426 protein-coding genes and 9 pseudogenes (2 of these 435 cut by a window edge) are annotated in these 447,546 nt (G+C 72.2%); 212 read left to right on the top strand and 223 right to left on the bottom strand.

The genetic code is table 11. From position 1 onward, the window contains the following. Positions 1-245 carry the final stretch of a DUF7873 family protein gene (locus NRK68_RS02965; protein ID WP_030848455.1) on the top strand. Its footprint begins 487 nt before the window's first position, so only the last 245 of its 732 coding nucleotides appear in the window; the start codon falls outside the window, past its left edge; it ends in the stop codon at positions 243-245. 420 nt (positions 246-665) lie between these two features. Here the strand turns inward: NRK68_RS02965 and NRK68_RS02960 are convergent, their stop codons facing one another. From NRK68_RS02960 to NRK68_RS02945, 4 genes are all read right to left on the bottom strand, one after another. Beyond that, positions 666-1,391, bottom strand: a complete 726-nt coding sequence (locus NRK68_RS02960; protein WP_183065880.1) for an anti-sigma factor — start codon at positions 1,389-1,391, stop codon at positions 666-668. Continuing rightward, the gene (locus NRK68_RS02955) at positions 1,388-1,999 is read right to left on the bottom strand and encodes a sigma-70 family RNA polymerase sigma factor (RefSeq protein ID WP_183065881.1); all 612 of its coding nucleotides are present in this window, start codon (positions 1,997-1,999) and stop codon (positions 1,388-1,390) included. Before NRK68_RS02955 ends, NRK68_RS02960 begins: the two co-directional genes overlap by 4 nt. Positions 2,000-2,098: 99 nt before the next feature. Next, entirely contained in the window at positions 2,099-3,106 is a 1,008-nt protein-coding gene (locus NRK68_RS02950; RefSeq protein ID WP_183065882.1) for a DUF1996 domain-containing protein, read from the bottom strand. Positions 3,107-3,222: 116 nt separating this feature from the next. After that, entirely contained in the window at positions 3,223-3,828 is a 606-nt protein-coding gene (locus tag NRK68_RS02945; protein WP_257854799.1) for a DNA topoisomerase subunit B, read from the bottom strand. A gap of 72 nt (positions 3,829-3,900) precedes the next feature. On the opposite strand from NRK68_RS02945, the gene NRK68_RS02940 reads away from it, so the two are divergent. From NRK68_RS02940 to NRK68_RS02930, 3 genes are all read left to right on the top strand, one after another. Beyond that, on the top strand, positions 3,901-4,662 hold the full coding sequence (locus tag NRK68_RS02940; RefSeq protein ID WP_257854798.1) for a DUF1838 family protein: 762 nt from the start codon (positions 3,901-3,903) through the stop codon (positions 4,660-4,662). 497 nt (positions 4,663-5,159) lie between these two features. Continuing rightward, positions 5,160-6,926 carry a S8 family peptidase gene (locus NRK68_RS02935; RefSeq protein WP_183066243.1) on the top strand — a complete coding sequence of 589 codons (1,767 nt, stop codon included), beginning with the start codon at positions 5,160-5,162 and terminating at the stop codon, positions 6,924-6,926. 235 nt (positions 6,927-7,161) lie between these two features. After that, positions 7,162-9,930 (top strand): helix-turn-helix transcriptional regulator, encoded by a 2,769-nt coding sequence (locus tag NRK68_RS02930; protein ID WP_257854797.1) that lies wholly within the window; start codon positions 7,162-7,164, stop codon positions 9,928-9,930. Between the two features lie 17 nt (positions 9,931-9,947). On the opposite strand, the gene NRK68_RS02925 is transcribed toward NRK68_RS02930, so the two are convergent. The 3 genes from NRK68_RS02925 to NRK68_RS02915 form a co-directional block, all read right to left on the bottom strand. Beyond that, on the bottom strand, positions 9,948-10,862 hold the full coding sequence (locus tag NRK68_RS02925; RefSeq protein WP_183065886.1) for a glycoside hydrolase family 19 protein: 915 nt from the start codon (positions 10,860-10,862) through the stop codon (positions 9,948-9,950). A 141-nt stretch (positions 10,863-11,003) separates the two neighbouring features. After that, on the bottom strand, positions 11,004-11,417 hold the full coding sequence (locus tag NRK68_RS02920; protein ID WP_183065887.1) for a rodlin: 414 nt from the start codon (positions 11,415-11,417) through the stop codon (positions 11,004-11,006). 177 nt (positions 11,418-11,594) lie between these two features. Beyond that, positions 11,595-11,786, bottom strand: coding sequence for a DUF5302 domain-containing protein (locus NRK68_RS02915; RefSeq protein WP_183065888.1), 192 nt, complete (start codon positions 11,784-11,786; stop codon positions 11,595-11,597). 217 nt (positions 11,787-12,003) lie between these two features. On the opposite strand from NRK68_RS02915, the gene NRK68_RS02910 reads away from it, so the two are divergent. From NRK68_RS02910 to NRK68_RS02900, 3 genes are all read left to right on the top strand, one after another. Further along, positions 12,004-13,365 carry an FAD-dependent oxidoreductase gene (locus NRK68_RS02910; protein ID WP_257854794.1) on the top strand — a complete coding sequence of 454 codons (1,362 nt, stop codon included), beginning with the start codon at positions 12,004-12,006 and terminating at the stop codon, positions 13,363-13,365. Between the two features lie 161 nt (positions 13,366-13,526). Then, positions 13,527-14,189 carry an NADPH-dependent F420 reductase gene (locus NRK68_RS02905; protein ID WP_373023455.1) on the top strand — a complete coding sequence of 221 codons (663 nt, stop codon included), beginning with the start codon at positions 13,527-13,529 and terminating at the stop codon, positions 14,187-14,189. 93 nt (positions 14,190-14,282) lie between these two features. Then, positions 14,283-14,711: a hypothetical protein gene (locus tag NRK68_RS02900; protein WP_257854792.1), complete on the top strand. Its 429-nt coding sequence runs from the start codon at positions 14,283-14,285 to the stop codon at positions 14,709-14,711. A gap of 56 nt (positions 14,712-14,767) precedes the next feature. On the opposite strand, the gene NRK68_RS02895 is transcribed toward NRK68_RS02900, so the two are convergent. Together NRK68_RS02895 and NRK68_RS02890 are read right to left on the bottom strand one after the other, a co-directional pair. Then, positions 14,768-15,286 carry a mycothiol transferase gene (locus NRK68_RS02895; protein WP_257854791.1) on the bottom strand — a complete coding sequence of 173 codons (519 nt, stop codon included), beginning with the start codon at positions 15,284-15,286 and terminating at the stop codon, positions 14,768-14,770. Positions 15,287-15,366: 80 nt separating this feature from the next. After that, positions 15,367-16,878: an MFS transporter gene (locus NRK68_RS02890; RefSeq protein ID WP_257854789.1), complete on the bottom strand. Its 1,512-nt coding sequence runs from the start codon at positions 16,876-16,878 to the stop codon at positions 15,367-15,369. Between the two features lie 153 nt (positions 16,879-17,031). Between NRK68_RS02890 and NRK68_RS02885 the strand changes: the two genes are divergently transcribed. From NRK68_RS02885 to NRK68_RS02875, 3 genes are read left to right on the top strand one after another with little or no spacing between them, the layout of a single operon-like run. Next, entirely contained in the window at positions 17,032-17,469 is a 438-nt protein-coding gene (locus NRK68_RS02885; RefSeq protein WP_183065894.1) for a MarR family winged helix-turn-helix transcriptional regulator, read from the top strand. Between the two features lie 11 nt (positions 17,470-17,480). Continuing rightward, positions 17,481-17,852 carry a DUF4180 domain-containing protein gene (locus NRK68_RS02880; RefSeq protein WP_183065895.1) on the top strand — a complete coding sequence of 124 codons (372 nt, stop codon included), beginning with the start codon at positions 17,481-17,483 and terminating at the stop codon, positions 17,850-17,852. Further along, positions 17,849-18,424 (top strand): HutD/Ves family protein, encoded by a 576-nt coding sequence (locus NRK68_RS02875; protein WP_257854787.1) that lies wholly within the window; start codon positions 17,849-17,851, stop codon positions 18,422-18,424. Before NRK68_RS02880 ends, NRK68_RS02875 begins: the two co-directional genes overlap by 4 nt. 158 nt (positions 18,425-18,582) lie before the next feature. Here the strand turns inward: NRK68_RS02875 and NRK68_RS02870 are convergent, their stop codons facing one another. Continuing rightward, on the bottom strand, positions 18,583-20,391 hold the full coding sequence (locus tag NRK68_RS02870; RefSeq protein ID WP_257854786.1) for a galactose oxidase early set domain-containing protein: 1,809 nt from the start codon (positions 20,389-20,391) through the stop codon (positions 18,583-18,585). A gap of 331 nt (positions 20,392-20,722) precedes the next feature. Between NRK68_RS02870 and NRK68_RS02865 the strand changes: the two genes are divergently transcribed. Further along, positions 20,723-21,382, top strand: a complete 660-nt coding sequence (locus NRK68_RS02865) for a DUF4360 domain-containing protein (protein WP_183065898.1) — start codon at positions 20,723-20,725, stop codon at positions 21,380-21,382. 69 nt (positions 21,383-21,451) lie between these two features. On the opposite strand, the gene NRK68_RS02860 is transcribed toward NRK68_RS02865, so the two are convergent. The 10 genes from NRK68_RS02860 to NRK68_RS02815 all read right to left on the bottom strand — a co-directional run bounded on the left by NRK68_RS02860 (position 21,452) and on the right by NRK68_RS02815 (position 29,725). Continuing rightward, positions 21,452-22,495, bottom strand: a complete 1,044-nt coding sequence (locus NRK68_RS02860; RefSeq protein ID WP_183065899.1) for a LacI family DNA-binding transcriptional regulator — start codon at positions 22,493-22,495, stop codon at positions 21,452-21,454. A gap of 58 nt (positions 22,496-22,553) precedes the next feature. Then, positions 22,554-23,582, bottom strand: a complete 1,029-nt coding sequence (locus tag NRK68_RS02855; RefSeq protein ID WP_257854785.1) for a glutathione S-transferase family protein — start codon at positions 23,580-23,582, stop codon at positions 22,554-22,556. 9 nt (positions 23,583-23,591) lie between these two features. Next, positions 23,592-23,945 (bottom strand): PRC-barrel domain-containing protein, encoded by a 354-nt coding sequence (locus NRK68_RS02850; RefSeq protein WP_183065901.1) that lies wholly within the window; start codon positions 23,943-23,945, stop codon positions 23,592-23,594. A 51-nt stretch (positions 23,946-23,996) separates the two neighbouring features. After that, complete coding sequence (locus NRK68_RS02845; RefSeq protein WP_257854784.1) at positions 23,997-24,602, bottom strand: hypothetical protein; 606 nt, start codon at positions 24,600-24,602, stop codon at positions 23,997-23,999. Positions 24,603-24,612: 10 nt separating this feature from the next. Then, positions 24,613-24,855 carry a hypothetical protein gene (locus NRK68_RS02840; protein WP_183065903.1) on the bottom strand — a complete coding sequence of 81 codons (243 nt, stop codon included), beginning with the start codon at positions 24,853-24,855 and terminating at the stop codon, positions 24,613-24,615. Positions 24,856-25,001: 146 nt separating this feature from the next. Continuing rightward, the gene (locus NRK68_RS02835; RefSeq protein ID WP_257854783.1) at positions 25,002-26,192 is read right to left on the bottom strand and encodes a carboxylate-amine ligase; all 1,191 of its coding nucleotides are present in this window, start codon (positions 26,190-26,192) and stop codon (positions 25,002-25,004) included. Positions 26,193-26,336: 144 nt separating this feature from the next. After that, the gene (locus NRK68_RS02830) at positions 26,337-27,176 is read right to left on the bottom strand and encodes a class II glutamine amidotransferase (protein ID WP_183065905.1); all 840 of its coding nucleotides are present in this window, start codon (positions 27,174-27,176) and stop codon (positions 26,337-26,339) included. Positions 27,177-27,453: 277 nt separating this feature from the next. Continuing rightward, positions 27,454-27,975 (bottom strand): hypothetical protein, encoded by a 522-nt coding sequence (locus tag NRK68_RS02825; protein WP_183065906.1) that lies wholly within the window; start codon positions 27,973-27,975, stop codon positions 27,454-27,456. A gap of 1 nt (position 27,976) precedes the next feature. Beyond that, the gene (locus NRK68_RS02820) at positions 27,977-28,519 is read right to left on the bottom strand and encodes a hypothetical protein (RefSeq protein WP_257854781.1); all 543 of its coding nucleotides are present in this window, start codon (positions 28,517-28,519) and stop codon (positions 27,977-27,979) included. 90 nt (positions 28,520-28,609) lie between these two features. Then, positions 28,610-29,725, bottom strand: a complete 1,116-nt coding sequence (locus NRK68_RS02815) for a CapA family protein (protein WP_257854780.1) — start codon at positions 29,723-29,725, stop codon at positions 28,610-28,612. A gap of 82 nt (positions 29,726-29,807) precedes the next feature. Between NRK68_RS02815 and polX the strand changes: the two genes are divergently transcribed. Next, positions 29,808-31,535, top strand: a complete 1,728-nt coding sequence (gene polX, locus NRK68_RS02810) for a DNA polymerase/3'-5' exonuclease PolX (protein WP_257854779.1) — start codon at positions 29,808-29,810, stop codon at positions 31,533-31,535. 53 nt (positions 31,536-31,588) lie between these two features. On the opposite strand, the gene NRK68_RS02805 is transcribed toward polX, so the two are convergent. Then, complete coding sequence (locus NRK68_RS02805; RefSeq protein ID WP_257854777.1) at positions 31,589-33,010, bottom strand: glycoside hydrolase family 16 protein; 1,422 nt, start codon at positions 33,008-33,010, stop codon at positions 31,589-31,591. Positions 33,011-33,208: 198 nt separating this feature from the next. Continuing rightward, positions 33,209-36,532 carry a hypothetical protein gene (locus tag NRK68_RS02800; RefSeq protein ID WP_257854776.1) on the bottom strand — a complete coding sequence of 1,108 codons (3,324 nt, stop codon included), beginning with the start codon at positions 36,530-36,532 and terminating at the stop codon, positions 33,209-33,211. 219 nt (positions 36,533-36,751) lie between these two features. Between NRK68_RS02800 and NRK68_RS02795 the strand changes: the two genes are divergently transcribed. From NRK68_RS02795 to NRK68_RS02780, 4 genes are all read left to right on the top strand, one after another. Further along, a complete protein-coding gene (locus NRK68_RS02795; RefSeq protein ID WP_183065912.1) occupies positions 36,752-37,339 on the top strand; it encodes a MepB family protein in 588 nt (195 codons plus the stop codon). Between the two features lie 41 nt (positions 37,340-37,380). After that, entirely contained in the window at positions 37,381-37,968 is a 588-nt protein-coding gene (locus NRK68_RS02790; RefSeq protein ID WP_183065913.1) for a GNAT family N-acetyltransferase, read from the top strand. A 327-nt stretch (positions 37,969-38,295) separates the two neighbouring features. Continuing rightward, on the top strand, positions 38,296-39,486 hold the full coding sequence (locus NRK68_RS02785) for an exonuclease SbcCD subunit D (protein ID WP_257854774.1): 1,191 nt from the start codon (positions 38,296-38,298) through the stop codon (positions 39,484-39,486). A gap of 1 nt (position 39,487) precedes the next feature. Then, on the top strand, positions 39,488-42,499 hold the full coding sequence (locus tag NRK68_RS02780) for an AAA family ATPase (RefSeq protein WP_257854773.1): 3,012 nt from the start codon (positions 39,488-39,490) through the stop codon (positions 42,497-42,499). A gap of 158 nt (positions 42,500-42,657) precedes the next feature. Here NRK68_RS02780 and NRK68_RS02775 read toward each other — a convergent pair whose 3' ends face one another. Together NRK68_RS02775 and NRK68_RS02770 are read right to left on the bottom strand one after the other, a co-directional pair. Then, positions 42,658-42,876 (bottom strand): hypothetical protein, encoded by a 219-nt coding sequence (locus NRK68_RS02775; RefSeq protein WP_183065916.1) that lies wholly within the window; start codon positions 42,874-42,876, stop codon positions 42,658-42,660. Positions 42,877-43,408: 532 nt separating this feature from the next. After that, entirely contained in the window at positions 43,409-45,043 is a 1,635-nt protein-coding gene (locus NRK68_RS02770; protein WP_257854772.1) for an FAD-dependent oxidoreductase, read from the bottom strand. Positions 45,044-45,317: 274 nt separating this feature from the next. Here NRK68_RS02770 and NRK68_RS02765 point away from each other — a divergent pair, with 274 nt between their 5' ends. The 10 genes from NRK68_RS02765 (at position 45,318) to NRK68_RS02720 (ending at position 53,211) form a co-directional block, all read left to right on the top strand. Further along, entirely contained in the window at positions 45,318-46,415 is a 1,098-nt protein-coding gene (locus NRK68_RS02765) for a SchA/CurD-like domain-containing protein (protein WP_257854771.1), read from the top strand. 119 nt (positions 46,416-46,534) lie between these two features. Beyond that, complete coding sequence (locus tag NRK68_RS02760) at positions 46,535-46,978, top strand: cupin domain-containing protein (protein WP_030965476.1); 444 nt, start codon at positions 46,535-46,537, stop codon at positions 46,976-46,978. Next, on the top strand, positions 46,975-48,246 hold the full coding sequence (locus tag NRK68_RS02755; protein WP_183065919.1) for a beta-ketoacyl-[acyl-carrier-protein] synthase family protein: 1,272 nt from the start codon (positions 46,975-46,977) through the stop codon (positions 48,244-48,246). Before NRK68_RS02760 ends, NRK68_RS02755 begins: the two co-directional genes overlap by 4 nt. Then, positions 48,243-49,481: a beta-ketoacyl synthase N-terminal-like domain-containing protein gene (locus NRK68_RS02750; RefSeq protein WP_183065920.1), complete on the top strand. Its 1,239-nt coding sequence runs from the start codon at positions 48,243-48,245 to the stop codon at positions 49,479-49,481. Before NRK68_RS02755 ends, NRK68_RS02750 begins: the two co-directional genes overlap by 4 nt. Positions 49,482-49,525: 44 nt before the next feature. Further along, a complete protein-coding gene (locus NRK68_RS02745; RefSeq protein ID WP_030965472.1) occupies positions 49,526-49,780 on the top strand; it encodes an acyl carrier protein in 255 nt (84 codons plus the stop codon). Between the two features lies 1 nt (position 49,781). Further along, the gene (locus NRK68_RS02740) at positions 49,782-50,261 is read left to right on the top strand and encodes an SRPBCC family protein (RefSeq protein WP_183065921.1); all 480 of its coding nucleotides are present in this window, start codon (positions 49,782-49,784) and stop codon (positions 50,259-50,261) included. Between the two features lie 21 nt (positions 50,262-50,282). Then, positions 50,283-50,624, top strand: a complete 342-nt coding sequence (locus NRK68_RS02735; RefSeq protein ID WP_183065922.1) for a TcmI family type II polyketide cyclase — start codon at positions 50,283-50,285, stop codon at positions 50,622-50,624. Positions 50,625-50,842: 218 nt separating this feature from the next. Next, positions 50,843-51,475 carry an NADPH-dependent FMN reductase gene (locus NRK68_RS02730; protein WP_257857750.1) on the top strand — a complete coding sequence of 211 codons (633 nt, stop codon included), beginning with the start codon at positions 50,843-50,845 and terminating at the stop codon, positions 51,473-51,475. Between the two features lie 105 nt (positions 51,476-51,580). Further along, on the top strand, positions 51,581-52,498 hold the full coding sequence (locus NRK68_RS02725; protein WP_183065924.1) for a MurR/RpiR family transcriptional regulator: 918 nt from the start codon (positions 51,581-51,583) through the stop codon (positions 52,496-52,498). Positions 52,499-52,824: 326 nt separating this feature from the next. Continuing rightward, the gene (locus NRK68_RS02720) at positions 52,825-53,211 is read left to right on the top strand and encodes a hypothetical protein (protein ID WP_183065925.1); all 387 of its coding nucleotides are present in this window, start codon (positions 52,825-52,827) and stop codon (positions 53,209-53,211) included. 6 nt (positions 53,212-53,217) lie between these two features. On the opposite strand, the gene NRK68_RS02715 is transcribed toward NRK68_RS02720, so the two are convergent. Continuing rightward, positions 53,218-53,592, bottom strand: coding sequence for a toxin Doc (locus tag NRK68_RS02715; RefSeq protein WP_183065926.1), 375 nt, complete (start codon positions 53,590-53,592; stop codon positions 53,218-53,220). Positions 53,593-53,776: 184 nt separating this feature from the next. On the opposite strand from NRK68_RS02715, the gene NRK68_RS02710 reads away from it, so the two are divergent. Then, the gene (locus NRK68_RS02710) at positions 53,777-54,289 is read left to right on the top strand and encodes a hypothetical protein (RefSeq protein WP_257854767.1); all 513 of its coding nucleotides are present in this window, start codon (positions 53,777-53,779) and stop codon (positions 54,287-54,289) included. 43 nt (positions 54,290-54,332) lie between these two features. Next, entirely contained in the window at positions 54,333-54,581 is a 249-nt protein-coding gene (locus NRK68_RS02705) for a hypothetical protein (protein ID WP_183065928.1), read from the top strand. Here NRK68_RS02705 and NRK68_RS02700 read toward each other — a convergent pair. Then, positions 54,545-55,996: an AMP-binding protein gene (locus tag NRK68_RS02700; RefSeq protein ID WP_257854766.1), complete on the bottom strand. Its 1,452-nt coding sequence runs from the start codon at positions 55,994-55,996 to the stop codon at positions 54,545-54,547. The two genes, NRK68_RS02705 and NRK68_RS02700, sit on opposite strands and share 37 nt — an antisense overlap. 188 nt (positions 55,997-56,184) lie before the next feature. Here NRK68_RS02700 and NRK68_RS02695 point away from each other — a divergent pair, with 188 nt between their 5' ends. Further along, the gene (locus NRK68_RS02695) at positions 56,185-57,144 is read left to right on the top strand and encodes an aldo/keto reductase (RefSeq protein ID WP_257854765.1); all 960 of its coding nucleotides are present in this window, start codon (positions 56,185-56,187) and stop codon (positions 57,142-57,144) included. Between the two features lie 245 nt (positions 57,145-57,389). After that, positions 57,390-57,563, top strand: a complete 174-nt coding sequence (locus NRK68_RS02690) for a hypothetical protein (protein WP_157879753.1) — start codon at positions 57,390-57,392, stop codon at positions 57,561-57,563. A gap of 19 nt (positions 57,564-57,582) precedes the next feature. Here NRK68_RS02690 and NRK68_RS02685 read toward each other — a convergent pair whose 3' ends face one another. After that, positions 57,583-58,872, bottom strand: a complete 1,290-nt coding sequence (locus NRK68_RS02685; protein ID WP_259656586.1) for an MFS transporter — start codon at positions 58,870-58,872, stop codon at positions 57,583-57,585. A 91-nt stretch (positions 58,873-58,963) separates the two neighbouring features. Here NRK68_RS02685 and NRK68_RS02680 point away from each other — a divergent pair, with 91 nt between their 5' ends. After that, positions 58,964-60,034: an AI-2E family transporter gene (locus NRK68_RS02680; protein ID WP_183065930.1), complete on the top strand. Its 1,071-nt coding sequence runs from the start codon at positions 58,964-58,966 to the stop codon at positions 60,032-60,034. Next, the gene (locus NRK68_RS02675; RefSeq protein WP_183065931.1) at positions 60,024-62,051 is read left to right on the top strand and encodes a prolyl oligopeptidase family serine peptidase; all 2,028 of its coding nucleotides are present in this window, start codon (positions 60,024-60,026) and stop codon (positions 62,049-62,051) included. The genes NRK68_RS02680 and NRK68_RS02675 overlap by 11 nt, the downstream gene beginning before the upstream one ends. 122 nt (positions 62,052-62,173) lie before the next feature. Here the strand turns inward: NRK68_RS02675 and NRK68_RS02670 are convergent, their stop codons facing one another. The 3 genes from NRK68_RS02670 to NRK68_RS02660 all read right to left on the bottom strand — a co-directional run bounded on the left by NRK68_RS02670 (position 62,174) and on the right by NRK68_RS02660 (position 67,524). Next, a complete protein-coding gene (locus NRK68_RS02670; RefSeq protein ID WP_373023452.1) occupies positions 62,174-63,619 on the bottom strand; it encodes an MFS transporter in 1,446 nt (481 codons plus the stop codon). After that, a complete protein-coding gene (locus NRK68_RS02665) occupies positions 63,612-65,465 on the bottom strand; it encodes a glycoside hydrolase family 15 protein (protein ID WP_257854761.1) in 1,854 nt (617 codons plus the stop codon). The genes NRK68_RS02670 and NRK68_RS02665 overlap by 8 nt, the downstream gene beginning before the upstream one ends. Before the next feature lie 193 nt (positions 65,466-65,658). Then, positions 65,659-67,524 carry a VWA domain-containing protein gene (locus tag NRK68_RS02660; RefSeq protein WP_257854760.1) on the bottom strand — a complete coding sequence of 622 codons (1,866 nt, stop codon included), beginning with the start codon at positions 67,522-67,524 and terminating at the stop codon, positions 65,659-65,661. A 193-nt stretch (positions 67,525-67,717) separates the two neighbouring features. Here NRK68_RS02660 and NRK68_RS02655 point away from each other — a divergent pair, with 193 nt between their 5' ends. Continuing rightward, positions 67,718-68,536 (top strand): MmyB family transcriptional regulator, encoded by an 819-nt coding sequence (locus NRK68_RS02655; protein WP_183065935.1) that lies wholly within the window; start codon positions 67,718-67,720, stop codon positions 68,534-68,536. On the opposite strand, the gene NRK68_RS02650 is transcribed toward NRK68_RS02655, so the two are convergent. Continuing rightward, a complete protein-coding gene (locus NRK68_RS02650) occupies positions 68,512-69,228 on the bottom strand; it encodes a TetR/AcrR family transcriptional regulator (protein ID WP_183065936.1) in 717 nt (238 codons plus the stop codon). The two genes, NRK68_RS02655 and NRK68_RS02650, sit on opposite strands and share 25 nt — an antisense overlap. Positions 69,229-69,355: 127 nt before the next feature. Here NRK68_RS02650 and NRK68_RS02645 point away from each other — a divergent pair, with 127 nt between their 5' ends. From NRK68_RS02645 to NRK68_RS02615, 7 genes are all read left to right on the top strand, one after another. Continuing rightward, entirely contained in the window at positions 69,356-71,038 is a 1,683-nt protein-coding gene (locus NRK68_RS02645; RefSeq protein ID WP_183065937.1) for an amidohydrolase, read from the top strand. Between the two features lie 152 nt (positions 71,039-71,190). Next, a complete protein-coding gene (locus NRK68_RS02640; RefSeq protein ID WP_257854759.1) occupies positions 71,191-72,867 on the top strand; it encodes an ABC transporter substrate-binding protein in 1,677 nt (558 codons plus the stop codon). Beyond that, complete coding sequence (locus NRK68_RS02635) at positions 72,864-73,832, top strand: ABC transporter permease (RefSeq protein WP_183065939.1); 969 nt, start codon at positions 72,864-72,866, stop codon at positions 73,830-73,832. Before NRK68_RS02640 ends, NRK68_RS02635 begins: the two co-directional genes overlap by 4 nt. After that, entirely contained in the window at positions 73,829-74,698 is an 870-nt protein-coding gene (locus NRK68_RS02630) for an ABC transporter permease (protein WP_183065940.1), read from the top strand. Before NRK68_RS02635 ends, NRK68_RS02630 begins: the two co-directional genes overlap by 4 nt. Beyond that, positions 74,698-75,708: an ABC transporter ATP-binding protein gene (locus NRK68_RS02625; protein ID WP_257854758.1), complete on the top strand. Its 1,011-nt coding sequence runs from the start codon at positions 74,698-74,700 to the stop codon at positions 75,706-75,708. Before NRK68_RS02630 ends, NRK68_RS02625 begins: the two co-directional genes overlap by 1 nt. Then, the gene (locus tag NRK68_RS02620; protein WP_373023451.1) at positions 75,705-76,595 is read left to right on the top strand and encodes an ABC transporter ATP-binding protein; all 891 of its coding nucleotides are present in this window, start codon (positions 75,705-75,707) and stop codon (positions 76,593-76,595) included. Before NRK68_RS02625 ends, NRK68_RS02620 begins: the two co-directional genes overlap by 4 nt. 164 nt (positions 76,596-76,759) lie before the next feature. Then, positions 76,760-77,572 carry a class I SAM-dependent methyltransferase gene (locus NRK68_RS02615; RefSeq protein ID WP_257854756.1) on the top strand — a complete coding sequence of 271 codons (813 nt, stop codon included), beginning with the start codon at positions 76,760-76,762 and terminating at the stop codon, positions 77,570-77,572. 80 nt (positions 77,573-77,652) lie between these two features. On the opposite strand, the gene NRK68_RS02610 is transcribed toward NRK68_RS02615, so the two are convergent. Further along, positions 77,653-78,660: an NAD-dependent epimerase/dehydratase family protein gene (locus NRK68_RS02610; RefSeq protein WP_257854755.1), complete on the bottom strand. Its 1,008-nt coding sequence runs from the start codon at positions 78,658-78,660 to the stop codon at positions 77,653-77,655. A gap of 78 nt (positions 78,661-78,738) precedes the next feature. After that, positions 78,739-79,245: a GNAT family N-acetyltransferase gene (locus tag NRK68_RS02605; RefSeq protein ID WP_257854754.1), complete on the bottom strand. Its 507-nt coding sequence runs from the start codon at positions 79,243-79,245 to the stop codon at positions 78,739-78,741. A 199-nt stretch (positions 79,246-79,444) separates the two neighbouring features. Here NRK68_RS02605 and NRK68_RS02600 point away from each other — a divergent pair, with 199 nt between their 5' ends. Further along, positions 79,445-80,842 carry a L,D-transpeptidase gene (locus NRK68_RS02600; protein WP_257854752.1) on the top strand — a complete coding sequence of 466 codons (1,398 nt, stop codon included), beginning with the start codon at positions 79,445-79,447 and terminating at the stop codon, positions 80,840-80,842. A 54-nt stretch (positions 80,843-80,896) separates the two neighbouring features. Then, positions 80,897-81,589, top strand: a complete 693-nt coding sequence (locus tag NRK68_RS02595) for an HAD family hydrolase (protein ID WP_257854751.1) — start codon at positions 80,897-80,899, stop codon at positions 81,587-81,589. Here the strand turns inward: NRK68_RS02595 and NRK68_RS02590 are convergent. Next, positions 81,561-82,130, bottom strand: a complete 570-nt coding sequence (locus NRK68_RS02590; protein ID WP_257854749.1) for a hypothetical protein — start codon at positions 82,128-82,130, stop codon at positions 81,561-81,563. The two genes, NRK68_RS02595 and NRK68_RS02590, sit on opposite strands and share 29 nt — an antisense overlap. A gap of 54 nt (positions 82,131-82,184) precedes the next feature. Between NRK68_RS02590 and NRK68_RS02585 the strand changes: the two genes are divergently transcribed. The 3 genes from NRK68_RS02585 to NRK68_RS02575 all read left to right on the top strand — a co-directional run bounded on the left by NRK68_RS02585 (position 82,185) and on the right by NRK68_RS02575 (position 85,443). Continuing rightward, complete coding sequence (locus tag NRK68_RS02585; protein WP_183065946.1) at positions 82,185-83,027, top strand: class I SAM-dependent methyltransferase; 843 nt, start codon at positions 82,185-82,187, stop codon at positions 83,025-83,027. Positions 83,028-83,125: 98 nt separating this feature from the next. Then, complete coding sequence (locus tag NRK68_RS02580; RefSeq protein ID WP_183065947.1) at positions 83,126-83,926, top strand: 3-hydroxybutyrate dehydrogenase; 801 nt, start codon at positions 83,126-83,128, stop codon at positions 83,924-83,926. Between the two features lie 146 nt (positions 83,927-84,072). Continuing rightward, a complete protein-coding gene (locus NRK68_RS02575; protein ID WP_183065948.1) occupies positions 84,073-85,443 on the top strand; it encodes a serine hydrolase domain-containing protein in 1,371 nt (456 codons plus the stop codon). A 22-nt stretch (positions 85,444-85,465) separates the two neighbouring features. Here NRK68_RS02575 and NRK68_RS02570 read toward each other — a convergent pair whose 3' ends face one another. Next, positions 85,466-86,629 (bottom strand): PP2C family protein-serine/threonine phosphatase, encoded by a 1,164-nt coding sequence (locus tag NRK68_RS02570; protein ID WP_257854748.1) that lies wholly within the window; start codon positions 86,627-86,629, stop codon positions 85,466-85,468. A gap of 31 nt (positions 86,630-86,660) precedes the next feature. Continuing rightward, positions 86,661-87,041 carry a VOC family protein gene (locus tag NRK68_RS02565; protein ID WP_183065950.1) on the bottom strand — a complete coding sequence of 127 codons (381 nt, stop codon included), beginning with the start codon at positions 87,039-87,041 and terminating at the stop codon, positions 86,661-86,663. Between the two features lie 328 nt (positions 87,042-87,369). On the opposite strand from NRK68_RS02565, the gene NRK68_RS02560 reads away from it, so the two are divergent. Both NRK68_RS02560 and NRK68_RS02555 read left to right on the top strand, forming a co-directional pair. Beyond that, positions 87,370-88,230, top strand: coding sequence for a 2OG-Fe(II) oxygenase (locus NRK68_RS02560; protein ID WP_257854746.1), 861 nt, complete (start codon positions 87,370-87,372; stop codon positions 88,228-88,230). A gap of 167 nt (positions 88,231-88,397) precedes the next feature. Next, positions 88,398-90,830: a SpoIIE family protein phosphatase gene (locus NRK68_RS02555; protein ID WP_183065952.1), complete on the top strand. Its 2,433-nt coding sequence runs from the start codon at positions 88,398-88,400 to the stop codon at positions 90,828-90,830. Positions 90,831-90,879: 49 nt separating this feature from the next. Here NRK68_RS02555 and NRK68_RS02550 read toward each other — a convergent pair whose 3' ends face one another. After that, positions 90,880-91,335, bottom strand: coding sequence for a VOC family protein (locus NRK68_RS02550; RefSeq protein WP_257854744.1), 456 nt, complete (start codon positions 91,333-91,335; stop codon positions 90,880-90,882). 133 nt (positions 91,336-91,468) lie between these two features. Between NRK68_RS02550 and NRK68_RS02545 the strand changes: the two genes are divergently transcribed. Then, positions 91,469-91,807 (top strand): lysine transporter LysE, encoded by a 339-nt coding sequence (locus tag NRK68_RS02545; protein ID WP_183065953.1) that lies wholly within the window; start codon positions 91,469-91,471, stop codon positions 91,805-91,807. A gap of 77 nt (positions 91,808-91,884) precedes the next feature. Here NRK68_RS02545 and NRK68_RS02540 read toward each other — a convergent pair whose 3' ends face one another. Together NRK68_RS02540 and NRK68_RS02535 are read right to left on the bottom strand one after the other, a co-directional pair. Continuing rightward, positions 91,885-92,415: a GNAT family N-acetyltransferase gene (locus NRK68_RS02540; RefSeq protein WP_183065954.1), complete on the bottom strand. Its 531-nt coding sequence runs from the start codon at positions 92,413-92,415 to the stop codon at positions 91,885-91,887. Positions 92,416-92,497: 82 nt separating this feature from the next. After that, a complete protein-coding gene (locus NRK68_RS02535; protein WP_183065955.1) occupies positions 92,498-93,400 on the bottom strand; it encodes an NAD-dependent protein deacetylase in 903 nt (300 codons plus the stop codon). Between the two features lie 168 nt (positions 93,401-93,568). On the opposite strand from NRK68_RS02535, the gene NRK68_RS02530 reads away from it, so the two are divergent. After that, on the top strand, positions 93,569-95,176 hold the full coding sequence (locus NRK68_RS02530) for a phospholipase D-like domain-containing protein (RefSeq protein ID WP_257854740.1): 1,608 nt from the start codon (positions 93,569-93,571) through the stop codon (positions 95,174-95,176). A gap of 115 nt (positions 95,177-95,291) precedes the next feature. Here NRK68_RS02530 and NRK68_RS02525 read toward each other — a convergent pair whose 3' ends face one another. Further along, a complete protein-coding gene (locus NRK68_RS02525) occupies positions 95,292-95,651 on the bottom strand; it encodes an ArsR/SmtB family transcription factor (RefSeq protein WP_046778275.1) in 360 nt (119 codons plus the stop codon). 197 nt (positions 95,652-95,848) lie between these two features. Then, positions 95,849-96,220 (bottom strand): hypothetical protein, encoded by a 372-nt coding sequence (locus NRK68_RS02520; RefSeq protein ID WP_030963640.1) that lies wholly within the window; start codon positions 96,218-96,220, stop codon positions 95,849-95,851. Between the two features lie 415 nt (positions 96,221-96,635). Here NRK68_RS02520 and NRK68_RS02515 point away from each other — a divergent pair, with 415 nt between their 5' ends. Further along, positions 96,636-98,501, top strand: a complete 1,866-nt coding sequence (locus NRK68_RS02515; RefSeq protein WP_257854736.1) for a hypothetical protein — start codon at positions 96,636-96,638, stop codon at positions 98,499-98,501. A gap of 226 nt (positions 98,502-98,727) precedes the next feature. Next, a complete protein-coding gene (locus NRK68_RS02510; protein ID WP_183065958.1) occupies positions 98,728-98,937 on the top strand; it encodes a hypothetical protein in 210 nt (69 codons plus the stop codon). A gap of 202 nt (positions 98,938-99,139) precedes the next feature. Here NRK68_RS02510 and NRK68_RS02505 read toward each other — a convergent pair whose 3' ends face one another. The 4 genes from NRK68_RS02505 to NRK68_RS02490 all read right to left on the bottom strand — a co-directional run bounded on the left by NRK68_RS02505 (position 99,140) and on the right by NRK68_RS02490 (position 102,745). After that, the gene (locus NRK68_RS02505) at positions 99,140-99,595 is read right to left on the bottom strand and encodes a hypothetical protein (protein WP_257854734.1); all 456 of its coding nucleotides are present in this window, start codon (positions 99,593-99,595) and stop codon (positions 99,140-99,142) included. Positions 99,596-99,773: 178 nt separating this feature from the next. Continuing rightward, positions 99,774-100,214, bottom strand: a complete 441-nt coding sequence (locus NRK68_RS02500) for an STAS domain-containing protein (RefSeq protein ID WP_183065959.1) — start codon at positions 100,212-100,214, stop codon at positions 99,774-99,776. Between the two features lie 192 nt (positions 100,215-100,406). Continuing rightward, positions 100,407-102,149, bottom strand: coding sequence for an RICIN domain-containing protein (locus NRK68_RS02495; RefSeq protein ID WP_257854733.1), 1,743 nt, complete (start codon positions 102,147-102,149; stop codon positions 100,407-100,409). 215 nt (positions 102,150-102,364) lie between these two features. Then, the gene (locus NRK68_RS02490) at positions 102,365-102,745 is read right to left on the bottom strand and encodes a hypothetical protein (RefSeq protein ID WP_257854732.1); all 381 of its coding nucleotides are present in this window, start codon (positions 102,743-102,745) and stop codon (positions 102,365-102,367) included. Between the two features lie 335 nt (positions 102,746-103,080). On the opposite strand from NRK68_RS02490, the gene NRK68_RS02485 reads away from it, so the two are divergent. The 9 genes from NRK68_RS02485 (at position 103,081) to NRK68_RS02445 (ending at position 118,943) form a co-directional block, all read left to right on the top strand. Continuing rightward, on the top strand, positions 103,081-103,959 hold the full coding sequence (locus NRK68_RS02485) for a heavy metal-binding domain-containing protein (RefSeq protein WP_257854731.1): 879 nt from the start codon (positions 103,081-103,083) through the stop codon (positions 103,957-103,959). 1 nt (position 103,960) lies between these two features. After that, positions 103,961-104,842, top strand: a complete 882-nt coding sequence (locus NRK68_RS02480; protein ID WP_257854729.1) for a heavy metal-binding domain-containing protein — start codon at positions 103,961-103,963, stop codon at positions 104,840-104,842. Further along, positions 104,835-105,263 (top strand): hypothetical protein, encoded by a 429-nt coding sequence (locus tag NRK68_RS02475; RefSeq protein WP_257854727.1) that lies wholly within the window; start codon positions 104,835-104,837, stop codon positions 105,261-105,263. The genes NRK68_RS02480 and NRK68_RS02475 overlap by 8 nt, the downstream gene beginning before the upstream one ends. Before the next feature lie 429 nt (positions 105,264-105,692). After that, complete coding sequence (locus NRK68_RS02470; RefSeq protein ID WP_257854725.1) at positions 105,693-107,066, top strand: MFS transporter; 1,374 nt, start codon at positions 105,693-105,695, stop codon at positions 107,064-107,066. Between the two features lie 61 nt (positions 107,067-107,127). After that, complete coding sequence (locus NRK68_RS02465; RefSeq protein ID WP_257854723.1) at positions 107,128-108,465, top strand: condensation domain-containing protein; 1,338 nt, start codon at positions 107,128-107,130, stop codon at positions 108,463-108,465. 382 nt (positions 108,466-108,847) lie between these two features. Then, positions 108,848-112,105, top strand: coding sequence for a non-ribosomal peptide synthetase (locus NRK68_RS02460; RefSeq protein WP_257854721.1), 3,258 nt, complete (start codon positions 108,848-108,850; stop codon positions 112,103-112,105). After that, the gene (locus NRK68_RS02455; RefSeq protein ID WP_257854720.1) at positions 112,105-114,027 is read left to right on the top strand and encodes a non-ribosomal peptide synthetase; all 1,923 of its coding nucleotides are present in this window, start codon (positions 112,105-112,107) and stop codon (positions 114,025-114,027) included. Before NRK68_RS02460 ends, NRK68_RS02455 begins: the two co-directional genes overlap by 1 nt. Position 114,028: 1 nt before the next feature. Further along, complete coding sequence (locus tag NRK68_RS02450) at positions 114,029-115,954, top strand: non-ribosomal peptide synthetase (protein ID WP_183065968.1); 1,926 nt, start codon at positions 114,029-114,031, stop codon at positions 115,952-115,954. Further along, positions 115,944-118,943 carry a condensation domain-containing protein gene (locus NRK68_RS02445; protein ID WP_257854719.1) on the top strand — a complete coding sequence of 1,000 codons (3,000 nt, stop codon included), beginning with the start codon at positions 115,944-115,946 and terminating at the stop codon, positions 118,941-118,943. The genes NRK68_RS02450 and NRK68_RS02445 overlap by 11 nt, the downstream gene beginning before the upstream one ends. 228 nt (positions 118,944-119,171) lie before the next feature. Here the strand turns inward: NRK68_RS02445 and NRK68_RS02440 are convergent, their stop codons facing one another. Continuing rightward, the gene (locus tag NRK68_RS02440; protein ID WP_183065970.1) at positions 119,172-119,414 is read right to left on the bottom strand and encodes a DUF6332 family protein; all 243 of its coding nucleotides are present in this window, start codon (positions 119,412-119,414) and stop codon (positions 119,172-119,174) included. A 186-nt stretch (positions 119,415-119,600) separates the two neighbouring features. On the opposite strand from NRK68_RS02440, the gene NRK68_RS02435 reads away from it, so the two are divergent. Beyond that, a complete protein-coding gene (locus NRK68_RS02435; protein ID WP_257854716.1) occupies positions 119,601-120,920 on the top strand; it encodes an NAD(P)/FAD-dependent oxidoreductase in 1,320 nt (439 codons plus the stop codon). Here the strand turns inward: NRK68_RS02435 and NRK68_RS02430 are convergent. After that, positions 120,904-122,373: a serine/threonine-protein kinase gene (locus NRK68_RS02430; RefSeq protein ID WP_257854714.1), complete on the bottom strand. Its 1,470-nt coding sequence runs from the start codon at positions 122,371-122,373 to the stop codon at positions 120,904-120,906. The two genes, NRK68_RS02435 and NRK68_RS02430, sit on opposite strands and share 17 nt — an antisense overlap. A 412-nt stretch (positions 122,374-122,785) precedes the next feature. Between NRK68_RS02430 and NRK68_RS02425 the strand changes: the two genes are divergently transcribed. Continuing rightward, on the top strand, positions 122,786-124,015 hold the full coding sequence (locus NRK68_RS02425; protein ID WP_257854712.1) for a 4-hydroxybenzoate 3-monooxygenase: 1,230 nt from the start codon (positions 122,786-122,788) through the stop codon (positions 124,013-124,015). Positions 124,016-124,181: 166 nt separating this feature from the next. After that, complete coding sequence (locus tag NRK68_RS02420) at positions 124,182-126,053, top strand: methyltransferase (protein WP_183065974.1); 1,872 nt, start codon at positions 124,182-124,184, stop codon at positions 126,051-126,053. A 107-nt stretch (positions 126,054-126,160) separates the two neighbouring features. Here the strand turns inward: NRK68_RS02420 and NRK68_RS02415 are convergent, their stop codons facing one another. Then, entirely contained in the window at positions 126,161-126,568 is a 408-nt protein-coding gene (locus NRK68_RS02415; protein WP_183065975.1) for a RidA family protein, read from the bottom strand. Positions 126,569-126,665: 97 nt separating this feature from the next. On the opposite strand from NRK68_RS02415, the gene NRK68_RS02410 reads away from it, so the two are divergent. After that, positions 126,666-127,079 (top strand): winged helix-turn-helix transcriptional regulator, encoded by a 414-nt coding sequence (locus tag NRK68_RS02410; protein WP_183065976.1) that lies wholly within the window; start codon positions 126,666-126,668, stop codon positions 127,077-127,079. A 151-nt stretch (positions 127,080-127,230) separates the two neighbouring features. Beyond that, positions 127,231-127,428 (top strand): three-helix bundle dimerization domain-containing protein, encoded by a 198-nt coding sequence (locus NRK68_RS02405; RefSeq protein ID WP_183065977.1) that lies wholly within the window; start codon positions 127,231-127,233, stop codon positions 127,426-127,428. A 197-nt stretch (positions 127,429-127,625) separates the two neighbouring features. Here the strand turns inward: NRK68_RS02405 and NRK68_RS02400 are convergent, their stop codons facing one another. From NRK68_RS02400 to NRK68_RS02370, 7 genes are all read right to left on the bottom strand, one after another. Beyond that, positions 127,626-127,913, bottom strand: coding sequence for a hypothetical protein (locus tag NRK68_RS02400; RefSeq protein ID WP_183065978.1), 288 nt, complete (start codon positions 127,911-127,913; stop codon positions 127,626-127,628). Between the two features lie 212 nt (positions 127,914-128,125). Beyond that, positions 128,126-128,335, bottom strand: a complete 210-nt coding sequence (locus NRK68_RS02395) for a hypothetical protein (RefSeq protein ID WP_183065979.1) — start codon at positions 128,333-128,335, stop codon at positions 128,126-128,128. A gap of 262 nt (positions 128,336-128,597) precedes the next feature. After that, complete coding sequence (locus NRK68_RS02390) at positions 128,598-129,599, bottom strand: PI-PLC domain-containing protein (protein WP_257854708.1); 1,002 nt, start codon at positions 129,597-129,599, stop codon at positions 128,598-128,600. Positions 129,600-129,884: 285 nt separating this feature from the next. Continuing rightward, entirely contained in the window at positions 129,885-130,220 is a 336-nt protein-coding gene (locus NRK68_RS02385; RefSeq protein WP_183065981.1) for a hypothetical protein, read from the bottom strand. Between the two features lie 117 nt (positions 130,221-130,337). Further along, complete coding sequence (locus NRK68_RS02380; protein ID WP_046778298.1) at positions 130,338-130,574, bottom strand: helix-turn-helix domain-containing protein; 237 nt, start codon at positions 130,572-130,574, stop codon at positions 130,338-130,340. Continuing rightward, a complete protein-coding gene (locus tag NRK68_RS02375; RefSeq protein ID WP_183065982.1) occupies positions 130,574-131,059 on the bottom strand; it encodes a DUF2975 domain-containing protein in 486 nt (161 codons plus the stop codon). The genes NRK68_RS02380 and NRK68_RS02375 overlap by 1 nt, the downstream gene beginning before the upstream one ends. Before the next feature lie 129 nt (positions 131,060-131,188). Next, positions 131,189-131,665: an RICIN domain-containing protein gene (locus NRK68_RS02370; RefSeq protein ID WP_183065983.1), complete on the bottom strand. Its 477-nt coding sequence runs from the start codon at positions 131,663-131,665 to the stop codon at positions 131,189-131,191. Positions 131,666-131,814: 149 nt separating this feature from the next. On the opposite strand from NRK68_RS02370, the gene NRK68_RS02365 reads away from it, so the two are divergent. The 3 genes from NRK68_RS02365 to NRK68_RS02345 all read left to right on the top strand — a co-directional run bounded on the left by NRK68_RS02365 (position 131,815) and on the right by NRK68_RS02345 (position 136,817). Further along, positions 131,815-133,644, top strand: coding sequence for an nSTAND1 domain-containing NTPase (locus NRK68_RS02365; protein WP_257854705.1), 1,830 nt, complete (start codon positions 131,815-131,817; stop codon positions 133,642-133,644). 50 nt (positions 133,645-133,694) lie between these two features. Continuing rightward, complete coding sequence (locus NRK68_RS36700) at positions 133,695-135,644, top strand: WD40 repeat domain-containing protein (RefSeq protein WP_308296023.1); 1,950 nt, start codon at positions 133,695-133,697, stop codon at positions 135,642-135,644. Positions 135,645-135,707: 63 nt separating this feature from the next. Next, positions 135,708-136,817, top strand: a complete 1,110-nt coding sequence (locus NRK68_RS02345) for a glycoside hydrolase family 183 protein (RefSeq protein ID WP_257854703.1) — start codon at positions 135,708-135,710, stop codon at positions 136,815-136,817. 93 nt (positions 136,818-136,910) lie between these two features. Here NRK68_RS02345 and NRK68_RS02340 read toward each other — a convergent pair whose 3' ends face one another. Then, positions 136,911-137,804, bottom strand: coding sequence for an RICIN domain-containing protein (locus tag NRK68_RS02340; protein WP_183065985.1), 894 nt, complete (start codon positions 137,802-137,804; stop codon positions 136,911-136,913). A 277-nt stretch (positions 137,805-138,081) separates the two neighbouring features. On the opposite strand from NRK68_RS02340, the gene NRK68_RS02335 reads away from it, so the two are divergent. The 3 genes from NRK68_RS02335 (at position 138,082) to NRK68_RS02325 (ending at position 140,685) form a co-directional block, all read left to right on the top strand. Continuing rightward, on the top strand, positions 138,082-138,603 hold the full coding sequence (locus NRK68_RS02335) for a ricin-type beta-trefoil lectin domain protein (RefSeq protein WP_183065986.1): 522 nt from the start codon (positions 138,082-138,084) through the stop codon (positions 138,601-138,603). A 509-nt stretch (positions 138,604-139,112) separates the two neighbouring features. After that, the gene (locus tag NRK68_RS02330; protein ID WP_308296021.1) at positions 139,113-140,057 is read left to right on the top strand and encodes an AraC family transcriptional regulator; all 945 of its coding nucleotides are present in this window, start codon (positions 139,113-139,115) and stop codon (positions 140,055-140,057) included. Positions 140,058-140,229: 172 nt separating this feature from the next. Continuing rightward, positions 140,230-140,685 carry an RICIN domain-containing protein gene (locus NRK68_RS02325; protein ID WP_220818766.1) on the top strand — a complete coding sequence of 152 codons (456 nt, stop codon included), beginning with the start codon at positions 140,230-140,232 and terminating at the stop codon, positions 140,683-140,685. Between the two features lie 56 nt (positions 140,686-140,741). On the opposite strand, the gene NRK68_RS02320 is transcribed toward NRK68_RS02325, so the two are convergent. After that, positions 140,742-145,328 carry a hypothetical protein gene (locus NRK68_RS02320; protein WP_257854699.1) on the bottom strand — a complete coding sequence of 1,529 codons (4,587 nt, stop codon included), beginning with the start codon at positions 145,326-145,328 and terminating at the stop codon, positions 140,742-140,744. Between the two features lie 91 nt (positions 145,329-145,419). Here NRK68_RS02320 and NRK68_RS02315 point away from each other — a divergent pair, with 91 nt between their 5' ends. Further along, complete coding sequence (locus tag NRK68_RS02315; protein WP_183065989.1) at positions 145,420-145,983, top strand: GNAT family N-acetyltransferase; 564 nt, start codon at positions 145,420-145,422, stop codon at positions 145,981-145,983. A gap of 36 nt (positions 145,984-146,019) precedes the next feature. Then, a complete protein-coding gene (locus NRK68_RS02310) occupies positions 146,020-146,481 on the top strand; it encodes a hypothetical protein (RefSeq protein ID WP_257854698.1) in 462 nt (153 codons plus the stop codon). Here the strand turns inward: NRK68_RS02310 and NRK68_RS02305 are convergent. The 4 genes from NRK68_RS02305 to NRK68_RS02290 all read right to left on the bottom strand — a co-directional run bounded on the left by NRK68_RS02305 (position 146,475) and on the right by NRK68_RS02290 (position 149,008). Beyond that, positions 146,475-147,041, bottom strand: coding sequence for a hypothetical protein (locus NRK68_RS02305; protein WP_257854697.1), 567 nt, complete (start codon positions 147,039-147,041; stop codon positions 146,475-146,477). The two genes, NRK68_RS02310 and NRK68_RS02305, sit on opposite strands and share 7 nt — an antisense overlap. Before the next feature lie 55 nt (positions 147,042-147,096). Beyond that, complete coding sequence (locus NRK68_RS02300) at positions 147,097-148,134, bottom strand: hypothetical protein (protein WP_257854696.1); 1,038 nt, start codon at positions 148,132-148,134, stop codon at positions 147,097-147,099. 261 nt (positions 148,135-148,395) lie between these two features. Next, positions 148,396-148,536: a hypothetical protein gene (locus NRK68_RS02295; RefSeq protein ID WP_257854695.1), complete on the bottom strand. Its 141-nt coding sequence runs from the start codon at positions 148,534-148,536 to the stop codon at positions 148,396-148,398. 46 nt (positions 148,537-148,582) lie between these two features. Then, positions 148,583-149,008 (bottom strand): pyridoxamine 5'-phosphate oxidase family protein, encoded by a 426-nt coding sequence (locus NRK68_RS02290; RefSeq protein ID WP_183065992.1) that lies wholly within the window; start codon positions 149,006-149,008, stop codon positions 148,583-148,585. Between the two features lie 601 nt (positions 149,009-149,609). Between NRK68_RS02290 and NRK68_RS02285 the strand changes: the two genes are divergently transcribed. From NRK68_RS02285 to NRK68_RS02270, 4 genes are all read left to right on the top strand, one after another. Then, positions 149,610-150,617, top strand: coding sequence for a hypothetical protein (locus NRK68_RS02285; RefSeq protein WP_257854694.1), 1,008 nt, complete (start codon positions 149,610-149,612; stop codon positions 150,615-150,617). A gap of 275 nt (positions 150,618-150,892) precedes the next feature. Then, positions 150,893-151,951 (top strand): hypothetical protein, encoded by a 1,059-nt coding sequence (locus NRK68_RS02280; protein WP_257854693.1) that lies wholly within the window; start codon positions 150,893-150,895, stop codon positions 151,949-151,951. Between the two features lie 587 nt (positions 151,952-152,538). Further along, complete coding sequence (locus NRK68_RS02275) at positions 152,539-152,964, top strand: subtilase-type protease inhibitor (protein WP_183065995.1); 426 nt, start codon at positions 152,539-152,541, stop codon at positions 152,962-152,964. A gap of 449 nt (positions 152,965-153,413) precedes the next feature. Then, on the top strand, positions 153,414-153,854 hold the full coding sequence (locus NRK68_RS02270; RefSeq protein WP_257854692.1) for a CAP domain-containing protein: 441 nt from the start codon (positions 153,414-153,416) through the stop codon (positions 153,852-153,854). A gap of 51 nt (positions 153,855-153,905) precedes the next feature. Here NRK68_RS02270 and NRK68_RS02265 read toward each other — a convergent pair whose 3' ends face one another. Beyond that, on the bottom strand, positions 153,906-154,340 hold the full coding sequence (locus NRK68_RS02265; protein ID WP_257854691.1) for a DUF5958 family protein: 435 nt from the start codon (positions 154,338-154,340) through the stop codon (positions 153,906-153,908). Positions 154,341-154,449: 109 nt separating this feature from the next. On the opposite strand from NRK68_RS02265, the gene NRK68_RS02260 reads away from it, so the two are divergent. Further along, positions 154,450-154,677 (top strand): hypothetical protein, encoded by a 228-nt coding sequence (locus tag NRK68_RS02260; protein WP_257854690.1) that lies wholly within the window; start codon positions 154,450-154,452, stop codon positions 154,675-154,677. Between the two features lie 301 nt (positions 154,678-154,978). On the opposite strand, the gene NRK68_RS02255 is transcribed toward NRK68_RS02260, so the two are convergent. Together NRK68_RS02255 and NRK68_RS02250 are read right to left on the bottom strand one after the other, a co-directional pair. After that, the gene (locus tag NRK68_RS02255; RefSeq protein WP_257854689.1) at positions 154,979-155,461 is read right to left on the bottom strand and encodes a hypothetical protein; all 483 of its coding nucleotides are present in this window, start codon (positions 155,459-155,461) and stop codon (positions 154,979-154,981) included. A gap of 165 nt (positions 155,462-155,626) precedes the next feature. Further along, positions 155,627-156,070 (bottom strand): hypothetical protein, encoded by a 444-nt coding sequence (locus NRK68_RS02250; protein WP_183066000.1) that lies wholly within the window; start codon positions 156,068-156,070, stop codon positions 155,627-155,629. Positions 156,071-156,647: 577 nt separating this feature from the next. On the opposite strand from NRK68_RS02250, the gene NRK68_RS02245 reads away from it, so the two are divergent. Next, the gene (locus NRK68_RS02245) at positions 156,648-157,127 is read left to right on the top strand and encodes a ricin-type beta-trefoil lectin domain protein (RefSeq protein WP_183066001.1); all 480 of its coding nucleotides are present in this window, start codon (positions 156,648-156,650) and stop codon (positions 157,125-157,127) included. Between the two features lie 110 nt (positions 157,128-157,237). Here NRK68_RS02245 and NRK68_RS02240 read toward each other — a convergent pair whose 3' ends face one another. After that, positions 157,238-159,619, bottom strand: a complete 2,382-nt coding sequence (locus NRK68_RS02240; protein WP_257854688.1) for a phosphoketolase family protein — start codon at positions 159,617-159,619, stop codon at positions 157,238-157,240. Positions 159,620-159,899: 280 nt separating this feature from the next. Between NRK68_RS02240 and NRK68_RS02235 the strand changes: the two genes are divergently transcribed. Beyond that, on the top strand, positions 159,900-160,811 hold the full coding sequence (locus NRK68_RS02235) for a universal stress protein (RefSeq protein ID WP_257854687.1): 912 nt from the start codon (positions 159,900-159,902) through the stop codon (positions 160,809-160,811). A gap of 84 nt (positions 160,812-160,895) precedes the next feature. On the opposite strand, the gene NRK68_RS02230 is transcribed toward NRK68_RS02235, so the two are convergent. Further along, on the bottom strand, positions 160,896-161,621 hold the full coding sequence (locus NRK68_RS02230) for a response regulator (RefSeq protein ID WP_257854686.1): 726 nt from the start codon (positions 161,619-161,621) through the stop codon (positions 160,896-160,898). 268 nt (positions 161,622-161,889) lie between these two features. Between NRK68_RS02230 and NRK68_RS02225 the strand changes: the two genes are divergently transcribed. Beyond that, positions 161,890-162,216: an STAS domain-containing protein gene (locus NRK68_RS02225; protein ID WP_183066005.1), complete on the top strand. Its 327-nt coding sequence runs from the start codon at positions 161,890-161,892 to the stop codon at positions 162,214-162,216. Positions 162,217-162,395: 179 nt separating this feature from the next. Next, positions 162,396-162,863, top strand: coding sequence for a pyridoxamine 5'-phosphate oxidase family protein (locus tag NRK68_RS02220; protein WP_183066006.1), 468 nt, complete (start codon positions 162,396-162,398; stop codon positions 162,861-162,863). A gap of 71 nt (positions 162,864-162,934) precedes the next feature. Here the strand turns inward: NRK68_RS02220 and NRK68_RS02215 are convergent, their stop codons facing one another. Beyond that, on the bottom strand, positions 162,935-164,695 hold the full coding sequence (locus NRK68_RS02215; protein WP_183066007.1) for a sensor histidine kinase: 1,761 nt from the start codon (positions 164,693-164,695) through the stop codon (positions 162,935-162,937). A 182-nt stretch (positions 164,696-164,877) separates the two neighbouring features. Further along, the gene (locus tag NRK68_RS02210) at positions 164,878-167,076 is read right to left on the bottom strand and encodes an endonuclease (protein WP_257857746.1); all 2,199 of its coding nucleotides are present in this window, start codon (positions 167,074-167,076) and stop codon (positions 164,878-164,880) included. Between the two features lie 424 nt (positions 167,077-167,500). Between NRK68_RS02210 and NRK68_RS02205 the strand changes: the two genes are divergently transcribed. Further along, the gene (locus NRK68_RS02205) at positions 167,501-168,193 is read left to right on the top strand and encodes an N-acetylmuramoyl-L-alanine amidase (protein ID WP_257854685.1); all 693 of its coding nucleotides are present in this window, start codon (positions 167,501-167,503) and stop codon (positions 168,191-168,193) included. 16 nt (positions 168,194-168,209) lie between these two features. Here NRK68_RS02205 and NRK68_RS02200 read toward each other — a convergent pair whose 3' ends face one another. The 5 genes from NRK68_RS02200 to NRK68_RS02180 all read right to left on the bottom strand — a co-directional run bounded on the left by NRK68_RS02200 (position 168,210) and on the right by NRK68_RS02180 (position 174,775). Then, the gene (locus NRK68_RS02200) at positions 168,210-169,718 is read right to left on the bottom strand and encodes a M1 family metallopeptidase (RefSeq protein ID WP_220818767.1); all 1,509 of its coding nucleotides are present in this window, start codon (positions 169,716-169,718) and stop codon (positions 168,210-168,212) included. Positions 169,719-169,825: 107 nt separating this feature from the next. Beyond that, positions 169,826-170,878 (bottom strand): Rieske (2Fe-2S) protein, encoded by a 1,053-nt coding sequence (locus tag NRK68_RS02195; protein WP_257854682.1) that lies wholly within the window; start codon positions 170,876-170,878, stop codon positions 169,826-169,828. Continuing rightward, a complete protein-coding gene (locus tag NRK68_RS02190; protein ID WP_183066009.1) occupies positions 170,875-171,891 on the bottom strand; it encodes a phytoene/squalene synthase family protein in 1,017 nt (338 codons plus the stop codon). Before NRK68_RS02190 ends, NRK68_RS02195 begins: the two co-directional genes overlap by 4 nt. Continuing rightward, positions 171,888-173,408 (bottom strand): phytoene desaturase, encoded by a 1,521-nt coding sequence (locus tag NRK68_RS02185; RefSeq protein ID WP_257854681.1) that lies wholly within the window; start codon positions 173,406-173,408, stop codon positions 171,888-171,890. The genes NRK68_RS02190 and NRK68_RS02185 overlap by 4 nt, the downstream gene beginning before the upstream one ends. Beyond that, positions 173,405-174,775, bottom strand: coding sequence for a polyprenyl synthetase family protein (locus NRK68_RS02180; protein ID WP_257854680.1), 1,371 nt, complete (start codon positions 174,773-174,775; stop codon positions 173,405-173,407). The genes NRK68_RS02185 and NRK68_RS02180 overlap by 4 nt, the downstream gene beginning before the upstream one ends. Before the next feature lie 268 nt (positions 174,776-175,043). On the opposite strand from NRK68_RS02180, the gene NRK68_RS02175 reads away from it, so the two are divergent. The 3 genes from NRK68_RS02175 to NRK68_RS02165 are packed head-to-tail and all read left to right on the top strand — an operon-like array spanning position 175,044 to position 178,569. After that, complete coding sequence (locus NRK68_RS02175; RefSeq protein ID WP_257854679.1) at positions 175,044-176,258, top strand: lycopene cyclase family protein; 1,215 nt, start codon at positions 175,044-175,046, stop codon at positions 176,256-176,258. 38 nt (positions 176,259-176,296) lie between these two features. Then, a complete protein-coding gene (locus NRK68_RS02170) occupies positions 176,297-177,016 on the top strand; it encodes a class I SAM-dependent methyltransferase (protein WP_257854678.1) in 720 nt (239 codons plus the stop codon). Beyond that, a complete protein-coding gene (locus tag NRK68_RS02165) occupies positions 177,013-178,569 on the top strand; it encodes an FAD-dependent oxidoreductase (RefSeq protein ID WP_257854677.1) in 1,557 nt (518 codons plus the stop codon). Before NRK68_RS02170 ends, NRK68_RS02165 begins: the two co-directional genes overlap by 4 nt. Positions 178,570-178,583: 14 nt before the next feature. Here NRK68_RS02165 and NRK68_RS02160 read toward each other — a convergent pair whose 3' ends face one another. Then, positions 178,584-178,763, bottom strand: coding sequence for a DUF6480 family protein (locus NRK68_RS02160; protein ID WP_183066014.1), 180 nt, complete (start codon positions 178,761-178,763; stop codon positions 178,584-178,586). Positions 178,764-179,011: 248 nt separating this feature from the next. Here NRK68_RS02160 and NRK68_RS02155 point away from each other — a divergent pair, with 248 nt between their 5' ends. Together NRK68_RS02155 and NRK68_RS02150 are read left to right on the top strand one after the other, a co-directional pair. Next, positions 179,012-179,599, top strand: a complete 588-nt coding sequence (locus NRK68_RS02155) for a TetR/AcrR family transcriptional regulator (protein WP_183066015.1) — start codon at positions 179,012-179,014, stop codon at positions 179,597-179,599. Next, entirely contained in the window at positions 179,596-179,976 is a 381-nt protein-coding gene (locus NRK68_RS02150; protein ID WP_183066016.1) for a hypothetical protein, read from the top strand. The genes NRK68_RS02155 and NRK68_RS02150 overlap by 4 nt, the downstream gene beginning before the upstream one ends. A gap of 43 nt (positions 179,977-180,019) precedes the next feature. On the opposite strand, the gene NRK68_RS02145 is transcribed toward NRK68_RS02150, so the two are convergent. From NRK68_RS02145 to NRK68_RS02120, 6 genes are all read right to left on the bottom strand, one after another. After that, positions 180,020-180,937, bottom strand: a complete 918-nt coding sequence (locus NRK68_RS02145; protein ID WP_257854676.1) for a universal stress protein — start codon at positions 180,935-180,937, stop codon at positions 180,020-180,022. Positions 180,938-181,288: 351 nt separating this feature from the next. Continuing rightward, entirely contained in the window at positions 181,289-181,966 is a 678-nt protein-coding gene (locus NRK68_RS02140; RefSeq protein WP_257854675.1) for a potassium-transporting ATPase subunit C, read from the bottom strand. Positions 181,967-181,988: 22 nt separating this feature from the next. Continuing rightward, a complete protein-coding gene (kdpB, locus tag NRK68_RS02135; RefSeq protein WP_257854674.1) occupies positions 181,989-184,124 on the bottom strand; it encodes a potassium-transporting ATPase subunit KdpB in 2,136 nt (711 codons plus the stop codon). Next, complete coding sequence (gene kdpA, locus NRK68_RS02130; RefSeq protein WP_257854673.1) at positions 184,121-185,785, bottom strand: potassium-transporting ATPase subunit KdpA; 1,665 nt, start codon at positions 185,783-185,785, stop codon at positions 184,121-184,123. The genes kdpB and kdpA overlap by 4 nt, the downstream gene beginning before the upstream one ends. A 6-nt stretch (positions 185,786-185,791) precedes the next feature. Further along, entirely contained in the window at positions 185,792-185,881 is a 90-nt protein-coding gene (kdpF, locus tag NRK68_RS02125; protein WP_183066021.1) for a K(+)-transporting ATPase subunit F, read from the bottom strand. Next, positions 185,878-186,021: a hypothetical protein gene (locus NRK68_RS02120; protein WP_183066022.1), complete on the bottom strand. Its 144-nt coding sequence runs from the start codon at positions 186,019-186,021 to the stop codon at positions 185,878-185,880. Before NRK68_RS02120 ends, kdpF begins: the two co-directional genes overlap by 4 nt. 180 nt (positions 186,022-186,201) lie before the next feature. Between NRK68_RS02120 and NRK68_RS02115 the strand changes: the two are divergent. Next, positions 186,202-186,575, top strand: a pseudogene (locus tag NRK68_RS02115) (amino acid permease); the annotation flags it as partial. Here NRK68_RS02115 and NRK68_RS02110 read toward each other — a convergent pair. Beyond that, a complete protein-coding gene (locus tag NRK68_RS02110; RefSeq protein WP_257854672.1) occupies positions 186,565-187,017 on the bottom strand; it encodes a helix-turn-helix domain-containing protein in 453 nt (150 codons plus the stop codon). The pseudogene NRK68_RS02115 and the gene NRK68_RS02110 overlap by 11 nt on opposite strands. A 100-nt stretch (positions 187,018-187,117) precedes the next feature. Here NRK68_RS02110 and NRK68_RS02105 point away from each other — a divergent pair, with 100 nt between their 5' ends. Beyond that, complete coding sequence (locus NRK68_RS02105) at positions 187,118-187,531, top strand: hypothetical protein (protein ID WP_183066024.1); 414 nt, start codon at positions 187,118-187,120, stop codon at positions 187,529-187,531. A 31-nt stretch (positions 187,532-187,562) separates the two neighbouring features. Here the strand turns inward: NRK68_RS02105 and NRK68_RS02100 are convergent, their stop codons facing one another. The 3 genes from NRK68_RS02100 to NRK68_RS02090 all read right to left on the bottom strand — a co-directional run bounded on the left by NRK68_RS02100 (position 187,563) and on the right by NRK68_RS02090 (position 190,081). Further along, the gene (locus tag NRK68_RS02100) at positions 187,563-187,769 is read right to left on the bottom strand and encodes a ferredoxin (protein WP_257854671.1); all 207 of its coding nucleotides are present in this window, start codon (positions 187,767-187,769) and stop codon (positions 187,563-187,565) included. Continuing rightward, on the bottom strand, positions 187,766-188,959 hold the full coding sequence (locus NRK68_RS02095; RefSeq protein WP_257854670.1) for a cytochrome P450: 1,194 nt from the start codon (positions 188,957-188,959) through the stop codon (positions 187,766-187,768). The genes NRK68_RS02100 and NRK68_RS02095 overlap by 4 nt, the downstream gene beginning before the upstream one ends. A 222-nt stretch (positions 188,960-189,181) precedes the next feature. Next, positions 189,182-190,081 (bottom strand): LysR family transcriptional regulator, encoded by a 900-nt coding sequence (locus tag NRK68_RS02090; RefSeq protein ID WP_257854669.1) that lies wholly within the window; start codon positions 190,079-190,081, stop codon positions 189,182-189,184. 147 nt (positions 190,082-190,228) lie between these two features. Here NRK68_RS02090 and NRK68_RS02085 point away from each other — a divergent pair, with 147 nt between their 5' ends. Then, positions 190,229-191,041, top strand: coding sequence for an inositol monophosphatase family protein (locus NRK68_RS02085; protein WP_257854668.1), 813 nt, complete (start codon positions 190,229-190,231; stop codon positions 191,039-191,041). A 59-nt stretch (positions 191,042-191,100) separates the two neighbouring features. After that, entirely contained in the window at positions 191,101-191,745 is a 645-nt protein-coding gene (locus NRK68_RS02080; RefSeq protein ID WP_373023450.1) for an NADPH-dependent F420 reductase, read from the top strand. Positions 191,746-191,763: 18 nt separating this feature from the next. Here NRK68_RS02080 and NRK68_RS02075 read toward each other — a convergent pair whose 3' ends face one another. The 3 genes from NRK68_RS02075 to NRK68_RS02065 all read right to left on the bottom strand — a co-directional run bounded on the left by NRK68_RS02075 (position 191,764) and on the right by NRK68_RS02065 (position 194,329). Further along, entirely contained in the window at positions 191,764-192,237 is a 474-nt protein-coding gene (locus NRK68_RS02075) for a nuclear transport factor 2 family protein (protein ID WP_257854667.1), read from the bottom strand. A gap of 489 nt (positions 192,238-192,726) precedes the next feature. Next, entirely contained in the window at positions 192,727-193,185 is a 459-nt protein-coding gene (locus tag NRK68_RS02070; protein WP_257854666.1) for an RpiB/LacA/LacB family sugar-phosphate isomerase, read from the bottom strand. Positions 193,186-193,369: 184 nt separating this feature from the next. After that, a complete protein-coding gene (locus tag NRK68_RS02065) occupies positions 193,370-194,329 on the bottom strand; it encodes an alpha/beta hydrolase family protein (RefSeq protein WP_257854665.1) in 960 nt (319 codons plus the stop codon). Between the two features lie 169 nt (positions 194,330-194,498). Between NRK68_RS02065 and NRK68_RS02060 the strand changes: the two genes are divergently transcribed. After that, the gene (locus NRK68_RS02060) at positions 194,499-195,095 is read left to right on the top strand and encodes a TetR/AcrR family transcriptional regulator (RefSeq protein WP_183066033.1); all 597 of its coding nucleotides are present in this window, start codon (positions 194,499-194,501) and stop codon (positions 195,093-195,095) included. A 113-nt stretch (positions 195,096-195,208) separates the two neighbouring features. Here NRK68_RS02060 and NRK68_RS02055 read toward each other — a convergent pair whose 3' ends face one another. After that, entirely contained in the window at positions 195,209-196,072 is an 864-nt protein-coding gene (locus tag NRK68_RS02055; protein ID WP_257854663.1) for a LysR family transcriptional regulator, read from the bottom strand. 92 nt (positions 196,073-196,164) lie between these two features. On the opposite strand from NRK68_RS02055, the gene NRK68_RS02050 reads away from it, so the two are divergent. The 5 genes from NRK68_RS02050 to NRK68_RS02030 all read left to right on the top strand — a co-directional run bounded on the left by NRK68_RS02050 (position 196,165) and on the right by NRK68_RS02030 (position 199,393). Further along, on the top strand, positions 196,165-196,902 hold the full coding sequence (locus tag NRK68_RS02050) for an SDR family oxidoreductase (protein WP_257854661.1): 738 nt from the start codon (positions 196,165-196,167) through the stop codon (positions 196,900-196,902). A 338-nt stretch (positions 196,903-197,240) separates the two neighbouring features. Then, positions 197,241-198,266, top strand: coding sequence for an NAD-dependent epimerase/dehydratase family protein (locus NRK68_RS02045; protein WP_183066035.1), 1,026 nt, complete (start codon positions 197,241-197,243; stop codon positions 198,264-198,266). A gap of 110 nt (positions 198,267-198,376) precedes the next feature. Beyond that, positions 198,377-198,706 carry a DUF6479 family protein gene (locus NRK68_RS02040; protein ID WP_183066036.1) on the top strand — a complete coding sequence of 110 codons (330 nt, stop codon included), beginning with the start codon at positions 198,377-198,379 and terminating at the stop codon, positions 198,704-198,706. Further along, positions 198,706-199,026 carry a DUF3253 domain-containing protein gene (locus NRK68_RS02035; RefSeq protein WP_183066037.1) on the top strand — a complete coding sequence of 107 codons (321 nt, stop codon included), beginning with the start codon at positions 198,706-198,708 and terminating at the stop codon, positions 199,024-199,026. The genes NRK68_RS02040 and NRK68_RS02035 overlap by 1 nt, the downstream gene beginning before the upstream one ends. Positions 199,027-199,168: 142 nt before the next feature. Next, complete coding sequence (locus tag NRK68_RS02030; protein WP_183066038.1) at positions 199,169-199,393, top strand: DUF6480 family protein; 225 nt, start codon at positions 199,169-199,171, stop codon at positions 199,391-199,393. Positions 199,394-199,438: 45 nt separating this feature from the next. On the opposite strand, the gene NRK68_RS02025 is transcribed toward NRK68_RS02030, so the two are convergent. From NRK68_RS02025 to NRK68_RS02005, 5 genes are all read right to left on the bottom strand, one after another. Further along, positions 199,439-199,951: a hypothetical protein gene (locus NRK68_RS02025; protein ID WP_183066039.1), complete on the bottom strand. Its 513-nt coding sequence runs from the start codon at positions 199,949-199,951 to the stop codon at positions 199,439-199,441. Between the two features lie 190 nt (positions 199,952-200,141). Then, entirely contained in the window at positions 200,142-200,702 is a 561-nt protein-coding gene (locus tag NRK68_RS02020) for a hemerythrin domain-containing protein (RefSeq protein WP_183066040.1), read from the bottom strand. Positions 200,703-200,863: 161 nt separating this feature from the next. Continuing rightward, the gene (locus NRK68_RS02015; protein ID WP_257854657.1) at positions 200,864-201,865 is read right to left on the bottom strand and encodes a PHP domain-containing protein; all 1,002 of its coding nucleotides are present in this window, start codon (positions 201,863-201,865) and stop codon (positions 200,864-200,866) included. Then, complete coding sequence (locus NRK68_RS02010) at positions 201,862-202,755, bottom strand: SDR family oxidoreductase (protein WP_183066042.1); 894 nt, start codon at positions 202,753-202,755, stop codon at positions 201,862-201,864. The genes NRK68_RS02015 and NRK68_RS02010 overlap by 4 nt, the downstream gene beginning before the upstream one ends. 34 nt (positions 202,756-202,789) lie before the next feature. Then, positions 202,790-203,419, bottom strand: a complete 630-nt coding sequence (locus tag NRK68_RS02005) for a flavodoxin family protein (RefSeq protein WP_257854655.1) — start codon at positions 203,417-203,419, stop codon at positions 202,790-202,792. A gap of 1,088 nt (positions 203,420-204,507) precedes the next feature. Here NRK68_RS02005 and NRK68_RS02000 point away from each other — a divergent pair. Next, complete coding sequence (locus NRK68_RS02000) at positions 204,508-206,163, top strand: restriction endonuclease (RefSeq protein ID WP_257854654.1); 1,656 nt, start codon at positions 204,508-204,510, stop codon at positions 206,161-206,163. On the opposite strand, the gene NRK68_RS01995 is transcribed toward NRK68_RS02000, so the two are convergent. Both NRK68_RS01995 and NRK68_RS01990 read right to left on the bottom strand, forming a co-directional pair. Beyond that, a complete protein-coding gene (locus tag NRK68_RS01995; protein ID WP_257854652.1) occupies positions 206,094-206,657 on the bottom strand; it encodes a hypothetical protein in 564 nt (187 codons plus the stop codon). The two genes, NRK68_RS02000 and NRK68_RS01995, sit on opposite strands and share 70 nt — an antisense overlap. A gap of 88 nt (positions 206,658-206,745) precedes the next feature. Next, the gene (locus NRK68_RS01990; protein ID WP_257854649.1) at positions 206,746-207,192 is read right to left on the bottom strand and encodes an OsmC family protein; all 447 of its coding nucleotides are present in this window, start codon (positions 207,190-207,192) and stop codon (positions 206,746-206,748) included. Between the two features lie 190 nt (positions 207,193-207,382). Between NRK68_RS01990 and NRK68_RS01985 the strand changes: the two genes are divergently transcribed. Further along, positions 207,383-208,264 (top strand): universal stress protein, encoded by an 882-nt coding sequence (locus tag NRK68_RS01985; RefSeq protein WP_257854647.1) that lies wholly within the window; start codon positions 207,383-207,385, stop codon positions 208,262-208,264. Between the two features lie 657 nt (positions 208,265-208,921). On the opposite strand, the gene NRK68_RS01980 is transcribed toward NRK68_RS01985, so the two are convergent. Genes NRK68_RS01980 through NRK68_RS01970 form a run of 3 tightly spaced genes read right to left on the bottom strand, consistent with a single transcriptional unit; the run spans position 208,922 to position 210,405 of the window. Further along, positions 208,922-209,575, bottom strand: a complete 654-nt coding sequence (locus NRK68_RS01980) for a CBS domain-containing protein (RefSeq protein ID WP_257854646.1) — start codon at positions 209,573-209,575, stop codon at positions 208,922-208,924. A 9-nt stretch (positions 209,576-209,584) separates the two neighbouring features. After that, positions 209,585-210,055, bottom strand: coding sequence for a cyclic nucleotide-binding domain-containing protein (locus NRK68_RS01975; RefSeq protein WP_257854645.1), 471 nt, complete (start codon positions 210,053-210,055; stop codon positions 209,585-209,587). Positions 210,056-210,078: 23 nt separating this feature from the next. Beyond that, a complete protein-coding gene (locus NRK68_RS01970; RefSeq protein WP_257854644.1) occupies positions 210,079-210,405 on the bottom strand; it encodes an MBL fold metallo-hydrolase in 327 nt (108 codons plus the stop codon). Between the two features lie 358 nt (positions 210,406-210,763). On the opposite strand from NRK68_RS01970, the gene NRK68_RS01965 reads away from it, so the two are divergent. From NRK68_RS01965 to NRK68_RS01950, 4 genes are all read left to right on the top strand, one after another. Continuing rightward, the gene (locus NRK68_RS01965) at positions 210,764-211,450 is read left to right on the top strand and encodes a helix-turn-helix domain-containing protein (protein ID WP_257854643.1); all 687 of its coding nucleotides are present in this window, start codon (positions 210,764-210,766) and stop codon (positions 211,448-211,450) included. A gap of 5 nt (positions 211,451-211,455) precedes the next feature. Further along, positions 211,456-212,202: an HAD-IA family hydrolase gene (locus NRK68_RS01960; protein WP_257854641.1), complete on the top strand. Its 747-nt coding sequence runs from the start codon at positions 211,456-211,458 to the stop codon at positions 212,200-212,202. Next, a complete protein-coding gene (locus NRK68_RS01955) occupies positions 212,199-214,601 on the top strand; it encodes a glycoside hydrolase family 65 protein (RefSeq protein ID WP_257854639.1) in 2,403 nt (800 codons plus the stop codon). The genes NRK68_RS01960 and NRK68_RS01955 overlap by 4 nt, the downstream gene beginning before the upstream one ends. 118 nt (positions 214,602-214,719) lie before the next feature. Continuing rightward, positions 214,720-215,169 carry a universal stress protein gene (locus tag NRK68_RS01950; protein ID WP_257854638.1) on the top strand — a complete coding sequence of 150 codons (450 nt, stop codon included), beginning with the start codon at positions 214,720-214,722 and terminating at the stop codon, positions 215,167-215,169. A gap of 13 nt (positions 215,170-215,182) precedes the next feature. On the opposite strand, the gene NRK68_RS01945 is transcribed toward NRK68_RS01950, so the two are convergent. The 6 genes from NRK68_RS01945 to NRK68_RS01920 all read right to left on the bottom strand — a co-directional run bounded on the left by NRK68_RS01945 (position 215,183) and on the right by NRK68_RS01920 (position 220,511). Further along, a complete protein-coding gene (locus NRK68_RS01945) occupies positions 215,183-216,565 on the bottom strand; it encodes a Ni/Fe hydrogenase subunit alpha (RefSeq protein WP_257854637.1) in 1,383 nt (460 codons plus the stop codon). Next, positions 216,562-217,329, bottom strand: a complete 768-nt coding sequence (locus tag NRK68_RS01940) for an NADH-quinone oxidoreductase subunit B family protein (protein WP_257854635.1) — start codon at positions 217,327-217,329, stop codon at positions 216,562-216,564. Before NRK68_RS01940 ends, NRK68_RS01945 begins: the two co-directional genes overlap by 4 nt. A gap of 49 nt (positions 217,330-217,378) precedes the next feature. Further along, on the bottom strand, positions 217,379-218,185 hold the full coding sequence (locus NRK68_RS01935) for an FAD/NAD(P)-binding protein (RefSeq protein ID WP_257854630.1): 807 nt from the start codon (positions 218,183-218,185) through the stop codon (positions 217,379-217,381). Beyond that, positions 218,182-218,658, bottom strand: coding sequence for a cyclic nucleotide-binding domain-containing protein (locus NRK68_RS01930; protein WP_257854629.1), 477 nt, complete (start codon positions 218,656-218,658; stop codon positions 218,182-218,184). Before NRK68_RS01930 ends, NRK68_RS01935 begins: the two co-directional genes overlap by 4 nt. Continuing rightward, positions 218,655-219,824: a 4Fe-4S dicluster domain-containing protein gene (locus tag NRK68_RS01925; protein ID WP_257854628.1), complete on the bottom strand. Its 1,170-nt coding sequence runs from the start codon at positions 219,822-219,824 to the stop codon at positions 218,655-218,657. The genes NRK68_RS01930 and NRK68_RS01925 overlap by 4 nt, the downstream gene beginning before the upstream one ends. 108 nt (positions 219,825-219,932) lie before the next feature. Continuing rightward, positions 219,933-220,511 (bottom strand): hydrogenase maturation protease, encoded by a 579-nt coding sequence (locus NRK68_RS01920; RefSeq protein WP_257854626.1) that lies wholly within the window; start codon positions 220,509-220,511, stop codon positions 219,933-219,935. A 160-nt stretch (positions 220,512-220,671) separates the two neighbouring features. On the opposite strand from NRK68_RS01920, the gene NRK68_RS01915 reads away from it, so the two are divergent. The 10 genes from NRK68_RS01915 (at position 220,672) to NRK68_RS01870 (ending at position 232,360) form a co-directional block, all read left to right on the top strand. Continuing rightward, a complete protein-coding gene (locus NRK68_RS01915) occupies positions 220,672-221,091 on the top strand; it encodes a CBS domain-containing protein (RefSeq protein WP_257854625.1) in 420 nt (139 codons plus the stop codon). 107 nt (positions 221,092-221,198) lie between these two features. Then, entirely contained in the window at positions 221,199-222,062 is an 864-nt protein-coding gene (locus tag NRK68_RS01910; protein WP_257854624.1) for a universal stress protein, read from the top strand. Positions 222,063-222,168: 106 nt separating this feature from the next. Further along, complete coding sequence (locus NRK68_RS01905; RefSeq protein ID WP_257857744.1) at positions 222,169-223,644, top strand: bifunctional aminoglycoside phosphotransferase/ATP-binding protein; 1,476 nt, start codon at positions 222,169-222,171, stop codon at positions 223,642-223,644. 279 nt (positions 223,645-223,923) lie between these two features. Next, positions 223,924-226,365, top strand: coding sequence for a phosphoenolpyruvate synthase (ppsA, locus tag NRK68_RS01900; protein ID WP_257854623.1), 2,442 nt, complete (start codon positions 223,924-223,926; stop codon positions 226,363-226,365). A gap of 42 nt (positions 226,366-226,407) precedes the next feature. Next, the gene (locus tag NRK68_RS01895) at positions 226,408-226,908 is read left to right on the top strand and encodes a flavodoxin domain-containing protein (protein WP_257854621.1); all 501 of its coding nucleotides are present in this window, start codon (positions 226,408-226,410) and stop codon (positions 226,906-226,908) included. A gap of 45 nt (positions 226,909-226,953) precedes the next feature. Next, complete coding sequence (locus NRK68_RS01890; RefSeq protein WP_257854619.1) at positions 226,954-227,553, top strand: Rv1733c family protein; 600 nt, start codon at positions 226,954-226,956, stop codon at positions 227,551-227,553. Then, on the top strand, positions 227,546-230,215 hold the full coding sequence (locus NRK68_RS01885; RefSeq protein WP_257854617.1) for a cation-translocating P-type ATPase: 2,670 nt from the start codon (positions 227,546-227,548) through the stop codon (positions 230,213-230,215). The genes NRK68_RS01890 and NRK68_RS01885 overlap by 8 nt, the downstream gene beginning before the upstream one ends. Before the next feature lie 17 nt (positions 230,216-230,232). Further along, on the top strand, positions 230,233-230,538 hold the full coding sequence (locus NRK68_RS01880) for a DUF1876 domain-containing protein (RefSeq protein WP_257854615.1): 306 nt from the start codon (positions 230,233-230,235) through the stop codon (positions 230,536-230,538). A gap of 95 nt (positions 230,539-230,633) precedes the next feature. Then, positions 230,634-231,542 (top strand): ABC transporter ATP-binding protein, encoded by a 909-nt coding sequence (locus tag NRK68_RS01875; RefSeq protein ID WP_257854613.1) that lies wholly within the window; start codon positions 230,634-230,636, stop codon positions 231,540-231,542. Then, entirely contained in the window at positions 231,539-232,360 is an 822-nt protein-coding gene (locus NRK68_RS01870; RefSeq protein WP_257854611.1) for an ABC transporter permease subunit, read from the top strand. The genes NRK68_RS01875 and NRK68_RS01870 overlap by 4 nt, the downstream gene beginning before the upstream one ends. Positions 232,361-232,408: 48 nt before the next feature. On the opposite strand, the pseudogene NRK68_RS01865 reads toward NRK68_RS01870, so the two are convergent. The 4 genes and pseudogenes from NRK68_RS01865 to NRK68_RS01850 all read right to left on the bottom strand — a co-directional run. Continuing rightward, a pseudogene (locus NRK68_RS01865) lies at positions 232,409-232,978 on the bottom strand (CBS domain-containing protein); the annotation flags it as partial. Positions 232,979-232,991: 13 nt separating this feature from the next. Beyond that, complete coding sequence (locus tag NRK68_RS01860) at positions 232,992-233,594, bottom strand: CBS domain-containing protein (RefSeq protein WP_257854610.1); 603 nt, start codon at positions 233,592-233,594, stop codon at positions 232,992-232,994. Continuing rightward, positions 233,561-233,896 (bottom strand): universal stress protein, encoded by a 336-nt coding sequence (locus NRK68_RS01855; RefSeq protein WP_257854608.1) that lies wholly within the window; start codon positions 233,894-233,896, stop codon positions 233,561-233,563. The genes NRK68_RS01860 and NRK68_RS01855 overlap by 34 nt, the downstream gene beginning before the upstream one ends. 34 nt (positions 233,897-233,930) lie before the next feature. Further along, positions 233,931-234,593, bottom strand: a complete 663-nt coding sequence (locus NRK68_RS01850) for a CBS domain-containing protein (protein WP_257854606.1) — start codon at positions 234,591-234,593, stop codon at positions 233,931-233,933. Positions 234,594-234,855: 262 nt separating this feature from the next. On the opposite strand from NRK68_RS01850, the gene NRK68_RS01845 reads away from it, so the two are divergent. From NRK68_RS01845 to NRK68_RS01825, 5 genes are all read left to right on the top strand, one after another. Next, complete coding sequence (locus NRK68_RS01845) at positions 234,856-235,764, top strand: universal stress protein (RefSeq protein ID WP_257854604.1); 909 nt, start codon at positions 234,856-234,858, stop codon at positions 235,762-235,764. Continuing rightward, on the top strand, positions 235,761-236,624 hold the full coding sequence (locus tag NRK68_RS01840) for a universal stress protein (RefSeq protein ID WP_257854602.1): 864 nt from the start codon (positions 235,761-235,763) through the stop codon (positions 236,622-236,624). Before NRK68_RS01845 ends, NRK68_RS01840 begins: the two co-directional genes overlap by 4 nt. A gap of 7 nt (positions 236,625-236,631) precedes the next feature. Then, a complete protein-coding gene (locus NRK68_RS01835) occupies positions 236,632-239,211 on the top strand; it encodes a cation-translocating P-type ATPase (RefSeq protein ID WP_257854601.1) in 2,580 nt (859 codons plus the stop codon). 2 nt (positions 239,212-239,213) lie between these two features. Beyond that, entirely contained in the window at positions 239,214-239,477 is a 264-nt protein-coding gene (locus NRK68_RS01830; protein WP_373023448.1) for a DUF1918 domain-containing protein, read from the top strand. 86 nt (positions 239,478-239,563) lie between these two features. Further along, on the top strand, positions 239,564-241,297 hold the full coding sequence (locus NRK68_RS01825; RefSeq protein WP_257854600.1) for a sensor histidine kinase: 1,734 nt from the start codon (positions 239,564-239,566) through the stop codon (positions 241,295-241,297). A 48-nt stretch (positions 241,298-241,345) separates the two neighbouring features. Here NRK68_RS01825 and NRK68_RS01820 read toward each other — a convergent pair whose 3' ends face one another. Beyond that, the gene (locus NRK68_RS01820; protein WP_257854597.1) at positions 241,346-241,810 is read right to left on the bottom strand and encodes a Crp/Fnr family transcriptional regulator; all 465 of its coding nucleotides are present in this window, start codon (positions 241,808-241,810) and stop codon (positions 241,346-241,348) included. 223 nt (positions 241,811-242,033) lie between these two features. Between NRK68_RS01820 and NRK68_RS01815 the strand changes: the two genes are divergently transcribed. From NRK68_RS01815 to NRK68_RS01805, 3 genes are all read left to right on the top strand, one after another. Beyond that, positions 242,034-242,735, top strand: a complete 702-nt coding sequence (locus NRK68_RS01815) for a pyridoxamine 5'-phosphate oxidase family protein (protein WP_257854596.1) — start codon at positions 242,034-242,036, stop codon at positions 242,733-242,735. 145 nt (positions 242,736-242,880) lie between these two features. Continuing rightward, positions 242,881-243,342 carry an Hsp20/alpha crystallin family protein gene (locus tag NRK68_RS01810; protein ID WP_257854595.1) on the top strand — a complete coding sequence of 154 codons (462 nt, stop codon included), beginning with the start codon at positions 242,881-242,883 and terminating at the stop codon, positions 243,340-243,342. Continuing rightward, positions 243,339-243,842 carry a flavodoxin domain-containing protein gene (locus NRK68_RS01805; protein WP_257854594.1) on the top strand — a complete coding sequence of 168 codons (504 nt, stop codon included), beginning with the start codon at positions 243,339-243,341 and terminating at the stop codon, positions 243,840-243,842. Before NRK68_RS01810 ends, NRK68_RS01805 begins: the two co-directional genes overlap by 4 nt. A 160-nt stretch (positions 243,843-244,002) precedes the next feature. Here NRK68_RS01805 and NRK68_RS01800 read toward each other — a convergent pair whose 3' ends face one another. From NRK68_RS01800 to NRK68_RS01750, 10 genes are all read right to left on the bottom strand, one after another. Next, the gene (locus NRK68_RS01800; protein WP_257854593.1) at positions 244,003-244,494 is read right to left on the bottom strand and encodes a CBS domain-containing protein; all 492 of its coding nucleotides are present in this window, start codon (positions 244,492-244,494) and stop codon (positions 244,003-244,005) included. 529 nt (positions 244,495-245,023) lie between these two features. Then, entirely contained in the window at positions 245,024-245,683 is a 660-nt protein-coding gene (locus NRK68_RS01790; RefSeq protein WP_257854587.1) for a CBS domain-containing protein, read from the bottom strand. Positions 245,684-245,720: 37 nt separating this feature from the next. Beyond that, positions 245,721-246,314 carry a CBS domain-containing protein gene (locus NRK68_RS01785; protein ID WP_257854584.1) on the bottom strand — a complete coding sequence of 198 codons (594 nt, stop codon included), beginning with the start codon at positions 246,312-246,314 and terminating at the stop codon, positions 245,721-245,723. A 116-nt stretch (positions 246,315-246,430) separates the two neighbouring features. Beyond that, positions 246,431-246,697, bottom strand: a complete 267-nt coding sequence (locus NRK68_RS01780) for an acyl carrier protein (protein ID WP_257854582.1) — start codon at positions 246,695-246,697, stop codon at positions 246,431-246,433. After that, positions 246,694-247,998 carry a dihydrolipoamide acetyltransferase family protein gene (locus NRK68_RS01775; RefSeq protein ID WP_257854581.1) on the bottom strand — a complete coding sequence of 435 codons (1,305 nt, stop codon included), beginning with the start codon at positions 247,996-247,998 and terminating at the stop codon, positions 246,694-246,696. The genes NRK68_RS01780 and NRK68_RS01775 overlap by 4 nt, the downstream gene beginning before the upstream one ends. A 1-nt stretch (position 247,999) precedes the next feature. Next, positions 248,000-249,007 carry an alpha-ketoacid dehydrogenase subunit beta gene (locus NRK68_RS01770; RefSeq protein WP_257854580.1) on the bottom strand — a complete coding sequence of 336 codons (1,008 nt, stop codon included), beginning with the start codon at positions 249,005-249,007 and terminating at the stop codon, positions 248,000-248,002. Then, positions 249,004-250,062, bottom strand: a complete 1,059-nt coding sequence (gene pdhA / locus NRK68_RS01765) for a pyruvate dehydrogenase (acetyl-transferring) E1 component subunit alpha (protein ID WP_257854579.1) — start codon at positions 250,060-250,062, stop codon at positions 249,004-249,006. The genes NRK68_RS01770 and pdhA overlap by 4 nt, the downstream gene beginning before the upstream one ends. Beyond that, positions 250,059-251,876, bottom strand: coding sequence for an acetate--CoA ligase (acsA, locus tag NRK68_RS01760; RefSeq protein ID WP_257854577.1), 1,818 nt, complete (start codon positions 251,874-251,876; stop codon positions 250,059-250,061). The genes pdhA and acsA overlap by 4 nt, the downstream gene beginning before the upstream one ends. 144 nt (positions 251,877-252,020) lie before the next feature. Then, positions 252,021-252,731: a response regulator gene (locus NRK68_RS01755; protein ID WP_308296016.1), complete on the bottom strand. Its 711-nt coding sequence runs from the start codon at positions 252,729-252,731 to the stop codon at positions 252,021-252,023. A 133-nt stretch (positions 252,732-252,864) separates the two neighbouring features. Next, a complete protein-coding gene (locus NRK68_RS01750) occupies positions 252,865-253,479 on the bottom strand; it encodes a CBS domain-containing protein (protein ID WP_257854575.1) in 615 nt (204 codons plus the stop codon). A gap of 397 nt (positions 253,480-253,876) precedes the next feature. Between NRK68_RS01750 and NRK68_RS01745 the strand changes: the two genes are divergently transcribed. Together NRK68_RS01745 and NRK68_RS01740 are read left to right on the top strand one after the other, a co-directional pair. Beyond that, positions 253,877-254,161 carry an SHOCT domain-containing protein gene (locus NRK68_RS01745; protein WP_257854573.1) on the top strand — a complete coding sequence of 95 codons (285 nt, stop codon included), beginning with the start codon at positions 253,877-253,879 and terminating at the stop codon, positions 254,159-254,161. Between the two features lie 209 nt (positions 254,162-254,370). Then, positions 254,371-255,390, top strand: a pseudogene (locus NRK68_RS01740) (PEP/pyruvate-binding domain-containing protein); the annotation flags it as partial. Positions 255,391-255,610: 220 nt separating this feature from the next. Here NRK68_RS01740 and NRK68_RS01735 read toward each other — a convergent pair. Further along, positions 255,611-255,829, bottom strand: a pseudogene (locus tag NRK68_RS01735) (response regulator transcription factor); the annotation flags it as partial. A gap of 132 nt (positions 255,830-255,961) precedes the next feature. Further along, the gene (locus NRK68_RS01730; RefSeq protein WP_257854570.1) at positions 255,962-256,606 is read right to left on the bottom strand and encodes a CBS domain-containing protein; all 645 of its coding nucleotides are present in this window, start codon (positions 256,604-256,606) and stop codon (positions 255,962-255,964) included. A gap of 329 nt (positions 256,607-256,935) precedes the next feature. Between NRK68_RS01730 and NRK68_RS01725 the strand changes: the two genes are divergently transcribed. The 7 genes from NRK68_RS01725 to NRK68_RS01700 all read left to right on the top strand — a co-directional run bounded on the left by NRK68_RS01725 (position 256,936) and on the right by NRK68_RS01700 (position 266,574). Beyond that, positions 256,936-259,626: a bifunctional acetate--CoA ligase family protein/GNAT family N-acetyltransferase gene (locus NRK68_RS01725; protein WP_257854569.1), complete on the top strand. Its 2,691-nt coding sequence runs from the start codon at positions 256,936-256,938 to the stop codon at positions 259,624-259,626. Positions 259,627-259,804: 178 nt separating this feature from the next. Further along, positions 259,805-260,437, top strand: coding sequence for a hypothetical protein (locus NRK68_RS01720; RefSeq protein ID WP_257854568.1), 633 nt, complete (start codon positions 259,805-259,807; stop codon positions 260,435-260,437). Between the two features lie 102 nt (positions 260,438-260,539). After that, positions 260,540-261,265, top strand: coding sequence for a hypothetical protein (locus NRK68_RS01715; protein ID WP_257854566.1), 726 nt, complete (start codon positions 260,540-260,542; stop codon positions 261,263-261,265). A gap of 297 nt (positions 261,266-261,562) precedes the next feature. Next, a complete protein-coding gene (locus NRK68_RS36895) occupies positions 261,563-262,054 on the top strand; it encodes a tyrosine-type recombinase/integrase (protein WP_373023447.1) in 492 nt (163 codons plus the stop codon). Positions 262,055-262,241: 187 nt separating this feature from the next. Continuing rightward, positions 262,242-263,633 carry an MFS transporter gene (locus NRK68_RS01710; protein WP_257854564.1) on the top strand — a complete coding sequence of 464 codons (1,392 nt, stop codon included), beginning with the start codon at positions 262,242-262,244 and terminating at the stop codon, positions 263,631-263,633. 96 nt (positions 263,634-263,729) lie between these two features. After that, positions 263,730-265,706 carry a helix-turn-helix domain-containing protein gene (locus NRK68_RS01705; RefSeq protein WP_257854562.1) on the top strand — a complete coding sequence of 659 codons (1,977 nt, stop codon included), beginning with the start codon at positions 263,730-263,732 and terminating at the stop codon, positions 265,704-265,706. Between the two features lie 79 nt (positions 265,707-265,785). After that, the gene (locus NRK68_RS01700; protein ID WP_257854560.1) at positions 265,786-266,574 is read left to right on the top strand and encodes an SOS response-associated peptidase; all 789 of its coding nucleotides are present in this window, start codon (positions 265,786-265,788) and stop codon (positions 266,572-266,574) included. A gap of 93 nt (positions 266,575-266,667) precedes the next feature. Here NRK68_RS01700 and NRK68_RS01695 read toward each other — a convergent pair whose 3' ends face one another. The 8 genes from NRK68_RS01695 to fusA all read right to left on the bottom strand — a co-directional run bounded on the left by NRK68_RS01695 (position 266,668) and on the right by fusA (position 276,694). Further along, positions 266,668-267,612, bottom strand: coding sequence for an endonuclease/exonuclease/phosphatase family protein (locus NRK68_RS01695; protein ID WP_257857742.1), 945 nt, complete (start codon positions 267,610-267,612; stop codon positions 266,668-266,670). Between the two features lie 397 nt (positions 267,613-268,009). Next, positions 268,010-268,699, bottom strand: coding sequence for a hypothetical protein (locus tag NRK68_RS01690; protein ID WP_183066048.1), 690 nt, complete (start codon positions 268,697-268,699; stop codon positions 268,010-268,012). A gap of 144 nt (positions 268,700-268,843) precedes the next feature. Then, entirely contained in the window at positions 268,844-270,847 is a 2,004-nt protein-coding gene (locus NRK68_RS01685; RefSeq protein ID WP_257854559.1) for an RICIN domain-containing protein, read from the bottom strand. Positions 270,848-271,591: 744 nt separating this feature from the next. Continuing rightward, a complete protein-coding gene (locus NRK68_RS01680) occupies positions 271,592-272,296 on the bottom strand; it encodes a thioredoxin domain-containing protein (RefSeq protein ID WP_257854556.1) in 705 nt (234 codons plus the stop codon). Between the two features lie 131 nt (positions 272,297-272,427). Beyond that, positions 272,428-272,898, bottom strand: a complete 471-nt coding sequence (locus NRK68_RS01675) for a DUF6069 family protein (RefSeq protein WP_183066050.1) — start codon at positions 272,896-272,898, stop codon at positions 272,428-272,430. Positions 272,899-273,038: 140 nt separating this feature from the next. Next, positions 273,039-273,788 (bottom strand): polysaccharide deacetylase family protein, encoded by a 750-nt coding sequence (locus tag NRK68_RS01670; RefSeq protein WP_257854552.1) that lies wholly within the window; start codon positions 273,786-273,788, stop codon positions 273,039-273,041. 147 nt (positions 273,789-273,935) lie between these two features. Continuing rightward, on the bottom strand, positions 273,936-274,484 hold the full coding sequence (locus NRK68_RS01665) for a nitrobindin family protein (RefSeq protein WP_257854550.1): 549 nt from the start codon (positions 274,482-274,484) through the stop codon (positions 273,936-273,938). Positions 274,485-274,615: 131 nt separating this feature from the next. Next, entirely contained in the window at positions 274,616-276,694 is a 2,079-nt protein-coding gene (fusA, locus tag NRK68_RS01660) for an elongation factor G (protein ID WP_183066053.1), read from the bottom strand. 500 nt (positions 276,695-277,194) lie between these two features. Here fusA and NRK68_RS01655 point away from each other — a divergent pair, with 500 nt between their 5' ends. Next, complete coding sequence (locus NRK68_RS01655; protein ID WP_183066054.1) at positions 277,195-277,494, top strand: hypothetical protein; 300 nt, start codon at positions 277,195-277,197, stop codon at positions 277,492-277,494. Positions 277,495-277,602: 108 nt separating this feature from the next. Here the strand turns inward: NRK68_RS01655 and NRK68_RS01650 are convergent, their stop codons facing one another. From NRK68_RS01650 to NRK68_RS01640, 3 genes are all read right to left on the bottom strand, one after another. Then, positions 277,603-278,241: a GNAT family N-acetyltransferase gene (locus tag NRK68_RS01650; RefSeq protein ID WP_257854548.1), complete on the bottom strand. Its 639-nt coding sequence runs from the start codon at positions 278,239-278,241 to the stop codon at positions 277,603-277,605. A 408-nt stretch (positions 278,242-278,649) separates the two neighbouring features. Continuing rightward, a complete protein-coding gene (locus tag NRK68_RS01645) occupies positions 278,650-280,020 on the bottom strand; it encodes a sensor histidine kinase (protein WP_257857741.1) in 1,371 nt (456 codons plus the stop codon). 85 nt (positions 280,021-280,105) lie between these two features. Continuing rightward, complete coding sequence (locus NRK68_RS01640; protein ID WP_183066056.1) at positions 280,106-280,786, bottom strand: response regulator transcription factor; 681 nt, start codon at positions 280,784-280,786, stop codon at positions 280,106-280,108. 135 nt (positions 280,787-280,921) lie between these two features. On the opposite strand from NRK68_RS01640, the gene NRK68_RS01635 reads away from it, so the two are divergent. Further along, positions 280,922-281,566 carry a hypothetical protein gene (locus NRK68_RS01635; protein ID WP_257854547.1) on the top strand — a complete coding sequence of 215 codons (645 nt, stop codon included), beginning with the start codon at positions 280,922-280,924 and terminating at the stop codon, positions 281,564-281,566. Between the two features lie 21 nt (positions 281,567-281,587). Here NRK68_RS01635 and NRK68_RS01630 read toward each other — a convergent pair whose 3' ends face one another. Continuing rightward, complete coding sequence (locus NRK68_RS01630) at positions 281,588-282,814, bottom strand: FAD-dependent monooxygenase (RefSeq protein WP_257854546.1); 1,227 nt, start codon at positions 282,812-282,814, stop codon at positions 281,588-281,590. Positions 282,815-283,150: 336 nt separating this feature from the next. On the opposite strand from NRK68_RS01630, the gene NRK68_RS01625 reads away from it, so the two are divergent. The 3 genes from NRK68_RS01625 (at position 283,151) to NRK68_RS01615 (ending at position 285,656) form a co-directional block, all read left to right on the top strand. Next, the gene (locus NRK68_RS01625) at positions 283,151-283,381 is read left to right on the top strand and encodes a hypothetical protein (protein WP_257854545.1); all 231 of its coding nucleotides are present in this window, start codon (positions 283,151-283,153) and stop codon (positions 283,379-283,381) included. Beyond that, positions 283,378-283,956 (top strand): RNA polymerase sigma factor, encoded by a 579-nt coding sequence (locus NRK68_RS01620; protein WP_220818769.1) that lies wholly within the window; start codon positions 283,378-283,380, stop codon positions 283,954-283,956. Before NRK68_RS01625 ends, NRK68_RS01620 begins: the two co-directional genes overlap by 4 nt. A gap of 857 nt (positions 283,957-284,813) precedes the next feature. Continuing rightward, the gene (locus tag NRK68_RS01615) at positions 284,814-285,656 is read left to right on the top strand and encodes an IclR family transcriptional regulator (RefSeq protein ID WP_373024369.1); all 843 of its coding nucleotides are present in this window, start codon (positions 284,814-284,816) and stop codon (positions 285,654-285,656) included. Between the two features lie 41 nt (positions 285,657-285,697). Here NRK68_RS01615 and nadE read toward each other — a convergent pair whose 3' ends face one another. Beyond that, positions 285,698-286,528 (bottom strand): NAD(+) synthase, encoded by an 831-nt coding sequence (gene nadE, locus NRK68_RS01610; protein ID WP_308296012.1) that lies wholly within the window; start codon positions 286,526-286,528, stop codon positions 285,698-285,700. Positions 286,529-286,707: 179 nt separating this feature from the next. Beyond that, on the bottom strand, positions 286,708-287,358 hold the full coding sequence (locus NRK68_RS01605; protein ID WP_183066059.1) for an HAD family hydrolase: 651 nt from the start codon (positions 287,356-287,358) through the stop codon (positions 286,708-286,710). 195 nt (positions 287,359-287,553) lie between these two features. Here NRK68_RS01605 and NRK68_RS01600 point away from each other — a divergent pair, with 195 nt between their 5' ends. From NRK68_RS01600 to NRK68_RS01585, 4 genes are all read left to right on the top strand, one after another. Continuing rightward, positions 287,554-287,919 carry a PRC-barrel domain-containing protein gene (locus NRK68_RS01600; protein ID WP_183066060.1) on the top strand — a complete coding sequence of 122 codons (366 nt, stop codon included), beginning with the start codon at positions 287,554-287,556 and terminating at the stop codon, positions 287,917-287,919. A gap of 138 nt (positions 287,920-288,057) precedes the next feature. Next, positions 288,058-289,641 carry an FMN-binding glutamate synthase family protein gene (locus tag NRK68_RS01595; protein WP_373023445.1) on the top strand — a complete coding sequence of 528 codons (1,584 nt, stop codon included), beginning with the start codon at positions 288,058-288,060 and terminating at the stop codon, positions 289,639-289,641. Between the two features lie 26 nt (positions 289,642-289,667). Then, positions 289,668-291,395, top strand: coding sequence for a thiamine pyrophosphate-dependent enzyme (locus NRK68_RS01590; RefSeq protein WP_257854540.1), 1,728 nt, complete (start codon positions 289,668-289,670; stop codon positions 291,393-291,395). Between the two features lie 146 nt (positions 291,396-291,541). Continuing rightward, the gene (locus NRK68_RS01585) at positions 291,542-291,901 is read left to right on the top strand and encodes a hypothetical protein (protein WP_183066063.1); all 360 of its coding nucleotides are present in this window, start codon (positions 291,542-291,544) and stop codon (positions 291,899-291,901) included. A 28-nt stretch (positions 291,902-291,929) separates the two neighbouring features. Here the strand turns inward: NRK68_RS01585 and NRK68_RS01580 are convergent, their stop codons facing one another. Continuing rightward, positions 291,930-292,868, bottom strand: coding sequence for a YihY/virulence factor BrkB family protein (locus NRK68_RS01580; protein ID WP_257854538.1), 939 nt, complete (start codon positions 292,866-292,868; stop codon positions 291,930-291,932). 93 nt (positions 292,869-292,961) lie between these two features. Between NRK68_RS01580 and NRK68_RS01575 the strand changes: the two genes are divergently transcribed. Further along, a complete protein-coding gene (locus tag NRK68_RS01575) occupies positions 292,962-293,567 on the top strand; it encodes a VanZ family protein (RefSeq protein WP_257854537.1) in 606 nt (201 codons plus the stop codon). 156 nt (positions 293,568-293,723) lie between these two features. On the opposite strand, the gene NRK68_RS01570 is transcribed toward NRK68_RS01575, so the two are convergent. Then, positions 293,724-294,551: a DUF1206 domain-containing protein gene (locus NRK68_RS01570; protein WP_183066065.1), complete on the bottom strand. Its 828-nt coding sequence runs from the start codon at positions 294,549-294,551 to the stop codon at positions 293,724-293,726. A 5-nt stretch (positions 294,552-294,556) separates the two neighbouring features. Beyond that, positions 294,557-295,006 carry an SRPBCC family protein gene (locus tag NRK68_RS01565; RefSeq protein WP_183066066.1) on the bottom strand — a complete coding sequence of 150 codons (450 nt, stop codon included), beginning with the start codon at positions 295,004-295,006 and terminating at the stop codon, positions 294,557-294,559. 135 nt (positions 295,007-295,141) lie between these two features. On the opposite strand from NRK68_RS01565, the gene NRK68_RS01560 reads away from it, so the two are divergent. Then, the gene (locus NRK68_RS01560) at positions 295,142-295,549 is read left to right on the top strand and encodes a VOC family protein (RefSeq protein ID WP_183066067.1); all 408 of its coding nucleotides are present in this window, start codon (positions 295,142-295,144) and stop codon (positions 295,547-295,549) included. Positions 295,550-295,567: 18 nt separating this feature from the next. Here the strand turns inward: NRK68_RS01560 and NRK68_RS01555 are convergent, their stop codons facing one another. From NRK68_RS01555 to NRK68_RS01535, 5 genes are all read right to left on the bottom strand, one after another. After that, on the bottom strand, positions 295,568-296,230 hold the full coding sequence (locus NRK68_RS01555; protein ID WP_257854534.1) for a DUF4230 domain-containing protein: 663 nt from the start codon (positions 296,228-296,230) through the stop codon (positions 295,568-295,570). Between the two features lie 72 nt (positions 296,231-296,302). Further along, positions 296,303-296,734 (bottom strand): ATP-binding protein, encoded by a 432-nt coding sequence (locus NRK68_RS01550; protein ID WP_257854533.1) that lies wholly within the window; start codon positions 296,732-296,734, stop codon positions 296,303-296,305. 180 nt (positions 296,735-296,914) lie between these two features. Continuing rightward, positions 296,915-297,919 carry an anti-sigma factor RsbA family regulatory protein gene (locus NRK68_RS01545; protein ID WP_257854530.1) on the bottom strand — a complete coding sequence of 335 codons (1,005 nt, stop codon included), beginning with the start codon at positions 297,917-297,919 and terminating at the stop codon, positions 296,915-296,917. Beyond that, on the bottom strand, positions 297,916-298,248 hold the full coding sequence (locus tag NRK68_RS01540) for an STAS domain-containing protein (RefSeq protein WP_183066071.1): 333 nt from the start codon (positions 298,246-298,248) through the stop codon (positions 297,916-297,918). The genes NRK68_RS01545 and NRK68_RS01540 overlap by 4 nt, the downstream gene beginning before the upstream one ends. Positions 298,249-298,260: 12 nt before the next feature. Further along, positions 298,261-299,187 carry a SigB/SigF/SigG family RNA polymerase sigma factor gene (locus NRK68_RS01535; protein ID WP_183066072.1) on the bottom strand — a complete coding sequence of 309 codons (927 nt, stop codon included), beginning with the start codon at positions 299,185-299,187 and terminating at the stop codon, positions 298,261-298,263. 236 nt (positions 299,188-299,423) lie between these two features. Here NRK68_RS01535 and NRK68_RS01530 point away from each other — a divergent pair, with 236 nt between their 5' ends. After that, positions 299,424-299,768: an STAS domain-containing protein gene (locus NRK68_RS01530; RefSeq protein WP_183066073.1), complete on the top strand. Its 345-nt coding sequence runs from the start codon at positions 299,424-299,426 to the stop codon at positions 299,766-299,768. Between the two features lie 49 nt (positions 299,769-299,817). Here the strand turns inward: NRK68_RS01530 and NRK68_RS01525 are convergent, their stop codons facing one another. Then, positions 299,818-300,255, bottom strand: a complete 438-nt coding sequence (locus NRK68_RS01525; protein WP_257857736.1) for an ATP-binding protein — start codon at positions 300,253-300,255, stop codon at positions 299,818-299,820. Positions 300,256-300,594: 339 nt separating this feature from the next. Here NRK68_RS01525 and NRK68_RS01520 point away from each other — a divergent pair, with 339 nt between their 5' ends. From NRK68_RS01520 to NRK68_RS01505, 4 genes are all read left to right on the top strand, one after another. Further along, a complete protein-coding gene (locus NRK68_RS01520) occupies positions 300,595-304,614 on the top strand; it encodes a HAMP domain-containing hybrid sensor histidine kinase/response regulator (protein ID WP_257854529.1) in 4,020 nt (1,339 codons plus the stop codon). After that, positions 304,611-307,049 (top strand): SpoIIE family protein phosphatase, encoded by a 2,439-nt coding sequence (locus tag NRK68_RS01515; protein ID WP_183066076.1) that lies wholly within the window; start codon positions 304,611-304,613, stop codon positions 307,047-307,049. The genes NRK68_RS01520 and NRK68_RS01515 overlap by 4 nt, the downstream gene beginning before the upstream one ends. 87 nt (positions 307,050-307,136) lie before the next feature. Continuing rightward, complete coding sequence (locus tag NRK68_RS01510; protein ID WP_183066077.1) at positions 307,137-307,979, top strand: dienelactone hydrolase family protein; 843 nt, start codon at positions 307,137-307,139, stop codon at positions 307,977-307,979. A gap of 192 nt (positions 307,980-308,171) precedes the next feature. Continuing rightward, on the top strand, positions 308,172-308,960 hold the full coding sequence (locus tag NRK68_RS01505) for a methyltransferase (protein WP_257854527.1): 789 nt from the start codon (positions 308,172-308,174) through the stop codon (positions 308,958-308,960). Between the two features lie 224 nt (positions 308,961-309,184). Here NRK68_RS01505 and NRK68_RS01500 read toward each other — a convergent pair. The 3 genes and pseudogenes from NRK68_RS01500 to NRK68_RS01490 form a co-directional block, all read right to left on the bottom strand. After that, positions 309,185-309,274 (bottom strand): annotated as a pseudogene (locus tag NRK68_RS01500) (PadR family transcriptional regulator); the annotation flags it as partial. Positions 309,275-309,366: 92 nt separating this feature from the next. Continuing rightward, on the bottom strand, positions 309,367-310,089 hold the full coding sequence (locus NRK68_RS01495; RefSeq protein WP_183066079.1) for a hypothetical protein: 723 nt from the start codon (positions 310,087-310,089) through the stop codon (positions 309,367-309,369). A 48-nt stretch (positions 310,090-310,137) separates the two neighbouring features. Next, complete coding sequence (locus NRK68_RS01490) at positions 310,138-311,016, bottom strand: hypothetical protein (RefSeq protein ID WP_183066080.1); 879 nt, start codon at positions 311,014-311,016, stop codon at positions 310,138-310,140. Positions 311,017-311,227: 211 nt separating this feature from the next. Here NRK68_RS01490 and NRK68_RS01485 point away from each other — a divergent pair, with 211 nt between their 5' ends. The 3 genes from NRK68_RS01485 (at position 311,228) to NRK68_RS01475 (ending at position 315,204) form a co-directional block, all read left to right on the top strand. After that, a complete protein-coding gene (locus tag NRK68_RS01485) occupies positions 311,228-312,499 on the top strand; it encodes a PP2C family protein-serine/threonine phosphatase (protein WP_183066262.1) in 1,272 nt (423 codons plus the stop codon). Between the two features lie 17 nt (positions 312,500-312,516). Beyond that, positions 312,517-313,968 (top strand): argininosuccinate synthase, encoded by a 1,452-nt coding sequence (gene argG / locus NRK68_RS01480; protein ID WP_183066081.1) that lies wholly within the window; start codon positions 312,517-312,519, stop codon positions 313,966-313,968. A 333-nt stretch (positions 313,969-314,301) separates the two neighbouring features. Next, positions 314,302-315,204, top strand: a complete 903-nt coding sequence (locus NRK68_RS01475) for a hypothetical protein (RefSeq protein ID WP_183066082.1) — start codon at positions 314,302-314,304, stop codon at positions 315,202-315,204. 562 nt (positions 315,205-315,766) lie between these two features. Here NRK68_RS01475 and NRK68_RS01470 read toward each other — a convergent pair. Beyond that, positions 315,767-316,864 carry a GNAT family N-acetyltransferase gene (locus tag NRK68_RS01470; protein WP_257854525.1) on the bottom strand — a complete coding sequence of 366 codons (1,098 nt, stop codon included), beginning with the start codon at positions 316,862-316,864 and terminating at the stop codon, positions 315,767-315,769. A 392-nt stretch (positions 316,865-317,256) separates the two neighbouring features. Then, positions 317,257-317,748, bottom strand: a complete 492-nt coding sequence (locus tag NRK68_RS01465) for an SRPBCC family protein (RefSeq protein WP_257854523.1) — start codon at positions 317,746-317,748, stop codon at positions 317,257-317,259. Between the two features lie 1,156 nt (positions 317,749-318,904). Between NRK68_RS01465 and NRK68_RS01460 the strand changes: the two genes are divergently transcribed. The 3 genes from NRK68_RS01460 to NRK68_RS01450 all read left to right on the top strand — a co-directional run bounded on the left by NRK68_RS01460 (position 318,905) and on the right by NRK68_RS01450 (position 322,803). Then, entirely contained in the window at positions 318,905-320,194 is a 1,290-nt protein-coding gene (locus tag NRK68_RS01460) for a protein-glutamine gamma-glutamyltransferase (protein WP_308296010.1), read from the top strand. A 254-nt stretch (positions 320,195-320,448) separates the two neighbouring features. Next, the gene (locus tag NRK68_RS01455; protein ID WP_257854522.1) at positions 320,449-320,694 is read left to right on the top strand and encodes a hypothetical protein; all 246 of its coding nucleotides are present in this window, start codon (positions 320,449-320,451) and stop codon (positions 320,692-320,694) included. Positions 320,695-320,976: 282 nt separating this feature from the next. Then, positions 320,977-322,803 (top strand): thiamine pyrophosphate-requiring protein, encoded by a 1,827-nt coding sequence (locus NRK68_RS01450; RefSeq protein WP_257854521.1) that lies wholly within the window; start codon positions 320,977-320,979, stop codon positions 322,801-322,803. Positions 322,804-322,970: 167 nt separating this feature from the next. Here the strand turns inward: NRK68_RS01450 and ppk2 (NRK68_RS01445) are convergent, their stop codons facing one another. Further along, the gene (gene ppk2 / locus NRK68_RS01445; RefSeq protein ID WP_183066086.1) at positions 322,971-323,939 is read right to left on the bottom strand and encodes a polyphosphate kinase 2; all 969 of its coding nucleotides are present in this window, start codon (positions 323,937-323,939) and stop codon (positions 322,971-322,973) included. Positions 323,940-324,243: 304 nt separating this feature from the next. On the opposite strand from ppk2 (NRK68_RS01445), the gene NRK68_RS01440 reads away from it, so the two are divergent. Then, a complete protein-coding gene (locus tag NRK68_RS01440) occupies positions 324,244-326,001 on the top strand; it encodes an immunity 49 family protein (protein WP_183066263.1) in 1,758 nt (585 codons plus the stop codon). On the opposite strand, the gene NRK68_RS01435 is transcribed toward NRK68_RS01440, so the two are convergent. Beyond that, positions 325,998-326,684, bottom strand: coding sequence for a TetR/AcrR family transcriptional regulator (locus NRK68_RS01435; protein WP_183066087.1), 687 nt, complete (start codon positions 326,682-326,684; stop codon positions 325,998-326,000). The two genes, NRK68_RS01440 and NRK68_RS01435, sit on opposite strands and share 4 nt — an antisense overlap. Positions 326,685-326,762: 78 nt before the next feature. On the opposite strand from NRK68_RS01435, the gene NRK68_RS01430 reads away from it, so the two are divergent. Then, positions 326,763-327,746, top strand: coding sequence for an alpha/beta fold hydrolase (locus NRK68_RS01430; protein ID WP_257854518.1), 984 nt, complete (start codon positions 326,763-326,765; stop codon positions 327,744-327,746). A gap of 53 nt (positions 327,747-327,799) precedes the next feature. Here NRK68_RS01430 and NRK68_RS01425 read toward each other — a convergent pair whose 3' ends face one another. Together NRK68_RS01425 and NRK68_RS01420 are read right to left on the bottom strand one after the other, a co-directional pair. After that, positions 327,800-328,474 carry a GNAT family N-acetyltransferase gene (locus tag NRK68_RS01425; protein ID WP_183066088.1) on the bottom strand — a complete coding sequence of 225 codons (675 nt, stop codon included), beginning with the start codon at positions 328,472-328,474 and terminating at the stop codon, positions 327,800-327,802. 220 nt (positions 328,475-328,694) lie between these two features. Next, positions 328,695-331,442 carry a M4 family metallopeptidase gene (locus NRK68_RS01420; protein ID WP_183066089.1) on the bottom strand — a complete coding sequence of 916 codons (2,748 nt, stop codon included), beginning with the start codon at positions 331,440-331,442 and terminating at the stop codon, positions 328,695-328,697. 257 nt (positions 331,443-331,699) lie between these two features. Here NRK68_RS01420 and NRK68_RS01415 point away from each other — a divergent pair, with 257 nt between their 5' ends. Next, entirely contained in the window at positions 331,700-332,695 is a 996-nt protein-coding gene (locus NRK68_RS01415; RefSeq protein ID WP_257854515.1) for a helix-turn-helix transcriptional regulator, read from the top strand. Positions 332,696-332,958: 263 nt separating this feature from the next. Here NRK68_RS01415 and NRK68_RS01410 read toward each other — a convergent pair whose 3' ends face one another. The 3 genes and pseudogenes from NRK68_RS01410 to NRK68_RS36890 all read right to left on the bottom strand — a co-directional run. Beyond that, complete coding sequence (locus tag NRK68_RS01410; protein ID WP_257854513.1) at positions 332,959-333,792, bottom strand: hypothetical protein; 834 nt, start codon at positions 333,790-333,792, stop codon at positions 332,959-332,961. A 324-nt stretch (positions 333,793-334,116) separates the two neighbouring features. Next, positions 334,117-334,875 (bottom strand): helix-turn-helix domain-containing protein, encoded by a 759-nt coding sequence (locus NRK68_RS01405; protein WP_257854512.1) that lies wholly within the window; start codon positions 334,873-334,875, stop codon positions 334,117-334,119. A 52-nt stretch (positions 334,876-334,927) separates the two neighbouring features. Further along, positions 334,928-335,308 (bottom strand): annotated as a pseudogene (locus NRK68_RS36890) (IS110 family transposase); the annotation flags it as partial. A 268-nt stretch (positions 335,309-335,576) separates the two neighbouring features. On the opposite strand from NRK68_RS36890, the gene NRK68_RS01400 reads away from it, so the two are divergent. Next, complete coding sequence (locus NRK68_RS01400; protein ID WP_257854510.1) at positions 335,577-338,054, top strand: hypothetical protein; 2,478 nt, start codon at positions 335,577-335,579, stop codon at positions 338,052-338,054. A 253-nt stretch (positions 338,055-338,307) separates the two neighbouring features. On the opposite strand, the gene NRK68_RS01395 is transcribed toward NRK68_RS01400, so the two are convergent. The 3 genes from NRK68_RS01395 to NRK68_RS01385 all read right to left on the bottom strand — a co-directional run bounded on the left by NRK68_RS01395 (position 338,308) and on the right by NRK68_RS01385 (position 340,791). Beyond that, positions 338,308-338,739, bottom strand: coding sequence for a VOC family protein (locus tag NRK68_RS01395; protein ID WP_183066093.1), 432 nt, complete (start codon positions 338,737-338,739; stop codon positions 338,308-338,310). A 264-nt stretch (positions 338,740-339,003) separates the two neighbouring features. Beyond that, complete coding sequence (locus NRK68_RS01390; RefSeq protein WP_257854508.1) at positions 339,004-339,645, bottom strand: ScbR family autoregulator-binding transcription factor; 642 nt, start codon at positions 339,643-339,645, stop codon at positions 339,004-339,006. A 237-nt stretch (positions 339,646-339,882) separates the two neighbouring features. Beyond that, complete coding sequence (locus NRK68_RS01385) at positions 339,883-340,791, bottom strand: serine hydrolase domain-containing protein (RefSeq protein ID WP_257854507.1); 909 nt, start codon at positions 340,789-340,791, stop codon at positions 339,883-339,885. Between the two features lie 96 nt (positions 340,792-340,887). Here NRK68_RS01385 and NRK68_RS36695 point away from each other — a divergent pair, with 96 nt between their 5' ends. Then, a complete protein-coding gene (locus tag NRK68_RS36695; protein WP_308296009.1) occupies positions 340,888-341,019 on the top strand; it encodes a suppressor of fused domain protein in 132 nt (43 codons plus the stop codon). An 18-nt stretch (positions 341,020-341,037) separates the two neighbouring features. Here the strand turns inward: NRK68_RS36695 and NRK68_RS01375 are convergent, their stop codons facing one another. Together NRK68_RS01375 and NRK68_RS01370 are read right to left on the bottom strand one after the other, a co-directional pair. Beyond that, on the bottom strand, positions 341,038-341,694 hold the full coding sequence (locus NRK68_RS01375) for a response regulator (protein ID WP_183066095.1): 657 nt from the start codon (positions 341,692-341,694) through the stop codon (positions 341,038-341,040). After that, positions 341,691-342,650: a HAMP domain-containing sensor histidine kinase gene (locus tag NRK68_RS01370; protein WP_183066096.1), complete on the bottom strand. Its 960-nt coding sequence runs from the start codon at positions 342,648-342,650 to the stop codon at positions 341,691-341,693. The genes NRK68_RS01375 and NRK68_RS01370 overlap by 4 nt, the downstream gene beginning before the upstream one ends. Positions 342,651-342,976: 326 nt before the next feature. On the opposite strand from NRK68_RS01370, the gene NRK68_RS01365 reads away from it, so the two are divergent. Continuing rightward, complete coding sequence (locus NRK68_RS01365) at positions 342,977-343,462, top strand: cation:proton antiporter regulatory subunit (RefSeq protein ID WP_470136773.1); 486 nt, start codon at positions 342,977-342,979, stop codon at positions 343,460-343,462. A gap of 4 nt (positions 343,463-343,466) precedes the next feature. Continuing rightward, positions 343,467-344,699, top strand: a complete 1,233-nt coding sequence (locus NRK68_RS01360) for a cation:proton antiporter (RefSeq protein ID WP_183066097.1) — start codon at positions 343,467-343,469, stop codon at positions 344,697-344,699. Between the two features lie 106 nt (positions 344,700-344,805). On the opposite strand, the gene NRK68_RS01355 is transcribed toward NRK68_RS01360, so the two are convergent. The 4 genes from NRK68_RS01355 to NRK68_RS01340 form a co-directional block, all read right to left on the bottom strand. After that, a complete protein-coding gene (locus tag NRK68_RS01355; protein WP_183066098.1) occupies positions 344,806-345,063 on the bottom strand; it encodes a hypothetical protein in 258 nt (85 codons plus the stop codon). Positions 345,064-345,280: 217 nt separating this feature from the next. Continuing rightward, positions 345,281-346,483, bottom strand: a complete 1,203-nt coding sequence (locus tag NRK68_RS01350; RefSeq protein WP_257854504.1) for an LCP family protein — start codon at positions 346,481-346,483, stop codon at positions 345,281-345,283. A gap of 285 nt (positions 346,484-346,768) precedes the next feature. Then, positions 346,769-347,446, bottom strand: a complete 678-nt coding sequence (locus NRK68_RS01345; protein ID WP_257854503.1) for a M15 family metallopeptidase — start codon at positions 347,444-347,446, stop codon at positions 346,769-346,771. A gap of 735 nt (positions 347,447-348,181) precedes the next feature. Then, positions 348,182-348,727 (bottom strand): MarR family winged helix-turn-helix transcriptional regulator, encoded by a 546-nt coding sequence (locus tag NRK68_RS01340; RefSeq protein WP_183066099.1) that lies wholly within the window; start codon positions 348,725-348,727, stop codon positions 348,182-348,184. 175 nt (positions 348,728-348,902) lie between these two features. Here NRK68_RS01340 and NRK68_RS01335 point away from each other — a divergent pair, with 175 nt between their 5' ends. Then, on the top strand, positions 348,903-349,970 hold the full coding sequence (locus NRK68_RS01335) for an alkene reductase (protein WP_183066100.1): 1,068 nt from the start codon (positions 348,903-348,905) through the stop codon (positions 349,968-349,970). 34 nt (positions 349,971-350,004) lie between these two features. Here NRK68_RS01335 and NRK68_RS01330 read toward each other — a convergent pair whose 3' ends face one another. From NRK68_RS01330 to NRK68_RS37080, 12 genes and pseudogenes are all read right to left on the bottom strand, one after another. After that, on the bottom strand, positions 350,005-350,205 hold the full coding sequence (locus NRK68_RS01330) for a hypothetical protein (RefSeq protein ID WP_257854502.1): 201 nt from the start codon (positions 350,203-350,205) through the stop codon (positions 350,005-350,007). A 79-nt stretch (positions 350,206-350,284) separates the two neighbouring features. Continuing rightward, positions 350,285-350,440, bottom strand: a complete 156-nt coding sequence (locus tag NRK68_RS01325) for a hypothetical protein (protein WP_183066102.1) — start codon at positions 350,438-350,440, stop codon at positions 350,285-350,287. A 115-nt stretch (positions 350,441-350,555) separates the two neighbouring features. Then, positions 350,556-353,117 carry an acyl-CoA reductase gene (locus NRK68_RS01320; RefSeq protein ID WP_257857734.1) on the bottom strand — a complete coding sequence of 854 codons (2,562 nt, stop codon included), beginning with the start codon at positions 353,115-353,117 and terminating at the stop codon, positions 350,556-350,558. Between the two features lie 2 nt (positions 353,118-353,119). Beyond that, positions 353,120-354,268 (bottom strand): LuxE/PaaK family acyltransferase, encoded by a 1,149-nt coding sequence (locus NRK68_RS01315; protein WP_183066270.1) that lies wholly within the window; start codon positions 354,266-354,268, stop codon positions 353,120-353,122. Between the two features lie 5 nt (positions 354,269-354,273). Beyond that, complete coding sequence (locus NRK68_RS01310; protein ID WP_257854501.1) at positions 354,274-355,434, bottom strand: GNAT family N-acetyltransferase; 1,161 nt, start codon at positions 355,432-355,434, stop codon at positions 354,274-354,276. Next, the gene (locus NRK68_RS01305) at positions 355,431-356,789 is read right to left on the bottom strand and encodes an MFS transporter (protein ID WP_183066103.1); all 1,359 of its coding nucleotides are present in this window, start codon (positions 356,787-356,789) and stop codon (positions 355,431-355,433) included. The genes NRK68_RS01310 and NRK68_RS01305 overlap by 4 nt, the downstream gene beginning before the upstream one ends. Beyond that, entirely contained in the window at positions 356,786-358,084 is a 1,299-nt protein-coding gene (locus tag NRK68_RS01300; protein ID WP_257854500.1) for a phenylacetate--CoA ligase family protein, read from the bottom strand. Before NRK68_RS01300 ends, NRK68_RS01305 begins: the two co-directional genes overlap by 4 nt. Positions 358,085-358,332: 248 nt before the next feature. Next, positions 358,333-359,412 (bottom strand): helix-turn-helix domain-containing protein, encoded by a 1,080-nt coding sequence (locus NRK68_RS01295; RefSeq protein ID WP_183066105.1) that lies wholly within the window; start codon positions 359,410-359,412, stop codon positions 358,333-358,335. 63 nt (positions 359,413-359,475) lie between these two features. Continuing rightward, complete coding sequence (locus tag NRK68_RS01290) at positions 359,476-360,213, bottom strand: VOC family protein (protein ID WP_183066106.1); 738 nt, start codon at positions 360,211-360,213, stop codon at positions 359,476-359,478. A gap of 464 nt (positions 360,214-360,677) precedes the next feature. Continuing rightward, the gene (locus NRK68_RS01285) at positions 360,678-362,234 is read right to left on the bottom strand and encodes a serine/threonine-protein kinase (RefSeq protein WP_257854499.1); all 1,557 of its coding nucleotides are present in this window, start codon (positions 362,232-362,234) and stop codon (positions 360,678-360,680) included. A gap of 255 nt (positions 362,235-362,489) precedes the next feature. Then, on the bottom strand, positions 362,490-362,642 hold the full coding sequence (locus NRK68_RS36885; RefSeq protein ID WP_373024365.1) for a helix-turn-helix domain-containing protein: 153 nt from the start codon (positions 362,640-362,642) through the stop codon (positions 362,490-362,492). A gap of 67 nt (positions 362,643-362,709) precedes the next feature. Next, positions 362,710-363,234 (bottom strand): annotated as a pseudogene (locus NRK68_RS37080) (TnsB C-terminal domain-containing protein); the annotation flags it as partial. A gap of 69 nt (positions 363,235-363,303) precedes the next feature. On the opposite strand from NRK68_RS37080, the gene NRK68_RS01275 reads away from it, so the two are divergent. Next, positions 363,304-363,669 (top strand): DUF1398 family protein, encoded by a 366-nt coding sequence (locus NRK68_RS01275; RefSeq protein ID WP_257854497.1) that lies wholly within the window; start codon positions 363,304-363,306, stop codon positions 363,667-363,669. A 338-nt stretch (positions 363,670-364,007) separates the two neighbouring features. Next, the gene (locus NRK68_RS01270; protein WP_373023443.1) at positions 364,008-366,818 is read left to right on the top strand and encodes a glycosyl hydrolase 2 galactose-binding domain-containing protein; all 2,811 of its coding nucleotides are present in this window, start codon (positions 364,008-364,010) and stop codon (positions 366,816-366,818) included. Positions 366,819-366,843: 25 nt separating this feature from the next. Here NRK68_RS01270 and NRK68_RS01265 read toward each other — a convergent pair whose 3' ends face one another. Together NRK68_RS01265 and NRK68_RS01260 are read right to left on the bottom strand one after the other, a co-directional pair. Continuing rightward, positions 366,844-367,437 carry an NAD(P)H-dependent oxidoreductase gene (locus NRK68_RS01265; protein ID WP_183066108.1) on the bottom strand — a complete coding sequence of 198 codons (594 nt, stop codon included), beginning with the start codon at positions 367,435-367,437 and terminating at the stop codon, positions 366,844-366,846. Positions 367,438-367,515: 78 nt separating this feature from the next. Beyond that, complete coding sequence (locus NRK68_RS01260; RefSeq protein ID WP_183066109.1) at positions 367,516-368,022, bottom strand: nuclear transport factor 2 family protein; 507 nt, start codon at positions 368,020-368,022, stop codon at positions 367,516-367,518. A gap of 233 nt (positions 368,023-368,255) precedes the next feature. Between NRK68_RS01260 and NRK68_RS01255 the strand changes: the two genes are divergently transcribed. From NRK68_RS01255 to NRK68_RS01245, 3 genes are all read left to right on the top strand, one after another. Continuing rightward, positions 368,256-368,738, top strand: coding sequence for a barstar family protein (locus NRK68_RS01255; RefSeq protein WP_220818774.1), 483 nt, complete (start codon positions 368,256-368,258; stop codon positions 368,736-368,738). 67 nt (positions 368,739-368,805) lie between these two features. After that, positions 368,806-369,675, top strand: coding sequence for an NAD(P)H-binding protein (locus tag NRK68_RS01250; RefSeq protein ID WP_257854494.1), 870 nt, complete (start codon positions 368,806-368,808; stop codon positions 369,673-369,675). A gap of 35 nt (positions 369,676-369,710) precedes the next feature. Then, positions 369,711-370,730 (top strand): AraC family transcriptional regulator, encoded by a 1,020-nt coding sequence (locus NRK68_RS01245; RefSeq protein WP_183066111.1) that lies wholly within the window; start codon positions 369,711-369,713, stop codon positions 370,728-370,730. On the opposite strand, the gene NRK68_RS01240 is transcribed toward NRK68_RS01245, so the two are convergent. Then, positions 370,696-371,202 (bottom strand): GNAT family N-acetyltransferase, encoded by a 507-nt coding sequence (locus NRK68_RS01240; RefSeq protein WP_373024363.1) that lies wholly within the window; start codon positions 371,200-371,202, stop codon positions 370,696-370,698. The genes NRK68_RS01245 and NRK68_RS01240 overlap by 35 nt on opposite strands. A 574-nt stretch (positions 371,203-371,776) precedes the next feature. Between NRK68_RS01240 and NRK68_RS01235 the strand changes: the two genes are divergently transcribed. The 4 genes from NRK68_RS01235 to NRK68_RS01220 all read left to right on the top strand — a co-directional run bounded on the left by NRK68_RS01235 (position 371,777) and on the right by NRK68_RS01220 (position 374,251). Beyond that, positions 371,777-372,784, top strand: a complete 1,008-nt coding sequence (locus tag NRK68_RS01235) for a tryptophan 2,3-dioxygenase family protein (protein ID WP_257854490.1) — start codon at positions 371,777-371,779, stop codon at positions 372,782-372,784. 56 nt (positions 372,785-372,840) lie between these two features. Continuing rightward, the gene (locus NRK68_RS01230; protein WP_046776818.1) at positions 372,841-373,038 is read left to right on the top strand and encodes a hypothetical protein; all 198 of its coding nucleotides are present in this window, start codon (positions 372,841-372,843) and stop codon (positions 373,036-373,038) included. 83 nt (positions 373,039-373,121) lie between these two features. Further along, a complete protein-coding gene (locus NRK68_RS01225; RefSeq protein WP_257854489.1) occupies positions 373,122-373,748 on the top strand; it encodes a hypothetical protein in 627 nt (208 codons plus the stop codon). 59 nt (positions 373,749-373,807) lie between these two features. Then, complete coding sequence (locus tag NRK68_RS01220; protein ID WP_257854487.1) at positions 373,808-374,251, top strand: MarR family winged helix-turn-helix transcriptional regulator; 444 nt, start codon at positions 373,808-373,810, stop codon at positions 374,249-374,251. Here NRK68_RS01220 and NRK68_RS01215 read toward each other — a convergent pair. Beyond that, entirely contained in the window at positions 374,248-374,478 is a 231-nt protein-coding gene (locus tag NRK68_RS01215; protein WP_257854485.1) for an NUDIX domain-containing protein, read from the bottom strand. The two genes, NRK68_RS01220 and NRK68_RS01215, sit on opposite strands and share 4 nt — an antisense overlap. A gap of 208 nt (positions 374,479-374,686) precedes the next feature. Beyond that, entirely contained in the window at positions 374,687-375,505 is an 819-nt protein-coding gene (locus NRK68_RS01210) for a YwqG family protein (RefSeq protein ID WP_183066115.1), read from the bottom strand. Between the two features lie 107 nt (positions 375,506-375,612). Between NRK68_RS01210 and NRK68_RS01205 the strand changes: the two genes are divergently transcribed. Then, a complete protein-coding gene (locus tag NRK68_RS01205) occupies positions 375,613-376,542 on the top strand; it encodes a DUF6193 family natural product biosynthesis protein (protein ID WP_257854484.1) in 930 nt (309 codons plus the stop codon). 160 nt (positions 376,543-376,702) lie between these two features. Further along, entirely contained in the window at positions 376,703-377,494 is a 792-nt protein-coding gene (ppk2, locus tag NRK68_RS01200; protein ID WP_257857733.1) for a polyphosphate kinase 2, read from the top strand. A gap of 46 nt (positions 377,495-377,540) precedes the next feature. Here the strand turns inward: ppk2 (NRK68_RS01200) and NRK68_RS01195 are convergent, their stop codons facing one another. Beyond that, the gene (locus NRK68_RS01195; RefSeq protein WP_257854483.1) at positions 377,541-378,083 is read right to left on the bottom strand and encodes a GNAT family N-acetyltransferase; all 543 of its coding nucleotides are present in this window, start codon (positions 378,081-378,083) and stop codon (positions 377,541-377,543) included. A gap of 180 nt (positions 378,084-378,263) precedes the next feature. Here NRK68_RS01195 and NRK68_RS01190 point away from each other — a divergent pair, with 180 nt between their 5' ends. After that, positions 378,264-379,691, top strand: a complete 1,428-nt coding sequence (locus NRK68_RS01190) for an amidase (protein WP_257854482.1) — start codon at positions 378,264-378,266, stop codon at positions 379,689-379,691. Between the two features lie 130 nt (positions 379,692-379,821). Here NRK68_RS01190 and NRK68_RS01185 read toward each other — a convergent pair whose 3' ends face one another. The 5 genes from NRK68_RS01185 to NRK68_RS01165 form a co-directional block, all read right to left on the bottom strand. Continuing rightward, positions 379,822-380,703, bottom strand: coding sequence for a carbohydrate ABC transporter permease (locus NRK68_RS01185; protein ID WP_257857731.1), 882 nt, complete (start codon positions 380,701-380,703; stop codon positions 379,822-379,824). 125 nt (positions 380,704-380,828) lie between these two features. Further along, entirely contained in the window at positions 380,829-382,235 is a 1,407-nt protein-coding gene (locus NRK68_RS01180) for an ABC transporter permease (RefSeq protein WP_257854480.1), read from the bottom strand. Positions 382,236-382,245: 10 nt separating this feature from the next. Beyond that, positions 382,246-383,577: an ABC transporter substrate-binding protein gene (locus NRK68_RS01175; protein ID WP_183066120.1), complete on the bottom strand. Its 1,332-nt coding sequence runs from the start codon at positions 383,575-383,577 to the stop codon at positions 382,246-382,248. A gap of 150 nt (positions 383,578-383,727) precedes the next feature. Continuing rightward, a complete protein-coding gene (locus NRK68_RS01170) occupies positions 383,728-385,431 on the bottom strand; it encodes a glycoside hydrolase family 13 protein (RefSeq protein WP_257854479.1) in 1,704 nt (567 codons plus the stop codon). A 212-nt stretch (positions 385,432-385,643) separates the two neighbouring features. Further along, on the bottom strand, positions 385,644-386,918 hold the full coding sequence (locus tag NRK68_RS01165; protein WP_257854478.1) for an ABC transporter substrate-binding protein: 1,275 nt from the start codon (positions 386,916-386,918) through the stop codon (positions 385,644-385,646). 167 nt (positions 386,919-387,085) lie between these two features. Between NRK68_RS01165 and NRK68_RS01160 the strand changes: the two genes are divergently transcribed. From NRK68_RS01160 to NRK68_RS01150, 3 genes are read left to right on the top strand one after another with little or no spacing between them, the layout of a single operon-like run. Continuing rightward, complete coding sequence (locus NRK68_RS01160) at positions 387,086-387,592, top strand: PadR family transcriptional regulator (RefSeq protein ID WP_030028637.1); 507 nt, start codon at positions 387,086-387,088, stop codon at positions 387,590-387,592. Further along, a complete protein-coding gene (locus NRK68_RS01155) occupies positions 387,589-388,380 on the top strand; it encodes an ABC transporter ATP-binding protein (RefSeq protein ID WP_183066123.1) in 792 nt (263 codons plus the stop codon). The genes NRK68_RS01160 and NRK68_RS01155 overlap by 4 nt, the downstream gene beginning before the upstream one ends. A 2-nt stretch (positions 388,381-388,382) precedes the next feature. Further along, on the top strand, positions 388,383-390,737 hold the full coding sequence (locus NRK68_RS01150) for an ABC transporter permease (RefSeq protein ID WP_257854475.1): 2,355 nt from the start codon (positions 388,383-388,385) through the stop codon (positions 390,735-390,737). Here the strand turns inward: NRK68_RS01150 and NRK68_RS01145 are convergent. After that, the gene (locus NRK68_RS01145) at positions 390,717-391,949 is read right to left on the bottom strand and encodes a nuclear transport factor 2 family protein (protein WP_257854474.1); all 1,233 of its coding nucleotides are present in this window, start codon (positions 391,947-391,949) and stop codon (positions 390,717-390,719) included. The two genes, NRK68_RS01150 and NRK68_RS01145, sit on opposite strands and share 21 nt — an antisense overlap. Before the next feature lie 260 nt (positions 391,950-392,209). On the opposite strand from NRK68_RS01145, the gene rph reads away from it, so the two are divergent. Continuing rightward, complete coding sequence (gene rph, locus NRK68_RS01140) at positions 392,210-394,816, top strand: rifamycin-inactivating phosphotransferase (RefSeq protein ID WP_257854473.1); 2,607 nt, start codon at positions 392,210-392,212, stop codon at positions 394,814-394,816. 155 nt (positions 394,817-394,971) lie between these two features. Further along, positions 394,972-395,301 carry a hypothetical protein gene (locus tag NRK68_RS01135; RefSeq protein ID WP_183066127.1) on the top strand — a complete coding sequence of 110 codons (330 nt, stop codon included), beginning with the start codon at positions 394,972-394,974 and terminating at the stop codon, positions 395,299-395,301. 16 nt (positions 395,302-395,317) lie between these two features. Here the strand turns inward: NRK68_RS01135 and NRK68_RS01130 are convergent, their stop codons facing one another. After that, positions 395,318-395,563, bottom strand: a complete 246-nt coding sequence (locus tag NRK68_RS01130; RefSeq protein WP_257854472.1) for a DUF6479 family protein — start codon at positions 395,561-395,563, stop codon at positions 395,318-395,320. A gap of 593 nt (positions 395,564-396,156) precedes the next feature. Here NRK68_RS01130 and NRK68_RS01125 point away from each other — a divergent pair. The 3 genes and pseudogenes from NRK68_RS01125 (at position 396,157) to NRK68_RS01115 (ending at position 397,815) form a co-directional block, all read left to right on the top strand. After that, a complete protein-coding gene (locus NRK68_RS01125; RefSeq protein WP_183066129.1) occupies positions 396,157-396,432 on the top strand; it encodes an isoamylase early set domain-containing protein in 276 nt (91 codons plus the stop codon). 96 nt (positions 396,433-396,528) lie between these two features. Beyond that, positions 396,529-396,869: pseudogene (locus NRK68_RS36880) on the top strand (ATP-binding protein); the annotation flags it as partial. Further along, complete coding sequence (locus NRK68_RS01115) at positions 396,823-397,815, top strand: BtrH N-terminal domain-containing protein (protein WP_257854468.1); 993 nt, start codon at positions 396,823-396,825, stop codon at positions 397,813-397,815. The pseudogene NRK68_RS36880 and the gene NRK68_RS01115, both read left to right, overlap by 47 nt. Before the next feature lie 79 nt (positions 397,816-397,894). Here NRK68_RS01115 and amaP read toward each other — a convergent pair whose 3' ends face one another. The 5 genes from amaP to NRK68_RS01090 are packed head-to-tail and all read right to left on the bottom strand — an operon-like array spanning position 397,895 to position 400,337. Continuing rightward, a complete protein-coding gene (amaP, locus tag NRK68_RS01110) occupies positions 397,895-398,494 on the bottom strand; it encodes an alkaline shock response membrane anchor protein AmaP (protein WP_257854467.1) in 600 nt (199 codons plus the stop codon). A gap of 33 nt (positions 398,495-398,527) precedes the next feature. Beyond that, the gene (locus NRK68_RS01105; RefSeq protein ID WP_257854466.1) at positions 398,528-399,199 is read right to left on the bottom strand and encodes a DUF6286 domain-containing protein; all 672 of its coding nucleotides are present in this window, start codon (positions 399,197-399,199) and stop codon (positions 398,528-398,530) included. 35 nt (positions 399,200-399,234) lie between these two features. Next, positions 399,235-399,639, bottom strand: coding sequence for an Asp23/Gls24 family envelope stress response protein (locus NRK68_RS01100; protein WP_183066132.1), 405 nt, complete (start codon positions 399,637-399,639; stop codon positions 399,235-399,237). Continuing rightward, positions 399,636-399,815, bottom strand: a complete 180-nt coding sequence (locus NRK68_RS01095; RefSeq protein ID WP_046776834.1) for a hypothetical protein — start codon at positions 399,813-399,815, stop codon at positions 399,636-399,638. The genes NRK68_RS01100 and NRK68_RS01095 overlap by 4 nt, the downstream gene beginning before the upstream one ends. Before the next feature lie 39 nt (positions 399,816-399,854). Continuing rightward, positions 399,855-400,337, bottom strand: a complete 483-nt coding sequence (locus NRK68_RS01090; protein WP_183066133.1) for an Asp23/Gls24 family envelope stress response protein — start codon at positions 400,335-400,337, stop codon at positions 399,855-399,857. Positions 400,338-400,590: 253 nt separating this feature from the next. Between NRK68_RS01090 and NRK68_RS01085 the strand changes: the two genes are divergently transcribed. The 5 genes from NRK68_RS01085 (at position 400,591) to NRK68_RS01065 (ending at position 404,788) form a co-directional block, all read left to right on the top strand. Further along, positions 400,591-401,187, top strand: a complete 597-nt coding sequence (locus NRK68_RS01085; RefSeq protein ID WP_373023442.1) for an RNA polymerase sigma factor — start codon at positions 400,591-400,593, stop codon at positions 401,185-401,187. Further along, positions 401,178-401,858, top strand: a complete 681-nt coding sequence (locus NRK68_RS01080) for an Asp23/Gls24 family envelope stress response protein (RefSeq protein ID WP_183066134.1) — start codon at positions 401,178-401,180, stop codon at positions 401,856-401,858. Before NRK68_RS01085 ends, NRK68_RS01080 begins: the two co-directional genes overlap by 10 nt. Then, on the top strand, positions 401,855-402,247 hold the full coding sequence (locus NRK68_RS01075; RefSeq protein ID WP_183066135.1) for a hypothetical protein: 393 nt from the start codon (positions 401,855-401,857) through the stop codon (positions 402,245-402,247). The genes NRK68_RS01080 and NRK68_RS01075 overlap by 4 nt, the downstream gene beginning before the upstream one ends. Before the next feature lie 855 nt (positions 402,248-403,102). Then, positions 403,103-403,297, top strand: a complete 195-nt coding sequence (locus tag NRK68_RS01070; RefSeq protein ID WP_257854464.1) for a hypothetical protein — start codon at positions 403,103-403,105, stop codon at positions 403,295-403,297. Positions 403,298-403,411: 114 nt separating this feature from the next. Continuing rightward, positions 403,412-404,788, top strand: a complete 1,377-nt coding sequence (locus NRK68_RS01065; RefSeq protein WP_257854463.1) for a tetratricopeptide repeat protein — start codon at positions 403,412-403,414, stop codon at positions 404,786-404,788. A 124-nt stretch (positions 404,789-404,912) separates the two neighbouring features. On the opposite strand, the gene NRK68_RS01060 is transcribed toward NRK68_RS01065, so the two are convergent. Then, positions 404,913-405,362: an SRPBCC family protein gene (locus NRK68_RS01060; RefSeq protein ID WP_183066137.1), complete on the bottom strand. Its 450-nt coding sequence runs from the start codon at positions 405,360-405,362 to the stop codon at positions 404,913-404,915. A gap of 244 nt (positions 405,363-405,606) precedes the next feature. After that, complete coding sequence (locus NRK68_RS01055; protein ID WP_183066138.1) at positions 405,607-406,008, bottom strand: cofilin family protein; 402 nt, start codon at positions 406,006-406,008, stop codon at positions 405,607-405,609. A 156-nt stretch (positions 406,009-406,164) separates the two neighbouring features. Between NRK68_RS01055 and NRK68_RS01050 the strand changes: the two genes are divergently transcribed. The 5 genes and pseudogenes from NRK68_RS01050 (at position 406,165) to NRK68_RS01030 (ending at position 408,740) form a co-directional block, all read left to right on the top strand. Then, positions 406,165-407,202, top strand: coding sequence for a YihY/virulence factor BrkB family protein (locus NRK68_RS01050; protein ID WP_257854461.1), 1,038 nt, complete (start codon positions 406,165-406,167; stop codon positions 407,200-407,202). Positions 407,203-407,229: 27 nt separating this feature from the next. Then, a complete protein-coding gene (locus NRK68_RS01045) occupies positions 407,230-407,823 on the top strand; it encodes a phosphatase PAP2 family protein (protein ID WP_308296004.1) in 594 nt (197 codons plus the stop codon). Between the two features lie 49 nt (positions 407,824-407,872). After that, positions 407,873-408,013, top strand: a pseudogene (locus tag NRK68_RS01040) (phage holin family protein); the annotation flags it as partial. Next, positions 408,010-408,477, top strand: a complete 468-nt coding sequence (locus NRK68_RS01035; RefSeq protein ID WP_183066140.1) for a DUF3618 domain-containing protein — start codon at positions 408,010-408,012, stop codon at positions 408,475-408,477. The pseudogene NRK68_RS01040 and the gene NRK68_RS01035, both read left to right, overlap by 4 nt. Further along, positions 408,474-408,740 (top strand): DUF4235 domain-containing protein, encoded by a 267-nt coding sequence (locus NRK68_RS01030; RefSeq protein WP_183066141.1) that lies wholly within the window; start codon positions 408,474-408,476, stop codon positions 408,738-408,740. The genes NRK68_RS01035 and NRK68_RS01030 overlap by 4 nt, the downstream gene beginning before the upstream one ends. A gap of 90 nt (positions 408,741-408,830) precedes the next feature. On the opposite strand, the gene NRK68_RS01025 is transcribed toward NRK68_RS01030, so the two are convergent. Both NRK68_RS01025 and NRK68_RS01020 read right to left on the bottom strand, forming a co-directional pair. Continuing rightward, entirely contained in the window at positions 408,831-409,118 is a 288-nt protein-coding gene (locus NRK68_RS01025; protein WP_257854459.1) for a DUF4190 domain-containing protein, read from the bottom strand. Next, complete coding sequence (locus tag NRK68_RS01020) at positions 409,115-409,306, bottom strand: hypothetical protein (RefSeq protein WP_257854457.1); 192 nt, start codon at positions 409,304-409,306, stop codon at positions 409,115-409,117. The genes NRK68_RS01025 and NRK68_RS01020 overlap by 4 nt, the downstream gene beginning before the upstream one ends. Positions 409,307-409,405: 99 nt before the next feature. Here NRK68_RS01020 and NRK68_RS01015 point away from each other — a divergent pair, with 99 nt between their 5' ends. The 3 genes from NRK68_RS01015 (at position 409,406) to NRK68_RS01005 (ending at position 411,916) form a co-directional block, all read left to right on the top strand. Then, positions 409,406-410,041 (top strand): TetR family transcriptional regulator, encoded by a 636-nt coding sequence (locus NRK68_RS01015; protein ID WP_257854456.1) that lies wholly within the window; start codon positions 409,406-409,408, stop codon positions 410,039-410,041. Between the two features lie 109 nt (positions 410,042-410,150). After that, positions 410,151-410,438, top strand: coding sequence for a hypothetical protein (locus NRK68_RS01010; protein WP_183066145.1), 288 nt, complete (start codon positions 410,151-410,153; stop codon positions 410,436-410,438). A gap of 95 nt (positions 410,439-410,533) precedes the next feature. Beyond that, on the top strand, positions 410,534-411,916 hold the full coding sequence (locus NRK68_RS01005; protein WP_257854451.1) for a mycothione reductase: 1,383 nt from the start codon (positions 410,534-410,536) through the stop codon (positions 411,914-411,916). 82 nt (positions 411,917-411,998) lie between these two features. Here the strand turns inward: NRK68_RS01005 and NRK68_RS01000 are convergent, their stop codons facing one another. From NRK68_RS01000 to NRK68_RS00990, 3 genes are all read right to left on the bottom strand, one after another. Continuing rightward, positions 411,999-413,282: an alcohol dehydrogenase catalytic domain-containing protein gene (locus NRK68_RS01000; protein WP_257854449.1), complete on the bottom strand. Its 1,284-nt coding sequence runs from the start codon at positions 413,280-413,282 to the stop codon at positions 411,999-412,001. 177 nt (positions 413,283-413,459) lie between these two features. Beyond that, the gene (locus NRK68_RS00995; RefSeq protein WP_183066148.1) at positions 413,460-414,998 is read right to left on the bottom strand and encodes a hypothetical protein; all 1,539 of its coding nucleotides are present in this window, start codon (positions 414,996-414,998) and stop codon (positions 413,460-413,462) included. Positions 414,999-415,134: 136 nt separating this feature from the next. Then, positions 415,135-415,323, bottom strand: coding sequence for a DUF6381 family protein (locus tag NRK68_RS00990; RefSeq protein WP_046776844.1), 189 nt, complete (start codon positions 415,321-415,323; stop codon positions 415,135-415,137). A gap of 176 nt (positions 415,324-415,499) precedes the next feature. Between NRK68_RS00990 and NRK68_RS00985 the strand changes: the two genes are divergently transcribed. The 3 genes from NRK68_RS00985 to NRK68_RS00975 all read left to right on the top strand — a co-directional run bounded on the left by NRK68_RS00985 (position 415,500) and on the right by NRK68_RS00975 (position 417,398). After that, the gene (locus tag NRK68_RS00985; RefSeq protein WP_183066149.1) at positions 415,500-416,021 is read left to right on the top strand and encodes a DUF488 domain-containing protein; all 522 of its coding nucleotides are present in this window, start codon (positions 415,500-415,502) and stop codon (positions 416,019-416,021) included. 290 nt (positions 416,022-416,311) lie between these two features. Beyond that, on the top strand, positions 416,312-416,722 hold the full coding sequence (locus NRK68_RS00980) for an ATP-binding protein (RefSeq protein ID WP_183066150.1): 411 nt from the start codon (positions 416,312-416,314) through the stop codon (positions 416,720-416,722). 103 nt (positions 416,723-416,825) lie between these two features. Next, on the top strand, positions 416,826-417,398 hold the full coding sequence (locus NRK68_RS00975) for a DUF2231 domain-containing protein (protein ID WP_183066151.1): 573 nt from the start codon (positions 416,826-416,828) through the stop codon (positions 417,396-417,398). Between the two features lie 42 nt (positions 417,399-417,440). Here the strand turns inward: NRK68_RS00975 and dhaK are convergent, their stop codons facing one another. Then, positions 417,441-418,445, bottom strand: a complete 1,005-nt coding sequence (gene dhaK, locus NRK68_RS00970; RefSeq protein ID WP_183066152.1) for a dihydroxyacetone kinase subunit DhaK — start codon at positions 418,443-418,445, stop codon at positions 417,441-417,443. A gap of 167 nt (positions 418,446-418,612) precedes the next feature. After that, positions 418,613-418,861: a type II toxin-antitoxin system RelE family toxin gene (locus NRK68_RS00965; RefSeq protein ID WP_257854448.1), complete on the bottom strand. Its 249-nt coding sequence runs from the start codon at positions 418,859-418,861 to the stop codon at positions 418,613-418,615. Between the two features lie 184 nt (positions 418,862-419,045). Between NRK68_RS00965 and NRK68_RS00960 the strand changes: the two genes are divergently transcribed. Then, on the top strand, positions 419,046-421,484 hold the full coding sequence (locus tag NRK68_RS00960; protein ID WP_257854447.1) for a SpoIIE family protein phosphatase: 2,439 nt from the start codon (positions 419,046-419,048) through the stop codon (positions 421,482-421,484). A gap of 24 nt (positions 421,485-421,508) precedes the next feature. On the opposite strand, the gene NRK68_RS00955 is transcribed toward NRK68_RS00960, so the two are convergent. From NRK68_RS00955 to NRK68_RS00940, 4 genes are all read right to left on the bottom strand, one after another. Then, entirely contained in the window at positions 421,509-422,771 is a 1,263-nt protein-coding gene (locus NRK68_RS00955; RefSeq protein WP_257854446.1) for a PP2C family protein-serine/threonine phosphatase, read from the bottom strand. Positions 422,772-422,951: 180 nt separating this feature from the next. Further along, positions 422,952-423,149, bottom strand: a complete 198-nt coding sequence (locus NRK68_RS00950) for a hypothetical protein (RefSeq protein WP_257854445.1) — start codon at positions 423,147-423,149, stop codon at positions 422,952-422,954. Positions 423,150-423,218: 69 nt separating this feature from the next. Next, a complete protein-coding gene (locus NRK68_RS00945; protein WP_257854443.1) occupies positions 423,219-423,560 on the bottom strand; it encodes a DUF6343 family protein in 342 nt (113 codons plus the stop codon). A gap of 14 nt (positions 423,561-423,574) precedes the next feature. Then, complete coding sequence (locus NRK68_RS00940) at positions 423,575-425,143, bottom strand: FAD-dependent oxidoreductase (RefSeq protein ID WP_257854442.1); 1,569 nt, start codon at positions 425,141-425,143, stop codon at positions 423,575-423,577. A gap of 144 nt (positions 425,144-425,287) precedes the next feature. Here NRK68_RS00940 and NRK68_RS00935 point away from each other — a divergent pair, with 144 nt between their 5' ends. After that, the gene (locus NRK68_RS00935) at positions 425,288-426,472 is read left to right on the top strand and encodes a zinc-dependent alcohol dehydrogenase (RefSeq protein WP_257854441.1); all 1,185 of its coding nucleotides are present in this window, start codon (positions 425,288-425,290) and stop codon (positions 426,470-426,472) included. Positions 426,473-426,586: 114 nt separating this feature from the next. Here the strand turns inward: NRK68_RS00935 and NRK68_RS00930 are convergent, their stop codons facing one another. Further along, positions 426,587-427,000 (bottom strand): CBS domain-containing protein, encoded by a 414-nt coding sequence (locus NRK68_RS00930; protein WP_183066159.1) that lies wholly within the window; start codon positions 426,998-427,000, stop codon positions 426,587-426,589. 307 nt (positions 427,001-427,307) lie between these two features. Then, complete coding sequence (locus tag NRK68_RS00925) at positions 427,308-427,586, bottom strand: GlsB/YeaQ/YmgE family stress response membrane protein (RefSeq protein WP_046776847.1); 279 nt, start codon at positions 427,584-427,586, stop codon at positions 427,308-427,310. 147 nt (positions 427,587-427,733) lie between these two features. Between NRK68_RS00925 and NRK68_RS00920 the strand changes: the two genes are divergently transcribed. The 4 genes from NRK68_RS00920 to NRK68_RS00905 all read left to right on the top strand — a co-directional run bounded on the left by NRK68_RS00920 (position 427,734) and on the right by NRK68_RS00905 (position 433,277). Beyond that, positions 427,734-428,276, top strand: coding sequence for a cysteine hydrolase family protein (locus tag NRK68_RS00920; RefSeq protein WP_183066160.1), 543 nt, complete (start codon positions 427,734-427,736; stop codon positions 428,274-428,276). Between the two features lie 188 nt (positions 428,277-428,464). Next, the gene (locus NRK68_RS00915) at positions 428,465-428,662 is read left to right on the top strand and encodes a hypothetical protein (protein WP_257854440.1); all 198 of its coding nucleotides are present in this window, start codon (positions 428,465-428,467) and stop codon (positions 428,660-428,662) included. 472 nt (positions 428,663-429,134) lie between these two features. Continuing rightward, positions 429,135-430,916, top strand: a complete 1,782-nt coding sequence (locus tag NRK68_RS00910; protein WP_257854439.1) for an N-acetylglutaminylglutamine amidotransferase — start codon at positions 429,135-429,137, stop codon at positions 430,914-430,916. Positions 430,917-431,054: 138 nt separating this feature from the next. Then, on the top strand, positions 431,055-433,277 hold the full coding sequence (locus tag NRK68_RS00905; protein ID WP_257857729.1) for a prolyl oligopeptidase family serine peptidase: 2,223 nt from the start codon (positions 431,055-431,057) through the stop codon (positions 433,275-433,277). A gap of 104 nt (positions 433,278-433,381) precedes the next feature. On the opposite strand, the gene NRK68_RS00900 is transcribed toward NRK68_RS00905, so the two are convergent. From NRK68_RS00900 to NRK68_RS00885, 4 genes are all read right to left on the bottom strand, one after another. Continuing rightward, positions 433,382-434,191, bottom strand: a complete 810-nt coding sequence (locus tag NRK68_RS00900) for an SDR family oxidoreductase (protein WP_257854437.1) — start codon at positions 434,189-434,191, stop codon at positions 433,382-433,384. A 55-nt stretch (positions 434,192-434,246) separates the two neighbouring features. Further along, complete coding sequence (locus NRK68_RS00895) at positions 434,247-434,951, bottom strand: DUF6766 family protein (protein WP_183066163.1); 705 nt, start codon at positions 434,949-434,951, stop codon at positions 434,247-434,249. Positions 434,952-435,032: 81 nt separating this feature from the next. Beyond that, positions 435,033-435,440: a hypothetical protein gene (locus NRK68_RS00890; protein WP_257854436.1), complete on the bottom strand. Its 408-nt coding sequence runs from the start codon at positions 435,438-435,440 to the stop codon at positions 435,033-435,035. Between the two features lie 53 nt (positions 435,441-435,493). Then, positions 435,494-435,967, bottom strand: a complete 474-nt coding sequence (locus NRK68_RS00885) for a hemerythrin domain-containing protein (protein WP_183066164.1) — start codon at positions 435,965-435,967, stop codon at positions 435,494-435,496. Between the two features lie 267 nt (positions 435,968-436,234). Between NRK68_RS00885 and NRK68_RS00880 the strand changes: the two genes are divergently transcribed. Further along, the gene (locus NRK68_RS00880; protein WP_257854435.1) at positions 436,235-436,615 is read left to right on the top strand and encodes a hypothetical protein; all 381 of its coding nucleotides are present in this window, start codon (positions 436,235-436,237) and stop codon (positions 436,613-436,615) included. 66 nt (positions 436,616-436,681) lie between these two features. Here the strand turns inward: NRK68_RS00880 and NRK68_RS00875 are convergent, their stop codons facing one another. Continuing rightward, on the bottom strand, positions 436,682-437,158 hold the full coding sequence (locus NRK68_RS00875; protein ID WP_257854433.1) for a hypothetical protein: 477 nt from the start codon (positions 437,156-437,158) through the stop codon (positions 436,682-436,684). Between the two features lie 250 nt (positions 437,159-437,408). On the opposite strand from NRK68_RS00875, the gene NRK68_RS00870 reads away from it, so the two are divergent. From NRK68_RS00870 to NRK68_RS00855, 4 genes are all read left to right on the top strand, one after another. Beyond that, positions 437,409-437,795 carry an STAS domain-containing protein gene (locus NRK68_RS00870; RefSeq protein WP_257854432.1) on the top strand — a complete coding sequence of 129 codons (387 nt, stop codon included), beginning with the start codon at positions 437,409-437,411 and terminating at the stop codon, positions 437,793-437,795. A gap of 173 nt (positions 437,796-437,968) precedes the next feature. After that, complete coding sequence (locus NRK68_RS00865) at positions 437,969-438,325, top strand: ATP-binding protein (RefSeq protein WP_257854431.1); 357 nt, start codon at positions 437,969-437,971, stop codon at positions 438,323-438,325. A 109-nt stretch (positions 438,326-438,434) separates the two neighbouring features. Next, the gene (locus NRK68_RS00860) at positions 438,435-439,574 is read left to right on the top strand and encodes a glutamate--cysteine ligase (protein ID WP_257854430.1); all 1,140 of its coding nucleotides are present in this window, start codon (positions 438,435-438,437) and stop codon (positions 439,572-439,574) included. 62 nt (positions 439,575-439,636) lie between these two features. Continuing rightward, positions 439,637-439,846, top strand: coding sequence for a hypothetical protein (locus NRK68_RS00855; protein ID WP_257854429.1), 210 nt, complete (start codon positions 439,637-439,639; stop codon positions 439,844-439,846). Between the two features lie 63 nt (positions 439,847-439,909). On the opposite strand, the gene NRK68_RS00850 is transcribed toward NRK68_RS00855, so the two are convergent. The 3 genes from NRK68_RS00850 to NRK68_RS00840 all read right to left on the bottom strand — a co-directional run bounded on the left by NRK68_RS00850 (position 439,910) and on the right by NRK68_RS00840 (position 442,348). Next, positions 439,910-441,511: a phytoene desaturase family protein gene (locus NRK68_RS00850; RefSeq protein ID WP_257854428.1), complete on the bottom strand. Its 1,602-nt coding sequence runs from the start codon at positions 441,509-441,511 to the stop codon at positions 439,910-439,912. Then, positions 441,504-441,956: an SRPBCC family protein gene (locus NRK68_RS00845; protein WP_257854426.1), complete on the bottom strand. Its 453-nt coding sequence runs from the start codon at positions 441,954-441,956 to the stop codon at positions 441,504-441,506. Before NRK68_RS00845 ends, NRK68_RS00850 begins: the two co-directional genes overlap by 8 nt. Positions 441,957-442,018: 62 nt before the next feature. Continuing rightward, positions 442,019-442,348, bottom strand: coding sequence for a plasmid stabilization protein (locus NRK68_RS00840; RefSeq protein ID WP_183066172.1), 330 nt, complete (start codon positions 442,346-442,348; stop codon positions 442,019-442,021). A gap of 216 nt (positions 442,349-442,564) precedes the next feature. Here NRK68_RS00840 and NRK68_RS00835 point away from each other — a divergent pair, with 216 nt between their 5' ends. The 3 genes from NRK68_RS00835 (at position 442,565) to NRK68_RS00825 (ending at position 444,866) form a co-directional block, all read left to right on the top strand. Then, positions 442,565-443,446 (top strand): SDR family oxidoreductase, encoded by an 882-nt coding sequence (locus NRK68_RS00835; RefSeq protein WP_257854425.1) that lies wholly within the window; start codon positions 442,565-442,567, stop codon positions 443,444-443,446. Between the two features lie 236 nt (positions 443,447-443,682). After that, a complete protein-coding gene (locus tag NRK68_RS00830) occupies positions 443,683-443,931 on the top strand; it encodes a DUF5133 domain-containing protein (protein WP_183066174.1) in 249 nt (82 codons plus the stop codon). Between the two features lie 77 nt (positions 443,932-444,008). Continuing rightward, the gene (locus NRK68_RS00825) at positions 444,009-444,866 is read left to right on the top strand and encodes an SDR family NAD(P)-dependent oxidoreductase (protein WP_257854422.1); all 858 of its coding nucleotides are present in this window, start codon (positions 444,009-444,011) and stop codon (positions 444,864-444,866) included. A 14-nt stretch (positions 444,867-444,880) separates the two neighbouring features. On the opposite strand, the gene NRK68_RS00820 is transcribed toward NRK68_RS00825, so the two are convergent. Further along, positions 444,881-445,324, bottom strand: coding sequence for a hypothetical protein (locus NRK68_RS00820; RefSeq protein WP_257854421.1), 444 nt, complete (start codon positions 445,322-445,324; stop codon positions 444,881-444,883). Positions 445,325-445,403: 79 nt separating this feature from the next. On the opposite strand from NRK68_RS00820, the gene NRK68_RS00815 reads away from it, so the two are divergent. Next, positions 445,404-445,667 carry a GlsB/YeaQ/YmgE family stress response membrane protein gene (locus tag NRK68_RS00815; protein ID WP_257854420.1) on the top strand — a complete coding sequence of 88 codons (264 nt, stop codon included), beginning with the start codon at positions 445,404-445,406 and terminating at the stop codon, positions 445,665-445,667. Between the two features lie 69 nt (positions 445,668-445,736). Here NRK68_RS00815 and NRK68_RS00810 read toward each other — a convergent pair whose 3' ends face one another. From NRK68_RS00810 to NRK68_RS00795, 4 genes are all read right to left on the bottom strand, one after another. Then, positions 445,737-446,075: a gas vesicle protein K gene (locus tag NRK68_RS00810; protein ID WP_183066285.1), complete on the bottom strand. Its 339-nt coding sequence runs from the start codon at positions 446,073-446,075 to the stop codon at positions 445,737-445,739. Between the two features lie 70 nt (positions 446,076-446,145). After that, a complete protein-coding gene (locus tag NRK68_RS00805) occupies positions 446,146-446,418 on the bottom strand; it encodes a gas vesicle protein (RefSeq protein ID WP_257854419.1) in 273 nt (90 codons plus the stop codon). Continuing rightward, the gene (locus NRK68_RS00800; RefSeq protein ID WP_257854417.1) at positions 446,415-447,266 is read right to left on the bottom strand and encodes a GvpL/GvpF family gas vesicle protein; all 852 of its coding nucleotides are present in this window, start codon (positions 447,264-447,266) and stop codon (positions 446,415-446,417) included. The genes NRK68_RS00805 and NRK68_RS00800 overlap by 4 nt, the downstream gene beginning before the upstream one ends. Next, positions 447,263-447,546, bottom strand: the 3' portion of a protein-coding gene (locus tag NRK68_RS00795; protein WP_257854414.1) for a gas vesicle protein. The gene runs 130 nt beyond the window's last position; the window shows 284 of its 414 coding nt (coding positions 131-414); its start codon lies off the right edge, out of view; its stop codon occupies positions 447,263-447,265. Before NRK68_RS00795 ends, NRK68_RS00800 begins: the two co-directional genes overlap by 4 nt.

Here is a 447,546-nt window from a genome sequence, read left to right as displayed (position 1 = left end):
ACGTCAAGGCCGAGGCCACCGAGAAGCACCCGGCCCAGGTCGAGGTGTACTACGAGGACGTGCCGGTCGGATACTGGACGACCGTCAAGTTCTCCGGAGCGCTGCCCGCCCGGCGGGTCAACGAGCTGCTCGACCGCGTCGAGAAGCTCCAGCAGGCCGTGAAGTACGCCCGTGAGGAGGCCAACAGCGCCGAGGTCACCGACCAGCGGGTCGGGGACGCGGTGTTCGGCTACCTGTTCAGGTAGCCCTCAAGAACCCCTCCCGTATGTCTGCGGGAGGTGCGCGAGAGCGCAAGCTGAAACTGATGTTGAAGCTGAAACAGGGGTGTCAGTTGGGGGTTCGAATCCCTCCCCCGGCATTGCGTGCCGGGGTGGCCCAAGCTGGTAGAGGCGGCCCCTTGAATCTCAGATTCTCGCTCCAGTCTCAGTATTCGCCGCCGAACACCGGATCGACCGAGCGCGGACGACCATCGATGGATGGGGGTTCAAGTCCCTCCTGCGCCTCTTGCGTGGCGCGGTAGTTCAAAGGTAGAACACGTCGATCTCAGAATGATCCGCGACTCTTAAACGTGCCGGTGTGCGCAATTGGGTGGCACACAGGAGCCCGGGAGCTGGATATGCTCCCGGGCTCCGTCACGTCCGCCCCGAGGTCACGCGGTCACGCGGTCACACGGGGACGGACACGAAGGTCCTGCCGGACTCGTTCTCGACCAGGACGGCCTTGACGTCGGCCCGGTCCACGGCCGCCGAACCGTCCAGCCCGGCCCCCTTGGCCTCGCCGTTCTCCTGGCTGCCCACGACCCAGCTGCCCGCGGTGGTGCGCTTGCCGTCCTTGGAGACCACGATCAGCCGGCAGCGCTCGCCCTGAGGCACTCCCGTGACCGCCGCGCGCAGCCGTACCCACTTGGTGGCCGGCGTCATCTGAACGGTCATCCGCGCGCCGGTGCCCGCATCGGTCGCGGAGTGCAGCGTGGTCCCCTTCGGCGGGGGCGAAGGGTCCGCCGAAGCGGTCGGCGACGGGGGTGCGGGCAGTGCGACGGGGTCCGGATCGCCCGCGCCCAGCTGCGTACCGGCCCAGAACACGGCGGCCAGCGAAGCGGCCACCGCCAGGCCCGTGAACCCCGCACGACGGCGTGCGGCACCCGCACGCTCGCCCCGCATCTGCCGCAGGGTGCGCTGGAGCAGCAGGTCACCGCCCTGCGGCGGTCCGTCGAGGAACGCCTCCTCGGGCACCTCGCCCAGTGCCGCCTCCATCTCGCGCAACGCGGCCACCTCCTCCCGGCACTGCACGCATCCGCTCATGTGTCCCTCGATCCGGCGGATCTCCTCGTCGTCCAGGACGCCGAGCACGTACGGGCCGAGCAGTTCCTCCTCGTGCCGCTGCCGGTTCATGCCACCACCTCACGCAGTCCGGCCGGCTGCTGGGGCGGCCTGCCCGATCGTTTTCCGTCTCTTGTGCCGCCCTCCCGGAAGCCGTCGTCCCTGAAGACGTCGCGCAGGGCCTTGAGCGCGTAGTGCGAGCGCGACTTGACGGTACCCGCCGGGATACCGAGGGTGTCGGCGGCCTCCGCCACGCTGAGCTGCCGGTAGTACAACTCCTTCAGCACGTCCCGGTGTTCCGGGGACAGCCGGTCGAGGGCCCCCAGCACCGTCATGCTGTCCACCACGGAGTCGGCGTGGTCCGCCTCCACCGGGGGAGCGGCAGCCGAACCGGACACCTCGGGCGGCCGGGCGGCCCTGGCCCGGTACCGGTCGGTGATGATGTTACGGGCCACGGTGAGCAGCCAGCCGCGCACCGAGCCCTTTCCGTTCACGAGTACCTCGGAGTGCCGCCAGGCACGTATCAGGGTCTCCTGCACGACGTCCTCGGCCGCGGCCCGGTCCCCCGTCAGCCGGGTGGCGTACGCGAGCAGGGCGTGGCCGTGCTCCTCGTACACGGACTTGATCAGAGCCTCGTCGGTCGAGCCCCGCCGCGTGCGGGGCCACAGTGGTCCGGCCATCTCACCCTCTCCGTCTTCCTCGCTTGCGTGGTGCGGTCGGAACACGCCGACGGAGCCGATACGGTTCATGTGACCTGCGTCACGTGCGGGGCGGGGGGCTCAAGTCCGGCAGGAGCGGCCCTCGTTGAGGCAGTCGACGACCGCGGTCATCTGTGGCCCGGTCATCGCGTTGACGAACATCGCGTGGTCCGTCCTGGGACTGTGCCGCTGCTCGGGGAAGGAGTCGATCGCCACGGGCACGCCCGCGGGGACCGCGTAGGCGAGGGAGACGCGCAACTCGGGCACCGGGAAGGTGTCGCTGGGGCAGACCCCGTTGCCCCCGGGGAACAGCAGGTGCGAGCGGTGCCCGGCGCTCGCGGTGTCGAGGCCGTTCCAGCAGCTGGGGAAGGTCAGGGTGCGGGTGACGCGGTCGCCGTCCGGGCAGCGCGGATAGCGGGTGGTGGAGCGGTCGGGGGAGCCGGAGCACCCCCAGCGGGCGCGGACGTGGGCGTCGCTGCGCGCGGTACGGGCGACCGCGTCGCCCGTCATCGCGCGCAGGAAGGGCGGCATCGCCACGACCTTGCTCACCGGGTTGCCCCGGAACTCGACCCGGACCGTGGTCTCGGGCACGATCTCGCCGGTGTTGCCGTGCCCCGCGGACCTCTCGTGCGGGCGGGTGCCCGGCCGGTCCAGGCGGCGCAGGACGGGCCAGTAGTACGTCGACCGGTCGCCGCCCGCGCAGCTCGTGGCGGCGGCGGCCAGCGAGTCGTCGGTCGACATCGCGTCGGTGGACAGGTTGCCGACGTAGGAGTGCGTGTGATGGGCGCCGGACCGCAGGCCGGGCGAGACCACCAGGTTGTCCTCGTTGTAGTGCATGCGCTCGTTGCGGCCGCAGTCCACCACCATCGACCCCGGCGATCCGCCGCCGGGGTCGGCGGGCGTGGCCGGAGCGACGGGTGGGGCAGGAGGAACGTCGCGTATGTCCACATAGTCGGAGGCCGCCGGGCCGCCGGCCGTCGCCCCCGCGTGCGGACCGGCGGAGCGCGAGGCACCCACCACCGCGGCGGTCAGCCCACCGGCCAGGACCAGGCAGATGACGAGAGCGAGCAGTCGGCGTTCTTTCCACATGGCGGTCACGGTTACCGGTGGCGACCCCGTCGTCAACCCGCCATCCGCATAACGGTCGCCGCACGCTTTCGTGGGTGCCGACAGGCGCGTCCGGTGACGTGGTGCCGTCCGCCCCGTCAATCCCGGACGGGAGCCCGCAGGATCCGGGCGACGACGGCCTCGGCCTCCCGCGGGTGCTCCTCCAGCCACGCGCCGAGGTGGTCCCCCTCATGGGTGCCGGACCAGGCCAGGGCCACCTCCATGCTCCCCGCCATCCGCGGATCCTCCCCCGCCTGGGCGTCGAGCAGGGCGACGAACTCCCGTACGCCGCCCAGGAACCGCAACCGCGCCCGCTGAGGGCCGTCCGAGGAACGTTCGTCGGTGAGTACGAGGTCCAGTCCGGGGTTGAGGAAGGCCAGCTCCGTCAGCCAGGCCGCGAGCGCGGCGAACCCGTACTCGACGGTGTCGAAGATCTCGGCATCGGGCCGGAAGACGAGGGTGGTTCCGCTCGCGGTCGCCGGCCCCGCGTCGGCGGGCGGGGAGAGCGCGACGCCCCGCGCGAACTCCTGGCGGTCGTGTTGCTCCTTTGCCCCTGAGAACAGTTCGATCAGCAGCGTTTCGCCGCGGGCCCGCCGGGGCCGTGTACGCCCCCTTTCCGGGCGGCTCCGAGGTGCCCGGTTCGACGGATCGCGCCACCGGCCGACCGGGCGGTGGCGGCCCCCGTCGAGGAGTGGCAGGGTCAACGGCTCGGAAGTGACCAGGGTTGTCCGTGGGGCCGCTTGTCCGGCCGGGTGGTGACCGGACACAGTGGGCGCATGACACCAGCCGCGACCCCCGCCGAACTCCTGCGCGCGTTCGCCCGCACCCGCGCCCGACTCGACGGCGGCGAGGTCACGTACTGGTGGACGGGCGACGTCCACTCCTGGGCGCCGGGCGAGCCCTACCGGCGGCTCTTCGGCTTCGAAGGGGTCAACGTCGCGCGCCTCGTGGCGGACCAGGAGGAGGGCGGCCACCGGCTGCTGTCCCGGGAAGCCGCGTTCTATCTGGACCCGGTGACCCGCGAGATCATGGAGACCTGGCAGGACAAGCCCGTCGTCCACGTCTGGAACGACCCCGCCAACCAGAAGTGGCGGCCCTTCCCGGTCCCCGTGACCGATCTGGGCGACCAGATCTGCTTCAGCCTGGAGGTCCCGCTCGCCTACCCCTCGCCGCTGCCGGCCGAGGAGTACCCGGACAACTCGGCGGACGATACCTACCGGGCCCTGGAGCTCTTCCAGTTCTTCGCACCCGCGACGGCCCTCACCACCGACGAGGTGAGCGTCCCGGCGACGATGTCATGGACCCGCATGTCCCCGTGGCTGCCCTGGATGGAACAGGGTGCGCGGCCCGGCGGTCTCACCTTCCACTGCCGCGGCCGCAAGCTCGACGCCTACGCCCAGGTCCCCGAACGCACCCGCGCCTACATCGCCGCCCACCACCCCGAGTTCGCGCACGCGCCGGAGAAGTGGAGCGAACCGAACGAGACGAGCTGGACGTACTTCCGCAGGCTCCACCCGGCGGCCCACGACGAGTCCTGACCCGGCCGCGCCCCACCTCCTGGGCGCACGATGTCCGCCGGCGAACCCCCGGCGGGGCCGCCGTACGCCCTCCCGCCCCGCCCTCGCCGTGGCGCGGGAAAGGCCTGATCACACCCCCTGCCGAGGGGCTCCCGGGGGGAGTCGCGGGGGGCGGACAAGGGTTTTCCCCGTATCGAGTTCATCCCCGCGTTGCCTACTGTCTGCCCACCGGCGATCTTCCCCAGGCCGGGTGGTACACACTCCAACCCCACATGGCGTGTAGGCCTCCCACCGGGGGAAGCGACCCGGGACCGCCGTTGCCCCTGCCTCGCCGTTGCGGCCGGGACAACGTGGCGTGCGGCGGCAGCCGGGGCGAGACCGACCAACTCGCTCCCGGCCCCGCAGCCGCCGGAACCACCCCCACACTGCACCGACCGGCCGCTCCGGCCTGCCCGGAAACGGCCCTCGAAAGGGATCACGTGCACGCAACGAGACGCAGGCTCATATCCGTGGTGGCCATGTCCGTCACCCTGCTCGCCGGCTCCGCGACCGCCTCCGTGGCCGTCGCGGTGGAGAACCCCGCCACGGCCCCCGCCGCCACGGTCGCCGCCACGGCGCCTGTCGAGAACCTGATCGTCGGATACAAGTCCTCCGCCACGGAGGCCAGCTCCAACACCGCCGCCGCCGACGACGCCGCCGCCAAGGGGAAGAAGGCCGGCAAGAAGGCGAAGTTCGACCGCCGCCTGGGCACCGGTGCCGCGCTGGTCAACCTCGGCGGGACCGTCGCGCCGGCCGAGGCCGCCGACGTGATGGCGCAGTTCCGCGCCGACCCGGACGTCGCCTACGTCGAGCCCGACACCCGTGCCTACGCCACGGCCGTGACCCCGAACGACACCGAGTACGCCAAGCAGTGGGACCTCTTCGAGCCCACCGCCGGCATGAACGTTCCCGCGGCCTGGGACAAGACCACCGGCTCCGGCGTCACCGTCGCCGTGATCGACACCGGCTACGTCGCCCACTCGGACCTCGCGGCGAACACCGTCGCCGGCTACGACTTCATCAGCAGCGCCACCTACGCCCGTGACGGCGGCGGCCGCGACAGCAACCCCGCCGACGAGGGCGACTGGAACGCCACCGACGGCGAGTGCGGCGTCAACTCCAAGGCCAGCAACTCGTCCTGGCACGGCACCCACGTCGCCGGCACCATCGCCGCGTCCACGAACAACTCCAAGGGCGTCGCCGGCATCGCCTACGGCGCGAAGGTCCAGCACGTCCGCGTGCTCGGCAAGTGCGGCGGTTCCACCTCGGACATCGTCGACGCCATCACCTGGGCGTCCGGCGGCTCCGTGGCCGGCGTCCCGGCCAACGCCACCCCGGCCAAGGTCATCAACATGAGCCTCGGCGGCCCCGGCGCCTGCGGCACCAGCTACCAGAACGCGATCAACGCGGCCGTCGCCCGCGGCACGACCGTGGTCGTCGCCGCCGGTAACAGCAACTCCGACGCGGCCGGCTTCTCGCCCGCCAGCTGCAACAACGTGATCAACGTGGCCGCCAGCAACCGCGCCGGCGACCGCTCGTACTACTCCAACTACGGCGCGATCATCGACATCGCCGCCCCGGGCGGTGAGACCCGCCGCGCCACCGACACGCCCGGCACCGTCACCACCCCCGAGAACGCGATCCTCTCCACCCTGAACGCGGGCACCACCACCCCGGGCGCCGAGATCTACAAGCCCTACCAGGGCACCAGCATGGCCGCCCCGCACGTCGCGGGCCTCGCCGCGCTGATGAAGTCGGCGAACTCCGCGCTGACCCCGGCCCAGATCGAGGCGGCGATCAAGAACAACGCCCGCCCGCTCGCCGGCACCTGCACCGGCGGCTGCGGCACCGGTCTCGCCGACGCGGCCGCGGCCGTCGCCGCCGTGACCTCGACCCAGCCGGCCGGCAAGTACTTCGAGAACACCGCGGACGTCGCCATCGGTGACAACACCACCGTGGAGAGCCCCATCGCCGTCAGCGGCGTGACCGGCAACGCCCCGGCCACCCTCAAGGTCGGCGTGAACATCGCCCACACCTACATCGGTGACCTCAAGGTCGACCTGATCGCCCCGGACGGCTCCGTCTACACGGTCCACAACCGCTCCGGCAGCAGCACCGACAACATCAACCAGGTCTACACCGTCAACGCCTCCTCCGAGGTCGCGAACGGCACCTGGAAGCTCCGGGTCAACGACAACGCCGGCGGCGACACCGGCAAGATCGACTCCTGGAATCTCACCTTCTGAGACGGTTCCCACCGACTCGGGGTCCGGTACCAACTCCGCCTGACGGAGCGATAGTACGGACCAAGCGAATCCCCGGGCCTGCCGATACTTCGGGTATCGGCAGGTCCGCCGGGTTTTCTGCGTCGAGTGACTGAATTCTGCGTCACAATCCGGGTCCACCTGCCGTCCGACCTCGTATTCTCGCCTCTCACAGGAAGGGCACAGGAGCTGGGGACCGGAAGGCTGGTGGCTGTGCGTGGCGGCGACGGGGCACGCTGACACACGTGTCGGACACGGAGAACTGATCAAGGCGGTCGACCGCGCGCTGACCACGCACGGCCGGGCGCTCCTGACCGGACCCGCCGGCGCGGGCAAGACCGAAGTGGTCCGCGCCGTCGCGGCCGCGGCCGCGGCACGCCACGAGAGCGTTCTCCGCCTCACTCCCGAAGCCGCCGACCAATGGATACCCGAGGCCTCGGCCGCGGCCCTCCTGGCCTCCGTGCCCGCGGCCGCCCTGGACCAGCTCTCCGGCCCCCAGCGCACCGCCATCGCGCTCCTGCGCCGGGAGGCCGACGCTCCCGGCGTCGGCCGCGACCACGTCGCCCTGCGCCTGGCCGTCGTCGAGGTGCTCCGCACCCTCGCCGCACGCCGGCCCGTCCTCCTCGTCATCGACAACGCCCAGTGGCTCGACGCCGAGAGCACCGACCTGCTCCGCTTCGCCCTGCGCCTCACCCCGCCCCTCGTACGCGTCCTGGTCGCCGAACGCGTCCAGGGCGGAACCCCGGTCGGCGAACCCCTCTGCGGCCCCGGTGTCCCCGCCGTACGGGTGCCCCCGCTCGGCGCCGACGAGGTCGCCGAACTCCTCCTGCGCCACGGCCTCCCCGCCCGCCTCGCCGGCCGCATCCACCAGGCCAGCGGCGGCAACCCGCGCCTCGCCCTCGCCCTCGGCCACTCCCTCGCCGAAGCCGCCGAGGCCCGCGACTCCAGCGCCCACCACGCCGACCCCCTGCCCGTCTCCGGACAGGCGCGCGAGGTCGCCCGCCGCCTCCTCGCCGGAGCCCCCGCCCAGGCCCGGCGGACCCTGCTGCTGGCAGCCCTCGCCTCCCGCCCCACCATCTCCCTGCTGCGGCGGGCCGGCCGCCCCGACGCCGAGGCCGAGCTGGCCGAAGCGGAACGGGCCGCGCTGGTCAGGGTCGGCGAGGACGGCACCGTCGAGTTCACCGCCGGCGCCCTGCCCACCGCCCTCGCCGCCGACGCGGGCTGGCCCGAACGCGCCGCCGGGCACGCGGCGCTGGCCGCCGCCGTCGACGACCCGGTCCAGGCCGTACGCCACCGCGCGCTCGCCGTCGACACCCCCGACCAGTGGCTCGCCGCGGAGATCACCGAGGCCGCCGCGGTCTGCCGCAGCCGCGGCCAGCGCGCCCTCGCCGCCGAACTGGGCCTGCTCGCCGCCGAACGCACCCCGTCCTCGCTGGCCGGGGAGGAACTGGCCCGCCTGGTCACCGCCGCCGAGGACGCCGGCTGGGCCGGCCGCGCCGACCTCGCACGCCGCGCCACCCGGGCCGTCCTGGCCCGCGACTCCTCGCCCGCCGACCGGGTACGCGCCCGGCTCGCCGTGATCGACGCCGCGGGCCAGGCCCTCGGCACGCTCGACGAGACCTTCGCGTACGCCATGGACGAGGCCGCCGGGGACCCCGCCCTGCAGGCCGCCGTCCAGCTGCGGATCGCCTGGAAGCACAACCTCAGCGACGGCGACCCCGTCCGGTCCCGTGACGCCGCCGCCGAGGCCGGCGCCCTCGCCGCGCGGGGCGGCGACCAGACCGCCGAGGCCATGGCCCTGACCGTACGGGCCCGCATGGGCCGCATCCTCGGCGACGCGGGAGCCGAGGAGATCCTCGCCGAGGCGCTGGACCTCCCCGCGCCCGAGGTTCCGCTCGGCATGCGCAACGCCCCGCAGTACCTCGCCGTCCGGCACGCCCTGTTCGACGACCGGCTCGACGACGCCCGCCGCCAGCTGATGGTGCTGCTGCCGGCCGTCCGGCGCACCGGTTCCGCAGAGGACGTCTTCGAGGTCCTGCGCAGCCTCACCGAGGTCGAACTGCGCAGCGGCCGCTGCGAAGCGGCCTCGGCGCACGCCCGGCGGGCCCTGGAACTGACCATCGAGGCGGGCCTCTCGCCCGGCCCCGCCTGGTACGTGGCGGCCATGGCCGAGACCATGGGCGGCAGCTTCGCGCGGGCCGAGAGTTACGCGCGCCGCGGTATCCAGGCCTCCCAGGAGGAGCAGGACCAGGTCTTCCTCTCCCGCAGCCTGCACGCACTCGGGCTGATCGAACTGGCCACGGGGGAGGCCGCGAAAGCGGTCGCGACCCTGCGCCAGGTCGCCGAACTGGAGGCCGCCCAGCAGGTGGTGGACCCGTCGATCCTGCGCTGGCACGGGGAGCTCGCCGAGGCCCTGATCGCCGCCGACGCGCCCGGCGAGGCGGCCGAACTGATCGGCCCCGTCCGTGACGTCGCCCTCGGGCTCGGCCGTACCGGCGTCGTCGCCGCCCTCGACCGGGCCGCCGCCCTCTGCCTGTCCGCGCAGGGCGACGCGGACGCCGCCGTCCGCCTGCTGGAGGACACGGCGCAGCGCTTCGAAGTGCTCCGGCTGCCGCTGGAGCGGGGCCGTACGCTGCTCGCCCTCGCCCGGGTGGAGCGCCGCCGCCGGCGCCGGGCACCGGCCCGCGCGGCGCTCCGGGCCGCGGCCGAGGTCTTCGAGCGGGCCGGGGCCGGCCCGTGGACCGAACTCGCCCGGGAACCGGCCCCCGGTGACGCGGCGGGCGGCGCCCTGGCCTCCCCGGCCGCGGCCCTCACCGAGGCCGAGACCCGCCTCGCGCTGCTCGTCAGCCAGGGCGCCAGCAACCAGGAGGCCGCGGCGAAGCTGTTCCTCAGCGTCAAGACCGTCGAGGCCCGGCTGACCCGTATCTACCAGAAGCTCGACGTACGTTCACGGGCCCAGCTGGCCACCGCGCTGCGCACGCGGTGACCGCCGAGGACTCCGGGTCAGCAGCTCAGGTTGTTGCCCGGGGTGACGCCCAGCAGCTGCGTGAAGCTCTGGTACTTCGAGATCCGGCTCTGGACCTGGGCCGGGTTGCCGCCGTTGCACTCCAGGGCGCCGTTGATGGAGCGGATGGTCTCGCCGAAACCGGCGCCGCCCACCATGGCGGCGTGGGCGGTCATGGTGCCCGGGCCGTTCTGGGTGTTCCAGTACCAGAGCGCGGTCTTCATCGCGACGGCCGGATCCTGCTCCACCAGGTAGGGGTTGGCGAGGAGGTTGATGCCGAGGGCGTCACCGGCCGCCTTGTAGTTGAAGTTCCAGCTGAGCTGGATGGGCCCGCGGCCGTAGTAGGCGGCCTGCCCGGCCGGACAGCCGTAGGGCTGGGTCGCGTCGCAGTAGTGGGGGTAGTTGGCTGTGTTCTGCTCCACGATGTGGACGAGTCCGCCGGTTTCGTGGGAGACGTTGGCGAGGAAGGCGGCGGCCTCGCGCCGCTTCACCGTGTCGTCGCCGGTCTTCGCGAAGCCCGGGTACGCGGACAGCGCGGAGACCAGGCCGTTGTACGTGTAGAAGGGGTTCCGGTTCGGGAACATCTGGTTGAACTGGGCCTCGGAGACCACGAAACCGGACGGGTCGGGATCCGGGTCCTGACCGCCACCGCCGCCGCAGACGCCCTGGTCCGCCCAGACGCCCCACTGGCCGGTGGTGCCGGGCGTCTCGCCCTGCGTCCACCACTTGGCCTGCCAGTTGCGGCCGCCGTGGGAGGCGCTCATGCCGTTCGTGTAGACGGCGGAGGAGGCCCAGGGGGAGGCGCAGGGGGCCGCGGCGGAGGCGGGGGAGGAGGGGAGGGCGATGGCGAGACCGGCCGTGACGGCCGCGGCGGCGACCAGGCCGAGGGCGCGGCGGCGAAGCGCACGTATCACGTAACTGCTCCTTCAGTGGGGGGAATTGCCGTGGGGACAACAGCGCCCACTGAAACGGAATGGTCTGAACCTGTCAAGGTCTAGACCAAAGGAAAGCGCCGGTGCCACGCGTGACGCGTGACACCGGCGCGGAAGAACCGATCAGCTGCCGGCGGAGAGGTTGCCGGAGAGAACCGGGATGTTGCTGGCGATGTGCGACAGGGACTCGTCACCCTTGGCCTGGGTGGAGTTCTCCGCGCACTGCTGGTTCTGCGGGTTGGACAGGACGTTGACGTCCTGGACGCCGATGTTGGCGAGAACCGCGAGCAGGGACTGGGCGTTGACCTTGGCCGGCAGGCCGACGCAGAGCTTGTTGAGGGAGCCCTGGATTGCGCCGAGCTGCGGGCTCTGGTCGCCGCGGGTCTCCTGGTTGCCGTAGATCTGCGCCGCGTCGTTGCCGTTCACGGTGTTGACGCCGTTGTCGTTGCCGATCGCCATGGCGGGCGAGGCGGCGGCGGCACCGGCGCCGAGTACGGCGGCGGTGGCGGCGGCGGTGGCCATGAACTTCTTGAGCATCTGGGGGATCCTTAGGTCGCACTGTCGCATGAGATAGCTGCCCACGGCGGGACGCGCTGATCAACTGCCGACGGTGCCCGGGGTTATGCCCCCTCACCCGAGTGGCCCAATGGGCCGCCGTTGCGGACCCCCGGTCCGCCGCGGTGGCGGCGGGCCGGGGGCCGGGTGGCCGGTGGGTCAGCCGCTCTTGCGGCGGACCTTCTTGTTCTTGCCGCTCGCGGCGCTGCTGGCGCCCTGGACCTTGGCCCGGTTCTGGTGGGACTGCTGTGCGTGGGCCTTCGCGGCGTTGCGCTCCAGGGCCTCCCGGAAGCGGCGTTTGGCGGCGTCGGCCGGGGACTCGTCCTGCGGGGTGCCTGCTTCGTCAGCCATTCGTCCTCCTGGAGTGATCAAGCGGCTCCAGTCTGACAGTCGCCGCACGCGCTGACCAGCGACTTCCTGGATGCCCCAAGGGAGGCTTGGGGAGGTCATAAGATTCGATTATGGGGTCATAAAGCGACACCGGGTGCTGGGTTAGGTTTACCTTCGTTTAGGGTTCCCTTTGATCCACCTTGCTCCGCCTTGCCGTCGCTCGAAGGGAACCTCTGCCATGCCTCGCCCTCTGCGGGTAGCAATCGTCGGTGCCGGCCCGGCCGGCATCTATGCCGCCGACGCGCTGCTGAAGTCCGAGGCCGCCGTCGATCCCGGTGTGTCCATAGACATCTTCGAGCGCATGCCCGCGCCCTTCGGCCTGATCCGCTACGGCGTCGCCCCGGACCACCCGCGCATCAAGGGCATCATCACCGCCCTGCACCAGGTGCTCGACAAGCCGCAGGTCCGCCTCTTCGGCAACGTCGACTACCCGGGCGACATCAGCCTCGACGAGCTGCGGTCCTTCTACGACGCCGTGATCTTCTCGACCGGCGCCACGGCCGACCGCGCGCTGGACATCCCCGGCGTCGACCTCGACGGCTCCTACGGCGCCGCCGACTTCGTCTCCTGGTACGACGGCCACCCGGACGTGCCGCGGACCTGGCCGCTCGAGGCCGAGAAGGTCGCCGTACTGGGCGTCGGCAATGTGGCCCTCGACGTCGCGCGCATCCTCGCGAAGACGGCCGACGAACTGCTGCCCACCGAGATCCCGGCCAACGTCTACGACGGCCTCAAGGCCAACAAGGCCCTCGAGGTGCACGTCTTCGGGCGCCGCGGCCCGGCCCAGGCCAAGTTCAGCCCGATGGAGCTGCGCGAGCTGGACCACTCGCCCAACATCGAGGTCATCGTCAACCCCGAGGACATCGACTACGACGACGGCTCGATCGCCGAGCGGCGCGGGAACAAGCAGACCGACATGGTCGCCAAGACCCTGGAGAACTGGGCGATCCGCGACATCGGCGAGCGGCAGCACAAGCTGTACCTGCACTTCTTCGAGTCGCCCTCGGAGATCCTCGGCGAGGACGGCAAGGTCGTCGGGCTGCGCACCGAGCGCACCGAGCTCGACGGCACCGGCAACGTCAAGGGCACGGGCCGGTTCACCGACTGGGACGTCCAGTCCGTCTACCGTGCGGTCGGCTACCTCTCCGACGAGCTGCCCAAGCTCCCCTGGGACGTGGCGACGGGTACCGTCCCGGACGAGGGCGGCCGCGTGATCGACGCGGGCGGCCACATGCAGTCGACGTACGTGACCGGCTGGATCCGCCGCGGCCCGATCGGCCTCATCGGCCACACCAAGGGCGACGCGAACGAGACCGTCGCGAACCTGCTCGCCGACCACGCCGAGGGCCGCCTGGGCACGCCGGCCTCGCCGGAGCCGGAAGCGGTCGAGGCCTTCCTCGCCGGGCGCAGTGTGCGCTACACGACGTGGGAGGGCTGGTACCGGCTGGACGCCGCGGAGAAGGCCCTCGGCGAGCCCCAGGGCCGCGCGCGCGTGAAGATCGTGGAGCGCGAGGAGATGCTCGACGCGAGCGGAGCCTGAGCTCGGCGGGGGGCCGGGACCCGGACGGGTCCCGGCCCCCCGCGCATGCGGCGCCCCCGGCGTCCCTGTCCGGGGACCGGCCGCTGCGGGGGCGGAATGCCGCGCCGCCGAAGGGAGTTGGACACGAGCACGACACCGACCCCGCAGGCACTGGAGGGCTCATGAAGATCGGCATCATCGGAGCGGGCAACATCGGCGGCAACCTCACCCGCCGGCTCACCGCCCTCGGACACGAGGTCGCGGTGGCCAACTCACGGGGACCCGAGACCCTGACCGCGCTCGCGCAGGAGACCGGCGCCACCCCCGTCACCGTGGACCGGGCGGCGCAGGGCGCCGAGATCGTCGTCGTGGCCATTCCGTTCAAGAACGTGCCGGACCTGCCCGAAGGGCTCTTCGACGGTGCCGCACCGGGCGTCGCCGTCATCGACACCGGCAACTACTACCCGCGCCGGCGCGACGGCCGGATCGCCGGCGTGGAGGACGAGGGCCTGACCGAGAGCCGCTGGACCGAGCGGCAGCTCGGACGTCCCGTGATCAAGGCCTTCAACGGCACCTACGCCGAGGACATCCTCGACCGCCACCGCCCGGCCGGTGCCGCCGACCGGATCGCGCTGCCCGTCGCGGGTGACGACGAGGCGGCGAAGAAGGCCGTACGCGACCTCATCGAGGAACTCGGCTTCGACACGGTCGACTCGGGCGGCCTCGACGACTCCTGGCGGCAGCAGCCCGACACCCCCGTCTACGGGCTCCGGGAGGGAATCGAAGGGGTCACCCGGGCCCTCGCCGAAGCCTCCCCGGTCCGCCCGGAGGCCTTCCGCGGCTGACGGCCGCGGGAACGGCAGGCCGTGCGCCTGCGTCTGTGCGGTCATACGGCCGGGCCGGACCGGACGGCCGGACGACGGCGAAAGGGCGGGGCTGTGCGGGAACGCAGAGGGGCGGGAGCGGCGCTGGTGGCCGTCGCGGCAGGGGTGCCGCTGCTCGTGGCGGCGACCGTCATGGCGGTCGTGTTCACCGGGACCGGTGTCGTGGGGCGCAGCCCGCTGCACCGAACGGTGGACCAGTACCTCGACGCGGTGGGCGGCGGCGGTCCCGCGCCGGCCGCCGGCCCGGGCAGCGGGTGCCCCGGCGGCGCCCCGGACCCCGCGGACGCCCTGCACGGCCTCGCGCCCCGCTTCGGGCACCACATCGTGTCGTCCACCGAGAGCGGCGACAGCGCCGCCGTCAATGTGGACCTCACCCCGGCCGGCGGCGACCCGGTCGCGGTGCTCCTGGAACTGCGCCGGACCGGGGACCGCTGGGACGTGTGCACGGCCTCGACGGGCCGGGCCGCGATCGACCCGTTCTGAGTGCCGAGTTCCGAGTACCGCGCGTTCCGTTCGGCCGGGCCGGACCCGCGGGGTGCTCAGGTTTCCCGGCCCCGCTCCAGCACGCCGCGGACGTAGGCCGCTTGGCCGGCGTGCTGGAGGTCGTCGGCGATCACACTGACCAGGCGCACGCCGAGGGTGACCGGAGGGTCCCAGCGCTCGTCGACCACCCGGTCCAGGTCGGCGGCCGTGAGCCCGCGGACGAAGGCCAGGGTCCGCTCGTGCACCGCGTCGAAGTAGCCCAGCAGCAGCTCGCCCGAGTCGACCCGGACCGTGCCCGCCTGCCGCGCGGAGTGGCCGTAGCCGGTCGACGCGGCGGGCAGCGGGAGGCCGAACCGGTCCGCCCAGCCGCCGGTCCGCCACACCTGTTCGCGTGCCGCCGCGGCCGCGAGGTGGTCGTCCTGGATCCGGGTGAGGTGCCAGACCAGCCAGGTGATCGAGTTCGCCGCGGGGTCGACCCGGGCGTCCAGCAGCTCCACCGCCAGCCCGTCCACGGCCTCGTGCACGACCTCCCGGATCCGACCGAACCCGTCCGCGATGACGTCCGTAGCCTTCATGGACCCACCATGCAAGGCCCGGCGGCCCGCCCTGAGCGAACGACACGCAGGGGCGGGCCGCCGGACCGGCGGTCGCCGGGTCAGCCGGCGGCGTCGGCCCTCACGGGTTCGGCGCTCGCGGCCGGTCCGGCCGCGGCGGGCCGCGCGGGGGCCGCGGCGGGCCGGTGGCCGGCGCGCAGGCCGAACCGTCCGATCAGCGCGACGAGGGCGAAGGCGGCGGCCCCGATCGCGAACGTGAGGGTGAACCCGGACTCGGCGGGCAGCGGCGGCACCCCTGCGGGCAGGTGCTCGATGGTCCGGGACGCGAGGATCGTCGTGACGACGGCACTGCCGATCGCGCTGCCCGTCGAGCGGGAGATGGAGTTGATGCCGTTGGCGATGCCGCTCTGGTGCGGCGGGACGCTGGACATGATCACGGCGGGCATGGCGGCATAGCCGAAGCTGACGGCCGCGCCGACGACCACGCCGGCGCCGATCACCGAGAAGGCGTGGCTGTGGTCCACGACGAGCCAGGCGAAGCCGCCCGTGCCCAGTGCGGCGGCCACGCCCAGGGCCGCGCGCGGCCCGCGGTGGCGCACGATCCGGCCGCCGAGGGGCGAGGCCAGCAGCGAGACGACCGCGCTGGGCAGCAGGAACTGCACGGAGGCGCGCAGGATCGACGCGTCGAAGCCGTAGCCGGTGAGCGCCTCGGGCATCTGCACGAGGTACGAGACGCCGAGGAAGCTCGCGAACATGCCGAAGCCGACGAGAAGGCCGGCCAGGTTGGCCATGAGCACCGGGCGGTGCACGAACATCTTCATGTCGACCAGGGGTTCGCGGACCTTGAGCTCGGTCACCACCCACACGGCGGCCATGACGGCGGCGCCGGCGAAGCTGCCCAGCGTACGGCCGGAGGTCCAGCCCCACTCCTGGCCCTGCGAGATCGCCAGCAGGAGCAGCAGCAGTGCGGCGCCGAGGGTCAGGGCGCCGAGGAAGTCGGTGCGCCCACCCGTCCTGGTGCGGGTGGCGGGCACCAGCACCAGGACCGCGAGCAGGGCGAGGACCGCGAGGCCGGTGGCCATCCAGAAGGCGTCGCGGTAGTCCGCGCCGGGTCCGGAGGTGAGCAGGCCGGTGGCGACGAGCGCGAGGCCGCTGCCGAACGCGAGCGTGCCGCTGACCAGTGCCATCGCGCCGGGCAGCTTCTGCGGGCGGATCTCTTCGCGCAGTACCGAGAGAGCGAGCGGGAAGATCGCGGTGGCGGCGCCCTGCAGGACGCGGCCCAGGATCAGCAGCGGGAGCGAGGAGGCCAGCGCCGTCAGGACGGAGCCGGCGACCATCACGCCGAGGACGGCCACCAGGGTGGGCTTCTTGCCGTGCTGGTCGCCGAACCGGCCGAGGAGCGGCGTGAAGACCGCTGCCGACAGCAGGGTGGCGGTGGTCACCCAGCTGACGTCGGCGGTCGAGACGCCGAGGTCGTCACGGATCAGGCCGAGGATGGGGACCGGCAGGGTCTGCATCATCGACACGACCATCGCTGCGAGGCTCAGGGCGAGGACGACGACCGTCTCGTTCCGCTGCCCGGGGGCCGGGGCTGCGGGGGATGGGGTGCTCATAGCTGCGGGGACCTTCTTCGTGTTTCGGAGCTGAGGAGCTTCGGAACCCAGATGTTTGATGTCATCAAGTAACTTGGTCGAAGGTAGAGGTCGATATTTGAGGTAGTCAAGTAAACAATTGATAATGTCAAGCGTTCTGAGTAGGCTCCGGGTATGAGCGAGACCGCCACCCCCGCCCCCACGAAGGTCCAGCTGCTGGAGCTGCTCGCCGCCATCGGCACCGCCCAGTGGCGCGAGTTCGCCGCGGCCGCGGCACAGCACGGCCTCACACCCACCCAGGCCCGCGTCCTCGCCCAGCTGGAGGGCCCCGTGCCGATGCGCGGCCTCGCCGTCCTGCTGGTCTGTGACGCCTCCAACGTGACGGGCATCGTGGACCGCCTCGAAGCCCGCGACCTGGTACGCCGTGAACCGGACCCCAACGACCGGCGCGTCAAGAACGTCGTGGCCACGGACGCCGGCCGCCAGGTCATCCGGCGCGTACGGGAGGAGATGCAGGCGGCCCACGGCGCGCTCGACACCCTCGACGAGGACGAGAGCGCGACGCTCTACGCCCTGCTCGCCCGCCTGCGCCCCTCGATGGAGAAGGGCTAGTCTCGAACCCCGTGGACACCCTTCAGACGATCAACGACGTGCCCGTTCTGATGTGCGCGGCCGAGGGCGGGACCATCGCGGGTGAACGTGAGGCCCTGGACTTCATCGGAAACGCCTCCTACCAGGGCGCCGAGTGGGCCGTCATCCCCGTCGAGCGGTTCGACGAGGCGTTCTTCCGGCTGAGCACCCGGGTCGCGGGCGAGATCATCCAGAAGTTCGTCCAGTACCGGGTGGGCATCGTCGTCCTCGGCGACATCTCCCGCCACACGGCCGCCAGCCCGGCGCTGCGGGACTTCGTCCGCGAGTGCAACCGGGGGCGCCAGACGTGGTTCCTCGCCGGTACCGAGGAACTGCGCGAGCGGCTGACCCGGGGCTCGGCGTGAACGGCGGCGACGTCCGCGTCCTGCGCGCGGCCGACCGGCCCGCCACGGTGTGGAAGAACGGCGGGGGAGTCACCCGCGAGATCGCCGCCTGGCCCGCGGACGCGGACATGGAATCGTTCCGCTGGCGGGCGAGCCTGGCCGAGGTGGCGGCGGACGGCCCGTTCTCGGTCTTCTCCGGGATCGACCGCACCCTCACTCTCGCCGAGGGCGCGGGCATGGACCTCGTGGTGGCGGGCGCCCACCGGCTCGTGGACGAACGCTTCGCGCCGCAGGACTTCGCCGGGGACGAGCCGACCGACTGCCGGCTCCTGTCCGGCACCGTCGTGAACTTCAACGTGATGTACCGCCGCGGCGCGGCCACGGCGGAGACCGCCGTCGTACGGGGCCGGCTCGGCCTGACCGCCGAAACCGGCGAGACCCTGCTGGTGGTCGCCCTGGACGGCACGGCGACGCTCGAAGCCCCATGGGGTCCGGGCCACGCCCTGGGCCGGTACGACGCGGCCCTGGTGCGGGGGCCGTTCACCGGCCTCGTACGGACCACCGGCCGCGCGGCCGTGGTCCGCCTCCGATAAGCGCTGTCCCGTAATTCCCGGCGGGCGCACGACGACAGCTACGGAACCTCGCTGCGTCGTCGGAACGCCCGGATACGCCCAGTACGAGGACGCCCCGCCGCCTTGCGATGCACCGTATTGACGCCGCGCGCTGAACCACCGGGGACTACGACGGCGGCTCAGCGGGCGCCGAGCTTGATCCACTTCGCCGTGCTCGGCACGCCCTTCGCGTCGAGCAGGAAGAGCATGTAGTGGCCGGGCGGGGCGTCGGCCGCGCCCGGCGGGGTCCGCAGCCCGATCCTTTCGCCCCGGACGCCGGTCATCCGCAGATCCAGGTGGCGCTGGCTGGTGTTCACCGAATGGGTGACGGTGGTCGGGGCGAGCAGGACGGCCCGCCGTGCGTCCTTCGCCGTCGAGCTGGACACCTCGAAGGCGGTGTCGTACGGCAGGTCGCCCGCCGGGACCCGGTCGAGCGCCGGCCGGGCGCCCCGGTGCAGGTAGGCGGGCTCGTAGAGCTCGATGCTCCCGTCCATCCCGTCCGTGATGTCGGGGTCGTTGGCGATCTGCTGGAGCTCGTCGCCGGTGACCATCATCCGGCCGTCCGGCAGGATCAGGGCGTTGGAGTGGTAGCCGCGGGGCAGCCGCTGGGCCGGCCCCAGCGTCCACCGGCCGCGCGCGTCGCGCAGTTCAATCTGGCGGTACTTCGGATCGGCCTTCGGGTTGAACGGGCCGTGTCCGTAGTCCCGGGTGTCCAGGGCCCCGTTCACGGTGATCAGCGTGCCGTCCGGCAGGATCAGGGTGCCGTCCTGGGTGCGGCCGAAGGCGCGCGGCTCCTCGGTGGTCCAGCGTCCGCCGGACAGCCGGTACGTGTGCGGGTCGCGCGGGTCGCCGCCGAGGACCAGGACGGAGTCCGGGCCCCGGAACCCGGCCGGAAGCGGGACGGCCGAGCCGTAGCCCCGGAAGTCGGCGGGCCGTCGCGGCAGGTCTCTGCGGACGTCCTCGACCGGGTCGAAGAGCCACTGCTGGTCGGCGTCGCGGCCGAGCCCGTAGATCATCCCGTCGCGCAGCGAGAAGAGGTGCGGGTAGTCGTTGCGGAAGGGGGCGTCCGAGCGGAGCCGCTCGGCGGGGACGCCGACCGGGATGTCGTACGGCCGCCAGGGCACACGGTGTCCGAGCGCGGGGAAGCGCTCCACCACCGGGGTGGGGGTGCCCGTACCGCGCTCGGACTGGCCGGACATGATGACCTGCCGGCCGTCCGCGCCGGTCACGACGGAGGGGTACCAGCGGCCGACCGCCATGTCGCGGTTGCGGAACCACTTCTCGGTCCACGGGTCGAAGACGAAGGACAGCCGGGCGCCGCTGCCGCCCTTGCCGCCGACGTTGCCGCCGAACACCCCGACCATCCCGTTGGGCAGGTAGGAGTGCCCGGCGCAGAAGAACGGCGCCGGGCGGGGGGAGTAGGTGCCGTCGGGCACCAGCACCACCGGGGGCGGCACGTTCGTGAAGGCCCGCGCCCCGGTCCCCGCGGCGGGGTCCCACAGCCAGGCGCGGCCGGCGTTGGTCCGGCCGACGGTGTTCGTCGGCCCGGTCTCCTTCGTGGGGTCCGCCTCCACGCGCTCGAACGAGAAGAGCAGCACCTTGCCCGTGGGCAGCAGGGCCACGTGGACCCCGAAGTCGGGGGAGGGGAAGAACCGGGTGAAGCGGCCGGACCGGGCGGCGTCGAAACCGGCGTTGGCCCTGCGTTGGGACTCCTCCAGCGCCGCCAGGCTCGCCGTCCGCCTCGACTGCGGATACCCCTGGGTGCTCCTGGCCGCCTGGCGCAGCCGCGCGTGGGTGCGGGCGTGGTCCTCGCCCAGCACGGCGGCCTCGTCGCCGGTGTGGTGGACCGCCGCCCGGGCCGGCGCGGGCGGCGGCCCGGCCACCGGGAGGGCCAGGGCGGCGGCGAACGCCAGCACCGACAGGACGGCGGACCGCGATGCGCGGGACATGGGACTGACTCCTCACCGCAGAAGGGCCCGGTACCGGAGCCGGCTCCGGTACCTGCTGATGCCCTGAAGGATCTCGGCGATATTAGGACAAAGCGGAAGGGTGAGCGCGTGCGACCCGGCCCGACCGGCGGGCGCCCGGGGTCACTTGGGGCCACTTGGCGCCCTTGGGGCCGCTTATGGGCACTTCGGGCTGCTTGGGGTGGCTTGGGGCCGTTCGGCGGGTCGGTATGCGGCGGTTTATCGTTTCTGCGGTGAACCGTTTCGGCCGTCAAGGTGAGAGTGCGTACCCGTCGACCCGACCCGCCCGCCGCCGACCGCTATCCATGTCGGTGTGATCAAGTCCCTCCGTACCGGATTCACCGCAGCCGCCGTGACCGCAGCGCTCGTCACGCTCAGCCCCTCCGCCGGGGCCTCCTCCTCCGCCCCCGCCGCCCCCGCCGACCGCGTGACCGTGGACATCGCCACGGTCAACGGATCGGGCTGCCGTCCCGGCAGCGCCGCCGTCGCCGTGTCACCCGACAACTCGGCCTTCACCGTCACCTACAGCGAGTACGTGGCCCAGGCCGGCGGCGGCGCCCCCGCCGTCGAGGGCCGCAAGAACTGCCTCCTGTCCCTCGTCGTCCACGTCCCGCAGGGCTACACCTACGCCATCGCCAAGGCCGACTACCGGGGCTTCGGCAGCCTCCAGCCGGGCGCGGTCGGCACGCAGAAGGCCAGCTACTACTTCCAGGGCATGAGCCAGACCGCCTACCGGACCCACCGGTTCAACGGCGCGCTCGACGACAACTGGCAGGCCACCGACATCACGGGCATCGAGGCACTGGTCTGGTCCCCGTGCGGCGAGCAGCGCAACTTCAACATCAACACCGAACTGCGCGCGGAGGTCGGCACCTCCGACCCGTCGAGGACCAGCTTCATGGCCCTCGACTCGACGGACGGCAGCATCAACAGCGTGTACCACTTCTCCTGGAAGCAGTGCCCGCAGCGTTGACGGTGCCGGACCCGGGGCCCACGACGGGCCCCGGGCCCGCCCGGGTTCCGCGCCCGGCCGTGTCCCGCGTCAGCCCGACGCGCGCTGCACCAGAGCGGTCTCGGTTATCACCGGGCCCGGGACGGTCCGGCCCTCACGGCCGTCGGCCAGCCGTTCCATCAGCAGCCGTGCCATCATCCGGCCCATGCCCTCGATGTCCTGACGCACCGTCGTGAGAGGCGGGTCGGCGCTCTCCGCCAGCGGTTCGGCATCGTCGAAGCCCACCACCGCCACCTCCCCGGGAACCGACCGGCCGCGCTCCCGCAGTACGCGCAGCGCACCCGTCGCCATCAGGTCGTTGCCGGCGAAGACCGCGTCGATCGAGGGGTCCCGGTCGAGCAGTTCGGCCATCGCGTGGGCCCCTCCCGCCGCGGTGAAGTCCCCCACGGCGACCAGCTCGCGCCCGGCGGCCGGGAGCACGTCGTGGTAGCCGCTCAGCCGATCGGCCGCCGACGTCTGGTCGAGCGGGCCGCAGATGTGCGCGATCCGCTGCCGGCCCTGCGCCAGCAGATGCCGCACGGCGTCCCGGGCGCCCCCGCGGTTGTCCGCGTCGACGTATGTCACCCGGTCGTCCTCGCCGGGCCCGGGGGTCCAGCCGGGACGGCCGCCGTAGACCATGGGCATGCCCATGCGGGCGGCGATGGCGGGCAGCGGATCGTCCGTGTGCAGGGAGAAGGCGAGCGCCCCGTCGACATGGCCGCCGGCCAGGTACCGCTCGATGCGGTCGTAGTCGCAGCGGTCCTCCACCAGCAGCAGCACCAGCTGGGTGTCGTGCGAGGTCAGCTCCTTGCTGATGCCGCGTATCTGACGGGAGAAGAAGGGGTCCGAGAAGATCCGGGCCTCGGGCTCGGGGATGATCACCGCGACGGCGCCGGTGCGCCGGGTGACCAGCGTCCGCGCCGCGTGGTTCGGGATGTATCCCAGTTCCTGGATCGCCGTCTGCACCCGGTCCGCCAGATGCGGGCGGACGCCGTCGCCGCCGTTGACCACACGGGAGACCGTGGCCCTCGACACGCCCGCGAGCGCCGCGACGGCCTCCAGGGTGGGGCGGCTGCCGGAACGCGGTTCGGGCACGTGATTTCCTCCATGATCAACAGGCGGTGGCCTCGCCGAACAGAAGGGTAACGGGTGATCAACGCAGGGTGTGAGGTCGGGAGGGGAGCGGGTTGTGATCCGGTGGTACGGCCTCCTCCGGGCGGACCGGCGCGGGCGGTGTGCCGTCGCCGAACGGACGGCCGCCGAGCGTCTCCCGGCGGTGCGGTACGAGCCAGTTCGACAGGTCCGGCCCGGCGGGCACGATCCCGGTCGGGTTGATGTCGTCGTGGACGAGGAAGTAGTGCCTCTTGATGTGCTCGAAGTCCACGGTGTCGCCGAACCCGGGAGTCTGGAACAGGTCCCGCGCGTAGGCCCACAGCACCGGTGACTCGGACAGCTTGCGCCGGTTGCACTTGAAGTGGCCGTGGTAGACGGCATCGAAGCGCACAAGGGTGGTGAACAGCCGCACGTCCGCCTCGGTGATGGTGTCGCCCACCAGGTAGCGGGACGCCGCGAGCCGCTCGCCGAGCAGGTCGAGACGGGCGAACAGCCGCTCGTACGCCGACGCGTAGGCCTCCTGCGACCCGGCGAACCCGGCGCGGTAGACGCCGTTGTTCACCTCCTCGTAGACCACCTCGTTCACCGCGTCGATCTCCGGTCGCAGCGCCCGCGGATACAGGTCGGGGGCTCCCGCACGGTGGTACGCCGTCCACTCCGTCGACATGTCGAGCGTGATCCGCGCGAAGTCGTTGGTGACGACCCGGCCGGTCGGCACGTCGACGACCGCCGGCACCGTGACACCCCGGTCGTAACCCGGGTCGCGGGCCAGGTAGGCCTCCTGGAGCCGCTCGATGCCGAGCACGGGATCGCGGCCGCCCGGGTCCAGGTCGAAGGTCCAGCTGCGGTCGTCGTGGGTGGGGCCCGCCACGGCCATCGGCAGGGCCTCCTCCAGCCCGAGGAGCCGCCGCACGATGACGGCCCGGCTCGCCCACGGGCAGGCCCGGGACACCACCAGCCGGTAGCGGCCGGCCTCCACCGGTAACCCTTCCCGTCCGTCGGCCGTGATCCGCGTGGTGAGGTACCGGCTGTCGCGCGTGTACTCCCGGCCGGGACTCACATACCCCATGGGCGCCCCTCACATATGGGACTGGCCGTAGTAGTGGCCGAAGCGGTCCATGAAGTTCGGTTCGCCGGCGTACTTGGCCTCGTCGTAGTCGGGTGCGTTCCTGATCTGCTCCTTGGTCAGGTTGAGGTAGACCTTCTCCTCGGCCGCGTCGATGCGTTCGACGGTGCCCGCCGGGAGCAGGACGTGCTTGCCGAAGATCCAGACGCCCGTGTCGACGACGATGTGGGAGGCCTGGAAGTCCGCCGAGTGCTTGTCCACCTTCCCGATGTGGCCGTCGGTCGCCTCGACCTTGTAGCCGACGAGATCGAGGCCGCTGTGGTGGCCGGAACCCTCGTGGTATCCCCAGATGTCCTTCTCGGTCACGGCTCTCGCCTCTCTCGTGGCGTACGTGTACGGGTGCCCGGGCCGGTCAGGTCAGGTCGGGCCCGGCCTGGGCAGACCGCGCAGGCCGCGGCGCCGTACGGCCTCCGCGGCACGGGGTGTCGCGGCCCGGCCGCGGGCCTCCCGGGCGAAGAGCTGCGATGCGCAGGCGCTGCGCATCGCCTCCAGGGCACGGATCTGCTGCTCCGCCCGCTGGAGGAGCTCCTCGATCAGGGCGGTGTCGATACGGGGGTCGGTACGGGCCAGGCTCCGCAGCGAACGCCAGCAGGCCGCCTTGCCCTCCACCCCCATGCGCATCGCTTCGAGTTCCAGGACGTCGCTGAGCGGGGAGCGGGCCAGGATCCGTCCGTTGAGCTTGAGCCTGCCCACCTTCTCGGCGAGCCGGCCCAGAGCGGCCCTGGTCCGCATCACGGGCACGTCGAGATCGGCCATCAGGGTGCGCAGGCTCAGCCGGTCCTGCGCCACCTGTTCGGCGAGCGACTCCAGCGAGGTGCCGAGGGCCCCGCCCCGGTGGGCGTCGGCGGCCCGGCGGAGCACCTCGACGCCACCGTTCGCACCGGTCAGGTGGTCGTTGAGGTAGATGGCCAGGAAGCTGGGGGCGCGGCCCGTCGGCGGCCGGTGACTCCGGTTCCGGTTCACGCGGGCCCCCTCAGTGCGACCGGCGAGGGCCGGCGGGCCGTTCCTCGTCCGGGCCCGTCCACCGCGTGCCCCGGCCCTGCCCGCCGGATTCCACCGGCCGGTCGAGGCGGCTGGCCTCGTCGGTGTCCGCGGCCCGCGTGGTCGCGTCGTCCTCCTTCGGCTTCCCGGCCCGTTGCCCGGCGTGCGGAGCCCGGTGCCGGCCTTCGTCGTCGTGGTGCAGCGGTACTCCTCCTGCGCCGCCCTGGTCGTCCATGACCGCTCCTTTCGTGCCCCCGGGTCCTCTCACCTCTTCCCGCGGTCCACCCGGGACCCCGGAGCCTCCCTTCCCCGGCGCGTGCCCGGCCGGAGTGACCGGAAACCTGGGAGACCTTCTGCGAGGGGCCGGTCCCGGCCCGCTTCTCACGCGGACGCCGTCGCCCTCGCCAGGCCGTCGACCACGTCGGTCAGCCTCCCGCGCCGGACATGGTCGGCACGCTGACGGGCGGCCCCGCCGCCCTCCGCGCGCAGCCGGTCGAGCAGGGTGTCCACCAGGTGCAGATCGCCGGCCGCGGCCAGCCCGGCAGCGGCCCGCTCGCGCAGCCGGTCCACCATCTCCCACATGGGTATGTGAGCCCCGGCGACCGGATCGAGGCCCTCACCGCCGCACAGCCCGTGCAGGGCCGCGAGCCGGTGGGCCTCCCGCAGCCGCCCGCACTCCAGGAACGGCGGCGGCCGGCCCTCCTCGCGCTCCGGCAGCAGCACCCCCGCGAGCCCGCGGACGAGCGCCGCGAGCAGCACGACGGTGTCGAGGCGCGCGTTCACGTCGGCGACGCGGATCTCCAGCGTCGGGACGTGCTCGGACGGACGGGCGTACCAGTAGATCATCCGCCGGTCCAGCAGGGCGCCGCACTGCACCAGGTCATGTGCGATGCGCTCGTAAGAGGCCTCGTCGAGGAAGGGCGCCGGCCCCACGGTGGGCCAGCGGGCGTGCTCGACCGCCCGCCAGCTGGCATGCCCGGTGTCCCGGCCCCGGTCGAAGGGGGAATTGGCACTGAGGGCCTGCAGGGTGGGCAGCCAGGGCCGGATCCGGTTGGCCAGGTCCAGGGCCTGCGCCCGGGAGGACACACCGATGTGGACGTGGCAGCCGCACACGGGCTGGTCGTAGCCCCCCATGGCGGAGGCGAAGCGGACCTCCATCCGCTGGTACCTTTCGTCCGTCGTGATGGCCAGCGGCCCCTCCGGCGGGATCACCGGCGTACCGGTCCCGACGAGCAGGCAGTCCGCCGCGTCCGCCGCACGGACCAGCTCGGCCCGCAGCCACGCCAGCTCGGCCCGCAGCACGGCCGTGCTCGACGTGGGGCTCGTGCACGACTCGACCTGCGCGGTGAAGAACTCGGGCTGGACCAGTGGTCCGAGTCTGCCCGCCGCCGCCTCGATGACCCGGGCCGCCCGGCCCACCGGAGCCCGGGTGCGGCGGTCGACGAGCAGGAACTCCTCCTCCACGCCCATGGTCGGCACGGTGGCCGCGGCGGAGCCGCCGCTCACCGGTCGGAGGGGCGCGAGGGTCCGGCCGCCCCGGTGGGGCGCCGACGAGGACACGGCCAGTGACATCGGGGGTCCTTCCGGTGGGGGTGGCGCCGTCGGCAACCGGTGGACACCGGCTAAACCGAGGCGGTGGTGGTGCCGTCCTTCCAGGCCCTCCCCAGAGCTTCACCTACCCGCCGTACCGCCCTTCACTCAAGGGCACGGCGGGGGCTAGAACTCCGGAATGAAGGGGAGATAGTCCACGTCGTCAGGGCCGGACGGGACGACTGCGTAGCTGCTCTCCGGGAGTTCGTTCCACACGCCCGGCAGGTCGCCCAGCGGCTCGGAGACCACGATCCGGGTCTCGTCGGAGACCTCCCTCAGATAGTCGATCTCCGGGTAGAGGTGCCGGACCGTGTCGGCCCTGCTGCTGTAGTAGAGCGAGCGGGACCTGCCCTCGCTGGAGTACCGGAACGCCCACACGCGATCGCCGTCGCTGACCGCCACCGTCATCTGGAGCGGCTCGGCCACGCCGTGCTCCTTGCCCAGCCGCTCCACCAGCCCCGCCATCCTGGCCACGGCGCCCGGAACGTCCTGGTCGAGCCCGTAGGTGACCGCCAGGTAGAACATCACCTCGGAGTCCGTGGACCCCTCGATGCACGGGAACAGGGCCGGGTCGACGGCCATGCACAGATCGCGCTGGAGCCGGTTGAAGTCCCCGATCGCGCCGTTGTGCATCCACAGCCAGCGGCCGTGCCGGAACGGGTGGCAGTTCGTCTGCTGGATGGCCGAGCCGGTCGAGGCCCTGACGTGCGCGAAGAACAGCGGCGAGCGGACGTGCGCCGCGAGCTCCTGGAGGTTCCGGTTGTTCCAGGCCGGGCCGATGTCACGGAAGACCGCAGGCGTCCCGTTGCCGTCCGCGCTGTACCAGCCGAGCCCGAAGCCGTCGCCGTTGGTCGACTCCACACCCATCCGGGACCGGAGGCTCTGGTTGATCAGCGAGTGCTCGGGGCGGTAGAGCACGGTGTCGAGCAGGACGGGCGTACCCGAGTAGGCGAGCCACCGACACATGCGCACCATCCCTTTCACGGCTTGCTCCGAGGGTAACTCCGCGGGCCGCCCCCTTCCCGCGGGGCGCACGGCGCCCCGGGCCCGCCGCCGGGCATGAACCCGGGTACCGCCGTGCCACCCCAAGGGCCGCGGTCGGAGATCGCGGACCTGGAGGGCCGGCATCCGCGTCCTGGACATCCCTGTGCCGGACGAGGCGTGACCTCGTCCGGCACAGGGGCACCGGGGCGGGGCCGGCGGATGCCCGGGCGAACCGGCGGTTCAGTTTTGAACCGGCGGTTCAGGTCTTGAGGAGACGGTTGAAGAACGAGCGGTAGTGCTGCAGCGCGACCCGCAGATCCTCCGTCGCCACCTGCTCACCGCGTCCCCACTGGCCCTCCAGGCCCTGCTTGCGCGTGGAGAAGCTGCTCGCCAGGTCCTGCATGACTTCCGCCACCAGGGTGTCCGCCGACCGCACGGCGTCCTGCGGGTCGTCGACGAAGCGGCCCTGGATCTCACTCCACTTCCTGCGGTACTCCTCGGTGTCCGCCGTGCCGAGCAGCGGTTCCTCCGTATCGGCGGCCACGTGTTCGCCGGTGTCGGCCCGGTCGGCCGACTCGTCGGTGCCGGCTCCGTCGGTCCCGGCCGGCTCCTCGTCCTGTACGCCGCCCGTCCGCTCGGAGGTGGCCTCTCCGGGGTAGAGGGGCGCCTGCTCCTCGTCGCGCGCACCCGAATCCGTTTCGCGCGCACCCGAGTTCATGATGTCTTCCGTGGTCGGACCGGATTCGTCGGCCCGGGCCTCCTGATCTCCGTGTATCCGCATGTCAACGGCTCCTCTGATCCGTCAGAAGCTCTTGGAACAGGGCGCGGTAGTGCACCATCGCCCCGCGCAGTTCCTCCGTCGTCGCCCTGCCCCCGCCGCTGCGCTCCTTGACGTCGTGCGCGGCCCGGTAGTGGTCCAGGGTGCGCCCGTGTTCGACGGACAGGTCGCGCAGCCGGCCCTCGTAGCCGGCGGTGGGGTAGCCGCGCTCGTCCATCAGCCTGGCGACCAGGTCGTCCGCCTCCGCCACGGCGCTCTCCGGGCGGTCCACGAAGTGTTCCTGGACGTCGCTCCAGGCGTCGGCGTACTCGCGCCGCCGCCCGGCGGGGAGTTCCTTGATGTCGAGCTGCTCGTGCCGCTGTTCGCGGGCGCGCAGGTCCCGTTCGGCGGCCCTCGCGCCGCCCTCCTCCTGCACGGTGCGCTCGTACTCGGGGCCGAATCGTTCGCGCAGGTGCCGTCGGCGCGCCGACAGCCACAGCGTCGCGATGATCGCGAGTACCACGACCGCCGCGATGACGATCAGCAGCACGAGTGTGGTGGTGGACATGTCCGCACTCCATTCCGGTGCCTTTGCCTGTGTGCCACGCGGCTGCCCGCACTGCGCTGGGTCAAACCCGGACGTATCCTGCGCGGTCGCTCACCGGGCCGCATGGACGCAGAGCGTGCCCAGCGGGGTGCGGGACACCGCGGTGCCGAACGTACGGCCGGCGCGGGTGAGCGCCTCGCCGAGCCCGTCGGCGTCCGCGCGCGAGGCGCGGCGCAGCCGCATCCGATGGGCCTGCAGGGGGACCAGGCACGCGTCGTCGAGGAGTCCGGTGTCCGGCTCCAGGCGCAGGAGGTACAGCAGCCGGAGATCGTCCCGGTACTGCTCGTGGCCGCCGATCCCCTCGTAGTCGTCGATCAGATCCCCGCAGCCGTAGAGGACCGGGTGGCCCCGGTAGACCTCGACCGGGCGCGGATGGTGCGAGGAGTGCCCGTGGACGACGTCCGCGCCGCCGTCGACGAGGGCGTGCGCGAAGCGGACCTGCTCGCGGGGGACGGCGTAGCCCCAGTTGGAACCCCAGTGGACGGAGACGACCGCGAGGTCGCCGGACCGCTTCGCCCGCCGGATACGGCCCGTCACCTCGGCCGCGTCCCCCTCCGAGGACTCGTCGACGAGGTCGACACCGCTCCGGTCGGCCCCGGCCGCCCAGTCGTGGGGGATCCCGCTCGACGCCGACCCGAGGGCGAAGACCAGCACGCGCCGGCCCCCGGGCAGGGGGACCACCGCGGGCCGCCGCGCCGCGTCCAGGTCGCCGCCCGCACCCGCCGTCCGCAGCCCGGCGGCGGCGAGCGCGTCGAGGGTCTCGGTCAGACCGCGCCGCCCGTAGTCCATGACGTGGTTGTTGGCGAGGACGCAGACGTCCGGACGGGCGACGGCCAGCGCGGGAAGGTTGGCGGGGTGCATCCGGTAGTGGACCGCCTTCCCGGGCGCGACATCCTCGCTCACGGTGACGGAGGTCTCCAGATTGACGATCCGGGCATCCGGCGCGGCCGCCTCCAGGACCGGCAGGGCCTCGCCCCAGGGCCAGGTGTACGGGACCCGGCGCGGGACGGCGCCGCTCGCCGCCTCCGCCAGCTCGACGTAGGTGCGGGCATCACGGACGTACGCCTCCGGGATCGCGGGGTCACCGGGGTGCGGGAGGATCTGGTCGACGCCGCGGCCGAGCATCACATCACCGGCGAGGAACAGCGTCACGAACGCACCGTCCACCCCTCCAGGCTATGCCCCGCCCACCCCCGCACCGCACATCCGTCCGGGTGCCCGCCCCGCACCCGCGGGGCACCCTGGAGGCATGGCCCGAGCCAACGACCAGGTCGAGGCGATGCTCCAGGAGTACGCGGACCTCATCGCGATCCGGGGCGGGGAAGCCTTCAAGGCCCGCGCCTACGAAAAGGCCGCCCGGGCCGTCGGCGGCCACCCCCAGGACGTCGCCACCCTCGATGCCGAGGGCCTGCGCGAGATCCCCGGCGTCGGCCGCTCGGTCGCCGACAAGATCCTCGAATACCTGCGGACCGGCCGCATGACCGTCGTCGACGAGGCCAGGGCCGCCGTACCGGCCGGAGTGCGCGAGCTGATCGCGATCCCCGGCCTCGGTCCGCGCAAGGCCATGGTGCTGTACGAGGAGCTGGGCATCACCTCCGTCGACCAGCTCCTCGAAGCCGTCCACCAGGAACGCCTGCGCGACCTCAAGGGCTTCGGCGAACGCACCGAGGACAACATCCTGCACGGCATCTCACTGCTGCAGAAGGCCGGCGAGGGCCGGATCCTCCTCGGCGCCGCCATGGACGCCGCCGAACAGCTCGTCGCCGAACTGTCCGCCGTCCGCGGCTGTATCCGGTGCACCTACGCGGGCTCCCTGCGCCGCATGCGGGAGACCATCGGCGACATCGACATCCTGGTGGCGGCCCGCAGGCCGGCGCCGTTCATGGAAGCCCTCACCTCCCTCCCGTACGTCGCCGAGGTCATCGCGCACGGCGAGAAGAAGACCTCCGTACGGACCGCCACGGGCCTCCAGGTCGACCTGCGCGTGCTCCCGCCCGCCTCCTGGGGCGCCGGACTGCAGTACTTCACCGGGTCGAGGGCGCACAACATCCGCACCCGTGAACTCGCCGTGCGCCAGGGCCTGAAGCTCTCCGAGTACGGGCTCTTCGACGCCGAGAGCGGCGAGAGCATCACCTCGGAGACCGAGGAGTCCGTCTACGAACGGCTCGGCCTGCCCTGGATACCGCCGGCGCTGCGTGAGGACCGCGGCGAGATCGCGGCCGGGCTGCGCGGCGAACTCCCGGATCTCCTGGAGGACAAGGACATCCGCGGCGACCTGCACACCCACACCGACCTCACGGACGGACTCGCCCCGCTGGAGGACATGGTCGCGGCGGCGGCCGCCCGGGGATACGCCTACTACGCGGTCACCGACCACGCCCCGGACCTCTCCATGCAGCGCATGACCAGCGAGAAGATCCTCGCCCAGCGCGAGCGGGTGCGCGAACTGGACGGCAGACACCGCAGGATGCGGCTGTTGCACGGCACGGAACTCAACATCGGCCCGGACGGCTCCCTGGACTGGCCCGACGAGTTCCTCGCGGACTTCGACCTCTGCGTGGCCTCGGTGCACTCGCACTTCAACCAGAGCAGGCAGGACCTGACCCACCGTCTCATCCGCGCCTGCGAGAACCCGCACGTCGCCGTGATCGGCCATCCGACCACCCGCCGCATCGGCAAACGCCCGGGCATCGACGCCGACTTCGACGCGGTCTTCGAGGCCTGTGCGCGGACCGGCACCGCCCTGGAGATCAACGCCCACCCCGAACGGCTCGACCTGTGCGACGAGGACATCCTGCGGGCGAAGCGGTACGGCGTGAAGTTCGCGGTGAACTCCGACGCCCACGCCACCACCCATCTGCCCTACATGCGCTACGGGGTGGGAACGGCCCGGCGCGGCTGGCTGACGGCCGACGACGTCATCAACGCCTGGCCGCTGACGAGACTGCGCCGCTTCCTGGCCGGGAAGGCCGCCTGACGCGGGCGCGCACCGTCGTGCGCGCCCGCGGCTCTGCGGGGGCGGGGCGGTGCTCAGTGACCGAAGTCGAACCAGTTGACGTTCACGAAGTCGGCGGGCTGGCCGCTGGTGAAGGTCAGATAGACGTCGTGCGTGCCGGTGACCGCGGTGATGTTCGCCGGTACCGTGCGCCAGGTCTGCCAGCCGCCGGTGTTCGCGACGGAGAAGCTGCCGACCGGGGGCGAGGTCCTGCTGTCGAGCCGTATCTCGACGAGCCCGCTCACCCCGCCGGCGGCGCCGCTCGCGACCCGGCCGCGGAACTGCGTCGCCGGGGCGGAGCCGAAGTCCACCCCCCGGAACAGGGCCCAGTCGCCGTTGCCGAGGGCCGCGAGGTTGCGGCCGCCGCCCGTGTCCGTGGAGGTTTCCGTCGCCGTGCCCGACTGGCCGTCGAACGACTCGGCCTGGATCGCGGCGTACGCGTCGCGGTGGCCGGCCGGCGGGGTCGTGGGCGGCGTGGCCGGGGGAGTGGTGGGCGGCGTCGTGCCGCCCGTCGACCGCAGGACCGACACGTAGTCGACGACCATGGCGTGGCCCGGCTCGGTACCGGCGTCGGGCCCGCCCCCGAAGGCGTCGGGGAAGCCGCCGCCCATCGCGACGTTCAGGATGATGAAGTAGCCGTGGTTCGTCGCGTTGGTCCAGGTCGTCGCGTCCACCTGATCGGCGCGCACGGTGTGGAAGTTGAGCCCGTCGACGTAGAAGCGCATCTGCTCGACGGCGGTCGAGCGGTCCCACTCGACCGCGTAGGTGTGGAAGCCGGCCTGGCAGGTGGCCCCGGGGCACACGCGCTGGCCGCCGATGCCGGACGTCTCGTTGCAGGGGCCGCCGGGGCTCGTGCCGCAGTGCACGGTGGCCCAGACGGTGTTGAGGCCCTGGACGTTCTCCATGATGTCGATCTCGCCGATGCCCGGCCAGTTCCACCAGTTCCCGCGGTACGGGGTGCCGAGCATCCAGAAGGCGGGCCAGTAGCCCTTGGCCGCGGGGCCGGTGACGTTCGGCATCTGGATGCGGGCCTCGGTGCGGAGGGTTCCGCCGGCGGGGGGCTGGAAGTCGCCGCGCCGGGTCTCGACGCGGCCGGACGTCCACCGGCCGGCGGAGTCCCGCCGGGGGGTGATGCGGAGGTGGCCGGCGCCGTCGAGGGAGACGTTGGCGGGGTCGGCGGTCATCGTCTCGATCTCGCCGGTACCGAAGTTGGCGGGGCCGCCGGGGTAGCTGGTGCCGGTGGTGTACTGCCAGTCGGTGATGTCCACACCCGAGCCGGCGGGCCCGTCGAAGTCGTCCAGGAACACCTGGGACCAGCCTGCGGGGGTGGGAGGAGCGGCGGCGCTCGCGGGCAGCACGACGCCCGTGGCCGCGGCCGCCACCAGGACCGTCGTACCGATCGCGGCCAGGACGGCCCGTCGTAAGGTCGCTCGTTTCCTGCCGGATGAGTCGCGCATGGGTGCCCTCTCTGAAGCGCGCGGTGCGGCGCGGGTGCGGGGGGACGTAGAGCCGGGTCCACCGTTCTGAGAGCGCTCTCAGAACGGTGGCCACTGTGCTCCGCGCCCCCGCGACCGTCAAGAGCCGCGACAGCCGTCTCCCCGCCGAGTACGACTCGGCGGGGAGACGGTGCAACGGGGATTCGGGAGAGCGGCCGGTCAGCCGAGGTGGCCGAAGAGGTCGACGACGACGTGGGCGGAGCCCCAGCCGAGGTTGGCGATCTCCACCTTGCCGTCGGCGCCGACCGGCACCGTGACCAGGTTGGCGACGGTACGCCCGGTCGTCCAGTTGAGGTTGGAGGAGCCGGGGCGGGCGACGCCGGACGGCCACACGGTCAGGTGGCCGTCGGACATCGGGTCGGTCACGGTCACGTTCAGCACGACCGCCTTGGCCCGCCCGAGTGCACGGCTTGCCGAGAGGTCGAGCACGGTGCTTCCGCGCGCGGGGACCGCACCGGTGGTCCGGGTGTCCAGTACGCGCAGCGGTCCTGCGGCGTGGAAACCGGCACCGGCCTGGTCGTCGGAGTAGTAGCCGAACACGTCGGCGATCAGGTGGGTGGTGCCCCAGCTCGCGTTGAACAGCTTCACCGTCCCGTCCGAACCGACCGGGACCACCACGTGGTTGGGCACGGTCTGGCCCGACACCCAGTTGAGGCTGGACGATTCGGGGCGGGCGATGCCCGACGGCCAGACCGTCAGGTGCCCGTCGTCCTTCGCGTCCGTGACGGTCACGTTCAGCACGACGGCCCTGGCCCCGGACTGCGGCACGCCGCCGCGGCCCGCGACCTGCAGCGTCACCTCACTGCGGGCCGGCACCGGGGTGGTGCCCGGCCGGCCCACCGCCGTACGGGAGTCCAGCAGGCGGGCCGGGCCCGCCGCCGTGAAGGTGCTCCCGGAGGCGTCGGCGGAGTAGTAGCCGAAGACATCGGCGATCAGGTGCGCCGTGCCCCAGCCGGCGTTGCGCAGGTTGACCCTGCCGTCCTCGCCGACCGGGACCACGACCTGGTTCGGCACGGTACGCCCGGTCGTCCAGTTGAGGTTGGAGGAGTCGGGGCGGGCAGTGCCCGAGGGCCAGACGGTCAGGTGGCCGTCGGACTGCGGGTCGGTGACGGTCACGTTCAGCACGACCGCCCGGGCCCCGGACTGCGGTACCCCCGCCCGGCCCGCGACCTGCAGAGACACCTCGCCGCCGGCCGCCACCGGAGCCGTTCCGGGACGGCCGAGGCCCGCCCGGGTGTCCAGCAGCCGTGCCGGGGACAGCGTGGTGAAGCGGTCGCCGGCCCGCGCGGCCGGGACGCCGTTGTTCGCGATGTGGATGCGCTGCCCGTCGGCGTCGGTCCACACGATGTTCGAGCCGGTACGGTCCACGGCCCAGGACCGGTTCGGGTGCCGCTGCCGCTTCCACTCCTCACCCTGGGCGAGCGTGCGGACCTGTACGGTGCTCTCGCCACCCGAGGTCTTGATGCCGTCGTGGAAGTCGAGCAGCAGCAGCCGTCCGGTGGCCAGGTCCTGGCGCACCAGGTAGCCGTCTCCGAGCAGCGACTCCCGGCCCGAGACGCTGTTGGTCCAGTCCCTGCTCATCACCGGCACCGAGAGGGTCTGACGGGTCACCGTGTCGTACACCCCGCTGGTGCGCACCGTGCCCTGACCGTCCTGGCAGGCCCAGGCGACGAAGCGTCCGACGGCCTCCAGCAGCGTGGCCGGGCACGGCGTCTGGAAGGTGCCGCGGTCCAGCTCGCCCTTGATGTCGCTGGCGTAGACGGTGTTGTGGTTCTGCCTGGAGAGCCAGAGCGTGTCGCCCTGGAGCGCGACGCCGGTCGCCTGCGTCGTGAACACCTGGGCACGGGCGTCGAGATCGCCGACGACGACCTGGTGGTTGGACGTCCAGTTGCCGTACGCGGTCTGCGCGAGTGCGACGTAGCGGCCCGCGGCGTCGGCGGTCCGGAGGCCGTCGACGTCGCCGGTGGGGACGCTGCCGGCCCAGTCGCGGTTGCCGGCCTTGCGGATGACGGCCGCTTTCCTGATCACCGGTTCGTGATCCAGGTACCGGTCGTCCCCGGTGGACCGGATGCCGGTGCAGCCGGCGTCGTGGCTGGAACAGTTGCCGATGGAGTGGGTTCCGTCGAGGTACTCGAAGGTCTTCACCGGGGTCGCATCGTTCGAGATCCGGTAGCTGCGGTACGCGCCGGTGATGTCTCCCGGCTGGAAGTGCACCGTGTCCGAGGCGGTGGTGAGCACGCCGCCGCCGATCGACAGACCGAAGACGGTGGCCGGCGCCGGTGGTACGTCGGCCAGCTTGCCGGCCTGGGGCTTGGCGGCATCGGCCGCGGTGAGCCGGTGGACGGCGACCTGCGGCTGGGTGCCGTACGCGGGAGCCTTCGGGCTGCCGACCGCGATGAGCGAGCCGTCCGGTGCGGGCAGCAGCTGGGCGTCGGCGAAATCCAGCAGGTACTCGACGACGCCGGAGGTCGAACCGACGGCCGTGAAGTGCAGCGGACGGCCCCGGTTGTCGCCGGAGGATGCCGCGACGGATTCGGTGCCGACCAGCCAGTCCCCGAGCATCCGCAGCTCGCCCGAGACCGGGTTGAGGTACGTGGAACTCAGCACGGTCTGCGGCTGCGCCCGGTCGAGTGCGTCGACGGTGTTCCCGTCGCGGGTGCGCAGCACCTTGCCCTTGGCCAGCCGGAAGCTGTGCGAGAACTCGAACTCCCCCTCGTCCGGCAGCGCGGTGGTCTGCCCGGTGACGACGTCCACGAGGACGGAGTGGCTGAGGCCGTCCAGACGGTGACGCAGGATCAGGGAGGTCCGGTCGCCGTCGTGCACCGCGGGCGCGAGGGCCGCGCCGTCCGGCAGCGCCACCTTGGTGCGGACCGTGGAACCGCCGTCCAGCCGGTTCAGGAACCAGCCGGTGACGGCGGATTCGGTGCCCTCGAAGGTCAGCACGGTCCTTCCGTACGTCCCCGAGTAGCCCTGTCCGGCGGGGATGGTGACGGCGCCCAGCGCGACCGGCCTGCCGGTGGTCAGGTCGAACAGGTCGACCCTGGCCGGATCCTGCGCCGTGGCCGCCGCGGGGACGGCCACGGTGTCGGAGGAGGTTCCGTAGCGGTGGTCGGGCGTTCCCCGGTAGCCGCCCGAGGGCTTGCCCTGGTACAGCTCTGCGCTGACGGGGGCGGGCAGGCGGAGCCCGGTGTCGGCGGTGGCGCCGGTGTCGTACCGGGTCCACAGCAACTGGTCGCCGCCCTCGCGGGCGTGCAGCAGGCCGGTGTCGCCGGCCACGAAGAGCTGGTCCCGGGCGGGCAGGCCGCGCGGGGCGGCGGGCAGTACGAGCTCGGCGGGGGCGGCGGTGGCGGCCGGGGCCGGGGCCGGGGCGGCGACCGCCTCGGGCGGGGCCGCGGCAAGCAGCGCGGCCCCGGTGACCAGGGCCAGCGCGGCGGCTCCGAGCCCTCGGTGCGGGCGTGACGTTCGTCTATCGGTGGGGTCCACAACCACCCTCTCCTGGGTGAAACACGGGAGGAGGGGGACGCTCGGAAGCCGGCCCCGGGCAGCCGCTCTCGCGGGCCGGTCGGCCTGACTCTTCGTGATCGGCCCCCCTCCGATCGTGTCGGAGCATACCAACGGTGATCATCCGTCGCACAGGAGTTCCCACACTGTGGACCGCCCGCTCGATTCGTTCACCTGTTCGAGATCTGGCAGGATGTGGGCATGGTGAGGGAACGCGAACTTCGCGAAGCGGGTGACCGGGGCGACGCGAGTGGAGCCGGTGAAGCCCCTTCAGGGATCCCGGACGACCTGCTGCGCGCCAGGGCGCTCGCGTACGACCCGGGTGGATTCACGTGCTCGCGGCCGGAGCCCGAGGCGGAAAGTGCCGACTACGGGGCGTGCGCGTTCACCCTGGACGGCCTCGCGGTCAGGTTCCGGGTGGCCAGGACGACGCCGACGAAGGCCGGTCAGTTCGTCACGGTGTGGAAGAGGTCCGCGGGCGGGCCGATCCGGCCCTTCGACGCCGCGGATCCCGTCGACCTGTTCGTCATCAGCACCTGCGAGGGCGATCGGTTCGGGCAGTTCGTCTTCCCCCGGGAGGTGCTGCGCGAGCGGAACATCGTGTCGACGAACGGCGTCGGCGGCAAACGCGCGTTCCGTGTCTATCCGCCGTGGGTGACCACCACCAGCCGTCAGGCCGCCGCTACGCAGGCCTGGCAGGTGGAGCACTTCCTCCGGCTGTCCGGGGACGAGCCGGTCGACACCGCCCGTGCGTACGCGCTCTGTCACCCCGCGGTGGGCAGCCCTTAATACGTTGTCGCCGGCAGCCGGACTGAGGGAGCATCCGGTGCATGGAAGAGCCCGCCGAGAGTTTCCGTGCAGAGCCGGTCGATCTGCGCCGGTGGCGCATGAGCGACCTCGACGCCCTGGAACGGGCGATCCGCGAGTCGCTGGACCATCTCGTGCCGTGGATGCCCTGGGCCGCCGACCCCGGCAGGCGGCAGACCGCCGCGTTCCTCACCCGGGTCGACGAGGAGTGGGAGACCGGGCGGACCTACGCCTACGCCATCACCCTGGACGCCGAAGTGATCGGCGGCTGCAGCCTCATGCGCCGCATCGGGCCGGGCGGCCTCGAGATCGGCTACTGGCTCCACTCCGCCCGGACCGGACGGGGCCTGGTCACCACGGCCGTCGCGGGCCTCGTCGACCAGGGCTTCCGGCTGGCCGGCACCGACCGCGTGGAGATCCACCACGACGTCGCCAACCACGCCAGCGGGGCCGTGGCGCGGCGCCTGGGATTCACCGAGGTGGAGCGCGTGCCGGCACCTGAAGGCCCGCTCACCCCGGGCGAGTCGGGGACCGACGTCATCTGGCGCATGACGGCGGACCGGTGGAGGACACGGACCGCGGGGGCCGCCGCCTCCCGTCGGGCGAGCTGACCAGCGGCGGCCCGGGAAGGAAGTGACGGCCGGGGGCGGCCGTCACTTCCTGCCGACGCCGAGCGCCCGGAGTCGCTCGCCGCCGTTCTCCGCGGATCCGCTCGGCCGGACGGTGCCGGTGGGCGATGACGGTGACGCTCCCCGGCCCGTCGTCGGCGGTGGTGGGTTCTTGTCCGGTCACGGGTCTCCTTCGGGCTGTCAGGGCTCCCCATTGCCCCCGCCCAAGGGGGGAAACCTTTCCGCACGCGCCGCCCGACCGGTGTGCGCGGTTCCGCCTATCGGCAAAACCGTCCGTGAACCGCATCCGTGCGGTTACGGTCTGTGCCCATGAGGTTCCTGCACACTTCGGACTGGCACCTGGGCCGCCGGTTCCACGGAGAAGACCTGATCGACGCCCAGCGCCGAGTCCTCGACCACATCTGCGAAACCGTCCGGGCCGAGCGGGTGGACGCCCTGCTCGTCGCGGGTGACATCTACGACCGGGCCATCCCCGGCCTCGACGCCGTGCGCCTGTTCAGCGACGCCCTGCACCAGCTGGCGGATCTCGAGATACCCACCGTCATGATCAGCGGGAACCACGACTCCGCACACCGGCTGGGCGTCGGGGCCCGGCTGCTGGCCCGGGCCCGGGTGCACCTGCGGACCGACCCGGCCGACGTCGGCACCCCGGTCCTGCTCGAGGACTCCGACGGCCCGGTCGCCGTCTACGCCGTGCCCTACCTCGAGCCCACCCTCGTACACACCCGGCTCGGCGCCGGGACCGCCTCCCACCAGGCCGTGCTCACCTCCGCCCTGGACCGGATCCGCGCCGACCTCGGCGCCCGCCCCGAAGGCACCCGCTCCGTCGTCCTCGCCCACGCCTTCATCACCGCGGGCGGCACCCCGGCCGGCGAGACCGGCAGCGAACGCAACATCAGTGTCGGCGGCGTCGCCGACGCCGATGCCGCCGTGTTCGACGGCATCGACTACACCGCCCTCGGGCACCTGCACCGTGCCCAGCGGGTCACCGACCGGGTCCACTACAGCGGTTCTCCGCTCGCCTACTCCTTCTCGGAAACCGGGCACGACAAGTCACTGACGCTCGTCGACCTGCCGGGGAACGCCCAGCCCAACGCCGTGCCCACCGTCACCCGCAAGGCCTTACCTCCGGACCTGCGGCTCCCACTGGCCCGCCTGAGGGGCCACCTGGAGGACCTGCTGACCGACCCGGCCCAGGAGGCCCTGGTCGAGTCCTGGCTGCACGTCACGCTCACGGACACCGCCCACCCCTACGAGCCGATGGCCCGCCTCAAGCAGCGCTTCCCCCACACCCTGCACATCGAGCACACCCCCGCCGTCGTCCCCGCCCAGGCCACCGGTTCCTACGGCGAGCGACTGCGGGGCCGGGGCGACCTCGACATCGCCCACGACTTCGTCACCACCGTGCGCGGCACCGGACCCACCGACGAGGAGAGCGCGCTCCTCCAGGAAGCGATCGACGACTCCCGCATCGGCGCCCAGGTGAAGGAGACGGTCTGACATGCGCCTGCACAGCCTGCACCTGCAGGCGTTCGGACCTTTCGCCGGCACCCACACCGTCGACTTCGACACCCTGACCCGCGACGGGTTGTTCCTCCTTCACGGCGACACCGGAGCCGGCAAGAGCACCCTCTTCGCGGCCATCTGCGTCGCTCTCTACGGAGAGCCGCCCACCGACCGCAAGCTGCAGCTGCGCAGCGACCACGCGCCCCCCGGCCTGCTCACCGAGGTGACGCTCGACGTCACCCTCGCCGGGAAGCGCCTGCGGATCCGGCGCGTTCCCGCCCAGCAGAAGCCCAAGGTCCGCGGCGAGGGAACCACCCAGCAGCCGGCCGAGACCCACCTCAGCCAGTGGTCCCCGGGTCCCACGGGACACGGCGAGTGGGAACCGCTGAGCCGGTCCCACCGGGAAGCCGCGGACGAGATCAAGGCCCTGCTGGGCATGAGCCGGCAGCAGTTCTGCCAGGTCGTCCTGCTGCCGCAGAACGAGTTCACGAGGTTCCTGCGTGCCGGCGCCTCCGACCGCAAGGATCTCCTCGGCAAGCTCTTCCACACCCACCGGTTCGGATCCATCGAGAACTGGCTCGCCGCACGCAAGAACGCCCTCGCCGCACAGCGCGACGAGGCCCGTACGTCCGTCGTGCACCTGACCGAACGCATCCAGCAGGAGGCCGGGGAGGAGCTCGAACCGCACCAGGGCGCTCCGTCCGCCTCCGACCCCGCCGGCCTCACCGGACCCGCTCTCGCCTGGGCCACCGCCCTGCACGCCAAGGCCGTCACCCACGAGCGCGACGCGGCCACGGCCGCCGGGCGGGCGGAGGAGGAGCTGACCGCCTTCCGGGACGGCGAACACGCCGTACGCGAACTCGCCGCCCGGCAGGAGGCCCACCGCCTGGCGGGCGAACGGCTCAGGGCCCTGGACGAGCAGGCGGAGCGGCAGGCCGACCTCGCCCGGCAGCGGCAGGAGGCGCTGCAGGGGCAGAAGGTCGCCCCCCTCCTGGAAGCCGCGGCCAACGCGGCCGGCCGGCACGCCGGCGCGCAGGAGGCCGAGCTCAGGGCCCGTGCCGCCCTGGGCCCCGAGCACGCGACCCTCGACGCCGCCGGACTCACCCGCGCCGGGCAGCGGTTGCGCGCCGACATCGGCGCCCTGCACGCCCTGCTGCCCGACGAGGCCGCCCTCCAGCAGCACCAGACGGACCTGCGCAAACTGGACGACGAACGCCAGGAGCTCGTACAGGACCTGAGTGACGCCCAGGCGTGGCTGGAGCAAGCACCTCTGCAGCGGACGCAGCTCCGCGCCCGCATAGAGGCCGCACGCACCGCGGAGGAGGCGGGCCGGGGGCACACCCTCGCACTGAACCTGCTCGACGCCCGGGTCGACGCGGCGGAACGCCGTGACGCGTACGTCGCGCGGATCGGCGAGGCCGGTCCGGAACTCGCGAAGGCGCAGCACGCGACGGGCCGAGCCGCCCGGGAACACATCGACATCCGGCGCAGGCGCACGGACGGCATGGCCGCCGAACTCGCCCTCGGGCTCATCGACGGGGAACCCTGCGCGGTCTGCGGTTCACCCGTCCATCCGGACCCGGCGGCCCCGCACCCCGACCAGCCCACGGCCGCCGACGAGAAGGACGCCGAGTCCCGCCACACGCAGGCCCAGCACACCGAACGGGAGCTCCGGGGCGGCCTGCAGCAGCTCCAGCAGCAGGCCGCGGCGGCTCGCGGCGAGGCGGGCGGGGACACCGCCCTGGCCGATCTCGTCGCCGAACGCACCGCGCTGCGGGACCGCTTGGCGGCAGCCCTCGAAGCCGCGTCCGACAGTGGCCCGGCGACCGAGGAACTCGTCGCGCTGGAACGGCGGCACGCCCGGACCGACGAGGCCCGGACCGCCGCGGCCACCAGGCTCGCGGCGGCCGACGCCGCCTACGAGGCCCTCGCCCAGCAGATGGAGGAACTCGACCGGAGGATCACCGGCGCCCGCGCCGAGGACCCCACGCTCGCTCTGCGCATCGCCCGGCTGACGCGGACGGCCGACCATCTCACCACCGCGGCCGAACACTGCGGCGCCACCGTACGCACGGCTGCCGAGCACGAGGAGTCGGCGGGGGCGGCGGACCGGGCCGCCCGCGCGGCCGGCTTCGACTCCCTCGACGCCGCCGCACGGGCCCGGCGCTCCGACGACGAGCTCCGTACCCTCCAGGAAGAGATCGACCGGTGGCGCGACCAGCGCGCCGTGGCCACCGCACGCCTGGAAGAACCGGGCATCGCGGCGGCCGCCGGGCTGCCGCCCGCCGACCCGGAGGAAGCCGCCGGGCGGCTCGACGCGGCCACCGCCCGCCACACCGCTGCCGCCGCCCGGGCCGCACACGCCGCCGCGCGTGCCCGCGCCCTCGCGGACCTGCTGGCCCGGCTCACGACCCAGGTCGAATGCCTCGAACCGGCCGAACGCGTCCACCGTACGGTCGACCACCTGCACGGTCTGATCAACGGGACCTCGCCGGGGAACCGGCTGCGCATGCAGCTGGAGGCCTATGTCCTGGCCGCCCGCCTCGAAGAGGTCGTCGCGGCGGCCAATACCCGCCTCACCCGGATGTCGGATCACCGCTACACCCTGGTCCACTCCGATGTCCGGGCCTCGCACGGAGCCCGCTCCGGCCTCGGCCTGAAGATCACCGACTCCTGGACGGGCAAGGAGCGTGACACCGACACCCTCTCCGGCGGTGAGTCCTTCTTCGCCTCCCTCTCCCTCGCTCTCGGCCTGGCCGACGTCGTCACCGCCGAATCGGGCGGCCAGGCCCTCGACACCCTGTTCATCGACGAAGGGTTCGGCACCCTCGACGAGGACACCCTTCTCAAGGTCCTCGACGTCCTCGACGACCTGCGTGCGCACGACCGTACGGTCGGAGTCATCAGCCACGTCCCGGAACTGCGACGGCGCGTCACCCACCGCCTCCACGTCCGCAAGACGACCACCGGCTCCACCGTGGCCCTGCTGACCGGGGCGGAGCAGTGACGCCGTCCGCCCGGTGCGAGGAGGACACCGCCCGCTGACCGCCGCGGCGGCAGGTCCGTCCGTCCGCCGCGGCGATGCCCGCGGCGGACGGGTCCTCACCCGTGCGGCCCCGTCCGCGGCGGACGGATTTTCACCCGTGCGGCCCAACGCGCCCTGTTTCAGCGCCGTGGGCCCAGGACCTCCTCGGCGCCGGGCAGGTCGTGGACGGAGATGCCCCGCCCGGTCAGCGGCAGCAGGCCCGCGAGCGGGCACGACATGGGCATCTCGTGGTCGACCTCCCACTGGCCGACCTTGTTCCCGCCCGTGTGGTCCGTCGTGCAGACGGCGTACAGATGGCCGGCGCAGCCCCGGCAGAGCAGGGGCTGGTGGCCGCTCACGGCCACCCCGCCGGGTGCCGGAGTCCCGGCGTGCCGCGTCCGCCGGGCGCTTGTACCGTCGGTCGCGACAGGGGTCCCCCGGATCCGACAGGACCAGGACCCCGCAGGCCGGTTCGCGCATGCGGAACACGTCCCGTCGGCGCGCCGAGCCACCCGTGTGCCGCCCGCGTCGACGCCGAGCCGGTCAGGCCCTCGCGACGCGACAGGGCGCACGCGCAGCCCCCGTGAGAGAGGCCGTGCCGATGTCGAACGATGTTCCGATAGCGAGCCTGCTGCGTGTGGAGAGGGGCGTCGCCGCCCCCGAGGAACTGGCCGCCATCGCGGTCGTCGTCGCGTGTTACGCGAACCGGACCTCCCTCGACGGCGACCGTGACAGCGGCGCGACGGGCGGCGCCGGGAAGGGGGCCGGCGGCGGTTCCGGCCGCCGCCGTACCGTCCGGCCCGACGCCGGCTGCTGGGCAGGGTGCTGGACCTGCCGCTGAACCCCGTCCGCCGGCCGCGCGCACGGCCGGCGGACGGGGGGAGTGGATGGTCACGCCCGGCGCAGCACCGTCGAGAGGACCTCGCGCAGCGCCGCCGCGGGATCGGCCACCGCGCCCTCCGCCCGCCAGGCCACGAACCCGTCCGGGCGTACGAGCACGGCGCCGTCGGCGGCCAGCCGGTGGACCTCGGTCCAGGGGGCGCCGCCCGCCGGGACCAGGTCCGCGCCCGGCGCGGAGCCGATCGTGTAGGCCTCCAGCCGTACCCTCAGCTCCCGGGCCACCTGTTCCGCGGCCGCCCGCCACGGCGTACCCGAGCCGCTGAGCAGCACGAAGGAGCGCTCGTACAGGTCAAGGGTGGAGATCCGCTCGCTGCCCCTGGTCAGCCACATGTGCGGGGCCCGGGTCCCGGTGTCGCCCATCGACTGGAGCGTCTCCGGGATGACCGGCCGTCCCGGGGTGCCGCCGACGAACGCGCCCTGCGGGTAGCAGTAGGCCATCGCCGTGGTGAGGACACCGCTGCCCGGTCCGCCGCCCATGGTGGGCGGAGGCGCGTACCCGGGGTGGCTGTGTTCGGCCGAACGGGCGGACGCCCGCTCGCTCGTGGCCCTGGCCACCGGAAGCCGCTCGGCCTGGTAGGTGTCGAGCAGCTCGATGCCCGCCGACCCGTCCAGTACCGCGGCGATCTTCCACGCCAGGTTGTGCGCGTCCTGGATACCGGTGTTGGAGCCGAAGGCCCCGGTGGGGGACATCTCGTGGGCGGCGTCGCCGGCCAGGAACACCCGGCCGGACGCATACCGCTCCGCCACCCGTTCGGCCGCGTGCCACGGAGCCTTGCCGCCGATCTCCACGTCCAGGTCGGGTACGCCGACCGCCTCGCGGATCTGGTCCACGCACCGCTCGTCGGTGAAGTCCTCCAGGGTTTCGCCCTGGTCGGGGTGCCAGGGGGCGTGGAAGACCCACTGGGTGTCGTTGTCCACCGGCAGCAGCGCCCCGTCGGCGCCCGGCCGCATCAGGTAGCAGACGATGAAGCGCAGGTCGCCCAGCACCTTCACCAGCCGCTCCGAGCGGAAGGTGACGCTGACGTTGTGGAACAGCTCGCCGTTACCCGTCTGGGGGATCCGCAGCTGTTCGCGGACGGGGCTGCGCGGCCCGTCGGCCGCGATCAGGAAGTCCGCCCGCACCGTGATGTGCTGGCCCGTCGTGCGGTCCTTCACCACGGCGTTCACCCCGGTGGGGTCCTGGTCGAAGCTCATCAGCTCGTTGCCGAAACGGATGTCGGCGCCCTGCGCCCGGCTCTGCTCGGCCAGCACCGGCTCGATGTTGTTCTGGCTGCACAGGCACCACTGCGTCGGGCTGAAACGCGCCAGCGCGCCGGACGGGTCGATCGACTTGATCAGCCAGTTGTGATCGGCGGTGTCGGTCAGCGACCGCGCCTGCAGAATGCCCTGAATGCCCTCCAGTACGGACGCCGCCCGGCGGATCGCGTGCTCCGCCCCCGCTGTGCGGTACAGCTCCATCGTCCGGGCGTTGATGCCACGGCCGCGCGGGTGCGGGGAGGTACCGGAGTGCTTCTCGACCAGCAGGTGCCTCACTCCGTGGCGGCTCAGGAAAAGCGAGGTGGACAGGCCCACGAGGGAGCCGCCCACGACGAGAACCGGTACGCGAACATCGGCGTTGTCTTCCATCAGCTGCGGGCTCCTGTTTTCTGTGTGGGGGAGTGGACTCTTTATGCCCCCGATCCGGGATGAGGCCCAGTTGATTCGCCGGTTGTCACCCGCTTGATCCCGACATGTAGCGGTACGCCCCTACCCGGATGACGATGAGCGACAGCGGCTCCCCCCGGACGCGCCGGCCTGTCCTTCCCCGGTGAGGCGGCCGCCGGCCCGGGCGGACGCCACCGGTGACGGACGAGGGGTCCGTACGCGATGGATCTCCACCCCCTCATGAAGGAGTGAGTAGATGACAACCACCCTGTCCGAACGGGTGTCGCAGTCAGCCTTCGACGGCTCCATGCTCCGGGTCGTCCTTCTGATGGATCTCCACGAGGGGACCCAGCAGCGGTTCTTCGAGGCGTACGAAAAGCTCCGCAACGACATCGCGTCGGTCCCGGGCCACATCAGCGACCAGCTGTGCCAGTCCTTCGAGGACCCCTCGCAGTGGCTGATCACGAGCGAGTGGGAGAGCGCCCCGCAGTACCTCGCCTGGGTGAACAGCGAGCACCACGCCGAACAGGTGCGGCCGCTCGGCGCGTGCGCGCGCTCCATGCGCCCGCTGAAGTTCACCGTCCTGCGCGAGACCGGCAGGGGCTACGACCAGGCGTCCCGCCCGTCCACGGCACGCCTGCAGGCCACGCCCCGGCTGGGCGCCGGGATCGTGCGCCACGCCCTCACCTTCACGGTGAAGCCGGGAAGCGAGAAGGACGTCGCGGCCATCCTCTCCAGTTACGCCTCACCGACGGCCCGCGTCGACGACCACACCCGCCTGTGCCGCACCTCGCTGTTCATGCACGGCAACCGGGTGGTGCGCACGGTCGAGGTCCAGGGCGACCTGATGGCGGCCCTGCGGCACGTCTCGGAACAGCCCGAGGTACGCGCCGTCGAGGAGGCCATCAACCCCTACCTCGAACAGGACCGGGACCTCGGCGACCCGGAATCGGCCCGCATGTTCTTCATGCGCGCCGCCGTCCCGGCCGTCCACCACATCGCCGCACCCGAACCCGAGTCGGCCGAGGTGCAGCGGCACGCGGTCTTCTACCCGGCCAAGCCCGGCTGCGGCCAGGCGCTCGCCAGGTTCCTCGCCCGGCAGGACGAGACGGCCGCGCGCCGGTCCAAGAGCCCCGTCCGGAGCAGCAGCATCTTCCAGCGCGACGACATCGTCGTCCGGCTGATCGACGTGCGCGGCCCGCTGGAGGCCGACCCCGAGACCGTCTACGGCATCTCGGGCCCCCGCAAGGCCGCGGTGCTCGACCGCCTGACGGTCGCGCCCGGCGGGCGGGGCCGCGCCGCGCACCACACCATGAACCTGATCACCGACCGCCGGGCACCCGCGCAGTCCTGATCCCTCCCGGGGCCCGTCCGTTCCGGCCCCGCCCCAGCCCCGCCCGACCCCCCACCCCCGGACCCCCGACCCACCCGATCTCCGTCGAGGCTCTCCCCACACGCCAGGAGGCACCCACCATGACCCAACAGCGCCCACGCATCGTGGACCTGAGCGAGACGCCGCCCAACCGCCGGCGCGGTGGCGACCTGCGGGCCGTACTCACCCCGACGTCGGTGGGTTCGACCAGCGGCTTCATGGGCCTGGCCATCATGGCCCCCGGAGAGTCGATCGCCGAGCACTACCACCCGTACTCCGAGGAGTTCGTGTACGTCGTCAGCGGCCGGCTGGAGGTCGACCTCGACGGGGAGCCCCACCCGCTGCGCACCGACCAGGGACTCCTGGTCCCGCTGAACACCCGGCACCGCTTCCGCAACGTCGGGGACACCGAAGCCCGCATGGTCTTCCACCTCGGCCCCCTCGCCCCGCGCCCCGAACTGGGGCACGTGGACACCGAGCAGGCCCCGAACCCGGAGGGAACCGCATGGGAGCAGCCGCCGGACCGTACCGGAGCGGTCTCGTGACCCGCCGACGGGTGGCCGTCACCGGAGTGGGCGTCGTCGCGCCCGGCGGCATCGGCGTCCGCGACTTCTGGGACCTGCTGGCCAACGGGCGTACGGCGACACGGGGCATCAGCCTCTTCGACCCGACGGGATTCCGCTCCCGGATAGCCGCCGAGGTCGACTTCGACCCCGCCGCGCACGGCCTCGACGACGAGGAGGCGGCCCGTGCGGACCGGTACATCCAGTTCGCCCTGGTCGCCGCCCGCGAGGCGGTGCGCGACGCCGGACTCGACCTCACCTCGGACGAGGCCTGGCGGACCGGTGTCTCCCTCGGCACCGCCGTCGGCGGCACCACCCGGCTGGAGCACGACTACGTCGCCGTGAGCCAGTCCGGCTCCTGGTGGGACGTGGACCACAAGCTGGCCGGCCGGCACCTGCACCGGGCTTTCACACCGGCCACCCTCGCCTCCGCCGTCGCGGAGGAGACGGGAGCACGCGGCCCCGTCCAGACCGTCTCCACCGGCTGCACCTCGGGACTCGACGCCATCGGGTACGCGGTGCACGCCATCGCGGAAGGCCGGATGGACGTGTGCATCGCCGGAGCCTCGGACTCGCCGATATCGCCGATCACGGTGGCCTGCTTCGACGCCATCAAGGCGACCTCGCCGAACAACGACGACCCGGCGCACGCCTCCCGGCCGTTCGACGCCGACCGGGACGGCTTCGTCCTCGGCGAAGGCGGCGCCGTCCTCGTGCTCGAAGAGCTGGAACACGCCCGCGCCCGCGGTGCGACCGTCTACTGCGAGATCGGCGGCTACGCCACCTTCGGCAACGCCCACCACATGACCGGGCTGACCACCGAGGGCCTGGAGATGGCCCGGGCCATCGAAACCGCCCTCGCCCAGGCCGGGATCGCCGCCGACGAGATCGACTACGTCAACGCGCACGGTTCGGGCACCAAGCAGAACGACCGCCACGAGACCGCGGCGGTCAAGAAGGTCCTGGGCGAGCACGCCTACCGGACGCCGATGACCTCCATCAAGTCCATGGTGGGTCACTCCCTCGGCGCCATCGGGGCCATCGAACTCGCGGCCTGCGTCCTCGCCATGGTCCACCAGGTGGTGCCGCCGACCGCCAACTACGAGACCCCGGACCCCGAGTGCGACCTGGACTACGTGCCCAAGGTCGCCCGGGACCGGAAACTGCGCAGCGTGCTCTCCGTGGGCAGCGGCTTCGGCGGCTTCCAGTCCGCCGTGGTCATGACCCGGCCGAAGGAGGAGGTCTCGTGACCAGCCGTACGGTCATCACCGGCATCGGGGTCGTCGCCCCCAACGGCATCGGCGCCGACGCCTTCTGGAAGGCGACCCAGTCCGGCCAGAGCGTCCTGGACCGGGTCACCAGGGCGGGCTGCGAGCACCTGCCGCTGCGCGTCGCGGGCGAGGTCCGGGGTTTTGAACCCGGCGCCCTGGTCGAGGACCGCTTCCTCGTCCAGACCGACCGGTTCACCCACCACGCCCTCGCCGCGGCCGACCTCGCCCTGGAGGACGCCCGGCTCGGCCGGGCCGACTACGAGGGCGACCCCTTCGCCTTCGGGGTCGTCACCGCCGCCGGTTCCGGCGGTGGTGAGTTCGGCCAGCGCGAACTGCAGCACCTGTGGGAACAGGGGCCGCGCTTCGTCGGCCCGTACCAGTCGATCGCCTGGTTCTACGCGGCGAGCACCGGCCAGATCTCCATCCGCCGCGGACTGAAGGGACCCTGCGGGGTCGTCTGCAGCGACGAGGCGGGCGGGCTCGACGCCTTCGCGCACGCCGACCGGGCGATCCGCCGGGGCAGCCGGGCCATGCTGGTCGGAGCGACGGAGGCGCCCCTCGCGCCGTACTCCATCGTCTGCCAGCTGGAGTACGAGGGCCTGAGCACGCGGGACGACCCGGAACGCGCCTACCGCCCCTTCACGGACCAGGCCTGCGGCTATGTCCCCGCCGAGGGCGGCGCGATGTTCGTCGTCGAGGACGAGGACGAGGCCCGCCGGCGCGGCGCCACCGCCCGCGCCGTCCTGGCCGGCCACGCCGCGACCTTCAGTGGCACCCGGCGGCCGGACGAGGCCGGCGAGGGACTGGCCCACGCGGTCCGCGGCGCGCTCCGGGAAGCCGGATGCGCCCCCGAGGACATCGACGTGGTCTTCGCCGACGCCCTCGGGACACCCGAGGCCGACGCGGCCGAAGCGGCCGCGATCCTGCGCTCCCTGGGCGACCACGGACGGAAGGTGCCGGTCACGGCGCCCAAGTCCGGTACGGGACGGGCGTACTGCGCGGCACCCGCCCTCGACACGGCCGCCGCGGTCATGGCGCTGGAGCACGGCGTCGTCCCGCCGACCCCGAACGTCTACGACGTGTGCCACGACCTCGACGTGGTGACGGGCAGTGCCCGGCAGGCGGACCTGCGCACCGCGCTGGTGCTCAGCCGCGGCCGGATGGGATCGAACTCCGCGCTCGTCGTCCGCAAGGCCTCCCCGGCGGCCTCGTAGGCCGCCGGGGCCCGCGCGGCCCCTCACAGGAAGGGACCACCCCCATGTCCGACCGACTGACCGTGGAGGAACTGGCGGCCCTGATGAAGACCGCCGGCATCACCGTCGATCCCGCCGAGATGGCGAGCCGCCCGGACTCGTCGTTCGACGAGTACGGCCTCGATTCGCTGGGCCTGCTGGGCATCGTCGGTGAACTGGAGAACCGGCGCGGGCGGGCCCTGCCCACCGACGCCGACCGCTGCAAGACCCCCGGGGAATTCCTCGACCTCGTCAACCACAGCCTGATGACCGGAGCCTGACATGCCAGGACACACCGAGAACGAGATCACCGTCAACGCGCCCGTGGAGCTCGTCTGGGAGATGACCAACGACCTCCCGAGCTGGCCGCAGCTGTTCAGTGAGTACGCCTCGCTCGAAATCCTCGACCAGAAGGGCGACACGACCACGTTCCGCCTGACCATGCACCCCGACGAGAACGGCAAGGTGTGGAGCTGGGTCTCGGAGCGGACCGTCGACCGCCAGGGCCTCACGGTCCGCGCCCGACGGGTCGAGACGGGCCCCTTCGCCCACATGGACATCCACTGGCAGTACTTCAAGGTGCCCGGCGGCACCCGGATGAAGTGGACGCAGGACTTCGCGATGAAGCCGGAAGCACCCGTGGACGACGCCTGGATGACCGACAACATCAACCGCAACTCCCCGATCCAGATGGCGCTCATCCGGGACAAGATCGAGCAGCGCGCACGCGAGAGCCACGCCCCCGCCGCCAGCCGTATCTGAGAACGAAAGGCAAGCAGCCGGATGAACGACACGCACCGCGCCCTCATCGTCGCCCGCATGGCGCCGGGTTCGGGCCCCGACATCGCCGAGCTCTTCGCGGACTCCGACGCCGGTGAACTGCCGCGCCTGGTAGGGGTCACACGCCGGAGCCTCTTCCAGTTCGGCGACGTCTACATGCACTTCATCGAGGCGGACCGGCCGCCCGGGCCGGCCATCGCCAAGGTCACGGAACACCCCGAGTTCCGCAGGCTGAGCGACCGGCTCCAGGCGTACATCAGCCCGCACGACCCGGAGACCTGGCGCAGTCCGAAGGACGCGATGGCCCACGAGTTCTACCGCTGGGAGAGCCCCGGCGCGAAGTGACCCGGCGGCCCGGACGGGACCCGCACACCGGCGTGTGCGGGTCCCGCCGCGCGTCGGCCGCCCGCCCCGTCGCCGCCCGCCGGGGCCTGCCACCGGCGGCCCGAGCCAGAACAGCAGACAGCAGCAGAGGAGCAGGAGACGGCATGAACCCGACCGACACCGACCACTTCCCGGCGGATCCGGGCCGCCCGCACGACGGCGAGCACCCGCGCACCTCGCTGCGCGCGCTCGTCCTGTCCGGGTCCTCGCGCACCGGCTCCGTCAACGTCCGGCTCGCGGCCCTCGTCGCCGCGATGGTGCGCGACGCCGGGGCCGTCGCGGAACCCGTCACCCTCCGTGACTTCCCCATGCCGCCCTACGACGGCGACGCCGAGGCCGGCGACGGACTGCCGGAGGGGGCCCTCGCCCTGTGCAGACGGATCGAGTCCGCGCACGCGCTGATCATCGCCTCGCCCGAGTACAACGCCTCCGTGCCGGGCGTCCTGAAGAACGCCGTGGACTGGGTCTCCCGCTACCGCCCGCAGCCCTTCAAGGACAAACAGACCCTGCTGGTCTCGGCCTCCCCCTCGATGGTCGGGGGCAACCGGGGACTGTGGGCCCTGCGCGTCCCCCTCGAACACCTCGGCGCCCGCGTCTACCCCGACATGTTCAGCCTGGCCGGTGCGCACCAGGCCTTCGCCGAGGACGGCGCCCTGACCGACCCGGGCCTCGGTGAGCGGCTCACCGCCACGATCGGCTCCTTCCTCGACCTCGTCGAGGCCGACACCCGCTACCTGTGCCTGCAGCGCCGCTGGTACGAGTTCCTGGGCGACCGCACCGACGCCCCGGTGACCGCCCGCGCCCAGGACTAGGGGGTGTCCGGCGGATCAGGGTCGCACAGCCCCTAGGACTGATCATCACCGGCCACGAGGGGTGAGCTATGTTTGGCGCGAGTGACGTGAGAAGGAGGCCCTCCGGTGTCATCGGGGCAGCAGGCACGCGCGCAAGCGGCTGCGATCACGCCGAGCGGTCAGCCGGCCACTGAGGTCCGCCCTCCGGCCGACCGGCTCCTCGCGCTCTTCGACGGCCGCCGCCTGTCCCCGGGCCAGCGGCGCATCGCGCAGTACCTGATCGACCACCTCACCGAGGCCGCCTTCCTCTCGATCACCGAGCTCGCCGAGCGGGTGGGCGTGAGCCAGCCCTCGGTGACCCGCTTCGCGGCCTCCCTGGGCTTCAGCGGCTACCCGGCGCTGCGCGACGTGCTCCAGCCGATCGCGCTGAGCGCGGTGGCCGGCGCCCAGGACACCCGAGAGCAGATCCGTCGCAACGAACTGCAGGCCGCCGTCGACGCGGAGATCGAGAACCTGGAGAACGTGCGCCGGCTGCTCGCCGACACCAACCAGGTGCTGGACATCGGCCGTGAGCTGGCCGCGTCGGTGCCGCTGACGATCCTCGGGCTGCGTATCTCGGTCTCCCTGGCGGAGTACTTCGCGTACGCCGCCCGGCGCATCCACCCCGACGTGCGCCTCGTGACGCGAGGCGGCAGCGTCGCCTTCGACGCGCTGCTCCAGTCCCGCGCGGCCGGCGGGACCTGGGTGCTGGCGTTCGCCATGCCGCGGCACGCCAAGGAGACCCTGTCGGCCATCCGGGCAGCCCGCAGTACGGGGCTGCGGGTGGTCCTGATCACCGATCCCACCCTCGGACCGCTGGTGGACGAGGCGGACGTGGCCCTGACGGCGGCGACCGGCTCCCGCCTGGTGTTCGACTCCTACGCGGCGCCCGGGATGCTCTCGGCGGCCCTGCTGCAGGCGATGGCGGACGCGGATCCCGAGCGGACCCAGGCCCGGCTGGAGGACTACGAGCACGTGGCCGACCAGCACGGCTTTTTCCTGTAGCGGTTCCTAGCCGCTCCGCTCCGGCTTCACCAGGCCATATTCAGCCTTCGAAGTGCATGAAATTTTTCATACGCTTGCTTACTCGACGGTATATATGTTTACTGACGACGGCGCTCCTGATCCACCAGATGCCAAGGAGGACGACCCCACGTCCTCTCGAACGCGCCGCGGTACGACGAACCTCCTCCTCACGTCGCGACCGCGGGACGAGTCCAGGCTTACGGATCCCGCAGAGCGCCCATGGCGGCCTCGGTCAACCCCTGGGCCGAGGCCGCCCCTTCAGAACGTCTCGATCAGAGCTTCGACACCACTCGGAAGTGACGAGAATGCCCCAGACGGCCACGTTTACGCTCAGCCCGGACTGGCCCCTGCAGGTCAAGGCGCCAGGTACGCACGACTGGGAGCGCACGGCGACGCGCTGGCTGCGTGACCTCCTCCCGGCCCGCTACGGCGGCTACCTGACGCTCACCCGTCACCACGCGCTCCTCGCCCGGCACGTCCAGCTCCAGCTGCAGCACGAGATGCGCGCGGTGCGGGCGGCCCTGCAGACCAGCCGCGCCGAGCTGCCCACGATGGGCATAGCCGAGTCGGTCATCGAGAACTCGATCAGGATGTACGCCCTGGAGCTGGAGCAGCTCGGCCGCCTCTCGCGCGGTGCGCGGCTCGTCTCGGACGCGCTCCTGGTGGGCACCCCCGCCCAGCGCCGGCGCTGACCGGCCTCAGACCGGCTGCCACGAGCGCAGCCGGGCGGCGACGTCGAAGACGCTGACGCGCAGCATGCGGATGTCGGTGATCAGGTCGCGCCACTGCTCGTAGGAGGCCTCCACCGCCTTGCCGGAGGCCTCTATATAGGCGACGGCGACCCCGTAGGCGAAGTACTCGTTCGAGGTGGGCAGCGGCCGGAGCAGCACGATCGCGTCCAGCAGGGCGGCCGCGCGCCAGTAGGCGTCGGGGTCGTCCACCTCCAGGCTGGGCGTGTTGACCCGGTGCCGGGCCACGGCGGCGACCAGGGCGGAGTGGTCGGCCACCGCCACGTCCTTGAACAGCGCCTCCTGCCGCTCCAGCAGCCAGCGGTGATCGATGTGCAGTTCCACGCGTCCGAGTATCCCCGCCGCGGGCCCGGCCGTGGGGCTTTTCGGACCGGCCCGACGGCCGGTTCGCGGCGACCGTCCCGTCCCGGCCACGTGGCCGGATCGGATCCGACCGCGCAGAGGTGTTCCGCAGCGGGACTTTGCCTCCTACGGTGCGTGCAGCACAGTTCCGGGACCTGGAGGCAGCGTGAAGCGCGAGATCGACATCGACATCGACCAGCTGGTGGCCGCCATGCGGGCGGTCGACGAGGCGGGGCGGCTCTTCGAGGAGGCGCTCGCGGCGTACGAGTCACGCGGCCTCAAGCGCACCAGCGACGACTTCAAGGTGGCCGGCGGCTGCGTGCAGACGCTCCAGGGCGCCGAGGAGATGGCCCTGGGCACCCGGAAGTTCCTCGCCGAGCTCGCGCTGATCCTCGGCTACGCGACGGCGGGCGTCGAGGACCGGGTGGCCGCCCGGCCGGCGGTGGTCCGGGCCGGATTCACCGGCATCGGCGGCGGCGGGGCCCGGATGGCTCGCCCGCTGCTGGACCCCACGCTGCGCGGCCTGCGACTGCTGCTCGACATCGACTTCTTCGAGCCCGCCTTCAAGGACGAGATCGAGGCGGTCGTCCTGGCCGAGAAGGCCACCTACCCCGACCCCGCCACGTTCCGCATCCGCGCCTCGGCGGACGCGGCCGCCTCCGTCGGCCGGAAGCGCTGACTCCCGGGATGCCGGACCGGGCCGCTCCGGGGAGGCTGGGGGTATGCGTCATGCGCCCGTCGTCGTGCACCGGATCTTCCCGTCGGGAGGCCGGCAGGTGACCCTGCGGACCGCCGACCGGGAGGAGCCCCTCGGCCTGGCCCGTTCGGACGAGGACCTCATCGAGTTCCTGCGGCGTGCGGGCATGCCGGACCCCGACGACGTCGTCCTCGGCGGCGCCGAACTGGTGGAGTGGCAGTCCGACACCCCGCACGTCTACGAGGCAGACCCACCGACGGATGACCTCCCCTGAGCCCGGCCGCCGGACCGCCCCCCTCCGAACCGTTCCGGAACACCGTCCGGGCAGGTCACGACGAGGTCGCCGGCGGCGGTGCGGCGCCCGAGGAGGCCGCTGCGGAACCAGCCGTCCCGGGTGAAGGCGCGCGCGTCGTGCTCGGGCGCCCGGTAGTAGCCGCGCACGGTGCACGGGCCGCGGAAGTGGAGTTCACCGGGCTCGCCGTCGGGCACGTCCTCGCCGTCGGCGCCGACGACGCGGATCTCGTCGTCGGGGGAGAGCGGGCGGCCCCGCGTGCCGGGCACGGCCCCGTCCGGAACCGGGGCCGGGGTCGGGTCCGCGGGCGGGGTGAGGGTGAGCGGGCCCTCGGCCCTGCAGAAGACCTGTTGCAGGCGGCAGCCCAGCGCGGAGGCGAGCCGTTGGGCGGTCGCCGGGTGCGGGGGCGCCTCGCCGCCGATCTGTACGAGACGCAGGCTGCTCAGGCCGGCCCGCGGCGCCGCCGCGAGCGCGTCGAGCCAGCCCTGGGCGACATCGGGCACCACCGACGTGACGGTGACCCGTTCCCGGGCGATGGCCGCAAGGCACTCGGCGGGATCCGGGTCCTCGGCCAGCACGACGGTGCCGCCGGCCGAGAGGGTGCCGATGATGCCGGGACTGCCGAGGGCGAAGGACGTCGTGGCGGGCAGCGCGGCGAGGTACACGTCGTCCTCGGTGAGCGACACCGCCTCGGCGCACGCCGCCGCCTGGTAGGCGTAGTCGTTGTGCGTGCGCGGCACGAGCAACGGCGATTCGGCGCCGGTGCCGGCGGACGGCAGGAGGAACGCCACCTGGCCGGCGCTCACGGCCGGCGGCGGCGCGGGCGGGGCGTCGACGGAGTCCAGCGGGAAGTAGTGGCAGCCCGACGGGTCGGTGGTGTAACCGCCGTACGGGGACGAGGTGCCCGGCGGCTCACGGGTGAACACCCGCCGCAGGAACGGCCCCCGGGCCGCGATGCCGGCCGCCATCGCCGTGTGGTCGAAGCCCTCGTACGTGGAGGGGCCGACGTAGCCGACGGCCTGGGTGACGTGGACCAGGTGCGAGACCTCGGGGGCGCGGTGCGTGACCGGGCACACCACGGGGATAGCTCCGGCACGCATCAGCGCGAAGACGGTGACGACGAACTCGGGGACGTTCGGCAGCTGGACGACGACCCGCTGCCCGGGCCGCAGGGCGAGCAGGCGGAAGCCGGCCGCCATGCGGTCCACGCGCCGGTTCAGGGCCGCGTACGTCAGGCGCGTGCCGTCGCCGGACACCAGCGCGGTGCGCGGTCCGTACTCCAGGGCCCAGCCCCGCAGCAGGCTGTCCAGCGTGGTGCCGCGCCAGTGCCCGGCCGCCCAGTAGCGGTCGACGAACCCCTGGGGCCAGGGCGTGCAGCCGTCGAGCATGGATGTCATGCGCTTCCCTCGGTGCCGGTGACGTGCGGAGGCCGGCACGACGCCGGCCTCAGGGAAGCCAAACCGGCCGCACCGCCGCGCACAAGGCGCCGTCCCGACCACGGATGTGACGCGCCCTCGGCAGAACACCCAACGAACGGCGCCCACCAGCAGGAACGGACCCGCACCGCACCCTCTAGGGTGGCGTGGTGACGAACGAGGGTGTGGGCATGGACGACGACCGGGTGCTGTACGGGTGCATGGGCCTCGGCGGGAGCTGGGAGCCGGGACCGTACGGACCCGGTGACATCGACGCCGCCGAGGCGGCCGTCGAGGCCGCCCTCGACAGCGGGATCACGGCCTTCGACCACGCCGACATCTACCGGCACGGCAAGTCCGAGGCCGTGTTCGGCGAAGTCCTCGCGCGGACGCCCGGACTGCGCGACCGCATCACGCTGCAGACCAAGTGCGGGATCCGGCTCGGCGACGAGGACCGCCCGGGCCTGTACGACCTGCGCGGGGAGACCATCACCCGCCGGGTGGAGGAGAGCCTCACCCGGCTGAGGACGGACGTGATCGATGTCCTGCTGCTGCACCGCCCCGACCCCCTGGCGGACGTGGACTCCGTCGCGGCGGCGCTGACCTCCCTGCACCGGCAGGGCCTGGTACGGCGCTTCGGCGTGTCCAACATGGGCGCCGCACAGATCGCCCACCTCCAGGCCCGGCTGGAGCTGCCGCTCGTGGCCAACCAGCTGGAGATGAGCCTGCACCACCGCGACTGGGTGGAGGCCGGGGTGCTGCTCAACACCCCCGCCGCCACGGCCGACGGCTTTCCCTTCGGCACCCTGGAACACTGCCGCGACCACGGCATCCGTCTCCAGGCGTGGGGTGCCCTGGCCCAGGGCCGGTTCACCGGCCGCCAGCAGACGCCGGCCGAGCGGGCCACCGCCGAGCTGCTGGCCGAGCTGGCCCGGCGCAAGGGCACGACGCCCGAGACGGTCCTGCTGTGGTGGCTGATCCGGCACCCGTCGCGGATCGCCCCCGTCATCGGCACGGCCCGCCCCGACCGCATCCGCGCCTGCCGCGACGCGGCCGTGCGCGAACCCGACCTCACGCACGAGGAGTGGTACGAGCTCTGGGTCACGGCCCGCGGCGTCCCGCTGCCCTGACCGGCGGACACGCACGCCGGCTGCCCCGTCAGCACGCCGACGCCGCGCAACCCGTACGGCTTCGCCGGCCTGAGCGGGCTGACGGCGACGGCACGTGGGCGCCGCGGTGGAGCCGTTCCGGCGGCGGTTCCGCACGGCCGAGGTACCCGATTCCCATCCGTACTTGTGGGTACTGCGGCCGAACGGCGCCGGATTTGATAGTTCTGGACAGGTCCGGTGTGAGAAACCTGCGGGAAGGACTGGGCATGTTCGATCTACTGCGCCCGGAGACCGTCATGTGCCCCTTCTGCAAGGCGACCGCCGCCGACGGTGCGGTGCGCACGCTGCGGACGGGGGCGGGCTCCCTCTCGGTGACCTGGCACGCCCTGAACTGCCCGCACTACGCCGCCGACCGCATCCTCGCCGAGCAGGAGAGCTGAGGTCCGCACCCGGGCCGCGTCACGCCGAGGTGCCGGCCTCCGCACCGCGCGGCTCCGCCTCCCGGGCGGCCCGCCGGCGCAGTGCGTCCTCGTCGGTGTCCGCGTCGTACGAGATCAGCTTCGGCAGCAGCGCGGCCAGCACCGCCACCGAGGCCACACAGGCCAGCCCCCCGCTCCAGAAGGCGGGCCGGGTCCCCGTCCAGCCCGCCATGGTGCCCGCCCGGACCTGGCCGAGCTGGGGGCCCACGCTGTACGAGAGCACCTCGATGCCCGCCAGCCGGCCGCGCAGCTCCTCGGGGATCGTCTGGTTCCAGATCGTGGCGCGGCCCAGCCCGCTCAGCATGTCGGCGGCGCCCGCCACCGCGAGGCAGGCCAGCACCAGCCAGATGCCGGGCGCCACACCGGCCGCGGCGATCGCCAGACCCCAGACCGCCGCGCCGAACACCACCAGCAGCCCGTGCCGCCGCACCCGGGAGGCCCAGCCGCTGGTCAGCCCCAGCAGCATCGACCCCACCGCCCCGGCCGCGTACATCAGACCCAGCGCCCACACCGCGTCCAGCTCGTCCGCGAGGAACGGGAAGATCGTGTTCGGGAAGGCGAAGAGCATCGCCGCGAGGTCCACGGCGTACGTCCCCAGCAGCACCGGCCGGCTCCAGGCGTAGCGCGCGCCCTCGGCGATCCCGCGCAGCGACGGACGCTCGGCGCCCTCGACGGGCGGGGCCGGACCGAGCCGCGAGCACAGCACGACGGAGCCGAGGAAGCCCGCCACCGTGACGGCATAGGCCGAGGCGTGACCGGCGTAGGCGACGACCAGGCCGGCCAGCGCCGGACCGAGGATCGCCCCGAACTGGTAGCGCAGCCCGTTGAGCGCCGCGGCGGCCGTCAGCTGGTCGTGCGGCACGATCCGCGTCATCAGCGAGTCCAGGGCCGGCCGCTGCAGCCCGGCGAGGGCCGACACGCCCGCCGCGACCACGTACAGCGGCCAGAGCAGCGGGTCGGGCAGCAGCGCGTTCACCAGGAGCACCAGGGCCAGCACCCCGAGCCCGGCCTCGGTCAGCAGGATCATCCGCCGCCGGTCGACCGCGTCCGCGAGCGCGCCCCCGTACAGCCCGAAGACCACCAGCGGGACCAGCTCCACCGCACCCATCGCGCCGACGGCCAGCGGTGAGCCGGTGAGGTGCTTGATCTGCAGCGGCAGCGCGATCATCGCCATGAAGGAGCCGAAGTACGTCACCGTCCCCTGGTAGAACAGGAGCCGGAAGTCACGGCTGGAACGCCACGGGGCGAGGTCGGGCAGTACGGCCGTCAGTCGGGAGGTGCTCACGGCAGGCCATCGTGCGCCGCCCGCCCCGATCGGGGCAAAGGGTTTTCTTCCGGGCCCGCCGTGGCACCCATGGTCCATGCCGCCGCCGGTGTCACCGTTCCTGCGTACCGCCGCGTCGTACGCCTGGCGCCTGCTCGTCGTCGGCGCCGCCGTCTACGTGGTCTTCGCCCTGCTGGGCAAGTTCCACGAGATCGCCGTCGCGGTCTTCCTCGGCCTCGTCGTCACCGCCCTGCTGTGGACGCCCACCCGTCGCCTCGCCCGGGCCGTGCCCCGCACGATCGCCGTCGCCGTGAGCCTCCTGGGCAGTGCGCTGCTCCTGCTGGGCGTGCTGACCCTGGTCGGCGAGGCGGTGGCGGGAGAGACCACGACCCTGGCCCGGGAGTTCCGCGCGGGACTCGCCAGCATCGAGGCGTGGCTGGAGAAGCCGCCCTTCCGGCTGAACCGGGAGGCCCTCTCCGACGTCCAGTCCCGGATCGGTGAGTACCTCTCCAGCCACCGCTCCACGGTCCTCAGCCAGGCGGTCAGCGGAGCGGGCCGGCTCGTCCACGTCCTCACCGTCCTCGCCCTCGCCGTCTTCTGCTCCTTCTTCTTCCTGCACGGCGGCGACCGCCAGTGGGCGTGGTTCTGCGACCAGCTGCCCGAGACGGCACGGGAACGCGTGACGATCGCCGGCCGCGCGGGCTGGCGCACTTTCACCGGATACACCCACGGAATCATGGTGGTCGCGGCGACGAACGCGGTCCTCGTGGGGCTGGCGCTGTACCTCCTCGGGGTCCCGCTGGCCGTGCCGCTGGCGCTGCTGGAGTTCTTCGCCGCCTTCATCCCCCTCATCGGGTCACCGGTCGCGCTGGCGGTCGCCGCGGTGGTCGCCCTCGCCGCGAAGGGCCCGCTCGTCGCGGGGATCGTCGTCGCGCTCATCGTGGTCATCGGCCAGATCGAGGGACACCTGCTGCATCCGCTGGTGATGAGCCGGGCCGTCCGCCTGCACCCGCTGGTCGTGGCGATCTCGGTGGTCGCGGGCGCGATCGCCGCCGGCGTGGTCGGCGCCGTGGTCGCGGTCCCGCTGGTTTCCGTCGTCTGGTCGGTCCACTCGGCCCTGCGCGACGCCCGCGGCCCGCTTCCTGCACAATCGCCTGATGAGCGATGAAGACCCCTACCTGTGGCTGGAAGACGTATCCGGCGAAGCCGCCCTCGCCTGGGTCCGGGAGCGCAACGCCGAGACCGTCGACGCGCTGACCGGCGACCCCGGCTTCAAGGTGCTCGAGCAGGAGATGCGCGAGGTGCTGGACGACGACGGGCGGATCCCCTACGTCGTCCGCCGCGGCCGCCACCTGTACAACTTCTGGCAGGACGCCGACCACGTACGCGGCCTGTGGCGGCGCACCACCCTGGAGGAGTACCGCACGGACCGCCCGGACTGGGAGGTGCTCCTGGACCTCGACGCGCTGGCCGAGGCCGAGGGGGAGAAGTGGGCCTGGGCCGGCAGCAGGGTTCTCGCCCCCGAGCACCGGCACGCCCTGGTCCTGCTCTCCCGGGACGGCGCCGACGCCTGCGTGGTGCGCGAGTTCGATCTGGAGACCCTGGAGTTCGTCGCGGACGGGTTCACGGTCCCCGAGGCCAAGACCCGGATCGGGTGGATCGACCACGACCGGGTCTGGATCGGGACCGACTTCGGGCCCGGCTCGATGTCCCCGTCCGGCTACCCGCTCCAGGTGCGCCGCTGGCTGCGCGGCACACCCCTCGAAGCCGCCGAGCTCGTCTACCGGGGCGGCCCGTCCGACCTGTCCGCCTCCGGCTGGCACGACGACACCCCCGGCTTCGAGCGGGACTTCGTCCACCGGCAGATCGACTTCTGGAACCAGGAGCTGTTCCTCCTCCCCGAGGACGGCAACGGCCCGCCCGTGAAGATCGACGTACCGGACGACGCGAGCGCCTCCGTCCACCGGGAATGGCTGACCGTCACCACCAGGACGCCGTGGCTCGGGCACCCGGCGGGCACCCTCCTCGCCTTCGACCTCGCCGCGTTCCTGGAGGGGGCGCGGGAGGCCGAGGTGCTGTTCACCCCCGACGAGCGCACCGCCCTCGCCGGGTACAGCTGGACCCGAAACCACCTCATCCTCACTACCCGGGCCGACGTCTCCTCCGCCATGGAGCTGCTCACCCCCGGCCCGGACGGCTGGAGCCGGGCACCGCTGCCGGGCCTGCCGGCCCTGTCCACCGCCTCGGTCACCTGCACCGACCCGGACGTCGGCGACGAGTACTTCCACCTCGTCACCGGCTTCCTCCAGCCCTCCACGCTCTACCGGGGCACGGCGGGGGGCGAGGACGACAGCGAGCCCGTCAAGCAGAGCCCGGCGCTCTTCGACACCACCGGCCTCACCGTCAGCCAGTTCTTCGCGACCTCCGCGGACGGCACCCGGGTGCCGTACTTCGTCGTGGGTCCCGAGGACCGGCCCGGTCCCGGACCCACCCTGCTCTACGGCTACGGGGGCTTCGAGATCTCCATGGTCCCCTCCTACAGTGCGGTCACCGGCCGCGCCTGGCTCGCGCGCGGCGGCACCTACGTCGTCGCCGGTATCCGGGGCGGGCACGAGTACGGGCCCGCCTGGCACCGGGCGGCGCTCGGCGCGAACCGGGTCCGGGCGTACGAGGACTTCGCGGCCGTCGCCCGGGACCTCGTCGCCCGGGACATCACCACCCCGGCCCAGCTGGGCATCGAGGGCGGAAGCAACGGCGGCCTCCTCATGGGCGCGATGCTCACCCGCGAACCGGAACTGTTCGGCGCGGTCGTCGCGCACGTGCCGCTGCTGGACATGCTCCGCTTCCACAAGCTCCTCGCCGGCGCCAGCTGGATCGCCGAGTACGGCGACCCGGACGACCCCGCGGACCGGCCCCACCTGGAGGAGATCTCCCCCTACCACCGGATCCGGGCGGACGGGCCCGCGTACCCGCCGCTGCTCCTGCTCACCTCGACCCGCGACGACCGCGTCCACCCCGGGCACGCCCGCAAGATGGCCGCCCGGCTGCGCGAGGCCGGTCACCCGGTGTTCTTCCACGAGCACATCGGCGGTGGCCACGCGGGCGCCACGGACCACCGCCAGACGGCCTTCAACGAGGCCCTCGTGCACACCTTCCTGTGGGAGCGCCTGACCCCGGCGACGTGAGCGGCCGGCCGGGCCCGCGCGCACCGCGTGCCCGGCCCCGCGTCAAGGGATCCCCCGCGTCAAGGGATCCCCCGCGTCAGGGGATCCCCACGGTGCGGGAGCCGGCCACGGCCGTCCCGGCGTCACCGGGGTCCCTGCGGCGCGCGAGCGGCGGCGGCCGGCACCCGGCCCCGGGGCAGGAGGGCCGCCGCGGCGAGACCGCCGAGGCCCAGGACCGCCAGGGTGACCATGGCGGCTCCGTAGGCGCGGGTGGTGAGACCGGAGACGAGGATGGTGCCGGCGACCGCCGTGCCGAGCGAGGAGCCCAGGTTCGACACGCTGCGCGACAGGCCGGAGATCTCGCCCTGCCGCTCCTCGGGGAAGCTCGACTGCACGACGTTGACCGACGGGGTCAGCATCACGCCGAGGCCCAGGCCGATCAGCAGCAGTCCGGGAGCGAAGGCCCAGGGGTTCGGGGAACCGCCCACCAGGGCGAGCAGGAGGGCGATGCCGACGATCGTCGTGACGAAGCCCGTCATGACCAGGACCCGCTGCGTGTACCGCTGCGCCAGGCGTTCGGCGGCCAGCGACGTGGCGAGCAGGCCGAGCGTGGCGGCGGTGAAGATCACGCCGGTCCGGATCGCGTCGTACCCGCGCACGACCTGCAGGTAGGCCGCCACGGTGAACGAGGTCCCCATCAGCAGCAGCCACTGGATGTTCTGGGTGACCAGACCGAGGTTGGAGGTGCGGTCGCGGAACAGGCTCGTCGACAGCAGCGGTTCCTCGCCGGCGCGTTCCTTCGCGCGTACCGACCGGAAGAACCACAGCAGCACCAGCGCACCGAGGACGAGCAGACCCGCCATCAGCCAGACGTTGTCGTCGGCCGCCAGGATGCCCGTGACGACGAGGATGAGGCCGACCGCCGAGAGGACCGCTCCCGCGGTGTCGAAGGGGCGGCCGGGATCCGGTGGCAGCGGGTCCTCGATCCGGCGGCTCAGCAGGATGATCACGGCGATCACCAGGACCTGGAAGACGAAGGCAGCCCGCCAGCTGATGGCCGAGGTGATGAGTCCCCCGATCAGCGGTCCGGCGGCGGCGCCGACGCCGCCGAGCGCCATGATGGCCCCGAACGCGCGGGCGCGCGAGGCCACATCGGTGAAGAGCAGCGTGGTGAGGATGTACACGGGAGGGATGAGCAGCGCCGTGCCGATGCCCTCCAGGATGGAGTTGCCGAGGATGAGGACGCCCAGGCCCGGGGCGAGCGCGCTCAGCAGGGCGCCGACGCCGTAGACGGTGAGACCGGCCAGGAAGCACCGCTTGCGGCCGTAGCGGTCGGTCAGCTTGCCTCCCGGGATCATCAGCGCGGCCATCACCAGGAGGAAGATCGTGATGGTGATCTGCACGCCCTGCACGGTCGTGTCCAGGTCCGTGCTGATGTCGTTGATCATCACGTTCATGTTGGAACCGGCGAAGCTGCAGATGAACTGCGCGAGGGCGAGCGGGGCCAGGACTCCGCGCAGCCCGCCCCGCGGTCCGCCCGGCGGTCCGCCGCCCGTGGAGCCCGGGGAGGCCGGCCCCGCGTCACCCATCGCTGCCTCCCGCCGCCTCCGCCCGGTCGAGCTGCTCGTCCAGGGCGAGGGCCGCCGCGATCAGGGCGAGGTGGGTGAAGGCCTGCGGGAAGTTGCCCAGTTGCTCACCGGACGGCCCGATCTCCTCGGCGAACAGGCCGACATGGTTGGCGTAGGTCAGCATCTTGTCGAAGGCGTACCGGGCTTGCTGCGGCTTGCCGGCCCGGGCGAGGGCTTCCACGTACAGGAAGCTGCAGAGGTTGAAGGTGCCTTCGGAGCCGCGCAGTCCGTCCGGGGAGGCTTCCGGGTTGTAGCGGTAGACCAGGCTGTCGCTGACCAGTTCCCGGTCCATGGCGGCGAGGGTGCTGAGCCAGAGCGGGTCGGTGGGGGAGAGGAAACCGACCCGGGGCATGAGCAGCAGCGAGGCGTCCAGCACGTCGGTCCCGTAGTGCTGGGCGAACGCCTGCTTCTCCGCGTTCCAGCCGCGCTCGACGATCTGCGCGAAGACCGTGTCGCGCACCTCGCGCCACCGGTCGATGTGGCCCGGGCGGGAGAACGCGTCGGCCAGGCGGATGCCCCGTTCGAAGGCCACCCACGTCATGAGGCGGCTGAAGGTGAAGTCCTGGCGGCCGCCCCGGGTCTCCCAGATGCCCTCGTCGGGGCGGTCCCAGTGGTCGGCGAGCCAGTCGAGGACGCCGGCGTACGCCTGCCACCCCTTGATCCCGCCCATGTCCCGGGTCTGGGCCAGGGCGTCGGAGGCCTCGCCGTAGATGTCGAGCTGGATCTGGTCGGCGGCCGCGTTGCCGGCCCGTACCGGCCTGGACCCGGCGTAGCCCTCCAGGTGGTCCAGGACCACCTCGGTCAGCCGGGGTTCGCCGTCGACTCGGTACATGATCTGCAGCGGCTCGCCCGAGGCGGTGCCGCCGGCGGCGAGCCGGTCGAGCAGCCAGCGGCGGAACGCGGCGGCCTCCTCGGCGAAGCCGAGGTCGATCAGGGCCTTGACCGACAGGGAGGCGTCGCGGACCCAGGTGAACCGGTAGTCCCAGTTGCGCTCGCCGCCGACCTGCTCGGGCAGTCCCATGGTGAGCGCGGCGATCGGCGCGCCGGTGGGGGCGTAGGTGAGCAGCTTGAGGGTGATCGCCGAGCGGTGGACGATGTCGCGCCAGCGGCCGCGGTAGGTGCAGGAGCGCAGCCACCCGTGCCAGAAGGTGCGGCAGGCCTGCAGTTCCTCGCTGATGCCCGCGGCCGACAGCGGAGGCGGCGCCGCGCTGTCGTCGGCGTCGCTGGTCAGCACCACGGCGGCCACGTTCCCCGCGGTCAGGGTGAAACGGGCGGTGGCGTCGTCGCCGTCGCGCCGCAGCCCGAGGGGGCCCGAGGCCCCGGCGACCTGGAGGTACAGCCGGGTGCCCGGACCGTGGAAGACGACCGAGGCCTCGTCGGTCTGTTCGAACGTGTGGGAGGCGCGCCCGTAGTCGAATCGCGGCCGGCATGCGAGGTCGAAGTCCAGACTGCCCCGGACCACGCGCACCACGCGGACCAGCCGGTGCCGCCGCGTCGGGGTGGTGGTGTTCAGGGGGACCATGAAGTCGGCGACCTCGCCGACCCCGCCGGGCCCCATGTACCGGGTGACGAGCACCGCCGTGTCCGCCTGGTAGAGCTGGCGGACCACGGTGCCGGGCTCGTGGGCGAGGTCGGCGGAGAGTTTGCAGTAGCCCCCGCGCTCGCTGTCGAGGAGGGACGCGAAGACGCTGGGGGAGTCGAACCGTGGTGTGCACCACCAGTCGACCGTGCCCTGCGAGGACACCAGCGCGGCGGTCTGCAGGTCGCCGACCATTCCGTGATCGGCGATGGGCGGGTAGGCGTTCACGAGCGGCTCCCTCACCCCGTTGCGGGGACCAGGCAGCCCGGGCGCGCTGCACGCCCCTGACCGGGAGCCGTGCCGGCCCGCGATCACCGGGGTCTGCGGTGCCACGGACTGCCACGGTGCGTCGTCACATCAAGGGTGCCCCGGCCCTGTGGCCACCGCATTCCGGAGCCCGTCACGGCGGTCCCGGGGCCTTTCAGGCCGCCCTGCGGCGCAGGAGGACCCGGACGGCGATGCCGCAGAGCAGGAGGACTCCGGCGCCGGCACCGGCCCACAGCGCGATCTCGCCCACGGACCGGCCGTCGTCCCGCGCGGCGGCCGTCGCACCGCCGGTCCCGCTCTGCGTGCCGTCGCCGTTCGCAGCGGACGGCGCCTTCCCCTGGGTGGCGTCGTCACCGAAGAAGAACACCGGGCCGTTTCCGGGTCGCGGCGTGCCGGAGACGTCCACGGTCAGCGAGATCGGTACGAGGACGCCCTTCGCCTTGTCACCCGGTTCGGCGACCTGCGCCTGGATGTAGTACGTGCCGGGCACGTCGTACCCCTTGGAGGCGGAGCTCTTGGTGTCGTCCCCCTCGGTGATCTCCCAGGGCCCGCAGACCCGTTCGATGCGCCCGGTCCTGCCCCTGATCAGCTCGGTCAGGTTGTGGTCCGTGTTGCACTGTGCCGCTTCCCGCTGGGCGTTGTAGACGGTGACGCCCCACCCGGCGGTGGTGGCGTGCGGGAAGTCGGCCGGGATGTCCACGCCGGCCTTGACCGTCAGTTTCTGGCCGGCCTTCAGCTCCACCCGCCAGAAGGGGGCCTCGCCGACGGCGATCGACTGCCGGTGGGTACCCGGCCCGATGGGGGTGGCGCTGTTGAAGGAGAAGCCGCCCTCCGCGTCGGCACCGGTGCGGGGCTCCGGGGTCCGTGCTCCGGCCTGCTGGGTCGTGGCGTCGGCGATGCCGACGAGGAGCTCCACGGGCATCGGCTTGTCGCCGGACTTCGTCACGTCGTTCTCGACGATGATGCAGCCGGTGTCATCGGGAGCGGGCTCGTCGTTGCCCGATCCGGGCTTGCTGCGGCCTCCGGTGGTGATGACGTTCGCCCACCCCATCGACTGGTCGAACTCGCGCAGCCACGCGCGGGGTTGCCCGTCTCCCGGCGGACCGGCGGCGACGGTGATCATGGAGCCCCGCCCGTACCCCTGCTCGGCGACGGCCGTGGCACTGACCTGGAGCCGCTGGTCGGTCCGCTTCTTGACCTTGTAGTAGAGGTCGCGTCCCCCGGTGAACTTGTCGAGGTACTGGCCGGGTGCGACCAGCGGAGCGTCCTGGCAGCCGTTCAGGGAGCCGGAGACCGGCTTTCCGGTGGCCTGGTAGGTCCGCCACCCCTTGCGGAACAGGGTGCCCAGGTTGCCGGTCAGCGAGTCGGCGTCCTGGGCGTCCGCGTACGAGCCGCCGGTCACGTCGGCGATGCACTTCAGCTGCGTGCGCGCCGAGGAGGGCGTGCGGAAACCGACGACGTCCACGGCGAGGTCGACCCCCTGGGCCTTCAGTTCGCGGGCCACGTCGCACGGCGGGGGCGGCGCGCAGGTGTCCTCCCCGTCCGAGACCAGGACGATCCGGCGGTTGCCGGTCGTGCCGAGGTCCTTGGCGGCTTCGCGGAGGTAGACGCCGATCGGCGTGAACCCGGCCGCCGTGAAGCCCTCGACCCGCTTCTTGGCGTCGGCACGCGCCGCCCGGTCCATCGCGGCGACCGGCAGGACCTGCTGCGTGTCGGCGCAGCCCTGCTTCTTGTCCTGTCCGGGATAGGTGGCGCCATAGACGCGCAGCCCCAGCGGGGCCTGCTCGGGAGCGGTCTCGATGATCCGGGTGACCGCCTGCTTGGCGGCGGCGAGGCGGGTCCGGCCGCCCGCGTCGTTCTCGTTCATCGACCCGGACAGGTCCAGGACCAGGACGATCCGGGCGGGCTCCGGAGTCTCGGGCGCCGCGGGGGAGGCGCTCGCCGCCGGCGCCAGGAGCGCGGTGAGCAGCAGCACGGGAAGGGCGGCGAGCACGCGACGTCGGCGTGGGCTCGGATGCATGAAGGTGATCTCCAGGAGGTTCGTCCGTCGGCCCCTGGGCGGTAAGCGGTCAGGGAACGGGCGCTCGGGGACGGTGGGACGTGTTCTTGCGCCGGGCACCAGCGCAGCAGAATGTGATCATCTTTTCCAGGGTCCATGAGTGCAGACAATGGAAGGCCGCAGCCGTCGCCGCGGCGCGAGCGGAAGGTGCCGGATGAAGCCGTCGGCTGGTGAACGAGGCCGCCTCAAGGGGATTCTGCGGGCGCGCCGGGCCGCCATCGACCCCGTGGAGGCGGGGTTCCCCCAGCGCCGGCCCGGTCCGGGCAGGCGGGCCGCCGGTCTGAGCCAGGAACAGATGGACGTGCTGCTGACGCGCACCCCGGGCACGTACAACCGGTTCGAGAACGGTCAGATCGGCCGCCCCGGCAGCGATCTCCTGACCGCGGTCGCGCGGACGCTGCGGCTCGACGAGCCGGAGTGGGCGTTCCTGTGGCTGGTCATGCGCAGGGAGAGCCCGCCGCACCCCCTGCACGGCAGCGCGGGGACGTCCATCGCCGGGGCCTGGCAGCGGGTCACCGACCACATCCGGGGCGCGCTGGCGTACGTCAACGACGCCGAATGGAACGTCATCGTGCACAACGAGGAGTTCCGTCGCTTCTTCCCCCGCGGCCAGGCGCCTTCCAACATCATGCGCTGGATGCTGCTGACCCCCGAGGCCCGCACCGACGTCCTGATGGACTGGGAGACCGTGTGGGCGCCGGCCATGATGCCCCACCTCAAGCACAGTGTGGAGCTGCGCCCGGGGAACCCGGCGCTCGGCCGCCTCGCGCGCGACGTCCTCGACGACCCCGTGACCGGACCCCTCTACCGGGAGCACGCCGGTGCCCCCATCCCGTACCACGACGGTTCCGAACTCCCCGTCCGGCACGCCGTCCACGGCCCCGGCCGGCTCACCACCTGCCTCGCCGAACCGGTGACGGCTCCCGGGGCCCGCATCAACCTCAGCTTCTACACGCCCGCGGACGCGCCCTGACCCCTGCGGAGGGTCTCGACCCGCTGCTCGATCGCGGTGATCAGCGCCTCGACCCGGGCCCGGAAGATCTCGTCGTCCGTCACCTCGGCCAGCTGTGTGCTCAGCCGGGTGATGTTCGGGAACCCCTGGGCGTCGACCAGGCGGTACTCACGGCTCCATGAGGCCTCGTCGGCCGCCCTGACGTCCGGGTCGAACAGCAGGTAGGCGGCGCGCTGGCCGACGTACGCCAGGAGCGAGTCGCCGACCATGCGGTAGTGGACGGCCGCCTCGGCGCCGTCCAGCCCGGCCTCCATGACGGCGCCGAGGATGAGCTCGACCACCCGGAACTCGTTCGGCCGCCGGGTGGTCCGGCTGGCCATGGTCGAACCGACCACCGGGTACTTCAGCGCGACCTCCAGCGAGCCGTCCGCGAGCGCCCGCAGCCGGCCCTTCCAGTCGAGGCCCTCGGGAATGCGGTCGAGGACCTCGCCCAGCGTGCGGTCGGCGACGGACAGCAGGAGCTCGTCCTTGTCGCGGAAGTGCCGGTAGATCGCCGTCGGGTCGGCGCCGAGCTCCTCGCCGAGGCGGCGGACGGTGAAGGCGTCCTCGCTGCCGCGGGCGGCGATGCGCAGGCTCGCCTCGATGATCGCGTCCGGTGTGAGCTGGCTGCCCGCACGCTTGGACCGGACTGGGGTGTCGGATGGCTTCGGCATGGTGCGGCCAGTGTATCGATGCGGAACGGAGTTGGCGCAACATCGTTGACAACAGTGTTGCGCTCCCGTTCACTCCTCCTCAACAACAAGCCGAGCGGGTCCGCCCGCCGAGCCGGAGGATGCGTCGATGTCCAAGAACAGCCAGCGGGCCGACACCGTATTCGTGGGCGGGAAGGTGTTCACCGGGGCCGGTCCGGCCCCCGTCGACGCCGCCGTCGCCGTGGGCGGCGGACGGATCCTCGCCGTCACCGACGAGAGCGCGGTGCGTTCCCTCGCGGACGCGGACACCGAGGTGGTCGACCTGCGCGGTGGACTGCTCGTCCCCGGCTTCCAGGACGCGCACGTCCACCCGGTCGTGGCCGGAGCGCAGATGCTCGGCTGCGATCTGAGCGCGGAACGCACCATCGACGGCTATCTGGAGGTGGTGGCCGGCTACGCGGGGCGGCACCCCGGAGCCGCGTGGATCCGCGGCGGCGGCTGGTCCATGGACGCCTTCCCCGGCGGCACACCGACGCGCGCCATGCTCGACGCGGTGGTACCGGACCGGCCCGTCATGCTCACCAACCGCGACGGCCACGGCGCCTGGGCCAACACCCTCGCCCTCGAACTCTCCGGCGTCGACCGCACCACCCCCGACCCGGTCGACGGCCGGATCGAACGGGAGCCCGACGGCACCCCCGCCGGCACCCTCCAGGAGGGCGCCATGGACCTCGTCGCCCGCCACGTGCCGATCGCCACCCCGGACGAGGCGTACGCCGGTCTCCTCGCCGCCCAGGAGCACCTCTTCTCCCTCGGCGTGACCGGCTGGCAGGATGCCATGATCGGCGCCTTCCCCGGCAACCCCGACAACTACGGCGTCTACCTGCGCGCCGCCCGCGAGGGCTCGCTCCGCGCACGCGTCGTCGGCGCCCTGTGGTGGGACCGCGAACGCGGCCTGGAGCAGATCCCCGAACTGGAGGAACGCCGCCGCGCCGGCCGGGTCGGCCGCTTCGACGCCACCAGCATCAAGATCATGCAGGACGGCATCGCGGAGAACTTCACCGCCGGCCTGCTGGAGCCCTACCTCGACCGCTGCGGCTGCGCCACGGCCAACTCCGGCCTCAGCTTCATCGATCCGGGCCTCCTCACCGAGGCCGTGACCAGGCTCGACCGCTCCGGCTTCCAGCTCCACTTCCACGCGCTCGGCGACCGCGCCGTACGGGAGGTGCTCGACGCCCTCACCGCGGCCCGCACCGCCAACGGGGCCAACGACAACCGCCACCACCTCGCCCACCTGCAACTCGTCCACCCCGACGACATCGGCCGGTTCGCCGCCCTGGGCGCCGCCGCCAACATCCAGGCGCTGTGGGCCGCCCACGAACCGCAGATGGACGAGCTCACGATCCCCTTCCTCGGACCCGAACGGGCCGCCCTCCAATACCCCTTCGGGGACCTGCTGCGCGCCGGCACCCGCCTGGTCGCCGGCAGCGACTGGTCGGTGAGCAGCCCCAACCCCCTCTGGGGCATCCACGTGGCCGTCAACCGTGCCGTGCCCGTCGAGGACCTCGACCCCGCCCGGACCTCCGGGCCCATGCCCCCGTTCTTCCCGGAGCAGGCCCTCACCCTCGCGCAGGCGCTGACGGCCTACACCGCGGGCAGCGCCTGGGTGAACCACCTCGACGACGTCACCGGCACCGTCGAGGCGGCCAAGTACGCCGACCTCGTCGTCCTCGACCGCGACCCCTTCGCCCGTCCCGCCGAGGAGATCGCCGAAACCCGCGTCCTGCGAACGTACCTCGGCGGGGAAGCCGTCTTCACCGCGAAGGACTGAACGGCCCGCCACCCGCCGGCCCGCCACCCGCCGGCCCGCCACCCGCCACCGGCCGCGGGCCACCGGCCGGCCCGCCACCGCCCGTGCCGCCGTCCCCGCCACCGGCCGCGCGCCACCCACCCCACCACGCTCACCCCTCAGGGAGCCAGACGATGTCACCAGCCACATCGGGAACCCCGCCGCGCCGCCGCGGCGGGATCCGCACCACCGCGACGGTCGCCCTCGCCGCGGCCGCGCTGCTCGTCACCACCGCCTGCACGGGCCCCGGCCCCACCGGCCGGGGGAAGGACGCCGCCACCGCCTTCCAGCTCACCGACAGGACCCCCGCCCCCGCCGGCGACGTCGACTCCTTCACCTGGTCGATCTACGCGGAGCCGACCACCCTCGACTACGCCCACGCCTACGACTTCCCGCCCAACCAGATCCTCGCCAACGTCTGCGAGAGCCTGCTGCGCTGGAACCCGGACCTCACGACCTCGCCCAACCTCGCGACCTCGTACACCAACCCCACCCCCACCACCTGGGTCTACCAGATCCGCCCCGGCGTCCGCTTCCACGACGGGACCACCCTCACCGCCGACGACGTGGTGGCCTCCCTGCGCCGCAACCTCGACCCGCAGACGGCGAGCGTCTGGGCCAACTCCTTGCGCAACGTCAAGTCCGTCGACCGCACCGGGCCGCTGGAGGTCACCGTCATCCTTTCGCGGCCCGACTCGACCTTCAACAAGTACCTCGCCGCGGGCCCCGGCACCGTCGAGTCCGCCGCCACCATCGCCGCCTCCGGCAACGACTACGGCAATCCGCGGACCGGCGTGAACTGCACCGGCCCCTTCTCCTTCGGCTCGTGGACCTCCGGCCAGTCGCTCACCCTCAAGCGTTTCGACGACTACTGGAACCCCGCGCTCAGGGCCAGGGCCGGCCAGGTGAAGTTCGTCTTCCTCGCCGACGCGACCACCCGCGTCGACGCCTTCCGGAGCGGCGAGGTCGACGGCGGCTGGATGGTCCCGGCCGACGCCTACGCCGGGCTGCGCCACACCAAGGCCGGAACCCTCTACTTCGGCCGCAACACCACCGTCGCCGACGAGGTCGTCAGCAACCTCAAGGGCCCGCTCGGCGACGCCCGCGTACGCCGGGCCCTCCTCATGGCCATCGACCGCGAGGGCATCCTCAAGGCCGGCGTCGGCGGGGTCGGCGAGGTCGCCCACTCCCTCGTCACCGACAACCTGTGGACCGACGCCCCCGGCGCGACCCGCGAGGCGATCCGGCGCGACCTGCCCCGCTACCCCTACGACCCGGCCAAGGCCAAGGCGCTCGCCGCCGAAGCGGGAGTGAACGGGCAGAAGATCGTGATAGCGACGAGCCCGCTGGACTCCCAGACGACCATCATCACCCAGGCCGTCGCCCAGGCCGCCACGGCCATCGGCCTCAAGCCGCAGATCGACTCCGTCTCCGCCGAGAAGTACTCCACCCTCTTCACCGACCCCGCCGCACGCGAGGGCGTCGACCTCTTCCTCACCTTCTGGAACACCTCCATCACCGACCCGCTCGACATGTACGGGGTCCTGCGGTCCGACGCGTTCAGCAACTACGGCGGCTGGTCCGACCCCGCCTTCGACGCGGCCGTCGACCGGGCCGTCGCCGCCCACGACCCCGCCGAGCACACCGCCGCCAACGCCGAGGCCCAGCGCATCGCCCTGCGTGAGCTGCCCTGGCTGCCTCTCTACACCCAGCCCGTGAGCGTCTTCCTCGGCAAGCGCATCACCGGCGTCCAGCCGTCCATCGCCTACCTGTACTACCCGTGGGCCGCCGAGATCGGGGCGAGCGGATGACCGCCGCCGCGGCACGGGCCGTACGGATCCTGCGCAGACTGGCCGGGATGGCGGCGACCCTGCTCGTCACCTCCTTCCTCGTCTTCTCCTCCCTGTTCCTCGCACCCGGCGACCCGGCCTCCTTCCTGGTGAAGGGGCGCAGCGCCGGCCCGGAGGAACTCGCCGAGATCCGCCGCCAGTACGGCTTCGACGAACCGTTCCTCGTCCGGTACTGGCACTGGCTGGAGGGCGTCCTCCACGGCGACCTGGGCCGCTCGTACCTCCTCCACCAGGACGTCTCCTCCGTCATCTGGTCGCGGCTGCCCGCGTCCCTGCTGCTCATCGGCGTCTCGGCCCTGATGATCGCCGTCTTCGGTATCGGCTCGGGCATCGTCGGCGCTCTGCGCCGCGGATCGCGCACCGACCGGTCCCTCATGCTGCTGGTCACGGTCGGGGCCGCCGCACCCGCCTTCGTCGCGGCCCTCCTGCTCAGATCGGTCCTGGGTGTGCACCTGGGCTGGTTCCCGACCATCGGCAACGGCACCGGCCTCCTCGACCGGCTCCACCACGTCGTCCTCCCGGCCGCCGCACTGTCCGTGACCTTCATGGCACTGGTGGCCCGGGTGACCCGCTCGGCGATGCTGGACGAACTGCGCCGCGAACACGTGGAGGTCGCCCTGAGCCGCGGCACACCCCGCGCCACCGTCATCAGGCGCCACGTGCTGCGCAACGCGCTGGGGCCGATCGTGACGGTGTCGGCCCTCCTGGTGTCCGGCATGCTGGTCAGTACCGCGATCGTCGAGACCGCCTTCGGGATGTCCGGAGTGGGCTCCCTGCTCGTCCAGTCGGTGGACCAGCTCGACTTCCAGGTCGTCCAGGCCATCGTGCTGCTCGTCGTGGCCGCCTTCGTCGTGGTCAACGCCCTCGTCGATCTGGTGCACCCGCTGATCGATCCGCGCCTGGCGGCAGCGGGGAGCGCACGATGAGCACGCACACCGCACCGAAGGCCGCCGCCCGCGGCCCCCTGACCCGGCTGCGCGTCCTCGGCGGCGGCCGGCTCCGGCAGACCTGCCTGGTCCTGCTGGTCCTGTTCGTCCTGGTGGCCCTGCTCGCGCCGTGGCTCACCCCCCACGACCCGGCGTTCGGCCGCCTGGGCGACACCCTCCTCGGCCCCGGCGCGGACCACTGGCTGGGCACCGACCAGGGCGGCCGCGACACCTTCTCGGCACTGATCGCGGGCACCCGCACCAGCCTCGCCGGCCCCCTCGCGGTGGTGGTCTTCTCCACCGTGCTGGGCACCGCCGTGGGCCTGTTCACCGCCTGGCGCGGCGGCTGGATCGACGCCCTGACCGCCCGTGTGCTCGACATCGTGTTCGCGTTCCCCGCGCTGCTGCTCGCCATCCTCGCCGTGGCCCTCTTCGGCAAGGGCATGACCGCCCCCGTCATCGCCATGGCGATCGCCTACATGCCGTACACCGCGCGACTGGTGCGCGGCCTCGCGGTGCAGGAGAAGGCCCGCCCGTACATCGCCGCCTACCGGGTCCAGGGGCACTCCGCGCTGTTCGTGACGGTCCGCAGGATGCTCCCGACCCTGGCCCCGACCCTGCTCGCCCAGTCGACGGTGAACTTCGGGTACGCCCTGCTCGACCTCGCCGCCCTCTCGTTCCTGGGGCTCGGTGTCCAGCCGCCGGCCCCCGACTGGGGCGCCATGATCAACCAGGGGCAGGCCGCCGTGCTCCAGGGCCGGCCGCTGTCCGCGATCGCCCCGGCCGTCGCGGTCGTCCTGGTGGTCGTCGCCTTCAACGTCGTCGGGGAGAGCCTCGGCGACCGGCTCGCCGGGAGGGACTCCTGATGCCGCTGCTCGCATACGACGCGCTCGGCGTCACCCTGCCCGGCGCGGCCCGGCCCGTCCTGGACGGCGTCGACCTGCGGGTCGGCGCCGGGGAGGTCGTCGCCCTCGTCGGCGAGTCCGGCTCGGGGAAGTCGGTCACCGCCCGCGCCGCCCTCGGCCTCTTCCCCGCCGGCGCCGAGATCACCGGCCAGGTCCGCGTCGCCGGCACCGCCGTCGTCGGCGCCGGCCCCGCAGCCCTGCGCGACATCCGTACGAACAAGGCCGCGATGATCTACCAGGACCCCCGCGCCGCCCTCAACCCCGTACGCCGTGTCGGGGACTTCCTCACCGAGCCGCTGCGTCTGGCCCACGGCTGGTCCCGGGCCCGGGCCGCGGTCCGGGCGGCCGAACTGCTCGACGCGGTCGGCCTGCCCGACCCGGTCCGGCACCTGGAGCAGTACCCGCACGAGCTCTCCGGTGGCATGCTCCAGCGCGTCGTGATCGCCGCCGCCCTCACCACCGAACCACAGCTCCTGCTCTGCGACGAACCCACCACCGCCCTCGACGTCAGCACCCAGGCCGAGATCCTCGCCGTGCTGGGCCGGCTCCAGCGCGAACGCGGCCTCGGCCTCCTCCTGATCACCCACGACATCGAACTCGCGGCCGCCGTCAGCGACCGGATCCACGTCCTGTACGCGGGCAGGATCGTCGAAACGGCGCCCGTCGGGGAGCTCTTCGCCGCGCCCCGCCACCCGTACACCGCGGGCCTGCTCGGCTCCACGCCGCCCCTGCACGGCCCGCTCGCCCGCCTCACCCCCATCCCCGGCGCCCCCCTGGGCCTGCTGGAGTCCGCCCCCGGCTGCGCCTTCGCACCCCGCTGCCGCTTCGCCGAGCCGGGCCGCTGCGACCGGTCCGCGCCGCTGCCGGAGCGGCACGGCCGGGCCGAGGTGGCCTGCCACCGCACCGCCGAACTCGCCGCGGCGGCGCCGGACCCGGCTGCATCCCCCGAGTCCCGCAAGGAGGACACGTGACCACCGCTCCCACCCCCGCGCCCGCTCCCACTTGTGTGCCGGCTCCCGCCGCCGCGCCCGCGCTCCTGGAGGTCGGCGGTCTGCGCAAGACCTACCGGACGGGCGGCACCGAGGTCGTCGCGGTCGACGACCTCACCTTCACCCTCCCGCCCGGCGGCGCCCTCGGCATCGTCGGCGAATCCGGATCCGGGAAGACCACCACCGCCCGGATGCTCGTCGGCCTCGAACGCCCCGACGCGGGCCGGATCCTCGTACAGGGCGAGCCGTTGGCCGCCTCCGTACGCGGGAAGGCGGCCCGGCTGGCCCGGGCCAAGGCCGTCCAGATCGTCTTCCAGGACCCCTACCTCTCCCTGGACGCCCGGATGACCATCGGCGCGACGATCGACGGCGTACTGAGGCTCCACGGCTCCCGCGACCCGGCCGCCCGGTCCGCCCGGGTCCGGGAACTGCTGGCCCAGGTGGGCCTGGGCGACCGGGAGGCGGCCGCCCTGCCCCGCCACCTCTCGGGCGGGCAGCGCCAGCGCGCCGCCATCGCCCGGGCGCTCGCGGTCCGGCCCGCCGTCCTGGTGCTCGACGAGGCGGTCTCCGCCCTCGACGTGTCCGTACAGGCACAGGTCCTCAACCTGCTGTCGGACATCCGGCGCGACACGGGCATCGGGCTGGTCTTCGTCAGCCACGACCTGGCGGTGGTCCGCTACGTCTGCGACGAGGCGCTGGTCATGTACCGCGGCCGGACCCGGGAGCACGGCCCGGTCGCCGAACTCCTCACCGCGCCCGGCGACCCCTACACCAGGCTGCTCCTGGCGTCGGTACCCCGCCCGGGCTGGGACCCCGGCTCGATCGGCTCGCGCCGCAGGGCCCTCGACCCGAAACGCCTTCCGGCGTAGGGCGGGGAACGCCGGGCGAACGCCATGGGAACGGCGCATGGCGGGGGAGCGGCCTCCCGGGGCGCCCCGCAGACATCCGTTCGGGGGATTCGGGGCGCCCGGCGCACGCGGAAGCCGCTTGCGTGCTCCACGATCGGCGGGTGCAACCCCGGAGGGAGGACCCCATGAGCACCCCGTTCGCGTCCGCCGCCCCCTACTACGCCCGCTACCGGCCCCCGTACCCGCGGGAGTTCCACGACCTGCTCGCGGACCGCTTCGTGCTCGACGGCTCCCAGACCGTCCTGGATCTCGGCGCCGGCCCCGGCACGCTCGCTCTGCCCCTGGCCCCGCTGGCCGACCACGTGTACGCCGTGGACCCGGAGCCGGCGATGCTCGCCGAGGGGACACGGCTCGCCGAGGAGCGCGGCCTCACGAACATCTCCTGGCTGCGCGGCGACGACGCCGCCGTCACCCGGCTGTGCCTGCCCCGGATCGACCTGTGCGTCATCGGCAGGGCCTTCCGCCGGATGGACCGGGCGCGGGTGCTGACCGACCTCGACGAGGTGCTCGCGCCGCGGGGCGGGCTCGCCGTCGTCGCCGGCCTGCACCGGCCCGGCGCACGGCGGCCGGCCTGGCTGACCGTGGTCGACGAGGTGCGCGCACGCTTCCTCGGAACCGGCGGGGCCGACGGGGACGGCCGGGAGGACGCCGAGATCCGGGATGACGGCGAGGACTGGGTCGAGCTGGGCGACCTCCTCGCGAAGTCGCCGCTCTCGCGCGTCGAGACCCACCAGTGGGACCAGACCGTCCGCCGCACCGTGGACGAGGTGGTCGGCCTCCAGCTCTCGCTCCCCTCTTCCGGCCCGGCCGTGCGGGGCGACCGCACGGCAGCCTTCGGTACGGAGCTGCGCCGGGCCCTGCTCGACCACGATCCCGGCGGCACCTACGTCCGGACCCTCCGTATCGGGGCCGCCGTCGCCACCAGGCCGCGGCGCTGACCGGGGCGGGCCGCGACCGCGGCCGGGCTCAGCGGCCGGGCTCAGCCGCCGGGCTCAGCGGGCGGGCTCAGCCGCCGGGCTCAGCGGTCGAGTTCGGCGCCGTCGAGTTCGGCGAGGAGTTCGCTTTCGTAGCCGGTGCTCAGGCCGGCCCGGCGGACGCGGTCCAGGCCCTCGGCGCGCTCCCACTCCAGGAGGTCCGCGAGCATCTCCGCGCGCGGCCGGTGCCGCAGCCCCGCCGCGCGCGCCGCGGCACCGCTGCGGGCGGAGAAGCCCGCCCACCGCGGGTCGGTCATCCACATGGCCAGCGACTCCGGTCCCATGAACGGCGCGACCTTCCGGTCCAGGAACCACTGCGGGTCCGCCGTCGCCACCTCCCCGGTGTGCCCGGCCACGCGGCGCGACAGGCCGACCCACTCGTCGAACGGCACGACGGGCCCCACCGCGTCGAAGGTCCCGACCGTGCCCTCCCGCGCCAGGTCCAGCAGCCATCCCGCGAGATCACGCACGTCCACCACCTGCGTCGGCAGGCCGGGGGAGTGCGGCACGAGCATCGGCTGGTCCACCGTGCGGGCGGCGCGCGCCACCCAGTACCCCGACCGCCCGGTGTGGTCTCCCGGGCCGCCGATCAGTCCGGCCCGGGCGACGACGAGCCGGTCCCCGACCGCCGCGCGTACGGCCGCTTCGCAGGCGACCTTGGCCTCCCCGTACTCCTCCCGCCCCACGTACTGCTGCTCCGTGGGCGCGAGGAGCGCGGCCGACTCGTCGCCGCCGACCGTGCCGTGGTCGGCGTAGGCGCTGACGGACGAGACGTACGTCCAGTGCCGGGCCCGTTCCGCCAGCGCCACCAGCGCGTCGCGGACGAACGCCGGCTGCCAGGACACCTCCAGTACGGCGTCCCAGTCGCGGTCCAGGAGACCGGCGTAGGCGACGGCCCCGTCCTGCCGGTCCGCCGCCACCAGCCGTGCGCCCGGCGCCACTTCGCCGCTCTCGCCGCGGGCCAGGCACGTCACGTCATGGCCGCGTTCCACCGCCTGCCGGGTGATCTCACGCCCCAGCCACGCCGTTCCGCCCAGTATCAGAAGCTCCATCCGTCCACCCCAGCACACCGGGGCCGCCGACCGTGAACCGGTTCGCGGTCGGCGAAGGACGTGGGCGCCGCGCCTGCCTCACAGATCGCGGCGCATGCAGACGCGGGGCCACCGGTCCAGCCCGTGCGCCGCCTCGCGCGCGCGGATCTCCCGCAGGCCCGGAGTGAGCGCCTCCGCGGCGAGGGGACGGAAGCCGCAGCGGACGTAGTACGGGGCGTTCCACGGGACCTCGGTGAAGGTGGTGAGCGTCAGCGCGGGCACGCCCTCGCCCACGGCGACCGCGGCGAGGTGGTCCAGCAGGGACCGGCCGATGCCACGGCGGGCGTGGTCCGGGTGCACGGACACCTGCTCGACGTGGAGGTTGCCCTCCACACGTTCGGCTATGAGGTAGCCGACCGGGGCGTCGGCACCGTCCACCGCCACCCAGGCCAGCCCCGCCTCCCGGTAGGGGGCGAACTCGCCGAGCGTCAGCGGCTCGTCGTCGGCGATCTCCGGCATTCCGATGTCCCGGAAGCAGCGTCCGGCCGCCCTCTCGATGTTCTGGAGGATCGTCAGTTCGTCAGTGTGGACCGCGCGTACAGGCATGGGGCATTGTCCGCGCGGAACCTTCCGGACGCACAGCGGTTTTCGCCGCGGCCGCGGTGGTCTGTGCTCCGTCCGAGTTCACTTCGGGTGCCCGTTCGGCCCCAGGGCCGAGCGCATGATCATCATGTTGGCTCCCCATCTGTTTGATACGGCTATGCCACGAATGCGACGGACACAACCGACGAAGGCGTGGGGCGCCGTGGCTGCGGTGACGGGGGCCATGCTGGTCGTCGCCGCAGCGCCGGGCCGGGCCCCCGATGCGACCTCATCGGACACCACCCCCGCGGGCCACGCGCGCGAAGCCGCGGTCACCCTGCTGGTGGGGAGGGTGCTCGAAGGGTCCCGCGGGGCCGGCGAAGGGCGGTGCGCCGCCCGGGTGCTGCAGCCCGGGCTGTGCGACGGCTGGCAGGAGCAGCGGGTACGGGCCACCGCACGCGGCGTGGGGTCCGTACTGAAGGAGCCGGCCTTCGCCGACGCCGCCTGGGCGGAGGTGCGGCCCACCGACGCGGGCGGGCCCCTGGAGATCACCCTCGGCGAACCGGGCCGGATCACGGACGTGACCGTGCGGGACGGACACGGCCGCCACCTGGCCGGTGCACTGGGCCCGCACAACGACCGCTGGCTCAACACCGAGTCGCTGCGCGCCGGGGAGACGTACACCGTGCAGGTCGGCGCGCAGGACGCGGCCGGCAGCCCGGTCGGCGTCACCATGGCCTTCCGTACCGCGCCCCCCGCGGACGGGGGCAGGCTGACCGTCGAGTTCGGGCCGGGCCCGGGCACCTACGGGGCCGGGGAGATCGTGACGGCCGCCCTCAGCCGGCCGGTCCCCGCCGACGACCCCGTGGCGCGCGCCCGGCTGGAACAGGCGCTGGAGGTGACCTCGGAGCCGCACGTCGAGGGCGCCTGGCACTGGGTCGACGCATCGACCCTGCACTTCCGTCCCCGTACGTACTGGCCCGCGCACACGGTGGTCCGCGTCCGCAGCGGACTGGACGGGGTCGAGGTCGGTGACCAGGCCTACGGCGGCCCCTCGGAGGACCTGCAGTTCACCATCGGGGACCGGATCGAGGCCGTCACCGACTCCGCCACCCACCGGATGACCGTACGCCGCAACGGACGCGTGATCAGGACCATCCCGGTCACCACCGGCAAGGAGGGGTTCAGGACCCGCAGTGGCATCAAGGTGGTCCTGCGCAAGGAGTCCAAGGTCCGTATGCGCGGCGACACCGTCGGCATCAAACGCGGCACCAAGGAGTTCTACGACCTGCCCGTCTCCTACGCGACCCGGGTGACCTGGAGCGGCGAGTACATCCACGCCGCGCCCTGGTCGGTCGAGGCGCAGGGCGAGGAGAACGTCAGCCACGGCTGTACGGGGATGAGCACAGAGAACGCCGCCTGGTTCTTCGACACCGTCCGGGAGGGGGACATCGTGGAGGTGGTCAACAGCGGCGGCGAGAAGATGGCCCCCTTCAGCAACGGGTTCGGCGACTGGAACGTGGACTGGCGGAGCTGGCTGGCCGGCAGCGCACTGGCCGACGTCGACGCAGCCCCGCCCGGCTCCCCGCTCACCCCGTCCCGCCTGCACCCCACCACCTGACGGACCTGACGGACCTGACGGGGCGTCCGGGCGGCCCTGGCATACGATCACCCCATGATCCGAGGAGTGATGTTCGACTTCTCCGGCACGCTGCTGCGCATCGAGTCGATGGAGGAGTGGCTCGACGCGGGCCTGGCGGCGACCGGCATCCGGCTGTCCGACGAGGAGTTCCGCGAGACGGCGGGGCGGCTGACGGAGTACGGCGCCCTGCCGGGCGGCTCCGCGCCCCGGCGGATACCCCCGCACCTCGCAGCCCTATGGCAGGAACGGGACGTGAGCACCGATCAGCACCGGGCCGCCTACGGCGGTCTGGCGCTGGCCGCCGGCCTTCCCGCGCCGGAGCTGGCGCAGGCACTCTACGACCGCCACATGAGCCCGGCCGCCTGGCGGCCGTACCCGGACACCGTACCGACGCTGCGCGAGCTGCGGCGCCGGGGCGTCCCGGTGGCCGTGGTGAGCAACATCGGCTGGGACCTGCGGCCGGTCTTCCGTACGCACGGCCTGGACGAGCTGGTCGACGTGTACGTGCTCTCCTACGAGCTGGGCGTCCAGAAGCCCGATCCCCTGATGTTCCGGACCTCCTGCGACCTGCTCGGCCTGCCGCCCGGCGAGGTGCTGATGGTCGGCGACGACCGCACCGCGGACGGCGGCGCCGCGGCGCTCGGCTGCCCGGTGCACTTCGTCGACCACCTGCCTGTCGACCGGCGGCCGCACGGCCTCACACCCCTCCTCGACCGGCTGGGATAGACGCAGCCGGCGGGTCGCCGTCGACGTTCCACCGGGACGGCAGCGGCCCGTCGCAGAAGACGCACACGAAGTCGTCCTCGCGCACGATGCCGACCTCCCGGCATCCGGGGCACCGGCGGAACACCACCTCGTGCGTGTACCCGCCCGGGTGCCCGATCCCGGCCGCGCCCAGCGCGTCCGCGACGGCCGCCCAGGAGACGACGTCGGGGCAGTACCCGGTCGACTGGTTGCTGACCTCGTCGACCACCCACGCACCGGACGCCGCCCGGGAGAACCCCATCTCACCGGCGGCCAGGACGGCCGCGCCGCCCGCGCACACGACATGCTCGCCGCGCCGCGGCGCGAGCCGCAGCACACCGGTGGTGCCGACGACGAACGTGAACGGCTCGGCGAGCTCCCGCGCGGGCAGCGCGGAGAGCCACGCCTCGGCATCCGCCGCCGACCGGATGCCGCAGCCCCCGCTGCCCGGTCGGACCAGTGACAGCGGCCCGGCGGGCCCCACGTACCGGTAGGCCCGGTGGGGGCGCCCTCGTATGCCCATGGGGACACCGTAAATGACGCGCCCTCGAACGGGCGGTGTGCCATCCTCGACTTCATGATCGACACCCCGGCGAACGCCGACGACGCGGCCGCACTCAATCGCGCCATGTGGGAGACCCGGGCCCGGGTCCACGGCTCGACGGCCACCGACCGGTTCTACGACGTCGAGTCCTTCGTCGCGGGGCGCGAGACGCTCCACCTGCTGGAACGCGAGCTGGTCGGCGACGTCGCCGGCAAGGACCTGCTCCACCTCCAGTGCCACTTCGGCATGAACACCCTGAGCTGGGCCCGGCGGGGAGCCCGCGTCACCGGCGTCGACTTCTCGCCGACGGCCGTCGAACGGGCCCGCCTGCTGGCCGAACGGACCGGCCTGCCCGCCACCTTCGTCGAGGCCGACACCCAGCGGCTGCCGGACAGCCTGGCCGGCCGCTTCGATCTCGCCGTCGCCACCTACGGGATCCTGTGCTGGATCGGCGACCTCGACGCCTGGATGCGCGGCGCGGCCATGGCCCTCAGGCCCGGCGGCAGCCTGGTTCTGGTCGACCTGCACCCGGCCTTCCAGACCGTCGCCACGCTCCAACCGCTCGTCGTCGACTGGCCCTACGGCGGCGGCGAGCCCCACCGCGACACCGTCACCGGGACCTACGCCGAACCGGGCCTCAGCCTGCCGGCCCAGGACGTGATCGAATACCCGCACTCCCTCGGGGAGATCGTCACCGCGGCCGCGACCGCCGGCCTGACGGTGAAACACCTCGGCGAGCACATCGCCGCGGAGTTCGACCCCCGCGGCATCCTGCCCCAGGGTCCGGACGGCCTGTACCGGCTGCCGTTCGGTGACTCCCACCTCCCCGTCATGTACTCGCTGGTCGCCCGCGCCCCGCATCCGCACGCCCCCTGAGGGAGGCTCCGGCCGGCTCCGGCCGACACACCCCGCCGCGGGACTGTGGTGCCCGCGCACATGGGAACGGGCCACCGGCGTCGCCGATGATTCCCGCCATGACGAGCGCCAGCGCCATCCCTCCCGGCTTCCACGGGACAGCAGCCGCCGCAGGCATCGACCTGGCGGGCCGTACCGCCCTGGTGACCGGAGCCGGGAGCGGGATCGGGCGGGCGTGCGCCCTCGCGCTCGCCGGTGCCGGGGCCCACGTGCACGTGGTGGACGTCGACGCCGCGGCGGCCGCGTCCGTCGCCGCGTCGACCGGCGGCCGGGCCCACGTCGTCGACCTGGCGCAGGCCGCACCCGTCGGGGAACTCCCCGCAGAGGTCGACATCCTGGTCAACAACGCCGGGCTCCAGCACGTCGCGCCGCTGACCGACTTCCCCCCGGACCGGTTCGAACTCCTCCAGCGGGTGATGGTCCACGCCCCGTTCCTGCTGCTCCGCCGGACCCTGCCGTACATGTACGCCCGGGGCTGGGGCCGCGTCGTCAACATCTCCAGCGTGCACGGCCTGCGCGCCAGCGCGTACAAGGCGGGCTACGTGACCGCGAAGCACGCCCTCGAAGGGCTGAGCAAGGTCGCGGCCGTCGAGGGCGCCCCGCACGGAGTCACCAGCAACTGCGTCAGCCCCGGCTACGTCCGCACACCGCTGGTCGAGCGGCAGATCGCCGCCCAGGCGGCCGCCCACGGCCTCGACGCCGACCGCGTCGTCTCCGAGGTGATGCTCGGCCGCTCCGCCGTCAAACGGCTGATCGAACCGGAGGAGGTGGCCGCCGTCGTCCTCTGGCTCTGCGGTCCCCACACCGGCCACCTCACCGGCTCCTCCCTCCCCCTTGACGGCGGCTGGACGGCGACGTGACAAATGTAATGGTCCGTCAAGGTGCATCTACGTCCGAAGGTTGATGCCTGTTTCGTCCTGGCGGAGGAAGAGCCGCCGCGGACCCGGCGCGAAGAATCGACGTGTACCGATCACCGGCCCCACCGGGCCCGCGTCGAGGAGCCGCCATGAGCCACCCCCGTCCCGTCGTCCGTCCTGCCCGGCGCCTGCGCCGCGCGGCCTCGGCCACCGCTGTCGCCGTGGCCCTGCTGGCGGGGCTCGCCCCCGTCGCCAGTGCCGCGGGCACCGGCGGGCAGGCCGCCGAGGCGGCGGCCGCCGGTCGCCGCCTCGACCGGGCCGAGCTCCAGGCCGGGCTCGACGCGATCCGGGACGCGGGCGTGTACGGCATCTTCTCCGCGGCCCGTGACGGCCACCGGCGCTTCGACGGCGCCGCCGGCACCGCCGACCTCTCCACCGGGCGCCCGGTCCGTGCCGACCTCCGGCACCGCGTCGGCAGCGTCACCAAGACGTTCACCGCCGTCGCCGTCCTCCAGCAGAACGCCAAGGGCCGCATGGACCTGGACCGGCCGGTCGGCGACTACGTGCCCGACCTCCTGCCCGGCGAGCGCGGCCGCAAGGTGACCGTGCGCATGCTCCTCAACCACACCAGCGGCATCGAGGACTACATCGCGGACGCCTTCCCCTCCCTGCAGAAAGGCACCACCAGCAGCCTGGACGACCACCGCTACCGGACGATCCGCCCCGCCGAGCTGATCGGTTACGGCGTGGCCCGGCCCCAGCGGTTCGAGCCCGGCACCGACTGGTACTACTCCAACACCAACTACGTGCTGCTGGGCGAGATCCTGCGCAAGGTGACCGGCCAGGACCCGGAGCGGCTCATCGCCAAGGACGTCATCCGGCGCGCAGGCCTGCGCGACACCTACTTCCCCGGCACCGACCCCCACATCCGCGGTGCCCACGCCCGCATGTACGAGAGCTTCTACGGGATCATCGACCCGCCGCGCGACTACAGCGTCTACAACATGACCTGGGGCGGCACCGCGGGAGCACTCGTCTCCACCCCGCAGGACCTGAACACCTTCTACCGGGCCCTGCTCACCGGTGACCTCCTGCCGCGCCGCCAGCTCGACCAGATGCGCACCACGTACGAGGTCAAGAGCGAGAAGGGAGAGGTGGTCCTGCGCTACGGCCTCGGCATCTACTCCCTGGACACCCCGTGCGGCCCGGCCTGGGGCCACGACGGGGGCGTCTGGGGCGCCGGCACCATGGCCCTGTCCAGCCCGGACGGCACCCGGCAGGTCGCCCTCGGGTACAACCTGATGAAGTATCAGCGCATCAACGAGGCGGGCACCGCGTTGAACCCGCACCCGGCCGACGCCGCCATGACGGACTACCGCGACCAGGCCCTGTGCGGCAGGACCGTGCCGAAGCCGCCGCGGGCACCGCAGGTTCCCCAGCACGGCTCCGTCGAGCCCCCGGCACCTCTGTCGCCGGCCCTTCCGGCCCTTCCGGCCCTCCCGCCGCTCCCCGCTCGCTGAGCCGGCGCAGTTGCCGTACGGGTCACCCGGCCGCCTCCTGCGGGGGCGGCCGCAGGCGCAGGCGGGCGGCGAGCACGGCGACGTCGTCCTCGGCGTGCTGCGCGTCCAGGCCGGCGCAGGCCGCGTCCACCACGTCCGCGACCGCGCAGCCGACGCCCATGCGGAGCGCGGCGAGCCGGGCCAGCGAGGTGTCGATGTCCTCGCCGCGGCGTTCCACCAGCCCGTCCGTGTAGAGCAGGACCGTCTGGTCCGCCGTGAAGGGCAGGGCGACGGCCTCGTACCCGCCGACACCCGTGCCCAGCGGCGGCCCGACGGGCACGTCGAGGAGTGTTCCGGGGCGGTCCGCGGTGAAGACCACGGGCGGCAGGTGCCCCGCGCTCGCGTACGCGGCCGTGCCGCGGGCGGGATCGACCCGGACGATGAGGCAGGTCGCGGGGCGGCGGTCGTCCTCCTCCGCCGCCGACGCGTCCAGCCGTCGCAGGACGCGGTGCGGGGCGAGATCGGTGGAGGCCACGTCGCGCAGGACGGAGCGGTAGACGTTCATGTCGACGGCGGCCTCCAGGCCGTGGCCCATGACGTCCCCGACCACCAGCAGAGTGCGGCCGAAGTGGAGCCGCACGGTTTCGAACCAGTCGCCGCCGACGAGGGCGCGGGAGCCCAGCGGCAGGTAGCGGCTGGCGATCTCCAGGTTCGGATGGGGCCGGCCCGGCTCGGCGACCAGCGCCCGCTGCAGGTCGAGCGCGACCCTCTCGGTGTCGGCGAGGCGGCGTGCGTGCCCGACGTGACCGCACGCGAGGCGCGCCGTGAAGCGCAGCATCGCCGTCTCGTCAGGGCTGAAGGGGGCGTGCGCGCGGGCCGCGAGCAGCCGTCCGTAGACCTCGACCTCGACCTCGCTGTCGCCCTCGCCGTGGGCGGGGCGTGTCAGTGGGACCGATTCGACGTGTCCCGACGCGGCCCGGCCGCCCGGGCGGTCCAGAAGGCCCGCCGTGTCCCCCGCGGCGGCCACGCGACCACTGAGGGGGCCGCTGCCGGTCAGCTCCACAGCGGCGGCGTCGCACAGGCCCCGGAGCAGGAACGAGGCCAGCTCCCGCCAGATGGCGCGTTCGTCGGACGAGGTTCCGATCCGCTCGACGGCCTCGTACGCCGCGCGCAGCCGCGCCTCCGGGCCGTCGCCGTCCGGCACCATGGTCCCAAGCCCCGAACCGGCAGGGCACCCCCTACGCCCCGTCCGCCTCCAGCACGGAGAGGATGTTCCCGGCCGGGTCCTTGAACCAGGCGATCGGGGGTCCGCCCTCCTCGCGGCAGATGCCCTTCGCGTCCTGACGGAAGCCGTCGTACCGTTCGAAGGCCACACCGCGCGAACCGAGGTCGTCGACGGCCCGCTCGATGTCGGGCACCGGGAAGTTCAGCACGGTGAAGGTCGCCGGGGCGTGGTTCTCCTTGGGGTACACCAGGACGTCTGTACCGCCGCCGAGGTGCAGGGACAGCAGCCCGTTGTCCTCGGAGACCCGCAGGCCGAGGGTCGAGCCGTAGAAGTCCTTCGCGGTGTCGACGCTGTCGACCGAAAAACCGCTGAATGCCTTGCTGTCTCCCAGCATGGTCTCTCCTTCCGCGCGTCCCGTCACGGCTCCATCGTCCCCCCGAACCCGGGCGACCGCAGGGCCGCCCCGGAGCACAGTTCGGCCAACGACATCGGCGCGTGCCGGGCCGGCCAGGCGCCGATGCGCCGCCACGACGCCGATACGGCCGGAAACCCCGGATCCATGCCCCGCGGGGGCGGTTCGATCACCACGCCGCCACCATGCAGGTGGCGGCTCGGGCGGAGCCGCCCGCGCGCGTAAGCGCATGGCGCCGGTCCGCCGTTCCCCCGTGCGCCCCCATGTGCCCCTTCGACGGCTCCCGCCACCGCGCGTACGGTTCCGGGCCATGAGCGGATACGCGATGGAATCGGCCACCCCGGCGGAAATCGACACCCAGGCCCTGCCTCCCTCCGATCAGTGGTCCACGGCCCCCGTGGTACCGGCACCGGTGTGCCGCTTCGAGAACTTCCTCGGCGCCGAACGCGCCGCAACCCTGCTGTCGTACGCGATCTCCCGGGAGGCCGACTTCCACGCGGGGACGGTCCTCGACCCCCTCTCGGGCCAGGTCTCCCACAAGGGCCGCAGCTCCCTCGTCCTCCCCGTGACCAGTTCCGTCTTCAGCGCCCACCTGGCGGACTGCCTGCCGCTCGTCCAGGAGATACTCGGCCACCGCGGGGCCCTCACCCAGACCCTGACGGTCCTGACGTCGCACGGCGAAGGGGGCCACTACGGCATCCACACCGACGCCTCACGGGTCCGCGACGTCGGCACGGCCCTCTCCGCCGTGTACTACCTCCACCGCAGGCCGCGCGGCTTCGGCGGCGGCCGGCTGCGGCTGTACGACACCCTGCTCGCCGACGGCGGGGCCCGGCCGGCGGAGTCGTACCGCACGATCGAGCCCGAGCACGACACCATCGTGTTCTTCCCCGCCGGGGCGTTCCACGAGGTCGTCCCGTCCACCTGCCCCAGCGGCCACTTCGCCGACCACCGCTTCACCCTCACGACGTGGATCAGCGGCACCGGTCCCGCGCCGACGGAATCCGGCGACCCGTTCCGGATCTGGCCGTGGCTCGCCCACGCGGCCGAACGCACCCGCCCGCTCGCGGACGTCGAACACGACCACGACGGCGCCAGTCCCACCGCCCTCCCGGCCCCCGACCCGGCCACCCGCCTCACCCTCCCCACGCCCCGCAGGACGACGTCATAGGGCGTGTCCGCGCTCGGCGCCGGACCGGCACGGGGGCCTGAGTACGCGTACTCAGGCCCCGGCCTCCCGCCCGCACCCTCCGACTCGCCCGATCGGTCCCGGTGGCGACAGCATGGAGGGAGAGCGGCCGCTCGGCGGAACGGTTCCGGGAGGAGGCGACACGGACAGTGAGCAGACATCGCTTTGCGTTCTGCGGTGCGCAGCTCGCCGCCGTCTACGTGGCCGCCGACCAGGACCGGGAGCTCCATCTGGCCGAACTGACCGGAAACCGTGGCGTGCTGTACGGACTGCCGGCGATCCTCGCCGTGGCCGGCCATTCGCCCGCCGCCAACGCCTTCCGCTCCGGCCGCCCGCTGTGGCTGACGCCCAAGGAACTCGCCACGTTCATCGAGGAGGATCCCCACCACTTCCCCACCCGGGTCCGGGACGGAGACCCGACCTCGCCGGCCCGGATCTCGCTGGGCGCCCTGCCCCTGGGCCACGGCGACCAGGAACTCGGCTGCCTGATCGTCGCCGGCGATGTCGGGGAGGGCTTCAGCGCCGACGACCGCAGCCTGCTGGAGCTGTACGCCGACCAGGTGGCCGCCGGACTCGAATCGGTCGCCGCCCGCTTCGCCGGGCGCAGGGCCCCGCAGGCACATCTCGTCCAGTCCCTGGTCCCCGACCAGGGCGGCGCCTTCATCCTCGACCTCGGCACCGGCCGCATGGAGGCCCACGCGCACGTGCTCGAACTGCTCGGCCTGACCCCCGAGCAGTTCGACGGGCAGGTGGAGACCCTGCTCGCCTGCGCCGTCCCGGACGACATGCCCGCGCTGATGGCCGTCGTCGAGCCGGACCGGCTGGCCGCCACCGGACAGCAACTGGCGTTCCGTATCCGCCGCCCCGGCGGCGAGCTGCGCTGGCTGGGCCTGCGCTGCCGGGTGGAGGTGGACCCCGACGGCGTCCCCCAGCGCGTCCTGGGCGTGGTCGCCGACGCCTCCTACCTGCGGCCCAGCGCCGACGAGGTCTCCCTCGTACAGCGGCTGTCGGCCACGCTCGCGGGAGCGGCGACCATCCGCGAGGTCAGCCGGCTGGCGGTCGCCGCCCTGCGCGAGCCGCTCGGCGCCTCCCGGGTCGCCGTCGGCGAGCTGGAACCCGAACGGCTCATCGTCACCGCACTCGACCCCCCGGAGCCGGACGCCTGGCCCGAGGCCTGGCGCGCCGAATGGCGGTCCGAGTGGCCCGACGTGTCACTCGGCGACCTGCCCACCCTGCAGAGCGCACTCCGGGCCGGCCACATGAGCCTGTGGCCGCCGGGCGCTTCGCTCGAACCGGGCCTCCTCGGCGTCGGACCCGGCGGCCTCGCCGTGCTGCCGCTGCCCGCCGAGGGCCGGATGGTCGGGGTCTGCCTGGTGGGGTGGGACGAGGAGCACCGGTTCGCGCCGGAGGAGCGGTCGCTGCTGACCGCGACCGCGGGGCTGGTCGGGCAGGCCCTGGTCCGCGCCCACGCTCTGGACGCCGGCCACGAACTCGCCACCATGCTCCAGCGCAGCCTGCTGCCCCGTAAGCTCCCGGAGCTGCCCGGCGGCGTCGCCGTCGCCCGCTACCTGCCCGCGACGGCGGGCCTCGAGGTCGGCGGCGACTGGTACGACGTCATCCCGCTCGGCGACGCCCACGTGGCGTTCGTCATCGGGGACGTACAGGGCCACAGCGCCGGCGCCGCCACGATCATGGGTCAGATGCGTACGGCGGTCAGGGCCTACGCGGTGGAGGGCCATCCGCCCGACGTGGTGGTCGCGCGGGCCAACCGCCTGCTGGTCGGCATGGAGACCGATCTGTTCGCCACGTGTACGTACGTGGACCTCGACATGGAGGAGGGCATCGCCAGGGTCGTCCGAGCGGGCCACCTGCCGCCGGTCCTGCGCCATCCCGACGGCGTCGCCGAGGAGATGGCGGTCGAGGGCGGGCCACCGCTGGGCGTGCTCGCGGAAGCCGAATTCCCCATGACCGAACTGGGGTTGCTCCCCGGAACTCTGCTCGTCCTGCTGACGGACGGCCTGGTCGAGTCCGCCCGGCTGCCCCTGGAGGAGGGCATGCGGCGGGTGTGCGAGGACCTCGCCGAGGCCGACCCCGATGATGTCGGGGGCGTCGCCGACGAGTTGGTCGCCGGCGTGCGCCGTCGTGACGACGATGTGGCACTTCTGCTGCTGCGCTACGACGGCACCGCGGGCCGGCCCAAACGGGGCCACTGGACGGTGTGGCGCCTGCCCAAGGCCGTTCTGCACGCGCGCCGCTTCACCGCGCGCACGCTGCGGTCCTGGGGTGTCGTGGAGGAGATCGACACGGCTCTGCTGATCGTGTCCGAGCTGGTCACCAACGCGATCGCGCACACGCAGGGCGAGGTGGGGATGGACCTGACGCTGTCGGCGGACCGGCTGCGGATCGCCGTGAACGACGCGTCGCCGCGCAGCCCCGTCAAGCCCGTGTCGGTGAGCTGGGAGTCGACCGGCGGCCGCGGCCTGCTCATCGTCGAGGCGACGGCGACGGCCTGGGGCTCCGTGCCGCTCAGCGGCGGCAAGCAGGTCTGGGCCGAGATCCCCTGGCACGCCCCGACCACCTGACCCGCCACAGCCGGGCCCGATCCCACGGGCACGCCCGGCGCGCGACCGGTCATCCTGCCGCAGAACGTCTGATGAGGCGCCCGTCCGGGCGGTCGATGGCGACGAGTTCGACCTCGAAGCCGTCGGAGTTCACCAGGTACGCGGCGTAGCTCGCTTCGCCACCGGCATGCGGATGGCGATCGGGGAACATCAGACTCCAGCCGTGTTCCCGGCCTTCGGTGACCAGCCGTTCCACCGTCTCGTGGTCCTCCACGTGGAACGCCAGGTGGTTCAGCCCGGGCCGGCAACGGTCGTGCCGGTCGGAGGTGAGGTCCGGGGACCGCTCGAACACCAGGTAGGTCGCTCCGAGCCGCCAGCTGCGTCCGTCGCTCCAGCTCTGGAACGGCGTGTAGCCCAACGCCTGGAGCAGCCAGCCGAACGAGGCGACGGCCCGGCCGAGGTCGGGCACCCAGATCTCGACGTGGTGCAGCATTCCGCCGGCGGCGACCGGTGTGCTGTCGGACATGGCGCGTATGCCTCCTTCTCCGGGCACCTGGGACGGCGCTGCTCATGATGACGCACACCGCGCGCGAGGCAACCGTCCGGGCACCCCGCAGGTCTTTCCTGCCACGGGGCAGGGGTGGCGACGGGGGAGTTCCATGGGAGTCCGCAAGGCGGTGAAGGGGGTCGGTGACTTCCTGGTGGAGACGGTCGGCGAAGTGGTGGCCGAGATCGTGCTGAGCGTGCTCGCCTGCGCGCTGCTCGGCCTGCTGGCCCTGATCGCCTACCTGGCATGGTCCTTCAGCCCGCGCGCGACCCTCGCCGGGGCGGGTGTCCTGAGCCTCGCGCTCGCCCATGGCGCCTGGGTGACCTTCCGCGATCCGGCGAAGGGCCGCGGCCGGCGCGGACTCGCGGCCGTGACCTCGGTCGGCTTCGTCCTGACCGCCGCGACCGCCGCCTTCCTGCTGCTGTACGGCCCGGGCTGCGGATGCCTCTGAACCACCCGGCCCGGCCCTCCGCCCCGGCAGCATCGCATGCACCGGGCCGAGGGTGTACGCCGATCGGCGATCGAGCCTCAGACCCTCAGCAGTCCACCCACCCACCAGTCGTGCGGCTTGCCGTCGTTGGCCACACTGCGATTGCGCAGAGTTCCTTCGACGGTGAAGCCGAGTTTCTCGGCGACGGCACGCGACCCGGTGTTCCCGACCATGGCCCACCACTCGATGCGGTGCACGTCGAGCGCGGTCCAGCCCCAGTCGCAGAGCGCCCGCGCGGCCTCCACCGAGAAGCCCTGGCCCCGCTGCTCCTTGACCGCCCAGTAGCCCAGCTCCCAGACGCCGCGGCTGAGAAGGGTCAGACAGTACGAGCCGACCAGGGCGCCGGTGTCCTTGCGGAACGCGCCGAGCGTGCAGTCCTTGTCCTCGGCCCACTGGGTGGGCAGCGTCTCGCCGATGAGCTTCTCCGCGTCCGTACGCCGGTACGGCACGGGCACCGGCGTATAGAACTGGATGTCTTCGTCCTGACAGGCTTCGTGGACCGCATCCGTGTCGGCAGAGGTGAAGGCTCGCAGCAGCAGACGGTCGGTCTCAATCGTCACCGGATCCATTGCGGCAGTATGAACACCATCCGCAAGCAACGACCAGCGAATATCTCCCGGCGGCCACCGACACCACGGGCCCCGGTGCGGGTCAGGCGGTGGTGCTGTCGGCGACCGGGATGTCCAGGTGGTCGGCCAGGGCGGTGAGGGCCGTACCCAGGGGGAGCGCGACCCGGGTCACGGCGTGCCGGTCGCCGCGGGTGGGGTCCCGGTTGACGATGAGCACGGGCTTGCCGGCCTGCGCCGCCTGCCGGACGAACCGGAGGCCCGACATCACCGTCAGTGAGGAGCCGAGGACCAGCAGCGAGGTCGCGCCGTCGACCAGCGCACGGCAGCGCCCCACCCGGGACGCGGGCACCGTCTCGCCGAAGAACACCACGTCCGGTTTGAGGACGCCCCCGCACTGCGCGCAGGGCACCACGGAGAAGCCGCCGACCTGTTCGTCGGTGAGGTCGGCGTCGCCGTCCGGGTTCAGCCGGGCGGCCACGGGCTCGAAGCCCGTATTGGCCGCCTCCAGCCGTCGCGCGAGGTCGCGGCGTGAGCCGGAGGCGCCGCAGGAGAGGCACACGACCCGGTCCAGGCTTCCGTGGAGCTCCACCACGTCCTCGCTGCCGGCGGCCTGGTGCAGCCCGTCCACGTTCTGGGTGATCACCCCGGCCAGCAGCCCGTGCCGCCCGAACGCCGTGACGGCGCGGTGCCCGGCGTTCGGCCTGGCGCGGCCGAAGGTGCGCCAGCCGAGGTGGCTGCGCGCCCAGTACCGGCGCCGGGCCTGGGCACTCGCGGTGAACTCCTGGTAGGTCATCGGGGTGTGCCGGCGCAGGCTGCCGCCCTCGCCCCGGTAGTCGGGGATGCCCGACTCCGTGGAGATGCCCGCCCCGCTGAGCACCAGTACGCCGCCCGCCCGCAGCGCGTCGGCGACCGGCCCGGGATCCGTGCTGCCGGGCCGCAGGTCCTCGGTGGTGGGTGTCCAGCTCAGGGTGGGGCGCGTACGCATGCGACCAGCGTACGGAACGGGCCGCGGCAGCGCCGTGGCCGGAAGTCGCCCGGCGAAGGTGAACAGGGGGCTACGGGCTGGTAACTTGCGCGAGTTGATCAAGGTCGGAGGCGTGGCCGGCCTACGCGCCCGTCCCGGCCCGAGCCACCCCCCAGTCAAGGAACCACATTGGCACGCACCGTCCGTACGACGGCCCTCGTTTCCACCTCGGCCCTCGCGCTCGGCATCTCCCTCCTCGGCGCCACCGCCCCCGCCCACGCGGCGCAGGCACCCACACCCCACCTGGACTCGATCGAGCAGACCCTGCGCCAGGTCTCGCCGGGCCTGGAGGGCTCGGTCTGGGAGCGCACCTCCGGAAACCGCCTCGGCTCCTCCGCACCCGGCGGCGCCGACTGGCTGCTCCAGACCCCCGGCTGCTGGGGCGACGCCGCCTGCACCGACCGGCCCGGATCGCGCCGGCTCCTGGACAAGATGCGCCAGGACATCGCCGGCGCCCGGGAGACCGTCGACATATCGACGCTGGCCCCCTTCCCCAACGGCGGCTACCAGGACGCGATCGTCGCGGGCCTGAAGGAGTCCGCCCAGAGGGGCAACCGGCTGAAGGTGCGCATCATGGTGGGCGCCGCGCCCATCTACCACTCCACGGTCATCCCCTCGTCCTACCGGGACGAGCTGCTCGCGAAGCTCGGCTCCGCCGCCGCGGCCAACATCACCCTCAACGTGGCCTCGATGACCACCTCGAAGACCTCCTTCTCCTGGAACCACTCCAAGCTGATCGTGGTGGACGGCGGTTCGGTGATCACCGGCGGTATCAACAGCTGGAAGGACGACTACCTCGACACGACCCATCCGGTCAGCGACGTCGACCTCGCGCTGTCCGGGCCCGCCGCCGGCTCCGCGGGCCGCTACCTGGACTCCCTGTGGGACTGGACCTGCCGCAACAGGACCAGCTGGAGCTCGGTTTGGTTCGCCGCCTCGCCCGGCGCGGACTGCATGCCCACCCTGCCGCGGCCCGCCTCTCCCGCGGGCGGCGGGGACGTGCCCGCGCTCGCCGTCGGCGGCCTCGGTGTCGGCATCCGCCAGAACGACCCCACCTCGTCCTTCCGCCCCGTCCTGCCCACGGCCGGTGACACCAAGTGCGGCATCGGGGTGCCCGACAAGACCAACAACGACCGGGACTACGACACCGTCAACCCGGAGGAGAGCGCCCTGCGCGCCCTCGTGTCCAGCGCGACCTCGCACATCGAGATCTCCCAGCAGGACGTGCACGCCACCTGCCCGCCCCTGCCCCGCTACGACGTACGCCTCTACGACGCCCTCGCCGCGAAGCTCGTCTCCGGCGTGAAGGTCCGCATCGTGGTGAGCGACCCGGCGAACCGCGGCACCATCGGCAGCGGCGGCTACTCGCAGATCAAGTCGCTCTCCGAGGTGAGCGACGCCCTGCGCGGCCGGCTGACGGCCCTGACCGGTGACGGCGGCCGGGCGCGCACGGCTCTGTGCGAGAACCTGCAGCTGGCCACGTTCCGCGCGTCCGACCGCCCGACCTGGGCGGACGGAAAGCCGTACGCCCAGCACCACAAGCTGGTCTCCGTGGACGGATCGGCCTTCTACATCGGCTCGAAGAACCTGTACCCGTCGTGGCTGCAGGACTTCGGCTACATCGTCGAGAGCCCGGCCGCGGCCGGACAGCTGCGGAGTGATCTGCTGGATCCGCAGTGGCGCTACTCGCAGGCCACCGCGACGTACGACTACGCCCGCGGAATCTGCCAGGGCTGACGGGGCCGGCGTCACCCCGACCCACCGCCCACCACCCCGACCCGTGCGCTCCGTCCCGGCCTCCCGGGCCGGGCGGAGCGCCCTTCCTCGGCACGCACCAACGGACGGACTTCGCCTACAGCGGGGGAGACCCCGTGTGGACCGACGTGTCGGCGTGCCGCAGCTCGGCGAGCAACTCGCTCTGCCCGACCAGCAGTTCGGTGAGGATGCGTCGAGCGGCCCGCAGCAGTTCCGCCACATCGCCACCGGCGAGGGCATAACTGACCGTCGAGCCGTCGCGTATGGAGATCACGATGCCGGATCGGCGCAGGACCGCGAGTTGTTGCGAGAGATTCGACGGTTCGATCTCGATCTCGTTCAGCAGCTCGCGCACGGGTACGGGGCCGTTCTGAAGCAGCTCGAGTACGCGGATGCGGACGGGGTGTCCGAGCATCCGGAAGAACTCCGCCTTGGCCTGGTACAGCGGGACCTGCATGTGGCAACGCTCCTACCCGGGTTCTGACCAATGGACGGGGACGGCGTTCGGTACTGCCGGGCCCGCCCCCGGTGACCATGACCAGCCATTCTCCTGTACCCCGACCCCGACCGAACGACCGGTGACGGCATTCGGATGTGCCGAGTTGAAGATTTCTTCAACTCATGGGCACAAGGAAACGGGGTACAGGAAGGCGGCTAAAGTTCCAGGTCGGCTTCGATGCGCTTGAGCTGGTGCCGGGCCATGGCCAGGTTCGACTTGGCCTTGTCCAGGACGATGTAGAGGAACAGGCCGTTGCCCCCGCGCCCCTTGAGCAGCCGGATCAGGTGGTACTGATTGCCGAGGGTGATCAGTACGTCCTCGATGTCCTCCTTGAGGCCCAGCATTTCCATGGTGCGGGTCTTCGCCCGGATCACGTCGGTGTTCCCCGCGGCCGCGACCGTCAGGTCGAGATCCTTGCTGCCCCCCAGCGTGCCGAGAGCCATGCCGCTCGTGTAGTCGACCAGTGCCGCTCCCACGCTCCCCTCGATCGAGGTCATGGCCTCTTTCAGGGACGTCTCTACGTTCATCGTTGCAGCCTCTCGTTTCTCACGACCCTGGCCGGCTTCGCGCCTCCGGCCGGGTTGGACTGGAGGGACGCTACGCGCCGGATACCGGGGCCGTGGCGAACATCAGGTATTCGGGGAGGATATGGACCTCCATCCGCTAAAGTTCGGGCCCGCGATCACCCGACTGCCGGAAAACACCGGGGAGCCGGCACCGGACGCGGGCGTTCCGACCGGCGGACACGCTGCCCGCAGCGGTGGATCCGTGCAGTTCAGCACCGGTCGGTGCGCCGACGGCACGCCTTCGCGACGCCAAGTAGGCTCCGAGCCCGGCAGGTTGGCGGGTTTGGCCGACAGAAGCCGGTCGCGATCACTGGCGGGACGATGTCAGTGGTGATCGGTACGGTCGGCGGACCTGATCAGCTGAGGAGCGCCCACCATGAGATCTCCGGCCGAACTGGACCAGGTCCAGTGGCACGACCTGACCCATGCCTACGGACCGGCCGCGGACGTACCCGAGCTGATCAGAGCCCTCTACGAGGACGACGCCGACACGGTCGGCGAGGCGATCCACGAGCTGTACGGCAACATCCACCACCAGGGCACCGTCTACCCGGCCTCCGCACCCGCAGTGCCGTTCCTCGCGCACGCCGTGCTGCACGTCCCCGGCCGGCGCGACGAACTGCTGACACTGCTCGCCGTCCTCGCCGACCACGACCCGGAGGACACCGGATCCCCGCACTGGCCCGGCCGTCCCGTCGCCGCGATCTGCGCCGAACTCGCCTGCGTACTACCGCAGTTGCTGCCCTGCCTGGCGGACGCCGCGCGCCCGGTGCGCAGGGCCGCGCTCCGAGTGGTCGGCGCCGTGGCCGATCTCCTGCCTGCCGAGGTCCGGGCCGCGGCCGAACGCCGCGTCGACGAGCTGTACGCCAGCGATCCCGTACCGGCCGTACGGGCGGACGCCCTGGTCGTCCTCGCCCGGCTGGGCCGCGAGACCGAAGCCCTCGACAGCCCGTTCCCCGAAGTCCGGCTGGCGGCGGCCCTGCTCGCCGCCGAAGGGTCCGGACCCCCGTACGAGAAGCGGCTGGTGGACGTCTTCGCCGAGGACGGGGCCGAGCCGGACCCGGGAGACGACGGCTCGGCCTGGGCGGGCACCACCTCACCGGACGACCGGCTCACCCACCTGCTCACCCGCGACGTCGACGCCGGCCTCACCGTGGCCGCCCGCTGGATCGCCGCCGGAGACCTCGGATCGCGCGGATCCCGGCTCGCCGGGCAGATCGCCGAGACCTGGCGCGACCGGGAGCCCGAGGTCCTCGGCCTGATGCTCGCCGCCCTCCCGCACCAGAAGGACGCCCCCGGCCGGGCCGCATGCCTCACCACGATCGGCCAGTGGATCGAGCGCCTTCCCGAGCCCGGCGCGGACCTCAGGGACACGCTGCACCAGTACGCCCGCTCGGCCGACGAGAGCGAAGCCGCACCCGCACTCCTCGCCCTGGCGCGCTCACGCGACCCCCGAGCCCTGGAGCTGGTACTGCGCACTCCCGGCCCCGGCACGCTCAGAGCCGCCGCCTCGGCCTGCCCCGGGGCGGCCGACCGGCTGCTGCCGGAGATCCGCCGCGCACTGGCCTGCGGCGCCACCGGCAACGAGGCCATCGACCTGATCGGCGCCCTGACGGGACTGGGCGCCGCCGCGCGCCGGGCGCAGCCGGAACTGCTCGACTGCCTCCGCACCCGCCGCGCCGCCGTCGTCGCCGCCCGGCAGGTCGGGCTCAACGGCGTCGTGACCCCCGAGATCACCGCCCTGCTCCACGAGGCCACGCACAGCACCGACCCCTCGCTCAGGGCCGCCGCCGCCCTGGCCCACCACCGCCTGACCGGCGACGCCGCCCCCGCGCTGCGCGTCTTCGAGGGCCTGCTCGCCGCCCGGGGCCCCGTCCACTGGCACCTGAGCAGCCTTCCGCCGCTCGGCAGCGCCGCCGCTCCTCTGCTGCCGCTCATCGAGCCGCTGCTGACCGCACGCTACGAGTGGACCCGGATGGCAGCCGCCGAGGCCCACCACACGGCCACCGGATCCCCGGAGCGGGCCGTCCCGATCCTCGCCGGACTGATCGGCCCCACCCCGGTCGGGCTCTCCGCCCTCAAGGCCCTCGCCGCCATCGGCCGGGTTCCCGAGGAACTCCGCCCCGCGCTGCGTGCCTTCGCCGTCTCCCCGCTGCGCCTTCTCCCCGCGACGCCGTTCTCGGACGTCCACCCCGACGAGGAACTCCGCGCTCTGGCCCGGAGCCTGCTCGAGATCCACTGAACCACCCTGCCCCTCGCCGCTGCGGCGTGTGCCGATCCCGGACTCCCCGCCGCGCCGGCCGTCCTGATGTCCTCTCCGGGGCTCTTCTCACGCAGGCCGCACGATGAACGAGAAGAAGTGACATGGCCTGATCGGGCGTCACTTAACGTGTTTAGAGCGGCTGATAATGGAAACGCTGAGTAGCCACAGGGTGTAAAGGTCAAGGCGAAAGGCGGGACTCATGTCCGTGAGCATTGCAATCATCCTCGTCGTGGTGGCGGCATCCATCGCTGCGATCGCGCTCTTCCCGGCGGTGGCACCCGCGCAACCCGACCAGAGCGCAGTCCGATCCGATGACGACGACCCGCGCAGGACCGACCCGGGGCGACCTCCTGCCCGCCGACTGCGCACCATCCCACCGCAGCAGAGCAGGGAACACCGGCGCAGCTTCGGCTGATTCGCCGGCCCCGGCCTGCCCCGCCCCGTACCGGCCGGGCAGGCCGCGCTCCGCGCCGAACCCCCCGCCGCCGCCCGCGAACCGGCGCGGCGCGGTACCGCCACCCACTGAGGCCGAAGTGCCGTCCGGCCGGCGGTCGGCGCCGGTCGTGGTCGCAGCCACCTGTGACGGCGTCACCCGGCCGAGGGGGCAGACCACCGGCTCAGGAGCAGGAGCGAACCGCATCGTCCCAGGCACGAGGGCTGCGGTGGTGGTTCTTGTGCCCCGCGGCAAGTACGTGGCGCAGTTCGGCAAGGTGCCGGGTGTCCGTGGGAAGGTCGAGCCGGCCGAGGACGGCCAGTGCGGCAGTCGGCTCCAGGTCGCCGTAGACGTCGTGGAAACTCGCCAGGAGGCCGCGGAAGACGGCCGGGTGCAGGGCGGGAAGCCGCATGGCGGTGCGGTACGTCGGCTCTTTCACCCGGTAGCCGTCCCACAACACGTCGGCCGGCAGGGGCCCCTCCGGACCCTCGTTCGCGAACCGGATCTCGCACGTGACCCAGTATTCCTCGAGGAGGTCCAGCAGCCCGAAAGCCAACCGCACCTGGTCGGCTGTATCCAGGTCTTCGGCGAACACATCACCGGCCCAGGAGTGCGCCACCTGGTTGGCGGTGAGCAACATGCCCGGTTCCTCGTCGGTCACCCACCCGTCGCGCACCCCGCTGACGCCCTGATCAGCCAGCCAACACCGCGCCGCCTCCTCGGCTCGCATCTCCACTCGGTAAGTATGACAAGCCTCGCAAGCCGTGGGACGGGTGGTGGGCCCGCGGGTCGGCCCGGTCCCACCACCCGCGCGTCGTCTACCCCGTGGGGCCCAGGTACGAAGGCGGCTGGGGGCGGTGGGTCAGGGAGCCGTCGGGAGGCCGGGTCACCGCGGCGGCCGCGCGCAGGAGGCGTTCCACGGCCCGGGAGCGATGGGTGAGCCTGAGACGGCGTCCCTGCCGGGGCCACCAGTCCAGGGCGGCCAGGAAGCCCGAGTCGCAGAAGGTGATCCGCGAGCAGTCCAGCACCAGGCCGGTATGGCCGTTGTCGGCGGCCGAGGCCAGGAACGCCCTCAGCGGTGCGGCGCTGAAGTGGTCGATCTCGCCCGCGAGGTGGACGACCAGGGTGGTGCCGAGGGTGGTGCAGGAGTGGATGAGTATGACGCCGGGCGCGGTGTCCGCGCCCGAGTCGTGCACGGTGGGCGGCGCCTCGGCCGTGCGAGGGACGGACAGTATCGGGGCGGTGCTTGAGGTATTCACGTCTCCGTCAACGCCTCCCGCCCAGGGCCGGGCAACGACCTGCGCGCGTCTTTCACCCCATACGACCAGCGGAGATCCCCGGTCGGGGGAAAGATCCACCCGGACGAGGCAGCAGGGCGCCCGAGCGGGGCCAGAGCGGGTGCCCGAGCGATCCCCGCCCGGGCGCCACGGCACGGTCTGCCGCCGCCGCGGTCAGACCCGCCAGGACAGCCAGGGGTCCTCACGGCAGTCCTGCTGGAAGGCCGGATCGTTCGCCCCGCCGCCGACCCGGGCCGCCACGCATTTGCCGCTGTTGACGTTGACCAGCTGCCACGCGGCGGAGGCGGCGTGGAAACGCAGGGTCCACAACTGGTCGGGGAACAGCCCCTGACGGTCCCCGCACAGGTACTGGGTGACCGCGGCGTCGTTGGTGACCCGGGCCGCGTCCACGGACAGGCACAGGCCGCTGAAGCGGTTGCGGATCGAGTACACGGTCCCGGCCGCGGCGCCCGACTCCTTCGTGAGGTGCCACAGCTGCTCGTGATCCTCACCGCAGTCGGCCAGGGCCAGAGGGTCGGCCGGGGTGGTGCTGTCCGGGGGCACGCTCAGGCACCGGTTGCTGCCGGCGTTGGCCAGCCGGAGCAGACCGGCGGCCGGCAGGGACGGTTCCGCCCCGTCCGGGGGCGTCCGCGGGGCGGTGGGGGAGGGCGGCGTGGGCCCGCCGGCGCCCGGTGCGGGAGCGGGCGGGGTCGCCGGCCCGGGCATCGGCGGTGGCGCGCCGGGCGGACTCCCGGCCGGTGCCGTGGCGGGTGCGGATGCCGACGCGGGGGCGGAGCCGGACGGTCCGGCGGACGCGGGCGTGGTGCCGGCCGCGGGGCCGGTCTGCGGACCGCCCCGGGTGTGCGCGTACGGCTGTACCGGACCTGCTCCGACCGGTACGACCAGCGGCTGGCGGCCCCCGAGGACGACCAGCACCGCCGCGGTGATCGTGACGACGCCGAGCACGGCCGCGGCGACGAAACCGGCACGGCCCGGCGTGGCCCGGGTGACGGCCGGGGGTGTCACGGCGAGCGTGCCTCCCGGGCCGGGGGTCCGGGACCGCACGGCCGGGGTGCCGGGCACGGCGGTCACGGGCGCCGCCGCCGGGCGGTCGGTGCGTTCCAGGACCACGCCCTCGATCGGCCCCCGGTGGGCGAGGCACTCCTCGTACGCGTCCTGTTCCAGGCAGCCCGCCTCCCATTGGACGTACTCCAACACGTCCGCCGTCCGCGCCAGTTCGAGGGCGAGCCTGCCGCTCCCCGGAAGCAGTGCCCTCGGCCCGCTCGGGGCGGCCCCGAGCGCGGTGATCCGCCGGGCCGTCGCGCGGACGGCCCACACCGCGGCGAGCTGCTCCATCGCACGGTTCAGCAACCCGTCCCCGGTGCCGCCCGCTCCGGCGAAGACAGGCTCGGAGGCCGACGCGGAGACCGGCTCGGAGACCGGCTCGGAGGCCGACGCGGAGGCGGGCTCGGGGGCGGGCCGGGGCGCCGCCGTCGCCTTCGACCGCGTCGACCCGGGATCCCTCGCCGCCGCGCCTTCCTGCTCGGCCAGCAACGTGGCGATGACCGAAGCCAGCTGCCGCACGATCCGTTCCGACTCCGCGAGATCCGCCTCGGCGCGCCGCAGCGCCTCGTCGAGCCGGGCCGGGGGCTCGGCCTCCACCCCGGCGACCAGGGCCGCGTCGTGCAGCCGTCCGGCCCGGCGCAGCATGTCCTCGCGGCCACGCCCGTCGCGCACCCGGTCCCGTACCACCGCGTTCAGCCGGCCCAGCGGGATGATCCGGATTCCGGAACGGTACTCGCCCCAGCTGGTCTTGCCTCCGCCGTACCGCTGGGCCATCTCGCGCACGGTGAGCCCCGCGGTGAGCTCGACCAGGAACCGGGCGAGCTCGTCCGCCGCCCGCGTCGCACCCTTCATGGCCCCCTGCGGGCGCCCCGCTCGCGCCATGCTTCCCCCTGATCCGTCCGCGGACAACCGGGGTTGTCCGACCTCCCACGACCGGCGAAGTCCGGGACCACGGAACACCGGCCGGTCGGTACCGTCCAGCGGAAGGCATGCGGTTGTCTCGAATCCACCGCGCAAACGTCCGCACGCCGGGCATCGGCCCGGACCGGCGGCCTCGGCCGCCCCGGTCAGCCGGTGCCCGTGCGCCTCCAGGTCACGGACAGGGCGAGGCCGTGGCCCGGGTGCAGGGGTTCGAGCACCAGGCGGTCCGGGTCGACGAGGGTGGCGCGGCGGCGTAGTTCCCGGCCCGGCCTGAACGGCCAGGTGCCGATGACGACCCGGTGCACGGCCTCGTCGCCCTCGGTCCGGAAGAGCCCTGCGTAGGCGAACGTCCTGCCCAGGCGGAGGGGGCGTTCGACGTGCAGCTCCATCACCGTCGTCACGGTGCCGGCGGCGGTGTAGACGAGCGTGCCGGTGGCGGCGGCGGGAACGCGCCGGGAGCGCCAGCGCACGCTCGAACCGGTGAGCTCCCAGCACCCCACCAGCGCGCCCTGCGGCAATCCGTTCATGTGGCCCGGGATTCGCTCTGGCCGAGCGGAGTCTCCGCAGGCGCATCGCCGGCGCCGCCTCCCGTACCGCCCCCGGGCGAGCCGCTGCGGGAGGGCCCCGGCTGCGGGGTGGCGGCGGTGGGGCCCGGGGTGGGGCGGCCGGTATCGGCTTGCGGTTCACGGGTTCCTTCGGTCGGGCGGTCGGGCCTGGATCCGCCCCGGGTGGGCGGACACACGGCTCGTCCTGACATTCGAAGATCCACACAACACCACCCCCGCTGTCCGGCCGATGACGTAATCTGCCGAAACGGGGGCGCGATCCGCGCGGTCAGCAGACAGATCGATGGCGGGAGTGGATGACATACCGGGGGAACGACGGAGTGCCGGGTGAAGCCGGCTCAGGCAGCGGAGCGCCGCGGCCGGCCCGCACCTGGAACTCGGGGCTGTCGGGCGGGGAGTTCGCCGCGATCAGCGGGGTCGGGTTCGAGCCGGTCGGGCAGGTGCTCGGCACGGCCGTCTACAACATCGGGTACACGGGCGTCTGGGGCTGCCCCGGCAACTGGTCGGTCACCGACGACAACAAGACGGTGCCGTCGTCGAGATGGACGTCCTCCCTGTCACAGCTGGTGCGGACGATGTACGCGGCGCGCAGGTCGGCCCTGGCGCGCGCGGTGGCCGAATGCGGGGCGCTCGGCGGTGACGGAATCGTCGGCGTGGAGCTGTGCGTCGGTGAATTCCCGGCAGGCGGGCTGGAGTTCACCGTGCGGGGCACTGCCGTCCGGGCCCGGTCGCGGATCCGGCCGCGTGCGCCGTTCACCTCCCACCTGGGCGGCCGGGACTTCGCCGCGCTCATCGGGTCGGGGTGGGTGCCCGTCGGACTCGCCTTCGGCATCGCCTTCGCGATCCGCCACGACGACTGGCGCACCTCCCTGCGGATCCCCTCCAGCGCCAGGAACCAGGAAGTCGACGGCTACACCCAGCTGATCGGACACGTCCGCCGGGAGGCGCGCAGGCAACTGGCCGTCGACACGGCGCAGCACGGCGCCGACGGGGTGGTGGTGGACGACGTGGAGTTGCGCGTGGGCGAGAGCGAATGCCCCTCCTACGGGTCGACGCGCGACGTCACCGCCGAGGCGGTCTTCGTCGGCACCTCGATCGCCCGGTTCGGCCGCTCCGGACGGCCCGCGGGCGCCAGACCGCCACTGACCATCATGAGACTGGAGCGAGAGCGCTGAGATGACCGAACGAACGGGGCGGGACATGATCGGGGAAGCCGCGCAGCCGGCGGACGAGGGTGCGGCCGAGGATGCCATGCGCCGGCTCGCACGGCTCCAGCCGGGTGAGAAGGGCTCGCCGGGGGAGAAGCGCGGGATGTTCACCTCGGACCTGACGGTGAACGAGTTCCTGCTGGTGCGTGAGGCCGGCTTCCGCCCGCTCGGTCTCGTCCTCGGTTCCTCCGTCCATCACGTCGGCCTCCAGCTCGGCCGGTGGTCGAAGAACCAGGAGCTGACCAAGCTGTCGCAGGCCATGTACCAGGCGCGCGAGTTCGCGATGAGCCGGATGGAGGCCGAGGCGAGCGCTCTGGGGGCGGACGGGATCGTGGGCGTGCGGCTGGACATCGAGTTCAAGGAGTTCGGGTCGGACATCGCCGAGTTCATCGCGGTCGGCACGGCGGTGAAGGCGGACGGCGCCGACCCGGGACCGGCCGGGACGTGGCTCAACAACAAGGGCAAGCCGTTCACGTCGGACCTGTCCGGCCAGGAGTTCTGGACGCTGATCCGGGCCGGGTACGCGCCCCTGGACCTGGTCATGGGGTCGTGCGTCTACCACGTCGCGCACCAGCGCTTCACCCAGGTGCTCAGCAACGCCGGCCGCAATGTCGAGATCGAGCCGTTCACCCAGGCCCTGTACGAGGCGCGCGAACTGGCCATGAGCCGGATGCGGGCAGAGGGCCAGGTCCTGGACGCCGAGGGCATCGTGGCGGTGCAGCTGAAACAGCACTCGCACACCTGGGGAAGCCACACCACCGAGTTCTTCGCCATCGGGACGGCGGTGCGCCCGCTGTACGACGACCACGTCATCGACCGGCCGGCCATGGTGGTGAGCCTCGATGCCTGAGCCGAAGCCCGGAACGGAGCCCGGGGCGGAGCCCGGGACGGACGTACGACTGCTGGCCGCGGCGCTGCGCCGGGACAGCGCCGACCTGAACCTCTACGCACAGGTGCTGTCGGCGGGTCTGGCGGATTCGCTGCCGCCCGGCGCCGTGCGGGTCCGGCGCAGGCGCTCCCTCGTGGAACGGGTGGCCGGGCGCGAGGGTGCTGTCGTGGAACTGGACGTCGCCCTCGGAGAGCAGAGGCTCGCGCTGCGGACGGAGCGTGGGCGGGTGGCCGGGGAGGTCCTGCACGAGGTGCGGGGCATCGTGCTGTCCCGGCGCCAGGTGGAGCTGGACGAGTGGATCGATGTCCTGGCCCGGTGCCTGGCGAAGGCCGCGGCCTCGAACGCCCGGGCCCGCGCGGCCGTGGAACGCTTCCTGAGCTGAGCGCCGCGCGTGTCGGCCGAGCGCCGCCGTGCTGCCCGAGCCCCGCATGCCACGTCGACCGCCGTCGAGCGCTGCGCGAGCCCGCGGACCGCCGCCTACCACGTCCTACGGCAACTGCGGCTGCCCCGGGAGGCGTTCATAACCGACGGAATGAGCGCCTCCGCAGTAGCGTGATCACAGATGAACCTTTTCGGTCAGGGTAGAACTGGTTACTCAGGGTAAGGGGCGCCGCTCGCCCCTCCCTCGCGCCCCCTGTTCCCCCTTGCCCTGCCCGCCTCCTGGTGCACACGCAACCGACAGGAATTCACGCCGCCTTACCCCGGGTAGTGCGAAGAATTTCCCGATCGACGTCCAGGGGGCAGCAAAACGAGTCCGAAAGTGACAGGTTTATTTTGACTCCTGATCGATGCATCCCTGAATGTCGTTCACATGTCCGACACATCCGGAGCCTCCACCGGGGGCCCCATGCGCTTGCGCGACTTCCGACTCCTGCTCGCCGGAGCCGCCACGGGACAGTTCGGCGCTCAGGTGACGCTGGTGGCGCTGCCCCTCGTGGCCGTTCTCGAACTCGACGCCCCCGCCTTCCAGGTGGGCCTCCTGACCGCCGCCGAAACAGCCGCCTTCCTGCTCGTCGGGCTGCCCGCCGGTGCGCTCACCGACCGCATGCGCAAACGACCCCTGATGATCCGCGCGGACCTGGTGCGCGCCGTGGCCATGCTGAGCATTCCCGCGGCCGCGCTCGCCGACGTCCTGACCATGGTCCAGCTGTACGCCGTCGCGCTCGTGACCGGCGTGGCGACCGTGTTCTTCGACGTCGCCCATCAGAGCTACCTGCCGCAGATCCTGCCCCGTGACCAACTCGTCGCCGGGAACGGCGCGCTGGAGACGGTCCGGTCCACCGCCCACGTCACCGGCCCCGGCATCGGCGGCGGACTGGTCCAGCTCGTCGGAGCGCAGTTCGCGGTCCTCGTCGACGCCGTCGGCTACGTGCTCTCCGCCCTGTTCCTGCTCCGCGTGAAGCAGACCGAGGAGACACCCGAGCGCGCCCCCGGGAGGTCCCTGCGCAAGGAGATCGGCGAGGGCGTCCGCTTCATCTTCGGGCACCCCCTGCTCCGCGTCATCGCCTTCACCACCGGCCTCGCCAACTTCTGCACGGCCGTCCTGATGGCGACACAGACGGTGCACCTCGTCCGCGTCGTCGGCCTGGAGGCCGGCGGGCTCGGTCTGGTGCTCTCCGCGTCCGCCGTGGGAGGTCTCCTCGGCGCCTTGTGCGCCGGACGTCTCGCCGCCCGGCTGGGACAGGCCCGGGTCATCCTCCTGTCCCTCCTGGTGACCGGCCCGTTCGCGTTGCTGTGGCCCCTGTCCGGGCACGGTCTCACCGGCGCGGTCCTGTTCGCCGCCGGTTCGGCGGTCGTTTCCTTCGGCGCCGTCGTCTACAACGTCGCCCAGGTCAGCTTCCGCCAGGGGATGTGCCCGCCACGGCTCCTCGGCCGGATGAACGCCACCCTGCGCTTCCTCATGTGGGGCACCCTGCCCCTCGGCGCGCTCCTCGGCGGAGCCCTCGCCCAGTCCTACGGGTCGCGTACGGCCCTCGCCTGCTGCGCCGTCGGCATTCTCGCCGTCCCCCTGCCGCTGCTGCTCTCCCCCCTGCGCCGGATGCGGGACCTGCCCGCCGCGCAGCACGACGAGCACCACGAGCACCACGACCACGACGGCGCCGTCGGCGCCGCCCCCGGAACCCCCCGGGACACCGCCGCCGCCACCGACGGCGACGAACGCCCGGCTCCCGCACCCACGGGCTGATGCCGGCAGCCGCCGCCGCCACACCGTTCCCCCCGACCGCGGACACGACGAAGAGGACGACGTGCTCAGCATCACCAGTCAGTACCTGGCCCGCTACCGACGCCTCGCCGGCGACCGGTCCGACACCCTGCTGCCGGTCACGGGAGCACAGCGCCGCTTCGTGCTGGTGCGGTCCCTCGACCCGTCGGGACGCCCCGACCTCGTACCGATGTTCTTCGCGTTCCCGTACCGAACCATCGACCCCGAAAGGCTGCGGGCCGCCGCCCGAAGACTCGCCGCCCGGCACACCGCCCTGCGCTCGCGCGTCGGCGTGGTGCGCGGCACCCCCGTCCTCAGCGTCCCCGCCGACCCGGACGCCGTGGTGACCCGGCCGGACCTCCTGCCGGGGGAGTCGCCCGCCGACGCGATCCGTCGCGCACTGGCCTCCTGGGACGCGCAGGGCCCCGCCATGCGGATCCTCCTCGTGAGCGACGAGGAACGCGAGGAGGACATCCTCGCCGTCGTCCTCGACCACGCCGCCTGCGACGGCCGTTCGCTCGCGCGGATCGTCGACGAACTCGGCGCAGCCTACGACGAGGACGACCCCGCAGCGACGGCCGCACCGGAGGAGACGCACGCCGAACTCGCCGCCTACCGGGACGCCGTCCTCGGCCAACTCGCCGCCGAGGAACGGGCGGAGACGCCCGAGGCGGCCGCGTACTGGGCGGACCGGCTGCGCGCGCTCGACACCCACGCCCCGGCACCCAGCCCGGCCCGCGTACCCGAGGGCGCACGGCCCAGCGGCGCCGCGCAGGCCCGGCTGCCCGCGCACGACGGCGGCGGCGTGTCCTTCCCCGGACTGCTCGACGCCTGCCGCTCCGCGACCCGCGAGCTGTACGGCACCGACCGCACGGTCCCGCTCGGCTACCCGTGGGGCGGCCGCCCCACCGGAGCGGAACCGGTCATCGGCTGCTTCCTCAACACCCTCGTCTTCCCGGTCGGCACGGGCCGCGGCTCAGGCCCCGGACCCGGACCCGGACCCAGCACCGGCACCGGCACCGGCTCGGAGGCGACGGCCGACGCCTGGTGGGACGACCTCGACCGGGCCGACGTACCGTTCGACGCGGTCGTCACCGCCGTACGCTCCGCCGGCTCGCGCTGGACCGGAGGCCTCGACGGCCTGCTCACCGTGGACGACGACACGCGCCGCCCGCCGCTGAAGCTGGCCGGAGCCGAGGGACGCGAGATCCACGTCGACGGCAGGCCGGTCCGCGCTCCCTTCGCCCTGTCCGTCACGCAGGGAGCGGAAATCCGTCTGCGGATGGTCTGGGACCGGGCGGTCCTCGACGACGAGACCGCACACCGGGCCTTCGACGCGCTCACCCACGCGCTGCGCCCCTCGGACCCCACCGTGCGCTGAAACCCCCGCTGCCGCACATCCGGTCGCCGCCGACGGCCCCCGCGCCGCAGCGGCACCACCGCCCCGCCCCGGGAACGGCGCGCGCCCGCCCGCCGCCGCTCCCGTCACCCGATCGGCCCGACGCCTCGCCGCACCCCGGCCGCCCCGGGGCCCCGTACCGACCCGCGGCCCGCGCGCCCGGCGCTCACGCGCAGCCGCGCGACACTCACCGGCGCGGCCCGACGCCCCCGGCGCATCCCCCGCCGCCGCGCCCCCAGCCTCCCCCCACGGCAATCCCCCCACGCAGAAAACGGCACCGCGCGACCCGCGGCGCCGCCCGCACCTCCGCCGGACACGACCGTGACCGGCCCGGAGACCGACCCGACAACCTCAGGGATCGCCCATGTTCGCCCTCTCCTCCTCGCAGGAGATCGTCTGGCTGCACGAGCAGATGCAGCCCGGCAGTCGCGCCTACAACTTCACCGCATCACTCGACCTGTGGGGCACGCTCGACACCGAGGCACTGCACCGGGGGCTCGCCGCCACCCTGGCACGCCACCCCGGCCTGCGCCTCGAACTCGTCGCCGCCGGCGGATCCGTACCGGCGCAACAGGTCGCACCACAGTGCGCGCCGAGGCTGCACACCGTCGACCTCAGCACGGAGGAGGACCCGGAGGCCGCCTTCGCGCGTCTGCTGCGCACCGAGGCCGAGACCCCGCTCGACACCTTCGAGGCACCGCTCATCCGCTGGACGCTCGTACGACTGGCCGAGCGCCACCACCGGCTCGTCCACGTCGAGCACCACCTGATCCACGACGGACACTCCTTCGCGATCCTGCTCGACGACGTCTTCCGCGTCTACCGCGCCCACGTCCTCGGCGAGAGCCTGGAGCTCCCGCCCGCCTCGTCCTATGCCGACCACGTCCGGGAGCGGGCCGAAGCCGCGTACGCCCCCGAGTCGCTCGACTTCTGGCGGGCCGAACTCCGCGACCAGCAGCACGACCTGCCGCTCCCGGGCCTGACCCGCCCCGGTGCCCGCCGCAGGCACCACGGCGGACAGCTGCGCCAGACGATCGGTGCCGATCTCGCCGAACGCCTGCGCGCCCACGCCCGTACGCGCGGCCTCACCCCCTTCGCCACGCTCCTCGGGCTGTTCGCCGAGCTCCTGCGCCGGCACAGCGGCCGCTCCCGCATGGTCATCGGCACCGCCGTCGGCAACCGCCCCCTCGGCTACGAGGACGCAGTGGGCATGTTCGTCAACACCATCCCGCTGCCGCTCGCCCTGGACGCCGCCGCCCCCGCCCAGGACACCATGGACGAGGTCACCGACACCCTCATCCGGGCCCTGCCGCACCAGGACGTGCCCGTCCAGGAGCTGACCCGGGCCCTGGGCATGCACACCTCCGGCGCCGACAACCCGCTCTTCTCGGTCATGTTCAGCGCCCACGACGCACCGCTGCCCGAGATCGACGTTCCCGGCCTCGACATCACCCTCTTCGAAGGCTTCAACACCGGCACCACCCGGTTCGACCTCGATGTGGTCCTGCTCCCCGACGACCGGCGCGGCGTCACCACGCGTCACGGCGCGCCCGGCATGACGCTGGTCTGGGACTACGACATGGACCTCTTCGGCGAGGACGTGGCCCGCCTCGTCTCCGGCCGCTTCCTCGACCTGCTGCGCGCCTATCTCGACAGCCCCGTCACGCCGCTGGCCGACCTCGCCCCGACCGCCGTCGAACCGGCCGCCGAGGCCCCGCCCGTCCCGGCCGACCGCGATCCGCTGGACCCGGTGGCCGCGCACCACCCGTCGCTGCCCGCCCTGCTGTGCGGCGCCCGCCGCCTCACCTACGGCGAACTCGACGAGCGCGTCGGCGCGCTCGCCGAGCGGCTGAAGGCCGCGGGCGTGACCGCCGGCCGGCCGGTGGCCACGGTGCTGCCGCGGGGGACCGACTCGGTCGTCGCCCTGCTCGCGTGCCTGCGGACCGGCGCCGTCCACTGCCCGCTGTCCCCGTCCGACCCGCCGGCCCGGCTCGGCCTGCTGCTGGAGCGGCTCGCCCCCGCGCTGGTCCTGACCGGTGACGGCACCCCGGACCTGCCGGAAGGGCTGCCGACCGCCCGGATCGACGCCCCGGTACTGCCGCCCGCGCGCGACGGCGCCGTACTGCCCGCCGCCGCGTACGTCATCCACACCTCCGGCTCCACCGGGACGCCCAAGCCGGTCGCCGTCGGCCCCGCCGCCCTGGTGCACCACATGACGGCGACCGCCGACCGGTTCGGCCTCACCACCTCCGACCGGGTGCTGATGTTCGCGCAGCCGTCCTTCGACGTGGCGCTGGAGGAGGTGCTGCCGACCCTGCACGCCGGTGCGTGCCTGGTCCTGCCCGAGCACGAGGTGCCCACGGGCGCGGAACTCGCCGAACTGCTCGCAGCGGCCCGGGTGACCGTCGCCAACCTGCCCACCAGCTACTTCCTCGCCACCCGCGAGGACCTGCGCCCCGCCCTGCGCGACGAGAGCTGGGCGCCCAGGCTGCTGGTCCTCGGCGGCGAACGACTGCCCGCGGAGGCGCTGAGCGGCGTCCTCGCCGACACCGACGCCACCGTGCTCAACGTGTACGGGGTCACGGAGGCGGCCATCAGCTCGACCGTTCACGAGATCTCCCGAGACGCCCTCGCGGAAGGCGTCGAGATCCCCCTGGGCACCGAGCTCCCGGGTGAGCGGATCCACGTACTGGACGCCCACCACCGCCCGCTGCCAACGGGGGCGGTCGGTGAACTCGCCGTCGCCGGGCCCGGCCTCGCCGAGGGCTACCCCGGCAACGCGGACGCGACCGCCGCCCGGTTCGTCACCGTAGACGCGCTCGACGGAGAGCGCGTCTACCTGACCGGCGACCTCGGCTACCGCGGCCTCGACGGGCTGCTGTACTTCCTCGGGCGGCGCGACAACCAGATCAAGCTGCGCGGTCACCGCATCGAGCTGGAGGAGATCGAGGCGGCGGCGTCCGCGGCGCTCGGCGGCCGCTCCTGCGCGGTCGTCCTGGACCGGGAGGGCGCGGGCGGGCCCCGGCTCGTCGGCTTCCTCGAAGGCGCCGGGAACGGAGCCGACGGCCCGGCCTTCGACGAGAAGGCCCTCCACGCCGAGCTGAGCCGCCGTCTGCCCGGCCCCCTCGTGCCCGCCCGGTGGGCACCCCTGGACAGCATGCCGACCCTCGCCGGCGGAAAGCCCGACCGTGTGGCGCTGTCCCGCAGAGCGGCGGAGCTGGACCCCGAGGGCACCGCCACGCCCGGGTCCGAGGACGCGTCTCGCGCAGACGCAGACGCAGACGCAGGCACCGGCACCGGCAACGGCACCGGCACCGGCACCGGCACCGAGCATGAGCCGGCCACCACCGCCGCCGCGCCCGTCGATCCGATGACGGCCCTGCTCACCGAAGGCTGGCGCAAGGTCCTCGGCCACAGCCGGTTCGACGCCCGGTCCCACTTCTTCCACAGCGGGGGCCACTCCCTGCTGGCCGCCGAGCTGGCCGCCTGGCTGGAGCCCCGGCTGGGCACGCGCCCGCCGCTGAAGGTGCTCTTCCGCAACCCGGTGCTCGCCGACCAGGCCGACGCCCTCGCCGCCACCGCCACCGCCCTCGCCGCCGCCTCGACCTCCACGGAGTCGTGATGATCCAGTCCCCGACCGCAGTGGTCCGTCCCACCGCGCCCCTCGACAGCGCCGCCGCGCCGAGCATCGCGCACGGCCCCTCCGCCGAACCGACCCGTGTGCTCACCCGCTTCGAGGACTGGGCCCGGCGCACCCCGCAGGCGCCGGCGGTGATCGACGCCACCCGGACCTGGACGTACCAGGACCTCGACGCGGCGGCCGCGCGCGTCGCGGCCGCCCTCGGCGACCGCGTCCGGCCCGGCGACCTCGTCGGCGTCTGTCTCGACCGTTCCGCCGCCCTGGTGGTGACCGCCGTCGCCCTCGCCCGGATCGGCGCCGTCTACCTGCCGCTCGGCCCCCGCCCCGGGGAACGCCGCACCCAGGCCGTCACCGAGGACCTCGACGTGGCCTGCCTCATCGGCGACCCCGGCGTCCTGCCCGAGGCACACCGCGGCGGGGAGCACGCCCCGCTGCCGCTGCCCACCGAAGGCGTCAACGCCCCCGCCACCGCGGTCGCCGCCTTCAGCGAAGCCGTCCGCGGCACCCGGCGCGCGCCCGAGGGCTCCCTGTACGCCGTCCTCACCTCCGGCTCCACCGGCCGCCCCAAGGCGGTGGCCGTGGCCGAGCCCTCGCTCTCCGTCGCCCTGGACTGGTACCGGGCCGAGACCGGCCTCGCGCCCGGCGACCGCCAGTCGCTGCTCATCGGCGTCGCGTTCGACCCGCACCTGCTGGAACTGTGGGCCGCCCTGACCTCGGGAGCCGCCCTCGTCCCCGCGCCGGACGACACCCGCTGGGACAGCCGCGTCCTCACCGACTGGTGGCGTGACACCGCCCTCACGCACGCCGTGGCGGCCACCCCCACCGTCGAGCCGCTCCTGAACCGGCCGTGGCCGCAGGGCCTGAAGCTGCGTCACCTCGTCGTGGGCGGCGACCGTATGCGCCGCCGGCCCGGCGCCGACGTCACCGCCACCGTCCACAACGCCTACGGCCCCGCCGAAGCCACCGTCCTCACCACCGCCCACACCATGCGCGGCACCGACCCGGAGGCCGGCGACCAGGCCCCGCCCCCCATCGGCACCGCGCTGCCGGGCGTCACCCTCGTCGTCACGGACGAGGAGGGCCGCCCCGTCGCCCGCGGACAGGAAGGCGAACTGCGCGTCGGCGGCCACTGCCTGGCCCTCGGCTACCTCGACCCGGAACTCACCGCCCGCCGCTTCACCGCGCCCCCGCGGGAAGCGGAGCTGCCCGCCGTCGACCGCCTGTACCGCACCGGTGACCGGGTACGGATGAACGCCGACGACAGCCTCGACTTCCTCGGCCGCCTCGACGACCAGGTGAAGATCAGCGGAGTACGGATCGAACCGGTCGAGGTGGAAGCAGCCTTCGAGCAGGACCCCCGCGTGCGCACCGCCGTGGTCACCGTGCTGCGCGACAGCTCCGACCACGGCCGCCTGGTCGCCCACGTACGGGCCGCCGACGGCGCCGACCCGGCGCCCGGGGAACTCCTCGACGCGGTCCGCGCCTGGCTCCCCGAGCAGGCGGTCCCCTCCGGCGTACGGATCGTCGACGGCTTTCCGCTCGACGCCAACGGCAAGGTGGACCGGCCGGCCCTCGCGGCCCTGGCCCGGTCCGAGGCCCCGGGGACGCACCGGACCGGCACCGCGGACGCCCCGGCCGACGCCGACACCGATGCCGGCGCCACGCCCACCGAGCGGCTCGTGCTGACGACCGTGCGCGACCTCCTCGGCCGGCCCGGCACCGCACTGGCCGACAACTTCACCGACGCCGGCGGCACGTCCATCATCGCCGCACGCCTGCTGGCCGCCGTCGAAGCGGAGACCGGCGTACGCCTGCGCGCCCCCGAGCTGCTGCGCAGCCCCGACCTGCGCACCTTCGCCGCCCTCGTCGAACAACGCCGGACCCCGCGCCCGGAAGGAGCCTGACATGACCGCGCCCCACCCGACCGCACCCGCCACAACCGCACCCGCCACAACCGCGCCGGACCTGACCCTGCCCGACGCGACCACGACCGCGCCCGGCAGGACCGCCGGCAGCCCGCTGGCCGCCGCCCCGGCGCCCGGCAGGGCGACCACGCTGCCCGCGCTCGTCGCCCGGCAGGCCGAGCTCACCCCCGACGCCCTCGCCGTCGTCGACGGCGACACGACCCTCACCTACGGCCGGCTCATCCAGGCCGGCCACGCCCTCGCCGCCCGCCTGCGCGAACACGAGGTGGTCCGCGGCGACCGGGTGGCCCTGCTGACGACGCGCTCGTACCGGACCGTCGTGGCGCAGCTCGGGCTGTGGCTGGCCGGAGCCGTGTGCGTGCCCCTCGATCCGGCACAGCCCAGACCGCGCACCGAGGCGATGATCGCCGATGCGGAGGTGACGCTCACTCTCGGCGATGCGAAGCTGCTGGACGCCGCCACACTCCCCGGCCCCGTACTCACCCTGCCCGAGGAGCCGCTCACGAGCGGCCGTCCGGTCGACGAGTCCGACCCGGACAGCCCGGCGTTCATCATGTTCACCTCCGGCTCGACGGGCCGCCCCAAGGGCGTCCTCGTGCCGCACGGCGCCATCGCCGAGCTGGTCACCGCGCCCGACTACGTCACCCTCAACAGCCGCGACCGGGTCCTGTTCCACTCGCCCATGACCTTCGACGCCTCGACGTTCGAGGTCTGGGTCGCGCTCGCGGCCGGTGCCGCAGTCGTCGTCTGCACCGAGCAGCGGCCCTCCCTGGAGGACCTCGCCCGGCACGTCGAACGGCACGGCGTGACGGTGGCGTTCTTCACCACCGCCCTCTTCCACCAGCTCGCCGCCCGCCGCTCCCGGGTCTTCGCCCAGCTCCGCTCGGTCGTCGTGGGCGGCGAGGCGATGGCCGCCGCCCAGGCCCGCGAGGTGCTCACCGCCTTCCCCTGGCTGGAGCTCGTCAACGGCTACGGACCGACCGAGACGACCACCTTCGCGACCGCGCACCGGGTCACGGTGCGGGACTGCGAAGGGCCGGTACCGATCGGCCGGCCCATCGCCGGGGCCACGGCGCACGTCCTCGACGCCGCCGGCCGCCCGGTCGCCGAGGGCGGGCGCGGCGAGCTGTGGATCGGCGGCAGCAGGCTCGCCCACGGGTACACGGGCCTGCCCGAACTCACCGCCGAACGGTTCGTCGAGCATCCCGCCGCCGGCGGGCGGCTCTACCGTACGGGCGACATCGTCTCCCTCCGCCCCGACGGCATCCTGCAGTTCCACGGCCGCAACGACGACCAGGTGAAGGTACGCGGCTTCCGCATCGAACCCGCCGAGGTCGAACACGCCCTCCGTGAGCAGCCGGACGTGGACGACGCCGCCGTCACCGTCGACGGCGCGGGCACCGCCGAGGCACGCCTCGTCGCCTTCGTCGTCGCCGCGCCCGGCCCGGTGCCCACCGGAGCGGCGCTGCGCGAGCGGCTGACCGGGGCCCTGCCCGCCCACCTGGTGCCCGACACGGTCACCGTGCTGGAACGGCTGCCCCTCACCCCGGCCGGCAAGGTCGACCGGCGGGCCCTCACCGGACGCGTACGCACCGCCGAGAGCGGCCCCGCCGACGAGCCGGCCGCGATGACCCCGCTGGAACAGGCCGTGGCCGAGGTGTGGAGCCAGGCACTGGGCACCGAGGTGACCCGCGCCGACTCCGAGTTCCTCCTCCTCGGCGGCCATTCGCTGCTCGCCCTCGTCGTCACCGAGGACCTGCGTGAGGAACTCGGCGTGGAGATCGCCCTCGCCGACTTCTTCGCCGCCCCGACCGTCGCCGCCCAGGCCGCGCTGGTCGAACGCGCCCTCCTGGACGCCCACCGAGACCTCCACCCCGAGACACCGGAGCACAGCGATGCCCACTGACGCCGACTCCGCGGCCCACGAAGACCGTCAGCGACTCCAGCGGGAACTGCTGCGCCGGGCCCGCGCCGGAACGGCCCGGCGCACGGCGGCCGGACCCGCCACCGCCCCGCCGCCCGCCACTACCCCGGCGCCCGCCACTACCCCGGATGCCGCCACCGCCGACGAGGCAGGAAGCGGGCCGCAGACCGGAAGGGTCCCGCTGTCCCGCGCCCAGCGCCGCATGTGGCTGATGGAACGGCTCGGCGGCGCGGGCGACTCGTACCACGTACCGTTCGCCACCCGGCTGCGCGGCCCGTTCGACGTGGCCGCTCTCGCCACCGCCCTCACGTCCCTGGTGGCCCGGCACTCCATTCTCCGCACCCGCTACGCCGAGCACGAGGGCGAGCCCTACCAGGAGGCGCTCCCCACACCGCGGACGGTCCCCGTGCACGTCGTCGACACCGACCCGGCGCAGGCCCCCGCACTGCTGCGGCGCGAGAGCGCCCGGCCGTTCGACCTCACGGCCGCAGACGCCGTACGGGCCCTCGTCCTGCGCCACGGACCGGAGGACCACACCCTGCTGCTGACGTTCCACCACATCGCCATGGACGGCGCGTCGCTGGAGACCGTGGCCGCCGAACTGGCCGTGCTCTACGCGTCCGCCACCGGCGCCGCGACGGCGCCGGCCCTCGCCGAGGCCCCGCAGTACGCCGACCACGCGCGCCGCGAGCACGACAGCCTGCCCGGCTTCGATACGGAACTGAAGCACTGGAGCGACCTGCTGGCCGACGCCGCCCCACCGCGCCTGCCCCGGCGGGCGGCGGACGCACCGCAGACGGCCGGGCGGCCCGCGGCCGTGCACACCGTGCCGCTCGCGCCGGCCGTGCCCGACGCACTGCGGGCGCTCGGCGCACAGCGGCACGCCACGCTCTTCGCCGTGACCCTCACCGCGGCCTTCGCCGCACTGCACCGCCTCACCGGCGACGAGGACCTCGTCATCGGCGTGGCCGGCACCCACCGCAGCGGAACCGCCATGCGCGGTCTGGTCGGCCTGTGCGTCAACACCCTGCCGGTACGCGTGGACGCCTCCGGCGCCCCCACCTTCGCGGAACTGCTGCGACGCGTGAACGAGGCACTCCTGGAGGCCCAGCGCCACCGGCACGTCCCCTTCGACCTGGTCCTCGAACGCCTCGGCGCCGGAGCGCGCGGAGCCGACGGCACCGCGCTGGTCCGCGTCACCTCCGACGTCCTCGGCGAGCCGACGGTGCTCCGGCTCCCCGGCACGTCGGCCGAGTACGTCGACGTCCCCTCCGACGGTGCGAAGTTCACCTTGTCGTACGGCCTGGCAATGGACGCCGCCGAGCAGCCCCGGGCACTCGTCCAGTACGACCCGAACACCTTCGACGACACCGTCGCGGAGGCGGCCGTACGGGACTACGCGGCGCTGCTCCAGGCGGTGGCGGCCGACCCCGGTCTGGCCCTGGGCGAGCTGCCCCTCTCCGGCCCGGAGCACGCCGCGGCCACCCGGGACGGCTCCGCCCCGGACGACGGCGGCCACCCGGCCGCGCAGGCCCTGCGGGCGCACCCGGACGTCGCCGACGCCGAGGTGGTCCGGCCCGGGCAGGGGCCGGCCGTCGCCTACGCCGTCCTGCGCGACAGCGTCGGCCCGTCCGGCCACGAACTGCTGGGCCTGCTGCGCCGGTCGCTCGCGCCCGAGGACGTACCCGCCGCCGTGACGCTGCTCGACGCGCTGCCGCGTACGGCCGCCGGGCCGCTCGATCCCGCACGGCTGCCCGGGCCGTCCGGGCCCTCCGCGCCGAGCGCTCCCGCCGATCCCCGGGCCGCAGCGGTCACGGAGGCCTTCACCGCCGTGCTCGGTCCCGTTCCGACACCGGACGACGACTTCTTCGCCCTCGGCGGCCACTCCCTCAAGGCCGTCCAGCTCGCCGAACGGCTGCGTACGGACCTCGGACTGCCGCTCACCGGACTCGACGTGCTCCAGGCCCGTACGCCGCGGGCACTGACCGCCCTCCTCGGCGAACGGGCGGCACGGCAGAGCGCCGCGAAGGCCGTCAGCAGGCCGGCCCCCCGCTCCCGGGACGTCCGCCCGGGCACGGTACTGGTCACCGGGGCAACGGGTGGTGTCGGCGCCTTCGTCGTACGTGAACTCGCCGCCCAGGGGCGTCCCGTACTGGCACTGGCCAGGCCCGAGTCCGCCCATCTGATCGCCGTCGAGGGCGTCGACGTCATCGAGGGCGACCTCTCCGACCCGGACGGGCTCCGGGACGCCGTCGCGCAGGCGGACGCGGTCGTCCACGCCGCCTGCACCTTCACCCGGCACGACGTGGACCTGGCGGCGATGCGTGCCATGGTCGACGCCTGGCGGCGCGGACCGTTCGTCTTCGTCAGCAGCGTCGACGCCTACGGCCACCCCGGTACGGAGCGGGTCGCCGAGGAGTCGGCGCCCCACGAGCCGGTCAGCCCCTACGGCAGGGCCAAGCTCGACTGCGAGGCCATGGTGCTGGGTGCCGCGGGTACCGGGGGACGCGGGGGTGCGAGCGCCGTGCGGTCACCGATCGTCTGGGGTGCGCACGACCGGCTGCGCGAGCAGCTGCGCTGGGGCGCCATCGGCACGCTCTACCAGGCCGCCCGCGAGGGCCGGCCGATCGAACTGCCGCGTCCCGGGACCGGCGGACACGCCTGGTACGGAGCCGCCTGGGTGCACGCGGCCGCCCTGGCCCGCGCGGTGGCCGAGTGCCTGGACCGGCCCGTTCACGGCGTCGCCAACGCGTGCAGCGGCCACGTGTCCTGGCGCGACCTCGCCCAGGACCTCACCGAACTCCTGGGTTCCGAAGCGGAGTTCCGCGAGACGGCGACGGTTCCCCGGGACCTGGACCACCGCTGGCACTACGACAGCAGCCGGCTGGCCCGGCCTCTGCGGCCCCGCCCCGGCGAGGACCGGCGGACCGTACTGGCGGAGATGACCGCCGCCACGGCCACCACGGGCTGACCCGTGGCCCGCTGACCCGCCGACGGGCCGTCCGCCGTCCGCCGTGGAAAAGGTTCGGGCACCCCCCAGGGGGTGTCCGGCGGATCAGGGCCGGGCCCGGGCCGTCCGGCACCGCGGCCTGCCGCGTTGTCGTCGGTCGCCGACGCTCCGCGTGGGCTCCCTCCTCCGCCTTGCATCCCACGGCACCGGACGCCCCGGGCTGTCCGACCCCGATCCGCCGGACACCCCCTAGCGGGGGTGCCCGAACCGCCAGAGGACGTGGACCACGCGCAGCACCGCGAGGAGACCGGCGACCACGGCCCCCGCCGTCCGGAGGACCTCCTCGACCGCGGCGGGGAGGGACCAGACCAGAGTCGGCCCGGCGATCGCACCGAACATGACGGCGCCGAGGAAACATGCGCTGACCAGCGCATAGCCGATCTCGACGGTGATCGCGTCCCGTTCGGCCCGGCTCTGTCGTGTCGTCGTCATGGTGGTAAGGATCGCACCCGGCCGGGCCGCGGACCAGGGGTTCTGCGGTTGTCGGCGGGCGCTTCGGCGGGTCCGGACGGGCGGCGGTCGGGCCGTCGGGGTGGTGTCGCATCCGTATCGGGGGGATCCGCGGAACACAGTGGACGTGCGGCACGTGCCGCACGGACAGGTGAGAGAGGTGGTCGTATGTCCGCATCCTCGGGCGGGACGGACGGGACGGACGGGACCGACGTGCTGGTCGTCGGGGCGGGTGTCGCCGGGCTGGCGTGTGCCCGGGATCTGGCCGCGGCCGGCGTGAGCGTACGGGTGGTGGAGGCGGGCGACGCGGTCGGCGGCCGGATGCGTTCGGACCGGATCGGGGGCTTCGTCGTGGACCGCGGGTTCCAGGTGTTCAACACCGCCTACCCCCAGGTCCGGCGCAGGTTCGACCTGAAGGGACTTCGGCTGAGGCCCTTCACGCCGGGCTTCCTCGTCCACACTCCCACCGGCAGACTCGCCTTCAGCGATCCCACCCGCCGACCGCGTGCGCTGCCCGAACTGCTGTCGGGCCGCCTCGCCGGCCCGCGTGACGTGGCCGCCCTCGGCCTGATGTCCGCCCGCGACATGCTGCTGCCCCCCGGCCGGCTCAAACGGCGCCCGGACACCACCGCCCGCACCGCCTTCGCCGACGCGGGGATCTCCGAAGAGTTCGTCGAGAGGTTCTTCCGGCCCTTCGTGTCAGGGGTCTTCCTGGAGGACGAACTGGAGACGTCAGCCCGGGTGTTCCACCTGGTCTGGCGGAGCATGCTGCGCGGAACCATCTGCCTGCCGACCGAGGGCATCGGGGCGGTTCCGCGGGCCCTCGCGGCCGGTCTGCCCGAGGGTGCCGTACGACTGGAGACTCCGGTGACCGGGCTCACGGACGACGGCGTGCTGACGGCGGCGGGAGTGGAGATCCCCGCACGCGCCGTCGTGGTCGCCACCGGACCGGGGCCCGTCTCGATGCTGCTCCCCGAGGTCGCCCTGCCCGCCTACCGGATCGTGACGACGTACTACCACGTCGCTCCGCGATCGCCCCTCGGCGAGCCGACCCTGCTCGTGGACACCCGCCGCCGCTTCCTCAACACCTGTGTCCTCAGTGACGTCGTGCCCGCCTACGCCCCGCCCGGCCACTCCCTCGTCGCCACCTCGGTCCTCGGGCGGGACGGGCAGGGGCGTGAGCGCGAGCTCCGGGCCGCGCTCGGCGAGGCGTACGGGACCGGCACGGACGGCTGGGACCTCCTCACCGTGCGCACCATCGAGGACGCGCTGCCCGCCATGGCGCCGCCGCAGCCGCTGACCCGCACATCGCGGGTGTCGCCGGGCCGGTACGTGTGCGGCGATCACCGTGCCACCGCTTCCGTCCAGGGCGCGCTGGCCTCCGGCGCGCGGGCGGCCCGTGAGGTCCTGCGCGATCTGCGCGAGCTGCGGGCCCCGGGGGGAGCCGGGGGAGCGGGAGCGGGAGCGGGGGTCAGCCGGTACAGGTGATCGAGAAGGGGACGGGGTGGGAGAGAGCGCGGGTCGGGCGCTGGAGTTCCACGGCCATCCCGGTGCTCAGGGTGCCCCTCTTCGCGTAGGCCGTCAGCCGGATGGTGTCGCGGCCGGTGGGGTTGGCCCTGTCCCCGATCGACAGCGTGCGCCACCGGGGGTCCACCACCGAGCCGTCGCCGGACACCCACCGGTAGGAGATCCGCGTCGGCCTGGTGGCGGTGAACGTCGCCGTGAACGCCGGGGCCCGGCCCTCGGGTATCGGGCAGCCGCCGGTATAGGTCGTGTTCGTCCCCGCCACCGACACCCGTACGCCCGAACCACCCGTACTGTCCGAGCCGCCCGCGTTGTCGTCCCCGTTGCCGGCGAAGGCGTAGGCGAGCCCGCCGGCGACCAACAGGCAGGCGGCCGCGCCGACCGCGACGAACGCCGCCGCCCGCTGCCTGCGCGGTGGGGCGGAGGCCGCACGGGGCCCCGGAGGCCGCCCGGCCGGGGACGCCGCCGTGGCCGCGGCCGGCCCGGCCTCCTCCGGGGCCGGCAGGATGCGGGAGGCCATGGTGGTGACGTCCGCGCCGCCCGCGATGTCGCCCAGGGCTGCCGCGACTTCGGCGGCGGGGGTCCGCTCGGCCGGATCCTTGCGGAGCAGCCCGGCGATGACCGGGCTGAGCGGGCCGGCCCGGGCCGGCGTCGGCGGTTCCTGTTCCACCACGGCCCGCAGGGTGCTCAGCGCGGTGTCGTGCCGGAACGGGGAGATCCCCTCCACGGCGGCGTACAGCAGCACTCCGAGGGACCACAGGTCGGACTCGGGCCCCGAGGAGCGGCCCAGCGCCCGTTCCGGCGGCAGGTACTCGGGCGAGCCGACCACCTCACCGGTCATGGTCAGGGCGGTGCTGCCCTCCACCATCGCGATCCCGAAGTCGCTCAGCACCACCCGTCCGTCGTCGGAGAGCAGCACGTTCGCCGGTTTCACGTCCCGGTGTTCCACCCCGGCGGCGTGCGCGGCACGCAGCGCGCCCAGCACCTCGGCGCCGATGCGCGCCGCCTGCCGCGGGGGGAGGGGGCCCGCGGCCCGCAGCAGGTCGGCCAGCGACCGGCCGCGGATCAGTTCCATCACGATCCAGGGCCGGTCGTTCGCCACGACCACGTCGTGGACCGTGATCACGCCGCGGTCGTGTATCCGGGCCGCCGCCCACGCCTCCCGCTCCAGCCTGCCGTACATCCGTGTGATGTCGTCGGACCCCAGACCGGCCGGGGCCCGTACCTCCTTGACGGCGACCTCCCGGTGCAGGGTTTCGTCATGAGCCCGCCACACGGTGCCCATGCCGCCCTCGCCGAGCCGCGACAGCAGCCGGTAGCGGCCTGCGATCAGCCCGTCCGCGCCGGCCGCACCCGCCGCCGTCCCCGCGGGTGCCGCGGTGGTCTCAGCCAGGGTCTCGGATTCATTGTTGTGCATGGGGGCGGTCTCCCTCGTATCACCGGCCGACGCGAACATCACGTACGGCGCCCGGAACGGGTTCAGGGGGACTCAAAGATGCTCGAACCAGGTGGTGGTGCGCTGAGCAGTTCGGCCAGCCTCAGCGGGTGCAACGGCGGCCGACCTTCGGCGCCGGTCGCTTCCCGGCGGCTCGTGGGCCGTGCCGCGCTCCGCCTGTTCTCGTAGGCCGAACGGGCGGGCACGCGGTGGGGCGTGCGGGGAGAGCGCGCGTGTCCCCGTACGCCCGGAGCGCACCACCGGAGAGGTGTCGGAGCCAGGTCCCGGCCCGTTGTCAACGGGCAGCGGGACCCGCGCAGATTGTCACTCTATTCCCGCCTTCGGATGGCTCAGGTAGGTCTGTGGATCTTCGCGTGCTTATGCTTCACCCGCTATGACGCAAAGTCACGACTCTCACACGTCACGTGAATCAGCCGATGTGGTCGTCCTCGGCGCAGGCCCCGCCGGACTCGTCCTCGGAGTCCTGTTGCACACCGCCGGAATCGACTGCGTCGTCCTGGAACGCGCCTCCCGCACCCATGTGCAGACCCGGGCCCGAGCCGGGTTCCTCGCCCCGAACACCGTGCGGATCCTGGAGCGTCACGGCCTCGCCGACGGCCTGCACAGCAGCGGTCGGCGCCACGGCACCTGCGAATTCCGCACGGAGGACGGCCGGTTCCGTCTCGACTACGGGGCCCTCGGCAACGGGGGCCACCACCACGTCTACCCGCAGCAGAACCTGGTCACGGACCTCCTGACCCACTACCTCGCCATCGGCGGACGCATCCGCTTCCACACCGAGGCGGTCGTCGTGCGGGACGCGGACGGCACGCAGCCGTATGTCACGACGCGCGAGCCCGACGGCCGGCCCGCCCGGTGGACCGCTCGCTACGTCGCCGGCTGTGACGGCAGGCACGGGGCAGCGCGCCGCTCACTGCCCCCGGGCGCCGTCCGCCACCACCAGCACGACCACGGCGTGACCTGGCTCGGCCTGCTCGCCGAAGCCCCGCCGAGCCTCGACGCCGTCGGGTACGCCATCCATGCCCGCGGCTTCGCCGGACACATGGCCCGCACCCAGGACGTCACCCGCTACTACCTGCAGTGGCAGCGCGGCACACCCGCCGACTCCTGGTCCGAGCAACGGATCTGGGACGAACTCGACGCCCGCATGCGCGCCGAGGACCACGGCCCGCTGCGCCGGGGCGGGCTCCTGGAACGCGCGGTCTTCGACCTGACCTGCGACGTGGTCGAACCTCTGCGCCACGGCTCGCTCTTCCTGGCGGGCGACGCGGCGAGCCTGCTCGCCCCGGCCGCCGCGAAGGGCGCCAACCTCGCCGTGCTGGAGGCCGAGATCCTGGCGGAAGCCCTGACCGGCGCCCTCGTCCGGGGGGACACCACCGGACTCGACACGTACTCGGACCGGTGCCTGGCGCACATCTGGCGTGCACAGGAGTTCACCGGGTGGATGACCCGCCTGCTGCACGCGACATCCGACACATCCGACCGTGACGACCACGGTGCCGGATCGTTCTTCCTCGCCGCGCTGCAGCGTTCACGGCTCAACTCGCTGCGCACCTCCCGCATCCACCAGGACTGGTTCGCCGAGAACTACGTCGGCGTGTGACCGACCCACCGACCCACAGACCCACCGACCCACAGACCCACCGGCCCAGCCGCCGTATCCCTGTTCCCCTTTCGTCTCTTCCTCCGCCTTGCCATGCCTGCGCCCCGCCAAGCGATGCCCTGCCCTGCCCAGCCCAGCCCCGTACCGGCTTGAGGACACCCCCACGATGACGACGACCTTCCCCGACAAAACGTTGCTTCCGGACGACACCGCCAGCCTGCGCGCGGCGGCCCGGTTCGTCCGCGAGCACGACAGCGCCGCCCTGCTCCCTCTCCTCCTGCCCGGCCTCGTCGGCCCGGACCTGCAGGCGCTGGCCGGGCACTGCCGGTTCGCCCACGCGGGGTTGCTGCTCTTCCCGCCGGACGCGGACGTACTGCGGGCCCAACTCGCCGTCTGCGGACTGGCCGTCGACACACCCTCCCACCCCAGCGTGGTGGTCCGGGAACGCCTCGCCCGGCGCCACGGGCGCGACCCCGCCGAGCTCGACGTCCGGATCCTGCGCCCACAGGTGCCCGGCCGTCACGGGGAGCGGCGCGCGGTCGAGGTGTTCGCCCTGACCGTGCCACCGCACTCGGGCCTGGAACCGATCGCCGCGCACGAACGCGCCCACCAGCACGAGGCGCACCTCGCCTTCGAGATCGAGGACCCGGAGCCGCTGGCCCTGCGCGGCCTGTGCGCGATCCTCGTCCGGCACGGCGCGAGGCCCGACGGCGGCGGCTACAACCCCCACGAGGACGGCACGGTCCTTTACTTCACCCTTCCCGTCGACGCGGCCTGCGACTACGGGCGGCTGGAGCTGTACGCTCGCGGCGACCACCGGGACACCCTCGCCGCCCATCTCGACCACCCGGGCCACCCCGGTCACCCGGGCCACTCCGGTCACGCCGAGGACCCGTACGACCGCACCCGCCGCGACGGGCGACAGCCGGCCGAAACGCTCCTCCACCTCCTCACCGGCGCGTGGACGACACAGGCACTCGCCGCCTCCGCCCGGTTGGGCCTGCCCGACGTCATGGACACCCGTACCGCGTACCGGAGCGAGGACCTCGCCCGGCTGACCGGTACCGACCGCAGGAGCCTGGCCACGCTCCTGCGCTACCTCGCCATGCTCGGCGCAGTGACCCAGGAGCCAGAGCCGGAGCCAGAGCCGGAGCCGGAGCCGGGCCAGGAGTCGCATCGCAAGCAGGAACGATTCCGCCTGACGGAGCTCGGTGCGCTGCTGCGCGCGGACGTACCCGGTTCGATGCGGTCGCTGGCCCTGATGTACGGCGGCCCCTTCTACCGCTCCTTCGGCGGCCTCGACCATGCCGTGCGCACCGGACAGCCGGCCTTCGACCACCTCTTCGGCGAGAGCCACTTCGACCACTTCGCCCGCGACCCCGAACTCGGCCCGCTCTTCGACCAGTCCATGGCCGCGAGTTCACGGATGTTCCACCCGCTCCCCGGCCATCCGGTCATCACCGCCGCCGCCCGGGCGCACGCCCCGGCGACCGTCGTCGACGTCGCCGGGGGGAACGGAGAACTCCTCGGCAGGATCCTCACCGCACACCCGCGCCTGCGTGGCATCCTCCTCGAACGCCCGCACGCCGTCGCGGCCGCCCGTCGCCGGCTCGACGCAGCGGGCTGCGGCGCGCGCTGCGACTACCGCCCCGGCGACTTCGCCGACGTACCGCCCGGCGGCGACGTCTACGTCCTCTCGCGCGTCCTGCACGACTGGGACGACGACCGCTGCCGCGAGATCCTCCGCCACTGTGCCCGTGCGATGCCCGCCCACGCGGACCTGCTCGTCGTGGAACGCCTCCTGCCCGCCGACGGCTCCCCCTCGCTGGCCAGCGCCTGGGACCTGCACATGCTGTGCAATGTCGGAGGCCGCGAACGCCGCGCCGACCACTACGCACGCCTGCTCGCCGACGCCGGCCTCTCACTCGTCGGCCACAGCCCCCTGCCGCTGGACGCGCACGTGCTGCACGCCCGCAAGGCGGCCGCGGCCGCGGCCGGCGCGGCCGCCGTACCGGATCCGGTCACCCGGCGGAGCTGAGGCGGGACGTCCCTCCGGCGGAACACCCCTCGGGTGCACCCGCCGGAGGTCCGCCCGGACGCCGGAGCGCCGGGGGGACCGGCCGGTCGCGCGCCCGGGTGCTTCGGTCAGTCGATGACCGCGATGGCTTCGACCTCCACCATGTGCTCGGGTACGTCCAGGGCCGCCACACCCAGCAGCGTGGCCGGCGGGACCGGGGTGATCCCCAGCTTCGCTGCCGCCCGGTCCATCCCTTCCAGGAGCCGGGGCATCTGGTCGGGGGTCCAGTCGACGACGTGGACGTTCAGTTTCGCCACGTCGTCGAAGGTTGCGCCGGCTCCGGCCAGGGCGGTGCCGACGTTCAGATAGCACTGCTCGACCTGCGCGGCGAGGTCGCCCTCGCCGACCGTGACGCCCTCGGCGTCCCAGGACACCTGTCCGGCGATGAAGACGAGCTTCGATCCGGTCGCCACCGACACCTGCCGGTAGGCGTCGATCGCGGGCAGTCCGGTGGGGTTGATCAGCGTGACGGCCATGGCTGCTTACTCCTCAGGTCTCTTGTGGTTACTCAGAAACCGTAGGAGAGTGAGCGCTGACGTGGAAGAACGCACTTTTCAGTGACTGGGGAACCCAATGGTTACCAAGCAGTTCACCGGCTCGCCGGAGGACGCGGATCTGCGGCGCGCGGACTCCCTGGCGCGGGAGATCTTCTCGGACGTCGCCAACAAATGGGCGCTCCTGATCATCGAGGCCCTGGGGGAGCGGGTCCTGCGCTTCAGCGAGCTGCGTGACGAGGTCGAAGGCATCAGCCACAAGATGCTCACGCAGAACCTGCGCATGCTGGAGCGCAACGGTCTGATCGAGCGGACGGTGTACCCGGTGGTGCCGCCACGGGTGGAGTACGCCCTCACCGGGCCGGGCCAGGCGCTGCGGGTGACGATCGACTCGCTGTGCGACTGGACCCACCGCCACCTCGGCCACATCGAGGCCGCCCGCCGCCGCACGGATACGGCGGCCGCGGCGGACTCGCCGGACACGGGGCGGTGAGCTGTCCCGGAAAGACCTGCCGGAGGACTCCGGTGGAGGACGCCGCCGGGAGCTTCGGTAGAGGGCTCCAGTGGGGGAAGATCGACTTCCCGGTTGAGGGACTCGCCGCGAAAATGGGAGAGGGTGAGCGACCGGGAGGCTGAGGCGCGTGATGGCCGATTCAGAGGACGCACTGACCATACGCGCTGTCGCCGAGCGGCTGATGAAGTCGTACCCACAGGTGGACGCCGGCCTGGTGCACAGCTCGGTGCAGACCGCGTACGAGGAGCTCAGGTACGCCCGTGTGCGCGCCTACCTGCCCGTACTGATGGAACGCAGGGCGCAGGACCTCCTGCCCTCGGACGAGTGAACACAGGATGGGTGCCGTGATCACACCGCATGCGACGCCGAAGCCGTGGTGCCGGGGCGACGGCAGGTCCTACCTCTCGCTCTGCTCCAAGGACTCGGTCCTGTCCATCGGGTCCGTCGGATCGGTCCTGTACTGTCCTGGCGCTCACGCGACGGATTCATGACGGCGGGATTCGGCGCCGTGGCCACCGTCACCGCTCACTTCGCCCTGAGCAGCTGGTCGACCCGCGGCACGGAGAGCCCGGTCAGTTCCGCAACCTCCTTCAGGGTGCGGCCCTGCCTCAACTCGCCCATGGCGGCGCTGCGTATGAGCTTGGCCTCCTTGGCGCCGGTGAGCATGTCATCGGTGACCAGCCGGGCGCCGCGTTCACGGGTGAGCGGGGAGTCGATCTCCGCGAGGCGCGCACGGACCGCCTGCATGTACTGGTCCGTCAGGGTACGCAGATCGGCGTACGCCTGTTCGTCGTTCGTGCTGGTATCGGTCATGCGGGTCAGCGTACTTCGGCGCGGGGCGGTTTCTGGATCCTCTGTCACGCAGCGCGCGTCAAGGGCCGATTCCCCTCGCTGTGACGCAAATTGACGGTACGTCGGCACTCGTGGCGGCTCGCCGGGGAGGCGTGCGGCGGCCTCCGCGCCGGCTCCGCGGCCGCCGCCGTGTCCGGCGGTGACCGCGGATCACATCGAGGCGGTGGGCCCCGTCACGTGATCTTCTGGCTGGTTCCGTCGGGCAGGGTGCAGGTCTCTCCGCCGTAGGGGATCGACTTGACCTGCCCGCCGGCGTCCGTGCATTCCTCCCGGGTGATGGTCGGGAACGCGGCCGCCTGGGCGCCGGCGGTACCGACGGCTGCTCCCGCGCCGGCCAGGGTCGCTGCGGCCAGGACGAGGCCCAGCGTTCTGCGGATGCGCATGGCTTCCTCCTCTCGGGCGCCTCACTCGGCCCGGTGGGAGAACAGCCCTCAGGCCGAAGGTGCCCTGCTTCCCAGCATGGGCGCTGCCCGCGGGGACCGCGAGGTGAGCCGGACCGCGAGGCGAGCCGGACACCGCCGCGGGAGCGTTTCGCACCCGGCGGGGCAGCGCGGCCCCCAGGCGGCCAACGTGGAGGCTCTCTGAACCGCCGAAGGCGAGCGGGGCGGCCCGGTCCGCCCCCCATGACCTGGACACCCTCGTGACCTACCGGAACAGGCGGTCACCGGACGTGGCCATGCGGTGGGTTCCGCCGTTGCGGTTCACCCAGTCGCGGATGAGGCTGATGGAGTTGGCGCACTGCCAGCTGTCGTCGTACTCGCGCACCCCGGTGAAGGACCCGTAGCCCGCGATGATGCCGTCCACCCGGCCGTCGCCCAGCAGCTTGTCGACGTACCACGGGTCGTTGTACGTGGTCGTCCAGGACAGTGTGGCCGCGAGGCGACCGGCGTCACGGTCCGCAGCGCCCTTCTTCAGCTCCGCGCACGTGTAGTACGTGGCTTCCGTGCAGTTGCCGAACCCCTTGGTGATGTCGCTGTCGCCGTAGTCCATCACACGGCGGCCGGCGGGGAATCCGGAACCGGAGCGGTTGAAGGCGCCCTGCACCCGGTCGCGGGTTCCGGTCGTCGTGATCCCCTCCAGGGTGCCGAGCCGGCCCTCCAGACTCTTCCAACCCCTGCCGCCGACGTCCGGGTTGCTGCCGCCGTGGTACTCGAAGAACCCGTAGAGCACCGGGATGCCGGCGGCCGTCAACCGCTGCGCCTTGTCACGGAGTCCGGCGACGCTGCACCCGCGGTTCTCCTTCTCCCCACAGTAGTTCGGGTCCTTGATGTCCAGCCACACCAGGGCGAGCCTGCGTCCGGCACGGGCGTGGGAGAGGATGCGGTCGATCATGCTGTCGAAGCTGGGGCCCAGCCGGTTGTCACCGGCCGAGGAACAGTCGTGGTAGGCCCGCCATTCGTTCGGGTTCCACCAGGCGCAGACGTCTATCTCGATGCTGTTGGAGCCGTGTTTGAGCGCGGCGTCCACGCCGTCCAACGTGTTGACGCGATGGGCGATGGCGTAGACGGGGCGACGCTGGTCGGCCGCTGCCGCTGCCGCTGCCGCCGGGGCCGTACCGATTGCGGTGGTCCCGATGACCGCGCACAGGGCCGCGATCAGTACCAAGAGCGTTCGCGGGCCGGTCCCGCGCCTGAGGTGGGTGGTCAAGAGCGTGCTCCGTCATGTCGGTTTCCGGGGCGGACGACGGGTCTCGTCCGTCACAAGCTGACATGTGGACAGATGCACGATGAACCGGCCCGGTTGGGGGCGGCCGACCGGATGGCGGGAATTCGCCGGGAAGCCCTGGTTCAGGTCCTCCAGGCTGAAGCCGGGGATGCGGGAGCCCGCAACCGGCGGCCACTCCGTCGGGCGACCGCCCGATGCCGCCCCCTGGAGCCGTGGAGCCGTGGAGCCGTGGAGCCGTGCAGCCCGCGGTCGCCGTGGACCCCGAGGTCACTCGGGATGCGCCACCGCGTCCTTCTGCAGCTCCACCGCCGCCAGGAGGGTCAGCTTCCGTTCCGCCCGGCGCAGCGCCTTCACCGCGGCGACCGAGCCGATGTCCCCGGTGAAACCGGCGGCGGCCAGCCGGGCGCGGACCCAGCGGGCGCGCAGCCGGGGCTCGTCGGCGCCAGCGGCGGCCTCGACGACCGCGACGGCGCGTTCCAGGCCCGGGCGCTCTTCGGGGGTGGCCTCGGCCAGCGCCCGGCGCAGGGACGCCACCACCGTGTCCGAGTCACGGATGGGCAGTACGAAGGTGTGCTTGGTGTCCGTTCCGAGGAATTCAGTCATGCCGATCATCGTGCTGGCCGTGTTCCGTGCACAGCAAGGGACTTGAGGAGGAGGAGAGGTACGACCGCAGGCCGACCGGCGGTCCCGGCGTCGACCCCGCCGCCGACGCCGGTGTGCTCAGAGCTCCGCGAGGTCGACCGCCTCGGCGTCCTCGGCCTCCCAGCGCAGCAGGTCGCCCGGCTGGCATTCGAGGACCTCGCAGAGCGCTGCCAGCGTCGCGAAGCGGACCGCCTTGGCGCGGCCGTTCTTGAGTACCGCCAGGTTGGCGGGCGTGATCCCCACCCGGTCCGCGAGTTCCCCCACGGACATCTTCCGCCTGGCCAGCATCACGTCGATGTCGACGGCGATGGGCATCAGATCACCTCGTCCAGCTCGGCCCTCATCTGCGCCGCCTCACCGTCGCGTGCGACGGCCTGGGCGAGCAGCATTCGCAGCACGAGCACGATGAGCGCGACCCCCAGGATGGCGACGCCGATCCCTCCCATGATCACAGTAACGCCCGGGTCCTCCCGCTGGCCCGGCGCATTGACGGCCGTGACGGCGAACCACAGCAGGGCGGCCGCCACGATCGAGCCGATCACGCCGTCCACGTACCGGAAGGCGGCATGGGAGAAGACGGTTCCGCGCCGCACCATCGCCGTCAGCCGGCCTACGCACACCAGCGCCACCTGGGCGGACACCATGCCCAGGATCACGATCACGCGCATCGGGGTCAGCGGGAGCGACCCCTCCACCTCACGCGTGACCAGCGCCCACACCATCGCCACCTGCACGAACACGGTGCCGACGAACACCACCGCGAGCACGACGCGCAGCGCGCGAACTGCCAGCTTTCCCATGACCCGTCCTCCCATCGAGTTACGATGGAAATCTATCGAGATTCGATAGACCGGGCAAGGTCTGGGGCCGGCCCGGCCCAGCCCGGCCCGGCGCCCGATGCGCCGCGCCGGACCGGACCGGGCAGGTGTTCAGAAGTCCCAGCTCTGGCTCCGCGCGCCGTTGCAGCTCCAGCTCACCAGGAGCTGGCCGATCTCGGGCCGCCCCGCCAGGATGTCGAGGCACTTCCCGTTCACCCGGTTCCGGATCTCGCTGCCGTTGCGGTACCACTTCTGGTGGAGACCGCCGTGGCAGTCCCACATGGCCACCGAGCCCTGGTCGCCCAGATGCGGGCCGTAGATCTCCAGGCACTTCCCGTTCAGGTTGGAACGGATCTGCTCACCGTCCCAGTACCACTGCTGGTTGACGCCGCCGTGGCAGTCCCACGTCACCGTGGAGGCGCCGTTCTCCTGGTGGAACATGAAGATGTCGGCGCACCTTCCGTTCAGGTTGGACCTGAGCAGCGGAGCCGCGGCGGCCGCCGCGGACGCGGGCGAGCCCGTCACGGTAGCCCCGGCCAGCAGTCCCGTGACCGCCGCCAGCAGCATCAGTCGTCGTACAGACCTCATGGTTTCCCCTTCCCAACACGGTTGCGCGGTTGCGCTGGGCCCTTGTCTAGCCCCCGGTTGATGTCCGGCGCCGGAACGTGGGTTCCGGACATCAAAAGCTGGACAAACACCACCCGACACGGATGCGGAAAGCCGCAGAGAGGAAGGCAATGCCACGCCCCGAACGCCCGCTCGACCCGGACTCCGGTCCCCTGACACAGTTCGCAGCCGACCTCCGCACCCTCCGCGAGTCAGCGGGGCGGCCGCCCTACCGGGCACTGGCGAAAAGGGCGCACTACTCGTCCACCACGCTCTCCGACGCCGCGGGGGGAGACACCTTCCCGAGCCTCGCCGTCACGCTCGCCTACGTCGAGGCGTGCCAGGGCGACCGCCGTGCATGGGAGACCCGCTGGCACGCGGTCGCCGCCGAGATCGCCGCCGCCGCGACCGGACGGGGCGGCGAACCCGACGTGACGAGCCGGCGGGCCGCGCCCTACGCCGGGCTGTCCCCGTTCCAACCGGAAGACGCCGACCGCTTCTTCGGGCGCGAGCACCTGACGACCGAGCTGCTCGCGAAGGTCCGTGACCGCCGTTTCCTGACCGTCTTCGGACCGTCCGGATCAGGCAAGTCCTCGCTGCTGCGGGCCGGACTCGTCGCCCGTACCCGGGCGGCGGGCGCGCCGGTCATGCTGTTCACGCCGGGCCCGCACCCGATGGAGGAATGCGCGGTCCACCTCGCCGCCGCCACGGGACAGGCCCCCGGCCCGCTGCTGACCGAACTGCTGCACGATCCCGCGGCGTTGCACCTGCGGATCCGACAGGACGCGGTCGGCCGCCGGGCCCGAGCCGCCGACGCCGACGCTGCCGAAGCCGCCGACGCCGATGCCGACACGGACGCGGACACGGACGCGGACACGCTCATCGTCGTCGACCAGTTCGAGGAGGTCTTCACCCTCTGCCGGGACCAGGACGAACGAGATGCCTTCATCGCCGTACTGATCACAGCCGCCACCGCGCCGACCAGCCGGACCCGGGTCGTCCTCGGCGTACGCGCCGACTTCTACGGCCACTGCGTCCAGGTCCCCCGGCTCGTCGAGGCGATGCGCGAAGCCCAGATCGCCGTCGGACCGATGAGCAGCCAGGAACTGCGCGAGGCCGTCACCCGCCCCGCCGTACTCGCCGACTGCACGGTCACCGGCCCACTGCTCGCCGCCGTGGTCGCGGACGCGACCGGCCAGCCGGGCGCACTGCCACTCGTCTCCCACGCCATGGTCGAAACGTGGCGCCGACGCTGCGGCAACCGCCTCACCCTGGAGGGATACCTGGCGGCAGGCGGCATCCAGCACGCCCTCGCCCACACCGCGGAAGCCGCCTACGGCGCACTGTCACCGGCACAGCAACACCTCGCCAGGTCACTGTTCCTCCGGCTCACCGCACTCGGCGACGGCACCGAGGACACCAGGCGCCGCATCACCACGGACGAACTCGACCCCGGCCCCGACACCACCCATGTCCTCGAATCCCTTGCCCGCCAACGACTCGTCACCCTCGACGACGGCTGCGTCGACATCACCCACGAGGCCATCATCCGCTGCTGGCCGAGACTGCGCGGCTGGCTCACGGAAGACCGGGACCGGCTGCTCCTGCACCGCCGGCTCACCGACGCCGCCGCCGACTGGGAGGCACGGGACCACGACCCGCACGCCCTCTACCGGGGCGCCCGCCTGGCCGCCGCCCTCGACCTGGCCGCCACCGACGGCACCCGGCTGACCTCCAGGGAACGCCGCTTCCTCGACGCCGGACGCGCGGCACAGGCCGACGAGACGGCGCAGGCCAGGCGGCGTACGGTCCGCTTGCGCCAGCTCGTCACGCTGCTCACCGTGCTCGTGGTCGTCGCGGCGACCGCGGGCGGACTGGCCGTCGACTCACGCGATTCGGCCATCCGCCAGCGCAACCGTCCGAGGTACGCCGGCACGACCCCGCGCTCGCCGCGCAGCTGAACCTGGCCGCGTACCGGCTGGCAGCCACCCGTGACGTCCGCGATCAGCTCATGAGCACCTTCGCGACCCCGTACACGAGCCGCCTCACCGGCCACACCTCCGACGTGGTCTCGACCGCCGTCGCCCCCGGCGGGGGAGTCCTCGCCACCGGGAGCTGGGACCGCACGGCCAGACTGTGGGACGTCCGGGACGCCCACCACCCCGTACAGCTGGCCGCCGTCGACCACCCCGAGCGGCTGATGTCCGTGGCCTTCGACGAGGACGGCTGCGTCCTGGCCACAGCCGACGAACGCTCCGTACGGCTCTGGGACGTGACGGACCGGCGCGCACCCACCGAGCTCGGCACCCTGCCCGGCCAGCCGTCCGCCGCCCCCAGCTGGGTGGCGTACCGGCCCGGCGGTGACGGTGTCCTGGCCACCGGTCACACCGACGGCACGACCCGGCTGTGGAACGCGAACGACCCCCGCCGTCCCCGGCTGCTGGCCACCCTGCCCGGACACACCGGCACGGTCACCTCGGTGACGTTCAGCCCGGACAGCCGTACCGCGGCGACCACCGGCGACACCACCACCCGACTGTGGGACGTCCACGACCCCGCGGACCCGCACCTCCTCGACGTCCTGCGCGGCCACACCGACACCGTGACCTCGGCCGCCTTCAGTCCCGACGGCAAGACCGTGGCGACCGGCAGCTGGGACCGCACCGCCCGGATCTGGCCCCTCACCGCCGACCGGCGCGCGCAACCACCGGCCGTGCTGCCCGTCCACCCCGCGATCGTCTGGTCGGTCGCCTTCAGCCCGGACGGCACCACCCTCGCCTCGGTCGGCGGAGCCACCCACTTCTGGGACGTCACCACCCCCACCGACCCCCAACGGACCAGCACCGTCCAGGGCGGCTTCTACCAGGCCGCGTTCAGTCCGGACGGCCGCGTGTTCGCCAACTCCGACCGCCTCCTGGACCTGCGTGACCTCTCCCTCGCGACCCACGACGACGTCGTCACCTCCCTGGCGTTCGCACCCGGCGGGCACCTGCTCGCCAGCGCCAGCTGGGACGGCACCGCACGCCTGTGGCAGGTCACCGGCGGCCGCGCCCTGTGGCCGCTGTCGGCCCTGCGCGGACACACCAGGTTCGTCCGGTGCGTCACCTTCAGCCCGGACGGGCGCACCCTCGTCACCGCGAGCGAGGACGGCACCGCCCGCGTCTGGAACATCACCGATTCCCGCAAGCCCCGCCTGACATCGGTCATCGCCCCCGACCGGGGCGAGGTCGCCGGTGCCGCCCTCTCCCCGGACGGCCGCCTCCTGGCCCTCTGGGCACAGGCCGGAGCCGGCCTGTGGGACCTCACCGACCCCGCCGACCCCCGGCCGCTGAGCCGGATCGCCGAGAACGGACCCCACGTCACGACGGCCTCGTTCCGGCCGGACGGCCGCACCCTGGTCACCAGCACCGGCGAGTCCGGCTCGCTGCGGTTCTGGGACGTCACCCGACCACGCGACCCCCGGGAACTCCCGTCCCCCTTCCGGTCCGACCCGCTGACCGGCGGCGTGTTCAGTCCGGACAACCGGACCCTGGCCGCCTTCCACCGAACGGACAGGACCGTCTGGCTGATCGACGCCCACGACATCCACCACCCGGCGAAGACCACCCAGCTGCCGGCCTCCGACTCCTGGCTCTACACGCTCACCTTCGACCCGTCCGGCCGCCGCCTGGCCGCCGGAGCCGCGGACGGGAACGCCCGCCTGTGGGACACATCGGGCGCTCCTGCCGCACCCCCCACCGTCCTCTCCGGCCACGCGAACCCCGTACCGGCCGTGGCCTTCACCCCGGACGGCAACACCCTGGCCACCGGCGGCAACGACTTCACGATCCGGCTGCGGGAGACCCGCCCGGCCCAGGTCACCACCCGCATCTGCGACAGCGCCCATCCCCGCATCACCAAGGCCCAATGGGCGCAGCACTTTCCCGCGGTCGGCTTCACCCCGCCCTGCCCCACCACGTGACGACCCTCGGACCCTTCGTGTGCGGGGGCGTGACGTCCGGGCCGCTCGGCGGGTTGTCCGGGCGTGACGGGTGTACGAGGGCCGGGGGTGCGCCGGTCGACCTTCCTGCGGGCGACCGCTGCGGCGGCCTTCGGCGCGGCGGGCCTCGCCGGAACCGGCAGGGCCGACGGCCACCAGGCCGATGCCGCCGAGGCCGACGCACTCCACGTCGTGAAGGTCCGGGACCTCACCGGTCCCGGCATCACGACGCGTTTCCGGATGGAGGCGACCGACCTCGGCATTCCGGTGCGGCTCCCGGACGGCCGAACTTTCTTCGTCTTCGGCGACACCTTCGAAGAGGCCCGGGTGGGAGGCGGCTGGTGGCGTTCGCCGGTCGGCCTGTACTCGACCACCTCGCGCCTCGACGAGGGGATCACCTGGAGCGGGGCCGTCGGGGGCGAGCACGCCCGGCAACTGTGGGCTTACGAACACGACAACCCGCTGTTCAGCACCGTACTGCCGTCCGACGTGATCCTCGTCGGCGGCACCCTTTTCCTGCACTGCAGCGTGCACCGGGGATGGGGCAACGTGCTGTGGAGCGAGATCTGGCGCTCGCAGGACGCGGGCCGGACCTGGCGGTCCACCGGGGCCCGGTTCCCGGGCGACGTCCACGGCGGACTCTTCCAGCTGCTGACCTGGGCACTCGGCGAGGACGGATACGTCTACCTCTACTCGACCGGCTACGGGCGCAGCGGCCCGCTCCTGCTGCACCGTGTACCGGCGGACGCCATCGCCGACCCCGCCGCGTACACCTCCTGGGGGCACCGCGCGGGCTCCTGGGGCTGGGGCAACCCGCCGACACCGGTCCTGGACGGCGGCTTCGGTGAACTGTGCCTGCGCCGGCTCGGGGGGCGCTGGCTGCTCGTCTGCTTCGACGCCGCGGCGGCGCGCATCGACGCCCTCGTCGTGGACCGGCCCACCGCGGACCTCACCACGGCCTACCGGCGCACCCTCATCCACGGTGCGGCCTGGGGACAGGAGGGCGGGGCCCATGTCGCCCAGCCCTACGGCGGATACGTGATCCCGGGCTCGCGCCTCGACGACCTGCACCTGACGGTGAGCCAGTGGCGGACGGCGACCGGCTGGCCCTACCGGGTGATGCAGTTCCGCATCCGCGGGCTGGTACCGGCCTGACTGCCCGACTGCCGACTGCCAACTATCCGACTGCCCGATCACCCGACTGCCTGACGGTCGATCGACGGACTTGGACCGGCGCGTTCCGTCCGGTCAGGTCCAGCGCTGCGGGTCGCTCCCGTCGCACGTCCGGGCCGTCAGGGCCGCGGCCCCCGCCTCCAGACAGGCGCCGGTGGCCAGGTTGCGGAGCTGCAGCGTGCCGTCCTCCCGGCCCGTGACCGTCCAGTCCTGGTGCGTCGAGCCGTCGCACGAACGCGCCCGCGGAGCCGTGCCGCCGCCGTCCAGGCAGGCCCCGGTCGCCCGGTTCCGAAGGTCTCCGGGCCCGGAGCGGTGGGGGCGGAACTCCCATTCCTGGTAGTGCAGCCCGTTGCAGGGCCAGCTCCGCAGCCCCTCGACACTGTCGTCCAGACAGGTCTCGGCAGCCTTGTTCCGGAAGACGCGGGCCGTGCCGGGGGCCGGCGACTCCTCCAGCAGCACCGTGCCACCGACGCCCACGACGAGACCGGCCACGAACCCGGCGGCCGTCCACCCCCAGCGCGCGACGCCGCCCCGGCCGCCGGGAGCGGCAGCCTGCCGTGCGACCAGCGGCGCCTCCGGCGACGCCAGGGGCTGGGCCGTACCACCCGGCGCCTCCCGGGCCGGGGAAGGGATGACGGCGGACGGTGCCGCGGCCGCCTCACCATCCGTACCCGCACCTACGTCTGCCGCCGGGCCGGACGGCGGCCGGCTCTGCGCCCGGTCCGCGGCCTCCCAGAGCGCGCGGTAGCCGTCCGGGTCGGTGTCCATGGCCCGGCAGATGTCCCGTACGACCGTCCAGGGCGGCACCGTCGACCCGCGGAAGTAGCGCGACAGCGAGGAATCACTGACGAGTGCCCGCTGCTCCAGATCCCTCAGCGTCATTCCGGACCGCTGCTGCCGCGCCCGCAGCGCATCCCCCAGCCGTCGGGCGGCCGTGACGTGCCGGCCGGTGCCATCGAGGTGGTTCACGGCTGCCCTCTCTCCCAGTGGCTGCCCCACAGGGGGCTCACCCGGTCCCGGGACGGACCCATCCCGGCAGGTCAGGAGGGTAGGGATCCCGATATACGTGAAGCAACAGGGACAAGGTTGCGAGACCCTGACGGACCGCCACAAACTCGGAGCATCCAGTCGGCGGTTTCACCCCTCCGAGGTGCAGCCCGCGGTTCCGGCCCCCGCCTTCGAGCGGCTCCGGCCCGGCCGCCCCGCCCCGCCGCCGACCCGTTCCCTGACGAAAGGTCCATCAGCCATGCGCTTCGACACCCGTACCGCCCGCAACCTGTCGGCCGCCCTGGCCCTCCTGCTCCTGCCCCTGGCCGCGGCCGAAGGAGCCGCGGGCGCCGCGGAGAACGGAGACCGGACCCCGGTGGCACGCGCCGCCGCGGTCTCCTACCGGGTCCAGCTCAGCAACCGATGCCTGGACGCGGACACCAACACCATCAACGACAACCCCGGGAAGGTGCAGGTGTGGGACTGCAACTTCGCCGCCAATCAGCGCTGGATCCTCGAACCGTCCGGGGCGCTCAAGGTCGACTTCAACAACAACAAGTGCCTGGACGCCGACACGAACACCATCAACAACAACGGCGGCCGGGTCCAGCTGTGGACCTGCAACGGCCAGCCGCAGCAAACCTGGACCCGCGGCGAGGACGGCACGATCCGCCTGAAGTACAACGGCAAGTGCCTGGACCACGACGTGAACGAGAACTACAACAGCGGCAAGGTCCAGCTCTGGACCTGCAACGGGAGCCCCCAGCAGACCTGGCGCTGACGACTCCCGCCCCTTGAGGGCCGTCCGGCAGACGGCCCTCAAGGGCGGCGAGACGGCGTCCAGCAGGTGACCATCCACCCGGCCGCCACCGGTTCGGCGGCCGGTATCCGGCGGGGGCGTCCGTCGGCCTTTTCCTGGAGGGTGGGCAGGGGCCTCGCCGCCGACGGCGAGGCCCTCCCCACCGTCATGGAGGTGTGCCGGGAGACGAGGTCGCGGAAGTCGAACCGGAATGTCGGCACTCGACCGGCGAGACCCCTGCCGTCTCGTCGATCACCTCGCACTGGCCGACCCGCGCGCCGTACGGGGTACGCGGCATCGGCGAGGCCCCGACCCCGCCGTTCGCCCCGGCCGCCCTCGCGGCGATCCGGAACGCAACCGGACCGGGACCGGACGGGAACCGGGCTGGAACTCGGCGGGAACCCGATCCGTCCGGAGTGCCTCACCGGTCTGGTGGGTCTACCGGCCAGCCGGACCGCGGCGGCCGGGATCCGCGCCGAACGCGTGCCAGGATGGGGCGGCAGCCATCGGACGGGGGGCCGGAAACCATGGCAAATTCCTTTCAAGGCAGGCCGGTTGAGGCGAGGAAGTGCGGGGGTAGGGGCCGTTTCCGCTGCGTGCATCAAGGATCGGTGGTGCTCTACGAACGGGGTCCCGGGGCGGAGGTGGACCTCACCTCGGCCGAGCCGCTGGACTTCTACGACGTGCACATCCCGATCGCCGGTCACGGTGCCGTCACCATGAACCGCAAGGGACTCCTCTCCGCAATCGGCGTCGTGGGACCGGAGCAGAGGGGCTCGACGCGCCGGAACCAGGGCAGCGTCAACCGCATCCTGATCATCCCGAAGGCGGCGGTCGACGACGCCCTCACCGTCCGGCTGGGCGAGCCGCCGTACGAGCCGCTGTCCTTCGAGCCCGTTCTGGACAACACGGCGGCCCCGGTGCAGGGCTGGCTGGAGTTGGTGGGGCAGCTCGCCGACTTCGCCGGCTCCGGCCTGGCGGCCCGGTCGCCCCTGGCCACGGGCCACTTCGAGCAACTGCTGGTGAACGGGCTGCTGGATGTCCAGCCCCACACGTTGAGCGAGGCGGTGGCCGGCCGGGGAACCGCCGCCGTGCCGCGTGCGGTCCGCCGCGCCAGGGACTTCTGTTCCGAGCACGCCCACGAGCCGATAGCGGCGGCCGACATGGCGCGGGCGGCCGGTGTCAGCGTGCGCAGTCTGCGCGAAGGCTTCCGGCGGTACCTGGACACCACCCCGTCCGCGTACCTGCGCGGCGTCCGGCTGGGCCTCGTACGGCGCGACCTGCTGGCCGCGGACGACGGCCGGGCGGCTCACAACGTCACCGATGTGGCGCTGCGGTGGGGTTTCACCCACCTCGGCAGGTTCACCGGCCACTACCGGGCGGCCTACGGGGAGACCCCCTCGCAGACCCTGCGCACCGTACGCGGATCCGACTGATCGCTCGTTCCTCGCGGTCCGCGCTATCCGGAAATGTGCGCGCACCGCCGCCGATAGCGGATAGCTGTCGTCTGCACCCAAGGCCGATGCTGAGTGCAGGCCGCCCACCCGCACCGACGCACGCACACGGCGTGGGGAAGGGCCTGCCGATCATCAGACGAAAGGAACCGACGTGTTCACCCGTAAGTCTCTTGCCACCGTCATGTCGTCCGTGGTCTTCGCCGGTGCCGGTGTCATGGCCCTCTCCTCGCCGGCGCAGGCGGCCGTGCCCGGGACCGAGCAGTTCAAGAACGTCGCGACCGGCTTCTGCCTGGACAGCAATGCCGCCCGCAGCGTCTACACGCACGGCTGCAACACCGGCGCCTACCAGAAGTGGACCGTGACCTCGGTCAGCGGCGGCTACACCCTCAAGAACCAGGCAACAGGCTTCTGTCTGGACAGCAACGCCGCCCAGAGCGTCTACACCCTCTCCTGCAACGGTGGCAGCTACCAGAAGTGGGTCATCTCCAACAGCGGCGGTGTCTACCGGCTGCAGAATGTCGCGACCGGCTTCTGCCTGGACAGCAATGCCGCCCGCAGCGTCTACACGCACGGCTGCAACTCGGGCAGCTACCAGAAGTGGACCTGATCCCCGGATCGTGAACGGGACCGGTGCCCGCCCCCCGAGGGCGGGCACCGGTTTCGCTAGCGGGCCGCGCGCCAGGCCTCGGCGAACAGTTCGTGCGGCGGGACCGGGGACAACAGCCGCAGGAAGGGCATCTCCGGCTCCGACCGTCCGACGCGGGCCGCGTACGGGCCGAGCTTGGCGGTTTCGAGCGGCAGGTGCGGGGCCTTGAGCTCGGTCCACGGGCCGGGGACGAACGCCGTCCGGCCCGCCCGCGCCCGCCGTCCGGTCTCCACCACGCCCGCTGCCACCAGCTCCGCCTGAGCCGCCTTGTGCCGGGCGGGGCTCCAGCCGTTCCAGCGGCGCACGTTCTGGTCGGTGGGCCGGGCCAGCGCCAGCAACTGCAGGTAGAGCGCGGCCGCGTCGGCGCCCACGCCGAGGGCCGACGCGGCCTCGGCCACCAGCTCCGGGACGCTCAGGGCCGGGTTCAGCTCGTAGCCCCCCGGCGGGACCGGAGTGTCGGAGGCGCGGGCGAGCATCCGGTCCGGGCCCTCGCCGCGGACCACCTGGATCCGGCGGACGGCGGCCAGCACATCGGACAGCCCCAGCTCGGCGCACAGCCGTTCGGCCCGCTCGACCCCGGCCGGGTCGGCGAGCGCGGCCGGCCGCAGGAACACGTCCCTGCCGGGCACCGACACCACGAACACCCCGTCGTCATGGGCGGTGGAAGGCACGGTGTCCTCCCGGTACAGCGGTTCCGGGCAGGGGAGAACGACGCCCTCGTACGGGCCGAAAGCGGGATCCTCGGGCACGGCCCGGCCCAGCGCGAAGTGCCGGCCGAGCGGGATCAGGGTCCTCGGATCGTCCATCCGGGCCCGCAGCGCGGCGTGCACCGCGGCGGCGCCGGCGGCGGCCGGATCGCCGACCGGGAGTTCGGTCAGTGCCCACGCCACGGCCGACGCCGGGGCCGCGTGCACCGGATGCTGCACGAAGACGGGGCGGCCGGCGCTGCCGTCGGCCTCGGCGTGGCGCAGGGCCAGCCCGCCGTTGATGGCGCCGACCAGCACGCCCGCGGCGCCGGGCACATAGCGGCCGGCGGCCTCCGGGCCCCCGGTCAGGGCGAGGGCCCAGCCGGCCCCCAGCCCCAGATCCGCCTCCAGGGCGGCGACGAGGTCCTCGTCGATGTACTCGGTGGTGCCCAGCAGCCCCGCCCACGCGTCGGCCATCCGCTCGGCGGCCGCGGTCATGCCGCCCGGCTCCCACAGCTCGGCGGGATCCCGCGGGACGCCCGCGGCGAGCACCGCCCGGCTGCCGTTGTCGCCGAGACGCCGGCACAGCCCGTCGTACTCCTGGGCCATCGCCTTGTTCGCCTTGTACGGCGCGGCCCTGAGCGCCTTGAGGTGCACGTCGCAGTCGCCATGCTGCGGCAGACCGCCCAGCACCAGCGTGGCGATCGCCCGCCGTACACCCGTACGCCGTACGAACACCTCGACCGCCTCCGGTGACAGCGCGAGGGGGCCGCGCTCCTTCACCAGGGCCAGCAGCACCGGCAGCCGCCCCGCGTCGTCCCGGTCGACGCTGCGCACCGCGTCGTCCGCAGGCCCGTCGGCGGTGCCGTCCGCAAGCCCGTCGGTGGCAGGCCGCACGGACGGGGCACCCGTGTGCAGGCCGCTCGCGCCGTTCCCGGTTCCCGCGCGCCAGCGTCCGCCGCGCGCGGCGAACGGCTGCTCCGCCCACGTCTCCAGCAGTGCCGCGAGCGCCGTGCGGTCCTCGTCGGAGGTGGTATGGACGACGGCGCGCCACGCCACCGCGTCGATGGAGCCCAGCAGCGCGGTCCAGGGCGCCGGAGTCGCCGGCAGGGCCAGCAGCCTCGCCTCGTCGTCGATCTCACCGCGCAGGTGGCGCCCCTCGGCCGCGACGGCGGTCAGGGTCGCGGGGTGCGCTCCCGGTACGTAGGCCCCGTACGGGCGGACATACGGCAGCAGTCCGCTCAGAGCGGGGGCGAGCACCGTGTCGGGGACGGGGGAGCGGAGCTCGACCGCGGGACCCGCCCGCATGATGCCGACACGGCGGGAGAGCTCCTCGCGCCGCCGCAGCACGTCGGCCGCGAGCTGCGCGGCCCGCACGACACCGTCCACCACCCTCGGCTCCGGCACCCCGGGCAGCAGCCGGGCGACACGCTCCCGCAGGGTGCCGTGGTCGGCGCTCCGCACGGCCGCGTCGAGGAGGGCGCGCACGGTCTCGTCCCCGAGCGTACGCAGAGCCTCGGAGGAAGCCGGGTCGCGCGGGGCGAGGAAGTGCCAGAAGGCGGGCGGCGGATACGGGCCCACGCTGTGGCCCGACGGCCGGACCCGCCGCGAGGCGTCCGGACCGGGGAATCCGTGGACCTCCCAGAGCAGCGAGTTGTCCTCGGCGGCATGGCAGCGGATGGCCGTCTCGCCCGCCAGCACGGCGTCCTCGCCGCCCTGCGGCAGGCGGATGATGCCCCAGGGCCGGCGGCCCGGGCGCCGACTGCGGTAGCGGGCGCGGCGGCCGTCGATGCCTTCGAGCACGAACTCGGTCGGCGAGGGGCCCGCGTACGGGGTGCGGTGCAGCACCCTGCAGCCGGTGAGGGCGCCGTCCTGGCCCAGGGGAGACGCCGGGGCGTCCGCCGGGAGGGCGGCGAGCGTCAACTGGTCACCGAAGAAGGCCATGCCGTCGGGCAGATCGGCCGAGCCGTGGAACGCCGGCAGCGTGTGCTCGACGGCGCGCTCGCCCGTCACCGGATCCACCCGGGCCCAGCCCTTGCGCCCCGCGAAGACCTTGGAGCTCCACACCTGGGTGCCGTCGCCCATCTGGAAGTCGTGGTGGTCGATGCCCTCGTGCCCGCCGGGGCGCAGGACGCGCTCCCCGTCGTGGCGGCCGCCTCCGTCCCGGGTCTCGAACTGGTAGCCGAGGCCGCCCTGGATGCTGCCGCCGTACGGGCGCAGACCGTAGCTCCGCGCCGGTACGAAGACCTCCTCGGGCCGGTCGGACCAGAAGGCCCGCCCACCGAAGGGGTCCTCGGCATCGGTGGACCAGCTGACCAGGAACTGCCCGCCCACGTAGTGCACGACGTGGTGGGCCGCGTCCTCGGGGAGGGTGAAGCCGGTGGAGGCGCGTACGGCGCCGGGTGCGACGGCCACGGCCTTCGAGCCGCCGTAGACCGTCAGGACCGGCCAGGTGCACGTGACCCCGGCGACGTCCTCGGGAGCGAGCGCCGCGAGAGCCTCCTCCAGGGCGGGCCAGCCCAGTTCCTCGGGGAGGCCGGCGCGCAGCGCCCGGGCGAGCGGGCCGGTCGCGTCGAGGGCGGCGAGGGCCTCGTCGATGCCGTCCAGGGCGGTGGCCGTGGGCCGGTCCAGCAGCTCGGCCAGTTCCTCCACGGCCTCGTCGGCGGCGGCCAGGCCGCCGTCGGCCAGGGCCCCGAGGAGCCTCTCGACGCGGCTGTGCACCTCGGCGGCGATGCCCGGATTCTCCGGGAGGCGGGTGATGGCGGTGCCGCCGCCGCGCAGCCCGGCGTGCACGGTGCCCTCCAGCCGCGGCCCGAACACCGGGTCCGCGGCGAGGGCCTTGAGGTCGCGGCGCGAGCGGTCACCCCAGAAGCTCAGCCGGATGTTCTCGCCCGGATCGACGACGGTCAGCCCCTCGGCGAGGCAGAGGTCGAGGAGGTCCGCGTCGAGGCCGGGCCAGCGCCAGCGGTCCTCGTGCAGCGTGACCGGGGCCTCGGCGGCACGCAGCCGGGGCGCGAACAGGGTGACCAGGTCGAACAGTTCCGCCGGCATGGGCTGCCGGGCCACGCCCCCGTACGGCACCCGGTAGTGCGAGTAGGCCCGGGTGTAGTGGCCGAGCCAGGCGGCGAGACCGCCCTCCGGTGTGATCCGGCCGGAGGCGGCCGCGCCGGCGGCGCCGGAGCGCAGCAGGACACGCAGCCAGGCGGCCGCGTCCTTCTTCGACTCGGGGAAGACGTCCAGCAGGGCGGCGAGGACCTCGTCGTCCTGCGGATGCTCGGCGAGCAGCGCCGCGACCGCGTCGAGCAGCGTGTCCGGCAGGGCCTTCCCGCGCGCCACGCCGACCGTACGGGCCAGCACCCGGGCCTCCTCCGGGCCGCCGAGGCCCGCGGCGCGGGCCGAGGCGCGGACCCGGCGGGCCAGGTCGGCGGGCAGCTCTCCGGGCGAGGCCGCCCACGCCGCCAGGACCCGTACGAACTCCTCGTGCGCGGCGGCCGGGTCCAACACGGTGGCCAGCCAGGCCTGGTGCCCGCTCAGCTCCTTGACGGGAAGGGCGCCGGACCCGGCGAGGAGCAGGACGTTCTGCCGCCGCCAGGCCGTGTCCACGGGCAGGTCGTGCTCCCGTTCCGCCGCGCGGGCGCGGGTGTAGGCCCGAGCTGCGGAACGCGTGTCCCAGGACATGAACCGGTGGGCCACCGTGTCCCAGTACCAGGGCAGATGAGCCGCAGGGAGCCGGTGGGCGAGCCCGGTCAACTGGTCCAGGGCGCGGCCGGCCTTCGGATACGCCAGGGAGATGCGGTCCCGGACGTCGGTGAGCACACCGCGCGCGGCGTCCTGCGCGGCCGGCCCGTGCGAACGGGCCCAGTCCGCATCGGTTTCGGAACGGCTGGGGTCCGACGGGAGCGGCACGACGAAGTTCATGATCCGATCCTGGCACGCCCCACTGACAGCGGAGGCAGAGGGGAGCCAGGCCTCAAGATCATCGGTCATGCGCGCGTCCTATGATCTGTGCATGATCGAAGGAAAACTGGTACGGCTGCGGGCACTTCGTGCCCAGGACGCGGAACACCACCTCCGGTGGCGCAACGATCCGGAGGTGGTCCACTGGGCCACCGGCGGCGACCCGTGCTTCGGCCCGGTCACGGAGGAGGCCGTCGGCCTCGCCTTCGAGACCATGCTGCGGCTCAACCCGAGGGAGTCGGCCGTCTTCACTGTCGAGGACATGGCCGACGGCGCGGTGATCGGCATGGCCGACTACCGCGACCTGGACCCGTTCACCGGGCTGGCCACGGTCGGCATCACCATCGGCGAACGGGACCGCTGGGGCCACGGGCACGGCTCCGACGCACTGCGCCTGCTGGTGGGCCACCTGTTCGGGGCCTTCGGCCTGCACCGGATCGAGCTCGACACCTGGAGCGGCAACCAACGCGCCGTCCGCGCCTTCACCAAGGCGGGCTTCCGCGAGGAGGGACGCCGCAGGTCCACGGTGCTGGTGGCGGGCGAGCGCCACGACACCGTGCTGTTCGGAATGCTGCGCGAGGAATGGCCGGGAAACGGCTCGGGGACGGCCCACTGATCCCGGGTACGTCCACGGACACGGAGGAGAGCCGACATGGGACGACGCATCTGGGACAAGTGGACGGGCACCGAGTACCCCGCCGGTGGTGTCAGACCCCTGCCCACGACGGAACTCCGCGAAGCGCTCCTCGCGCTCAACCACCGGAACGTGCCGTTCAACGTGCGCCACGGCCGCCCCGAGGAGAAGGCCGACCTGGTCGCGGACTGCGAGATCCCGCAGGTGCGGCTGACGCTCAAGACCCGCATGCGTCTGGTGCCGGCCAAGCGCGAGGTGCTCGTCCTGGAGGAGCGGTGGGAGCCCTCGCCCGACTCCGGCCGGCAGTACGGCCGTGGGGGCTTTAAGGTGTACCGGCAGTGGGAGTTCCGGCGCGGCGCCGACGGCCGCCGGCACAAGGTCGAGACGCTGCGCTTTGACACACGGGACGTGCGCGATCCCCTGCGCACCACGGTCCTGCGCGCGGGATGGACCTGGCGCGGGGTGCTGTTCCGCTACTGACCGGCCGGCCCGGGGCGGACCTCCTCGGCTCCGGCGTGGAGGGCGGGTACGGCGCGGACATGGGCCGCCGAGAGGTGCAGCTCGTAGGGCAGACAGCAGTCGGAGCAGAGCGTCGCGACAAGCGTTCCGCAGGCACACACCTGGTTCATGCCCCCGTCCGGAGTCGCTCCGCAGCAAGCCGCGGAGGCATGCCGCAGTTCCAGCCCGCGTGCGTCGCCCGGATCGATGACGATGTTGCCCCGCGGCCCCCGCGACACGAGCCATCGCCCGTGGCCGTCGCCCATCGTCCCGCGGCGCGGCATGGCGGGCGCGATCACGTCCGTGACGACCAGGGGCGCACCATAGTGCTCCGTCTCGATCGCGTACCGGCCTGCGGGCATGGTCGCCGGCGACGGGCCCCGCTCGCCGGATTCCCACCACGGGAAGTACGGAGGGTCGGGAACCGCGGGCAGCCGTTCGAGGGGCGCCGTCAGGGCCACCCCGCACGCCGCGCACACGAAGACCACGGCTCCTGACCCTGCCACACCGCCCACGATGTCGACGGACACGTCATCATGCATACGGTGACGGTACGCGCCGCACCGCCGGGCGCCGCCCGCCCCCCACCACCGGGGGTCAGGAGGGCCGGTCGTGGTCCGTGCCGCCGAGCGACGTGCGGGCGAACCAGGTCCGTGCCTCGTCGGCCGTCAGGACGCGCGCCAGCTCGGCCGCACCCGGCATGTGCGGGAAGAACCGGTCGGCGTTCCAGCTGCGCGTGTACGTCGGCTCGTCCAGCACGAGCAGGCGGCGTCCCTCCACCACGGGTATGTCGTCCGGCAGCCCCTCGTTCCAGATCCGCTCGCCGTCCGGGGCGAGGAGCTCGAAGGCTCCGGTCGCGACGGCCTGGCTACGTCCCTGGGCGGGCTCGGGATCCGTTGCCAGGCGGACGCTCTCCGCCGACGGCTTCTCGCCGGGGACATGTCCGCCGCCGACAAGGACGTGCGCGAGCAGCGTGTGCAACTGGAAGTTGTCCCCGATACCGCCGATCCGCACCTCGAACCCGGTCCCGGTGGGCCTGTGCAGCACCACGAGCGGCTCGTCGTCCAGCACGGCCAGCGCGTGGGCCAGGCATGTGAGATCGTGCCGCTGCAGGGCCACCAGCTCGCGGCAGGCCGCAAGGAGCGCGGCGGAACACCCACGGCGCACCTCGGCGCTGCGGCACAGCACGGCCAGCGCGGGCGGCTGCCATTCCTCGATCGCGCACCAGGCCAGCACCAGCCGCAGCGCCTCCTCCGCGTCGCCGCCCAGGCGGGCCAGCAGGTCGTCGTCGATGATCTCCTCGTCCGCCGCCGGGAGCTCCTCCCCGGCCGCGCCGGTGGCGGTCCAGCGGCGGGCGAACTCGAGGGCGTCGAGCAGGTCCTGGTGGACGCCGCCGAGGATCGGCTCGGCGCAGGCCACCGGATCCGCCCCGCGCTCGACACAGTAGCCGGCCGCCATCGCCAGCATCGGCCGCGGACCGGTGGGCGGGAAGGCGGGGATCAGCGCCGCGAGCAGCGGTCCCGCCAGCACACGCTCGGGGTCCGACGCCGACGGCACACCTTCCATCACGGCGGCGAAGGCACGCTCGGTACGGTCACCATCGCGAGCGGCGACGCCTTCCCGCAGCTCGGACACAGCGGCTGTGAGGCCTGTAGCCTTCCGCTTCCTCTTGAAGATCACCGGCATACCTTAGGCCTGAGGTCTGACCGACGACATCAAGGGGTCGGGACCGGAACGGATCGGGGCCGGGCAAGGCCGAAGGGGTGAGGGACGGCGAGGTCCGGGATCGCCGCCGGGCGACCCGCGCCCCCGGCCGCCACCCGGCCATGAGGTGGTCGACGACCTGAGTGAGGTACGACCCACCCCGGACCCGCCCGGCCGCCCACAGGGCCGATATCAGCGGCCGTTGGCGGGTGTGCTTTCCGGGACGTCCAGCTCGATGGACATCGCGGTGGGCATCCCGATGGACTTGGCGACTCCCGGTTGTAGAGGGGTGGGCGCGGGATCCGACCGTACGGCCGGATCCGTCAGGATCACCCCTTCTTCGGTCGCCCGGGCAGCCGACGGCGTCCGTGCCCCCGCGTCACACCTGGCCGAGGTCCGAACTCAGCCACCGCGTCGGACGCATGTGGAAGACGACCTGTTCGCCGTGGTTCTTCCACGCGTCGTCGACGTAGCCGTCCACCTTGTCGGCCGGCAGGTAGCGCGCGGAGATCGACTCCAGCTGCTCGCGTGCGGCCGGCACGGCCGAGACGACCGGGCCCTCGACCGACACGTACCGGATCGTCGGCTCCACACGGTCGACCATCAGGCTGAACCGCCCCGCGGAAGTGATCAGTTCGGCCTTGCGGGAGTCCCGGCCGGTCATGATCCAGATGTCGCCGCCGGGGGAGTACTCGTACCAGATCGGTACCGTCAGTGGCGCGCGGTCATCGCCTGCGTTCACGGAGAGGGCGGCGATATGGGGTTCGGCGAGGAACTGCTCACGCTCGGTCCGGGACAGTGCCACGACATCCTCCTCCTACCGGGGCGGAAAGGGTCCTGCAGACGTACGTCCTGGAGAACACCTCCCCGCACCGGACCATTCCGTGTGACCGTCCCCCTACAAAGGGCTGCCAGCGCCGGTTGACGCCTTCCGGCCTTTGGTGCCCGCACTCCAGCACGGCGCCCGACCGATCCGTGACCTCGGCGTCGCAGTCCCCGTTCTCGACCCGGACATGGACCTTCCGAACCGACGGGTCGTCCTGTCCAGTCCTGTCCAGGAGCTGATGGAGAAGGCCGGCTCGTCGCCGTTGTAGTCGGACCCGACCCGGAAGACCTCGTCCGGCCCCAGCCACCGGCCCTCGCCCAGCGGCTCCGGCCACATCGTGAGCCACCCCTGGGAATCGTCGGGCATCTCGATGACCGCCATGCGACGTCCTTCCGCCACGCCCTTCCGCCCTTGACTTACGGTGGGTGCATTCTCGCGGAGGAGTCTCGCTCCGTACCGTTCCAACCGGCGTTCGTCGAGGCGGCGCCGCCGCCCGACCGGTGGCCGTCGGCTGCCCGCGCCGCTCGGCTCCGGACCGGCTTCAGCCGGGCGTCGGCGGCCGGCCCGTAGGGTCGTGGCCATGGCCCGCACCACACCACCGCGCCCGTACGACCCGGAAGCCCTCTTTCCCGCCCTCGCCGCTCACAGGGGTACCACCACCCGGCTCCATCCGCGGCCGGGCACCCCGGCCGTGACGGACAGCCACGTGGGCGGGCCCCTGCTCTGGCCCGCAGGCACACCGTGGCCCGCGTGTACGCATCCCCACCCCCGCGACCGGGGCCGGCGCCCGCAGGACATCCGGCTGGAGCGCTTCCTCGCCGAGTTCTGGGTGAGCGGGGGCGGCCGCCCGGCCGGCGAGGAGAAGCAGGAGCTGCTGAGGACACTCCGCGACGAATACGAGGTGCCCGGGCTGGAGGACACCGATCCGATCCCCCTCCTCGGCGTGGCCCAGTTCCATCGCAGGGACGTCCCCGATCTCCCGGCCGGGCCGGACGGCTGCGACCTCCTCCAGCTGTTCTGGTGCCCCTTCGACCGGCACGGTGAGACCGGCCTGGCCATGCACGTGGAACTGCGCTGGCAGCGCTCGGACGCGGTGCCGGATCCGCTCACCGAGCAGCCCGAGCCGGAGGTCGTCGGCTACGAGGGGTACGTGCCCGCGCCCTGCGTACTCCACCCCGAACAGGTGACCACCTACCAGTACGGGGGCCTGCTTCCCGCAGAACTGGAGGCCGCCATCACGGCCTGGGAGCTGCTGCCGGGGCCCCGGCGCGGCGCCCGCCGCCGCTACCAGTACGACCTCTCCATCCCGCCGGGCTGGCGGGTCGGCGGCTTCGCGTCCTGGCACCTGACCGACCCCCACCCGATGGACTGCGCCGTTTGCGGCCGAGCCATGGCGCTCGTCCTCACCGTGGACAGCTCGGAGTGGGACGGCGGTACGTACAGCTGGATCCCGCTCGAGGACGGGCCGTCCGCCAGGGAGCGCAAGGAGGGCACACCGACGAACGTGACCGTCGGGCGGTGGGGCGAACTGAACGTCTTCGGCTGCCCGGCCGATCCGGCCCACCCGCCGCGCTGGAGCGTCCAGTAGCCCTCCAGTAGCCCGCCTGATTCTTCGCCGGCAGGTGGTTCGTGGGCCGTGGCAGCTCAGCCCCACCGACTGCGGCGCGGGTCGGCCCGCGGCGGCCGATGGGGCCACGGCCGGGTGCGGAACCGGGCCGAGCGAAGCCTGCCGTCCTCCAGCACGTAGAGCCACACCGCGCGGCTCGCCGACGTCTCGGGGGAACCCCCGGACCTGCCCGAGCGTCGGTGAGAGATGTGACGGAAGAGATGCCAGAGAGGCATGAGACGCAAGAGATGCCTGAGATGCATGAGACACCTGAGACACCGGAGACCGATGAGGAGACGCCCACCCTGTCTGCCGACCACCGCGAACTGATCTCCGACCTGTCCGGGATCGTCAGCGACTACCCGGACGCGGATCCCGAATCGACCCTCGTCGTCCTCGCCGACGACGCGACGGAAGCCCTCGGCCGCGGTGCCACCCCGGAAGCCCGCCGCGAGCGGACCGGATACACCATCCTCCTGCACGCCACCTGCTGGTACGTCTCCGCACGCATCTTCAGCAAGTCCCTGTTCGCCTCGTACATCCAGGCCCTGGACGCAATCCGTACCCAGCTCGACCGGGACACCTGCGCCTGCCCGCCCGACGCCCACCCCGCGGACCTGGACTCGGAGTACGAGGTCGAGGCGGGAGTGAGCATGCTCACCGCGGCCGGACGGGCCGTGTTCGCCGAGGACTACGGTCTCGACGAGGAGGAGCTGGCGGCATTCGACTGCGATGGGTTCCTCGCGGATCTCGCCGACGAGGCCCTGGCTCGCCTGCACGAGGCCCACCAGGAGCTATTCGGCGGCATCGACGTCTCCCACCTGGACGCGCAGTTCCTTCTGGAGGACGGCGGCGTCGACGTCGTCACCCTGCAGGAGGCGCTCAGCCGCAGCTGGGAGAACAACAGCGGCCAGGTCGCCCTGTGGTCCGCCCGCCGCTGGCTCGCCGGGCAGGTGCGGGACGAGGAACGGATCGCCGTGTTCCTGTGCCTGTGGATGGGCATTTCGCAGTCGTACGGGGGCCTGCCGCCCTCGTACGCGCGCGACCTGGCCGCCGCCCTCGCCACCATCGACCTGGACGCCTCCTGCGAGCACCCCCGGCACCCCTGGCCCGCCGCCGAATCCACCGTGCAGTCCCAGTACCGCGCGGTGGTCCACCTGCACGCGCCGGACGACCACCCCGACACCCCCGTGCCCGCCGAGCTCTCGTCACGCGAGCTGTGGGAATGCCCGGTGCACTACGCCCAGTTGGCGCGGGAGGCGCTGAAAGAACTCGAAGGATGGCGCACCATGCGCGGCGGCGACGCGCAGGACTGACCAGCCCCGGCCCCCGGCCCCGGCCCCGGGCCCAGGCCCCGGCCCCGGGCCCCGGTCCCGGTACCGCTCGGCACTGGTCCCCCCTCCGTCACCGGTCTCCGTAGTTCCTCACGACGACCGAGGTGCACTCACGCAGGGAACTGGCCCGGCGCCGCTTGGTCGACCGCCTCGGTCGTCTCCGGCGCCCGCCTCGTCCACCTCCTCCCGACCCGTGAATACGGCCGCCGGGGGTCCGGAGCCTCGGGACGTGACGTACCTCCGTCTCCTCTGAGAGCCCGCCCGACCGCAGTCATCCCGTCACCCTTCACTGCCAACCGGCGCACTGTGCAACGCCGTCACCAGGGAGGTAGGGGCCGCCGAGGGATCCGACACCCCGCATCCCGCCCCGCGCGGGGCCCGGGATGTGCCTCGCGAGCTGCGTGAATGCGCGACCGCCCCGCGACTGCGGTCCGGTATGCGGAGGACGTGTCCGTAAAACGACCGCCGATTAGCGGCGCCCCTTTGGACCTGCCAGGCTGAACCTCAGTTGAGCGCAAGATCGCAGCCATGAACCCCAATCAACCCTTGAATCGAAGGCGAAACTTGTCATGCGTCACCACGTCATCGCCGTATCCGCCCTCAGCCTTCTCTGTCTCGCAGGCAGCACCGGTCTCGCGGAGGCTCAACCCGCCAGTGCACACGGCCCGTCCGCGATGGTCTTCACCGTCATCCAGGGCTCCGGGGAGCCCACGGACACCGTCCTGCGCGCCACCACCCTGAGCTGTGCCTATACGGCCGAAGGCACACACCCCGCCCCGCGGGCCGCGTGCGACGCCCTCAACGCCACCGACGGCGAACTCAACCGCCTGCTGGCGGCGCCGGACCCGTCGCTGGTCTGCCCGATGTACTTCGACCCCGTGACGGTCACGGCGGACGGTGTACTGAACGGCCGGCGCGTGGCCTGGAAGCACACCTTCTCCAACACGTGCGTGATGTCCGCGAACCTGAACTCCAATCCCGTGTATGCGTTCTGACGCCGTGCAGCCTGTAGCTCGGCCCAGCCCCGGAGGTTGGCGGCCCATGGGCTCGCGGAGGGCGGCCGGGCAGGCGGCGGTACATCCGCCGGCCCAGCCGTCCGTCCGCCCCCTTGCCCGTCGGCCGGCCCGTTCCGGGCCGGATGGCGGGCCGGTACGACGGCTGGCAGCCTGGAGGGGAGGCCAGGGCGGAGGCCTGTGCCACGCGCCGCCACTCGCGCGACGTGGCACCTCAACCGCTGGAAACCACAGTTCGTGTTCGCAGGAGGTGGACCTCCTTGACCAGGCACGCTTCACACACCAGAACCGCAAGGAGCCTCGCGGCGGCCGCAATCCTGTCGGCCGCGCTGGTTCCCGTATCGGCAGCACCGGCGTCGGCCGTCGCCTGCGACACGGCGGCCGCGGCCCGGGCGCCGAGCAGCAGTAACGACACTGCCGTCCGGAACGCGGTGGTATGCCTCATCAACGCCCAGCGCACGCAGAGGGGGCTGCCCGCCCTCACGGTGAACCAGGCGCTGACGACGGCGGCGCAGCAGCACTCCGCGGCCGCCGTGCAGCTGAAGTGGTGGGGACCGAACCAGGACTCGCATCGCAATCCGCAGACCGGCTCGACACCGGAAAGCCGGATCAAGGCCGCAGGCTACTGCCCGAACCCGAGGTCCTGGGCCTTCGCCGAGATCACGTACACCGGCTGGGGCGGCTCCGGAACCCCGAACGCCGCTGTCAACTGGTGGATGAACGTCAGCACGTGGGGCCACCGCCAGAGGATCCTCGACCCGTCGATGCGGGAGATCGGCGCCTGGGCCCAGCCGGGGGCGGCCGACCGCGCCGGGGCCGGCGCGAGTCAGGCCGGAACCTACGTCGTGACCTTCGGGCGCTGCCAGCAGTGAATCGCGTCGCCGGACGAGTAGGCCTTCGTCGCCCGGGTCGGAGTACAGCGGCTACGGCATTTCGCCGGGCGACGTGGGCAAGTTGTGCCACGCGTGTCCGCAAGTGCCCTTGCAGTACGTCAGTCTGCGGCGCGTGTCGGCGACGGAGAACACCGAGACGAGGACACGGAACGCCTTGACGTGCTCGTCGGCGGGGAGGCCCGCGAAGCCGTAGCGAGGTGGGTCCATGCAGATCATCACCGATGGGTTGGCTCTCGGCTTCACACCGGACCGGGCGACCCCCTCGCGCCCGTCCGCCGCCGTGATGTGGGCCTGCATCGCATAGCCGGCGACTTCCCGTAGGACGGTTTCCCGTCCTACGGGGGAAAGCGCCGAGAACCAGGCCGTCCCGTCGTCCAACGTGCGCAAACCCTGGGCGACTTCGTTGACGACCCGCTCGGCCTCGCGCCGAATGGCGCGCCCGTCCTCACTGCTGATCCCCGACATCCGCCGATCATTCCACATCGCCTCGGTGGGCGGACTGCATCCTTCGGCCTACTGGGCTTTCGGACCTGCGGAGGACGATCTCTCGGCACCGCCGCGAGAGGGTTGATGCGTGCGAACAACCATTGGATACACCGTCGAAAGCATCGGCTACGTCATAGGAGCCCAGGGGGTCGTCAGCTTCGCGTCGCAGACCTTCTTCGGCACGGAGTGGGGCTGGCTGCACAAGGTCGTCGACCTCCCGTCCACCGCCTACCTCGGCCTCGTCGCCCTGGGCCTGGCCCTCGTCGCCGGCGGCGTGAAGACACGCAAGGCGGCCGAGCGCCGGCAAACCGCCTGACCGCCTGACCGCCGAGCCCGCGCTCACGGTGGGGTTGGATGGCGCGGCCGGGCATGCACTCAGCTTCCGCCGTGGCGCGGGACCGGGTCTGGGCCGGAGCGCATCGGGTGGCCCTGGACGAGCTCGGTACCGAAGGAGAGGAGAGCTGAACTGGTTGCTGTGCGCCATGAGTCGGTGGGCGTCCGCGCCCTCAAAAGGCGCCGCTGGCCGGACCCAATCCGTCTGATCGCCCGGCGCGGAGTGCCCCCTCCCAACATCCTGGCCGCAGCCGTCGCCTGGACCGCTTCGGCGGGCGCAGCGGTCAGTGCGAGGCCAGTCCCACACTGCGGACCCACACGGGAAAAGGTGCGGCCTCCGTCTCGGCAGCGGTCTGCTCCGACGGGCCGTCCTCGGCCTCAAGTTCCGACCAGGCGATCAGGCCGGGGTCCTGGTCACCAAGGAAGCCCTCGACAACAGGACCGAGATCGTCGGTAGGCACATAGGCGCCACCAAAGGGAAGCTTGTCCGCGGCCACCGATCCGGTTGAGCACCGGAGCTGCCCAGCCTGCTCGTCGTGCCATACGTAGAACGTCGCCACCCCTCCGAAGCCCATTTCGCGGACGCGGAGCCGGATGCCTTCCGCAGTCCGCTCAAAAGCGGCCACCACCTCCGACACGGACAAGGCGCGCCTGTCCTCATCCTCCGCCCTCAGCCACCAGGTGTTGGTCTCCATCTCCACCCGCTGATCAGTCGGCTCCAGCACCAGCGGTTCGTCCGCCACCTCGGCGATCCATGTCAACAGCACCTCAGGAGTATCCGGGATACCCCGGACACCCAGGGGCCTGTGGCCGGACCGGTCGTCCAGCCGTTGTACGTTCACCACCAGACCAAGGCTTCACGACCCCGGAATGCCGGAACTCATGTACCCGAGTTCGAGTTCGAGTTCGTCGTCGGGGAAGCGTGGTCGGCGCTATCGTGCGGCGTTGAACGAATAGGTGGCGGTGCCCTTGAAGAACTTGTAGTCGTCGAGTTTGCCGAGTTCGAACTCGTAGGTACCCGCCGGACTGTCTTCGAACCTGGCCGTCCGGCCAGCTCGACACTTGATCTTCTCGGTGCCGGAGACGTAGTTGTAGCCGTCGGTCCGCCGCAAAAGAACGGTCATGTCCCCGTTGGGGTGATCGCATTTCTTGACGGTGAAGTGAATCCGACCCCGAATGCCCGTCTTGAACTCGGGTGTCAGCCAGATGTGCTGGTACTCGAAGTTGACAGTCCTGCTTGCCGCGCTGGCTGACGCCACCTGCGTGACGGCAAGCGTCATGGAGCAGCACAGGATTGCGGCGATGCGTGACAGGTGTCGCAGGACGGTGTGATGGGTGGGCATGTCGAACACTTTCCGTCGGTACGTGCGATTCATCACTCATCCTCCCCGAGGGGGTGCGGCCGGGGCATCGCACGTACAGGTGACAGCGTTGCGATGGTGTTGACCGGCGTCCGTGACGATCCGTCTTGGGGTTCGGGGTGCGGTGACGTTTTTGCTCGGCCGCCCTCCGCTCGGCGCGTGTCGCGGGTGCCGAATTCTGATTTCCGCCCTACCGCCGTCCCGGCTGGATTTCGCTCATAGGGTGGTCTTGGTGGGATATGTCGAGGTGGGTCGAAGGATTGCGTCCGGGTGGCCTCTTGTTGTGCTGCGCATGCGCTGATGGCCGGGTGGGTGACTGGCGTTGAGGGTGAGTGAGGTCGGGTGGGCGGTGGTTTCTTTTGGCGCCCATGGGGGTGATGCGGGGAGGCTTTTTCGGTCAATGCTCAATGTGTGTGGCGGTCGGCGTCCCGGGGGTGAATCGTTTCTCGGAGATCATCGGATGTTCCGGGGACTGCGTGTTCCGAGTGAATGGGTAGTTCGACTTTATCGACCGGTCCATGGGTGCTGGTACTAATTCCCTTGCGCTCGGATTCGAGCCGATTAGCCCTGTAGAGAGAATGGAATCCGCACCATGGGCATCGCCCTCCGCAACACCGTCGCCCTCGCCGCGCTGGCAGTGAGCGCCTCCCTTCTGCCGGTCGCTCAGGCAGGCGCGGCGAGCACCACCCAGCAGAGCGCGCGCATCCCCGGCCGGTACTGTCTCGCCAATGCCTGGGAGACCCCGAACATCTCCACCAAGCCGTGCGACGCCGCTGACCGGGGCCAGCACTGGACCGTCTCCGGCCACCAGATCTCCCTCACCAACGCGCGCGGCTACTGCCTCGCCAACACCTGGAACACCGCGCAGGTCTCGGTGAAGCCGTGCAACCCGGGCGACCAGGGGCAGTACTGGAACATCTCCGGCCAGCAGATCTCCCTCACCTACGCCCCGGCCTACTGCTTCGCCAATGCCTGGGAGACCCCGAACGTCTCCACCAAGCCGTGCGACCGCGCCGACCGCGGGCAGAGCTGGGCGGTCTTCAACGACCAGGTCAGCCTCGGACTCGCCTGATCAGCCCCCGATTCCCGAGCCTCGCTGCCGTGCCCAGGGCCGATGCCTCCGCCCTGGGCACAGCAGTCCTGACTCCGCTGCCATGCGCGCCGAAGGTGGCCGGTCCCTGGTCAGTACGGCCAGGACCAGTTCGCGACCTCCGGAAGGTCCGTGCCGTGCTCGCGGATCCAGGCGTGGTGCCGGACGCGCTGGTCGGCCATGGTCCGGCGCAGACCCTCGGCGCGGACCGTGAGGCCCGGGACGCGGTCGATGACGTCCATCACCAGTCGGTAGCGGTCCATGTCGTTGCGGACCACCATGTCGAACGGGGTCGTCGTCGTGCCGGACTCCTTGTACCCGCGCACGTGCAGTTGCGGATGGCCGTTACGGCGGTAGGCGAGGCGGTGTACGAGCCACGGGTAGCCGTGGTAGGCGAAGATCACCGGCCGGTCCGTCGTGAACAGGGCGTCGTACTCGGAGTCCGTCATGCCGTGCGGGTGTTCCCCGTGGGGCATCAGGCGGGCGATGTCGACCACGTTGACGACGCGGACGGCCAGCGAGGGGAGGTGCTCGCGGAGCAGGGCCGCGGCGGCCAGCACTTCCATGGTGGGGACGTCGCCGGCGCAGGCGAGGACGACATCGGGCTCGCGGGAGCCGTCGTCGGTGCCGGCCCACTCCCATGTGCCGGCACCGCGCGCCACGTGCGTGCGCGCCTCGTCGAGCCCGAGCCAGTCGAAGCAGGGCTGCTTGCCGGCGACGACCACGTTCACCTGGTCGCGGCTGCGCAGGGCGTGATCGGCCACGGCGAGGAGCGTGTTGGCGTCCGGCGGCAGGTAGACCCGGACGACCTCGGGGCTCTTGTTGAGGACGTGGTCGACGAAGCCCGGGTCCTGGTGCGAGAAGCCGTTGTTGTCCTGGCGCCACACGTGCGAGGTGAGCAGGTAGTTGAGGGAGGCGATCGGCGCGCGCCAGGACAGTTCGCGCGAGGTCTTCAGCCACTTGATGTGCTGGCCGACCATGGAGCCGACGATGTGCGCGAAGGCCTCGTACGTGGAGAACAGGCCGTGGCGGCCGGTGAGGAGGTAGCCCTCCAGCCAGCCCTGGCAGACGTGTTCGGAGAGGATCTCCATGACCCGGCCGTCGCGCGACAGGTTCCGGTCGGTGGTCTCGGTGATGCCCTGCCAGGCCTTGCCGGTGGCCTTGTACAGGTCGTCAAGCCGGTTGGAAGCGGTCTCGTCCGGTCCGACGACCCGGAAGTCCCTCCGTCCGGCGGTGTCCCGCATGACCTGCGCGAGGAAGTGCCCGAGGACGCGGGTCGGTTCGTGCAGCGTACGTCCCGGCTTGTCGACCGGGACGGCGTGCGCGTCGAGCGCGGGCAGGGGGAGCGGCCGCAGCAGCCGGCCACCGTTCGCGTAGGGTACGGCGCCCAGCCGGCGGCCGCCCTTCGGGACGCAGGCCAGGACCTGGTCCACCGGGCGGCCCTCGGCGTCGAAGAGCTCCTCCGGCCGGTACGAGCGCAGCCAGTCCTCCAGCTGTTTCAGGTGCGCCGGATCCTCGCGCACCGCGGCGAGCGGGACCTGGTGGGAACGCCACGTGCCCTCGACCGGGTCGCCGTCGACGCTCGCGGGCCCCGTCCAGCCCTTCGGCGTGCGCAGCACGATCATCGGCCAGCGGGGGTACTCCCGGCCGGAGCCGGAGCCGGAGCCGGTGCCCGCCGCCCGCGCCCCGCGCTGGATGGCGGCGATACGGTCCAGGGCGTGGTCCATCGCGCGCGCCATGGCCTGGTGCACCTGGGCGGGGTCGCTGCCGGTGACGTACAGCGGCTCGTGGCCGTAGCCGCGCAGCAGCGCGTCGAGCTCGGCCTCGGGGATCCGGGACAGCACCGTAGGGTTGGCGATCTTGTACCCGTTGAGGTGCAGGATCGGCAGGACCGCACCGTCGTGGACCGGGTCGAGGAACTTGTTCGCGTGCCAGGACGCGGCCAGCGGCCCGGTCTCCGCCTCGCCGTCGCCGATGACGCAGGCGACCAGCAGGCCGGGATGGTCGAAGGCGGCTCCATAGGCGTGGGCGAGGGCGTAACCGAGCTCCCCGCCCTCGTGGATGGAACCGGGCGTCTCCGGGGCCACGTGGCTGGGCACGCCGCCGGGGAAGGAGAACTGCCGGAACAGCGCTGCCATGCCGCCCGCGTCGCGTGTCACGTCCGGGTAGCACTCGCTGTACGTCCCCTCCAGCCAGGAGTTGGCCAGTACGGCGGGGCCGCCGTGCCCCGGGCCCCAGACGCACAGGGCCTCCAGCGGACGCTCCTTGATCACGCGGTTGAGGTGGGTGTGCACCAGGTTCAGGCCCGGAGAGGTGCCCCAGTGGCCGAGCAGCCGCGGCTTGATGTGCTCCGGCCTGAGCGGTTCGGTCAGCAGGGGATTGGCCATGAGGTAGATCTGGCCCACCGCCAGGTAGTTGGCGGCACGCCAGTGGGCGTCCAGCTCCGAGACGGAGTGCGCGGTCAACGCGGTCATGTCCGCTCCTGAGGGCGAGTGTGAGGACGAGGGCGAGGGCGAGGGCGAGTACAGGGGCGAGGGACGTTCGTCGACTGGGTCGATGCCGACACAGTGCGCTCCTCCCGGGTGCGCCCGGGAGGGGAGGACCGGCCCTCGGGGAGGGACCGTCGGCCCTTTCGCGCACCTGCCCGGCCCGGGGAAGGTGAATCCCGGTGGCGCCCGGTCCTTCCCCCGGCCGGCGCCACCCGTACCTGCCATCGACCCCGATGCCTCGCGCATCAGTACGGAGGACAGCACCGTGAAGCGCACCCTCGTCGTCGGCGTGGACGGCTCCCCCGAGAGCCGGGCCGCGGCCGCCTGGGCCGCCGAGGAAGCCGTACGCCGCGACCTGCACGTGCACGTCGTCCACGCCTGGCTGTGGCAACCGCTGGCCGTCCCGGTCGTCCAGGACCGCAGCGTCGAGGCCCGCCGTGCCCAGGAGATCCTGGACGATACGCGGGCGGAGCTCACCCGACGCCACCCGCGGCTCTCCCTCACCGCGGAAGTGGTGCCGGACGTCCCCGTGCCCGCCCTGCTGCGGGCCGCCAAGGACGCGGAGATGCTGGTGCTCGGCACCCGCGGACACAGTGCCCTCGCCGGCTTCCTGCTGGGCTCCTACGGACAGCAGCTGATCGCCTCCGCCGAGTGCCCCGTCGTCTCCGTGCGCGCCAGGGACGGCGTCGCTCGGCCGGAGCCCGCCGGAGACGAGAAGGCCGCCGAGGGCGAGGCGGTCGCCGGAGGCGAGGTGGTCGTCGGTCAGCAGGGCAGCGTCGAGGAATCCGCCGACGTCCTGCGCTTCGCCTTCGAGGCGGCCGCGGCACGCAAGGTGCCCCTGCGCGCGGTCCGCGCCTGGAGCCTGCCCCCGGTGTACGCCTACAGCCTCGGGTCGATGTGGATCGCCGAGCAGCTCGGCGGGCTGGAACCCTTCGAGAAGGTCGCGCTGGAGCAGGCACTGGAGCCGTGGAAGGCGAAGTATCCCGAGGTGGACGTCGTCGCGCAGGTGGAGCAGGGCAGCGCCGGGCACGTGCTGCTGTCCGCCGCGTCGGACGCCCTACTGCTCGTCGTCGGCCGCCGGATCCGGGAGTCGGCACTGGGACCGCGTACCGGATCGGTGGCCCATGCCGTCCTGCACCACTCGGTCTGCCCCGTCGCCGTCGTGCCGCACCACTGAGGCGGCGACGAACCCCCGTCGGGCAGCGGGCCGCATGGCCTGCTGCCCGGCCCTGCGGACCCCTGCGGGCCCTTGCGGTGGCTCCTACTCCCGGTACGAGGCCGGGGAGGAGGCGGGGTGCCGGCCCCCGGGGTGCGGGGCCAGGGCGTGGCTGGCGATCACGGCGGCCTGGACCCGCCGCTCCACCCCGAGCTTGACGAACAGCCGCGAAATGATGTTCTTGACGGTCTTCTCCGCCAGGTAGAGCCGCTTGCCGATCTCCCGGTTGGTGAGCCCCTCGCTGACCATGACGAGGATCTCCTTCTCCCGCTCCGTGAAGCCCGGAAGCCCAGGGACCTGCTCGTCCTGGGGCACCTCCCCCCGCATGCGGGCCATCAGCCGGCTGGTGGCCCCGGCATCGAGCATCGACTGGCCCGCGGCCACCGTCCGTACGGCGGTCACCAGGTCGGTGCCGGTGATCTGCTTCAGGACGTACCCGGAGGCCCCCGCCATCACGGCGTCCAGGAGCGCTTCCTCGTCATCGAACGACGTGAGCATGAGGCAGGCCAGCTCGGGCATCCGGGAGCGCAGCTCACGGCACACGCTCACCCCGTCGCCGTCCTGGAGCCGTACGTCGAGGACCGCTACGTGGGGACGCAGCGCCGGAATGCGGATCAGTGCCTGTTCCGCCGTGCCCGCTTCCCCGACCACGGTCAGATCGGGCTCGGCGTCCAACAGGTCGTGCACGCCCCGGCGCACGACCTCGTGGTCGTCGAGCAGGAAGACCCGGATGGGCTCCACCGCGGGGGAGGGGGCACTACTGCCGGTCATGACGCAACTCCTTCGCCTGGGCTCGTACCTTGACGCACGAACAACCGCATCCTGCCCGCAGACAGGGCGAACGGACAGGGCCGATCGGCCCTGATCGGACGGGGAGGCTGCCTGCGGCAGGTACCGGCCGGTCCCCGCGAGAGGGACCTTCGGCCCTGTCCGGAAGGACTGCCGGGCCTTTCCCGGCGGCCGCGGCAGCGGATGAACTGAGGGCGGACGGGGACGGCGCGACTCCACAGAGCCGCACGCACGCAGCGCGGAGGACGCCATGACGAGCGCCTTGATCGACCTGAGGACCGTGGCACGGGACGATGACGGTCTGAGAATCGCCCTGGCCGGCGAGCTCGACTTCCACACGGCCGAACAGGTGGGGCCCCGCCTGCGCGAACTCGCCGGATCCGGCCACCGCACCATCGTCCTGGACATGTGCGGCCTCTCCTTCTGCGACAGCGCGGGCATCGACCTCCTCACCTGCTTCAACCGCCACTGTCGAGCGGCCGGTACGCAGCTGCTCCTGTGCGACGTACAGCCCCTGGTGATCAAACCCATGCGCGTGCTCGCTGCCGACCGGGAGCTGCAGTTCGTCGTCTCGTGATCACGGGGGCTGCTGAAAACGGCCCTGGGAAACGGGGCACGGACACGGGCCACGGACACGGGGCACGGACACGGGGCTCTGAAGGGGACCGTTCGGCCCTGTTCTCAGCGGTGGAGCGAGAGGGAGGCTGGAACATCGGAAGCCGTAGGACCGAGCGGGGCCGGATGAAGGTACGGATCATGGATCAGGACGGCGAACGGCTACCCGCCGGCCCGAACGGTGGCGCGATGTCCGCCCGCCACATGCGGGAGGTGGACAGGGCCGAGGCCCTGAGGCTCCTCGCCACCGTGTCGCTGGGACGCCTCGTCTTCACGCAGCACGCACTGCCCGCCGTCCGGCCGGTGAACCACCTCGTCGAGGGCGAGGACATCGTCATCCGGATCCACGAGGGCGGAGCACTGGCCTCGCTGGCGGCACCCGCCGACGTCCCGGGCGTGGTGGTGGCGTACGAAGCGGATGCCATCGACCCCGACACCCACCTCGGGTGGAGCGTCGTCGTCACCGGCTACGCGCGAGCGGTGGTCGACGCCGAGGAGACCGACCGGTACGCGGACCTGCTGCGCCCCTGGGTGGGACAGCCGATGACCGGCACCCTGCGGATCCGCCCGGATCTGGTCACGGGCTTCCGGCTGGAGGCGGCACCGTAGGCCACCCGACCCACCCCGCCCCGCCCCGGCTGAAGAGTCGTGCCGCCGGGGCGTGCCGGCCACCGCTTTCCTCAGCCGCTGCGGAGCGGCGCCCGCCACACGAGCCGGCTGCCGCCCTCCTCGGGAGTCTCGACGGTGAAGCTCCCGCCCACGACCTGGGCCCGCTCGTCGAGGTTGCGCAGACCGCTCCTGCGCCCCTGCGCCGGAATGCCCGTGCCGTTGTCCGAGACGGTCAGCGCGACCTCGCCCCCCACCGCCTTGAGGTTCACGTCGACGCGGGTCGACCGTGCGTGGCGGGCGGCGTTGCTGAGGAGCTCCCCGAGTACCGCGATCACGTGGTCGGCGATCTGCGGAGGAACATCGGTGTCCAGGAGCCCTTCCATGGTCAGCCGCGGCGGATGGCCCAGGGAGGTGGCGGCGTAGCCGACGGCCCGGGCGACGCGGGCCCGCAGCCCGGGCCCGCTCTCACGGTCCTTGGTGCGGAGCCCGAAGATCGTCGATCGGATGATCTTGATGGTCTCGTCCAGGTCGTCGACGGCCCGGCCGACCCGTTCGGCAGCGCCCTCGTGCTCCACGAGCCGGGCGGCGCTCTGCAGGGTCATGCCGGTGGCGAAGAGCCGCTGGATGGCCAGGTCATGCAGGTCGCGGGCGATCCGGTCACGTTCCTCCAGCAGTGCGATCTGCTCGGCGTCCCGACGCCGCTCCGCCAGCTCCAGAGCGATCGCGGCCTGGCCCGCGAAGGCGACGAGCGGCTCAAGTTCGCCCTCGCCGAAAGCCGGCTCCCCGGCGGAGCGCGAGAGCAGCAGGACGCCCCGGCCCTCCCCGCCCGCGGTGCCCAGCGGGACCGCCACGGCCGGTCCGATTGCGTCCCGTCCCGCTGCGTCCCGTTGCCCGGCGCCCCGTCCGGCTGCGTCCCGTTCCGCTCCGTCGTGTTCCGCTCCGGCGCGTTCCGGCGCCGGAGCCTCGGCCGCGCAGCGCCCGTCGTCCGAGACCTGCAATGACGTCACGGGCCTGCCTGCCCGGTGCGCGGCTCCGGAGAGTGTGCCGTCGAAGGGAACGACGAGGCCTTGCCACGCGGCTCCGTCCGTGCCCGCCACGTACTCCACGACCAGACCGTCGACGCCGTCCACCGGGACGGCGATGTGCGCGAGCCGTGCCGCGGTGATCTCCTGGGCGCGGCGGGCGATGAGTTCCAGCACCTCCGGGCGCGAACTCCCGGACAGCAGGCTCTCGGTGATCTCCGCATTGGCCCGCAGCCACTGCTGCTGGCGCTGCGACCCCTCGTAGAGCCGCGCGTTGTCGATCGCCACGCCCGCCGCCACCGAGAGGGTGGAAATCACCGTCTCGTCCTCGGTGTCGAAGTCGACCCCGCCCCGCTTGTCGGTCAGATAGAGGTTCCCGAACACCTCGTCGCGGACCCGGATCGGCACCCCGAGGAACGTGCGCATGGGCGGGTGATGGGCCGGAAATCCATGGGAGGACGGGTGCGCCCCGAGATCGGTCAGGCGCAGGGGCTCCGGATGGCGGATGACCTCGCCGAGCAGGCCGTGGCCGGCCGGCAGCGGGCCGATGGCCGCGATCTCCTTGTCGCTGAGCCCCACGGTCAGGAACTGCGCGAGGCTCCGCCCGTCGGGGCCGATCACCCCCAGGGCGCCGTACTCGGCGTCCACCAGCAGAGCGGCGGCCTCCACGATGCGCCGGAGCACCTGGGCGAGATCCAGCTCCCGCCCCACCGACACGACGGCCTCCAGCAGGCTGTGCACCCGGTCCCGGGTGCCGCGCACCTCGTCGATGCGCACCTGGAGCTCGTCCAGCAGTTCGTCCAGCCGCATCCTCGGCACCTGCGTCAACTGATCCCCCACACCCGTTCGCTTCTTTCCCTGAGCCGCCCGCCCGCCCGGCCCGCCCGCCCGACCGCAGGGCTGGTCCACGGCCAGACTATCGACAGGCCGAGGGCGGGACGATCACGCCACCGAACCGGCCGGCCCCGCACCGGCGGCGCAGGCCTCCTCGCTCAGGTCCAGGCGCCTGCGAAGTCGATCTCCTCGGCCCACTCCGGGTGGTCTATCAGCGGGTTGCGGTTGCCTTGCATCTCGGCAATCGCCGCGTTGCGGTGCTGCTCGTAGACGTCCACCGGGTGGTCCCTGTGCCAGTTCAGCAGCATCTCGAGGCCGGACCGCTGGAGTTCGCGTGCCTCGTCGCCGATCCTGCCGGGGTAGCGGAGCAGGAAGTAGAGCGTCGCCCTGGCGACCGGTCCCTTGCCCTCCGAGGGTTCGAACTTCCCCGGATCCCGGCGCCCGCAGTCGTGCCGGACGGCTTCGTCGAAGTCCGGGAAGTCGAAGTAGGGGATGTTCCCGCGGAAGCTGTTGCACGTCGACTCACAGGCGAAGAGATGGTGCAGGTCTCCGCGCATCGGCTCCTTCTTCGCGAACCAGGACTGGGGTACGACGTGTTCGCAGTTGAAGGGCAGCGACGCCTCCAGGAGGTCGAGCTCGGCCTCGACGGCCTCCGGGCCGGGTGCGCTCTCGTGCAGCATGAACTCCTGCCAGCGCCCTATTCGGGCGGCCTCCACCGCCGCGTCGGCCTCCATGAGTTCCTGTGGAGTGAAGCCCGTGCCCGAATAGATGCCGTGTAGCTTCTCGTCGGGGTGCAGGTCCACCCATGGGTAGAGCAGGCGCATCGGCTTGTAGGCGGGCCGGCGCTCGTGCGTGGACTCCAGGTGCTCGGTCAGTGCGAGGCGCAGGCTGGTGGGGTTGCCGACGTGTATCCCCGCGTAATAGGCGTCGCGCGCCGTCAGGTCCGCGGCCTCGTCGTAGTAGGGGCGGTCACTGAAGGCCGCCAGGTTGACCAGGGCGGCCGCCAGGTCCCGCTCGGCGGGCGAGTGGCCGTCGATACGTCCGACCCCGGCCGGCACCGTAACCGTGGCAGGCGATTCGGCCCGGGGCCGCAGGGCGTCGGCGCCGGTGTCCGCGTCGAGGCTGACGCTGACGCTGATGTGCAAGGGGACGTTCCAGCTGACCGATCCTGTCGTGGCGTGCTGCACACCGCTCCCGTCCGGCGTCACGCTCTTCGGCGCGGCGCCGTTCGTCCGACCCGTCAGGACCCTCGGGACCGTCGGGACCGACGGCGGCGAAGCTTCCACGGGATGCAGGGAGGAGCCGGACGCGAACAGCTCCGCGCGGAGCGCCGCGGCGGTGCCGGACAGGGGGAACTGCTGGATCGTGCCGAGGATGCGGCTGACCCGCACGCCCTCGTTGGCCATCCAGTCCACCCGGTGTTCTCCCATGCTCGGATGCCAGCGGGTTCCGTCGACGGCCAGTACGTTGCCGTCGTGGTCCCTGCGGGGAGCACCGGCGTGGTGCAGGGCCACGACCTCCCACTGGTCGTTGAAGACCGGAGCACCCGAGGAGCCGCGTGCCGTGTCGGCCGAGTAGTGCACGAAGTCCTCCAGCACGTCCACGATCTGGTTGTCCCGGAGGGCGAGCTGCTTGGGCTCGCCGTTGGGGTGCTGGATGATGTTGACGAGCTCCCCGATGACGGCCTTGCCCGGGGCTTCCTTGAGCGGCAGTCTCCCGAAAGCCGCCAGCGGCTGACCGTCCTGGGAGTGTTCGGCGACCGCCACCACGGTGAAATCGAGGTCACGGTGGGTGACGAAGAAGCGGTGCGGATCGAGTTCGAAAACGACCGGAACGAGCGGCTGCCCGTCCAGGCCCGCCTGGAAGTTGAACGCGATCACTCCGGCGGCCGCTTCCTCGGCGGAGCCCAGCACGTGATTGTTCGTCATCAGCAGTGAGGGGGACACCAGGAAACCGGTCCCGTGGTGGGACGATCCGGGACTCCGGACGGTTATCCGGCCGATCGAGCGGGCGGCGAGGAAGCCGCCTTCGAGGTAGTCGATTCCGATGAGATCATTGCGGCCCATGAACCGTTCAAGCATCAACAGGTCGGTACCGACCAGCTCGCGGTCCAGATCCAGGCTGGTCCCGGTCGTGGCGGTCGCCGGTGTCCGCTCGATCGCCGTGGCCATCGCCCAGTCGACGCCCAGACGGTTCAGCCTGCTGCTGACCCGTTCCGGGGTGTCGGCGTAGAGGATGCCCTGCTGCTCGAGCGCCGCCATACGGCCGCCACGTTCTCCCGTACGGCTCGCGTAGCGCCGGCCGGCATCCTCCATCTGCTCCAGGAAACCCTTGTCAACGTGTGACAACTGCTCCACTGTCATTGCGGCTCGCCTCCTCGGCGGCACCCCTCCTCTTCAGATGTCAGAGTTCCTCCCCGTTCCCCCGTTCCCCCCGTCCCCCTCATTTCAGTATGGGCACAGGCCGTGCGCGCCGCGCCCAGTCGGGCCGAGGGACGTCCGCAGTGGTTGCTCCGTCAATTTTTCGCTGTCGCGATCAGAGGACCACCCGGTCGAGTCGGCGAGCTCGGACTCCTACGCGCCGAGCGCGTGGAGTAGCGCGCTCCGGCGGGGACAGGGCTGGTCAGCGCGAGGGCGTGCGCCGAGTGGTGGAGGGACCGGTTGCCGGGGTGTGGGCACTGGTGAAGCATCAGATTACGGGACGTGCCGCCTCCGCATCGTGATTGCGGGATGCGCGGCGCGTCGTCCTCTGCCTGCCTGCTCGACCGGATGAGGAGTGTCCATGGAAGACAGCCCGCTGAGTCGTCGACGGCTTTTGTGGGGTGCCGCCGGCACGGCGGGTGCGGCCCTGGCCGCGGTCGGGCTGCCCCAGCTGATGAGATCCGAGGAGCAGGCGAAACCTGCGCTGCCGCGCCCCGGACGCAAGGCTCCCGTCGCGGCGGGGCCGCCCGCGGCGCCGCGTACCGACCCTTCGGTGGACTACGCCCCTGCGGTCTGGGTCGAAGCATCCGAGTCCAATTACACGGTCTCCGACCGCCCCGAGGCGTACCCCATCGAATACGTCGTCATTCATCTGACGACGGACACCCTGCCGGTCATGTTCGCCAAGTTCCGGGACGACGCCGAGAGGGTGTCCGCGCACTACATGATCAGCGCGACCGGCAGGCGGATCGCCCAGTGCGTGCGCGAGCGCGACGTGGCCTGGCACTCGGGCAGCGTCTGGTACAACTACCGGAGCATCGGCATCGAGCACGAAGGCTGGACCGATCAGCCCGTCTACACCGACGGGATGTACGAGGCGTCCGCCGTCCTCACGGCCACGATCTGCGCGAAGTACGACGTCCCGGTCGACCGGGACCACATCCTGGGTCACGTCGAGGTCCCGCTGTCCACGCACGACGACCCCGGGACCGTGTGGGACTGGGACAAGTACATGAACCTCGTCGGGACCGCGCGCCGGCGCATCAAGGCCTGACACCGCGTCGGCCCCGTCACGCGGGCTTGCCGTGGCCGTGGAGCCACGAGTCCCAGATCGAGTCGAGGTCACGGCCGGCCGTGGCTTCCACGTACGCGGTGAAGTCGTCCGTCGAGGCGTGGCCGTGCCGGTGGCGCAGGGTCCAGCCCCGCACCAGGGAGCGGAAGCCCTCGTCGCCCAGGGCCTGGCGGACCTTGTGGATCACCATCGCGCCGCGTACGTACACCGGCTGGCCGGAGATGTCCGCAGCGCTCGGCGGATCGGCGGGCGGGAAGTCCCACTCGTCGTCGTCCGCGGCCTTGGCGTGGTTCCGGTCGAAGTGGTCCTGGGCACTGGCCCCGTCGTGGTCCTCGGTCCACAGCCACTCCGCGTAGGTCGCGAAACCCTCGTTGAGCCACATGTCCCGCCAGGTCCGCGGGGTCACGGAGTTGCCGAACCACTGGTGGGCCAGTTCGTGCACCACGTTGGTCGTGTGGAAGATGCCGGCCGGAATGGTCGGCCGGGTCTGCGTCTCCAGGGCGTAGGGCACGTCGGCCGCCTGATCGACGATCAGCCCGGCGGAGGCGAAGGGGTAGGGACCGAACCTCCGCTCGGCCCATTCCATGATCTCGGGGAACCGGCCGAGGACCGCTGCGTCCTCCTCGTCCATGTCCGCGGTCGTGTCCATCGCCGACACGACCGGGACGCCCGATCGGGTCCGGGAGGTGCTGATGTCGTAGCTGCCGATGGCCACCGTCGCCACATGGCTGGCCATGGGCTCGGCCTGGTGCCAGTGGAAGGTGGTGCGGTCGCCGCTGGTCCGCCGGGCGCGAAGCTGCCCGTTGGAGATCGCCTGCACCCCCTTGGGGACCGTGATGGTGATGTCGTAGGAGGCCTTGTCCGAGGGGTGATGACTGCCGGGGAACCAGGACATCGAGCCGGTCGGTTCACCGAACGCGACCGCTCCCCTGCCCGTCCTCAACCAGCCCTCGCGCCATCCGTGGTCATGGGTGATCGACTCCGGCGTGCCCGCGTAACGCACGACGCCGCGGAAGGCGGCGCCCTTCCTGAGGTGGTGGCGCGGCCGCAGGGTCAGCTCCTGCCCGTCCTGGCGGTACTGCGCCGTGCCGCCGTCGACCGTGGCACCGAGCACCTCCATGCCGAGGAGGTCGAGATTGAAGGTGCTGAGGTCCGCGGTGGCCTTCGCGGTGATCTCCGCGGTGCCTTCGAGACGGCCGTTGCCGGGGTCGTAGTCCAGGGTCAGGGCGTAGTGGGTGACGTCGTAGCCGCCGTTGCCCAGCTGCGGGAAGTAGGGGTCACCGGTGCCCGCGGCACCGGGGCGCCCACCCCGGAACACCGTGCCGGGTGCCTTCGTCCGAGCGCCGTCCGTGCCTCGGGGAGCGCCCGCCCTCGCTTCCGCGCCGGAGCGGCCCCCCGCCCCGCTGCTGCCCTGGCCGCCGGACTCCGAGCAGGCGGGGAGCGCGGCGAGCAGGCCGGCGACGGCGCAGGCGGTCAGACGTCCGGAGGTCTTCACGCAGCCGATCATGACCCAGTACGTGAACGCTCCGACCTCGCCACGCCGTGCCCGTGGCCCCTCCGGCGGCCTGCCGTGGCGACGGGGTGCACTCCGGTACCCGAAGGTGAGCGCCCATGTCACTGTCCTCCCGGGAACCTGCCCGTCGAGCGCAAGTGCCAGCGGCGTTCGGCGTAGGACAGGTCGTCCCTCCAGAGCCGGGCCGCCGCCATGCGCATCACGGGGGCGAGGACCGGGGCGGCCTTGCGGGCGAGGGCGAATCCCGGCCGGTCGGAGGCGGCCACCACGGCTTCGATCACTGCCGTCCGCGGACGACCCAGCTCGTCCGGCCCGAGGGGGGTGGCGTGGGTTTCCACCACCGATCCCGCGCCTTCCCCCTCGGTGATGCGCATGACGACGGTGCGTGGTCCAGGAGCGGTGAAGACCGCCCGCACCGGTACCACCAGGCGTCCGGCCACCTTGAAGGAGACATCGACGGCGAAGCGGTCCTCGTCCTCCTCCTTGCCCTCCTCGTCCTCGGCATCGTCATGGGTGCCGTCCCGGCCGGGGGAGCCGACGACGGTGAGGTCGACGAACGAGTACGGGTGGAACCACGCCCCGTGCCACGGGTCCAGCCGATTGGCCACGACGTCCTCGGGTTCGCAGAGCCCCGTGCCCTCGTACACCGCCGTCACCCCGCGAGCGACGTCCGGCCGTGCCGGTACCGCCGGGGCATCGAGTGGCTCCTCTCCGCCGACCTCGTCGAGCCGTACCCAGACCAGTACGCCGTCGTCGAAGGCGGGCAGCGGCTCCCAGCCCGCGAACGAGGTCCCGTCGAGGGCGAGTCCGTGCCAATGACACACCAGGGTTCCGCACCGGACGGGGCTCTCCGCCAGAGGGGCCCCGAGGTGCGGGCAGACACCCGGGCCGGCGTGCGGCTGCCCGTCGGCGCCGCGCCAGACCACCACCTCGCGGCCGGCGACGTCGAGGGCCAGGGGGCGGTCGCCCGCCAGCGCGGCGGACGCCCCGACGACGTACCAGTTCCCGGACGGCCGGGCCTGGGCCCGTTTCAACGCTTTCGCGATCAGGGCCGGCCTGGCCTCCCGCCAGGTCGGCCGCTGCCGGTCCCACGGGATCGGCCTGCGGCGCAACGAGAAGGGCAGGGCAGGCCGCCGGAACGGTTCGGGAATCACACGACCTCCTCGGAGACCGCTCGTGCGGGGGCGGCGGGTGGCGTCGGGTGCGTCCGCCGACGCTCTGCCGAGGGCCGGCCGCGGTGACGCAGCCTGGCTGCCGCGACCCTGACCAGACCGCCCACCGCGACCGTCGCACGCCTCCGGCGCGGCACCACGGCACGGCGGTGCAGTACCGCATGGCCGTCCCGGGCGACGGCGTCGAGGATGTTCCCGTACAGGATGTACGCGGTGCGGATACAGGGCCGGGACACCGGATCGAGCATGGCGAGGCCGGGCCGGGCCTCCTGGTAGACACGGCGGGTGAGCGCCTCGAACTCCCGCAGAGCGGCCAGCACACGGCGGTCCTGCCCGCCCGCGTCCCGGCACCGGCGCAGCAGCTCCCGGTCGACCCCGTGCGCGGCCAGCAGGTCGGCCGGCAGGTACACGCGCCCGCGATCGAGATCCTCGCCGACGTCCCGCAGGAAGTTGGTCAGCTGGAAGGCCACGCCGAGCGCCGCCGCATGCGGCTCGGCCTCCTCGCGCGGCACCACCGTGCCCAGCACCGGCAGCATCTGCAGACCGATCACGGCGGCCGAGCCGTGCATGTAGCCGAGCAGGTCGGCGTAGGTGGGGTAGTCCGTCACGACCAGGTCGGACCGCATCGCGGTCATGAAGTCCTGGAAGTGGCGGTGATCGATGCCGTAACGGCGTGCGGTGTCGGCGAGGGCGGCCACCACCGGCTCGGCGTCCCGCCCGTGCCTCAGCCCTTCGGCCAGATGCCGCTGCAGTTCCGCCAGGCGCGCACCGCGCAGGCTCTCGTCCGCGGTGGGATCGGGCGAGTCGACGATGTCGTCCGCCCACCGGGCGAACCCGTACAGGGCGTGCACGGCGGGCCTGCGTTCCGCCGGCAGCAGGCGGGTGGCGAGGAAGTAGGTCTTTCCGTGCGCCGCGTTGAGCTCGCGGCACCGGTGGTACGCCGCTCGCAGTACCGGGTCGGTGATACCCGCCGCGTCGAGTTCGCGTCCGGTCATCGGGCTGCCCCTTCGGTTCGGGCGGATGAGCGCCGGGAACGGCCCGTGACTCTGGCTGCCGCCAGCTTTCCCGACACCAGGGTCGTCGGGACGCCCACGCCGGGAGTGGTGCCGCAGCCGGCCAGGACGGCGTTCTGTGTGCCCCGGACCAGATTGCGGGGCCGGAACGGGCCCGTCTGCAGGAACGTGTGCGCCGCCGAGAAGGGGGTTCCCGCCGCATGCCCCTGGCCGAGCCAGTCCGCCGGGGTGACGAGCGATTCGTCCTCGATGGCCGCCTCGATCCCGTCGAGGCCTCGGCGTTCCAGCTCGCACAGCAGGGCGGCCCGATAGCGGGGTCCGAGCTCGCCCCATGCGGCGCCACCGGGCCCGATCTCCGTGTTGGGGCAGGGAGCCAGGATGTAGTGGAGGTGACGGCCGGGTGGGGCGAGCGTGGGGTCGGTGGTCGTGGGCCGGGTGATGAGCAGGGACGGATCGCTCATCAGCCGCCCCTGCCGGGTCAGTTCGTCGAAGGTGGACCGCCAGGCGGCACCGAACGAGATCGTGTGGTGGGCCAGCTGGGGCCAGGTGCGGTCCGTGCCCGCGTGCAGCACGACGGCGGAGGGGGAGTGCCGCAGCCTCACGGGCCTGCGGGGCCGGTGGCCCAGGAGCCGGTAGGTGACGGGCAGGTCCGGTGTGAGGACGACGGCGTCGCAGGGGATGCGGTCGTGTGCGGTGACGACGGCGGTGATCCGTTCGCCGGAGCGCTCCAGCCGGGTCACCGGCTCGCCGAACCGCAGCTCGGCGCCCGCGTCGGCGGCGGCGTCCGCCATGGCCTGCGGCAGCGCGTGCATGCCGCCGCGCGGGAAGTACACCCCGGCGACCGTGTCCATGTACGCGATGACGGCGTAGGCGGCGAGGGCTCTGGCCGGAGGCACGCCCGCGTACAGGGCCTGGAAGGAGAACACCCGCTGCAACCGCTCGTCCTTCAGGAAGCGGCCGATGCGCCGGTCCAGCCGTCCGAACCCGCCGAGCGCCGCCAGCCGGGCGAGGTCACCGGTGAGCAGGTCCAGGGGCGAGTCGAAGTTCGCGTCGATGAAGCGGCGCATCTGAGCCCGGTAGATCCGCTCCAGCCAGATGCGCAGCCGCCGGTAGCCCGCCGCCTCACCGGCTCCGGCGAACCGCTCGACCTCCGCGGCCATCGCCTCGCCGTCGGTGTGCACGTCCAGGGTGCTGCCGTCCGCGAACGACGCCCGGTAGGCGGGGCACAGCGGGATCAGCTCCACCCGCCGGTACAGGCTGTCGCCGACCGCCGCGAAGGCTTCGTCGGCGAGGTCGGGCATGGTCAGCACGGTCGGGCCGGTGTCGATCCGGTAGCCGTTCAGATGGAGGCGTCCCGCCCGCCCGCCGGGCAGGCCGTCCCGTTCGACGACGGTGACCCTGCGTCCCGCGCCCAGCAGGTGGAGAGCCGCCGACAGGCCGGCCAGACCCGCCCCGACCACGACCACGTGGTCCGTGCGGCCGCTCACCGTACGGGTCATCGCCCTGCCTCCGGGGTGACGAAGTCCGCCGGGGCGGGACGGGGCGCCGGATGGGATGCGGTACGGGGCGCCGGTTGGGGTGCGGGACGGGAGCGGGCGGGCGGGCCGTCCGCGGTACGGGGCACCGTTGCCGCGGTCAGCAGCCGGCGCAGCCGGTCCTTCGCCTCCGCGTGGAGCGAAGCCCCGTCGAAGTGCCGCAGCCCCTCGGCCGCCAGTCGATCGATCTTGGTCTCGACCGCCTGCCGGGCACCCGTCCGCACCAGTACCTCCCGCACCTCATCGAGCCCGGCGGCGGTCAGGTGCGCATCACCCAGGGCTCGTTCGAGCACCCCCAGAGCCGGACGGTCACCCGTGGCCTCGGCCCGCGTCACGGCGAGCGCGGCCAGATAGGTCGGCTTTCCCTCGCGAATGTCGCCTCCGCAGCTCTTGCCGGTGCGCCGAGGGTCACCGAAGACGTCGTCGAGATCGTCGCGCAACTGGAAGGCCAGGCCCACGCAGCGGCCCGTCGAGCACAGTGCGCGTATCGTGCGATCGTCCGCGCCCGCCACCACCGCACCCAGCGCCAGAGGTCGTTCGACCGAATACAGCGCGCTCTTGAGATGAGCCGCGCGCAGTGCCTCCGGCCGGGAGCGGGTACCGGTCAGCTGACCTCGGAGGTCGAGGAACTGCCCCGCCACCATCTCGGTGCGCATGTCGCTCCACAGCCTGCGCACCGCGGTCGCCGTCCTCGGGTCGAGCGCCGTCTCCGCCACCACGTCGTCCGCCCACGCGAGCGCCAGGTCCCCGGCCAGGATCGCGGCGGCCTCACCGAAACGGGCGGCGCGGGCCGGCGACGCGGCGCTGCCGTACCGGTCCCGGACGTCGGCGTGCAGGGCCGGCCGGCCGCGTCGTAGCGTCGATCCGTCCATCACGTCGTCGTGGACCAGGGCGCAGGTCTGGAGCAGCTCGAGCGCCGCCCCCAGGCGCAGTGCCGCCACGGCCGTCGCCCCGTCGTCCCCGCCGCAGGCGCGCATCGACCACCAGAGGAGCTGGGACCGGGTGCGCTTGCCGCCCTCCCGGGTGAAACGCGCGACGCGGTCGGCCAGTTCACGGCTGAACAGTGGGTCCAGGGCGTCGGCTCGGATGAGGCGTTCGGCCAGCACCTGCTCCAGCATGTGCCCGATCGCGGTGGGCACGTCCGCGTCGACGGCCCCCGGCCGGGGTGCCGGCGCGGTGTCACCGTGTGCGTCCGCAGCCCGGGGCAGAGCGCCGGCCGCTGCCTGGATCGGCTGCCTGCGCCGCGGCGAGGATCCCGAGGGGGCCGCCGGACGGGGGCCGCGCGACGACTCGGCCGTGGAGTGGTGGTCCTTCGCCTGCGTCGGGCGCATCCCGGTTCCTCTCGTCGTGGTATTGATCGCTCATCACGGGTCTTCGGTTTCTTCCCGCGATACGGATGCGGCGCGAAGTGAATGCCTGAAAAATCGCGTATTGCCGCCTTCTGGGCGCATCTGACCGGGTGACGGGTGACGGGTGACGGGTGACGGGTGACCGGCTCACCGGTTGACCAGGTGGCCGCGAGAGATACGCGAGAAACGACTGCATCCGATCGCGCACCGCGGAGGGAAGTCGGTCCTGTTACGTGCACACGGACTCGGGATGGAGGCGGCAACCGTGCTCGACGCGGACGTGGCAGTCATCGGGGCGGGAGCCGCCGGGCTATCCCTGGCCCACCGTTTGAGCGGACACGACTCCGGGGCCCGAACCCCCTCCGTGCTCCTCGTCGACGCCCCGCCCGGCCCGCTGCGCCCCGGCCCGCGCACCTGGTGCTTCTGGGAATCGGGCCGCGGCCGCTTCGACGCAGCGGTGCGCTCACAGTGGCGACACCTGCGGGTACGGCCGCCGGCCGGCCCCGCGATCCGGGGGGACATCGCACCGCTGCGGTACAAGATGATCCGCTCCGACGACTTCGAGTCCCTGGTCTCCCGGGACCTCGCGCGCAGCCCCAACGTCCGGCGCCTGGAGGCGACCGTGGACACCGTGGAGGAGGGCGCGGACGGGGTCCGGGTGCAGATCACCGCGCCCGGCGGCCACCAGCGGGCCCTCCGGGCCCGCTGGGTGTTCGACTCGCGGCCCCTGGGCAGTATTCCGGCCGCCCGCACCACGTTGCTGCAGCACTTCCACGGCTGGTTCGTCCGCACGGCCCGGCCCGCCTTCGACTGCGGGACCGCGGAACTGATGGACTTCCGGACGGTACAGCCCGCCGACGGGCTCTCCTTCGGCTACGTCCTGCCCACCGGCCCGCGCGAAGCCCTCGTGGAGTACACGGAATTCTCCCCGCAGGTGCTGACGGCGAGCGGCTACGAGAGCGCGCTGCGGCGCTACACCGAGGAGATCCTGTCCCTCGGTGAACTGGAGATCACCGCGACCGAGACGGGTCTGATCCCCATGACGGACGCGCCGATGCCGCGACGCGTCGGCGCGTCGGTGTTCCGGATCGGGGCCGCCGGCGGTGCGACCCGCCCGTCCACCGGATACACCTTCGCCGGACTCCAACGCCAGACGAGCGCGGTCGCCGCCGCGCTGCGACAGGGGCGCCGGCCGGTGCCGCCGGCCGGCCATTCCCTGCGGGCCCGCACCATGGACGCGGTACTCCTGCGCGCCCTGGGCAGCGGCCGGGTCGACGGCCCCGACCTGTTCTGCCGGCTGTTCGCCCGCGTACCGAGCGCGCGCCTGCTGCGCTTCCTCGACGGGCACACCAGCCTGTTCGAGGACCTCGCGGTCGGCCGCCACGCCCCGGTCGGCCCCATGCTCCGCAGCGCGGTCGAGCTGCCGGTCCTGCCGCGCCGCCCTTCGCCCGACCCCTTCGCCTGACCCCCTCGTTCCCCGGTTCAACCGCCCTTGGAGACCGTATGACCCTGCTGCGCGACGAGGATCTCGCCGCCGCGTTCGACCACGCGTCCCGCAGTTATGACGCGCTGGTGGCCGCGAACCCCGGCTATCACGCCCACCTGCGGCGCTCGGTGCGCCGCCTCGGCCTGGCCGGACACGGGGAGGGACTGCGGGTGCTGGACCTCGGCTGCGGGACCGGTGCCTCGACGGCCGCGCTCCGGTCCGTCCTCCCGGCCGCCGACATCACGGCTGTGGACGCCTCGGCGGGCATGCTGGCGCGGGCCGCCGTCAAGCCGTGGGCCGACGGCGTGCGCTTCGTCCACGTCCCGGCCGAGCACCTGGCGGACGCGGACGTCGACGGCCCGATCGACGCGGTGTTCGCCGCCTACCTCTTCCGCAACCTCACCGATCCGGACGCCGTCCTCGGCACCGTACGCAGCGTGCTGCGACCGGGTGGCCGGCTCGCCGTGCACGAGTACAGCCTCAGCGGCCGCCGCGCCGACCGGGCGGTGTGGACTCTGGTGTGCCGTGGCATCGTCCGGCCCGCCGCGACCCTGCTGGGGGACGGGCCGCTGTACCGCCACCTGTGGCACAGCGTCGTCCGGTTCGACCGGGCCGACCGGTTCGCCGCCCGAATCCGCGAGGCAGGCTTCGAAAGGGTGCGCGCCCTGCCCCTGCCGGGCTGGCAGACGGGCATCACCCACACCTTCGTGGCCGCACGCACACAGGACGCCGGATGACCGGCCCCGCGCACCAGCGGCCTGCCGCGCGCCGCGGCAGGGACCGGCGGGCACGCATCCTGCCCGCCCACCCGGGAGCCCGCCACGGGCAGGGCCGCCCCACGGCAGCCGTGATCGGCGGCGGGATCGCCGGCCTCGCTGCCGCCACCGCGCTGGCCGAGCGGGGTGTGAGGGTTACGCTGCACGAGCGCGAGCCCTACCTCGGAGGGCGGGCCGGCGGCTGGCCGACCCGATTGCGGGACGGCAGTACCGTGACGATGAGCCGCGGCTTCCACGCCTTCTTCCGCCAGTACTACAACCTGCGTGGCCTGCTGCGTCGTACGGACCCCGCCCTGGCCCGGCTGCACGGACTGCCCGACTACCCCCTGCTGCACGCGGACGGGCTGCGCGACAGCTTCCGGCACGTGCCGCGCACCCCGCCGTGGAGTGCGCTCGGCTTCGCGGCGCTGAGCCCGTCCTTCCGGCTGCGGGATCTGCGCCTCATGAACCCGGTGCGGGCCCTGCCCCTCCTCGACGTCCGCGTGCCCGACGTGTACCGGCGGCTGGACGACATCAGCGCCTACGACTTCCTGGAGACCATCCGCTTCCCGGAACGGGCCCGCCACCTGGCCTTCGAGGTCTTCTCCCGGAGCTTCTTCGCCGACCCGCGGCGCCTGTCGGCGGCCGAGATGGCGCTCATGTTCCACATCTACTTCCTGGGATCCGCCGAGGGCCTGCTGTTCGACGTGCCCAGGTCGCCCTACCCGGCCGCCCTGTGGGGCCCTCTGGCCGGGTATCTCCGGCAGCATGACGCCGAGGTGCGTACCGGAAGCACCGTGGAGCAGGTCACGCCCGCGCGCGGCGGTGGGTTCGATGTGACCGCGGACGGCGAGGAGCGCCACCACGACGCCGCGGTCCTCGCCCTGGACACCGCCGGTCTGCGTTCCCTGGTCGCCCGCTCGGAACAGCTGGGCGATCCCGGCTGGCGAGAGCGCGTGGCGCGGCTGCGCAACGCCCCGCCGTTCCTGGTCACCCGGCTGTGGCTCGACCGGCCCGTCGCTCCTGACCGGCCCGGCTTCCTGGGCACCAGCGGCTTCGGCGGCCTCGACAACATCAGCGTGCTGAACAGATGGGAGGACGAGGCCGCCCGGTGGGCAGCACGCACGGGGGGTTCGGTCGTGGAACTCCACGCCTACGCCGTCGACCCTCGGGCTCGGCGCACCGCCGAGGAGCGACGGCTCGTCGAGCAGCTCCACTGCGTGTACCCGGAGACCCGGGCGGCCGGGGTCGTCGACGTCCGCCATGAATGGCGCGAGGACTGCCCGCTGTTCGAAGTGGGCGGCTACGCCGAACGCCCCACCGTGCGCACCTCCGATCCGGGCCTGGTGGTCGCCGGTGACGGGGTCCGTTGCGAGCTTCCGGTCGCGCTGATGGAGCGGGCCGCCACGACCGGTTTCCAGGCCGCGAACGTCCTGCTCGAAGGCTGGGGCCTACGCGGACAGACCCTGTGGACGGTGCCGGACCGCGGCCGGGCCGCCGTACTCCGGCAGGCCGCCGCCTGGGCGAGCCGCTGAGCCGGCGCGGCGGCTCACAACGTGATCACCCGCACCAGGAAGAAGGCGGCGACGAGAACAGCGCCGAGCATGATCAGCAACAGCCAGAAGCGGGGATGTTCCCAGATGCCGCCGTCCGGCCGCTCGCGGTGCGCCTCGGCCGTCGATCCCTCGGCGGCGGGTGTCTCACCGGGCGGATGCAGGGGCTCAGTCATGATCACTCCTCTGCGAGCGCGAGTTGCATCCCCTGCGATCACGAAAGCCGCACGTGGGATGTCATGCCATGGCCTCTTCGCTCCTGGCGCCGCGTTCGGATGCACTGCGGCCGCCCTGCGGGGTCGGCGGTACGAGCCGCGCTCGGCGATGCGGCCGGAGGCGTCCAGGGCGCAGCGCCGGTACAGCAGACCGCACGCCGTACGTCGCGCTTGATAAGCATACGGGTCGACCCGTATGGTTATTTGCCATGAGCTCATCTCCGCCCTCCAGAGGGCGTCCCAGGGACCCCCGCTCGCACGAGGCGATCGTCGGCGCGGTCAACGAACTGCTGGCCGAGGTCGGCTACGCCGCCACATCGATCGGGGCAGTGGCCGCCCGTGCCGGTGTCGGCAAGGACACGGTCTACCGTCGGTGGCGGGGCAAGCCGGAGCTGGTCTTCGAAGCCGTGTTCACCACCACTGATCTTGCGCCCACCCCGGACACCGGAACGCTGGCCGGGGATCTGACCGCCCTGTTGCAGGGCCTCGTCGACGAATTCGAGGCACCGGCAGCCGCAGCGGCACTTCCGGGGCTGCTGGCCGACTTCGCCGCCGATCCGGTGCTGAGAACGCGTATCCGCGACCACTTCCTGGCGCCCTCCAAGCAGCGGCTGGCAGCGGTCTTCGAGCGCGCTGCGGAGCGCGGCGAGATCGGGTCCGACACCCCCGTGGACCTAGTCCTGGACACGCTGGCCGGAGCGGTGTTCTTCCACATCGGTCTGGTCGGGGAGAGCCCCGACCCCCAGCTGGCCGGCCGGCTGGCTGCCGTCATAGCCAAAGGAATCGAGATCCGATGAACGGCTGGCTCCTCGCAGCGGGCATCACCGCGTTCGGTGTGGCAGCGGTCCACATCGCCGCCGGGCATCGGGACGTCGTCCGCCCACTGCTGTCCGGCGGTCTCGCTGACGAACCCAAGCGGGTCCTTCATGCCGTGTGGCACATGGTCAGTGTCGACCTGGTGCTCTCCGCGGCCGTCCTGGTCCACCTCGCCCTCACGGGCGACCTGCCGGTGACCCGCCCGCTGGGGTGGTTCGTGGCCGCGCACTTCCTCGCGTACTCGGCCGTCTTCCTCGTCATCACGCTGTCGGTCGGGTGGCGGAAGCCGCTGCTCCGCCTGCCGCAATGGATCCTGCTCCTGCCGGTCGCGGTCCTGGCCGTGGCGGGCACCGCGTAGCCGCCGGCCTGGACCGCGCGGGCCTTCGTCGCGCACGGACACGTCAGGGGTGGGCGACGATGGCGACCGGGGCGGCGGCATGGTGCAGCACCGCGTGGGCGACCGGGCCCAGGTGCGGGCCGAGGGGGGAGTGGCGCAGGCGGCGCCCCACCACGACCAGTGCCGCCCCCCGGGAGGCATGGAGGAGGCGCTCGCCCGCGGATCCCCTGGACACGCGGGTCGTGACGTCCACAGCGGGGAACTTGTGCCGCCAGGGCAGCAGCATGTCCTCGACCGTACGCGTCACGCTCCGCTCGATGTCCCGTTCGCTGTCGGAATCGAAGAGCGGAACGTAGCCGTACGCGGGAGGCATTTTCCAGCTGTGCACGACCTGGAGCCGGCAGCCGCGTCGTTCCGCCTCCTCGAAGGCGAAGGTGAGGACCCGGTCGCAGGCCTCCTGGATGTCGACCCCGACGACGATCCCGGCCCCGGTTCCGGCCCCGGTTCCGGCCCCGGTTCCGAAGCCGGTGCCGGGCGCGGAATCGGAGGCCGCCTCCTGCCGTTCGTCCGTGCTGCGGACCAGGACCACCGGGGTGTCGGTGGCGGCCACGGCGGACAGCGCCACCGAGCCGACGAGGAAGCCGGTCAGCCCGCCGAGGCCGCGTGACCCGAGGACCAGCAAAGCGGAGTCGGCGGCTTCCGCGGCCAGGGCGGCAGCGGGGCGTCCCGTCGGACAGCGGGTTGTGATCTGCAGGTTCGGGTGGCGCCCGCGCAGTTCCTCCGCTGCTTCGGTCACGGCGCGGTCCGCCCATGTGTCCGCACTCTGTGGGCCGACGCCGGGGAGAACCGGGTCGAGCAGCCAGTCGACGGCGTGGACGAGCCTGAGCGGAACCTGCCGCAGAAGGGCTTCGTGCGCCGCCCAGCGTGCCGCCGTGCGGCTCTCGTCGGAGCCGTCGACCCCGACCGTGACGTGGTTCTTCATGAGCGGAGTTCCTCCATGTGGCGGGCCTGGCCGGTCAGCGGGGCGTGTGTCCCTCACATTCCGCCGGAGCGAAGGGAGAAGCGAGGGCCGAACGGCCCCGTCCCGGGGCCGGACGGGCCACCCGCCGCGTGCGCCGGTCCGGCCGTCCGCCGATGGGGACCTTCGGTGCCGCAGGCGGGTCCCGGGCCGCCCTCCGGCCGGGGCGCCGCGGCCGCCAGCAGCCCGCCGGCCCGCCGGCCCCCGGCCCGGCTCCGCCTGGCGGCGGGCGGCGGCCCTCCGGCCGGGCCAGGAGCTCGTCCATGCCGAACGGCTCGGTGAGGTGGTCGTCGGCGTTCATGCGCAAGGAACCGTTCAGTTCCCGGTCAGGTCCCTGAGGGCGGTGTTGAGCTCCAGCACGTTGACGCGGGGCTCGCCCATGAAGCCGAGCTGCCGTCCCTCGGTGTGGTCCTTCACCAGCTTCGCGACCCGCTCGACGTCGAGGCCGTTCCTCTCCGCGACGCGGTGGACCTGGAGATAGGCGTACGCGGGCGAGATGTGCGGGTCCAGTCCGGAGCCGGAGGAGGTGACGGCCTCGGCCGGCACGTCCTGCGGCCTGACCTTGCGGGCGGCGGTGGAGTTGTCGGCGACGACGGCGGCCTTGGCGTCGGTGACCCACCCGACCAGCTCCTCGTTGTCGCCGGCCCGGTTGGTGGCGCCGGAGAGGATGAGGGAGTACTGGGTGTTGACGCTGTTGCTGCCGAGTCCGTTGGAGGGGCGCGGCTGGAACCACTTCAGGTCCGGCTTCGCCGCCTCCTCCGGGTCGTCGGGATGCTGCTTCGGCAGGTCGTAGGTCTGCCCGATGAGGGAGGAACCGACGACGGCGCCGCTCCTGTCCTTGGTCTCGGAGCCGTTGGCCTTGTCGGTGAACAGGGCCTGGGCGATCCCGGTCACGGCGAGCGGGTAGAGCACACCGCACACGACGGTCAGGACGAGCAGGGCTCGCAGGCCGGCGCCGATCAGACGCGCCGTGCCGGCTACGGAGTTGTTCATGGCGGATCAGCACGCTCCTGTTTCAGGCGAGCCCGGGGATGAGGGAGATGAGCAGGTCGATGAGTTTGATGCCGACGAACGGGGCGATGAGGCCGCCGAGACCGTAGACGCCGAGGTTGCGGCGGAGCATCCGGTCGGCGCTGGTCGGCTTGTACTGGACGCCCTTGAGGGCGAGCGGCACCAGGGCGATGATGATCAGCGCGTTGAAGATGACGGCGGAGAGGATCGCCGACTCGGGGGAGGCCAGGCCCATGATGTTGAGCTTGTCCAGGCCCGGGTGGACCACGGCGAACATGGCCGGGATGATCGCGAAGTACTTCGCGACGTCGTTGGCGATGGAGAAGGTGGTCAGCGCTCCGCGGGTGATGAGGAGCTGTTTGCCGATCTCGACGATCTCGATGAGCTTGGTCGGGTTGGAGTCCAGGTCGACCATGTTCCCGGCCTCCTTGGCGGCCGAGGTGCCCGTGTTCATCGCCACGCCGACATCCGCCTGAGCGAGGGCCGGAGCGTCGTTCGTACCGTCGCCCGTCATAGCGACCAGCTTGCCGCCCGCCTGCTCCCGCTTGATGAGGGCCATCTTGTCCTCGGGGGTGGCTTCGGCGAGGAAGTCGTCGACGCCGGCCTCCTCGGCGATGACCTTCGCGGTGAGCGGGTTGTCGCCGGTGATCATGACGGTCTTGATGCCCATGCGGCGCAGCTCGTCGAACCGCTCACGCATGCCCTCCTTGACCACGTCCTTGAGGTGGATGACCCCGAGGACGCGGGCGCCGCGCTCATCGTCGACGGCGACCAGGAGCGGGGTACCGCCGGCCTGCGAGATCGTTTCGGTGAGAGCCCGGGCATCGTCCGCAACGATGCCGCCGCGCTCGTTCACCCACGCGAGGACCGACCCTGTCGCGCCCTTGCGGACCTTCCGGCCGTCGACGTCCACGCCCGACATACGGGTCTGGGCGGTGAAGGCGATCCACTCGGCCTGCGCCGGCTCGTCCTGGTGGCGTTCGCGAAGCCCGTACTTCTCCTTGGCGAGGACCACGATCGATCGGCCCTCGGGGGTCTCGTCGGCCAGCGAGGACAGCTGGGCGGCATCGGCGAGTTCGGCCGCGGTGACGCCCTTGACGGGCACGAACTCGGAGGCCTGCCGGTTGCCGAGGGTGATGGTGCCGGTCTTGTCGAGCAGCAGCGTGGAGACGTCACCGGCGGCCTCGACGGCGCGGCCGGACATGGCGAGGACGTTGCGCTGGACCAGGCGGTCCATGCCGGCGATGCCGATCGCGGAGAGCAGCGCGCCGATGGTGGTGGGGATCAGACAGACCAGCAGCGCGGTCAGCACGATCATCGACTGCTCGGCGCCGGCGTAGATCGCGAACGGCTGGAGGGTGACGACGGCCAGCAGGAAGACGATCGTGAGGGAGGCCAGCAGGATGTTGAGGGCGATCTCATTGGGGGTCTTCTGCCGGGCCGCGCCCTCGACCAGGTTGATCATGCGGTCGATGAAGGTCTCGCCGGGCTTGGTCGTGATCTTGATGACGATCCGGTCGGAGAGGACCTTGGTGCCGCCGGTGACGGCCGAGCGGTCGCCGCCCGACTCGCGGATCACGGGAGCCGACTCGCCCGTGATCGCCGACTCGTCCACGGACGCGACGCCCTCGACGACGTCACCGTCGCCGGGGATGGTGTCACCGGCCTCGCAGACGACCAGGTCGCCGATGCGCAGGTCCGTGCCGGCTACGGACTCCTCTTCGCCGGCGGAGGTCAGGCGGCGGGCGACGGTGTCGGTCTTGGCCTTGCGGAGGGTGTCGGCCTGGGCCTTGCCGCGGCCCTCGGCGACGGCCTCGGCGAGGTTGGCGAAGATCGTGGTCAGCCACAGCCAGACGGTGATCGCCCAGCCGAACCAGTCCGTCGGGTCCGTGAGGGCGAGCACGGTGGTGACCACCGAGCCGATGAGGACCACGAACATGACCGGGGACTTGATCATGATGCGGGGGTCGAGCTTGCGCACCGCGTCCGGGAAGGACTTGACCAACTGCTGGGGGTCGAACAGCCCTCCGCCGACGCGCCCGGCGCCCGGCCGGTGGCCGGTGGGTACGTCCTGGTGCGGAGCGCGGGTCGGAGTCACGGTCGACATGACGTCCTCTTGTTTCCTGGTGTCGGAGGTCATGATGCGAGCCCTTCGGCCAGCGGGCCCAGCGCGAGCGCGGGGAAGTAGGTCAGACCGGTGATGATGACGATCGTGCCGACGAGCAGGCCGGCGTAGAGCGGCTTGTCGGTGCGCAGGGTGCCCGCCGTCTCGGGGACGGGCCTCTGCCCGGCGAGCGAGCCGGCCAGTGCGAGGACGAAGACCATGGGCAGGAAGCGGCCGAGCAGCATCGCGATGCCGATGGTCGAGTTGAACCACTGGGTGTCGGCGTTCAGGCCCGCGAAGGCCGAGCCGTTGTTGTTGGCGCCGGAGGTGTAGGCGTAGAGGATCTCGGAGAAACCGTGCGCGCCGGCGTTCGTCATGGAGTTCGCGGGCGTCGGCAGAGCCATCGCCGCTGCCGTGAAGCAGAGCACCAGGGCGGGGGTGATGAGGATGTAGCAGGCGGCGAGCTTGATCTCGCGGGTGCCGATCTTCTTGCCCAGGTACTCGGGAGTGCGGCCGACCATCAGGCCGGCGATGAACACCGCGATGATCGCCATGATCAGCATGCCGTAGAGGCCGGAGCCGACACCGCCGGGCGCGATCTCGCCGAGCTGCATGCCCAGCATGGTGATGCCGCCGCCGAAGCCGGTGTAGGAGGAGTGGAAGGAGTTGACCGCGCCGGTCGAGGTCAGGGTGGTGGCCACCGCGAAGATCGAGGAGCCGCCGATGCCGAAGCGGGTCTCCTTCCCCTCCATCGCCCCGCCGGCGACCTCGAAGGCCGGACCGTGGCCCGCGAACTCGGTCCACATCATCAGTGCGGTGAACCCGAGCCAGATGACCGCCATCGTCGCGAGGATCGCGTAGCCCTGGCGGAGGCTGCCGACCATGCGGCCGAAGGTCCGGGTCAGCGAGAAGGGGATCAGCAGGATCAGGAAGATCTGGAAGAGGTTGGAGAAGGGGGTGGGGTTCTCGAAGGGGTGCGCGGAGTTGGCGTTGAAGTAGCCGCCGCCGTTCGTGCCCAGCTCCTTGATGACCTCCTGGGAGGCCACCGCGCCGCCGTTCCACTGCTGCGTTCCGCCCATGAACTGGCCGACGTCGTGGATCCCGGCGAAGTTCTGGATGACCCCGCACGCGACCAGGACGATCGCGCCGACCACGGAGATCGGAAGCAGGATGCGGACGGTGCCGCGCACCAGGTCGGCCCAGAAGTTGCCGAGCTCACCGGTGCGGGAGCGCGCGAAGCCCCGTACGAGCGCCACCGCGACGGCCATGCCGACGGCCGCGGAGACGAAGTTCTGCACGGCCAGGCCGCCGGTCTGTACGACGTGGCCCATGGCCTGCTCGCCGTAGTACGACTGCCAGTTCGTGTTGGCCACGAAGGACGCGGCGGTGTTGAAGGCCTGGTCGGGGTCGATCGACGCGAAGCCGAGCGAGCCCGGCAGGACGCCCTGCAGACGCTGCAGGAGGTAGAGGAAGAGGACTCCCACGGCGGAGAAGGCGAGGACGGCGCGCAGGTAGGCGGGCCAGCGCATCTCGACCGAGGGGTTGGCGCCGATGGCCTTGTAGATCCACTTCTCCGGTGCGTAGTGCTTCTCGGAGGAGTAGACGCGGGCCATGTGGTCGCCGAGTGGCCGGTGCGCGAGAGCCAGCGCGGCGATCAGCGCGAGCAGCTGGAGCACACCGGCGATCTGGGGACTCATATCTGCTCAGAACCTCTCCGGGTACACGAGGGCGAGGACGAGGTAACCGAGCAGGGAGACGGCGACCAGCAGGCCGACGATGTTCTCGACGTTCACAGCTTCGCCACCCCCTTGGCGATGAGGCCCACCAGCGCGAAGATCGCGACCGTGGTGGCGACGAAGGCCAGATCGGCCATCGTGAGCTCCTGGAATGAAGTGATGAAATGGAATCGGCCGGAGTGGCCGAGACAGAGCAAACCGCGCGTCGGCCCCCGCGTTAAGGGACCTTGATGAGGTCCATACGGGCGCAGAGGAAGCTTTGACGCCCCTCTGACGCCGCCTGTTGTGACCCGCTGCGACCAGCCCTTCCGGGCGGACCGGCTCAGCCTGAACCCGCCCGTACCGCCGGCCGCCTCCCCGTATGGAAAGCGCGAAGAGTGGCCGCCGACGGCGGCCGGACAGGGGCCGGGCCGGGAGCAGCCCCAAATACCGCCGCCACGACGGTTCACGAGGCGGGGGAGCGGCGCCGGCTGACCGCGCTCCAGGGACTTGCCGCGCTGCTCCCGGACGCCATGGCATCCGTCGCCTACGGTCCCGAGGCGACCGTCCTCGTGCTCGCCGCGACCGGAGCGTACGGGCTCGGCTTCACCCTTCCCATGACGCCGGCCATCGCCGCCCTGCCGGCGGTACTGGTGGCCTCGTAGCGGCAGGCCATCGCGGCCTTCCCGGACGGCGGCGGACCCACGCGGTGGCCAGGCGGCACCTGGGACGGCGTACGAGCCCGGTGGCCGCGGCCTCGCTCACCCTGGACCAAGGATCTTCGAGTCGCCTCGGGCGAGGGCGAGGTTGTGCATCCGGGCAATGCCGAGCATGGCGTGGTGGACGCCGTCGCCCTTGAGGCGGCAGTCGCGGAGGATCTTCCAGGTCTTCATTCGGGCGAAGACGTGCTCGACGCGGGCGCGGACCTGTCTCTGGAGGGCGAGCATCGGCCCGAGGTGGTCGGCGATCCGGTCCGCAGCCGACTTCGACATCCCGAACGATGCCGCGAGCTGGCGCATGGTCAAGTTCGTTCGCCAGTACGCCTCGACCAGCAGTGCCCGGTCCTCCCGCGGAAGGCTCCACGGCCGGCCTTTGCGGACCGCGTCCGCACCCTCACGACGCAGAACCGTCACCAGCTTGCCGAACTGCCGCGGCCTCAGCCCGGTGAACGGGGCTATCCAGGACGGCTTCGACGCCGTGATCACACCAGCCACGGCGAGATCGTCTCATCTTGATCACGCTCCGAGGCCCGCCAGCCTCTGGCAGGCCACATCTCAGTCGCCCTCACTGACTCGGCATGAGAGCCTCACGCCTGTGGCTACTGAAACCGAGGTGGGAGAGCTGTTGCACCAGCGCGGCTGGCGGACGGCATGCACCGTCGCTGAGAAAGTGAACGCGTGGGCCGCGCTGGTGAGCGCCATCGAGCGCGGCTACGGCCACGACATCTACGAGTTCACCAACGACCTCTACTGCCGAAACTGGCTGCACGAGGCGTGGCTCCTGCTGGACGACCACATCGTCCAGCTCTGGAGCCCGCAGATCAAAGCTCTGGACGACCGGTACAAGGCCGCGACCATCGACGACGACGGCCAAGCACTCGACCAGTTCCACAGGCTGCCCGGTCCCGACCTGTGGTGGTGGCGGCGACACCCCCGCATCCTCACCGGAGACCTCGGGCGTTCGCTTCACTCGGCCGGTGCCGTCGGCACCGACCCGGACACAGCATGACCCTCAGCCTCCGGGGATGACGGGACAACTCTTAAGGCTCGCTGAGGGTGATCGCCCCGGAGGGGCACATGCCGGTGGCCATGCGGGCGGCCGTGACGTGGGCCGCGGCCGGCTCTTCCCGGAGCAGGACCACCAGGCCGTCCTCGGTGTCCTGGTCGAAGACGTCCGGGGCGGTCATGGCGCACATCCCAGCGCCGATGCACCGCCCGCGGTCGATGCTCAGGCGAGCCGTGCTCATTTCGCGTCCCAGGTGACCGGGAGGCTCTTGACGCCGTAGATGTCCGCGCTCTCCGGCCGCAGGCGGACCTCGTCGGCCGGTACGGCCAGGCGCAGCGTGGGGAAGCGTTCGATCAGGGCGCGGAACGCCACCCGCATCTCGGTACGGGCCAACTGCTGGCCCAGGCACTGGTGGATGCCGTGGCTGAACGCCAGGTGCCCTTCGTGCGGCCGCCGCAGGTCGAGGACGTCGGGGTCGGTGAAGCGGCCGGGGTCGCGGTTGGCGGTATTGAACGACAGGACGACCGTCGTGCCGGCTTCGATCGTCTGTCCGCCCACCTCGACGTCCTCCAGCGCCGTACGGTGGAAGGTCTTGGCGACACTCAGGTACCGCAGCAGTTCCTCCACCGCGCCGTCGGTGAGCGAGGGGTCGGCGCGCAGGGCGGCCAGTTGCTCCGGGTTCTGCAGAAGGGCGAAGGTGCCGAGGGACAGCATGTTCGCGGTGGTGTCGAAACCGGCCGCGAGCAGAATGAGGCTGATCCCTTTCAGTTCCTCATCGGTGAGATCGCTGTCGGTGAGCTCGCTCAGCACGTCGTCGGTGGGGTTCGCGCGCTTGGCCGCCACCAGCCGGGCGAGGTACTCCTGGGTCGCGGTGTAAGCGGCGATCAGCTCCTCGTCGCTCACCTCCCCACCCATGAACGCGTCGATCTGCTCCTGGAAGAACGCCCGGTCCTCATAGGGCACGCCCAGGATCTCGCAGATCACGATGGTGGGGATCGGTTTGGCGAACGCGGTCACCAGGTCCGCCGACGTCCCGGCCTTCTCCATGGCGTCGAGGCAGTCGGCGGTGATCTGCTCGATGCGCTCGGTCAGCATCCGCATCCGCCGCACGGTGAACTTGCCGACCAGGGGCTTGCGGTAGCGGCTGTGCTGGGGATCGTCCATGAGGAGGAACTCGCCGGGCGGCGCCGGCGGGAGCTCGAAGTCGACGACGTTCATCAGCTCTTTGCGCGAGCTGAACCGCGGGTCGGCCAGAACCGACCTGACCAGGTCGTACCCGGTGATCAGCCAGCCGGGCCTCCCACCAGGGTGGATGAAACGGCTTATGGGGGCGCGCCGTTGGGCGTCAGCCAGCCCTGTCGGCGGATCGAACGGGCAGCCCGGCCGGCGCTCCGTCGGCATGGCCTCGACCGTGTGAACGGACTCCTTCATCGAGCGCTCCTCGTCTCGCGATATGACGTGTTTGATGTCTCTCGAAAGCTACGTTGCATTCAGGATGTGGTCAATTGCAGAAACGCGTAATCCCAGCTGAGAGGCGGAAGATTGATGCAATGGTCTGCGATCGAATGCAACGATGCGTTGCAATGAATGAGAGCGAAGGCAATGCTGGCGGCATGCCCGACCTGCGGGGCATGACGCCGGGCGTCGGTTGGTTCACGCGAACAGCGCCTGGACGGTTTCGGTGGCCAGGTCTCGCAGCCAGGCGTGGGGGAGGTCGTCGTCGTAGCGCTGGTGCCACAGCAGGTACAGGGGGACCTCGGGCAGTTGGAGCGGCAGCGGCAGCGTGACCAGGCCGAGCTGGTCCCGGGCCGCCCGGGTGACCGCGTCCGGGAGGGTGACGACCAGGTCGGTGTCGAGGACGAGTTGCAGGGCGAAGGCGGCGGTGGGCCCGGCGGCGGCGACGCGTCGCTCCAGGCCGTGGGTGGTCAGGGCGTCGTCGACCGGGTCGCGCAGGCTTCCGCGTCGCGAAACGGTGAGGTGTTCGGCCGCCGCGTAGCGCTCGATGGTGAGCGGGCCGTCGGTGAGGGGGTGGCCCGGACGGACGGCGACGACCAGCCGGTCGCTGCCGACGAGGCGATGACGGATGTCGGGGAGCGTCGGGGCGCCCGCGCTCGATTCGAGGTCGACCTCACCCCGGCGGAGTTCGGCGTCGTCCGTCCCGGGTTCGGCCGACAGGCGCAGCCGGACGCCGGGGGCCTGGCGGTGCACGGCGGTGATCAGGTCGGTGCCGCAGGCAGCGGTCAGGGCGTCGTGCCAGCGCACGGTGAACACCCGGTCCAGGGCTGCCAGGTCGAGTTCCTGCTGCGCGGACAGGAGTTGGTGGGCCTGCTGTACGAGGGCATGAACCTGGGCACGCATGGCCAGCGCGCGGGAGGTCGGAACCATGCTGCGGCCGGTGCGGACCAGGATCTGGTCACCGGTGGCCTTGCGGATGCGGCCCAGGGAGCGGCTCATCGCCGGGGCGGTGACGTGGAGGCGTGCCGCGGCGCCGGTCACGCTGCCCTCTTCCAGCAGTGCGTCAAGGGCCGTGAGAAGGTTCAGATCCAGTTGCACGGCAGTAAACCTACAAGTGAATAGCATGCACTTGTTGTTAATGACGGGGGAGCCTACCTTCGAAGAGCAGGCGCGAGACGAAGCCGCCCGCGGCCCGCACACATCGGCGCACACATCGGCGCACGCATCGAACCCAGGGAGCCCACCATGAGCACAGCCATGCCTTTCGCCGCCGACACGACGCTCCTGTCCGAGGCGACCGCCGCGGTGAAGACGGCGGGCCTCACCCTCCGCGACCGCCACACCCCGCACGCCCGGGGCGTGAGTCTGGAGGAGGTCGTGGCCGAGATCCACGCCAACGACGACGCGGTGCTGAGCGTGCTGCGGGAGCCGCTGCTGCGGATGCGGCGCGGATCGCAGTGGGCCGAGGACGAACTGGCCGGCGGTGCGCTCCCGTCGGGGGAGTGGTGGGTCGTCGACCCCGCCGAGGGCAACATCAACCACGTTCACGGCATGGAGGACTGGGCCGTGACCGCCACCCTGGTCCGCGACAACCAGCCGGTGCTCACCGTCGTCCACCTGCCCCTGACCGGCGACACGTACACCGCTGTCGCGGGCGGCGGCACCCATCTCAACGCCCGGCCCCTGACGGTGTCCGCCAAGACCGAGCTGGGCGCAGCGCTCGTCGGCACCGGCCAGGCCAGGCCCGGGGAGGACGAGCGTACCTTCCGGCGGATCGGCGACTCGGTCACCGCCATGCTCATGGGCGGCCTGGTCGTGCGCGTGTCCGTTCCTGCCACGATGCAGCTCATCCACGTCGCCGCCGGACGCACGGACGCCTTCTGGCAGTTCTCCGACGTCCGCTCCGGTCTGGTCGCCGGTGCGCTGCTGGTCTCCGAGGCCGGAGGCACCGTCACCGACCTGGCGGGCAAGCCCTGGAACACGGGCAGCCGTGACTTCCTCGCCGCCGCCCCCGGAATCCACACCGCCGCCCTCGAGGTCCTGTCGCCGATCGCCTGACCGGACACCCCCGCCCCACGCCCACCTCGCCTCACTCACCTCACAAGGAACATCGCCTCATGACCAGCATCGGCATCCTGGGCGCCGGCCGCGTCGGCGCCAACCTCGCCGGCAAGCTCTCCGCAGCCGGACACCATGTCACCCTCGGAGTCCGCAACCCGGAACGGACCGCAGCCCTTGCCGCAGGCATCTCCCCGCAGATTGCCTTCGCCGACCAGCGGACCACGGCCCGCACCGCCGACATCGTGATCAACGCGACGCCCGGCGACACCTCCCTGGCCCGCCTCGCGGACCTGCGTACCGAACTCGCCGGGAAACTCCTCGTCGACGTCTCCAACGCCACCCGCGACGCCGCTGACGGCCTGCCCGGCGACCTGTGCTATCCCGGCAGCAGCCTCGCCGAGCAACTCCAGGCAGCCCTCCCGGAGACCCATGTGGTCAAGGCCCTCAACACCATGCTGTTCATGGTCATGACCGCTCCCGAAACGCTGGCCACCCCACCGACCGCGTACCTCTCGGGCGACGACCAGAACGCGAAGAGGACCGTCACCGGCCTGCTCGGCGACCTGGGCTGGGAGCCCGCATGGATCGAGGACCTCGGCGGCATCACCACGGCCCGCGCCACCGAGGCCATGATCCTGGTGGTTCCCCACATCCTGCGCCGACACGGCTTCAAGCCGTTCGCCGTCTCCCTCACCCGCTGAGCCGGCTTGGAGTCGTTCTCATGACCGGCCGGGCCCGTCGAGGCGTTCCGTGGGACCTGCGAACGAGAGGAAGAGAGTCCGCGTGGTGAGCAGCCAGGTGTCGTCCACCTTGCGGAACGTGTCTTCGTAGTGCCCCACCTGGACCGGGGGCCGCGGCGGTACGAGACCTTCGCTGTAGCCGTCGACACGGTACGTGGTGAAGTAGGTGGTGGCGGCGGCGGTGTCCGCAGAGGTCACCGTGACCAGGATGTTGGTGCAGATCCGGCGGGAGAGCCGGTCTGCGGGCCGGTTGCCGAAGTAGCCGCGCAGGGCGTCGTGACCCGCAATGCGGCGGTCGCCTGCGGGCCATTCCCAGGTGCCGTCCTGCGTGAAGAGGTCCGCCACCGAGCCCGGGTCCCCGAGGTCGAGCCGGTGGACGAACTCGACGACCAGCCGCTCACAAGCCCGCTCCGCGAGCAGGCGCTCCATCGGGTCAAGAGTTTCAGCATTCATGATCAACTCATATCAGGCCGCCCCTGGTCGCGACAGCCTCGCCCGAGCCTGCCGGCCCGTCCTCGTCGCCGGCGACGCGGGCGCCGGGTCGGTCGGGACGGTGGATCGCAGGGCTGGCTGAGGTGCTGTTTCACCCGGTGAGGGGCGGCGCCGTGATCTCTCGGCCCCAACCGAGCTGCGTCGGGCCCGGGTTGTCGTGGAGCGCCGGGTCGGCAGCAGTGGGGCGGGGCGCGACGACACCACTCGTCACGCCCCGCCCCTTCCTCGGCTGCCGGGGCACCCTCGCACCCCCGGCATCCGTGTTCCGCGAGGCGCACCCGGAAGACCGAGGAGCCGCCAGGACGTCGTCTTGGCGGACCGCGCGTACTCGGTGTTCGTCACGAAGGCCGGCAACCGTCCGGACGAACTGGCCAGCCCCCTCTCAAACTGCCCGCGGTCGATCCTCGACCGAAGAGCCCTCCGGTGCCCGTCGGCGTCTCCGCCTTCGCTTCAGGGTGTGGCCCTCGTGGTGTCGTCGAGCCGGTTGACGCGCGACACGTTCTCCCGGTCCTCGGCGTCCGTGCTCGCCTCGGCGGCGAACCAGGCGTCGAGGATCTCCCCGAGGAGCGGTTCCGAGGTCAGGCGCAGGCTGAGCGCGAGCACGTTGGCGTCATTCCAGCGGCGCGCACCGTCCGCGGTGTAGGCGTCCGTGCACAGGGCTGCGCGTACGCCGGGAACCTTGTTCGCCGCGATCGACGCGCCCGTACCGGTCCAGCAGCACACGACCGCCTGGTCGGCGTTCCCGGCGGCCACCTCGCGGGCCGCCGCCTCCGAGCAGGCTGCCCACTGCGGATCATCGCCGGCCCTGAGCGCCCCGTACGTCATCACGTCGTGTCCGCGATCGCGTAGTTGCCCGAGGAGTGCCCGAGCCACGGGTTCGTCCATGTCCGAGGAAACAGAAATCCGCATGCCCCGAGACTAACCAGCCGTGGGGGACGGTCGCCGCAGGTCGAGGGTGCCGCCGCGGGCAGGGCTTCGGCTGCCGTCGTACGGCGCCGGTCACCGCCCCGGGCCGACGGCATCCAGCGGTGCACGAGTGCCGGCCCGCCGAATGACCCCATTCGCCCCGGGTCGGTGCGACGCGGCGGGGGGCCTACTTGGATTCGACTCGTCCTGCCGGGTGGGGTGCGATGGTCAGCGCCTCGTGGGCGGCCTGCCAGGCGTTGTCGCCGGGGTCGAGCCGGCTGCGGAGGTATGCCGCGGTGAGCTGGGCCAGGGCGGCGACTCGCTCGGGGTTTTCGTCTGTGGTCTCGGCGGCGTCGTATCCGGCGATTCCGCCGAGCCCGTGCTCCGCGTCGAACAGGGTGAGCAGGGTTTTGGGGCCGGGCGCGAGGGTGTAGGGGTCGGCGTGCCAGTCCGGGCCCATGTCGGTGAAGTGCCGGGGATCGTCCTTGTCACCGGTGACGACCAGCGTGGGTGCGGTCATGGTGGAGAAGTCGACGGCCCCGATGACCGGCCACTGCTCGGCCATGGGCCCGTTGAAGACATCGCCGCCCCTGCCGGGCGGGGCGAGCAGTACCCCGGCCTTGATCCGCGGCTCGAGGAGGTGTACGAGGTTGCCGGTGTCGGGGTCGGTGAGTCCGGCGCCCAGCAGGAGGGCGGCGGTGAAGCCGCCGAGCGAGTGTCCGGCGACAGCGACCTTGGTGGGGTCGATCCGCCCGGCGAGCTGTGGCACGGAGTTCTCGATCGCTTCGAGCTGGTCGAGGACGTGGGTCATGTCCTCGGCGCGGGAGCGCCAGAAGTCGGGCGCTCCGGGGGCGTCCGCGACCAGGGCGGTCAGTGTCCTGGAGGTGAGGTGGGTGGGCTGGACGACGACGAATCCGTGTGCCGCCCAGAAGTTGGCGAGCGGCGCGTAGCCGTTGAGCGAGGAGAGGTGGTGCGAGGGGCCGTGGCCGTGGGAGAGGAGGATGACGGGCAGGCTCGTTCCGGTCGCGGGCGCGGAGACCCGCACGTGGAGGTCCACAGGACGTCCTGGCACGGACAGGACTACGGGGCTGAAGGACAGGACCGGGACGGCCGGACCCAAGGCGTCGGCGGTGATGGCTGTGCTCACGATGTGTATTCCCTTTCGGCGGCGCCCGCCGCCCGCCGGACTCTCGCGGCCGGCGGGCGGACAAGACGGTCAGGGGTGCCCCGTCTCGGCTAAGCTGAAACGGAACACTGCTCCATTTACTATCCGGAGCGTTGCTCCGTTTTGTCAACCGGTGCCGAAGGAGAACGTGATGACCGCCGAGGACCCTGCAGCGGATATGCCGTCCCGCAGCAAGCGGGCCGACGCCCAGCGCAACCGGGAGACGGTGCTCACTGCCGCAGCCGAGGTGTTCGTCACCTCCGGCGTCGATGCACCGATCCGCCGGATCGCGGCCCGTGCGGGCGTCGGGATGGCCACGATCTACCGCCACTTCCCGACCCGGGCGGACCTGGTCACCGCCGTGTACCAGCACCAGATCGAGGCATGCGCCGAAGCCGGCCCAAGGCTGGCGGCCGACGCGGATTCCCCGCTCGACGCACTGCGCCGATGGATCGACCTCTTCGTCGACTTCCTGGTCACCAAGCACGGCCTCGCCGACGCACTGCAATCCGACAGCGACCGCTTCGCCGCGCTGCACGCCTACTTCCTCGACCGCCTGCTGCCCGTCTGCGCCCAACTGCTCGACGCCGCGGTCGAGGCCGGCGACATCAGGCCCGGCACGCAGCCCTACGAGCTGATGCGCGGCATCGGCAACCTCTGCATCGGACGCGACGACGACCCCCGCTACGACCCCCGACGCCTGATCGCCCTTCTCCTCCAGGGACTCCAGCGATCCGGGGAGGCCTGATGCCGAGGGGCGCCATCACGCCCGGGGTGCGGCCACGCGATCCGATCGGCTGCTTCTCAGGCGATCGAGCCGTTCGGGTGGTGGCCGACCGGGGTCAGGGGGTCAGGACCTGCTCATAGCCGTGCGGCTGTGCGCACCAGGCCCGCCAGGGTGAGGGAACGGCTGTGCGCGGGCCAGGCGATGTGGGTCACGACGGGAGGTGCGTCGGTCAGGGGGACGGCCGTGTGCTCGGCCCACAGCCAGGAGCGGGCGGAGTCGGGGACGACCGCCACGGTGCGTCCGAGGGCGATCAACTGGGCCAGTTGCGTCTGGTTGTGGATCTCGGGGCCCGGGCCGGGTGCGTACGTGCCGTGGGTGGGCCAGCGGGCGAGCGGCAGATCGGGGACGTCCCTGACATCGGCCAGGGACAAGGTCTCGCGGGCGGCGAGCGGGTGCCCGGCAGGCAGGACGGCGACCTGTCCCTCGGTCGTCAGTGCCTCACTGTCGAACCCGGCGAGGGAGTTCCACGGGGTGTGCATCAGGGCGACATCAGCACGTCCGTCGCGCAGTAGCTCTTCCTGCTCGCACATACCGCACAGCAGCACCTCGACCTCGGCACTGCCGGGCTCGGCCGCATAGGCGTCGAGAAGCTTCCGCAGCAGTTCGTGGGAGGCGGCGGCCTTCACCGCGAGGACCAGCCGACCGCGGGGCCCGCCAGGGCTGTCCTCCCCGCCGGCGCGTCGGGTGCGGCGAACGGCGGCCGCGGTCGCGTCGAGGGCCGCCCGGCCCTCGTGCAACAGCACCTCTCCGGCACCGGTCAGGCGGACGCCACGGCGGTCGCGCTGCAACAGGCACACCCCGAGGCGCCGTTCCAACTGCTGGATCGCCCGCGACAGTGGCGGCTGAGCCATGCCGAGGCGCTCGGCGGCGCGCCCGAAGTGCAGTTCCTCGGCGACAGCCACGAAGTACCTCAACTCGCGGGTCTCCAGGTGGTCCACGGCCGCAGCATACGCGGTGATACCTGCCGGGTATGACAGGGCACCGTACCGGTCTTGGCCGCACCACCCGCCCCCGGGCCACCATCGTCAGCATGAGCGAAACAACCACCGCGCTGGTGACCGGCGCGAACAAGGGCATCGGCTACGAGATCGCGGCCGGACTGGGCAGCCTCGGCTACCGCGTCGGTGTGGGAGCCCGCGACGCCACCCGACGCGAAACCGCCGTCGGCAAACTGCGCGCCGCCGGCGTGGACGCGTTCGGGGTACCGCTGGACGTGACCGACGGCCAGAGCGTCACCGATGCCGCGGAACTGGTCGAACGGCTGGCGGGGCGCCTGGACGCCCTGGTCAACAATGCCGGTATCTCGGGCGAGATGGCCCCGGGGTGGGTGCAGGACCCGACCGTGCTCGATCTGGAGGTGCTCCGCACGGTCGTGGACACCAACGTCATGGGTGTCGTCCGGGTGACCAACGCGATGCTGCCGCTGCTGCGGCGCTCGGCCTCGCCACGCATCGTCAACGTCTCCAGCAGCGTCGGTTCCCTGGCCCGGCAGGCGGACCCGGACATCGAGATCGGCCCGGTCATGGCGGCCTACGCGCCGTCGAAGTCGTTCCTCAATGCCCTCACCGTGCAGTACGCCCGGCAGTTCGCCGGTACGAACATCCTGATCAACGCAGCCTGCCCAGGACTGGTCGCGACCGACTTCACAGGCTTCCAAGGGCCCCGCACCCCTGAACAGGGCGCGACCACGGCGATCCGGCTCGCCACCCTGCCCGACGGCGGTCCGACCGGCTCGTTCTTCGAGGACGACGGCGTCGTCCCCTGGTGATCACGGGCCTGCGCGGCGACCCGAGGCCGGCGAACAGCGCGGGCTCCGGTCCTCACGGCGGTTTCTCCACCGCCGATAGGGGAAGGCGCTGGCCAGGTGACGGACCGACGGGGCGGTCCCGTCGCCGCATGGGCCCGAGTCCCGATGGGAGCTGGTGACATGTCCTCCGAATCCGGCCTCAGTCGCTCGCTGCTCAGCCCTGCCGGCCCCGCAGCCATCGAGCGACGACCACCCCTGGTGGAGCCTCCGGTGAGTCGGCCGACCGTGCGGCCCGTCACGCGGCCCGTCACGCGACACGGACGGCGGCACCATCCGCACTGCCGGGTGGGGCGGGCGTCATGAGGGTCGTGGTGACCGGAGCCACCGGCAACGCAGGGACGAGCGTGGTCCGCGCCTTGGCGGCGGACTCGAAGGTGACGGATGTCCTCGGCATCGCACGCCGTCGTCCCGGCCTGGATATCCCGGGGGTGCGGTGGGCAGAGGCAGACATCGACCCCGGCGGGGCCCGGCTGAGTGAGCTGTTCTCCGGCGCGGACGCGATCGTGCACCTGGCCTGGAAGTTCCAGCCCACGCACGACCCGGTGGAGACCTGGCGTACCAACGTGCTCGGCGGCATCCGCGTCTTCGAGGCCTGCGCAGCCGCCGGGGTGCACGTCCTGGTTCACGCCTCCTCGGTCGGCGCGTACTCGCCTGGCCCGGCCGACGGCCGGCCCGTGGACGAGTCCTGGCCGACACACGGCTGGCCCGGTGCCCCGTACACGCGGGAGAAGGCCTATCTGGAGCGGTATCTCGACGGCTTCCAACGGGACCACCCCGGCATGAGGGTGGTGCGGATGCGGCCCGCCTTCCTGTTCAAGACGGGCGCGGCATCCGAGCAGCGCCGGATCTTCGCCGGCCCGCTCCTGCCGTGGCGGCTCGTCCGGCCCGGGCTCATCCCGGCACTGCCGGACATCACGGGGTTCCGCTTCCAGGCCCTGCACACCGATGACGCCGCCGAGGCCTACCGGGCAGCGGTACTACGGCCCGTCCGCGGCCCGTTCAACCTGGTCGCCGACCCCGTGCTGGACATCGCGGCCGTGGCCCGGCTCCTCGACGCACGGACCGTGCCGATGCCTGCCGGAGCGGCACGGGCCGCCCTGGCCGCGGCATGGAGCCTGCACCTGGCCCCCGCTCACCCTGGCCTGCTGGACGCCGTCCTGCGACTGCCGCTCCTCGACGCCGGACGAGCCCGTGAGGAACTGGCCTGGACTCCTTCCCACACGGCCACGGACGCCGTCGGAGCCTTCCTCGAAGGCCTCCGCCACGGGACCGGTCTCGACACCCCACCGCTCGCCGCCGCGGCGGGCGGCGCCGCGGACCGGTAGCACCGGGCACCGCGGGCCTCAAGCGGGGATGGGAACCGTTTCGAACGCCTACGCAGGGGCAGGCGCCGCTCACAGCCGGAGTACGAGCCTTCCGAGAGGCGGAAATCGCCATGACGGACCCCTCCCTCTACAGCACCCCTTCCGTACAGCTCTCCGCCGGAGCGGCCGGTGCGGGACTCCTGACCGTGGGCATCGTGGTTGCCCTGCTCCTCATCGCGGCCGTCTGGTGGGGCATCCGGCGCCGCGCAGCAGAGCCGCCCCCGGGCGCACCTTCCCGGCCCACGGCCCGGCGGCCCCACCACGTCGAGGAACACCGTGAGCCCGACCCCGAGTCGTTCGCCGGTCATGGCGAAAGGCTGTCACCGCACGAGATGAAGGGCTACGGGAACCTCGGCTCCCGGCGTGAGGGCGGCGACCACCCGGAAGAGACGAGCCCGTGATGACGAGCGCCGACCGGAAGGGGACGACGACGGGCCGGCACTTGGAGCAGGCCATTCTGAAGCTGCTGGACCACCGCGGCCCGACCGCGACGATCTGCCCCTCCGACGCTGCGCGAGCGGTGTACGCGGGGAACGGGGACGGCGACGGCTGGCGCGACCTCATGGAACCGGCGCGCCGCGCTGCCCGCCGGCTGGTCACGGCCGGAGAGGTCGAGATCACGCAGGGCGGACGCACGGTTGATCCGGCCGCGGCGCGCGGTCCCATTCGCATACGGCGCGCCCGACGGGGGACCGGTCCCGCCGACGGGGCGTCGGAGTAGGCGCGCCCGAGGCGTCACCACGCCCTTGTCCATGCAGGTCGGGCCTCACGAGGGGTGAGCAGACACGGGGCGGGTAGGCGCCGGGAGTCCTGGCCGACGGGTAGACCGGCCGGGCGCGGCCTTCGAGGAGAGGGAGGCAGACATGTCAGCACGTACTCCGGACCCGGAGCCGGGCAACGCGTCCCGGCCCTACGAGGGGGTGCCTCCCGGCGAAACCCCGCCCGGCGAGTCGAGCACGGGCTCCGGCGCGGGCCCGTACCGTCCCCTGACCCGCGGATGGGGCAAGGGGCCCCTGGTGGTGATCTGCCTCGTGGCCCTGGCCTGCGCCCTGTTCTTCCTCGCCTACGCCATCATGCTCAACGTGTGAGCGGCGACGACGGCGCGCACCCGGCCCGCCGGCCGGCGTTTCGGCCTACTTCAGAGCGGCGTTCTCGTTGTCCCGCAGGTCCAGCAGGTCCAGCAGCAGTGCCCGGTGAAGGGCGGCGACCGGTTCGAGCAAATCCGGGTGACGCAGCAGGGGTGCGGCCTCGTGTTCGTGGTCCCCGGGATGCGTAAGACGGGTGAGCTCGCCGGACTGGCCGCGATCGACGAGGTGACGGGCGTCGACGGACAGGGCGGGGGTGGCGAGGAGGCAGGCGGCCCAGCTGACGACGGTTTCGTCCACCCAGGTCCGCCAGTCGGCATCGGTGTCCGGGCTGTGCTCGGCGCCGGTCAGCCAGTCCAGCCGGGTGCTACCGCCCGGCCCGAGGAGGTTCAGGAGCTGGACGTCGAGCGGGGTCGGGTAGCGCAGGGTGGCGGCCAGGGTGACGGCCTGCCGGGCCTGAGCCTCGGCCAGGGCGCGGCTGAACGCGCCCGGAGCAGGTGGGAAAGCGGTCAGGAGCCAGCGGGTGCCGGCGGCTATGACGGGTGTGAGATCGGCGGACACGGCGGCTTCCTCGGGGGCGTGCTCGCCCTGTCCCGTAGGGGTTCGCGAGCTGCGGCGCGAAGCTGCGCCGCTCCGCTCGTGGCCGACCAGCGTAGCCGCAAGGGGCAGCCGTGCGGCATGACGCACGTCACCGTTCCCCGCAGGCGGCGGGCCCGGATGTGGGTATGCGGGCCCGCCCCCTCAGGCGGACTCAGGACTTGCCACGACCGGTCACGAAGTCGCGTGCCCGGTCCACCAGGCCGGCGCCCGGTGCGAGGAGCTTGCTCGCCGTGGGGCTGCTCGGGGCGGCGGGGTGCGGGCGGGTGGGCGCCATGGTCTTCGCGCGGCGGATCTTGTCACCGAGGTCGTCCAGCTGCTGCGGGGTGCAGGCTCGCTCCAGCATCGGGAAGAGACTGCTCTCCTCGTCCTGGACGTGGGCGGCGACCTCGTCCATGAGCTCCTGCAGGAGCGGGCTCATCTGCGCGTCGTCGGTGTCCATCCGCTCCAGCTGCTTGAGCATCTTCTCCACGCGAGCGTGATCCTCGATCTCCTTGTCCGCCATCTCGTCACCGCCGGGGACGTGCTTGCGTACCGCCGGGTAGAGGTACTGCTCCTCGGCGACCGAGTGCCGCACCAGCTCGATGGTGATCTCGTCGATGAGATCACGAAGCCCCTGCCCGCCGCCGGTCATGGCCTGGAGACGGCTGAACATCTCCTCCACCTCCCGGTGGTCGGCCATCAGCTCGGCGATCACATTCCCGCCGTGTCCCATCTCTGCCTCCATGCGTGTTTCGGGGTGGGGCCGCTCCGGCCCGATCCGATCGCTTCCCCGCCGTGCCTGGAGGCGCCCGGCCGCACGGGGCCTCTCACCCGTATGGAGGGAGACGGCCGCCCTGTCACCGGACAGACGAGGCGAGACGGAACGCGGGTGCCTCACGGCCGTCCGGTTCTGCTGGTCAGCAGTCGTTCCAGTGGCCAGGACGTGATCAGCCGGTCCGCTCCCAGGCCGATCCGCGCCGCGCGCGCGTAGCCCGTGCTCTGCCAGTGCAGCTGCTCGGGGGCGTGGGCGTCGGTGTCCACGGCGAACCGGCAGCCTGCGGCGGCGGCCTGCACGAGCAGGTCGTCCGGCGGGTCCCGGCGCTCGGGCCGGCAGTTGATCTCCACCGCGGTACCGGCCTGCGCGCACGCGGCGAACACGGCTTCGGCGTCGAAGAGGGACTGCGGGCGCCCCCGGCCGGTGATGATCCGTCCCGTGCAGTGGCCCAGGACGTCGACGTGCGGGTTGCGCACCGCGGCCACCATGCGGGCGGTCATCGGTCCGGGCTCGGAGCGGAGCTTGGAGTGCACGGACGCCACGACGATGTCGAGCCGGCCGAGCAGCTCTTCGTCCTGGTCGAGTGAGCCGTCCTCGAGAATGTCGCACTCGATGCCGGTGAGCAGCCGGAACTCCGACCCCCGCCTGGAATTCACGGCGGCTACGGCCTCCAGCTGGCTTTCGAGGCGTTCGCGGCTCAGCCCGTGGGCGATGGTCAGCCGTGGCGAGTGATCGGTCAGAACCGCCCAGCGGTGGCCCAGTGCGCGGGCCGCGTCGGCCATGTCCTCGAGCGGGCTGCCGCCGTCCGACCAGTCGGAGTGCAGGTGGCAGTCCCCGGTACTCCCGGCCGCCAGGTCCCAGCCGGTGCGGGCCTGCGGATCGGCTTCGGCCTGCAGGCGGGCGAGGTAGCCCGGTACCGCTCCGGCCGAGGCCTGGGCGATCACCTCGGCGGTGACCGGGCCGACCCCGTGCAGTTGTCCGGCCTGCGCGGCGTCCACCGTGCCCGGTGGCAGGTGGCGGACGGCGTCGGCCGCCGTGTGGAAGGCCCGTACCCGGTACGGGGACGCCCCGCGCCATTCGAGGAGGAAGGCGATCCGGCGTAGGGCTTCGTCGGGGGTCACGGCAGGGGTGTTCCACCGGTGGCGTTGACGATCTCGCCGGTGATGTAGGAGGCCTGGCCGGAGGCGAGGAAGACGTACGCGGGTGCCATCTCGGACGGCTGGGCGGGCCGGCCCAGCGGCGACTGCTCGCCGAACTTCGTCGGATCGGGCATCGTCGCCGGAATCAGCGGGGTCCACACCGGTCCCGGCGCCACGGCGTTCGCCCGAATGCCGCGCTCGGCCAGCATCTGGGCCAGGCTGTGGGTGAAGGAGATGATCGCGGACTTCGTCATCGCGTAGTCGAGGAGGTGGGGGCTGGGCTGGTAGCCCTGCACGGAGGCAGTGTTGATCACCGAACCCCCGCGCGGCATATGGGCGAGCGCGGCCTTGGTCAGCCAGAACATCCCGTACAGGTTGGTCTTCATCACCCGGTCGAACTGCTCGGAGGTGATCGCCTCGATCCCGTCCGGCTGGGCCATCTGATAGGCCGCGTTGTTGACGAGCAGGTCGATTCCTCCCAGCTCGCCGACCGTCTTGTCGACGAGGGCGGTGCACTCGCCTTCGTGCCGGATGTCGCAGGCGACGGCCACCGCTGTGCGGCCGGCTTCGTGGATCAGCCGGGACGTCTCCTCGGCCTCCTCGGCTTCCTCGGGCAGATGGGTGAAGACGACGTCGGCGCCTTCCCGCGCGAAGGCCAGGCAGACGGCCCGGCCGATTCCCGAGTCCCCGCCGGTGACCAGCGCCTTGCGGCCACGCAGCAGCCCGTGGCCTTCGTAGTCGCTCTCGCCGTGGTCGGGGCGGGGATTCATCGCCTCGGTCGAGCCGGGATGGTCCTGGTCCTGCTCGGGAAATGGGGGCCGGGGGTGCAGTGCCACCGGATCGGTGAGGTGGGCCTGCTCGTGGGACGGCATCGCGGTCTCCTTCCGGCACAGTCAACGGCGGGTGTCATGCAGAGGGCGGGTACGACGCGGCCTTGAGGCGGCGCGCCAGGTGTGCGGTGTTCGCGGCGAGGGTCTCGGTGGTGGCGGCGGTCTTGTCGGGAGTCTTTTCGAGGTCCTGGTAGTCGGTGCCCTGCATGGCCTCGCCGACCCAGTAGGTGACGGCGTTCGGAGCGAGGGAGAATCCGACGTCGTTGAGGCCCTGGAAGAGTTCGGCGCTGACGTGGTGGGCGCCGTCCTCGTTGCCGACGACGCAGACCGCGGCGGCCTTGCCGTAGGTGAGCATGCGGCCTTCACCGTCGCTCTCGCCAAGTTCGGCGTCGAGGCGTTCCAGGACCCGCTGGGCGATGCTGGAAGGGTGGCCGAGCCAGATCGGCGTGGACAGGATCAGGATGTCGCAGCCCAGGATCGTGTCGCGGATCTCCGGCCAGGCATCACCGTCCCCCATGTCGACCTCGACGCCCGCTTTGACGTCGTGGTCGGCGATCCGGATCACCTTTCCGGTGACGCCGTGATCCGCCAGGGCGGCCATGGTCTGCTCGGCCAGCAACTGAGAGCTGGACCGCTTCGGCGAGGGCGAAAGCGTGCAGACCAGCGCGACGGCGCGCAGCGGCGTGGTTTCGGTGGTGGTGTCCATGTGATCCGGCTACCCCGATGGTCATGCCGTATCCCTCGCTCCATGTGCCGGGGATACCGGTCGGCGGTCCCGCGGCCTCGGCCCTCCGGCGGTGGCCTTCTGCCGTGAGGATGTCGGGCGAACCCTGTTGGCCGAGCCCTGCGCCCCCTGTTTTCAGAGACCCGGCCACGGCCTTGTCCTTGCCGGCGAAGTCAGCCGCCGCCGGTGCCGTCGGATGCGCGGTACAGCGGCCGGGCAGGGTCGCTTGTGGTGGTTGGGAGGATGTCGGGGCCCCTAACTGTGGTGGTCTGCCACATACGCCGCTGACCTGCGTGTTCCTATGGTGTGGCCACACGGAATCGTCCCCGCCCCCGTCCGGAAGTGGTATTCATGGCCGCCTCTGCCACACCGTCAGCGAGCCCCGGCAACATCAGGAGAGTCGTCGCGGCGAGCCTCGTCGGCACCACCATCGAGTGGTACGACAACTCATCCGATCAAGGCTATGAACTGCCGTTTCCCTAGATCTCGGTGACAGAAGTCAGCACGGAACCAGCACGGGTCGATGGGCCGCCTTCCCGGTGCTGACGGAGCGGCTTCGTGCCGCCCCCCATGGGGCCGACCCGCCGATCGGGATCGATTACAGAACGTTGCCAATTCCACCATCCCGGGCCTCCGGACTCGGTGTCCGTTCGCCGATTGGTTCAACTGGATGGGGCACCCGCTTCGGCGAAGCGTAGGGCTACGACGACACCAGTCCGTCAGGTTGCTGGGTGCCTGGCTTGGAGGGAACCGTTGGTCGGGTTCCCGGGTTCGGCGCAGCGGGTTGCGCGGACCGTACCGTCAGAGGTTCGTCGTGCCGAAGGCGGCCGTGTTGTTCAGGCGGATTGCACGACCCCGGGTCGGGGAAGTTCTGAGCGGACCGGCGTGCAGGGACCTGGGGGGTGGCGGTGGCGGGTGGGAGCGACGAGTACGCGCGCGAGCGGGCAAGGGAGGCCAAGGAACGTGAGCGACGCCGGAAGGCTGCTGAGACAGAGGCCAAGCGCAAGGCGCGAGAGGAGAGGACCGCCTACGAAGCCGCACGTGCGCAGGAGGCCGTCGACAGGACCAGCGTGACCGAGCACGACGTCGAGCAGCTGGCGGGACTGTTACGTGCGGTGGTGCTGGATGGCCGGCCCCTGAACTTCGATGGTCTCAGGCAGCACTTCGTCCCCGCAGCCTTTGCGCCGCCCAAGCGCCGCACGAAGCCCGTTCCGCTCCCACGGTGGGGAGAGTACGAGCCTGAGGCACCGCGCGGATGGCTGGGAGCGCTCGGCTTCGGGCGCCGTTCGTACGACGCGGAGGTAGAGGCCGCGCGCAAGCGGTTCGACGAGGCGCTGCGAGACCACGCGCGCGAGGAGCACAAACGGGTCGGGATGCTGGATGCGGCGCAGGCCCGCCACGATGAGCGCAACCAGCTGGAGGCGGCTCGTATCGAGGAGTGGAATGCCAGGGTCGAGGCACGCCGCGCCGCCTATCGGGACCGCGACGTCGAGGCGGTCGAGTGGTTCATCGACCAGGTTCTGGCGGCGTCCATGTATCCCCACGGCTTCCCCAAGGTGCACCAAGTCTCATACCAGGCAGATACCGGAGACCTGCTGGTCGAGATCGATCTACCGCTGGAAGAGGTGGTCCCTCCGGCCCGTGCCTATCGGTATGTGAAGACACGCGACGAGATCACGCCGGTCCCGAGGCCCGAGAAGGAGCGCCACGAGCTGTATGCGTCCGTACTGGCGCAGACGGCGCTGCGGACCGTCCACGAGGTGTTCGCCGCGGACACCGACGGCGTGGTGAGTTCAGTGGCACTGAACGGCCACGTGGCGACCATCGACCGTGCCACGGGCCGCGAGGTGCATCCTTGTCTGATCACCCTCCAGGCGGGGCGGGAGGAGTTCGGTGAACTGGTGCTGACCCAGGTCGATCCGCAGGCTTGTCTGAAGCGGTTGCGGTCGTTGATCTCCCCGAATCCCTACGAGCTGGAGCCGGTGCGCCCGTTGGTCACCTTCGACTTGAGCAAGTACCGCCTGATGGATGGCATGGACGTCGTGGCGGGCCTGGACAGCCGTCCCGTGCTGATGGACCTCTCGCCCACGGAATTCGAGCATCTGGTGCGGCAGTTGTTCGAAGCCATCGGCCTGGACAGCGTCAATACGCGGCCCTCGCAGGACGAGGGCGTGGACGCGGTGGCGATGAACACCGACCCGGTCATGCGGGGCTTGTGCATCATCCAGGCCAAACGCACCACCAAGGTGGTCCCCTTCGAGTCTGTGTCCGCCCTTGCCGGCGTCGTGGAACACAAGAGGGCAGCCAAGGGCATCCTGGTGACGACTTCGTGGTTCGGTCGGGCGAGCGAGGCATTCGCGAACTACCACGGACGCCTGGAACTCCTCGACGGCGCCCACCTGGTCCACCTGCTCAAGGAGCACCTCGACCTCGACGTCATCCCGGGCCCCGTTCCGCCCATCGGCCAAGCGGGTCACCATGGTGCCTCCGTCGCTGGCCAATGCGTCGTCTCCGGACACACGCAGCAGGACGGTGACACCGTCTCCGTCAGCGAAGTACGAGCGTCCTGTGAGCGCGACGGCACCTGGACGACCAGCCGGTGCGACGTGCCAACAGCGCAGATCCTCTGTGAGGCGCGGATCGAGGGGAGAGGCGCTCATGGATACTCCTCGAATCCCTCTAGCGTCGGAGCCTGCAACGGCGGCGTGGGCGGAACCCAAACGTAGCCCGCGGAGATGTCCATCCGGCATTCCTGCACGAAGTCCCTCACAACGCGGTCGTACTCTTCGTCCATAGAGGTGAGGGTCGCATCGGCGATCGGGTCCGGTGTGTGACGGATGTCGTCGGGGGCGTAGACGTCCCTGTTGCCGGGCTGTTCGCTCCACTTGTGTTTGTGCGTGCGATGGATGAAGTGCTCGCCGGTTTCGCGGTCGAGGTGCATGCCCCGCACGTCAAGGCGGCGCAAAATCGTGCCGCTCCCGGGATGGAGGAGCATCAGACTGTATTCCCACGGCTTGTCGAGACCTATTCGGAAGCGGAGGTCGAGGCGGCACGAGAGATCGGTCCGCACAGGAGAGTCGGCCTCGACGTGAACAGGGGCGGACAGCCGACGCGGAGCATTCTTCTGCTTCCACCGGAACGGAAGGTGGAGAGCGCCCCCGACCCTGCCCCCGAGGATCTTGTCCGCGAGGGCATCGACCATCACGTCATCGGGGTCCATCCATCCCCTTCAGCGTCGAGGTGACGAACATGGACCCGTAACCGCTGATGCATAGGGCCGCGGATCAGCGTCTCACGCTGTACGGCGGCTACGGCGCGAGGTCGATGCCGATCTCCGGCGGCTGCCGGAGCGTGTTGTGGACGGTGCAGTGCGAGGCGACGGCGAGAAGGCCCGCGCGCCGCTCTTCGGGTAGCTGTGGGGGCGGCACGATCACCAGGCGCACCGCGGCCACCCGGGCGGGGCGGTCGGTGGCCATGGCGAACTCCGCCCGTACGGCCAGGTCCTCGCGCGACAGGCCGTGGCGCAGCAGGTAGCGCCCCGCGTAGAAGGCGACGCACGTGGCCAAGGAGGCCGCGAACAGCTCGGTCGGCGTGGGCGCGGTGTCCGTCCCTCCCGCGTCCGTGGGCTGGTCGACACGGAAGCGGTGGCCGCGCACGTCGACCACGTAGACATCGCCGGCGACGTGGGTGACATCGAGCCGGTGGGCATCTCCTGGAAGCCGCGTACCAGACTTTCCGGGTGCAGTGTCAGTCATGGGCGTGCCTCCGGTTCCGGTGGGTCCTGCCACTGTGGGCGATCCGTCGGCCTCGGACATGGGTCCTTCGGGCAGCTTTCCGGCCCAGTCGGCCCCTCACTCCGCCGAAGTCGGAGCGCGAAGCTGGAGACCGCAGTCGCTCTGACGCTTCCGGTCGTTCCGGGCCGACGCGTCCAGGAGGAGGTACGAAATGACGGTTCAGGTCACTGTGGGTCTGGACGGATCCTCCGAGAGTTTCGCCGCGGCCGTCTGGGCCGCGCGCGAGGCCGTACGGCGCGAGGCCCCCTTGCGCTTGGTCCACGTGGAGGAGTGGCCGGTCGCGCCGGCGATTCCCTACCCGATCGCCGCCTACGATGCCGAGCGGTCCACGGGACTGCTCCGCGACACGGCCGGGCAATTGCGCAAAGACCACCCGGGGCTGGAGGTGACGACCGAAGAGATGCGTGGTCGCGCCGGCTCCCTGCTGAGTGCGGCCGCCGACGAGTCGGATCTGATGGTGCTCGGCTCACGGGGGCTCGGGGGCCTCGTGGGGTTCCTCGCCGGGTCTGTTTCTCTGGCCGTCGTTCGCCGCTCTCACCAGCCGGTCGTGCTCGTACGCGCAGACCGGGCGGACGCCCCGGCCGCGGGAGAGGGGCCCGGACCGGCTGTCGGCGAGATCGTCGTGGGCGCCGACCTCCAGCACCCGAACACGCCCGTGCTCGCCTTCGCGTTCCTGGAGGCGGCGCGTCGGGGCGTGAGGGTCCGGGTCGTGCACGGCTGGACCCTGCCCGGTCCGTCCGTCTACGCGATGGTGGCCGATCCAGACATTGGCGAGACGGTCGGTGGCCACGTCGCATCCGCTCTGGCGGAACTGGTCCGGCCCTTGCGCAGGAGCTACCCGGACGTCCAAGTTGTCGAGGAAGCCGTCATCGGAGCGGCCGCAGTCCAGCTGGTGGAGGCCTCGGAGGGTGCGGAACTCGTGGTGGTCGGGCGCCGCAGGCACCCGGGGCCGACAGGTTTTCACATCGGTCACGTCGCGCACGCCGTGATCCACCACTGTGCCGCACCGGTCGCCGTCGTGCCCTTCGGGTAGTCCCGGCCCGGCCCCGGCATCGCTCAGGGTCTCACCCGGCAGCGGCGGCGCGTGGAGCTCGGTGTGGCCGTGCACGGTCGAGCACAGCGCGCCCAGTGCTCCGAGGGTGGCGTCGGCGATGTCGACGGCGAGGTGGTCGATGCCCTCTTCGTCCAGCAGCCGGTTGAGGCGCAGGCCGGCCTCGCCTCCCGCGGTGTGGACGGCGGTGGCCCGTCCAGCGAACCGTACGACGTGGCGGGCGACGTTGATCCCTCCGCCCCCGACGGCCACCGACCTGACCCGCGCACGGTTCTTGCCGATGGCTTCCAGACGGTCGACCTCCCAGCAGAGATCGATCGTGGGATTCATCGTCAGGGTGACGACCGGCGGACCGGCGGTACGGCCGGATCCCCGTCCCCCTACGCCGTCGGCAGTCCTGGCGTCCCCCTACGCCGTCGGCAGTCCTGGCGTCGACGGGGTCCGGCGTCGCGACCGTGCTCATCGCGGTGCCCCGACGGTCGCGCGGGGCTCGCCGGCTCGGCGTCGCGACGGGAGCGTCACCTGGCTCACCTCCGTGGACAGTGGCGCGTCTGCCCCGCATTCCATCCTCGAACAGCTCTGCATCACACGCACGCCTGCTTGGGAGCGGCCACGGTCGGTATGCCGGCTCTGCCGGGTTCATGGTCCGGTGCGTGCCTCGAGCTGGCAGCGGACGTCGACGACGCCCTCCACGGACCGGGCGAGGCGGTCGGCCATGGGGATGAGGTGCCCGTCCCGGACGCTGCCGGTCAGGGTGGCGATGCCCTGCGTGACGTTGACGGTGACCCCGTCGCGGGAGAGCGGGAAGAGGCGTTCGACAACGCTCTGACGAATGTCTTCGGTGAGTTCGTCGTCGGAGCGGAGGAAGACCTTGAGGAGGTCGGCTCGGCTGACGATGCCCTTGAGCGTGTTGTCGGCGTCCACGACCGGTAGCCGTTTGATGTGGCGGTCGGCCATGAGGCGCGCGGCCCGGGGCAGGGTGGCGTCAGGCCGGATCGTGACGGCCGGGGTGGTCATGAGGTTCTCGGCGCGGGTGGAGCCGGCTTTGGCGGTGTCGCCGAGGCGGCGCATCTGTTCGATCATGCCGGGGCGGTGTTCGTGGAATTCCTCCTTGGGGAGGAGGTCGGCTTCGGAGACCACGCCGACGACGCGGCCCTCGCCCTCGATGACGGGGAGGGCGGTCACTTTCCAGCGTTTCATCGCGGCGGCGATGTCCTTGAAGCCGGTGTCCGGGGTGACGGCGACGACTTTGGTGGTCATGACGTCGGCGACGGTGTAGGGGGTGGAGGTCATGGCGTGTCCTCAGCGTGCGTGGGCGAGCGGGGTTCCGCTGCCGTGGGGTGCGAACAGGTCGAGGAGACGGGTACGGGTGGCGTCGAGCCGGTCGGCGATGACCGCGGCCACGGCGCAGGAGACGGAGCGACCGACGGCCGAGTTCTCGTCGCACAGGTTCCGAACGGCGGCGGCGTCGAATTCGAGGGCGATCACATCGTGTGTGGCTGTGGCGCCCAGGTGCCAGGTGTAGGGGCGGAACATCCAGGACCAGCCGAGCAGTTCGCCGTAGCCGAGAGTGTCGATCACGGCGTTCTTGTGCCCGGGAACGTGGGTGTCGAGGTCGACGGTGCCGCATTCGATGATCCAGAACTTCTCGGCACGCTGACGCTCCATGAAGATGCGGGTGCCGGCCGGGAACGTGACCTGGCGGGAGTGGGCGAGCAGGGCCTCGCGGGCTTCCGGAGTCATCTGTTCGAGGATGCTGTGCATGGTGCTCATGGTGTGCCTCCAGCCCTTCCTTCTCACCGTGCGCCGTGTGACGTGGGGGCGGGGAGGGCCGCGCGGTGCAGACCGCGGGACCGTCCGGCCCACCTCAGCGGACCAGGACGGCCTCCCCGGCCGATCTCGGCGAGTCGGGCCGTGGGGGCGGTGGTGAGGATCGGCCCGCGGAAGCCGTGCCGGACCAGGCGCGGCAGGTAGCCGCAGTGGTCCAGGTCGCGGGGGCCGCCTGCCGGCTTGTCCCAGTTGCGGCGGCGCAGGTCCGCGACACCCTGGAAGAGCCCGCAGTCGACGAGGATCCGGGCGTGGTCGCTCTCGACGAGGAACTTGCTCCCGGTAACCGTACGCACACTGCCGAGGAAACGCAGCAGACCCGGACGCGCCGATGCACCGGACGACCCTCCTTCCGGGCGAACGCCGATTCCCACCATTGCAGCCGACGGGACGCAGGGAAGGGTCCGACCGGTACCCCTGAGGGGCCCGGACGGCCCAAGCGCGGCGGAGAAGCTCGGAGACAGCCTGGGACTGCCGCCTTCGCAGCGCAGACAGAAGGCTCAGCCGTGCAGACCTCACACCGTCCCAGGACATGCCCATCCGGCCACGGGACCGCCGACACGGTCCCGCAGCTCGGCAGCGCCATTCGCACGCCCGGCGTAAAGGGCGGTGCAGCACCACAAGCTGCCTGCCCGCTCAGGAGCAGTGATCACGATGAAGAGGACCCCGCCCATCCAGCCCGAGACCACCACGGGGACGTCCCGGCGCACCGACCTGGGCCGCCGCCTGGCAGCCCGCCGTGAGGCACTCGGCCTGAGCCGCGCCGAGCTGGGCCGCAGGTGCGGTGCCGACGGCAACTACATCGCCTACCTGGAGGAGCACGCGGCCTCGCCCTCCATCGGCACCCTGGTGCGGCTCGCCGATGTCCTCGGCGTCAGCGTGGACGACCTGACGGGAGCGAGCGCCGGACGGGCCCCCGGCCGTTCCACGGCCCGTCGCGACAGCGCTCTGGTGCCGCTGGGCGAGTCCGAGTGCCGGGACCTGCTGGGCACCCATGGGGTGGGCCGCATCGCGGTCTTCACCTCCGAAGGACCGGTGGTGCTGCCCGTCAATTATTTGATGGCGGGATCCGACATAGCCTTCCGCACCTCCGCGGTGTCCGTCGTCGGGAGGCCCGCGGGGGCGGAAGCCGCATTCGAGATCGACCACATCGACGACGTGACCGCGAGCGGCTGGAGCGTCCTGGCCGTCGGCGCGCTGGAAGGGGTCGCCGACCCGGACGTACTCCGGCATCTGAACGCGACCGCCCGTTCCAGCCCCTGGGCCGGCGGGGTCCGCGATCAGTGGATGCGGCTCACCCCCGCCCGGGTCACCGGCCGTCGTGTGGCCCACGACTGGTGAGCGGCGTGCGTGCGGTGGTGTTCGACACGGACGGGGTGCTCCTGGCCACGGCGGCCCGCCACGCCGCCGCATGGAAGGACACCTTCGACGGCTGTCGTGGCGAATGGCGGCCGCAGGCCGGTGAACCCCCGCTGCCGTTCGACGCGGTCGGCGAGTACCGGGATCTGGTGGACGGCCGCTCGCGGCTCGACGGTGTACGCGCCTTCCTGACGGCCCGGCACATGGAACTCCCTCCCGGAGCCCCGGATGACCCGCCGGGCTGCAGCACGGTGTACGCGGTGGCCGCCCGTAAAGAGGCGATCTTCACGCGGATGGTGCGGACCGAAGGCGTGGAGGCATTTGGCGATGTCCGGTCCGTCCTGCGGCGGCTCCACGCGATGAGGGTCGGATGCGCGGCGGTCTCGGCATCGAAACACGCCCGCTCCCTCCTCCGGACCGCAGACCTCATCGGGTGCTTCGACGCCCTCGTGGACGGCCAGGACCTGGACGCGCTCGCGCTCCCCGGCAAACCCGACCCCGCTCTCTTCCTCGAAGCAGCGGACCGCCTCGGCACCGGCCCCGAGCACACCGCCGTGGTGGAGGACGCGCTCGTCGGCGTCGAGGCGGGACGGCGCGGCCACTTCGCCCTCGTCGTCGGCCTGTGCCGCGACGACGACCCGCGGATGGCGGACGCACTGCTCGCACACGGCGCCCACCTCGTCCTCACGGGCCTCGACGCCCTTCCGGCCGCACTGCACGGACACCGGCCGTGAACGAGTCATGGCGCTGGGAGTACCAGCACTACGACCCCAAGACCGAGCGGCTGATCGAGGCCCTGTGCACGTTGGGGAACGGCCGCTTCGCCACCCGCGGATCGGCCCCCGAAACCACGGCCGACGACATCCACTATCCGGCCACCTACCTCGCCGGCTGCTACGACCGGCTCACCTCCACCGTGGCCGGACGCACGGTCTCCAACGAGGACATGGTCCGGCTGCCGGACTGGACCGCCCTGCGCTACCGCTGCCTGCCCGACGACGCGCCGCCGGGTGACTGGCTCACCCCCGACCACCCCACCCTGCGCCACTCCCGGGTCTCGCTCGATCTCCGTACCGGAACGCTCATCCGGCGGATGCTCTTCCTCGACGCCGGGGGCCGCCGCCTGGGCGTGACCCACACCCGCCTCGTCCACATGGGGAATCCGCAGCTGGCCGCGCAACGCACCGTCCTCCGCGCGTACGGCTGGAGAGGCCGGATCGAGGTCGTCTCCGTGCTCGACGGCGACGTCGTCAACGCGGGCGTGGACCGATACCGCGCGCTGGCCGGGCGCCACCTCGTGGAGCACCGGACAGGGGTCGAGGCGGAAGGCATCGCCTGGCTGGACTGCACCACAGCGGTGTCCCGCATCCGGATCGGGCTCGCCGTACGCACCTCGGTGGAACCCCTGGCGGTCGTCGACCGGACCTGCACGGCCACCGCCGCACGGCAGGTCTGCGTCCTGCCGATCAGGCGGGGGCGGCCGGTCGTCGTCGTGAAGACCGCAGCCCTGTCCACCTCGCTCGACCGCCCCCTGTCCGACCCCGTCCACAGCAGTGTCGAGCAGGCCGCGCGGGCCCCGGCCTTCCGGGCCCTGCTGGCATCCCACGGTGCGACGTGGCAACGTCTGTGGTCCGAAGGAGAGTTGAGAACGGAGGGAGAGAGCGGCAGGATTCTGCGGCTGCACGCCTTCCACGTACTGCAGACCCTTTCGCCGCACACGGTGGAACTCGATGCGGGCGTCCCCGCCCGGGGCCTGCACGGCGAGGCGTACCGAGGACACGTCTTCTGGGACGAGTTGTTCGTCCTGCCCTACCTCGCCCTCCACTTCCCCGAAACCGCCCGTGCCCTGCTGATGTACCGGCACCGTCGGCTGCCCGCAGCCCGGGACGCAGCGCGGCGGCGGGGCGGAGCCACCGGTGCGATGTTCCCTTGGCAGAGCGGTAGTTCGGGCGCCGAGGAGACACAGCGGCTCCATCTCAACCCCCGCTCCGGCCGCTGGTTGCCCGACCACTCCCACCTCCAGCGCCATGTGGGCTCGGCCGTCGCCTGGAACGTCTGGCAGTACGGCCTTGCCACGGGCGACACGGGCTTCATGCACGGTCCGGGCGCCGAACTCATCCTCGCCATCGCCCACTTCTGGGCCGGCTCCGCGACCTGGGACGCAGATCTCGGCCGCTACCGGCTCCGCGGCGTCGTCGGCCCGGACGAATACCACGATGCGTACCCCGACGCCCAGGCCCCCGGCATCGACGACAACACCTACACCAACGTCACCGCGGCCTGGGTGCTCGCCCGCGCCCTCGACCTCTACGAGGAACTTCCGGCCCTCCGGCGGGCCGAGCTGCTTGCACAGCTCGGTGTCGAAGCGGACGGCCTCCGGAGATGGGAAGAGGTCTCGCGTCGCATGTACGTGCCCTTCCACCGCGACGTGATCAGCCAGTTCCACGGCTACGGTGATCTCGCCGAACTCGACTGGGACGGCTATCGCGCCCGCTACCACGACATCCGCCGGCTGGACCGCATCCTGGAGGCCGAGGGCGACACCCCCAACCGCTATCAGGCGTCCAAACAGGCCGACACCCTCATGCTCGGCTATCTCTTCCGCCCCGTGGAACTGGCCCGTCTGTTCTCCCGCCTGGGCTACCCGCTCGACGACGAGCTGTGGGCGCGGACGGTGGACTACCACCTGCGCCGGACCTGCCACGGTTCGACCCTGAGCAGCCTCGTCCACGGCTGGGTGCTCAGCCGCCAGCAGGGTCCGGACGCATGGCGGTACTGCCAGGAGGCCCTCCTCGGCGACATCACCGACGTCCAGGGCGGCACCACGGGCGAGGGCATCCACCTCGGTGCCATGGCCGGCACGCTCGACCTCGTCGAACGCGGCATCGTGGGGCTCGAACCCGGCGCCGACGGCCTGCACATCGACCCCGTGCCGCTCTCCGAGATCCCCGGCTCCGCCTTGTCGGTCTGCTACCTCGGGCACCGCAACATCCGCATCAGGTTCCGGCCCGGCAGGCTCGGGGTCCGTGTCCCGGCCTCCCTCCTCGGCCCGGTCCCGTTGATGCTGCCGGGTGACCGGCGGGAGGAGGTCGCCGCAGGTCACGAGCGGTGGTTCCGGCTACCGACCCAATGAGCCGCCCGCTGGCGTCCCTCCGACGCCGACCCCGGCGTACGTCCGTCGGCCCCCTTCGCGTGGCGGCGTGTCCGCGCTTCGCACACGCTGGAAAGGGAGCACCGAAGGGATCAGAAGCATGGACACGCAGCCTGAGGTTCCGCGGATCGTGGTCGGTGTCGACGGTTCGCCCTCGTCGCAGACCGCGCTGCGCTGGGCGGTGCGGTACGCCGGCCTCGTCGGAGGCAGGGTCGAGGCGGTGACCGCCTGGGAGGTGCCGGGGGAGGCCTCGTGGTCGGCCCCGGCCGTCGACGCCGAATTCGACGAGGAAGAGGCGCAGCGGCTACTGGTCGAGGAGGTGCGGGACGTACTCGGCGAGGACGGCGCGTCCCAAGTGCACGAACGGCTGGTGCACGGACATCCGGCGGACGTCCTGGTGGACGCGGCCGCAGGGGCCGAGATGCTGGTCGTCGGCAGCCGGGGCCGTGGTGGCTTCCGCCGGGCCCTTCTGGGCTCGGTGAGTCAGCAGGTCGCCCTGCACGCTCCCTGCCCGGTCACCATCGTGCGGCCGGATGTTTCCGCGGGGTAAGCGGTATCCCGTCTCACTGCCCCGCCGCATGTGTGCGGCGGATGTCCAGCTCCAGGAAATGGGCGGAGCAGGAGATGCACGGATCGTGGTTGCGGACGGCCCGCTCGCACACCCTCGCCAGTTCTTCGTCGGTGCTCTCTCCGCGGTCCAGACAAGCCTGGACGGTCCTGCGCAGATCCTCCTCGATGGCGGCCTGGTTCTGCGCGGTCGGCGGAACGAGCCTCGCGTCGGCGATGCGACCGGAGGCGTCCAGCACGTAGCGGTGGTACAGAAGTCCGCGCGGGGCCTCCGTGGCGCCGTGCCCGGTGCCGGCGCAGGGCGGCACCTCCACGAACGGGTGCTCCGGCCGCTCGTAGGCGTCGATGATCCGGAGCGCCTCCTCCACTGCGTAGAGCACCTCCACGGCGCGTACGAGGATGCTGCGGTAGGGGTTCCTGCAGACCGTGCCGACCGCGACGCCGGGTCCCCCAGGCCGCCCCGGGGGTGCGTCCAGGCCGGCTTCCCGGGCCGCTTCGAGCGCCAGGGGCGAGAGCAGGTGGCCGCTGATGGCCCAGCGGGCGAGCGCGCCGGTGAGGTGCCTGCGGCCGTCCAGTCGGGCGTGCAGGGCCGAGGAGTGCGCGACCTGGGTCTCCGCGACATGGTCGTTGAACTCCCGCAGCGGGAAACCGCGGGGCCGGACCGGTTCGCCGTACGGCAGCACCGTCGGGACACCGGACTCGATGGCGTAGGTGCTGCTCTCGGCGAGTGCGAACAGGTCGGCGTCGCACTCGGCGTCGGGGAAGTCGAACCCGGCCACCCAGCACAGCGTGTCCCAGGCGTCGTCGAGCGCGGCACGCAGCCGCTCCGCCAGGGGCAGGAGCCGGGACCGGGTGGGCGTACGGTGGAAGCCGCCGAGGCGGACGTTGACGGGGTGGATGGCCCGGCCGCCGAGCAGTTCGACCACCGCGTTGCCGGCCTGCTTCAGGCGTAGTCCGCGTTCGACGTGCTCCCGGTGGGTGCGGGACAGCCCGATCACGTCGTGGTGGCCGAGGAAGTCGGGCGCGTGCAGCATGTGGATGTGCAGGGTCTGGCTCTCGATCCACTCGCCGCAGTACAGCAGACGGCGCAGGGCGGCCAGCTGTCCGTCGACGGTGACGCCGCATGCGTCCTCGATGGCCCGGCAGGCGCTCATCTGGTAGGCGACGGGGCAGATCCCGCAGATGCGGGAGGTGAGGTCCGGGGGTTCGGTGTGCGCTCTGCCCCGCAGGAAGGCCTCGAAGAAACGTGGCGGTTCGTAGATCGCCAGGTGTGCCTCGGTGACGGTGCCGTCCTGGACGAGCAGGCGGAGCGCGGTTTCGCCCTCCACCCGGCTGACGGCGGGAATCCGCAGGACCCGGGACGCGGGAAAGTCCGTCACTGCGTGCCTTCCTCGCGGGTGGCGACCGGCTCCTGTGATTCCACGGCGGTGAAGGCCGTCACGTTGTAGGTGTGCAGGAACCTGTCGGTGTCCTCGGAACTCATCCCGTCGCGGTGGAGGAGTGGGATGAGCGCGGGCAGGTTGGTCGTGGCGGCCGGACCGAAGCAGCCGTAGCAGCCGCGGCCGTACGTGGGGCACAGGGCCCCGCAGCCGGCGTGGGTGACGGGTCCCAGGCAGGGGGTTCCGTGGGCGACGGTGACGCAGACGGTGCCGCGTCGTTTGCAGGCGAAGCAGACGCTGTGGTTCGGGATGCCCGGCTTGCGCCCGGCGAGGAAAGCCGTGATGACCTCCACGAGCTGCCCGCGGTCGATGGGGCAGCCGCGCAGTTCGAAATCGACGCGCACGTGCGCGGAGATCGGCGTGGACGTGGCGAGGGTGGCGATGTACTCGGGGTGGGCGTAGACGGTGGCGAGATACTCCTCGACGTCGGCGTAGTTGCGCAGTGCCTGGATGCCGCCGGCGGTCGCGCACGCGCCGATGGTGACGAGATGGCGGGATTCGGCGCGGATGCGGCGGATACGGTCGAGGTGTTCGGGGGTACTGACCGAGCCTTCGACGAGTGCGAGGTCGTACGGCCCCGGAGCCGCATCGCTGGACGCCTCCGTGAAATGGGCGATGTCGAGTTCGGCGGCGATGGCGAGCAGCTCGTCCTCGCAGTCGAGCAGGGTGAGCTGGCAGCCGTCGCACGAGGCGAACTTGAACACGCCGAGCCGTGGACGGACGGACTGTGGGGGTGGGTCAGGAGGGTGCAACTCACAGCTCCCGCACGGTGAGCAGGGATTCGGCCCGGTCGTAGCCGACCACCGGGCCGTCGCGGCACAGCAGCAGGGGACCGAGCTGGCAATGCCCGCAGTGCCCGGTCGCACAGCGCATGTTGCGTTCGAGGGACACCTGGATGCGTGCGGCGTCCACGCCCTGGTGCACCAGAGCGCGTGCCGTGGCCCGGATCATCACCTCGGGTCCGCAGACGAAGGCGGTCGTGTCCGACGGCGTGAAGCGGGCTTCGCCGATCAGGCCGGTGACGATTCCGACCCGGCCCGTCCAGTCGGCTGTGGGCCGGTCGACGGTGATCTCCGCGAACGGGCTGCGCCAGGAGGGGATTTCGTCCGGATACAGCAGGTCGCCCGGACTCCGGGCACCCACGCAGACGTTGAGCCGCCCGTACGCCTCCGGCTCGGCCAGCACCGTGTCGATCAGGGGCCTGAGCGGGGCGAGACCGATGCCGCCGGCGACGACGAGCACATCACGCCTACGAGCGGCCGTCGTGTCCCAGCCCGTGCCGAACGGGCCGCGCACTCCGACCTGGGCGCCGGGCCCGAGGCCGCAGAGCGCTCGCGAGACCGCGCCGACGGCCCGAACTGTGTGGACCAGCCGACCGCTGTCGAGGATCCGGGAAACGGACACGGGGATCTCGCCCACGCCGAACGCGTACACCATCGCGAACTGCCCCGCTGCGAAGGGGGCGAGAGGCTCATCGGAGGGTGCGAGCGTGAAGGTGACGGTGTCACGCGTCTCCTCCCGCCGGTCGACCACGCGGTAGGGAAGCGGTGCCAGGGTCATGAGGCGGGCCCGTTCGTCGGCGGCCCGTACAGGTCGAGCAGCCGGGTACGCGTCGCCCTGAGCCGCTCTCCGATGGTCTCGGCGACGAGGGTGACCAGGGCCAGACCCAGCGCGGGCCGCTCGGCGCACAAGGTGCGTACCGCGGTGGCATCGAACTCCCAGGCGCGGACGGCGTCCCGGGTCTCGGCGCCGAGGTGCCATTGCCGTGGCGGACACAGCCACGACCAGCCGAGCAGGCCGTCCGCGCCGATCGTCTCGACGACGGCGCGGCCCCGGCCGGGGATTTCGATGTCGAGTGCGACGGTCCCCGAGCACAGGATCCAGAAGCGGTCCGCTTCCTCGCCCTCCTCGAAGATGCGGGTGCCGGCCGGCAGGACGACGTTGCGGGCGAGGGAGGACAGTGACTCGCGCTCACCTGCCGGCAGAGCGGCGAGCAGTCGTGCGCCGCAGGGACGGTCGGGAGAGGTCGTCACGGTGCGTCCTGGCTTCCCCGGGCTTCCTGGTGGAGGGCATGGGCCTCCTCTGTGAGGTCGATGCCGGTGGGGCACCAGACGATGCAGCGGCCGCAGCCGACACAGCCGGAGCTGTCGAACTGGTCGTGCCACGTGCCGAGTTTGTGGGTGAGCCACTGGCGGTACCGGCTACGGGGGCTGCTTCGCACGGGACCACCGTGCAGGAGCGAGAAGTCCAGGTCGTAGCAGGAGTCCCAGCGGCGCCACCGCTCGGCGTGGTCGCCGGTCAGGTCGGTGACGTCCTCGGTGGTCGTGCAGAAACAGGTCGGACAGACCATCGTGCAGTTGCCGCAGCTCAGGCACCGAGCCGTGACATCGTCCCAGCGATCCGCCTCCAAGGTGTCCCGCATCAGCGTGCGCAGGTCCACCGGCGGCATGGACCGGCCCATGCGTTCGGCCGCCTCGCGCACCCCGAGGACGGCAGCGGTCCGGGTCGCGTCGTCGGCGGCACGGTGGGGGAGTTCCGTGAGGACGGCGGCTCCCTCCTCGGTCCCGCTCCGGCACAGGAAGCGGTGGCCGTCGTCGTCCACCACCTCGGTGAGGGCGAGGTCGTACCCGGCGTCCGCGGCCGGTCCCGTACCCATCGAGACGCAGAAGCAGGTGGCACCCGGCTCGGTGCACTCGACGGCGATCAGGAAGGCTCCCGTCCGCCGGGAGAGGTAGGCCGGATCGCGGTACCGGCCGCCTGCCATGACCCGGTCCAGGATCCGGATGGCCCGAAGGTCGCAGGGCCGCACGCCGAGGAAGGCGTAGGAGACCTCCTCCGGCCTCTCCTCGCGCACGGTCAGGCCGCCACCGGGTTCACGGTCCGCGGACCACTGGCGGACCCGCTCGGGGTGCAGGAACGACTTCCACGACTGGGGGCCCGCACTGTGCGAGAACGCGGCCCCGTCGTCACGCGGAATGAGCCGGTAGGTACCCGCTTCCAGCTCCACCCCCCACCCGTAGGGCAGCGCGGTCGCGGACGCCAGCTCGTCGAGAACGATCGCCCCGTCCCGTACGGTCGGTCCGATCACCGTACGGCCACGGCCTTGCAGGACCGTCACGAGCGCGGCCAGACCACTGCGGTCGAGCACCGCCTCGGTCATGCCGTCGGGGGGCCGGCGGTTTTCCGCGGGACCGGTCATGGTCTGCCTCCTGTCCGTGCCCCGTCACCGACGCGAGGCAGGGTGCATGTACGACGGCGTCTACCGCCCGCCGGGGGCCGTACCGCGCGACTGCTCCGGACCAGGGTGTCAGGCAGGTGGCCTGCGGGCGGTGACCGTCGTTCGGCGAGTCCCGGTCGGTGGCTCGGTCTTTGGGGAGCGGGCGTCGTGGGCGGGCATGCCATGGCGCTCGATGTCGGCGGTGATGCGTCGGATCAGTCCCGGTACGACGCGCGCCACCGCGGGAGTCATGCCCGGCCCCGGCGCAAGTTCCGCCCCTTCGACCGCGTACACGATCAGGCGACGGGGACAGCGGCCGAGTGCGCGTCCCAGATCCATGGCTTCGGCGAAGCCGAGCCCGTGCGTGCTGTGTCTCGCCGAGCCGGTCGTGCTCGGTCGGCCGTCCACGGCATCGTCCCACCGGTGCGTGCGCCCCGGCTCTGCGGCGGGTGGAAAGCACGCGTCCACGACGATGGCCAGACCGGCGTTCCCCCACAATTCGATCAGGCGCCCGGGATCCCCGTCACACTGTGCGACGACGACACCCGGGGGCAGCCGACGTTCGTCGGCCCGGCGCTTCAGCAGACCGGCCACGGTCCATCCGACACCGTCATCCCGGCGGAACTCGTTGCCCAAGCCGATGACCACCGTCCCGCTGCCTGCCTCCATCGGATCCTCGATCCCCTTCCGCACTCCGCACTCGGCACGTGGCGGCCTCCTGCACGGCGCACACCGCCACCGTACGGCGTGCCGGCCTCCAGACCATCCGCCCGACGCGCGGCGGAGCGTCGGCGCCGCCAGACTGAAAGAGGGAGCCGAGGAGGCGGCCATGAAGACAGCGCGCGAGATCATGCATGCCGGCGCTTCCTGCGTCCAGGAGACAGAGACGCTCATGGACGCCGCGCGCCGAATGAGCGAGCTGGGTGTCGGAGCACTTCCCATCTGCGGCCCGGACGACAGACTGCACGGCATCATCACCGACCGTGACATCGTGATCAAATGCCTGGCCAAGGGCAAGGACCCCAGCCATGTGACGGCCGGGCAGCTCGCACAGGGCAAGCCCGTGACCGTCGATGCCGATGCGGGGGCGGACCAGGTCCTGGCCACGATGCAGGACCATCACATCCGGCGGGTCCCGGTCATCGCCGATCGCCGCCTCGTGGGCATGATCAGTGAAGCCGATCTCGCCCGGCACCTGTCCGACGACCAGGTGGGTCACTTTGTCGAGTCCGTCTGCGCGGGCCGCTGATCCACCCACCACGACTCGACCAGAGTCGTCGCCACGGTGCTCCTGCGCGCCGGGACAGGCCATCCGTGGTGTCATTCCAACGGTCCGGTGGAGAGGAAGCTGACGCCATGGACCCGGTCGTGATCGTGGGCCTCGACGGCTCTCCGGAGAGCCTCGCCGCAGCCCGCTGGGCCGCCGACGAGGCCCAGCGACGCAGGCTCACCCTGCGCCTCCTCCACGCCTGGCCCATGCTGGCGCCGGATCCGGCACACGCTTCTTCGGAGCCCGACCAGAACTACTGGGCCAAGAAGCTCGTGCACACGGCACGAGCAGAAATCCTGGCCATGTACCCCGGGCTGACGGTCATCGGCGAGCTGGTTGCCGACGACGCGCAGGACGCACTCCTGCGTGCAGCAGCCGAGTCCGAGATCACGGTGCTCGGTTCGCGGGGTCTGGAGTCCCTCCAGAGCTATTTCCTCGGAGACATCAGCACGGCCGTCGTGGGCCGGGCCGAGCGTCCGGTGGTCCTCGTCCGGGCGGCCACACACCAGGGCGGGCTCCCGGGTGCGGCGGGCGTGGTGGTGGCGTTGAAACTGGGCGGCCCCTGCGACGACCTCCTGGCGTTCGCCTTCGAGGCGGCTGCGGCTCGCGGAGTGCCCCTACGGGCTGTACACGGCGAAACCCTTCCTCTGCACGCCCACATGCCGTGGGGCGCGGACCACGAAGTGACCCGGGAGATCGAGCGCGAGGCCAGGACGAGGCTGAATCTGGCCCTCCAACGGTGGCGTGTGCAGTACCCGGACCTCGACGTCGTCGACAGCGTCACCCTCGAAAGCCCGGCCAGAGCCGTGGCGAGGGCTGCCGAGGGCGCCGGAATGCTGGTCGTCGGACGGCGCATGAACCGTCCAGCCCTGGCACCCCGCCTGGGCTCGGTCGCACAGGCCGCCATCCACCACGCACGCTGCCCCGTAGCGGTCGTGCCCCATGACTGAGCCCGGCACCGGCCCCACGCAGTCCCGGCGGACCGACCACCCGTCCGACGGGGCGGGGCTGCGGACAGGCTACGGCGACGAAGCCGCTCCGCCACCGCGGGCGGAGGTGTGCGAGACCCATACGGCGGTGGTCCTGTTCGTGGGAGACCACGCCTACAAGCTCAAGAAGCCCGTCGACCTGGGCTTCCTGGACTACAGCACCGTGGCGGCCCGCCGAAGCGTCTGCGAACGGGAAGTCACACTGAACCGGCAGTTCGCGCCGGACGTCTACCTCGGAGTCGGTGAGTTCCGCAGCCCCGCAGCAGAGGTGCCCGAACCGGTCGTCGTGATGCGCAGGATGCCGACCGGGCGCCGCCTCTCGACGCTGGTCGCCGAGGGCGCGGACGTGGACCGGTTCCTCGATGCCGTCGCCCGTCGGCTGGCCACGCACCATGCGGGTGCGGCCCGGGGCCCTGACGTGGACGCCCAGGGCACCAGGGACGCGCTGTCGGCGCGCTGGGAAGCCGGCTTCGCGCAAGTGCGTGAGCTGGTCGACGCAGAGCACCTGCCCGACGGCCTGGCCGAAACCGAGCGCCTCGTACGCCGCTACCTCAGCGGACGCAAGGCGCTGTTCGACGCCCGCATCGGACAGGGGCGGATCGTCGACGGCCACGGAGACCTGCTCGCCGACGACATCTTCTGCCTGGACGACGGTCCCCGCATCCTCGACTGCCTCGAATTCGACGACCACCTGCGATACGTCGACGGACTCGACGACGCCGCGTTCCTCGCCATGGACCTGGAGCATCTCGGGGCTCCGGAGGCCGCTTCGTACTTCCTCTCCCGGTACTGCGAATACTCCGGTGACCCGGCACCGCCTTCCCTGAGGCACCACTACGTCGCCTACCGCGCCTTCGTGCGGGCCAAAGTGTCTCTGATCCAGGCCGCGCAGGGGGCGCCGGGTGCGTTCTCCACGGCACGGCGACTGGCATCGGTCGCGCTGCGGCACCTGCGCACCTCCGCCGTCGGCCTCACCCTCGTCGGAGGGCTTCCGGGCAGCGGGAAGTCCACCCTCTCCGGCGCCCTGGCCGACCGCCTCGGTGTGACCCTGCTCAGCAGCGACCGGATCCGGAAGGAGCTGGCGGGCATCCCTGCGGAGCAACCGGCGTCGGCCGGCTACGGCGAGGGCCTGTACACACCGGAGCGGACGGCCCAGGCGTACGCGGCCCTCCTCGACCGCGCGTCGAGGCTCTTGGCCGCCGGCGAATCGGTCGTGCTCGACGCCACCTGGACCGATGCCGGACAGCGTGAAGCCGCCGTCCGCGTGGCCGGCAACGCCGACGCCGACCTAGTGGCACTCCACTGCCACGTTCCCGGCGAGGTGGCGGAAGCCCGGATCGCGGGCCGCACCGCAGGCCCGTCCGATGCCGATGTGGCCGTCGCCAGAGCCATGGCCGCCCGAGAGGCCGCATGGCCCGAAGCCGTCACCATCGATACGAGTGGGTCTCTCGAATCAGCAGTCGTCCAGGCACTGGCAGCCGTGCACCCGTGGGGAAGCAGCCAGGCACCGGTCTTCCGACGCCCCTACATGGAACCGGACTGAAACCAGGGGCCGGGACCATCGGTCCCAGCAGAAGGGGTCCGGTCGGCCCTGGGCACCGGGCCCCCTCGGCACTGCGGACGGCGCGCCCCGCGGAGTGACCGTGGAATCCGGACGCCGAACCGGCGCCGCTTCCCGAAGAGGGTGACCACGATGCAGCGCATACGGATCCGGACCCGGCCGAAGCAGTCCCACAGGCCCGACCCGCTGGACCTGCGTACGCCCTCCGGACGCCCGCTGCCGTACTGAGCTCCGCCGTGCGCGGAAGGCCTGGAGATCGTCATGGGACACGCAGGACGCGTCATACCCTTCACCCGCCTGAGCCGCGGTGACCTCGCCCGCGTCGGTGGCAAGAACGCCTCCCTCGGTGAAATGACCGTGCGGCTGGCCGCAGCCGGCGTGACCGTCCCGCCCGGCTTCGCCACGACCGCGGAGGCCTACGAAGAGCTGCTCGACGAAAACGAGCTGCGGGCCCGGATGCAGGACCAGCTGGACCGTTTCCACGACGGCGCCGCGTTGGAGGACGTGGGTGCGGGCCTCCGATCCCTGGTCATGGGCGCACCCCTGCCCGGGGCGCTGCGCGACGAGATCGGCGCCGCGTACGCGGACCTCGGACGTCGGCTGGGCCGGACCGACCCGGAGGTCGCCGTACGGAGCAGTGCGACCGCCGAGGACCTGCCCGAGGCCAGTTTCGCGGGGCAGCAGGACACGTACCTGAACGTGCGCGGCACCGAACAGCTGCTGGACGCCGTGCACCGCTGCTTCGCCTCGCTCTTCACCGACCGGGCCATCGACTACCGCGAGCGCATGGGCTTCGACCATCTGCGGGTGGCGCTGTCCGTGGGAGTCCAGTCGATGGTCCGCTCGGACCTCGCCGGCGCCGGGGTGATGTTCACCCTCGACCCCGAGAGCGGCTTCCCGAACGTCGTCGTGGTCAGCGCGGCGTGGGGGCTCGGCGAGACGGTGGTCAGCGGACGGACGGACCCCGACGAGTACACCGTCTTCAAACCGTCCCTGAAGGACGCCGCCCTCGACCCCGTCATCGATGTTCGCCTCGGTGCCAAGCGCCGCAAGGCCGTTTATGCCCAGGGCGGGCTGACCGAAACGGTCGACACCACCCCCGAGGAAAGGGCGGGACGCGTCCTGACCGACGCCGAGGTACGCCGGCTCGCCGAGTGGGCCGTGGCGGTCGAGGAGCACTACGGGTGCCCGATGGACCTGGAGTGGGCCAAGGACGGGACGACCGGAGAGCTGGCCATCGTCCAGGCCCGGCCGGAAACCGTGCAGTCCCGCAGGCGCTCCGCGACCCTGCGCCGCTGCCGGCTGACCGGCATGCCCGGACAGGTGCTCGTCGAGGGCACCGCGGTCGGCGAGGCGATCGGAGCCGGACCCGTGTGCCGTCTGGACACGCCTGTGGACCTCGAACGATTCCCGGCGGGCGGCGTACTCGTCACCTCCATCACGGACCCGGACTGGGAACCGATCATGAAGAGGGCTGCCGCGATCGTCACCGATCACGGGGGCCGCACCTCCCACGCGGCGATCGTCAGCCGCGAACTCGGCGTTCCCGCCGTCGTCGGCACGGCAAGCGCCACGCTGGTCCTGGAAGACGGGGCCGAGGTCACCGTCTCGTGCACGGAGGGCAGCCGCGGCAAGGTGTACGCGGGCCTGGTGCCGTACGAGGAGACCGAGACCGATCTCGCGGCTCTTCCCGCCACCCGGACCCGCGTGATGCTCAACCTGGCGGACCCGTCGGCGGCCTTCCGCTGGTGGCGGCTGCCGGCGGACGGCGTCGGCCTCGCCCGCCTGGAGTTCATCGTCGCCCACCAGGTCAAGGTCCACCCCATGGCCCTGCTGCACCCCGAGCGGCTGGACACGGGCGACCGCTGCGCCGTCGACCAGCTCACCGAGGGCCGTCTCGACCGCACCCGGTACTTCACGGACCGCCTTGCGTACGGCATCGCCCGGATCGCCGCCTCCCGGTGGCCGGACCCCGTCATCGTGCGCACCAGCGACTTCAAGACCAACGAGTACGCCAAACTCCTCGGCGGCCGGCCGTTCGAGCCGGTCGAGGCCAACCCGATGATCGGATGGCGGGGAGCCAGCCGCTACTACAGCGACGGCTACCGGGAGGGATTCGCCCTCGAATGCAGGGCCCTGCGCCGGGTCCGCGACGAGATGGGGCTGACCAACGTCATCGTCATGATCCCCTTCTGCCGCACGCTGAAGGAAGCCGACAAGGTCCTCGACGTGATGGCCGGTGAAGGGCTCCGGCGGGGCGAGAACGGGCTCAAGGTCTACGTGATGGCCGAGATCCCCGCCAACGTCCTCCTCGCCGGGGACTTCGCGGAACGCTTCGACGGCTTCTCCATCGGCAGCAACGACCTCACGCAGCTCACCCTGGGCGTGGACCGGGACTCCGAAGCGCTCGCCGACGTCTTCGACGAGAACGATCCGGCTGTCACCAGCCTGATCGGCCTGCTCGTCCCGCGGGCCCAAGCCGCGGGACGCCCCGTGGGCCTGTGCGGTCAGCGCCCGAGCGATGACCCCGCCTTCGCCGCCTTCCTCGTCGGTGTCGGGATCGACTCGGTCTCCGTGGCCCCGGACAGCTTCGCCGCCGTCAAACAGCACGTGGCCGCGGCCGAGGAGGGACGCCACGGCGGGGACCGAACGGCCCCGGCCGGGATCCGTCCGGCCCATGCGCAGCCGCCGTCGGCAGCGTGACAGTGGCATCGGCCCACAAGGACGAGACGAGGAGGCTGCGCCATGACCGCCAAGAAGGTCCTGGTCGCCTACGGGACCCAACACGGAGCCACCGCGGGGATCGCCGAGCAGATCGGCAGGACCCTCCGCGAAGACGGCCTCGATGCCGTGGTGCTGCCCGCGGGCAAGGTCCACGACGTCCGCGCCTACGACGCCGTCGTCCTCGGCGGCTCCCTCTACGCCGGCCACTGGAGCGGCAAGGCCAAGCGCTGCGCCGAACGCAACGCCGAGTCCCTGCGGCACCGTCCCGTATGGCTGTTCAGCAGCGGCCCGCTCGACCGGTCGGCGGAGGAACAAGACATCCCCCCGGTCCCCGCGGTCGCCCGGCAGATGCAACTCATCGGCGCGCGCGAACACAAGACGTTCGGCGGCAGTGTCACGGCCGGTACCCCCGGGCTCGTCGCCCGGTCGATGCTCCGCCAGGGAAAGGGCGGGGACTATCGCGCTCCCGAGCGCATTCAGGCCTGGGCACACCACATCAGCAGCGAACTCACAGCCGCCTGACCAGGGCGGTCCGCCACCGGTACCCGCGCAACGTGGAGGTGAGCCATGGACGACGATCGGACTGCCGGGGTGGGGGGCAATCCGCTCCGGCGCAGCGCCGACCGCACGCGCACCCGCCTGCATGCGGCCTTCGCCGTCACGTGCCTCCTCGCCGTGATCTGCGGCATCGCCGTCGGCCGGGCAGCCTGGACCGACGCCGGCCGTGCCGCCGAGATCCTGGCGGTGCACCGGCACGTCGTCACGGCCACCGCCGTCGACGCAACCAGCTATCGTACCGGTCCGCGCCCGGGCGAGCGTCCCATCGTGGTAGCCCCCGTCACCTGGCAGTATCCCGACGGCCGCAGGCATGCGGACACGGTCCCCGTTCCGGCGCAGACGCGCAAGGGCGACACCGTCCGGGTCTGGGTCGACGACCGGGGCGACGCCGCCACGGCTCCCCCGGTGACCGCTGACCTCGCCATGCGTGCCTTCGGTCTCGGCACCGTGGTGTTCGCCGGGATCGCGCTTCTCGCAGGAGCTCTCGTCCGCCTGGGGATCCGGTTCGTCGATGCCCGCAGCGCCCGGGCCTGGGAATCCGAATGGGAGGACGTCGAGCCCGTCTGGACCGGCCGTCCGCACCCCGGCCACGGAGCGGACGATGGCTGACGGTCTCACCGACAGGGGGCTCGCTCCGGACCTCGTGCCCGATCCTCTGGAGCCCCTTCCGTTGCTCCGCAGGGAACTCCACACGGGGCCTTCGGGGCTGTCGAGCCGGGAAGCGGCGCGGCGGCTTGCGGTCTACGGGCCGAACGAGGTCCGCCCCGCCGCGCAGACCGGCGTCCTTCGCGAACTCCTGCGCCAGCTGGCCCACCCGCTGGCGCTGCTGCTGTGGGCGGCCGCCGCGCTCGCGTTCATCGCCGGCATCGACGTCCTCGGCTGGGCGATCATCGCCGTGGTCCTCGTCAACGCCGCGTTCGCGCTCGTCCAGGAACGGCAGGCCGAGAAGGCCGTCGAGACCCTGGCCCGCTACCTCCCGGCGCAGGCACGGGTGATCCGTGACGGGGAGCCACGGCACGTCCCGGCCCGGGACCTGGTCCCCGGCGACCTCATCGTCCTGGAGGAGGGCGACCGCATCGCCGCCGACGCCCGACTGACCGAAGGCGGAATCGAAGCGGACCTGTCCATGCTGACGGGGGAGTCCACACCGGTGGAACGGCTGGCCGGTCCCGGCCTGCAGGCGGTCCCGGTGCTCCAGGAGCCGAACCTCGTCTTCAGCGGCACCAGCGCCACCGAAGGGCAGGCCCGGGCGATCGTCTTCGCCACCGGGGACCACACTCAGCTCGGCCGGATCGCCGCCCTCAGCCAGCGCACCCGGCGCGAACCCAGCCCGCTGGAGAAGCAGGTCAAGAAGGTCGCCTGGCTGATCGCGGCGGTCGCCGTCGCCATGAGTGCCGTCTTCCTCGTGACCGGCGTCGCTGTGGGCCTTCCGCTCACCGACTCGCTGATGTTCGCCATCGGCCTGCTCGTCGCCAACGTGCCCGAAGGGCTCCTGCCGACGATCACCCTCGCCCTCGCCGTCGGCGTCCGGGTCCTCGCCCGACAGGGCGCGGTGATCAAGCGGCTCAGCGCCGTGGAGACTCTCGGTTCCACCAACGTCATCTGCACCGACAAGACCGGCACCCTCACCCGCAACGAGATGCGCCTGCACGCGCTATGGACGCCGGAGCACGGCACGGAGCCCGGGCCGGGTGACACCGCGCTGGTCCGGGCGGCGGCCCTGTGCACCACCGTCGCGCGCGAGACCGACGGGCAATGGCACGGCGACCCGACCGAAATCGCCCTCGTGGACGGAGCGGCGCAGCGCGCCGTCCCGGTGGATCCGGCCGACCGGGACGCCCATGGCCGCGCCTGCTTCCGCTTCGATCCCCGGCTGCGCCTGATGTCGGTGGTCCGGGCGACGGACCCGGGCCGCCTCCGGGTCATCACCAAGGGAGCTCCAGAAGCCGTCCTGCCCCTCCTGACGGGCGGGCAGCCGATCCGGCAGGCGCAGGACGCAGTGGACGCCCTGGCCGGGGCGGGCATGAGGGTACTGGCCGTCGCGGAGCGGGAACTGCCGGACGGTGCCGACGTCCCGTCGCGGCGGCAGCAGGCCGAACGGGAGCTGCGCCTCCTGGGCCTTGTCGGCCTGTACGACCCGCCGCGTCCGGAAGTCGCCGCCGCGGTCGAACGCTGCCACCAGGCAGGGCTGACCGTCCACATCGTCACCGGCGACAACGGAGCCACAGCCGCCGCCGTGGCCCGGTCCGTAGGCATCGGCGTACCGGACCTGCGGGTGATCGCCCAGTCCGAGGCGATCGACGACCACGAACTCGACCACCTGCTGCGGCTACCCGGCACGGAGATCGTCTTCGCCCGCTCCTCACCCGAGACAAAACTGAAGGTGGCCGACGCCCTGCGGGCTCACGGGCAGATCGTCGCCATGACCGGCGACGGGGTCAACGACGCGCCCGCTCTCCACCGTGCTCACATCGGCGTCGCCATGGGACGCTCGGGTACGGACGTGGCACGAGAAGCCTCGACCATGATCCTGACCGACGACAACTTCGCCACCATCGTCACGGCGATCGAATCGGGCCGACGCGTCTACGACAACGTCCGCAAGTTCATCGTCTACATCTTCGCCCACCTCACACCCGAGGTCGTTCCCTTCCTGGTGTTCGCCCTGTCCGGCGGCACCGTCCCCCTGCCGCTCACCGTGCTCCAGATCCTCGCCATCGACCTCGGTACCGAGACCCTCCCCGCTCTCGCCCTGGGACGCGAGCGCGCCGAACCAGGGGTCATGGCACGCCCGCCCCGGCCCAGCAGCCAGGGAGTGATCAACAAAGACATGCTGGTCCGCAGCTGGGGCTGGCTCGGCACCGTGTCCGCCATCCTGGTGATGACAGCCTTCTTCTACGTGTTGTGGCGGGCGGGCTGGCATCCTGGCGACCCCACCGGTCCGGGCACCCCGCTCCACCACTCCTACCTCACCGCCACCACCGCCACCTTCGCCGGCATCGTCACCTGCCAGGTCGGAACGGCGATGGCGGCCCGCACCGACCACGCCGCCCTGCGCGACATCGGCCTCTTCACCAACCCTCTTCTGCTCGCCGGCATCGCCTTCGAACTGGCCTTCACCGCGGCGCTCGTCTACGCGCCCCCGCTCCAGCACATCTTCGGCACCGCCGCCCTGCCCCTGGACGTCGTCCTCCTCATAGCCCTCTTCCCGCCGCTGGTCTGGGGAACGGACGAAATCCGCCGCTGGGCCCGGCGCCGTCACCACACCTGAAGCACCGGAGGAACACCATGTCCCACACCACCGAGTGGAAGACCCGCGTCTACCTCTTCGAGGAGGACGGCACCACCAAGGTCCGCGTCGAACTCGACACCGGCTCAAACCGGCTCACCGGGCACGGAACCGCCCGCTGCAACCCCACGGACAAGGACGTCCCCGAGATCGGTGACGAACTCGCCGCCGCCCGCGCCCTGGAGGACCTCGCCCACCAACTGAAGCGCATTGCCCACCGCGACATCGTCGGTTCCGGAGCGCCGCCGCAGGCGGACTCCCTCAAACCCTATGGCGGCTGGATGGACGGCGCGGCAGTCCGGTGAACGAGTCTGGCCGACGTCGAACCGCGTCACCGCGCACGTCTCTCGAAGACCATGCCGCCGCAGGGGCGCAGGCCGGGGGCGCCGGCACGGACGACGTGCCGGCGATCGAGGTGACCGGCCTGACCAAGAAGTACGGAGACGTCACGGGCGTCGACCGCCTCAGCCTGACCGTGCGGACCGGGGAGGTCTTCGGCTTCCTCGGACCGAACGGGGCCGGGAAGACCACCACTCTGCGGTGCCTCACCGGCCTCCTGCGGCCGACCGCGGGCCGCGTCAGGGTGCTCGGGCTGGACCCGTTGGGCGAGCGCCTCCGTCTCGCACCCCGGATCGGATACCTGCCGGGCGAGCTGCGGCTGTACCCCGAACTCTCCGGAACGGAGACCCTCGACCTGCTGTCCGCCCTTCAAGGCGCTCCAGTGCCCCGTCGCGGCGAGTTGTGCGACCGGCTGGGGCTGACCACGCCGATTCTCACCCGCCCCGTCTCCGGCTACTCGCGCGGCATGAAGCAGAAGCTCGGGCTGGTGCAGGCCCTCCAGCACGATCCGCTCCTGGTCGTGCTGGACGAACCGACCGAAGGCCTCGACCCATTGGTACAAGAGACGTTCTTCGCCCTGCTGCAGGACGCGTCGGCCGCCGGACGGACGGTTCTGTTGTCCAGTCACATCCTGCCGGAGGTGCAGCGCACCTGCGGCCGGGTCGCGATCGTGCGCGACGGACGGCTGGTGACGGTGGAAAGCGTGGCCGGGCTGCGCGAGGCGCGCGCCCGACGGATCCGGCTGACCTTCGACGACGGGCAGGGGCCCCGGCCCTTGGGCGCCGCCGAACTCTGGGCTCCGCAGTGGCAGGGCGACCGGGTGGACCTGCTCGTGCCGCCGAGCGAGGTGGTGGGTGCGCTGCGTGGACTGCTCGCCCTGCACGTGGCTGACGTCACGGTCGAGGAAGCGGGACTCGACGAGGCGTTTCTCGACCTCTACCGCGACGGCGGCCCGGAGGAGGAGGCATGAAGAAACGGTGGCCCCTGTTCTGGCTCGCCCTCCATCGGCGGCGCAGGATGCTGGGGGCCCTGCTGCTGGGGATGATCGCCTTCGAGGCGCTCATCGTCGTGGTGGCAGGCGCCCTCGCTCCGGGCGATCTGTTCTCCTCCGGGGGAAAGGGCCCGCCGTCCGCCTACCAGGCGTTCAGCGGCTCCAGCGGCAGCGTTTCGATCGCGAGCTACCCGGGGTTGCTGGGCGCCGGCCTCACCCACCCCTTCTGGATCGCCATGCAGCTCACCGCGATCGGTTCGCTCGCCGCAGCCGCTGTGGCGGCGGACGTGGAATCGGGAACGGTGGAGCTGGTGATGGTACGGCCCGTCAGCCGCATCCGGTTGCTGGCCGAGAGGACCGCAGCGCTGCTGGCCGTGGTGCTGGCCCTGAACGCGGCTGCGACAGTCACGGTTGCGGCCGGCGTGGCGCTGTCCCCCGGGATTCACCGGGTGGTGCCGCTGAGCGGGGTCTTCGCCGCAGGGTTCATGGGCATCGGCTTCGCCCTGTGCATGATCGGCCCGGCCATGGCCGTGTCGGCGGCAGGCCGCCGGCGGTCACAGGTGATCGGCGCGACCATCGCCATCGCAGCGGTGGGATTCGCCGTCAACTTCATCGCGCTCGCCTGGGCGCCGGCGGCGCCCCTGAGGTTCCTGAGCCCGTTCCACTACTACACCCCGGGCGACGCCCTGGCCGAAGGCGGTGTCCTGTGGCCGCAGTTCTGGATCCTGGCGGGAGTCGGGCTGGTCGGTCTGGTGCTGGCCCACGTCCTCCTCCGCCGCCGGGACCTCGCTCCCTGACGCGGCTGCCGCGCCGCTAGCGCGGTGGGCCGTGGCCGGGACACAGGTCAGTCTGTTGTCGACGTCGACGACCCCGTCGACGCTCTGGCACAGCCGTACGATCACGGGCAGCAGTTCCGCGCGGTGCACTGTGCCACTGAGCGTCACCAACCCGTCCTCCACACCGACAGTGATCGAAGAAGGCGCTATTCGCAGGACGCGTGTGAGGACCTCTTCCACGATCTCCTCCTGGATGGCGTGGTCATGGCGGAGGAACAGCCGGATCAGATCGCTGCGGCTGAGCACGCCGGTGATCCGCCCATTCGCGTCGACGACCGGCAGGCGTTTGACCCCGTGGCGTTGCATCACCCGGGCGGCGCGTACCACGCTCCACCCGGGGCGGGCCGTCACGGCCGGGCTGGTCATGAGGTGCTCGGCGGTCGACGTGCCGCTCGGAGAGCGCCGGCGCAAGAGGTCGGCCTCCGATACGACTCCGACCGGGCGCCCCATGCCGTCCACGACCGGCACGGCGGTGATGTCGTATTCCCGCAGCAGCCGGGCGATCTCCTTGAAGGCCGTGGCGGGACGGACCGTGACGGCGGTGGGCGTCATCAGCTCCGCGACGCTGCGGTGCCTCATGGGCGCGCCCCCTTCATTCGGATGCCGGGACCGTGAAGTCGGTCTTGACGTCCACGACCCCCGGCACGGTGCCCAGCGCGCGGACCAAGACGTCCTCCATCGCAGGATCCGGGATGGAGCCATGCAGGTAGACGACGCCGCCGGCGACGTGCACGTGGACCGCCGCCGAGCCGCGCGGAATCAGCTGGCGCCCCAGCAGCTCACGGACCTCGGTGCCGATGTCCGCGTCAGGGCGCAGATACACCTTCAACAGGTCGCCGCGGCTGACGACGCCGACCAGCTGGCCGTCGCCGTCCACCACAGGCAGGCGCTTGAGGTGGCGGCGCGCCATGACGCGGGCCGCCGCCCGGATGGTGGAAGTCGCCGGTACCGTCACGGCGGGGCGGGTCATCAGCCGCTCGGCGGTGGTCGCGCGGTCCGGAACGGATGCCTGGCTGCTGACCAGCAGGTCGGCTTCGGAGACCACCCCGGCCACGTGTCCCTCTCCGGTCAGAACGGGGAGGACGCTGATGTTCCACATGCGCATCGTCTCCACGATGTCCTTGAACGCGGTTGTGCGGTCGACGGAGACGGCCGCCCTGCTCATGACGTCGGCCACGGTGGGCAGGTGCTCCATGACGCTCCTCGGTGCTCGATCGGGCACGGACACTTCGGGGGACGCCCCGTCGGACATCGGGTCGTGATCTCCAGGTCCGGGTGGTGCCCGCGCAGTTCCTCCGCCGCTTCGGTCACGGCGCGGTCCGCCCATGTGTCCGCACTCTGTGGGCCGACGCCGGGGAGAAGCGGGTCGAGCAGCCAGTCGACGGCGTGGACGAGCCTGAGCGGAACCTGCCGCAGAAGGGCTCCGCGCGCCGCCCGGCGTGCCGCCGTACGGCTCTCGTCGGAGCCGTCGACCCCGGCTGTGACGTGGTTCTTCATGAGTGCAGTTCTTCCGGGTGACGGGCGTGACCGGTTACCCGGGCATGGCGTGGTGACCGGCGCGGGTGTTTGCCGGATCGTCGGGGCGGGCGGTGATGCGCGGTGCGACGGCCACGACCCCGTCGATCCGTTCGACGAGGGCGATGAGCACGGGGAGCCGGCTCCGATCGTGCACGGTGCCCTCCAGGGTGACGATTCCGTCCACGACGTGCACCTCCACAGCTTCAGCGGATATGTCGGCCAGATCCGTGAGTGCATCCTGGACCCGTCGGCGTATCTCCGCGTCCGGGCGCAGGAACGTTCGAAGGAGGTCGCGCCGGGTGACGATGCCGACGAGGCGGTCCTCGACGTCGACGACGGGCAGCCTTTCGATACCGCGCCTGGTCATCAGCCGGGCGGCTGATCCCACTGTCTCTTCGGCGTGGACGGTGACGGCCGGGGCGGACATGAGGTCGCGCGTCGTAGGGGGCCGGGAGGGCGGCGCGACGATCTGTGCCCCCGGCCCGGGTACCGCGGCGCTGCGGGCGAGCAGGTCGGTCTGTGAAACGACGCCCACGACGTGGTCCTCGTCGTCCAGCACCGGCAGACCCGAGACGTCGTACTGGGCCAGGAGCTTCGCGACCTCCTTGAAGGGGGTGTCGGGCGTCACGGAAGCGACCTCGTCGGTCATCAGGTCTGCCACCTTGATGTGCTTCATGAGGCTCCTCCTGCCGTTCCGGAGCGCGTGCGGCCGATGCCCTGTGTGCGTGGTGCCTTTCACATTCCGCCGGAGCGGAGGAAGAAGCGAGGGCCGAACGGCCCCGCCCGGGGACCGGACGGGCCACCCGCCACGGGCCGGTCCCGCCGTCCGGCGATGGGGACCTTTGGTCCCGCAGGCGGTCCCGGGCGGCCCTCCTGCCAGGGTGTCGTGGCCGCCAGTGTGGTGGGTGTCCCCATCGGCTTCTCGGTTGGGAGTCATCGTGGAAAGCACCATCCGTACTCCGGACAGCAGCTCGGTCACCGTCGGTGTCGACGGTTCCGAGCCGGCGCGCCGCGCCGCCCTGTGGGCCGCGGGGGAGGCCGTACGCCGGGGCCGTCCGCTCCACATCGTCTACGGCGCGGACACCGACGGCAGGGCCTTGTACGTGTCCGTGGAGACGATTGAAAAGGTCCGGGCCGCCGGCCGGGAACTGCTGGACGACACGGCGAAGGCCGTGGCCGCCGAGTATCCGGGTCTGAAAGTGACCACGGAGTTCAGCCGATCGGACGCCGTCACCAGCCTGAAGCGGGCCGGCGGCCTCTCCAGCACGATCGTCGTCGGCAACCGCGGCCTGGGCGGCTTCGACTCGCTCATGCTCGGCTCCGTCGGACTGGGCATCGCAGCCGTCGCCCACACTCCCGTCGTCGTGGTCCGCGGCGACACCGAGGCGGAGGAACGGGGAACCGTCCTGGCCGCCGTCCGCGACGAGCATGACCTCGTGTGTGCCCGCTACGCCGCCCACGAGGCCGAGCTGCGCAAGGCGTCCCTGAGGCTGCTGCACGTCTGGAACATCCTCCAGTCGGTCGGCGTCGTCGCCCCCATGCTCGACACCGTCGACGCCATCGGCGGGGAGCACGAAGAGGCCATGCGGGCCGTCACCGACACGATCCGTGCCGAGTTCCCGGACCTGACCGTCGACAGCGAGGGGGAGAAGAGCTTCTCCGTAGCCGCGGTCCTGGTCGAGGCGAGCCGCCACGCCGACCTTCTGGTCATGGGTGGCCGCCGCAACCCCACCCCGCTCGGGCTCTCCCGCGACCTCGGCAGGGTCACGCACAGCCTGGTGCACCACGCCCACTGCCCCGTCCTGCTCATTTCCCGGTTCGGGGACGACTCGGGGAGCGGGTCATGACCGCGGCGCGGGACGGTGCTCGCGGCATCGTCGTGGGGATCGACCCGAACCGGGACTGGCATCTTCCCCTGGCCTGGGCGGCCGACGAGGGATTCCGTCGTCGGCTTCCCCTCCGCCTCGTGCTGGCCGTCCCGCCCCAGCACGACACTCAGCACGTCGACGACACCCCACGGCAGGCCGCTCTGCGGGGCGCGGGCACCGAGAGACTGGAGCAGGCCCGGGACTGGGTCGGCGAACGGCATCCCGAGCTGGCGGTGGCCACCGATCTGCGGGGCGGGTTTCCCGCCCCTGTCATCGCGGCGATGGCCGGGCAGGCCCGTATGGTCGTCCTCGGTTCCCGGCACCTGGGCCGCGTCGCGGAGGTGCTCAGCGCCGGATCGCTCGTGCTCCCGGTGACGGCGCAGGCTTCCTGCCCCGTCGTCGTCGTGGGCGACGCCGAACACATCACGCAGCGGCCGCTGTACATCGTCGTCGGCATCGACGGGAGCAGCGCCTCGGCCGCAGCACTCGAGTTCGCGTTCGACGAGGCGGACCTGCGTGGAGCGCAGGTACGGGCCGTCTCCGTGTGGCAGCCGCCGGTCTTCCTGCTGCACGACGAAGAAGCAGCCCTCCAGGCGCAGCGAGCCCTGCTGGCCGAGACCACCGCCGGGTTGTCCGAGAAGTATCCGGACGTGCTCCTCACGCACGAGGTGCTGGTCGGCCATCCCGTCGAGGAACTGGCGCGGGCGGCCGAGCACGCTCTGGCGGTCGTCGTGGGCCGCCGCGGCCGAGGCGGCTACACCGGCATGCGGCTGGGATCCACGGTGCACGGTCTGCTGCACCGGGCGTACTGCCCGGTCATCACCGTCCCCACCGGATGAGGCAGACATGACCAGCCGCACGACCGACGCACCGGCCCCCCGCGCCCCGGGCCGCCCGGGGCTGACGCAGGCCGAGGCCGAACGCCGGCTGGCCCACCACGGCCGTAACGAGGTACCCCCGCCCAGGCCGACACCCCTGTACCGCAGGGTGCTGGCGCAACTGCGAGATCCGCTGATCATGGTGCTGCTGGGTGCCGCCCTGCTCACCGTCGGGATCGGGGACTACGCCGACGCCCTCGTGATCGGACTCGTGGTCGTCGTCAACACCACCGTGGGAGTGGTGCAGGAGGTCCGGGCGGACCGTGCCGTCGCCGCGCTCTCCGCCCTCTCGGCTCCGCACGCCCGGGTGCTGCGGGACGGCGTCGCCCACGAGGTCGCCGCGGCCCTCGTGGTGCCCGGTGATCTCCTGCTGCTGGGCGAGGGCGACATCGTCGCCGCCGACGCCGAGCTCGTCGAGGCATCCGCGCTCCTGGTGGACGAATCCATGCTCACCGGCGAGTCCGTGCCCAACGACAAGGCGCCGGGGGATCTGGTGTCCGCCGGTACCGTCGTTGTCCGCGGTCGTGGGAACGCCACCGCCACGGCCACAGGTCCCGCGAGCGCGCTCGGCCGCATCGCCGCGCTGCTGGACGGCGACGGCCATGAGGCGACCCCGCTGCAGCGCAGGCTGGCCTCCCTCGGCCGCGTTCTCGCCCTGGTCACCATCACCCTGTGCGTGCTCTTCTTCGCCCTGGGGCTGGTACGCGGTCTCGCACCGGACACGATGGCCGTCACCGCCATCAGCCTGGCCGTCGCGGCCGTGCCCGAATCCCTCCCGGCCGTGGTCACCCTCGCCCTGGCCCTCGGCGCCCGACGGATGGCGGCCAGAGGGGCTCTCGTCAGGCGCCTGCCGGCCGTCGAGACGCTGGGCTCGGTGAGCGTGCTGGCCACGGACAAGACCGGCACCCTCACCGAGGGCCGCATGGTCGTCCAACACCTGTGGACCCCTTCCGGGGCCGCCGACGTATCGGGCAGCGGCTACGACCCCCACGGAGAACTGACCCGCGACGGCCGCCCCCTGACAGCCGCGCAGCTTCGACCGCTGCGGGAACTCCTCACCACGGCAGCCCTGTGCAACGACGCCGTCCTCAAGCCGCCAGAAGACGGAGCGGAGACATGGATGGCGGTGGGCGATCCCATGGAGGCTGCGCTGCTGGCCGCCGCCGCCAAGGCCGCCTGCCCCGACCCGGCCAAGTTGCGCCGGGACTGTCCCCGGATCGCGGAAGCACCCTTCGACAGCATGCGCAAGCGCATGACCACCCTGCACCACCTGCCCGACGGGAACGTGCTGGTCTGCCTCAAGGGGGCCCCCGAGGCCGTCCTCACCCCCTCCGTGCTCGCCGAACCGCACGGGCTGCTGGAACAGGCCCGTGAGCAGGCCGCCGCACTGGCTCGTGAAGGATTCCGCGTCCTGGCGGTGGCTGGCACGGAGCGGCTCTGGCAGCCGCTGCCCGCCACCGAAGCGGAGCGGGACCTGCGCCTCCAGGGCCTGATCGCGATCAGCGACCCGCCGAAAGCCGCGGCCTTCGCGACCCTCGCGGCCTGCCGGGCGGCCGGCATCACCCCCGTGATGATCACCGGGGACCATCCGGCTACGGCACGCGCCATCGCCGAGCGCACCGGCCTCCTCCGGGACGGCGAGGCCGGTGAGATCCTCACCGGCGCCCAACTGGCCGCCGCGCCCGACACCGACCTCACCGGCGTCAGGGTCTTCGCCCGCACCGACCCCCAGCAGAAGCTGGACATCGTGCACGCCTGGAGGGCGCACGGAGCGGTCACCGCCATGACCGGGGACGGCGTCAACGACGGCCCGGCCCTGCACCAGGCCGACATCGGGGTCGCCATGGGCGCCCGCGGTACGGAGGTGGCCCGCCAGGCCGCCGATCTCGTCCTCACCGACGACGAACTCGCCACCGTCGTCACCGCGGTCGAGGAGGGCCGCAGGGTCTACGACAACATCCGCCGCTTCCTCGTCTACGCCATGGCCGGGGGCGCCGCCGAGATCCTCGTGATGCTGATCGGCCCCCTGCTCGGCCTGCCCCTCCCGCTGCGAGCAGGACAGATCCTGTGGATCAATCTGCTCACCCACGGCCTGACGGGCGTGGCCATGGGCGCGGAACCCGTCTCGCCGCAAGCCATGCGACGGCCGCCGAGGCCGCCCGGACAGCACATCCTGGCCGCCGGCGTGTGGCAGCGCCTCCTCGTCCTGGCCTCCGCCGTGACCGTGGTCAGCCTGCTCGCGGGCGTGGCCGCCCGCGCCCTGGACCTGCCCTGGCAGAGTGTGCTCTTCCTGGCCCTGCTCGCAGCCCAGCTGGGCGTGGCGCTCGGCCTGCGGGCCCGTCTGCTGACCAGGGCGAACCTCTTCCTGCCCGTCTCGGTGGCCGGATCGGCCGTACTGGCGATGGCCGCCCTGTACGTGCCGGCTCTGCAATCGCTGCTGGACACCCAACCTGTGGGCTGGACCGGGCTCTGGCTCGCATCGGCCGCGGCTATCGCGGCATTCGTGGCCGCCCGCGCCCTACGGGGTGCGTTTCGCAGAAGGGCATGATCATGGACACGTTCGCACTGCACTACGGGCCGGGGGTCCATGCCGACGTCGGCGACCAGATCGTCGTCGGTGGCCCGAGCGTCGGCAAGCCCGGCCGGGACGGCGAGGTCGTCGCCCTGCACCACCCGGACGGCACTCCGCCCTACGACGTCCGCTGGTCCGACACCGGACGTACCACCGTCTTCTTCCCCGGCCCGGACGCCCACGTCAGGCACCTGCACGAGGGCCCAGGGCACTCCGCTGACGCAGGTGGGGCCGCGCGATAGCCCGTAGGCGTACCTGAAGCCGCCGCCGGGCGGGGCTACGGTGGAGTTGTGGTCCTCTCACCGTAGCCTTCGGCCGGAGGTGGCGCATGAGCGTGGACGACCGCTTCGCGGGCGGCGGCCTGCCGCGGCTGCGGCTGGACGAACTCCTCGACGAACTCCAGGCACGCATCGACGAGGTCCGTGGAACCCGCGACCGGTTGAACGGGCTTCTGGAAGCCGTCATGTCCATCGGACGGGAACTGGACCTGCCGCAGGTGCTGCACGGCATCGTCGAGGCCGCGGTCGTGCTGGTGGACGCCGAGTACGGCGCCCTCGGCGTCATCGGCGAGGACGAGAAGTTGGCCGAGTTCCTCCCGGTCGGCATCTCCGACGAACTGCGCGCGGAGATCGGCGACCTCCCCTCGGGCCACGGCATCCTGGGCGAACTGATCCGCCACCCGGAACCCCTGCGTCTGCCAGAGCTCTCGGAGCACCCCGCCTCCTACGGCTTCCCTCCGCACCACCCGCCGATGCACTCCTTCCTCGGCGTCCCCGTCCGGGTCCGCGCGGAGGTCTTCGGCAACCTCTACCTCACCGAGAAGCGCGGCGGAGTGGACTTCGACGCCGAGGACGAGGCGGTGCTGTCCACCCTCGCCGTCGCCGCCGGCATCGCCATCGAGAACGCCCGCCTCTACGAGGAGGTCAGCCTGCGCGAACGCTGGCTGGCTGCCAACTCCGACATCACCAGCGCCTTGCTCTCCGGAGCTCCCGAGCGCGAGGTCCTCGAAGGTGCGCTGGAGCGCGCGAAGTGTTTGACCAGGGCCGATCTGGGTGTCTTCTACCTCCTGGGAACCGGAGGAGAGCTGAAGGGGTCCCTTGCGCTGGGGGAGGGGGCCGAGGCGCACCGCGGGATCGTCCTACCCAGTGCCCGAGGCACCCTCGCCGAGGCGGCTCTGGACCGGAACGGCCTGATCATGGTCAAGGACGTGGAACACGACGACCACGTCACGGTGCAGCCGGAGCGATGGAAGGGTTTCGGACCGGCCGTCGCCGTCACCGTCAGCACCGAGGAGAAACTCAGCGGCGTTCTCATCCTGGCGCGCCGCCAAGGCGCCCCCGCCTTCACCACCCCGGAGGTCGCCGCGCTGCCCGGGTTCGCCGGTCAGGCGGCCCTGGCGCTGGAGCTCGCCGACCGCCGTCGCGACGTCGAGCAGATGAGCATGCTGGAGGACCACGATCGCATCGCCCGCGACCTGCACGACCTCGCCATCCAGCGTCTCTTCGCCACCGGTATGACCCTGCAGAGCGCCCAGCGGTTCGTCGATCATCCAGAGGCCTCCGAACGGCTCGCCCGCGCCGTCGACGACCTCGATGCCACCATCAAGATCATCCGCTCCACCATCTTCGGGCTCCGGGAGCACACGGACCGGGGTACCGGCTCGCAGTTGCGCTCCGGCGCCGTCCGGACCCTGGACGAGGCAGCGGCCGGGCTGGGCTTCGCGCCCGCGCTGCGCATGGAAGGGCTGATCGACACCGACGTACCGCCGGCCGTGGCGGACGAGGCCCTCGCCGTACTCGGAGAGGCCCTGTCCAATGTCGCCCGCCACGCCCGCGCCGGCCGGGCGGAGGTCGCCATCGTTGCCGCAGAAGGCGTACTGACGCTCACCGTGACGGACGACGGTGTCGGTATGCCCGAGGGCCACCGGCGCCGCAGCGGCCTCGGCAACCTCGCCGAACGGGCCGTAAGACTCGGAGGCAGGATGGAGGTCGGCGGGCGGGAACCAGGGGCGCGCGGCACCCGCTTGGTGTGGGAGGTGCCTCTGTCCCCGCCGGGTCTGTGATCACTGCGACGGTCCGGGGCCAGTTCGCCACCGGCGATGCAGGTGGTGTCACAGGAAGCTTCCGCTGCCGTACGGCGCGTACAGGTCGAGCAGGCGGGTCCGGGTGGCCTGCAGCCGGTGGGCGAGGACCTGCCCGACCCAGTGGCCGACGGCGGAACCGAAGACGGGATCGGAATCCATCAGCATCCGGACGCTCCCGGCATCGAACTCGTACGCGCGCACAGGAGTCATCGCCTCCGCGCCCAGCCGCCAGGCGTACGGCCTGAACAGCCAGGAACAGCCGACGAGTTCGCCGGGACCGAGGCTTTCGACGACCGCCGCGCGCCGACCGGGCACGTGGACGTCCAGAGTGACGGTGCCGGACCGGACGATCCAGAACCTGTCGGCGTGGCCGCCCTCACGGAACAGGCGCGTCCCTTCGTCGAAGTTGACCTCCTGGGCCATCTCCATCAGGCGGGTGCGGCAGTCCGCGGGCAGTGCCATGGCGAAGCGGGTGGGTGACGGGGTGCTCATCGACGACCTCCGATGCGAGTCCGCCCCCAGTCTCGGCGTGCCCGTATGCCCCGCGCATGGGCCCTGTGGTCCCCACCCGGGCCGCAAAAGGGACCGAACGGCCCATGGTGGAGCAGCCGCGTCATGACAGAGCCTGTCGGTACCGGGGACCGAGCGGCGAGAACGCACATCCACCGCCGGACGGCGGAGCTGCGATCCGCCCGCCGGAGGAGGCGATGACGCCATGACCACCATCAGCGGAACCGGATACCGTGCGCCTCACGGACTTCTCGATCACGCGCCTGCGATGGGCACCGACCTGGGACGCCGGCTCGCCGCCCGGCGGGCCGCGGCCGGCCTGAGCCGCGCGGACCTGGGGGATCGGTCCGGCTTCGACGCGCACTACATCACTCTTGTCGAAGAGCGCGGCGCCCTGCCTTCGATCGGGACGCTCGTCCGTCTGGCCGGTGTCCTCGGCACCACCGTCGAGGCGCTCGCGGGCAGGACCCCCGTTCCCGAAGCCGGTCCACGGGCAAAGGATCCCGCAGCCGGTACGGCCGTTCTCGACGGAGCGGAGTGCCGACGCCTGCTCGGGGTCCGGGGCATCGGACGAGTGGCGGTCTTCACCGCCGACGGCCCCGCCGTCCTTCCGGTCAACTACCTGGTCGTCGGCCAGGACATCGCCTTCCGCACCGCGGCGGACACCGTCCTGGCCCGAGCAGCCGGGACGGATGCCGCCTTCGAGGTGGAGCGGATCGACGAAGTCGCGGAACAGGCGTGGAGCGTCCTGGCCGTGGGGGTGCTCGAGACCGCCACGCACCCCGACGAGCTCCGGCGCATGGCCCGCGCAGCCCATTCCGTGCCCTGGGCCGGCGGTGAGCGCACCCGCTGGATGAAGCTCGCACCGGTCCGGTTCACAGGCCGCCGGATCGCACACCTCCAGTGAAGACGCCACACACCCGTATGCGGGGCCGAATGGTCCCGCCGCTGCCCCGACAGGCCCAAGCGGAACGTATCGCCCCAGGGGGACAGTGATGACAGAACCGTACGCAGGCGCCGGGTCGAAGGCGCTGGAGACCCAGGAGCACCCCATGTCAGGCACGCAGCCGGAGCGGAGGCGCAGCCTCTTCCCCGACCTCACCGACTGGTTCGGAGCCGACTTTCCGCGCTTCTCCATGTGGCGGTCGTCGGCCTTCGGTACCCACCCCATCCCGATCGAGGTGACCAGCAACGACAGCGCGTACACGCTCCGTGCCGAACTGCCCGGAATGGACCCCGAGAAAGACATCGAGATCACTGTGGACGGCGACGTGCTCACCGTGAGCGCCGAGCACACCGAGAGTGCGGAGGACAAGGACCACTCCGAATTCCGCTACGGGTTCTTCCGCCGCAGCGTCCGTCTCCCGGGCCGGATCCCGGCCGATGAGGTCGACGCCGCGTACGAGGACGGCATCCTGACCGTCCGCGTCGCGATGGAGGCCGAACCCCCCGTCGGCCGTCGGACCATCCCCGTCAAGCGCCCAGGGAACGAGCAGCAGGGAGAAGGGTCATGACCGGTAAAAGGGTCCTGGTCGCTTACGGGAGCAAGCACGGCGCGACCGCCGGCATCGCGGCGGAGATCGGCCGGACCCTTCGCGAGGACGGACTCGACGCCGTGGTGCTCCCCGCGGACGACGTGGACGACGTCCGCAGTTTTGACGCCGTTGTACTCGGCGGGTCCCTGTACGCCGGCCGCTGGAGCGGCAAGGCCCGGCACTGCGCGGAACGCAATCAGAACTACCTCAGGCACCGCCCCGTCTGGCTGTTCAGCAGCGGACCGGTCGACAGCTCCGCCGAGCGCCACGAGATCCCGCCCGTTCCAGCCGTGGCCGAGCAGATGGAACGGCTGGGCGCACGCGAGCACGTCACCTTCGGCGGCAGCCTCACCGCGAGCACACCGGGACTTCTCGCGAAGGCCCTGGTCCGCCACGGAAAGGGCGGTGACTTCCGCAACCCCGAGCGGATTCGGACGTGGGCCCACCACATCAGCAGTGAACTCGCCGAAGCCGCCTGAAGCACAGCCCCGCCGTCGGCGGGGCTGTGCCGTGCCCGATCGGGGGCGGAAGGGGGACCGTTCGGCCCTGGCGGCGGGCTGCGGCAGGTGGTCCTATGAAGGTGGCGGAAAGAGCCCGTCGAGGATGCGGAGGAGCGGCCGGCGGCCGTGCACCGCACGATCAGGACCCGCGAGAAGCGGGTGGACTCTTTCCGTCCTCCGGTGCGCGCGGCCCGATCTCGTCCCGCGGCCCGGGGGGCTCGTCCAGCACGCTCCAGGCGATGGGACCGAGCAGGTCGGCGACCCTTTGGAAGACGTCCATCAGGAGATCGTCCACCGTCAGCATGCCCACGACGCGTCCGCCGTCCAGGACCGGCAGACGCCGGACACCGCTGGTGCGGAACATTCGGTATGCGGCGCTGATGTCATCGTCCGCGCCGACGGTGACGGCCGGTGCGGTCATGATCTCCCGTACCGGGCTTTCGAGACCGAGGCCGGTGGCCACCCCGCGCAGCACGATGTCCCGATCGGTGACGACGCCCAGCAGTTCCTGGCCCTCCGTCACGGTGAGGCAGCCGACGCCGTGCACGACCATGCGCCGTGCCGCGTCCCTGACGGTCGTCGATCCGGTGACCCGTACCGCGGGAGCGGCCATGGCTTCCGACACCTTCACGGTCCTGTCTCCTTCCACAGGGCGTCTTCAGGCCGTTCAAGGGCAGCGCGGGCGAGGGCCGTGCAGCCCCACGAAGGGCCCGTATGGCCCCTCCGCCGTGCGGCTCGTGCACGGCAGACTGACAGCACGGACATGAACGCCCCCACTCCTGTTGCCGAGGTGAACCGTCATGGCAGTCGACATGGACCACCACGGGAGTGTTCACGGGACACGGTGGTGTGCTTCTCGGTGAAGGCGGAACTCTCGTCGGAGAACTGACGGTGCGCACCACGTGGGCCTCAAAGCAGGCAGACATCGCCGTCCAGTACGTGGGCGCGTCCGAGTGGCACGCCCTGGCCGGCAGCCCCGTCCTCTGCCCGTCCCCGGAAGCAGGGCGCTCGGTCCACCAGAGTGCGGTGGACGCGGTGCGCACCGGCGGTCCGGTTCCCTTCGAGCCATGGCCGATCCCTGCTCCGATTCCCCCGCGTGCGGATCAGACGGAGGCGCACGCCACGCCATAGGGAGATCTGGGCAGGGAGATCCGGCCTGTTCAAGGCCCCATGCCCGTGTCGTCCGTCTCCCACGCGAGGTGCGCGTCGACCCGTACGACGCCGTCCACCGTGCGACATAGGCGCTCCACGACCGGTACGAGACTGCGGAAGCGCACCACCCCGTGGAGCGTCACCCGCCCGTCCGTCACGTCGACGGAGACGGAGGCGGGATCCAGACGCAGGGTCCGCGCGAGGACCTCGCCGTAGATCTCGTGGCGGATGGCGGCGTCGTCGCGCAGGAAGATCCGCAGCAGGTCGCCACGGGTGACGATGCCCACGAGTACGTCGGATTCGTCCACGACCAGGAGCCGCTTGACCCGCTGGCTCTCCATGAGCCGGGCGGCTTCGGCCACGGTCCACTCGGGGCGGGCGCAGACGGGCGGTGCGGACATGAGTTCCTCCGCGCTCGTGCCGGCAGCCTTGTCGCTCTCCCACGGTTCGGGGCGCGGCAGCGAGCCGAACCAGTCTCCCTGGTCGGCGGGTTTCGGTAGCAGATCACCCTCGGAGATCACACCGAGAGGGCGTCCGACGGTGTCGGTGACCGCCACTGCGGACACGTCGTGTTCGCCGAGTGTGCGCACGATGTCCTTGAACGTGGCGTCGCGGGCCACCGTGACGACCTCACGGGTCATCAGCTCGCGCACTTCCCTGTGCCTCACCGCATCCTCCTTCGTCCTTGCCCGTCCGCAGTCGCGTTCAGGCTGTTGCCTTCGAGCGCAAGCGTGTTGTGACGTCCACGACCCCGGGCACCGATCGCGCGATGCTCGGCAGCACGTCGGCCAGGGCCGGATCGCGTACGTCACCGTCCAGCCCTACGACGCCGTGCTCGACGTGGATTCGCACGATCGCCGATCCCGAGGGGATCAGCCGTGTCAAGAACAGCTCACGCAGTTCTTCGGCTATGTCCTCGTCGGGGCGTAGATAGATCTTCAGCAGGTCGCCTCGGCTCACGACCCCGACAAGCCGGCCGTCGTCGTCCACCACCGGCAGCCGTTTGAAGTGTCCCCGCGCCATCAGCCGGGCGGCGCCGGCGATCGAGGTGTCCTTGGTGGCCGTCACCGGTGGAACCGTCATCAGCTGGGCGGCCGTCACGGTGTGGGACTCGTCAGTGCCCTCCGCCTTCACCAGCAGGTCGGCCTCGGACACGACACCGGCCACACGGCCCTCGGCCGAGAGCACGGGCAGGGAGCCGAAGCCCCAGCGCCGCATGGCCTGGACGATGTCGTGGACCGGCGCGTCGAGGTCGAGGGAGACGACGGCGTGCGTCATGACGTCGTTCACGGTGCGCATGTGTTTCATGGCTCCTCCAGCCGTGGATCGCCCTTCCAGCCTGCTGTTCCACGGCTGCTCGGGATAGGGCCGACCGGGTCCGTGTCATGGGCTGACCAGTCCGAGTCCGGCACTGTCTACATGGGCTCGGACTGCGCGCCTCCGGTGTGCTCGGCCACGTAGTCCGCGCAACCGTCGAGGGTGGCCAGCGCGGGATAGTCCTGTTCCGGCAGGGCCAGCCCCGTCCGGCCGCTGAGCGCCTCGACGAAGGCGAGGAAGTCCAGTGAGTCCATCTCCAGACGTTCGCGGAAGTTCCCGTTGGACGACACCACGGAGAGATCGGCGCCGGGCACGACCTCCTCGATCACGGCTTTGATCGTTTCGAGGGCCTCTTCGCGGGTCACAAGTCCTCCGGATGCTGGAGCAGGCGGTCGAGCGTGGTGAGGAAGCGGGCCCCCGTCGCGCCGTCACTGGCCCGGTGGTCGGCGGACAGGGTGGCGGTGACGGTCGGATGGAGGGCGATCATGCCGTCGACGGCCACGGGGCGGTCGGTCATCCGGCCGAGGCCGACCATCGCCACCTGGGGCGGATAGATCACGCCGAACACCGACTCGACCCCCTGGTCGCCCAGGTTGGTGACGGTGATCGTCGGGTCGGCGGTCTCCGAGGCGCGGAGCCTGCCGTGCCTGGCCCGGGAGACGAGGTCCTTCAACGTCGCCATCACATCGGTGAGGGGCATGCGGTCGGCATCGGCCAGCGCCGGAGCCACAAGACCGCCTCCGCGTACGGACACGGCGGTACCGAGCCGGACACCGGCAGCCGCGACGAAGCGGCCGTCCGTCCAGTGGCCGTTCAGTTCGGGCACCTCGCGCGCGGCCAACGCCACTGCCTTCAGCAACAGCGCAGCCGGTACGAGACGTTCGCCGACCGACCGGGTGCTGTTCTGCCGAAGCATCCACTCCAGGGCCGCAGCCAGGTCGATGGTGGTGGACAAGTAGTAGTGCGGGATCTCCCGCTTGGCGCGGGACATCAGCCGGGCAATGGCTGCGCGATCGCTCGTGGAGGCGACAGTGCGGGTATCGGAAGGAGAGGTTCTCGGGGCGCGCCGTGCACCGGCCGCCACGAATGCTTCCTCCACCACCGGGGCGTGATCCTCGCCGGTGCGGGAGCCGGCCGCAGCACGGACGTCGTCCGCCTTGACCGCGCCGTGGCGGCCCGAGCCGCGGACCGTGGCGAGGTCTACGCCGAGAGACTCCGCAAGGCGCCGCGCCAGGGGTGATGCCTGGATGCGGGACGGTGCGGGACGAGCGGCCCGGGACACGTCCGACCGTGTGATCCGGCCGCCGCGCCCGCTGCCGTGCAGGGCTGTGAGGTCCACTCCCTCTTCTGCCGCCTGGTGCCGGACGAGGGGGGTGGCCGTCGCATCTCCGGCCGGGACAGGTCCGCGGGCGGTGGGCGGCCGTACCGGTGCGGTGGGCGAGATGATCGCCAGCGGCGTCCCCACAGGGACGGTCGTGCCGGGCTCGACCAGCAGCTCGGTCACCGTTCCGGACTCAAAGCACTCCACTTCGATGGTCGACTTGGCCGTCTCCACCACCGCGACGACCTCCCCGCGTGCGACCTCGGCTCCCACGGTGGTCAGCCACTCGACCAGGGTCCCCTCGTCCATGTCGGCTCCGAGGGACGGCATGGTGAACTCGCCCACGTCAGGCCACCGCCTGCCGGACCGCTGCCACGATGGAGGCGGGCTGCGGCAGAGCGGCTTCCTCCAGTTGTCGCGCGTAGGGGATCGGCACCTCCTGGCTGCACACCCGCTGGACCGGTGCGTCGAGTTCGTAGAAGGAGCGCTCCGCGATGCGCGCCGCGACTTCCGCGGAGATGCTGCCGCTGCGCCAGGCCTCGTCCACGATCACGGCCCGGTGGGTCCGGGCGACGGACGCCAGTACCGTCGCGTCGTCCAGCGGCCGCAGGGACCGCAAGTCGACCACCTCGGCGCCGATGCCGTCCGCTGCCAGGGTTTCGGCGGCCGCCAGGGCCTTGGGAAGCGACCCGCCGTAGGTGATGACGGAGACGTCCGTGCCCGGGCGGCGTACCGCGGCGGAATCCAGGTCCACGGAATCGACCGTGTCGTCCAGCACCCCCTCTTCGTTGTAGAGGCTGCCGTGTTCGAACATCACGACCGGGTCGGGGTCGTCGAGCGCTGCGGCCAGCATGTGCCGGGCGTCGTCCGTAGTCGCGGGGGTGAGCACCCGGATGCCCGGAATATGGGCGTACCAGCCTTCCAGGCTGTGCGAGTGCTGGGCAGCGAGCTGACGGCCCGCGCCGGTGGTCATACGGATCACGATCGGCACGCTCAGCTGTCCGCCGGACATGTGCAGCAGCGTCGCGGCGTTGTTGAGGATCTGGTCGAGGGCGAGCAGGCTGAAATTGACGGTCATGATTTCGACGACCGGACGCAGCCCGCCCAGCGCCGCACCGATGCCCGCGCCGACGAAGGCGGATTCCGACAGGGGAGTGTCGCGGATCCGGTCGGGCCCGAACTCCTCCAGGAGGCCGAGGCTCACACCGAAGCAGCCGCCGTACCGGCCGACGTCCTCACCCATGAGGAAGACCCGGTCGTCGCTCCGCAGGGCTTCCCGCAGCCCGTCGCGCAGCGCTTCCCGGTACGTGGTGGAGGCCGTCGAACCGCCGCTCGCGGACCGGCGCGCGTTCATGGCGCACCCCCGCTCGGGCTTGTCACGAATCGCAACAGGTCCGAGACGGGTTCGTACGGGGCGGCCTCGGCGGCGCGTACGGACGCGTCGATCTCGGCGCTCACGTCCTCCTCCAGCCGCTTGCTCGCAAGGTCGTCCAGGCCTCCTTCGGCACGCATCCGTTCCTCCAGGCCGGCCAGCGGGTCCCGCGCCTTCCAGCGCGCTATTTCGTCCTTCTCGCGATATCGGTCGGGGTCGTACATCGAATGGGCCCGGAAGCGGTACGTCCGCGCTTCCAGGAAGTGCGGGCCGCCGCCCGCCCTGACCGAGTCGGCCGCTTTACGCGCGGTCGCCTCGACGGCGAGTACGTCCATGCCGTCGACCGTCCACGCGGGCATACCGTACGACGCGGCACGCATCGCAAGGTTCGTTTGGGCGTGTTCCCGCGCCAGACTGGTCCCCATGGCGTACAGGTTGTTCTCGCAGACCAGCAGCAGGGGCAGCTGCCACAGCGCGGCGAGGTTGGCCGTCTCGTGGAACTCTCCCTCCGCGTAGGCCCCGTCACCGAAGAAGCAGCAGGTCACCCGTTCGGTGCCGCGCATCCGGTCGGCGAGGGCCAGCCCGGCCGCCAGGGGCAGTCCGCCCGCGACGATCGCATTGCCGCCGTAGAACCGTCGTCCGGCGTCGAAAAGGTGCATCGACCCCCCGCGGCCGTGACTGCACCCGGTTGCCTTGCCGAACATCTCGGCCATCACGGCACCGGCCGGCACGCCCCGGGCGAGGGCGTGGCCGTGCTCGCGGTAGGTGGAGACCACGGCGTCGTCACCGCGCAGCGCCTGCCCGACCCCCACGGCGACCGCTTCCTCACCGATGTAGAGGTGCACGAAGCCGCGGATCTTCGCCGAGCTGTAGAACTCGACACACCGTTCCTCGAAGCGTCGGATCAGCAGCATCTGCCGGAGCAGCTCGAGCTGGTGGTCACGCCCGGGCCCCCGGCCTCCCGTAGGCGGCGCCGGAGTCCTTCGCCGGGCGCCGCTGTGTTTCGCACCGGTGGACCGCCGGGTGGTGGTGCTCATGGCCGTCCCTCTCCTCGCGGGTCCCGGACGGGACCTTCCAGAGTCGACAGGTCACCCTCGGGCAACCCGAGCTCGCGGGCGCGCAGCAGGCGGCGCATGACCTTGCCGCTGCGGGTTCTGGGCAGGTTCTGGTCGAACTCGATCTCGCGCGGGGCCACGGCGGGACCGAGCCGCCGGCGGGCGAACGCCAACAGCTCGCGCTTCAGTGCCGCCTGCGGCTCGTATCCGGGGCGCAGGGAGACGAACGCCTTGACCACGGCTCCCGCGACCGGGTCGGGGCGGCCGATCACCCCGGCCTCGGCCACGGCCGGGTGCTCCATGAGGGCGCTTTCCACCTCGAACGGTCCGATGAGATGCCCGGCGGATTTGATCACGTCGTCCGCGCGTCCGACGAACCAGAACCACCCGTCCGCGTCCCGTTTCGCCAGATCGCCGGTCAGGTACCAGCCGTCGACGAAGCAGGCGTCGTAGCGCGCCCGGTCGTTCAGGTAGTCACGGAACATCGAGGGCCAGCCCGGCCGCAGGGCCAGCTCCCCCTCCGCGCCCGGTGTGGTCACCGGTCGTACGTGGCCGTCGTCCAGGGCCACCCGTCCGTCCTGCCCGCGTTCGAGAATCGCCGCGTGGACACCGGGCAGTGGCCGCCCCATGGAGCCGGGGCGGATGTCGCTGGAGGCGTAGTTGGCGATCATGATGGCGCCCGTCTCGGTCTGCCACCAGTTGTCGTGCACGGGCAGGCCCAGGACCTCCTGCCCCCACAGGACGGCTTCCGGGTTGAGCGGTTCGCCGACGCTGGCGATGAACCGGAGGGCCGACAGGTCGTACGGGCCGGGGAGGGCTCTGCCGCTGCCCGGGGGCGTGGCACGCATCAGCATCCGTATCGCAGTCGGCGACGTGTACCAGACAGCCACCCTCTGGGTGTCGAGGATCCGGTACCACCGGTGGACGTCGAATTCTCCCTCGTCCACCACGAGTGTGGCGCCGTGGGTGAGCGGGGCGATGATTCCGTACGAGGTACCGGTCACCCAGCCCGGGTCGGCTGTGCACCAGTACACGTCCCCAGGGCCGAGATCCAGCGCGAACGCCGCCGTGGCATGGTGCGCCACGACCGCTTCGTGGACGTGGACCGCGCCCTTGGGCGTGCCCGTCGTCCCACTGGTGAAGTGGAGCAGGGCCATGTCCTCGGGGTCGGTCCGCGGTACCGGAAAAACCGGCGAGGCGTGTTCCATCAAGCGGTCGAGCACCTCGGTGCCCGGCGGCGGGTCGGTGACGCGGCCGGCCAGCAGGACGTGGGTCAGGCCCGGCAGCGTGTGCCGGATCTCCTCGACCTTGCGCCGGTACAGGGCCTCGGTGGTGACAAGGACCCGGGCATCCCCCAGGGCCAGCCGCTGACGGACCGGCTCGGGGCCGAAGGCGGCGAAGAGCGGGCAGAGGACGCGTCGGGCCCGCAGCGTGCCCAGCACCGTGGCGTAGAGCTCCCTGCACCGACCCATGAGCGTGAACACCCGTTCCCCCGGAGCCGTTCCCAGCCCCACGAGGACGTTGGCGAACCTGGACGCTCCGTCGGCGAGCTCGGCATAGCTGACATGTGTCACGGAGTCGTCCGAGGCCACGCACCGCAGGGCCTCCCAGCCGCCGTGACCGGCCATGACGTGCCGGTCCACCGCTTCGAAAGCGATGTTCAGACCCCCGTCGGGGAGGCCGCACAGCCATGACCGGGCCTGGTCCCAGGTGAACGTCGCACAGGTCTCTTCGTAGTCCGACAGCCGAAAGGCGGCTGCTGGGCGGCGCTGTTTGGTGATGATCGGATGGGGCATGACGGGCTCCTCGTCCACCACGGGTCTGTGGAGTCTGGTCCGCAACCACCATCCTCCGGCCCCGGAGTCCCGGGGAGGGCCGAACGGTCCTCGTCGGGGACCGCTCGGACCTCTCGGACGCCCCCAGGACGTACCGGGCGCCGGTCAATGCCCGGGTGTGTGGGCCGCGTCCGCGTGCTCCTCGTCATGCACCTGCGCGGCGATCACGGCTGCCTGCACCCGACGCTCGACCCCGAGCTTTCCCAGAATGCGGGAGATGTGGTTCTTGACCGTCTTCTCGGAGAGGTACAGCTCCTTGGCGATCCGGCGGTTGGTGAGGCCCTCGCCGATCAGCCTCAGCACCGCCAGTTCTCGCTCCGAGAGCGCGGCCAGACGCGCGTCCTCCGGCTCCCCGGAGACCGCGGGCTCGCGCAGGGAGTGCATCAGGCGGGCGGTGGTGGCCGGGTCGAGCATGGACTGGCCGGTGGAGACCGTCCGTACAGCAGCGATCAGATCGGATCCCTTGATCTGTTTGAGTACGTACCCGGCGGCGCCCGCCATGATCGCGTCCAGCAGCGCGTCCTCGTCGTCGAACGACGTCAGGATCAGGCAGGCCAGCTCCGGCAATCGCGAGCGCAGCTCCCGGCACACGGTGATTCCGTCACCGTCGGGCAGCCGTACGTCGAGGACCGCCACGTCCGGGCGCAGCGCGGGACAGCGCGTCAGCGCCTGCTCAGCCGTGCCCGCCTCTCCCACGACGGTGATGTCCGGTTCGGAGTCGAGGAGGTCGCGAAGCCCCCGGCGGACCACCTCGTGGTCGTCGAGGAGGAACACCCGGATCATCGCCGCCGAGGTGGCGCTCGCTGCGTCGGACATCTTCGCCGCCTGACCTTGACCGCGCTCCGCCTGCTTCCTCCCACATTGTCTCAGCGGGGCAGCCCGGCGCACTTCTGGTACGGCTGAGCCGGCAGGAGCGCCGACGGGCGAAAGCAGCGGCGTCCGCCTGGGCCTATGCCGCCACCTGGAGTGTTCCGTCGAGTTCGATCCGGACGTCGACGACCCCTTCGACGGCCCTGATGGCGCGGGCCAGGAGGGGGAGCAGAGCCCGTTCGGGCAGGGAGCCCCGGAGCGTGACGACGCCGTCCTGCACCGAGAAGTCGAGGGACGCCGTGCCCGGCGCGAGGTCGGTCAGTACGGCCTGCCGGATCTCCTCCGCCAGCTCCTCGTCGGGCCGGAGGAAGACCTTCAGCAGGTCGCTGCGGCTGACGACGCCCTCCAGCATGCCCAGCCGGTTCACGACCGGCAGGCGCTTCACGTGCTGGTGGGCCATGATGCGGGCGGCCTCGGCCGTGGTGGCGTCCGGGTGGATGGTGATGGCGGGAGCCGACATCAGGTCCTCGGCGAGTACGCCGCCGGCCTTGGAGGCCTCGTCCAGCTGCTCCGGGAGGCGCGGTTCCTCGCGCCGGAACTCCTCCTTGGGCAGGAGGTCGGCCTCCGAGACGACGCCCACGACGCGGCCTTCGCCTTCCAGGACCGGGACGGCGCTGACCTTCCACTCGTGCAGAAGCTCGACGATCTCCTTGTACGACGCCTCCCGGCCGATGGCGATGGCCGTGTGTGTCATGACGTCACTGACGGTGTACCGAGATGCGGCATGACCGGCTCCTTCGCCGTGTTCGGAACCCCGCTTCCATCAGAGCACCCGGAGCGTTTGCGCGGCAGGGCCCTGTGGGCCACGCCGAAGGTCCGCTCGGCCCTGTGGCGGGGCAGAGCCGACGGGCGTGGGGCGCTGGGCCTCGGCCGGCCTGTGCTGGGACTCTGACATGCCGCGCCCTTCAGGGCCGACCTGCACCAACCGCCCCCGCCAGGCCACTCCGAAGGAGGACCCGGGCATGGGCCCATCGGCCCTGACTGCGGCCCCGACCGGCCCATGCCACGCGGCTCGGGCAGACGGATGGTGATGACACGCGGGACGCGCCCTGCGGGCCGTGTCTCAGACCATCGCATCAGGAGCGTGAGCCATGTTCTGGTACGACCACGGAATGGGGGGATGGGGCTGGGTCGCCATGTCGTTCAGCATGGTCTTGGTGGTCGCTCTGGCCGTTGCTGGAGTCGTTGTGCTCCTACGCAGCGTCGATCGGAACGCCCCGGGGCAGGCGCAGCCCCCAGCCGTACCCTCCGCGAAGCAGGTCCTTGCCGAACGGTTCGCCCGCGGCGAGATCGACGAGGAAGAGTACGAACAACGTTTGACCGCCCTGCGTGCCCACGGGCCGGCGCCGGGCAGACCAGGATCGCGCGAGACCTGAACGCATGCCGCTGTGAGGGTGGCTCGGCCTGGGGCCATGGCAGGTGAAAATCATCGACCGTTCAGTCGTGCGAACGCCGGCGTGCTGGGGCAAGGCCAGGGATCCCGGGGAAAGGGCCGTCCGGCCCCTGCCGGAGCCGGTCCCGGCAGGACACAGTGGAAGTGCTGCCTGGACGAGAGAGAGCGGCGCCAAGGAGGTCGGTGGCGGTCATGGTTTCGTACGTGTACGACGTACACGGCTTCGTCGAGGGCGACCGGAACAGGGACGATCTCCTCGGAGGCAAGGGCGCGAGCCTCGCGAAGATGGCGCACATGGGTCTGCCCGTGCCGCCCGGCTTCACCATCACCACAGAAGCGTGCCGTGCCTTCCTGGCCACTGGCGAGCCGCCGGCCGACCTGGAGACCCAGGTCGGCGAGCATCTGCGCGCACTCGAATCGGCCGAGGGCAAGAGGCTGGGACAGGTGGACGATCCGCTGCTGCTGTCGGTGAGGACGGGGACGGCAGCGTCGACGCAGAACACGATGGAGACGATCCTCGACATCGGACTGAACGACCTCTGCGTGCTCGGACTGGCCAAAGTGCCCGAGCGTGAGCGGTTCGCCTGGGATTCCTACCGCCGCCTCGTGCAGATGCTGGGAAGCACCGTGATGGGCGTCGATCGTTCACTGTTCGAGGACGTGCTCCGACGTATCAAGGACCAGCACCGCGTCGCGGACGACTCCCGGCTGGACACGTGCGACCTCATCCGAGTCGTGGAAACGTTCAAGGACCTCATTGGCGAAGAGAGCGGCACGGAGTTCCCGCAGGCCCCGGCCGAGCAGCTGCGGATGGCGATCCTGGCAGTGTTCAGGGCCTGGAAAGACGGGCGGACTCTCCTCGGCCCGCATCGCAAAGTCGGCAAGGACGGCACCGGTGGAGCGGTCGCCCTCACCGTCCAGCGCATGGTCTTCGGGAACCTCGGAACCGATTCCGGCAGCGGCGTCGCGTATCCCCGAGATCCGGATACCGGAAGGCGCGGCCTCTACGGCGACTACCTGCCGAACGCCCAGGGCAGGGAGGTCGTTTCGGCAGACCGCGACACACTCCCCCTGCAAGACCTGGCCACGCGCCACCCCGCCGCATTCGACCATCTGCGCCGCTCCATGGAGGAACTGGAAGCGCACTACCACCTCGGTGCCGTCGAGTTCACGATCGAGCACGGTACCCTCTGGCTGCTGAACGCCCGCGTCCGATAACACATCACGCTGCCGACCCGCCCAGGGCGTCACCACGGCCGAGGTCGCACGCATCCACGCGGAAATCGGGCCGGCCTGAGCCGAGAGGCCGCCCGGGCCGTAGATAGGCGAGCAGGCCGCGGTGATCGCCGAGGCGTTCGCCCAGAACTACACCGAGGGCGGCTACGTCCCCGCCCGCGCACGGAAGCAGCTTGGCCGACGGTCGATGGCCACGGCCGTCGCCGTCGGGCAGCCGTACGTCCAGAACCGCGACATCCGGGCGCAGCGCCGGGCCGCGTGCCAGTGCCTGCTCTGCGGTGCCCGCCTCGCCTACGACGGTGATGTCCGCCTCGGCGTCGAGGAGGTCGCGCAGCCCCCGTCGGACAACCTCGTGGTCGTCGAGGAGGAACACTTTGATCGGCGCCTCGGCGGAGGCAGCGGGTACGTCGGACATGTTCACCGCCTGATCCGCACCATGCTGTGCATGCTTCCACCCGAATTGTCTCAACAGGAGGGCGATACGCATCCTCGAACCGGCGGGCCGCCGATGCCGGCCCGTGCGGGCGGGCGGCGCCCGCGCGTGGGCCTATGCCATGGCTGAGCCTGCTCCGTCGAGTTCCATCCGGACGTCGACGACCCCTTCGACGGCGCGGATGGCCCGTGCCAGGAGGGGAATCAGAGCGCGGTCCTGCAGAGGTCCCTGAAGGGTGACGACACCGTCCTGGACCGAGAAGTCCACGGACACGCCGGGTACGAGTTCGGTCACCACGGCCTGGCGAATCTCCTCCTCCAGCTCCTCGTCCGGCCGCAGGAACACCTTCAGAAGGTCGCTGCGGCTGACCACCCCTTCCAGCATGCCGACGCCGTTCACCACCGGCAGGCGCTTGACGTGCTTGCGGGCCATGATGCGGGCCGCCTCGGCGATGGTGGCGTCCGGGTGGACGGTGACCGCCGGGCTCGACATCAAGTCCTCGGCGAGCACGCCGCCGGCTTTGGAGGCTTCCTCCAGTTGGTCCGGCAGGTGGGGCTCCTCGCGTCGGAACTCCTCCTTGGGCAGCAGGTCCGCCTCGGAGACGACTCCCACAACGCGGCCCTCACCCTCCAGAACAGGGACCGCACTCACCTTCCATTCGTGCATCAGTTCGACGATCTCCTTGTAAGACGCCTCGCGGCCGATGGCGACGGCGGTGTGCGTCATGACGTCACTGACGATGTAGCGGGATGCGGGCATGACCGGCTCCTTCGCCGCGTTCGGTCGTGGATCCTGCCGCCGCCCGAAGGTGCATGGCAGGTCGGGTCGGACTCTTCTTCCATATGAGCACCCCGAGCACGTGCGCGCGCATGGGCTCTGCGGGCCAGGGGGAGGTCCGAGTGGCCCAGGCTGGAGCGGTGTCGTAGGCGCCGTGCTCGAATGCCGCGGGAATCCGCGGTCAGGAGGCGGATACGTTCGCCGAGTCCCGGAGGCACGCCAGGTCCACGATGGGAGGGGGTGCGTACGGCGTGGGAGCGACGCTTCTCGGTCGTGTGTGCCTGCCGGATGCTTCGAAGAGGAGGCCGCTCATGGCACAGACGGAGGCGGCACCGCGGGAGGTTCACGTACTTCTCGCGGATGGGGCGACTGTGTCCGTCCGACCAGTCCGACCGGATGATTTGGCCGAGGTGGCCGCGTTCTACGATGCGATGTCACCGGAGAATCTGCGCCTGCGGTTCTTCACGGCGAACCGTCGTTCGGCCGAGCAGTCCGCCGAGAGGGTCTGCCGCCCGGCCTGCCCGGGGCGCAGAGCCTTGCTTGCCGAGGCGGGCGGGAAGGCGGTCGGGCTCGTCGAGTACGAGCGGCTGCCCGGCACCGATCACGCGGACTTGGCGCTGGCTGTGGCCGACCGCTGGCACCACAAGGGAGTGGGCACGGTGCTCCTCGAGCACGCGGCGTCTGCGGCGAGGAGCGACGGCGTCACGGCGTTCGCAGCCGACGCACTGTCGGAGAACCGTGATGTGCTCAAGGTGTTCGCGGACCTGGGGCTGAGCATCATGCGGCGCTTCGAGGGTCCGGAGGTGCACTGCCTGGTCCGGCTGGAGGCGGACGAGACGTATCTGGCCGCTGTCGAGGCGCGCGGCCGGACGGCTGATGTGGCGAGTCTTCAGCCGCTGCTCCGGCCGCGGTCGGTCGCGGTGGTTGGGCCCGGAAGGCGCCCGGGATCCGTCGGACGCGCCATTCTGCACAACCTGCGCCGAGATGGCTTCGACGGTCGCCTGTACGCCGTCCACCCGGTGGCGACCGCCGTCCTCGGCGTGACCACCTACCGCACCGTGTCCGACGTGCCCCAGGCACTTGATCTAGCCATCCTCGCCGTCCCTGCCACGGCCGTGCAGACCGTCGCGGACGAGTGCGGCAGGAATGGTGTGCGGGCCTTGCTGGTGGTGTCTGCAGGCCTGGACCGCGAACAGGGGCGCGGTCTGCTGTCGGCTTGCCGTCGGTACGGGATGCGGCTGGTCGGCCCGAACTGCCTGGGCCTGGCCAACACCGAGGACGACGTTCGCCTGGATGCCAGCTTCGCGGCCGACCTCCCCAGTCCGGGAACCGCCGGCGTCGCCGTCCAGTCCGGAGGCGTGGGCATCGCTCTGCTGGCCGGCCTGTCCCGTCTGGGCATCGGGGTCTCGACGTTCGTCTCGCTCGGCGACAAATACGACGTCAGCGGCAACGACATGCTCCAGTGGTGGGAGAGCGACGGCCGGACGGACCTGGCGCTGCTGCACCTGGAGTCGTTCGGCAACGCCCGGGCCTTCTCCCGCACTGCCCGCCGGGTGACCCGCACCATCCCCGTACTGACGGTCGATGCCGGACGTACGGCCGCCGGCCGACGGGCCGCCGCTTCGCACACCGCCGCTGCGGCCACCCCCACCATGACCCGCCAAGCCCTCTTCCGGCAGGCCGGGGTCACCGCTGCACGGAGCATCGCGGAGCTCCTGGATACGGCGGCGCTCCTGCACTCCCAGCCGCTTCCGGCCGGTCGTCGCGTCGCGGTCGTGTCCAACGCGGGCGGCACCGGCGTTCTTGCGGCGGACGCAGCGATCGAGTCCGGGCTACGGGTACCGCCCCTGTCGCCCGAACTCACAGGGCGCCTCCTCGCCACCCTTCCCGGTGGTGCGGCCGCCGCCAACCCGGTCGACACCACCGCCGCCGTCTCCGAGGACAAGCTGAGCGACTGCCTGGCGGAGCTGATCGGGAGCGACGAGGTGGACGCCCTGATCGTGGCGCTCGTCCCCACAGCGGTCGCCACTGCCACCGGGGACGACCTCACGCGGTCCGTGGTTCGCACCGCGGAGCTGCACCGCTTTCCCATTGCTGCAGTGCTGCCAGATCAGGCACCCTCCGTTCGCTATCTGAATGGTCAGGATGCCGCCGTACCTGCCTATGCCGACCCGCAGTCGGCAGCGCATGCACTGGCCCATGGCGTCGACCGCACCGAATGGCTCGCCCGCCCCCAGGGGACGGTGGCCGACCTCGACGGCATCGACCTCGAACGTGCGTCCGTCATGGTGAGCAGCTACCTCTCCGACCACCCGGACGGCGGCTGGGCGGACCCTCGGACGTGCGCCGACCTCCTGGGCTGCTACGGCATCCCGCAGATCCCGTGGGTGTGGGCACGGAGCGAGTCCGACGCCGTGCATGCGGCCCGGCGATTTCGCGAATTGCACGCCGGCGCAGTGCTCAAGGCCTACTGGCCCGGTTTGGTCCACAAGAGCGAAGAACACGCCGTCCGCCTCGATCTGACGGACGACGCGGAGGTTTCGACGGGCTACCAAGACTTCGCCGAGCGCTTCCGTGGAAAGCTCGCCGGTGTCCTCGTCCAGCCCATGGCACGACGCGGAGTGGAGCTCTTCGTCGGCGTCGTGCAGGACGCGGTCTTCGGACCGCTGGTGATGTTCGGGCTCGGCGGCACGGCGACCGAGGTGCTCGCCGACCACGCCGCCCGGCTGGCGCCGCTGACCGACCAGGACGTCCACGACCTGGTGAGCGCACCCCGATGCGCCCCGTTGCTCTTCGGGCACCGCGGCGCCGAACCGGTCGACCTCGAAGGCCTCGGCCAAATGCTGTCGAGGCTGTCCCGGATGGCGAGTGATCTGCCGCAGCTCGCCGAAGCGGACCTCAACCCTGTCATCGCCCGACCCGACGGCATCGACATCGTCGACGTCCGTCTGCGGTTGGTTCCCAGCCGGGCGTACGACCCCTATTTGCGCCGGCTCCGTTGAAGGGACGACGACCGGACACGCTGGCCCGCACCATGTGTCGCCTCGCCCGCGGCGGCGCTCCTGCCTGACAGACACCCCTACCACAGCGCCCGGCTGCCCCCGCTTGCCGCACCGAGCCGCGCGAGCGACGCTCGATCATATGGGCAGGAATGGTCTTAAACCTGGGCGACTCAGTGCGGTGACTTGTGCACTGGCCGGTTATGTACTGCTCGTACGGCCACGGCTGCTGACCTGGGGCGCCACCCCCGACGAAGTCGCGCGCACCTACCCAGGTGACGACCTCATCCCCGATACCGGCAGCTCGTCGATCATGGCAACGACCCTGCCCGCGCCTCCCGAAGAAGTCTGGCCCTGGCTGGTCCAGATGGGCTGCAATCGCGGCGGCTGGTACAGCTGGGACCGGCTGGACAACGGCGGACGGCCGAGCGCACGCCGTATCGTCCCCGACTGGCAGAGCCTGAAAGAGGGGCAACGTCTCAATGCGGTGTCCAGTGGCCACACCTGGTTCACCGTCGCCCTCCTTGTGCCGGACCGAACCCTGGTGCTCCGCTCAGACGTGGAGCTGCGTTCCGGCCGGAGCTTCGATATCCGGTCCGAACCCCTGCCCAGGGCGTACGTCGATTCGCTGTGGGGCTTTCACCTCGAACCGGCTCCCGGAGGCCAAACCCGCCTCGTCGTCCGGGGACGAGGCCGAAGCCGGCCACGGCCGTTCACCCGGTCCGCTGACCTGCTGTTCTGGGAGCCCGCTCACTTCATCATGCAGACCCGCCAGTTCCATAACCTGCGCGAACGGGTCACCACGCGCGCGTGACACAGCCTTGTCCGTGCTCGTCTCCGCTGGGATTGTGCGAGGGGTCGCACGCGTGGCTCGCGCCAGCGGAGCATTTCGTGAGGTCTGCTGCACACTGTTGGTATGGCCGCGGACGAGGCGCAGCTCAGCCCTCCTGAGTCGCTGCTGCGGTTGATCGACAACCTCGCGCGGTTCCACCGCCAGCATGAGGAGTATTATTCGCAGGCACCTTTGCAGCAGGCCGGCGGTCTGCAGGAGCGGTCTCGGGTGCTGAAGGCGCTGGCTGACCGCTGGAGCGTGGTCGGAGTACGTGAGCAAGCCTCGGCGGTCGCGTCCGCCGGCGCGGAGGACCTTAACGCTCCAGGACTCGTCGCGGAGTCGGGCGTCCTTTTCATGGAAGGGGAGGGCGAACCAGCAGAACTGCAGAGGATGAAGCGTGAAGTCGGGCTGCTGGCCGATGATGTGGAGCAGACGGGGGCCTGGCTCGCCAACGCGATGGAGCAGGCATGGGACCTTGCGGGGTCCTTGGCCGCCTACCCCGCGCTGGCCGACTTGCTGGGGGAGCGGCACCGGATCATTGCAAATGATTGGCAGTCGGCCGCTCTGCAGTCTCTGATCGCGCGGCTGCTGCGACGCGCACTTGACCTGCTGGCCCGTGTCGATTTCGCACCGGCGGCACTGCGGGCCGACCTGCGAGGCGCACGTAAAGTTCCCGCCTATCTGTATTCGGCTTCCGAGCTGCTGGATCGGGCGGCGGATCTGATGCTGGAGTCGGCGACACTGGTGCATGACAACGAGCACCGGTGGCGGATCTTCCGTGCTCGAGTTCGGGAGTTGGAGTCGGCGTAGGCAGGTCAGGATCCGTCGTTCGTGTCAACGTCGGCGTTGCGCGAGTGCGCTCTTCAGCTCCTGCCTGACGAGGGGGCCAGGGCGCCCTGGCCGCACTCGTGGAACACGTTGTTCGCGGCCGTGGCGGCCGCCGTCAAAGGTTGGACGAGGCCCGTGTCTGGTACAGCTGCCGCACGGGGTTGCTGTTCGGCGAGCCGCCGTACCCTCGGCGGGGCCCGCTGGTAGGCAGGCTTCCGGCGGTAATGCGCCGTCTGCCTGTGGGGACGGGGACGTGAGCACGCTGTCGGCCTTCGGTCCATGAGTCACAGCATGAAGGCACCAGCGCCACACCCAAGACAGTCGTCGCCCAGGCCATCCCGCATCCGCTTGTGGCGTAAGGCCAAGCAGAGCGCGGGCATCACCAGGAGGATCACCCCGCATTGGCTGCGCCACTTCTTCGCCTCGGCGGGACTGTCCAAGGGCGTACCAGTAACGGACATGGCCGAGTGGTTCGGGCACCGGGATCCGCGCATCACCCATGAGACGTACGCACGTGACGCCGGACGCCCCGGGACGGCTGAGGGCCCTGATCAAATCGGTCTTCACGCGCGAGACCGAGCTGAGCCTGCCTCTCGAGTTCGAGACCGTGGTCCAAGCGGCCTCACGCCCGGCGGCCGACCGGTTTCGTCCGGTCGGCCGCGTCGCCGGCGGGTGGCGTCGATCCGATCCGCCCGGGATGACCGAGTTCAACGCTGCGTAGTCAGCACCGAACCAGCACGGGAGTCAGTACCGGGGTGCAAAACGGCTTGATCCACGCGTTTGCGGCGGGTCTTCGCGGGGCGTTCCGGAAGCCTTCAGCAGGTCCACGGCGACGGTGTGGTGGTTGCGTACACAAGGTGGTGCCTGAATGTGCTGTCCCGCCACATACGCCGCCGACCTGCGGGCTTCTACGGTGTGGCCACAGCAAGCGTCCCCGCAGACCCCGGAAGTGGTGCACATGACCTCCCCTGCAACAGCCGCACCATCGTCAACCGGAATCCGGAGAATCGTCGCAGCGAGCCTGATCGGCACCACCATCGAGTGGTACGACTTCTTTCTCTACGGTTCGGCCGCCGCGCTGGTCTTCAACCAGCTGTTCTTCCCCGAGAGCGAACCGCTGGTCGGCACCCTCCTCGCCTTCCTCACCTACGCGATCGGCTTCGCGGCCCGCCCCCTCGGCGGGCTCGTCTTCGGCCACTACGGCGACAAGATCGGCCGCAAGCGGCTCCTCGTCCTCAGCCTCCTCCTCATGGGCGGCGCGACCTTCGCCATGGGCCTGCTGCCCACCCACGCGAGCATCGGCGTCGGCGCCCCCGTCCTGCTCACCCTCCTGCGCCTGATCCAGGGGTTCGCGCTCGGCGGGGAGTGGGGCGGCGCGGTGCTGCTCGTCTCCGAGCACGGTGACGACAGGAACCGCGGCTTCTGGGCCTCCTGGCCCCAGGCGGGGGCACCCGGTGGCAACCTGCTGGCCACCGGCGTCCTCGCCCTCCTCGCCGCCGTGCAGTCCGAGGCGGCCTTCCTCGCCTGGGGCTGGCGCATCCCCTTCCTGCTCTCCGGAGTGCTGGTGATGATCGGCCTGTGGATCCGGATATCCGTCTCCGAGTCCCCGGTCTTCCTGGAGGCACAGGCCAGGGCAGCGCGGCGGGCCGCCGCCGGCGTCGAGGCGAAGCCGCCCGTGACCGAAGTGTTCCGTACGAACTGGCGCGGCGTCCTGACCGCGATCGGCACCCGCCTCGGCGAGAACATCTCGTACTACGTCATCACCGCCTTCCTCCTCGTCTACGTCACCAGCCACCTCGGGCTGCCCAAGAGCGACGGCCTGAACGCGGTCCTGATCGGCTCAGCCGTCCACTTCGCGGCCATCCCGGCGTGGGGCGCCCTCTCCGACCGGATCGGCCGCCGCCCCGTCACCCTCATCGGCTCCGTCGGCATGATCGGCTGGGCGTTCGCGTTCTTCGCCCTGCTCGACTCCAGGTCCTTCCCGGTGATCGTCGCGGCCGTGACCGTCGGGCTGCTCCTGCACGGCGCGATGTACGGACCGCAGGCCGCCTTCATCTCGGAGATGTTCGCCACCGAAGTCCGCTACTCGGGTGCCTCGATGGGATCCCAGCTCGCGTCCGTCGTCGGCGGCGCGCTCGCCCCGATCGTCGCCGTTGCCCTGCTCCAGGACTACGACTCCTCCGTACCGGTCTCGATCTACCTGGGCGCGGCGGCAGCGGTCACCACGCTGACCGTGCTGGTCGCCAAGGAGACCCGCGGGCGTAGCCTGGCCCGCGAACACGCCCCGGCGGGCGGAACGGTTCCCACCCCGCGCGGAACCGGGTACGGAGCGGTGCCGGCCGACAACTGAACACCCAGCGGGAACTGCCGGTGCCGGGGCCGGCGCCCGGCAGTTCCCGCTGTCGCGACGCCCGGCCGAGTCCACCACCACGACGGAGAGCACCCGATGCCCACCACCGGAAACACCGCGAGCACCGGCACCGGCACCGGCACTGGCACAAGTACAGGCACCGGCATCGGGCCGTCCTGGACAGCGCTGCGGCATCTGCACCACCTGCTGGACCTGCTCGACCGGGGCGCGCCGGCCGAGCAGTTCGCACCGCCCGCCGCCCCCGCCCGCGGCCCCCATCTCGAAGACGCCGACGCGGCCGTGGTCGCCGAGGCCACCCGGGTCGCGCTCCGCATCCGTCGTACGCTCACCCAGCACCGCCGCCGCGAGGCCGAACTCGCCGCGCTCTTCGACACCGCCGGGGACCTGGCCCGGCTCAGGGACCTGGACGCCGTACTGAAGGCCATCGTCCACCGCGCCAAGCTGCTTCTCGGCACGGACGTGACGTATCTGTCCCTCAACGACGACGACGCGGGCGACACCTACATGCGGGTGACCGACGGCTCGGTCTCCGCCGCCTTCCAGCAGGTCCGCCTCGGTATGGGGGAGGGCCTCGGCGGTCTGGTCGCGGAGACGGCCCGCCCCTACTCCACCGGCGACTACCGCGACGACCGGCGCTTCCGGCACACCGCGACGATCGACGGCGCCGTCACGGAGGAAGGACTACGGGCCATTCTCGGGGTCCCCCTCCGCCTGGGCACCCGGGTGATCGGCGTCCTGTACGCGGCGGACCGCACCGCCCGCACCTTCACCCCGGACGAGGTGGCCCTCCTGTCCTCCCTCGCCGACCACGCCGCCATCGCCATCGACAGCGCCCGTCTGCTCGACGAGACCCGCAGCGCGCTCGTCGACCTCAACGAGGCCTCGCGGACCATCGAGGCGCACAGCGACGCCATGCGGCGGGCCGAGGACGCCCACGACCGGCTGACCGATCTGGTGCTGCGCGGCGCCGGCATCGGCGACGTCGCCACTGCCATCGGCACCGTCCTGCAGGGCGGCACCCTGATCCACGACGCCGACGGCACCGAACTCGCCCGCTCCGGCACCGATTCCGGACGGCCGCCCGCCCGGGCCGTCACCGCGTCCCGGGCCGGCGGACGCGCCGTGCCCGCCGAGGGCACCTGGGTGTGCGCCGTCCTCGCGGGCCCCGAACTGCTCGGCAGCATCGCCCTGACCGGCCGCCCCGACCTCGGCGACGCCGACCGCCGCCTCTTCGAGCGGGCCGCCGTCGTCACGGCCCTGCTGCTGCTCCAGGGCCGCTCGGTCGCCGAGACGGAGGACCGCGTACGGGGCGAACTCCTCGGCGACCTCCTCACCGGCGCCGCCGACCCGGCGAGCCTGCCCGCCCGCGCCCGCCGGGTCGGCGTGAACCCGGACCACCCGCACGGGGTGTTCGTCCTGCACTGCGCCGCCGCCCCCCGGCAGCGGCTGCTGTCCGCCGCCGCCCGGATCGCGCACGCCCGCAAGGGCCTCGCCGGGCTGCACCACGACGACGTGGTCCTCATCCTCCCCACCGAGCACCCCGGACCCGGCGCCGCGAGCCTCGCGGGCGAACTGGGCCAGGCCCTCGCCTGCCCCGTCACGGTCGGCTCCGCCGGCCCGGTCACGGCGCCGGGACGGTTCCCCGGCGCCCACGCCGAAGCCCTGCGCTGCCGGACCGCCCTGCGGGCGCTGGGCCGGGAGGGCTCCGGCGCCGCCCTGGGCGACCTGGGCTTCCTCGGTGTGCTGCTCGGCGACCGGACCGACCTCGGCGGCTACGTGCGGGGGACCCTGGGGCCCGTGCTCGACTACGACGCGAAGCGCGGCACCGAACTCCTCCACACCCTCGCCACCTACTTCGACGAGGGCGCGAGCCAGGCCAGGGCCGCAGAGGCCCTCCACGTGCACGTCAACACCGTGGTGCAGCGCCTGGACCGGATAGGCCGGCTGCTCGGCCGTGACTGGCAGCGCCCCGAGCGGGCCCTGGAGCTCCAACTCGCCCTGCGTGTCCACCGGGTGCAGCGGCCGGAGGATGCCGGTCCGCCGCCGGCGTAGGGCGTGTCCACCAGCCTGCGCGGCGCGGGTTTCGCGGGGCGGCCGACGCAAGGGCGCCACAGGTGGCAGGGTGGAAGACATGTGCGGCCGATACGTTTCCACCCGCGGTCCCGAAGACCTCTCCGGCCTCTTCCGGGCCTCGCCACCGGACCCGGGCGACGCGCTGGAGCCCAGCTGGAACGTCGCCCCCACCGACGCGGTCTGGGCGGTGCTGGAGCGCGCCGACCGGGAGAGCGGGCTGCTGGAGCGCCGCCTCCGCCCCCTGCGGTGGGGCCTGGTGCCGTCGTGGTCGAAGAGCCCGTCCGGCGGCGCGAAGATGATCAACGCGCGGGTGGAGACGGTGCACGAGAAGCCCGCGTACCGGCGCGCTTTCGCCAAGCGCCGCTGCCTGCTGCCGGCGGACGGGTTCTACGAGTGGCAGGCCGTCCCCGCCTCGGCCGGGACGAAGGCGTACAAGCAGCCGTACTTCATCCGCCCCGAGGACGGCGCCGTGATGGCGATGGCCGGGCTCTACGAGTTCTGGCGCGACCCCGGTGTCGCCGACGGCGACGACCCGGCGGCATGGTGGGCGACCTGCACGATCATCACCACCGAGGCGACCGACGCGGCCGGCCGCGTCCATCCCCGGATGCCACTGGCGCTCGCCCCCGCCGACTACGAGGCCTGGCTCGACCCGTCGCACCAGGACGCGGACGCCCTGCGCGCCCTGCTCGCCGCACCCGGGGGCGGCCGCCTCGACGTGCGTCCCGTGTCGACGGCGGTCAACAACGTGCGCAACAACGGGCCGGAGTTGCTGGACGCCCCCGCAGACGCCGAAAGCCCCCCGGACCGCGCCGGTCCCGCGCACCCCGCAGCGGCGGCCGAGTAAGGAGATCGGTCCGGATCGCCAACGCCGTCCACCTGGCTGTCGCCGTTCGTCGGTCAGCGCCTGCGTCCGCTCACCGTCATGATCGCGATCCGGCTATGAGCCGGTTGCCGGCTTCCAGGTGATGCGGGCCGCCACCGGCAGGTGGTCGCTGCCGGTGGCGGGCAGCGTGCGGATCCCGGCGACGCTCGCCGAACGCACCAGGACCTGGTCGATCCGGGAGACCGGGAAGGACGCGGGCCAGCTGAGGGCGAACCCGCGTCGGGGAGTCTTCATCCGCGAGGTCAGGGGGGCGAGTCCGCGGTCGTCCACGGTGCCGTTGAGATCTCCGAGCAGGACCACCCGGTCCACCGGCTCGGCGGCGACGGCCGCGCCCAGCAGCAGCGCGCTCTCGTCCCGCAGCTGCGAGGCGAACCCGGACGGCCGGATCCGTACCGAGGGCAGGTGGGCGACGTACACGGCGATCTCACCCTGCGGGGTGGTCACCCCGGCGCGGAGGCCGCGGCTCCAGCCCTCCCCGATGCCCGCGGGCCTGATGTCCAGCCGCCGTACGCCCCTCAGCGGGTACGCCGACCAGAGACCGACCGTGCCCTCGACCGCGTGGTACGGATACCGCGACGCCAGGGCCGCCTCGTAGACGGGCAGCGCGGAGGGCGTCAGCTCCTCCAGGGCGATGAGCTGCGGCGAGGCCGCCGCCAGGGCGGTCGCGGTGGCCGCCGGGTCCGGGTTCTCGTCACTGACGTTGTGCTGGACCACCGTGAGGTGGTGGGGACCGCCCTCCGCGGGAAGGAGCAGGCCGCCGAAGAGCCACACCCAGGTGAGCACGGGCAGCAGCAGGGCCACCAGCGCGACGGCCGACCTGCGTACCAGCGCCGCCACGAACAGCGCCGGGACCACCAGGCCGAACCAGGGCAGGAACGCCTCCAGCAGGCTTCCGAGGCGGCCCACCGCGTTGGGCACGGCGGAGTGGAACGCCGGCACGGCGGCGGTCAGCAGCGCGAGCGAGGCGACGACGCGCCCGCGCCCGGCCCCGGTCGCCACCCGCCACCGGCCCGCGCACCGCACGGTGCCGACGACACCGCCGTCCGCACCGCCGCCCACATTGCTGCCCACATCGCCGCCCGCGCCGCTGTCCGTACCACGGGCCTCACCGTGGGCCTCACCGTGGGCCGTGGCGCCGCCCGTCCGCCTTGTCACTGTCCCGCCCACCCGTCCTGGACCGTTCCGTCCCGCACCATGGGCACGACGTCGCCCGGTACGACGCGTGATCCGCCACCAGGGTTCCCGCACGGGCCATCGGTGGTGGTCAGGCCGTCCGGGGCCGCGGGCGCGGGCGACACGGCACGCTACGCACCGGGCCGCGAGCCCACCGCCCGGTAGCCGCCGTGTACAGGTCGGGCCGGGCTCGCACAGCCCGGCCCGACCCGTTGCCGACCGGCTACGACGTGCGGCACGCGCCGCGCATCCGGCGCCGGCGCAGCAGCAGGCCGACGCCCGCTCCGGCCAGCGCGGTCACCGCGACACCCGCCGTGGTCCACCAGACGGCGTCGCCCTCGGAGTCGGACACCGCCTGCGTCCCGGAAGGAGCCGGAGTGGGGGAGGCGGCGTCCGCGGCCGTCGCGGCGGCATCGGAACCGGAGGCGGAGCCGGGAGTCGGGGCCGAGACGGCCGGAGTGCCGCCGGTGGCGGAGGTGGCACCACCGCCGGTGGTCCCCGCGCCGGTGGTCGCTCCGCCGGTGGCCGGAGCCGGATCCACCACGGGTACACCGACTTCGAGTTCACCCTTGCCGAGCGCGGGGAAGCCCACTTCGACGCTGACCTTCCACGTACCGGGTGGCAGGATCTCGGCGGTGGTCCAGCCGGCGGGCGCGGCCGCCGGGTCGCGGACCAGGCGCCAGGGGCCCATCGTGCGGGAGCCGTCGACGCTGACCGCGTTCACGGTGGCGGCGACGGTCTCGTCGACGGCGTCCCCGTCGTTCTCCCAGGTGATGTCGGTGGTGACGTGGCCGGCGCGTTGTCCGGTCACCACCACCTTCAGGGTGTCTCCGTGGGCATGGGCCGCAGCGGGGAGCAGGAACATGAGACCGAGTGCGGCCAGGGTGGCGGAGAGAGCGGTTCTTATGCGCATCGTCGGGTGCTCCGGTCGAGATGAGGGGAAACCGGCGGACGGCCGCACGGGGCGGCCGTCCGCCGGCGCGGGATCACGGCGTCACGGGGTGATCCCGGCGCCCGGGCGTGGGTTGCGCCCGGGCGCCGGGCGTGGCGGCAGTGCTCAGCCGGACTTCTGGACGGTCCAGGCCTGCGCCGCGCGGCCGTCCGCGCGCTGGAGGTCGAGCAGCCAGTTCCCGTAGTACGGGCGGTTGCTGACGGTGAGGGCGAAGCCGCCGCTCGGGTCCGTGACGGTGACCGCGCTGCCGCGGGACGTCAGCTTCCAGGCCTGCGCGCCGTTGTTCTTGTCGCAGGGCTGCTGGGAGACCCACATGCCCGGGGCGGGGGAGCCGCCCGGCTGGAGGCACTTGCCGGAGACCGCGGACTTGATGCGAACCTGTCCGTTGCCGGCGTCGTCGAAGTACCACTGCTGCTGGGCGTAGCCGTTGGCGCGGCCACCGACGAGCACGGTGCCGTCGGCGGTGCGTCCGCCCCAGACCTCCGCGGCCATGCCGGTGCTGCCGTTGCCGAGCGTGTAGCGGCTGCCCGGGGTGGTCGCCCCGCCGCCGGCCCCGGTGGTACGGAACGTCGCGGCCTTGCCGGCACCGCTGTCGCGGCCGGAGGCGTCACGGGCCGAGACGGTCACCGAGTACGAGGTGTTGGGCTGGAGGTTGTAGATGCGCAGCACCTGCGACTGGACCCAGGCCAGGTGCTTGCCGTTCAGCATCACCTGGTACCAGGCGGTGCCCTCGACCTTGGGCCAGCTCACGACGACGGAGTCGGACTGGATCTGGGCCGCGGTCGCGGTCGGTCCGCCGGTGGGCTGCTTCGTCGGCGTGGGGCTGGGCTTCTTCGTGGGCGTCGGGTCCGGGTTGGGACCGGGGTCCGTGCCGCCGCCACCGCCCTTGTTCTTCATCAGGAACTGGTTGTCGGCGATGTTCCAGTGCGTGGCCAGGTAACTGCCCGGCTTGGGACTGGTGTGGAAGTAGTCGTCGTGGTTGCAGTCCAGGATGTTCTCGGACGCCTGGTTGGTGCAGATGTTGCGCATCTTCGGGTAGTACGGGGTGTCCGAGTAGCACATGACGTCGTACTCGTCGGTGCAGTGCGCGCCGCGGCTGGTGTTCGGGGCGCTGTTGTTGACCGCGCCCAGGTTGTGGCCGAGTTCGTGCGCGGCGGTGTGTCCGCCCCAGCAGCCCGAGTCCGTGCGCCCGTAGGACGGGCCGAAGTTGCTCTGGTTCGCCTGGCCGGGACGCTCGTCGCCCGCGAAGGTGCCGATGCCGCAGTAGACCTGGCTGTCGGCGAAGATCATGTACTTGCGGTCGCGGCGGTCGAGGCCCTTGGCGGCCAGCGCGTTGTTGGTCGCGCTGAACTCGGCCAGGGCGTTGGCCGGGAGCTCGATGTTGAGCACGGTGGGGGTGCAGTCCGCGGCGGTGACGTAGCGGATGTGCCGGACGCCGCCGGTCTCCTTGGCGCTCGCCGAGTAGATGAGGTCGGCGTCGGCCGCCCACTTGCGGAACGACGCGACGTACTCGGAGTAACGGTCCTTGCCGGGGGCGTGGACGTACACGACCTGCACGCGGTTGCCGGTGCTGCCGTCGCCGTCGCACTGGACGGTCTGGCCCGCGGGGCCCGCGGCGACGGCCTGACCGCCCTCCGCTGCGGCAGGCTGAGGCGCGGCGTCCTTGGTGCCCGCGGCGTCGGCCGCAGGCGCGTCCTGAGGACGCCCGCCGCCTTCCTTGCTGGCCGGGTCGTCGGTGGAGGGCTTGGCCGGATCGGCCGCCGGGGCCGTCTCCTTGACGGCCGGCGGGATGTCCTTGGTGATGTCGACGCCCTTGGGCGGGGCGTCGGGACCGTGGGTGCAGTGACCGTCCGCGGTGCGGTAGACGCCCACGCAGCGGTCGCCCTTGGGGGCGGGCTGCAGGCCGTCGTAGATCATGCCGCGGGCGTTCTCATTGGCGGGTGCTGCGGAAAGGGGTTCCGGCTCCTGGTCCCGCGCGGGGGCGGCGGCCGGAGCGGAGGCCGCGGCCTCGACGGTGTCGGCTGCCTGGGCACCGTCGCCGAGCCCGGAGTAGGCGATGCCTGCGGCTATCACCGCACCCGCTGCCACGGCGGCGGTGGCGAGTATCAACCGCCGGGGTTTGCGGCGGTGGGGGGTGGCAGCGCGTCTGCGACGTCCTGTCATGGGCACCTCAAATCGTTGTCGTACTAGTGGGGTGCGCGGAAGCCTGCCAGACGAATGCCGCGGAGAATTCGGACAAACGGGAGCGTGGTCCGAGAAATCATTCCGTTACCTGTCGGCATGATTTGACGAACACTCAACTTGCAATAAAAGCAGGGGAGTTACGCGCGTTGCGCAGGAAAGGTCCAGTCCTTTCCGGGCGGGTTGTTATCAAATCGAGATATGATGTGGAAGCTTGTTGACGGGAATTCAGTCAGGAATTCACCTATTTACTACCTGCTGAATTCCCTTCGTCACGAGGGGTGAGGGTCCGCGCCCCCGAAACCGGCCCCGCTGCCCACCGGCTTCCCCACGGGGCCCGCCAGTTGCCGAAACCCGCCGCTTTGCACCGTCCCAAGTGCCGTGCCGGCGGTGGAGGGTGACCGTACGTAGGCCTGGGCGCGGTCACGGACGGCTACTACGGGGCGCACCCGCAAGCGCGTTCAACCGGCCCGGCCGGTGTTCGAGGCGGTGCATTCCCCCGGCCTGGCCGCGGACCCGGTCACGCTCGACAGCTCCGCCGTCCTACGGTTGTGGCGTGCGCTCCTCGGCTACCGGGCGCGCGCCGACCGGAGGGCTTCGTCGCCCGGGTACTGGCGGCGGACGACACACGACCCCAACGGACAGCGCGCGCGGCGTGGTGGGCGCGGCGGTCTACGCCGTGGCGGATGCCTTCCGGAGACGGCGGTAGAGGCGGTCGCGGTCGTCGTAGAGACCGCGGCTGTCCGTCCGGACCAGAGCGCCGTTGATCGCCATGGTCGGGGTGCCCTCGACCTCGGACTTGTCGAGTGCCTCGTCGGAGGCCTCCACGAACTCCCGGTGCTTCGTCTCCAGCACGGCCGCGTCGAACTCCGGGCCGCGCAGGCCCGGGACCTTCCCCGCCAGGGTCAGCAGCCGGTCCCGCGTGAAGCCGCCCGACCTGCGCACCTTCGCCTGGTGGCGGTAGAGCAGTTCGTGATACTCGGCGAACTTGCCCTGGTCCACGGCGGCGCGCAGCGCGTTCGCGGCGTACTTCGACCCCGGGCCGAGGAAGGACCCCAAGGTGAACTGGAGCTGCAGCGCGTCGTTGCGGGCCGCCTGCTTCAGGTAGGGCCCGTTGCCGTCCAGCTCGAAATCGGCGCAGGCCGGGCAGCTCAGGTCCTCGTAGATCCGGACCGAGAGGGGAGCGGACGGGTTGCCGATCACGATGGTGGTGCCGTCCGGGGCCAGCGACTCCCGGGCGGCGGGCAGGTCCGCGTCCGCCGAGACGTCGAGCGGGTGGTCGCCCCGCGGGCCCCGCCCGGTGCAGGAACCGACGGACGACGCAACGACGATGGCCGCGGCCGCACCCAGGAACCCGCGTCTACTTCTGACCTGCATGAACACCCTTTCCCCCTGATCGACAGGGAGACCTTACGCGCTCCCGCGCCCCACCGCGCACCGGGTTTCCCCGGGACCGTCCGTCGGCGTCCGGCCGCGGACGGTCGTACGGGTCCGCGGCCGGGATGCGCTCAAGGGTGACGGCGGTGGAGGCCGTGGCGGCGGCGGAGCTCCAGGGTGGTGAAGACCGCCACGCCGAGGGTGATGTGCATCAGGGACAGGGCCGCGACGGTGCCGCCGTCGGCGTCCGCCGACAGCGGGCCGGCGACCGACAGCAGCGCCAGCCCGCTGCCCACGTACTGCGCGATCCGCAGAAAGACCGGCTTCCACAGGGCCGCCAGCAGAGCGGCACCCAGCCCGACGACCAACGGGACGACCGAGGAGCCGATGACGCCCCCGACCGTGATCGGGTGCTGCGCGCCGCCGTCGACCACGACCAGCGAAGCACCGGCCAGCCTGGCGACGGCGAAAACGATCAGATTGACCACGGCCGCGCCGACCGCGCCGGTGACCAGCACCTTCCACCAGCCGAATCCGGAACCGCGGACCGAGGCCACGGCCCCGACGGAAGAACCGGAGTCCGGAACTGCACTGCTCGACATGAGACTTCCCCCAACGTGTGAAGTACCGCGCCGCCGTACGGCCGCCGGCATGCACACAAGCCTCCGACCTGAACCTCGCTTGAGGTCAAGCCCCCGGCGCAGCGCACGGTCGCTTCACCCCCGTACTGCCGCGCCCCGGGCTACGGCACCAGGAAATCGCGCAGGTCGACGATCGTGTAGCCCTCGGCCTCGGCCGCGTCGATGATCAGGGGGAGGGCCTCGGCGTCGAGGACGATGCCGTCGCCGTTGCTGCCGACGTGCATCTGGATGATCGCCCCGGGGGTCAGGGCGTCGATGGCCCGCTCGGCGGCGGCCTCCGCGCTCATGCCACCCCGCGGGCCGAGATAGCCGTTGGTGTCCGCGGTGAACTCGATCGCCGCGTAACCCAGGTCGTTGACGTCCGCCACGGAGTCCTGAGTGGTGGAGCTGTAGGGGAAACGGAAGAACGGCAGGGGCACGGCGCCCGAGGCCGCCCGGATCGCCGCGTCGGCGCGCCGTACCTCCTCCGTCCGCCGGGCCGTGCTGAGCCCGTCGAAGTACGGGTGCCCGTACGAGTGGTTGCCCAGGCCGTGCGCGGCACCGATGGCCCGTACCGCCGCCGGGTGCGCGTCGGCGAAGGCGCCGGTCGGGAAGAAGGTGGCGGGCAGCCCGCGCCGCCGCAGTTCCGCCAGGACCGTGTCGATCCCGGCCTCGTCCCAGGCGGCGTTGAAGGTGAGCGCCACGACCTTTCGGGACGTGGGCAGCCGGCGGATCTCACCGCCGAGCAGCGAGGCCGGAGGGCGCGGACCGGTCGGGGAAGCGGCGCCGGCCGCGGCCCGGGCGCCGGAGCACGGCAGGAGTCCTGCGGCGAGCAGCGCCGCCAGCGCGGCGCGCCGTCCCACGTCCACCACGATCGCTCCCTCCGGCACAGCACAGCACAGCACAGCACGCACGGCGCGTCGGCACGGCCTCTCGGCACCGGGCCGGGCCTGCCTCGACTATGCGTCGGCGCGTGCCGGAGCCCTCGCAGCCCGTGCCGCGCAGCCGGGTGAACCGCCTCAGGCGCGTCGGCGCAGGTGCGTCGTCAGGTGGTGCTGGAGCGGCCGGCCCACCGCGGCCATGTCGTGAACGACCGTCAGCTCCCCCTCCGGGGTGACGGTGTACCGGCGGCGCGTACCGGTGACCTCCTTCGCCAGCGGGGTCAGCGACACGTCCTCGGTCTCGATCTCGAACTCCGAGCCGGACACCCGCCCCACATAGGTCTCCACGATGCCGGTGGGGTGGGCGAGTACGACCTCCAGCGAGGCGTCGGGGGTCACCCGCCACCACCCCGCCTCGCGCCCCGCCGGGCGGACCGGGGCCCCGGTCCCGTCGATCAGCCACGCCCTGGCCTCGTAGCGCAGGAAGGGGCGTCCGTCATGGCTGAAGGCGACCTCCTGCTCGTAGCGGAAGTCCTGCTCCAGCGTCGGGTACCCCCCCCGGCCGCGGCCGTGCCAGCGACCCAGCAGCGGCAGTACGGGCAGGAGCAGCGGATGCGGATCCGGACCCTCGCCGAGGACGTGGCTGTCGGGGTACGGATTGTCCCGCACCGGCTCGAAGCTGTTCACCCGCAGCAGCATAGGCGGTGCACCGGGGCGTGCACGCCGCACGCCCCGTCATGCCCCTGCACACCGCACGCCCCGCCCCGCATCGCCCTGCCTCCCGGAGCCGGGAGGCAGGGCGGGGCAGTGGTCACCCGTCACCGGGCCGGCAGGCCACCCGCCACCGAGGCCGGTACCGGCGCCAGACCGGCCGGCCTGGTGGTGAAGACGCCCCGGCCCTGGGTCCGGCCCCGCAGCCGGGACGCGTACCCGAACAGCTCGGCCAGCGGCACGGTCGCCGTGATCACCGCGCTGCCGGCCTCGGTGGCCTGGCCGGAGACCCGGCCGCGACGGGCCGCCAGGTCACCCAGTACGCCCCCGACGCCGTCCTCCGGAACGCTCACCGTGACCTCCACGACCGGCTCCAGCAGCTCCACCGTGCTGAGCCGCAGCGCTTCGCGCAGCCCGAACCGGCCCGCCGCCCGGAACGCCATCTCCGAGGAGTCCTTGGAGTGGGTCGCCCCGTCGGTGAGCGTGACGCGCAGCCCCGTCACCGGATACCCGCCCAGCGGGCCAGCGACGAGCGCGTCCCGGCAGCCGGCCTCCACGGCGCGCGCGTACTCCTGCGGCACCCGGCCGCCGACCACCGTAGAGCGGAACTCGAAGGCCGGCTCCTCCAGCGGCTCGACGTCCAGCACGATGTGCGCGAACTGGCCCGCCCCGCCGTCCTGTTTGACGTGCCGGTGGACCAGGCCGGTCACCCCGCGCACGACGGTCTCCCGGTACGAGACCTGCGGGCGGCCCACGACGACGTCCACCCCGTGGCCGCGGCGGATCTTCTCCACCGCCACCTCCAGGTGCAGCTCGCCCAGCCCCGACAGCACGGTCTGCCCCGACTCCGGGTCGGACCGCACCACCAGCGAGGGGTCCTCCTCCGCCAGCCGCGCGAGCGCCGTCGCCAGCCGGCCGGTGTCGGCGTTGCCGCGCGCCTCCACCGCCACCGACACCACCGGCTCGGCCACCGTCGGCGGTTCGAGCACGAGCGGCGCGCCGGGGGCGCACAGGGTCGTGCCCGCCCGGGCGGACTTGAGCCCGATCACGGCGACGATGTCACCGGCCACCGCCTCCTCCCTGTCCTCGTGCCGGTCGGCCTGGACCCGCAGGATCCGGCCCACCCGTTCCGTACGGCCCGTGGCCGCGTCCAGTACCGTCGCGCCCTTGCGCAGGGTGCCCGCGTAGACCCGCAGGTACGTGAGCCGCCCCGTCGCCGTGGCCGTCACCTTGAAGGCGAGCGCCGTGAACGGCTCCGCCGGGTCGGGGGCGCGTTCCTGCTCCGCGCCGTCCGCCGTACCGCGCACCGGCGGCATGTCGGCGGGCGCGGGCAGGTACGCGACGACCGCGTCCAGCAGCGGTTCGATCCCGCGGTTGCGGTACGCCGAGCCGCACAGCACCACGACGCCGTCCCCACGCAGCGTCAGCTCGCGCAGGGCCCGGGCCAGAGTTCCGTCGCTCAGCGCGGAATCCGCGCAGAACTCCTCCAGCGCCTCGGCGTGGAGTTCCGCCACCGTCTCCTCCAGCAGTCTGCGCCGCCGGCCTGCCTCCTCCCGCAGCGGTTCGGGGACCGGCCCCGAATCGAAGTCGGCGGAACCGGTCCGCCAGCGCAGCGCACGCATGGTCACGAGGTCGACGACCCCGGTGAAGTCGTCCTCCTGACCGATGGGCAGCTGTACCACCAGGGGTACGACGTCCAGGCGTCGGCGGATCGACGCGACGGCGGTGTCGAGGTCGGCGCCCGCCCGGTCCAGCTTGTTGACGAACGCGATCCGCGGCACGCCGTGCCGGTCGGCCTGCCGCCACACCGTCTCGCTCTGCGGTTCGACCCCGGCGACGGCGTCGAAGACGGCGACCGCTCCGTCGAGCACCCGGAGAGAGCGTTCCACCTCGTCGGAGAAGTCGACGTGCCCGGGGGTGTCGATCAGGTTGACGTGGTGCCCGCCCCAGGCGCAGCTGACGGCCGCGGCGAAGATGGTGATGCCGCGGTCACGTTCCTGCGGGTCGTAGTCGGTGACGGTCGTGCCGTGGTGCACCTCGCCGCGCTTGTGGATGGCACCGGTCGCGAACAGGATCCGTTCGGTGATCGTGGTCTTGCCGGCGTCGACGTGGGCGAGGATGCCCAGGTTGCGGACCGCGGTGAGGGCGGTGGAAGTGGTGTTGAGGGGGCGTCCGTTGGCGCGCATGGCCCGAGGCCTTTCGAATGCGGAGATGAAGAGGGCGGCGCGAATTCCCTGACGTCGGCCCCTGGCCCGCGACCGGCAGCCGTGGCCGGCCGTCCTGCCCGGAGCGGGCCCGGGCGGGCGGCGGCGTACGAAAGGCGGAGGAGGGACGGGACCTAAAGGTGCGTCACGGGCATACGGTGACGGCCGCGCAGCCGGCACCGGGCGTCACGAGACACCGGGATCACGTCGTACCGGGACGGGGGAGCGAAGGCGGCGGTGCGGTACGTGCACATGGCGCTGCTCCCCTTCTCTTCTGACTCGGCATGAGGCGCGCGGTGCCCTGCGGCAGCGCGTACGGCGAGTTTAGGGAGAGGACGGCGCCGGGGCATCGCAATTTTCCGGGAAGCGCGTGCTACGGTGAGTGAGATACAGCTACGGAAAGTGACACAGGCGGCAAGATCCTGCGAATGCCCCGCCCTTCCGGCCAGATCCCGTTCCTCGACACGTAGCGGAGACCAGCCATGTATGCAGTGATCCGGCGTTACGAAGGGGTGACCGACCCCGCCGAGGCGGGGCGCCTGGTGGACGAGGGGTTCGTGCCCCTCCTCCGTCGGGTGCCGGGGTTCGTGGCCTACTACTGGGTCGACGCCGGGGACGGGGTGATGGTGTCCACCAGCGTCTACGAGGACCGGGCCGGGGCCGATGAATCGGTCAGGAGGGCTGCGGACTTCGTGCGGGAGCACCTGGCGTCCCTGCTCCCCAACCCTCCTCAGGTCACGGCCGGCCAGGTGGTGGCCGCCGGAGAGTGGCCCGCCGGGTAGCGGCCCGCCGTCCGGCGGAGGCCGGGTCCCCGCACCGTCCGGCGGGAGTCCGGAACAGGGCGCCGATCGGGCCGGACCTGCCGGCACGGCCCGATCGGTCCGGCATCCCTACGAGGTGGTGACCGCCACGGCGGCCGGGAGCACGGCGGGGCGGTCCAGGAAGGCGAGGACGGCCCGCTTCTCGGGGAGGTACACCTCGGGCAGGTCGATCTCCGGGAGGGTGATCTCGCCCTGCCGGACGAAGTCGAGCCGGCCCATCAGGGCGACGGCCTTCTCGTTGAGGGCGTCGGGCTCGGCCACCGCGCGCAGGACGGCCGGGTCGCGGAAGGTGAACCGGATGAGCGACCCGATCAGGGTCCGGCTGAACCCGGGCCGGGGCCGGCCGGCCGCCGGAGCCAGCATCAGGTGCACGCCGATGTCGCCCTCCCGCACCGGGTAGCACTCGCTGATCCGGTCCTCGGACGGCTGGTATGTCTGGAAGAGCGCCACCGGCTCGTCGTCCAGCCGCACCATGAACGCGTGGTGGGTGTCGCGGCGGTCCACGTCCTCGTAGATCTCCTGGACCAGTTCCCGGCTGGCACCGTTCATGCCCCAGAACTGTGCGCGCTCCTCGACGACCCACGAGTGCAGCACGGCGGAGTCCGCGACAGGATCGACCGGCGTGAAGCGGACCGTGCCGAACCCCTCGACGGTCTCGGTCAGGACGTCGGCGCGCGAGGAGGCGAGGACGGTGGACTCGGGTCTCATACGGGTTCCGGTTTCTGTTCGGTGGGGCCCGACGGGTGCGGAGCACGCACGAGACCCCGGTTAGGGTTACCTAACTATAGGGGTCCCTGGAAGCTCGTCCGAACGGGGCCCCGGTCAGGAACCGGCCCGCGGAAGAGGCGTGGTGGTGTCCGCCAGGGGGCGGCCGCCGCCGGCGGAACCCGGTTGCCGGGCCGCCGGACGAGTGGTCACCCGTGTCGAAGGCCGCAGGCCGGGCACAAGCGCCACATGACTTTCCTCCTGCTGTTCCTGCTGCCCCTCGGCCTGGCCCTCGTCCTGCTGACGACCGGTCACCCGCACAAGCACGGCCGGCACCGCCAGACCCGCTGAACGGCCGCACCGCTTGCCGCGTACGTCCTGCCCGCGGCCCCGGGCCGTCGGACCGGGCCGTCAGGCCCGGGGCGTCAACGGCAGTCTGAGCACCAGCCGGGCGCCGCTCGCGCAGTCCTCCGCCGTCAGCGTTCCGCCGTGGTGCGTACTCAGGTCACGCGCGATGGCCAGGCCCAGGCCGGCCCCGCCGTGGTCGCGGCTGCGCGAGTCGTCGAGCCGTGCGAACCGTTCGAAGACCCGCTCCCGGTCGCCCGCGGGGATCCCCGGCCCGTCGTCGACGACCTCCAGCACGGCGGCAGGCTCCACCGCGCCGCCGCCGGTGGTCCGCAGCGTGACGTCCACGCCGTCCCGGGCGTACCGCTGAGCGTTGTCGACCAGGTTGGTGACGACACGGCCGAGCCACAGGGCGCCGCCGGTGACCTCGACACCGGCGGCCAGGTCCGCCCGTACGGGCACCCGGTCGCCGAGCCGGGCCTCCAGCACCTCGCGTACCAGGGCACCCAGGTCCAGCGGCACGGCCGCCACGGGCTGGGCCGCGTCGATCCGGGCGAGCAGCAGCAGATCCCCCGCGAGGTGCTGGAGCCGCTCGATGTCCTCCAGGGCGCCACCGATCAGTTCGGGCCACAACTCCGGGTCCCGGACGGCCAGCGCCACCTCCAACTGCGTGCGCAGGACGGTGATGGGGCTGCGCAGTTCGTGGGACGCGTCGGCGATGAACTGCCGCTGGCGGATACCGGACGCCTCCAGCCGGTCCAGCGTGGCGTTCATGGTCTCCGCGAGCCGGGCGACCTCGTCCCGGGTCGCGGGAACCGGCACCCGGCGGTGCAGGTCCCGGTCGGAGATCCCGGCGACCTCGGCGCGGATCGCCTCCACCGGACGGAGCGCGTGCCCTGTCACCCGCCAGGTCACCAGGACGACGGTGGCCAGGAGCAGCGGCATGCCGATGACCAGCGCGGCGGTGGTGGTGTCGTCAGCCGCGTCCGCGTCCCGCAGCGAGGCGCCGGCGTAGACGGTGGCCGGTCCGTCCGGTGTCTGCGTGACGACCTGCACGACCCGCTGCCGGTGGTCGCCGTCGACCGGACGGACCCGCCAGGTGTGCAGCCGCGGCCCCGGCGTCTCGGGCGGGGCCGGCGGGAGGGCGGGCATCCCGATGAGGTTCGGGCTGGAGAACAGCACCCGCCCGTCCGCGCTCACCACCTGCACGAACTCGACGGCGCGGCCCGGCGGACGGGCCCGGCCGAGCCTGCCGGTGGCGGCGAGCTCCGCCACGGTCTCGGCCTGCCGGCGGGCGTCGTTCTCCGCGTTGCGCAGCAGATTGGCCTCCAGCAGCCCGAGCAGGGCGAACGAGGCGAGCGCCAGAGCCGCGGCCACCACCAGCCCCGCACCCACCGTGGCCCGCGCCCGGACCGTGGTGGGCCGGAGCCGGCGCAGCAGCGGCCACCGGTCGAGGACGGCGCCCGGGAGCCGGCGCAGCAGCTCACCCCGGCGCCCGGAGAGGCGGCAGGGCCCGGCGGATTCAGCCACCGTCGGCCGCCAGCCGGTACCCGGCGCCCCGTACGGTCTCCAGCGCGGCCCGGCCGAAGGGGGCGTCGACCTTGCGGCGGACCGCACTGACGTGGACCTCGACGACGTTGGGGTCACCGTCGAAGGCGGTGTCCCACACCTGCTCCAGGATGTCCCGCTTGGAGACCACCTCGCCGGAGCGGCGGCCCAGGTACTCGAGTATCGCGAACTCCCTGGCGGTCAGCCGGATCTCCGTACCGCCGCGGGAGCACGTGTGCCGGGCCGGATCGATCAGCAGGTCGCCGAACCGCATCACCTGCGGGCGCCGGCCACCACCCGTACGCCGGCCGAGTGCTCGCAGCCGGGCGACCAGCACCAGATAGGAGAACGGCTTGGACAGGAAGTCGTCGGCCCCGGTGTCCAGGGCCTCCGCCTCGTCGTACTCGCCGTCCTTGGCCGTGAGCATCAGGATCCCCGACTCGTTGCCGGCCGCGCGCAGCTTCGCGCAGACCCGGTAGCCGTTCAGCCCGGGAAGCATGATGTCGAGGACGATCAGGTCGTAGTCGTGCTCGGTGGCCATCCACAGGCCCTGGGCCCCGTCGTGGGCCACGTCCACCGAGAACCCCTCCGACTGCAGACCCCGTTGCAGGGCCACGGCGAGCCGTCGTTCGTCCTCCACCACCAGTACGCGCATGCCGCACAGCATCGCAGGCCGGGCCGACGCCCGGCTGAAGAGGTCTTCAGGTGCCTTCAGCTGGGCTTCAGCATCCCCTCAGCATGCTCTGGGACGAGCCGGGCACCGCGCCCGGCTGCCCGGAGGAGTAGCCGTATGTCTGAATCCGTTCCGCCGCCGTCCGAGCAGCTGCCCGAGACCGCGCCGCAGGCCGCCGCCCGCAAGCGCGATCGGGTGGTGCTGTCCCGGCTGGTGCCCCGCAGCAGGCGCGCCCGATGGGTCGCGGCGGGCGCGGCCGTGGTGGTCGTGGGCGCCGGGGTCACGGCGGTCGCCGTGGCCGAGCACCACGACCACCACGTGCGCGCCGACCGGGGTGCGCACATGTTCCGCTTCGGACCCGGCCACGAGGGGTGGGCCGAGCGGGGGCCGCATGGGGCGCCCGGGGGCGAGCGTGCGCGGAAGGGACCCGGCGGGGAGGACGGCCCCGCGGGGCGGGAGCGGCTGGTCCACCCCGACGCCCCCGGACTCCCCGGTCTTCCGGGCCGGTCCGAGCGGCGCGACGGTCCCGGCAAGCGTGCCCAGGCACCCGCGCCGCTGCCCTCCCTGTCCATCGGCGACGCGGCCGACAAGGCCGCCGCGGCCGTGCAGGGCGGGAAGGTGGAGAGCCTGCGCGCGGTCGCCCAGGACGGCGGCGGGGGCGCCTGGCTGGCCGTGGTCCTCGGCCCCGACGGGGTCCGGCACGCCGTCACGGTGTCCGGTACGGACGGCACGATCACCGGCAACACCACCCTCGGCGGATAACCCCGGCACCGTCGGCACCGCTTACGGGGCCATCGCGCGGCCCCCGATCCCGGGGGCCCCGTCGAGCTGGCCCCGCCACCAGGCGGCCATCCCGTCGCCGTCCATGGCCGCCCAGGCAGGGGTCCGCTCCACCTGGGCCCGGCCCAGCCGGCGGGCCAGCGAGACCAGCTCCCGGCCGGCGGCCCCGCGGGCCCGGTGGTAGCCGTCCAGCAGCTCCTCGAAGGAGTCCGAGCGGCGCCAGCCGTCCGCGAGGGCGGTCGCGTCCTGGAGGGCCTTGGCGGCACCACTCGTGTTGTGCGGGCGCACGACGCTCGCGGCGTCCCCGGCGAGCAGCAGGCGCCCGCCGGCGGTGCGGGCAGCCTCCAGGTCGTAGATGGGCTGGACGAAGGTGTCCGCCGGGTCCGTCAGCGCGAGCGCCCGCCGCCAGTACGGCGGGAACTCCCGCTCCAGCAACGCGTCGAGGTGTTCCGCGAGCCCCGGAGTCAGCGCACCCGGGGGGAAGCTCGTGGGGTCGTCGAGGCGCAGCCGCCCGTCCGGCGGGGGAGCGGCGTACAGCACCCAGTTCACCCGGGGGCCGCCGGGCCCGGGGATGCGGTAGACGACGCAGGTGCCGCCGGGGAAACAGACCGTGGTCACCGCCTCCGGGAACGGGTCGGCGAGGCCGCCGAGTTCGTCGAGGCGCGCCGCGTCGACGTTCCCGCGCCAGCACACGTACCCCGCGTAATGCGGCCGGGAGTCGGCGCACAGCGCCGCGCGCACCACGGAGCGGTAGCCGTCCGCGCCCACCACCAGGTCGTACCGCTCCACGGAACCGCCCGCGAGCCGCACCCGGGCGCGGTCACCCTCGGCGGCAGAGGTACCCGTACCCGTACCCGCGGCTTCGACGGCGGTCACCGCCTCGCCCTGCCGGTAGACCACCGTGGCGGGCACGGACTCCCGCAGTCCGCGCCAGAGCAGTCCCCAGTGGTAGGAATGGAAGGGGAACGGCTGCTGCCAGATCAGCCGTCCGCCCGGCCCCTCGGCGTCGTCGCGGACCACCCAGCGGCGCCGCCGCAGCGGATGTGCGGCGATCCCTTCGGGCAGGGCGCCGCTCGCCCGGAGTTCGACGGCCCGTTCGTCGTGCACGCACAGCCCGACGCCCCGGTCCTCCAGCCGGCCTCCGGTCCGCTCCAGGACCACGACCTGCCCGGCGCCCGCCCGCGCGAGCGCCGTGGCGACCGCGCAGCCGGCGATGCTCCCGCCGATCACCGCAACCGTTCCGCCCCGCACAACCGCCTCCTGACCGCCCGCTGTCGAACGACCGCCCGTGCCCCGCGCCGGGCCGTCCCGGCCGACCACGTTACTGACATTCCGCGGTGCCGTGACCGGTGCGATGAGCTGCCCGCCGGCCGGGGGCGTGCGCGGGGGGCCAGGGGCGCACGGGGAAGTGAATGCGCTTCGTTCCCGGGATTTCCGAGGACCGGCTTGCACGATCGGGCCCGGTTTCCGATGGGGTGATGAGTGGGAGCGCCCGTCGCTCCGCGGCTGCTGGTGCGGGGGCAGGCAGCCGGCTGCGTCCCATCCACCGGGAAGGTTCACTCCGACGTGAATGCCGTCGATACGGTCGCCCTTGCGTTGTTGGTCACCATCGTGGTCAGCGTTGTCGCCATCGATGTGTTCCGGGCACGCGTGCGCCTGCCGGGTCCGGGGGCGGAGAGAGAAGCCGGCGAGCCATCCGCCGGCCGCCGCCCCGAAGTCACCGGCGCCCGCCCCCGCCCCCGCCGGTTCACCGCCATTCCGACGGGCGGCGAGGGACAGCTGTGGGGGAGCGTATGAACGAAGGGGAATTCGACCCATCAGGAGACCGGGCGGTCTCCAGTGAACTCGCCGGTGTGCTGCCGGTGGAGTTCACCGCTTTCCATTCCCAGCAGCACCGAGCCTACCTGCGCTACGCCCACCTGCAGTTGGGGAACCCCAAAGACGCCGAAGAAGTCGTCGACGACGTGTTCACCTTCCTGCTCAAGGTGTGGCGGCAGGCGCTGAAGGAGGCGAGCCTGCACGGTTTCGCCTGGGCGGTGCTGCGCGAACACGTGGAGCGGAGGCTGGCTGTGCTGGGCAGGCAGGTGGCCATGGTGGAGACGGCCTGGTTCGCGGCGCTGCGCCGCTCCTCACGGGAACGGCTGGAGCTGCTGGAGTCCAAACTCGGGCTGTACGCGGCGATCGCGGGTCTGTCCGAGCGGCAGTACGACGTGGTGCTGCTGGCCTTCCTGCTGGGAAACGACTGCGACACGGTCGCCCGGATGATGGGGATCTCGCCCGCCACCGTCCGGTCGCACATCCGCGGCGCACGCCGAACCCTGTCCCGCAAGCTCGGGGTGGACTGGATCCCCGGAGAGGAGAAGGACCAGTGAGCGACCTGCCACGCCACCACGACATGCCGCTGTGTGAACTGGACGCGTCCCTGGCGGACGCGACGGTGCTCGCGGAGGAGTACGCCGGATACGACGAGGGCGCGGCCCGGCGCCGCATCGCCCGCCGGATCGCCGGTGACCGCGCCCGCTCGGCGCCGCCGGGAGAGCCCTCCGGGACGCCCGCCGCCCCCGCGTGCGGACCGGCCGATCCGGACGCGACCGACGACCTGGTCCTCGACGCGGCCTGCCACGTGCGGGCCGCCCGCGGCCTGGACGACGTGACCTGGTGCCTCGTGGAGAGCCGGGACTTCGCCGAACTCGCCCTGGCCGTCGACTCCTGGCCGCACGGCGCGGACTCGGCGCTGCTCTTCGGCTGCCTGCTGCACCTCGCCGACCGGACGGAGGGCGCGCAGTTCTGGTTCCAGTACGCGGCCGGGGCGGGCTCGCAGACCGCCGCCCGCTGTCTCTACCTCCACCACCTGGCGCGCGCCGAGGTCGCGACCGCCCAGTACTGGAAGTGCCAGGCCGACGCCCTGCCGCCGGACGACCACCTGCCGCCCCTGCCGCAGGTCCCGCACGACCTCGAAGAGGCCCTCGCAGCCTCGGTCATCTGGACGTCCCCGCCCATCACAACCCAGGACCTCAGCTCCCTGACCGGCGGACCGGGCCTGGCCAGGCCGCCCCTGCGGCTCCCGGCACGACTGCGGCAGGCCCTCATGGCGCGTCCCCGCAAGGAGCACCCCGACCTCGGGGAGGTCTTCACCCCCGGTCCGCAGGTCGCCGTGGCCGTCGCGCAGAACGCCCGGCTCAACCCTCTGCACCTCACGGAGCAGGCGAACGGGTGGTCGCTCGAAGCGCTGAAACAGCCGCAGCCGCCCGCGGCCCGTACGTCCCCCGAGGGACGCCCGGCCCCGGCGGCGCTGGAATCCGTTCACCAGGCGCTGCGCGTCCTGGAGGTCGTCAACCGCTGTTCGAGCGGTGTGAACCTGACACAGATCGCCCGTGAGACGAAGCTGCCGCAACTGGTCCTGGCCCGGGCCGTGGAGCAACTGGTCCGCGCGAGCCTGGCCACGCCGGTCGGACCGGACGCCTACGTCGCCGGCCACGCCCTGCTGCTGGGCGAGACGGACGGCGCGGACGGCCGCGGACATCTGCGCGAGACACTGGCCTGGCTGCGGGACGCGGTCGGAGCCGCCGTCTACGTCGCCCGCTACACCGACGGCGAGGTCGCCATCACGCAGTACGCGGACGGTCCGGCCGCACCCGTGGTCGAGGAGTGGGTCGATTTCCGGGTCGCCGCCCACGCCTCCGCGGTGGGCAAGGCACTGCTGGCCCAGCTCGACCACGACGACCGGCGCGACCACCTGGCCCGCCACCGGCTCGCGCCCTTCACCCCGCACACCCTCACCAGCCGGCACGTGCTCTTCCGGCAACTCGACGAGCGCCCGCCCGGCACGCCCCTGCTCGACCTCCAGGAGTACGCCCTCGGCACGGTGTGCGCGGCGGTGCCGATCACCGCCGGCCCCAATCCGGAATGCGTGGCCCTGTCCATCCCCGTCCCCGATCCGGGCCGGCTGAAGCAGGCGGCACGGATCCTGCAGAGCGAGGCGGCCGCCGTCTTACTCGCGCTGATCGTCGCCGGCAGCACCCGGCCCACGGTCCGCAGGCCGGAGGACACCATCCTGTCCACCTCCGCCTGAGTGCCTCGCGGGGCGGCCGTCCGCCGCCCCGCGAGGGCCGGTCAGGGGGCGATCGGGAGCTGCCGCTTGTGCTCGGTCGCCCGGTAGCGGCCCACGATGATGTCGAGCGCGGCCGGGTCGACGGGCTCGCCCTCCAGGACGTCGTCGATGTCGTCGTAGGTGACGCCGAGCGCCTCCTCGTCGGCCAGACCCGGCTTCAGCGTCTCCAGGTCCGCGGTCGGAGTCTTCCAGATCAGCGAGGACGGCGCGCCCAGCGCCTCCGCCGTGGCCCGGACCCGGCGCTTGGTCAGGCCCGTCAGCGGGACCACGTCGGCCGCGCCGTCGCCGAACTTCGTGAAGAAGCCGGACACCGCCTCGGCGGCATGGTCCGTGCCCACCACGAGACCCGCGTGCGCGCCCGCCACCGCGTACTGGGCGATCATGCGCTGACGGGCCTTGATGTTGCCGTGCACGAAGTCCTGGTGGTGCGCGTCACGGAAGACCGTGCCGCCGGCCAGGACCGCCTCCAGCGCGGCGTCGCTCGACGCCTTCACATCGACGGTGAGGACCTGGTCGGGCCGGATGAACTCCAGCGCCAGCTGCGCGTCCGACTCGTCCGCCTGGACTCCGTACGGCAGCCGCATCGCGAAGAACGCCGCCTCCTGCCCGGCCGCGCGCACCCGCTCGACCGCGAGCTGGCACAGCCGGCCCGCGGTGGTGGAGTCCACACCGCCGCTGATGCCGAGGACCAGCGAGCGCAGACCCGTCGAGAGCAGCCGGTCGGCGAGGAAGGCCACGCGGCGCTCGATCTCCTCGTGGGCGTCGAAGGACGCGCTCACCTGGAGGTCCCGGGCGATCTCCTGCTGCAGCGATATGGACGCCTGATCGGTCACGATTGCTCCTCGGTCGGGCCCGCGGACAGTTCGGCTCGCGCCGCGGGGCGGACCGCGGGCGCGAAGGGGGCCGGAAGCACTCTAGAGGAAAGGCCGCGAAGCCCTGCTCAAAGGCCGTGACGGGCGTACGCCGGCCAGGCGCCGGCCAGGCCGGCCGGACTGCGGCCGGGCGGACGCCGTCACCCCGCCGCGAGCAGAGCGGGCAGCTCCCGCATGTCGTGGAACACCTGGGTTCCCGGACCTTCGAGCCGCTCGGGCGGGGTCATGCCGCCCCCGAAACCGAAGGCCCGCATCCCGGCGGCGCGGGCCGCCTCCACCCCCGGACGGCTGTCCTCGACCACCGCACAGGCCGCCGGATCGACGCCCATGCGCTGCGCCGCGTACAGGAACAGGTCCGGGGCCGGCTTGCCGCGGGCGACCTCGGTGGCGCTGAAGATGCGCCCCGCGAAGCGGGCGTGGAGCCCGGTGCGGCCCAGGGTGTGGCGCATCTTCTCGTGGGAGCCGCTGGAGGCGACACAGGTCGGCAGGGTGATCGCGTCGAGCGCCTCGGGCAGTCCCTCGACGGCGGTCAGGCCGGCGTCCACCGCCTCGCGGTGGAGCTGCGCGAACCGCTTCGCCCAGACGTCGGCGGCCGTCCCGCCCAGCCGGGCGGCGATCAGCTCGCGCACGGAGGCGTCGGACCGCCCGATGAACAGGTCGATCACGTCGCGCTCGGTGAGCGGCCACCCCAGCTCCGCCCCCAAGGCCACCTGCACGCGCGTCGCGATGCGTTCGGTGTCGACGAGCACACCGTCGCAGTCGAATATGACGAGTTCAATCGGCTTGATCATCCCCGCAGCATAGGGTCCGGGCCGGACGGGCCGCGGCGGAGCCCGCGGACCGAGACATTCCGTCCGTGCATGAGGCGGCGGAGGCGGGGCAGGCGCAGTTCACGGGGAGAACGGAACACCCCGCGCACGACGCACCAAGAAGGACGGACGGCAGGTCACCCGCCGTCCCCCGTCCACCGGAGGAGTTGTTTCCGCGTGACTGAGCATGTGTGGAGTTTCAAGTCGACCTCGGGCCACCTGGCCGGCACCGATCTGACCGGCTACAAGGTCGAGGCGACCGACGGCGGCATCGGCAAGGTGGACAAGCACTCCGACGAGGTCGGTGACGCCTACCTGGTCGTGGACACCGGGGTCTGGATCTTCGGCAAGGAGGTCCTGCTGCCGGCGAGCACCGTCGTCAGCATCGACCCCGAGGAGAAGGTCGTCTACGTGGACCGCACCAAGGGCCAGATCAAGGACGCCCCCGAGTTCCACCGGGAGAAGCACCTCGGCGACAAGGACTACCACCAGGAACTCGGCACCTACTACGCCACCACCCGTCTCGGCCTCCCGCCGCTCTGACCGGCCGGAGTCCGACCGCTTCCAGGCCGTGGGCCCGAACTCCCCGAGTTCGGGCCCACGGCCGTGCCGTGCCCCTCGCGCAGGAGCCGTAACGCCGTACGGCCGCATGGCCGACCGGCTCCGGGACACACGCGCCATGTGTTGAAACTACTTGTGGTGGCCGTCCTCGGCCCGCTCGCGGCGGCCACCGGCGCCGCCGCCCTCCTCGTCTCCCCCTGGTGGTGGGCCGCGGCCGCCCCGCTGCTCCTGCTCGCGGCGACGGCGGTCCACGACGTCGTCCAGCGGCGGCACTCCGTCCTGCGCAACTACCCGGTCCTCGGACACCTGCGCTTCGCGCTGGAGAAACTGCGGCCGGAGCTCCAGCAGTACTTCATCGAGCGGAACTTCGACGGCCGCCCCTTCGACCGCGACACCCGCGACCTCGTCTACGAGCGCGCCAAGGGCACCGACTCGGAGGAGCCCTTCGGCAGCGAGCTCGACCTCTACCAGCCGGGCCGCGAGTACCTCACCCCGTCCATGGCCCCCCGGCCGGTACGCACCACCCCGCCCCGCGTCCGCGTAGGCGGACCCGACTGCGCCCGGCCCTACGACATGGCCCTGCTGAACGTGTCGGCGATGAGCTTCGGCTCGCTCTCGGCCCAGGCCGTACTCGCACTCAACACCGGCGCCCGGCTCGGCGGCTTCGCCCACGACACCGGAGAGGGCGGCCTGTCGCCGTACCACCTGCGCCCCGGCGGGGACCTCATATGGGAGATCGGCACCGGGTACTTCGGCTGCAGGACGGCCGACGGCGGTTTCGACGAGCGGCAGTTCGCCGAAAAAGCCGCCCGAGAGCAGGTGAAATGCGTATCCCTGAAGATCAGTCAGGGCGCGAAGCCGGGCATCGGCGGCGTCCTGCCCGCCGCCAAGGTCAACGCGGAGATCGCCCGGGTCCGCGGGGTCCCGCAGGGCAAGACCGTCATCTCGCCGCCCTACCACCGCGTGTACTCCACCCCGCGCGAACTGGTGCGCTTCCTGGCGCGGATGCGCGAGCTCGCCGACGGCAAACCCGTCGGCTTCAAACTGTGCCTCGGCTCGCGCCGCGAGTTCCTCGCCGTCTGCAAGGCCATGCTGGAGGAGGGCAGCACCCCGGACTTCATCGTCGTCGACGGCGCGGAGGGCGGCACGGGCGCCGCGCCGCTGGAGTTCGTGGACAACGTCGGCCTGCCGCTCGGCGAGGGCCTGATGACCGTGCACAACGCCCTCGTGGGCACCGGACTGCGCGACCGGATCCGGGTCGGGGCCAGCGGCAAGGTCGCCACCGGCAGCGACCTCGTCAAACGGCTCCTCCAGGGAGCCGACTACACCAACGCCGGCCGCGCCATGATGTTCGCGGTCGGCTGCATCCAGGCCCAGCGCTGCCACACCAACACCTGTCCCGTCGGCGTCGCCACCCAGGACGAGCGGCGCGCCCGCGCGGTCGACGTCCCCGACAAGTCGCAGCGCGTACGGCGCTACCAGGAGGCCACCGTCAAGAGCGCCCTGCAGATCATGGCCTCGCTGGGGGTCGAGGGTCCGAGCGGCCTGCGCCCCCACATGCTGCTCCAACGCGTGGACCCGCACACCGTCCGCTCCTACGCCGAACTCCACTCCTGGCTCACCCCCGGACAACTCCTCGCATCCGCACCGGCCGACTGGGCATCCGACTGGGAGGCGGCCGACCCGGACCGCTTCGCCCACTGACCCCCTCACCACCGGAGGACCGACCCATGGCACGCACCGTCGCCCACGTCATCGTCGAGGCACTGAAGGACCTGGGTGTCCGGCACGTCTTCGGCGTCGTCGGAGACGCCCTGAACCCACTGACCGACGCGATCCGCACCACCGACGGCCTGGACTGGGTCGGCTGCCGGCACGAGGAGGCCGCCGCCTTCGCCGCCGGTGCCCAGTCCCAGCTCTCGGGCGTCCTCGGGGTGTGCGCGGGCACGGTCGGGCCGGGCTCCGTACACCTTCTCAACGGGCTGTACGACGCGGCCAAGAGCCGTGCCCCGGTCCTCGCGATCTGCGGGCAGGTGCCCCTCGCCGAGATGGCGGGCGACTACTTCCAGGAGGTCGACAACGACCTCCTCTTCCGTGACGTGGCCGTCTACCGGGCCACCGTCACCTCGCCGGACCAGATGCCCCGCATGCTGGAATCCGCCGTCCGCGCGGCCGTCGGCCGGGGCGGAGTGGCGGTGCTCACCGTGCCCGCGGACCTGGGCGACCAGGAGCTCGGCGAGGACCGGCCCGCCCGGTTCGCGCTGGGCCGGGCCGTCACCCGCCCGGACGACACGGCCCTCGCCGAGGCCGCCGACCTCCTGAACGCCGCCTCGCGCGTCACCCTGCTGGTCGGCCGCGGAGCCCGCGACGCCCGCGGCGACGTGCTCCGCACCGCGGAGCGGCTCGCCGCGCCCATGGTGCTCACCCTCAAGGCGAAGGAGGGCTTCGAGGACGACAACGCCTACGAGGTCGGCCAGACCGGCCTGATCGGCAACCCCGCCGCCGCGCACGCCCTCGACCACGGCGACGCCCTGCTCATGCTGGGCACCGACTTCCCCTACCGCGACTGGTACCCGAAGGACTGCAAGGTCGTCCAGATCGACGTCCGCGAGGAGCACCTGGGGCGGCGGGTACCCGTGGACGTGGGCCTGGCCGGAGACGTCGGGGCGACGCTGCGGGCCCTGCTGCCGCTGCTGGACCAGGTGCCCGACCGGGACCATCTGGCCGATACACGCGACCGGTTCGCGAAGTGGCGGGAAGGACAGCTCCGGCTGGCCGACCCGGCGCACGACCGGCGCCCGTCCGGCAGGCTGCGGGCAGCCCTGGACAACCGGGACCACGCCATCCGCCCCGAAGCCCTGGCCGCCGCTGTGGACACGTACGCCGCCGACGACGCCGTCTTCACCTCCGACACCGGCATGGCCACCGTCTGGCTCTCCCGCTTCGTCACCATGAGCGGCGGCCGGCGCCTGATCGGCTCCTACAACCTCGGGTCCATGGCCAACGCCATGCCGCAGGCCCTCGGGGCACAACTCTGGGCGCCCGAACGGCAGGTCGTCGCCCTGTGCGGCGACGGCGGCCTGAGCATGCTGCTGGGCGACCTCATGACGATCGCCTCGTACCGGCTGCCCGTGAAGATCGTCCTCTTCGACAACCGCCGTCTGGGCATGGTCGAACTCGAACAGGAACAGGCCGGGCTGCCCGAGTTCGGCACCGGTCTCGACAATCCCGACTTCGCCGCCGTCGCCACCGCCCTCGGGTTCACGGGCGTTCGCGTCACCGAACCGGACAGCCTGCACGACGGCGTGCGCAAGGCGTTCGCGACGCCGGGGCCCGTCCTGCTGGACGTACTGACCAACCCCGACGAGATCGCCGTCCCCGCCAAGCCGACCGTCGGCCAGGCATGGGGTTTCGCCCTGGCCAAGGCCAAGGAGATCCTGCCGGGCACGGCCGGCTGACGGACCGTCTCCCCGGGGGCTCCTCCGGCTCCTGGGGCTCTCCGGGCTTCTCGGGCTCTCCGGGTCCGCGCGCGTGATCGGCCTGTTGCCGGGTACCCGCGCAGCAGACACTCCGACGCCTACGACTCCGAGGAGAGAACAGCCCCATGACGCTGATACCGCACGCGAACGACAAGTCCGTCCCCGCCCCGGCGGTACTCCGGGGGCACGTCACCCGCGCGACCGGCCGGCTCCGGGACACGGCTGTGCACGTCGGTCGTCTCGTGGAGGACAAGACCCCCGATCCGGTCCTGGCCGGGGCGCTCCGCACCGCGACCCGGGTACGGGAGACCGCCGCCCGCGCCGGCCGGTTCGCCGGGCACCGCAGGCTCGACCCCGTGCGGGCCGGGGCCGGCCGGGCCGCGACTCTGGCACGGGCCAACCGCACCGCGCTGACCACGGCCGTCGGCGTACTGACCGCGGCCGTGCTCGCCCGCCGTGCCCGACGGGCCCGGCGCACGAAGTAATGCTCAGGGGCGGTCGGGCCGCGGGGCCTCAGGCCCGCGGCCCGGCCACCCGCCCCCGTGCCCGCTCGGCGTTGAACTGGGCGCCGGTGACCAGCGCCAGGTTGGCGAACCAGAGCCAGACCACGAAGACCACGATCCCGGCGAGCGACCCGTACAGCCGCCCGTAGGTGTCCAGTTGCGTGTACAGCGTGAAGAGCCCCGAGGCCGCCAGCCACAGCAGGGCCGCCAGTACGCCGCCGGGCAGGCCCCGCCGCGTGCCCCGGCTCTGCGCCGGGCCCGTCCGGAAGAGGACCAGCACCAGCAGGGTCACGACCACCAGCAGCACGGGCCAGCGCAGCAGCGCCACGGCTTCCGGGCCGCCGCCACCGACGACCCGGGCGAACCACCGGGCCGGTGGCCCGGACACCACCAGCCCCACCGCACCGACGACGAGCAGGACCAGCAGCAGCCCCGCATGGACGACCAGCGTGTGCGCGGCACGCAGCGGACGCCGCGTGTCCGGCACCCCGTGCATCGTGTGCAGGGCGCGGCGGAACACCGCCAGGTAGCTGCACGCCGACCACAGCGCGCTCACCACCCCGCCGAGCAGCAGCGCCCACATCGACGAATGCCCCTCGGGCAGGCCGCCCAGCGCCTCGCGGAGCACCTGGGCCGACTGCGGGGGAGCGTACGCGGTCAGCTCGGCGATGAGCCGGGCCCGCCGGGCCCCGCCCAGCAGCCCCACGAGGGACACGGCGATGACGAGCGCGGGCAGCAGCGCGAGGAGGGCGTAGTAGGTCAGGGCGGCCGCGTGGTCGGCCAGGTTGTCGGTCCAGACGCGGACCGCCGTACGCCGCAACTCGGCGCGGGTGCGCGCCGCGAGGGCCGCCGCCCTGGCGGTGGCCGTGGCCGTGGCTGTGGTGGTGGTGTCGGCGTTGTCGGCGGGCGGACCGCCTCGAGGTGATGCGGTGCGGGGAATGTCGGTCACCCCGAGCGCGTGCCCTCCCGGGGCCGTGCCCATGCGCCCATCCGCCCGTGAGGCACCCGCGTACCGGTCCGTCGGCCGGGTACACGCGCCCCCATGACGTGGAGTTGCGCGCGACGACGCGACGAAGAGCCGCAGAAAGCCGTGCGGCGGCCCGCCGGGACGAAGAGCGGCCCGGCCGGCCCGAGCACCCAGGCCCGCCCGGGCGCCCCGGCCCGCCCCGCCCGCCCGACCCACCCGGTCGTACGGGCCCTGGCGATGCTGGCCGCCTTCGCCGGAACCGTCCTGTTCAGCGTGGTCCTGGCCCGGCTGACGCTGGAACCGTCGGCCGCCTCGGCGGCCCTCGTACACAGCAATCTTCAGCCGGGCCGCTCGATCGACGCCTACCTGAAGCACGCGTCGACCCTCGAAGCGGCCCGCCAACTGGGCGGCAACCTGCTGCTCGGCGTGCCCTTCGGCGTGCTCCTGCCCGTCCTGCTGCCCCCCGCCCGCGGACTGCTGCGCGTCGCCGCGGTGACCGTGTGCCTGATGACCCTGGTGGAACTGATCCAGGGCGCCCTCGTCACCGGACGTGTCTTCGACATCGACGACGTCATTCTCAACACGGCCGGCGCGCTGCTCGGTTATCTCCTGATCGGCCTGCGGCTGGGCCGCGCCGTCCACCCCCGCCGCAGGCACTGGTGGCACCGCCGTCCTTCATGACTCGTGAGCGAGTACCGCACCCCCACCGTCGACAGCGGTGGCTGTCGCCCCCCGCCCGGCGTGACACGACCCCTGGCCCGAGGTCGAGGAGTGGTTGCTCGACCTCGGGCCAGGGGTCCGTCCTCCGGCTGGTGTCCCTCTTGCGGAGCGGACGAATCACACCTCGCGCCACCGGGCCATCGCCCAGGAGAACGCCCCGAAGAGCACCAGCCCGACGGCCACCGCCAGCAGCAGCCAGGGTCCCGCCGGGGTGAGGGCGAACGACCTCAGGGTGTCGTCGAGCCCCTTGGCCTGACCCGGGTCGTAGCGCAGTGCCGCGTACACGGCGAAGCCGCCGGCCGCCGCGAACACCGCGCCGCGGGCCAGCCCGCCGCTCACCCCGAGGAAGTCGACCCCCTTGCGCGTCCCGCGCGAGGCACCGCCCATGGCGAGGTGCTTACGGAAGCGGCACCGCGCCGCCTGCACCGCGATGACCACGCCCGCGACGGCGACCCCGAGCCCGACGGCGCCCACCAGCCACTGGCCGGCGGGCAGCTCCAAGGCCTTCGCCGTCATGTCCCGGGACTGCTCGTCCCCGGAACGCCCGCCGCCGCCCGAGGCGAACACGAGGACGGAGAAGGCCGCCACCGCGTAGAACACGCAGCGGCCCGCCGAGGCGAGGCGTTTGGTGGGCTTGTCGCCGTCCGGTCCGGCCGCGCCGAACACGGCCTCCGACAGCTGCCACAGCACCAGGCACACCAAGCCGATGCCGACGGCCCAGATGAGGACGGAGCCGAGGGGCTTGTCCGAAAGTTCCTGGAGGGCACCCTGCCGGTCGGCCTCCCGGCCGCCGTCGCCACCGAAGGCGACGCGTACGGCCAGCACGCCGATCAGCCCGTACAGCACCCCGCGCGCCACCAGCCCGGTGCGCGCCGTGACCTCGCGGAGCGTGCCGCCGCTCGACGCGGCCCTGGTTCCCCTGCTCACCGCCTCGCCGCCGCTCATCGTGATCAGACCTCGCCGCGCCAGGCGCCCGTCTCGACCCCGCGCGATTCGATGAACAGCTTGAACCGCTTCAGGTCACCCGTGACCTGCCGTTTGACGAAGCCGAGCTTGTCGGCCGCGGCCTCGGCCAGGCCGTCGGGCACCCAGTTCATGTGCAGGACGACCTTGGTGGTGGTCGCGTCGATCGGCTGGAAGGTGACGAGCCCGGCCTGACGGGCCTCACCGTCGACCGTCATCCACGCGACGCGCCGGTCCGGGACCTGCTCGGTGATCTGCGCGTCGAACTCGCGCCGCACCCCGTTCACGTTCGTCACCCAGTGCGTGAGCGTGTCGCCGCGCTGGTCGATGCGCTCGACGCCCTCCATGAAGGCGGGGAACTGCTCGAACTGCGTCCACTGGTTGTAGGCCGTACGTACCGGAACGTTGACCTCGACGTACTCCTCGACGTGCGACATGCGCACCCCTTCCTGTCGCTGCGGGTGGCGGCGTCCGTCCGGACGTCCCGAAGGCGCGGCTACCCGGCCCCGGGAGCGCCATGCACCACCCGCACGGCGCGTGTACGGCCGACGACGCAGGGCACACGCGGGTGCATGACCGTACTCAAGACGAGCGTGATCGTCCTGGACTGCGCCGACCCCGAGCCCCTGGCCCGCTTCTACGCGGACCTGCTCGGCGCGACGGCCGGCCCGGCCGCGGAAGACGGCGACCTGTTCCTCGTCACGGGCGGCGCCGGCGCGCTGCTCGGCGTCCGCCGCGATCCGCTGCACACACCGCCGAGCTGGCCGCTGCCGGAGGGCTCCCAGCCGGTCCACCTGCGGATCCTGGTGGCGCAGGACGCCCTCGACGAGGCCGAGCGCGAGGCCGTCGCCCTCGGCGCGCGCCCGGTGGCCGCCGAGGAGGACGGCACCCGCCCGGACAACCGCACGACCCTGCGCCGCTACGCGGATCCGGCGGGCCACGCCTTCGTCCTCGCGGCGGCCCCACCGTCCGACATCTGACCGGAGCCGCGCGGCCGTTCAGGCGTAGGTGATCGTCACCTTGCGGAAGCCCAGGGAACGCAGCAGGCCTTCCAGCATCGACGTGGTGTTCTTCTCGGCGCGGTCGGCGAGGCCGCTGGCGCGGGCAGCCTCGTCGATGTGCTGCGCGGCGAGCTTCTGCACGGCCTGCTCGCCGGCCGGGTTGTCGGAGAAGAGATCACCGATCCGGTCCAGGAGACCCCGCTGCTTCGACACGGCGTACGAGCGGTTCGGGTCGAGGGCCGCCTGGCCGAGCACCGCGTGCGGCAGCCGGAGCGAGGCCTCCGTACGGTCCTCGTTCACGGTGACGCTGCGCTCGTCCAGCCCGCCCAAGTCGACGTACCCGCCGACCGTCCCGGCGCCCACGTACAGGGTGCGGGTTCCGCGGATCGCGTCCGGCAGGAAGGCCGCGTCCTTCTCCAGGTCCACGACGACCTGGAAGTTGCCGACGGCCGCCTCGTAACGGTCCATGTCCTGGACCGACTTGAGCAGCGCGGGACCCGAACGGTCACGGGTGTCCTCGCCGAGGATGCCGCCGAACCCGGGAACCAGGCTGAAGCGTTCCACCAACACGATCAGCACCACGATCACCACCAGGCCGGCGGCGATCCGTCCCCACATCGGGCGCAGCGAGCGACCCGGCCGTTCCGAAGAGGATTCCATGTACCGCGGATACCCCGTGAACGCGGCTCCACCACGGGCGGCCGGCGGCGGCGCGACGGGGACCGGCGCCGGCTACCGTCCCGTGGGCCTGCCGGACACCAGACGGGCGACCTCGATCTCGGCCCAGACGGCCTTCCCGCCCGCGTGGACATCCGTGCCCCAGCGGTCGGAGAGGCGCTCCACTATGTGGAGGCCGTGGCCGCCCGGGACACCGCGCCGCGGTGCGGGGTCGCGGCGGGGGAGCGTCGTCGTGCCGTCCCACACCTCGATGCGCAGCACCTTCCCGGCTGTGAGCACGAGCTCGTGGCAGCCGTCCGCGTGCAGTGACGCGTTGGTCAGCAGCTCGGACACGAGGAGCAGGGTGTCCTCGGCGGTCTCGGTTCCGTCCCAGCCCCAGTCCCGCAGGGCCTGGCGCGTGAAGTCGCGGCCCTTGGCCACGGAGCCACGGACGCCCGACAGGGCGAGCCGGCGGCGCTGACCCGCTGCGGGAAGGCCGACACTCACAGGATCACCCGTTTCCGTTCCGACGGTCTCCACTGAGCTCTCTCACCCCCGCGTTGACACTGATCTCTGTCACAGGCGTATGCCCGGCGCGGGCACGATCGATGTACGGGACCGCCCACGCACCGCCGAGGACTCGTGGCCGCCTTGGCAAGCGGGTGACATTGTAGGCGACGGCCGCTCTCAGCGCGTGGCCAGATGCAGCCGCAGCGTGAAGCCGCCCTCCGTGGCGCGGACCTCCACCAGGTCGCAGAGCTGGTGGATCATCCACAGCCCGCGGCCGCCGTCGGACGAGGCGAGTGAGGGTCGGCGCCGCCCCGCCAGCGGGTCGGCGAGGAGCCCGCCGTCGTGGATCTCGGCGATGACTCCGGCGACGGGCCCCGCAGGGCCTCCCGTGACGGGCCCCGGCTCCTGCGCCGCGGGCCCGCCGACGGTCCACAGGCGCAGCGTGCCCTTCCCGCCGCCGTGGGCGAGGGAGTTCGCCGCGGCCTCGCTGATCGCCATGATCAGGTCGCCGCGCCGGGCCGGGGACAGGGCGGTGCCGCGGGCCCACTCCTCGGCGTACTCGCGCACCTCCGCCAGTCCTCCGTGGGAGTAGGCGAGCCGGCCCACCGGGCCGGCGGGCTCGGGCAGCGGGCGGTCCAGGTCCGCCGAGAGCGCCGAGGCGTCGGCGTAGGCCGGGCTCGGCAGATCCCGGCCCCGCTCGATGGAGGTGGGGTGGGTGCGCCGGGCGTCGCTCACCACGCCGGGCGCCAGCCCGACCACGTCGTACGGGCACAGGACCGTGGCGGGCCGGCCGGCGAAGGCGGTGTTGACGAGGGCCTCGTGGCGGGTGGCCTCCAGCACCTCGGCGGGGGAGCGGCCCGGCCAGATCGGTTCGCCGACGATCCGGGCCGCCCGGCCCGCGTGCCGGTCGGCGAACTCCTGGAGTGCGGCCAGGACCCGGCCGGGATTGCGGCCGAGCTCCGTCATGTCCGTCCAGGTGATTCCGGCCTCACCGCCCGTACCGAGGCTCTCGCGCAGGGCGTCCAGGCGCGGTCCCGGTACGGCGACGAGCACCGGCTCGTCGGCCGCCAGCGCGGCGCGCACGAAGTCGCCCACCCCCGACAGGTACTCGGTGAGATCCCGGTAGAACAGGGCGGGATGGATGAAGGCCCCCGGCCCGGCGGGCGCAGGAACAGCGGTCATGCTGCGACCTCCAGCGCGGCGCACTCGTCCGGGAACATCTCCACTACCTTGCGGAGCGAGTACGGCGCGTCGTGGAGGAGCAGGCGCCGTCCCTGCCCGCCGAGGTCCGCCGACGCCTGTACGAGGGCGGCGACCGCGGTCGGGTCGAGGAAGACGACGGCGGACAGGTCGAGGTGCACGACGGGGCCGGGGATCCCGGCCACGACGCCGAGGGCGGTGGACAGGGCCTGCCGGGTGTCGAGGTCGCAGCTGCCGCACAGGCGCGCGCCGGCGCGGCCCGGCAGCGGCAGGGCGGTCAGCGGCGCCGGCGCGCCCGTACTCGGCGTCATGGTGTGTGCTGCCTACACCGTCAGCATGCCGGTGCGCAGCCGTGCCAGGGTCCGGGACAGCAGGCGGGACACCTGCATCTGGGAGATGCCCAGCTCGGCGCCGATCTCGGCCTGTGTCCGGTCCTCACCGAAGCGCATCTGCAGGATGCGCCGGTCGCGTTCGCCGAGCTGCTCCAGCAGGGGCGCGAGGGTGTGGAAGTCCTCGAAGAGTTCCATGGCGGGGTCCACGTCGCCCAGGCGTTCCGCCAGCGGCCGGGACGTCCGGCTCGAGGTGGACGGCGCGTCGTCGTCGGCGCTCGCCGCGTCCAGGGAGCCGCTGGTGTAGCCGTTCGCGGCCACCAGCCCGTCGATGACCTCGTCCTCGGACAGTTCCAGGTGCCGGGCGACCTCCTTGACCGTCGGCGCCCGCCCGAGGTCGTCGGTCAGCGTCTCCTGGGCCTTGGCGAGTTCCGTACGGAGTTCCTGCAGCCGGCGGGGGACGTGCACGGCCCAGGTGGTGTCACGGAAGTACCGCTTGATCTCGCCGATGATGTACGGCAGGGCGAGCGTGGAGAACTCGACCTCGCGGTCGAGGTCGTAGCGGTCGATGGCCTTGATCAGGCCGATGGTTCCCACCTGGATGATGTCGTCCATGTCGAGGCCGCCGCCGAGCACGCGGGCCCGGAAGCGCCGTGCGGCGAACTGCACGAGGGAGAGGTTCATCTCGATCAGGGTGTTGCGTGTGTACTGGTACTCGCGCGTGCCCTCCTCCAGAGCCTGCAGCCGCCGGAAGAAGTGCCGCGACAGCTCGCGCGCGTCGCCGGGCGCCATCTCACGGGCGTTCTCCACCCGGGAAAGGTCCTCGTCCCGTGCCGGTACTCCCGGGTCCTCCCGGTCACGGACCGGAACGTGCGCGTCGGTTGTACGAACGGGGCCTACAACGGTGGCCGAGCGAGACATGGTTGGCCGCTCCCTCCCGATTGACTGCGGCTGCCGAGGCGCTCATGCCCCGACTTTCCGTTTCCACACACCCGAGTGCGACTTCGTTTTCCGCAGCTCGTTCCACGGACCGTTCCGCGTGGCGCGTACCGGACGGCCGCCGGGGTGCCCGGCCGGCCCGGGGGCGCAGTGCGACTGCCGTGAGCAGGCATACTCCCTTGACGAGGACGAACAGACGGCGATCCGTGGAGGCGGACATGGGCGGTTTCGGGGACGCGTACCAGCCGGGCGTGGTGGGGGAGGGCTACCCGGCGGGCGACGGCTGGGTGGTGGCGGCCCACGGGGAGTTGGACCAGGACACGCTGAAGCCGCTGGAGGCGGCGCTCGTCGCGGCCGCCGGCCGGCACGCGCGGGTGGTTCTGGACGCCGGCTCCATCACCTTCGGGGACTCCTCGTTCCTGAACCTGCTGCTGCGGCTGCACCACCTCACCGGGCTGCGCATCGCCGCCCCGGGCGAGCAGTTGCGCCGGCTCTTCGCCGTGACCGGCGCCGACACCGTCCTCTCCCTGCACACGAGCGTCGAGGACGCACTCGCGGCGTGAACCGGCGTGCACCGGCGTGCGAGCAGGGGGGCCGCCGCCCGAGACCGGCTCAGCCGGTGCACGGGGCGCCTCCGTGCGGGTCCGGTCCGCCCGCGGGCCGGAAGCAGGCGGTGATCGCCTTGCCGCCGTGGCACGCGTGGACGTCCAGGGAGTCGGCCAGCGCGGTGACGATGCCCAGCCCGCGGCCGGAGGTGGCACTCCCGTCGCCCTCGGGGGTCCTGGCGTGGGGCAGCCGCGGATCGGCGTCGGCGACGCTGACGTGGAGGCAGCGGCCGTCCCAGGTCAGCACCAGGTGCGCGGTGCATGCCGCGTGCAGGTGGGCGTTGGTGACCAGTTCGGAGACGCAGAGCAGCACGGAGTGCACGGTGTCGGCCGCCGAGGCGTTCCACGGCAGGGTCGCCAGGTGCTCCGACGTCCACTTCCGTGCCGCCCGGACGCCTTCCGAAATCGGGAACGAACGGGCCCAGCCCACTGCCTTGACCGCCACTGTCCTCACCTCTTCTCCTTCTTTGTGCCGTCCTCTGCCGGTTCGTCTACCCGGAGCGGGCGTCGGCATCCGAGCGGTTCCGAAACACCGCGCGGGGAACGTGAGTTCGGGCCGGACACCGTCGGGAATCCCGGCACCTCCCGTCCCCCGGATTCCGGATGTGCCGCGTCCCGGAGTGATCGACCGTGCTCCATCGCACCTCCGGCGGCGTTAGCCTTCACCGGACCGGTGCCGCGGCAGGACGGATCCCGGCGTAGCCGGGCACTCCGGCATGCCCGGTTCCAGGCGCCTGTCCTGTCCGCGTGTCGGCGCGGTTGGTATCGAGAGTGAGGGTGACGGATGGCCGAGCGGGTGGGCGCGGATCCACTGGGCGGCGTACCGGCGTTGCCGGGTGACGGCGGGATCGGTGAATCGGAGCTGCGCCAGTTGCTGGCGGGGCTGACGGCCGTGCGGGACGGGGACTTCCGTACTCGGCTGCCCGACGCGGCGGACGGGCTGCTCGGGGAGATCGCCACCGTCTTCAACGGGATGGTCAACCAGCTGTCGCTGTTCACCTCCGAGGTGACGCGCGTCGCCCGCGAGGTGGGCACCGAGGGGACCCTGGGCGGTCAGGCCGACGTGCCGGGGGTCGGAGGCGCCTGGTTGGACCTCACGGATTCGGTCAATTTCATGGCCGGAAACCTCACCGCGCAGGTGCGTTCCATCGCCCAGGTCGCGACGGCCGTGGCCAAGGGCGATCTCTCGCAGAAGATCACCGTCACCGCCCGCGGGGAGATCCTGGAGCTGAAGGAGACCATCAACACGATGGTCGACCAGCTCTCCGGGTTCGCCGGTGAGGTCACCCGGGTGGCCCGCGAGGTCGGCACCGAGGGCCGGCTCGGCGGGCAGGCGGACGTCAAGGGCGTCTCCGGCACCTGGAAGGACCTGACGGAATCGGTCAACGTCATGGCCGACAACCTCACCGCCCAGGTCCGTTCGATCGCCGAGGTCACCACCGCCGTGGCCCAGGGCGACCTGACGCAGAAGATCCGGGTGGACGCCCGCGGGGAGATCCTGGAGCTGAAGGAGACCATCAACACGATGGTCGACCAGCTCTCCGCCTTCGCCGACGAGGTCACCCGCGTGGCCCGCGAGGTGGGCACCGAGGGCAATCTGGGCGGCCAGGCCACCGTCCGGGGCGTCTCCGGCACCTGGAAGGACCTCACCGACAACGTCAACGTCATGGCGTCCAACCTGACCGGACAGGTCAGATCGATCGCCCAGGTGGCCACCGCCGTCGCGCGCGGCGACCTGTCGCAGAAGATCACGGTGGAGGCGAAGGGCGAGGTCGCCGCGCTGGCCGGCGTGATCAACACGATGGTCGACACGCTGTCCGCGTTCGCCGACGAGGTGACCCGGGTGGCCCGTGAGGTCGGCACCGAGGGCCGCCTCGGCGGCCAGGCTCGCGTCCCCAATGTGGCGGGCACCTGGAAGGACCTCACGGACAACGTCAACTCCATGGCGAACAACCTGACCGGCCAGGTCCGTAACATCGCCCTCGTCACGACCGCCGTCGCCAACGGCGACCTGTCGAAGAAGATCGACGTGGACGCCCGCGGCGAGATCCTGGAGCTCAAGACCACCATCAACACCATGGTCGACCAGCTCTCCTCCTTCGCCGCCGAGGTCACTCGCGTCGCCCGCGAGGTCGGCAGCGAGGGCAGGCTCGGCGGCCAGGCCGAGGTCGAAGGGGTCTCCGGCACCTGGAAGCGGCTGACCGAGAACGTCAACGAGCTGGCCGGGAACCTCACCCGGCAGGTGCGGGCCATCGCCGAGGTCGCCAGCGCGGTCGCCGAGGGCGACCTGACCCGCTCGATCACCGTCGACGCCTCCGGAGAGGTCGCCGAACTCAAGGACAACATCAACTCCATGGTCGGCTCGCTGCGCGAGAGCACCCGCGCCAACCAGGAGCAGGACTGGCTCAAGTCCAACCTGGCCCGCATCTCCGGCCTGATGCAGGGCCACCGGGACCTCGCCGCCGTGGCCGAACTCGTCATGGACGAGCTGACGCCGCTGGTCGCCGCCCAGTACGGCGCCTTCTACCTCGCCGAGGACAGCCCCCGCGGCACCGTGCTCACCCTCGTCGGCTCCTACGGCCGTCCGGCGGACACCGAGGAGGGCACGCGGTTCGCGCTCGGGGAGTCCCTCGTCGGGCAGGCGGCCCGCAGCCACCGGATCATCGCGACCGACCGGGTCCCCGGCGACTACATCATCTCCTCCGGGCTCGGCCACACCACGCCCGGCAGCCTGATCATCCTGCCGATCGTCGTCGACGACCAGGTCCTCGGCGTGATCGAACTCGCCTCCTTCAGCGCCTTCACCCCCGTCCACCGGGACTTCCTCGCCCAGCTGATGGAGACCATCGGCAGCAACGTCAACACCATCGTCGCCAACGCCCGTACGGACGAACTCCTCGGCGAGTCGCAGCGGCTGACCGGCGAACTCCAGGCCCGATCCGAGGAACTCCAGGTCCAGCAGGAGGAACTCCAGCGCTCCAACGCCGAACTGGAGGAGAAGGCCGCCCTCCTCGCCAGCCAGAACAGCGACATCGAGGCCAAGAACCTGGAGATCGAGCAGGCCCGGCAGGAACTGGAGGCCCGGGCACAGCAGTTGTCGCTGGCCTCCACCTACAAGTCGGAGTTCCTGGCCAACATGAGCCACGAACTGCGCACCCCGCTCAACAGCCTGCTCATCCTCGCCCAGCTGCTCGCGCAGAACCCCACCCGCAACCTCACCCCCAAGCAGGTCGAGTACGCGGGCATCATCCACTCGGCCGGCTCCGACCTGCTCCAGCTGATCAACGACATCCTCGACCTGTCGAAGGTCGAGGCGGGCAAGATGGACATCAACCCCGAGCGGGTGCACCTGCCCCAGCTGCTGGAGTACGTCGACGCCACCTTCCGCCCCATGACCACGCAGAAGAGCCTCGACTTCACCGTCACCACCGCCCCCGACGCCCCCGACGACCTGCTCACCGACGACTCGCGGCTGCGCCAGATCCTGCGCAACCTGCTGTCCAACGCGGTGAAGTTCACCGAACGCGGCGGCGTGGAGCTGCGGATCGAACCGGCGACGGCCCCCGAGATCCCCGCCGGGATCTCCCGGCGCGGCCCCATGCTGGCCTTCCGGGTACGGGACACCGGCATCGGCATCCCCGAGCAGCAGCTGGAGTCCGTGTTCGGCGCCTTCCAGCAGGCCGACGGCACCACCAGCCGCAAGTACGGCGGCACCGGCCTCGGCCTCTCCATCAGCCGCGAGATCGCCCAGCTCCTCGGCGGGGCCGTCACCGCGGAGAGCACGCCCGGCCAGGGCAGCACCTTCACCCTCTATCTGCCGGTCAGCCGCGCTGACTACGAGGACGCCCCGGACGGCGACACGGTCCTGGCGCCCGCCCCCGAGGGCACGTCCGAGGCGGGCGACCCGGGCCGCCGGGACACCCCCGCCCTGCCCGCGCAGCGGCATCCCCGCCGGCTGCTGGTGATCGAGGAACGGCCGAACGGCCTGCTCTCCCTCGTCGCCGAGAGCGCCGACCGCGACTTCGCCCCCCATTCCCACGCGGCGGGGGAGCACGGCGGCATCCAGGTCGTGGGCGCCACGAGCTCGCGGGAGGCGGCGGCCGCCCTGGCGTCCGACGCGTTCCACTGCGTCGTCCTGGAACTGGACATGCCCGACGGCGAGGCGCTGCGATTCCTCGACGCGCTCGACGGCGATCCGGCCCTCTCCTCGCTCCCCGTCCTCGCCCACAACAACCCCCGGGTCCGGACCGGCCGGGGAGAGGCCCTGCGCGAGCGGGCCGCATCGCGCCGGGTGGAGCTGCTGTCCAGCCTGGACGAGCTGCGCGAACGCATCGCCCTCCACCTGTCCGCCGAACAGCCCGGTGACGTCCTGCCCCTCGTGCACGCGGACGCCCGGCGGCCGCAGGACGCCCACGTACCCGACGGCGACCTCGCCGGACGGACCGTCCTCGTCGTCGACGACGACGCACGCAACCTCTTCGCCCTCAGCGGGGTCCTCGAACTGCACGGCATGCGCGTCCTGCACGCCGAGGACGGCCGCAAGGGCATCGACGCCCTCACCGGCAACACCGACGTCGACCTGATCCTGATGGACGTGATGATGCCGGAACTGGACGGCTACGCGGCCACCGCCGAGATCCGCCGGATGCCCGGGTACGAGGCCCTGCCCATCATCGCGGTCACCGCCAAGGCGATGCCCGGGGACCGGGAGAAGAGCCTCGCCGCCGGCGCCAGCGACTACGTGACCAAGCCCGTGGACGCCGACGACCTCATCGCCCGCGTCCGGCACTGGCTCACCCGATGAGCGGGGAGACGACACGCAACGGCGCCGTCCACCCGCCGTCGGCACCGGCCGCGGGCCAGAACGCCTGCGCCATCCCGCAGCAGTCCCCGACCCCGCTGGGCCGTCTCGTCGCCACCGTCGAACGGCTCCGCCGGGAAGTACTGGAGGCGCAGGCCGCCGCCGACGGCCGCGCACTCGTCGAACTGGCCAAGGGAATCCTCATCGGGCAGCTCAACTGCACCCCGGCCGCGGCGGCCCGGCAGCTCGACGTCCTGTGCGGGGAAAGCGGCACCTCCCGCCTCGAACTCGCCGCCGACATCGTCAACCAGGCCTCCCGCGACCAGGTCAGCGAGATCGCCGCCGCGTTCGTCGAGGGCGCCGGTGCGGGTACCCGTACCGGTCGCGACGCCGGACCCGCCGGGCAGGCCACGGTCTCGGTCCGGCTGCGTACCGCCGAGAGCGGCATGCTGGCCGCCGCCTCCGACACCCAGGCCGTGGCCGAGTCCCTCCTGACCAACGCCCTGGGGCCGCTGGGAGCGGTCGCCGTCGCCGTCTGGACCGCCGTGCCCGACGGCTCGCTGGCCCTTGCCGGCCACGCCGGGTTCCCTCCCGGGGAGGCTCTCCGCTGGCGTCACGTACCTCCCGGCGTCTCCACCGTCGCCGGCCTCGCACTGCGGGAACGCCGGCTGGTGACCCTGTCCCGGCTGGGGCGGGCGGGCCTGCCCTCCATCGGTCACCTCCAGTGGCCCGAAGGCGGACGGATGGCCGTACCGACCGGCACGGGCGGACGGATCCACGGCGTCCTCGAGATCTGCTGGCCTCAGCCCCTGGCACCGCAGCCACCACAGATCGAACGCCAGGTCGAAGCCCTCGCCGAACTGTGCGCCCGCACCATGGACGCAGCGCCGCCCGGCGACCCGACGACCGCCGACGCGGTGCTCCCCGACGTCGCCGAGCTCATCGACCTCGCCGAGGGACTCCAGGACCCCGCCGTGGTGCTCACCCCGGTCCTCGACCCCGAGGGCCGCCTCACCGACTTCAGGATCCGGTACGCCGGCAGCCGCTTCGTCGACCCGGTCGGACGACCGCGGGGCGACGTCAACGGCGCGCTGCTGCTGGAGGCCTACCCGATGGCCGCCGCCGAGAACGGGCTGTTCGACATCATCGAGCGCGTCCACGCGACCGGCGAGCCGTTCCGGGCCGAGCGCATGAGCCTGACCGCGCTGGTCGACCAGATCCCGCTCACCTCGGTCGCCGACATCAGCGTCAGCCGCCACGGCGCCGCCGTCCTCCTGATCTGGCGGATCGAGGACGAGACGGCCCGGCTGGCCAATCTCCTCCAGCACGCCCAGCGCCTGGGCCGCATCGGCGGGTTCGAGGAGAACCTGGCCACGGGGGAGACCACCTGGAACGCACAGCTCTACGCACTCCACGGACTCCCGGCCACCGCACCCCCCGTACGGCTGCGGGAACTGCCCGGCCACGCCCATCCGGACGACTCCGCCGCCCTCGGCCGCTTCCTGCGGGCGCTGCTGCGCCACCGCCGTCCGTCCTCCGTCAGCTTCCGCCTCCAGCGGCCCGACGGGATCACCCGCCACATCCGGGTGGTCGCCGAGCCCGTCCTCGACGCGGACCAGCGGCTGCACGCCGTACGCGGCGCCTACCAGGACATCTCGGCCCAGCACTGGACCGAGGTGGCGCTGGCCGCGACCAGGGACCAGCTCGCCCACACCGAGGCCGAGTCCGCCGAACGCAACCGGCTGGCCCTCCAGCTCCAGCACGCGATCATGCCGGTGACACCCCAGGCCGTCGAGGCCCCGGGGATGCGGGTCGCCGTCCGCTACCGGCCGGCCGAGACCGAGTCGCTCGTCGGCGGCGACTGGTACGACACCGTGGTCCTGCCCTCCGGTCTCATCATGCTGTCCGTGGGCGACGTCGCCGGCCACGGCATCGAGGCCGCCACCGGCATGGTCGTGCTGCGCAACGCCCTGCGCGGCCTGGCCGTCACCGGCGCGGGCCCGGGCCAGCTGCTGTCCTGGCTCAACACGGTCACCCACAACCTCGCCAAACACGTGACCGCCACCGCTGTGTGCGGCATCTACGACCCGTGCACGAGGGTGCTGCGCTGGGCGCGCGCGGGCCACCTGCCGCCCGTGCTGGTCCGCGGCGGCGGGGCCGAGGCCTTCCCGCTCATCGAGGGCCTGCTCCTGGGCGCCCTGCCCGATGTCGTGTACGGCGAGCGCGAGGTGCGGCTCGAACCCGACGACACGCTGCTGATGTTCACGGACGGACTGGTGGAACGGCGGGACTCTTCGGTCCAGGACTCGCTCGGGCACCTGGTGAACGCGGCCGCCGCCGGAGCCGGGGACCTGGACGCCCGGCTGGACCGCCTCCTCGCCGGAAGCCGGTCGGACACCGACGACGACACCTGCGTGATCGGCATCCAGGTGGGCTGACGGCCGTCCCCCGCAGGGTTGACCAGCACGCCGTACCTGCCGGTAACTTGAGCGCGGTCCAGAAGCGCCGACGGAAGGAACGGGTACGTGCCGAACCACGACCTGACCGGCTTCACCGAGGGTTCGTTCACCCACGACGGCGCGACCCGCCGCGTGCTGCGGGCGGGCACGGGCCCCGCCGTGATCATCATGGCGGAGATCCCGGGCATCACCCCCAAGGTCCTGGAGTTCGCCGGACGGGTGGCCGCGGCCGGCTGCACCGCCGTGCTCCCGGTGCTCTTCGGCGAGCCCGGCCGCGACCCGGACCCCCGCGCCGTCGGCTGGGCGAGCAGCGGCCGCTACCTGGCGTCGACCATGTGGCGGGTCTGCGTCAGCCGGGAGTTCACCCTGCTGGCCACGGGCCGCAGCTCCCGCGTCGTGGGGTGGCTGCGGGCCCTGGCCGCCGCCGAGCACGAGCGCTGCGGCGGCCCCGGTGTGGGGGCCGTCGGCATGTGCCTGACCGGCGGCTTCGCGCTGGCCATGGCCACGGACGAACGCCTGGTCGCGCCCGTCCTCTCCCAGCCCTCGCTGCCGCTGGCCTGCACGCCCGGTCGCGCCGCCGCCATCGACATCGGTCCGGAGGACCTTGCGGTGGTCCGCGGGCGCTGCGAGCGCGAGGGGCTCCAGGTCCTCGGGCTGCGCTTCCGGGGCGACCGGCTGGTCCCTGCCGACCGCTTCGCGTACCTGCGCCGCGAACTCGGCGACGCCTTCGTCGCCGTCGAGCTCGACGACGGCGACGCGAATCCCGACAGCGCCCTGCCGCCGCACTCCGTCCTGACGGAGCATCTGATCGACGAACCCGGCAGGCCCACCCGCGAGGCGCTCGACACGGTCCTCGACCTCTTCCGCACCCGCCTCCTCCTGGAAGAGCGCCCGGCCCCGGCGAACTGACGCCGCGAACGCCACCGGCGCGCCGAAGCGTGCGCGCGTCGCCACATGGACGGCCGGGGGAGTGGCAATCTTGGACAGATCACCGCAAAACAGCGATCCACCACGTCCCCCGCCCCGGTCATTCGCACCAACCCGCATCCGGGTCGCGCCCGCCGTGCCGGGAATTCGCCTTGCGTCCGAGACGGAGTGCTCATGGCCACCAGGAAGAACCTCACCGTCAACCGGGAATCCCTCGTCCACAAGCTCCGCTACGCGGCCGGCCGCCCGCACCGCATCGCCCCGTACCTCAAGCGCGCCGCGCGCGACCGGTGGCTGGCCTTCAAGCACCCCGACCACGTGAGCTACTACCGGGCGGTGATGGCCTCGGACACGCGCCGCAACCCCGAGGCGGCCGTCGGCAGCCAGACCCACGAACGCTGGCTCGCCCTCGGCGAGATGCAGTTCGAGTACCTGCTCGGCCACGGACTGCGCCCCGGCGCCCGCATGCTGGACATCGGCTGCGGCAACCTGCGCGCCGGATGGCGCTTCATCGAGTACCTCGACGCGGGCCACTACTACGGCATCGACATCTCGCCCGACATCCTCATCGCCGCCAAGCAGACGCTCACCGAGCGGGGACTCCAGGCCAAGGTCCCGCACCTGACCCTCACCAGGAACCTGACGCTGGACTTCCTGCCGGAGGCCTACTTCGACGTGGTCCACGCCCACAGCGTGTTCTCCCACTCGCCGATCGAGGTGATCGAAGAATGCTTCGCCCACGTGGGCCGCGTCCTGGCCCCCGGCGGTCACTTCGACTTCACCTTCGACCGCACCACCGGCACCGAACACCAGGTCCTGCGCGAGGACTTCTACTACCGGACGCAGACCCTCCTCGACCTCGCCGCCCGGCACGGACTGGCCGCGCGTTTCATGGAGGACTGGGAGAAGCTCGGCCACGGACAGTCCAAGATCCGCGTCAGCGCCGTCGGCGCCGACGCCTGAGGGCGGCCGGGCAGCAGGGCCGGGCAGCAGGGCCGGGCAGGGGTCGGCCGACAGTGGACGGCGGGTCAGGCGTGACCCGTCCGCCCGGAGTACCCGCGGCGCCACAGGGCGACGCGCAGGCGCAGCCGCAGTGCTTGCGCCACGACGTCGCAGCCCTCCCGCAGCCGGGTGAGCCGCCCCGCCCCTTCGGTCGCATCCCCGGAGACGCCCAGCCGGCGGGCGGCCTCGCGGCCGGTCGCGTACCCGTGGCGCGGCTCGTCCGCGAGCGCGGTCAGGAGGAGAAGGGTCGGTTCCTGCATCGCGCGCTCACTCATGCCCGCACGGTAAGTCACCCACCGGCATATGGCGCCCGGGCGAATGACGGCCGGCAGGGGGCCTTCTCAGGTGGGCCGGCGGGGCACCCCGGTCACGAGATGGCGTACCACTGGCTGGCCCAGCCGGTGTTGATGGTGGCCTGGGACTGCTCGCCGAGGTTCACGGTGGCGGGCAGCGAGGTCTGGCCGGTCAGGATGCTGCTGTACCGCAGGTTCGGCGGCGTCAGCCCGGCGTTGACGGAGATGCCGGCGCCCGTGGACTTCAGGGTGAGGGCGTTGGTGGCCCAGTTGCCGTTGAGCAGCAGGGCGATGAAGTACGTGCCGGGGGCGGCGGTGAAGGGCTTTGCGAGCGGCAGCGGCTTGGCGATGGCGTCGGTCATCAGCTGGGGTGAGATGTCGGCGGTGGACCCGACCAGCGTGCCCTTGGCGTCGTACACACCGAGGTAGCAGTTGGCCAGCTGGGCGTTCGGGTCCAGCCCGGCCAGCCCCAGCCAGATGTTCGACCAGGTGATCTGCTCGCGCAGGACGATCCGCACCAGCGTGATGCGGCCGCCGACCCCCGCCGAGGACTGGGCCGTGACGTGGCCCGCGTCATTGGGGTCGCCGGTCCAGGCCAGCAGGTTCTGGTCCTGCGGGCGCGGGCCCTCGAACCCGGAGCCGGAGCCGCCGCCCTGCGGGGCCGGCGCGGACGCCGTGGGCCCCGCCGTCCCGGACCGGTTCTTGTCCGGGGCGGTGCTGCAGCCCGACAGGGCGAACACCGCCGCGAGCGCGGTGACGAGGCCGGTCGTGGCGGTGGTGATGGTGCGGGTGCGCATGGTCCCCCCATGAGGTGCTGGTGGTGCTGGGCGTGCAGACGGACATGATCACACGGCTGCCGGCCCGGGCCGGAGGGCGAGGGTCCAGGTGTGCAGGACGTGCCGGCCGGGCCGGTCCTCGTGCTGTTCCTCGAGGGTCACGGTGAGCCGGTCGCCGGTGCGGCGCAACGCGCCGCGGTACAGCCAGGTCCGGTCCGGACCGACGGGAAGCAGCTCGGCGAGGACGGTGTCCGCCAGCCGGCGGTCGACGGCGCGCAGCACCCCGGCGTCGAGGACCAGGATGCTGCCGTCCGCCAGCACCAGGGGCTTCGGGCACACCGGGTCGGTGAGCGCGGGCCCGCGCTCGACGATTCCGCCTGGTAGCAGCCGTACCACCCGGCTGCGGGTGGGCAGGCAGCGGTCGGTCTCGACGACGCGGATGCCCCTGCCGGCGACGTAGTGGCCGTAGCTGCGCCAGGAGTCCACCAGGACGCCGTCGCGGTCGTACTCCCAGGTGTCGAAGACGTCGTAGCCCTCCAGGCCGAGGAAGAACCGGCCGCCGCGCAGCACCGCGCCGCTCGCACCGCGCAGTACGGCGACCGCGGAGCCGTCCGCCAGGTCCAGCAGCAGGGCCGGACCGAGGTGCCCCCACGGGGTGTAGTCGAAGGAGTCGGTGGTGACCAGCACCCTGCCGCCGGAGATGTGGGCGGCGTTCGGGACGCCGGAACAGGCGGTGGCCCACAGCGTACGGCCGGCTTCGTCGACGCAGCGCACCTCCCCGGTACCGCCCAGCACGCGCAGCCCCTCCCGCCGGGCCAGCGGCTGCCCCGCGTCACCGGGCCCGTCGTCCGCGGCCGGCCCGGCCTTGCGCCGGTACTTCACCACGGAGACGCACCAGCCACCGCCCGCCCCGCCGCCGTCACCCGCCTCCGCCTCCGCCTTCGCCATGGCCCAGATGCCAGGGGGTGTCCTGGGGTGGCCCGCCGGTCGGGCTTCGGGACGGTGGTGCCCCGCTCGCGGGCCCTGGCGCCGCGCCGGGACCGGCGGGGGCGGAAACCGAACGGCCCAAGGCGGACCCTCGTGCCGGGGCCGCCTGCCACGACCGCGCCTATCGTGGGAGGAACCCCCACGAGCGGGACGGAAGCACACGGGCAGGGGGATCGTGAACGGATCCGGGATCGACTACCGGGCGGTGTTCCACGCGCTGCCGGGCGCGGCCGCGCTGTTGACCCCTGGACTCGTCTACGTGGACATCAACGCGGCCTACCTCTCCGTGGCCGGCCGCACCCGCGAGGAACTCCTCGGCCGCCACATCTTCGACGCCTTCCCCGACAACCCCAACGACCCCGCCGCGACCGGCACGCGGAACATGCGCGCGTCGATGGAGCGGGTCGTGGCCACCGGCGAGCGTGACGCCATGGCCCTGCAGCGCTACGACGTGGAGGACCCCCGGCAGCCGGGAGTCTGGCACGAGCGGTACTGGAGCCCGGTCAACGTCCCCGTCCTCAGCTCCGACGGCAGCGTGGCGCTGGTACTGCACCGCGTGGAGGAGGTCACCGAGCTGATCCGGGCCCGCGGCGCCCGCAGCGGCGAGGACGCCACCCAGGTCCTGGAGTCCGAGCTCTACACCCGCGCCCGGGAACTCCAGGAACTCAACGAGCGGCTGCGCCAGGCCCACGCCCGCGAACGGGAGGTGGCACTCCACCTCCAGGAGTCGATGCTCCCCGAACCGAGCCCGCTCGCCCACCACCAGGCCGCCGTGCGCTACCGCCCCGCCGCCGCGGCCCTGAACGTGTGCGGGGACTGGTACGACCTCGTCGAGGCCCCCGGCTGCACCGCCGTCGCCGTCGGGGACGTCGTCGGCCACGGGCTGGGCGCCGCCGGGGTCATGGGACAGCTGCGCAGCGCGCTCTCCGCCGCCTCGCTCGTGGCCGACGGCCCGGCCCAGGCCCTGGAGGTCCTCGGCCTCTACGCCCGCTCCGTCGCGGGAGCCGAGTCCACCACCGCCGTCTCGGTCTTCATCGACTGGAACAGCCGGACCCTCACGTACAGCAGTGCGGGTCACCTCCCGCCCGCGCTCTGCGGCCCCGATGGCACCGTCGTCTTCCTCGACGAGGCCACGGACCCGCCCCTCGGCGCCCGCCCCGAGCACGGGCCGCGCCCCCAGGCGCGTACGAAATTCACCGAGGGTTCCGTCCTCGTGCTCTACACCGACGGGCTCGTCGAGCGTCGCCGCGAGGACATCGACACCGGCCTCGGCCGGCTCGCCGACGCCCTCGCCCGGCACCGCGCCGCCGACCCTGCGGTACTCGCCGACGCCCTCCTGGCCGAACTCGTACCGCCCGTCGGTGTCACCGACGACACGGTTCTGGTCGTGCTGCGCCTGGAAGGGCAGGCCGACACGCCCACCGGATTGCATGAACATGCGTGAGGCTGCATACTCTTCCTATGTCTAAGGTCCTCACCTCCCTTCCCGCCGGCGAGCGCGTCGGTATCGCCTTCTCCGGCGGACTCGACACCTCCGTCGCGGTCGCGTGGATGCGCGACAAGGGCGCCGTCCCGTGCACCTACACCGCCGACATCGGTCAGTACGACGAGCCCGACATCGCGTCGGTACCCGCCCGTGCCACGGCGTACGGCGCCGAGATCGCCCGTCTGGTCGACTGCCGCGCCGCGCTGGTCGAGGAGGGGCTGGCCGCCCTGACCTGCGGTGCCTTCCACATCCGCTCCGGCGGCCGGGCGTACTTCAACACCACACCGCTCGGCCGCGCCGTCACCGGCACCCTGCTGGTCCGGGCGATGCTCGAGGACGACGTCCAGATCTGGGGCGACGGCTCCACCTTCAAGGGCAACGACATCGAGCGGTTCTACCGCTACGGCCTGCTGGCCAACCCGCACCTGCGGATCTACAAGCCCTGGCTCGACGCGGACTTCGTCACCGAGCTCGGCGGCCGCAAGGAGATGTCGGAGTGGCTGCTCGCCCACGGCCTCCCCTACCGCGACAGCACCGAGAAGGCGTACTCCACCGACGCCAACATCTGGGGCGCCACACACGAGGCCAAGACCCTGGAGCACCTCGACACCGGTGTCGAGACCGTCGAGCCGATCATGGGCGTGCGGTTCTGGGACCCGTCGGTGGAGATCGCCGCCGAGGACGTCACCATCGGCTTCGACCAGGGCCGACCGGTGACGATCAACGGCAAGGAGTTCGCCTCCGCCGTGGACCTGGTGATGGAGGCCAACGCCATCGGCGGCCGGCACGGCCTCGGCATGTCCGACCAGATCGAGAACCGGATCATCGAGGCAAAGAGCCGCGGCATCTACGAGGCCCCCGGCATGGCCCTGCTGCACGCGGCGTACGAGCGCCTCGTCAACGCGATCCACAACGAGGACACCCTCGCCCAGTACCACAACGAGGGCCGGCGGCTCGGCCGCCTCATGTACGAGGGCCGCTGGCTGGACCCGCAGGCACTGATGATCCGCGAGTCCCTCCAGCGCTGGGTCGGCGCGGCGGTCACCGGCGAGGTCACCCTGCGGCTGCGGCGCGGCGAGGACTACTCGATCATGGACACCACGGGCCCGGCGTTCAGCTACCACCCGGACAAGCTGTCCATGGAGCGCACCGAGGACTCGGCCTTCGGCCCGGTGGACCGGATCGGCCAGCTCACCATGCGCAACCTCGACATCGCCGACTCGCGCGCGAAGCTGGAGCAGTACGCGGCCCTCGGCATCGTCGGCAACACCCACGAGACGCTCATCGGGGCCGCCCAGGCCGCCTCCACGGGCCTGATCGGCGCGATGCCGGAGGGTGGCGCCGAGGTCATCGCCTCCCGCGGCCGGGCCGAGGGCGACGACGAGCAGATGCTCGACCGCGCGGCGATGGAGTTCGGCACCGACTGACCCTCCGCCCCGCCCCGCCCCCGGGCGGCGGGAGCGCACCCGGCCCCGGTCCGCGCCCCCGCCGCCCGTCGGCACGTCCGACGGACCGCCTCCCGTGCGCCGTCCCCGTCCACCTGGGGCTCTTCACGCGGAAGCCGCGCCGAGATGCGGCGCGGCTGCCCGCAGCGCAGGATGAACGAGGACGCCCAGCAGCAGCGACAGCCGGGCCCGCGGGGGCGGAGCATGGGCCGACCGGTCCGCGCACAGAGGCGTCCTCCTTCCAACCGCACCGCGGCGGGGCGTGTCCCGTACGGACCGGCCGTGCGCGTCCGAGTGCGAGAAAGGGGCGCATCCATGAGGAGATCCCTGGTGGCCGCACTGGCCACCGTCACTTCCGCGGCGGCCGTCCTGCTGGCCGGACCGGTCACGCCGGCGACCGCCGCCTCGCCGTACTGCAACCAGACGACGCCGAACACCTCGATGCTCTTCTACCGGTCGGACAACGGCCAGGCGGGCACCGGCACCCTCTCCGGCGGCCGCTGGCAGGCCAAGGCGATGCTGCGCCTGCCGACCGGGTACACGCACGGAGCGGCGAGCCGCGACTCGCTGCTGCTCTACAACAAGGACACCGGGGCCGGGGAGGTCGGCACCTTCACGGGCGGCGTGTACACCCGCGTCAAGACCTACGGCTTCGCCCCCGACTGGACCTTCATCGAGGCGTCCGGCGACTCGGTGATCTTCTACAACACCAGCGGCCGCGGGGTGACCGGCACCCTCAAGAGCGGCGCGTTCCAGCAGGTGCGCGTGTTCGACAACTTCAGCTCGGGCTGGGGCAGCATGGCCTCCTCCTGCGACACGCTGGTCGCGACGGCCCGGCACGGTTCGGTCGAGTTCCCTTGGAGCAACGTGGGGTACGGCACCCTCTCCGGCGGCGTCTACACGGACAAGGGCGCCATCCCGAGGGACGACTTCCTGGGTCAGCTGACCGCCACGAGCGACTCCGTGCTGTCGTGGGCGAGAGCGGGCGGCGAGCTCGAGTTCCGGGTGTCCGAGGCCACCGACGGCACCGGCATCTCCTTCCGGAAGATCGGAACCTCCGGCATCTGGGACAAGGTGGGCCGGACCTCCGACAGCCTGTTCTTCTACAAGACCGACGGCACGGCCTGGACCTCGACGCTGGAGAACGGCAACTACACCAATGTCGGCCCGCTGCCCCAGGTCTCCTCGGGCTGGACCCTCATCGAGGGCGGCGTGTGACGCCCCGCCGATAAGGATTCGTGCGCTGCGGACGATGTCCCTACTCTTGGGCGCAGCGGGGGTGCGCGCGTCCCCGTAGGTCGCGGAGCCGTGGCAGAGCGGTCCATTGCGATCGCCGTGGGCGAGGTCCCGCCCACGGCGACTGACGGGGACGGGGCGGACCTGCCCCCAACTGTCTCGCGGGTTCAAATCCCGTCGGCACTGCGGCCGTCCACCACCGGAGGGGCGCGGACCACCCCGGTCCGCGCCCCTCCGGCGTGCTCGGCCGGCCCCCGCCCGCCACCCGAAACGCGCTGGGGCGGGTGGCGACGACGGCGCATACGCACTCAGCCACCGACTTCATCCGCCCGCAGCGGACAACCTCGTGCGGGCCGTCAGCCCGCTCCCGCCGCCCGGTATGACTGCTTCAGCCCGGAAGGTACCCGCCGGGCACGGACCGGACTGCTGTCAAGGGCGGTGGCGGTGCCCGCGCCGGGGCCCGCGTGTCGCTGTTCAGCGCGTGGGCGGTGCCGCCGCCGCATGCCCTCGGCCTCGTCGACCACACGTACTGCCGGTTTCGCTCTCACGGGCGGGGTGTCCGGTCGCGCATCCTGCCGACCGTGGCCAGGGTGCGCAGCGCCGCGGCCTTGAGCTGCGGTCGCTCACGTACGAACCCCCGGAAGGCGCGCGGCGGCTCGTGGCTGAGCCAGTGCAGGGCCGCCCCGGCCCCGGCCCGGAGCACGGCACCCTCGTGCACGGTCAGCTCCCGTGTCTTGAGGGAGTCCTTGTAGGCGGCGTCGCCCCTGCCGAGATCGAGCATGCCGATCCCGGCGGCGGCAGCCGCTTCGATCATGCGGAGGTAGAGGACGCGTCCGGGACTGAAGGTGGCGAAGTCCCGGTCGTAGGCGGGGAACCAGCACGACAGCACGGTGCGCGAGCGCAGCCCGAAGTGTGCGGCGACGGGCCGCTCGCCCGCGTAGAGGACCGACAGCAGGCCGGAGCAGGAAGGCGTCTGCGTGGTGGCGAGCATCCGCACCAGGTTGTTGATCCAGTCCTGGGCGAACCGGTCGCGCCGGCCGGTTCGGCGGTACTGGGCGGACTTCCACGCCATCAGAGTCCCGAGGACCGCCGGACTACGCTCGTCGAATACGAATCGCAGCGGCCCGGCCTGTCGGGCCAGACGGCGTTCCTGGGCCCGCGTCGCCTTCAGGAAGGTGCGGGAACCGGCTCGGAGCAGGGTCTCGTAGCCGGCGTACCCGCCGGTGAGGTCGATGACGGGTGAGGCGAACCGCCCCGTGGCGAACGGAAGGAACAGGTCCTGGCCGCTCTCGAGGTGGTTGAATTCCCAGACGGACAGGGAACTGGCACGCAGCAGCTCGTACGGGTCCACGACCACCCCGGGGCGCAGCACGGCCCCCTGGCTGTCGGACACACCCAGGCCGATGGCACGGCCGCGGCCCCAACGGCCCCGCTCGAAGGGAAAGAAGCCGGCCGGCTCGCCGTCCTGGCGCACCACCGCGACCCTGGCACCCTGCCGGACACGGCCGATCGCCTGGCAGAACTCCGGGCTCATGAAGGGATTGGCCTCCGGCGCCGTACTGGCACGCAGTTCGCCCCAGAGCTCCAGGTCGGTCGGGCTCAGCTCGGCAGGGCGAATCACGTCGATGTGTTGAACGGTCACTACGGCTCCTGATTCGTCGGAATACTCGCCGGGGCCCTGGGCGACTGCCGGCACACGAGGAGTGCGCTGCGGTCCCGCCGTGGCGCATACCGTCCCCGGCCCGTTGGCGGCGGGCCGGGGACGGTATGCGAGGGCGCCCTACGGTGTTAAACGACTGTCGGAGTATCAGGCAGCGGCGGGCGGGGCCGCCGTGACGGAGCACCCTTCCGACGGCGTCCACGACTCGGCCGGAGGGCGGTGGCGCAGACGGTCAGGACGCCGGAGGGCGGGCCGGTGTCGGGTTCGGGCGTCCACGGTGCTCGTCGGACACAGCACCGGCGTGGTCGACGCGCTGTCTTCCCGACCGCACGAACACGCCAAACGCCGTCAGACAGCGGACCGGTTACGGAAGATCAGTCCGTAGCCTCACGGACGTCCTTTCCCTGCTCGGCGAACGCCTTGAAGTCCTGCATGTGCTGTTGCGACTGCTTGCGGAAGGCGCCGGGCATCAGAAAACCCACCAGCTTCATCAGGAAGCCGCTGAACCGGTATTCGTTCTCGCTCTCCCAGAGCGTCGTTTCCGGGCCGGTTTCGGTCAGGCGGTCGCGCACGGCGCTCCACATGCCCTCTCCGACGATTTCGCGGTCGAAGTGAACGAGGCTCGTTTTCGGGATCTTGCGCAGGTCTGCCGGTTCCCGGCGTGTGATGGTCTCGGTGCACTCGATCTTCCGCTGACCCATCTGCATCACGACCCGCGACGTGGTGCCGACCTGCCCGTGCTGCCCACTCAGCGGCTCATGCAGTACCAGGCCCCGCAGCCATTCCGGCAGGTGGGCCGGGTCGGCGAGCAGCTGGACCACCTTTTCTCGCGGCAGGGCGATCTCGCTGGAGACGGTGTATCTCACGGTGCGCATCATTCCTTCCGATGGGGGCCGGCCCGCTTTCATGCACCCGGTCCGCTTCCGAGGTCGGCGGCGGCACGGCGGCCGTCGGTATCTTCCCGCGTGAAGCAGTGCATCCCGCATGACGCACCGTGGCTGATCCCGCTCTGCGGGAATCATGAACGTGAGGGTCAACAGACCGGTCGAATCGGCTACGGGTTGTCCCGCAGCGCCTGCATGACCGCAGGCGCCCTCCACTGCGCCGGCAGCGGGCCGGCCGCCACCTGAGTCGGAACCTCCCCTGGCGTACCGACGCCATGCCCCGGGTTCCGGCCCGCCGGGGGCGGGTGGCAGCTCAGGCGGTCGGCAGGCGGGCGCGGCGCGGCGATCTCAGCGCCAGGGTGACGGCAGCGGTGGTGCCGGTCCGGGCTGCCACGACCGGCAGCCGGCCGGGGGCCCTCCCACGCCGGCCCCGCGCTCTGCCGCCTCGACCCGTGCGTCGCCCGCCTCAGCTGCGGCTCCTTCCCCCGTGCCTGCAGGGGAGAGGGCTTTGTCAGCCGTTTTGCGGAAGACGACGACTCATGACGGAGCGGTTCCGGATGGCGAGACGACCGAGGACCGCAGGGGAGGTGGCGAGGATTCTGCGGTCCTCCCGGCGGGCACCGGGCACGCCGAACGGGAACTCCGCAGGCGTCGGCCGGAGTTCCCGAGGCCCGTATTACTGCCGGCGCATGACATTCCTCGGCCCGGCTGAGCGCGGCCACAGGCCATTCCACGGGACTCTCGAGGCGTCCGGTGCCGGGCGCGCCGCGGATCGCGGGGCCGGGGGCGGGAGAAGCTGCCGTTGAACGTAAGGGACGCAGGGCAGGCCCGGTCCGCATGACCGAATACCGCCCCACCGGGCAGCTGGCCGATTTTGGGGCCGCAGTGTTGTCGGGGAATCCGCGTCAGGACATGATCACTTCTCGCGCAACCTGACGGTCCATTCGGGAGTCGAGAAATGAGCCGCAAATCTCCTGCGCGAGACGGAGAACGGAGATCCGTCCACCCGGCCGGCGCTCGGCGCAGAACAACGTGGCCTGATGCTGCCGACACGGGCCGAACGGGGCCGAGTCCGCCCCGGGGCGCTTGGATTTACCGGCCTCCCTCCGGTCGCCGCACCGGCGTTCCGCGTGCCGTCATGTCAATTTTCACCGCAAAGGAATGTTGGTTTTTCATGTACAAACGTTCAGGAATTATGGCCCTGACCACAGCGGGCATAGTGCTGTGCACCTCTGGTCTCGCGCCGTCCGTCAGCGCGGCAGCCGGCGGCACCGGCGACGGAAAGAGTTCCTACGCCGAAAGCAACGGCCTGACAGCGGATGACATCGGGCTCATCAACACACTGAACGAGAAGGCCTTGGAGCTGGGCCGGCCGGACAAGCCCGTGGGTGATGCCCTGCCGAGGGCCACCGAGTCCCTCCGGGCCCCCGCCGCGGCAGACGGCAGGGTGACTCCGCCGGCCGAGCCCCTGGACCGCATGCCCGACGCCTACCGGGCCCGCGGAGACAGGGCCACTACCGGCATCAGCAACTACATACGCAAGTGGCAGCAGTCCTACAGCCACCGCGACGGACACATACGGCAGATGACCGAACAGCAGCGAGAGCAGCTGTCCTACGGCTGTGTCGGCGTCACCTGGGTCAACTCGGGCCCCTACCCGACGAACAAACTGGCCTTCGCCTCCTTCGACGAGGAAAATCACAGGGATGCTCTGGCGACCACCAGCCCCCGGCCGGGCGAGACGCGGGCCGAGTTCGAGGGGCGCATCGCCAAGCAGAGCTTCGACGAGGCCAAGGGCTTCAACCGGGCTCGCGAAGTGGCATCCGTCATGAACAAGGCCCTGGAAAACGCCCACGACGAGAGTGCCTATCTGACCGGCCTCAAGGCAGAGCTCACCAAGAACAACGACGCTCTGGCCGGCGAAGACAGCCGTTCGAACTTCTACTCGGCTCTGCGGAACACGCCGTCCTTCAGGGACAGGAACGGGGGCAACCACGACCCGTCCAAGATGAAGGCGGTCATCTACTCGAAGCACTTCTGGAGCGGACAGGACCCCCGGAGCTCCTCCGAGAAGAGGAAGTACGGCGACCCCGAAGCATTCCGCCCCGACCGGAACACAGGCCTCGTCGACATGTCGGCGGACAGGAACACCTCACGCAGCCCCGCCAAGCCCGGCGAAAGCTATGTCAACTTCGACTACGGCTGGTTCGGGGACCAGAAAGAAACGAACCCTGACAACATCATATGGACCCACGCCAACCACTACCACTCGCCGGAAGGCGGAATGGGGCCCATGCAGGTGTACGAGAGCAAGTTCCGCAGCTGGTCCTCCGGATACACGGACTTCGACCGCGGAACCTACGTCATCACCTTCATACCCAAGAGCTGGAACACGGCACCCGCCAAAGTGAAGCAGGGCTGGCCGTAACGATCGACGCATCGGACGAGAAGCAGCGTCGGAGCATCGCCCGGGTCGGCCGAGGGCGTAGGGGGGGCCTCGATGATCTCGACGGCTGTCGCCAGCGGCGTGGCGTACGCCTCGGCCCAGGTGAGGCAGGCGGGGACGGCCCTGTCCAGGACGCCACCGTCGACGTCCTCGGCGACCGCGGCCACAAGACCGGCCCGTCCCCGTACCGCGGACGGTGTCCAGCGCCCCACGGCAGCGACGGCACGCACACCTGCGTGCCGTCGCTGCCGTCCGGTGCGGCTCGCTGCGGGGCGTTCCTGCTGCCCGACCTGCGCGTCCTGCAGCTGGGCGACGCGGCCGGGAACTCGCTGTGCCGGGAAGCGCTCGCTCAGGCCGCACGGGCGGCCCGGGACGAGCGCTCGCTGGAGCCGGCTCCTTATTCACCCCCGGCGCTGCGCCGGCTGCGCTGGACCAAGGGCCTGATCAAGAACCTCTCCCCCCGGACACTGACCGGCCAGTGACGTTTCTGCTCCTGCCCAGCGGTTAGGCGCGGTGTATGTGCTGCGGTCACCCACGTCAGGCGGGTCGGCTGTGGCGCTGCGACGACACACAACGCCGCACGTGCGTCGTTGAGCCCGGCATCGTGCTGGACGAACTGAGACGGAGCTGTCGACGAGCGGACTGACGCACGCCCCCTGTAATGGCGCCCCACGACCACCGCTCCCCGGGCGGACGCCGGCGGTTCGGCCGCGGGCGAACCGCCCGGCCGCTCACGCACCCGTCCACCCACGAGAAGGAGCCGCATGTCGATCAAGGTCTCCGACTTCATCCTCCAGCGTTTGCGCGAGTGGGGTGTGGAGCACGTCTTCGCCTATCCCGGCGACGCGATCAACGGCCTGCTGGCCGCGTGGGGCCGAGCGGACGACGAGCCTCGGTTCGTCCAGTCGCGCCACGAGGAGATGTCCGCCTTCGAAGCCGTCGGCTACGCCAAGTTCTCGGGCCGCGTCGGCGTCTGCGCGGCGACCTCCGGCCCGGGTGCCATCCATCTGCTCAACGGCCTGTACGACGCCAAGCTCGACCACGTGCCGGTCGTCGCGATCGTGGGCCAGACCAACCGCAGCGCCATCGGCGGCTCCTACCAGCAGGAGGTCGACCTGCTCAGCCTCTACCAGGACGTGGCCTCGGACTTCTGCGAAATGATCACGGTCCCCGAACAGCTGCCGAACCTCATCGACCGGGCGATGCGCACCGCGTACGCCAAACGCACCGTGACCGCGCTCATCGTGCCCGCCGACGTCCAGGAACTGGAGTACGCGCCGCCCACACACGCCTTCAAGATGGTTCCCTCCAGCCTTGGCAGTCCGGCCTACGCGCCCATCCCCGCCGACGACGACCTGGCACGGGCCGCCGCCGTCCTCAACGAGGGCAAGAAGGTCGCCGTCCTGATCGGCCAGGGCGCCCGCCACGCCCGGCCCGAGGTCGAGGCAGTGGCGGACACGCTGAGCGCCGGAGTGGCCAAGGCGCTGCTCGGCAAGGACGCCCTGCCCGACGACCTCCCGTACGTCACCGGCTCGATCGGGCTCCTGGGCACCCGCCCCTCCTACGAGATGATGCGGGACTGCGACACCCTCCTCGTGGTGGGCTCCAGCTTCCCGTACACCCAGTTCCTCCCGGAGTTCGACCAGGCCCGCGCCGTACAGATCGACATCGACCCCTTCATGGTCGGCCTGCGCTACCCCTTCGAGGTCAACCTCGTCGGGGACGCCGAACAGACGCTGAAGGCGCTGCTGCCGCAGCTGAAGCCCAAGAAGCACGGATCCTGGCGCAAGAAGATCGAGAAGGACACCGCGCGCTGGTGGCAGGTCATGGAACGGCGCGCAGGGGTGGAAGCCGACCCCATCAACCCCGAGTACGTCGTGCACGCCCTTGACGCACTGCTGCCCGACGACGTGATGCTCGCCGCCGACTCCGGCTCGGCGGCGAACTGGTACGCGCGGCACCTGCGGCTGAGGGGGACCATGCGCGGCTCGCTGTCGGGGACCCTGGCCACCATGGGGCCCGGGGTGCCGTACGTCATCGGAGCCAAGTTCGCCCACCCCGAACGCCCGGCGGTGGCCATCGTCGGCGACGGAGCCATGCAGATGAACGGACTGGCCGAGCTGATCACCGCCGCGAAGTACTACCAGGAGTGGACGGACCCGCGGCTGGTCGTGGCGGTGCTCAACAACCAGGACCTCAACCAGGTCACCTGGGAGATGCGCGCACTGTCCGGCGCCCCTCAGTTCCTTCCCTCCCAGGCGCTGCCGGACGTCCCCTACGCCGGCTTCGCGCGCTCCATCGGGCTGGGCGGCCTGCGGGTGGAGGAGCCGGCCGAGGTCGACTCCGCGTGGAAGGAAGCCCTGGCTGCGGACCGTCCCTTCGTCATCGACTTCCGCACCGACCCGGCCGTCCCGCCGATCCCACCGCACGCCGATCTCGACCAGATCGAAGCCACGGCCGCCTCGGTCCTCAAGGGCGACAGCGACCGTACGGGCATGATCCGCCAAGGCCTCAAGGCCAAGATCCAGGAGTTGCTGCCGGGGCGGGGGAACCACGCCCGCCGTGGCGCCCACGATGACGAAGGTGTGTGACGCGCCCGGCCCCCGGGCGAGGTCCGACTGTACGACGGCGACGGACATCCTGGCCGCTCCGGGTCCTCATGGAGGAGTCATGGCTGCACCGAACAGGCTGCTGGAAGGTCTTCCCGACGCGGGTGCGGGCGTCCAGGTCGGCAGCAGATGAACCGGGTGACCGGCGCCTACGGGTCGGGGTGCAGACCGGGGCCCACGGGCGGCCCGGCCAGAGGAGTGGGGGAGAGGTTGGACGGCTCCTCACCGGCCTCGAGGAGTGTGTCGGCCGCGCCGACGATGAGGCTGTCGGGCTTGCCCACCGCGGCTTCGTCCTTGCGGTCGTAGTCGATCCGCCACAACAGGCTCCGCATGGCTTCCAGGCGCCCGCGCCGCTTGTCGTTGCTTTTGACCACCGTCCACGGCGCGCGAGCGGTGTCGGTCGCACGGAACATCTCGACCTTCGCCGTGGTGTAGGCGTCCCACAGGTCCAGGGAGGCGAGGTCCGTGGGCGACAGCTTCCACTGCCGCACCGGATCGACCTGCCGGATCGCGAAACGGGTGCGTTGCTCGGCGCGGGAGACCGAGAACCAGAACTTCACCAGGAGGATCCCGTCCTCCACGAGCATCGCCTCGAAACCGGGACACTGCCGCAGGAACAGCTCGTGTTGCTCCGGCGTGCAGAAACCCATCACCTTCTCCACGCCGGCCCGGTTGTACCAGGACCGGTCGAAGAAGACGATCTCACCGGCAGACGGCAGATGAGGGACGTACCGCTGGAAGTACCACTGCCCCTCCTCCCGCCCGGTCGGCTTGTCCAGGGCGACGATCCGTGCTCCGCGGGGGTTGAGCCTCTCGGTGAACCGCTGGATCGTTCCGCCCTTGCCCGCCGCGTCCCGGCCCTCGCAGATCACCACCAGCCGGGCACCGGTCTCCTTGGCCCAGTGCTGCAGCTTCAGCAGCTCGATCTGGAGGATCCGCTTGGTCCGCTCGTACTCGGCCCGCCGGATCTTGCGGTCGTACGGGTAGTTCTCCTTCCACGTTCTGATCGGCGCGCCGTGCGCATCGAGCAGAACAGGCTGCTCCGGTCGACTGGCGTCCACGCTCAGGCCGGCCAGCAGGTCCTCGGAATTCTGCCGCCGCGGTTCGAGATCACTCACGTCTCGCGCCTACCCCGAGCGGCACCGAATATGACAAGACGGTCCTGCCCCCGCCCCTGCCCTTTCCCCCCACCCCGCCCGCACCGCGACCCCCAAGGCGTGGCCGCCTCGGCTGGACACGTCCCGAACGGTGGCGGCCCCACACCGCCCCCCCCAGCCCTCCCGCTCGCGGCGGCGACCGCAGAGAAGCACGCTCAGGTCGCCCGTCCAAGGCGGAGTGGCAGCCGTCGGCTGTCAGATCTCGCACCTAGGCTGTCGCCGGTATCGATCAAGGAGCAGGGCAGTGCGAATAGAGCGTCACCAGGTGGCCGGGGCCGTCGTGTCGGCAGCCCGTGAGGACTTCACGAACCGTATCGGGGGGCAGGTGCGGTCCATGTCGAGGGCCGGCCGGATCACCACGTACGAATGGCAGTTGATCGCCGACGACTTCCTCGACTACCTCGCCGCGCTCTCCGTCACGTCACCCGACCTCGACACCCCGGAGGCCAAGGCCGCCCTCAAGGACGCTTCCGAGGCCGCGGCCGGCGCCGTCGCCTATGCCGCCTACCACCCGCACTGCAGCTTCCAAGTCTTCCTGGAATACCCGAACTTCGGGATGAGCTACGACCCGGGTGACGACGCGCCCGAAGAGAGCGTCACTCCCGGCGAGTGGATCGACGCGCTCTGCCTGGCGGTCCTGAGGGACAAGGCGAAGTGGCATGGTGAGGCCTTCCACTTCGCGCGGGACAAGTTCGTCGAGAAGGCGCAGGGGACACCCGCCGGCGAACTCGTCACCGCCCTGAATGCCGTGGTTCTCGACAGCACCGGCAACGACGAGGAATACCCGCCGAGCGCCCGGGCCAAGCTCGCTGCCGTCGACGCGGCCCTGGACCGCGTCCGTACCCGCGCCCAGGGGGCCGGCGCGGTGGGGGACCGGCCGGAGAGTGCGAGTGCGGCGCTGCCTACGCTAGCGGCGCTGCGTACGCTGCGCGCCCTGGCCGCCGAGGACCGGACCGCGTTCGATGCAGCTCTGGCCGACCTCCTCGTCGAGCACAGCGCCCGGCAGGGCCCCTCGGCTTCCGCTCGCTCCCTGCTGCCGCTCGTCCCGATCGCCCTTGCCGCTCTCGCGTACCGGACGCTGGGCTGGTCACCCGCCGTACGCAGCGACTACCTCCCGCACGCGCTGATCACCGGGTTCGAGACCCCGGGTCCGAGGGTCGCCGGCTTCGGCCGTGACCGGCGGCCCGACGCGGTAGCCGCGCTCGCCGCGGGCCCCCTGGTGGTGGAACGACCGGCCTGCGAGCGGGCCGTGCACCCGCAGACCGAGGCCATGTACGAGGAGGATGTCCAGGAGTTGCTCACCGCGGGCGAGGGACAACCCCTGAAGGTCTGGCGGCTCGCCTGGATCATGGACGACCAGGTGCGCCTGTTCAAGTGGCGTTCGGCAGATCCCGGCGAGCTCACGGATCGCCGACTCGCGCCCCTGCGACGGGCCGCCCGGATGGGGGCGGCACTGTTCCGCATCGCTCTCGCCGAGCCGGGAACCGAGGTCGAGGTGACCATTGACGGCCGCGCACTGCGCTGTCCGGCCGAACGGGGCGAGGAGGCCGGCGCCCACAATTGGGAGAGGGCGGTCGCCCTCGCCCTGATCACCGGAGAGCGCGAGGACCTCGCCCCTCTGGTCCTCACCGGTCCTGCCTTCGCCCGCCCGGACGGCGCCGCCTTCAGCGCGTACCGCGAGGCCCTGCACGCCTATCTGAGGGGCGTGGACGCCGAACAGGCCGCGCAGCGAGCGCTCCAGCAGGTCGAGAACGCCAAGGACTGGGGCTTCGCCATGCCTCCGGCGGTGCTGCTGTCCCAGCTCATCGAGGGCGACGAGGAGAGCTTCAACCTGGCGCTGGCCGACGCGCTCGAAGCCCACCGCGCCTACTACCAGGTCGCCGACCGCGCCGACGATGCGGATGCTGCCATCAGTCTCGGCATCGTGGGTCTGGCCTGCCACGCCCGTCGGCGTGGCTGGGCCATCCGAGTCGAGTCCGCCTACCTTCCACCGGACCTGCTGCAGGCTGCCGAGCCCTTCTAGAACTGGCCTGGTCGACCGGCGGCGGTGGTGGCGGCGGCGGCGGTGGCGGCGGTCGTCGGTTCGTCCGGTGCGGGGGGCCGCTGGGGGGTGAAGATGCGGTCCAGGTGGTGGTGGAGTACCGCGACGGCCGATTCCGGCTGCCGCTGGCCCACGAGGATGCTGGTCCCCATCGTCGCCGTCATCGCCAGAAGGCTGATCGCCTCCGTGCGCGCGTCGGCGTCCGGATCGGCCAGCCCCGCCTCCTGCGCCTGCCTGATCAGGCCTGCCAGAGCGTCCTCGGCGGCATCCGGTTTGTCGATGAACGGCTGCGCGGCGAGGGCGTCGTCCGTCACGGACAGGATCGAGTAGGAGCTGTAGAGGAGATGAAAGGTGCGGCTCTCCTCGTCGGTGGGCAGGGAAGCCAGCAGGATCGCCTCGATGGTCGCGCGCGGGCCGGGATCCGGGCCGACGGCGCTCAGGCGCGCCCCCACACGGGCGGAGAAGCGGTCGGTGAGATGCTGGAGCCCGTAGAAGAGCAGCTTTTCCTTGGTCTGGAAGTAGTACTGCACGAGCCGCAGTGACACGCCGGCCTCGGCCGCCACGTCCCGCATGCCGACGGCGTGCAGTCCGCGCCGTCCGGCGACCCGGACGAGCGCCTCGGCGATCTGCGTCCGCCGCTCCTCGTGGTCCACGCGCTTCGGCATGTGGTCTGTCTCCGCCCGTCGATGCTGAATGGGGTCCGGCCGCCCGGCTCGTTTTCATGATACCGCCGTACCATTTTCATGGTACGTTCGTATTACGAAGAACGGATCTTCCAGGAGGTGCCCGTGCCCGTGCCCCAGACCCCGACGACCCGGCCCCGCGTGAGCCGCGACATCGGCCACTACGTGAACGACACGCTGCGGGACCGGTACTTCGCCGCATGCGACGCCCTCTACGCGCTGGGCGCACCCGCCCGCTCCGAGACCGATGTCGAGACGAGCTTCGGCACCACGCACGTCTACCGTTACGGCCCCACGGACCCGGCCGCCGAGACCCGCACGCCCGTGGTCCTGATCCACGGCTCGGGGGGCTGCTCCGCCCAGTGGTACCCCAACACCCGCGCCCTCAGCGCCGAACGCCCCGTCTACGCCCTCGACACCCCCGGCGACCCCGGCCGCAGCGTCCACCGCGAGCCCATGTGGCAGCCCGAGCGCGCCGCGCAATGGCTGGACGAAGCCCTCGACGCGCTCGGCCTGGACAAGGTCCACCTGGTCGGCTCCTCCTACGGCGGCTGGCTGGTGATCAACCAGGCCCACCGTCGGCCCGGACGGCTCGCCTCCGTCACCGCCCTCGACCCCGGCGGCCTGGAAAAGGTGGGACTGCGCTTCTTCGTCTGGATCTTCGCCAGCCTCTTCGCCACATACGCCCCCAAGGCGTGGCGGCCCCGCCTGGCCGAGTGGCTGGAGCAGCCGGTGATCGTCGTCCCTGAGCTCCGCGCGATGATCCAGGCCGGCGTACGGGCCTTCCGGATCCGCCGCCCCGCCCCGCTGCCGCTGTCGGACGCCGAACTGGGCACCATCCGGACGCCGTTCTACCTGATCATGGGCAAGCGCAGCCTGCTCGTGCACCCGCAGAGGCAGCTGGAGCGGGTGCCGCGCCTCATCCCCGGAGCCCGCGCCGAGATCGTCGCCGCCACCGGCCACGGACCGCAGATCGACCACCCCGACCTGGTCAACGCCCGGATGCTGGCCTTCATGGAGGACATCGACTCCCGCGGCGCATGAGGTCTACCGGCACGAGGCAGCAGCCGACCCTCACATGATCCCCTCCTGGCCGGTCAGGAAGCCGCCGGCCGCCCGGCGATCACGACGTCGGCCTCGCGGCGCCAGCCGAGGGACGAGTACAGGTGCCGGCCTTCCTCACTGGCGATCAGCAGACCGGTACGGGCGCCCCCGGACACGGCTGCCTCCGCCAAGGCGCTCATCACGGCGCGCCCCAGGCCGCGACGACGGTGCGCCGCGTCCGTCTCGATGCGATCGGCGATCGCGTCGCCGCCGACCACGGCCATGGTGCCGCGCGCCGCCACCTCACCGGAGGGGCCGCGGAGGGAGACGACCGTGACCGGTCCATCCGTACGCACCTCGCGCTCGTACGGCGCGGCGGGCGCGTGCCGCGGGTGCTCGGTCAGATCGGTCGTCATGAGCCACTCGGCACGGCGCAGCAGCTCCAGTCCCGCGGCGTCGACGACGGCCTCGACCCTGCCCGGGCGCAGCGTGGGTACGGTGAGCCAGGTGACCTGCCGCGCGGCGGCAACGGCTGCCGCCAGCCGCGCCAAGGACTCGGGCTCCTCGTCCGCGCGCAGCGCGAACACCTCCACCTCGCGCCCGGGTTGATGGCACTCGGAGCGCAGCCCGTCACCGCCGGTCCCGACCGGCTCGGCCTCGGGCAGGGAGCGGGCAACGGTCCAGCCGCCCAGCCAACGTCGTATCAGCTCTGATTCGATCTTCACCATCCGGCCATTGGAGCACGACCACAACAGCCCGGGCACGGCCGGACCGGGCACGTGTACGGGCTCGTGTACGGGCTCGTGTACGGGTACGGATGGGGGGCGCCGGCGCCGCGTCGGGAAGCCAGGGCGGGGACATGACAGCCGCCGGATCCCCGCTCGAATGCCTGGCGCGCGGACGGGGCCGACGGCTGCGGCCGTCGGCCCCGTCACTCAGCGGTGGGGATCAGCAGGTGCCGGCCGGGCGTTCCCGGACCACCAGGTCGGTTGAGCCGGTCGTCGCGTCCAGCCAGGCGACCTGGCGGCCCGCGCCGGCCACCGGGTAATTCTGCTCACCGCGGTTGCAGGACACCCGCTCGCGGCGGGCGCCATCGGTGGTCAGCTGCCACAGCTTCGGCAGCGACTCGTTGCGGAACCGGGTGTCCGGCGTACGGGCGACCAGGGTCAGCGCGTCCTGCGAGACCGTCAGGTCGGAAGCGATGAAAGCACCCGGCTTGTGCTCGCTGCTGACGAGGAAGGCGCCGCGGCCGTCCAGGCCGGAACTGACGACCGACACAAGACCGCCGTTGCTCTCGTCGCTGTCCGCCAGCCAGAACACGTTCTTGCCGTTGATGCCGGTCTGGCCCAGGCTCACCGGCTCGTCCAGCTGCTCGGTCAGGACCGCCTTGCCGGTGGCCAGGTCGACCACCTCGACGCCCAGCCGGTAGGAGCCGCCCTGCGCGTACAGCTTCGCGTAGGCGATCTTGTTGTCGCTGATGGAGGGCAGCGCGGTCAGGGTGTTCCACTTCTTGCCGTCGGTGAAGACCGGCGCCTTGTCGGTGGGCCGCATGTAGCCGACGTGCCGGCCGCCGAGGATGTCGTACTCCTCGAACACGACCGTGTTCTTCTCCACCCGCAGGCCCGCGACGCCCGTCGTCGAGCTGTAGAGCGTCTTGACCGGCCCGCCCGCCACCGGACGGGAGAGCACGTCGACCGAGGCCGGGCCGTACGCCGTCCACACCACCGTCTTGCCGTCCGTCGCCGGGGCGGTGTGGTAGCGGCCGTCGTTGGGGCTGATCACCTTCGGCGCGCCCTTGCCGTCGAGCCGGCCGGCGTAGACCGAGTAGGGCTCGGAGCCGTCGTCGTTGGACTTCGAGGCCGTCCACCAGCCGCCGCCCGCACCCACACCGGAGTCCGTGGTGTTCAGCGTCCCGAAGAGGGTGTCGCTGTCGACACCGAGGGCCTGCTCCCAGCCCGGGACGATGCCGTGGGCGTTGAAGGACCGCTTGACGGTGTTCTGCTGGGAGGAGGTCGCGCCCAGCGCCTTGGCAGCGGCGAGCACCGCGCCCCGGGCCTCGGTGAACCCGTCGATCGGCGTCATGTACTCGGTGACGGCCTTGTACACGATCTTGTCGGCGAGCTCCCCGCCCAGGTCCTCGCGCATGTCCCACAGCGCGCCGGAGAAGATCGTGGAGTTCAGGTGCACGCCGCCGTTGTCGGTGGCGAACGACACGCCCAGGAAGCTCTTCGACGTGGTGGCCCCGTCGTTGAGGTCACGCAGCGCGCAGTCGGCGGCGGCCTTCGTGCGGCACAGGTCCTCGCCGATCAGGCCGGCGGCCGGATCGCCCATCGGCGTGCCGCTCGCGGTGACGTCGATGGCGTTGCCGAAGTAGTCGGCCAGGGCCTCGTTCAGGGCGCCGGACTGGCCCGCGTAGACCAGGTTCGCCGTGTGCTCGATGACCCCGTGGGTCATCTCGTGGCCCACGACGTCGGTGTCGGCGGACATCGGCTTGAACTCGTCGTCGCCGTTGCCGTAGACCATCTTGGTGCCGTCCCAGAACGCGTTGGCGTAGGGCAGGCCGTAATAGGTCACGCCGACCAGCGAGTTGACGACCCCACCGGCCCCGTCGAGGCTGTCGCGCCCGAAGTTCTTCTTGTAGAAGTCGTAGACCTGGCCCGCGTTCCAGTGGGCGTCCACGGCCCCCGACTCCGTCGCCGGCCCGCCGAAGGTGGTGGTCGGGGAGGAGAACATGGTGATGCCCGAGGGCCACTTGCCCGCCGTCTCCGACACCGACTTGCCCCGGGCGTCCCAGGTGGACAGCAGGCTCTTCGATGTGGCGCGCATCCGGCCCGCGTCCGCAAGGAGGTAGTTCCCCGCCGCAGGGTCGTAGGCGATGTCCAGCGATGCCGGGGTACCACCGAGCCGGGTACCGGAACCGGTCTCCGGGACCAGGTTCGGGGGAACGGCGGGAGGCCCGTCCGCCGTCGCCCCCTCCGCGGCCTGACCGGCCGTCCCCGTGGCGGCCTTCGGGGCCGCCAGCGTCTTCAACGCGCTGTACTGCAGCGCCGGGTAGCCCGAGCGGGCGTCCACGTACACCTCGTCCACGACCGGCGCGCCGGTGCCGGGGGCGGTGCCGCGCACGGTGACGCGGTAGGCGAGTACGCCGCCGCCCTTGGGCAGGACGACGAGCCCCTTGGCCTCACCGGTCATGCCGGTGGCCGCCGGGTCACCGGACTCCGAGCGGGGCGCCTGGCCCTTGTGGAGGGCGGCGCCCAGCCGGCGGGCCGTGGCGGCGACCGCTCGGCGTACCGCCACGTCCTCGGCGACCTGGGGGGTGACGTCGGTCTTCAGGGCCGTGAAGTAGTGCCCCGAAGTGCCGGTGACCACGCGCTTGCCGTCCTGCTTCTGCATGCGCACGACGTACTGGCCGCCCAGGACGTCGACTCCGCGGTGCTTCTGCTGCAGCCGGACGGTCTCGTCCCTGGCCCCGGTGGCCGTCGCCGAGAGGGTGGCGAGGTCGCTGCCCGCCCGCGGGATCTTGTAACGGCTCTTGTTCGCCGCGAGGTGCTTGCGGGCCGCGTCGGCGGGGGCGGCCTTGGCGTCCACGGACTCCCGTAGGCCCTCGACGAGCACCGGGGTCGCGGTGTCCTGGCCGGGCAGGACGTTCGAGGGGCCGGGGTCCGCGGCCCACGCCGGCGACGCCTGCAAGGTCATTGCGGCGGCCAGCAGAACCGCGATTCCTCCGGCGGATCGGAACTCTTTCCGCCATATCCGTCGTACGGTCGGGGTCGGAGCCGACGAACCTGCGCTGAACTTGGGCAAGGGGTCTCCTCAACCATGAGTGCCTGATGCGTAGCTGTGAGTCGCCGCCATGCAAGCGCCGCAGGCGGCTCGCGACCAGAGCCGGGGCCCCCTCAGAAGTGGCCATGCACAGTTGTGGGGGCCCTGTGAAGGCGGTCAAAATCCCCGGCATGATCGAAACCGACCCGCACGACCGGACTCCCGCCCGTACGCAGGAAGACAGCAGGCCGACGATCCACACGGCCCCCGGCCCGGCCGCCACCCCGGCCCCCGGCCCGGCCGTCGACCCGTCCGTGGATCCGGCTGCCGTGCTGCGCGTTCTCATCCAGCGCCGACAGGACCTCCTGCACCGGGAATCCGCCGAACTGAGGTCCCTGCGCACCTACGCCGACCGGCTGGCCCACGAGTTACCGCCGCCGCCCGTCCTACCCCCCGGGCCCCCGGCCGGCGTAGAGGTCCTCACCGGCGCCGAAGCCGTCGAAGCCCGCCTGGACACCATGCTCGACTCCGCCGAAACGGAAGTTCTCGTCCTCGACCGTGGCGCGCTGACGACGTCCCGGTCCGGGGGAGTGGTCGAGTCCGGCGAGGCGGGTGACGAAGCGGGCGCCGACCGGATACGCCGTCTGCTGGCCCGCGGCGTCGCCGTACGGACCGTCACCGACCGGCGCGGTACCGACTTCCCCGAACGGGCCCGAGATCTGATCGCCCTCACCCGACTCGGCCTCCAGGCCCGGATCGGGCAGCGCCTGCCCACCGGCCTGGTCCTCGTGGACCGGCGCACCTGCCTGCTGCCCCCACCGCCCTCGGACGGCGGAGGAGCCGAAGGAGCGGCCCTGGTCTTCGGCGGCTCCCTGCTGCACCGCGCCGCACTACCACTGTTCGAGTCCCTGTGGGCACGCGGCACCCCCGTCGGCAGCCCCGTCAGCCCCCTCAGCGCGGAGCAGCGGGAACTTCTCGGCCTGCTCGCTTCCGGCCTGAAAGACGAAAGCATCGCCCGCCGGCTCGGCGTACACGTGCACACCGCCCGCCGCCGCATCACCCGCATGCTGGAGGAACTCGACGCCGACACCCGCTTCCAGGCCGGAGTCCAGGCCGCCATCCGTGGCTGGCTGCAACCCCACCCCGCCGAACCCCAGGGCGGACCCAGACCGGCAGGGGCGAACTGACGGATGGCCAGGACCGGCGCCCGGCGACCGGCGACGGGCGACCGGAAACCGGACCGGCCGCTGACGACCCGGGCACCAGAGCCGGAGGACGGCTCACCGGCGTGCGACGCCGTTGTCTCCCCCTCTCTCACCGGTGCCCTCACCTTCGTGGGCGCGGTGGTGGGGGAGGGGCGGGTGCGCAGCCGGCAGGGGAGGGCAGGTCATCGCGGGGGCCTGCTGTCCCTGTGCTCCATGTGCTTCCCCACCCCGCACAGTCACGTTTCTCACGGGGAGGGCGGTTGCGTGTAGGAGTTCAAAGGTGGGACAGGCCTCAGCTCGCCGCCTTCTGCCGGACCCATGTACAGCGGATGCGCCGACGGCCGCGGGTATCCCAGTTGCTCGGCGTCGAACGTACCTCCCCAGACCTCGGCGACGGCACGGGGATCGCGCGCGGTCAGCCACGCTTCAAGATGCTCGGCCTGCCCCGGTGGGCCGTCTGCGGAGATCGGGAGGGTCATCCCGAACTGGATCCAGGGCCGGTCCGTGTCGGCCCGGTCACGAGGGTGCCTCAGAACGAGGTGGATTCGATCGGGCTCCGCGCGGGAGGCCCAGACGGCTTCCAGCTCGCAATCCCACCTGCCCAGCCAGTCCCCGCGTTCCCTCAGCCCCTCCTCGAGCAACTGCGCGACCTCTCCTGCCGGCCACTGCCAACTGCGCTCCTCGCAGGCCCGCGCCACCTCGGCCTCGTACTGGGCCGCGCCGAACCGAAGCTCCGGCAGGTCCAGGTTCTGATGGGACGGGTCGCGCCAGCCTGCCCAGACCACCTGCTCCCCGTCACGCGTGACTGCCACGTACAGAGCGCCACAGCACTCCTCCACGCCGCACCCCGACAGGGCGAGACGAACCTCGTGGGGCGTCGTAGTGGCATGCAACGGACTGGCGCGGCCCAACAGGTGACGAGGGCCTGCGCCCACATACCGGCGGCCGCCGTGCCCGCCACGGGACGACAGGTCGGCCAGCAGATCCCGGCCATTGACGATCGTGCGTACTTCCAGGCCGCCCTTGTCGGGCGGCGGGCAGACGATGCTCAGGCCAAGAAGGTCCGTTTCCGGGATCATCGGCCCATGATCGCGGGGGCGGCCGCAGTTGTCGCGTGAAATTCGCGCAGCCTCGGCACGGTCCTCGGATGGCTGGTCAAGTGCGCCCGGATCTCCGGTGTATGGCTGCCCGTCGACAGATCAGCAGCATCGCTGCTCCCTTTCGTTTCACCGCGGGTGCCCGCGGCAGGGGCCGAAGCCGTCATGACGCACCGCGCTTTCCCTGAAGGGCGAGGTCCCCGGGGAAGTCCTGGCCGGCAGGTGCCGTCCGGGCGGAGCCTCGTAGGTCCTCACCGAGGCTCCTATTGGCAGTCAAGGGCTGCCGAGAACCTGAGAGTGGCCCGGTCAGGTTTGGTAGGGGTGCAGGGCGACGCTCTCCGATCCGACGCTGATCTGCACCCAGGAACCGTCCAAGCCGCTGGGGATGGGTGATGCCAGATCGAAGAGCACGGGCCAGTGGCCCATCTGGAGGTAGGCGGCGCCGTCGTCGGTCAGGTGGAGGCGGCCACTCATGATCACCCGGTCACCTTCCTGCCGGAGTTCCGGCTCGGCGGCAGCGGCTGGCCGGGTGTTCTGGCCCCAGTGGATGTCCTCGTCGACGGCCCATTCGATCAGGTGCCGGCCATCGGCTTCTCGCGGATCACCGCGCCAGAGCACCACGGCAGTTCCGATGGGGGTGTGAACCCGAACTGTCATGTGCTGCTGCGGGGTGCGCGGCAGGCTCTCCGTGCGAACGAACATCGCCTCATCATCCATGACCTCAGGTCTCGGGATCGAGGAGTTGTTGGGTCGCCGGGGCCAAGCGGCAGTGAGCCAGTCCCTGTAGGAGTTGGCGAGGTCGTCGTCGCGGCGTGTGCCACGTTCGATGCAGGAGATCACCGCCGGCCAGACGCCGAAGTGCTCGGCGACGCTGGTGAGGGTGATGTTCTTGGCCTGACGTGCGGGCCGGAGATCGGAGACGTCCGGGACGGTGACTGGCGTGGGGAGGTAGCGGAAGATCTCCCGAGCGATCGCCCGCTTGAGCAGGCGGATGATCTCCTTCTTCGTGCGTCCGGCGGCGGTCTGCCGGGCGACGTACTCGCGGCTGCGGGCGTCGCTGGACATGCGGACGAGCGCGATGCGGCAGAGGTGCGCGTATGCCGCTGACGGTGCTGTCCCTGAGGATGGCCGATGCCCGTCCGGACAGCGCGGCCCGGGCGGCTGCGTAGGCGTCGACGGGATCGGACTTGCCGAGCCGGCGCCGCTGGGCCGTGTCGGGCTGGTTGACCTCGATCACGGTGAGGCCCGCGCCGCGGGCCGCGCGTGTGAAGCCGAGGCCGTAGGAGGAAGTCCCCTCGACCTCGACAGCGGTCACGGTGCCGTGGGCGTTCAGGAACGCGATCGCCGCAGCGTATCCGGCTGCCGTGGTCGGGAACTCGGCGTCAGCGACATAGCCGCCCCGGTCGGTGATGACAGCAACGTGGATCGTGTCCGCATGGGAATCCACTCCGCCGAACACCGCATCCAGTTCCACGGCGGGCGTGATCGTCACTGTCATCCTGTCAGCTGCCTTCCCGGGCCGGAGGTGACGCCGGACGGGTGGGTCAGACAGGACATTGAGGGGGCCGCTGGCCAAGCTCCTATCAGGTCATGTTCCACCTGGCCGGAGCCATGGAGAACGGCCCCGGCAGGCGGACAGAACAGTCGCAGGGTCCAGCAGGACGTCAGTCAGACCCTGAGCCACGACCACCGGAACCCGCTACGAGTATCACTGTCAGACCCTCCCTATAACGTCGGTTTTCTGACACGACGTGAGGAGTCAACGGGTGGGGATCAACGAGTCGGCCGCGGTGGCAGCCGCGTACCGCCTGGCGGACCGGTCGACGGCCGTGGGCCTGGCCCGGAGCCTGCGTGCCGAGACGCGCGAGCTCCTGGTCTGCGGTTGCCGTCGGCCGCGGCGGCTGGTGGAGGCGGTGATCGCCTCCGGCGACCGCGAGTTGCAGGTGGCGCTGGCGCGCAATGCCGGCCTCTGCACGCCCCGGCAGCGCCTGCGACTGGCACGGCTGGGCGTCCCCGATGTCGGCCGCGCCCTGTACGCGGCCGAGCGCTGGTCCCGTACCGGCTGCCGCGACGAGATACGGGCCGCCGTACTGGCCGCGGCCGATCCGGCGGACCCGGCCTGGCGGGCGCCGGGCGGACTGGTCGCCATGCTCCTCGGCGAGACCCACCCCACGGAACTCGCCGCGGCGATCCGCGCCCCGTTCCCCGACCTGGCGCTGCACGCCCTGCGCCACTGCGGCCGTGACCTGCCGCTTCCGATCCTGCTTTGGGCGGCTCGGACGCTCCACGCGCACGGCGGCCCGGAGCGGCTGACGGCGCTCGCCGAGCTCGTCGACGAGGAGGGCGGGCTCGGTCACCCCGGACTCGCCGCCCTCCTGCGCCGCGCCGTCGACGCTGAGTCCGGGGCCGGTGGCGGTTCCGTGGCTTCGCTCCTTGCCGGGGATCCCTCGCCCACGGACTGGCTTCTCCACGCCGTCCGCCTGCACGGGGGAGGGGAGATGACCGCCGATGTGCCGCCGGACTGGGAACGCGTTCGCTCCGAGCACACCAGGCACCCCTTCACCGCCGGCGACCTCACGCACCTGAACCGGTGGCCCGGCTGTCCGCCGGACCTGGCCGTCGAGGGCCTGCGGAGGGATCCCCGTACGGCGCTCGTCCAGGGGACGGGTCCGCTGCCGCTGTCCGCGCTGACCGGGCCCGCGGCCGAGCCCGCGCGGTCGTACGTACCTCGTGCCCTGGAGCGCGGCCTGCGTGAGGGCTGGCTGTCGGCGGAACGGTTGTTCACCGAGGTGGCCCCTGCCGGCGATGTCATCGGCTGTCTGCCGCAGGGCGACGAGCTCGTGGGCAAGGCGGTGCGGGAGCTCACGGCTCCACTGGGGGACGCCCCGGCCGCCTGGCTCGCCCTCTACCGGCGGATCAACCGGTTCGAGGGGACGGCCACGGAGCTCGTCGCAGCGGCCCGTGCGGACGCCACCGGGCGCCGCGGCCCCGCCCCGTCATGGCCGCGGGCCACCGGCCCGGCCTTCCCCTGCCGGGAGCCCGAGGGGGCGCGTGCCCTCTTCCAGCGGCTGTTCGCGTATGCGGAGGAGGATGTCCAGGAGGCCCTGGTGCCCCACCTCGACCTCCGGGCGGTTCAGCACCTGCTCGTCTTCGGCACGCCCTCCCCGCGCCTGCGCGAGCGGATCACCGCCGTCCACGGCAGGGCCGCACAGGTGGCCCACGCCTCCCGCTGGGACCTGCCCGGCGAGATCGTCGAGGAACTCCTGGACCTCGACGACCCCGAGGTGAACGAGAAGCTCTACCTCTACGGGGCGATAGCCCGGGAGGAGCGCGAGCGGATCCTCGCCGGCCGGGGCCGGGACGGCGGCTCCGTGCCGGTCACGGACGGGCTCCTCGGCGCACTCGGCTGGATCGACCTGCGACACCACCGCACCTGGGTGAGCGCCGGCCTGCTCTCCGGCGACCCCCGCGTGCTCAGGGTGGTACTGGGCCGGATCAGGACCCACACGGAAGCCGGCCGTCTGCGCGTGCTGATCCGGCTCTGGGAGCGGCACGGCCCGGAAGCGGTCGGCTCGCTGATGGCGGAGGGGGAGTTCCCCGGCCGCACGGGCGGAGCCCGCCACCCGCTGCCCGCCGCCACCCACAAGAGCGTGGCAAAGGCCCTGGCCGCGCCCGACGGGCTCGCCCTCCTCCGCGACCGGCTGGCCGCCGAGGAGGACCCCGTACGCGTGGTCGCACTGCTGCGCCGCACCGCCGCCGGCCCCGTCGCCGAGCGGGTACGCCACCTCGCGGAGGAGGGCACCGCCCTGCCCTGGCCGCAACTCCTGGAGGCACACGCTGCCGATCCACTGCCCGTGCAGCTGCTGCGGGCCCTCGCCCAACAGCCCGACTGCCCGAGGCCGCTGCTGCTGGCGGCGCTCGGCGCCGGGCCGGTACGCCGCCTCGACGACGCGCCGTGGCTGGTAGCGGCGATCGAGGCGGGCCGCCTCACCCCGGACGACATCTTCCGGCACTGCGGACCGGCCGCCGAGGCCGTGTCCCTCCTCGCCGGGGTCCACAGTCACTGGCCCACCGCGGAGGCCGCCTCATGGGGCCCGCTGCTGCGCGAGGCCCGCGCCCTCACCCGGTCCCACCTCGGCACGTCCCAGGAGGCCTGGACCCGAGCAGCCCGTCTCCTCCCGGCCTTCCCCGGCACTCTCCCCGCCCTGCTCACCGCGGCAGCCGCCGACTCGACCCCCGACTGAGACGCGGGTGGTCGGTCGGCGGGGCCTGAGGACGGTCGGGGCCTGAGGACGGCCGGGGCGCGTGCAGCAGGGGCCGGGGAGCGGGGCGGGCGTACGGAGTATGCGCGACGCGGCCCGTGCCGCCGGCCCTTGCCCCGTACGTGCCAGTGCCTCCAGGGCCTCGACCGTTCGGCGAACTCGGAAATGACCGGTGTCGTGCCCGGCCCGCCGCAGCGCATCGATCTCCTTCTGGCTCATCGGCCCCTTGTCGACGTCAGCGCTCGCTCAGGTCGGAGGGGGCCTCCTGGACCACCCAGCTGTTGCCGTCCGGGTCGTTGAAGGACAGGAAGGAGTTCCAGGTGCCGCCCTTGCCGTCCTCCCAGCCCGTCTCGCCGACGTGGCGGACGGGGGAGACGGCCACCCCGCGCCCGGTCAGGGTCGCGTGGGCGGCGTCGATGTCGGTGACGCAGATCTGCAGTCCGTGCAGGGTGCCCGGTGCCATCACCTTCGTGTCGGGCGGTGTGGGCATGCCCTGGAGCAGGGCGATGGAGCACCGGGAGCCGGGCGGTGTCAGCTGGATGACGCGCACCCCGGGGGCGACCTCGTCGTCGAGGTCGACGGTGAATCCGATCTTCTCGGCGTAGAACTCCTTCGCACGGTCCATGTCGGTGACGGGGACGGGGACGACTTCGATGGTCCAGTTCACGGGGTGTCTCCTCGGGGACGTCGACGGGTTCGGTGGTGCCTGCGGCGGTCCACGGTTGCCGATGGCGGTCCGGTCGCGCACGCCGAAACGCCCGTAGGGGCCTGACAGGATTGTCCCGTGAACCCCTGTTCGAGAGGGTGGGCAAGGCGGTCTCGCTCACGCCGTGGCGAGCACCCCCGTGGTTCGCCACGGCGTGTGCGAGGCCGCCCTGGTGCGGTGCGGTGCTGACCAGTACAGGGCTGTGCTGTGCTGTGCGCGGTGCGGTCAGTCGGTGGGGGAGCCGTACGACTGCGGTGTGCCCATGGGGCGGAACCGGTCCATCCGGTCCGCGGGGACGATGCTGGGGAGGAGGAAACTCCACAGGTCCGCGACGCGGGTGTGGAGATCCTGACGGCGCGTGCGGACGTGCGAAGTGACCTGGATTCCCGTGAACGCTCCGACGAGGAGCGCCGAGAGGGCGCTGACGTCCAGCGCCGGGTGGAGATCGCCGGCCTGCTGAGCCGGGATCAGGCAGGCACGGCAGGTGTCGATCCATGCGTCGTAGGGGGTCGGGTCGGGGTGGGTGAAGGAGCCGAACTCGATGACCAGGCGGATGCCGGCGCGAATACGGACATTGGTACACAGCCCGTGTGCCATCTGGTGCGTCAGGTCGATGACCGTCTGCAGCCCCGGGTTCTCGACCGCCGGAAGGTGGTCCGAGACCTGGAACTGCTCCTCCATCAGCGTGCGGGCGAGCGCCTGCTTGGACGGGAAGTGGAAGTAGAGGGCTCCCTTGGTGACTCCGGCGTGCCTGACGACGTCACTGAGGCTGGTGCCCTCGAACCCGCAGTCGTCGAACGCGATGGCGGCACCGTTGAGGATGGACTGACGGGTGATCTCGGCCCGTTCCTGTCTGGCCCTCGCCACGTGGTCGTGTCCTTCCCCGGTCGCTGCTGGTGCGGTGCGGTGTCCTCTGCGGTGTGTCGTCAATGTAATCGGGTGACCTGAAAGAAAACCAGTCGACAGGTACTTTCTTATGAGAATGGGGAAGCGTTCGTGCTGTTGTGGTGCTCTTGGGGCCGCTGTCGCATGGCGGGCTGCTGCGCTGTGAGGTACGACGGCGTGCGCGGCGAGGTGAGTTGAGGGGGCGGCAGGCCGGGCCCGTCAGTTGCCGAAGGCGGCCATGGCCAGGCGCAGGGAGACCGGCGGGGCGCCGTCCGCGGGAAGGGCGGAAGTTCCCGTCGAGTAGACCGCGCGCCGGGTGAGGTCACGAGAGGCGAAGACGCCGCTGCGGTAGCCCGGATCGGAGCCCGTCTTGCCCCACAGGACCGTGCCGTCGGGCAGCGGCACGGACATGAGGCCGACGCTGTAGCAGGCGGTGCCCTTGCCGGGGCCGGTGTTGCAGTTGGAGTCGTTGGCGTACGGCAGCGGCTTGCCGTCGGCACCCGTCGGCACGGTGAACAGTTCCGCGGCCTGTGCGGGGCGCAGCAGGCGGCCGTCGAACAGGCCGGAGACGAAGCGGTCCAGGTCGCGGGTGGTGGACGTCATGCTGCTGGGCAGCCCGCCCTGTACGTTGACGTCGACGGGAGTGCCGTCGCCCTGGGGCAGGTAGCCGGGCAGGTACGGCCGGGGTACTGGCTTGCTGCGGCCCGGCATGACGGGTTTGGTCTCCCACATCCGCAGCGGCTTCAGGATGCGGGTGGTCACCTCGTCCTGGTAGGAATTCCCGGTGATCTCCTCGATGAGCTTGCCCGCGACGCGATAGCCGAAGGAGTTGTACTCCTGGCGTGTGCCGGGGGTGAACCGCGGACCGGGAGCCGGCCTGCCCTCGGGGCGCAGCGTCTGCCGGATCACGTCGTCGAAGGTGATGTAGGCGTGGCGGCGCTCGATCTCGTCGTCCAGGGAGGTACCGGGGGCGCCCTCCAGGTCGTGGGGGAGGCCACTGCTGTGGTTGAGCAACTGCCGTACGGTGACGGGCTCCTTGAACCGTTCCTCGGGCAGCAGTCCGGGCAGGTAGTGCTGGACGCTCCGGTCCAGGTCGACCCGCCCCCCCCGAGCCCGCCCTGCCCCCACGTCAGGGGCCCTCCCGGAGGCCGGAGGCCCAGAGGCCAGGACGACCCACGGCCCGGAAGCAGGCCACTGCGGCGGCCACCGGGGGGCCACGCCCGGGTGCTCTGGACCCTGCCGGTGACGAGCGCCGAGATCGAGTTCCGCCGGAGCCACGGGCACGAGGCGCTGGAGCGGCTGTTCGACGAAGCGGGGATCGTGCCCACGGATCCGTACCGGGCCTCCGTCGTATGAGCCCCGCGGCAGGGCCGGTCAGGGTTCGATCAGCCCGACGCGTATGGCGTAGCGGGTCAGTTCCAGCCGGTCGCGCAGGCCGAGCTTCTGCAGCAGGTTGGCGCGGTGGCGTTCCACCGTCTTGGCGCTGATCACGAGGAGGTCGCCGATCTCCTTCGAGGTGTGCCCCTCGGCGACCAGCTTGAGGATCTCCTCCTCGCGTTCGGTGATGGGCCGCGCCGGGAGGTTCTCACCGGTGCGGGCGCGGTCGAGATAGGTACGGATCAGGGTGGTCTCGGCGCCGGGGTAGATGAACGGCTCGTCGCGCAACGCCGCACGGCACGCCTCGACGAGATCGCGGTCGGCGACGGACTTCGGGACGTAGCCGCTGGCGCCGGCCCTGAGGGCCTCGAAGAAGTACTGCTCGTTGTCGTACATGGTCAGCATCAGGATCCGCAGCCCCGGCCGCAGCCGGGACAGCTCGCGGGCGGCCTGCAGCCCCGTCTGGCGGGGCATCGCGATGTCCAGGATGGCCAGGTCCAGGCCGGGGTCCTCGCGGGCACGCAGTACGGCGTCCGCACCGTCGTCGGCCTCGGCGACGACGGCCAGGTCCGGCTCCGCGTCGAGGATGAGCCGTACGCCGCTACGGACGAGGGCGTGGTCGTCGGCGAGCAGGATGCGAGCCGGTGCGGTCATGAGCTGGATCCCCCGTGTCGGAGTGCAGTGACGTTCAGGCGCACATCGGTGCCGCCGCTCGGCCCGGCCCCGACGAAGAGCTCGGCACCGATCAGCAGGACGCGTTCGCGCATCCCCCGGATCCCCGCTCCCTCCGGCGCGCCGCCGAGCCCGCGACCGTTGTCGCGCACCAGCAGCGCCGTGCCGCCGCCCGGCACCGGCCGCAGGTGGACCTCCACACGGGTGGCGCCCGAGTGGCGGGCGGCGTTGGTCAGCCCCTCCTGCGCGACGCGGTACAGCACGAGCTCCGTGGCCGCGTCCAGGGCCGGCAGCCCCGGAGTGATGACGGCACTGACGCTCAGCCGGGGCGTGGTGAACTCGGCGGCCAGTGAGCGCAGGGCACTGTGCAGACCCAGTTCCTCCAGGACTCCCGGGCGCAGCCGGCGCGCGATGCGCCGGATCTCGTCCAGGCTGGCCCGGGTGGTCTCCTGCGCCTGGTGGAGATCGGCGCGCACCGGCTCGGGGATCCGGTCGGCGGCGTGTTTGATCTGGAGGAGCACCGCCGTCAGGGTCTGCCCGACCTCGTCGTGGAGTTCCTGCGCGATGCGCTGGCGTTCGTCCTCGAGCGCGGACAGGACCCGTCCGGTGCTGATGGCCCGTTCCGCTTCGAGCCGGTCCAGCATCGTGTTGAACGTCCCGGTCAGCTCGGCGATCTCCCCTTGTCCGGTGACCTGCGGCCTGGCGCCCGGCTTGAGGAGGTCGACCGTCGCCATCGCCCGGCTCAGCCGTCCGAGCGGGGCCAGCCCGATCCGCAGCAGCACCGCGTTCGCGATGAGCATCGCGACGAGCCCGGCGACCAGCACGATCGCCTCGCCGAACAGCACCGGGGTCGACACGGTGACCGGACCGAACAGCAGCAGGACTGCGACGACGAGCACGGCGGCGTTCAGCAGGAAGATCCGCCAGTACAACGACATGGCCACGCCCCTTTCCGGCCTGCTGCCTCCCATCCCCGTCCCATCCCGTCCATGGTCCCCGACCCGGGCTGCCTCTGCATGCCCTGACCTGCGGTGGAACCCACTTCCCCAGCTCGATCCTCGCCAGCGGGCCGGGCCGCTGTCCATCCGTGCCGACACCCATATTCCGGCCATGCGAAACATGGCAGCATGAACCCGGCCGCGCGGATTCCGCATGCTTGGACGGTCCGGGTCACCAGGAACACCAGGGTTACCCGTCAGGACTTCCCGGATCCGTCGCGTGCCGCACCACTGTCACAAGGCTCACAACACGAGGGGGATGGGCTGTGCCTGCTCCACGGATGCGTACGACGCCACTGCCCGGCATCGGCGTCCAGTACGACCTCACCACCCGCGAACACCGCAACCTGTCGGTCATCGCGCACCGGGACGGCACCCGCACCGTCAGCCTGTACCGGGCCGACGACCCGGATGCCTGCGCCGAGTCGCTGCATCTGACGGGAGCCGAGACGGCTTCGCTGATCGACGCGCTGATGCCGGCGCACCACAGCCCGAACCTCCTGCACACCACCGACCTGGGCCTGGTCGCCGAGCGCGTCGAGCTCTCCGCGCACTCGCACTGGAACGGCCGCGTGCTGGGCGAGACCAGGATGCGCACCGAGACCGGCGTCTCGGTCGTGGCGGTGCTGCGGCGGGCCGAGGCCCGCCCCTCCCCGGCCCCGGACTTCCGCCTCGCAGGCGGCGACACCCTCATCCTGATCGGCACCCGCGAGGGCGTCGACGCCGCCGCGACGATCCTCGACAGGGAGTGATCGCGTGCACTCTGCCGTCTTCCTCATCGAGTTCGGAGCGATCCTCCTCGGACTGGGCCTTCTGGGCCGGGTCGCGGGCCGCCTGAAGTTCTCGCCGATACCCCTGTACCTGCTCGCGGGGCTGGCCTTCGGCACGGGCGGCCTCCTCCCGCTGGGCGCGAGCGAGGAGTTCGTCGCGATCGGCGCCGAGATCGGCGTCATCCTGCTCCTGCTGATGCTGGGTCTGGAGTACACCGCCAGCGATCTCGTCTCCAACCTCAAGACCCAGTACCCCGCCGGGATCGTCGACTTCACCCTCAACGCCCTGCCCGGCGCCGCCGCAGCCCTGCTGCTGGGCTGGGGGCCGGTCGCCGCCGTCGTTCTCGCAGGCGTCACCTGGATCTCGTCCTCCGGTGTCATCGCCAAGGTCATGGGCGACCTGGGCCGGCTCGGCAACCGCGAGACCCCGGTCATCCTGTCCATCCTGGTCCTCGAGGACCTGGCCATGGCCGTTTACCTGCCGATCATCACCGCACTGCTCGCCGGCGTGAGCCTGGCGGCCGGCAGCCTTACGCTGGCCATCGCCCTGGGCGTCGCGGGCGCTGTGCTGTTCGTCGCCGTCCGCTACGGCCGGGTCATCTCCCGCTTCGTCTCCAGCGACGACCCGGAGAAGCTCCTCCTCGTCGTCCTCGGCCTGACCCTCCTCGTCGCGGGCATCGCCCAGCAGCTCCAGGTCTCCGCCGCCGTCGGCGCGTTCCTGGTCGGCATCGCCCTGTCGGGCGAGGTCGCCGAGGGCACGCACACGCTGCTGAGCCCGCTGCGGGACCTGTTCGCCGCCGTGTTCTTCGTCTTCTTCGGCCTGCACACCGACCCCGCGACCATCCCGCCGGTGTTGCTGCCCGCCCTCGCGCTCGCCGTGGTCACGGCGGGTACGAAGATCGCCACCGGTTACTGGGCGGCCAAGCGGGCCGGCATCGGGGTCAAGGGGCGCTGGCGGGCGGGCGGCACGCTCGTGGCCCGCGGCGAGTTCTCCATCGTCATCGCCGGCCTCGCCGTCACCGCCGGCATCGAACCGGAGCTGGGCCCGCTCGCCACCGCGTACGTTCTGATCCTTGTGGTGATCGGACCGCTCACCGCCCGCTACACCCAGCCCCTCGCGGCCTGGTTCACCGAGCGCCGGCAGACGGGCGGCGGCTCCGCCGACCCGGCCGCGGAAACCACCGCGGCCCTGCCGGAACCGGCCTCCCGGAAGCGTTAGGCCGTCAGGCCGTCAGGCCGTCAGGCCGTCAAACCGTCCGCGCCGGACCGTGCCGCGCGGCCCCCGAAGGGGCCGCGCAGGCGCGTCGGTGCCGCGGACTCCCGCCTCACGGCAGCCGCTCACCGTCCCGGCCCGCCGTGCCGGAGCGGATGACCGCCACCGCGGCCGCGATCAGGCCGGCCGCGAGGAGCAGGCCGTGGGGCAGGAGGGCGCCGGCGACGGCCGCGCCGAGGGCGGCGGCCAGGGCCAGCGCCAGAACGGCCCCCGGCCGGCCGGACCGGTCCTTGCCCGGGCTGCGTCCGCAGCGCCGAGGAGAGCGCCGGAGCGCGGGCCGCACGGGGTGGGTCTCGTCGCGGTGGGGCATCGCCGCTCCTCTCCTACCCGGACGCGCCCTCATCCGCCGGAGGGCATCACGTACGGACAACACCGTGACCTGCGTGAGCCGTTGGGGCCGGGCCGGGGCGGGGGCGCACCGGCTCCGGCACCACGTCCCTCCCGCAACAGGAGTCTTCCTCCACCCCCACCATCACCCGGGGCGCCGGCGCCGCACATCGGGGCCGGCACCCATCTGGCGGCGCGGGTCACGACCGGCCCGCCGGGACCGGTCCCGGCGGCTCGGCGCAGCGCAGGCTGTCGCCGGTCACCGGGGCGCCGTCGGCGATGTTGCGGTCGTAGGTGACCGTCTTGACCCGTACCGGTTCCGCGCCGACGGCGACGTCGAAGACGGCGTCGTGACCGGGAACGGCTTCCAGCCTGGAGCCCGGCAAGGCCGCGGCGAGGGTCGCCGCGTGCTCCTCCTGGCCCGGGGCGTAGCGGATGACCGGCGGACCCGCCGGGCGTACGGGCGATGCGGACAGGGAGGTGTCGGTGACGACGAAGCCGTTGCTGCGCAGCGCCGCGGCCACGGTGGCGTCGTCCACCCGGACCCCGATGGCCGCGGGGTTGGTCGGCGCAGGGGTCTCCGCGACGGGCTGGATCCGGGTGTCGCCGGTGATCGGGCGGTCGGCGCCGAGGGCTTCCCACAGTGCGGCGGACCGGGCCTCGTCCCACACGAGTGTGGACCCCACGCCCGGCACACGGTGGTCGAAGAGGCGGATGGGGACGGTGGCGAACTCGGTACGGTCCGCACGCAGACGGCCGAGCGCCCAGCCGGTGCGGATCAGGTCGCCCGGGCCCGTCCCGGCGTCGGTGCGCACGGTCTTCAGGAGGGTGTGGACGGTCCGTGCGGTGCGCACGGGGCTGGTCAGGGCGCCCTCGACGGTGAGGCGGGCCAGCAGATCGTTGACCACGCGCTGCTGGCGGCGTACGCGGCCCAGGTCCCCGGGCCGGAGATTGACGTGCCGGGCCCGGACGTAGCGCAGGGTCCTGTTGCCGTCGGTGTGGTGGCGGCCGGCCGCGATGTCCAGGCCGGAGTTCTCGTCCTTGAGCGGCCTGTCCGTGCACACCGTTGCGCCGCCGAGGTTGTCGACGGTCCGCTCGAAGCCGGCGAAGTCGGTCTCCAGGTAGTGGTCGACGTGGAGTCCGGTGGCCTTCTCGACGGTGGCTACCGTGAGCGGGCCGCCGCCGAGGGCAAAGGCGCCGTTGATCTTGCCGCTGCGCGGCGGGACGACGGGGCCGGCGTATGCGACGTAGGAGTCGCGCGGGATGGAGACGACGCTCGCGCGGTGCTCGTCCTCGGACAGGTGTACGAGCATCATCACGTCGGTGCAGTTACAGCCTTTCCCTCCCACATGGAGCCGGTTCTTCTCGGCGGTGGAGAGCCCCGCGCGGCTGTCGATGCCCACGATCAGGATGTTCGTGCCCCGTCCACCCGCTGCCGCTGCCGCGGGGATGTGGGCCGATACGGCCTGCGGGCCCACGAGGGATCCGCAGGAAAGGGCGGTCACGCAGGCGAGAGCAACGGCGAGGCGGCGCAACGCGGATCCCCCAGACGGGACGAAATGGACTCGGATCGCGACTGTAGGGGGAGCGGGCGGCGGAGTCGGAGGAGGAGCGGTCGTGTACACGCCGGTGTCACTCGCGCGGCGGGCGGCCGCGGCGCGCCGGGCCGTGTTGCCGGCAGATGGTGCTCACTCGCCGTTGGCGGAGAAGTGCTGGTAGTCCGGGTTGGTCCAGCGGCCGCCCCACTGCCAGCCCACCTCGCGGAAGGCCGCGGCGACGGCGTCGCCCGGGTGGATCTGGCCCGGGCGGGCCGGGGACCGCCGCAGGTGGGCGCGCGCGTTCGGCGGGTGGACGACCGCGTTGATGTCGACGTACGGATTCTCGACGGGGTTGATGTCGACCGCGTCGCCCCAGGCGTGCTGGGACAGTCGCCGGGGATCGCCGGTGACCGGACGGCAGTTGAAGGCCGATGTGTTGTCGTCGGCCATGGCCTCCGCGTCGTCGCGGTACTCGGCCATCACGCGCATCCGGCGGATCGGGAACCGGGCTTCGAAGGCCCGCTCGAAGACGTGCAGGACGGGGCGGACGGCGTCCTCGTGGACGACCATCTCACCCACGTGGGTGCGGCCGTCGAAACCCCAGTGGTTCATGCGGATGAGCCGGAGCCGGTCTGGCGGGACCGGGCAGCCCGTTCGGTGGGAGGCGCCCAGCTTCGCCTGCGGCACGGTCGTGACGCGCGAGGTGAACCGGACCGGCGGGTCGGGCGGTCCGGCCGGCGCCCGCGACGGGGCGGCCTGCGTGGAGCAGGCCAGTGCGGCCGCGCACAGGGCGGCCGTCACGGCGGCGGCCGCGGTGGTGTGGCGCACGGAACCACGCTAAGGCGAGCACCGCAGCCAGGCGCGCCGACCGGCCCCGGGCCGGCCCGGTGGGCAGGCCGGGCCGGAACCCAGCGGACACGCCGTGCCGGGCGGGAGCCGGCCGGACTCATTCCGGGCGCGACCTGCTCGGGCGACCGGGCCGGATCCGCTGGGCGCGGACGGGCCGGACGGGGCGGCACCCGGGAGGAACCTGCTGGGCCGACCGGGCGGAATCCGTGGGCGCCTGGCGGGGCGGGGCGAGGTATGAGCCGTTCGGGCCCATCCCGACTGCGAGCCGGCGTTGCCTCCCGGCTCGGGAGTCGGCTGGCGCAACCCGGGCCGGAGCCGCACGGGCCCGTCCCGGCGGCACCCAACCATGCAGCCGAGGCCGGAGCCGGCCGGGCATCCCCGGCCGGAGCCGACCGCCGGGCCGCTCCGGCCGGGCCCTGGAGGCGGCCATGGTCGGCGCGCCGGGGCGGGCGGGGCGCGAGCCGGTCAGGCACATCCCGAGCCGGCGGCGGCCGGGGACACTCCAGGCTGGAGCCGCATGCATGCCAGGCGAGGCGGCCGGCCGGGCATCCCCGGCCGGAGCCGACCGCCGGGCCGCTCCGGCCGAGGGGCCGCTCGGGCGGCAGCCATCCGTAGATCCGGGGCCGCAGTCGACCGGGCACCCTGTGGGCCGGCGTCGGTCGGCTCGGGGAGGTCGTCTCGGTGTCAGGGCCGGGCGGGCGGCGGGGTGGCCGGTCAGCAGTGGAGTGGGCCCTGGTGCGGGGAGTCGCAGTCGGCTTCGGCGGCTCGGGCCGCCGACGTACAGAGGGAGCCCTCCACCTTGGCCAGCAGGCGGGCCAGCTCGGCGCGTTCGCCGGCGTCCAGGCCTTCGAGGGTCTGGCGCTCCAGCTCGCCCCACGCCCCGCGGACCGCCATGAGGAGCCCGCAGCTCGCCTCCGTCGCCTCCACCAGCGAGGCGCGCCGGTCCGCCGGGTCGGGGCGGCGCCGTACGTGACCGGACTGTTCGAGCCGCTGGAGCATCTTGGTCACCGTGGACGGATCGAGCCCGACCGCCTTGATCAGCTCGGACTGCCGCACCGCCCCGCTGTCCCACAGGTGCATCATCAGGAACTCCTGGCCCGGATGCAGGCCGAGGTCCCGCAGCAGGCGGCCCGCGGCGATCCGGTGGAGCCGGGCCACCCGGCTGATCGCGTGGCTCACCGGCCCGTCCAGTACGGCCCCGGGCACGGCCGCGCACTGCGGCGTGGGCGTGCTCGGTTCCTGGGCGGCTTCCGCGGTCATGGGGGCGCTCCTCCTGGGTGGCTGAGGCGGGATCCGGTGGGCGGGGCCCCGCCCGGACCGTCGTCCGCTCCGCCGATTTTACCCGCTGCCCAGATTTTATCTTGGTCGGCCAACTAATGGGGTACGCTGCCTCTCGAAGCCATTGATTGGCCGACCAAATATCTAGGAGGCAAAGATGACCAGCGCTTTCGATCCCGTTCGCCTGGCCGCGGGGACCACCCTCTCCAACCGCATCGCCCTGGCCCCGATGACCCGCAGCCGCGCCGGTGAGGGCGGTGTCGCCACCCCCCTCGTCGCCGAGTACTACACCCAGCGCGCCTCGGCCGGCCTGATCATCAGCGAGGGCGTCCAGCCGTCCGTGGTCGGGCAGGGCTACCCCTTCACCCCCGGCCTCCACAGCGCCGAGCAGGTCGCGGCCTGGCGCGAGGTCACCGACTCCGTCCACGCGGCCGGCGGGCGGATCTTCGCCCAGCTCATGCACTCCGGCCGTATCGGCCACCCGTCGCTGCTGCCCGACGGGCTGGTCCCGGTGGCCCCGTCGGCGGTCAGGCCGGCCGGCCAGCTGTTCACGGGCGAGGGCATGAAGGACTTCACGACCCCCCACGAGCTGACCGGTGACGAGGTACGGGCGACCATCGCCGACTACGCCGAGGCCGCCCGGAACGCCATCGAGGCGGGCTTCGACGGCGTGGAGCTGCACGGGGCCAACGGCTACCTGATCCACCAGTTCCTGGCCCCCGGCTCGAACCTGCGCACCGACGAGTGGGGCGGACCGGCCGAGAACCGCATCCGCTTCGCGGTCGAGGTGGTCAAGGCGGTCGCCGCCGCGATCGGCGCCGAGCGCACGGCCCTGCGCATCTCGCCCGGGAACCCGTACAACGACATCTCCGAGCCCGACGCGCAGCCCGTCTACGAGGCGCTGGTCAAGGAGATCGACGGGCTGGGGCTGGCCTACCTGCACGTGCTGGAGTACGGCCCCGAGGTACGGGAGACGACCCTCGCCCTGCGCAAGCAGTTCTCCGGACTCCTCGTGCTGAACCCGGCCACCGAAGGCCCCACCGACCACCGCGCCCTCGCGCTGGTCGAGGACGGCACCGCCGACCTCGTCGCCTTCGGCGCGCTCTTCCTCGCCAACCCCGACCTGCCGGACCGCCTGCGCACCGAAGGCCCGTACAACACCCCGGACCCGTCCACCTTCTTCGGGGGCGACGCCCGCGGCTACACGGACTACCCGACGCGCTGAACGGCGTCACGGTCGGGGCGACCGCCGGCCGGGGTCAGCCGCGGCGGTTGAGTTCGTTCGGCGGGGTGTAGAACCTGCGCCCGGGGGAGAGCTTGTCGAAGCGGGCCTCCTTCCGGGCCCGTTCCTCCGCCTGCAGTCCGTCGAGGTTCCTCGTCCGGGTGGCCCGGTCGCTCCAGAGCAGGTACGCGACCAGCGCGACGATGGGAAGCCCCAGGCATGCATAAAAAAAGATCACGGTCTTCGTACCCCCCCGGCGAAGATCAATAAGTGTGCTGAGTCTGCGCACGGTGCGGGGAGAGAGTCAAGGGCCTGCCTCACAGGGCCGGCGCGGCGAAGGCTCCGTCGAGGAAGCCGTCCGGCAGGCCCGGACCTGTCCAGTTCCAGCCGGCCGGGCTCACCGCCTCGGCGGCCTCCTCCACGGCCGTGCCCGCACGCGCGGGATCAGGCCCGGGCAGCCCCAGGGCGACCACCGCCCACGACGTCAGGTCGGACCAGTGCCGACGACCGGCCCGGCGGCTCGAGCACGCGGCCCGGCGGGCCGGCGAGCACCCGCCGGGCCGCCGGGCCGCCGGGCCCGTACGGGGCCTACCTGCGGGCGTCCACCACGGCCAGCAGTTTGCCGCTGGTCGGACTGCGGTCCAGCGACGCGCCGTCGACGGCTTCGACCACCAGGTCGAGCAGCCGCTCCGTCACCGCCTCCCGGAGCTCCGGGTAACCGGCCAGGAAGACCTCCCGCAGCCGCTCCGGGTCCGTCGCCCCGGCGCGTTCCACCCGTACGGTCAGCCGCTCGCGCGCATCCGTGACGTCGAGCCGGATCTGCAACTCGCCCCGGTGGCCCCCGCTTTCCCCGGCCAGGTCCAGGAAGCGGCGCTGGTTGAGGAAGTACGTCGCCACCCGCATCACATCGCCCGTGCGGCCCCGGAGTTCGAAGCGGGGGGCGAGGCGGCCGCACGGACAGCGGCCCGGGATCTCCCGGCCCAGGTCGCCGATCACGTACCGGCCCAGGTCCTGGCCGCGCCGGGCGTGCGTGGTGAAGACCAGCCTGCCGGTCTCGCCCGGCGTCACCGGCCGGTCCTCGGCCAGGTCCAGGATCTCCATGGTGTGCAGGTCGGCGTGCAGGTGGTGGACACCGCCGGAGCTCTCGGTGCACTGGTAGCCCAGCGGCCCGAGGTCGGTGCTGCCGTAGGTGATCGAGCGGATCACCTCGATGCCGAAGGTGTCCTTCAGCGTGCGCTGCTGCGCCGGGGTGAAGTGCTCGCCGCCGTAGAAGACCTTGCGCAGGCCGCCGTACGCACGCAGGGCGTCCGCCTCCGCGTGCAGCAGCTGCCACAGGTAGGACGGCATCCCGAAGAGGGTGTCGGCCCCGTGGTCGATGAGCGCCTGCGCCGTCGCCGGGTGGTCGGGACCGGCCGACAGCGGCAGCTGCACCCCGCCGAGGCGTTCCAGCACCGAGAAGAAGCTGATGAAGCTGCCGTACATGGCACCGCAGTAGAAGAGGTTCGCGGTGCGGTCCCCGACCGGGTCGTAGCCGGCCGCGAGCAGGCCGCGCGCGGCGGCGTGCATCTGCGTGTCGTAGTCGTCGTAACTGAAGATCGACAGCGCGGGCGCCCCGGTGCTGCCGCCGCTGCGGAAGTACAGCTCGGCGTCCGCGCGCGCCACCCGCCGGCCCGGCTCCTGTATGTCCTCCTTGCCCAGCAGCGGGCCCGCCGGCGGCGGCAGGACGACGGGCCGGGCCAGGTCGTCCAGGCAGGCGGTGGTGGCGAAGACGGCCGGGTCGGCCTGCACCGCGACACGGCGGCTGTAGCGCTGGAGGGCGTACACACCGTCGTGCGGCTCACCCGCGTAGCTCTCCAGCATGGACCCGACCGGTGTCACCCGGGTGACACCCGCGGCCAGGGCGGTGCGCGACAGATCGGCGATGTCGGTCCGGCTGCCCGCGAGGCCCGCGGTCTGCAGGTAGCGGCGCATCGGGCGCAGGGTGGCGATCATCCGCTTCCGCGGCAGCGGCTTGACCCACACGCTGCGGTGCAGCGGCGACGCGGTGAGCGGGGACCGGGTGTCGGCCATGACCCGCCACGAACCGTCGGGGGCGGCGAACACCCGGGTCAGACCGAGGTGTTCCTCCAGCCGGGCCACCAGCTCGGTGGTGGTCAGCTCGGCCGCCTCCGCCGGGTCCGGAGCCGGGTCCGGAGCGGGGGCCGAAGCGGCGCCCGCCGCCGAAGCGGCGCCGACCTTCGGCGCGGCGCCCACCGCCGGCGGCCGGGCCGCGAGCACGGCGGCGAAGCGCTCGGCGAAGGCGAACACCTCGCCCTCGTCCTCGGTGTCGAGGTAGACCACCTGGGGGCTGGAGCAGGCCTGCTGCTCGTGCAGGCACACGTCGTCCGCGAGGGCGCCGAGCGTCACCGCGTCCGACCAGACGTCACGCGTCAGGTAGGCGAAGGAGATCCGGTGCCCCCACTCCACCAGCCGGCAACCGGCGGGCACATGGGCCGCCACGCCCTCCACGGCGCCCTCCCCGCCCCACACGGCGACGGCGTCCGCGGGCGCGCACATCAGGCGCAGCCACTCCTGCCGGGACGACGGGAACCGCAGGACGACGATCCGCGCGGCCAGCGCACCACTGGGGTCAAGGGCCGCCAGCTCGGCCATCAGGTGCTGGGTGAACAGGGTGTCGGCGCTGCTGGTCTTCAGCACGTTGACATTCCCGGCGAGCAGGCCCTCGACGATGCTCAGCGGTGCCACGGTCGCCGCGTTGCCCGGGGCGATGTGCGCGACCAGGCCGACGGGCGCCCACGCCTCGTAGACCGTCTCGCGCGGGTCCGCCCGGTTCAGCCGGCCCGGAGCCGTGCCGCCCAGTTCACGGCGCAGCTTCCGGGTCAGTTCACGCCGGCCGAGGAGGGCGCCGAGCTCGGCCAGGACGGCCGGGTCCTCGCCCTCCGGCAGGTGCGCGGCGAGCCGGCCGTGCACGGGGTGGGCCGGGTCGCACAGCGCGGCGGCCAGGGCGTCGCAGGCAGCCAGGACGGTCTCGGTCGCCAGCTCCGTCGCCAGCGCGGCCTCGACCGCCGCGGGCAGCTCGACGAGGCGGCGCCCGGCCTCCTCGTCGCCGACGAAGGAGCCCTGCCAGTAATGGTGGTGGTGCACGCTCATGGTCACGCCATTCCCTTCATCAGTTCCGCCGCGGCCACGGCGCAGCTCTTGTTGCGGCTCACCCCGGCACGGCCGTGCACGGTGAACCAGGGCGTCTCCAGCTCGCACCCGCAGGCCTCGCCCGGCTGGAGGGAGGCGAGATCGCCCATGACCACGCTCTGCGCCGGCACCGAGGTGATGTACGGCGACACCAGGTGCAGGTAGCCGCGTTCCCCGTACGGCAGGGGCTCCAGGGTCCGGGTGGAGCGGATCGTCACCCGGGACCAGACCGGGGCGTGCAGCCGGTGGTGGTCGCACTCGATGTACGGGATGCAGTGCTCCACCGACCCGAAGGTGTCCCGGATCCGCTCACCCGGGATGCCGAGCTGCTCGGTGACGCGCGCGTACAGCTCCTCCTTCTCGATGCGCCGGTCGGCGTGCCCCTTCCAGCCGCCGCCGAGGACGACGAGCGAGCCCTCGGGCAGGCGCAGCGGCGCCATCCCCAGGGCCCGCATCCGCTCCAGCGTGAAGAAGAGGAAGGCGGGGAAGCCGAGGATGCGGACCGGGGCGTCCTCCCGCTCGAAGCGGCGCAGCGCGGCGATGCAGCCGAAGGGGTCGAACTCGTGGTCGCCGCCCGTGTTGCGCAGCGCGTACTCGACGCTGCGCGCGGGGGCGAAGTCGCAGAGGTAGTTGTCGGTGAAGGCGGTGCCCAGGTTCAGGGACGGGGCCGGCTCGTAGCTGTAGAGGAGGTAGTTGACCTCCTGGTCCGGGGTGATCCAGCCATTGCGTTCGAAGATCCGGGCGACCATGCGCTGCGCGGAGCGGATGGTCCAGTGGTCGAAGAACATCTGCGACTTCTGGCCGGTGGTGCCCGACGAGGTCAGGTGCAGTTCGACGTCCTCGCGCGGGATGGAGAGCACCTCGTGGCGCTTGAAGAAGTTCGCGTGGACGAGCGGCGTACGGTACGGCTCCGCCGGGGGAGTGGCCTCGTACAGGGAGCGGAAGAACGGGGAGCGTTCGCGGTGCCAGGCGTTGGTCTCCGCCATGGCCGCGGCGAACAGCTCGTCCACCGCGGGTCCGTGGGCGTACGGGTCGGTCAGGTCGCACAGCCGTTGTACGTGCGGCAGGAGGGCCGGGTCGGGTACGGCGACCGGCGCGAGATGGGGGTTCATGCGGTTCATGGGGCAACCTCGGATGGTGTGGGCAGGTGCGCCGCCGCCCAGGCCGACGCGTAGCAGTCCAGGTACGGCTGGAGGGGCGGTTCGACGGCGACACCGCGGAAGTCGATCCGCTCGCTGGAGCGGGACAGGACGGCGTAGTCGTGGAAGCCGTCGCCGTCCGCGCGCATCGCCGGGTAGAGCGCTCCGGCGACGAATCCCTGGGCGAGGAAGGCGGAGAGCGCCGCCTCGTGGGCGAGCGGCACCAGCGCCTCGACGTAGCCGGCGCCCGCGCGGGCCAGGGCCCGGGTGACGGGTTCGAGATGGGCGGCCGCGGCCGCCGGGTCGGGATGGGCGGTCAGCAGGGAGCAGTACCCGCCGGCGCGGTTGAGGTACGCGTACACCTCGAAGCGGCCGTCCTCGGGCGTGAGCAGCACGTTCGGAGTGTGCAGCGGATAGAACCAGCCCTCTGCGCCCGGGAACCGCTCACGGAAGCGGCGGCGTACGAACGCGGGCGCCTCGATCATCTCCAGCCGCTCGACGCCCCGTTGGTGGCCGGGCGCCGGGCGGGGGCGGCCGGCGGCGGCCCGCACTTCCGGGTAGCCGATGCCGAGGGCATCCCCGGCGGTGCGCAGCAACGGCAGCAGCGCGGCGGGCACTTCGGTCACGGGCACCCGGCGGTCGAGCACACCGGGGGAGTGACGCGCGTAGAGGGCGAGGCTCTCGCGGCTGCTGAGATCCACCGCGTTGGGCAGGATGCCCAGCGGACGGAAGCCGTTGCGGGCGACGACCCGCTGCGGCCCGGAACCGACGGTGCGGACGGTCGCGTACACCGAGTCCAGCCGGCCCGTGTCCAGCATCTCGGCGCAGAGCGCCTCGGTCAGGGCGGCGGCCAGCCCGGAGGAGCGGTGCTCGGGGTGCACGGCGATGCCCTCCAGCCGGGCGATACGGCTGCCTGCCTCGCCGTGGATGGCGGCGGACCCGGTCAGGGCCCCGGTCGCCGCGCAGCGGGCGATGAGCCACAGGGAGTGCGGGTCCGCCATGAGCAGGGCCATCTCGGCCGGGTCCGTCCCGAGCGCCACCGGGTAGTGGGGGCCGTAGACGGCGTAGTAGAGCTGGCGCAGTTCGGCGATGTCCGCCCGGGTGGCAGGGGCGATGACCGGGGTGGCGAGGGTGTTCACCGGGCGCCTGCCGGGGTTCGCGGCTCCGCCGAGGGCGCGGGTTCGGGCGTACGGGTCTCCGGCAGGGCCAGCGCGCAGGCGGCGGGCAGCAGGCCGGCGCCCTGGACCAGACACAGCGTCTGCGGCGAAAGGACGTCGCCCGCGGAGCCGAACAGCAGGGACGCCACCGGCAGGGAGGCGCCCAGGACGGCCTGCATCACCGCGAAGAAGCCGGGCTTGTCGGCGGTCGGCACCAGCCGCTGGAAGAGGGCCACGAAGCGGACGCTGACGGCCCCGGCGCACCAGCCGGCCACCGCCAGGCAGCCCGCGATGACCAGGCGGTCCGCGAACAGGCCGGGCAGCGCCAGGGCGAGGGCCATCAGGCCCAGGCAGTACGCGCCGGCGACCGTGGGCCGGCCCGGCACGCGGGTGCCGGTGAAGGCGCCGATGAGCGCGCCCGTGCCCAGCGAGGCCTCCAGCAGGGCGACCGTGCCGCCACCGCCGCCGAGGACGGAGCGGGTGTAGAGCGGGATGACGACGAACACGGCGGCGGTGAAGAGGTTCGCCGCGGTGAAGCAGACCAGGATCCGGCGCATGTGCGGCAGTTCACCGAGGATGCGGCGGAGCGGGCGCCGCGCGGGCGCCTCGTCCGAGCGGGCCGCGGCCGACGCCGGGCCGCGGAAGCGGGCACTCGCGACGAGGACGGCGGCGCCCGCGTAGGCGGCCGCGCAGCCGGCGGCGAGCCAGGCCATGCCGGCCCGGTCGACGGTGAGGGCGCCGAGCAGCGCTCCGCCGAGACCCGCGAGGGACTGGGTGGACAGCTCGAAGCCGGTCGCCGTCTCGATGTCGGCGTCGTCGACGAGTTCCGGCACCGACGTGGTCAGGCACGGGTCGAAGAACGCCTGGCAGGTGGCCAGCGCGAGGCCGGCGGCGTACACCCCGGCGAGCGGCGGTCCGCCGCCCTGCGCCCACACCGCGAGGACGCCGGCCGTGGCCGCGGCCAGGCCGGCGGCGGTCCGCAGCACAGAGCGGTGGGCGACCCCGGCCACGGTCCGGGCCACCACGGGCGCCAGTACCACGGCGGGCAGTGTGCAGGCGGCCATGAACAGTCCGGAGGCCAGACCGCGGGCGTCGCGCACGGCGTAGGCCACGATCCACCAGGACACGCCGACCTGGAACATGCGCACGGCGGCCTGGGTGAGGACTTGGCCCAGCCAGACGGCGGCGAAGGCGCGGTTGCGCAGGATCAGCGGGGTCCGCCGGACCGTGCCGTTCGAACCTGCGGCTGCGGCTGCGGCGGTCGCGGAGTCAGTTGCGATGGTGGTTTCGGCGGCGGCTGAGGGGTTGGGGGCGGAGGCGGGTGCGGGGGCGGTCATGCCGTGGGCCTCTCGTCCAGGACCCGGACGAGCTTGCCCGAGCGCGGGTTGACGGCGAGGTCGCGGTGGCGCGCCCACTCCACGGACACCGGGTGCACGAACCCGGCGCGCACGCTGTCGGGGTACAGAGGCCGTACGGTCTCCAGTTCGGCGACGACGGCCCGGGCCAGTGCCTCCCGCCGTTCGGCGTCCCGCTCGGCATTGCCTTCGGTGCCACGTTCCCCGCCCGGGGCGGTGGCCAGCCGCAGGACGAGCCCGTCGCGGCCGTCCCAGCGCCGGACGACGAGCTGCATGCCGACCACCTGACCGGCGGTGTCGGCGGTGGCCACGGCGTCCTGGGCGTCCTGCGTGTAGAGGGACACGGGGCCGACCCGTACACCCTCCTCGGCGCGTCCGAGGATCCGGAAGTGCCCCGGTCCGGTGCCGGTCCATTCGGCCCGGTCGCCGGCGGGGTAGCGGATGATCGGCATCAGACGGCGGAACAGGCTCGTGACGACGACCCGGCCGGGGCGTCCCGGCTCGGTGACGGGCTCGTCCGTGGTGTCGTCGAGAATCTCGACGACGGAGTACGGGGTGAAGGCCCGGTGCACCCGCGCGTCGGCGCCCGGTACGGGGCGGCCGAGCAGGCCGGCGTCGACGCTGGCGTAGCCGACGGACCGGGCCTCGGCGCGGGGGAACGCCGTGGCCAGGAGGCGCCGTTGGTCGTCGAAGAGCGCCTCACCGCCGAAGAGCAGCAGCTCGACGGAGTCGAGGCGGACGCCGGACGCGACGACCTGTTCGGCGAGCCGGCACAGGGTGGTGGGAGTGCCGGCGAGCACCTGCGCCGCGAGATCGCGCAGCGTCGGGATCGTCGACTCCAGCGGCGCGCCGCCGCCGATGGGCAGGCGGACGTTGTCCACGGGCGCGTGGGCGAGCGAGTCGAGGACGAACAGGAAGCTGGCGTAGAGCTCCCCGGCGTAGAAGAGGTCGGCGACGCGGTGTCCGGGGCGCAGCCCGGTGTCCACCAGGCCCTGCCCGAAGGAGGTGACGAAGGTGCGCCACTCGTCCCGGGTGTAGACGGAGAACTTCGGGGACCCGGTGGTGCCGCCGGTCTTGTAGACCGTGGCCTCGCTGAGCGGGCCGGTCAGTACGCGGCTGTCGTGCAGGGTGTTGGCCGCCCAGAACGCCTCCTGGTCGACCACCGGAAGGTCGGTGAGCCGGTCGGCGTGCGCCGGCAGGGACGCGTAGAGGTCCCGGTAGAAGGGCGAGTTGTGACGGGCGAAACGTATGAGGTCCGAGAGTTGCTGGGCGGACATGGGCCTTTGCCTAGGTGACGGAAGTGGGACGGGAGCCACGGCGGGGCACGGCGAGCACAAGGACTCGCCTGCCGCATCTGCCGGTACGAACGGGGGACCCCCCGGCGCCCCCGCCTCCTCGACGCACGTCGAAAGCTGACGTGCAGTCATGATGATGAAACATCAGTGCGCAAGTCACCAAATTGAGCGAATATTCCTGGCCATTGCGGCAACGTTCAACAATTCTTGCGGCACCGGCCCTTGCTGTGTCAGCCGTCCAGCAGCCGCCACGCGGTGAGGGCGAGCCCGGCCCGCATGAGGCCTGCGGGGTGGGCGAGTTCGATGCCCAGGGTCTTCGTGATCTGTTCGATCCTGCGGGCGACGCTGCTGTGGTGCAGGTGGAGGCGGTCGGCGGCGCGGCGCAGGGAGCCCGTGGCACAGAAGGCGTCCAGGGTCTCCAGGTCCTCCGGATGGCGCGCCAGGCGGGCGATCGCGGCCACGTCGTGGTTGGCGCGCGCGACGTCCTCGGGTATCTCGGCCAGCAGGGCCAGCGCGCCCAGGTCGGCGTAGCGGACGACCGGCCGGCGCTCGGCCGTGAAGCGGAGGGCCGTACGGGCCTCCCGCCAGGACCGCACGGGATCTCCGGCGGCGCCCACGCCCGCGCGGACGCCTGCGGGGAGCAGGTCCGACTGCGACGAGGCGGAATCGGCGGCGCTGCCGGCGGCAGTGCCGGTGTCGGTGGCGGTGACCAGGACGATGCCGGCGTCGGCGAGCGGTGCCGCCTTCGCGGGCCGGCCCGGGCAGAGCAGGGCGGCGACCCGGTCCAGCGGAACGTCCGACCGTACGGCGACGGCGCGGACGGGCAGGTCCGCGGCGAAGCCCAGCAGCCGCAGCGCCCGGGCCCGGCCCGCCTCGTCGCAGTCGGCGCTGACGGCCAGTTCCACGAGGGCGGGGTCGGCCATGGTGGTGCTGGCCGGACCGTACCGTTCGACGACCGCGGCGGCGGCGATGGCCAGCCGGTCGAGCAGTACGTCGTCGAGGGGGTGGGGAGGGCCGGCGCGCTCCAGCCAGACCGCGCCGATCTCCTCCTCGTCCAGGGTGATCGGCGCGGTGGTGGACGCGGGTCCGGGCGGGGCGGACGCGTCCGTTCCGTCGGGCGAGGCGCGCACCACCCGACCCGTACCGTGGAGCCGGACCCCGGCCACGCATTCGGCCAGCCCTGCCGAGGACCGGGCCAGCGCGGGCAGGTCCACCCGCCGGCGCATCAGCGTGTCGTAGAACGTGACGACGCGGATCGCCCCTTCCGCATGCGCGTCCAACTGCGACAGTCGTGCGGCGAGTGCCTCCATGCCTGGAGGATAGGCCGCCCGAGCCGCGCGGGGGCGGGTCGGGCGGGCGGCCGTTGCGCAGGGTCAGCGAGGGGAGAGGAGGCAGAACTCGTTGCCCTCCGGGTCGGCCAGAATGCTCCAGGAGATCGCGGACTGGTCGATACCGGGGTCCGTGGCGCCCAGGGCGCGCAGCCGGGCCTCCTCCACTGCCGGGTCGTCGCCGCGGTAGGGACTGATGTCGAGGTGCACGCGGTTCCACCCGCTCTTGGTGTCGGGGGTGCGCACGAACTCCAGGTAGGGGCCGACGCCTTGGGCGGAACGCATGGTCGCCCCCTCGTCGGTGACCTCGTGGAGCTTCCAGTCCATCGCCTCGTCCCAGAACCGGGCCATCGCCCGCGGGTCGGAACAGTCGACCACCACCGCTGCGATCGGCCCGGTGTCCTCGTAGACCGGACGGGGTTCCAGGACGCAGAACTCGTTGCCCTCCGGGTCGGCCATGACCGTCCAGGGGACGTCGCCCTGCCCCACGTCGGCGAGCGTCGCGCCCAGCTCGCGCAGGCGCGCGACCAGCTCCGCCTGGTGGGCCGTGGAGGTGGTGGCCAGATCGAGGTGCACCCGGTTCTTCCCCGTCTTGGGTTCGGGGCGGGCGATGAGGTCGATGCAGACGGCGCTGGGGTGGGGGTAGGTGAAGCCCACGGGTTCGAGGTTCGTCACGCCGGGCCCCTCGCTGTCGATGCCCCACCCGAGTGCCTCGGCCCAGAACCGGCCGAGCGCGGAGTCGTCGTGGGCCTTCATGTTGATCTGCACGAGTCTCGTAGCCATGCCGAAGATCATAAAAGCTCCCGCAGGACAGGGCTACGGCTTGACGACATTAGACAACATGTTGTCGACTTGTCATCATGATGTCATGAATGACGTGGGTGATTGAGCGTCGGAGCCTTCGAGGGTCGATGTTGTCGATCTTCGGAGAGCTGTTGTGGCGGTCGAGTTCCTGACGGACGAGCAGGCTGTTATCTGGACCCTTCGCGCTTGACAGCCATGCTGAACTGGTCTTTTTGTCAGGTTCCGAAGCCGACTCCACGGATGGCCGAAGCCCCATGCACTCCGGCGTGAGTGGTCCTGTCGCTCCGGTCGGCGCGAGTCGATGTGGCGCAGGCTCCGCTGGTCAGGACCGTGGTGAGCCCCGGCCGGCTTCGCCTGATCCTTGGGTCCCGGGCTCCTGGCTGGTGGCACCAGCGGTGAGCCACAAGCCTGTCGCCGACGAGCGGGAGACCTCTGGTAGATCCCTAGCGTGGCCGTTGACGTCGCACGGCCAGGGTGGCGGAGAGCGCCGCTGTGACGGCGGCCAGGGGTAGGGCGCCCCGCAGGGCATGGCCGATCCCGTCGGAGAAAAGCATGGCTTCCGCGGCTTGCAGAGCCAAGCCGATGCCGCCTGCCGCGATCAGCCAACGTCCGGCTGTGTTCCGCGCGAACAGCAGCAGCACGCCGATGGCGAGCATGGCTGTCTCGACGCCGAACAGCGTCATCCGCACCATCCGTTCGTCGCTCGTCATCCGACCGATGTCGACGGCCTGGGCGGTCGCGAAGGGGATGACCTGAACCATGAGAAGGCATACCAACGCCGTCACAGCAGTCGCGGTTCTGGCAAGGGGCTTCTGGCTATTGGTCGGTGCCGTATCGGGGTGAGGGGGGACTTGACCCGCCACGGGTGTGTACCTCGCGATGGTTTTCCGCGCATGCGTCTGAACCGGTCGGGCACCCTGCGGCGGCGTTTTCTCGGCATCGACCGCCAGGGGCGGTGACGTCGGCAAAGCGACCTTGGGGAGATGGTTCAGCAGCGTCGCCTGGTGGGTGACGGTTTCCGCGGTGCGTTTGGCGAGCAGAGCGCGCATGGCGAGCGCGATGCGCCTCGGGGCGTCGCCGTAGACATGCCGGAGCGGAGTCGTGCCTGACATGGTGGGGGATGGAGTGGGCTCGCCTGTTGATGGCGTGGGCTGGGGTGCGTGGTCGAGTTGTCGCAGGGCCTGAGCGACGTCGACAGCGTTCGGGTACCGCTGGTCGGGGTCCTTGTGCAGCAGGCTGAGCACGAGGTCGTCCCAGGTAGATGGGATGCCCGCGGACACGGAGCTGGGGGCAGGCGGTTCCTGGGTGAGGTGGGCCGTGAGGTAGCCCAGGGTGTCGGGGGCCTGGAACGGCAGCTGGCCCGTGATCAGTTCGAAGAGAAGGCAGCCGAGCGCGTACAGGTCGCTGCGCGGTTCCGGGAAGCCGCGTGCTTGTTCGGGCGCCATGTAGGGGGGTGTCCCCACGATGAAGCCGGTCTGGGTGAGGCGGTCCGAAGTCGCGTAGGGGTCGGCCGCCCGCGCGATGCCGAAGTCGAGGACCTTCACTGTGCCGGTAGGCGTGATGAGGATGTTGGACGGCTTGATGTCTCGGTGCGTGATTCCGGCGCTGTGCGCGTCGGCAAGCGCGTCGCATATCTGCGCGCCCCATCGGGCAGCGTCCGGCAAGGTGACGACGTCCCGGCGTAGCTTCGCGTCCAGGCCCTCGCCTCGCACTCGCTCCATCACCAGGAACGGGGCCTTGGCGTCCCCTGTGCCGGTCTCGCCGAGGTCGTGGACGGTCACGATGTTGGGGTGCTGCAGCTGGGCGGTGATCTGTGCCTCGCGCAGGAACCTGGCGCGTGCCTCGTCACCGCGGCTTCCACCACCGGAGAGCAGGGAGATCACCTTGACTGCGACGGGCCGCCCCAGCGTCTCGTCCTGTGCCTCCCATACTTGCCCCATTCCGCCCTCGCCGAGCTGTTTAACCAACCGGTAACGGCTCCCAAGGAGCTGGTCTCGCACCGCTACGCCTCCCCCGTTTCGAACATTCCTGTCCCTCCTGTCAGCGAACCGGCACGATGGGGATCATGACGTGATCGCGAAGGCGATACGCCCGATACCAGAGACCCGCCGAATGCCAGGGATCTTCGCCAAGACTGCCACCCTGATCCGGATCAGCTTCCCATCCCAGACGGGTCCCCGGCTGCGGAATGGGGCTGTCGACTGCCGCTCGCGACAGGGCTTCCGCTCCGTCCGATGACCTCGACTTGCTGCGGGTCAGGAGCCAGGGTCATTGTGAGTCTCCGGACGGCGCGATGGCGAGAACATGTCCGCGAGGTAGCGGTGAAGCGAGGTCTTGGGGATTCCGGTCTTCGCCGCGAGCTGCCCGAGGCTGGTGCCTTGCTGCTTGAGGAGTCTGGCGTACTCGATCTTGTCGGCGGAGTGGGCGACGGGGCGGCCGATGCGTCGGCCGGCGGCTTCGGCGGCTCGCCGACGGCGCCTCCAGCGTCACCACCAAGCCCACCACGCACCGGCTGACCACATCGATCGCCACCGTCAAATACGGGCGGCCGATCGGCATCCTGTGCTGCTCGTCGACCACGATCACGTCCACCGGCGTGTGGTCGACCTGGACCTGCTCCAGCAGATCGACCACGGCAGGCGGCACACCCCCGGGTGGCTGCAACCGGCGGGCCGCCTCGCTCCCCTCCCGCGCGACCGTGGAAGAGACCGGCTCCAGCCGCGCGATCCGCCGCACCACCGACCCCCGCGACGGAACCCGCAGCCCACCAAGGCGGCACTGGCGTGCGATCTCCCGGTGAACGGCCGCCACACTCCGGCGCTGCCGCGTCAGGTACCACCTGCGCAGCACCTCGGCAACGATCGCCTCGACCTCATCCGGCAGCCGCCCACTCCCGCGGCCACCACTGGAACGGCCCGGCAGTAGATCCGAGACCACCCCCACACCCGCGCGCCACCGCCCCACCAGCACATACACCTGACGCCGGGATATTCCCAGCATCGCGGCGGCTCCATCCGCATCCGTCAGCCCCACCCTGGCCTTCTCGGCGAGAGGCCCGATCACCTCAGCATGCCGTACCGCGGCAACCCCTTCCCCTATCTCGCCGAGAGCCTGCGGCAGGCCGGTGTGAGCCACTGCCGTATGGCCGTGCCCAGCAACGCCTTCCTGTACCTGACCGGGCACGGGAACGTTGTCGTCCAAGGCGAGCCGCTCGTCACCGGCTTCGCCGTGGCACCGCCGTTCGACCGGGCCGGCCTGATCGCGGCGCTGCGGGCGGACCAGGCCGGGGAGACGACGTTCCCCGAGTTCGTCCGCGGCTGCTGGGCTGCGGGCATCGTCCGGTACGACGTCGACACCGCCGCCCGCACCTGCACCTACTACGGGGCGGACGGCGCGTCCTACACCGAGGACTATCCGGCCGTCGTGCTCCCCTGAGCGGGGCGCGGGCCCGGGGTGCGTGCTCGGGGGCCGCGGCGCGCGGGGCCGGGCGCGGGGCGCGGGGCGAGCGGTGTACCGGAAGCGGCACGGCGGGAGAGGGGCCGTCGGGACCAGGTTCGGCCGGAGAAGATTCGGCGGGGGAAGGTTCGGCGGGAGAAGCTTCGGCGCCCACGGGCTGTCGCCACCGCACGCGGCCGCGCCCGTGGCAGACTCGGTCACCTCCGGCCCGGCCGCCGCGCGGCGGGCGGGACGCCCACCCCGATGAGCAGCCCACGGATCAGCCGCGCCCGCCGCCGGCCGCGCCCGATTCCGGGCCCCGTCCCGCGGGAGGCCCCGTGCTCCGCCGCCTCGCCCACCCCTGCCGCCAACGCCCGCACCGCCCCCACGGCCCCCACCGCCGCCACCGCACGCGGGCCGTCGCCCTCGCCGTGGCCGGCCTGGCGCTCCTCCTCGCCGCGGGCACCTCCGGCGCGGCGACCCCCGCCGTACCCGCCCCCGGGTCGGCACCCCGTACGCCGTCGGCCACGGCGCCGACGACCGCCGTGCCCGACACGCCCGGCAGCGCGACCCCCCTCTCGGGCTACGCCGTGCAGTCCACCGCCAGGGTCACCGACACCGCCGAAGCCGTGTCCAGCCCCGGCTATCCGGCCACCGGCTGGTATTCCGCGGGCCCCCGGTCCACCGTCCTCGCCGCGCTGCTCGCCGCCGGCGTGTACCCGGACCCCTTCCACTCCACCCGGCAGAAGCTGATCCCCGCCGCGGACTTCACCGTGCCCTGGTGGTACCGCTCCGACTTCACCCTCGCCGACACGACGGCCCGTACCCACCTGGACCTCAGCGGCGTCATCTCCGCCGCCGACGTCTACGTCAACGGACACCGGATCGCCACCACCGGCACGGTCACCGGCGCCTACACCCGCCACGAGTTCGACGTCACCGCCCTCGTCCGGCCCGGAACCAATACCGTCGCCTTCCGGATCCAGCCCAACAATCCGCGCAAGCACCTCACCATGGGCTGGCTCGACTGGCTGCAACCGCCCCCGGACCAGAACATGGGCATCGTCCGCGACGTCACCGTCCGCCGCGCCGGACCGGTCGCCCTGCGCGACGCCCACGTGGTGACCACCCTCGCCATGCCGTCCATGGCGTCCGCCGACCTCACCGTCAAGGCCCGGCTGCGCAACGACTCCGACGCCACCGTCACCACGACCCTGTCCGGCACCGTCGGCGGCGCGCCCTTCGGCCGCAGTGTCACGCTCGCCCCCCACGAGACCCGGGCGGTGGCCTTCGCACCCGCCGAACATCCCGCGCTGCGGCTGGAATCGCCCCGCGTGTGGTGGCCGGCCCACATGGGCGGGCAGCCGATGTATGCGCTCGACCTCACGGCCACCGTGAACACCACCCCCTCCGACACCGCCCACCAGGCCTTCGGCATCCGCGACGTACGCGCACCCCTCAACGCGGACGGCGCCCGCCAGTACGAGATCAACGGCCGCCCCCTCCTCGTCAAGGGCGGCGGCTGGTCCCCCGACGCGTTCCTCCGCTGGGACCCGACCTACACCGAGGACCGCCTGAAGTACGCCCTCGACCTCGGCCTGAACACCCTGCGCCTGGAAGGACACATCGAGCCCGACGAGTTCTTCGACCTCGCCGACCGGCACGGCATCCTCACCCTCCCCGGCTGGGAGTGCTGCACCAAATGGGAGGGCGAGACCAACCGCTCCGGCTCCGGCGAACGGTGGACCACCGCCGACCACTCCGTGGCCCGGGCCTCGATGGCCGCCGAGGCCGCCCGGCTGCGCCACCACCCCAGCGTCATCTCCTTCCTGATCGGCAGTGACGCCGCGCCGAACGAGGAGATCGAGCGCGGCTACCTCGACGCGCTGAAAGCCGCCGACTGGACCGCCCCCGTGATCCCCGCCGCCTCCGACACCTCGTCACCGATCACCGGCCGCTCCGGCATGAAGATGACCGGACCGTACGACTGGGTCCCGCCGGGCTACTGGTACGACAAGCGCGAGGGAGGGGCCAGCGGTTTCAACTCCGAGACCAGCGCCGGCCCCGACATCCCGACCCTCGACACCCTGCGCCGCATGATGACCCCGGCCGAACTCGAAACGCTGTGGAAGGACCCGACCGCGCCCCAGTACCACCGCTCCCCGTCCGCCACCTTCGACACACTGGAGCTCTACGCCGCCGCCCTCACCGCCCGCTACGGAGCCCCTGCGAGCCTGGAGGACTACGTACGCAAGGCGCAGCTCGCCCAGTACGAGAACGTACGCGCACAGTTCGAGGCGTACGCCCGCAACGCCAAGGACCCCTCGGACCCGTCGACGGGCGTCGTCTACTGGATGTTCAACAGCGGCTGGACCTCGCTCCACTGGCAGCTCGTGGACCGCTACCTCGACCAGGGCGGCGCATACTTCGGCGCGAAGAAGGCGAACGAACCCCTGCACGTCCAGTACGGCTACGACGACCGCTCCGTGACGGTCGTCAACAACCGCCCCGCACCCGCCTCCGGACTGACCGCCCGGGTGACGCTCTTCGCCCCCGACGGCACACAGAAGTACGACCGCACGGCGACCGGCCTGAGCGTCGCCGGCGGCGGCGTGAGCAGCACCGTGCTCACGGTCCCAGAGTCGGTGCCGGGCCTGCCCACCACGTACCTGGCCAGGCTGCTGCTCACCGACGCCGCCGGACGGGAGGTGAGCCGCAACGTCTACTGGCTCTCCACCGAGGAGGACGTCCTCGACTACGAGCGCAGCGACTGGTACTACACGCCCACCACCTCCTACGCAGACCTGAGCGGGCTGAACGCGATGCCGCGGACGGCGGTCGCCGCCACGGCCTCCACGACGGCCGACGCCTCCACGACGGCCGAAGCCTCCGGCACGTCCACGACGACCGTGACCCTGCGCCACGCGGGCACCGGCGGCACCCCGGCCCTGCTGACGGACGTCCACCTGGTGGGGGAGCAGGGGACACCGGTGCTGCCCGTGCGGTGGACCGACAACCAGGTCAGCCTCTGGCCGGGGGAGTCGGTCACGCTGACGGCGACGTACCGGACCGCGGACCTGCACGGCAGCGCGCCCCGGCTGCGGATCTCCGGCTGGAACACGCCGACGTCGACGATCCCGGCGGCCTGACGGCGGCCCGGCCCCCGGCAGGGGGTCAGGACACCAGCGCGGCGGCCTCCCCCCGGGCCTGCAGAAGCCAGGCCCGGCGGGTCTCGTCGGTGGAGTCGGTGACGGTACGGAAGACCACCCGGCGCACGTCGGCGACTCCCACGTACGGCAGGACACAGGCGGCCCAGATCCGCTGGAGCGGGTCGCCGAACTCGCTCTCCTCACGCGCGCCCGGGGTGTCGGAGGTGTTCAGCACGAGGGCCCGGCCGGCCGACAGCAGCCCGGCGGGCTCGCCGTCGGCGGTACCCAGCTTGTAGGCCACGCCGGGTACGAGGACGCGCTGCACCCAGCCCGTCAGGACGGCCGGCGGCATGCCCCACCAGTTCGGGTGGACGAACACCAGAGCGTCGAGTCCGGCCACCTCCCGCCGGTGCAGAGCCACGTGCGGATCGTCCGCGCTCGCGGCCGCGGAGACGGTGCCCGTCTCCGCGGCGGACAGCAGGGGCGGAAAGCCTTCGGCGCACAGATCGTGCGCGACCACCCGGCACCCCCGCCCCTCCAACTCGTCCACGACGGCGTCGAACACCGCATGGTTGAAACTGCCCGCCCGCGGATGAGCGAGGTACACCCCGACACGCATGATCCGTTCCCCCCGGTCGACTTGAGCCGTGGCCCATTCCCCGGCCACCACCGACGGCCCATTGTGGCCCAGGTGGGCTCAGCCGACGGGCGGGGCCCAGTCGGCGGGGAGGCCCGACTGGCTGAGGACGGTGGCCAGGCTGTAGTGGTCCTTGTCGGAGGTGATCCGGCAGCGGTTCCTGTCGAGGTCGAGGACGGTCGTCATCGGAACGGCGAACGGCTTGGGCGCCCCCTTGAGGTGGCCGGAGTACACGGCCCGGACGGTGACGCGGTGCCCCTCGACGCGGGTGGTGCGGACGGTGACGTGGACGTTGTCGATGAGGGAGTCGGCGCGGGCCTTCCACCCGGAGATCTCCTTGCGGCCGCGGAAGGTGACGGCCACGGCCTCGTCGGTGTACGTGCCGTCGGCGGTGAACAGGGCGCCGAGGGCCCGGGGATCGGTGCCGTTCCAGGCGTCGGCCCAGGCGGTGACGATCCTCGGCGCAGGCCGGCCTGTGTCCTGCGCGGCATGGGCGGTGGAGGCGGTGGCGCAGAGCGCCGCGGCGGCGGTCAGCACGCCGACGGTACGGAGCTGGCGGGACGTCATGACGGGACTCCTTCGAGGAGGGGATGGTTGCGCGGAGGCGGGTGCCGGTCGAACGCGCCGGCGCGTTCGACCGGCACCCGTCACACAGTCCCGTCAAGCGCTGTCCACTCTCCAGCTCCCACCGCGCCGGAGACTGCCCACCACTGTCCACCCCCGTCCACACCGCCCCACGGGCCGGTTACGCTCCGGACTGCGCAGTTCGCCGCCGTCAACGGCGGTCCGAGGAAGAGGGGATGAGAGCCGTGGTGCACGACCCGCCCTGGCTGCACGTGATGGCGGCCGGGGGCGCGCTGCCCGTCGATCTTCTGCTGCCCACGACGGGCACGACGTACGTGGCGCGGGTCGACGGCCGGGAGATGGCCGACCTCGACGGGGTCTTCCAGAGCTTCTACGACGGACTGCGGCTGCCCGACTACTTCGGGTGGAACTGGAACGCCCTGCACGACTGCCTGCGCGACCTGCACTGGCTGCCCGCGGACCACCGCGTACTGATCGTGGAGGCCGCCGACGAGGCACTCCCGGACGATCCCGACGAGCGGCTGGTGCTCTTCAGGGCCCTGCTGCGCGCCGGGAGGCGCTGGTCGTACACGCGCAAGCCCGACGGTGTCGTGCTCGGCAGGCTCGTGCTGGTCCTGTACTGCGACGCCGGAACCGTGCCGGCTTTCCGGGAACAGCTGGAGTCGTGCTGGGCAGAGGTGACCGCGTCGCCCTCGTAGACGCTCGCGTATGCAGATGAGCGTTTCGGCTATGTCGCGTCTCGGGCCGTTCGACTTGACTGAGGTCATGACCAACACGACGAACACGACGAACGCGACGAACACGACGAAGAGCGACACCCAGGCCCTCACCCTCGTCATCGGGGGGAACGGCAAGACCGGCCGCAAGGTCGCCGAGAAGTTGACGGCCCAGGGCCGGCCCGTCCGGGTCGGGTCCCGCAGCGGGACGCCTGCCTTCGACTGGAACGAGCCCACCACCTGGCTCCCGGCGCTGGAAGGCGTCGACCGGGTGTACGTGACCTACTACCCCGACCTCGCCTTCCCCGGCGCCCCGGAGCAGGTGGGCGCCTTCGCCGAGGCCGCGGTCGCCGCCGGGGCACGCCGCCTCGTGCTGCTGTCCGGGCGGGGAGAGGAGGCCGCGCAGCTCAGCGAGGAGAAGCTGAAGGCGTCCGGGGCCGACTGGACGGTCGTCCGGGCCAGTTGGTTCAACCAGAACTTCGACGAGAGCTTCTTCCTGGAGCCGGTACTGGCCGGGGTGATCGCCCTGCCGACCGCGGACGGGGTCGAGGCGTTCGTCGACACCGAGGACATCGCCGACGTGGTGGTGGCCGCGCTGACCGACGACCGGCACATCGGCAGGACGTACGAGCTGTCGGGCCCCCGGCTCATGAGCTTCGCCGACGTCGCGGCCGAGCTGTCGGAGGTCACCGGCCGGGAAATCGTCTACGTACCGGTCACGGACGAGGCCTACCGCGCGGAACTGCGGGAGCACGGTGTCCCGGAGGACTTCGCCGAGTTGTTCAACCTGATCGTGGACGGGCGCAACGCGCACCTCGTCCACGGGGTCGAGGAGGTCCTGGGCCGCACGCCCAGGGACTTCGCGGACTTCGCCCGCGAGGCGGCGGCCACCGGCGTCTGGGACGTCCCTTCCGCCTGACCGGCCCGGAGCGCCGCGGTGGGGAAGATGTACCCATGGACATGTTGACCGGCCTGCTCGAAGGCCCCCAGGCCCGGGGGGCCTTCCTGCTCAAGTCCGTCCTCAACCCGCCGTGGGCCATGCGGATCGAGGACCGCGCTCCGCTGTCGATCGCGACGATGGTGCGCGGTTCCGCGTGGCTGCTGCCCGACGGGGGAGAGCCGGTACTGGTAGCCCCGGGCGACGTGGCGTTGGTGCGCGGGCCCGACCCGTACACGGTGGCCGACTCCCCGGACACACCGGTGACGGTGACGGTGGGAGCGGACCAGCGGTGCAACACACCGGAGGGGGAGGACGTCACGGACTCCATGGCGCTGGGTGTGCGGACGTGGGGAGCCGCCCACCAGCACCCCGGTTCGGCGGTGATGCTCAGCGGCACCTATCAGGCGCCGAGCGAGATCGGCCGCCGACTGCTGGGGGCACTGCCGAAGATCCTGGTCAGGCCGGCGAAGGCCGCGGACGCGACGCTGATCGAGCTGCTCGCCTCCGAGATCTCCAGCGAGGAGCCGGGCCAGGAGGTGGTGCTGGACCGGCTGTTGGACCTGTTGCTGATCGGGGTCCTGCGGGCGTGGCCGTCGGCGGCCGGTTCGAGCGCGCCCGCCTGGTTCCGCGCCCAGAGCGATCCGGTGGTCGGCCCGGCGCTGCGGCTGCTGCACGAGAGCCCGGCGCATGCGTGGACCGTGGCGGAACTGGCCGTACGGGTCGGGGTGTCACGGGCTTCGCTGGCCCGCCGGTTCAGGGAGGTGATGGGGGAGCCGCCCGTCGGCTATCTGACGGGCTGGCGGCTCGCGCTGGCGGCGGACATGCTGCGCGAGCCGGACGCCACGGTGGAGAGGGTGGCCCGCCGGGTCGGCTACGGGAGCGCGTTCGCCCTGTCGGCGGCCTTCAAACGGGTCCGGGGGATGAGCCCCCAGGCCTTCCGTGCGGGCGGGTCCGGGCCCGAGGCGGGGCTGGCGCCGGGGCCCGGGGGAACGGTGGTCCTCAGCCCGCCGGAGGTGCGGCCGGGCCGAGGGTGAGTACGCCCACGCGTTCGTCACCGCTGAGTTCGCCGGTGGGGGTGAACCCGAGTCCCAGGTAGAAGGGTTCGGGGCTGCCGGGGCCGAGGTGCCAGCTGACGTGGACCGCCGAGTGGGTGCCGCGGCGGCGGATCTCGTCGATGACGGAGTGCACGGCGAAGCGGCCGTAGCCCTTGCCCTGTCGGCCGGCGTCGATGTTGAGGCGCCAGATGCCGCTGCGCCGGTCGGCCGGGTCGGTCGCCGGGTCCCAGACGATGTCGTGGAAGGCCATCACGAAGCCGACGACATTGTCTCCGTCGACGACGGCACGCGGCCAGGCACAGGTGGGGTGGACGTAGGCCTCGGCGAGGGACTTCACGACGGGGGAGACCAAGTGCGCCTGATCGGGGCGCACTTGAACGGCACACACCGCGTCGAAGTTGTCGGCGCTGACGGGTTCCAGTCGCAGGGTCCGCTGCGGCGGGACGATCATGGCGGGCATGACGTCATCCTAAGGGCTGTCCCGTAATCCCCGGTGGGTCAGCGCGCGGCGTCAGATGCGGTGCATCGCAAGGCGGAGGGGCGTCCTCATGCTGGGCGTATTCGGGCGTTCCGACAACGCAGCGAGGTGCCGTAGCCGTCGTCGTGCGCCCGCCGGGGAATACGGGACAGCCCTTAGCGTCACCCGCCGCCGCCCCCGCCCAGGAGGCCCTTCGGAGGGGTGCTGCTCCCGCCGCTGTCAAGACACGAATGTCCGAGACATGACCGGCGGCCCCGCGGTCCTGTCTGGTGGAGGCCAGCGCCGCCGCACAACGGCACGGGAGAGGTGAGTGGCGATGACTCCTCAGGACGAGCGGTATGCGTCGGCCCTACGGGCGCCAAGACGCTGGGTGGCCGCCGACCGCGTACCGGTGGAATCCGACGGCCTCGCCCTGGCCCGGTCCGTCAACGACCACGTGCGACGGACGGGAAAACACTTCCTGCCGGAACACATGCTGATACGGCTGAGGGAAATCCGTGACCGGGATACGGTGGACCTCCCGCTCCTCCATGCTTTTCTCGACTGTGTGCTGGACAAACACGAGAACCGCTTCTGGAATCGTACGTACCTTTCGCTGCCGGTTCTGGAGCTGCTCCTGGACGGGCGGAATGCAGTACGGAGCGCGGAGCGGATGGCCACCCTGCTCATGGCCGATGTCGTGCGGTTCGAGGCCGGGGCCGCGACCGGGTCGCGGGAGGGCCCCGGCCGGGGCCGGCCGGACCCGGCAACGGTCCGGACGCGGCTGCGGCACGCCCTGAGGTTCGTGGCCGCGGGCCTCGGCGGGCCGGAGGCAGAAGACCTGCCGTCACGCCTGGACGGGATTCCCGGGTCCCGGCTGCGGGAACTCGCCGACCGCCTGCCCGGACCCCCGGCCACGGGAGGCTGGGCGTGGTTCGACGTCACCGTCCAGCCGGTCTACGTACTCCACGACGAATACTTCTTCATCCGTATCCTCCAGGCCCATGAAATGCTCTTCACGGCGATGGCGAACCATGTGAAATCGGCTGTTCGTGCATTGCGGGCGGGATCTCCCGGAGAAAGTGCCGAGAGAATAGACGACGCGGCGGCGATCTTCGAGCGGGCCGCCGGACTGTTCCGCACGGTCGCCACGATGCGCGCGGAACACTTCTCCGCCTTCCGCCACTACACCCAGGGCGCCAGCGCCATCCAGTCCGAGCAGTACAAACGCTTCGAGAGCCTCTGCGGAGTGCCGCCGGACCCGCGGCTGCACTCGGCCGCCTTCACGAGCGTGCCCGCCGTACGGGCCGAGGCGCGGGCCGCCGGACACGACACCGTCACCCGCGCCTACCTCGACCTCCGCCGCGGAGGAGGGCCCGACCGGGCGGAGTGGGACCGCCTCGACACCGCGCTCGGCCGACTGGAGGGCCGGCACCAGCGGTGGAAGTCGGCCCATCGCGGCCTGGCGGCGCGGATGCTCGGCGACGCGCACGGATCCGGGTACACCGACGGCGTCCCGTACCTGACCGGAGTCCTGGAGAACCGGCTGTTCTGGCAGCTGCCCGCGAGCCGCTGACCGGCGTGGACCTTCCGCCGGGTGACATCCCCGGGACGTCGTGCGTTGGTGTGGGCATGGACATGGACGACGTGGTGGACCTGCTGGACGCACTGCTCGACGGGGTCACCGAGCCCCGCCTGAAGCTGATCAGCGCGGACGAGGCGCGGGCGCTGATGGTGCTCCTGGGAGTGCTGGAAGGTGACGGGCAGCCGGAGGAGATCCGCCGCGCGGCCGGCGACATGCGCTACCGGATCAGCACCCGCCTGGCCTGACACCCAGGCCGCCCCGGCTCGCGTCCCCTGGGCTCCGGTGGGCCGGTACCGATGGCAATCCGGCCGTCGGGCAGACTGGCGAGGTGATCATTCTGCAGCCGGTCCTGGAGGTCGGGCAGTGCCGCGGCTTCACCCTCTGGCCGGTGGCCGAGGCGGAGCCGTACGACTTCCTGCCGCTCAGCGGCGCGCTGTCCCCGGCGGAGGTGGGGACAGCGGTCATGGCGATCGCCGCGTGCAACGACTGCGAGCCCGACGACGGACGCCCACCGCGGCCCGCCGACCCGCTCGGAGCCTTCCTGCACGGCCTGCTCACCATGGACGACCTGTTCGCATCCGGCGGGCTTCGGGTCACCGACTCGGTGCACGGCACGACGCTCGTGCCGGGCTGCTGCAACGGCATCGACGAGCGCTCCGACTGGGCCGTCGTCGTCGACGGCTCCGGCTCGGCCTCCTTCGGCCACGACCCGTCACCGTTCGCCGAACGCCTCGACGGGCGCGTGCGGTTGACCGTGGACGCGGAGCGGGACGACAGTCCGGTGATCGAGCTGCCGGTGACGGAGCTGCGCCGGCAGCTCTCCCACGCGGAGCGTGACCTCGCGGACTTCATGCGCCTGGTCGGGCCGTGGGCGTCCCGTCACATCCCCGACCACGCCGAGGCCACCACCGCGGCCGTGGCCCGCGCCCTGGCCGTACCGGCGCCGGTAGGATGACAACAGGTTTCCGAACTGTCATCGTGCTGTCGTTCGAGTGATCCGAAGGGGGGTGTGGCATGTCCGAAGAGCTGGCGCTGCTGGTCGCGGACGTGTACGAGGCAGCCGGGCTGCTCCGCAGGATGGGGGAGGGCGTCGCAGCGGCCGAGGGGCAGACCCAGGCCCGTTGGCAACTGCTCAGCGTGGTCTCCGAGGAGCCGCTGACCGTCGCCCGCGCCGCCCGCCGCCTCGGGATCGCCCGCCAGGGAGTGCAGCGGGTCGCCAACGACCTCGTCCGCGAGGGTCTCGCGGACTTCCACCCGAACCCGGACCACCGCGGATCACCGCTCCTGACCCTCACCCCGCTCGGACGCACCACCCTGGAGCGGATCACCACCCGCGCCGGCGCGATCCATCAGGTCCTGACCGCCGACATCCCCGCGGCCGACATCGCCGCCGCGCGCAACCTCCTGCGCCGCCTGATCGGCGAGGTGCGCAGCTACGAGGACCAGCCGACGGCTTAGCCTGTCGCGGGGCGCTCGGCCCCCAGGACCGTCTCGTCGGCCTTGACATGGCCGCCCACGATGTCCCAGCAGTCGGGGAAGAGCCGCCGGTCCGTGCTCCGCTTCTGTGCGAAGGCCGCGCCGTCACCGTTGAGGATGACGGCGCCGACCGTCCAGGCCTCGCCCGCCGCGGGAACGGGCACCTCGACATCGTCGTCGACCTCGAATGACGGGCTGTGAGCAGACATGGCCGCCAGCCTAAGGCGGTGCGCCGGCGGGCGGCGGTCGTCACCCTGGCAGGATGCGATCTTCATGGTTCGGCGGGTGGGTTCGGGGAAACGGCGTGTGCGGCGGCTTCGTACGGGGAGCGGCGCTGCTCCCTCTCGGCCGCGCACGTCCGCGCGGTAGCCCCGACGGGACAACGACCCGCGGGCACATGGGGTCGACGCCCCGGGCTCAGGCGCAGTCGTAGCGTTCCTCGACCGGGCGCCCGGGGCAGCTCCGGCACTCGAAGAGGTAGACCCCGCCCGCGTCACCGAGCATCAGGCCCGTGTCCTCGTAGCGGACACCCTGGTCCTCGACGGGGGTCCACGTCCGCCGGGACTCCGCGTCGGCCTCCCAGCTCTCCACCGTCAGCAGGTGGGCCATCCGCTCACCGCACACGGAGCAGTCCGGCCACTGCGGATCCTGGCACCAGCCGGGGTACCCGCCCAGTTTGGTCCCCGGAGCGGTGGACAGGTGGTAGTGGTAGTCCCAGCCGGTCTCCGCCTCCACCTGCTCGAAGCGCGACTCCAGGGTGTCCCACAGCTTGTCGGGCAGGTCCCAGCTGGGGTACTCCGTGACCAGCTCCGGGTGGACGACGCAGGGCCTCGGCACATGGCCGTACACGTCCGCGGCGGGAACCCCCGGTGCTTCGCGAACGTTCGTGACGGCCGCCGCGTCCCGCCAGCGCACCTCCGGGACCACCCAGCATCCGTCGTGCGACTGCGGACACCACAGCACTTGCAGGAGGTCACAGCCGGTCGGGAACGGTACGAGGCCCAGGGCGTCGGCGGCGTGGACCTGCACGACCGGCACCATCGCGGACTCGCGGTGCTCCGGGCACACCGGCCACGGCTCCTCCTGCGGCCACAGCAGCGGACCGCCCACCGAACTGTCCCGGTACGTCGGGCTCCCCGCACGCGGATGCAGCCGGACCGCCTGCCGCCGGAACGGGGCGACTTCGGGGAACAACTGCTCGACGTCCAGGGGCCGGGGTGGCGTACGGCGGGTCATGGCCCACAGGCTACGCGCCCGGTCACCGCAGGTGCGGGCCCGCGGTTCCCGGCCGCGGTTCCCGGCCGCCGTTCCGCGCCTCGGTTCCGGGACTGCACACTGCGGGGGTGAACTCCCGCTCCGGCTCGTATCCCGTCCTTTATCCCGACCTGGTCGCCGCGGGTGGTCTCGCGTCCGCCCTGGAGCGCCTCGCCTCCGAACTCGGTGCCGAGATCACCGTGGTGCCCGGCGACTGGGGGCCCCTGACATCGGCCGGCATCGCCGCCCCGCATCCCGGGCGGAGGCCGCTGTCCGTGCGGGCCGGGGCCGACCGGCGCCGGTTCGCCGTAGCCGGCTGGAGCGCGGGGGTCGAACTGGTCACGGGAGAGACCCCGGACCTCCGCGACGTCGTGCGCGCCGGCGTGGCGTGGGGGGCGGGGAAGGGCCTCGCCGAGCTGACCGCCCTGCTGCCGTTCCTGCACGTGGGTGAACTCGCCGAGGCCCATGAACGCGGGCCGGCGGCGGTGGTGGACGTGCAGTGGCGGCGGATCCGCGAACAGGCCGCCGTCGAGCCGCAGTTCCCGGAGTTCGGCCTGCTCGTCGAGGCGGCGTACGCGGAGCCGCGGTTGCGGCAGCTGTACCCCTTCTCCAGCCACTGGACGCTCGGCTTCAACGCCCACACCGGCTCGCCCTGCCCTCCCGTGATCGCGGTCGCCCCGGCGCACGACGGGCACCCCTACCGCGTCCGGGATTCCCCCCACGGCGACTGCCTCGGTGAAGCCGCCACGGCAGCGAAGGCTGTGGCCCTCCTGCCGCCGGCACCGGGCCGCCGTCGCCGGCGCCGCGGAGTGATCCGAGCCGGCTGCCGCGGCGTCGCTCGCGCGAGCTGCTGGCGGAGACGTGCGTCCGGCTGCCGTTCCCGGCCCACCCCGACGGGGAGGAGGGACAAGGGATCCGGTGGCTCCCGGGCCCGGACGTCCTCGTGCGTGACGACGGAGGGGCGGGCCTCCTGGCCGGCAGCCGGACGGCGCCGGCCCCGGACCGGCTGCGCGAGCTGATCGGCGGCGACTGGCTCGACGGACAGCGCTCCGGCGGATGGCCGCCGACACGCCCGAGCCGGGGCGGCGTCGTTGCGCTCGGATGCCCGCCGTGACTGACTTGACCGACTTGATCGACAGGACGCACCGGAACACGGACCACGACGGGGAGGCGGACACCATGGGTCTCAAGAGGGCGCTCTACGAGCAGGAGCTGCTGCGGCTGCAGACGGAGCTGGTCAAGCTCCAGGAATGGGTCCGTACGGAGGGCGCCCGACTCGTCGTCGTCTTCGAGGGCCGCGACGCGGCGGGCAAAGGCGGAACGATCAAGCGGGTCGCCGAGCACCTCAACCCCCGTATCGCCCGCATCGCCGCCCTGCCGAAGCCGACGGAGCGCGAACGCGGCCAGTGGTACTTCCAGCGCTACGTGGAGCACCTGCCGGCCGCCGGCGAGATCGTGCTCTTCGACCGCAGCTGGTACAACCGCGCCGGAGTGGAGCACGTGATGGGCTTCTGCACCCCCGCGGAGCACCAGCGCTTCCTGCGCCAGTGCCCCGTCTTCGAGCGCATGCTGGTGGAGGACGGGATCCTGCTCCGCAAGTACTGGTTCTCCGTCAGCGACGCCGTCCAGGAGGAACGCTTCCGCCGCCGGACCGAGGACCCGCTCCGGCGCTGGAAGCTCTCCCCGATGGACCTGGAGTCCCTCACCCGCTGGGAGGCGTACTCCCGGGCGAAGGACGAGATGCTCGTCCACACGGACACGGAGGACTGCCCCTGGTACGTGGTCGAGAGCGACGACAAACGCAGCGCGCGGCTGAACATGATCGCCCACCTGCTGTCCTCGGTCCCGTACGAGGACGTTGCCCTGCCGTCGATCAGCCTCCCGCCGCGCCCCGCGTCGACGGGCTACGTGCGCCCGCCCAAGGACCTCCAGCACGCCGTCCCCGACCACGCCGCCACCCTCACCGACTGACGACCCCTCCCACCCACCCAACCACCCACCCCCTCCCGGCCGTCCGTCAGCCGGCGCCGCTGTCCGTCTCCGGCGGCAGGTCGGGCAGCTCCTCGGCGAGGAGGTCCATCAGCAGGCCGTCGTGCCAGGTGCCGTCGTCGCCGCGTTCGTACTGCCGCATGATGCCGACGGGCCGGAAACCGACCTTCGTGTAGCAGCGGATGGCGGCGGCGTTGTCGGCGGCCGGGTCGATGACGAGCCGGTGGAAGCCGGCCTCGTGGACGAGGTGCCGGGCGAGGGTTGCGACGGCGTCGGTGCCCAGGCCCCGGCCGTGTACCGCAGGGTCCAGGAAGAGGTCGATGCCGGCGTGCCGGTAGTCGGGGTCTTCCTCGGCGTGCCACTGGAGCAGGCCGATGATCCGGTCCTGCTGGTAGACCGTCAGGCAGTGCGTGTCGGGATCCGCCAGGTCCTCCGTCACCTCGGCCACGAGATCGTCGCCGCCGCGCCAGCGGGCCCGTACCTCCGGAGTGGCGCGGATCGCGGCCAGCCCGGGGACGTCGTGGGGTTCGGAGGGCCGGAGTTCGACGGCGTCGCCGTACAGCACTGTCATGTCCCGCAGCCTACGGTTCCGGGCCCCCGCACCGGGCGGGAGTCCGCCGACCGCAGGCAGCCGCACCCTGCGCACCCCGGGGCGTGGCCGATCTTGCGGGTGAGTGCTTGACGCGGGGGCGGCGGGGCGACAGCCTTGCCCGGAGTTACCGAGAGGTACGGGGCGAAGGGGTGGGTGGGCATGGACCGGGACGACGCGGAGTTGATGTTCCAAGGGGTCGAGCGGCAGGCCGAGTCGGTGCGTACCGGCAAGGTCACCTCCCGCGCCCTCGTCGAGGCCGCGCTGCGCCGCATCGCCCGGTTCGACCCCGCTCTCGGAGCCTTCCGCGTCGTCCTCGCCGAGCAGGCGCTCGCGGAGGCCGACGCCCTCGACGCGGAGACGGAGCGGAACCCCGAGCAGGCACAGGGCCCGCTCCACGGCGTGCCGATCGCCGTCAAGGACGAGCTCGACGTCGCCGGGCAGGTCACCACCTTCGGCGGCGCCGCCAACCACACTCCCGTCGCCGCCGATTCCGAAGCCGTACGCCGGCTGCGCGCCGCCGGAGCCGTCGTCATCGGCAAGACGACGATGCCCGAGTTCGGCCAGTGGCCCTTCACCGAGTCCGACACCCACGGAACCGCCCGCAACCCCTGGGCCATCACCCGCACCCCCGGCGGCTCCAGCGGCGGCAGCGCGGTCGCGGTCGCGGCCGGACTCGTCGGCGCCGCGCTCGGCGGCGACGGCGGCGGATCCATCCGCATTCCGGCCGCGTGCTGCGGGCTGTTCGGCCTCAAGCCCCAGCGCGGCCGGGTCTCCACCGTCCCGAACGCGCACCTCTGGTACGCCCTCGGCACCGTGGGACCGCTGACCCGCAGCGTCCGCGACGCCGCCCTGCTCTACGACGTCCTCGCCGGCACCACCCCCGCCGACCGCTGGAGCGCCCGCCCCGTCACCACCGGGTGGCTGCGAGCCCTGGAGACCCCGCCCGGCCGACTGCGCATCGGCTATTCGGCCAAGCCCGCCGTACCCGGTGTGCGCCCGCATCCCGAGCATGTCGAGGCCATGCTGGAGACCGTACGGGCGCTGCGCGAACTGGGGCACGACGTACGGGAGGTCAGCCCCCGCTACCCGGACGCGACGGCTTCGTTCGCGGCGCAGTTCTGCGGCGGGGTGCGCGCGGAGGCCGTCGCCGTCGAGCGCCCCGACCTGCTGGAGGCGCGTACCCGGAGCACGCTCGCGCTCGCCCGCCTGTTCCCCGAATCCGCCGTGGAACGCGGGATCAGGGCGGGGGAGCGGCTGGCGGAGCGCGCCGACCGCATGTTCACGACCATGGACCTGCTGCTGACCCCGGTCGTCGCCGCCCGCCCGCGCCCGGTGGGCGCGCTGGACGGCGCCGGTCTGCTGACGGCGCTGGCGCGTTCCCGCCCGATGGTCGCCTACACCGCCCTGTGGAACGTCACCGGTCACCCGGCGGCCTCCGTGCCCGCGGGCCACGGTACGGACGGGCTTCCGCTCGCCGTGCAGCTGGTGGGCCGCCGCGACGACGAGGTGTCCGTACTGCGGGTGGCGGCGCAGTTGGAGGAAGCCCGGCCGTGGGCCGGGCGCCGCCCGCAGCTCACTGCCCGCTGACGTTCTCTGACTGCCTTTGAGGACCGCTGACCGCCTCTGACGGGCCCCTCCCGGCGTCCCGCACGCGGACGCCTCCGCACGGGTAGGGGTACCCGTGCGGAGGCGGGGAGCGGATCCCGTCCGGCCGGTGCTACTTCACCGAGCCGGCCATCACGCCCTGGACGAAGTGCCGTTGGAAGGCGAAGAAAACGACCAGCGGAACCACCAGCGACAGGAACGCCCCGGGTGCGAGGACGCCGATGTTGCTGCCGAACTGCCGCATCTGGGACTGGAGCGCGACCGTGAGCGGCTGCGACCCGGTGTCCGCGAAGAGCAGCGCCACGAGCATGTCGTTCCAGACCCAGAGGAACTGGAAGATGGCCAGGCTCGCGATGGCCGGGCGGCCGAGCGGCAGCACGAGCCGGGAGAAGATCCGCCACTCGCTGCCGCCGTCCATCCGGGCGGCCTCCAGCATCTCGCGCGGGATCTCGGCGAAGTAGTTGCGCAGGAGGAAGATCGCGAACGGCAGTCCGTAGGCGACGTGGAAGAGGACCACTCCCGCGATCGTCCCGAACAGGCCCACCGCGCCGAACAGTTTGGCCACCGGCAGCAGGCCGATCTGCACGGGTACCACGAGGAGCCCGACGACCACGAGGAAGACGGCGTCCCGGCCGGGGAACTCCAGCCACGCGAAGGCGTATCCGGCGAGCGCCGCGATGACGACCACCAGGACGGTGGTCGGCACGGAGATCAGGACGGTGTTCCAGAAGGCCGCCCCGATGCCGGAATCCCTCAGCAGGGCGCTGTAGTTGTCCAGGGACAGCTGCGAGGGGTCGGTGAGGGCGGTCCACCAGCCCTCGGTGGCGTTGTCCTGCTCGGAACGCAGGGAGGACAGGAGCAGGCCCGCCAGCGGTGTGATCCATACGAGGGCGACCAGGACCAGGACGCCCTGGACGACGGAGCTGCCCAGGAGCCGGGAGATCCGGCCCCCGCGGCGGCGCCCGGGCGCGGATCCGGGCGGCGTCGCGGACATCCGCCGGGACGCGCGTACGGACCGCTGCCGGGATGGCTGCGCGGACGGTTGCGCGGACCGGCCGACGGGCCCGGGCGCCGTCGTCCGCCCGGACGGGCCGCGCCGCTCGACGATGCTGTGGCCGCTCATGCTCCACTCCTTCGGAAACGCCGGACATTGAAGATCATCGCGGGGACGACGAGGAGCAGGAGCACCATACTGAGCGCGCTGCCCAGCCCCTGGTCGTTGCCACCGCCGAAGGAGACCAGCCACATGCGGGTGGCCAGTACGTTCGCCTCCTCCTGGACCGGTCCGGGGGCGATGATCCAGACGAGGTCGAAGACCTTCATCACGTTGATGACCAGGGTCACGAAGACCACGGTGAGCACCGGCGCGAGGAGCGGCACCGTGATCTTGCGGAAGATCTGGCCCTCGGTGGCGCCGTCCATGCGTGCGGCCTCCAGCGCGTCGCGCGGGATGGCCGCGAGGCCGGCGCCGATCAGGACCATCGAGAAGCCGGTCCAGACCCAGAGGTAGGCGCCGATGATGGCGGGTGTGACCAGCGCGGGGCCGAGCCAGTTCACGCCCTGGTACGGGGCTTCGAAGTTGGCGGCGGGCAGCCGGACGGTGTAGTCGCCGTCGGCCAGGCCGGCGAATCGGAAGGACCCGTCGTCGGCCGTGGTCGCGGTCGCGGCCACGCGGCCGTCCCGCACGGCCTCGACCGTCATGCCGGGCAGTCCCTTCTCACCGGGGTCGACCCGGCCCGGTGTGCCGGTGCCGCCGGGGGCGAAGTCGAGGTAGACGACGCCCCCGATCGCGTCCGCGGCGCCTGCGGTGCCGGCGGCGGGCGGGTTCCCCGCCGTCCCCGCCGCGTCGGCCGGGCCGGCCGCGGCCTTCGCGCCGGCCGGCAGGGCGTCGGGAGCGACCCCGATGAACCCGAGACCGACCGTGCCCCCGGGCCGTACCGTCGACGTGGTGGTGTACGGGCCGCCCGCCCCGCCCGTCAGACCGTGGCCCTCCCGGGCCCGGGCCGTCGGATACGCGGCGGCGTCGTCGAAGCCGTCGTGGACGGCGACGGCGGCGGCGTTGAGCACGCCCCGGTCCGGGTCCTGTTCGTAGGCGAGCCGGAAGATGATGCCCGCGGCGAGGAACGACACGGCCATCGGCAGGAAAAGCACCAGCTTGAACGCGGTGGCCCAGCGCACCTTCTCGGTGAGCACGGCGAGCAGCAGCCCCAGTCCGGTGAGCAGGGTGGGGGCGACGACGACCCAGATGGCGCTGTTGCGGATGGCCTTGAGGGTGGCCGGGTCCTGCACGATCGCCGCGTAGTTCGCGGCGCCGACGAACCGGTCGCCCTCGGCGTCGAAGAGGCTGCGGCCGAAGGAGAAGAGCACGGGGTAGACGACCAGCGCGCCGAGCAGCAGCAGGGCCGGCAGGACGAAGACGACCGCGAGGCGGCGCTTCCTGCGCTGGGCCCGGCGCCGGCCGTCGGCCGCGGAGCCGACGGTCGGGGGCCGGACGGTCGGGGGGCGGACGGTCACGGTGTCAGCCATGGCGGTCGCCTCAGTTCCCGTAGGCCTTGGCGGCCTCGGCCTCGAGCTTCGCGGCGGTGCCCTGCGGGTCCGACGGGTCGCGCAGGAAGTCCTGGAGGAGCTTCCACTCGCCCGCGCCCTTGGTGCCGCCGAACGCGGCCGGAGCCTGGTCCGACATGTCGAAGCGGATCGAGTTGCCCGCCGCGATCAGCGAGTCGGCGGTGCTGCGGGTGGTGTCGTCGCTGTACGAGGCGAAGTCGACCTCGTTGTTCGGGGACAGGAAGCCGCCCGCGCCGGCCCAGACCTCGGCCGCCTCGGCACTCGCCAGGAACTCGACCAGCCGCAGGCCGGCCTTGCCGTTCTTGCCGTCCTTCAGGACGACCGCCGCGTCACCGCCGCTGACCACCGGCGGCCGGCCGCCGTCGACCGACGGGAAGGGGAAGAACTTGGCGTCCTGCCCGAGCTTCTTGCCGAACTGGCCCTTGGCGACGCCGCCGACGAAGTCGCCCTCGTAGACCATGCCCGCCTTGGGTTCCGGGCCGAAGACCTGCGCGACCGAGGAGGGGAAGTCGGTCCCCAGGGCCGCATCGGCGCCGCCGGCCACGAGCTGCTTGTCCTTGAACAGTTCCCCGAGGGTGGTCAGGGCCCGCACGACGCTCTCGTCGGTCCACTTCAGCTTGTGCTGGGCGAGCTGGTCGTACTTCTCCGGTCCGGCCTGGGAGAGGTAGATGTTCTCGAACCAGTCGGTGAGGGTCCAGCCGTCCTCGCCGGCTATGGCGAAGGCCGGGCGGCCGGAGTCCGCGAGGGTGCGGCCGGTTTTCAGCATGTCGCTGTAGCTCTTGGGCTCGCCGACGCCGGCCTGGGCGAAGGCCTCCGGGGCGTACCAGACGGTCGACTTGTGGGCGGCCTTGAAGTAGAGGCCGTAGTACGTGCCGTCGACGGTGCCGTAGTTCTTCCACACCGGCGCGAGCGTGGATCCGGCGGTCTGGGCGGTCTGCTCGGACAGCGGCTGGAGCCAGCCCTCCTTCGCGAACTGCTGGAGCACGCCGACCTGCGGCACCATCACCACGTCGGGTGCGTTGCCGCCTTCGATCTTGCTTCCGACGAAGGTGGAGACGTTGTCGCCGGAGGGCACGAAGACGGTCTTGGCGCCGGTCTTCTGGGTGAAGGCGTCGAGGACCTTCTTGAAGCTCTGCTGCTCGGCGCCGGTCCAGACGCCCGCCACGGTGACGGTCTGGCCGGCGAGTTCACCGCTGCCCGCGGGTCCGGTGGCGCCGCCGCAGGCGGTGGTGCCGAGGGCGAGCGCGAGGGCGGCCGTCGCGGTGGCGGCACTGCGGCGGGTCGTCTTGCTGGGTCGTCGCATGAGGAGTCCTTTCGGGGACGTCCGGGGCCGGGGCAGGGCCTGCCCGGGACCACGGGCTGAGGAAGGAACGGGCTACGGGGGCGCGGGCGGCGGGGCTGCGCGTGCGGGGGCTGGGGGCCGGCTGGGGGCCGGCCGGGGGCCGGCTGGGGGTTACGGCTGCGGGGCCGCCGGGCCGGGAGCCGGGTACTCGCCCGCCCACCAGGCCGCGGTCGCCGCGGGGAGGATTCCGTCGGGGCAGGGGCCGCTGGCCAGCAGCGGGGTACCGGGGACCGGTGCGGGCACCGGCTCCGTGCCGAAGTTCACCGCGCAGATCAGGCCGTCACCGCGGGCGATGGCCAGGACCTGCGCGGGTGCGTCCAGCCAGCGCAGGGTTCCGTCGCCGAGCTGTGGCAGGGTGCGCCGCAGCTGGAGGCCGTCGCGGTAGAGGTGCCAGAAGGAGCGGGTGTCGGCCAGGGCCCGGTCGGTGGCGTGTTCGGCGAACCACTCGGGCTGCGGGAGCCACGGCTTGACGCCGGCGGTCTCCTGGCTGAAGCCGAACGGGGAGGCGTGCCCGGACCAGGGCAGGGGCACGCGGCAGCCGTCCCGTACGTGCCGACGGCTGCCGGTACGGCGGAAGATCGGGTCGGTGAGGACCTCGTCGGGCAGATCGAGGACCTCGGGCAGGCCGAGCTCCTCGCCCTGGTACACGTACGCGGCGCCGGGCAGGGCGAGCATCAGCAGGGCCGCGGCGCGGGCGCGGGCCGCTCCCAGTCCGCTCCCCTCCACCCCCGGCTCGCCCGCGTAGCGGGTGACCGTACGGACCTGGTCGTGGTTGTTGAGGACCCAGGTGACGGTGGACCCGGTACCGGCGATGTCGCGCATCGCGTCGGTGATCGTGGTGCGGAAGGCCTCGGCGTCCCAGGGTGCGCTGAGCAGGTCGAAGAAGAACGCCTGGTGCAGTTCGTCGGGGCGCACGTACTCGGCGTGCTCGCGCGCGGTGGGCACGGACACCTCGCCCACCAGCAGCCGCTCGTGGCCGTCCCGGGCGGTGTACTCCTCGCAGACCGAGCGCCAGCGCCGCCACACTCCGTGCACCTCGGGCTGGTTCCAGGCCAGCTGGTTGACGGCGTCGCGGGCCCGCTCGTCGGCGCCCGGGTCGTCGGAGTCGGGCAGCTCGGGGTGCTTGAACAGGCCGGCGGCGACATCGATGCGGAAACCGTCCACGCCCCGGTCCAGCCAGAAGCGCAGCACCCGCTCGAACTCGTCGCCCACAGCGGGGTCGCGCCAGTTCAGGTCGGGCTGCTCGGGGGTGAAGAGGTGCAGGTACCAGTCGCCGGGCGTGCCGTCGGCCCCGGTGGTCCGGCTCCAGGCCGGGCCACCGAACATGGCGTGCCAGTTGTTGGGCGGCTCCGCGCCGTCCGGGCCGCGGCCCGGCGCGAAGTGGAAGCGGGAGCGCGGCGCGCTGCCCGGCGCCGCGGCGAGCGCCTCGCGGAACCACGGGTGCTCGCTGGAGCAGTGGTTCGGAACGATGTCGAGCAGCAGCTTGAGACCGAGCCGGTGGGCGTCGGACACGAGGCGGTCGAACTCCGCGAGGTCGCCGTAGACCGGGTCGACGCCGCAGTAGTCGGCGACGTCGTAGCCGTGGTCGTGCTGCGGCGACGGGTAGAAGGGGCTGAGCCAGATGCCGTCCACGCCGAGCTTGCGCAGGTAGGGAAGTCCGGCGCGGACGCCGGCGAGGTCACCGACCCCGTCCCCGGTGCTGTCGAGGAAGCTGCGGACGTAGACCTGGTAGATCACCGCGTCGCGCCACCAGGGGGCGGAAGGGGAGGCGCTGCGGGAGGGGTGACCGGTAGCGGTCGGAAGGGTGCTGAGCATCTCGCGTCGACCTGTCTGCTGAATGCGAGAGCGCCCTGGATCAGGTGCGCTGTTATGCATGCATGTTAAGTAGTGAAGACTGGAAGGTGTCAACGATGTGTCCAGAAACAGGCGAAAGCTGGGGTGCTTTGTCCCTGAATGCCCACGTGCATGACTGAGGGCTCCTACTTAACATGTAAGTAGGAGCCCTCAGGGGAGGTGGAGAAGTGCGATCAGTCCGTGCGGGAAATGGCCCCGAGCTCGCGCGCCAGCCGCGCCACCGCTTCGTCGGGCGTCTGCCGCAACGCCATCAGGTCCTGCCCCACGGCCTGCACGGCGAGGCTCACCTGGTCGTAGCGCGGGCTCTTGGGGCGCGGCACCGCCGACAGCACGCTCTCGCGCAGGGTCGGCAGGTACGGATACGCGCGGACCAGCTCGGGATCCTCGTACAGCGCGGCGCGCACCGGTGGCAGCGAGCCCTCGGTCAGCACCCGCCGCTGCACCCGCTCGCTGGTCAGGTAGGAGATGAGATCGGCCGCCGACGCCGGATGGCGTGCGTGACTGCTGACGGCGAGGTTGGAGCCGCCCAGCACGCTGGTGCCGGGCCCGTCGGCCCCGGGCAGCGGCACCGCGCCGAACCGGCCCGCGACCTTCGATCCCGCCGCGCTCGCGTCCGCGTACACATACGGCCAGTTCCGCAGGAAGAGCAGCCGGCCGTCCTGGAAGGCCTTCCGGGACTCCTCCTCCTTGTAGCCGAGCGCCTCGCGGGAGATCCAGCCGTCCCGCACCCCGTCCGCGAGGAACCGCAGCCCGGTGCGCGCCGCGGCGGAGTCCACGGTGACGCGGGCGCCGTCGTCGCGCAGGATCGAACCGCCCGCCGAATGCACGGCCTCGGTGACGTTGACCGTCAGCCCCTCGTACGGGAGGAACTGGCCGGCATAGCCGTCCAGGCCGTGCCGCGGGGCGATCGTGCGCGCCTGACGGACCAGTTCGGACCAGGTCCGCGGCGGCTGCTCGCCCTCCAGGTCCAGGATGTCCTTGCGGTAGTACAGCAGGCCCGCGTTGGTGACGTACGGCACCGCGTACAGCCGTCCGTCGAAGGTCGCGGTGTCCACGACCGGCCGCAGGAAGGCGTCCAGCGGGAAGCGGCCGCGTTCGAGCGGGGAGATCCATCCGGCGGCCGCGAACTCGGACGTCCAGGCGACGTCGATGTTCAGCACGTCGAACCGGTCACGGCCCGATCGCAGTTCGCTGATCATCTGGGCCCGGGTCTCGTCGGCCGAGTCGGGCAGCTCGACGAGCGTGACGCGCTCGTCGGGACGGCTCTCGTTCCAGTCGTCGAGGAGCGGACCGAGGTAGTCGGTCAGATCGCCCGCCGTCACGAGCGTCAGAGGACCGCGGGCGTCGGAAACGGCACCTGCGTCGGGCCGGACACCGAGACCGGCGTACCCCGTCAGCACCACCGCCACCACCAGGAGAGCTCTACCCGCGGCACGCATCCACCGCATAGATTCCTCCCAGTGCACGATCCGGCTGCATCGCCGACCACCGTGGCCTATATATACCCGTTAGGCATGGGCGATACTAGACGTCCAGGCAGACGGGACGGACGGCGGCGACATCCGTCCCGGCGCCAGTGAACGGTTGACTACACAGCGGGAGGGAGGGGGAGCGAGTGCGGCTGGCGCTCCTTGCGCTCCTCACCCGTAGCCCTGCGCACGGTTACGAGCTCAAGCAGGACCTTGAGAAGCTCCTGGGCGCCGCGTACCCTCAGCCCAACGTGGGTCAGATCTACGTCACCCTCGGCCGGCTGGAGAAGAGCGGTCTGATCGAGGGCGAGGACGTCGAACAGGCGGGTCGGCCCAACAAACGCACGTACAAGCTGACGGACGCAGGGCGCGAAGCCGTACTGGCGTGGTTCGAGGACACCGCCGAGGAACCCCGGGTACGGGACGAGTTCTTCATGAAACTGGCGCTCGCACCGCAGTCGGGACTGGCCGATCCGATAGCCCTGATCAACAAGCAGCGCCGCCAGTACCTCAACACCATGCGGGACCTGTCGAAGCTGGCCGCGGCCGAGGACCGCGACAACAAGATCTCCCAACTGCTGATCGAGGGCGCCATGCTGCACCTGCAGGCCGACCTCGACTGGCTGGAACGCTGTCAGGAGGAGCTGGAATGAGCGACGACGCCACCGCCGCTCCAGCCGTGCCCACCGCCCGCCCCGCCACGCCGATCGTCCGCGCCGAGGGACTGACCAAGACCCATCACGGCGAGGGCGCACCGGTGCCCGCCGTCCGCGGTGTGGACCTCTCCGTCCAGCCCGGCGAGTTCGTCGCGGTCACCGGCCCGTCCGGAGCCGGCAAGTCCACGCTGCTGCACCTCATCGGCGGCCTCCAGCGGCCCGACGGCGGCAAGCTGTGGATCGACGGGGAGCGGGTCGACGCATACCGGGAGGCCCGCTGGGCCGTCCTGCGCCGCCGCAGCATCGGCGTCGTCTTCCAGTTCTTCAACCTCGTCTCCAACCTCACCGTCGCCGACAACGTCGAACTGCCCGCCCTGCTCGCCGGCGTCTCCCCGAAGGCCGCCCGCGACTCCCGCGCGGAACTGCTCGCCGAACTCGGTCTCGAAGGCCGCGAACGGGCCATGCCCGGAGAACTGTCCGGCGGCGAACAGCAGCGCGTCGCGCTCGCCCGCGCCCTGGTCAACCACCCCGCGCTGCTGCTCGCCGACGAACCGGCCGGCAGCCTCGACAGCAAGGGCACCCGTGAGGTGCTGCGGCTGCTCACCCGGTTCCACCAGCGCGGCCAGACGATCATGATGGTCACCCACGACGCCCGGATGGCCAGCGCCGCCGACCGCGTCATCAGCTTCTTCGACGGCCGGATAGCCGACGACGCGCAGCTCGGCGGCGGGCCCCGCCCCGGGCCGTCCGGCGGCGTCTCCGGCGTGCTCGAACTCAAGGAGTGACCGTGCGGGCCACCCTGCGCTGGGCGCAGGCCGACTTCCGCGCACACCGCGGCGAAGCCCTCTTCGTCGTCCTGGCCAGCGCCGGGGTCATCGCCTCGCTGCTGCTGGCCGGCGCGCTGTTCGGCTACGCGGCGAACCCCTGGCAGCGGGTCTTCAACCAGTCCCACGGCGCGCACATCTGGCTGCACACCCGTGCCGGTGCGGACACGGGCGCCCTGTCCGGCGTGGACGGGGTCGCGGACCTGTCGGGGCCCTACCGCACGGCGGCCACCACGGTCGAGTCCCGCGGGGCCCGGGCCGGGGTGACCCTCCGCGCGGCCCCGGAGGAGCCCCCGCGCACCGGACGGCCGGTCGTCGCCGCCGGCAGCTGGCTCGGCGCGCCCGGCGACGCAGCGCCCGGCGACCACGCCGCCGGTTCCGGCTCCGGCGCGGGTTCCGTCGTACTGGAGACCTCGGTCGCCCGGGCCCTGTGGGCGGAGCCGGGCGACACCGTACGCGTCACCGGGCCGGACGGCGCACCGCACCTGCTGCGGGTCAGCGGGACGGCCGACGTGGCCGAGCCCCGCTACCAGCCGGGCGGCGCGGCGGGCATCGGCTGGGTGCTCCCCGCCACGCTCGACCGGATCGCCCGGGGCGACACCGGACAGAGCGTGGGCCTGCGCCTGGAGGACCCCGACGACACGGACTTCATCGTCCAGCGCGCGGTCACCGTACTGGGGGCCGACCGGGTCGCAGAGGTCACCAAATGGCAGCAGGCACGCGCCGACGCGGGCGGCGACGACCGGCTGCTGGGCGCGATGTTCGGCGTCTTCGGCCTCGGTGCGCTGCTCGCCGCCGCGCTGGCCGCGTCGGGAGCGGTCGGCGCCCGCGTACGGGGCCAGCTGCGGGACATCGCCGTCCTCAAGGCGATCGGCTTCACCCCCGGCCAGGTCACCCGCGGCTTCCTCCTCCAGCACCTGGCCTTCGCGCTCCTCGGTGTCGCCCTCGGCACCGCGGCGATCGCCCTGCTCGGCGCCCGGATACCCGGGCGGATCGGGGAGGCCGCCGCCGTGTGGCAGGAGCTGCCCGGCCACACGGCGATGATGATCGGCATACCCGTCGGCGCGGTGCTGCTGATCGCGGCCTCCACCGGGCTCTCGGCCTGGCGGGCCGGACGGGTGCCGCCGGTGCCGGTGGCCCGCGCGGCGCTGCCCTCCGCCGCACCCATGACCGCGCTCGGCAAGCGGGCGCTGGGCGTCCGCGTGCCCCCCGCCCTCGTCCTCGGGTGGCGCGCGGCATTCCCCCGCCGGGGCCGGACGCTCGTAGCGGTGGCCCGGCTCGCGCTGCCGCTGGTGCTCATCACCGTCGCCCTCGTCACCTGGTCGACGCTCGACCAGTTCCGCAGCCGCCCCGCACAGATGGGGCTGGCCGCGGCACTGACCGTACGGGCCGGGCAGCCCGCCGGACCGTCGGACGCGGAACTGGAGCGGACCCTCGCCGCGGCCCCGGACGTCGCCGCCGTCCATCCCGGCGCCGAGATGGCCGCGCTCGTCCCCGGACAAACCGGGACCATCACCCTGCGCGGGCTCGGTACGGCCCGCCGGCCCTACCCCTCAGCCGTGGTGGAGGGACGCGCGGTCGCCGGACCCGACGAGGCGGTGGCCGGCCAGGGACTGCTGGACCTCCTCGGCGTACGGGTCGGCGACTGGGTGCGGATGACGGTCGGCGGACGGCCGCAGATCCTGCACCTCGTCGGCCGCACCATCGAGCCCGAGTCCGGCGGCCGGGTGATCACCACCACCCTCGACGCCCTGCGCGAGCGCGACCCGCGGCTGCGGCCCGCCTACCACGCCCTGGAGCTGCGCGCGGGGGCGGACCCGCGGGCCGTCGGCGGAGCCCTCGCCACGGTGGCCGGCGGCACCCTGGAGATCCGCGAGACGCCCAACCCTGCCGACCGGCTGGAACCGGCCCGCGGGGTGATCGGCGCCCTGATCGCCGTACTGGCCCTCATCGGCCTGATCGAACTGCTGACCCTGATCGGCACGGGCGTGCGCGACCGGGGCCGCGACCTGCTCGCACTGAAGGCGATCGGGCTCACGCCCCGGCAGATCGGGGCGATGATCGTGACAGCCGCCGGCCTGACCGCCCTCGCGGCGGCGCTGGTGGGCACGGCGGTCGGCGTTCTGACCGGCACCTGGCTGGTGGACACCCAGGGCGCGTCGAGCGGGATCGGCGCGGGGATCGCCCAGCTGCCGCCGCTGCCGGTACTGCTGACCGTGATCGTCGGCGCGGTCCTGGGCGCGGTCGCGGCGGCGGCGCTCCCGGCCACCCGGGCGGCCCGGCGCCGCCTGGCGGACTCACTCAGCGAAACCCTCTGACTCCCGGCCTCCCGCCTGCGGGTGGGAGGGGGAGGGATGCCGGTGGTAGGCCTTGTTGGCGATGCGCCAGCCGCCGCCGGCACGGACCAGCAGGAAGACGTCGGTGAACGTGTCCGCGCCGTGCGAGAGCGTCATGGTCGCGGTCGCCACCGTGCCGTGGACATCGACGGTGTCGATGCGGCGGGACCGCGCCGGCTCGTCGGAGGCCGGCCGGCCCGGGAAGAGCGCGCAGTAGGAGTCCAGGGGCCACGAGACGAAAACGCCGTCCCGGATCCCTTCGACGTGGGCGGTGGGCAGGAACGCGTCCCGGAAGTGGGCGGGGTCGCCGGTGGCGTGGCCGCGGACGTAGGCGCGGAGCGGTTCGAGGACGGCGTCGTGCACGGCGGGGACCGTGGCGGCAGCGGCGATGTCGGACTCGGGGCCGGCCGGGCTGCCGGCCAGCTCGGCCGCGCTGCGCAGCGGGGCGCCGGACGCGCCGGCCAGCAGAGCCATGTCCTTGGCCAGCGCACCGACGGTGAACTCGGCCGTGGCCGGGGCCACGCCTGTTTCCGTGGCCGGTTCGACGGTCAGGAAGGGACGTTTGCGGGCGACGAGCCTGCCGAGGTGGCCGAGTTCGAGGACGTCCAGCGCCTGAGCGCGGGGCAGGCCGAGGGCGTCGGACTGCTGCAATGCGTCGCGCAGTACGAGGACGGCGCCGGCCAGGCCGCTGTTGGCGATCAGCTTGAGCGAAGCGGCTGTGGCGGCGTCGCCGTCGACGCGCCGCACGGTGCCCAGAGCTTCCAGGACGGGTCGGACCCGGTCGAACGTGTCCCGGTCCGCAGCGGCCAGGATCCGGAGGGTGCCCGTGGTGGCAGCGGGCACGGAGCCGAGCACGGGCGCGTGGACGTAGTACGGGCCGAACTGCCGGGCCAGCTCGGCTGCTTCGGCGGGAGCGATGGTGCTGGTGTTCAGCACGATCGTGTCGGTGCGCAGCGAGCCGCGGACGTCTTCGAGCACCTGGCGGCAGGCCGGACCGTCGAACAGCGCCAGGAGCACGACCTCGGCCTTCGCGACTGCCCCCTGCGGATCGGCGGCCGTGCGGGCGGCGCCCGACGCAGGCCGTCCGGAGCGTGTCCAGCCGACGACGTCCCAGCCCTCGGCAGCCAGTCGTGCCGCGATCGCGTCGCCCATGCGTCCCAGGCCGAGAACGGCGATGGTGTGCGGTGAGTTCATGACCGCCACACTCGTGCACGGCGCGCATTGCGACAAGCGAAGATCTCGCAGGTCAGGCATGCGTGAGCCGCATACCTGCTGAGGCTGCCGGCTGATCCGTGCCGGTGCCGCACGGCTGACGGGGCGTCGGAAACGACAAAGGCAAGGAGAACGCTCTCCTTGCCACTCTCAACTTATAGCGCGACCGGGGGCTTGCCGCAAGGGCCGGGGCAGGGCGCAAAATCGTCGACCTGAGCCCTGACCGCCTTGGAGGCAGCGCAGTGAACGAGCAGTACGTGTGGGACTTTCACCAGGTGGACGAGACCCAGGTCGCGATCGTCGGCGGCAAGGCCGCACACCTGGGTGCGCTGTCGCGCATCGAGGGGGTGCACGTGCCCGGTGGCTTCTGCGTGACCACGAAGGCCTTCCGGCGGATCATCGATACGACACCCTCGGTCGGCGGTCTGCTCGACCGGTTGGCGCACGTCACCCCGGGCGACCGGGAAACGATCCGCATGCTGAGCGCGCAGATCAGGCGGGCCGTCGAAGCGGCTCCCGTCCCGGACGATCTCGCGTCGGAGATCACCCGAGCACTCGCCCGGTCCGGCGAAGGGGCCGCCGCCTACGCCGTACGGTCCAGCGCCACGGCGGAGGACATGCCGACGGCCTCCTTCGCCGGCCAGCAGGACACCTATCTGAACGTCGTGGGACCGGCGGCGGTCCTCCGGCACATCAGCCGTTGCTGGGCCTCACTGTTCACGGAACGTGCCGTGACCTACCGCCTCCGGCACGGTATCGATCACCGCACGGTCCACATGGCCGTCGTCGTCCAGCGGATGGTCTTCCCCGACGCGTCCGGCATCCTCTTCACGGCCGACCCGGTCACGGGTCACCGGAAGGTCGCCACCGTGGACGCAGGCTTCGGCCTCGGAGAGGCTCTGGTCTCCGGCCTGGTGAACCCGGACGTCTTCACGGTGCGCGACGGTGAGGTCGTCTCGCGTGCGATCTCCGCCAAGCAGCGCGCCGTGACCGCCCTGCCGGGAGGCGGTACGCAGGAGGTGGCGATCGAAGCGCGGCGGCAGGAGGAGCCGGCACTGACGGATGCGCAGGCTGTACGGCTGGTGGCGCTCGGGCGGCGGATCGAAGCGCATTTCGGGTGTCCGCAGGACATCGAATGGTGCCTGGTGGACGGTGACTTCCGGATCGTGCAGAGCCGGCCGATCACCACGCTCTTCCCCGTCCCGGAGAGCGGCGACCGGGACAACCACGTCTATGTCTCCGTCGGCCACGGGCAGATGATGACCGACCCCATGAAGCCGCTGGGGTTCTCCATGTGGCAGCTGACCGCGCTGGTGCCGATGCACGAGGCCGGCGGCAGGCTGTTCGTGGACGTCACACAGCGGCTGGCATCGCCCACGAGCCGCGCCGCCCTCCTGGACGCCCTCGGGAAAGGCGATCCGCTGATCAGGGACGCACTGGAGACCGTCCTCGACCGCGGGGACTTCGTACCGCCGCTCCCCGACCCGGACCCCGCAGGGCCGCCGCCCGGCCCGGCGCCCGCCCCGATCGAGACCGATCGGGCCGTCGTCGGCCGCCTGATCGAGCGCAGCCGGACCTCCCTCGCGGCCCTGGAGCGCGAGATCAGGACGAAGAGCGGACCGGCGCTCTTCGACTACCTGCTGGAGGCGTTCGAGGAGCACAAGCGCTTCGTCGGCGATCCACTGAGCATGCAGGCGATCACGGCGGGCATGGAGGCCACCTGGTGGCTCAACGACAAGCTGGGGGAGTGGCTGGGCGAGAAGAACGCCGCGGACACACTGACGCTGTCCGCCCCCGACAACATCACCTCGGAGATGGGACTGGCGCTGCTCGACGTCGCGGACGTCGTCCGCCCGCTGCCCGAAGTCGTGGCATTCCTCAGGGGCGTCGAGGACGACGACCACTTCCTGGAGGAGCTCGCGAAGCTCACCGGCGGGCCCGAGGCGCGTGACGCCATCGAGGCCTACCTCGACCGGTACGGCATGCGCTGCGTCGGCGAGATCGACATCACCAGGCCGCGCTGGCGCGAACGCCCCGGCGCGCTGGTGCCCGCGATCCTGGACAACGTACGCAACTTCGAACCGGGCGCCGCCGAGCGGCGTTTCGAGCTCGGGCGGCAGAGGGCGCGGCAGAAGGAGCAGGACGTGCTGGCACGCCTGCGCACCCAGGCGGACGGGGACCGGAAGGCCGAAGAGACCAAGCGGATGATCGACCGGGTCCGCACCTTCATCGGGTACCGGGAGTACCCCAAGTACGACATCGTCAGCCGCTACTCCCTCTACAAGCAGGCCCTTATGGGCGAGGCCGAGCGCCTGGTACGGGCGGGCCTGCTCAGCGAGCGGGAGGACGTCTTCCACCTCACCTTCCAGGAGCTCCACGAGGTGGTGCGCTCGAACGGGACGGTCGATCCGCAGCTCGTCCAGCAGCGCGAGGAGGCGTTCCGGGCGCACCACGCGCTCACCCCGCCCCGGGTGCTCACCTCGGACGGTGAGGCCCTCACCGGGGAGTACCGCCGGGACGACGTGCCGCCGGGCGCGCTGGTCGGCGTACCGGTCTCGGCCGGGACCGTCGAGGGGCGGGCCCGTGTCGTCCTCGACATCGCGGAGGCCGATCTCGAAGCGGGCGACATCCTGGTCACAGCCTTCACCGACCCCAGCTGGTCGCCCCTCTTCGTCGGGATCGCGGGCCTGGTGACCGAGGTGGGGGGCCTGATGACCCATGGCGCGGTGATCGCCCGGGAGTACGGCCTGCCGACGGTGGTCGGAGTGGAGGGGGCCACCCGCCTGATCAGAGACGGTCAGCGGATCCGCGTGCACGGGACCGACGGGTTCGTCGAGATCCTGCCCTGACGGCCGCGGTCCGGTCTTCTCGCCGGCGAAGTTCCCACGGCCGCGTGCCCGTCGCCGATGGGGCGGCAAGAGGCATACGCAGAAGTCGATTTGACCAAGCCATGCCATTCATTTGATCATTTGCTGTTCCCTGTAAGCGAAGACGAAGGAGCACCATGCGCGTCAGCGCCGCACGCCGTCTCTCCGCCCTGGCCGTCACGGCCGGACTGACCCTCTCCGCAGCCCTCTGCGCCGCATCCCCGGCCTCGGCCGCCGCCATCACCTGCCGGGAGCAGGGCGGCGAGCTGTACGTCACCCAGTCCTCGGCGCCCGTGCGCACGACCTACTACGAGACCGGCCGGGTCGTCGACACCGTCTACCGGACGAACCGGCTCAACTTCACCAAGCAGTGCACCAACTCGAAGGGCAACCTCTGGTACTGGGTCGACCGGACCTACGGCGTGAAGGACGGCTGGATCTACTCGGGCAACGTCGCCCGTATCTGATCCCTGCGCAAGGCGTTCAGCGGTCCTCCTCGGGGCCGGGCCGGGTGTCGAAGTTGCCGTACCCCTTGAGCTGGTGCGGCTTGAGGCGGCCCCCGGAGCCGGGGTCCGGCCCGGGGTCCGGTTCGGGGCCCGGCTCCCGGCCCGAGGGCTTATCCGTGTGAAGAGGGCCGCTGTCGCGGGCCTGGATGCGCCGCCCCCGGGCGAACGCGATCAGCAGGAAGGCCACGATGGCCACCCCGACCAGCAGAAATACCCAGATCATCGCATTGTTCATGTACTGCGTTTACCCAGCAGCTCGTCGTCATGCAGAGGCGCCCCGAATGGCGGAACGGTCCGACTATGCGGGCGGAGCCGTCCGCCCTATGGGCAGGATGCCGGCGTAGGGCGAAGTCGCTGTCGGACGGCGTGTTCCCGTCGCCTTCTGACCGAGAACACGGGTATACCTCTTATCGGGGGAAACTTTCCCGTTCGGTCGACCGTTCACGTACCTGTGGGGTGGGCGACCGCCCTTCCCGCTCCACACCTCGACGGCTTCGCCCGGCACCCCCCCGCCGGGTCGGGGCCCGGCCCCGACCAGCCCTCCCCCCCCCCGGCTGGTCGGGGCTCTTCACTGTCCTTCGCCACCCGGCCCGCGCGTGTTCACGTCCCCCGGGGGCTGATGGAGTACCACCGGCTGGCCAGCCGTGCCAGGCCAGAGGCAGGGGGCTGTGCGTTCGGTGCTCACAAGGGTGCGGAGAGAAGCGTCGGCCACGGTGGTGCAAGAGTGACGGCGGGAGGAGCCGACGTGCGACAGATGCGCAGGGCGCCCACTATGAGCGGGTATCCCGGATCCTCTTCGTTGTCAGGAGTACACCCATGCTCGAACGCACGATGCGCAAGGACCGCACCGAAGTCACCTTCGTCCTGCCCGTGGACGTCCCGCCCGGTCCGGTGAGTGTGGTGGGCGACTTCAACGACTGGCAGCCCGGAGCCCATCCCCTCAAGGACCGCCAGGACGGCAAGCGCGCCGTGACCGTCGAGCTGCCGGGCGAGAACACCTACGCCTTCCGGTACCTGGCGGCCGGGGACTACTGGTTCAACGACGAGGGAGCCGGCGACCGGGACGGCCCGAACAGCCGCCTGCACACGTAACGCTGCCGCCTCGGGAGCAGGGCGAACGACGTTGACCTCGCCGGACGCCCGGCCCCCCCACCGCCCACCCGCCCGGGCCGCGCGCACCCCGCCGCGGGCGCGCGGATACTCGTACGGGACCGGGGGCCCGGCTCTCCGCCGCGCTGCTCAGGGAAGGCCCGCAGCGCTTCCGTACGGGAACCCCCGACCGGGGGCGCGGGCACGGACTTGGGCTGACCATCGCGCTCGGGCAGGAACGCCGGAGGACCCACTCGCGCGGCGGGGAGCCGATGGTCCCGGAACTGGTGGAGCACGCCCCGGCTGCAGCCCACGGCCGACGGGTGGACGAGCATGGCAGCGCAAGAATGTACCGATGGCCCGCCCGTCCACCTTCGTCCAGGGGAGCATCGCATGACCACCGTGACAGGCATCGATGCCCGCGGTACGCAGCACTGTGAGACGACCGCACTGGGGCTGCTGCTCCGGCACCAGGGAATCGACCTGTCCGAGCCCATGCTGTTCGGTCTCGCCTCTGGCCTGTCCTTCCTCTACTGGGACGGCAAGAACATGGAGTTCCCCTTCCTCGGAGGGCGGGTCAGGCCCTTCGAGGTCACTCGAAACCTGGCCGCCAGGCTCGGGTTGCAACTCCAGGTCCAGGAGACCACCTCCCCGCGCAAGGCATGGGACGTGGTGGCGGCCTCGATCGACGCCGGCCACCCCGTAGGACTCCAGCTCGACAGCTACCACCTGGACTACTTCGGCTCGAAAGTCCACTTCGGCGGCCACATCGTCGCCCTGTACGGCTACGACGACCGCTCCGCCTACCTGGTGGACACCGAGCAGCAAGGCGGAGCGGTCTCCACCAGCCTGTCCAGCCTTGCCCGGGCGAGGGCCGCGCGCGGTCCCATGAGTGCCAAGCACCGGTCCTTCACCCTCACCGCCGCGACGAACATGCGCGCCCCGCACGGACAGATCATCCCGGCCATAGCCGCCTGCGCCGAGGCCTTCCTCAACCCGCCCATCGCCAATCTGGGCCACCGAGGCATCGAGAAGGCCGGCAGGCTGGTACGTACCTGGCTTCAGCGCACCGAGAATCCTCAGCGGGACCTGCCCCGAACGGCTCTGCTGATGGAGAAGGCCGGCACGGGCGGTGCCCTGTTCCGCAACCTCTACCGCGACTTCCTCGCTGAATGCACCGGTCTGCTCGACAGCAGCCACCTGCGTACCGGCCACACGTTGTACGCCGAGGCAGCCGTCCTGTGGACGGAAGCAGCGGCATTGATCAAGGAGGCTGGTGAAGCCGGCGAGGCCCAATACCTCGCCGAGGCCGGCTCGGTCATGGGCGATCTGGCACGTATCGAGTACGAGGCCATGCATGCGCTCAGACGCCTCGAGAGCGCCTGAGCGGCAGGACGCGCGGGCTGGGGCGCGCGGGCCGGATGGGTCGTGGCGCGGCTGGGTCGCCGCAGGGCGGCGCCACTTCCTACTGGGCGCGGTGGGGCTGGTGCGGGGTCGCCCGCAGCCTGGTCGTGGCGGGGAGGGTCCGGCCCACCGTCCGGCGGGCGCGTTTCAGCGGCCCGTCGCACAGTGCCTGGAGGGCCTGGGCGGGCTCGGCGTCGGGGGTGAGGGTGAGGTCGATGTGCGCTTCAGGGCGGCGGGACGAGCCGTCCACGCGCGCCCGTGCCCGCCGGACCCCCGGCAGGTGCCCGGCGTCGGCGGCCATGGCGTCGCTGAGGGCGCCTTCGCGCAGTTCCACGCCGTCCAGCGCCGGGTCTCCCACCGACAGCTCGCCCGGGTGGGTGCGGTGCAGTTGTGCCAGCAGCCACCACAGGGCGAGCAGGACGGCGACGGCCAGCACGGCGATCACGGTGGGCCACCACCAGATCTCCTCGGTCCAGCGGGTGCGGTCGGCGTCGTCGAGCAGGACGTCCTGGGGGGTGGTGAGGGGCCAGCCCGCGGGTGGTGTCAGGCGCAGGTGCCGGTACAGGCCGAAGCCGCCCGCCAGTACCAGGAGAGCCGTGCCCAGCATGAGGATGCCCGTGAGGGCCAGCAGGACTCGGTTGATGGCGGATTTCCTGTGCATGGGGTCTCCTCTTCCCTCGGCCCTTACGGCGGCTCAGGGCCGACGCGGGCGTACCCGGACTCGGAGGGACGGACGGTGGGCGAGGGCGAGCCGGTCGAGTTCCTCCAGCAGCGAGGTGCGCACATCGGCCCGGACGTCCGCGGGGGCGCGGAACCGTACGTCCGCACGCGCCGTAGCGCGCTTCCGGGAGAACCGGACCCTCGCGGCGCTGACCCCGGGGACGCGCATCGCAGCATCACGCATCCGTAGTTCCGCGGCCTTGCGGTCCAGGACGGCGTGCATCTGGGCGCCGGGGGTCTTGAGCGGCAGGCGGTGGCGCAGGCCGGGGGTCAGGGCCAGGACGATGAGCCAGAGGCCCAGGGCGGCGAGGACGGCGCCGCCGGCCTGTATGAAGGTGTCGTCCAGCGGGCGGGAGGCCAATTCGTCGGCCAGGTGCCTGCGCCAGGCTGCGGCCGGCTGGCCGGCCCGCACCCTGATGACGTCGACCAGAAGGGTGCCGGCCGCGACCGCGACGGCCAGGGCCGTGAGCGCGGCGGGGATCCGGCGCTCGGACCACAGCCGCCGGGAGATCGACTGCGGTCCGGTCGTCGGAGGCTGTTCGGCCGTCGGAGGCTGTTCGGTCGGCAGTCCCACCGTGCGAGAAGTGACACCGTCCGCCGCTGGGACTCGGTCCTTCTCCGCCGAAGGGTGGTGGTCGCGTTCCATGCCGGCTCTCCTTCCCGGGCCCGGGTGGCTGCGGCTCACCGCACGCGGCGGTGTTCCGGGCCGTCGGCGGCAGCGAGGTGCTCGATGGCGAGGGTGACTTCGGTGACGTGCATCCCCGTCAGACGGGCCACCCGCTCCCTGACGTGGTGCTGTACGTGGCGGGCGGCGTCGGCCAGGTCGAGCGGGTAGGGCAAATCCAAGGCCAGCCGCAGCCGCGCGGCCCCGCCGCCCGTGGTGGCCGAAGCGTGCGGTGACGTCAGTGCCGCCGGAGCGGCTGGGGCCGCCGGGAGGGTGGCCAGTGCCTCCTGTGCGGCGCGGGCCGCGATGCGGGCGACGACCTTGTCCGGTATGACCGTGGCCCCGCGTTCGGCCGCCGGCGGGACCGGGCGGGTTGAGCCGGCCGGGCCTTGACGGAGGGCGGCTGCGGAGTGCGAGGTCATTGCCGGTTCCGCGAACGCGTGAAGTCGGACAGCTCCAGGTCGCCCTGCAGCATACGGCCGAGGATCAGGCCCACCAGGCCCAGGAACGCCACGAGCAGGAACGCCCAGAAGCCGCCGAAGAATGCGGCGAACCCCAGGGCCATTCCAGCCAGCAGGCCCGTGGTTGCTGCGCTCATTTCACTCACCTGAATTTCCGTCGGTTGGCGTGGAGGAGGTCACTGCACGCGTCCTGCGTCTTCGTCGTTGTCGTCTTCCTCGTCGGGCAGGTGGACGTCGGCGACGGCGATGTTGACCTCGACGACCTCCAGGCCGGTCATGCCTTCCACGGCTGTGATGACGCTGGTGCGGACGTCGGCGGAGATGTCCACGATGGGGACGCCGTACTCCACGACGACGTCGAGGTCGACGGCGGCCTGGCGTTCGCCCACCTCGACCTTCACCCCGCGGGAGACGTTGGGGCGGCCGCCGGAGACCTTGTCGGTCACCGCGCCGAGCGTGCGGGCCATGCCGCCGCCGAGGCTGTGGATGCCCGGTACCTCACGGGTGGCCATGCCGGCGATCTTCTCGACCACACTGTCCGCGATGGTCGTACGGCCCCGCGTCTCGGGCGCCGTGCCGGGGCCGGTCCGGCCGGTGAGGGTCCTGCCCACCGCCGGTGAGTCGCTCCCGCCCGAGGCGGGGCTGCTGATGTCCGACATGAGGACCTCCCCAGGGTGTACGTCCGGGGCGCCGGTGCGGTGCCCTCATCTGTTGGACACCCCGCGCGAACATTCCTCACGCGGCCCGCCGCACCGGCCTACGCTTGAGGAGTACGTACGGAGGCGGCGGCAGGCGCCTCCGGCAGGAAGCGAGCGGCCGATGAGCAACCGGATGGGCACCTCGCCCCAGCCCGCCGTAGGCCTCCCCCCGCACCGGGCCCCGCCGCCGATCCGCGGAGCCGGCGATGTGGGCGTGAAGCAGGACACCCCCAACACCCCCAAGACGGCCGACACTGCCGACGCTGCCGACTCACTGGATGACGGCCTGCTGGCGGTACGGGCCGCGGAAGGGGACGAGGACGCCTTCGCCGTCCTCGTCCGCCGGCACAGCAGCCGAATGCTCGCCCTCGCCCGGCATCTGCTCGGCAGCCGCACGGACGCCGAGGACGCGGTACAGGACGCCTTCCTCAGTGCGTGGCGACGCCTGCCGGAGTTCCAGCACACGGCTTCGTTCGGCACCTGGATGTACCGCATCGTGACGAACCGCTGCCTCAGCACCCTGCGCCGCCGTACACGTCCCCTCCCTTTGGACGCCATCCCTGAACCCGCCGCCACGGGCTCGGACAGCTCACCACCCCACGTGGCCGAGATCGACGCGGCGACGGCCGCCCTGACGGCGGCCCTGCAAAAGCTGAGCCCCGAGCTTCGGGTGTGCTGGGTCCTGCGGGAACTGCACGGCCTGCACTACGACGAGATTGCCCACGTGACGGGCAGCAGCGAACAGACCGTGCGCGGCAGGCTCTTTCGCGCGCGACGCGCTTTGACGGAGGCGATGCGTCCATGGCGCTAGACGAACCGCGCCCGGCCTCGGACGACGAGTCCACGACCAGCGGCGCCGTGCCGGCCGGAACACCTCTGCCTGCCGAAGCCGAGCTGCTGGCGGGTGCAGAGCTTCTGCCCTGCGGGCGTCCGCTCGGCCGTGCCTGGCAACGGGCACGCGACGCGGGCGGAGCGCCGGATCCGCACAGCAGCCACTGCCCCCACTGCCGCGGGGCCATCGAAGGGCTCACGGCCCTGGACCGGGCCACCCGCGCCCTGCGCGGGCAGGAACAGCCCGACGGCCACCACCTCGCCACCCGCATCATCAACGCGGTACGGACCGAAGTACGGCTGGGTCCCATGCTGCTCCTCGACGACCCCGACCATGACCTGCGCATCGCGGAGAGCGCCGCCGCGAAAGTGCTGCGCAGGGCCGCCGACACCGTCCCCGGCATTCGCGCCGCCAGCTGCCGCATCACCGCCTCGGAGAGCGGCGCAGCGACGCACGTCGTCACCATCACGGTGGCGGCAACGCTCGACCGGCCGCTGCGCGGACGAGCCGAGGCACTGCGCGAAGCCGTGCTGCACAGTGCCGAGCACGTTCTCGGCCTGGCCGTCACCGCCGTCCACGTGGAGATCAACGCCGTGCTGGACCTCTCGCCCGTACCGAGCGACGACCGGTCCGGGGTGGGGGACCGATGACCACCGCCGAGCGGGAGGGTGTCCAACGGACCGCGGCGCGAGCCGCCCTCGGCGTTCGGGATGTGGTCGCACTCCAGCCGGCACTCGCCGAACGGCTGGCGCTGGCAGCGTGCCGCGTGTTCGAAGCTGTCGGATCGGGGGCTGCCAGAGCCCCCGTGGGGGCCGGTGTCCGCTGCGAGATCGCCCCGGACGGCGTTTGGCACCTGGAGGTTCGCTGCATCCTCGACGAGGACCACCGTGTCGTCGACGTGGCCCGACGGGTCCGCGCAGACGTCAAGGCGGCGGTCAGCACCTACCTGGCCCAACACGATGCCGCACGGCCACTCACCGTCAGGGTCGTCGTGAGCGTCACACGCACCATCCGGCCCGCCGCCCGGGAGACGGCGTAGGGGGGTGTCCGGCGGATCAGGCAAGATCCGGAAGAGACACCTGGCTGTCTGCCCGGACTCTCCGTGAGCCCGTCCGGCGTACGGATCGGTCAAAGCGATCATCCACCGGTTCCGGCGTAGGCGCCGGGAGCAGCCCGAGTATGTCCAGCAGCCGCGCCAAGTCCTGAGGATCGGTGGCGCGGGCGGCTACGGCTCGGCGGGCAGCCGCGCGGCCTGTCGGCGCGCCAAGCGCCAGCAAGGACGGATCGTCACAGCCGAAGGGGTCTTTCACCCGACCGATCTCAGCACGGACACCGCGGCAGCGCACGCGGACGAGTCCGGTTCGCCGTGCGAAGTCGCGGTCCGAGAAGCTGCCGTCCTGCGGGGGTGGGGCCGCCGGGCGGGACGTCACAGACGCTGATGAGGAAGGCCGCGACGCGACGCGCCGGCATCCGCCCGCGTGGCCCGACATCTTCCTCGCCACGGCTGCGCTCACCCGTGCGCGTGGTCTCCCCCTCGCCTGAAGCAGTGCCTGCAACCGGCCCGTCTCGTCGGTGAGTTCGGCCCCGCCTGATCACGTCTCAGGAGCAGCCGAGCCCAGGTCCCGCAGACGCACCGTAGCGGTGGGTGCGCCGCTGCGGTGCGTCGGTGAGAGCAGCAGCATGAGGAGGCCGCTCAGCGCGAAGTTCGGTGCGCGGTCAGCTCGTGAGGCGGCTGGTCCCGTCGAGCCGGCTGTCGACGCTGCCGTCATTGACCGTGACGTCGGAGCGCTGAGGAACCACCGCCGATTGCGCTCCGTGGCTAAATGGTGCGGTATGTGACTGTTGGTGGCAGCGTAGGCGGTGGAACATCCCCCAGCTTTCGATGGAGTGCGTGATGAGCGGTATGCAGGACAAGCGTCAGCAGCCGGGCAAGGGCCGCGAGGAGCAGGAGCACCTGCAGCGCCGGCGCCCGGGCCAGGACGAACCGCAGGACCGGCAGGGCCGCCCGAACCACGAGCGCGGCCGCCAGGACCCCACGCGTGAACGCGAGCAGGAGATGGACGACGACATGCGTGACGGCGTGCTGTAGCGCGCCGTCGCGTAGTGGGCCCGCCCGTGGTGCACCCTCGGGCGGGCCCTGCCATGCCACGTCCTTGCAGCTTGTCGATGATGCCTGTCAGTAGTCGCCCGTACGCTCAGGCCCGTGAACATTGACGATCTTGAATGGCAGTCGCGGACACTCGGAGGGATATCTCCCCGCCTGGTCAGCATGCTCGTGGAGCGGGGTGAGGTGGAGCTGCTGGTTCTTGCCGCTTCGGAGCTGGGGGAGTGGTTCTGTGCCCAGGCGGCGGCTCGCGAGCTGTCCCGGGCGGGCGAGGTCGAGCGGGCCCTGGGCGTGCTGGAGCCGTTCATCGAGGCTGGGTGGAACCGGGCGCGCTGGGAGAGGGCCGAGGTCCTGCTCAAGGCGGGGAGGGCGCAGCAGGCACTGGACGCCGTCCGTCCAGACGAGGAAGGCCTCGCCTCGGAGTCGGTGTGCCACGACTTCGCAGAACTGCTGGCCAAGGCGGGCAGGCTGAACGAAGCGATCATCGTACTCAGGCCGCATCTGGACAGGGAGTGGATTCTGTCCACTCTCGTCGAGCTGACAGAGGGCCAGGGCTGTGATGAGCAGGTCCTGGAGCTGATCGCGCCGCGAGCTCAGCGGGCCCGCAGCGCCCGCGGCCAGGAGCGATGGAATTTCAGCCTCAGTAACGCGCAGGACCTCGAAGCCCAGGTCCTGGAGCGTGCGGGACGGGTCGATGAGGCCGTACGGATGCTTGGGGCGGATATCGCGGCCGGCCACTTCATCGCTCAGAACACGCTGATCGCCTACGCCGAGCTCCTGCGGCGCCATGGGCGTGTGGAGGAGCTGCGCGTGCTGGGCACCGGCGAGCGTGCGGGCGAGACGCTCGCGTACTACGCGCGGGCACTCGAAGACGACGGGCAGGCAGGTGAGGCCGAGGCTGTGCTGCGGCGTTTCATCGCAGCCGCCGAGTATCCGGACCGGTTCCGCTGGCCTCTGATCGAACTGCTGGGCCGCCAAGGTCGGTTCGAGGAAGCCATTGAGGTGGGTCGCCCGACGTTCGATTACCACGATAGCTGCCTTTTCGAGGGCGTCATTCACCTGCTGCATGAGGCAGGCCGGCTCGACGATGCACTTGCGCTCCTCGACGAGAGCAGTGCTGAGTTCGTTGAGGAGCACTCGTCCTGGTTCAGCTCGAACCGGATCTGGCTGCTGGGCGAAGCCGACCGGTACGAGGAGGCCCTCGCCTACGCGGGGACGCTGCCACCGGACATCTACGGCCTAACGGTCAGCAAGGCGTGGATCCTCGGTGGGATGGGGCGCGTTGAGGAGGCCCTCGCCCTGCTGCGAACGGACACCGAGGTGCGGCCGTCGGAAGTGGCCGAGCTGCTCATCCGGCATGGCCGCGCCGCTGAAGCCATCGCCGGAATGCCCTCCCTCGCCGAACAGCATGCGGCCAGCCGACGGCGTGATGCGGCCGCGCAGGCCGACCGGGGCCCCAACGATCCTCCCTTCTAGAGCGGCGGGCTCTGCTGCACCGGGCTGCGGGTGGCCGTCGGCGTATGGAGGGCACGGGATCGCACCCTCGATACGCCGACGGCGGGCTTTGCGGCGGGGGATGAACCAGAGGCGAATCCGGGCGTCAGACCTGGCCGCGCCAGGCACCCGTCTCACTGCCGCGGTCCTCGATGTACTCCTTGAACCGCTTCAGGTCGCCCGTGATCCGCCGCTTGACGAAGCCCAGCTTGTCGCCGACGTTCTCCGCGAAGCCGGCCGGGTCGTAGTCGAGTTGCAGCATCACCTTGGTCCTGTTGTCGGCGAGGTGGTGGAAGGTGACGACGCCGGCCTGCTTCACGTCGCCGCCCAGGGTGGTCCAGGCGACGCGCTCGTCGGGAATCTGCTCGGTGATCTCCGCCTCGAACTCCTTGGTCACCCCGCCGATCTTCGCGACCCAGTGCGTCATGGTGTCGGTGCGCTGGTCAATGCGCTCCACGCCCTCCATGAAGTGCGGGAACGACTCGAACTGCGTCCACTGGTTGTACGCGGTCCGTACGGGGACATCGACCTCGATCGATTCTTCGACCTGCGACATGAAGCGTCCTTCCTCTCACCGGCCGGCAGTACCCGGCCGTATCCGGGGAGCCCTTCCCCTGCAAGCGCCCCTGCCCGGCTTCAGCGCGTCCATGACCCTCGAACCGAGGCAGTCGGAATCTGGTACCAGCTCCCGTCGGCGCGCTGGTCGGGTGGTGCGATGAATGTGCGGACGGCGCTGAGCGGGGCAGGCCGTGCGGGGCCGGGAGGCGCACAGTGCGGTGGCGGGAGGAAGAGGAGGAGCCCTACCCGGCCAGGGAGACCAGCCTTCGGTATTCGAGCTGGTTCGCGCGCCTCGCGGTCAGGTGGACGCGAACGTCGGTGAGATGTTCCTTGAGCGCCGTGAACCCGGCCGTGTAGGTGTCCTCCTGCTCCCCGGCGGCGGGCGGCATCCAGAAGATCAGGAGCTGCGCGTGCTTCCTCGTGCCCTCCGGACTGGCGAAGGCCAGCTCGTGCAGGACCAGGCGCGGCTCGTCCACCGGCAACGCCTGCACCAGCTCCTCATGGGTCAAGTTGCCCTCGGCCTCCGCAATCAGCACGTCCGGCGCATCCGAGCAGCGCAGGGTCACCGTGTTGATCTCCCGCTTCTCCCGCAGGTGCTGCAGGGCGGTGAGCAGGGCTTCCGACAGGCGGATGGGACCTTTCACGGTGACTCACCTCGGTCAGGGAGCATGCCGGTCCGGGACGGCTCCTGGTGGGCGTCTGTCCCGCCCGTCGCCGGGATAAACCCGCCGGTGAGGCGGCCCGGCCCGGCTTTCCCGGGGGTGGTGCATGAGACGGCCGTGAGAGGAAAGCCGCCCGGTATGAAACGGACACCGAACCCCCAGCACGACGCCCGCGAGCCCACCAGGGCCGGGCCTGACGACGTGGGCCCCGACCGGCAGGTCGAGGAGCGGGCCCCGGACCAGCTCTCGCAGATGCCCAAGCGGTCGTGGAAAGCGGTGCTGCGCGGCACGCTGAAGGAGTTCCAGGACGACGAGCTCGCCGACCGAGCCGCAGCGCTCACCTACTACGGTGTGCTGGCCCTCTTCCCGGCGCTGCTGGTGCTGGTCTCCCTGCTCGGTATCGCAGGAGAGTCGGTGACCGCGCAGGTCCTGGACAACCTGCAGAAGCTGACCCCCGGCTCGGCGCGCGACGTGATCACCGATGCGGTCCGGCAGCTGCAGGGCAACGCCGGCATCGGGTCCCTCGTGGCGCTCGTCGGTCTGGCCGTCGCCGTCTGGTCGGCTTCCGGGTACGTCGCCGCGTTCATCCGGACCTCGAACGCCGTCTACGACATGCCGGAGGGCCGCCCGGCGTGGAAGGTCCTGCCGCTGCGTCTGGCGCTGACGCTCACGCTGATGGTCCTGGCCGTGGTCAGCGCCCTGATCGTGGTGTTCACCGGCGGTCTCGCCCGGCAGGCGGGTGCCGCTCTCGGGGTCGGCGACACGGCGATGACGGTGTGGTCGATCGCGAAGTGGCCGGTCCTGGTGCTGCTCGTCACCATCATGATTGCGATCTTGTACTGGGCGGCACCGAACGCCAAGGGCCGCGGATTCAAATGGATCACGCCGGGGAGTTTCCTGGCCCTGGTGATCTGGATGATTGCCTCGGCGGGCTTTGCTTTTTACGTGGCGAACTTCGGCTCGTACAACAAGACGTACGGCACGCTCGCCGGCGTCATCGTGTTCCTGATCTGGCTGTGGATCACCAACCTGGCCATCCTCCTCGGCCTGGAGTTCGACGCCGAGATGGTCCGCCAGCGCGCCATCGCCGGAGGCCACCCCGAGGACGAGGAGCCCTATGTCGAGCCCCGGGACACCCGGAAGTGGAGTGACGAGGACCGCCGACGGCTGGGCTGAGGCACGTCGGGAGAGAGGCGGTGGAGCGTGGACGTCCTGGCGTCGCTGCGCAACGTCGACCATCGGCTGACCCGGCGGATGGCAGCGTGGAACTCCGCCTGGGCACGGCAGCTCCTGCCGCCGGTCGAGGAGGCGGTCGAGCACACGAAGCTGTGGTGGGCGGTCGCGCTGGTCATGGCGGTCGGCGGGGGCCGGCGGGGGCGTGCGGCGGCCGCCGCCGGGGTCACCGCCATGGCGGTCGCGGAGGTGCTGTCCAACGGTGTGGCGAAACAACTCGTCGAGCGGCGCCGACCACCCAGGGAATGGATTCCGCACGACGACGTCGAGGACCGTCCCGACAGTTCCTCCTTCCCCTCGGGGCATACCGCCGCCGCCATGGGGTTCACCTCGGCCGTGGCGCCCACTTGGCCCTGGGCCGGCGCCGCATGCTGCGTACCGGCCGTGATGGTGGCCGTCGAGCGGGTCCACAGCGGCGCGCACTACCCCTCCGATGTCGCGGTCGGCGCGGCCGTCGGCATGGTCGCTGCCGCGCTCGTCCGCGCCGTGCCCCGCCTGTTCGTCCGCTACGTACGTCTGCGTCTACGTCTGCGTCTGCGCCTCCCGCCGCCGTCGCGCGGGTGATCGGCTGCCCGCGGGGTAGGCGGGCCGTGACCGCAGCATGCGCACGGCCGCTGCGCCGGCGGCCGTCGCGGCCGTCATGGCCGCTGCCGGCAGGAAGCAGGTGGCCCGGGCCGGTGCCCCCGCACCGCAGCAGGCCATGGACAGCGTCAAGGCCGATGTGGCCGAGATCAAGGAGGCAGTACACCGATGAACACCCCTTCCCAGGACGACAGGGAGCCCTCGCCCACGCCCGAGGAGCTGAGCGAGCGGGTCGAGCACACCCGCGAGGAGCTGGGCCGGACCGTAGAGGCGCTGGCGGCCAAGGCGGACATCAAGGCGCAGGCGAAGGAGAAGGCGGCCGGGATCAAGGACCAGGCCGCCGAGAGGGCCGTCCGGCTGACCGACCAGCTTCGGGACAAGGCCGTGCAGGTCGGCGAGACGGTGAAGGACAGGACACCCGATCCGGTTCTCGACACGGCTGCACATGCGGCGGACCGGGTACGCGGCACAACTGCCCGGGCCGGACGGCTCGCCGCGGAGAGGACACCGGATCCGGTGCTGGAGAAGGCCGAGCAGGCAGCGGCGGTGGCGCGGACCAACCGCGTCCCGCTGACCGCCGCGGCTACGGCGATCGTCGTCCTGCTGCTCCTGCGCCGCATCCGGAGGCGCCGGTGAAGGCCTCCAAGATCGCCTACAAGCCGGTCGGCCTGGCGCTCGGCGCCACCAGCGGCCTGATCGCCGCCGCTGCCTTCAAACAGGCGTGGAAGATGATCGGTCACGACGACGACGCACCCGACGCCACCGACGAGCACCGGACCTGGCAGGAAGTCCTGGTCGCCGCAGCCCTGCAAGGGGCGGTGTTCGCCGTCGTCAAGGCTGCCGTCGACCGTGCGGGAGCAGTCGCCACCCGGCGCCTCACCGGTACCTGGCCCGGTTGAGCCGCCCCGGACCGGACGACGACCGGCGCCGACCCCACAGCGGGGTCGGCGCCGGTCCGTTTCCGCATCCCGGGTACCCGTGAGGGCGGTTCAGGTCAGGCTCCAGGACCAGGTACCGTCCGCGGCGACGAGGCAGGCGAGGACGAGTACGTCGGTCAGTCCCAGGGCGATGGCCAGTTGAGCCCGGCCCGGCCGGGTGGTGCGGCGGTGGAGCGCGAGCGCGCCGAGGACCACGGCGACGGGGCCGAGCACCAGGTTCATCACGAGCAGTCCCACCAGGCCGAGGACGAACCCGGTGACGGCCATCGCGTCGGCGTCGCGGGTGGAGGCACGGACACGGGCGCGGGCGGCATTGCGCGGTTCGGTGTGCGGGCTCATCGCAGGCCTCCGCGCTCGTGGTGGAGGCGGGCGGCCCGCTGCCGGCCCGACAGCCGTTCGCGGGCGGCGAAGAGGCTGAGCCACAGGGCGATGGCGAGACCGGCTGCCGCGCTGACGGGCACGGGGAGGTGGGCCACGGCGCCGAGGAGGACGCCGAGCACCAGCAGAGCGGCTACGAGGAAGAGCATGGGATGTCCTTCCAAATCGGTAACAGTTGTTCACTGACTACCCGGTTCAGTTCGGGTCATGCTGGCGGCGCGCGAGTGTGACGCGGTTGACTGCCCGTCATGAGTGCTTCCCCCGGGGTCCGTGAGACCCAGCGCCGCCGCACCCGCCGTGTCCTGCTCGACGCGGCCCTGTCGGTGCTGGAGGAGCGCAGTCTGGGGAGCCTCGGGCTCAGAGAGGTGACCCGGGCCGCGGGTGTCTCTCCCACCGCCTTCTACCGGCACTTCCGGGATATGGACGAGCTGGGGACGGCGCTGGTCGAGGAGGCGCTGGTCAGTCTGCACGTGACGGTGCGGGACATCCTCGCCGCGACCGGTGACCCCGAGCGCCGCGGAGAGGCCGCGGTGCACCTGGTCGCCGAGCTGGTGCGCTCGCGGCCGGCTCACGTCCGCTTCCTGGTCCGCGAACGCCACGGCGGGGTCGCGGCGGTGCGGGAGGCCATCGCCGGACAACTGGACGTGTTCGCCGAGGAGATAGAGACGGCCCTCGGAGCGGATCCCCTCAGCGCGGGGTGGTCCCGGCCGGACGTGACGATGCTGTCGAGACTCCTGGTGGACCACATGTTCATGACGGCCTCGGCGTTCCTCGCCGCCTCGATGCGGGGGGATGTGCGGGGCGACGACTGGGCGGCAGCCACCCGTACCGCGCTGGGCCAGCTCCGTCTGATCCACCTGGGCCGGCTGCACTGGCCGGGGTGATCCGGGCGCGCCGCCCGGCGAAGGCATCGCCGCCGCGGTCCGCGGAGCACATGGTCCGCCGATTGCCGGGCACGTGCGCCCCAGGACCGTGTGCAGGGGAGGCGAAGGCGTGACCGGGAACGAACTGACGCCGCAAGAGACGGCGATCTGGGACCAGTTGCTTGCCGACCTGAACTGCGACGATGTCCCCGCGCAGACCCATGGGGCAAGATGGCCTGCGGCCGGGCGTCGGATCGGCATGACCTTGCTGTTACTGGCCGCGCTCATCATGCTTCTGGCAGGGAGCTTCGCCGGCTCGGATTTCCTGGCCTGGAGCGGGGTGATCGCGTGGACCGGTGCCGTCCTGATCATCTCTCACCACCATGGCCACGGCCCCCGACTGCCCATGAGCCGCTGACCACCACGAAGCCCGTCCCGTAGAGGCGGACGCCGGACGGGGCGGCCGCGTGCCGTGTGCGTGTGGAGAGGCCGCCCGGGGGTACGTTGCGCCGCATGCGCACCTATGACCTCGTGATCGTCGGGGCCGGATCCGGCAACACCATCGTGGACGAACGCTTCTCCCACCTGGACGTGGCCCTCGTCGAAGAGGCCGCTTTCGGCGGTACCTGCCTGAACCGCGGGTGCATCCCGAGCAAGATGCTCGTGCACGTCGCAGACCTCACCGACGGCATCCGTGACGCCGGCCGGTTCGGCGTGCAGGCCGAGCTGGGCGGAGTCGACTGGCCCGCGGTGCGGGAGCGGGTCTTCGGACGTCTGGACCGGGAGGCCGCGGAGGGGGAGCGCGGACGGCGTGACGCCCCGAACGTCGACGTTCTCAAGGGCCGGGCCCGTTTCACCGGCGACCGGACGCTGCTGGTCGGTGACGGCGCGGACGCCGTCACCGTCCGCGGCGAGCAGGTCGTCATCGCCGCCGGCAGCCGCCCGGACGTGCCCGCGCCCGTGCGGGATTCCGGGCTGCCGTACGAGACGTCCGATACGGTCATGCGCCTGGACCGGCCGCCGCGGCACCTCGCGGTGCTCGGCGGCGGCTACGTCGCGGCCGAGCTCGCGCACGTCTTCCACGCCGCGGGCAGCCGCATCACCGTCATCGAGCAGGAGGACAGCCTCCTCTCCGCGCAGGACGAATCGGTGGCCGCCGCCTACACCGCGATCGCCGCCGACCGCTACGACCTGAGGACGGGCACCGCACTGACCCGTGTCGAGGGGGAGCCGGGACGGCTGCGCCTGGTCTTGGACGACGACACGGCCGTCGAGGCGGACACCCTGCTCGTCGCCGTCGGGCGCACGCCGAACAGCGACCTGATCGACGCCGACCGGGCGGGGGTCCCGCTCCACGACGACGGACGGGTGGCCGTCGACGCCTTTCAGCGGACCGGCGCCCCGGGAGTGTTCGCCCTCGGCGACGTGTGCACCCCCTTTCCGCTCAAACACGTGGCGAACCGGGAGGCCCACGTGGTGGCGCACAACCTCCTGCACCCCGGCGACCCCATCCGCACCTCTCACGGGGCCGTCCCCGCCGCCGTGTTCACCCGGCCCCAGATCGCGCAGGTCGGGCGGACCGAGCAGCAGTGCCGGAAAGAGGGACTCGACTACGCCGTCCACGTGCGCCGCTTCGCGGACACCGCCTACGGCTGGGCCCTGGAGGACAGCACGGGCTTCTGCAAGGTGCTCGCGGACCGCCGTACGGGACTGCTGCTGGGCGCCCACATCATGGGCCCGCAGGCCGCGAGCCTGATCCAGCCCCTGGTGGTCGCCATGAGCTGTGGCATCACTGCCGGCGACCTCGCGCGGACCCCGCTGTGGATCCACCCCGCGCCCACCGAGGTGGTCTCCAACGCCCTCCTCGACCTCCACCGAGCCCTCGGCCACCGGTGACCTCGGCCCCCGAGACCGCGGCCCTCGGCGACCGAGACCGCGGCCACCGGTCACCGCGGCCGCCGATGACCGCGGCCACCCGTCACCGTCCGAGGGCTGCTTCGAGCTGCCGCCTGTTCATGTGCGAACGGCCCTCTATCCCTCGCTCGGAAGCCTGACGGCGCAGGTCCTCCAGCGTCATGTGCGCCTGACGCCGCTCGCCCGATCCGTCGCGGCCGTCGGGGTGCAGCACGACCTTGGTCCAGCCGTCGTCGCGGTTGTCGAAGTGCTCGTAGGCCGCCGGGGCTTCGTCGAGGTCGAGTTCATGGGACACGACGAAGCCGGGCTCGGCCTTCCCGCCGGCCACGAGGTCGCGCAGGGCTCGGTTGTACCGCTTGACCGGTGCCTGACCGGTACCGATGTGCTGCCCCTTGAACCACAGCATGCCGAAGTCGATCGGGATCTTGCCCTGGGCTTCGAGCTGTCCCTGGGCCTCGGCCCCACCCGGGTCCTCGGGAAGGAACACACCGACGACCCCGAGGCTGCCGGTGAAGCGCACGGCGTCGATCAGTCCGTTCATGGTCAGGCTCGCGTCCTCCTCGCCCTGCGGGTCGTGTGCCTGGTAGCCGACGCACTCGCATCCGTTGTCGGCACCCAGCCCCAGGGTGGCCTCCTTGACGACCTCCGCCGGATCCTGCTCGGCGGTGTTCACCGGGATCGCGCCGATCTGTTCCGCCAGCCGCAGCCGGTCGGGCTGGTGGTCGGCCACCCACACCCGGCCCGCTCCCTTGAGGATCGCCGAGTAGGCGGCCATGAGGCCGACCGGCCCGGCGCCGTAGATGATCGTCTGGTCCCCGGGCTTCACCTGCGCCATCTCCGTGGCGTGGTAGCCGGTGGGGAAGATGTCGGCCAGCATCACGTAGTCCAGCTGGCGCTCCGCGGCGTCCTCACCCAGGCGCAGGGTGTTGAAGTCGCCGTACGGAACGCGCAGCAGCTCCGCCTGGCCGCCCTGGTAGGGGCCCATGTCGGCGAAACCGTAGGCGGCGCCCGCCAGGTCGGACTTGGGCTGCATGGTGAGGCAGTAGTTCGTGAGGCCCTGCTCGCACTGCTTGCAGAAGCCGCAGGCGATGTTGAACGGCAGGACCACCCAGTCACCCACCTGGACCTTGCTGACGGCCTTGCCCACCTCCACGACCTCGCCGAGGTTCTCGTGCCCCATGGACCGGCCCGTCTCGAAGGACGTCCTGCCCTCGTACATGTGCAGATCGGAACCGCAGATGTTGGTGGTCGTGATCCGGACCAGGATGTCGCAGGGATGCTCGATCCGGGCGTCGGGAACGTCCTTGACCGTCACCGAACGGGGTCCTTCGTACACTGCCGCTTTCATGATCGTTCCTAACCCGGCGGTTCTCCCGTCGTGGAGTCGGCCTTTCGGGCGGTTTCCGGTTTTCCGGAGACGGTCGGCGCCTGCCCGGGCAAAGCGGCTGGAAACACCGCCCGTGCGAGGCGCCCGCCGGGTCCGCTCCGCACGGGCCGGGGTGGGTGGGTCGCGGAGCCGGCCGGCTCAGCCGCTCTTCAGGCGGCGGAGGAACTCATCTCCCAAGCGGCGCTGCAGTTCCGCCAGTTGATCGTCGCTCAGTCCCTTGAGATCGCCCGGCGCCCCTCCCGGGCCCTTCGTCGCTTCTTCCTGCTGCTTCTGCTGTTCCCGGCGTTTGAGTTCCTGCTCCTCCGGCGATCCGGGCGCCGCGTACGCACACCGGATGAGCGCACCGTCCGCCGCCTTGAGGCAGGTGGCCTCGCGTCCGTCGACCGGTCCTCTGCCCTCCACGCGGAATCGGATGTTCTGCTCGCTGCCGACCGTGGCCGTCCACGTGCTGCCACCGGAGGGGACGACCTCGAACACCTGATCGTCGTTGTAGCAGCAGACGTCCCGGTACTCGGCCTTGATGAGCGCCACGAGAGCCTTCGGCGACGACCAGGCCGGATCGAGACGGTGGACGGTCATCGGCGCGAGCGTGCCGCCCCGGTGCCGCGTGGGCACCGTCGAGACCGCCACCACCGAGCTGGCCTCACCCTGGGGGGTGAGGGGGGTGACGTAGGCACTTCCCGCCCCGCCCGCGGCCGCATCGCCGTACCGCAGGGTGAACTCGGACTCGTTGCCCTCGTTGGCGCCGTCCTCGGAGGCGTCCCAGCCGCTGCGCTCGAACCACCAGTCACTGAAGCCGCCCACCGCCGCCGTGCCCTCCCGCTGGCGGGCGGCGAGGCTCAGCGGATAGGACGGGCCGGGGACCGCGGACGTGTCGGTGGTCACCGTCAGCTTCCCGGTCGTGCCGTCGTAGAGCGCCACACCGGCGGGACGTTCCGTCACGACGAAGAGCCCGGTCTGGCGCTTGAGGGGGACGACCACGACCGGCGTGCCGTCGGAGCAGGTCACATAGGCGTCGCCGGCCTCGAAACGTACCCACCGCTGCAAACCCGAGATTTTGCGGCCCAGGTTGTGGGTGAACCAGCCGCTGATCCGCGCGTCCGCCGCCTCCAGGTCGAAGGGGCAGCGCACCTGGCTCCGGCCGCTGCCGCCCAGCGGGACCTCCTGGACGAGTCCCACCTCGTACCCGGAGAGCCAGCCGCGCCGCTCCACCAGGGTGCCGAAGCGGTCGGAGTCGGGCAGGTAGGTGATGTCGGCGATCTCGCCCGTGACGTCGCCGAGGTGCGGAGCGGCCTGAGCCTCGCCGACCACGTACGGGGAGCGGGCGGAGAGGGCGGGAACCGGATCGGTCACGATCTGCGCGGTGGCCATGTACGCGCGGTCCTGGAGGTACGCCCCGTACACCAGCCAGCCGACGCCCAGCACCACGGCGGAGACGGTGCCCAACCACGCCAGGACGACGGCCGCGTTCCCGGCGTCGGGGTGCCCCGCGCGCCGTCGGAGCCACCGGGCCAGCAGCCCGGCCCCGATACAGCACGCCACGGCCAGCAGGGGCAGGGCGAACCAGGCGAAGAGCTTGCGCAGCTCCCAGACCAGGATCGTCGTGTAGTAGGAGGCGTACCACACGACGAAACCCGCCACCAGCAGGGTCAGTCCCCAACGCCAAGCCCGGCCCATCCGTCCCCCCACCCCCGGCCCGGGCCCCCCGCCCGGTGTCGCAGACTCGATTCTGCACCTCCGGGCGCGCCGTGTCACCGGATCCGGCGCGGCACGATCAGCGGCCTGACCGGGCACGCCCGGCCCGGCCCCGCGTCTACATGGGGTCCATGGTGGCGCTCTCCGGACCTCCGACCTCCTCGCACTTCGCACGCAGGTGCACGGCCTTCTCCATGAGCCGCTCCCGCTCCGCGGGATCGGCGGCCCGCTGCGCCTGCAGTTCCAGTTGCTCGGCCTTCTGCCGCATCTCGCCGGCCACCCTGCTCCGCTGCTCGTCACCGGTCATGTCTCGCCCTTTCAGTGCGCGTACGGTCTCCACCGGGCGGCGAGGTACCGACCGGCTCCGTCCTGACGCGCCTACCCCCGTCACCGCGGGGCTGACACGGAGCGAGGCGACGTTCACGCATTCAGGGGCGATGCTTTGAATGAGGGCAGTGGCTGACCAGCCGAGGGGACACGGCGATGAGACGCATCGTGACGATCGGCGTCTACGGATTCACGGCCGGAGCCTTCCTCGAAGAACTCGCGTGCGGGGGAGTGGCCCTACTGCTCGATCTTCGCCAGCGGCGGGGTGTTCGGGGCGCCGAATACGCCTGGGCGAACGCGGCACGGCTGCAGCGCGCTCTCGCTGCGGCGGGCGTCGGCTACCGGCACGTGAAAGGGCTGGCGCCGACGACCGAACTGCGTCGGCTGCAGTACCGCGAGGACGACCGCCAGGGCGTGGGCAAGCGCAACCGGATCGCGCTCGCGCCGGAATACGTCGAACGCTACACCCGCGAGATCCTCGCCCCGTTCGACCTCGGCGCGCTCGTCACCGAACTCCCGAGCGGCTCGGTGACCGCTCTGTTCTGCGTCGAGGGGAACCCGGAGGCGTGCCACCGATCGCTCGTGGCCGAGCGCCTGTGCGCCGAGTACGGCATGCCGGTCACGGACATCCGCCCGGGCCGGCCCGGGCCCGTCGCCGAGGCCGGGGGACCTGTGTGACAGGGCGGCCACCGCGACACCGCCGCACCGGAGAACGGGCCGCCTCCGCTCAGGGGCGGGACGGGCCACTCGCGTACGCCGTAGGCGACGTACGGACGGCCGCGCGCCATTCGACGAGGGCCGATGCGGACAGCGCCTCGGGTTCCAGGGTGCCCGGGCGGGTGAGCCCGCCCCTGTCGGGTGGCCGTCCGGCAGGAGGCCGGGTAAACGGTCTGCGTCGCGCTCGTGTAGCCGGAGGACCGGGGGGCAGGCGCGTTGCACTACAGGCCATCGGCTCCCGAGGAACGGCCATGGGTCCACCGCCCTCCGCCACACATCACCGCGAACTCGACCTCCACGCGACAGCGGGTCCGGCGGCATGCAGTGCCGGTATCGCGTGGGTGCGCCGGGCTCTGGCCGACTGGAGCCCGGCCGGCCCGGCCGGCCACGGCGACGACGCCGTCCTGGTCGCGGCGGAACTGCTCTCCAACGCCGTCGAACACGCCGGCGGCGTCCGGAGCCTGACTCTGGCACACCATCACGGTGTGCTGCAGATCGCCGTCACCGACCCGAGCCCCGACCGGCCCCGGCTCCGCGAGCACCGGCCGGACTCCGTCGGCGGTCACGGCCTGTTCCTCGTCGACCGCCTCACCCGGCATTGGGGAAGCCGTCCCAACGGCCGCGGAAAGACCGTCTGGGCCGACCTCGACCTGCCGTCCTGACGGCGCTGCGTACCAGGGGACCGGGTACACGCGCCGGGTATCGCGCCTCCCATTCGGCCGACAGCGACGTGGGGCACGGCCCGATGGCGGGTAGGCGCCCTGTATGAACACCACAGCCCTCGGCCCCACGACCGTCGTCCCCGCCCTGAACGCCGCTTCCGGATGGTGGCTGACGGCCCTGGACCGCTTGGAACGGAGCTCCCTGGCCGACCCGGCGATCCGTGTCCTCCAGCGGGGGATCCGCTCCCTCCCGTTGGGTGACGTACGGGACCTGCTGAGGGGACGGCCGCTGGGCCATCCCCTCCATCCGGTCCTCGTACAGGTGCCCGTCGGATGCTGGCTCTCCGCCGCAGTACTGGACGTCGTCCCCGGCGAGCGGCGGGCGGCCACCACCCTGACGGCCGTCGGCCTCGCGGGAGTGGCCCCGGCCGCGATCGCCGGCTGGGCGGACTGGGCCGACCTGCCGCCCGAACAGGCCAGGGTGGGCCTCGCCCACGCCGTCGCCAACGCGGCGGCCGTCAGCTGCTACGCGATCTCTCTGGGGGCACGCCTCGGCGGCCGCCCCGCGAAGGGCCGACTGTGGGGGTGGGCCGGTCTGGCGGCGGTGGGCATCACCGGGGCGCTCGGCGGCCACGTCGCCTACCGGCAGGCCGTCGGGGCCCACCCCACCTCCTGAGGCCGTGTCCGCGAGCGCGCCGGCCGCCGGACGGGCCGGGGCTCAGCGGCCCCAGCGCAGCGCGGGGGTCTGTACCGGCGCGTCCCACAGCCGCAGGAACTCCTCTTCGGCCCGGCAGAGGGTCACCGAGCACCCCGCCATGTCCAGCGACGTGACGTAGTTGCCCACCAGGCTCCGAGCCACCGGTACCCCTCGGTCCGCGAGCACCTGGGCCACCGCCGCGTGGAACCCGTACAGCTCCAGCAGCGGCGTCGCACCCATCCCGTTCACCAGGGCCAGGACCGGCCCGTCGGCCGGAGCCACGCTCGCCAGGTCGTCCAGGACGGCGCCCACCGCGAACTCCGCGATCTCGCGGGCCGTCATCATCGGGCGGCGCTCGCGGCCGGGCTCTCCGTGGATCCCGATGCCGAGTTCGAGCTCGCCGTCGGGCAGGTCGAAGGTGGGGCTGCCCTTGGCGGGTGTGGTGCAGGCGCTCAGGGCCACACCGAAGCTGCGGGAGGCCTTGTTCACGCGCTCGGCCACCGCCGCGACCTGCTCCAGCGGAGCGCCCTCCTCGGCGGCGGCCCCGGCGATCTTCTCGACGAAGAGGGTGGCTCCCGTGCCGCGCCGGCCGGCGGTGTACAGGCTGTCGGTGACGGCCACGTCGTCGTCGACCAGCACGCGCTGGACGCGGACGCCGTCCTCCTCGGCGAGTTCGGCGGCCATGTCGAAGTTCAGTACGTCCCCCGTGTAGTTCTTGACGACGAACAGCACCCCCTGGCCGGAGTCCACGGCCTTGGCCGCCCGCAGCACCTGGTCGGGCACGGGAGAGGTGAACACCTCGCCCGGACAGGCGGCCGACAGCATTCCGGGTCCCACGAAGCCCGCGTGCAACGGCTCGTGCCCGGACCCGCCGCCGGAGACCAGGCCGACCCGCCCGCCCTCGCGGGCACCCTTGCGGACGACGACCCGGGCCTCCACGTCCACCTCCAGGTCCGGATGGGCGGCGGCCAGCCCGCGCAGGGCATCGGCCACCACGGTCTGAGGACTGTTGATCAGCATCTTCACGGCGCATCTCCCAGTGGGCTGACAGGTGACTCTCCGAGCCGCGTGCATGCAGGTCGCCCGCCGGGGCGGCACGCCGATCGCGCAGCGCTCACTTCGACGGTAAAGGAGCCCGCCCCGCAACGACAGGCAGGCAGGGCCCTGGGCGACCGAGATCGTCCGGACACCCCCTAGCCGAGACGGCCGACGTGCAGGATGACGACGGCACCCGGATCGCGGGTGATGGCGTACAGCACCCGATAGCGGCCGACGTGGATCCGGCACAGCCCCGGGCCGTGGACCGCGGCACCCCGCGGGCGGGGCTCGCCGGACAGGAGCCCGACGGCGTACAGCAGCTGCCGAAGGCCGCCCGGGTCGTCCGCGAGGTGCCGGGCCGCCCCGTACACGGCAGCCTCGTCCCACACGATGCCGTAAGCCATCTGCCACCCTCCTGCCGCGAGGCCGGGGCCGCGCCGGGGTACCCGTATGCGCACCGGGGCGGCCTCACCGGTCGCCTGCCCGTCGCGCCGCCCCGTACGCCCGGTCCGGACCATGGCCAGGACCGCGGAGGCCCCGGCCGGACGCACCGGATTCAACGGGCCGCGGGCGTGGCATGCTCGACCTATGGAGGGCGACTCCGTGCCAGGCGCCGTCGGCGGCGCTGCCAGCCCCGAGACGCTGGCTCTGGCCAAGGTTGTGTCCAGGCTGCGCGCCGAGGTCGTGGACCTCGAGGCCCTGGCCGCGGTGACGGCCGTCCTCGAGCGCGCCAAGGGCATTCTGATGGCCCGGTCGGACGTGACGCCGGAGGCCGCCTACGAACTGCTGCTCGAAAGGGCGGCGCGGCACCGGCGGACCCTGCTGGAGGAGTGCTGGATCACCCAGGGACAGGCAGGTGCGGGGCCGGCGGTGTCCCCGCCGCAGGCCGAGGCCCGTAACGCCCCCGTCGTCGGCGTGCGCGTGCCCGGGCACACGCCCTTCGACACCGGTCGCTACGTCCTCGCCGACGACGGCCGGCCCGTCGACCACCGGGCGCTCCTCGCCCGGCTGGCCGAGGGCCTGGCGGCCCCCAGCACCCGTACCGCCGACGAGATCGCCGACCTGTTGCAGACCGTGCTGGGCGAGCCGGAGGACGTGGCCGCCGTGATGATCTACACCCTGGCCACGGCCGGCAGCCTGGAGCTGACCGGGCACGCGGGGGTGGACGGCGCCACGGCCGAGCAGTGGAGCCACATCCCCCCGCTGAGCGGTGTCGCGGCACTGGAGGCCATCGAGGCCGGGCAGGCGGTGTGGCTCGAAGACCTGGCACGCGACGCGACCCGCTACCTGCTGATCGGCGACCCGCCCGAGCGGTGGCCGTCCCGCGCCTGGCTCCCCGTACCCGGAACCCGGCCGGCCACGGCGGTCATCGGATTCTTCCGCACCCGGCCGGGTCCCTTCGACGCCCGTACCCGGACCCTCCTCAGGCGGGCCGTCAGGCTGTGCGGAGGCCGTCTGCGCGAGGACCGGGGACCAGACGGGCCCGATCCCCTCGGGCAGGACGTCGACGCCGTCCAGGCGATGTTCGACGCCCTGCCCGGGCCGGCGGTCCTGCTGACCCCCCTCCGTTCCCCGACGGGGCAGGTGGAGGACTACCGGATCGACGCCGCGGCGCCGGAGGCGCTGGACGTGGCCGGGCGGCGCGGCAGGGAGCTGATCGGCCGGAAGATCCTCGAGACGTACCCGACGGTCGCGGGCAGCGAGGTGTGGGAGGGATACCTCGACACGCTGATGACGGGGACGGTCTACGAGGGCGAGCCCTTCACCTACGAGGAGGTGGCCGCCGGAGTTCCGCAGCAGTCCGTCTACTCGGTCCGGGCGTCGAGGCTGGCCGGCCGCCTGATCGTGACGTGGATCCGCCACGACACCAGCGACCGCGAGGCCCGGAGGCTGCACGACATGCAGCGCCTGGGCAACCTCGGCTGGGCCTCCTGGAACCTCACGACGGACACCATCACCTGGTCCGACCAGGTGTACACGGTCTTCGACCGTGACCCGGCCCTGGGGCCCATGCGGCTGGAGGAACTGCCCGACCACCTGCTGGCGGACGACCTGCCGGAGCTGGGCGCGGCCGTCCAGCGGCTCCTGGGCGACGGTGGCGCGATCGACCAGCCCTTCCGCATCAGCACCGCGCACGGCGTGCGGCACCTGCGGATCGTCGCCGAGGCACAGCGGGACGCGGACGGCAGCCCGGTCGAAGTACACGGGTTCTTCCAGGACCTGACGGCGCAGCGGGGCGCCGAAATGGCCCTGCAGGAGAGCGAACGCGCCAACCTCGTCCAGCGCGGCATCCTCAAGGCCGAGCGTGCGCTGGGTGCCAGACTCCAGGACACCCTCCTGCCGATCGCCGAACAGTCGCTGGAACTGGCGGGGCTGCGGGTCGAAGTGGCCTACGTGCCCGCCGAGAGCGGCCTGAACGTCGGGGGCGACTGGTATTCCGCGATCGAACTCCCGGACAGAAGCGCGCTGTTCGTGGTCGGAGACGTCGCCGGTCACGGGTTGTCGGCGGTGGGCACGATGGCTCAGCTGCGGTTCACCGCGAAGGGGATGGCCATCACGGGCTCACCCCTGCCGGACGTCCTCGGCCGGCTCAACAATCTCCTGCTCCACACGGCCGCGGACGACCACGGCGCCACCGCCACCATGGTCATGGGGTGCTACCGGCCGTGGGACCGCCGGCTGACCTGGGTGCGGGCGGGCCATCTTCCGCCGCTGCTGATCCGGGACGGTGAGGCGACCTACCTCCCGCAGCCCAGGGGCAGCCTCCTCGGAGCCTCGCTGGACTCGACGTACGGGCAGGAAGTGACCGAGCTGCGGCCGGGCGACCATCTGCTCTTCTATACGGACGGTCTGGTGGAGGAGCCCCGGGAGGACATCTGGGCCGGGCTCGACCGGCTCTCCGAGACGGCTCTGAGGCTCGTGCGGGAGGGCCGGACGGGCACGCTCGCCAAGACGCTCGCGGCGCGGCGGCCGGGGAACCGCGACGACATCTGCGTCCTGGAGATCCACGTACCGGGCCGGTCCTGATCCCAGCCCTGACCCCGGCCGGGGTCACGCGTCGGCATGCCGTCCGGCGGGCGGTGCGTCGGAGGAGGCCGGAGTGGCCGGGGAGGCGGGGGTGGCCGAGGCGTTCGGGTGCCATTCGGCCAGGAGGATGGTGGCGTCGTCGCGCAGGCGGTGTTCCTGGTGGGCGAGGAGCTTCTGGACGAGCCGCCGCAGGGCTTCCGCGCCGCTGTGTCCGGACGCGAGTGAGCGGATCACGGTGTCGGTGAGACGGTCCTCGCCGTAGAGGTCGCCGTCGGGGGAGCGGGCTTCGGTCACCCCGTCGCTGTGGATCAGGACGCGGTCACCGGGCTGGAGCCGCACATGGTGCCGGGCGGGAGGTTCCCGGTCGTGGAACCCGAGGCCGAGGGGGAGCTCGGCGTCCCGTTCGAGTGCCCGGGGAAGGACATGGCCGTCGCGGATGAGCAGTGGTGGCGGGTGGCCGCAGTTGATCCAGCTGAGGTCGCCGCTGTGGGTGTCGAGTTCGGCGATGACCCCGGTCATGAGCCGGTCGGGGATCCACCGGGCCAGGGTGCGGTCGATGGTGGTGGCGATGTCGGGGAGGGAGCCGCCGGAACGGCGCGTGAAGCGGCAGGCCGCGACGGCTGCGGCGCTCGCTCCGCCGGAGGCCAGGTCGTGACCCATCGCGTCGAGCATCGTCACGTGCAGGACGCCGTCGATGAAGGTGTGGTCGAAGGCGTCGCCGCCGATGTCGTAGGCCGGCTCCAGCATCGCCGCCGAGGTCGCCTCGGTCGTGCCGATGGTCCGCGGTGGCAGGAACGCCCACAGCAGTTCGGCCTGGAGGCTCATCGGGCGTGTCCGTTGATGGCGGACGAGGAGGTCGTTGTGGGAGGACTGGGACACCACCAGCAGCGTTGCCAGGCTCGCCAGCGCCCGGCCCGCCTCCATCCGGTCGGCGGCCGGGCCGGACATCGAGGCCTGCATGACGCCGACCCGTTCGATGCCGTCGATCATCGGGAACCAGGCGGTGCTGCGGTCCCTGCTCAGATGGACCCGCTGGGTGCGGTAGGCCAGGCCGGCGAGGGAACCGTCGATGTCCAGGGTGGCCGGTACCTGCGGGCCCTGGGGCTGAGGGAGAAGGTTGAGCCGGCCCTGCTGGATGTCGGCGAGGAACAGCCGCGTCGAACCGATCCCCAAGCGGCCCGCGGCCTCATCGATCAGTGCCGCGAGGTCCAGGGCCGACGCCTCGTGAGAGCGGTCGAGCACCCAAGCCAGGACCGGCCCCAGCCCCTCGCCGTCGCCCTCGCTCACCGGGAACGCCCTTCCCCGTCGCACTCCATCAGCTGCTTCTCCTCGAGACGGGAACCCATGGAGCCATCTTGGCCAAGGAGTCCCGTCTCGGCCCGGTCGACACGGCGCCGACCGGCCGCGCCGCAGCATCGGAAGGTGACGAGCGATGCGCCCGCTCAGGCGCCCTGGGCCTCCGGACTGCTACGAGTCCCGCTTCCCGGTACCCATGACCTCCTGCGCCGCGTCCTTCAACTTCTTCACGGCGCCCTGGATCCCGTCGTCCTTGCCGTCGGGCGGGGACGCGCCGCGCTCGCGCTCCTCCTCGGGCGACACGTCGTTCTCGCCGGTCACGCGCTCCAGGGGTGTCCGGGCGTCCTTCCTCTCTCGGGGATCGGCCATGACGGCTCTCCTTTCCTGCTGCTTGCTCGGATACGGGACCTGCCCCTCATGGGCGTGAGTCCGTGACGGTCAGGTGGGGCGATGCCAGCGTTCTTCCTCGCGGGTACGGCGCTTGATCACCTGGAGGTCGATCAGTGCGAGTACCGCCAGGGCGAAGCAGATCGCGGCGAGGACGACATACACGCTGCGGGGCGGAGCGGCCCCGGCGGTGGTCTGCGAAGCGAGGTACGCCAGGAGGGCGCTGCCGGCGGCGAACACGGGGATCGCCCACAGGGACAGGACGCGACGCAGGCGCAGGTCGCTGCGGGCCCACTGGGCTTCCGAACCGTCGTGCCGCCACCGTGCGGCGGCCTGCCGCCCGTGCCGGTCGGCGGCGCGCAGCCCGGCTTGTCTTCGTGCGGAGTGGCCCATGCCCTCACCTCATTTCAGGCCGGCCGGTGGTCCGGCTCGTCCGGTTCCCCGGGATCCCGGCGTTCCAGCGGGCGGAGCGCCGGTCCCTGCAGAACCTCGCCGTCGATGCCGAAGCGGGAGCCGTGGCAGGGGCATTCCCAGGTCCGTTCGGCGTTGTTGAACGCGACCAGGCACCCCATGTGCGTGCAGACTGCCGATACGGCGTGGAGTTCTCCCTCATCGTCGCGGTGTACGGCGCAGGGCCTGCCGGCGGCCCGGACCACCGTGCCGTCACCCGGCCGCAGGCTCGCGGCCGGGCCGTTGATGCCGTCGCCGAGCGTTTCCAGGCGGTCCTGCACGAAGTGCTTTCCGACCTCCCACTGGGCCTTCAGGTACGTCGGCGCCGAGCGCAGTGCCGAGCCGACCCGGCCGGGGTCGTACAGGCCGTCCCAGGGGTCTTCGTCGCCGCGGACGAGCGAGGCGATGACCGTCGCGGCCAGGACGCCGCCCGTCATGCCCCAGCCGGCGAAGCCGGTGGCGACGTAGACGTGGTCGCCGTTCGTGGGCAGTCGGCCGATGAGGGGCAGCGTGTCGGTGGAGCTGTTGTCCTGTGCGGCCCAGCGGTGGGCGATCGAGAAGCCGGGGAAATGGTGCTCGGTCCAGGCCAGGAGGCGGGCATACCCGGCCTCGATGTCCTCTCCGGTGCCCGGGGTGAACGCTTCCCCCGTGACGATGAGAAGCCGTCGGCCGTCCGGCAGGGGCGACGTGCGGACGGACCGCTTGCCCTCCTCCTGCGAGATGTACATGCCCCCCGGGTCCTGGCCGGCGGGCAGGGGCCCCGCGATCACCAGGTCCCGGTGCTGGGTGAGCCTGGTGGCGAGCAGGGCGTTGTCGAACAGGGGGTGATGGGTGGCGACGACGACGTGTCCCGCGGACACGGTTGCGCCGGATTCGGTGCTGAGTACGCAAGGATCCCCGTCGTCGAGTTGCGTGACCCGGGTCCCCTCATGGATGCGTCCGCCGCGGGCGGCGACGTCCTCGACGAGCCCCCGCAGGTATTTGAGTGGGTGGAACTGCGCCTGGTCCTCCACTCTGACGGCCCCGGCAACGGGGAAGGGCAGCCCGCTCGCGGTGACGAATGACGCGCTGAGACCGGCCGCTCGCGCCGCCTCGGCCTCCGCACGGAGGGCATCGACGCCTTCGGGATCCCGGCAGTAGGTGAAGGCCGGGCGGCTCTCCAGTTCGCAGTCGGTGCCCAGTTCGCCGGACACCTCGATGACGTGCCGCAGGGCGGCGCTCTGGGAGGTGGCGTACCGGCGTGCGGCGTCGTCCCCGTGCTTCTCGCGGATCGTGTCGTACACGGCGGTGTGCAACGCGGTGACCTTGCCGGTGGTGTGGCCCGTCACCCCGCCGGCCACCCGGTCCGCCTCCAGCACGACGACGGAGCGCCCCGCACGCGCGAGCTCCCACGCGGTGCTGAGGCCGACGATGCCGCCGCCGACGATCGCCACGTCCGCTTCGACGGCCCCCGACAACGGGGGGAAGGACGGCAGGTCCGCCGTCTGCATCCAGTAGGAGCGTCCGGTGTCCGGAAGTCGGTTCATATCCGGCGACTGCCCAGAAAACCGGCCCGGATGCCCGGAGGGCATTGCGGGACATTCCGGTTCGCCGGCCTGGCAGGGGGCACGCGCACCATGGGGGCCACACACCGAGCACCACACTGCGCAGCACACTCCGCAGGAGGCGTCATGAAGGCACTCACATGGCACGGCAGGCGGGATGTCCGCTTCGAATCAGTTCCCGATCCCGAGCTCCGCGACCCCGACGACGTGATCGTGAAGATCACGACCACCGGCCTGTGCGGTTCGGACCTGCACCTCTACGAGGTCCTGGGGGCGTTCATCGACCCCGGCGACATCCTCGGGCACGAGCCCATGGGCATCGTCCAGGAGGTGGGGCCGGAGGTCGGCTCGCTGAAGCCGGGGGACAGGGTGGTGATCCCGTTCAACGTCTCGTGCGGCACCTGCTTCATGTGCGAACGGGGTCTGCAGTCCCAGTGCGAGACCACACAGGTGCGCGAGCACGGGACGGGGGCCTCGCTCTTCGGATACACGAAGCTCTACGGCCAGGTACCGGGCGGCCAGGCCGAGTACCTGCGGGTCCCCTTCGGCAACCACCTGCCCATCCGGGTGCCCGACGGACCGTCCGACGAACGCTTCGTCTACCTCTCCGATGTGCTGCCGACGGCCTGGCAGGCGGTCGAGTACGCCGCCGTCCCGCAGGGCGGCAGCGTCGCCGTACTGGGCCTGGGCCCCATCGGGGACATGAGCTGCCGCATCGCCGCCCACCGCGGTGCCGGTACGGTCATCGGTATTGATCTCGTACCCGAGCGGCTCGAGCGCGCCCGCCGCCGCGGCTATCACGCCCTGGACCTCCTGGAACGGGGCGAGGGCCTCACGGACGCCGTCCGTGAACTCACCGGTGGGCGCGGCCCGGACGCCGTCATCGACGCCGTCGGGATGGAGGCCCACGGCAGTCGAGTCGCAGCCGCCGCGCAGAAGATGACCACGTTCCTGCCGGATGCCGTGGCCGCGGCCCTGATGAAGCGCGCGGGCGTCGACCGGCTGTCCGCCCTGTACACCGCCATCGACCTCGTCCGCCGCGGCGGGACCGTTTCGGTGTCCGGGGTGTACGGGGGCGCGGCCGATCCGCTGCCCCTGCTGACCGTCTTCGACAAGCAGCTCGCCCTGCGCATGGGCCAGGCCAACGTCTGGCGGTGGGTCGGCGACATCCTTCCCCTGCTCACCGACGGGGACCCCCTCGGCGTCGACGACTTCGCCACACACCGGTTGCCGCTGCAGGAGGCCCCGGCCGCGTACGAGATGTTCCAGGAGAAGCGGGACGGTGCCGTGAAGGTGGTCTTCACCCCGTGACAAGGACGGCTGCCCGACGACGTGCCGGCGCATGCTTCGGGCCCCGGGAACTCCCGGGGCCCGAAGCATGCGCCGGCCGAAGTCTGCCGCAGTCGGCTCGGGAGCGTTCCGCCGTCAGGAGGACATGGCCTCCAGCAGCTCGCCGACCTGCGGGTCGGGGAGCGAACGGGCCACGTCAGCCTGGGCCACGATGCCGACGAGCGTGTGGCCGTCGATGACCGGCAGGCGGCGTACCTTGTGTTCGGTCATGGTGCGCAGGATCTCCTCCGCCTCGTCGTCGGCTCCGATGGTGACGGCCTCGCCCTGGGCCAGGTCCCCTGCCTTGGTCTCGGCCGGGTCCTTTCCCGCACCGAGCACCTTCACCACGATGTCCCGGTCCGTCAGCATGCCCTTGAGCTTGTTGTCGTCCCCGCAGATCGGAAGTGCGCCCACCCCGAGCGAAGCCATCTTCTTCGCTGCTTCCACGACGGTCTCCTGGGCGCCCACACAGGTGGCGTCCGGAGTCATGATTTCGCGCGCGGTCGTCATGATGCATCCCTCTCGTCGGGCTTCGCCGTTCACTTGTCTCCAACGGCGCCTGCCCCGGCCGGCCGCGCGTACGCCGACACGGGCTCGCGCATCGTGGGCCCGACCGTCGGTTCTTCCTCCGACGCGGCCCGTGGAACTGGTCAGCCCCGCCGGAGCGGGGCTGCGCCGTACGTCTGCCCGGTGCCGGGGATCCCACACCTGGCGCCGCACAGCGAGCGGTTCCTCCCTCGACGAGGAAGGAACCGCTCGCTGTGGTGGGCCGTGCGGCCCGTAACCGTGGCGCGTGGCCGTGGCGCGTGGCCGGGGGTCACGCGTGCCGGTGCGAGCGCCGGTTCCCGATCACCAGCCGGTAGAGGGCCAGCAGGATGACCGAGCCGACGATGGCGGCGATCCAGGTGGAGAGGTCGAAGAAGCCGTCGATGGAGTCGACGCCGAAGATGACCTTCCCGAGCCAGCCGCCGAGCAGGCCACCGGCGATCCCGATGAGCGTCGTGACGATGATCCCGCCCGGGTCCCTGCCCGGCATCAGTGCCTTGGCCACGAGTCCTGCCAGCAGGCCGATGAGGATCCAAGCGATGATGCCCATGTGCGTCTCCCGCCGTGGTGTTGTGTCAGGTAACTGTCACGTCGCTTGTGCACGCTGCGCGCGATCTCAAACTCCGGTGGCCGTCGGCCCCGGATGGCAGAGACTGGGGAGACCGGACGGAGAACGAGACGAGAGGCGGCGGCTCCGATGCCCCGAACGGTGCTGATCGTGATCGACATGCTCAACACCTACGAGCACGAGGACGCCGAAGCCCTGGTCCCGTCCGTCCGTCGGGCGCTGCCCGGCATCACGGCCCTGCTCGCACACGCCCGCGCCAGCGAGTCCCCCGTCGTCTACGTGAACGACAACTTCGGGGAATGGCGCTCCCACCACGGCGAAATCCTGGAGGCAGCTCTCGCAGGCCGCCACAAGAGCCTCGTGGAGCCGATCGCCCCCGACGAGAGTTCACTCTTCGTGGTCAAGGCGCGCCACTCGATCTTCTTCGAAACCCCCCTGTCCTACCTGCTCGGTCAGCTCGGGGCGGAGCGTCTGGTCCTGTGCGGACAGGTGACCGAGCAGTGCGTGCTCTATTCGGCGCTGGACGCCCACATCCGGCACTTCGACGTCGTCGTGCCGGACGACGCGGTGGCCCACATCGACGCCGAGCTGGCCGAAGCTGCCCTGCAGTTGATGAGGCGCAACATGTCCGCCGACGTCTGCAGGGTGCAAGACGTCGAGTTCGACGGCTGACCTGCGCCCTCGGCGTTCCGCGCGCGGCCGGGGCGGGGCCGGCGCGCCGCCTGCCTGCGGCGCGCCGGCCGGCCGCCGCCGGGCGGCTCCGCATGATCCTCCGCGATCGGGGAAGACGACCCGGGCACGCGTGAGGCGCGCGCGAGGAGCCGGTACGAGAGCCGGCTCACGGGCCCGAGAGGTGGAGCATGACCTTGGAGCGAGCGGGCACCGGCCCGGCGGACACCACGGCCGACACCGGCGACCGGGCAACCCCGTGGGGCGACTTCCGGCGGGTGCTCGACCAGATGCGCGGACTGCTGGAAGGCGTTCACCCGGACGACGGAGCCGAAGCCCCGGAGACGGCGCCCCGCGGTGCCGCCGTGGCCGGCGGTGGCCTGCGGTGACAGCGCGCCCGCGACGGCCGTGAACGCCGCGTACGCCGCTTCGCCCGGCGACGGGACGCCCGGCCCGGAGGAGGTGGCGGCCCCGGGCCGTGCGGCTCGCCCGGGCCCGCGACGCGCCCGTTCTGTTCTTCGGTACGGGTCTGCCGGCGGACCGGTGGCACGGCCCCGAGGAGCGCGTGGAGCTCAGGTCCCTCAGACTGGGAACCCGTGCACCGACCTGGTTCCTCGATGAACTGGAAGCCCGCCCGAGCAGGGCGCGGCGGTGCCGCCCACACGCAGGGCAGGACGGGGCCCGCTTGAAAGGCCCAGGTGCGGGCAGGTGCGGAACATGTCGATCGCCCGTTCGAGCCGGCTCGCACGCGCCGGCCGAACCGGCACAGGAGTGCAGAAGCATGGTGTATGCGACCTGGCCCACCGGCAGAAGTGGGGTATCCCGGGCGTCCCGAGGCGCCGAGGCACGCGGAGGTGCCTCATGTGCGGTCTGAGTGGCGAGGTGCGTTTCGACGGCCGACGCCCCGACCTCGCCGCCGTCGAACGCATGACCGATGCGATGGAGCCGCGGGGTCCCGATGGCAGAGGGATCTGGTCCCAGGCGGCGGTCGCCCTGGGTCACCGGCGCCTGCAGATCATCGACCTGTCGGAGCGGGGCGCCCAGCCCATGGTCGACGCCCAGCTCGGCCTCACGGTGGTCTTCAACGGCTGCATCTACAACCACCGCGAGCTGCGGGCGCGCCTCGAGAGGCTCGGCTACCGCTTCTTCTCCGACTCCGACACCGAGGTCGTCGTCAAGGCGTACGCGGAGTGGGGACGCGAATGCGTCGAATTCTTCGTCGGCATGTTCGCCTTCGCCGTCACCGAGCACCGCTCGGGGCGCGTCGTCCTGGGCCGCGACCGGCTGGGCATCAAACCGCTCTACGTCACCGAGGACTGCGACCGCCTGCGCTTCGCCTCCTCCCTCCCGGCCCTGCTGGCGGGCGGGGGAGTGGACACCTCCATCGACCCGGTGGCCCTTCACCAGTACCTGAGCTGGCACGGCACGGTGGTCGCACCCCGCACGGTACTGACGGGCGTACGGAAGGTCCCGCCGGCGACCGTCAGGGTCGTCGAACCCGACGGCACCCGCCACGACCACTGCTACTGGCAGCCCACGTACACCCGGCACTCCGAACTCGGCGACGACCCCGTGGCCTGGCGGGAGGCCGTGCACGACGCGCTGCGGACCGCCGTGAGGCGGCGCACGGTCGCCGACGTCCCCGTGGGAGTGCTCCTGTCCGGCGGTCTGGACTCCAGCCTGATGGTGGCGATGCTCGCCGAGGAGGGTTTCGAGGACATCCCGACCTTCGCGATGGGCTTCGAGGAGGAGAACGGTGAGGACGGCGACGAGTTCGTGTACTCGGACCTGGTCGCGCGCCGGTTCTCGACCGCCCACCAGCAGTTCATGATCCCGTCCGACCGGCTTCCCGCGGCGCTGGAGGACGCCATCGGCGCCATGAGCGAGCCGATGGTCAGCCACGACGCCGTGGCCTTCCACATGCTGTCCGAACAGGTCTCGAAAGAGGTCAAGGTCGTGCTGTGCGGCCAGGGTGCGGACGAGGTGTTCGCCGGCTACCACTGGTATCCGCAGATCGCCTCGGCCTGCCGGGCGGGGGCGGACGACGCCTACGCCCGCGCGTACTTCGACCGGACGCACGCCGACCTCACCGCCATGATCCACCCGGACCTCGCGGCCGGCCACGACGCCTCGATGGACTTCGTCCGGAGCCACATGGCCACCCCGGGGGCCGCCACCGCGCTCGACGCCGCCCTGCGCATGGACATCCACGCACTCATGCCGGACGACCCCGTCAAGCGGGTCGACAACATGACCATGGCCTGGGGCCTGGAGGCGCGGGTGCCCTTCCTGGACCAGGACCTCGTCGAGCTGGCAGCCGCCTGTCCGCCGGGACTGAAGCTCGCGGACGGCGGCAAGGCCGTGCTCAAGCAGGTCGGGCGCACCGTACTTCCCCGGCAGGTCGTCGACCGCCCCAAGGGCTACTTCCCCGTCCCGGCCGTGCGGCACATGGCCAAGCCCGTGCTGACGCGGGTGCGGGACGCCCTCACGGCCCCGGAAGCACGCCGCCGCGGGATCTTCGACGCCCAGGTCGTCGGCGAACTGCTCGCACAGCCCAACCGCCACCGGGCACGGCGCGGGGCCAACACCTTGTGGCAGGTGGCGACGCTGGAGATCTGGCTCCAGGCGCACGGCATCCGATGACCCGACCATCCGATGACCCGCCCCATCCGAGGCCCCGACCACCCGATGACCCGACCCATCCGATGCCCCGACCATCCGGTGACGTGACGGACCGAGTGGTGGGAACACTCAGGAAGCGGAAGCCTGGGAGAGGTGGCCATGCCCCTGGAGCGGACGAACCTCGTGGATCACGCACGCGGTACGGCGGGCGGTACTACGGCGGCCCCCGGATCCGGAGGGACCGGCGCCGCGTCCCCCGCGCCGGCACCCGTACCGGTGCGGCTGCCCGACCATATCGGTGCCGACCCGCCGACGCTGCTCACCGCCCACGGTTGCTGGTACCCGTCGGCGGACCCCACCGGTGAGCACGTCGCCTTCATCTGCGACCGGGCGGGCGTCCCCCAGCTGTGGAGCGGCCCCGCCCGGGGCAGCGAAGCCCATGTCCTGGACGGCGACCCCGACCCGGTGACCGAGGTCTCCTGGTCCCCCGACGGCCGCTGGATCGCCTACACCTCGGCACCGGGCGGCGGCGAGCACACCCGCGTCCTGGTGGTGCGCCCGGACGGAACCGGACGGCAGGTCCTCGCCGGGGCCGAGCCCGGAAGCTCCGCGCACCTCGGCTGCTGGACCCGCGACGCCACCGCCCTGGCCGTCACGGTCGCCCAGCCCTCCGTGTCCGGCGCGGAACACACCGGGGCGGGACACCTCCCGTCGGACGCCGACGGCGCGCCGGCGGACGGGGCGCGGGGCCCCGGCGCGGCCTGGTCCGAACGAGACGGCACCGCGACCCTCCTCGGCGGCGGTTCGGCGCACCGGCCTGCCGTCTCCCACGACCGGGCGGCGTCCGTCCACGTGGGGGCGGGCCCGGTGCCGGCCCTCGGGCAGGTCCGCGGTGGCGGCCTCGCGGCGTACCTGATCGACCCCGACGGGGCGCACGCCCCCGTCCTGCTGTACGGCGAACAGGGAGCGGCGTCACTGAGGGTGTGCGACACCAGCCCGGACGGGCGCTTCGCCCTCGTGCGCCGCGGCCCGCGCGGCCGGCGCGAGGCCCTCGTGCTCGACACCGGCTCCGGCCGCACCACCTTCGCCCTGCACGTGGCCGATGGGGACCCGTGGATCGGCCGCTTCTCCGCCGACGCGCGGACCGTGTGGCTGCGCAGCGACACGGACCGCGAGTTCGCGGCCCTCCTGCGGGTCAGGCTGGATGACCAGGGCGCGGCCAGAAGCCTGACGGTGGCGGCGGAACGCCAGGAGGCCGCCCTCGACCTGCTGAGCGTCCCCGATCACGGCCGCTGGGCCCTCCTCGCCTGGAACATCCACGGTGCGACGGAGCTGGAGAGCACGGGCCTGCCCCTCACCGACGCCGACGCCGACGGCGACGTCGGACCGCGACACCGTCCGGTGCTGCCGCACGAAGTCGTGACCCGGATCGCACCCCTGGAACGCGGCGGCCTGTTCGCCGCGCTGGCAGGTTCCCGGCGCAGGCCCGGCATCTGGGAACTCGACCAGGGCCTCGTACCGGCGCGCGCCGGCTGGTCGGCCTCCGACGAGGATGCGGTACCGCCCGGCCGGCCCCCCGTACGCCCTGTGCCCCTGCGCTGCCGCGCCCGGGACGGGCTGATGCTGGGCGGCTGGTACTACCGGGCGCCGGGCCAGGACCCGGGCCGGCCCGCCCCGTGCGTCATCCACCTCCACGGCGGTCCCGAGGAACAGGAGCGGCCGGTGTTCAGCCCGCTCTACCACGAGCTCCTCGGCAGGGGCCTGGACGTGTTCGCACCGGACGTCCGCGGCTCCTCAGGCTGGGGGCGCTCCTTCGTCGACGCCGACCTCGGCGCCGGCCGGTTCGCGGCGATCGACGACGTCGCCGACTGCGCCGCGCACGTGGTCTCCCTCGGATATGCCGACCCCGTGCGGCTCGGGGTGATGGGCCGCTCGTACGGCGGCTATCTGACGATGGCGTCCCTCGTGTGGCATCCGGACCTCTTCCGCGCCGGGGTGGCCGTCTGCGGGATGTCGGACTTCGCCACGTTCTTCGCCGGCACCGAACCGTGGATCGCCCAGTCCGCCACCGCCAAGTACGGCCATCCCGAACACGACCGGGACCTGCTGCGGGCCCTGTCCCCGATGAGCCGCATCGACCAACTGCGGGCGCCCGTGCTGGCCGTCCACGGCGAACACGACACCAACGTGCCGCCGACGGAGTCGGAGCAGTTCATCCGCGCGGCACGGGGTCGCGGAGTACCGGCGCGGCAGCTGACGCTGCGCGACGAGGGCCATGAATTCCTGCGGGCGGACAACCGGCGGCTCTACCGGCGCGCCGCCGCGGACTGGTTGGAGCGCCACCTCGGCAGCAACGCGCTCCCCGGCCGACAGGCAACGTGACGGCCGGGACGCATCCCCGCCGAAGCGCCGACGCCGGCCCGTCCCCTGCACGACCGCCTCGGTTCGGGGCACACGACCGGATCGCTGTGCAGGCCGGTCCTCGTTCACGGGCGGCGCCACCGGTCGTGGTCCATGTGCGATCCGGCCATGGGACCCATCCGCAGCATGCCCCCGTCCACGGCCCAGGAGGCACCCGTGACGTACGAGGCCTCGGCGCCCGCCAGGAAGGCGATGACGGCGGCGACCTCGCGGGCGTCGCCGGGGCGGCCGGCGGGAATGCCCGGCCGGGGCTCGGAGCGCACGTCCCCGTCCTCCTGGCCCGTCATCGGGGTGGCGATCTCCCCGGGAGCCACGGAGTTGACGGTGATGCCGTGCTCCGCGAGTTCGAGTGCCATCACCTGGGTCAGGAGCCCCAGTCCGCCCTTGGCGGCGCAGTAGGGTCCGGAGCCGACGCGCGGCTGGTGCTCGTGGACCGAGGTGACGTTCACGATCCGGCCGCCTCCGCCCTGGCGGATCATGTGCCGTGCCGCCCGCTGTCCGCACAGCAGGGGACCCACCAGGTCGACGTCGAGGACCTGGCGCACGGTCGCCAGGTCCAGGTCCAGGAACGGTGTGGCGGTGCCGGTGCCCGCATTGTTCACGAGGACGTCCAGGCGGCCGAGTTCACCGGCCAGCCGGTCGATGACGTCGGCGGCGGCGGGCAGGTCCGTCAGGTCGAGCCGGGCGAGGACGGCCCGTCGGCCGTGCGCCCGGACCTCCTCGGCCGTGCGCCGGGCGCCCGCTTCGTCCTGGTGCCACGTGATGCCGACGTCCAGTCCGGCCGCGGCCAGCCGGACGGCCACGGCCCGTCCGATGCCCGAGTCGGAACCGGTGACGACCGCCGTGACCGGGAAGAAGTCGATTGGACCGATCATGCTCAGGGGTTCCTTTCGGCGGGGGCACGAGGCACACGGGGGCGTCTCGCGGTCGTCAGCCTTCGACGCCGGTCGAGGTGTGGGCGGCTCCCACCGGTTTGGATTCCGGTGAGCCGCGCTGGCGCAGGTACACGGACAGGATGACCATGGCCGCCACGGCCAGGAGTTCCGACTGCCAGTTCTGCAGGGTCCGGTTCCAGAAGTCCGGCGTGACGACGTAGTCACCCCATCCGACCGGGGCCTGGAGGCGGCGCAGTTGCTGCTCGTCGTAGGCGGCCATGCCCGTGATCGACTGGGCGGCCCAGGACAGGAGGAACACTCCGCCCATGACCAGGCCCAGCGACCGGGCGTACACGCCCTGCCGCCAGTCCTTGCTGGCGGCCCAGCGGGGCGAGTCCTGCGTGGCGTGGTCGCCCACGCGCTGCTCGCGGTCGGACTCCGTGCCGATCTTGTGGAGTTCCTTGGACTCGGGCGACCCGCGCTGGACCAGCCAGACGGTTCCGAAGATATAGAGCGAGAACTGCAGGAACTCCGACTGCCAGTTCTCGGTGACGTCCACGGCGAAGTCCGACGTCGTCACGTACTGGCCCAGGCTGATCCGCTGGAGGCCGTCGACGGTGAGCTCCTCGTTGAACTCCGCGTGGCCGGCCAGCGCCTGCCCGAGAAGCACGATGAGGAACGCGCCTCCGAAGGCCAGGGTGAGGCTGTTGTCCCTCCAGAAGCTTCCGCGCCGTTCCCGGTCCTGCCCCTGTCGGCTCATCGGTGCATCGCCCCGACCGCGATGAAGTAGCCCAGCCCGCCGACGATCACGATCAGGCAGGCGGCGAACAGACCCCGCATCTCAACCGCCCTTCAACAGGCACCGGTAGGGCTCGTCGCCCTGTGGTGTGCACCCGGCCGCGACCACCCGCCATCCGCCGGTGAACGGCGACAGGAACAGCGTCTCCTCCCCGGCACGGACGAGGGCCTGCCGCCCGTAGACCTCCGGTGTGCCGATCGCCGCCGAGACCGGCAGCTCCTGGCTCCCGAGGGCCTGCGCGCACCGCTGCTTCTCGTCCTGCTCCAGCCGGCCGCGCGTTTGCGGAGCCAGCAGCGCGCACGCCGCGGCGTAATCGCGGGAGGCGAGCGCCCCTTCGAATACGCGGACGGCGTCCCTGGCCCCGTCCACCCGTACGGCAGAGGCCCCGCAGCCCGTCAGCAGTGCGGCGGCCAGACCGGCCAGGCCGGCCGAAACCGCAGCGCCGAGCACGGACCGGCCGCCCGGACCCGGGCGGGATCGGGACCCGCTGCCGTGCCGTGTCATCAGCTGGTGGCGCTGGGCACGGCCAGCGGATCCCGCGGGGCCTTGGGCTTCTCGGCTTCGAGCTGCCGGCCGAGCTCGGTGAGGCGGTTGCGGCCCATGGCCTTGCGGACGTCCGGGAACCAGTCCTTCTCCTCTTCCTCCACGTGGTGACGGACGTTTTCCATCAGGACGCTCATCTTCGCCTTGAAACGTTCGTCGGACGGGTCCATGCCCTTGATCTCCGACAGCATCCACACGACCGCGTGGTGCTCCTCGATGCTCTCCAGGATGTGGTCGGTGGTGTCGGGAGCGGCTTCACGGGCGGCGGGATAGAAGATCTGCTCCTCGATCCAGGCGTGGACGGTGAGCTCCTCGATCACCTGGTCCGCGATCCGGCGTCGTTCGCCGGTGTCCTCGTCCTCGGTCTTCTCGAACTGCTTGAACAGCTTCTCGACCGTTTTGTGGTCGTCACGCAGGAGCACGATCGCGTCCATGTACGTCCTCCGAGCTAGGGGATGCCGGCTGTCAGGCCGGGATGCGGCGGCCCGCCCATCCTCACGGGGGTGACCGCTGGTGCCGTAGGACAGCGCCGTGGTCCGGGCCCGGGTCACCCGGGTGGCCGCGCTCCAGGAGTGCCGAGCGGGTCGACGGGTAGGCGCCTCGTGTGGTACCGGCATCCGGGCGGCCGACCGGGCCATCTGCGAGCAGCCGGTGCCGCGATCGGCGGAGGTGCCTCCCGCCTGGAAGACAGGAGAACGATCATGAGTGGTAAGTCGGAGAGGGAAGCGTCGCAGCACGAGGCGAGCCGGCACCGGGGAGCCCAGCACGGCTGGTCGCCGGATGTCGACGAGACGCGTCAGCAGGACAATCCCAGCGCCCACCGGTCCTTCCACCCGGACCGCTACGCCCCCACGAAGGGCCCCGGCAGGACGGTGTCGAAGGAGGAGTCGGGAAACCCCCACGGCAGGCCGACCGAGAGCAGCAGCCGGAGGGGCGAGGAACTGGCCGGTAAGGGCGAGGACGGCATGCACGACAAGGGTCCGAAGGGGAAGTCGCGGCGCCCCAGCGGCAGCAAGGACGCCTCCGCCTTCACCGGCATACGGCCCGAGGACCACCGTACCGAGGGCCCCGCCGGCAGGTGACGGCCGGTCGCGGCGCCGGGCTGAGGGCGGGCGGCCCCGGGCGGGGGCGGCCCCGCCCGGGCGAGGTCAGGGCGCAGGCAGCCCCTCCCCGTCGGAGTGCGGTCCCTCGGGACAGGCGCTGTGATCGGGGTGGCCGGCGGTCCGGCGCGCCTCCTTCATCTCGGCCTCGTACAGATGCTGCCTCCCGGCGGCCAGTGCTGCGACCGCCCCACGTTCGAGCCCCCGGAACGGCTCGTAGTACGTGCGGTCGTACGCCTCGACGATCTGGAAGGTCCAGTGGCCGGGGATGACGTTGCGGCCCAGGATGTCCCGCTGGACCCGATCGGCCCACTCGTCGTGTCCGGCCGCCCTGAGCAGCCGAACCGCGCGGTCCAGCTCCAGATCCGCCGTCCCCGTCAGCTGGTGGAACCCGTACAGGTGGCCGCGGGCGCGCTCCACCGTCTCCAGCGCCTTCGACAGGGACCCGAGGGCTTCCACCGTCACGTCGTCCACCCCGGCCGGGCGCTGATGTGCCGGGTCCGGTCCGTCATCGCGTCGCGTCATACTTCGGCACTGCCCGGCCGGACCGCCCGCTCACGCCCTCCCGGTCTCCGCTTCCCCCGAAGGCAGCACCCGTGCCGCAGGGGCGGCCGGTCGCGCTCCCGGCTCCCCTCCGTGCCCCCCCTGGGGCCGGAGGCGTACGGTGGAGACCAGCCCGGCCGGGGCCGCCCGGCACCTGCCGGAGCCCGCAGGCCGTCATGCCGCCGCCCACCAGGGCGGCAGAGCGCGGAACCAGCGGGCGAGGAGGCGGTCCATGAGCACCAACCCGTCGCACTCCGATCTGCCCATGCCTGCACCCGAGCTGAAGACGGACACGATCCGGGTCGGCGGCGCAGTGGTCTGTGTGTTGTCGGGTGACCTGTACCTGGGTACCGCGGCGGTCGGTGACCACACACTGCGCGAGGCGCTGGACCGGGTGCCGGACCTGCTCGCCATCGACCTGAACGCCGTGGAACTGTTCACCGCCGACGGCCTCAACCTTCTCCTCTCCCTGCGGGACAGCGCCCACGCCGCGGGTGTCCCCCTCGTGCTGGTGTCGCCCAGCCGCGGGGTCCGGCAGGTGCTGGAGATGACCGGCGCGGCCGGCTCCTTCGCCGTCCACGACAGCATCGAGGAAGCGATCGCCCAGCACGGACATTGACCCGAGCCGCGCCGTATACCGCGGCGGACACTGGGCAGGTGCGGGGCAACCGAAGACCGTAGCCCGCCAGTCCGGGAATTGCCGTGGGACCTCCCCAGTGCGTTGCCCCGCACCACCGTGAACTCACTTTCGAACGCGGTGACGTGGGAGCCTGTGGAGCGGGGATCGCCTGCGTGCGCCAGGCCCTGGCCGACTGGAAGCTGACCGCCGCCGACCGCGGTGACGCGGTCCTCGTCGCGGCGGAACTGCTCACCAATGCCCACCGGCACGCCGGCGGACCCCGGCGCCTGAGCGTGGACCACAGCGGCAGCGTGCTGCGCATAGCCGTGACCGACGGCAGCCCCAACCCGCCCCGACTGGGGGAGCACCGTGCCGAGCGCATCGGCGGCCACGGTGTCTTCATCGTCGACTGCCTCGCGCAGTGCTGGGGGACACGGCCCGAGGGGGAGGGGAAGACGGTGTGGGCCGACCTCGCCCTCTCCCCGCAGAGCCATGGACCGTACCGCGAGGACGACGCACCACCCGGATGACTGCGACGGTCTTGATCCGTCCGTGCGGCCGGCGCCGGGGCGGCGGCATGGGTGGGGGAGGGTGGGGCAGGCGCGGGGCATCCTGACCGTTCGAACCGCAGGTGGCGACATGCGAAGCGTAGGTGTGGAAGAGGAGCTGTTGCTCGTGGACGGGCGCAGCGGCGCCCCACTGGCGGTCTCCGGGGCGGTCCTGGCGGCCGCGGAGCGGTCGGCCTGGCTGCAACCCGGGACCGGGGGCCGGCCGGAGCACGAGTTCGAGAAAGAACTGCAGAAGGAGCAACTGGAGTTCGCCACCGCACCGATCACGCACATGGGAGAGCTCCAGGAGGAGATCGTCCGCATCCGCGGCGAGGCGGCCCGCCACGCGGCGAGTGCCGGAGCCGTGGTGGCGGCGGTCGGGACGTCGCCGCTGCCGGTGCAGCCATCGCTCAACGTCGGCCGCCGCTACCGGTGGCTGGGTGAGCAGTTCGGACTGACGGCGCAGGAACAGCTGACGTGCGGCTGCCATGTCCACGTGTCGGTCGACTCGGACGAGGAGGGGGTCGCGGTCCTCGACCGTATCCGGCCCTGGCTGGCCGTTCTCCTGGCGATGAGTGCGAATTCCCCCTTCTGGCAGGGCGAGGACAGCGGCTACGGCAGCTACCGCAGCCGGGTGTGGAACAGGTGGCCGTCCGCCGGCCCCGTCAGCGTCTTCGGCTCCGCCGACCGCTACCACGAGCGGGTCGACGCGATGATCGGCACCGGGGTGCTGCGCGACGAGGGGATGATCTACTTCGACGCCCGCCTCTCGGCCGCCTACCCCACGGTGGAGATCCGGGTCGCCGACGTCGGCCTGGACGCCACCACCCCCGTCCTGCTCGCCGCTCTCGTCCGCGGCCTGGTCGAGACGGCGTCCCGCGCCTGGCAGGACGGGCAGCCTCCGGCCAGGGTCGATACGGGCCTGCTGCGCCTGGCATCCTGGCGGGCCGGTCGCTCCGGACTGGACGGCCCGCTGCTGCACCCCGAGACCATGCGGGAGGCGTCCGCCGAGCACGTCGTCGAAGCCCTGTACCGGCACGTACGTGAGGCCCTGAAGGACCACGAGGACGACGAGCGCGTCCGCGAAGGCATCGCGCGGCTGCACGAGCGGGGGAACGGCGCCCGCGTCCAGCGACGGCTGCACGCCGACGGACAGGGCCTCGCGTCCGTCGTGGCGCGCTGTGCGGAGATGACGATCGAGCCGTCGGCCGCCGGGTCGGGGCCGGTGTGAGACGAGGGCCGGGCGGGGCAGACGCGAGGCACGCCGATGAACGACGCCGATGATCGGAGCACATGATGAGCGAGAAGAAGCAGCAGGACCGGCGCCCCACCCCTCCGTCGCAGGCGCCCGGTGAGAGCGGCGATGAGGAGGCCCGCCGGGAGGCGGACGAAGCGGCACTCGCCGACACGAACGAAGGCGAGGCCGCAGACGCGCTGACGCCCAACAGCGGTGCCCAGCGCCGGGCCGCCGAGAAGACGGGGGACGCCGGGATGCCCGAATAGATGCCGGAACGGCGGCACCTCACCGGGCGTCCCCGCGCGGCACGCGACAGCACGGCTCGGCCGTCAGACGCGCTGGGCCCGGTGGAGTGCCCGGTGGAGGAGGGGGGCCACGCCGCGCAAACGCAGGGCCGCCCGGGCCGCGTTCGCGCCCGGCGCGCCGTGGACGCCGCCGCCGGGGTGCGCGGCGGCGGAAGCCAGGTACAGACCTTCGACGGGCGTCTCGGGCCTCCCCGTCCCAGGGGTGGGGCGGAAGACGGTCTGCTGGTGCAGGGCGGTGGTGCCGTTGTTGATGGCGCCGTTGCGCAGGTTCTCGTCCATGGCCTGCAGGGTGGTGGGGGCCAGGATCCGGCGGGCGCGGACCAGCCGGCGGAAGCCGGGTGCGAAGCGTTCCACCTGGGCTTCGACACGGTCGGCCATGGCTTCCTGTTCGCGCACGTCCCAGCGGCCGGTGATGCGGTCGGGACCGGCATCGGCGGCGATGTGCTGGGGCAGGTGCGTGTACGCCCAGGCCGACTCCGTACCGGCCGGCGAGCGGCTCGGATCCGCGGTGGTCATCTGACCGAAGAGGGTGAACGGCTCGTCGGGCACCTGCCCCGCGGCGATCTGGGCGGCGAAGCGGGTGAGGCCGTCGACGCCGTCGGCGAGGTGGACGGTCCCCGCACCAGCCGCTCCCGGCGCCGTCCAGGGCACGGGACCGCTCAGGGCCCAGTCGACCTTGAAAGTGGCGAAGTCCCACTGGAAGCGTTCCAGGTCCCGCAGCAGGCGGGACGGCAGGTGCTCCTCGCCGACAAGGTCCTGGTACAGGGCGGTGGCCGAGGTGTCGGCCAGTACGGCCCGGTGCGCGCGCACGTCCTCCCCGCCCGCGGTCCTGACCCCGACCGCGCGGCCGCCGCGTACGACGACGGAGGCCACCCGCTCTCCGCAACGCAGGACCCCGCCGCGGCGCCGCAGGCGGCTCACGAGCGCCGCGGTCAATGCCCCGGATCCGCCGACGGGGACCGGGAAGCCGTGGCTCTGGCCGAGCATCGACATCAGCCAGCCGAAGCCGCCGCTGCCCGCGGCCTCCGGAGCCAGGTCGGCGTGCAGGGCATTGCCTGCGAGCAGCAGGCGGCCGCCTTCCCCCCCGAACTCCTCCTCGCCGAGGCGGCGCACCGGCAGGGCCAGCTTCCGGGCCAGCCTCAGCCCACCGGAGGCGCGGAGTTTCCCAGCCAGCCGGAGTCCCGATCGGACCGGGGGGAAAGGCGTGAACAGGGCCTGGACCAGATCCGGACCGACGAGGCTCCACGTCCGGTACATGCCCTGCCAGGCGTCGGCGTCGGCCGCGGCGAACGCCCCCAGTCCGGCGCAGGTGTCCTCCACCCGGCGCTCCAGCACCGCACACCGGCCGTCGGGCAGGGGGTGGGCCAGGACCGACGGCGCGTGGCTCCAGCGCAGGCCCTCGGCGCCAAGCTCCAGGCGGGCGAGGACCGGGGAGGCGGCGGCGAGCGGATAGAAGGCGCTGAAGACGTCCGAGACGTAGTCGGGGTGCACCCCGCGGTCGCTGCGTACGGCTCCGCCCGGCTGCTCCTGCGCCTCCAGGACCTCCACGCTCCATCCGGCGTCGGCCAGCAGGTTGGCGGCCACCAGACCGTTGGGGCCGGCGCCGATCACCACCGCGTCAGGCACGGTGCACCTCGTCGGGGTGCCGCTCCGCGATCTTCGCGAGGCGGGCCAGCATGCCGCGGTGCCGGAGTTGGAGGGCGGCTTCGCTCACCGGGTTGTGCAGTGTCCCTCCGAGGCCGCGCAAGGGATGCTCGTCGCAGACGACGAGGGTCTCCTCGCCCCACGGCCTGAGCTGCAGGAAAATCCTCGCCGTGCCCAGGGACTTGAACGAGGCCTCCAGCTCCAGCTCCTTGCCGACTTCCTGATGGCGGACGGTCGTCGTGCCCTCGGCGGACCAGGGGCCCAGCCGCAGCGTGTAGCGCAGTCGGGCCCCCGTCCGGGGCCAGGAGTCGTCGAGCGGTGTGGAATCGGACGGCCCCACCACCCATTCCCCGTACAGGTTCGGATCGGCGAGCACGGCCCACACCCTGCGCGGGGGACAGTGGATGAGCTGATGACGGACGGCCACGATGGCCTCCTCCCGACGACGACGGCGAACGGAACGCCCGCGGCGGCGGCACTGGCCGCGGCTCAGCGCCCCAGGGCGTTCTTGAGCTGCTGCTTGGTCATCGTCGAGCGTCCATCGATGCCGCGCTTCTTCGCCTCCTGGTACAGGTCGTCCTTGGTGGGCCCGGACGAGCTGCCGCCGCCACCGGACTTCTCGCCTCCGCGCTGGGAGGCGGACTTGCCCTGGGTGGAGCTGCGGCTGGCGGTTTTGCTCTCTCCCGAACGAGCGCGTTCCTTGTTGACGGTCCGGGAGGCCATCTCCTTCGCGCGCTCCTCCGACATACCGCGCTTCTCGCCCGACTCCTTGATGTGCTCGTACTGGCGTTCGCGCTTGGGGCTGGATCCTCGGGGCATGACGCAACCTTTCATCGGCGGTGCGATTCCACGGTCACCGTGCGCGTACCCAGATAGGGCCACATATTCACGCGAATCGGACCAGGTGTCCGGAGGGCTCCCTACGCGCCTGCCGTCGGGCCGTCGCACGTGGTCCCGGTCCGCACACGACTTCCGGCAGGAGCATCCTGGAAGCAGGAGAACCGGACGACACGCCCCGACGGACGGAGCCGGCGAGTGAGGAAGCGTACGCACAACCGGCCCCTGCAGGGCCGCACCGTGGTGGTGACGGGGGCGGCGCGCGGCCTGGGAGCGGCGCTGGCCCGGGCGTTCGACGACCGGGGCGCGCGGCTGGCCCTGCTGGGCCTCGAAGGAGAGCGCCTGCGGGAGCTGGCCGCCTCCTTGCACGGCAAACCGGCCTGCTGGGAGGTCGACGTGACCGACGACGCGGCCATGGCCGACACCGCCCGACAGGTGCGGGGGCGCCTCGGACCCGCCTCCGTCGTCGTGGGCAACGCCGGGATCGCCGAGGGAGGGCCGTTCGCCGACTCGGACCCGCAGGTCTGGCGCCGCGTCATCGAGGTCAACCTGATCGGCAGTGCGGCCACGGCCCGCTGCTTCCTGCCCGACCTCCTCGACACGAACGGCTACTACCTGCAGGTCGCCTCCCTGGCGGCCATGGGGACATCGCCGCTCATGAGTGCCTACTGCGCCTCCAAAGCCGGGGTCGAGTCCTTCGCGCACGCCCTGCGCGCGGAACTCGCCCATCGCGGCGTCGCCGTCGGCATCGCCTACATCAACTGGACCGACACCGACATGATCCGTGACGCCGACCGCCACGCCGTACTGCGGGAACTGCGCGGCCACATGCCACCACCGGCCCGAAAGGTGTACCCGGCGGCCCAGGTCGCCGACAGGCTGGCCGCCGCCGCGGAACGACGTGCGGCCTCGGTCTACGTCCCCGCCTGGCTCCGCGCCGTGCAACCGGTGCGGGCCTGCCTCCCGGCTGTCGTCACGTGCGTCGCCCGCACCGAACTGCCGCGTCTGGAACGTACGCAGCGGCTGGAGGCGACCGGTCTGCTCGGCGCGGGCGGCCGCGCCGACGAGCGCCACGGATGACCGGCCGCGCCGACTGACGCCTACTCACGCCCGTCCGCCCGTCCGCCCGTCCGCCCGTCCGCCCGTCCGCCCGACCGTCACCGGCAGTCCGGCCCGGCGCTGAAGGTCGTCGGCGACCTCGGCCCTCAGGTGCGTCGTAGGACTCGACCAGGTCTTCACCATCACCGGGAATCAACACCGCCCGGCAGGGTAGGCGACGGCCACTTGATCGATCCCATGGCGAAAGGCAACCACCCATGCTGATGGCTCACCCGGCCGTGCTGCCCGGTCTCGTCGACCGCTACTGGGCGCTGTCCGTGCTCGACGCCTCGGAGGGCGACTCCCCCGTGCGCAAGGAGATCGAGGCCGTCGAGCGCGCACTGTGCGTGGCCACCGGCACCACCGACGTGCACGCCGCCCTGATCGCCGCCCGCCACCACCTGCCGGGCACCGGTACCCTCGACGACTCGGTACTCGCCGCAGGCGCAGGCCGGGAGCCGGCATGAGCACCCCGTGAGCACCTCCGCTCACATTGCGGTGCTCCCGAGCACATACGTCGGCGGCCCACGGAAAGAAGCGGGGCGTGAGACTGCGCGATGCTGTCGTCGTGGTGACCGGCGCCTCGAGCGGGGTGGGCCGGGCCACGGCCCTGCAGTGCGCGGGTCGCGGGGCGCGCGTGGTGCTGGCCGCCCGCAACGCCCCTCAGCTGGGCGAGGTGGCGCGGGAGTGCCGGCGCCGGGGCGGTGAGGGCTACGCCGTGCCCACCGACGTCGCCGACGAGCGCGCGGTCCGGGATCTGGCCATGGCCGCGGTGGCCCGGTTCGGCGGCATCGACGTCTGGGTCAACGCCGCGGGCATGGGGATCCCGGCAGGGCTCGAACAGGCTCCCGGGAGGGACCTCCGGCGGTTGCTCGGAGTCAATGTCCTCGGTGCCGTGCACGGCGCTCGCGCCGCGGTGCCCATCATGCAGCGGCAGGGCCGGGGCGTCGTCATCGACGTCGCATCCCTGCTCGGTACGGCCGTCGAAGCGCGGTTCGTGGGCGGCTATGCCATGTCCACGGCCGCACTCGTCACGTTCGACGAGGTGCTCCGGGAGGAGCTGGCGTCCGTCGGCGAGCACCGGATCGCCGTCTGCACCGTCCTGCCCGGCGGTCCCCGCACCCCCGTCGTCCGTCCTGCGGTCAGGCGGTCCGGCCGCGCCCCGTGGAGGCCGGTGTCTGCGCGCCCGTCCGAGTGCGTCGCCCGAGCCGTCGTGCGCACAGCGGTCAGGCCGCGCAGCCGCGTGCTCGTGGGCCGGTACGCGCGGCCGCTGCATGCGGTGCACGCGCCGCCGCTCGCCGCCGTGCGTCGGGGCAGTCTGTGGACGGCCGGCCGACGGGTCGGCCGGGCTGCGGCGATGCTCGTCGTGCGGGCGGCCGCCCGGCACCGCATGCGCGCCTGACCAGCGGGGATTGGCTACTCCATGATGACGAACGGCGGACTCGGCTTCGGAGCCTGGGGGGCAGCGACGGCGGAATGCCCCGGGTCGCCCGCCGGCTCCCTCCAGACGCGCACGTAGGCGGCCCTCCCCGCCCAGACCCCCAGATCCGCGGTGTCCGCGCTGTAGCCCTGCCAGGTGCCGCCGCGCTGGTCGTCACGGGGCGCCCCGGTCCGTGGCCTGTCCCGCCACACGGTGACGTTGACGACCCAGCGAAGCTCTTGTCTGAAGGGAGAGCCGGGGTCGGCCGGCACGGTGGGGGCCCTCAGCGAGCCCAGGCGGTCCAGACCGAGGTGGGCGAGCGAGTACACGATCGCCTCTCCTCCCTCACTCCCCGCGTCGGGCCGTACCGCGACAGAACGCCCCCGGTAATCCGTCGCTTCGTACAGCGTCGCGGCGATCGTCGCCATGACGTCTTCCATGGCCCCAAGCCTCCTTGGGTTTGAGCTGCGGCACGTGGGCAGACAGCTATCACAGGATTCATGTGAGAAGAGGCATGTCATGGGCATCATCAGCTGGATCGTGCTGGGGCTGCTCGCCGGGATCATCGCGAAGTTCCTGATGCCGGGCCGCGACCCTGGCGGCTGCATCGTCACACCACTGATCGGTATAGTCGGCGCCCTTCTGGGCGGATGGCTGGGGAAGGTCATTTTCGGGGTGGACTCCATCGACGGCTTCTTCGAGCTGTCGACGTGGATCGCCGCCATCGTCGGCTCCCTGATCCTCCTCGGCCTGTACCGCCTGGTGGCCCGGGCACGGGACTGAACCGGAGACCCGGACCGATCGCTCCCGGACCGCTGCTGTCCGACGGCTGACGGGCGGCCGTGACGGGCTCTAGTCGCCGCGGGGGAGCAGCGGGCCGAGGGGCCCGAGGTCGAGGTTGAGGTCTTCGAGTGCGTAGCCGTGTTCGGCACAGAGATCGGAAAGGCTGTCGTGGAGGGCGAGCAAGGTCGCGCCCAGCTCCTCCTCCTGCTCGTCGGTCAGGTCGCCGGCGTCCACCCGGCGCAGTGCCTGCCGTTCGATGAGCTGGCGCAGGAGTTCGACGAGGGTGAGGACGAGTTTCAGGAGGTCTTCCCCGACGGTCTCGCGATCGGCACGGATACGGTGTGCGGCTCCGGTGGGTTCCTCGCGGGCGGCCGGGGGCGGCTGTACGAGGCGGAAGGCGTGCGCCATCGTGGCGCCGACCTCGTCGAGCGTTCCCTCACCGGGCGGGCGGGGGTGGCGCGCGCGGTCCGCGCCGTTCTCAGCGGTCACGGCCGTCCCCCTCCCGCGCCTGCTCGTCGGGCTCGTCCTGCTCGTTCTGTCCGTCCTGTCCGCCCGGCACCGTGCCGGGAGCCGCTTCGGACCTGACGGACACGATGAGGGCGCGCAGTGAGATGCGGACCAGGTCGATGTCCGCGATGGACAGGACGATGTCGCCGACGACGACCACGCCGCCGCTCAGCAGCCTGTCGAGCAGGTCGACCAGAGCGACCTGGCGGCCGGGCAGCGGCTCGTCGAACTCCGCGAGGCTCACGGCGCACGCTCGTCGCTGCCCACCGGGCCCGCGGCTTCGGCCGGTGGCATGGCGAAGGAGTACGGGGCCCACGGTCCGGTGACCTCGATGCGGACCTCGGGGAAGTTCCGAGCGGTGTCCTCGATGTCGGCCCTGAACCGCCGCGCGCGTTCGTCGGGGACCAGGTAGGCATCATTGACCACGTTCTCCTGCGGGCCGCTCAAGGCGCCGCTCTGCGGGGCGTGGCGCACGCGCTGGGTGGTGAAGCGGGAAGCGACCGCTTCGACAGCCGTCGCGGCGAGCCGGGCCTGCTCGTGGACCTTCTCGCGGGCGTTGCGTTGCACTCTGCGGCGCTGCAGGTACGCCTTGCCCGGCGTGGTGGGAGGCGTACCCGCCCCCGTCCCGCCCGAGAGCTCGGCCGCCTTGTCTGCTGCGGGCGGCGGTAGGTAGATCTTCACGCCGTACTCGGTATGGCCGTCCAGGGCGGACATGCGCCGGGTGAAGGACCGGCGCTGTCCGCCGAGTGCCTGCCGGGCCCGGGTGTCGTCCTCGTAGACGGTCGCCATGCGCAGCGGCAGGACCGTCGCCTCGGCTGCGACCGCCTGCACGACGTCGTGGTGGGCGCGGGCCACGCGCTCGAGCCACCGCAGGTCTTCGAAGTGCGCCTTGAGGGCGGATTCGTTGAAGGTCCGGTGCGCCACGGGGCTGATGACGAAGGCGAGCGGGGCGGAACCGGCGTCGGAGGTGTCGGCCAGCAGACTGACGGGTGCCGCGTCGATGCCACGGAGGCCGGAGAGGACGTCCGCCAGACGCTCGGTCTGCCGGGCCACGGCGTAGACGTAGGTGAGGGGTCCCGGTTCGGTGCTCACGGGGGACGCTCCTCAGCCCTGCGGCCGGACGGACCACGGTGTTCTTCGGCGCGTTCCGAGGGCTCGGTTTCGCCGGTACGGTCCCGCCGCAGAGCCTCCAGTTCGGCGCGCAAGCGGCGGTTCTCCTGCTCCAGCGGGCTGCCGGTGTGGCGGGAGGACAGCGAAGGGTCGTGTTCCCACCAGTCGATTCCCATTTCCTTGGCCTTGTCCACGGAGGCGATCAGAATCCGGAGTTTGATGGTCAACAGCTCGATGTCGAGCAGGTTGATGCGAATGTCAC

The sequence above is a fragment of the Streptomyces yangpuensis genome (assembly GCF_024666385.1).
GTDB classification, from domain to species: Bacteria; Actinomycetota; Actinomycetes; order Streptomycetales; family Streptomycetaceae; genus Streptomyces; species Streptomyces yangpuensis.
The sequence above is the reverse complement of the archived record's forward strand: the minus strand, read 5'-3'. Positions and strand labels throughout refer to the sequence as shown.

What these genes read in the sequence shown, in the direction of transcription:
- NRK68_RS02960 (WP_183065880.1), bottom strand. Translation starts at nt 1,391, where the DNA reads ATGAACCGGCAGCGGCACGAGGAGGAACTGCTCGGCCCGTACGTGCTC.
- NRK68_RS02955 (WP_183065881.1), bottom strand. Translation starts at nt 1,999, where the DNA reads ATGGCCGGACCACTGTGGCCCCGCACGCGGCGGGGCTCGACCGACGAG.
- NRK68_RS02950 (WP_183065882.1), bottom strand. Translation starts at nt 3,106, where the DNA reads ATGTGGAAAGAACGCCGACTGCTCGCTCTCGTCATCTGCCTGGTCCTG.
- NRK68_RS02940 (WP_257854798.1), top strand. Translation starts at nt 3,901, where the DNA reads ATGACACCAGCCGCGACCCCCGCCGAACTCCTGCGCGCGTTCGCCCGC.
- NRK68_RS02935 (WP_183066243.1), top strand. Translation starts at nt 5,160, where the DNA reads ATGTCCGTCACCCTGCTCGCCGGCTCCGCGACCGCCTCCGTGGCCGTC.
- NRK68_RS02920 (WP_183065887.1), bottom strand. Translation starts at nt 11,417, where the DNA reads ATGCTCAAGAAGTTCATGGCCACCGCCGCCGCCACCGCCGCCGTACTC.
- NRK68_RS02915 (WP_183065888.1), bottom strand. Translation starts at nt 11,786, where the DNA reads ATGGCTGACGAAGCAGGCACCCCGCAGGACGAGTCCCCGGCCGACGCC.
- NRK68_RS02910 (WP_257854794.1), top strand. Translation starts at nt 12,004, where the DNA reads ATGCCTCGCCCTCTGCGGGTAGCAATCGTCGGTGCCGGCCCGGCCGGC.
- NRK68_RS02905 (WP_373023455.1), top strand. Translation starts at nt 13,527, where the DNA reads ATGAAGATCGGCATCATCGGAGCGGGCAACATCGGCGGCAACCTCACC.
- NRK68_RS02895 (WP_257854791.1), bottom strand. Translation starts at nt 15,286, where the DNA reads ATGAAGGCTACGGACGTCATCGCGGACGGGTTCGGTCGGATCCGGGAG.
- NRK68_RS02890 (WP_257854789.1), bottom strand. Translation starts at nt 16,878, where the DNA reads ATGAGCACCCCATCCCCCGCAGCCCCGGCCCCCGGGCAGCGGAACGAG.
- NRK68_RS02885 (WP_183065894.1), top strand. Translation starts at nt 17,032, where the DNA reads ATGAGCGAGACCGCCACCCCCGCCCCCACGAAGGTCCAGCTGCTGGAG.
- NRK68_RS02870 (WP_257854786.1), bottom strand. Translation starts at nt 20,391, where the DNA reads ATGTCCCGCGCATCGCGGTCCGCCGTCCTGTCGGTGCTGGCGTTCGCC.
- NRK68_RS02855 (WP_257854785.1), bottom strand. Translation starts at nt 23,582, where the DNA reads ATGGGGTATGTGAGTCCCGGCCGGGAGTACACGCGCGACAGCCGGTAC.
- NRK68_RS02840 (WP_183065903.1), bottom strand. Translation starts at nt 24,855, where the DNA reads ATGGACGACCAGGGCGGCGCAGGAGGAGTACCGCTGCACCACGACGAC.
- NRK68_RS02835 (WP_257854783.1), bottom strand. Translation starts at nt 26,192, where the DNA reads ATGTCACTGGCCGTGTCCTCGTCGGCGCCCCACCGGGGCGGCCGGACC.
- NRK68_RS02830 (WP_183065905.1), bottom strand. Translation starts at nt 27,176, where the DNA reads ATGTGTCGGTGGCTCGCCTACTCGGGTACGCCCGTCCTGCTCGACACC.
- NRK68_RS02825 (WP_183065906.1), bottom strand. Translation starts at nt 27,975, where the DNA reads ATGCGGATACACGGAGATCAGGAGGCCCGGGCCGACGAATCCGGTCCG.
- NRK68_RS02820 (WP_257854781.1), bottom strand. Translation starts at nt 28,519, where the DNA reads ATGTCCACCACCACACTCGTGCTGCTGATCGTCATCGCGGCGGTCGTG.
- polX (WP_257854779.1), top strand. Translation starts at nt 29,808, where the DNA reads ATGGCCCGAGCCAACGACCAGGTCGAGGCGATGCTCCAGGAGTACGCG.
- NRK68_RS02805 (WP_257854777.1), bottom strand. Translation starts at nt 33,010, where the DNA reads ATGCGCGACTCATCCGGCAGGAAACGAGCGACCTTACGACGGGCCGTC.
- NRK68_RS02795 (WP_183065912.1), top strand. Translation starts at nt 36,752, where the DNA reads ATGGTGAGGGAACGCGAACTTCGCGAAGCGGGTGACCGGGGCGACGCG.
- NRK68_RS02790 (WP_183065913.1), top strand. Translation starts at nt 37,381, where the DNA reads ATGGAAGAGCCCGCCGAGAGTTTCCGTGCAGAGCCGGTCGATCTGCGC.
- NRK68_RS02785 (WP_257854774.1), top strand. Translation starts at nt 38,296, where the DNA reads ATGAGGTTCCTGCACACTTCGGACTGGCACCTGGGCCGCCGGTTCCAC.
- NRK68_RS02780 (WP_257854773.1), top strand. Translation starts at nt 39,488, where the DNA reads ATGCGCCTGCACAGCCTGCACCTGCAGGCGTTCGGACCTTTCGCCGGC.
- NRK68_RS02770 (WP_257854772.1), bottom strand. Translation starts at nt 45,043, where the DNA reads ATGGAAGACAACGCCGATGTTCGCGTACCGGTTCTCGTCGTGGGCGGC.
- NRK68_RS02765 (WP_257854771.1), top strand. Translation starts at nt 45,318, where the DNA reads ATGACAACCACCCTGTCCGAACGGGTGTCGCAGTCAGCCTTCGACGGC.
- NRK68_RS02760 (WP_030965476.1), top strand. Translation starts at nt 46,535, where the DNA reads ATGACCCAACAGCGCCCACGCATCGTGGACCTGAGCGAGACGCCGCCC.
- NRK68_RS02745 (WP_030965472.1), top strand. Translation starts at nt 49,526, where the DNA reads ATGTCCGACCGACTGACCGTGGAGGAACTGGCGGCCCTGATGAAGACC.
- NRK68_RS02740 (WP_183065921.1), top strand. Translation starts at nt 49,782, where the DNA reads ATGCCAGGACACACCGAGAACGAGATCACCGTCAACGCGCCCGTGGAG.
- NRK68_RS02735 (WP_183065922.1), top strand. Translation starts at nt 50,283, where the DNA reads ATGAACGACACGCACCGCGCCCTCATCGTCGCCCGCATGGCGCCGGGT.
- NRK68_RS02720 (WP_183065925.1), top strand. Translation starts at nt 52,825, where the DNA reads ATGCCCCAGACGGCCACGTTTACGCTCAGCCCGGACTGGCCCCTGCAG.
- NRK68_RS02705 (WP_183065928.1), top strand. Translation starts at nt 54,333, where the DNA reads ATGCGTCATGCGCCCGTCGTCGTGCACCGGATCTTCCCGTCGGGAGGC.
- NRK68_RS02700 (WP_257854766.1), bottom strand. Translation starts at nt 55,996, where the DNA reads ATGACATCCATGCTCGACGGCTGCACGCCCTGGCCCCAGGGGTTCGTC.
- NRK68_RS02690 (WP_157879753.1), top strand. Translation starts at nt 57,390, where the DNA reads ATGTTCGATCTACTGCGCCCGGAGACCGTCATGTGCCCCTTCTGCAAG.
- NRK68_RS02680 (WP_183065930.1), top strand. Translation starts at nt 58,964, where the DNA reads ATGCCGCCGCCGGTGTCACCGTTCCTGCGTACCGCCGCGTCGTACGCC.
- NRK68_RS02675 (WP_183065931.1), top strand. Translation starts at nt 60,024, where the DNA reads ATGAGCGATGAAGACCCCTACCTGTGGCTGGAAGACGTATCCGGCGAA.
- NRK68_RS02670 (WP_373023452.1), bottom strand. Translation starts at nt 63,619, where the DNA reads ATGGGTGACGCGGGGCCGGCCTCCCCGGGCTCCACGGGCGGCGGACCG.
- NRK68_RS02660 (WP_257854760.1), bottom strand. Translation starts at nt 67,524, where the DNA reads ATGCATCCGAGCCCACGCCGACGTCGCGTGCTCGCCGCCCTTCCCGTG.
- NRK68_RS02655 (WP_183065935.1), top strand. Translation starts at nt 67,718, where the DNA reads ATGAAGCCGTCGGCTGGTGAACGAGGCCGCCTCAAGGGGATTCTGCGG.
- NRK68_RS02650 (WP_183065936.1), bottom strand. Translation starts at nt 69,228, where the DNA reads ATGCCGAAGCCATCCGACACCCCAGTCCGGTCCAAGCGTGCGGGCAGC.
- NRK68_RS02645 (WP_183065937.1), top strand. Translation starts at nt 69,356, where the DNA reads ATGTCCAAGAACAGCCAGCGGGCCGACACCGTATTCGTGGGCGGGAAG.
- NRK68_RS02640 (WP_257854759.1), top strand. Translation starts at nt 71,191, where the DNA reads ATGTCACCAGCCACATCGGGAACCCCGCCGCGCCGCCGCGGCGGGATC.
- NRK68_RS02635 (WP_183065939.1), top strand. Translation starts at nt 72,864, where the DNA reads ATGACCGCCGCCGCGGCACGGGCCGTACGGATCCTGCGCAGACTGGCC.
- NRK68_RS02630 (WP_183065940.1), top strand. Translation starts at nt 73,829, where the DNA reads ATGAGCACGCACACCGCACCGAAGGCCGCCGCCCGCGGCCCCCTGACC.
- NRK68_RS02625 (WP_257854758.1), top strand. Translation starts at nt 74,698, where the DNA reads ATGCCGCTGCTCGCATACGACGCGCTCGGCGTCACCCTGCCCGGCGCG.
- NRK68_RS02615 (WP_257854756.1), top strand. Translation starts at nt 76,760, where the DNA reads ATGAGCACCCCGTTCGCGTCCGCCGCCCCCTACTACGCCCGCTACCGG.
- NRK68_RS02610 (WP_257854755.1), bottom strand. Translation starts at nt 78,660, where the DNA reads ATGGAGCTTCTGATACTGGGCGGAACGGCGTGGCTGGGGCGTGAGATC.
- NRK68_RS02605 (WP_257854754.1), bottom strand. Translation starts at nt 79,245, where the DNA reads ATGCCTGTACGCGCGGTCCACACTGACGAACTGACGATCCTCCAGAAC.
- NRK68_RS02595 (WP_257854751.1), top strand. Translation starts at nt 80,897, where the DNA reads ATGATCCGAGGAGTGATGTTCGACTTCTCCGGCACGCTGCTGCGCATC.
- NRK68_RS02590 (WP_257854749.1), bottom strand. Translation starts at nt 82,130, where the DNA reads ATGGGCATACGAGGGCGCCCCCACCGGGCCTACCGGTACGTGGGGCCC.
- NRK68_RS02585 (WP_183065946.1), top strand. Translation starts at nt 82,185, where the DNA reads ATGATCGACACCCCGGCGAACGCCGACGACGCGGCCGCACTCAATCGC.
- NRK68_RS02580 (WP_183065947.1), top strand. Translation starts at nt 83,126, where the DNA reads ATGACGAGCGCCAGCGCCATCCCTCCCGGCTTCCACGGGACAGCAGCC.
- NRK68_RS02575 (WP_183065948.1), top strand. Translation starts at nt 84,073, where the DNA reads ATGAGCCACCCCCGTCCCGTCGTCCGTCCTGCCCGGCGCCTGCGCCGC.
- NRK68_RS02570 (WP_257854748.1), bottom strand. Translation starts at nt 86,629, where the DNA reads ATGGTGCCGGACGGCGACGGCCCGGAGGCGCGGCTGCGCGCGGCGTAC.
- NRK68_RS02565 (WP_183065950.1), bottom strand. Translation starts at nt 87,041, where the DNA reads ATGCTGGGAGACAGCAAGGCATTCAGCGGTTTTTCGGTCGACAGCGTC.
- NRK68_RS02560 (WP_257854746.1), top strand. Translation starts at nt 87,370, where the DNA reads ATGAGCGGATACGCGATGGAATCGGCCACCCCGGCGGAAATCGACACC.
- NRK68_RS02550 (WP_257854744.1), bottom strand. Translation starts at nt 91,335, where the DNA reads ATGTCCGACAGCACACCGGTCGCCGCCGGCGGAATGCTGCACCACGTC.
- NRK68_RS02545 (WP_183065953.1), top strand. Translation starts at nt 91,469, where the DNA reads ATGGGAGTCCGCAAGGCGGTGAAGGGGGTCGGTGACTTCCTGGTGGAG.
- NRK68_RS02540 (WP_183065954.1), bottom strand. Translation starts at nt 92,415, where the DNA reads ATGGATCCGGTGACGATTGAGACCGACCGTCTGCTGCTGCGAGCCTTC.
- NRK68_RS02535 (WP_183065955.1), bottom strand. Translation starts at nt 93,400, where the DNA reads ATGCGTACGCGCCCCACCCTGAGCTGGACACCCACCACCGAGGACCTG.
- NRK68_RS02525 (WP_046778275.1), bottom strand. Translation starts at nt 95,651, where the DNA reads ATGCAGGTCCCGCTGTACCAGGCCAAGGCGGAGTTCTTCCGGATGCTC.
- NRK68_RS02520 (WP_030963640.1), bottom strand. Translation starts at nt 96,220, where the DNA reads ATGAACGTAGAGACGTCCCTGAAAGAGGCCATGACCTCGATCGAGGGG.
- NRK68_RS02515 (WP_257854736.1), top strand. Translation starts at nt 96,636, where the DNA reads ATGAGATCTCCGGCCGAACTGGACCAGGTCCAGTGGCACGACCTGACC.
- NRK68_RS02505 (WP_257854734.1), bottom strand. Translation starts at nt 99,595, where the DNA reads ATGTTGCTCACCGCCAACCAGGTGGCGCACTCCTGGGCCGGTGATGTG.
- NRK68_RS02495 (WP_257854733.1), bottom strand. Translation starts at nt 102,149, where the DNA reads ATGAAGGGTGCGACGCGGGCGGCGGACGAGCTCGCCCGGTTCCTGGTC.
- NRK68_RS02490 (WP_257854732.1), bottom strand. Translation starts at nt 102,745, where the DNA reads ATGAACGGATTGCCGCAGGGCGCGCTGGTGGGGTGCTGGGAGCTCACC.
- NRK68_RS02485 (WP_257854731.1), top strand. Translation starts at nt 103,081, where the DNA reads ATGACATACCGGGGGAACGACGGAGTGCCGGGTGAAGCCGGCTCAGGC.
- NRK68_RS02480 (WP_257854729.1), top strand. Translation starts at nt 103,961, where the DNA reads ATGACCGAACGAACGGGGCGGGACATGATCGGGGAAGCCGCGCAGCCG.
- NRK68_RS02475 (WP_257854727.1), top strand. Translation starts at nt 104,835, where the DNA reads ATGCCTGAGCCGAAGCCCGGAACGGAGCCCGGGGCGGAGCCCGGGACG.
- NRK68_RS02470 (WP_257854725.1), top strand. Translation starts at nt 105,693, where the DNA reads ATGTCCGACACATCCGGAGCCTCCACCGGGGGCCCCATGCGCTTGCGC.
- NRK68_RS02460 (WP_257854721.1), top strand. Translation starts at nt 108,848, where the DNA reads ATGTTCGCCCTCTCCTCCTCGCAGGAGATCGTCTGGCTGCACGAGCAG.
- NRK68_RS02455 (WP_257854720.1), top strand. Translation starts at nt 112,105, where the DNA reads ATGATCCAGTCCCCGACCGCAGTGGTCCGTCCCACCGCGCCCCTCGAC.
- NRK68_RS02450 (WP_183065968.1), top strand. Translation starts at nt 114,029, where the DNA reads ATGACCGCGCCCCACCCGACCGCACCCGCCACAACCGCACCCGCCACA.
- NRK68_RS02445 (WP_257854719.1), top strand. Translation starts at nt 115,944, where the DNA reads ATGCCCACTGACGCCGACTCCGCGGCCCACGAAGACCGTCAGCGACTC.
- NRK68_RS02440 (WP_183065970.1), bottom strand. Translation starts at nt 119,414, where the DNA reads ATGACGACGACACGACAGAGCCGGGCCGAACGGGACGCGATCACCGTC.
- NRK68_RS02435 (WP_257854716.1), top strand. Translation starts at nt 119,601, where the DNA reads ATGTCCGCATCCTCGGGCGGGACGGACGGGACGGACGGGACCGACGTG.
- NRK68_RS02430 (WP_257854714.1), bottom strand. Translation starts at nt 122,373, where the DNA reads ATGCACAACAATGAATCCGAGACCCTGGCTGAGACCACCGCGGCACCC.
- NRK68_RS02425 (WP_257854712.1), top strand. Translation starts at nt 122,786, where the DNA reads ATGACGCAAAGTCACGACTCTCACACGTCACGTGAATCAGCCGATGTG.
- NRK68_RS02420 (WP_183065974.1), top strand. Translation starts at nt 124,182, where the DNA reads ATGACGACGACCTTCCCCGACAAAACGTTGCTTCCGGACGACACCGCC.
- NRK68_RS02415 (WP_183065975.1), bottom strand. Translation starts at nt 126,568, where the DNA reads ATGGCCGTCACGCTGATCAACCCCACCGGACTGCCCGCGATCGACGCC.
- NRK68_RS02410 (WP_183065976.1), top strand. Translation starts at nt 126,666, where the DNA reads ATGGTTACCAAGCAGTTCACCGGCTCGCCGGAGGACGCGGATCTGCGG.
- NRK68_RS02405 (WP_183065977.1), top strand. Translation starts at nt 127,231, where the DNA reads ATGGCCGATTCAGAGGACGCACTGACCATACGCGCTGTCGCCGAGCGG.
- NRK68_RS02400 (WP_183065978.1), bottom strand. Translation starts at nt 127,913, where the DNA reads ATGACCGATACCAGCACGAACGACGAACAGGCGTACGCCGATCTGCGT.
- NRK68_RS02395 (WP_183065979.1), bottom strand. Translation starts at nt 128,335, where the DNA reads ATGCGCATCCGCAGAACGCTGGGCCTCGTCCTGGCCGCAGCGACCCTG.
- NRK68_RS02385 (WP_183065981.1), bottom strand. Translation starts at nt 130,220, where the DNA reads ATGACTGAATTCCTCGGAACGGACACCAAGCACACCTTCGTACTGCCC.
- NRK68_RS02380 (WP_046778298.1), bottom strand. Translation starts at nt 130,574, where the DNA reads ATGCCCATCGCCGTCGACATCGACGTGATGCTGGCCAGGCGGAAGATG.
- NRK68_RS02375 (WP_183065982.1), bottom strand. Translation starts at nt 131,059, where the DNA reads ATGGGAAAGCTGGCAGTTCGCGCGCTGCGCGTCGTGCTCGCGGTGGTG.
- NRK68_RS02370 (WP_183065983.1), bottom strand. Translation starts at nt 131,665, where the DNA reads ATGAGGTCTGTACGACGACTGATGCTGCTGGCGGCGGTCACGGGACTG.
- NRK68_RS02365 (WP_257854705.1), top strand. Translation starts at nt 131,815, where the DNA reads ATGCCACGCCCCGAACGCCCGCTCGACCCGGACTCCGGTCCCCTGACA.
- NRK68_RS36700 (WP_308296023.1), top strand. Translation starts at nt 133,695, where the DNA reads ATGAGCACCTTCGCGACCCCGTACACGAGCCGCCTCACCGGCCACACC.
- NRK68_RS02335 (WP_183065986.1), top strand. Translation starts at nt 138,082, where the DNA reads ATGCGCTTCGACACCCGTACCGCCCGCAACCTGTCGGCCGCCCTGGCC.
- NRK68_RS02330 (WP_308296021.1), top strand. Translation starts at nt 139,113, where the DNA reads ATGGGGCGGCAGCCATCGGACGGGGGGCCGGAAACCATGGCAAATTCC.
- NRK68_RS02320 (WP_257854699.1), bottom strand. Translation starts at nt 145,328, where the DNA reads ATGAACTTCGTCGTGCCGCTCCCGTCGGACCCCAGCCGTTCCGAAACC.
- NRK68_RS02315 (WP_183065989.1), top strand. Translation starts at nt 145,420, where the DNA reads ATGATCGAAGGAAAACTGGTACGGCTGCGGGCACTTCGTGCCCAGGAC.
- NRK68_RS02310 (WP_257854698.1), top strand. Translation starts at nt 146,020, where the DNA reads ATGGGACGACGCATCTGGGACAAGTGGACGGGCACCGAGTACCCCGCC.
- NRK68_RS02305 (WP_257854697.1), bottom strand. Translation starts at nt 147,041, where the DNA reads ATGCATGATGACGTGTCCGTCGACATCGTGGGCGGTGTGGCAGGGTCA.
- NRK68_RS02285 (WP_257854694.1), top strand. Translation starts at nt 149,610, where the DNA reads ATGGCCCGCACCACACCACCGCGCCCGTACGACCCGGAAGCCCTCTTT.
- NRK68_RS02280 (WP_257854693.1), top strand. Translation starts at nt 150,893, where the DNA reads ATGCATGAGACACCTGAGACACCGGAGACCGATGAGGAGACGCCCACC.
- NRK68_RS02275 (WP_183065995.1), top strand. Translation starts at nt 152,539, where the DNA reads ATGCGTCACCACGTCATCGCCGTATCCGCCCTCAGCCTTCTCTGTCTC.
- NRK68_RS02265 (WP_257854691.1), bottom strand. Translation starts at nt 154,340, where the DNA reads ATGTCGGGGATCAGCAGTGAGGACGGGCGCGCCATTCGGCGCGAGGCC.
- NRK68_RS02250 (WP_183066000.1), bottom strand. Translation starts at nt 156,070, where the DNA reads ATGAATCGCACGTACCGACGGAAAGTGTTCGACATGCCCACCCATCAC.
- NRK68_RS02245 (WP_183066001.1), top strand. Translation starts at nt 156,648, where the DNA reads ATGGGCATCGCCCTCCGCAACACCGTCGCCCTCGCCGCGCTGGCAGTG.
- NRK68_RS02240 (WP_257854688.1), bottom strand. Translation starts at nt 159,619, where the DNA reads ATGACCGCGTTGACCGCGCACTCCGTCTCGGAGCTGGACGCCCACTGG.
- NRK68_RS02230 (WP_257854686.1), bottom strand. Translation starts at nt 161,621, where the DNA reads ATGACCGGCAGTAGTGCCCCCTCCCCCGCGGTGGAGCCCATCCGGGTC.
- NRK68_RS02225 (WP_183066005.1), top strand. Translation starts at nt 161,890, where the DNA reads ATGACGAGCGCCTTGATCGACCTGAGGACCGTGGCACGGGACGATGAC.
- NRK68_RS02220 (WP_183066006.1), top strand. Translation starts at nt 162,396, where the DNA reads ATGGATCAGGACGGCGAACGGCTACCCGCCGGCCCGAACGGTGGCGCG.
- NRK68_RS02215 (WP_183066007.1), bottom strand. Translation starts at nt 164,695, where the DNA reads ATGCGGCTGGACGAACTGCTGGACGAGCTCCAGGTGCGCATCGACGAG.
- NRK68_RS02205 (WP_257854685.1), top strand. Translation starts at nt 167,501, where the DNA reads ATGGAAGACAGCCCGCTGAGTCGTCGACGGCTTTTGTGGGGTGCCGCC.
- NRK68_RS02200 (WP_220818767.1), bottom strand. Translation starts at nt 169,718, where the DNA reads ATGATCGGCTGCGTGAAGACCTCCGGACGTCTGACCGCCTGCGCCGTC.
- NRK68_RS02190 (WP_183066009.1), bottom strand. Translation starts at nt 171,891, where the DNA reads ATGACCGGACGCGAACTCGACGCGGCGGGTATCACCGACCCGGTACTG.
- NRK68_RS02185 (WP_257854681.1), bottom strand. Translation starts at nt 173,408, where the DNA reads ATGACCCGTACGGTGAGCGGCCGCACGGACCACGTGGTCGTGGTCGGG.
- NRK68_RS02180 (WP_257854680.1), bottom strand. Translation starts at nt 174,775, where the DNA reads ATGCGCCCGACGCAGGCGAAGGACCACCACTCCACGGCCGAGTCGTCG.
- NRK68_RS02175 (WP_257854679.1), top strand. Translation starts at nt 175,044, where the DNA reads ATGGAGGCGGCAACCGTGCTCGACGCGGACGTGGCAGTCATCGGGGCG.
- NRK68_RS02170 (WP_257854678.1), top strand. Translation starts at nt 176,297, where the DNA reads ATGACCCTGCTGCGCGACGAGGATCTCGCCGCCGCGTTCGACCACGCG.
- NRK68_RS02165 (WP_257854677.1), top strand. Translation starts at nt 177,013, where the DNA reads ATGACCGGCCCCGCGCACCAGCGGCCTGCCGCGCGCCGCGGCAGGGAC.
- NRK68_RS02160 (WP_183066014.1), bottom strand. Translation starts at nt 178,763, where the DNA reads ATGACTGAGCCCCTGCATCCGCCCGGTGAGACACCCGCCGCCGAGGGA.
- NRK68_RS02155 (WP_183066015.1), top strand. Translation starts at nt 179,012, where the DNA reads ATGAGCTCATCTCCGCCCTCCAGAGGGCGTCCCAGGGACCCCCGCTCG.
- NRK68_RS02150 (WP_183066016.1), top strand. Translation starts at nt 179,596, where the DNA reads ATGAACGGCTGGCTCCTCGCAGCGGGCATCACCGCGTTCGGTGTGGCA.
- NRK68_RS02145 (WP_257854676.1), bottom strand. Translation starts at nt 180,937, where the DNA reads ATGAAGAACCACGTCACGGTCGGGGTCGACGGCTCCGACGAGAGCCGC.
- NRK68_RS02140 (WP_257854675.1), bottom strand. Translation starts at nt 181,966, where the DNA reads ATGAACAACTCCGTAGCCGGCACGGCGCGTCTGATCGGCGCCGGCCTG.
- kdpB (WP_257854674.1), bottom strand. Translation starts at nt 184,124, where the DNA reads ATGACCTCCGACACCAGGAAACAAGAGGACGTCATGTCGACCGTGACT.
- kdpA (WP_257854673.1), bottom strand. Translation starts at nt 185,785, where the DNA reads ATGAGTCCCCAGATCGCCGGTGTGCTCCAGCTGCTCGCGCTGATCGCC.
- NRK68_RS02100 (WP_257854671.1), bottom strand. Translation starts at nt 187,769, where the DNA reads ATGAGCACGGCTCGCCTGAGCATCGACCGCGGGCGGTGCATCGGCGCT.
- NRK68_RS02095 (WP_257854670.1), bottom strand. Translation starts at nt 188,959, where the DNA reads ATGAAGGAGTCCGTTCACACGGTCGAGGCCATGCCGACGGAGCGCCGG.
- NRK68_RS02085 (WP_257854668.1), top strand. Translation starts at nt 190,229, where the DNA reads ATGAGCACAGCCATGCCTTTCGCCGCCGACACGACGCTCCTGTCCGAG.
- NRK68_RS02080 (WP_373023450.1), top strand. Translation starts at nt 191,101, where the DNA reads ATGACCAGCATCGGCATCCTGGGCGCCGGCCGCGTCGGCGCCAACCTC.
- NRK68_RS02075 (WP_257854667.1), bottom strand. Translation starts at nt 192,237, where the DNA reads ATGAATGCTGAAACTCTTGACCCGATGGAGCGCCTGCTCGCGGAGCGG.
- NRK68_RS02070 (WP_257854666.1), bottom strand. Translation starts at nt 193,185, where the DNA reads ATGCGGATTTCTGTTTCCTCGGACATGGACGAACCCGTGGCTCGGGCA.
- NRK68_RS02060 (WP_183066033.1), top strand. Translation starts at nt 194,499, where the DNA reads ATGACCGCCGAGGACCCTGCAGCGGATATGCCGTCCCGCAGCAAGCGG.
- NRK68_RS02050 (WP_257854661.1), top strand. Translation starts at nt 196,165, where the DNA reads ATGAGCGAAACAACCACCGCGCTGGTGACCGGCGCGAACAAGGGCATC.
- NRK68_RS02045 (WP_183066035.1), top strand. Translation starts at nt 197,241, where the DNA reads ATGAGGGTCGTGGTGACCGGAGCCACCGGCAACGCAGGGACGAGCGTG.
- NRK68_RS02040 (WP_183066036.1), top strand. Translation starts at nt 198,377, where the DNA reads ATGACGGACCCCTCCCTCTACAGCACCCCTTCCGTACAGCTCTCCGCC.
- NRK68_RS02035 (WP_183066037.1), top strand. Translation starts at nt 198,706, where the DNA reads ATGACGAGCGCCGACCGGAAGGGGACGACGACGGGCCGGCACTTGGAG.
- NRK68_RS02030 (WP_183066038.1), top strand. Translation starts at nt 199,169, where the DNA reads ATGTCAGCACGTACTCCGGACCCGGAGCCGGGCAACGCGTCCCGGCCC.
- NRK68_RS02020 (WP_183066040.1), bottom strand. Translation starts at nt 200,702, where the DNA reads ATGGGACACGGCGGGAATGTGATCGCCGAGCTGATGGCCGACCACCGG.
- NRK68_RS02010 (WP_183066042.1), bottom strand. Translation starts at nt 202,755, where the DNA reads ATGCCGTCCCACGAGCAGGCCCACCTCACCGATCCGGTGGCACTGCAC.
- NRK68_RS02005 (WP_257854655.1), bottom strand. Translation starts at nt 203,419, where the DNA reads ATGGACACCACCACCGAAACCACGCCGCTGCGCGCCGTCGCGCTGGTC.
- NRK68_RS01995 (WP_257854652.1), bottom strand. Translation starts at nt 206,657, where the DNA reads ATGGACCCCGATGACGTGATGGTCGATGCCCTCGCGGACAAGATCCTC.
- NRK68_RS01990 (WP_257854649.1), bottom strand. Translation starts at nt 207,192, where the DNA reads ATGACTGACACTGCACCCGGAAAGTCTGGTACGCGGCTTCCAGGAGAT.
- NRK68_RS01985 (WP_257854647.1), top strand. Translation starts at nt 207,383, where the DNA reads ATGACGGTTCAGGTCACTGTGGGTCTGGACGGATCCTCCGAGAGTTTC.
- NRK68_RS01980 (WP_257854646.1), bottom strand. Translation starts at nt 209,575, where the DNA reads ATGACCTCCACCCCCTACACCGTCGCCGACGTCATGACCACCAAAGTC.
- NRK68_RS01975 (WP_257854645.1), bottom strand. Translation starts at nt 210,055, where the DNA reads ATGAGCACCATGCACAGCATCCTCGAACAGATGACTCCGGAAGCCCGC.
- NRK68_RS01965 (WP_257854643.1), top strand. Translation starts at nt 210,764, where the DNA reads ATGAAGAGGACCCCGCCCATCCAGCCCGAGACCACCACGGGGACGTCC.
- NRK68_RS01950 (WP_257854638.1), top strand. Translation starts at nt 214,720, where the DNA reads ATGGACACGCAGCCTGAGGTTCCGCGGATCGTGGTCGGTGTCGACGGT.
- NRK68_RS01935 (WP_257854630.1), bottom strand. Translation starts at nt 218,185, where the DNA reads ATGACCCTGGCACCGCTTCCCTACCGCGTGGTCGACCGGCGGGAGGAG.
- NRK68_RS01925 (WP_257854628.1), bottom strand. Translation starts at nt 219,824, where the DNA reads ATGACCGGTCCCGCGGAAAACCGCCGGCCCCCCGACGGCATGACCGAG.
- NRK68_RS01920 (WP_257854626.1), bottom strand. Translation starts at nt 220,511, where the DNA reads ATGGAGGCAGGCAGCGGGACGGTGGTCATCGGCTTGGGCAACGAGTTC.
- NRK68_RS01915 (WP_257854625.1), top strand. Translation starts at nt 220,672, where the DNA reads ATGAAGACAGCGCGCGAGATCATGCATGCCGGCGCTTCCTGCGTCCAG.
- NRK68_RS01910 (WP_257854624.1), top strand. Translation starts at nt 221,199, where the DNA reads ATGGACCCGGTCGTGATCGTGGGCCTCGACGGCTCTCCGGAGAGCCTC.
- ppsA (WP_257854623.1), top strand. Translation starts at nt 223,924, where the DNA reads ATGGGACACGCAGGACGCGTCATACCCTTCACCCGCCTGAGCCGCGGT.
- NRK68_RS01895 (WP_257854621.1), top strand. Translation starts at nt 226,408, where the DNA reads ATGACCGCCAAGAAGGTCCTGGTCGCCTACGGGACCCAACACGGAGCC.
- NRK68_RS01890 (WP_257854619.1), top strand. Translation starts at nt 226,954, where the DNA reads ATGGACGACGATCGGACTGCCGGGGTGGGGGGCAATCCGCTCCGGCGC.
- NRK68_RS01885 (WP_257854617.1), top strand. Translation starts at nt 227,546, where the DNA reads ATGGCTGACGGTCTCACCGACAGGGGGCTCGCTCCGGACCTCGTGCCC.
- NRK68_RS01880 (WP_257854615.1), top strand. Translation starts at nt 230,233, where the DNA reads ATGTCCCACACCACCGAGTGGAAGACCCGCGTCTACCTCTTCGAGGAG.
- NRK68_RS01870 (WP_257854611.1), top strand. Translation starts at nt 231,539, where the DNA reads ATGAAGAAACGGTGGCCCCTGTTCTGGCTCGCCCTCCATCGGCGGCGC.
- NRK68_RS01860 (WP_257854610.1), bottom strand. Translation starts at nt 233,594, where the DNA reads ATGGAGCACCTGCCCACCGTGGCCGACGTCATGAGCAGGGCGGCCGTC.
- NRK68_RS01855 (WP_257854608.1), bottom strand. Translation starts at nt 233,896, where the DNA reads ATGAAGAACCACGTCACAGCCGGGGTCGACGGCTCCGACGAGAGCCGT.
- NRK68_RS01850 (WP_257854606.1), bottom strand. Translation starts at nt 234,593, where the DNA reads ATGAAGCACATCAAGGTGGCAGACCTGATGACCGACGAGGTCGCTTCC.
- NRK68_RS01840 (WP_257854602.1), top strand. Translation starts at nt 235,761, where the DNA reads ATGACCGCGGCGCGGGACGGTGCTCGCGGCATCGTCGTGGGGATCGAC.
- NRK68_RS01835 (WP_257854601.1), top strand. Translation starts at nt 236,632, where the DNA reads ATGACCAGCCGCACGACCGACGCACCGGCCCCCCGCGCCCCGGGCCGC.
- NRK68_RS01830 (WP_373023448.1), top strand. Translation starts at nt 239,214, where the DNA reads ATGGACACGTTCGCACTGCACTACGGGCCGGGGGTCCATGCCGACGTC.
- NRK68_RS01825 (WP_257854600.1), top strand. Translation starts at nt 239,564, where the DNA reads ATGAGCGTGGACGACCGCTTCGCGGGCGGCGGCCTGCCGCGGCTGCGG.
- NRK68_RS01820 (WP_257854597.1), bottom strand. Translation starts at nt 241,810, where the DNA reads ATGAGCACCCCGTCACCCACCCGCTTCGCCATGGCACTGCCCGCGGAC.
- NRK68_RS01815 (WP_257854596.1), top strand. Translation starts at nt 242,034, where the DNA reads ATGACCACCATCAGCGGAACCGGATACCGTGCGCCTCACGGACTTCTC.
- NRK68_RS01810 (WP_257854595.1), top strand. Translation starts at nt 242,881, where the DNA reads ATGTCAGGCACGCAGCCGGAGCGGAGGCGCAGCCTCTTCCCCGACCTC.
- NRK68_RS01805 (WP_257854594.1), top strand. Translation starts at nt 243,339, where the DNA reads ATGACCGGTAAAAGGGTCCTGGTCGCTTACGGGAGCAAGCACGGCGCG.
- NRK68_RS01785 (WP_257854584.1), bottom strand. Translation starts at nt 246,314, where the DNA reads ATGCGCACCGTGAACGACGTCATGACGCACGCCGTCGTCTCCCTCGAC.
- NRK68_RS01770 (WP_257854580.1), bottom strand. Translation starts at nt 249,007, where the DNA reads ATGAACGCGCGCCGGTCCGCGAGCGGCGGTTCGACGGCCTCCACCACG.
- pdhA (WP_257854579.1), bottom strand. Translation starts at nt 250,062, where the DNA reads ATGAGCACCACCACCCGGCGGTCCACCGGTGCGAAACACAGCGGCGCC.
- acsA (WP_257854577.1), bottom strand. Translation starts at nt 251,876, where the DNA reads ATGCCCCATCCGATCATCACCAAACAGCGCCGCCCAGCAGCCGCCTTT.
- NRK68_RS01755 (WP_308296016.1), bottom strand. Translation starts at nt 252,731, where the DNA reads ATGTCCGACGCAGCGAGCGCCACCTCGGCGGCGATGATCCGGGTGTTC.
- NRK68_RS01750 (WP_257854575.1), bottom strand. Translation starts at nt 253,479, where the DNA reads ATGACACACACGGCCATCGCCATCGGCCGGGAGGCGTCGTACAAGGAG.
- NRK68_RS01745 (WP_257854573.1), top strand. Translation starts at nt 253,877, where the DNA reads ATGTTCTGGTACGACCACGGAATGGGGGGATGGGGCTGGGTCGCCATG.
- NRK68_RS01730 (WP_257854570.1), bottom strand. Translation starts at nt 256,606, where the DNA reads ATGCCCGCATCCCGCTACATCGTCAGTGACGTCATGACGCACACCGCC.
- NRK68_RS01725 (WP_257854569.1), top strand. Translation starts at nt 256,936, where the DNA reads ATGGCACAGACGGAGGCGGCACCGCGGGAGGTTCACGTACTTCTCGCG.
- NRK68_RS01715 (WP_257854566.1), top strand. Translation starts at nt 260,540, where the DNA reads ATGGCCGCGGACGAGGCGCAGCTCAGCCCTCCTGAGTCGCTGCTGCGG.
- NRK68_RS36895 (WP_373023447.1), top strand. Translation starts at nt 261,563, where the DNA reads ATGAGTCACAGCATGAAGGCACCAGCGCCACACCCAAGACAGTCGTCG.
- NRK68_RS01710 (WP_257854564.1), top strand. Translation starts at nt 262,242, where the DNA reads ATGACCTCCCCTGCAACAGCCGCACCATCGTCAACCGGAATCCGGAGA.
- NRK68_RS01705 (WP_257854562.1), top strand. Translation starts at nt 263,730, where the DNA reads ATGCCCACCACCGGAAACACCGCGAGCACCGGCACCGGCACCGGCACT.
- NRK68_RS01700 (WP_257854560.1), top strand. Translation starts at nt 265,786, where the DNA reads ATGTGCGGCCGATACGTTTCCACCCGCGGTCCCGAAGACCTCTCCGGC.
- NRK68_RS01690 (WP_183066048.1), bottom strand. Translation starts at nt 268,699, where the DNA reads ATGCGCATAAGAACCGCTCTCTCCGCCACCCTGGCCGCACTCGGTCTC.
- NRK68_RS01680 (WP_257854556.1), bottom strand. Translation starts at nt 272,296, where the DNA reads ATGCAGGTCAGAAGTAGACGCGGGTTCCTGGGTGCGGCCGCGGCCATC.
- NRK68_RS01675 (WP_183066050.1), bottom strand. Translation starts at nt 272,898, where the DNA reads ATGTCGAGCAGTGCAGTTCCGGACTCCGGTTCTTCCGTCGGGGCCGTG.
- fusA (WP_183066053.1), bottom strand. Translation starts at nt 276,694, where the DNA reads ATGCGCGCCAACGGACGCCCCCTCAACACCACTTCCACCGCCCTCACC.
- NRK68_RS01655 (WP_183066054.1), top strand. Translation starts at nt 277,195, where the DNA reads ATGTATGCAGTGATCCGGCGTTACGAAGGGGTGACCGACCCCGCCGAG.
- NRK68_RS01650 (WP_257854548.1), bottom strand. Translation starts at nt 278,241, where the DNA reads ATGAGACCCGAGTCCACCGTCCTCGCCTCCTCGCGCGCCGACGTCCTG.
- NRK68_RS01640 (WP_183066056.1), bottom strand. Translation starts at nt 280,786, where the DNA reads ATGCGCGTACTGGTGGTGGAGGACGAACGACGGCTCGCCGTGGCCCTG.
- NRK68_RS01635 (WP_257854547.1), top strand. Translation starts at nt 280,922, where the DNA reads ATGTCTGAATCCGTTCCGCCGCCGTCCGAGCAGCTGCCCGAGACCGCG.
- NRK68_RS01620 (WP_220818769.1), top strand. Translation starts at nt 283,378, where the DNA reads ATGAACGAAGGGGAATTCGACCCATCAGGAGACCGGGCGGTCTCCAGT.
- NRK68_RS01605 (WP_183066059.1), bottom strand. Translation starts at nt 287,358, where the DNA reads ATGATCAAGCCGATTGAACTCGTCATATTCGACTGCGACGGTGTGCTC.
- NRK68_RS01590 (WP_257854540.1), top strand. Translation starts at nt 289,668, where the DNA reads ATGGCACGCACCGTCGCCCACGTCATCGTCGAGGCACTGAAGGACCTG.
- NRK68_RS01585 (WP_183066063.1), top strand. Translation starts at nt 291,542, where the DNA reads ATGACGCTGATACCGCACGCGAACGACAAGTCCGTCCCCGCCCCGGCG.
- NRK68_RS01575 (WP_257854537.1), top strand. Translation starts at nt 292,962, where the DNA reads ATGACGTGGAGTTGCGCGCGACGACGCGACGAAGAGCCGCAGAAAGCC.
- NRK68_RS01570 (WP_183066065.1), bottom strand. Translation starts at nt 294,551, where the DNA reads ATGAGCGGCGGCGAGGCGGTGAGCAGGGGAACCAGGGCCGCGTCGAGC.
- NRK68_RS01565 (WP_183066066.1), bottom strand. Translation starts at nt 295,006, where the DNA reads ATGTCGCACGTCGAGGAGTACGTCGAGGTCAACGTTCCGGTACGTACG.
- NRK68_RS01560 (WP_183066067.1), top strand. Translation starts at nt 295,142, where the DNA reads ATGACCGTACTCAAGACGAGCGTGATCGTCCTGGACTGCGCCGACCCC.
- NRK68_RS01555 (WP_257854534.1), bottom strand. Translation starts at nt 296,230, where the DNA reads ATGGAATCCTCTTCGGAACGGCCGGGTCGCTCGCTGCGCCCGATGTGG.
- NRK68_RS01545 (WP_257854530.1), bottom strand. Translation starts at nt 297,919, where the DNA reads ATGACCGCTGTTCCTGCGCCCGCCGGGCCGGGGGCCTTCATCCATCCC.
- NRK68_RS01540 (WP_183066071.1), bottom strand. Translation starts at nt 298,248, where the DNA reads ATGACGCCGAGTACGGGCGCGCCGGCGCCGCTGACCGCCCTGCCGCTG.
- NRK68_RS01535 (WP_183066072.1), bottom strand. Translation starts at nt 299,187, where the DNA reads ATGTCTCGCTCGGCCACCGTTGTAGGCCCCGTTCGTACAACCGACGCG.
- NRK68_RS01530 (WP_183066073.1), top strand. Translation starts at nt 299,424, where the DNA reads ATGGGCGGTTTCGGGGACGCGTACCAGCCGGGCGTGGTGGGGGAGGGC.
- NRK68_RS01520 (WP_257854529.1), top strand. Translation starts at nt 300,595, where the DNA reads ATGGCCGAGCGGGTGGGCGCGGATCCACTGGGCGGCGTACCGGCGTTG.
- NRK68_RS01515 (WP_183066076.1), top strand. Translation starts at nt 304,611, where the DNA reads ATGAGCGGGGAGACGACACGCAACGGCGCCGTCCACCCGCCGTCGGCA.
- NRK68_RS01505 (WP_257854527.1), top strand. Translation starts at nt 308,172, where the DNA reads ATGGCCACCAGGAAGAACCTCACCGTCAACCGGGAATCCCTCGTCCAC.
- NRK68_RS01495 (WP_183066079.1), bottom strand. Translation starts at nt 310,089, where the DNA reads ATGCGCACCCGCACCATCACCACCGCCACGACCGGCCTCGTCACCGCG.
- NRK68_RS01490 (WP_183066080.1), bottom strand. Translation starts at nt 311,016, where the DNA reads ATGGCGAAGGCGGAGGCGGAGGCGGGTGACGGCGGCGGGGCGGGCGGT.
- argG (WP_183066081.1), top strand. Translation starts at nt 312,517, where the DNA reads ATGTCTAAGGTCCTCACCTCCCTTCCCGCCGGCGAGCGCGTCGGTATC.
- NRK68_RS01475 (WP_183066082.1), top strand. Translation starts at nt 314,302, where the DNA reads ATGAGGAGATCCCTGGTGGCCGCACTGGCCACCGTCACTTCCGCGGCG.
- NRK68_RS01460 (WP_308296010.1), top strand. Translation starts at nt 318,905, where the DNA reads ATGTCAATTTTCACCGCAAAGGAATGTTGGTTTTTCATGTACAAACGT.
- NRK68_RS01450 (WP_257854521.1), top strand. Translation starts at nt 320,977, where the DNA reads ATGTCGATCAAGGTCTCCGACTTCATCCTCCAGCGTTTGCGCGAGTGG.
- NRK68_RS01435 (WP_183066087.1), bottom strand. Translation starts at nt 326,684, where the DNA reads ATGCCGAAGCGCGTGGACCACGAGGAGCGGCGGACGCAGATCGCCGAG.
- NRK68_RS01430 (WP_257854518.1), top strand. Translation starts at nt 326,763, where the DNA reads ATGGTACGTTCGTATTACGAAGAACGGATCTTCCAGGAGGTGCCCGTG.
- NRK68_RS01425 (WP_183066088.1), bottom strand. Translation starts at nt 328,474, where the DNA reads ATGGTGAAGATCGAATCAGAGCTGATACGACGTTGGCTGGGCGGCTGG.
- NRK68_RS01420 (WP_183066089.1), bottom strand. Translation starts at nt 331,442, where the DNA reads ATGACCTTGCAGGCGTCGCCGGCGTGGGCCGCGGACCCCGGCCCCTCG.
- NRK68_RS01415 (WP_257854515.1), top strand. Translation starts at nt 331,700, where the DNA reads ATGATCGAAACCGACCCGCACGACCGGACTCCCGCCCGTACGCAGGAA.
- NRK68_RS01410 (WP_257854513.1), bottom strand. Translation starts at nt 333,792, where the DNA reads ATGATCCCGGAAACGGACCTTCTTGGCCTGAGCATCGTCTGCCCGCCG.
- NRK68_RS01405 (WP_257854512.1), bottom strand. Translation starts at nt 334,875, where the DNA reads ATGTCCAGCGACGCCCGCAGCCGCGAGTACGTCGCCCGGCAGACCGCC.
- NRK68_RS01375 (WP_183066095.1), bottom strand. Translation starts at nt 341,694, where the DNA reads ATGACCGCACCGGCTCGCATCCTGCTCGCCGACGACCACGCCCTCGTC.
- NRK68_RS01370 (WP_183066096.1), bottom strand. Translation starts at nt 342,650, where the DNA reads ATGTCGTTGTACTGGCGGATCTTCCTGCTGAACGCCGCCGTGCTCGTC.
- NRK68_RS01355 (WP_183066098.1), bottom strand. Translation starts at nt 345,063, where the DNA reads ATGCCCCACCGCGACGAGACCCACCCCGTGCGGCCCGCGCTCCGGCGC.
- NRK68_RS01340 (WP_183066099.1), bottom strand. Translation starts at nt 348,727, where the DNA reads ATGACCGCGGAAGCCGCCCAGGAACCGAGCACGCCCACGCCGCAGTGC.
- NRK68_RS01335 (WP_183066100.1), top strand. Translation starts at nt 348,903, where the DNA reads ATGACCAGCGCTTTCGATCCCGTTCGCCTGGCCGCGGGGACCACCCTC.
- NRK68_RS01320 (WP_257857734.1), bottom strand. Translation starts at nt 353,117, where the DNA reads ATGAGCGTGCACCACCACCATTACTGGCAGGGCTCCTTCGTCGGCGAC.
- NRK68_RS01315 (WP_183066270.1), bottom strand. Translation starts at nt 354,268, where the DNA reads ATGAACCCCCATCTCGCGCCGGTCGCCGTACCCGACCCGGCCCTCCTG.
- NRK68_RS01305 (WP_183066103.1), bottom strand. Translation starts at nt 356,789, where the DNA reads ATGACCGCCCCCGCACCCGCCTCCGCCCCCAACCCCTCAGCCGCCGCC.
- NRK68_RS01300 (WP_257854500.1), bottom strand. Translation starts at nt 358,084, where the DNA reads ATGTCCGCCCAGCAACTCTCGGACCTCATACGTTTCGCCCGTCACAAC.
- NRK68_RS01295 (WP_183066105.1), bottom strand. Translation starts at nt 359,412, where the DNA reads ATGGAGGCACTCGCCGCACGACTGTCGCAGTTGGACGCGCATGCGGAA.
- NRK68_RS01290 (WP_183066106.1), bottom strand. Translation starts at nt 360,213, where the DNA reads ATGGCTACGAGACTCGTGCAGATCAACATGAAGGCCCACGACGACTCC.
- NRK68_RS01275 (WP_257854497.1), top strand. Translation starts at nt 363,304, where the DNA reads ATGCCGTACCGCGGCAACCCCTTCCCCTATCTCGCCGAGAGCCTGCGG.
- NRK68_RS01265 (WP_183066108.1), bottom strand. Translation starts at nt 367,437, where the DNA reads ATGCGTGTCGGGGTGTACCTCGCTCATCCGCGGGCGGGCAGTTTCAAC.
- NRK68_RS01260 (WP_183066109.1), bottom strand. Translation starts at nt 368,022, where the DNA reads ATGACGTCCCGCCAGCTCCGTACCGTCGGCGTGCTGACCGCCGCCGCG.
- NRK68_RS01255 (WP_220818774.1), top strand. Translation starts at nt 368,256, where the DNA reads ATGAGAGCCGTGGTGCACGACCCGCCCTGGCTGCACGTGATGGCGGCC.
- NRK68_RS01250 (WP_257854494.1), top strand. Translation starts at nt 368,806, where the DNA reads ATGACCAACACGACGAACACGACGAACGCGACGAACACGACGAAGAGC.
- NRK68_RS01245 (WP_183066111.1), top strand. Translation starts at nt 369,711, where the DNA reads ATGGACATGTTGACCGGCCTGCTCGAAGGCCCCCAGGCCCGGGGGGCC.
- NRK68_RS01240 (WP_373024363.1), bottom strand. Translation starts at nt 371,202, where the DNA reads ATGATCGTCCCGCCGCAGCGGACCCTGCGACTGGAACCCGTCAGCGCC.
- NRK68_RS01230 (WP_046776818.1), top strand. Translation starts at nt 372,841, where the DNA reads ATGGACATGGACGACGTGGTGGACCTGCTGGACGCACTGCTCGACGGG.
- NRK68_RS01220 (WP_257854487.1), top strand. Translation starts at nt 373,808, where the DNA reads ATGTCCGAAGAGCTGGCGCTGCTGGTCGCGGACGTGTACGAGGCAGCC.
- NRK68_RS01215 (WP_257854485.1), bottom strand. Translation starts at nt 374,478, where the DNA reads ATGTCTGCTCACAGCCCGTCATTCGAGGTCGACGACGATGTCGAGGTG.
- NRK68_RS01210 (WP_183066115.1), bottom strand. Translation starts at nt 375,505, where the DNA reads ATGACCCGCCGTACGCCACCCCGGCCCCTGGACGTCGAGCAGTTGTTC.
- ppk2 (WP_257857733.1), top strand. Translation starts at nt 376,703, where the DNA reads ATGGGTCTCAAGAGGGCGCTCTACGAGCAGGAGCTGCTGCGGCTGCAG.
- NRK68_RS01195 (WP_257854483.1), bottom strand. Translation starts at nt 378,083, where the DNA reads ATGACAGTGCTGTACGGCGACGCCGTCGAACTCCGGCCCTCCGAACCC.
- NRK68_RS01190 (WP_257854482.1), top strand. Translation starts at nt 378,264, where the DNA reads ATGGACCGGGACGACGCGGAGTTGATGTTCCAAGGGGTCGAGCGGCAG.
- NRK68_RS01185 (WP_257857731.1), bottom strand. Translation starts at nt 380,703, where the DNA reads ATGTCCGCGACGCCGCCCGGATCCGCGCCCGGGCGCCGCCGCGGGGGC.
- NRK68_RS01180 (WP_257854480.1), bottom strand. Translation starts at nt 382,235, where the DNA reads ATGGCTGACACCGTGACCGTCCGCCCCCCGACCGTCCGGCCCCCGACC.
- NRK68_RS01175 (WP_183066120.1), bottom strand. Translation starts at nt 383,577, where the DNA reads ATGCGACGACCCAGCAAGACGACCCGCCGCAGTGCCGCCACCGCGACG.
- NRK68_RS01170 (WP_257854479.1), bottom strand. Translation starts at nt 385,431, where the DNA reads ATGCTCAGCACCCTTCCGACCGCTACCGGTCACCCCTCCCGCAGCGCC.
- NRK68_RS01165 (WP_257854478.1), bottom strand. Translation starts at nt 386,918, where the DNA reads ATGCGGTGGATGCGTGCCGCGGGTAGAGCTCTCCTGGTGGTGGCGGTG.
- NRK68_RS01155 (WP_183066123.1), top strand. Translation starts at nt 387,589, where the DNA reads ATGAGCGACGACGCCACCGCCGCTCCAGCCGTGCCCACCGCCCGCCCC.
- NRK68_RS01145 (WP_257854474.1), bottom strand. Translation starts at nt 391,949, where the DNA reads ATGAACTCACCGCACACCATCGCCGTTCTCGGCCTGGGACGCATGGGC.
- NRK68_RS01135 (WP_183066127.1), top strand. Translation starts at nt 394,972, where the DNA reads ATGCGCGTCAGCGCCGCACGCCGTCTCTCCGCCCTGGCCGTCACGGCC.
- NRK68_RS01130 (WP_257854472.1), bottom strand. Translation starts at nt 395,563, where the DNA reads ATGATCTGGGTATTTCTGCTGGTCGGGGTGGCCATCGTGGCCTTCCTG.
- NRK68_RS01125 (WP_183066129.1), top strand. Translation starts at nt 396,157, where the DNA reads ATGCTCGAACGCACGATGCGCAAGGACCGCACCGAAGTCACCTTCGTC.
- NRK68_RS01115 (WP_257854468.1), top strand. Translation starts at nt 396,823, where the DNA reads ATGACCACCGTGACAGGCATCGATGCCCGCGGTACGCAGCACTGTGAG.
- amaP (WP_257854467.1), bottom strand. Translation starts at nt 398,494, where the DNA reads ATGCACAGGAAATCCGCCATCAACCGAGTCCTGCTGGCCCTCACGGGC.
- NRK68_RS01105 (WP_257854466.1), bottom strand. Translation starts at nt 399,199, where the DNA reads ATGGAACGCGACCACCACCCTTCGGCGGAGAAGGACCGAGTCCCAGCG.
- NRK68_RS01100 (WP_183066132.1), bottom strand. Translation starts at nt 399,639, where the DNA reads ATGACCTCGCACTCCGCAGCCGCCCTCCGTCAAGGCCCGGCCGGCTCA.
- NRK68_RS01095 (WP_046776834.1), bottom strand. Translation starts at nt 399,815, where the DNA reads ATGAGCGCAGCAACCACGGGCCTGCTGGCTGGAATGGCCCTGGGGTTC.
- NRK68_RS01090 (WP_183066133.1), bottom strand. Translation starts at nt 400,337, where the DNA reads ATGTCGGACATCAGCAGCCCCGCCTCGGGCGGGAGCGACTCACCGGCG.
- NRK68_RS01080 (WP_183066134.1), top strand. Translation starts at nt 401,178, where the DNA reads ATGGCGCTAGACGAACCGCGCCCGGCCTCGGACGACGAGTCCACGACC.
- NRK68_RS01075 (WP_183066135.1), top strand. Translation starts at nt 401,855, where the DNA reads ATGACCACCGCCGAGCGGGAGGGTGTCCAACGGACCGCGGCGCGAGCC.
- NRK68_RS01070 (WP_257854464.1), top strand. Translation starts at nt 403,103, where the DNA reads ATGAGCGGTATGCAGGACAAGCGTCAGCAGCCGGGCAAGGGCCGCGAG.
- NRK68_RS01060 (WP_183066137.1), bottom strand. Translation starts at nt 405,362, where the DNA reads ATGTCGCAGGTCGAAGAATCGATCGAGGTCGATGTCCCCGTACGGACC.
- NRK68_RS01050 (WP_257854461.1), top strand. Translation starts at nt 406,165, where the DNA reads ATGAAACGGACACCGAACCCCCAGCACGACGCCCGCGAGCCCACCAGG.
- NRK68_RS01035 (WP_183066140.1), top strand. Translation starts at nt 408,010, where the DNA reads ATGAACACCCCTTCCCAGGACGACAGGGAGCCCTCGCCCACGCCCGAG.
- NRK68_RS01025 (WP_257854459.1), bottom strand. Translation starts at nt 409,118, where the DNA reads ATGAGCCCGCACACCGAACCGCGCAATGCCGCCCGCGCCCGTGTCCGT.
- NRK68_RS01020 (WP_257854457.1), bottom strand. Translation starts at nt 409,306, where the DNA reads ATGCTCTTCCTCGTAGCCGCTCTGCTGGTGCTCGGCGTCCTCCTCGGC.
- NRK68_RS01015 (WP_257854456.1), top strand. Translation starts at nt 409,406, where the DNA reads ATGAGTGCTTCCCCCGGGGTCCGTGAGACCCAGCGCCGCCGCACCCGC.
- NRK68_RS01005 (WP_257854451.1), top strand. Translation starts at nt 410,534, where the DNA reads ATGCGCACCTATGACCTCGTGATCGTCGGGGCCGGATCCGGCAACACC.
- NRK68_RS01000 (WP_257854449.1), bottom strand. Translation starts at nt 413,282, where the DNA reads ATGAAAGCGGCAGTGTACGAAGGACCCCGTTCGGTGACGGTCAAGGAC.
- NRK68_RS00995 (WP_183066148.1), bottom strand. Translation starts at nt 414,998, where the DNA reads ATGGGCCGGGCTTGGCGTTGGGGACTGACCCTGCTGGTGGCGGGTTTC.
- NRK68_RS00990 (WP_046776844.1), bottom strand. Translation starts at nt 415,323, where the DNA reads ATGACCGGTGACGAGCAGCGGAGCAGGGTGGCCGGCGAGATGCGGCAG.
- NRK68_RS00985 (WP_183066149.1), top strand. Translation starts at nt 415,500, where the DNA reads ATGAGACGCATCGTGACGATCGGCGTCTACGGATTCACGGCCGGAGCC.
- NRK68_RS00980 (WP_183066150.1), top strand. Translation starts at nt 416,312, where the DNA reads ATGGGTCCACCGCCCTCCGCCACACATCACCGCGAACTCGACCTCCAC.
- NRK68_RS00975 (WP_183066151.1), top strand. Translation starts at nt 416,826, where the DNA reads ATGAACACCACAGCCCTCGGCCCCACGACCGTCGTCCCCGCCCTGAAC.
- NRK68_RS00965 (WP_257854448.1), bottom strand. Translation starts at nt 418,861, where the DNA reads ATGGCTTACGGCATCGTGTGGGACGAGGCTGCCGTGTACGGGGCGGCC.
- NRK68_RS00960 (WP_257854447.1), top strand. Translation starts at nt 419,046, where the DNA reads ATGGAGGGCGACTCCGTGCCAGGCGCCGTCGGCGGCGCTGCCAGCCCC.
- NRK68_RS00950 (WP_257854445.1), bottom strand. Translation starts at nt 423,149, where the DNA reads ATGGCCGATCCCCGAGAGAGGAAGGACGCCCGGACACCCCTGGAGCGC.
- NRK68_RS00945 (WP_257854443.1), bottom strand. Translation starts at nt 423,560, where the DNA reads ATGGGCCACTCCGCACGAAGACAAGCCGGGCTGCGCGCCGCCGACCGG.
- NRK68_RS00940 (WP_257854442.1), bottom strand. Translation starts at nt 425,143, where the DNA reads ATGAACCGACTTCCGGACACCGGACGCTCCTACTGGATGCAGACGGCG.
- NRK68_RS00935 (WP_257854441.1), top strand. Translation starts at nt 425,288, where the DNA reads ATGAAGGCACTCACATGGCACGGCAGGCGGGATGTCCGCTTCGAATCA.
- NRK68_RS00930 (WP_183066159.1), bottom strand. Translation starts at nt 427,000, where the DNA reads ATGACGACCGCGCGCGAAATCATGACTCCGGACGCCACCTGTGTGGGC.
- NRK68_RS00925 (WP_046776847.1), bottom strand. Translation starts at nt 427,586, where the DNA reads ATGGGCATCATCGCTTGGATCCTCATCGGCCTGCTGGCAGGACTCGTG.
- NRK68_RS00920 (WP_183066160.1), top strand. Translation starts at nt 427,734, where the DNA reads ATGCCCCGAACGGTGCTGATCGTGATCGACATGCTCAACACCTACGAG.
- NRK68_RS00915 (WP_257854440.1), top strand. Translation starts at nt 428,465, where the DNA reads ATGACCTTGGAGCGAGCGGGCACCGGCCCGGCGGACACCACGGCCGAC.
- NRK68_RS00910 (WP_257854439.1), top strand. Translation starts at nt 429,135, where the DNA reads ATGTGCGGTCTGAGTGGCGAGGTGCGTTTCGACGGCCGACGCCCCGAC.
- NRK68_RS00905 (WP_257857729.1), top strand. Translation starts at nt 431,055, where the DNA reads ATGCCCCTGGAGCGGACGAACCTCGTGGATCACGCACGCGGTACGGCG.
- NRK68_RS00900 (WP_257854437.1), bottom strand. Translation starts at nt 434,191, where the DNA reads ATGATCGGTCCAATCGACTTCTTCCCGGTCACGGCGGTCGTCACCGGT.
- NRK68_RS00895 (WP_183066163.1), bottom strand. Translation starts at nt 434,951, where the DNA reads ATGAGCCGACAGGGGCAGGACCGGGAACGGCGCGGAAGCTTCTGGAGG.
- NRK68_RS00885 (WP_183066164.1), bottom strand. Translation starts at nt 435,967, where the DNA reads ATGGACGCGATCGTGCTCCTGCGTGACGACCACAAAACGGTCGAGAAG.
- NRK68_RS00880 (WP_257854435.1), top strand. Translation starts at nt 436,235, where the DNA reads ATGAGTGGTAAGTCGGAGAGGGAAGCGTCGCAGCACGAGGCGAGCCGG.
- NRK68_RS00875 (WP_257854433.1), bottom strand. Translation starts at nt 437,158, where the DNA reads ATGACGCGACGCGATGACGGACCGGACCCGGCACATCAGCGCCCGGCC.
- NRK68_RS00870 (WP_257854432.1), top strand. Translation starts at nt 437,409, where the DNA reads ATGAGCACCAACCCGTCGCACTCCGATCTGCCCATGCCTGCACCCGAG.
- NRK68_RS00860 (WP_257854430.1), top strand. Translation starts at nt 438,435, where the DNA reads ATGCGAAGCGTAGGTGTGGAAGAGGAGCTGTTGCTCGTGGACGGGCGC.
- NRK68_RS00855 (WP_257854429.1), top strand. Translation starts at nt 439,637, where the DNA reads ATGATGAGCGAGAAGAAGCAGCAGGACCGGCGCCCCACCCCTCCGTCG.
- NRK68_RS00840 (WP_183066172.1), bottom strand. Translation starts at nt 442,348, where the DNA reads ATGCCCCGAGGATCCAGCCCCAAGCGCGAACGCCAGTACGAGCACATC.
- NRK68_RS00830 (WP_183066174.1), top strand. Translation starts at nt 443,683, where the DNA reads ATGCTGATGGCTCACCCGGCCGTGCTGCCCGGTCTCGTCGACCGCTAC.
- NRK68_RS00820 (WP_257854421.1), bottom strand. Translation starts at nt 445,324, where the DNA reads ATGGAAGACGTCATGGCGACGATCGCCGCGACGCTGTACGAAGCGACG.
- NRK68_RS00815 (WP_257854420.1), top strand. Translation starts at nt 445,404, where the DNA reads ATGGGCATCATCAGCTGGATCGTGCTGGGGCTGCTCGCCGGGATCATC.
- NRK68_RS00810 (WP_183066285.1), bottom strand. Translation starts at nt 446,075, where the DNA reads ATGGCGCACGCCTTCCGCCTCGTACAGCCGCCCCCGGCCGCCCGCGAG.